The organism is Pseudonocardia sp. EC080619-01 (genome assembly GCF_001420995.1).
Taxonomy (GTDB): domain Bacteria; phylum Actinomycetota; class Actinomycetes; order Mycobacteriales; family Pseudonocardiaceae; genus Pseudonocardia.
Genome location: NZ_CP012185.1, coordinates 57,672 through 519,044, shown reverse-complemented (window position 1 = coordinate 519,044; position 461,373 = coordinate 57,672). Strand labels below are relative to the sequence as shown.

Sequence of the window (461,373 nt, the reverse complement as noted above, 5' to 3'; positions counted from 1 at the left end):
GACGTGCTCGTCGCGACCAAGGACGGCCGGATCGTCGTCGTGGCACCGGCCACCAGCGTGCACGACCCCGACCTGGGCGTCCTGCTGCACCGCGACCTCAACCGCTCCTCCAGCGCAACTCCATGGCGGGTCGCAGTCGGGCGCCCACACCCAGGCTCCTACGGCATCGCCCGCTCCTACGAAGAAGCGCGCGACGCCCTGGGCACCGCGGCCCGGCTGCGCCTGCGCACCTCCCTGCTTCGAGCAGAAGACATGCTGGTCTACCGAGTGCTGCTGCGCGACCAGCCGGCGATCACCGACCTCGTCCAGACCGTCGTCGCGCCCCTCGCCCAGGCACGCGGTGGCGCACAGCCGCTGCTCAACACTGCCGAGACCTACTTCGCCACCGGCTGTGTGACCGCCGAGACCGCCCGCCGACTGAACCTGTCGGTCCGCGCGGTGTCCTATCGCCTCGAACGCATCGCCGAACTCACCGGCCACGACCCCACCGACCCGAGCCACCGCTTCACCCTGCACGCCGCGGTCCTCGGCGCCCGGCTGCTCGACTGGCCCGAGCACGACCTCCGCACCGGCGATGCGGACTGACCCCGGCACGTGCCCCGCCCTGGAACTCGAACTGGCTGCAGAGATCGTTCGCCGGGCAGGACTCGAGTGCACCGTGAACGGCACCGGACCGCACCGACAGCTACGGGCACGACGCCCCCTCGCCGACAGCTCCACCGAACTCGACGACGCCGACGTCGTCGCAGACTCCGACGGCTGGTTCCGCCCGGGCGGAACCGGACCGCGGCGCCGGGCACGCGCGACCGACGCTCGCCGACTGGCCGCCATCGTCATCGCCTACACCCTGCTCCCGGACCGGGACCGGGCACTGACCCACGATGAAGCCGGTGCCTGCGGACTCGCCGACGACCTGTACTGGCACTGAGCACCCGCCCCAGGCGCCGACCCGGGCACCGAGCCCGTAGGGCCCGACCGCGGCGGCACCCTCACGCGACCCGACGGCGAAGGCCGGGCACACAGCGCCTCCCAGGTGTCCCCCTCCGCGTCGACGAGTGCGGCCACCTCGTCACGTTCGCGGTGGGTCCGTTCCTCCAAGAAACGCCACGACGAGAGCGTTCTTGTCGCCGAAGTGGCCGTAGAACGCTCCCCGCGTGTAGCCGGCCCGCTCGATGATCCGCTCCACCGAGGCACCGGCCAACCCGGCTTCGGCGAACACCTCCGCGGCAGCGGCAAGCAACCGCGACCGGGTCTCGGCCTGTCCGAGGCCTGCCTGGGAGAAGGTGTCGCGAGCCGTACCCGCACCCACTCCCTCCCGGGGACCGGTCGTGGGCTGGCCGGACGGAGGAAGATGACGCGGTGATCGTTGCCGTCGAGGGACCCAGCGCAGCTGGCAAGACCACCTGGTGCGCACAGCAGCATTTGCCGACCGTGGCGGAGTACTCGCCGACCGGGCGCGAGCCGGACGACTCTGAGCCTTCTCGGCAGGGCGCCTACTGGGTTGAGGTCAACAGCGGCCGCTGGCGAGAGGCAGTGGCCCTGGAGCGGCAGGGCAGCCGGATCGTGCTGTGCGACAGCGACCCGTTGAAGTTGCACTACTCGTGGTCGCTGGCTCGCATCGGTGCAGCGCCCTGGTCGAGATTCGACCACGAGCTGCGCTGGGTGAGGGCGGCGTTCGCGGCAGGCCGGCTCGGTCTGGCCGACCTCGTGCTGGTCGCGGTTCCTTCGCCGGAGGTGTTACGTCGGCAGAAGGTCGGTGACTCGTCCCGGCGGCGTCGGTCGTTCGATCTTCACCTCCGGCTCCGCGAACCGCTGCGGGAATGGTACTCAGCTCTCGATGCCGTCGGTCCAGGCCGAGTCGTGTGGTCGTTTCCCGCTCCCGGCGTTCCGACCTCGGTGGGGGTCCGGGCTCGGCGTAGCGACAGCGACTTGCTCGACCGGCTGGTGGCGAACCTGCCGGCACGAGGCGAGCCGATCAGCGATCATGCTCGGCCCTGATCTCAGTCGCTTCCCGAGCAGCTCGGGGTGCGCTCTGGGCGGTAGGAGCCCCCGGACAGGGTTCGATACGAGCTGGATCCGGGTGACCATCGTGCCAGCACACACGGTGCCCGGGGCGTTCGCCCGGCCCTTGATCGCGGCCTCGGCCCCGCGGTCCCCGACCAGGGTCTTCGGGGCCCGGCCGAGCCGCCGGTGGCCGACCCACATGCCCGAGAGCAGGCACCGGTCTGGCGGGAGGGCAACGCCGATGCCGACAGCAACCGTAAGTAGCTCCGGGCCCTCACCATTACCAGGGCTTCGCGGCCGCCCATGTCCGACAGGGATCTGCGTCGGCGAGAACCACCGGTCACCCTGGGCAGAGCGTCACCGACCGACCAGACACCGGCTGACCGGATCGACACCGACATGCTCCCGGCGGATCTTCGGTAGGCGCTCGTTCAACGGGCCCTCGGAGCAAGGCCAGTCGATGCGCTGCCGGGATCGCCGGGCTCGGAATCCGCGGCCACGTCGTTGGCAGGACTCGGACCGGCGGCTCCTACGGGCGACCACCGAACCTCGAGTCGGCCGTGGACAGGCGGGAGGCCGGCCGCTGCGCAGGGCCCGGCCCGCACCGTGTTCCGGGCCAGACCCACCTACCGGGCGATCTCCTTGGGTCGGCAGGCTCCGGCACGATGCAGCCGCCGGAACTCTGCCCAGTCTTCCACCTTGCTCAACTCCCGCAGCACGGGAGGGGATCAACTCCCGGTACCCGCGTGGCCAGGGCCATACGAACCGACGACACCGGCCGAGTGGCTGACGAACCGAGATTCGACCCGTCGGCTTCACGCGGCATCGTCGTGGCGACGCCAGATTCCGTTCTTGGTTTGCACAAGACCGAGATCAGCTAGCCTCAGAAGGCATCTGCCGCTCTCACGATGGTCGTCCCACAGCTCGGCGTCATCGAACACGGCCCCACAACCTCCCGTGCGTCGACAGCAATGGGCGCGGTCGGCGCCCACCCACTTGAGACCACAGCACGAGAGCGCCACCAGCCCGACCACGCCGACAGAGTACGCACCACGGTCGATACAACGACCGGGGATCAGTTCACGGCTCCCCGAGTTCCCCTCGGGCATTCGGGCACACCTGAAATGCAGCGCCGTAGTCAATCACCGTGCTGAAAGACCTCGGCGCCGACACGCGGACGGCCGACTCGGATCGAGCACCGAGACCGGCCGCGGCGACGAGCAGACGCGACCGAACACCGTCCCCCCGAAACCTCCCACCCGACGACCCCGCCCCAGGCCAGGGCGCCCGCCCTTCACGACCGCCCGCGACGACACCATCGTCACGCGACAGGATCCACTTCGTGCCCCACCGCCAGGTCGGCCAGCCACGACCGGTCGACAACGGTCGGCGTCGCCGCGACGACCGGCACGCTCCCGTCCGGGGCCAGCCCGAGCAGGTGACTCGGAACCACCCGGATCGGGCGGCCGTGGGTGACCACGACGGTCGTACCCACCCCGGGCAGATCGACAAGCCCGGCGGGCACTCGGTCGATCAGCTCCGAGAAACGACTTCCCGCCCGGGGGCTCCGCCCGCCTCACACGCCACTCCCCATACTGCTCGACGGGCAGCTCCGCCACCAGCCGTCCGGTCCACTCCCCCAGATACGCCACCTGCCAGCGGGCGTCAGCACCGTTAGGAGGGCAACGCGGCCGATCTCGCGGGTACGCCCGAGCGGCGAGACCACGACATGGCCGGGCCGACAGCTGACCAGGACCGGCCGCAGGGTGCGCACGCACGGCCGCGATCCGGCATCGCGATGTCGGCGTCACCCGGCCACCGGCTCCCCGCGTTCCAGATCGTCTCGCAGGGGCGGGCCAGCACCAGCCTCACGAAGCGATCCGCCCTCCGATGACGGGGTCGAGACGGGGTCGAAGAACCGATCGGGCATCGGGCCCCTGAGCGGATCGCCGGGTGCGGCGTCCGGGACGCCGTCGGTGACAATCGGCAGACGAGTGCCCGGGCGAAGCGCGGTGACCACCAGCCGGCCGGCGAACGGGGCCGCCTCGGCGAACTCGACGGACAACGCCGGACCTGCTGCCTCGGCCGCCCCCGCGGTGAGCCTCTGCGGGCTGTCGAGATACTCGAATTCGACGGACTGCTCTCCTCCTCGCCGGCGTTCACACCGGACGGGACCTACTCGCCGCATGCCTCACCGACGACGCCGTGGAAGCCCGTCGACAGTCTGGCGACCGGCCGCCGCCACCTGACCACCCCGACACCAACACGGCCGGCCGACGCCCAGCCGCCGCCACCGCTGAGCCTGCAACGGCGTCCGGTGCTCGCCAGACCGGGTGGCGAGCACACTGTCGCTCCTGTGCTTGTCGGGCACGGTGGGTGAATCGCCCAGGGTCGGGGCGCTGGTCGGCGTGCCCGGATGGGCCGCCACGTCGGCCCGGTCCAGATCCCATCCGTGCAGGGCCACGCGGACCGACCGGTTCCAAGCGCCAAGTGCTGCCGTAAGCACGAACAATGTGGCGGCAAATCGGCGGACGGCTGGATCGCGCGCCAGCCCGGGCCGCAGGCTGTCGAGCTCGCCTACACAGGGTCGCCGCGACTCCTCTACGACATCACCTCCGCGGACGAGGCTGGGGCGAGACCGCGTGCGACACAGAACTCGAACTGCTCGTCGATTACATTCATCCCGGCGACCAGGCGATGCGATCGTTGTCGACCTCGCGACGGAGTGGTTAGCTCCGTCGAAGCCACAGAAGCCACCAACGGCACAGTTCGCGCGACGGAAGTGGAGGCCGTCGCGCCCCGGGCCAGGACGGTCGATTCGATGGGGCACGCGAGGCCCCGACGCCTCCCCACCCACCGGCCCAGGGACAGGCCGGCTGCGACGACGACAGATCGGGGACGTCATGCCGAGACGGGGTCGACCTGCCGGACCGACCGGACCGGTCCTCACTCGAGCCCTCTCCATCCTCGACGCCTTCACGGCCACACGCCCCGTCCTGAACCTCAGCCAGCTCGCCTCACTCGCCGACATGCCGCTGTCGACCGCGCACCGTCTGATCGCCGAACTCGTCGTCTGGGGTGCCCTCGAACGCGACGAAAGCGGCGGCTACCGGATCGGCCTGCGCCTCTGGGAACTCGGGGCGCTCGCGCCGCGTGGCCAGGGCCTGCGTGAACGAGCGCTCCCCTTCCTCGAGGACCTCTCCCAGATCACCCGAGAGAACGTGCAGCTCGCGGTGCGCGACGTCGTGTTCGTCGAGCGCATCGCCGGCACCGGCGCCGTGCCCGTGCTCACCCGTGCCGGTGGCCGGTTCGCACTCACCGCCACCGGCGTCGGTCTCGTCCTGCTCGCGCACGCCCCCACCGAGGTGCAGGACGACGTGCTGAGCGGCCACATCGAGCGCTACACCCAGCGGACCGTCACCGACCCGAGCCGGCTGCGCAACATGCTCGCCGACGTCCGGACCAACGGCTTCTCCATCAGCGACCGCCAGGTCACGATGGACTCGCTGTCGGTGGGTGCACCCGTTCAGGACCACCGCGGTCACGTCGCCGCCGCGGTCTCGCTCGTCATCCGGCACGGCACGGCGTCACCACACGCGATCGTGCCGCTTGTCCGCACCAGTGCACGAGCCATCGGGCGGGCCCTGGCGAAACCATACTGATCCCGGCTTCCATTTTACGGAAGTCCGCTACGCCGCGGACCACGCAGGCTCCCATCCTGCTTGCGCGCCGGGGACGGCCCCGGAGCGCCGCCCGACCACCACCTACGGGCCGAGCAGTCGACAACGGAGTGCTGCGATGTGTGATCTTCCTGTTCCCGATCTGACGGCAACCCGCCCATGAGCGCCACCGTCAGCGACCTGATCGACGAGCGCCCGATGTCGCGCTTCCAGTGGTCCGCGGTCGCGATCTGTGTCCTGCTCAACATGCTGGACGGGTTCGACGTGCTCGTCATGGCCTTCACCGGCAAGTCCGTCGCCGCCGAGTGGGGCCTCAACGGCGCCCAGCTCGGGCTGTTGCTGTCCGCCGGGCTGATCGGCATGGCCGTCGGCTCGATGTTCCTCGCCCCCTGGGCCGACCGGCTCGGCAGACGTCCGATGGTCCTCGGGTGCCTCGCCGTGGCCGGCATCGCGATGCTGCTCTCCGCCGCCAGCCAGTCGGCAGGACAGCTCGGCGTACTGCGCACGATCACCGGCCTGGGCATCGGAGGGCTGCTGGCCACCACGAACGTGATCGCAGCCGAGTACGCCTCCCACCGCTGGCGCGGGCTTGCAGTGAGCCTCAACTCCACCGGCTACGCGCTGGGTGCGACGCTCGGCGGACTGCTCGCTGCGTTGCTGATCGGAGGGCTCGGCTGGCGGTCGGTGTTCCTCGTCGGAGGTCTGGCCACCGTCGCCGCGATCCCGCTGGTGTGGTGGCGGCTGCCCGAGTCGCTGGACTTCCTCGTGACCCGCCGCCCGGCCGGAGCCCTCGACCGGGTCAACACACTCCTCCGCCGGATGCGCCTGGCCCCGCTGGCCACGCTGCCGGAGCTCCCCGCCGCCCCTCGCGGTGTCGGAGCCGGGTACCGGGAGCTGCTGACACCGCGGCTGCGGCGCACGACGCTGGTGCTCTGGCCCGTGTTCTTCTGCATCATGGCGGGCTTCTACTTCGTCACGAGCTGGACGCCGACCCTGCTGACCGAGGCGGGCCTGTCCCCCACCGCCGGCATCGCCGGCGGCACGGTGCTCAACGTCGGTGGCATCTTCGGTGCAGCACTACTGGGCCTGCTGGCCGCCCGGTTCGCCCTGCGCACCGTGCTGGCGACCTACCTGGTCGCGACCGGGGTCCTGCTGACAGTGTTCATCGGCACCACGTCATCGCTGGTCGCCGCGTTCACGGTCGCCGCGGTGATCGGCGTCTTCGTCAACGGCTGCGTCGCGGGCCTCTACGCCCTCACCCCGACCGTGTACGACCCGGCCGTGCGGACCACCGGTGTCGGCACCGGCCTCGCCATCGGGCGGGCCGGGGCGATCCTCGCGCCGACCGCCGCCGGGGCGCTGCTCGACGGCGGCTGGACCCCGCAACACCTGTACGTGCTGTTCGGCGTGGTCTTCGTCGTCGCGGCCGCACTGCTGTTCCTACTGCGCACCCGACCGGTCGCTCCGCCCACCGCCGGCAGCGCAGCATCCACCACCCTGCGAGCCGAAGGAGCCCCGTCGTGAGCACGATCCCGCGCAACCAGTGGTACGTCGCGGCCTACAGCACCGAGATCGACCACGAGCTGTTCGCCCGCACCGTCTGCAACGAGCCGATCCTGTTCTGGCGCACCCCCGAAGGAGCCGTCGTCGCGAACTCCGACCGCTGCGTGCACCGCCGCTTCCCGCTGTCTCAAGCACCGTCGCGGCTGGTCGAGGGCAACGTGGTCTGCGGCTACCACGGGTTCACCTACGCCGCCGACGGCCGCTGCGTGGCCGTGCCGGGCCAGACCCGGGTGCCCCGGACCGCGCGGCTGACCCCCTACCCGGTCGTCGAGCAGGACTCCCTGGTCTGGATCTGGATCGGCGACACCGCCCTGGCCGACGAGACCCGCATCCCACGGGCCCGCTACCTCGACTCGCCGGACTACACCACCGTGCGCGGCATGGAGCCGCTGGCCGCACGATTCTCCCTGCTGGTCAACAACCTGCTCGACCTCTCGCACGAGACCTACCTGCACGGCGGCTACATCGGCACCCCCGAAGTGGCCTCGACCCCGATCACCACCGAGGTCGACGACGACGCGGGCATCGTCTACGTCTCCCGGCACATGGACGACGCCCAATGTCCGCCGTTCTACTCCTCCTCGACCGGCCTGCACGGCCACATCGCCCGGTGGCAGGACATCGAGTACACCCCGCCGTGTCTGTACAAGCTGCACAGCCGTATCGCGCCGGTCGGATCGATCCCGAACCCGGACGGCACCGACCCCGACGCCTTCCACATCGAAGTCGTCTACGCGATCACTCCCGAGACCGAGCACACCACACACGACTTCTGGATGGTCGCCCGCGACTTCGCGCTCGACTCCCCGCAGGTCTCGACGTTCCTCGCGGAGAACAACCGGACCGTCGTGCTACAGGACGTCGTCGCACTCGACATTCTCGAGAAAGTGATCCAGGACGAGCCCGAGGGCTACCAGGAGCTGTCGATCAACATCGACACCGGCGGCCTGGCCGGCCGTCGGATGCTCGCCCGTATGGCGGGCGAGACCCCTCGCAACGCCCCGGCGGCACCGGTCCGATGAGCCGCGACGCCACCGCGTCCGCCATCCCGCAGGCGCCGCCGGTCCTCGGCGGCGAGCGGGTCCACCGCATCCACTGGGTGCTGGGCACCGACCTGCTGCACGCCGTGTGCCACTGCGGCGCCGACCGGTTCTTCGACGACCCGGTCGAGCTGTGGGAGTGGCTGCTCGGCCATCCCGACGACCACCGGCCCCCGCCGGGCGCGAATACCGACGCGGGGCCCGCCCCCGCATCCGATCGCGAGCCGGCGTCCACACCGGCCTGACCCACGAGGGAACGATCTCCATGAGGACCGACGTCCACGACGACGAACTCGACCTGGTGCTCGACAAGAAGGAGACCGTGGCCGACGGCGTCGTCCGGCTCACCCTGCGCAGCACCGACGGCGCCGAGCTCCCCGTCTGGGAAGCGGGCGCGCACCTCGACCTCGTACTCACCGACGAGCTCACCCGGCAGTACTCTCTGTGCGGCGACCCGGCGGAACGCTCGATCCTGCAGGTCGCCGCCCTGCGAGAGCCGGACGGCAGGGGCGGCTCGGCCTACGTGCACGACACCCTCGCCGAAGGTGACACCGTGCACGTGCGCGGTCCCCGCAACCACTTTCCGCTCACCCCCGCCGGCCGGTACGTATTCGTCGCAGGCGGCATCGGCATCACACCGCTCCTACCGATGATCGCCCGCGCCGAGGCCGCCGGCGCGGACTGGCGCCTGGTCTACGGCGGCCGCACCCGCACCTCGATGGCGTTCCGCGAACACCTCGAACAGAGCTACCCCGACCGAGTCGAGATCCGCCCGGCCGATGAGACCGGGCTACTCGACCTCCCCACCATCCTGGCCGAACCCGGCGCGACCGCCGACGACATCGCCGTCTACTGCTGCGGGCCCGAACCCTTGCTGGCCGCGGTCGAACAGGAGTGCACCCGCTGGCCGCGCGGGGCACTGCACCTGGAACGGTTCGCCCCGAAGGCCGGGACCGACGACGGCCCGCGCGAATCCTTCGAGGTCGAGCTCTCCCAGAGCCGCGCCACTCTCACCGTGCCCGCAGACCGGTCGATCCTCGAGGTCGTCGAGAACGCCGGAATCCCGGTGCTCTCGTCCTGCCAGGAAGGCACCTGCGGCACCTGCGAGACCGGTGTCCTCGACGGCGTCCCCGACCACCGCGACTCCGTGCTCAGCGACGACGAGCAGGCCGACGGCGACGTGATGATGATCTGTGTATCCCGGTCCTGCTCCGCCCGGCTCGTCCTCGACCTCTGACCGGAGCTGCGCCATGCCCCCCACGACTCCCACCCCGGCGCTCGACGACGACCCGTTCGGCGACGAGATCCTGACCGACCCCTACCCGTTCCACCGGCAACTACGGGACGCCGGCCCCGTCGTCCACCTCGAGCGCTACGGTGTATGGGCGATGGGCCGCTACGAGCAGGTCCACGCCGCCCTCATCGACCACGACACATTCTGCTCCGGCAGAGGCGCGGGCCTTGCGGACTTCCACCGCGAGAAGCCCTGGCGCCCCCCGAGCCTGCTGCTCGAGGCCGACCCCCCGGACCACACCGCGGTGCGCACCGCGATGAGCGCGGTCGTGTCACCGCGCACCGTCCGCCGGCTCCGGACCGGCTTCGCCGAGACCGCCGCCACCATCGCCGACAAACTCGCAGCCCGCCAGGAGTTCGACATCGTCACCGACCTCGCCGAGGTCTACCCCCTGCAGGTCTTCCCCGACATCGTCGGTCTCCCGAAGCAGGGCCGCGAGAACCTGCTGCCCTACGGCGCGCTGGCCTTCAACGCCTTCGGACCACGCAACGCACGCACCGAGAAGGCACTGGCCGAGGCCGCTCCGGTCCAGAGATGGATCTGGGACAGCTGCCAACGACACGCACTCGCCCCCGACGGGCTCGGCGCCTCCATCTGGGCGGCCGCCGACGCCGGACAGATCACCCAGGAACAGGCCCCCATGCTCGTCCGGTCCCTGCTCTCCGCCGGCGTCGACACCACCGTCCACGGCATCGCGAACACGATGCACGCGCTGACACACCACCCCGAACAATGGGCCGCGCTGCGCGACAACCCCGCGCTGGCGAAATTCGCCTTCGACGAAGCCCTACGCCACTCCGGCCCGGTCCAGACGTTCTTCCGCACGACCACCCGCGACGTCACGATCGAGGACACCACCATCCCCGCAGGACATAAGGTCCTGCTCTTTCTCGGCGCGGCCAACCGCGACCCCCGCAGATGGGGCACGGACGCCGACCGGTTCGACATCACCCGCAAAGCCGCAGGCCACGTCGCCTTCGGCATGGGCATCCACCAATGCATCGGCCAACCCATCGCCCGCCTCGAGGTCGAGAGTGTTCTCACCGCTCTCACGACACGCCTCAGCCGCCTCGAACCGAGCGCGCCGCCGACGCCCAAACTCAACAACACCCTCACCGGATGGGCACACATCCCCGTCCTCGGTCACCGCACCTGACCTCCGCCCTCGCCGCCCCCGTGTTCGACCTCAGCGCCGCATCAGGTCCCACCACGCTCTCCCGAGCGAGCAGCTCACCCGCCGTCCCAGGGCCCACCGCCGCGGCGACCAGCCCACGCCGACACCGACGGGCTGATCATGGTCATCGACCTCGTCACCGGCCACGCCTCACAACAGGGTCGAACGTGCGACCGCTCGAGTGTAAAGAGTGTGCGAGACGTCCCCGAGCCCTCTACCTGCAACGATCGTTCGAATCTGCCTCCACCCACCCCCTTCGACACCGGCGGTAGCGGGATGTTCGTGTCACGAGTCGCGTCACGCGGGGCCGAAGGTTGGGGCTGGACGATCACCCGAGAATGGCGGTGACCCCCTCGCGGTAGGTCGTGACCGCGAACTCGGGGAACCGGGTCGCGAACTTCGACGAGTCGAAGACATTGTCGACGCGGTAGCGCGGGAGCAGCTCGGAGGCTTCCTTGACCGACCGGTTGAACAGACCCCCAGTCCTGAACACGGACTCAGGGACCGTCGTGTACCCGATGCGGTGGCCGGCAACGTCGGAGGCGATGCCGATCATCTGCTCGTAGGTGAGGCGGTCAGGGTCTGTCGGCAGGTGCCAGGTCTGCCCGTAGGCGTCGGGGGTGTTGCCGATCAGCCCCATCCCCCGGCTGGCGTCAGGAGTCCAGATCAGCGACCGCTCGGTATGGGCGCTGACAGGGACCACCGGCCGCTTGCCGCGCCGGATCCGGTCGAACACAGCCGACTTGGTCAGGCTCTGGGTCTTCCCCGGCCCATAGAACTCGGGGGCGCGACAGATGACGGCCTCGATGGTGCCTGCGTCCATCTCCCGCAGAAGCATGGTCGCCATCGCCGCTCGCACGATCGCCTTCCGGCCCACCGGCTGGAAGGCCGTGTCCTCGACCTGCACCTGCGAGGTGCGGGGGTACATGTAGGTGTTGTCGAAGAACACCAGCTTGGTGTCGTGCTGACGGCAGGCCGCGATCGTGTTCGCCATGATCACGGGGAACTGCTGCTCCCACAGCGCCGAGTCGATGGGCAGTCCCACGGTGAGATAGGCGATCTCACTGCCGCGTACGGCGTCGGCCGTGGCCTCGGCGTCCATCAGGTCCGCCGCAACGGGCTCGTCGGTCTCATGGATCTTGGCGGGCTTGCGGCTGACGACGCGGATGTCGTCGGTGACGTGGTCGTGAAGGTAGCGGGTGAGCTCAGCGCCGATCTGGCCGTTGGCTCCCAGGATGGTCTGCATGGTTTCGTCCTCGGGTTCGGGCTGAGCTTCTTCACGCGGACGGACGCCGAGTGAGGCGCATTCCGCCGGTGGGGGTGCGAGCGCAGGCCGCGGGGCGGCATGTGTTCGCTGCGCCTACGCTGCTCATGGCCTCGGCTCCCTCTCCGGGACGGAGACGGGCACAGGAATGTGGAGTGCGTTCTGGGCCTCGGTGGCGACGTCGAATCGCAGGGCCCGGATGGGCCTGAGCGAGCGGACGTCGTCGCTCAGCCGGCCCGACCCCAGCTCCAGCGAGATGGTGCGCGGCCACAGAGCGCTGCCGGTGGCCAGGATGTTGGTCTGGCTCAGCGTCGCGTTCCAGCCGTCACCCAGCCGCGTGTACGAGGTCAGCGTCGACACTCTGTGCCCGCTCGGGACCGACTGCTGCGTCGGCGTGGCGACGTCGATGGCGATGTCGGTGCCGCCGTCGTCGTTGGCCACCCGAGCCGCTGTCCAACGATCGTCGATGTCGACATCGATGTCCGTGACCCACTTGGGGAATCCGTAACCGTCACGTCCACGGATCTGTGCGATGTCGGTGTTCACCGGCAGTGAGAGCACGTAGGCGTGCATCGCGTCGTTGGCCAGCGAGGAGAGGAGGTCGACTGCGCCGAGCTTGCCGTGGTGGGCAGGGCGGACGGCGATGCCGACGGTCGCCTCAGTGTAGAAGTCGATGTCGCACACGTCGTACCGGAAGAACACCACCGAGAACAGTCCGACACCGGGAGCGACCTGCAGCGGATCGAGCTCGACGGGGAGCCGGGACCGTAAGGCTTTCGTCGGTGCGAGATAGGTGAGCTGGGCCCTGGACATCGCGTAGTAGAAGTTCGGGGTTCGGGTGGGACCGAGCGGGGACTGGACCTCGGTCTTCCGGAGCGCGCGGAAGAAGTCCACGCTGCGCACCCGTGGGTCCCTCGCCGCAGCGTCCAGATCGGTGTCCATGCGGTAGGTGTCGTACAGCCCGCCCTTGGGCACCCGGACCGGCCGCCCTCCCAGCTCGACCTCGACCAGATCGCTCCCCGCGTCCGCCCTCGACTGCGCCATCGCCAACCTCCGTTATGTCTGCACTGCTCACATCGACGATAGGATCCGATGTAAGCAGTGTCAACATTGCGGCGGCGACGAGTGCCCCACGTCATGGCCACCGCTCTCTGCAGTCGAGATTCCCCGCATGCCGACCGCGTGTGCCGGACGGGATACTGAAGATCTGCCAGCACGAGGAGGACCGCACGGCATGCCCGCCACCCAGAGGAGCAGCTACCACCACGGCGACCTGCGCGCCGCACTGCTGACCACGGCCATGGGCATGCTCGAACACGGAGAGTCGTTCTCGATCCGTGCCGTGGCCCGAGGGGCGGGCGTGTCACCGACCGCGCCGTACCGGCATTTCCCCGACCGGGAAGCCCTGGAGTCCGCTCTCGCCGCCCAGGGCCTCCGCGACCTGAAAGCCGATCTGACCCCGGGGCGTGAACCGCCCAGCACCGTCGAGGACCTTGCCGACCTCGGCGTCGCCTACGTCGAGTTCGCCCTCCGCCGACCCGCACTGTTCCGACTGATGTTCGGCAACGAGTGCGACGACGAGAACGACGAGCGGGTGCAGGCCGCCGCCGACGTGCACGAGCTTCTCGCCGCCGCGATCACCGGCGTGTTCCCTCGCGCCGACCCGACCGACCTCGCCCTCGGCGGCTGGGGACTGGTCCACGGCCTGGCGTGCCTCTATCTCGACCGAAAGCTGGCCGGTCCGTCGACGGAGCACGTTGCCGCGCAGGTTCGCGCATCGTTCATTGCCGTGCTCAGCGCACAGCCCAACTGACCGGGGACCCACTCCGCGTTGACGCCATCGGACGGTCGCGCTAGCGTCCAAAGTAAGCGGTGCACACATTGATCGCTATCGTCCGTTGACAAGCGTACGGAACGGAGTCACGACATGACCGACCTTCCACCGCCCGTCACCCCCTACCTCGAGCCCGAGGCGAAGGAACTCTGCGATCTGACCGATCCACACCCCCGGATCTACGAGGTTCCCCCCGAGGAAGGCCGCAAGATCCTCTCCGACCTGCAGAGCGGCGACGGCGTCGAACGCCCGGACGTCGAGGAGGAGTGGGTCGAGGTCGACGCCGGCGAGTGGGGCACCGTCCGCACCCGCATCATCCGGCCCCGTGGTGCCGAGGGCCCGCTGCCGGTCGTGTTCTACATCCACGGGGCCGGGTGGGTCTTCGGCGACGAGCACACCCACGACCGGCTATTCCGCGAGCTCGCCGTCGGCGCCGGAGCGGCCGGCGTGTTCCCGGTCTACGACCGCGCCCCCGAGAAGGGCTACCCCACCCAGGTCGAGCAGAACTACGCCGTCGGTCAGTGGGTGCTGGAATACGGCGCCGAGCACGGCCTCGACACCTCCCGTATCGCCGTGACCGGCGAGTCGGTCGGCGGCTGTATGTCCGCGGTCTTCGCACTCATGAACAAGGACCGCGGCGGCATCGACCTCAAGGCGCAGGTGCTGCTCTACCCCGTCACCAACGCCGACTTCGACACCCCGTCGTACCTGCAGTTCGCCGAGGGCTACTACCTCACCCGCGACGGTATGCAGTGGTTCTGGGACGCCTACACCACCGACAAGGCCCAACGCGCCGAGAAGTACGCCTCGCCCCTGCAGGCGTCCCTCGACGACCTCACGGGACTGCCGAAGACCCTGGTGATCACCGACGAAGCGGACGTGCTGCGCGACGAGGGCGAGCAGTATGCCAACAAGCTCCGCGAGGCTGGCGTCGACGTCACCTCCGTGCGCGTCGCCGGAATGGTCCACGACTTCCTGCTGCTGGACAGCCTTCGCAACACCAAGGCAGCCAACGTCGCCCGCGGTCTGGCGATCGATGCCCTCAAGCACGCACTTCGGTAGGTCCCTCACGGACGTGCCGCCACCCCGAGTCCAGCGGCAACCCGGCCGGACTCGGGGCGGTGGCGCTGCCCACGTCGGAGCCTCGCACCACGACCGGAAAGGAGACCGTGGATGACCAAGCGCATTCTCAACGTGGTCACCAACGTCGGCCACTACGACGATCCCGACCACCCGACCGGCTTGTGGCTCTCCGAGCTCACCCACGCATGGGACATCTTCGAAAGACACGGGTTCGAACAGACCCTGGTCAGCCCCGCCGGCGGCGCGGTACCGCTGGAGCCACGAGCGCTGAAGTTCCCCAACTACGACAAGACCGCCAAAGCCTGGCGCGCCGACCCCGCCAAGATGACCCTGCTCGACAACACCGCCCGCCCGGACGAGATCGACTCGACCGGCTACGACGCCATCTACTTCACCGGCGGACACGCCGTCATGTACGACTTCCCCGACAGCAAGGCCCTGCAACGCATCACCCGCGAGATCTACGAACGCGGCGCCGTCGTCGCCTCGGTCTGCCACGGCTACTGCGGGCTACTCAACACCACGCTCTCCGACGGCACCTACCTCGTCGCCGGCAAGAAGATGACCGGGTTCGCCTGGCAGGAAGAAGTCCTCGCCCGCGTCGACAAACTCGTCCCGTACAACGCCGAGCAACGCGCCAAGGACCGCAGCGCCCTCTACCAGAAGGCGAAGCTGCCGTTCGTGTCCTACGCCGTGGTCGACGGAAATCTCGTGACCGGGCAGAACCCTGGATCAGCCAAGGAGACAGCGACGAAGGTCGCCGACGTACTCAACTCGGTAGAATAACCAGCCGGAGGACGTCCGACCGTCCAGTGCGGCAGGACGCGTGTGCAGACGACGTCAAAGCCGGCCGACCGAACGGACGGAGTCAGGAGCACCAGATGTCGCAAGACACCGGTCGACGTGGTGGGCGCGGCAGGAATCGAACCTGCGACCGCTCGGGTGTAAAGCTCGTGCAAGACACCGAACGAGCCCTCTACCTGCGACGATTCTTCGCATCCGGTTCCAGCAGCTACCTCCAGAACCGCCCATAGCCGCGGTTTCGTGTCACGACACGTGTCACGAAAGACGATCATCCCGGCCCGACGGAGCTGGTGACGGAGAGCCGAGCCCGCGTCGGACTTGGGACGGCTCCTCCCCGACAGGCGAGCACGGGCCGAGGTCTCATGGCCGAGAAGCACAGGTTCCCGACCGGCCATCGTCGCGCGCGGACTGGAGCCGAAAAAAGATTCCTCTAATAAGCCGCAGCCACGCGGACGGGCCTGTTAAGGCCACCCCACGGGGATGTCACCCAGGTCCAACAGCCGCAGCGATCGAGCCGCGACAGACGACGACTCGTCGGCGCTGACGGAGCCAGGCGGCTGGACAGCATGCTTGCCTAATGTTCGCATGCGTCGCTATGTTCGGGCAGCATCATCAGCATGCTCCTGCTCTGGTTCACCGCCTCGAAGGAGAGGTCGTCATGACGCGATCGTCCGAGCGTCCGGATACACCCGAGACCGCCACTGCAGCCACTCTGCGCCGCACGACCTGGGCCGCCGGGGTGGGGATGACGGTCGAGACCTACGACTACGCGGTCTATGGGTTTCTGGCCACTGTGCTGGCGGCGAACTTCTTCCCGAGTTCGTCGCCGGGGGTGGCGTTGCTGTCGTCGCTCGCCGTGTTCGGGGTCGCGTTCGTCGTGCGGCCGCTCGGCGGAGCGATCTTCGGCCCGCTCGCCGACCGGATCGGGCGCCAGCCCACGCTGGTGATCACGCTGCTGGGTATGGCGGCGGTGAGCACGTTGATCGGCCTGCTGCCGACTGCGGAGACGATCGGTATTGCCGCGCCGATTCTACTCGTCGCCCTTCGCATGCTGCAGGGACTGTCCGCCGGGGGTGAGTACGGCACTGCGCTGATCTACGCGGCGGAGTTCTCCCCCGAGGGACGTCGAGGCGCCGTGACCAGCCGAGTCCAGGCAGGCTGCCTGGTCGGCCTCCTGCTCGCCGCAACGGCCGTCCTCGGCCTGAACCTGCTGCTCACCCCCGAGGCGATGCAGGCCTGGGGTTGGCGAGTCCCCTTCCTCCTGGCGCTGCCCCTCGGCGTCGTCGGGCTCTACCTGCGTAACCAACTCGGCGAGACGCCGGAGTTCACCGCGGTCCGCGACGCGGACGCACCACCGCCCCCGCCCGTCGACCGCAAGCTCCGCCGCGCCCTGCTGCTGGTCGGAGTGGCGGTCCTGCACACGGTCAGCTTCTACGTCGCCTTCACCTACGTACAGACCTTCAGCATCGGCCTGGGTTTCTCCCCCGTCGCGGCCACCGGCGCCATCGTGATCTCACTGCTGGTCGGCGTCGTGCTGGTGATCGCAGCGGGCCGCCTCTCGGACCGGGTCGGCCGGCGCCCAGTCCTGATCGGGGGCGCGCTGGCGATCGCGCTGGCGTCCTACCCGCTGGTGGCCGGAGTGACGAACGCGTCCGGGTTCTGGTCGCTGACCCTGTGCGTCGTTCTGCTGGGCGCCGCGCCGGCGTTCTACGCCGGCGTTGCGCCGATCACCTACATCGAGCTGTTCCCGGTGCACGCGCGCGGCACGGGCGTCTCGTTGTCCTACAACATCACCGTCGCGATCTTCGGCGGCACGTGCGTGTACCTGTGCCAGTGGCTGATCGAGGTGACCGGCGACAATCGGGCTCCGGCGTTCGTCCTCATCGGAGCGGCTGTGATCAGTGGGCTCGCTACGCTCGGCCTGCGCAGCGTTCTGCCTGCCAATAGGACGACGGCAGTCACCGCGCGGCTCGGAGCTCCTTGATCTCCTGCTCGACGGCCGCGGCACAGCCCCGCAAGGTGCGCACCAGCTCGGGAAACCGCCCCGGCTCGATCATGTCGCCGAGCGTGGACTCGATCTTGTCCACCTCGGCCGCCATCTCGGCGAGGCTGGCTTTGCCGGCCTCAGTGAGGGCGAGCGACATCGCCCGTTCGCTCTCCGGGTGCGGACTACGGACGAGCCACTCCCGGCGCTCCAGCTCGCTGACGATGCGGGTCATCGTCTGCGGCTTGACAAAACAACGCCGCGACAGCTGGGCCAGCGACAAGTTCGGCTGCTTCTCGAGGATCTTGAGCGCTGCATAGCCCGACAGTGTCATCCCCCACGGCTTGAGCCGCATCGCCCCGATGTTCGCGACAGCGCGCTCCAACCGCGTCACCGCGTCCGTCAGATAGTCCGACTCGCCGACACCGCCCATCACCCCAGCCTAATCAGCATCCTGACAACCGGAGGACCATGCCTACCCTCGCCTTGGAGGACGCCAGCCGCATCCTCGTCGATGCGATGACCGCGGTCGGCCATTCCGCCGCCGACGCAGCGGTGATCGCCGACCACCTCATGGACTGCGAGCTGCGCGGGCTGCCCTACGCGGGGCTGGCCCGCGCCGTCTCGATCGCCGAGCGCGTCCGCGCGACGGCTCCGCCGGAGCCAGTCCACGTTCTCGTTGACACCCCGGCCTCAGCCACCCTGGACGGCGGCGACCAGGTCGGCTATCTGGTCGCCGCCCGGGCCGTCGACATCGGACTGGAGAAGGCCCGGACGCACGGCGTCGCGACCGTGGGAGCCCGCCGGACCTGGTACACGGGCATGTTCTCCTACTATCTCGAGCAGATCACCGGCGCCGGGTTCGTCGGCCTGATCGCCGGGAGCGGGCCCGCCATGGTCGCGCCGCACGGCGGGACCGAGGCGCGGTACGCGACGAACCCGATCGCCGTCGGGTTCCCGACCTCCGACGATCCTGTGATCTGGGACATCGGAACGTCGTCGATCACGCACGCCGAGGTCGTGCTCGCCGCGCGACTCGAAACCGAGCTACCTCCGGGCCGCGCCTTCGACGAGTCCGGCGCACCCACGGTCGATGCCCACGCGGCGCTGCGCGGAGCCTTCACCAGCTGGGGCGACCACAAGGGATCCGGGCTCGCGCTCGTGGTCCAGCTGCTCGGCATGCTCACCGGCGCCTCCGCGTCGCCGGCGGGCCTCAGCGACTGCGGCTTCCTTGCCGTGTTCATCGATCCCGCTGCACTGACCGACGCCGAGGACTTCCGGCAGCGAGCCTCGGACCTCGTGCGATCGGTGCGCGACACCCGCCCGGTCACCGGAGGAGACGCGGTGCGCGTCCCGTTCGACCGCTCACGACGCCGACGGGAGGAGACCAAGCGCCGCGGCACCCTCGACGTCCCTACCCCGGTCCTGAACGCATTGAGGGACATCACACTCGCCAAGTAGGAAGCATGCTTATATTATCGCAGCATACGAACAGAAAGGCTGGTCATGGTCGACTTCTTCACGGGACTCCAGCCCCTAGAACCGGGCGAGACCGACACAGAAGCACTCACCAGACGGGTGCGTGAGCTCGACGCCTCACACGCGATCGACCGCGTGCTGGTCGGCTACTCCTCGATCTGGCCGCACAACCACGCGACCGTGCCGTTCATGATGGCGATGACCGAGAAGTTCTCGCCGATCGTGGCGCACCGCCCCGGAGTCATGGCGCCGACGGCGGCGGCCCGCTACTTCGCCACGCTCGACGTGCTGGCCGGTGGCCGGCTCGCGATCAACGTCGTCGTCGGCGGGTCGGACAAGGACCTGCGCCGGGAGAGCGACGCCACGCCGAAGTCGGAGCGCTACGAGCGCGCCATCGAGTACCTCGACCTGGTCCGCCGGACGTGGACCGAGCCATCGTCGTTCGACCACCACGGACGCTTCTACGACGCCGAGCACGTCAAACTGCTGACCCGCCCGATCCAGGGCGAGGTGCCGATCTTCATGGGGGGAGAGAGCGACGCCGCCGTCGACTTCGGCGCCCGGCACGCGGACCTCTACATGCTGTGGGGCGAGCCGTTCGCCGGGACCCGGGAACGGATCGAGCGGGTGCACCGCGCGTCCGAGGGATACGGCCGGGCGATGGAGTTCTCGCTGAGCCTGCGGCTCTTCCTCGGCGAGACCGAGGAGGACGCCTGGGCCAGGGCCCGCGACGTCGAGCGGCAGATCGCCGAGGCCCAGGGCGGGCACACGTTCCTGCGGTCCTCGGCCACCGACAACTCGGTCGGTCGGCAGCGGGCCCTGGCGCTGACCGACGAGGAGCTGCACGACACCTGCTTCTGGACCGGCCTGACGAAGCTGCTGGGTGGGTTCGCCAACTCCCAGGCCCTGGTCGGCACCGAGGAGCAGATCCTGGACACCCTCGGCCGCTACCACGAGCTCGGCGTCGGAACCTTCCTGGTCACGACGGGCGCCGAGGCCGGATGGGATCCGGCGCTGGAGGACTTCCTGCTGCGTGTGAAGAAGGAGCTCTGAGCAGATGCTCGACCTAGGTTCGCTGGGCGGCGGCACCGTCGGTGGCCTGCTCGCCGACCGTGCCGGCCACACCCCGGACAAGACGGCGCTGGTCTTCGACGACGAGACGCTCAGCTACGCCGAGCTGGACGCGACTGCTTCTGCGGTCGCCCGCGGGCTGGCCGGGCTGGGGTTCGGCCCCGGCGTGTCGGTCGGGGTGTTCCTGCCTAACCGCACCGAGACCCTCGCCGCGTTCTTCGGCATCGCCCGGGCCGGGATGGTCGAGGTCCCGGTGAACACTGCCTACAAGGGCGCGTTCCTGGAGCACGCCCTCGGCCACACGCGGGTGGAGCTGCTGCTCACCGACCCCGGCCTGCTCGAGCTGGTCGCCGCGCTGCCGGAGCGCCCGGCCGCGCTGCGCACGGTCGTTGTGCTCGCCGACGCAGCGCCGGAGGCCGTGTCGCTAGCCGGCGTCGAGATCGTCACCTGGCGGGCGATGCTCGACCGCGGGGACCCCTCGGCTCCGTTTCCCGAGGTCGGGCTCGGCGACCCGGTCGGAATCATGTTGACCTCCGGGACCACTGGCCGCAGCAAGGGCGCGATCTACCCGGCGCTGATGCCGGCCGTCGCCGCGCACGAGTTCGCGGTCGCGATGCAGACGTCGGCCGACGAGCGGCTCTACACCTGCCTGCCGCTGTTCCACGGGGCCGCGAAGCTCAACATCTGCCTGCACGCCGTCGTCGCCGGCGCCACCGCGGTGCTCGGCCGCCGGTTCAGCGCCAGCCGGTTCTGGGACGAGATCCGCCGCCACGAGGTCACCCAGTTCAACGCGCTCGGCTCGATCCTGCCGATGCTGCTAGCCCAGCCACCGTCAGACCGGGACCGGGAGCACATGGCGCGCAAGGTCTTCGCCGCGCCCGCCCCGCCCCCGGTGCTGACCGCGGTCGAGGAACGCTTCAGGGTACACGTCGTCGAGGGCTACGGGCTGACCGAGATCAAGACGATCGTCTGGAACCCGATCGCGGACCGCAAGATCGGCTCGATGGGCGTCCCGTCGGCCACCACCGAGCTCGAGGTCCACGACGACGACGGGTTCCGCGTCGCCCCCGGCCAGGTCGGCGAGATCGTCTACCGGCCCCGGGCGCCGCACATCATGTTCTCCGGCTACTACCACCAGCCCGACGCGACCGTCGAGACCTCCCGCGATCTGTGGTGGCACACCGGCGACCTCGGCTTCACCGACGACGACGGCTTCTTCTACTTCGTCGACCGCAAGAAGGACGCGCTGCGCCGCCGCGGCGAGAACGTGTCCTCGCAGGAGGTCGAGGCCGTCCTACTCGGACACCCGGCCGTCGCCGAGGCCGCCGCCGTCGGCGTCGCCTCCGACCTGGGCGAGCAGGAGGTGATGGCGGTCGTGGTCGCCGAGGACGGCACCGCCATCGACCTGAAGGACCTCTTCGCGCACTGCGACCGCGCGATGCCGCACTTCATGGTGCCCCGTTATTACCGGGTCGTCGGCACCCTGCCCGCCACCCCCACCGGCAAGATCCGCAAGGCCGCGCTGCGCGAGACCGGCCTGACCGACGACGCTTGGGATGCCGAGGCCGACGGCCTGACCCCCACCCGACGCCGCGACCCCAAGGACGGCTGACCCCTGATGAGCACGCCACCCACCGTCCGACTCCGGGAGATCGCCCCGCGGCTGACCTTCCAGGTCCACCCGGCCCCGACCGAGCTGAAGCTCGAGCTCGTCCGTCGCCTGGTCGACGCCGGAGTGCAGGACTTCGAGCTCTCCTCGTTCGTCCGCCCTGACCTGATTCCCGGCCTCGCCGACGCCGCCGAGGTGTTCAGTGCCGTCCGCGACATCGACGGGCTGACGCTCGGCTGCTGCATCGGCAACGAGCGGGGCCTGCGGGCCGCGGCCGACGCCGGCGCCGACTCCGCCTCGTTCCTGCTGTCCGCCGACGAGGACTTCGCCCGGGCGAACATCGGCCGCACGACCGAGGAGTCGCTCGCCCAGCTGGAACGGCTCGCCGCCGTCGCGCAGGACCTGCCGACGGCGCTGTCAACCTACGTCATCTTCGCCTGGGGCGGGCCCACCGGCCCCGCCCGCGGCCGCGCCGAGATCGAGCCGCTGCTGCGCCGGCTCGCCGACATCGGCGTCACATCCTGGGTGCTCGCCGACTCGTTCGGCTACGCCGCCCCACGCCAGATCCGCGAGCTGCTCGAGGTCGCGGCCGGGTTCGTAGCGCTCGACACGGTGACCGTGCAGGTGCACGACAACCGCGGCCTGGGCGTCGCGAACGTCCTGGAGCTCGCCGGCCTCGGGGTCGGCACGATCGACGTCGCGCTCGCGGGCAGCGGCGGGCACCCCGCGATGCCCGGCCAGCGCGGCGGCGGGGTGTGCACCGAGGACGCCGTCCAAGCCCTCGAACTCGCCGGCCACGGCACCGGCCTCGACCTCGCGGCGCTCGTCGAGACCGCGAACTGGCTCGACGCCCAGGGGGTCCCGGCCCTGGGCTTCCTGCGGCATGTGGGCCCGGTCCCCGGCGCCGCCGACACCGCGCAACCGCTGACCTTCGCCTGGTGAGGAGCTGAACTCATGGCCGTCTTCCTCGTGACCTTCGACCACCCGGACGAGGCCACCTGGCAGCAGTGGGTGCGTCCGCACGTCGACTGGATCAGACAGCAGGTCGACGACGGCGTCGTCGTCGCCTCCGGCCCGTCGGTCGGCACGCCCGTGCGGCACGGGCTGCTCGTGATGCGGGCCGACGACGAGACCGCGCTGCGGGAGATCATCCGCACCGACCCGTTCTGGCCGAACGGTGTCATCGAGAACCTGCGGATCACCGAGTGGGACCCGTTCTTCGGGGCGTTCAGTGAGCTGTCGTCCAACCCGGACGGACCGTCGTTGTGAACGCCACGGTGGTCGCGCTGTCCTCTTCCGCTGCGACGGCGGTCGGCGCTCACCTCGCACGGGGTCTGGTCGGGCGCGACGCCGAGGTCGTGCTCGCCCCGGGTTCAGTCGTGGAGTTCACGCGAGCTGACCTGCTCGTTGTCGCCGTGACGGTGTCCGGACGGCACGCGGATCCCGAGGTCATCCGCCTGCTGCGCGACGCCGACCTGGCCGGCGCCACTGCGTTCGTCGCCGCGGTCGGGGCCTGGCCGTCGGAGGTGCAGACCGCCGATCGCGACATCCGGCCCCTGCTGCTCCGAGCTGGTGCGACGTGCCTGGCCCCGGTCCTGCACGTGGTCGACGACTCCGCCGCGCCGATCGACCGCTTCTGCCGGTTCTGGAGTCCGGTCGTGCCCGGCCTCGTCGCCGGCCAGTTCGGACTCGCGTCATGACGGGCGCGACCCAGCTCCTGCGCCACGGGTTCGCACAGTTCCCCAGCGGGATCGTCGCAGTCTGCGGACAGGGGCCCGATGGGCGGCCGGTCGGGATGGCAGTGAGCACATTCGTTCCGGTGTCGCTGGACCCGCCACTGGTGGGGATCTGCCTGCAGGACACGTCCCGCACCTGGCGGGTGCTGCGCTCGCTACCGCGGCTCGGGGTCAGCATCCTCGCCGCCGAGCAGGACGCGGCGGCGCGATGCCTCGCGGCGAAGGACCGCGACCGGTTCTCGGGGGTCGACCACTCCATCCGTCTCGGCGGCGCCGTGGTGCTCGACGGTGCGTCCGGGTGGTTCGAGTGCTCGCTCGAGAGCGAGATGTCCGCAGGCGATCACGCCTTCGCCCTGCTCCGGGTGCACGAGTTCGAGACCACCGACACGCCGCCGCTCGTCTTCCACCGCAGCGGGTTCGACCGCCTGTACGCCCTGAGCCACTGAGGAGACCCATGGTTGCCCGACGCCGCGCAACACCGCTCTTCGCTCTCGTCGCATTCATCGGCTCGGCCGGGTGCGGGGCCGCACCCGCCGCCTCCGCCGACCCCGAACCCGTCGTCGCAGATGGCTACACCCTCGAACAGGTGCACGCCGGCGGCCCGCTCCGCGCCCCCAACGGCCTGGCGCTGCATCCCGACGGCACCATCCTGGTGGCGAGCCTCGCCGCCGACTCGATCACCCGATTCGACCCCGCGACCGGCAAGGCCTCCCCCGCGGTGCCGGCCCCCGAAAGCGAGTCCGATGACGTCGCGATCGGCGACGACGGGACGATCTACTGGACCAATCCCCCGCGCGGCACCGTCGGCTCGCAGAGCCCGGACGGGACTGTCCGGACCATCACCGACGGGATCCCGTGGGTGAACTCGATCGCCTTCGACCGGGCCGGCGAGCGGCTGTTCGTCGGCCAGACGTTCCGCGAGGACGGACTGTGGGAGATCGACCCGCGGGGCGAGAAACCCGACCGCCTCGTCGCGTCCGACCTGGGCCAGCCCAACGCCTTCGACTTCGGACCGGACGGTCAGATCTACGCCCCGCTCGGCAAGACCGGGCAGGTCGCGCGCATCGACCCGGAGACCGGCGAGAAGACGGTCGTGGTCGAGGGACTGCAGCAGCCGGTCTCGGTCCGGTTCGACTCGTCCGACCAGCTCTACGTGCTGGACAGCATCGGCGGCGCGCTCCTGCAGGTCGACATCTCCGCAGGCAGCACGCGGACAGTGGTCGAGCTCCCGATCGCCTCCGACAACATGGTGATCGCCGACGACGACCGGGCCTACGTCGCGAACATGGCCGACAGCGCCATCACCGAGGTGAACCTCGCCGACGGGACCCTGCGGGTGCTGACGTCGAGTCCGCTCGCGTTCCCGGTGGACATGGCCCGGCCGTCGGCGGACTCGGGTGAGATCTTCATCGCCGACAGCGTCGCGGTACGGGCGATCGCCCCGGAGAGCGGGGAATTGCGTGAGGTGGCTCGGCGGCACGCGTCGAAGATCGAGTTTCCGTCGGCGATCAGTGCGAACGCGGAGCACCTGGTGCTCGTGTCGGAGATGATCGGGTCGGTGCAGGTGACCGATCACGATGTGAAACCTGTCCGGCGGTTCGAGGGGTTCGTGGATCCGGCGGACGCGGTCGAGCTGGACGACGGGTCCGTCGTCGTCGCGGAGCCGGGGCTCGGGCGGTTGGTACGGGCCGACGGTGATGCGATCCGGCCGCTCGCAGAGGGGATCGGGACTCCGGTCGGGCTCGCGTCGGATGGTGACGGGCGGATTCTCGTGGCGGACGCGTCGGGTGGGCGGGTTCTCGTGGTCGATCCGGTGAGCGGTGGGGTGACGACGGTGGCGGAGGGGCTCGGGACGCCGCGCGCCGTGACGGTGGACGCCGGCGGGCAGGTCGTCGTGCTGGACACCGAAGGTGGCAGGGTGCTGCGGCTCGATACCGAACCGGCCGTGCTCGTGGAGGGCCTCTCGGTCGGGCAGCTCGACCAGCCCCACCCGCGGTCCGGTGGGATCGGGGTCGATTCGGACGGCAGCATCTACGTCACGGGAGATCGTGAAAGTGCGATCTTCCGCCTGCTCGCGGACTGAGGTGACTGCTCGACTCACACCCTGACAGCCCATGGCTCGAGCGGTCCAGGCGCCACGTCGGGGCGGACAACCCCGGGAGATCTCGACGACCTCTCCACAACGGGCACGGACCGGATGTCGTCCGCGGCGCCGACGAGTTCTCATTAGGCCAGGCCTCGAGCCCGTAATAGAGAGACAACTTGTTGCCGAGCACCGACGCCACCGCGCATACGAATAGCTGGCGGTGCCCGGCACACCACGAATAGTGGCCCGCGAACTCGCCATTAGTTGGAGATGGATGCTGGTCCGGGCGGTGGGCGCGGCAGGGCTCGAACCTGCGACCGCTGGTGTGTAAAGATCGTGCGATCCACCGCACGAGGCCTCTACGTGCAACGACGCTCCGCACCAGCTCCCCTCTGCCACCTGCTGAACCGATCGTAGCCGCCGTTTCGTGTCACGACACGTGTCACGCGTCGGCTGGGCGACCTCGGCAATTCATCCCGCGTCAAGACTGGCGAGCGCCGCAGCTCCGAGACGGAGCGACGCCACGTCGATGTTGTTCTCGAGATGATCGACCCTCGCCGTGCCCGGGATGAGGAGCACGTTCGGGCTCCTGCGCAGCAGCCAAGCCAGGCCGATCTGTGACGGCATCGCGCCGGTCTCCTCCGCGGCGGCGCGCACGGCCGGCTCGTCGACGACGCGCCGAGCACCCGCCAGCGCTCCGCCCAGAGGGTAGAACGGCACCCACGCGATGCCCTCGGCCGCGCACAGGTCGAGCAGGCCGTCGTCGCCGCGCTCGACGAGGCTGTACTCGTTCTGCACGCACGCGATGCCCGCCGGCATCGCCCGCCGCACGGTCTCCGGTTCCACGCTGCTCAACCCGATCCCACCGATCGTGCCCGCGTCACGCAGTGCAGTGAGCACATCGAGCTGATCGTCGAGGTCGACGGCCTGGTCGCCCTCGGCCCGGATCCGCGACGTGCCCTCCAGCCGGCGCAGGTTCACCAGCGGGAGATGGTCGACACCGAGGCTGCGAAGGTTGCTCTCGACGCTTGCGCGCAACTGATCGGGCCGCTGCGCAAGCCGCATCGGGAACGGTCCACCGGGATCGGGGTCGGCACCGACCTTGGTCGCCACGACCACCGCGTCCTCCGGCCGCAGCGCCTCCCGCAGGAGGTCGTTGACCATCCCGTCGCCGTAGAACTGCGCGGTGTCGACGTGGTTCACCCCGAGCTCGACGGCGCGACGAAGCACCGTGACCGCTGTGGTGCGGTCTTGGTCCAGGCGGGCCAGCTGGCTCGCGCCGTAGCCGATACGGGCCACGTCGTGCCCGACCAGCGGGAAGGTGCCGCCCGGCCGCGGGCGGTCGTCGACCGTCACGCCTGCTCACCGCCGATCCACACCCGACGCCGGTTGCGGGTCGCGCTGATGTTGGTCGTCGGGTCTCCGTCGACGAGCAGCAGATCCGCCCGCAGCCCGGGCGCGATCCGGCCCCGGTCGTCGAGTCCGAACCACAGCGCTGGGAGCGCGGTGGCCGCGCGCAGCGCCTCGACCGGCGAGTACCCGGTCCCGACCAGGAGTTCCAGCTCGTGGTGCAGGGTGACACCGAGCGGGATGGAGAACGGCACGCCGGGCTGCTCGACGGAGTCCGTCCCGGCGAGCACCGGGACCCCGGCCTCCCGCATCGCAGCCACCGAGGCTCGCGCGGGGTCGTAGCTCGCGCCGGGCATCATCGCGCTGAGCACCTCGGCGACGCTCAGGGTCGGGATTGCGATCCGGCCCTCGTCGACCATGCGGCGGGCGATCGTCGCCTCCACGGGCGTCCCGGTGGGGACGTGGGTCAGGACGTCGGCACCGGCGTCGAGGGCGAGGGTGAACGCGTCGATGTGGCTCGTGTGCGCGACCACCCGCCGTCCGGCCGCGTGCGCCGCCCGAACCACGGCCGCCACGACTTCGCTTGACGGCCCCCCGCGGCCGGGTGCCTCGACGACGACCTTGATGTAGTCCGAACCGTCCGCGATCCGGCGGGCGACACCGTCGGCCGCCGACCCGGGGTCGGTGACGATGGCGTACTCGGGCATGCCGAAGTGGGAGTGCGGCCCGGCCGGGCCGATGAACGGCACGCCCGCGCTGATCAGGCCCGCCGTCCCCGTCTCGGCACGCAGGGCCTCCGTGAGCGACACGGGCCAGGACGCCATGTCGAACGCGGTCGTCACCCCGTGCGCGCCGAGCGAGTCGAGGTCCTGCCGGCCGGACAGGTGTACGTGGGCGTCGATCAGGCCGGGCAGCAGCGTCGCACCGCTGCCGTCGACGACGGTGGCGTTATCAGGCACGACGGCGTCGGGTCCGACGTCGATGAGCGACCCGTCGGCGACGACGACGGTGCCGATCCCGCGCACCGTGTCGCCGTCGAAGATCCGGGCGCCGGTGATGGCGAACGTGCTCATCACAGGTCTCCTTCGGTATCGCGGAGCCAGTCCAGCGTGCGGGTGTAGTGGGCGTCGCGCTCATCGGGCCGGTCGTCGCCGAGCAGGTCGGCCCCGATCGTGTAGCCCCGCCGGTCGAGGTGCCAGGCGAGTACGGCGTACGCGGGCCGGAACCGGTCGAGCGCGCCGGCCCCGAGCGGCACCGTCTCCCCCGGCAGGACCGCGGTGATCGTGTCCCGTTCGTAGATGCAGTCGAGGGCGAGGATGCGCCACGCGCCGTCGCGCCGTTCGCAGCGGTACCCGATCCGGGTGCACGACGCGAGGTCGGCGAGGACACCGTCGACGTCGGTGCGGATCTCGATTACCGCCGGGACCTCGGCCCAGGCCCGTTCCCGCACCACCTGCACGGCCGGTGGGGAGAGCCGGTGCACACTCAGGTCACCGCACTCACTCATCGCCCGCGACGCGGCGACGAACCCGGGCCCGTCGCCGGTGTACCAGCTCAGGTCCACCTGCGAGTCCGGCCAGTAGGCGTCGGCCATGCGATCCCACCACCCGCGGTCGCGGGCCTGACGCTCCCCCACGACGAGCGCCGCGACGTCGGCGGCGCTCATCCGAGCAACCGTCGCGCATTGGCGGTGGTCAGCTCGCGCCAGCTGCGCCCGTCGGCGGCCGGGGGCGCGGAATCGAGCGACGCGACCTGAGCGTGCACGGCCGGGGCAGGCGTCCAGCAGAAGTCACTGCCGTAGACGAGCCGCTCCACGCCCAAGGTCCGTTCCAGGGTCGGGACCTGGTGCGGGAACGGCGTCCCGGCGGTGTCGAACCACAACGCCTGCAGCTGCGCCGCTACCGGGTCACCCTCCCCGGTCCCGAACGCGATGCGGAACAGCTCGATCCGGTCGGCGAGCAGCGGCAGCGCACCACCGCCGTGGGTGGCGACCCACCGGATTCTGGGGAAGCGGGCAAGTGTCCCGGACAGCACGAGGTCGGTGTAGGTCCGGGCGGTGTCGAACACGAACTCCAGCATCGGCCGCGGCCGGCCCGCGGTCAGCGCGGTCGCGTGCGGCGGTGAGGTGGGGTGCACGAACACCACCGCGCCGCGACTGTCCAGTTCGGACCACAGCGGTGTGAACGTGGGATCGCCGAGGTAGCGGCCTCCGGCGTTGGTCTCGACGGTGACGCCGTCGCTGCCGAGCTCGTCGAGCGCGTACGCGGCCTCGGCCAGAGCGCCGTCGACGTCGGGCAGCGGGAGCGAGGCGAGGTGTCCGAACCGTTCCGGCTGGTCGGCGTGCAGGGCCGCGCCGGCCTCGTTGACCTCGCGGGAGAGCCTGCGGGCGGCGGCGTCGTCGCCGAAGTGGGTGCCCGGCGACGAGATCGACAGCACCGATGTCGCGATGCCGCAGGCGTCCATCAGCTCGAGGTGGCGGCCCGGGTCCCAGTCCGGCCAGCCCGGCATCCCGTCCGGGTGGGTGTGCCCGGCGGCGCGGGCGGCGTCGACGTAGGAGGGGGTGACGAAGTGGGAGTGCAGGTCGATCAGGGTCATCGGGTCGCTCCGGTGGGGAGGAAGGCCGCCAGGGTGTCGGGTCGGTCGACGGCGCCGGGGCTCACGACGTCGGCGACGGCGCGGCCCTGCAGGATCTGTTTGATCGGGGTCTCCAGCTTCTTGCCGGTCATCGTGCGGGGTATGGCGGGTACGGCCTCGATCGTGTCGGGGACGTGGCGCGGGGAGAGCTGGGTGCGTAGGGCGGTGCGGACGCGGGCGCGCAGCGCGTCGTCGACCTCGGCTCCGGGGACGGGCACCAGGAACAGCAGCAGCCGTCCCGGGCCCCCTGCCGGATCCTCCAGGTGCACGACCAGGGAGTCGGCGATCTCGGAGAGCTCCTCGACGACGGCGTAGAACTCCGCGGTGCCCAGCCGCACGCCGCCGCGGTTGAGCGTCGCGTCGGAGCGGCCGGAGATCACGAACCCGCCGTGACGGGTGCGGGTCGCCCAATCGCCGTGCCGCCACACGCCGGGGTAGGTGTCGAAGTAGGACGCGCGATAGCGGCGATCGCCGTCGTCGTTCCAGAACCGGACCGGCATCGACGGCATCGGGCGACGCACCACCAGCTCGCCGATCTCGTCGACGATCTCGTGGCCGTCCGGGTCGAACACGGTGATGTCCACGCCGAGACACGGCCCGGCGAGCTCGCCGCGGCGCACGGGCAACCAGGGGTTGCCGGCGACGAAGCCGGAGCAGATGTCGGTGCCCCCGCTCATCGAGTTGATGATCACACGCTGCCCGAGCCGCTCGGCAGCCCAGTCGAAACCGTCGTCCGGCAGTGGAGCACCGGTGATGCCGAGCATCCTCAAGGAGGGCAGGGCCGGAAGCACGGTCGCCTCCTTCCGGCACGCCATGACGTAGCCGGGGCTCGTACCCAGGTGGCTCACACCGGCGTCGGCGGCGATCCGCCACTGCTCGCCGAGGTCGGGGAACATCGGGTTGCCGTCGACGAGGACGACTCCGGCGCCGCGCAGCAGCCCGGAGACGAGGATGTTCCACATCGTCCACGCCGTCGTGGTGAACCAGCAGAACCGGTCGCCGGGCCGCAGGTCGAGGTGCAGGGCGTGGGTCTTGAGGTGCTCGAGCAGGATCCCGCCGTGGCCGTGCACGATCGCTTTCGGCAGGCCTGTGGTCCCGGAGGAGAACAGCACGTAGAGCGGGTGGTGGAACTCGACCCGTTCGAATGTGAGCTCACCGGACGTGGCGAGCAGATCGGGCCAGTCGACGGCGCCGGGGACCTCGCCCGGTCCGTACGGGACCGCGACGACGTGGCGCAGTGTCGGGAGCCCGGCGCGGATCGCCGCGACCTCCGCGGTGCGGTCGATCTGCTTGTCGCCGTAGGTGTAGCCGGGCACGGTGAGCAGCACCGACGGCTCGAGTTGGGCGAACCGGTCGACCACGCTGCGCGCCCCGAACTCCGGGGCGCACGACGCCCACACCGCGCCCAGCGACGCACACGCCAGGAACGCGACCAGTGTCTCGGGGACGTTCGGCAGGTAGGCGACGACCCGGTCACCCCGGCCGACACCGAGGCGGACGAGCCCGGTACGGCACCGCGCCACCTGCTCCGCGAGGTCGGCACCGCTCACCTCGACCGTCGGGCGGGTCTGCGAGTACCCGATCACCACGGTCCCCTCGCCCTGCCCGCACGCACGCAGCAGATGTTCGGCGTAGTTCAGTGCGCTGCCGGGGAACCAGCGGGCCCCGGGCATCACCGGGTCGGCGAGCACCTCGTCGGACAGGCCGTCGACGCCGAAATGGTCCCGCACCGCCGCCCAGAACGCGGCCGGGTCGGCCACCGACCAGCGCCACAGCTCGTCGTAGGAGTCGAACCCGTGGCCGCGGGCGCGGAGCCACGTGACGAAGTCACCGATCGCCGTGGAGTCCAGGACGTCCGGGTCGGGCTCGCGCAGGATGGTCATGCTGCGTACTCCTTGCGGTAGGGGCGCCCCGGGGGTGCGCATAATCGGCGGAACGGACCGAAGGGGGCTCGATGACGAGGACCGTGCCCGGCCGCGAGTGGCTGCTCGGCCTCACGCCGTCGCGTGCGGACGTCGCGGTGGGCGATGCGGCCGGGACGCCCGGGAGCGTCGGCGACGCGGTGTCGCGGGTCGGCGCCGCGCCGGTGTCCTGGGCGATCGCGATCGGTCACGACATGGCCGCTCGGATCATCCGCGAGATTCCCGCGTTCGGCGGCGGCGACGCCCCGTTCGAGATGCTGCGCCGGGGCACCGAGTCCTCGGTCTTGCGGGCCCTGCTGCTGCTCGCCCAGCCCGACGCCGGACTCGCCACCATCACCGGCGAGTCGCTGGAGGGGATCCGCGAATTCGTGCAGCGTGGCATCTCCCTCGACGGGGTACTGCGCGGCATCCGTCTCGGGCATGCCGACATGGCCCGCGGGTTCCTGCGGGCCTGCGAGGCGCGCGTCGACCCGGCCCGGCTGCCCGACGAGATGCAAGCCATCACCGACGAACTGTTCGCCTTCGTCGACGGTTTCTCCGACGCCATGACCCGCGAGTACCTCGCCGAGTACGACCGTTGGACCACCAGCGCCGCCGCGACCCGCGCGGAGACCGTGCGGGCCGTGCTCGACGGCGGTGCCGACGGTCCCGACCCGGTGACGGCGTCGCGGACCCTGGACTACGACCTGTCTCGCACCCATCTCGGCGCTGTCGTGTGGGCACGATCGGTCAGGCCCGACGCCGGGCTCCACCGCGCGGCGACCGAGGCGCTGCAGGCCCGCGGCGCGACGACCACCCTGATCGTCCCGGTCGGCTCCGGGCAGCTCTGGGCATGGGGCACCGTCCGCCCCGGGCAGCCGGACATGCCGGCCCCGGTCACCCCCGGCGACGGGATCCGGGTCGCGTTCGGCACCCCGGCTCCCGGTCCGGACGGTTTCCGCCGCACCCACCGCGAGGCGCTGCGCGCGGAGCGCCTGCGCCGCATCGGCGGCGACGCCCACGACGGCACGACCGAGTACGACGACGTCGCCGTGCCAGCCCTGCTCGCCGGGGATCTCACGGCGGCGGGGGAGTTCGTCCGGCGTGAGCTGGGCGGGCTCGCCGCGCCGGGCGCACAGATGGCGGACCTGCGCACAACCCTGCTGCACTACCTCGCCGCCGAGCGCAGCCTGGTGACCGTGGCCGGGGAGCTGCACGTCGCGCGCGGCACCGTCGCCTACCGGGTCAAGCGGGCCGAGCAGATCCTCGACCGCCCGGCCGGCGACCGCCGGCTGGACCTGCATGTGGCGCTGCTGCTGGCCGACGAGCTCGGCGAGGCTGTGTTGCGGGCGGACTGAGCCTGCGCTCACGCCGGCACCGGGCCGAGCAGGTGTCCCAGGCGGTCTCGTTTGGAGGCCAGGTAGCCGACGCTGTCCTCGCTCGCTTGTGGGTGGGACGGCACCCGGTCGCGGACGTCGACCCCGTGCGCGCGCAGGCCGGTCATCTTCGCCGGGTTGTTGGTGATCAGGTCGACCTCGGTCACACCGAGATCGCGCAGGATCGCGGCCGCGGCGGCCCAGTCGCGGGCGTCGACCGGCAGCCCGAGCGCGGTGTTGGCGTCCACGGTGTCCAGGCCCTCGTCCTGTAACCGGTAGGCCCGCAGCTTCGCGCCGAGCCCGATACCGCGCCCCTCGTGGCCGCGCAGGTGCACCAAAACCCCGCGCCCGGCCGCGGCGATGCGGGCCAGTGCGTCGTGCAGCTGCGGGCCGCAGTCGCAGCGGGCCGAGCCGAGGACGTCGCCGGTGAAGCATTCGCTGTGTACCCGGCACAACACCGGGTCACCGTCGGCGAGCGCGGCGGGGTCGCCGAACACCAGTGCGACGTGCTCGACCCCGCTCACCCGGTCGGCGAACGCGACCGCCGTGCACTCCCCCGCCGATGTCGTGATCGGGGCGTCACCCGTGCACACCACCCGAGACGGGCCCGCGGCCCACAGGTGCTCGGCCAGCGCCCCGACCGTGATCACCGGCAGCCCGTGCTGCCGGGCGAACGCGACGGCGTCGGCGCCGCGGAGCATGTCGAGCCGGTCGGGCGTGACGAGCTCACAGATGACGGCGGCCGGTGCGAGCCCAGCGAGCCGGCACAGGTCGACCCCGGCCTCGGTGTGCCCGCGACGTGACCGCACCCCGCCGGGCCGGGCCCGCAACGGCAGGACATGACCGGGCCGGGCGAAGTCGGCGGGCCGGGTCGCGTCCGATGCCAGCGCCCGGCAGGTCGCGGCCCGGTCGGCCGCGCTGATCCCGGTCGTCGTGCCGACGCGGACGTCGACGGAGACGGTGAACGCGGTGCCGTGCGGGTCCCCGTTGTCGGTGACCATCGGCGTCAGCTCCAGTGCGTCGGCCCGCTCCGGAGCGAGCGCCACGCACAGGAACCCGGAGGTGTGGTCGAGGAACCGGGCCACGACCTGCGGGGTCGCGTACTGCGCGGCGACGACGAGGTCGGCTTCGTCCTCGCGGTCGGTGTCATCGAGGACGACGACTGTCCCGCCGTCCCGGATCGCCGCGACCGCGGCCCCGACGTGGTCGGTGGATCGCATGACTGCCTCCTGCTGCGTTCGGCGCTGAACTGCTTCCGGGCAGTCGACCAGTGCGGCACGGGGCCGCGCTTGTACTCCCGGCGCAGTGCCGTCGGGACCCGTTGGTCCCCGAATGCGATTCGCCGTGACCGCCGTCACCCCGGTTCAACGCGGTCGCCGCGGCTTGAACTCCGGGACCAAGCGGCCCGACCCGGTGCGGCGGTCTCCTGATCCGGCACCACCGACATCCGGCACGGGGCGAAGGAGCTTCAGGTGGACCGATCACCGACGATCGACCGGACCTCGTTCCGGGACCTCATGGGCGCGGTGTGCGCACCGGTCACGGTGGCCACCGTGCTGACCGAGGCCGGCCGTCCGCACGGGACGACCGTGTCGAGCCTCGCCTCGTTGTCGCTCGACCCGCCGCTGGTGTCGATCGCCCTCGACCACGGCTCGGCGCTGCTGGGGCACCTGCACGCCGGCGCCGTGCTCGGGGTCAATGTCCTGGCCGACGGGCAGGAGGGCCTCGCGCTGCATTTCGCCCGGCGCGGGGCCGACAAGTTCGCCGGCATCGACTGGAGCGCCGACGACGGCGCCCCGCGGCTGCCCGGCACGACCGCATGGCTGGCCGGGACGGTCCGGCAGAGGGTGCCCGCCGGTGACCACGACCTGCTCGTCGTCACCGTCCACACCGCCGCGACCGCCGAGGCCGCGCCCCTGGTCCACGCTCGCCGCACCTTCGGCACGCACTCCGCATTCGCACCGTGACCGGCACGCACTCATGACCCGCACGCACTCATGACAAGGAGCTCGACGATGAGCATCATCCTGGACCGACCCGGCGCCACAGACGCCGACCGCGAACGCCGAGCCGACCTCGTCGGCCGCGCCGCCAAGCTCGTCCCCCTGCTGGCCGGCAACGCCGCCACCACCGAGGCCGACCGCCGCGTCGTCGAGGAGAACATCACCGCCCTCGACGAGGCCGGCCTGCTGTCGATCATGCGTCCCACCCGGTTCGGCGGTCTGCAGACCGACTTCCGCACCAAGCTGGAGGTCTCCCGGGAACTCGCCCGGGGCTGCGCCTCGACGGCATGGGTCACGACCCTGATGAACGTCTGCGCGTGGTTCACCGGGCTGTGGCCCGAGCAGGCCCAGCGCGACGTCTGGGGAGAGAACCCGGACGCCCGGGTCGCCGGCGTGCTGGCCCCGACCGGCGCGGCCCGCCCGGTCGAGGGCGGCTGGATCGTCACCGGCCGTTGGGGCTGGGCGTCGGGCTCGGCGCATTCCGAGTGGGCGCTGGTCGGCCTCCCGCTGACCGACGCCGATGACACCCCGACCGACCAGGGCATGGTCCTGATCCCGATGTCCGATCTGACCGTCGAGGACACCTGGTTCGTCGCCGGCATGCGCGGCACCGCGTCCAACACCCTGGTCGCCGAGGAGGTGTTCGTCCCGACCCACCGCTACGTCTCGGTCGGGCCCGCCATCGTCGGCGCGAACGAGCTCGCCCACCCCGACGAGGCGCTCTACCGGTCCGCGTTCGTGCCGGTCGCGGCCCTGGTGCTGGCCGGACCGCAGCTGGGCATGGCGCAGGCCGCCCTGGACCTCGTGTGTGAGAAGGCCCCGAAGCGTTCGATCTCCTACACCTTCTACGACACCCAGGTCGGTGCGCCGACCGTGCAGCTCGCCGTCGCCAAGGCCGCGTCGCTGATCGACTCCGCGCACCTGCATGCCTACCGCGCCGCCGCCGATATCGACTCCTACGCCGCCCGCGGCGAGTACCCCGACTACGACACCCGGGCCCGGCTGCGGATGGACACCGGTGCCGCGGTCACCCACGCCCGCGAGGCGATCCGCATCCTCGTCTCCGCGCACGGCGCCTCGTCGTTCGCCGAATCCAGCCCGCTGCAGCGCATCTGGCGCGACTCCGAGACCGCCAGCCGCCACGCCGTCGTCAACCCCGAGATCGCGACCGAGGTCTACGGCAAGTCCCTGCTGGGGATCCGCGGCGACGTGACGGCCCTGGTCTGAGAGGAGTTCTGATGCGCTACGGAAACCTGGCGGGCCGCCTCGCCGTGTTCACCGACGGCGGCGCGGTCGACGCCGAAAAGGCATCGAACGGCCGATTCGGCCCGGACCCACAGAATGTCTACGACGACTGGGACGCCTTCACCACCTGGGCGTGCGCTGTGGACGGCGCCGACGCCGTCCCGTTCACCCACGGTGAGCTGGGCGCGCCGGTGCCCGCACCCGCGCAGGTGTTCGCGATCGGCCTGAACTACCGCGACCACGCCGCGGAGTCCAAGCTCGCCGTCCCGGACCGGTTCCCGCCGGTGTTCACCAAGTTCCGCTCGTCGCTGACCGGGCCGGTGACCACGGTGGAGCTGCCACCCGGCGGGAACACCGACTGGGAGGTCGAGCTCGTCGCCATCATCGGCCGGCGCGCCGACCGGATCCCCGCCGCAGACGCCTGGTCCCACGTGGCCGGGTTGACCGCAGGGCAGGACCTGTCCGAGCGGGTCGGGCAGCTGTCCGGCCCCGCCCCGCAGTTCAGCCTCGGCAAGTCCCACCGCGGATTCGCACCCACCGGCCCCTGGGTCGTGACCGTCGACGAGTTCGACGACCCCGCAACGCTCGCGCTGAGCTGCGCCGTCGACGGCGAGACCGTGCAGGACGGCACCACCGGCGACCTGCTCTTCGGGATCCCCGCGCTGATCGAGGGCCTGTCCGCGGTGACGCCGCTGCTTCCCGGCGACCTGCTGTTCACGGGAACCCCCGCCGGCGTCGGCGCCGGCCGGACCCCGCCCCGCTTCCTGCAGGCGGGCGAGGTCCTCACCAGCCGGATCTCCGGCATCGGCACCCTCACCCAGACCTTCGTCCCCGGGAGAACATCGTGAGCCTGCACCGCCTCGCCTCGGTCACCATCGGCGTACCCGACCTCGACGCCACCGCTCAGTACTACACCGATTTCGGCCTGGCCCCCGTCGAGGGCGGGTCCTCCGAAGAGCGCCGCTTCGCCACCACCGACGGTGGCGAGCAGCTCACCCTCGTCCGCACCGCCGTCCGCCGGCTCGTTGCGATCACCGTCGGCGCCGACGACCCGGACGACCTCGGCCGCGCCGCCGCCGGGCTGGCGTCGATGGGGGTGTTCTCGACCCGCGACGGCGACCGCCTGCACACCACCGAGCCCGCCAGCGGGGTCGACGTCCAGGTCGCCGTCACCCCGCGGATCGTGCAGCCCGAGGTGGCCCCGACGCCGTACAACGGGCCCGGCCGCATCGAGCGCGCCGGCGCCCGCGCGCCGGGAGTCCTGCGCGACGACCGGGTCCGCCCGCGCAAGCTGGGCCACGTCGTGCTCGGCAGCACCGACATCGCCACCACCGAGCGTTTCTTCCTCGACGGCATCGGGTTCAAGCTCTCCGACCGCGTCGCCGGCGCCGGGGCGTTCATGCGCTGCTCCACCGACCACCACAACGTGCTCGCGATGAACGCGCCGGTCAGCTTCCTGCACCACACCTCGTGGCAGGTCGACGACGTCGACGACGTCGGCCGCGGCGCGGCCGCGATGCTGGAGGCCGACCCCGACCGGCACGTGTGGGGCCTCGGCCGCCACCACGCCGGGTCGAACTTCTTCTGGTACCTCAAGGACCCGGCCGGGAACTTCTCCGAGTACTACTCCGACATGGACTCCGTCATCGACGACCAGCTGTGGACGCCGGAGACCCTGGAGGGGGCCAAGGGGCTGTTCTCCTGGGGGCCGCCACCCCCGCCGTCGTTCCTGCGGCCGGACGACCTGGCCGAACTGATGACCGGAGCCCACCTGCCCGGCTGACGGGGCATGCCGGGGCCGACCGGCCCTGGCTTCCCTCCCCCAACGGACTGGCCGCCACCTCACCGTCGTCGAGGTCCGCCCGCCCGAGTCGTGTCGCGCGACCGGTCACCCAGAGTCGAGGGTGCGACGCAGGCGAACCATGAACGTCGCCGACGGTGTGACGCGGCCGCTGGCATAGGTGGACAGCCGCGACGCCGAGGTGCCGAGCAGTGCGGCGAGCTGGGCGCGGGTCATGTTCGCTCGTTCGATGGCGCGACGAACCTCGGCGGCTACGGTCTCGCGTTCGGCGGCTACCGCGCGATCGCGCGCCCGAGCGATCACACGTTCCATGAGCTCGGCGACGCCGTAGGGCCGCGAGTGGGTGAGAACCTCCTCCACCTGACGGGCGGTCCGGCCCCACGGCTCCTGCCGGATCTCGGCGCTGAGCCGTTGCCAATGGCCGAGATCACCCCGTTCGAGGGCTGCCTGCACTGCCTCGGTCGGCCAGTCACGTACCGGATCGGACGGGTCGACCGTCAGGTTCCGAAAGGACAGGGTCACTACGTCACACCTCACCTTCAGCCATCTCGGCGGCTATCTCCCCGGATACCTCACGAACCTGCTCCCACTTGGTCCACCGGGCAGCGAGATTGCGGTACGCGTCGAGTTGTCCGGTGACAGAGACGTCCTTGGGCCGGGGGTCGGCCAGTTGCCGAGCAAGCTGTGCCGCCACACCGCGCCCCTCGCCACGCTGGTCCTGATAGTAGGAATCGAGCCGGGCAAGCACTGCGGCCGATGGGGCAATGCCGTAACGGTCGGCGAGGGCTGCGACATCCAGGTAGTCCCGAGTCTGATTTCGGCGGACGATCAGAAACCCCTTGATCCGGAGCGTCTCCTCGGCCGTAGGGACACGCAGCTCGCGCCCGGAGGCCAGCTGCACAGTCGCGGTCTCCAGTGGGCGTGCCCGGATCATCTGCCGGACACCCGCTTCGATGTCTCCCAACCGACCTAAAATGATCTTCCCCGGCCTCACACGGTTGGTGACCCAGCCGTCCTCCGACTCGATCGCCTCCAAGACCGTGTCGAACCGGTCGCGCAGATCAGCGAGGACATGGTCGTGATCGAACGAATCGCGATGCCCTGCATAGAGAGCGGCCGCGGATCCACCGACCAGAACCGCATCGGGCACGATCTCCTGTAGGCGGGCGGCGGACTCGAGCACAGCAGTCAGCTCGGGCCCTAGCTCGCCGAGCGAGTGCCGCGTGGGTGAATCACGTTCTCGGCCATCCACTGCGAGATCTTATCATATGTGATAACTACGATCGAAGCTACGACGACAATCGGTCTGGCCGCGCCGCCGCTTCAACGAGCTCGCCGCGGTAGGCCCGGACGATCAAGTTGCTCAGTGCCGCCGTGCACGGCGCGACCCCTTCGGACACTCGCGCAGGCGCTGACTCGCTCCACCGGAACTCGCTCAGATCTTCGGCTCGTCGGCGTCGACCACCGATCTCCGAGCCTGCCGCTGGTAGTCCGGCGAACGATCGCTATGTGGCGCTGACCGGGTCCGCTTCCGGGCTAAGCCCAGCTGCCGTGCGCTCTCTCGATCGGCAGGCCCGCACGGGCGCAGCCGACGGATCTCGACCCGGTCCTCCACCCTCGTCACCTCGCGCAGCTCGGCGGGAAGGGGCAAGCTTGAGGTACCCGTGCGGGCGCGATCCGACGACAGCTTTCGCTCGAAGGTCGTCCTGGACACCTCGTCGACAGCTCACCGACCGAGTGCGACCACACCCGACCGTGCGAGCACGTCGCGGTGTCCGGCGAGATGAGGGTGGCAGCCGAGCCGACCGCCGCGGTGCTGGCCGCGATCGTGAACCCGGTGCCGCCGCGCGGCGGCACGGACCTGGCCAGCACCCCGCCCACCACTGCCAGCGGTGGAGCCTGTTCGCGCAACAGGCGCAGTAGCTCGTCCAAGGCGCCTGCGGGGCCTTCGGCCTCGATCAGCACCCCGCGTTCGTCGTTACCGACGAAGCCGGACAGCCCCAGACCGGTCGCCGCCCGGTACACAAACGGTCGGAAGCCGACGCCCTGCACGATCCCGGTCACCCGGACGGTCCGGCGCTCGACAGTCCTGACCGTACCGGTCATCCGAGCCGCCCGATCGCCTCACCGACGTGCACCAGCACCCGGTCGCCGACCGCGGCCGAGACCAGAGCGATGCTCACCTGCTCATGAGTGCCGGCGCCGGTGTCGACCAACGCCATCTCGTCGTCGAGCAGCACCGCGACGGTGGCCTCGACCGCCGCGTCCGAGCAGGTGATGCACTCCGGACCGGAGCAGGATCGACCGTCAGGTTCACTCGATGTCGCGGCTGTGGGGGCGCAGGGTGGAGGCGACGGGTCGCCGTCGCGGGGGCTCGGAGCAGGCATGGGTCACCCCCTCGTGAGCGATCCCGTTCACCGCGGCGTAGCGGTCCAGGAACTCCTGCAGTGCCGCGTGCGCCTCCTCGAGATTCCGGACCTGGCCGTCCAGGTGAGCCTGGCCCGCGGCCGTCAAGTGGTAGGTGCGCCGGGCGGGCCCGACGGCCGAGGCGTGCCACTCGGATCGGACGAATCCGCGCTTCTCCATCCCGCGTAGGGCACGGTAGATCCCACCGGCGTCGCCCTCACCATCGTGCAGGCGGGCGCAACCGTCCGGCCAGCCCGTAGCCGTGGTCGTCCTGCTCGCGCAGGAGCAGCAGACACGGTGTCAGGAAGTTCCGCGGTTCCAGTTCAGCCATGGGTGGCCCCCAACGGTGGTGGACGGGGCCTCGTGCGACTCCGACTTTGCCAGGGAGTGACTTCACTCACAAGTCCTGCTCTCCGTTCCACGATGAGCAACAGATCAGCACCATGACCTCTGCCACCCCAGCGGGCCGGGCGGCAGTCCCGCGGGCGCTGCCACCACGAAGCGGGCACCCGGCTGCCGAGCCGACCAGCGGGCAGTGTTCAGCTGAGACACGGGGTCGAACTCCGAACCCGTGGGATCCACGGTGAAGGCCTTCGCGACAGATCCCCACGCGGAACCCCTGTCGTTGCGCTACGACCAGCCATGGGACAGACCTCCCGGCCTGCAATGACGGAGACCTACTCCGGACAGCACATCCAGCTGCCGGTCGATCGTCGGCAGCTCGCCGCGACCGGACACGGACACGGACACGGACTGCGTACCGCACGAGGCCCTGTTCACCGCCAGATCCGGACTGGACACCGAGCGGCGGTCGCCCACCCTCATCTGAGGGTGGGCGACCGCCGCTCGTCTCCCTACGGTCGTTGCCTGGAGATCGACGGGTCGCGGGCCCTCCCCTTCCACCTGCACCGCGCTGGTGGCGACGCCCTCGACACCGCGGTCACCGGCCCGCCGCGTGAGCGGCCCGAACCAGCCTGTCGCAGTTCACCGCCCCGATCTGCGGCCGCGCTCCCTGCCGACCCCGAGGAGTGGCATTGCGCCTGACCCGGTCCAAGCTGATCGTCTCCGTGAGCTGCGCCCTCGTCGCGTCCGGCATCGCGGTGTCCGGTGCCGTCGCCGACCCGACCGGCAACAACGCTGTCCGCCCGCTCGAGGTGAATCAGACCGAAGGCTTCGCCGAGGGACAGAACCAGGTCTTCACCTACGGGCAGAACTTCCACTGCACGATCGAGCCGTTCGACGACCTCGATGGCGTGGCGCGTGAGGGCGACGGTGTCCCGGCCGCAGCGGACCCCGACGAGATGTACGTGCCCGAATGCATCGCCGGAGAGACGGCCGGCGGTTCCGAACCCGTGATCAGTCCGGCCGGGATCCCTGCCGAGCAGGCCCGGCGGTTCTGGGCGATCGTCCCCACGTTCGACGCGAACGGGAACGGCGTCCCCGAAGGCCTAGACCCCACCCCCGCCGTCGATCTGCAGTGCCCGGAACCCGGACCGCCGGTCACGGCGAAGCGGCTCCCGTTCGGTTCGTGCACCATGCACCCCAGCGCCGTGCTGATCGACCCGATCGCGGGCGAGGCCGTCCGCAACATCGTCGGCGTCCCGGCGCCGGATCTGCCCGGCGCGCCCGGCCTCCCCGGCGAGCTGCCGGTGGACCCGCCGGCCGCGGTGCCGACGGTCGGGCCGGGCGTCGTGGTTCCACTACCGAGCCACAGTCATATCGCCGAGACCACGGAGGACGGCCAGGTCTGGTGGCAGGTCATCGTCGTCCTGGTCCGCGAACAGTCGGTCTGGCCTGACCGGGACGGCAACTGTTCCGCGGGCAGGGAGAAGTGCCTGACCTCGATCGACGCGCTGCGCTCCGCGCAGGCGGGCGGTGAAACGGTCGCGGGCCGAGACATCCCGACCAACCTGTGGCTGTTCTTCGCAAACGAGCCCGAGCAGGGGCCCGTCGGGGCGGACGCCCCCGTCGACCACCACGCCGGGATGAACCACGGATGACTCCGCACCTGCGGGTGGCCGTGCGATCCGGCCTCCGCACCGTACTCGTCCGGACTCTCGCCACCGGTGTTCTCGCCGCTGCCTGCGCCGCACCGGTCGCGGCCGGTACCGCCGAGGCGGCCGAGCGGGAGGTCGTCTCGGTGCTCGGCGCCGTCACACCGGCGCCGCCCGCGGGCAGCCTGGTCACCGTCATGGCGGACGGCGCCCTCGCAGCCGTCAACTCGACCGACGTCCCGCTCGTCCTGGCGGCACCCGACGGCCGGGACGTCGTCCGGGTCTCGGCCCGGGGTGTCGAGGTCGACGCCGCCCACCCCTTTACCTTCGAGTCCCGCAACCCGCCCGACGTCCCGACCCGCCTGCCCGACGGCGTCGCCCTCGGCGCACCGCCCCGGTGGACCGTGGTGTCGCAGGACGTGTCCTGGCGCTGGTATGACCCCCGCACCCGACCGGACGCGGTGCGAGCCCCGGGTGGTGGGCGCCCCGGCAGCTCGGAAGTCGTAGCCACCTGGTCGGTACCGATCAGGGTCGGCGGCGCTGCCCTGGACGTCAGCGGCCGGCTGGAGCTACGTCGGCCGGCCGGATGGTTCCGGGTGGAACCCGATCCCGCCCCGGAGGGCCTATCGATGACGGTCGCCCAGGGCCCACGGCCGAGCGTGATCCTCAGCGTCCCCGAGACCGGGCCGGTCTCGATCGCCGGGCTGGACGGCGAGCCCTTCCTCCGCCGCACCGCCGGGGGCGCCTGGGAGGCCGATCTCGCGAGCCGCACCTACCGCCTGAACCTCCTCGGGTCCGGCAGTCCCGTCCCGGCGGGCGAGGGCTGGCGTCCCTACGCGGCGCCGGGACCGGTCAGCTGGACCGACGCCCGGCTGGTCCCGCGGCCCGACGACGACACCCCCGCCCGGTGGGCCGTCCCGGTGCTGCTCGGCGACCGCGAGGTCCGGCTGACCGGCGGCGTCCGGCACGTGCCGCAGCCCGGTGAGAGCACCGGCCCGGGCACGGACGGAGTGCAGGCCGCCGCGCTGGCGGCGGTGATCGTCCTGCTCGGCGCCACCGCCGGAGCGCTCGCGCTGCGGAACCGCCGGCTCCACACGGAACGGGGCCTGGTGTCGTCACGCCCGTCATCGTCTCGACCACCAGGAGCGAACGCCCCATGATCTCGAACCGCACGATCCTCGCCGGCGTCGCCGGAGCCGTCACGGCCGTCGCCCTCACCGGCTGCGGCGGCCCGACGCCGGTCCCGACCGCGGCCGGGGCACCGCAGGCCACGACGAAGGCCGCTGCTCCGGCGGCACCCGCGGCACCACCCGAGCAGCGGGTGGAGCTGCGCGTCACCGGCGGCGAGGTCGAGGGCGGCCTCGCCAGGGTGGAGGTCGAGCGCGGTGCCCCGGTCGTGATCGTCGTGACGAGCGACCGCCCCGACGAGGCGCACCTGCACGGGTACGACCGTGCCGTCGAGCTCCAGGCGGGCCGGCCTGCCGAGCTGCGGTTCACCGCCGACGTCCCGGGCTCGTTCGAGTTCGAGCTGCACGAGAGCGGCGCCCAGCTCGCGAGGGTCGAGGTCCGGTGACGGTCCCCGCCCACGGGATCGGTACGCGAAGCGATCTCCCCGTCCCGATCGGGCCGGCCGCTGCCGCGGCGGCGGCGGCGCTCATCATCTCCTTCGTCGTGCTCGCTCTGCTCTGGCGGCGGCCGCGGGTCACGGGACCCGGCCGGCCGCTGCCGGCGCGCCTGGCCGCCGCGGTCGAGCACCCCGCCCTGCGTACCGTGCTGCGGGCGGTGACGCTGGCTGGAGTCGCCGTCGTCGTCCTCGTGGGGTTCCTCGGCCCGGCTGAGGCCTCCGACAACCTCGCACCGTGGGCCCTCTACGTGACCTTCTGGGCCGGCCTGGTCCCGGCGTCGCTGGTCGCGGGCCCTGTCGTCCGTCTCGTCAACCCGCTGCGGCTCCTGCACCCCCTGCTCGTCCGCCTGCTGCGGGTCCCACCGACCGGATTGCGACCGCTGCCCGGACGGCTCGGCTACTGGCCCGCGGCCGGCTCCCTGCTGGCCTTCGCCTGGCTCGAGCTCGTCGCACCCGGTCGTTCGGATCCCACGTGGGTGGCGGCGTTCGTCGCCGGGTACGCCGTCGTGCACGTGGGGGCCGCCGTCGTCTTCGGACGCACGTGGTTCGACCGTGGCGACGGCTTCGAGGTCTACTCGACCCTGCTCGGGTCGCTCGCGCCGATCGGCCGCTCGGTCGACGGGCGGCTCGGTGTCCGCAATCCGCTCGACGGGCTCGACCGCGTCGTCCCGGGACCCGGTCTGGTGGGCGTGCTGGTCGTTCTCGTCGGTTCGACCGGGTTCGACGGCCTCTCCCGGACACTGTGGTGGGCGAGGGCCGTGGACGAGGGCGTCGTCACCGGGACGCTGGGACTCGCCGCGACCGCCCTCGCCGTCGGCGTGATCTACCTGCTCGGCTGCGCGGCGATCACGCCGGAGCGCGCTCACGAGGGCCACCGGCCGGGACCGGCGGCCTTCGCGACGACGCTCGTCCCGATCGCGGCGGGCTACGCGCTCGCGCACTACTTCAGCCTGTTGCTGTTCGACGGCCAGCAGACCCTGATCCTCGCCGGCGACCCGTTCGGGACCGGTCTCGACCTCCTCGGCACCGCCGGTACGGCGATCGACTACGGCCTGCTCGGCACCAAGTCGATCATGGTCGTGCAGCTGCTCGCGATCGTCGCTGGCCACCTCGTCGCGTCGCTGGCCGCACACGACCGGGCCGTCCGGATGTACCCGACTGCCGACGCGCTGCGCACCCAGTACCCGATGCTGACCGCGATGGTCGCCCTGACGATCGGCGCGGTCGGGCTCCTCTTCGCCGCCTGACACCCTCGAACACACTCACGCATACTCCGCATATGCGGACTCTTTGGTGTGCAAACGGGTGAAGATGCGGACTTCTGGGAACTTTCGCTCGTTGGCCAGGTATGTGCGCAGTCAACGGCAACGTCGCCGCGGATCCGGACGCGGCGGTCACCGTCGAGCCGGTCGCGTCGTCGCAGCACCACCGGCGCGTTCCACACGCACCGTTCGGAACGCTCGCGGACCTGCGGAGGAGCCCGGTGCGCCGTCCGGTCGAGACCGGCGAGACCGCCGCCGAGACCGCGCGACGGCAGGCCGGCGCCGAACGCCAGCACCTCGCCGGGGCGCTGCACGACCAGATCGGGCCGTTGCTCTTCGCCATCGCGGCCGGCACCCAGCGGGCCCGGGCGCTCCACGGGGACGACGTCGTCGAGCTCCACCGGACCCTGGAGCGGATCTCCGAGCAGGTGCTCGAGGCCTCCGACCGGATGCGGGACATCCTGGCCGGATCGGCTCCGGCGGACCCGGGCGAGGCCGTCCCCTCCGCGATCGACCGCGATCTCACCGACCTGAGGACCCGCAGCTCCCTGGGCACGCAGCTCATCGTGCGGGGTTCCGCCCGCCGATTGACCGCACAGCAGGAGCGCGCGGTCCTCGCCTGCGCCCGGCAGGGGTTGCACAACGTCGAGAAGCACTCCGGGGCGACGCAGGTGGTGGTGACCCTGACCTACTCACCGGGCTCGGTCACGCTCGTGGTCCTCGACGACGGGCGCGGGATCGACCCGGGAACCGTCCTGGCCGCCGTCCCCGAGGGACGGAACCGGTGGGGCTTCGTCTCGATGGTCCGTGAGGCCGAGCAGAACGGCGGCGAGATCTCCTTGCGCGACGTCGACGGCGGCGCCGCACTGCGGCTACGCCTGCCGACCTGACGGCCGGCCGCGATGAGTGACCCCGGCGGCCCCGCCACGGTGCTGATCGTCGACGACCACCCGGTCGTCGTCGACGGCGTCGGCGCACTGCTGGAGGCCACCGCGGACCTGCGTGTGGCCGGGTGGGCGTCCGACCGCGCGACGGCGATCACCGAGGCCGGCCGTCTCTGCCCGACCGTCGTGCTGCTGGACCTGCGGATGCAGGGGACCTACGCGCCCGGGATGCCCGCCCGGATCACGTCCGTCGCTCCCGGGACCCGAGTGCTCCTCCACACGGCGACCGAGGAGCTCGAACCCGTCCGGGCGGCGCTGGCCGGAGGCGCCGACGGTGTCGTCTTCAAGGACAGCCGGCTGCTGGTCGAGGCGTTGCGCGCCGTCGTCGCCGGGCAGATCCCGTACGTGGACGCCCGGCTGCTCGCCCGCGAACGGGGACCCGAGGGCGGTCGTCCGGCCTCGCAGGTCCTCTCCCCCCGGGAGTACGAGCTCCTGTGTGCCGTCGCCACGGGGCAGTCGACGCGTGAGATCGCGCAGGCCCTCTTCCTGACCGAGAGCACGGTCCGCAGCTACCTGAAGTCCCTGTTCGTCAAGCTCGGGGTGCACAGCCGGATCGAGGCGCTCGCCGAGGCACGGCGCCAGTCCCTGATCTAGGGGTCGCCGCGGGACGGGCCGGGCGGCGGCCTGTGCCGTACCGCCGCCCGGCCCCCGATGCCCGACCGCGATCAGCGGTCGGCGCCGACCTCCCTGCGGTGGGAGCCCGGTGCCGGATGATCGTCCGGCCCGGCATCGTGTCCGGAGCGTCCGCGGCGCAGCCACCACCACAGCCCGGCGCCGACGAGCAGCAGCAGGACCGCCGACCCGCCGATCCACCACCAGGTGGCGTCCCCGCCCCGCTCCACGGGGGTGAACGTGGTGACTCCGGCGACGTCGACCCGCTGTCCGTCGATGACCATCGCGACGGACCAGTCCTTGACGTCGGCCGGGCCGGTCATCGCGTAGAGCTCCGCGGGAGCGAGATCGGGTTCGGCACCTCGGACGGTGAACGACGCCTGCGGGGTGCTCCCCATCCCGACCCACTGCGGCGCCGCCGCCGGGTCTCCGCCGGACGCGATCTGCCCGCTCTGCTGGGCCAACCACGTGGGGCTGAGCTCGTTGTGCTCGACCCCCTCTCCCGTCAGGCGCAGGAACGGCTCGCCGACCTCGCCGAGAACGATCACCTCCTGGTCACGCCGGTTCTCGACGGAGACACCCGGCACGGGGTTGCCGGGCAGTGCAGCCAGCCGGACTCCCGGAGCCGGCTCCAGGTTCTCCAGCGAGGGGACGAACGAGCCGAGCGGCGGCCGGTACTCGAAGTGCCCGTCGACGGTGCCCTGCCGGTCCCCGTAGCCGACGGGCACCGACCAGGCCCCGAAGGGCTCCAGCGTGTCCATCGAGTCCTTCTGGTCGTCGGTGAGCACGGCGTCGTGCAGGCGGTGGTCGAACCACCCCCAAGCCGGGTCCTGGCTGACCCGCACCCACACCGGCGTGCCGCGGTCGACCGCCCGCGGCGGGACCGTCACGTCACCTCCCACGAGCTTGGAGGTGTACCAGTCCGGCGAGCGGAAGTTCGCCAGAACGCCTTCCGGCCCGATCCGGAACAACGGGTCGCCGGCCGCCGACATCACCGTGGCCTCGGTCGGCGTCGGGTTCTCCAGCACGAACTGCGATCCGAGGGAGGTCGTCTGCACGGTGAGCGAGACGCCCGGCATGTCCAGCGCGACGCGGTCGAGCACCGCGGCGATCGACGGGTCGGCGGCCCCGTGGGCGGACGCCGAGGGTGCGACCACGATCCCCATGAGCCCGACGACGAGGGGGACGACGATCCAGCGGGCCGCACGCCTGAGGTGGGCCCGTGTGACGGCCGGGACGGATGTGACTGCGGGGCCGATGCGCCGAAGCGCCCGTCCGGTCCGGACGAGCGCTTCGGCGGTGCCCCGTGAGGAGCGGTGAGTCATGAGCGTGACCTCGGGATGCGTCGGTGGTCGTGGCCCCGCCGTCGCGGCTGTCTCCGCGTCTCGCTGCCGCCGAGCGGCAGCTTCGGCAGCAGCCCCTGATCGGGCTCGTTCTCCACACCGCCCGGCGGACCCTGCTCGGGCTCGGTGCCGTCCCCGTTCAGGTTGGGCTCGCCCTCACCGATCCCGCTCCCGGTCGTGTCCGGGATCGGGGTGGTGACACCGGGGACGCCCTGCGGGACACCCAGCGGGTCCTCCTGGCCCGGCACGGTCGGCGTCTCCAGCGGGTTCGGCGGGTTGCCGAGCAGCGTGTTCGCCTCGGTCCGGGTGGCCCCGTTGGGCTCGAAGCCCTCGACCGTCTCGGGGCCCATCGGCTGGATCGCCTCGCCCGTGTCGGACTCGTCCGACACCTTGACGATGCGCGCCACCGACGGGACCGAGCCGCCCTCGCCGTCCGCCCGGTTGATGAAGAGGTAGTAGTAGCCGGGAGGGGCTGCGACGCCGTCCTGCGGGGTGCTGGCCTGCAGCTTCCCGCCCTCCGACGCCGTGAACGGCAGTTCCAGGGTCCGGGTGTCGTTGTCCATCACGTGCTGCGGCGACGGCATCCGCATGAGCGTGACCTTCTCGACCGACTTCGCGTCGTCGGTGCGGATGTCGAAGTCCTCGCCCCAGGCGATGCCCTGCTGGACACCGTCGATGTTCGGACGGTCGCCCTTGTGCAGGTAGGGGGGCGAGAAGATCTCGAACGACGGGTCCTTGTCGTTGTTCCCGGTCACGCCCGGAACCGCGTCACGCTGGACGCTGTAGCCCAGCGAGATCGGCGAGTTGCCACCGACAAGGACCTGACCGTTGGGCAGCAGCAGCGCGTTGTTGTGGTAGGTCCGCGCACGCTCCGGCAGCGCCATCTCGGTGAAGGTGTTCGTCTCCGGGTCGTACATCTCGGGCTGCTTGACCGGCAGCTCGGCCCCCGGGAAGACGACCTCGTCGTTGCGGGCCCCGCTGGTCAGCAGCGTCTTGCCGTCCGGCAACGGGGTGGGCTGGCTGAACCAGCGCCCTTCCGCCATATTCGGTCCCGGCACGTTCGAGACGCCGCCGTCCTTGTCGACCGTGGTCAGCGTCGTGCTCGGGGTCGCGACGTAGGTTCCCGGCGGCGGGCCGAAGTTCCCGCCCGCCCGCAGGATCGTCATCGTGTCGTACGGCGCCTTCATCGGCAGGGCGACCGACGCCGGCGAGCTGCGCGGCAGGGTGATGCCGGTGTTCTCCCACTCCTTGGTCTCGGAGTTGAAGAAGCCCTGCTGGGCGAACAGCGCCTCGTCCACGGCCTGGCCGAAGGGCCCGAACATCTGGCCGTCGCCGCTGTAGAACAGCTTGCCGTTGGGCGTCAGGTACATCCGGGCGTTCTGCGGGAGCGTCTTCTCCGACGCCGGACCGCTGTAGTCCTCGGTCCACTGCTCGGTCGCCGGGTCGTAGGTCTCGGTCCGGCGGACCTGCGACCCCTGCGTGGACTTGATCAGCTTGACGGTGCCGCTGACCGCGGAGACCTTCCCGTCGGGCATCGTGGTGACCGAGGGGTACCAGCGGCCGAACTTCATCGGCGAGGTCGCGTCCCACCGGTCGGTCTTCGCGTCGAACGTGCGCGCGCTGCGCAGCCCCTCGAGCTCGATGACGCCGACGTTGAGCGGGTCGCCGTCCGCCTTCTCCAGGACCGACGGCTCGTTGTACCAGTCGGTGCCGCCGACCAGCAGGTTCCGGCCGTCCGGGAGCTGTGCGATGTCGGCGCAGAAGATGTCGCCGTCGTTCTCCGGGACGTCGTCCGGTGCGCAGGTCGGCTCGGCCGACGGGCCGCCGAGCTGCTCGTTGGCGGAGCCGACGAGCCCGTCGCCGCCACGTCCGGGGACGCCGGCCACGCCGAGCGGCGCGTCGGTGAGGCAGTCGTCGCTGGTCCGCCCCTCCTCGATCGTGGGGCTGGAGCCGTCGGTCGTCTCGTTCTCGGGATTCGTCCACGACGGCGTGCCGTCACGCAGGTCCAGCACCCGCGTCCGGCCGTCCCGTGCCTCGGCCGAGAGCGCCGGGACCACCGACTCCTCGGCGTTCTCCTCGCTCTCGATCCCGTTGCCGTACAGGATCCGGCCGTCGGGCAGGGCGGCCGTGGTGACGGCCGCGGGCTTGCACCGCAGGCGGTCCCGGTCGTCACCGGGGTTGTCGCTGGGCACGACCTCACACCGCGGGGTCGCCGCCCCGCCCTCCTCGAACGGGACCGACCAGGACCCTTCGGCGGCCGGGTCGCCGTCCGGAGCGGCGAGGACCATCGGGGCGGTGACCACGCCGCCTCCGGTCGCGAGGGCGGCAACCGTCGCGAAGGCGATCAACCGCCGTCCCGAGACTCTGGGACGTCTCATGAGCACTCCTCTCAACGCCCGCGACCTGGGGAGTCGACCGACCTCCGGGGAGCTGGAGTCGGAGGCACGGGCTCGAATGGAGTAAAGGGGCCCCTGCACTGGCGGCAATACCCTCATCTGGGGGCACGCAGGGTCGTGCCATGCGGGCTGGCCCCGATGGGCCCCGCACGGGCCACCCTCTGCGGTGACGGTGTGTGGCGACGCCGAGAACCGCCGTCTTGCATGTGGGGCGGTTCCTCAGCGCAGGAGGGCGCTCAGCCAGGTCCCGCGGTGTCGTTCGAGATGATCGGTGTTTCGCTTCCACACAACACCGTGCCCGGCCGCCCAGAGCGTTGCCCAGGGCTCGGTTCCTGTGTCCGCCCCTTCCTGCAGGAGCCGATACATCGCGCGGGTCCGGTCCGGGAGGAGGTCGACGAGCCGCCGACGGGCGTTCTCATCCAGCCCGTAGGCGTCGACGAGACAACGCAACCGCACCTCGGGGTCCGGTCGGGCCCAGCCGGGGTCTGCGCTGAGTGGGATGAGGCTGTGGGCGGCGTAGGCGAGATCCCAGAGCCGGGTGCCCGGAGCGGCGGTGTCCCAATCGATGAGATACCAGCCGTGTCTCGAACGCACGAGGTTCCAGGCAGCGAGGTCGTGGTGGACGATCAGCTCCGCACCCACGTCGGGGATCACGACCTGCCATCGTGCCTCGGCCGGTGGTGTGAACTCGGCTGATGCGTCGTGGAAGGCGCGGATCAGCTTCCCGATCTCGGTCAGGGCTCTGGGCGGGTCGAGCAGGTGGTCGTGCCCGGGATGGACGACGGCACCGGGCAGGTAGGTGAGAATCTCCCGCCCGTCGTCGTCGATGCCTAGCGGCCGCGGGACCCGGCCGAAGCCGACGTCGTGGAGATGCCGCAGGAATGCATGTACCGCCGGGGTGTGCGGACCGGCCGGGCGCCGCACCGTGTTCCCGGTCCTGACCACAGCCGGGCTGACGTTACCGCCACCCAACGGTTCCTCGTCGTTCATCGCTCTCTGGCCGTGTGACGACCTCGGCGAGGTCTCCGCCCGGGCGTCGGGACGAACCGGACACGACGAGACCGACGACGGTCGCCATGTCGGCGGGCCCGCCGACCGGCCAGCGTTTCCCCGGCGTCGGTGGCGTCGACCGCCTCCTCACCGCCGCTGATCGCTTCGGCCCGGCCGAGCGGCCGGCGGTGGTGGTGTCGCCTGGGCCGGATCGCTGTGGGGCACCTCGATGACCACGTCGGTCGACTTAACGATGGCGACAGCCATCGAGCCCGGCTCGAGCTGCAGGTCACGTGCCGCCTCGCTGCTGATCAGCGACACGACGCGGTGCGGGCCGCACTGCATCTCCACCTTGGCCATCACCAGGTCCGTGACGACCGAGGTGACGAGCCCGACCATGCGGTTGCGCGCGGACCGGCCGCCCGGCGACGGGTCGGTCACGGTGGCTCCGGGACGGTCCCGGGCGAAGCCGGCGAGCTCGGCCCCCTCGACGACCATCCGGTTGGACCGATCGCTCGTGGATGGCAGTTCCCCGGCACCGATCCACCGGCGGACGGCGTCCTCTCCGACCCCCATGATGCGAGCGGCGGTGATGACCCGGTACTGCGGCATACCGCCGGATTCTAGGCCCGCACGGCAGGGTGATCACCTCGTTCTGATCGGTGAGATTCATGCCCGCCGCCCGCCCGCAGCTCAGATGTCGAGGAGCTGCTCATGGAAGCCACCGAAGCCGCGGGCGGGATTCACGATGTGGATCTCCAGGATCCAGTGGCAGGCCTGGCCCGACGGAGCGGTCCGGCGCAGCGGTGACGTGTTGCCGTCGGTGATGTAGCTGGCACGTTGCTCGCCGTCGATGCGCTCGTGCGGGAACTCGCCGACGAGGTGCCCGGTGTGGGTCTCGGGGTGTTCCCAGCCGGAGTCGGCGATCCGGTCCAGTACGTATCGGTAGAGCTGCTCGCCGGTGATGTCGGGTTGCTCGCGGAACCGGTCGCGGCCGGCGTTCCACAGCCGCGGGAGGTCGGCGGCCAGCCGGTGGCGGGCTGGGTCGTCGCCCAGCACGTAGGTGCGCCCGAAGTCGGCTTCCCACTCCTGGAAGACCGGGCCGAAGTCGATGAACACGATGTCGTTGGCGGCGATGGTCAGGTTCGGCGGGTTCTCCCGGTAGGGCGCCATTGTGTTCCTGCCCGCTCGCACGATCCGCTTGTGCCAGAAGCGGCGGATCCCGTACATCTCATCCGCCAGGTCACGGATCCGATCCGACACGTCCTGCTCGGTCACCCCAGCGACGACGAATCCGCGCCGCAGCGCCTCCTCGAACAACGTCGCCGCCTTCGACTCGGCGCCCCGCAGGGACTCGACCCTCGCCCGCTCGGCCGTGCTCATCGCCATCTCGTCCCCGTCCTCCGGGTCGCCGCCACCGCTCCCGCGGCGGGAGCGGCTGTGATCGATACGTCCGATCGTCCCATCTGAGACCCGCATCGTCCCGCAATTGCGGTACGGATCGAGCAAGAGAACCGTGACTGCGGTACCTGCAGCACTCGAGGAGGAGTCATGGCCACGATTCTCTGCGTTCTCTACGACGACCCGGTCGAGGGCCGCCCGGCGATCTACGCCCGCGACGGGCTGCCGCACCTGGAGAACTACCCCGACGGGCAGACCCTGCCGACTCCGTCGGCGATCGACTTCACTCCTGGTGAGCTGCTCGGCAGCGTCTCCGGCGAGCTGGGTCTGCGCCGCTTCCTGGAGGACCGGGGCCACGCCCTGATCGTCACCTCCGACAAGGACGGGGCCGGCTCGGAGTTCGAGCGCAGGCTCCCCGAGGCCGACGTCGTCATCTCCCAGCCGTTCTGGCCCGCCTACCTGACCGCCGAGCGGATCGCGAAGGCACCGAACCTGAAGCTGGCCCTGACCGCGGGGATCGGTTCGGACCACGTCGATCTGGACGCCGCGATCGAGCACGGCGTCACCGTCGCCGAGGTCACCTACTGCAACTCCATCAGCGTCGCTGAACACGTTGTGATGATGATCCTCTCCCTGGTCCGCAACTACCTGCCCGCACACCAGTGGGTGCTGGACGGGGGCTGGAACATCGCCGACTGCGTCGCCCGCGCCTACGACGTCGAGGGCATGGACGTCGGCACGGTGGCCGCCGGCCGGATCGGGCTGGCCGTGCTGCGCCGACTGGCACCGTTCGACGTCCGGCTGCACTACACCGACCGCCACCGGCTCCCGGCGGAGGTCGAGCAGGAGCTGAACCTCACCTACCACCCGGACGCCCGGTCGATGGCTCCCCAGTGCGACGTCGTCACGATCAACGCTCCGCTGCACCATGAGACCCGCAACCTGTTCGACGACGACCTGCTCGCCTCCATGCGCCGCGGCGCCTACCTCATCAACACCGCCCGGGGGCTGATCGTCGACCGGGACGCGATCGTGCGGGCGCTGGAGAGCGGCCGGCTCGCCGGATACGCCGGGGACGTCTGGTATCCCCAGCCCGCACCTGCCGACCACCCCTGGCGGTCCATGCCACACCACGGCATGACACCGCACATCTCGGGATCGACCCTCTCCGCGCAGGCCCGCTACGCTGCCGGCACCCGCGAGATCCTCGAGGCCTTCCTCTCGGGCGGCCCGATCCGCGAGGAGTACCTGATCGTCGACGGCGGACGACTCGCCGGCACCGGCGCCCACTCCTACAGCGCGAAGGACGGAGACCGATGACCTCCAGGCTGGGCGCGCTGGGTTCCCTCCTCGCGGCGAAGAAGCGGCTCGGGCTGCGGTGGGCGACCATCGCGGAGACGCTGGGCCGATCCACCGAGTGGACGACTTCGGCGCTCCTCGGCCAGCAGACCCTGTCCGCGGAGCAGGCCGCGGCCGCCGGTGAGCTGCTGGAGCTCGACAGCACGGTGGTCGAGGCGCTCACGCTCCCGCCGGAGCGGGGCGCCGGCGCCGTGGACACCACCGACCCGCTCGTCTATCGGCTGGGCGAGGTCGTGCAGGTCTACGGCTCGACGATCTCCGAGCTGGTCCGTGAGGAGTTCGGGGACGGGATCGTCTCGGCGATCGACTTCGAGCTCGGTCTGGAGCGGGTCGCCGACCCGAAGGGCGACCGCGTGGTGATCACGCTCAACGGGAAGTTCCTTCCCTACCGCACCTGGTGACCGGGCGGCGGCTCGAAGTAGTACCCGTGGTGGAGCCGGCAACCCGGGTTGAACGGGGCCGAGCACCGGGGGCACCCGTCGGTATCGACATAGGTGTCGACGCTCATCTCGGTCCGGCACACCCCGCACAGCACCGCCGGTTCCGACCGCTCCGCCGCGGGCCATCGCCGCGCGGGGTGGTCGGCGTGCTCGGCGTGGCAGTGCAGGCACGGGTAGTACCGGTCGCAGCACCGGAACCGCATGGCGACGACGTCGAGCGGTCCGCGGTAGTGCGTGCAACGGGCCTCGTGGTCGACGACGGCCCCGTACACCCGCAGGTCGTTCCCGTCCGTCCCGTTCACGACCGACGCACCTGGGGACGCGCCCCGCTCCAGGCCGCCCAGAGGCGGGCGTAGTGTCCGTCGCCGGCAGCCAGCTCGTCGTGCGTCCCGGACTCGACGATCCAGCCGCCGTCCATGACCAGGATCCGGTCCGCGGTGACGGTCTGCCGCAGCCGGTGCGCCACCACGAGGCCGGTCCGTCCGGTGAGGACAGCTGCTGCCGCGTCCTCGAGCCGGATGGCGTCCCGGCTGCCTGCTTCGGCCGTCGCCTCGTCGAGCAGGACGACGGCCGGGTCGGCCAGCAGCGCACGAGCCAGCGCGACCTGGGCGACCTGCTCGGCGCCCAGGTGGTGGCCGAGCTCGCCCACGATCGTCCGCACGCCGTCGGGCAGCTCGGCGACCCAGTCCGCGCCGACCGCCTGCAGCGCGTGCACGACGTCGTCGTCGGTCGCGTCCGGCCGGGCGAGCCGCAGGTCCTCGGCCAGCGGGCCGGCGAACACGTGCGTCTCCTGGGTCACGAGCACGAGCGGCGTGTCCCGGTCCGATGGTGCCCCGGCCCAGGTCACCCGGCCCTGGCTCGGCGGGGCGAGACCGGCCAGCAGGACGGCGAGGGTGGACTTCCCGGCCCCGCTCGCCCCGACGAGCGCGACCGTCTCCCCCGCGCGCAGGTGGACGGACACGTCGGACAGGACCGGTGCCTTCGTCCCCGGATAGCGGTGGGTGACCGCGTCGGCGACGAGATCCCCGCAGCGCGACACCGGCGCACCGGCCGTGGGTGCCGGTGCCGCACCGATCACCCCGACGATCCGTTGCAGGCTCGCGAACGCCGACTGCACCTGGTCGAAGCTCGACACCAGCAGACCGAGCGGGTTGAACAACCGGTGGAAGTACAGCGCTGCCGCAGTCACTGCTCCGACCGACGCTGAGCCGGTCCGGACCAGGACGAAGCCGGTGACCACGATCGAGGCGAGGCCGACCAACTCGGCGATGTTTACCCACTTGCCCCAGGCCGTCGCGAACCACACGACCGCACGGGAGATGTCCCGTGCCCGACACGACGACTCCCCCACCAGCTCGACGTGGCGCTCCTCGGCCCCGTACGCGCGCAGCGTAGGCAGCCCCTCCAGGGAGGACACCAGCGCCTCGGCGCGGTCGCCGAACGCGGCGCGCTCCTGCGCGTAGCGGGCCGCGGCGCGCGGGAGGTACCAGCGCAGCGCGAACACGTAGACCGGGATCGAGAGCAACCCGGCGGCGGCGAGCCACGGATCGAGCGCGAACAGCCCCACCATCGTCAGCCCCACGGTGAGCACGGCACCGACCCACGGCGCGAGCAGCGCGGCGACGACCTCGCTGATCACGGCGACGTCGTCACCGACCCGGCTCAGCAGGTCACCGCGACCGGACTCCTCGATCTCGGCCGAGGGCATCCGCATCGCCGCCGCCACGGTGTCCTCCCGCATCCTGGCCAGCACCCGCTGCCCGATCCGGGCCACGAGCGCCCCGCTCACCGCGGTCAGGACCGCCGCCCCGACGCCCGAGCCGGCGACCAACGCGGTCAGACCGACGATCGTGCCGGCATCGCCGCCGGCGATCACGGCGTCGACCATCCGGCCGATCGCCCACGGCGCGACAAGACCTGCAAGCGAGGCCAGCACCGCCAGCGTCACCGTCGCGGCGGTGAGTCCCCGCCGATCACGCAGGTACCCGGTGACCGCCCGCCGAACCCGGACGGCGTCGGCGAGGGGAAGGCGTGCGGTCATCCGACGGTCCTCCTGCAGTAGTCGGGTTCGGCGTCGAGCAGCGCGGCGTGCGTCCCCGCGACGACCTCGCCGGAGGACCGCACGAACAACACCCGGTCGGTGCGGTCGAGCAGGACGGGACTTGTCGTGACCAGGATGGTCGTGCGAGGCCCAGCCTCCGGGCCGTGGCGCAGCGCGCGCAGGCCGTCCGCGACGGACTCCTCGGTCACCGGGTCGAGCGCGCTCGTCGGATCGGTGAGCACGAGTGCCTCCGGGTCGGTGTGCAGTGCGCGGGCCAGCGCGATCCGCTGGCGCTGACCACCGGACAGGCTCAGGCCCCGGTCGCGCAGCGAGGCACGCAGCCCCTCGAGCCGTCCGTCCACGAGGTCGGCGCCACCGGCCGCGACCAGCGCCGGTCGTAGGTCCTCCGGTTCGCCCGCCGGCCGCCCGAGGGCGAGGTTGTCGGCGAAGGTCCCGGCGAACAGGTGCGCGCGGACCGGTTCCACGTGCACGTTCCGCGGTGGCTCGCCGTCCCATCCGACGACGAGCCGCCCCGGCCCGTCGCCACGCAGGACCGCGAGCAGGTCCTCGACCACCGGCGGGTCGGCGACGACACCGGTGCACCCGTCGACAGGCAGCAGGAGCGTGACCCCCGGCTCGTCGGGGGCCGCCGCCGTCCGAGGCGCCACGGTCCCGTCGAGGACGCCGGCGACGCGCCCGGAGCTTGCGAGCGCCGCCGCCCCGAACTGCAGGTACATCCCTGCCGCCGACAGCGGCTCGGCGATGAACTGCGCCGCACCGACCGCGGCGACGAAGGCCCCAATCCCGATGGCACCCTGCACCGCCAGCAAGCCCGCCGAGAGCATCGACACGACCAGCACCACCGTCCCACCCAGCACCGTCGCCCCGAGCTGGACCGACTTCGCGGTGCCCGAACGGATCCCGGCTGCCTCGGCGGCCCGGCTGACCACGCGGTAGCGCTGCACCGCGGTCTCCTCGGCCCGGAGCCCGTGCACCACGCGCAGCCCGGTCACCAGGTCGGTGGCCAGCGCCGACGCGGCGGCCAGGCTCTCCTGCTGGCCCTCCACACGTCGGGCGAGCAGCGGGGACAGGGTGTTCAGCGCGACCGTCGTCACCACCGCCGTGGCGATCAGCAGCAGTCCGATACGGACATCGATCCCGAGCAGCACCACGCAGCTGACGGCCATCGCCGCCACCGCCCCGGCCAGACCCGCGATCCACACCACGGCCCGCGAGACCTGGTCCGCGTCCGACGACGCGATAGTGAGCAGCTCGCCACGGTGGCGGGCCGACATGAGGCCGCCGGGCCGCAGCAACCGTCCCGCCATCTCGATCCGCAGCGCGTGGGACTCGTCGACGACGGCGGTCCGCGCCAGCCGTGCGAACCACCGGTAGCAGACGTTCAGCGTCGCGAAGAGCAACACGAGCCCAGCCACGCACACCAGCAGTGCCGTGGCCTCTCCGGTTGCGACGGCCTGGTCGATTGCCACCCCGATCGCTACCGGCACCAGCGCCTCGCAGGTCTGGTGTCCCATCAGGAGCAGAGACGCCCCGATGACCCGGCCCCGCCGGCGCCGCAACACCCGTCGTCGGACCCACCCGTGGTGCACGATTCCGTCGATGACCGCCTCCTCCGTCGGGTGATGAGGATGCCCTTACCCGGCACCGGGCCCGGCAGGGGGAGCCCGTGACACCGGCGCGACCCGGCGACTAGTCTCATTGTGACTAGTGACGGGAGGTGGCGGTGCCCGGATCCGCAACCGCAGGCGCCGGTGGGTCGCTCCCGCTGGGGACTCTGGCCGATGGGACGCCGTTCCACGTCCCCATCGGCGTTGTCAACGTCGACGGCGAGCACGCCCGTTGCCACCTGTGCGGGCATTGGTTCCGCTCGGTCGGGGCCCACCTGCGTTCCCACGGCTGGGACCGTGCGGACTACCGCACGGCCTTCGGCCTCGAACGCGGCCAGTCGCTGGAGGGTCGCGCGACCCAGGAACGCCGGGCTCGTGCCTTCCGCCGGCGGCGTGCGCACGACGCCGCGGTCCGCGCGGGCTGCGAGACCGGCCGCCGGTGGGCGGCCTCCGGCGAGTTGACCCGCGCGGCGGCGGCGTCGGCACGCGGGCGGCGTCAGCCCGAGCAGCGGCGCCGCAAGACACTGCGCTCCCTCGCCTCCGTCCCACCCGGCGCCCGCGAGGCGGCGACCAGCCGGGCCTCGGTGGCCCGGCTGCGTGCCACCGCACAGCGGGTCGCCGACGACGCGGGCTACGGCTCGATCGGCGAGCTGGTGCGGGACCGTGTCGCCGCCGGCGAGAGCCTGGCGTCGCTGAGCCGGACCGCGGGGCTGCACAAGGACTGGTTCCACCGACACCTGCGCACCGTCGACCCGGGTGCCGCCCGCGACGTCGCCGAGCACGTGTCCGGGCCCCGTCCGCCCCGGCACGATCTCGCACTGGCCGCGCGGATCGGCGGGTCCGACGCCGTCGCGGCGTTCCTGCACCGGCGCCATCTCGTCGAGCACCGCTCGGTGCGGGCGATCGCGCAGGAGGTCGGTATGAGCCGGCACGCGATCCAGGCCGCGATGGCCCGGCACGGCGTCCCGCGGACCGCGCACGTCACCCTCCGGCAGCAGGCGAGCGAGCTCGCCGCCGGGGTCGCCACCAGCCACGGGTTCACCGATCTCGACGCCTACCTGCGCGACCGCCGGACGGCCGGCTGGACCTGGCGGCGCATCGCCGAGGAGAGCGGCCGGCCGCAGACCTGGCTGCGCCGCAACGCCGGACGGGACGTGCGATGACCGGGTACGTGTGCAGCAACGACCGGTGCCGCCGCGCCTGGTCACCGGCAGGCGGCCCGCCCCCACCGGCACCGGTCGTCGAACAGCGGCCGGGCGGTGACCGGCACTGGTACCCGTGTCCGTCCTGTCTGGACGACGACGCCGGCGCCGCCCTGCTCGTCCACCGGCTCCGCGAGCGGACCGCACTCGAGCTGTCGAGTCTCCTCGGAGGCTGACCCCCCCTCCGCCACAACCGGTTCAGCGGTGCTCGGGACCCGCGAGCAGACCGGTCCCGGGGACACAGCCGGCGTACTCGAACCACTGCTCGTGCGGTGCCGCCACGACGACCTCGTGGTAGAGGCGCAGCGCGCTCCGCCCACCCTGGTCCCGTACCGCTCGTCCGAACGCCCCGAAGATCGCCAGGTGCGACGGGTGCGACGCCGACCAGCGCTCGAGGTCGGCCATCGTCTGCCACCAGCCGAGGCCGTAGGTGCGCTCGGTGGGTGCTCCGTCCTCGTCGAGGACGGTGAGGTAGCGGTTGCTCAGGCACCCCGCACCGGCGCCGCCGGGCCCGGCGAGGAAGTCCATGCCCTCGCCCAGCAGCGGTTCAATCTCGCCGAGGTAGGTGTCGCGCTCGTCGTCCCGGGTGTCGGACCAGTCCTGGCCCGACCTGATCAGGCAGACGCTGCCGCGGCCGCGGATCCGGACCCGGCCCCCGTCGACCACCGTCTCCGGGGCGAGCGGGTCGTCCATGGCCTCGGTCGACGACGCTGCCATCCGGTCCCGCATGCTGCCCCAGTAGCCGTGCTCGACGACCTCCTCGGACATCTCGCCGGCGACGACCGCCAGCCCCTCGGGCCGGCGCCGGGAACCGAGGATCGTCTCGACCCGCCGCACCGACGGGCGGACCGCCTCGACCCAGCGACCACCGGCGCGGGGCGACAGCCAGGCGTCCCGGTGCGTGTCGAACCACCGCTCGAAGGCGAGCGGGTCCGTCCAGTACGCGGCGGTGACCGTCTCCTCCGGGCTGCCGACGCGCCCGACGGAGATGGCGCGGTCGTAGTGCCGTGGCCCGTCGCCGGCCGCGAGCGCGGCGTCGAGGTCGCCCGTCCCGGCGTCGCCCTGCGCACCGAGGAAGGCGATCACGACGTGCCGGACGTCCGGCGAGGTCCACGCGGCGAAGGACGGGTACGCCGGCCGGTAGCCGTCCGGGGTGGACGCCTCGCGGGTGCGGGGTTCCCGTAGGTGCGACGGGATCGCGGAGCTCTGCGACATCGTGCCTCCGTCGGTCGGTCGACGCCGTCGTCCGGACGGGACGGCCGCCGCCCGGCCCGCGGGCGGCGGCCGACCCGCTCACGGCGCCAGGTAGATCGACTTCAGTGCCTGGTAGGCCGTCAGCCCTTCCGGGCCGAGCTCGCGGCCGAGCCCGGACTGCTTGATCCCGCCGAACGGCGCCGCCGGGTCCGGGAGGTAGGCGTTGATGCCAATCGTGCCGGTCTGCACCCGGGCGGCCACGGACTCGCCACGCTCCGGGTCCGAGGTCCAGACGCTGCCGCCGAGGCCGAAGTCGGACTCGTTGGCGATGCGGACCGCGTCGTCGACGTCGGAGTAGGAGATGACCGACAGGACGGGACCGAAGATCTCCTCCTGGGCGATCGTGTGCCGGTTGTCGACGTCGGCGAACACCGTCGGCTCGACGAACCAGCCGCGGTCGAGGCCGGCCGGACGCCCGCCGCCCGTGGTGATCCGGGCCCCCTCGCCGGTCCCCTTGGCGATGTAGCCCTCGATCCTGCTGCGCTGCCGCTCCGAGGCGACCGGACCGACCTGGGTCCGCTCGTCGAGCGCGTCGCCGACCTGCAGGCTCTTCGCGAACCCGGTGAGGGTGTCGACGACCTCGGCGTAGCGCGACGCGGGCGCGAGCACCCGGGTCCCGAGGTAGCAGGTCTGGCCGTTGTTGAGCAGGGTCGCCCCGAACAGGCTCTCCAGGTTCGACGCGAGGTCGGCGTCGTCGAGCACGATCGCGGCCGACTTACCGCCCAGCTCCAGGGTCACCGGGCGCAGCAGCCGCGCACAGGTCTCGGCGACGGTCCGGCCGGCCGCCGTCGACCCGGTGAAGGCGACCTTGTCGACCTGCGGGTGCTCGATCAGGTACTGCCCGGTGTCCCGGCCGCCCTGCACGATGTTGACCACGCCCGCGGGCAGGCCGGCCGCAGCCGCCGCCTCGGCGAACAGCTGGGCGTCGAGGACGGTCTCCGGGCTGGGCTTGAGCACGATCGCGCAGCCCATGGCGAGCGCGGGCCCGAGCTTGAACGCGGCCAGGGTCTGCGGGTAGTTCCACGGCACGATCCCGGCGACGACGCCGATCGGCCTGCGGGTGACCCTGATCCGCCCGCCCATGAGCCCGTCGCGGACCTCGTCGAGCTCGGTGGCCCGGATCAGTCCGGCGTAGTACCGCAGCAGCACCTGCGGGAACACGCCCTCCAACTGGGTGGCGACCGAGATCGGCATGCCGTTCTGCGACGACACCCTGCGGGCCATCTCCGGGGCACGCGCGTCGAGCTCGTCGGCGAGGCGTTCCATCACCGTGGCCCGGTCGGCAGGCGACCAGGTCGCCCAGCCGGTGGGGTCGTCGAACGCGGCCCGGGCCGCGGCGACCGCGGCGTCGACGTCGCGGTCCACGGCCTCCGGCACCCGGCCGATCAGCTCCTCGGTGCTGGCCGAGACGACCTCGATGGTGCGCGACGACGACGGGGCGACCCACTCCCCGCCGATGAACAGGGACTCGTAGACGGTGCTCACGGCGACTCCTTTGTCGGGTGCGATGCACGACAGACGAGCGACGCCTGTGCGCGTTCTTGTCGACAATATAGCCGCATGTGCGGAGTTCTGAAGGTCTGCCCGGCCTACGTGCCGACGAACGCTTTCGCGCTCCCCGGCGCGGAGCTCATCGTCTGGTCCGCTCGAATGGGGTAGCGGAGCCGAAACAGACCATCATCACGCCGCGGTCCGGCCCAGCACGCCGCGAAATCGCGCCATGGACGTCAGGAGCACGCCACGACGCAGGACCGTGATCGGATCGGGCCACGTGTTCCTCGGAGTGGTCGGTACAGCAGCGCTCCGGTGGTTGTCCAGCACGTCCTCGCAAGCACCTGCGGCTGCTGCCCGTTCGGGCCGAGCAGTCCAGTGAGGCTGCCAGCCTTCCCGGGAGAGACGGTGTTGACGCGCGTCACGGACGGGGCGACCTCGCCGGACAGGCCCTACCGTAGGTCTGCAGTCCGCCTTCGCGGCATGTCCCAGGGTCGCATCGAAAGAACGGCATGGAGCACCACCGGATAGAGGTCGCCGGCACGATCGCGCCTGCGCCGCGTCGGATCATCCCGGGCAGCAGTCCACGATCGAGCCGGACCGCACTCAACAGATCGAGGTTCAAATCCTCAAGGCCGGTGGTCGTCGGCCAAGGCAGTGAGCCGTCCTGGAAAACATCGTCGGCAAGTGAGCCGATCCGATCGAGGCCGCATCCCCAGGGCCACCCTAGGAGCGAACGAGAGTTCCTCTACGGCTGGCGTTTCCGCGTACTGCAGGACCTTTGGGCCCGCGCTCGGAGGTCCTCTGCCCGCGCGGCCTCCACGCCCGCGACGGATGCAGCCGGCGTTCCAGGGACGTCCTCGATCTCCGCGCGCGGGCCTCACCGCATCGCCTCGCTGTCCCGACTTGGCGTTCGTGGCCGAGCTATGGTGAGCCGACCGCCTACGATGACCGGGTGCCCGATCCCGCATCCGCACTGCCGGCACTGCCTGGGCGCCCCCGCGATCCCGAGGCGACCGCACGGGTCCAGGCCGCAGCTCTGGAACTGTTCGCCGAAACCGGCTGGAACGGACTGACGATCGAGGCCGTCGCCCGCCAAGCCGGGGTCGGCAAGCCCACCGTCTACCGGCGGTGGAGCGACAAGGGCGCACTGATGGCCGACGCGTTGCGCCAGCTGCGCCGAAGCAACGCCGTCGACACCGGCTCGTTCGCCGGCGACCTGGACCTCTTCGCCCATCAGCTCATGGCCGAGTACCGCGGCCCCTACGGCGGCGCCCTCGTCCGCTTCGCCATCGAGGCCAAGTTCACCGACGAGGCGGGCCAGGACTACGCGTTGATGGTGCGTGACCGCATCGAGGAGACCACGTCCATCGTCCGACGCGCGATCGACCGTGGCGAGGTCTCCGCGGGCACCAAGGCTCGCCTGGTCATCTCGATGCTGCACGGAGCGATCATGGACTTCATCCTGTTCGACGACCGGCCCGATTCGCAGGAGACGTCGCAGCGCGTCGAGGGGTTCCTGTGCAAGCTGGTGGACGCGGTCCTGCACGGGGTCGCCACCCATCGGTGACACCCCCGGACATCGGTCAGAACCCCTGGCCCGCAGCCCTCTCCGGATCGATCTTTACGCGCACCGACGCCCAGGATAGTTTCGTTCCAGGACCGTTACGTAATCAGCGGGCGGGGTGGTGTCACCCGAGGCTCTCGTGGCGTTTGCCCAGGACTCGGAATCCCGTCTCATCGAGGGAGCAGACATGAACCCACCGGCGGTCACGCCGAGCACCGCCGAGGACCTGTCGGATCTGGCGGCGGCGGTCGGCGACTTCTGCACCGACCGCCTGGGCCCGCCGACACGGCTGCGCCCGGCTCCATCCGTGACTCATCGGAAGCCCGCGATGCTTGGCGCCGGGCCGGAGCGGAGGTCGGGATCGCGGGGCTACTCGTCCCCGAGTCCCTAGGAGGTTCGGGCGCGAGTCTCGTCGAGGCCGCCCGCGTCTCGGAGGTCCTCACTGCCAAACTCGCCACCCTGCCCTACCTCGGGACCGCGGTGATGGCTCCCTCGTTGCTCACGGCCGTCGACGCCCCACAGGCACACGGCCTGCTCGAGTCGATCGCCGACGGCACCCGCATCGCGACTGTGGGGTGGGCGGGGGCCGACCTGTCGCGCCCTCGACCGGACCGATGTCGCGGCGACGGACCCGGTACGCGGGTCTCCGGCACCTTCGACCATGTCGTCGACGCCGACCTCGCCGACATGCTGCTACTCGTCGATGACGGTGGGCAACGGATCGTGATGGTCCGGGCCGAAGACGTGGCGGTGCACGCCCACCGCACGTTCGACCTGATGCGGCCGCTGAGCACGGTCACCGCACATAACGCGGCGGGACTCCTCCTCGCCTCGGGGAGCGAGGCCCGCGCGGCCACCGAGGCAATGGTGGCAGCGGCGCGGCTCACCATCGCCTCCGAGTCAGCCGGCGGGGCCGAGGCGGCACTGACCGCGGCCGCGGAGTACGCCCGCGGTCGCATCCAGTTCGGCCGTCCCATCGGCGGCTTCCAGGCGATAAAGCACATGCTGGCAGACGCCTACGTTGCCTCGGAATCGGCTCTCTCGGTCGCCCGGGCCGCGGTGCGCAGCCACGTGCTCGCCGAACCGGACGCGGCCGAGCTCGTCGCCCTGGCCTGCTTCTACTGTCCCGAGTCCTTCGCCGCTGTTGCCGCCACGAACATCCAGGTACATGGCGGGCTGGGTTTCACCGCCGAGTGCCCGGCGCATCTGTTGAGGCGCCGGGCCGAGGCCGACCGCCAGCTTCTCGGTGAACCCGACACCCATCGCCGGGAGTACCTGGCGATCCTGGCCGGCGAGGAAGCCGACACATGAGCGTGCTCGACGAGGTCCGTGCCTTCCTGGCCGATCACCCCGCGAACGACGGCGACGACGCTGCTTTCCGCGAGGCGGCGACTGACGCGGGCTGGCTGGCGCCGACCTGGAGCAGGTCCTGGTACGGCCGCGAGCTGGACTCCCATGACGCCGCCGTGGTGGGTGAGGAGTTCACTCGCGCCGGCCGCAGCGGGCGGGCCGACCAGCGTCATCTGCATGCCCGGATCGTCTACTCGATGAGCACCGACGAGCTCAAGCAGACCTACCTGCGGGGCCTGCTGACCGGTGAGATGTCCGGGTGCCTGCTCTACAGCGAACCCGACGCCGGTTCGGATCTGGGCAGCTTGCGTACTCGCGCGGTCCGCGACGGGAGCTCGTGGCGTGTCGACGGGCAGAAGGTGTGGACCTCGGACGCAGGCCGGGCCGACTACGGGCTACTCGCCGCACGGACCAACGCCGACGTTCCCAAACACGAGGGCATCACCTTCTTCGTGCTACCGATGGGCCAGGACGGGGTCCGGGTCGAACCGATCGTGCAGATCACCGGCGACCGGCACTTCAACGAAGTCTTCCTGACCGGTGCAGTCGTCCCCGACAGTTTTCGGCTCAGTGATGTCGACGCCGGGTGGCCTGTGCTGATGGGTGCGCTCGGCATGGAGCGGTCGGTGATGGGCGACCGCGGACTTGGGTCGCGCGCCGCCGACCCGGAGTACGTCGGTACCGACGACGACCTGCTCGCCCTCGCTCAGCGGAACGGGAGATCGTCGGACCCGGCAACGCGCACCCAGCTCGCCGGCATCTACGCCGCGCGGGCCGCTGCCCGGCTGAACTCGGCACGCTACGCCGACGAGGGCCGGTCGAGGGATCCCGCAGCGATGTCGATGAGCAAGCTGGCCATGTCGGAGCTGCTGCACCGCACAGCGGCCCTGCGCCGCGAGGTGATCGGCGCGGCCTCGCTGCTCGACGAGCCGGGCGGGGACGGCGCGCGCGTCAACTTCTTCACCCTCGATGCCTACTTCACCTCGATCGGCGGCGGGACTGACCAGATCCAGCGCAACATCATCGCTGAACGACTCCTCGGTATGCCCAAGGAGGACGACCCGTCGAGGTCCATACCGTTCTCCCAGGTCCGCCGGTGACCAGACCAGTCATCGGCGCGCGTGAAGTACCGGTTTCGTCTCTACTCGACGGGGCCGTGTCCACGCGCTTCGCACGGTTCGTGTCCGCACCCGCGGCTCCGCGGCCGCATCCTGGTCTCGACACGTGCCGGGCTCGTGTGCGTCGGCCTTATCTGAGCACCGGCGAAGGGGCAGGGACCTGTGTCGTCCCTCGTGAACTGGAGCCGCACCATCGACGGTGGTCTCGATCCCCGAACCCCCGTGCTTGTGCTTGTCGGGGTCGGTCAGACCTCGGTGGCTCGTGGGGTGGCGCGTTGTCAGGTGCGGGAGCTGACGCTGATGGTGGTGCCGATCAACTTCCAGCGTCGCAACCTGCTCGCCGGGGTGACCTCCGCTTCGGCGGTGGAGCACTCGGCCAGCCTCGACAGATCGTTGGTGGATCTGCGCCGGGTGTGGTCGGGGCGGACCGAGCACGGCACCGACTGGCACCCGTCGCTCATCGGCGGTCACACGCTGGCCGCCGGGGCCACGGGGATGGGCGAGGCTCGCTGATGTGGGCGCCGCTGCTGTCGATCGCTCCGGCGATCCGGGGCGGCCTGGTGCGGGTGGCGCGGCCTGTCCGTGCCGCTCGCCCAACCGGCCCCCAACGCCGTCTCCCCGGCTGATCCTCGACGTTCGGGTCCTGTTCGGTGGGTCGGGGCGGCGAGCGGACGACTCCTCCGGCGAGGTGCACGACGGGGTCTGATCAGCACTTTGCACGCTGCCCGCGATGGTCGCGCAGGTGTGGCTGGGCCCCGGCTGTCACCGCCGTGGCCGGAGATCGGCCACAGAACAGTGGCCCCGGACCGGCGGTCCGGGGCCACTGTGTCGCGTGAACTGTGATCAGTCGACGCTGTCGCCGGCGCCGCCGGCCTGGGCGCAGTTGTCGGACTGGTCGGTGACCGAGTCGCCCGACTTGGCCTTGCCCTCACCGAGGATGCCCAGGGCGCCGGTGAGGCCGTTGCCCGCGGCGGCGTCCTCGACCGGGACCTGCACGCCCAGCACGTTGACCGGGACGTTGTTGTTGCAGGCCTGGACCGGCACGTCGACGTTGTTGCCGTTGAGCCCGGCGACCAGGCCCTCGGCGCTCTTGTCGATGCCGTCCCCGTGGCCGTGGTCGCCCTCCGATGCGAACGCCATCGGACTGACCGCCAGCAGCGACGCCGCGGATGCGGCGACGATCATTCCAGCCTTCTTCAGCACAGCAGATCTCCTGTTATGTCCCGGCCACACCCATGCAGCAATGACCGCCACTGTCGGCACATCGAACGGGTGGGAGCCCATGCCGACTACCCCATATCTTTCACCTGCCACGGACATCAATTCAATCTTTGCAATCCCATCGAGGGAACACATCACCCAGAGTTCCGATATTCCTCCGATACGGCCAATTTTCACGCCTCGCGATCCCGCCGCCGACAGCGCAGGGTCGCGCGTGCGCGTCGACCTGCATCCAGCAGGGGTACGCCGTCGGAGACCAGCCGGGAATTACTGTCGGTGAGCCAGTCGGATCGCCATGTCGGCAGCCAACAGACGGTCGTCGGGCCGGGTGAACGTCGCGGCGCGCAGCGCTTCGCGCAGAAAGCTCGGCACGGTCTCCGGAACGCGAGGCATCCGGTGCAGCCGAGCCACAGCCGACTCGATCGGCGTCCCCGGATACTCCCGCTCACCGGTGAGCGCTTCGATCAGCAGCAATCCGAGGGCGTAGACGTCGACGGCCGGGCTGACGGAGTCTCCGCTGGCCTGTTCGGGTGCGAGGTAGGCAGCTGTACCGAGGACGGCGCCGGTCTGGGTCAGCGAGGCGTAGCCCATCACGCGGGCGATGCCGAAATCGGTCAATCGCGCCTTACGAGTGCGTCGGCAGAGCATGATGTTGGAGGGCTTGACGTCGCGGTGCACGACTCCCCGGGCGTGAATGTGGGCAAGCCCGGTGGCGACGTCGGCGCCGAGCCGACACACCTCGTCGACGCTCAGCCGACCACGCGAGAACCGCTCGGCGAGGGTCTCGCCCTCGACCAGCTCCGAGACGAGGTAGGGACGGCCGCGGTCGACTCCGCCGCCGTGCAGCCGCACCAGTGACGGGTGGTGCAGATGGGACATCGCCCGCAGCTCCCGGCGCTGACGGTTCAAGCCAGTCACGTCGCAGCCGTTCACGAACAGCTTGACCGCTACCGACTGGTCTTGCTCGGGGTCCCACGCCCGGTAGACCGTCGCGGTGGAACCGATCCCGACGTGCGTCGCAAGAATGTAGCGTCCCGCGATCACATCGGTCTCGGGGACCGGTGAACGCAATGCCGTCATGGACCGACGGTTTCAGCAACCGCTGCGTCCCTGTCCAGAGCAGCAGGCGTACTTCACTCCTCCGAGAGCCACGGTGCCCTCCAACGAGACCGCCTTCCCCTCCCGCGCGCCCAGATAGTCTGCGCCACACGGCCTTGCGTATGCCGCCACATGGACGCATTCTCGGTACCCCAGTCCAGGGAGGCTCCATGCCGCATCCGCGCCCGCCCGCGCTCGACACCCCTTCGCTTGTGGACGGGCTTCCCGTTCTCGGGCCCGGCCGACACCAACGGCCCGAACACGGCGCGTGTGTCATGGAGTACGTCTCCGTGCTGACCGGTGGGCCGTTCACCGACCATCCATCGTGCACGCACTGGGCCCTCGCCGCACTGGCCCGCATCATCAACGACCGGGTCGACGACGACACCCGCGCCGCGCTGGCCCGCCGGGCGCCCGCGCTGGCCCGATACGGCCCCTCCACGCCCGCCGTGGCGGAGATCGTGATCGCCTCCGCGACCCACGCGATGCTGCGCTATCACCGCGACCACCGCACCTACAGTGATTCCCGGTCCCGGCTGCTGTGGACGTGGACGCTGCACCTGGCCCACAGGACCGCCGCAGTTCGCACGCGAGCCCGCGACGTGGCGCCACACCAATCGTTCTGCCAGGTCCTCACCTTGTTGCACCGGTTCGCACACAGCACCGACAGCGTGCGGCGCGGCGACACAGACCGCTACCTGCTCGCCGTGCTCGACGACACTCTCGGTGCGCTCGCCGGCAGAGCCGGGGCGCCTGACCCTCGACCGCGCAACATGCGACCAGCTCCCGGGCGGATCCGGCATATGCATAGGCACATGCGCGAACAGAATCTAGGCGTCACTATGCGGTCAGACACGGTGAGCCAACAAGGCGCACCACCTGCCCCACAGCATCGTTCATGCTGATGTGGAGTCGAACTCGGACAAGCATGATCAGGCCCGCACCGACCCGCCGCAGCTGATCGAGCCCGATCTCGGGCGAGGGAATCGACGCCTCCGTAGCGGCGCCAGCAGGCATCCGTCCGACCGACCTGTAACATTCTCCGGCCGCGCGACAGCGCTTGTCCTCGGCTGCTCGATGGCGCTGATACTGCTTGTCAGCGTGTGGGTGTGGATCTGAAGGCCCGGACTGGCCGCCTCGCACGCCGGTCCAGCCGGTGAGGCGAGGCCGACCAGGATCAGACGACCGGTGTCGAGGGCCCGCGAGCGACCGACCCGGCGCTCTCCTCAGCCTGTCGACACAAGCGGCGCAGCCGCCCGGCGACAGCGTCCTTGCTCAGTGGTGGCTCGGAAAGACGCCCCAGCTCGGACAACGACAGTGTCGGGAACTCCACGCGCATCCGGCCGATCGTCTGCAGGTGTTCCGGGGCATGATCACCGAGCACCTTCAGGGCCCACCGGGTCCGCGCCGCGGTCGCCTCGGCCGCTACTGTCGCTCGCTGCGCGTTGACGGATTGGAACGCCGGATTCACCGCCGGCGCCGGATTCGCCGCCACGACTGCCTCACGGACGGTATCGGCCACCGACGGGACTCCGATCGCGCGCAGGAGGGTGTCCACGCCCGTGGGTTGGCTGAGCACCGTGCGGTGACCGACGGAAGTGTCCTGCGCGACAGCAGTCACACCAAACGACCGTGCGGCACCGACCAGGGCCAGCGCCACCGGCGCTGTCGGGCAGGTGACATGGAGCCGGGGCAGCCCCTGCGATCCCACGACCCGCCCGCGGGCGAGCAGCGCGCCACGCCATATCCCCGAGGCGACAGCCGGTCCGCCGGCAATCACCGACGGCGGCAGTCCCACCACGGCGACTCCCCGCCGATCGATCAGACCCAGCACACGAGCCAGGTCACCGCCCGGCGCCGTCACCCGTACCAGGTAGCGCAACGAACATCCACTCGTCGTGATGATCTCCGAATCGACCGGCCGACGGTAGATCTCGGCGATCTGGCGACGCAGCTGGAAGGCCGCCTCCGGGTCGCGGAGCTCGACCCGCACGACGGTGTGGGTCCTGTCGATGCAGACCTCACCTGCAAGCCGCACCATCGTCGCGACCGCAGCGTGTCTGAGGGCCGGACGCTCCTCGCAGACACCGGCCAGCCCGCGATGCAGTTCTGCGGTCATGCGCTCGGAATCGAACACCTCTGCCCCCTTCTCACGACAGCGGACCAGCGACGAAACCGGCCAGGTGAGGCCATATCCCCCGACATGGCCCCACCCACCCGGGCGTGATGGTGCGGCCCCCAACTGCCCCGCACCATCGTGGTCATCACGTGGCCACCCATCGCCCACTCGGACTCACCCGAGCCGTCCCCGAGCCCAGCCTCAGGGCTGGTCGGTCCTCGTTCGCCCCCTCGTTCAGGCCTCGCCCGGTGCGCCCGCAGTGGCATGGAGCCGACACTGCGGGTCGATACACGGGTCCTGGTCGGCCCCGGCACGGTAGGCGGCGTTGGCCAGCACCGAACACACGCAACCCTGCGCCTTGGCCTCCGGCCCACCGGGCGCTGGACCGGGCCGACCCTGCGCCGGCCGACCACCGGCCCCCACCTGGTTCGTCGTCGCGGTCATGTTCCCCCTCTCGGCACAGACACCGGTCCCGATGGTCCATCAGAAAACCCAGCGCATGCACAGAACGTGACAAATGCCGAAGATCGACACCGCTACGACTACACAGCGTACGCCATACCGGCGGTAACACCTAGACCCACCTCGCCGCAGACGCCCACATGCGTGTCAAGGGCCTACCGCTCGGCCCAACTCGGCGCCAGGCAGTCACCCGGGCAACTTCTTCGCCCCCTGAGTTCACGGTGCTAGCGTGCAAAGTCCTGAACCCCGGGCTCACCCGGGCGGCACAGACACCGCTCCGCGACCGTGAGGATGCCCCATGGCGAGCCAGTCCGACACCGCCCCGGACGCGCTGGGGGAACCGGCGGTCGTGCACCAGGCCACCGGCATGATCTCGGCACACTTGCATATCCGCTGTAGCGAGGCACTGCTGAAGCTGCGCGGCTACGCCGCTGCCACCGACTCGGACCTGACCGCCACCGCACAGGCGGTCGTCGGCCGCCACCTTCACCCGGGGCGGCTCCGCCTCGTCCTCGGCGCCGCTGGATCCTGAGCCGGCATCTGCGGTGACCACAGCGCCGTGCACACGCGACGGGAGGGCACCGTGGCAGAGTCCGACTCGTCACCTCGCCGCGCACGGGACCGACGCACAGGCAGGCCGCCCCACACCAGCAGGGCCGCCCTGGTGGCCGCCGGATGGGCAGTGGGCATCGACCGACTCTCCATCGGAGATGTCACCGCCGTAGTCGGCATCAAGTACTCGACGTTCTACCGGTACTTTCCCCACCGCGACGCGCTGCTGACCGCGATGATCGAGCAGGCCTTCGTCCCCGAAATCATTGCGGGACCCGGGGCTACCGACCCGGGGGACCCGGATGCTGTGGCCGCGCTCGAGCGCGTTGCCCGACACCTGAATGCGGTTCTCGATCGCCACCCCGGGCTGGCGTCCACCCTGGTCACGATGTCGTGGCCGTCCGCCCCGATCGCCACGCTGCGCGACGGCCTCGTCGAGCGGCTGGGCGCGGCTGGAGTTGCCGAGCACACGGCAGCCGCAGCCGCCGACCTTCTGATCTCTAGCATCGTGTTCACCCATCACACGAGCACGTCGAGCACCGCACCACGAGAAAGCGTCTCGGACCTCACCCGGGAGCAGGTCGCTCTGATCACCACCGCGCTGGGCCACCAGCCATAGTCCGGCCCGGGAACAATCGGGCCGGGCACTGTCTCCGCCGCGCGCGAAGGCCGTTGCGTGTCCCTCGCCTCAAGATCGACTGGGCGACCTGCCAAGGCGTGGGCTGGACGGTCCGGGCGAGAGCCGCCAGACGACACCAAGTCACCTCTTGCGTGCCCGGGCCGCGAATCGCGTCCGCGAGCCGAGGTCAGCCAACGCCCCGCATCAGCGTCACCCCGAATCACCTTCGACCGGTGCCGGCCCCGCCACTGCTCCGAGCCACATCCAGACCGCGGTTCGCTACCGCGCCGCATCGGGCTCCTGTAGCTCCTCACCGCCCGCACCAGAGTCCGCTACAGCGACCGTAGGGCAGGTTGTTGTGGCCCCAGCGCGACACAGGCCGGAGCTCAACGACGTCTCGATGCACAGGCCCGGTTCGAGACTTCCCCGCAGAGCCTGACCCGAACGAAATCGACATGGCCACCGGCCGCCGCGTCCACTCAGCCTGCACGTTCGCTGCAGGATTCGCGACATGCGACGTCCACGCCGTGGCCGACTGCATCAGCGACGATCTCGCCTGGGAGCTCAACGGCCGGGAGGCCACATTCGACCACGCGGCGTTCGAGACCGTGCGCGAAGGCCACTCCCCCTAGCTGTACTGACCGGAGACGTTGGTCGAGTTCGTGTGATGAGACGACCTGACTGGTCTTGAACGGGGAGGACCTCCCGTGGTTGGTGTGGAGCTGTCTGACGGCATCCATCCCCGACCACCGGAGGTCCTCGTGGTCCACGCTAATGCCCCACTCACAGAACGGGGCCGATTGCGCCTGGCGCGCCTGATAGTCGAGGGCGGCGTGTCGGTCGCTCAGGCCGCTGCACGGTTCCAGGTCTCGTGGCCGACCGCGAAACGCTGGGCCGACCGTTACCGCCTCGACGGAGCGGCGGGTATGGCCGATCGGTCCAGCCGACCGCACCACTGCCCGCGGGCGACGCCGGCACCGGTCGTGCGCCGGATCGTGCACCTGCGCTGGAAGAAACGTCTGGGCCCGGTCCAGATCGCCGACCGCGTCGGAGCCGCCCCATCGACGGTGCACCGGGTGCTGGTGCGGTGTCGGATCAATCGCCTCGCTCATGTCGACCGGGCGACCGGGGAGCCGGTGCGCCGCTATGAGCACCCTGCACCCGGGGACCTGCTGCATGTGGATGTGAAGAAGTTGGGCAACATCCCCGACGGCGGTGGCTGGCGCTATGTCGGGCGCGCCCAGGGCGATCTGAACCGGGCGGCGACACCGGGCAAACCCCGCAACCGCCATCACAACCCGAGAATGGGCACGGCGTTCGTGCACACCGTCCTCGACGATCACTCCCGTCTGGCCTACGCCGAGATCCACGACGACGAGACCGCCGCCACCGCGATCGCCGTGCTGGGTCGCGCCGTCGACTGGTTCGCTGCCCGTGGTGTCACCGTCTGCCGGGTCCTGTCGGACAACGGATCGGCCTACCGCTCCCACGCCTGGCGCGACACCTGCCACGAGCTGGGGATCACCCCGAAACGCACCCGGCCCTACCGCCCTCAGACCAACGGCAAGATCGAACGGTTCCACCGCACCCTGGCCGACGGGTGGGCTTTCGCCCGGCTCTACACCGGCGAGTCGCAACGGCGGAAAGCGCTACCCGGCTGGCTGCACGAGTACAACCATCACCGACCCCACACCGCTATCGGCGGTCTCCCACCGATCCGCAGGTTGACCAACCTGTCCGGTCAGTACACCTAGCACCGTCGAGATCGCGATCGAGCAGCTGATCGAAGACGATGGCCTCCTCGTCGCCCTCAACCGCGGACGCTTCGTGCCCGACCGAGGCGAGACATCGGTGTTCGTCGCGGTCGAGCGCCTATACCTTCACCGACGACAAGATCAGCCGCGTGCAGACATGTCAGCCCGGGATGATCGGGCACGCCAGCAGCGATTCGACCAAGTCCACCCGGTGTACCGCGAGCAACCGGCGGCTCCTCGACGTGGCGATGAGCCCCGCCCGTCCACCACAGGCGGCGGCCACGAAACGCGGGGGCCGCCACGACCGCATCGCGGCGATTGCCTCCCGCGGCGGTTCTCCCCACATCGTCTGCGGGCTATCGTCGCCCTCCCCGCGAGATGCTTCGGGGAGGCGCGACATGGACAACGACACCGGCACGGCGGTCGTGCGCCGAGGGCTCTCCACCACCGACATCGAGGTGGCCGAGGAGTTCGTTCGCCGGGTCTACACCGGCACCAGCGATCTGACGATCACCGGTGCCACAGCCAACTTCTCGTTCACCCAATCCGCGCTGGCAGCGCCCGGTCTGTCGATCAACAGACTGCAGATCAGCGTCGGCACCAGCAACGACTCCCTCGCCCACACCGACGACCCGCTCACCGTTGCTCACCCCGTCGACGGCCACTTCGCCTACCTGCGAACCGACTACCCCGACGTACACGCCGACACCGGCGATGCCGTCCTGATGCCGCCGAGCGGGCCGATGCACGCAGTCGCTGGACGTCTCGACGTCGCCGCACTCCAACTGGACCGCTCCGCGGTGGCCGCCCACGCCGAAGCGATGACCGGAATTGCCGCCGACGACCTCGTCTTCGACCGCCTCACCCCTCTGACACCGGCGCTGAGCAGCTACTGGCTCGCCACCGTCACCCACGTGCGCGACGACGTCCTCGCCAACCCTTGGACAGCCGAAGAGCCGGTTGTGCTCGGTCAGGCCTTCCGCACCCTGGCCACGGCCTTGCTGACGACCTTTCCCAACACCGCACTCGCCCGCATCACCGACCCGGAGGACAGTCCGGCTCACCCCGAAGCATCGACGGCAACCCTGCGCGAGGCCCTCGACTACCTCGACTCGCACGCCGACCGGCCCCTCGGCCCTGTCGACATCACCACGCTGACCGGGCTACCGGCCGGCGACATCGTCGACGGCCTTCGTCAGCGACACCTGCGACACCCCACCGAGCTCCTGTGGAGGGCGCGACTCCGCGGAGTGCACCGAGACCTGCTCGAGGCCGATCCCACATCGACACAACTGGCGGCGCTCGCTGCACGGTGGGGGTTCGCCCATCTCGGCCGGTTCACGGTCGCCTACCTGCGTGCCTTCGACGAGACTCCAGAGCAGACGATGCGCCGGTGACACGTCCACGGGGAGTGCAGCTCACCTCGACGACAGCACAGCGACCGGGCCTCATCCGCCACCAGTGACACGGCGCTGTTGCCACCCGAGCACCGAGCGGGCCCTGTGCAGCCATCAGTCGTGCCTACCCGCACACCAGCGGGGCTCCAGGAGCACGGCCGCGACACCGGACAGCAGCAAGTCGCGAGCCGTTGTCGACAGTCACCACGTATCCCGGCCGAGCTGCGCGGCCACGACACCCGAACGTCGGCACCCGAGCGCGTCTGTGTCCCCAGGAATCAGGTGTAGTCCAACCGTGCCCGAGCCAGGCGTTCGAGAAGCTCAGGAAGGCTGGCCGGTGGGGCACCTGCCCGCTGCAGGTCGTTCCAGCTCTGCTCGACGACGTCGACGATGGCGTCTCGGTCGAGCCGGCCCGTCGAGATGCGCGGGAGGTTCTCCTCAGTCAGGCGGCGGATCGCCTCCTCTCGAGGACCGCTCGCGTCCCAGCCACTCCCTGCCGCCGGCGGGAGGGCAGATGTAGTCGTCGTCATGTCCTGCACCCGAGCTGTGGATCGTGGTGGGAAGCCGCGTCGTCCACCGACGGTGGGGTCGCGCCGCTGTGGTCGTGCGTAGGCGAGCTGTTGTGGACCAGTAGCTCACGTTTGAGGCGTTCGACCTCGGCGCAGGCGTCGGTGAGCCGGGACTCGCTGTCCGCCAGCGCGGTGCGGAGCTGATCGATCCACGACGCCGACTCGAGAGGGTGCCCGTCGTCGAGGAGCACCCGGAGTCGGGCAGCGTGTTCGAGCTGGTGGCGGGAGTATCGGCGGTGCCCACCGGCAGACCGGCCAGGATTGACCACACCGGCGCTGTCGAGACTGCGCAGGAAGGCCGGCTCGACATCGAGCAGATGCGCTGCCTGGCCCATCGCAACCGTCGGGTAGTCAGGATCATCAAGCCGGTCAAGGCTCATGCGATCGCCCTCCCTCGTCTGCACCACCGTCATCGCCCAGCGGGTTGCGATCCCACCCGTCGTCGGCCCGGACTCCCCAGCCGCGCGCGTAGCGGAGTTCACCGCTCCGGATCGAGAATACTACAGCCGTGACTAGACTATTGCGTCGAGCGCGGGTAGTCGGTGGATGCCGCAGCTACCGACCGGAGGGTGGACAGATGAGCGACAGCCACGTATAGAGCGACCAACCCCGGCCGGACGTCTACCGCGTGCGCATCGAGGGGCTGCTCGACTCGGTCGGTGGTCGCGTCCTTCGCCACGTCGATGCACACCTTCACTCGGTCAGCTCCAGCGCGGTCGACACCGAGCACCTGCTCGTCGATCTGACCGCAGCGACCAGCACGACCCGCGGTATGCGGATCCTGCCCCACCTGCAGCACACGGTGGCGAAGCAGCGACTGCGAGTCCACCTGGTCGGCATCGACGGTCTCGCACCGGCCCTCACGCGCCGTGAACGCGCTGCACTGGGCGGGCTGCCAGTACCCGACCGTCGATGCCGCGCTGAAGGACCTCCCACCCGTCCAGCCCGGTCGCAGTAGCTCCGCAGGGGCGCCCGAGCACCGACGTCGCGCCCTCTGCCACACCTCCCAGCGGCAACGACGGGTCGACCCCTGACCTCTGAGATCCATGCTGCGGTGAACGCCGTCTCCATGCGGGATAGACCAGCGTCACTTGAGGACACATCGTCGGGGCGGGTCAGAGCCCAGAGGTCGCCAGGCCGCCGCACCGACGGGCCTGCCCGGCAGGAGCGGGCAGACGCCAGTGACGATTCCCCTGGGGGACACAGCAGCGAGGCACTGCACGGTACAGCTGCCATGTCTGTCGATGACGACATCGTGACCGCCCCGCTTCGAGTCCGGTCGCTGATCGAAGACACTCTAATGTGGGTCGCCTGTGAGTGCGGGTCTGGTTCCCGCTCGGCGGCTGACGACGATGGCCTCGGCGCCGGCTACGTGCACACCGCCTCCGACGACGGCAGGATCAGAGCGCACATCCCGGCTCAGCGCTGACAATCAGGCTGCCGGTGGTCTCCCAGCACATCCGTGCTGCCCGCGTCCGCGCTCGGCTCGGGCCTGATCCCGCCGCCTGGCCGCTCCCGGCCCGCCGGCCGGCTTGCGGGGAGCAACGCTCACCGCTCGACGACGGGCGCTCCCCCTCCCCAGACGCCTCACCGTCAGAGTCCTGTGCTGTCGACCGCAGTCGCGCAGGGAACGTGCCACCGCAGCGTCGACCCGCGCGGCGAGCGCGCCACGAACACGAAACTCCCGCGTAGGTGACGTGCGCGCTGCGCCATCGCTGCCAGTCCGCGACCCTCGAGTGGCACATCAGGGGGACCGACACCATCGTCCTGGACGGAGAATCGCAGTTCGTCCGCTCGGATCTCCAGCCTGATCGCGATCCACGAGGCCTCGGCATGATGGACGGTATTCGCCACTGCCTCGGCGGCGACCGCGCGAAGGTGCCCGAGCACGGCCCGCGGGATCCGTTCGATGGGCCTGGTGATCGATACTTCGGGAGCGAAGCCCAAGAAGTGCTCGGCGTGCTCGGCGAGACTGCGCAGCAGGAAATCGGCCCCCAGTCCGCTGCCGTCCGAGCCCACATGGGTGAGCAGAGCCAAGCGGACCGCCTTGACAATCTCGTCGAGCTCTTCGATGCACCGCTGGATTCGTGTGGCGACAGGGCCATCACACCGGCTCTGCACAGCGGCGAGATCGAAACCGACCATCGATACGCGGGGGATCACGAGATCGTGCAGGTCGCGAATGATCGACTCGGACGATCTCGATTCATCGGGAACCGCTGGAAAATCCGTCACCGATACTTCCCTACCTGGTTCCTCCGCAGCCTTCAACATCTCGGCACGGGTGCCACAGCCCGACGGAGCAGCCACTCTGGAAGACGACACCGACGATGAGACCGGGACCGGTGGTCGTTGCACTCGCCAACATGCGCTCTCACCGATCCTGCCCGAGCCTTCGTACCCACGAGCCGATCACGTCGTCGGGTCGATGATCAGGCCCCGGCGGGCAGCAGGCCACGTCCCACCGACGATCACCAGACTGGGGACTTCCGACCTCTGTGCCACGACGGATACGCCCGAAATGGTGAACCCCGGACACTGCCGGGCCGGTGTTCAGAGCATCCGCGGTCCGACGTCCCGGCGAGAGGAGAAACAGGTCATGACAGCGGAGGAACGAGACGTCGCTGAAGTCGTCGTCGGCGTCGACGGGTCAGCTCCGGCGCTGGCCGCTGTGCGGTGGGCCGCGGTCGAGGCTGAGCGCCGCGCTGCACCGCTACGCCTGGTCGGAGTGATCGAGTGGTCGGCCTACCGGCCACCGGTCGCAGCGGGCGTGCTGAACGAACGTGAGAAGGACGTGCTGGTCGAGCACATACGCACGGAACTGACCGGCGCCGCGACACAGGCACACGTCCTGGCCCCCGAGCTGACGGTCTCCCACACCATCGTCGTTGGTTCACCGAAACGCGCGCTGCATACCGAGGCCCAGAACGCGCAACTGCTGGTCCTGGGCAGTCGTGGGCGAGGTGGGTTCACCGGACTGCTCCTCGGGTCGGTGTCGATGGCTCTGTCTGCCACTTCCCCCTGCCCGCTCGTCGTGGTCCGTGGACCCGGAGTCGACGACGGCCCGGTGGTGGTCGGCGTCGATGGCTCCGAGGCGGGTGCGCTGGCATTGCAGTACGCCGTCGGAGCTGCCGCCGCGCTCGACACCTCCGTGCTCGCCATCCGCGCCTGGAGCCACGACCGGATCGATCCCTTCGTGCTGGACCTTCTCGGGTGGCACGGAGTGGAAGACGACGAGCGCGACCACCTGGAGAAATCCGTCCAACCAGCACGCGTCACACACCCCGACGTGACCATCGATACCCAGCTGGTGCGCGGACACCCGGCCCAAGCGCTTCTCGACGCGGCCCTGGGCGCCCGGATGCTCGTGGTCGGCTCGCGCGGCAACGGCGGGCTGGCAGGTCTGCTAGTCGGCTCGATCAGCCGCACCGTCCTGCACCACGTGCACTGCCCCGTCGCCGTCCTCACTACCCCGTCGTCCACCGCCCCCTCGTCGCAGACAGGCTCCGACACCGGACCGTGACACCCACGGTGCAGGGCGTAACCCCGCATCGGCGGGGCGCGCCGCCCTGCGCGATCGGGCTACCAGCTGGCCGGGATCGAGCCCGGCCTTCAGCGACGTGGCGTCCGGATGCCTCGGTCCTGGGCGCCGACAACGACCGACAACGACCGACAAGAACCATGGTGGCGCGGTCCAGGGCGGGCAAGCGCGGAGAGCGCGAGGCCCCCGGCGGGATGGTGGATCAGTTCCCCGGCCACCGGTGATCGCGGCCATGCTCGGCGGAGCGCTGATCGCAGCGCAGCATGCTCGTTTGCACGACCACCGAGGCAGATCCCAAGCCCCGCACACCGAGCGAGCACCGGCCCGCTCGCATGCTGGCCGGCCCAGCCACTGACCGGCCGAGAACACGCCCTGCCCCCGGCTGCAGGACGATCTGGGGCACCGGGCTCCCCCACGATGCACCTCCTCGACCGCAGCAACGACTCGCTCACTCGCGGTGTCGCGGTGTCGCGGTGTGGGACGTCTCCGCTCCCCGCACGCGGAGCAGCTACTCATCGCGCACCGGCCACATCGTCGAGACCACGCCGGCTCACCCGCGGACGACGACAACCGTGCACCCCGCATGGACCACGCAGCTCAGGCTCACCGAGCCGATCAGCATGCTCCTGACCGCACCACGGCCACGATGCCCGACCACGAGCAACGTCGCTCCCCTCGAGAGCCGCTCCAGTACCGGGGCCGGCGGGCCGGAATGCACCTCGATCTCGATCGCCGGCACCGGCTCGCCCGCACATCTGCGCGCATCGACCACCGACTCGACCAGGCTCGCGGCCTCCTTGCGCGCGACCTCGTGCAGATCCGGCGCTGCGGGGGTGGCCACGCCTTCCCACAGGCTCGGCGCGTCGTTGGCCACCACGGCGTGGACCGGAACGGCGCGCCACGCCGCCTCGTCCATCGCGAACTCCAGCGCCCGCCTCGACCCTTCGGAACCATCGACGCCGACCACCACCGGGCCGGGACCGGATCGTCGCTCTCCGTCGGGCATGTGCTCGCTGCTCGCGTCGGTCTCATCGCCGGACATCGTCATGGCGTCATCCCCGCGGACATCCCCGCGGCCGCACGGACACCGATGACGGCGAGGGCACACGGTGAGCGGTACAACAGAGCCTGGCTGATCGAGCCGTGGAGCAGACCGTGCAGCCCCGCACGGCCCGACGACCCCACGACGAGGAGCTGCGCCGTCTCGGCCCACTCGAGCAGGGCATCGACCGCGCGGGTGTGTGCCACCAGTCGGGTGACGCAGACGTCGGGATGGCGTCGTTCGTATCCGGCCAGGCGACGGGCCAATGCGTGCTCGCCGGTGCCCGCCCCAGAACCGGCCCTCTCCCCGGTGTGGCTGCTGGGGTCGGCTGGTTCGTCCGGCCGGGCATGCACCGCTACCAGCTCCGCTCCGATACAGGAAGCGTGGTGGAAGGCGAATCCCAGTGCAGCGTCGCCGATCGCGGATCGGTCACGACCGTCGACACCGACCACGACGGGCCCGTGATCGCCTGGAAGGCGCCCTGGCAGGCGGGGGACGGCGACCACGGGACACCGTGCGGCCGCGGCGACCGTGGTGCTGTGGGTGAACGAGAAGCCCTCCAGCGGCCGCCCCGGATGCGGACCGAGAACAAGCATCCGGGCCGTGGCCGACTCCTCCACCAGCAGCTCGTCGATCGCCGCGGCACCGATCACGATCCGCGTCGGCACACCGGGATCGAGTTCTCGAGCCAGCTCCGCGGCCCGGCGGGCCTGGTCGAGAGCGGCCTGGTCAAGCAGGCGTGGGGTCGCGTGGACCACGCGCAACACCAGCCCGTGAGCGCGTGCCGCGCGAACCGCCCAGGAGAGCGCATAGCGGTCGCCCGGCGTGCCGTCCACCCCGACCGCGACGGCCGGAGGAGTCTCCGACTGTTCTGCGCAGGTATGGTCCCTTGTCCGGCTCGCCCGCCGCCGGGCCATCGTAGTTCCGCCCTCGGTCTCCCCGCCAGGCAGCGGCGCAGTCGTTGCGCTGGACTCGGCGGTCTCGACTGGGTACTCGCGATAGCCCGACATCGTCGGTTCCTCCACTCGGTCGTTAGCCCTGGGACCCACGTCGGTGACCGTTGCCGACGGGCCGGTGTCCGCGCCGGGGCCGACCGCACCAGATGAACGGGACTTTCGACCCGCCCGGTAGGGCGGCGAGCCCGGTTGGGCTGTGCCCCGGCGGCGCACAGCAGTCCGCGGGTCTCGGGGGGCCTGGTCCCGGTCGACCCCACCTGGGTCGGTGACAGCGACCCGGCAACCTGGCAACCCGACTCCGGCCCGAAGCCATCGCCCGGCACACCGAACCGCGAGCCACTCCGACACACACACTCGGCGCCATGGCCGGAGGACAGAGGCGGCTACGCGACCGACACACCATGCATGTGCCACGAACGGTGGTGGGAGGGTGTCGTCATGGGACAGACGGAGCACCAGTCGAGCAAGTTCCAACGACTTGTCGACGACTTCGCCGACACCTGCCGGGCCCGAGGTATCCAGGTCTCCCTCCCGGTGATCGAACACGGTCTGCGAGAGCGCATCGACGAAGTCGCCTACCACACCGGGGTCGACGCGACCGCCGCCCTGCGCGACTACTTCGCCGATTCCTGGGGCGCCCAGATGGCCGAGCGGTTCTGCGCCGACGTCGAAGCGGGCGAAGCCCGACTGGCCAGCATCCCGGACGCTGTCATCGCGGTAGGCCTGGTGGGGCGGCTGGTCGCCGCGCTCGGGCAAGCCCAGTTCTTCGCCGCCGTCAACACCGGCCCCGACGCGGCGACGACCACGCACCGCCGCCCCGCCGATCCCGACCACGAACCCGACTCGGGCCCGGCCACGTCAGGATCGCACGGCACGACGGGCCTCGCCCCGTGCTTCGACGTCCACACCGCTGCCGATGCCACCGCCGGTCTCGGGCTCGCCTTGAGTGACGCCTCCATCGGCCCGGACGTCGCCGTCGCCAAGATCGAAATCCCCGGACGGGTCCTGGCCCAAACCCGCGAGGTTCTCGAAGATCTTGTCCGGCGTCTGGAGCCCGGCCCGGGGCAGTGGCGGGCCTGCGGATGCCCCGGGCCCTGCGACGAGCAGGACATCCCCTCGCAAGTCCACGACGCGCTCCGAGACGACCTCGAGCAGCTCGACCTCGCACTCGACCAGAACCCCACGCACGGCGTGCAGGGACACCAGTACCCGAGTGGACAGACCAGCCACGGCGATGCCCAGGTGCTGCCCTTCACCCGTCCGGCCGACCGACATTGACGCCTCGTCCATCACCGCGCGGTGTGTCACCGATCTCGCGCCGGTGCCCCACCGCGGCAAGGTGGATGTCAGCCGGCGTCGGGGCACCACTCTGCGTCGGTCCGCCGCGCACCGCGACGACATCACCACAGACCGGTGAGTACCGACTCACCGAGCCACCGTCGTGCACTGCGCCCGTACCGCCCGTCGCCGACGGCGCCGGAAGCGACGTCGTCGTCGATATCTGCTCTGCTCAGGCCCGGTTCGGTCAGCACAGATCGGGTGTCGGCGCCGACGGAGTCCGGCTACGGATCGGCGCCGAAGGGGTCGGTGGCTCAGGAACCGGCGTACACCTCCCACAGCTCGCCGAGGAAGAACCGGCCGAACCGCGCCAGCGCGGCGGGACCGTCGGGGCCTGTGGTGGTGAACGTGGAAAGCTGCCGCAGCAGATCCGCCGCCCCCAGGCGCAGCACCCCCGCTCCGAGGATCCGGGCATCGCTCTCGTCCCCGAACTCGATGTAGCCGTCGTAGACGCGGGTGAACAGCGTGGTGGTGTCCGTCCATAGATCCACGCCCAGGTCGTCACGAATCTCTTTGCGCCCCTTGAGCGCTCGCGGGTTCCCCTCGCCGTCGGCGAAGTGCAGGTGGTAGTGCATGCGGCGCGCCCCACGCTCCTGGCCTCCGGCGAACAGCTCGAACGCTCCGCGCACCACGGTGAGGCGACCACCGAGCGCAGCACAGTCCACCCACCCCGCAACGTCGGCGACGTGGGCCGGTCCCTCGACGAACGCCGCGACGTCGGTGATGGAGATCGTCAGGTGCACCGTGAGCGGCCAGCTCCCCGACGCGCCGGTCACCGGATCCGTCTCGCCCGGTGCGAGGCGCCCTCGCATCTCCTCGGTGAACGACAAGCCGGTCACGGCGGTCATGAGCTCCTCCGAGGACGGGTGGCGGCGGCGGTGTCTGTGCGTCGACGCTCCAGGATCCGGGTGGACATCCGATCGGCGTGGGCGGCAATCGTCAACGACGGGTTCGTCCCGACAGGGCCTGGCATCGCGGACCCATCGGCGACATAGAGCCCTGGGTGACCGAACACCTCCCCGAAACCGTCACACACCCCTGTCGCGGGGTCCCGCCCCATCGGGGCCCCACCGAGCGGGTGCACTGTCACGACCCGCCGGAACATCCACAACGGGTTGTCACGCAGCCTCACGCCGAGCTCGTCGGCGAGCGCGGCCATCGTCTCCCGCACCCGGCCGAAGTACTCCCTGCTCGTCGTGGTCGTCCACTCCACTCCCAACCGTCCGTCCTCGCGCAACGCCAGCACCCCATCGGGTACATCACGGCCCATCCCCAGAAGTGGCAACGCCCCCGCCGAGAAGGAACCGTCCCCGATCAGCCGCGAGACTTCCTCGCTGAGCCGAGAGTCCCCCGACCGCCGCAGCCGCCGACCGAGCCAGTCGGCGACGAACGCCGCCGTCCGCAGCCCCTGTCGCGCCCGAACCGGCTCCACCATCCAGTCGACAAAACCCGGATAGCCACCGTCCTCGAGATAGAAACCCCGGCCACTGCCGCCGTCGACGGTGTCGTCGCCCCGGACCGCGCTGGTGATCACCGGGCCCCGGCTGGCGTGAAACACCCGCTCGTGTTCCCCCGGAGTCAGAAATGTGAGCAGGTCGCCGTTGCCGGAAAACCGTGTCCCGAGCGCAGACCCGATTCCCGGCAGGTTCGCGCGGTTGGACAACAGCAGATGGGCCGTTCCGAACGTGCCAGCAGCCAGAACGACGCGCGTGGCCGACATACGCCGTAGGACCGGCGCCGCCGACGGGTCATCCGCGTCGTGGCGCGCGTACTCCACGTCGTAGCCGCCGCCGTCGCGCGCGCCGATGCCACGGGCCTCCGACAAGGTGCGGATGTCGGCACCATGGTGGGCCGCCGCCGACAGGTAGGTGTGGTCGAGGCTGTTCTTTGCGCCCTCGTTGCAGCCGATGTCGCAGTCCCCACCCAGCCGGCAGGTGCGCCGGGGCACGCCGTGCAGGTTGCCGTAGTCAGCAGCATCGATCCTCGCCCCGACCTCCGGCGCGGCCCCTGGTCGCGACGCGAAGCTCACCGCCAGCGGTGGTAGCTGCCAGTCCAGGCCGAGCCGGTCTGCGGCCTGCTGCATGGCCCGAGTCTTGGGGGTGTCGGAGTAGGGCGCCGCGTCAAACGGGTAGGGCACCGGAGCGAGCATCTGCTCGACGGCGTCGTAGTGCGGGTCGAGGTCGGCCCGCGTCAGCGGCCACGTCTCGTACCCGCCGCCGGGCAACGGCTCCTCGCGGACGAACCACCTCTCGTCCTTGCGCAGCAGCACGTTCGCATAGATCAAGGACCCACCGCCGAGTCCACTGGAGACCAACGACTCGAAACCGTCGAAACTCCACACGTCGAACAGACCGTGCAACCCATCTTCCGGATCCCAGAACGCTCGGCCCATCTCACGCGGAGAGCGCGGAAAGCTGCCCGGTGGGTAGGCGCGGCCGCGCTCGAGCACCACGACCGAGAGCCCGGCCTCGGCCAACCGGAAGGCACTCACCGCACCACCGAAACCGGACCCGATCACCACGGCGTCGACGTGTTCGCCCGCTGCGGTGTCGCCAGTCGCCGACGAGGTTCGGACGCGCACGCACAACCCCCTCCCTCCGACCGGCCCTCACCGTGCCGGACCCCACTACCGGTCGACCATCGATTCGCTACCGAGCGTGCAGGCCCGCAGCGACCGGACCCCACCGGCCACACGCTGCGCCTGGCTTGCACGGCGATGTAGCGGGCGGGTAGCCCGCAGGTAGCGTCCGCGACGATCATCGCATTCCGGGCTGCAGCACCCGTCGAGAAGGACGCACGATGCCAGACGAGGACACTTCGACCCCGATCCCTCCGCACACGCTGAGCGGGGTACCCGACGCCGAGATCAGCGAACACCGTTTCCCCACCGCTGACGGCCTCGAGCTGAGCATGCTGCGCTTCACCCGCGACCGGGCAGGCGATGCCGTCCTGCTGGTGCACGGACACACCACCTCCACCGACATGTTCGTCATGCCCGAGCATCGCAACCTCGTCACCACCCTGCTCGACCACGGCTACGACGTGTGGAGCCTGGATTTCAGGTTGAGCAATCGTCATACCTACAACCGCTCCCCGGAGCGCTACACACTCGACGACTGCGCTCTCTACGACTTCCCACCTGCGCTGGATCTGCTCCGTACACACATCGGGGACCGGCCGCTGCACGTGGTCGCGCACTGCGTCGGTGCGCTGACCTTCTCGATGAGCCTCGCGGCCCGGCGGATCGGGGGGCTCACCAGCGCGGTGCTCAACAGCGTGTCACTGCTGCCCCGCGTACCACGATGGTCGGCGCTCAAGCTCGCTGCCGGGCCAACCCTGTTCTCACTCGCCGGTATCGAGTTGCTCGACCCACGATGGAGCACCCACAGCGGTTCGCTTCCCCACCGCCTCCTTGCCGGCGCCGTCTCACTCGCCCATCGCGAATGCGACGTCCGCGCCTGCCAGCTACTCAGCATGATGTGGGGGGCCGGGCGGCCCGCCATGTACCAGCACCACAATCTCGACCCGCAGACCCATCGTCGCGTAGCCGACCTGTTCGGTCCGACCAGCTTGCAGTTCTATCGGCACATGCACCAGATGGTGCGCGCCGAAGCGGCTGTCAAGTACCGGCCACACCGCGCATCCCACCGGATCCTGCCTGCCAACTACCTGCAGGCCGCCGCCTCTATCGAGATCCCGATCCTGTTCACCACCGGCACCTACAATCGGGTGTTCTGCGACTCCAACATCGCGTGCCACGAGCGGCTTCGTCGCCTCGGCGCACGCCAGCACGAGCTGGCGGTGTTCGACGGCTACGGCCACCAGGACGTCTTCATGGGTCGAGACGCCGCCCGGGATGTATTCGGCGACATCGTCGAGTTCCTGAGCAGGACGCGGTAGGGCCTCGGCCCCGAGCCACCGGGGTCGCCGGTAAGTTGACCCTCAAGGGAGAGCACCGACTCGTACGCAGGTCTCCCCGGTCAGGGGCAAGGATGGAATTTCGGCTGTTGGGCCCGGTCGAGGTGCGTGGGCCGCACCGCCCACTACGCCTGGGCGGAGTCAAACCCCGGACCCTGCTGGCTGTGCTGCTCCTCGACGCCGGACGCGTGGTCGGCAGCCAGCGGCTGGTGGACACCATCTGGCAGGATGCTCCCCCTGCGACGGCCGGAACCCAGATCCACGGCTATGTCTCTGCGCTGCGCAAACAGTTCGCCGACGCCGACCCGAGCCGGGTCGTGATCCACACCGAAACTGCCGGCTACCGCGTCGAACCACTGACCGGAGAGCTCGACCTCGAGGTCTTCGACCACCAGGTGCACGAGTCCGCCCGCGCACTCGCCGAAGGCCGGACCGCCGAGGCCGCCGCCGGCTACCGGGACGCGCTGAGGCTCTGGCGAGGTCCCGCGCTCGGCGGCGTCGCGGAGACGCTCGCGCCGGCCCGAGACCGGCTCACCGAGCGTCGCCTGACCGCGTTGGAGGGTCGCATCGAGGCCGACCTGCGCCTCGGCCGACACGACGACGTCATCCCCGAGCTGCGCGACGTCGTCGCCGAGCACCCTTTCCGGGAAGGCCCGCGCGGCCAGCTCATGCTCGCGCTGTACCGCGCCGGGCGCTCGGCCGAGGCACTCGAGGTATTCCGAGACTCGCGGGCCGTGCTCGCCGAGGAACTCGGTATCGACCCGGGACCAGAGCTGCAGCGCCTCGAACACGCCGTCCTCACCTCCGACCCCGCCCTGGAGCCCCCGCCGACGCCTCCACTCGACATCGTGGGCACCCCTGTACCGGCGCAGCTTCCACCCGACATGGTCGACTTCACCGGACGCGACGATCAGATCGCCCACATCCACGCCGCGCTGCAGTCCGATCGGCCGACCGCTGTGCCCGTTGTGGTGATCGCCGGACGCGCCGGCGTCGGCAAGACCTCGCTGGCCGTTCACACCGCACACCGGATCCGAGCCGATTACCCCGACGGCCAACTGCACGTGAACCTGCACGGAGCCCAGCCACGCCCCGCCGATCCGGCAGAGCTCCTCGGACGGTTCCTGCGCGCACTCGGAGTCGAACCCGGCCGAGTCCCGGAGACCCTAGAGGAACGCGCGGAACTCTTTCGCTCCCGCCTCGGCGGCAAGCGCGTGCTCGTCGTCCTCGACAACGTCGCCGACGAGCGCCAGATTCGACCGCTACTACCCGGTGAGCCCGGCTGCGCGGTGCTGGTCACCAGCCGTAGCCGGCTGTCCGGCCTCGAGGGCACCCAGCAGATCGATCTCGAGATCCTGGACCCGGACGCAGCCCTGGCCCTACTCGGGTCCGTAGCCGGGCCCGAACGGGTAGCCGGCGAGCGCCGGGCCGGCGAAGACATTGTCCGGCTCTGCGGCTACCTCCCGCTCGCCGTCCGCATCGCCGGTGCCAAACTCGCCGACCACCCCCACCGGGGTGCCCGAGAGCTCGCCGACCGTCTCGCGGACGAACGACACCGCCTCGACGAGCTCGCCATCGGCGACCTCGAGGTCCGTGCGAACGTCGCGCTCAGCTATGAGGGCCTACCCCCGGCCGAGCAGCAGGTGTTCCGCCGTCTCGGGCTGCTCGAGGCCCCCGACTTCGAGGCATGGGTACTGGCCGCGCTCATTGACGTCCCCCAGGCTCGGGCCGAGCAGCTCACCGACAGGCTCGTCGACGCACGGCTACTCGACATCGCGGTGGTCCCCGACACTGCCACCCCCGACCAGCGCGCCGTCCGCTACCGCTTCCACGACCTCATCCGCCTCTACGCCCGGGAGCTGGCACGGACAGATGAGCCCGGACCCGACCAGCTCACCGCACTGCGACGAGTACTGGACGGCTGGCAGCACGCGGCCGAGCTCGCCGCAGAACGGATCTCGAGCCCCTCGTTCGGTGTCGCGGTCGAACCGAACCAGGGTTGGCGACCTCAGGCACCGGCCCTCAGCGGCCTACTCAGCGATCCGCTCACCTGGTTCGCCACCGAGTGGCCTTCGCTCGTCGCCGCTGTGGACCAAGCCCACGACCTGGGCTGGGCCGACGTCGTCATCGGGCTCGGACGCCGACTCGCGCCATTCTTCGTCGTCGGCGGACGCTACGACGACTGGCGCCGCATCGCCGAGCTGACCCGCTCCGCAGCCCATCGACACCGTCACCCGGGCGGCGAAGCGGCCGCACTGCGCGGACTCGGAGAGCTGGCCCTTCTCCAGCACCGCATCGACGACGCCCGACAGAACATGTGCGAGGCCCGCGACCTCTTCCACACCGCCGGAGACCCGCACGGAGAAGCGTTGGCCATCTCCGGGCTGGGAGCTGTGCACGCCGAGTCCGGGGATCTCGAGGGTGCCCACCCGCTCCTGGAGCAAGCGCTGGATGCGCTACGCGTGTCCGGCGACCACCGAAGCGAGGCCTGGACCCTGCTACGGCTGGGAACGTTGGAAGCGCAGCGGCACCGCTACACCGCGGCCGCCGAACACCTCACCCACGCCCTCGACGCTATCGACGGCTACGGCGTCGCGCTCGACGAGGCCGCGATCTGCGAGCGTCTGGGCATGGTGCGCCTCGGCCAAGGGCAGGCCACCGACGCCCAGGCGCTGCTCGAGCGGGCGCTGCGGTTGCGCAGCGAAAGCCGGCACCGGTTCGGCGTGGCCCAAGCGCTGCTCGGCCTGGCCGAGGCCCACCGCGCCCAAGGCGCTCCCGCCTCGGCGCAGGAATGCCTCACCCGCGCTCTGCACCTCTGGCGCGAGCTGGGACTTCCGCACGAGCAGTACCGGACCACCGCTTTGATCCAGCAGCTCAGCACCGACAGCGACGCTCCCGGCGTGGCGAGCCCCGACCGCGCCGACGCGGACCCGCCGCAGCCTGCACCCGCCAACAGCGGATCTACAGCAGATTCGTAGCGCCATCGCCCAGCCTCGACGGTATGGCAGCGTCGGACGGCGCACAGGCCGCGAGGGTCACGGGGGCCGCGCCGACGAGCCCGCAAGGGGCCGTGGCAGACGCGCCCGCGCCCCACGCGCTGCCTGCTCGGCAGGGCCCACCTGACCGGGCGCCTGGCGGGGAGTCCCGCGGCGAGGCCGCACCGGCGGCCACGAGGGGTTGGCCGCCAGGCGGCGAGGGGGCCCGCCGCGGGACTCCCCGTCAGATGCTACGGAGCAGTTCCGCCGCAGGCTCCCCGACACCGGGCCCCGTCGGCAACGACACCTCGAGCGCACCCGGTGCCGATGCCCGTGGGTGGTCGACGCGCCCTGCAACCGGGCCTGACCATCAGCTCGCCCACGCCCGACTGCCCGAAGCGCTGGCCATCGTCCGCCGCCGGCCGTGGAGGGCGGCGCCAGAGACCGGGCGACACCGACACCCACATCCCCGACTGCGACAGCGATGACGCAGCCGCCACGAGGGGCACCGCGCATGACCCACGACCGCAGCTACGACGTCGTCGCCCTCGGCGTACCGATCGTCTACAACGATCACGGTGACCACGACCGGAACGGAACGATCTACGCGCTCGCCCGCGACGAGCCGCAGCTGCGCGCGATCGAGCACGACTGGCCCCAACCGTTCCCGGACCCGATCGATTCACCCGACGAGCTGCCCCACCCGCACCCGCTGGTGCGCCCGCTGGTCCTGCGGGCCCGGGTCGGGGAACGTGTGGTCATCCACTTCCGCAACGAGCTGCCCCGGCGGGCCGGCATCCATCCGCAAGGTGTCGGATACGACGTCGAACGCGCTGACGGCGGTGTCGTCGGCTTCAATCCTGACTCGGCGGCCGACCCCCACGGTGGACATCGCCGCTACGTCTGGGACTGTCGCAACGAAGGGGTCTTCCACTTCGGCGATCTGGCCGACCTGCGAGGCGGCGAGCACAGCTCTCAGCTACACGGGCTGTTCGGGGCGCTCGTGGTCGAACCGGCCGGCGCCACGTGGAGCGATCCCGTCACCGGCGCCCCGACAGACGGGGTCGACGCCGACGTCCACCTTCCCGGCCAACCCAGCTTCCGCGAATACGTCGTGTTCCTGCACGACCAGACACCCAACGACAACCCTCTCGACGCACCACAACGGTCCGCCCGGTGCGACCGCCCGGTCCCGCACACCCACGTCCCCGCCATCGGGGGTGACCTGCTCACGGCCGGATCGCCTTGCGACCACCACCACGACGACCACGACTCTCACCGAGACGGTCCAGCCGGACCTCGGCGCGCCCGGCGTCAGGCCCCGGATCCGACGGTGTCGACCATGTCGACCAGCTATCGAGCCGAGCCGGCTCGAGGGCGGTCGCTGGCCTACCGACGCCTGCTCGAAGCTGGAGCCCTGCACCCCGGATACGACGCGGTCGCCGACGAGGAGCAACACCACAGCTCCTGGTTGTTCGGCGACCCCGCCACCCCGCTCCTGCGCGCCTATCGCGGAGACCGCACACGAATCCGGCTGGTCCACGGCGGCGTGCGCGAGGCCCACACCTTCCACCTGCACTTCCACCAGTGGCACACGTCCCCGGGCGACGACCGCTCCCCCGTCGTCGACTCGATCACGATCGGCCCGCAGCAAGGCATCACGATCGAACCGATCGGCGGCGCAGGATCGACACAGCACGCGACCGGTGACGCACTCTGGCGGTACGCACCCCACGACCGCTCCGGGGCGTGGGGGATCTGGCGAGTGTTCGACGTCATGCAGGACGGGACCGGCCGCTACCCCGACAGCACCCCCATCCCCGCACTGCGCCCCCTGCCCGGCCACGAGCCGCCACCAGCACCGACAGCCCAACGGCCCGGCTTCCCCACCTTCGTCTCGGGTATCTACCCACAGCGATCCCCCCGCCCGCCACGCACTCCGGCGATGCCACCGGGGATGGGACGAGAACCGACCGCGCTGGAACGCGACGCCTTCTGCCCGAACCCACAGCCCGGCGAAGCCTTCACCAAGGTCACCTCCGACCCGCAGGCACCGGTACGCCGCTACGACCTGGTCGCGCTACAAGCCGACATCAGCTACTTCCGCGGGGCACGCAGCGAGTGGCACGACCCCCACGGCATGCTGTTCGTGCTGCAGAACGAGATCGACGAGGCGGGAGGAGTCGCGGCCTTCCGAGCGCAGCTCGAGTCCGGAGAGCGCGACGTCGCGCCGATCGCGATCCGCGCGGCCAAGGGTGAGATCGTCGAACTGACCCTGACCAACGCGCTGCCTCCCGGCCGTCACGCCGACACCGCACTCGACGCCGTGCTGGGCTTCCAACCCGAATGTGGGCTACACCCCCACCTGGTCAAGTTCGACCCGCTGGTCGGCGACGGCACGGCCGTCGGCTGGAACTACCTGTCCGCGGCCACCACCGCCGACGCCGGCGCCGAGGACCACCAGCGATACCGGACCTGGATCTACCGCTGGTACTGCGACGACGAGCTCGGGCCCGTCGTGTTCCACGACGGGGCACTGCCCGACCGACGACGCCGACACGGCCTGTTCGGGTGCCTGGTCGTCGAACCCACCGGCGCGCGGTGGAGCGAACCTGACACCCCAGGCCGAGAGGTCGGCAACGCCTCACAAGCCCTGATCGAGCTGCCCGACGGCACGGAGTTTCGTGAACAGGTACTCGGCGTCGCCGACAGTGTGCCGCTGCTCGAGCACCGGCCCGGCCCGGCCGGCGATCCGATCAATCCACCACCACCAGCACCAGCACCAGCACCAGAAGAGAGTGGCGCCCACGGAGCCATGGCGGTCGACTACCGCTGCGAGCCACTGCACGAGCGCCCCGGCGATCCCGCCGACTGGTTCTCCAGCAGCGTCCACGGCGACCCCGCCACACCCATCCTGCGCGCCTACCCGGGCGAACCGATCCGTGTCCGCCTGTACCAGGGGTCGCACACGCAGCACCACAGCTTCGTCACCCACGGGCTGCGGTGGCGCGCCCGACCCGACAGCCGGCACGCCCCAACAGTGCACAATCAGCAGACCCTCGGCCCCGATCAGGCCTTCACCCTCCACCTCGACCCGACCGTCGGCCCCGGCGATCACCTCTGGTCCCTGGCCGCCGCCGACGACACCTGGCTGGGTTGCTGGGGCCTCGTCCGGTTCCACGAGACTCACCTGCGCGAGCTGCCCGCATTGCCCACTGCGTTTCCACGCGTTGCGCCACCACCGTTCGACGCCAAGGCCGCCCGCCGCTACCACGTCCGGGTCCGAGCCCGCGAGGTCCGCTACAGCCAGGACCGGACCGATCCCCTCGGGTTGGAGTACCTCGTCGACCGAACCGACAAAGCCGACCGTCCCGGCGAAGCTCCTCCAGGCCCACTCGTACTACGCGCCCGCGCGGGCGAGTGGGTCCAGGTCACACTGGCCAACGAGCTGCCCGGGCCTCCACCGGCGAGCCCTTTCGACCCGCCGCTGCAGGGCGAAGACCGGCCCGGCGCTCGGGAGGTCTCCGGCCGGGTCTCGCTGCAGGCCGCTGCGCTGCGCTACGACCCGCGCGATTCCGACGGCGCGCACGTCGGAATCAACCCTGACACCACGGCCAAGCCAGGGCATTCGGTCACCTACCGCTGGTACGCCGAGCACCCCGGGGCGGTGCTGCTCACCGACCGGGCCGACATGCGCACACACCGACACCGCGGGCTCGCAGGGGCCCTGGTCGTGGAACCACCGGATGCCACACCTCACGATCCAGCAGGCCCGGCAGGCGGACAGTGCTGGACCGGCGAACAGGCCGTGCTGTGCCGGCCCGGACACCCACCCGAACATGAACTCGTGCTGCTGCTGACCGACGGCCACCGCCTGTTCCACGACAGCGACCCGACCCGCCCAGTGGCCGATCTCGGGACCGCGGCCGCTGGCCAAATGGCGATCAACCGCCGCAGCGCGCACCTCGCGCCGGACCGGCCATCGCTGGCCGATCCGCACCCACCGACGCCGGTGCTGAGCTGCGCTCCAGGCGAGCTCATACGGCTGCACCTGGTGATGGGCGTCGGACGCTCCCGCACGCACACCTTCACCGTCCACGGCCACGACTGGCCAGAGGGCGACCTCCTCGCCGGCCCCCGAACCGCGATGCTGGGAGCGCTGTCCTCCGGCAGCACCCGCACCCTGCTGCTCACTGCGGACAAACCCGGCGACTACGCCTACCGGGCCGGGGCGTTGCGCTGGGCGCTCACCGAGGGCCTGTGGGGGCTGATCCGCATCCGATAGGCGACCCGGGTAGGTCACGCAGTGGCGGCGTTTTGAAGGGGTGGGACACAAGGACCACAGGAACAGTTCAGAGTCGCGGCACTGGGCCTGTCGCGCAACGGTCCGAGATCCAACGATCTTGCCTCAGGTGTCGTCGTTGCGGTGCCGATCACCCCGGCCCACGACGCGCTCCGAAGGTTCCTCTTCTACACACGGCACGACCACTCGTATCTATCTGGGCGGGCAAACGTCCCTCGCCGGCACCGGAGATTCTCGTGCTCCGCATGTGCGCTGCCCTCGAGCCATCGCAGGCGGTCATCTCAGGGCAGGTACCGCAGCGACAGCGGGTCACATGCCTTATCGGTTTGGCGCAGCACCGTCGTCAGTAGTGGGCGGAGGGGGAGTCTCGCGGGGGCCTCGTGTCCGGGCGAGCCACTCTCGGGTGTCGAGTATTTTCTGCCGGGCTTCCTCGATCTTGGTCCGCGCGAGGCTGGTCTGCTCCTGGAGAGCCAGTGCGGGGTCCTCGTCGTGTTCGAGGTCAGCGGGGCGCACCAGCTCTCGCTCGAGGGCAGCCTGGCTCCGGTCCTGCAACGAGTGATCGCGATCGCGCCGGCAGGCTCGGCGATCGTCGGCGGCCGAGTCCCGGTCCCCTGCAGCGGCGAGACGTTCGTAGGCGGCTTCTTGCCGATCGCGTTGTTGCAGCCGGAACTCGTTGCGGATCTCGCTGAGCAACATCACGACAGCCGCCCGGTCAGACGCGGCAAGACGTTGTTGCTCCGCGAGGTAGGCGCGCAATCGCACGAGCGCGGCCGGGCTGATATCGGGCCACTCGCCCGGATCGATCGTGAGACCCTCTTTGCGGGTGACTCGCTCAAGTAGATCCCGACCGAGCTCGCCCAATCGGATGTCGAAGTCCGCACGGATCTCACCGGAGAACAGGTCACGCGCGTCGGCGGCGGCGTCTCGCCGCTCCGCGGCGTCATCACGTCGTTGCGACTCCAGATCCCGGGCGTGAGCGGCGTCGTCCCGGGTCGCGGCGGATGCCTCGTCATTCTCGGCCGAAGGCTCGAAACCGACCATCTCGGCTACCTCGTGAGTGGTGTGGGCGAACCTCGTCGCCCGTGCTCCTGTGCGATCGATGTGACAGTCGTACCAACGCACTGCGCAGGGTAGCGCAGACATCGTGCGGCAGGCGACGCCCGCGACGAGGGGTAGGGCCGCTGCCCGCAGGCAGAACCCCACCGGTCCGGCGCACGCGGCGCGGTCACCGCGACACCCGGCACTGGTCTCCTCAGCAGGTAGCAGTGGTGACGACCCAGACCTCACCTCCCCTCGGTCGACCCACTCGGTCGGCTCCCGGCGCACGCTCCTCGGGCCTGTTTCGCCCGGGGCGGGCAGCAGCGCCGCTCGACCACAGCCAGAATCGACCTGGCCCGGCGCCCGGTCGGCCCTTACTCGGTCGAGACAGCAGCTACCAGGGCTACCTCGGACACTGACGCCCCGACGATCTCCGCAGACTCGGCCAGAAACCCGAGCTGCTCGTCGCTCCCCCACCGGCCCGTCGGTCAAGGCACCCAGCTTCCTCCGACGCGTCCATTGACACAGGTCAACGAATGTGACGATTGCAGCACAAGGCCGGTTCCAGCGCGAAACCGCACCGGCACAGGGTATTCAATACCCTGACGGCGCTGCTCTGTCGCGTTTGGGCGACGGCGCCGTGGCCACGGGGCGGCTCTGCGTCGGGGGATTCAGGGCAAGCCGAGATCCGTGATGGTGGTGTCCTCGCCAGCTGGGGAGCGGGCGAGGACACCACACTGCCGCTGGGGAGCGGTAGCGCGTGGAGCCTAGTGCAGTGCCACGGTGACTGTCTGTCGCCCCCACAGCAACGAAGGCGACGTCACCGCCCGATCGAGGGGCACGTCGAGCGGCACGCTGCCAGTTCAGCACGACGGAGCACGCAGAGCGGTGTCCAGGTCATCGAAGAGCGCCAGCATCTCGTCGACCCGGGTCACCTGCAGCGGCCGACGCACCGCCCGCTGGTCGCGACCGGAGACCACCCGAAGTTGTTTACCCACCTCACGGGCATATCCCTCGGCGAACAACAGCTCCGAAACCCCTGCTGAACCGAGGAACGTGATGCGCGTCAGGTCGATGACGAGCAGGGTGGTCGGGCCGCCCAACGCCGTACCGACTGCTTCCCGCAGCTCTGGTCCGGTGTCGTAGTCGATGTCGCCACCGACGCTGACCACGACGCCGGAACCGACCTCACGCCACTCGATCGCCAACGATCCTGAGTGGAATGGTTCCTCGGTGCCCATGAGTCACGACGGTACGGGGCACATCGTGCCTACCGAGACCACCCACCCACCTTCTCGTCCCGGCTTTCCCAACAGACGGCGCCTCGCGACGATCCAGCTGCAACCGATCGACCACACCATGTGTCCACACCGCTCAAGAAGCCGCTATCGCCGGCTACGTCCGCTGGTCCGACCGCCGCGCCCGACCGAAACGCCGGTTCGCACCTGAGTCCAAGATCCGCAGACCGGACTACCTACCCAACGTTGCGTGACGAGGCACTAGAACCAGGGAGGCTTTCTGCTGCTCACGGGCTGGCGACGACCCGGAGAGTCATGTCGTATTTCTCTGAGAGGAAGCGGTCAGCCGCTCCAAGCAGCGCGCGCATGTCCTCACTCGCCTTCATCTTCGACATGCCAGGCTGAATAATTGCGACGGTCACGCGTAGTCGGCGAAAGCGGGCCTCCCGGACCACGGCTGCCAGAGTCTCGATATCTCCGGTGAGAATCCCGCTCCTCCCGGCTGCAACGCGCTCGTTCTCTCTGCGGAATAGGCGCTTGGTGAGCAGTTCCGGCATGGACTTCGCCCGGTTCATTTTCATGGCCTGACCGCAGACGTCATAGAGATCGCCGATACGGGCGCCCGGCTTCTCCTCGGAAGAGTACTTGCAGTGCGCGAGCAGCACTTCCAGTTCGTCGTCGACCCGACGCAGGAAGACTACGTCGGCTAGCTCACCGGTGCCGTCGTCGTCGACGATGAGTTCCCAGTCGGACTCCGTGGAGAAGATGTCAATGGCGCGGTGCTGGACAGTGCTGGGGTCCCGGTCCGGGCCTTGCGACTCACGTTTGATCTCGATTCCGGACCAGTCGAACACTTCGATCGAGTCGGTGGGGAACAGTCGACGCTCGCGGTCCGGCTGGAGAAGATAGCCTTGCTCGACCAGGACGAGCTCGTTCTCGAACGTGACCAATAGCCCGTGAGCTGTGAGGAACGCCGCGAGGCTGCCGCGCCCCGACGGTGTCGTGACGACTCCGTCCTCGCCGATCGGACGGATCCTCGGCGGCTCATTCTCGTCGAATTCGAACGCGAACTGGAGCGACCACTCCGGGGTTCGCAGCGCGAACTGCAACGGGCCGTCCGTCGTGTGGGCGATCAGCGTGAGCTCGGTGTCGAGCAGCGAGAACTCCGCATCGCTGTACAAGACTTTTCGATTCTCGCTCATGGTGGCGACGAGATGGTGTGGCCACTCGATCGATAGCGGCACGAGCGGTGGGCGCTCGGTGGCCGGCTTCGGGAGCAAGAAGCCCGACATCACGGTTTCCAGCGAGATCGACGTGTCGGTAATCACCGGGCCGACGCGCTTTGCCCACCGGACCCAGTCGTGGATGTCGCGCGCCCGCTCGTGGCTCCACACTCGTCCCTTCCGGGACGCCCCGAAGCTAACGGCTCGGCCGTCGGTGAATCCGTGTGCGAAGATGTTGGTCTTCATCTTCGTTCCGCCCTCGCCGCGCCAGGCGTGGAGGACGTCCTGCCCGACGTGCATGGAGAACCGTCTGTTCCGGCTGACCGAGTCGAGAAGACCGACGTTAGTGGGGATGCGACGCTGCACCTGCGCGAGGATTCGGTAGACGCTCTCTCCCCTCAGTAGAGTGACGCTGTCGCCGCAGACGGTCCTCGCGATGTCCTCGTGAAGCGAGTTGTTGTCGGTGCTGTTGATGTAGAGGAACCCGGCCGAGTCGTCGAGATGGGCCACATAGAGGTGGTGGACGAGTTCGTTGAAGCTCGCGAATTCTCCCCATCGGACGGGCGTGGGCTGGCGCGACACCCACCACACGACCTTGCCGCTGTTGTTGATACCTAGCTGTGTGGTCAGCAGTCGGTCCTCGAACAGGTCGTACACGCCCTCCGGCCGCCACCGCGGGGCGGTCGGGGTCTGGTAGACGACCGTGCTCATCTTGGGGTGGATGCTGCGCATCGCTATCTCGCGGGGCAGGGAACCGAAGCCCCGCTCGAAGTCGGATCGAGCCTTCTCTCGCCCGACGCCGCGCTCGGTCAGGTCCTGGATGACCTCGTTCCAGTCCGCGTCCTCGCCGTAGAGCTTGCGGAGTCGTTCGTCGACGCCGGTCACCTGCAGCGGCACGAATGCGGATGCCTCACCGAGGGTTCCGCTACCGGTGCGGGTGAAGCGCCCGATGAACTGCAGCGTTACGGCGAGGCTCTTCTGGGGATCGTGGACGGCTGCGATCTTGAGATTCGGCAGGTCGAAACCCTCGCCGAGCATGTTGACGCATACCACGATGCGACAGTCCTGCCCGAGCCTATCCTGGCGCTTACGGCGGGTCGAGCCCGCGAGCCCGGTGTCGATCCGCAGTGGATGCAGATCTGGAGCGAGCTCCTCGTACAGCGCGACAACCTGCTTCGCGCGTTCGACCGAGCTGACACGTGCCATCAGCAAGTGGTCGTAACCGGCATCCAGGTCCGCCCGCAGCTGTTCGACGGCGGCGGTCGCGACCGCGCGATCGGGGTCGGAAAGGTCGATGATGGACCGATAGTTGACTCGCGCGAAGTATCCGTGCTTTTGGGCTAGTCGCAACGGATATGCATAGGCGACGCGACCACCCAGATGTCGGCCGTCCTCACGGTAGGGCGTAGCGGTGAACTGGACTACCTCGCGATCGGAGAAAAGATCGACGATCTCCCGCCATGTCCGCGCGCCGACATGGTGCGCCTCGTCGACGAACAAGCGTGTGCAACCACCCGTGAGCCGCGTGCGAGCGGGCTCGGAGCATTTGTCGAGCGCCTGAGCCGTCGCCACGATGACGTTGGTGCCGTCGAGCAGCTCATCGGCCTCCTCCACCGTTGTCAAGCCGCTGCTGAGCACCAGTACGGCCGGGCATAGGAAGCCACCAATGACTGCCCCCACCTCTGCGAGCACGCCGAGGGTCACGAATTTCTCGGCGATCTGAGTACGCAGCGCGTCCGACGGAACGACGACCATCGTCCGCGACGGCTCGTAGCAGTACGCCGCGAGCATCGTCTCCGTCTTGCCGGTGCCAGTCGGCATCACAATGGTGATCGGCTCGGCCTCCTCGGTGGACCGGTGGGCGAGAACCGCGTGCAGGGCACCCAGCTGAGGCTTTCGCAGGCCGTGCGCCGAACTTGACTCCTCCACGAACCGGAAGCTTCCCGCCAGCGCATCCGCGACCACGTGGACGTCCTTCGGCTCCTGGCCGTGTGCCCCTGGGCCTTCGCGAAGCCACCATAGCTCCCCGCCGCTGACCACGCGACGCTTGATCTCCGTCAACTAGGGAACGCCTCCTCATGACAATCCACGCTGGCGGGCAATGGCGACTCCCTATCGGATCATCAGCATGAAGCGTTACCGCAGACGCAGAGCCATGAACGACTCCACGGGTACCGGCTGGCGCAGTGCGGTCACGGGCTGCAGACAGTCGACCCCGGTACCTTGATGTAGACAGCGTGGACGCTGCGTAGGATCCGGTCATGTCGGACGACACGCTCGATTGGCTCCCCGAGCGTCACCTCGGAGTCGCCGCGCCGCTCTCGCACACGGACGAGCTGATCAGCCAGATCTTCGACCTTCTGTTCGTGTCTCAGACCCAGGTCGACGATGTCATCGGGTTGGTTGAGGTGCCGGTAGGCAGGATCAGCCGAACCGTCGTAAGCCGCGTGGCTCCGATCCCGCGAAAGGTGCCACTCCTCGTGGCCGACGCGCTCGTGGCCCTGCGAGCAGTGCTTGAGCACGTGCTCAAGCCGTTGACGACGGCGGCGAGCACTCCCAGCCGATAGTTGTCGAAGGTGCGCTGCGTGGCACCGGGGCGGTTCGCGAGGACGACAGCTGCCATCGCGAGTCCCAGGGCATATCTCCGAAACTGACGGTTCGGGGCGCGCGATGCTTGAACGGTGCCGCGCACTGCCGTCCCGACCGATGCTCAGTGGATCCGTCTGGCGCCGCTGTTGCCCTCCTCCGATGGTCGTCGCGGGCGTCCGTTCCACGATGACCGTCGAGTGCTCGAGGGGATCATCTACCGGTACCGGTGCTGCCCTGGCGTGATGTCCCGCTGCGTTCAGGCCGTGGCAGACGTTGTGGAAACGGCACCGCCGCTACAGCGGCGACGGCACTTGGGACCACGTTCTCGCTGCTCTGCTGGTCGACGCCGACGCGGCCGAGTTGGTCAACTGGGCGGTGAGTGTGGACTCCACGATCATCCGCGCCCACCAGCACGCCGCCACCCTCAAACGCGACGCAGGGGGCCGGATCGAACTACACGAATCTGGGCGTCGAGCCGGGCGATCACGCGCTCGGCCGGTCCCGCGGCGGACTCGGAACGAAGATCCACCAGCTGGTTGACGGCCAGGGTCGGCCGCTGGTGGTGCTCCTCGGCCCCGGGCAGGGAGGGGACTCGCCGATGTTTCCGTACCTTATGGCGCACCTGAGCATCGCCCGACCGGGCTCGGGCCGCCCCGAACCCGGCCCGAACGCGTCGCGCGGGACCGACTCGCCGGTCGCCATACCGGTGTCCACAGCGGAACGGTCCTCCTCGACGAGACCGTCCGTGGCGATCTTCTCGCCTAGCCGGACGGTGAACAGCTCGCCGACCCGCAGCTCGCCCACCGGAACCGGACGGACCCACCGTCGCGCATGACCTCGACGTCCTTCGCGCCCCAGCCGAGCAGTGCACTCAACGCCGATCCTGCCGAACGTTTCGCATGTGCTTCGAAGTAGCGTCCCGCGAGCAGGAAGGTGATCACGACTGCCGCGACGTCGAGGTAGAGCGCGTCGTCGGTCCGGGTGAGGGCCGCCCACCCGGTGCCGAAGCCCGGCTCCGCCTCGCCCCCTCGAAGCATGATCCACAGCGACCAGCAGGTCGCCGCGAGCGTGCCGACCGATACCAGCGTGTCCATCGTCGCCCCGCCGCGGCGGGCCGCGATCCACGCGGCCCGATGGAACGGCCACCCGCACCAGAGCACCATCGGCAACGCCAGCCCGAGGAAGACCCACTCCCAGCCGGCGAAGCGCAGCTCGGGGAACAGGGAGAGCGCGAGCGACAGGTCAGCCAGCGGCATGGCGAGCACCGCCGCGACGGCGAGCCGGCGGCGGAGATCATGCGTCCGGGTCGCTGCGCCGCCACCAGCGAGATCCTGGGCGGGAGGCAGGGGCCGTGCGGTGTAACCGGCACGTTCGACGATCCTGGCGAGCGAGCGGGGATCGCTACCGGACGGAACGGCGACCCGGGCACGCTCGGTGGCGAGATTGACCGTCGCCACCACCCCGTCGACCTTGTTCAGCTTCCGTTCGACACGTCCAGCACACGCCGCACACGTCATCCCTCCGATCGCGAACACGTGGAACTCCACCGGACCGGCCGTGGCGTCGTCCCCGTCGATCGTCCCGAGCTCGCGCCCAGTGCCGGTGGAGTGACGATCTGTCACGCGACTCAGTTCTCCCTCGGGTCTTCGCTCGGCATGGACTCCTTGGCGATCTCCTTGGCCAGCACCTCCGTCAGGTGCGCCCTCCCGCCGACGTGCGCCTCCGCTCGTGCTCGCTGCACGATATGGGGGTAGTGGAGGTCGAACGCCGGACGCTCGGACCGGATCCGGGGCAGCTCGGTGAAGTTGTGCCGCGGCGGCGGGCAGGAGGTCGCCCACTCCAGCGAGTTGCCGAAGCCCCACGGGTCGTCGGACTGCACGACGCGACCGAACCGGTAGCTCTTGAACACGTTGTAGAAGAACGGCAGCGTCGACGCACCGAGCACGAACGCACCGATCGAGGAGATCATGTTCAGCGTCGTGAAGCCGTCCATCGGCAGGTAGTCGGCGTACCGGCGCGGGTAGCCCTCGTTGCCCAGCCAGTGCTGCACCAGGAACGTCAGGTGGAACCCGACGAAGGTCAGCCAGAAGTGGATCTTGCCGAGGGTCTCGTCGAGGAACCGCCCGGTCATCTTCGGGAACCAGAAGTAGATCCCGCCGAACGTCGCGAACACGATCGTGCCGTAGAGCACGTAGTGGAAGTGCGCGACGACGAAGTACGTGTCCGACACGTGGAAGTCCACCGGCGGCATCGCGAGCAGGATGCCGGTCAGGCCACCGAAGAGGAACGTGACGAGGAAGCCGACCGAGAACAGCATCGGCGTCTCGTAGGTGATCTTGCCCTTCCACAGGGTCCCGATCCAGTTGACGAACTTGACGCCCGTCGGGATCGCGATCAGGAACGTGGTGAAGGAGAAGAACGCCAGCATGACCGCGCCGGTGGCGTACATGTGGTGCGCCCACACCGCGACCGACAGCGCCGCGATCGCGATCGTCGCGAAGACGAGGCCCTTGTAGCCGAACAGCGGCTTGCGCGAGAAGACCGGGAAGATCTCCGACACGATGCCGAAGAACGGCAGCGCGACGATGTAGACCTCGGGATGGCCGAAGAACCAGAACAGGTGCTGCCAGAGCACCACACCGCCGTGCTCCGGGTTGAACACGTTCGCACCGAGGTGCCGGTCCGCGGCCAGGCCCAGCAGGGCCGCGGTCAGGATCGGGAACGCGATCAGGATCAGCAGCGCGGTGATGAAGATGTTCCAGGTGAAGACCGGCAGCCGGAACATCGTCATGCCCGGCGCGCGCATGCAGACGATCGTGGTGATGAAGTTGACGCCACCCAGGATCGTGCCCAGGCCGGAGACGACCAGGCCCATGATCCACAGGTCGCCACCGACGCCCGGCGAGCGGATCGCGTCGGACAGCGGGGTGTAGGCGAACCAGCCGAAGTCCGCGGCGCCGCCCGGGGTCAGGAACCCGGAGACGACGATGATCCCGCCGAACAGGTAGAGCCAGTACGAGAACGAGTTCAACCGGGGGAACGCCACGTCGGGCGCGCCGATCTGCAGCGGCACGATGTAGTTGGCGAAGCCGAACAGGATCGGCGTCGCGAACAGCAGCAGCATGATCGTGCCGTGCATCGTGAACAGTTGGTTGTACTGCTCGGTGGACAGGAACTGCAGCTCCGGTCGCGCGAGCTCGGCGCGGATCAGCAGCGCCATCACGCCGCCGACCGCGAAGAACGCGAACGACGTGCAGAGGTACAGGATCGCGATGTCCTTCGGATCCGTCGTCCTCAGCATCCTGAGAAACGTGGACCCCTTCCCGGTGGAGCGCGTCGGGTTCGGGCGAACCGTCACCGGTCGTGGACCGACCTGGGTCATCGTTGGAGTCCTTTCGGGTCCGTGCGGCGATCCGGGTCGTCGACGACGAGCCGGATCCGGGCGCGGAACAGAGCAGGGGCGGCGGTCGTCGAGACGACCGCCGCCGAGGGGCATCCACGCGGAGGACCGCGCGGGACGGCGACAGGCGAGGCGGGGCCTCGCGTGCGCATCTACGTCCGGGAGACGCAGATCCCGATCAGGAGACGTGTCCCCGCGAGCGCAGGCGGTTCTGCAGTGATCGGCGACCGAATAGCTGTTGCCCACCCGGCAGGGGACGTCGCCGCCATCGTGCCCACGAGCGTGGGCATCGGCCGATCGTCGTCACGGCTCGGCGACAGCGGCGCAGGGTGCCCGTCGGCGGGCGACTCCGGACACCCCACGACATGCCCGGCGCCGGCGTTGAGCGTCGACGACGCAGCTGCGGCGGAGGCGGGCTCCGCGGTCACCGCAGCCGGGTGCGGGGCCACTCCCGCGTACGCCGCCGACAACGGGTGCAGAGCCAGCAGACCCAGGAGCGCGCCGAGGACGGCCAGCACGACCGCACCCCGATTCGACATCACGTGACCAGCTCCACCGTCGGCTCCCTCGAACTCCGACACAGCGTAGAATATGCGGTTCCAGCGCACATCAGCTCGTCGCTCCCCCTGCATCACCGGCGACGGCCGGGGACCGAGGTACCCCGGTCGTCCGTGGCGGTGAACCGCAGGCAGGCCCAGGCAGCGACGACCGCGGAACTCAGCACGGCCAGTCCGGTCAGCACGGCAGGCACCGACGGGGTCGCCCGGCGACTAGCCTCAGCTCCCGGCGAGCGCATCGTCGAGGGCCCGGCGAAGATCGTCGAAGGTCTGAACCGTGACTCGCTCGCCGTTCACGAAGAACGTCGGTGTGCCCTGCACTCCGAGGCTCAGGCCGTCGTTCCGGTCGGCGTCGATACGATCCATGGTGGCCGGGTCGTTGTAGGCCACGTCGAAGCGAACCAGGTCCAGGCCCAGATCACGGGCGTAGCCGCGGAACCGGTCGTCCATCGGCACCTGCTGCTCCCCCCACTGGGCCTGTGTCTCGAACATCCGCTTGTACATCGGTTCGAGCGCGCCCTGCTGTGCAGCGGCCTCGACGGCGCGAGCGGCCCGCTCGGCGTTGGCGTGGCTCTGCACCGGGAAGTACCGGATGACGAAGTTGACACGGTCGCCGTACTCCTGGCGCAGCCGCTCGATCGCGGGGTAGGCGGCGCCGCACGCCTCGCATTCGAAGTCGAGGAACTCTACGAAGTCGACGGTGGCGCCTGGTGCACTCGACAGCCTCAGGCTGTTCTCGCGGACGGCGACCGCCGCAGCGTCCGACGTGTCGTCGGCGTTGAAGCGGCTGATGCCGAACAGGGTGCCGACTCCGACGACGAACACCACGACGATGATCAGGGAGAACGTCAGGTTGGACATCCCGCCCTTGGCGGGGAGCGAGGGCGTCGAACGCGTGCGGGTCTTGCGGGGCATGGGAGACCTCGGGCTCTGCGGCTGTGGGGCCGCGGGTGTCGGGACTGACATGACGGGCGGGCCGGTCGCGGGGGCGAACAGGCGCCGGCTCGTGCGGTCGTTCAGTTCCGGTCGACGCAGAGGACCGAGACCGGCGTGCGGACGGCGGGAAGGACGATCGGCTCGCCGCGTGGGACTGTGGCCGTCCCGGACTCCCCGCGGATCCCATCGACGCCCTGGGCCGATGGACACAGCAGATCGGACGGGGCCGGACCGGCCAGGCGGGGCGGGGCGTCGTCGGGGGCGTGGTCCTGCCCGGCATCGTGCGGACAGAGAGGCTGCAACGGGCAGCCGTCGTGATCCTGCTCTGCGGCGGTGGGCACCACCGCGGTCGCCGAGGCTCCGATGGCGGACGCCGCCGGACCTGCGGTGGCCTCGGGGCCCGGCAGACATCCCATCGCCACGGGCAGGAGGAGGGCGAGCAGCAGGACGCTCCACGGCAACCGCCTGCGACCGGGACCGTCCGGCACCCGTCCGGTGGTGGGCGGCGCCGTCATCGGGGGGACCTGTAGGGCGCGCCCGGTGCGGGCTGGACGGACCCGGGTGTCCCGGGTTCGGGGCGTTCCCCGGCGAGCACGGTCTCGAGAACACCGTCCAGCTGCCCCGTCGTCACCGGCCCGGTGATCTTTGCTGCGATCACGCCGTCGGGATCGAGGACGAAGGTCTCTGGGACTCCGAAGAGCCCGAAGTCCAGCGCGGCGCGCGATCCCGGGTCGCTGACGTAGAGATAGTTCGGGCCGCCGCGGCCGAGTTCGTCGAGGAACGCCCGGGCCGAGTCCGGCGAGTCCTGGTAGTCGACGCCGAGGAAGATCACCCCACGGTCCCGGTAGTCACGGGCCGCTTCCACGAGGACCGGATGCTCGCCACGGCACGCGACGCACCACGAGGCCCAGAAGTTGACGACGACCACGTCACCGCGGAGGTCGGCCAGTGAGACCGTGCCGCCGGCGTCCAGTTGCGGCAGGGCCGCTGCCGGGGCCGGGCGGCCGATCAGCGGGCTGTCGACGACCGTCGATCCTCCGACAAGGCGCCAACCGAACACGGCACCGACCCCGATCGCCACGACGACCACGGCGACCGCCGCTGCGCGGACCCCACTCCATCGACGAGTGCGCGTCGTCATTGCCCACCTCCTGGGTCGGTCAGTGCGCGGCGGCGCAGGTCCTCCACCTGGCTCCGGATGTCCGGGGTGAGGTCCGGACGGGCCAGCAGGCCGTCGAGGACACCGACGCCACCGGGCACGTCGCCGGTGCCGTCGATCAGCACATTCGCCCGGACCCAGGCCGCGTCAGGGGAGCCGGGGCTCAGGGCGAGTGCCCGGTCGGCGTTCTCGAGGGCCGGTCCGGTCTGCCCGATCGTCAGCAGCAGCCAGGCCAGCCGCGTGCGGACCTGCGGGTCGTCGGGGCGGAGGCGGACTGCCTCGAGGTAGTGGCGCATCGCGGCACCATGGTCGCCTGCCGCGACGTAGCGGTCCGCCAGGGCCAACCGCATCCCGATCACCTCGGGGTTCTCGGCGACCACCTGCTCCAGCTGTTCGTCGTCGACGGCGGCCGGGTCGACCACCGGGGCCTCACCGGGGGCGTCGGCCATCGGTTCGATCCCGGTGACCGCTCCACCTTCGGGGCGCTCCACGATCGACGCCGGGAGCACGATGATCCCGGCGACCAGCGCCACCGTGGCGCCCAGCACGTAGGCGAGTGTCCACGGACGGGGCGCACGACCTGCCGGGATCCGGGGGCCGGACGATCCGGTGTCGTCCGGCGAGGCCATCGCCTCGGCGGCGACGCAGACATAGTGCCGGCGCATCCGCCGGGCTCGTTCCTCGTCGATCTCGCCTCCGGCGACCTGCGCCTCGAGTTCCAGGATGTCCTGAAGCGCCTGGTCGGCGATCTCGTCATCCCGGCTCACGGCTCGAGCCCCCGCTGCGCCTGCGATTCGCGGCTCCGGTCGAGCGCCTGGTCGACTCGTGCCTGATCCGCCTCGGACGGTTCCGGCGCGTCGAGGCAGGCGCGCCGGAACCGGCGGGACAGCAGCAGTGCCGCACCTGCGACCGTCGCCGCGACGGGCAGCAGCCACAGGAGCAGCGTGCTGCCCGACTCGGGTGGGTCGATCACCGCCCAGTCGCCGTACCGGGCACGGAAGTAGGCCTCGATCTCGTCGTCCGACCGCCCCGCCGCCACTTGGTCCTCGATCACCTGCCGCATCGCGACAGCGGTGTCCGACGGCGACTCGGCGACCGACACGCTCGTGCAGACCGGGCAGCGCAACCGCTCGGCCAGTTCCTGCACCCGGTCCTGCTCCGCTGCGGGGGCCATGGCGAGCACCAGTGCGACGGCGACGGTCAGCAGGAGGGTCGTCCCGCCAATCACGACGGAGACCGCTCTCTCGCGCGGGCTAGGCATCACTGTTCACCGGTTCCCCGGACCGCGACATGCCAGGATCGACCGCGGTCCGCGCGGTCCGGCGCGGCCGGCCCAACGCCCAGAACCCGCCGGCCGCGACCATGCCCCCGCCGACCCACATCCAGACCATCAGCGGGTAGCGGAACAGGTTGAGCGTGACGCGCTCGGGCTCCAGGTTCCCGAGGGCGACGTAGACGTCCTGTGTCGGGGTCGTCCATACGTCGGGGTTGCCGACCGCCTGTGGCCTGCCGGGGAAGGAGTTCAGTAGCGGTGACATCTCCCGGACGACGCGCTCCCCGTCGGTGACGGTCAGGTGTGCGTCGGTGACCAGCCGGTCGGGCAGCTCGTGTTCGTCGACGTAGTCGAAGGTCAGCGTGTAGCCGGCGAACTCGACGGACTCTCCACGGTCGACGGTGACGGTGCTCCGTTCGGCCAGACCGGATGAGGTGGCGACGACCACGACGAAGAGAGCAACACCGAGGTGGGCCAGCTGCCCGCCCGAGTATCCGCGCTGCCCGCAGATTAGGCGCCACAGACCGGCGGGAGTCCGTGCGGGGGCGGTCATCAGGGCTTGGCGCACGGTGCTCGACGCGATCCCGGTAGCCAGGGCCACGACGGCCAGGACCCCCGGTGAGCGCACCCCGGCGAGGACCGCAGTCGTCGCGGCACAGGCCGCGAGGAGCAGCGGCACGCGCAGGCGTCTCCAGACCACCGCCGGCGACGCATGGCGGTACGGGGTGACCGGGCCGGCCCACATCGCGAGGAGCAGGGCGAACCCGAGCGGGACCGCCATCCGGTCGAAGAACGGCCGTCCGACCGACACCTGCTCGGCGGTGATCGCCTCGAGGACGACCGGGTAGAGGGTTCCGAGCAGCACCACGAACGCGAACAGACTCAGGAGCAGGTTGTTCAGCAGGAACATGCCCTCTCGGCTGGCCAGCGACTCGGGACCGCCCCGGGAGGCGATGCGCTCGGCACGCAGTGCGATGAGCACGAACCCGGTCACCACCACGACGACGAAGAACACCAGCAGCGGTGGGCCCACGTCGGACTGGCTGAAGCTGTGTACCGACTGGACGACCGCACTCCGGGTGAGGAACGTGCCCAGGACGGTGAGGGCGAATGCCGCCAGAACCAGGACGAAGTTCCAGGACTGCAACATCCCCCGCCGGACCTGTACCACGGCCGAGTGCAGGAAGGCGGTGGCGACGAGCCACGGAACCAGTGCGGCGTTCTCCACCGGGTCCCAGGCCCAGTAGCCGCCCCAGCCCAGGACCTCGTAGGACCACCAGGCGCCCACCACGAGACCCGCGGTGAGGAAGCTCCAGGCCGTCAGGTTCGCGCGGCGGGTGCGGCGCAGCCACTCCACTCCCGCAACGCTGCCGAGCAGTGCGGACATCGCGAACGCGAACGGCACCGTGAGACCGACGTAGCCCACATACAGCAAGGGCGGGTGGACGGCCATGAGCACGTGGTCGGCGAGGATCGGGTTCGGCCCGGGCCCGTCTGCTGGTACCTCGGCAAGAATCTCGAAAGGATTGCCCGCCAGCACGACCAGCCCGAAGAAGAAGGCGCCGACTGAACCCAGCACGCCGAGCGCCCCGGTGCCCAGCCGGTCATCGGTGTCGCGTACCCCGTGCATCACCGCTGCGGTGAATCCGGACAGGACGAGCACCCACAGGACCAGGCTGCCCTCGAGCGCCGCCCAGGCCCCGGTGATGCTGAAGAACGTCGAGGTGGCACGGGAGTGGTTCTCGGCGACGTAGGAAACGGCGAAGTTGTCGGTCAGCAGGGCGACCTGGAGCGCTGCCATCGCGAGCACCGAACCACCGAGCATGAAACCCGCCCCGACCAGCAGCTGCCTGCGACGCACGGCACCGGGCCGGTGCTGGGCGAGGAAGCCGAGGACCGCCAGCACCACCGACCCTGCGAGGCCGAGCATGAGGCCGGTCCACCCGGCGGAGGGCACCGCCGTCGTCATGCCGAACCCTCGTCGCCGGGCGGCTGGTAGTTCTCGTCGTGCTTCACCTTCATCGAGTCCGAGACGAAGGTGTCCCCCCGCCACTCCCCTTCGAGCACGACCCCGACGCCGGCGCCGAACAGCTGAGCCGGGGCGCCACTGAACTCCACGGGCACCCGGACACCGTCCGGCCCGGCCGAGGACGTCACCTCGAACTGCACCCGGCCTGGTTCTCCGACGACAGTGCCGTCCGCGACGAGGCCGCCGAGCTGGAACCGGGTGCCGTCGGACTGGCTCGTGCGCTGGGCCAGCGCCTCGTCGGGCTCGAGGTAGTAGACGAGGTTGCCGTTCAGGTTGCCGAACAGCAGCAGGCCGACCAGCACGGCCAGGACACCGGTCGCAGAAGCGCCGAGCAGGCGATAGCGCCGCACGACACGGCGTTCACGGGTGTGTGAGGTCGTCATCGCCTCTCCTCCGTTCTCTCGCCGATCCGGGCGGCGGCCCGCAGGAGCACCCCGAGATAGGCGACGGTCGCGGTCACGGTCACGCCGTACCCGAGAACCACCCAGGCCCACTGCGTCATCACTCGGTCTCCCCTCGGGGTGCGGTCACGGCATCACCGGCGACCGGCCGGTCGCCCGCGCTCTCAGCAGCGTCTGCGGCGTCCTCGGCGGCGGTGATCCGCATCCGGGTCCGGACGACCAGCACGTAGAGGACGGTGAAGGCCAGGACGGAAAGCAGCAGCGCTGCCAGCATCCCGCCGCCGATCGCCGGTGCAGCGGGACGCAGCAGCGACGGCGGCTGGTGCAGCGTGCGCCACCACAGCACCGAGAAGTGCACGAGCGGGACCATGGCGAAGGCGACGACGCCGAACACCGCCGACCGACGGGCCCGAGCGACCGGGTCGTCGATCGCGCGCCGCAGGGCGAGGTAGCCGAGGTAGACGAAGAACAGCAACGCCGTGGTCACGAGCCGGGCGTCCCACGTCCACCACACGCCCCAGGTAGGTCGACCCCAGATCGAGCCCAGGCCGATGGCGAGACCGGTGAAGAACACCCCGGCCTCCGCGCTCGATGCCGCCAGCCGATCCCAGACAGCGGTGCGCCGCCGCAACCAGACCAGGCCGGCTACGAGGGTCACGCCGTAGGCGAGGAACGCCGTCCACGCCGCGGGGACGTGCACGTACATCAGCCGTACGAGCTCACCCTGCAACCGGTCGGGCGGCGAGAGCAACGCGGCGCCCGCCGCGATGACGACGGCGGTCGCGACCGCGAGGGGCAACCGGCGGCCGAAGACGGTCCGCGGTGTCACCGCAGTCGTCCGGGTCAGATCAGGTTCGATCATGTTTGGTTCGGTCATGTCTGGTCCTCCAGGTGCCGGACGCACCACGCGGCCGACAACGCGACAGCGAGGTCGACGGCCAGCACGAGGACGAGCCACGGCCACGCCGGGCGCTCGTAGCGGGTGGCGTCGACGACTCCCACGGCGCCGAGCAGCAACGGCACCGCGATCGGGGTGACGAGCAGGGGACCGAGCGCGGTGCGCCCGGCGAGCCCCTCGGAGACGAGATCCGCGAACGCGCCGAGCGTGCCCAGGCCCGCAGCGACGAGGACGACCATCGGCAGCAACCACGGCCACCCACCCAGGTCCGGCGCGTAGAGCACGATCGCCACCGGAGCGATGACAAGCTGGAACCCCAACAGGAGTGCCGTGTTCCCGAGGGCGCGACCGGCCAGACGGACCCGGGGTGTCACCCCGGACAGATGCAGGAGCGCTCTATGGGCGGGGTTGTCGACCGCGCCGCCCCGCATGGTCACGAGAACTCCGAAGAGCAGCACGACCAACCAGAACAGCGCCGGTCCGACGGCGGTCAGCAGGGCGGTCTCGGCGCCCACACCCAACGGCACCAGGAACAGTGCGACCGCACCGAACGGCGCCACGACCCCGAAGACCTCACCGGCACGACGGTCGACAGACAGATCCTTGCGGGCGAGGACGACCGCCTGCGCCAGTGGAGACACCGACGGAGTCATCGACCTAGCACCGTCTCGACCCGACCGGAGCACAGACCGACAGTCCGGTCACAGAGGTCCGCAACCGTTCCGGCCTCGTGCGAGACGAGGACTCCTGCTCCCGCCCGGGCGCACACCTCTGCGAGAACCCGGCCCACCAACGGAGCGGCATCGTGATCGAGCCCGGTGTGCACCTCGTCCAGGAGCAGCAGGTCGGGCTCGGTGAGCATCACCCGGGCGAGCTCCGCCCGCCTACGCATTCCCTTCGAACAGGCGATCGCCGGCCGACCGGCCGCCCGAGCGAGACCGACATCGGCGAGCACCTCGGGCACCCGGCGACGCGGACGGCCGGTGAGGCGAGCGACCAGCCGCAGGTTCTCCTCGAGGGTGAGCTGGTCGTAGAGCGCCGCCGAGTGCCCGACGAGCGCGACGCGCAACCTCGCCGCGCGAGCGCTGGTGGCGTCGATCTGCCGGCCGAACAGCTCGACCGTTCCCGCGGTAGGGCGGACGAGCGTGGCGAGCACGGAGAGCAGCGTCGACTTACCCGAACCGTTGGCGCCCATCAGGCCGACGACCTCGCCAGGCTCGAGACACAGGTCCAGATCGCGCAGGACCGGGGCCCGGTGCAGGTCCACCCGTACTCCTGCGAGACGGGCCACCGGCGACGCATCGTTCACGAGGACTCCCAGACTTCTACAGACGGTAGAAGATGACATACTTCGCATACCAGGTCCACAGGGGCCCTGGTCGACCTCGGAGGTGTCGTGGAACTTCTGGCCATGACGGCGCTCGCACTCGTCGCCGGGGCCGTGTCGTTCAGCTCCCCGTGCGTCCTGCCGCTGCTGCCCGGCTACGTCTCCTTCGTCAGCCGCTCCGGTAGTCAGGACAGGGGGCGACCGCACCGGGGACCAGCGCTGTTCGTGGCCGGGTTCGGCGCGGTCTTCGTCGCCATGGGTCTCACGGCCTCGGCGGTCGGGCTCCTGCTGCGGCAGAACCTCGACGTCCTCACCCTGGTCGCCGGAGTGGTCGTCGTCGTTCTCGGGCTCGGGATGACCAGGGTCCTCCGAATTCCGCTGATCGCCCGCGAGTTCCGGCCCGGGCTGGCCCGGGCGACATCCGGCACGATCGGCTCGTTCGGCCTGGGAGCGGCGTTCGCGCTCGGCTGGACCCCGTGCGTCGGTCCGGTGCTCGCGACGATCCTCACCGTTGCCGCGACCTCGGGCCGGCTCATGACCGGTGTCGTGCTTCTCGCCGCGTACGCGCTCGGGCTCGGGGTTCCCTTCCTGCTGCTGGCACGGGCTCTGCTGCGTGGCCGCGACCGATTCGCCTGGCTCCGCCGCAACGCCCACCGTCTGGAGGTCGCCGGCGGCGTGATGCTGGTGGTCACCGGCGTCCTGATGCTCAGCGGGGTGTGGTCGGCCGTGATGGCTGATGCCGTCTCCGGCTATGCACGGTGGGGCTGGCCTCCGATCTGAGGCACCCCCGGCTTGCGTCGTCATCCGGTCAGCTCCAGACCGCGAGCTCTCAGCCATCCGACAGGGTCGACCTTCTCGCCCGACACCGAGCCCTGCCGGATCTCCAGGTGCAGGTGTGGCCCCGTCGACTGACCGCGATTGCCCACCTCGGCGATCCGGTCCCCGGCCACCACGCGCTCCCCTGCCGCGACGAACGCCTGGTTGATGTGGCCGTACACCGATCGGCTGCCGTCGGGGTGGCGGACGACCACCCACAGTCCGAATCCGTTCGCGGGACCGGACTTCTCCACGACACCGTCGGCGACGGCGAAGATCGGGGTCCCGATGCGGTTGGCGATGTCCAGGCCGTAGTGGGTGGAGCCCCAGCGCGGACCGGCCGTCGAGGTGATCCTGCCCCGGACGGGTTGCACGGTGACCTCACCGCCGTCCGCCGTCACGGCGGCCGGGGCCCCCTCGGCCCGGGCGGCCGAGAGCTGGTCGGCTCGCCGGGCGGACCCCTGTCCGATCCGGGTGCCCTTCGCCAGGGCGGCGAGATCGTCCGGATCGGCGGCGGCCGGGAGCTCGGACGCAGCGACGGGCGTGACGACCGCGGGACGGTCGGGAGCCGGGATCGCGGCCGGTTCGAGCGACAGCGCCGCGACCGGACGGACCTCGTCGTCGACCAGTTGGAGATCGAGTTCGTCGTAGGTGGCCTGAGCACCGGTGACCAGGGCTCCGGCCGCGAGCGCGACGACGGCCCCGGCCCCGGCGGGCGGCGGAGCAGGGAGGCAGGCGGACAGGGAAGTACAGGACGTCGACATACGGGTATCCCGAATCTGACAAGGGTCTGCGGGCGTGGGAGCGCGCAGCGGTGTCTAGATCCGGAAGACCTGTAGATCAGCTGTCGATACGCGTGCGGGAGCCGGCGGAGTGTCGTCCGGCACCGCCGAGCGGACCACTCCTGCGGGAACGGTTCGGACGCAGAGAACGGTGAGGTCGACGTTCGGCGCACTCGTCCCGTCGTCGGCGAGACGGACCGGACTTGCGGCGGCGTGCTCGATGTCCTGCAGCGGAGCACCGTGGCATCCGTGCGAGCGTTCCTGACCGACAGGGGCCGGGGGCTCGCCCGCCGTCGCGCCTCCCGCGCACAGGACACCGACCGCGAGCACGGTGAGTACGGCGACCGCGATGGCGCTTGTCCATCGAGCAATCCGCCGCACGTGCACTCCCTCCGTCATCGCCGAGGCTAGCGGTGCAGGGGTCGGCCACTCTCGACCACCCGGCCACGGGTCTCCAGGACGACCCCCAGGGTCACCCACCGCCAGATCCGACTCCGAAGCGTGACAACCTCGGTCACTCTCGAACGTCTCTCGTTACGGATGATGCCGAATCTCGTTACCCCGAGTGCGGTGACGCGACCCACGAACAGGAGTACCAGATGGGGAATCCGACGACCCGACGACCACGCCGCAGCCGGATCGTCGTCGCCGCGATCGTCGCCGCCGCCGGGATCGGCCTCGGTGGAACCGCGCTCGCCGACGTCGAGCAGGGCGACGTCGCGACCCGGGCCCACGCGGAGGCCGTCGCGCCGGGCACTCCGTGCTCGGTCTCGGCACGGGCGTGTGTCGATCTCGACACCCAACGCGCCTGGCTCCTGCGCGACGGCAAGGTCACCCGCGGTCCGGTTCCGATCGCGTCCGGCGGAGCCGGCCAGGAGACACCTCAGGGCCACTCGTTCCGGGTCTACCGCAAGAACAAGGACCACGTCAGCGGTGAGTTCACCGGCCCTGACGGCAACCCTGCGCCGATGCCGTGGTCGGTCTTCTTCGCCGACGGCGGTGTCGCCTTCCACGGCGGTGACCGGGCGAGAGCGTCCGCGGGATGCGTCAAGCTCGACACCGCCGAGGCCGAGGCATTCTTCAACGATCTCGTCGCGGGTGACAAGGTCCAGGTCGTGCGCGCATCGGCCGAGGAGAAGGCTCGTGGAGGCGGGGCGGCCCGCTGAGATCGGCCCGCCGCAAGTGGCGCCAGGTCGGCGTAACACGGCGACGGTTCGTACCGAGCCCACCCCTAGCGCAACCCCGCTGGTGGTCATCCGGGAAGAAGCAGGGGGCCGAATCGTGCCGGACAGCAGCGCCCCGCGTGTCGCGTGTCCGGGACGTCGAGCGGACCGGAGTGGTGCGGAGCCCACGAGCCGCGGGCCTCGCGGCTATGCCCCGACGTCGATCGTACTCTTGCTCCTGGCCACGGCCGGCGCCCTCGGCACCGGGCTGGCAGCAGATCTCGGTAGCGATCATCCAGTCCACATGCCGACCAACGCTCTCGGCGCGCTACTGATCGCATGGTTGTGGCGTCGGCTCGACACCGCACGCTCGGCCGCGGCACCTACTGCTCTGGCAGGCGCCCTCGCGGCACTGCCTCTTCTGCACGTGCCTGCGGGGCTGTCGTCGCTGTCCGGCCACCTGCCTGGTCCCGGGAACGATCTACGCCACCTGGTGACCGATGCGGCGCCGTCGGTCGCCACCCAGATCGCATTCCCCACTGTGCTGATGGGGATCACCGCCGTCTTCCACCTCCTGCGGCGGCACGTCCGATCTGTCCGCCCCCACATCAGGCCGCTGCCTGCCGCCGTCGAGTCGGCCCCGCGCATCACCCCGGTCGTCCGGCAAGCTCCGCGCCACTCGCTGATCGGGGAATGCGGATGGTCAATCGCCGTCCGACGAGGCCCGCCGCTCGGACGCCTGAGCGCAGTCTGACCACGGGCAGTTCCGCTCCTGCCACGAGCCCGATCCTGTCGTGCCCAGCTCGGCGGCGCGGCGCGCCTCTGCTCGGTCTGGGGCGCACCGAGGTGCTTCCCGCGCGCCGGTGTCCTCCATTCGATCGTGAACTCCGGACTGCCTGGATCCGTCGGACCGGCCGGGTCTCCGGAGAACTGTATTCAGCTCGCCCGTGACCACACCGTCACGACTCGATCCACGGTCGTCGGCGCTTCAGCGCGTCGGACTGAGGGTCCGAAGGGTGCGCGATGAACACCTGGAGTCACCCCGGCCTGCACAACGACACCGGCATGCGGGCGGATGCCCTGCGCAGGGCCGGCGTCGGCTCGGCCGCGCCTTCAGACCTCGCCCACGAGCGTCTGGAGCGGCTGTTCGAAACCCAGTGCGACCGGATGATGCAGCTCGGTCACGGCAACCGCACGGCCGTCGATACCGCCGACGGCATCCTCTCCTACGCGGCGCTCGAGGCCGGGGCCAATCAGCTCGCGCGCTACCTCCGTCTGCAGCGAGTTCGCGGAGGTGATCTGGTCGGGGTACTCCTCGATCACCCGGCCGACGTATGCGCCGCCATACTCGCGATCTCAAAGTGCGGGGCGACCGCCGTGCCCCTGGACCTCGCAGCGAGCTGCGACCACATCGGGGCGATCATCTCCGAATCCGGCGTCGCCGCGGTGATCACCACAGGACCTCTTGTCTCCAGACTTCCGGGGCCCGAGAGCCGGGCAGCGACCACGATCGTCACCGTAGATCTGGCCGGGGAGTTCATCAGCGCTCAGAGCCCGCGGCGCCTCACCGACGGCGAGCGACACGACGCGGGCGGTGTCGCCTATGTCGCCTATCGCATCGGCGCCGATGGACGCCCGATCGGTATCGCCGTCCACCACCCTCACGTGTGCGACTTCGCCCGTGTGGTCGTCGAGGGTTACGGCATCGGCCCCTACGACCGCGTTGTCCACACGCAGCTGGTGTACCCGCATCTCGAGGTGGAGCAGACCTGGATCCCGTGGCTCGCGGGCGCGACGCTGGTCGCCCCGCCGTCACGGCTACAGGGCCAGGCGCTCTGGCAGTTTCTCGGCCGCCACCGCGTGACGGTTCTGCGCGCCGATGCACGCACCCTGTCAGGACTGGACGAGCGGCTGCTCGAGCTCCGGCTGGTGGTCGTCACGGACCCGCCGTGCCCGCAGGACCCGATCGCACGCTGGCAACGGCCCGGACGACAAGTCCTCCGAGCACACGGCCATCCCGGCTCGGCTGTCGTCGCGACCGGCTCGGCGCACCGACCGCAGCAGATGTGCAGCGATCTGGCGAGGAACGGTACCGCTGGGCGGGCAACGGCCCTCGGCCATCTCGCGAGCGCGGATCCCACCCGAGCTGTCGGTGTCGGTTCCGCTGCCGGGACCCTCGGTGCAGCCGGGCCGACGATTCGTCGCGCGGACACCGATCGGTCGGCCCCCGATGACGTCGGGGACGCTCGCGCAGGGACCGCAGCGGCGCAAGCGCCGACGCAGCTCCCTCCACCACTGACGACGAGTTAGCCACCGCCCTGGCCGGCGTACTGGCCGGCGTCCTCGACCGCGGACAGGTTCGCGTTGACGCCCACGTCTTCGACGACCTCGGCGCCGATTCACTGACGATGGCCAAGTTCTGCGCTCGCGCCCGCGCTCGCGAGGACCTGCCCTCACCCTCGATCCAGGAGATCTACCACCACCCGACCCCTGCAGGAGCTCGCGGCAGCACTCGGACCGCCGGCACCGGCGACGACCGTGCCGTCCGACGTGATCGCCGCCCGGCTGGCGGCGGTCCTCGCGGATGTCCTTGGAAGGACGTCCCGTTGGATGCCGACGTGTTCGACGACCTCGGCGCCGATTCGCTGACGATGGCTAAGTTCTGTGCGCGGGTGCGCAAGGATCCGCAGCTACCGACGCTGGCCATAGCCGATGTGTACGCCTGCCCATCTGCCTCCGGGCTGGCCGAGCGCGTCACCGGACTCGTCGGCGCTGACGGGTCGGGGCCCACCACGAAGCCCCCGCTCGCCGTCGAGCGGAGGGATCCCGGACGACGTGTCGGAACCGGCGGAGTCGCACTGTGTGGCCTCGTCCAGATCGCTATGGTCCTGGGCTGGTCGTATCTGTTCTCCCTGGTGCTCTTCCTCGGCTACGAGTGGTTCGTCGCGTCACCGAGTCTGTTCGAGCTCTACCGGCGATCCTTCGTGATCGGCGCCGTCACTTTCGTATTCCTGTGCGTGTTCCCGGTCGTCGTCAAGTGGGTCGCGATCGGGCGCTGGAGTCCCCGGACGATCCGGATATGGAGTCTCGACTACGTCCGGTTCTGGCTCGTCAAGACGCTGACGAGGCTCAACCCACTGGTCATGTTCCGTGGGTCGCCTCTGTACGTGCTCTACCTGCGGGCACTCGGCGCACGGATCGGCCGGGACGTCGCGATCTTCTCTCAGGCCGTTCCGGTGTGCACCGACCTGCTCACAGTCGGCTCGGGAACGGTGATCCGCAAGGACTCTCTGCTCTCCTGCTATCGCGCCCGGGACGGAGTCATCGAGATCGGGCCGGTCTCGCTGGGTTCGAACGTCTTCGTCGGCGAGGCGACCGTCCTCGAGATCGGTACTCGCATCGGAGACGGAGGCCAGCTCGGTCACTCCTCGGCACTACCAGCCGGACAGGCTGTCCCGCCCGGCGAGCACTGGCACGGATCCCCTGCACGTCCGTGCAACGTCGACTACCAGCCGGCCGGAGCCGCCCGGTGCGGCCGGACACGCAAGATCGTCTACTCGGTGGTGCAGCTGACGCTCGTCTTCGGTGTCCTGATGCCGATCTCGTTCGGTGGTGTCGCTCTGCTCTTACGAGAGGTTCCGCAGTTGGCCTCCCTGCTGGCACCGGGCCCCGATGCTTTCCGGCACTGGTACTTCTACGCCGAGATCCTCGGCCTGAGCTTCGTGCTCTACGTCGGGTTCCTGCTCGTCGCCGTCCTGATCCAGACGACCGCTCTACGAGCCCTCGGACGGCTCCTGCGTCCCGACCGGACGTACCCGCTCTACGGAGTGCACTACTTCGTGCAGCGAGCCATTGCCCTCCTGAGCAACAGCATCAGACTCACGATGCTGCTCGGTGACAGCTCGGCGATTCCTCATTACCTGCGGGGTCTCGGCTACAGGCTGACGCCGCTGCTTCAGACCGGTAACAACTTCGGGATGCTCATCAAGCACGAGTCACCGTCGCTCGCCGGTGTCGGCACCGGAACGGTGGTGGCCGACGATCTCTCGATCGTCAACGCACACTTCACGAGCACATCCTTCTTCGTATCGAGGGCGGTGATCGGAGAGGGCAGCTTCCTCGGCAACCGGATCACCTACCCGTCGGGAGCGCGGGTGGGCGACGACTGCCTTCTGGGCACCAAGGTGATGGTGCCGATCGACGGACCGCTGCGCGAGGGCGTCGGGATCCTCGGCTCGCCGCCGTTCGAGATTCCGCGGACCGTGGCCCGCGATGCCCGTCTCTCCCCTGGGCACGTCGACCTGCGACAGGCACTGTGCAGGAAGAACCGCCACAACGTCGGCACGATGGCGCTGCACGTGCTGGTGCGGTGGCTCTACTTCTTCGGGATCGCCCTGATCATCCCGGCAGTGGCGCTGGTCGATGCGACTTTCGGTGCAGTGGAGATCGTCGTCGCGCAGGTGCTCATCGTGGTCTTCACCGTGGGGTGGTTCGCGCTAGTCGACCGGTTGGTGCGCCAGCTCCTGCTGCGGACACCGGGAGGCTGCTCGATCTATGCTCCCGTGTTCTGGGGCCACGAGCGCTACTGGAAGGTGCCGGCACCGGCCGTAGTCGCGTTGTTCAACGGCACCCCTATGAAAGGGATGGTCTGGCGCCTCAACGGCGTGAATGTCGGCGGCCGGTTGTTCGACGACGGAGCGTCGTTCATCGAGCGTCCGTTCACGACGATCGGCGACGACTGCATCTTCAACGAGCGCAGCGTGGTCCAGAACCACTCGCAGGAGGACGGCTCCTTCAAGTCGGATCACACTGTGCTCGGGTCGCGGGTCTCGATCGGCGTCGGCGCGTTCGTGCACTACGGCGTCACGATCGGCGACGACGTCGTGATCGAGGCCGACTCGTTCCTCATGAAGGGTGAGGAGATCATGGCAGGCGCGACGTGGGGCGGGAACCCGGCAAAGGAACTGAGCACCACTCCAGGGGCGGTCACCCCATGACCCGGCCGCGGGGGGCCCGCACGAGCGGTACTCCGCTCCCGTCCACAGACCTCCGGCTGGAGCGCCGGCCGGGCGCGCCGGCTCTTGTGCAGGTCGATCCCGAGGATCCGTTGCGGTGGATCTTCGAGTCCCGAGGGGCCCTGCGCTCGGCCGTGATCGAACACGGTGCGGTGCTCGTCCGTGGCCTCGGGCTCTACGACCCGGTCCTGGCCGGCGACGTCGTCCGCTTACTCGCCGACCGGCTGATGGCCGAGCGCGAGACCTTCGCACCTCGGACGACCTACGCCGACCGCGTCTACTCGTCGACCCGTTGGCCTCCGCAGATGCCGATGTGCCCGCACCACGAGCTGGCCTACTGCGATGTGTTCCCCACGCTGATGATGTTCGTCTGTCTCACACCACCGACATCCGGTGGGGTGACGGTGCTGGTCGACTCCACCGCGGTGCTGCGGTCCCTCCCGGCTGGATTGGTGCGCCGGTTCGAGCAGGACGGATGGCTACTTGTCCGCACCTACAACGACGAGATCGGCCCGTCGTGGGCAACGGCGTTCGGGACCGGCAGCAGGGAGGCTGTTGAGCACTACTGTCAGATGCACGCCATCGATCTCGAATGGCGTCCTGGAGGGAAACTGCGCACCTGGCAACGTCGGCCCGCCGTGCGCCGTCATCCCGTCACCGAGGAGCGGTGCTGGTTCAACGACATCGCCTACTACAGCGAATGGGTGTTCGGACCCGACTGCCGTCACGAGATCGCCGACCTGTGCGGAGCCGACGAGCTTCCAGTCACCACCTGCTTCGGTGACGGCACAGCGATCGGCTGGGACATCATCTCGAGAATGCGGAGGGCGTACAGCGATCACGCTGCGGGCGAGTCGTGGCAGAGCGGCGATCTGCTCGTGGTCGACAACATCCGTGTCGCCCACGGGCGCGCCCCGTACACGGGGTCACGAGAGTTGCTCGTAGCGATGGCCGACCCCCTCAACCTGCAAGGTGCAGCCTGGTGAATGTCCTCCTCGGACGATGCCGACCGACCGCACCGCATCACCACACCCTGCCCATGGCATCCATCAGGCGTCTTCAGTGGACGGCGCGCACCGATCATCGTCGCAGCCGTCCCGCCGGACCGGTGACCGGCGAACGCATATTTCAACGATGGCATGAAGTCGGGTGGTCAGAGCGGTAGACATGAGCCCATCCCGAATTACAGGGCAAGCATCCGAGGTCGCTCTCTGAAACTGGCAGATGGAGCCCGACGGCAACCCTGCACCGATGCCCTACTCGGTCTTCTCCGCCGACGGCGGCGTCGCCTTCAACGGAGGTGACCGAGCACGGGCATCGGCGGGTTGTGTGTCAAGATCGACCTCCCCGAGGCCGAGGCGTTCTTCAACGATCTCGTCGAGGGCAACAAGGTCCAGGTCGTCCGCGCCTCCGCCGAGCAGCAGCACGCGAGGCAGCGACCAGCTGACCCTGCCGGGCGCGGGCACCCCCGACTCGGGACGGTGCGGCCGGCGTTCGGCAGGTCCGGTCGCCGCACAACTCGACGACGCCTACGGCTCCTCCCGGCCACCAGCGCTGATAGAACCGACGGCCGGACCGCCACCCTCCGACATGTTGATGACGGAGCGTTATATTTCTGCAGTGAGGTCGCCACGATAGTTCCATGCATTACACCCGTATGAGCATGTCCTGGTCGCAGCGAGGTTCGTCACGGTGGTCGCGACAGCGAATCTCGCAGCGGGGCCGTTTCGACCCCGGACCAGGCAGAACAGCGCGGTCGGAGACCAATCTCCGGGTGATCTGCGGTGGACTGCACGACAGGATGCAGACGGCCACCTCGTCTGGCGCGCCGTTGCCGGGGCGCGAGACCAGCAGACGGACGCTGGTACAGTTCGGTAACTGTGAGCAACCCGAGCGGCGGACCGCCTCCGGCACCGAATCTCGGTTCCCGTCGCGCGCTGCTGCTCGTGGTCCTCTCCACGCTGATGCTGACGTCCGGTTGGCACGCGTTTTCCGTCCCACGGCGCGGAGCTGAATAGTGGGCAACCGGCGCAGGTAGTCGCACAGCCGGCGGCAATGAGCTCCTCATCAGGGCATCACCCGGGGATGTGGTCGAGGCCGAGAGCGACAGCCCGCCAACCCCACACTCGCACCACAACGAGCCGGTCTGCCATCAGGACGGCACCCAAGACGAGTCGGCGCTGACCGCTCGTGCCGACCGACCCGCGATCCCTGATATCTACGGTGGGGCGGGGATCCTCGCCGTCGTCGTGGCTGATCTGCAGTCACAGCCGTCGACAGACCGACGCGCCGCCAGCGGTCCGGCCCGGATCGAAGGCGGCCGCCAGCACCTGGTGCTGGCACAGATCTCGCGGACATAGAAGAGCCATCGGCGACCTGGATCGCCGTTCTCTGAGTCCCACTTCGCTGCTCCCCGGCGCGCGACCGCGCGCGTCTCAATGAGGTCTGTCGTGTCCACTCCCTCCGCCACCCTGCCCCCCAACCAGCCCGACCCGGTCCCGCGCCGCTGCTTCCACCTCAGCAACGTCGTCGGCGCCACACCGACGGTGTGGATCGACGCCCCGTTCGCCCCACCCGGGCGGGGGTTCTGGGCAAAGCTGGAAGGTTCCAACCCCGGCGGCATCAAGGACCGTCCCGCTCTGCACATGGTCGAGCGGGCTCGCGAACGCGGGGATCTGCGCCCCGGCGGCCGGATCGTCGAATCCACGAGCGGGACCCTCGGGCTCGGTCTGGCGCTGGCTGGAATCGCGTTCGGACACCCAGTGACGTTGGTGTCCGACCCAGGTATGGAACCACTGATGTACCGGCTCCTGCAGGCCTACGGCGCCGACGTCGTAACGGTCGAGCCCCCCGCGCGACTCGGCGGCTGGCAGCAGGCCCGCCGCGAACGCGTAGCGCAGCTGCTCGCCCAACACCCGGGCTCGTGGTGCCCGGACCAGTACAACAACCCCGACAACGTTGCCGCCTACGCCCCACTCGCCGACGAGCTACACAGCCAGCTCGGCCACATCGACGTGTTGGTCTGCTCGGTCGGCACCGGCGGCCACTCAGCCGGGATCACCCGGACCTTGCGCCAACACCTGCCCGACCTCGAGGTGGTAGGCGTCGACACGGTCGCGTCCACCATCTTCGGCCAGCCCGCCCGGCCACGGCTGATGCGCGGGCTCGGCTCGAGCATCCACCCCCGCAACGTCGATCACGACATCTTCTCCGAGGTGCACTGGGTCGGGGCGGACGAGGCGGTGTCGGCGTGCCGGGCGATGGCCAGCGGCAGCTACTCCAGCGGAGGCTGGAGCGTCGGTGCGGTCGGGACCGTAGCCGGATGGCTGGCACGGACCCGCCCGCCGGGCATCCGAATCGCGGCGATCTTCCCCGACGGCCCGCAACGCTACTTCGACACGGTCTACAACGACGACTTCTGCCAGGCCAAGGGAATCACCGTCGGCGAGCCGCCCTTGCACGACCCGGACGAGATCGAGCGACCCGACACCGCCGAAGTCCGCCGCTGGACCCGCTGCACCGCCGTGCTCCGCCCGACCGGGCGCGAGACCTGATGCAGGTCCTCGACAAGTACCGGTCGTTCGACCGGCCGGTCCAGCTGCTACTGCTCAACCAGCTGACGATCAACCTCGGCTTCTACATGCTCATCCCGTACCTGGCCGACCACCTGTCCCAAGGACTGGGGCTGTCGGTCCTGATGGTCGGGCTGATCCTCGGGGTCCGGAACTTCTCCCAGCAGGGAATGTTCCTGGTCGGGGGCAGCCTGGCCGACCGGTTCGGCTACAAACCGATGATCGTGGCCGGCTGTGCGTTGCGGACCGGCGGACTCGCCCTGATCGGGCTGGTCGACAACGTCCCGGCCCTGGTCGTCGCCTCGGCGGCGACCGGGTTCGCCGGTCGAGGAACGCGAGCTGTCCGGCGGCGAAGCAGGTGTAGTGCCAGCCGTCGCGTTCTTCCATCAGATCGAGCTGCGCGCCCAGCTGTGGGCGTTCCCGGCGGACGATCACCCGGATCCCGGGCGGGTAGCCCTCGAGGGCCGCGACGGGCAGCAGTCCGGTGAGCTCGGCCAGGCTGGCGCCGTCGCGGTGGCTGCCGTCGGCGTCAACCGCGTCGGCCCACACCTTCTTCGGATGGCGGCGATGGCGGTGTGTTCGCGGTCGGTGGTGGCCTAGCCGACGGAGAACTCGCAGACGGTCCTGCCGCGGCGGCTGCGGATGTGAGTGAGGAACGCTTTCGTGCAGCCGGCGGTGTCGGCCCGGACCAGGGCCGGGCGGCCGTGGCGGTGCTGATCCGGAATCTGAGCCAGGGCCTGGTCGAACACGTCGACGTGATCGGCGGCGGTTATCGCTCCGGCGTTGCCGCGGCACGCCACCCCGACGAGGAACTCGGAGGTGTTGTCGCAGAACGCCATCAGCGGACGGTAGTCGAAGGTCCGCTTGAACGTCGCCGCCGCCTGTTCCCTCTCCGAGTGGCAGACCACGATCGAGGCATCGAGGTCGATGACCAGCACGTCGAGGTCGTGGCCGGCCACCCGCGCCGGCGGAAACGCTCGGCCGTAGCGTTCGGCGTCCTGGTCCCAGACCACCTCCCGAGCCCTCGCCCGAGCCGCCACCACCTGGGCCAGCGCGGTGTCGTCAAGGGAGTCGAGCAGCCGCCAACACGTCGAGTCCGACGCCACCGACCCGAACAACTCGGCCTGGTCGCACAGCACGTCGATCTCGGAGATCGTCCTCGCACCGTCGGCGACGGCCACCTCGAGGTCCACCGGCCCGGATCATGTCGAGTCCCCGGCCGCCGCAACTCGTCCAACGCCTCCGCCAGCTCACCGGTCAAGGTCGTCCGGTCGGCGACATCGGCAAGCAACCTGGACCCGACGTGCGACACGACCCCAGCCCCGTCTGCGGTCACGCTGATCTTCGGACGGATGGTTGTAGCCTGCACTCGGAAAGTGCCTCCTCGACCGCGGCGGACATGGCCCTCGACAAGCCCTGTCTTACCTGGTCACGAGGCACTTTCTTCTTTCGGAGGTCAACTACCACCCAGCCTGCCGTGAAGAATCCGGACTAAGTGCTCGTTGATGCCACTGGAGCGGATGTGCACGAACGCGGGAACAGAACCAGTCAAACCGCATCCGCTACTTATAGCGCTCGGAAACGGTGCGGGAACGACCCAGGACAGTGCTCTGCCTGGCCTCTTCGGACCCTCTTAGCCCGATAATCCGGCACAGTCTAGCTCTGCCCTCTGATTATGGCCGGGTTCGGGCCGGGACCTGACAGGGGTGCTTACTAGAATAGCTCCGTCGGTTCACGGTACCCGTCGAACGCTTCACCATAAAGAGGAATTTGACGTCGTTCTAGATCGTCAATCAGTTCGAGGCCCTCCCGTGCCCACGCAATCTCGGTCTCAGCCTTCCTGACCTGGCCACGATAGGCGAACAGTTTGTAGGCAACAATCGCCTCGTGCTCGGCTTCCGGCCGACGCTCCAGCCGCTTGCGTAACAGCGGAACGCGTCGCTCCTCAATATCGGCGACAAACAATTGCGCATCGGTCAACCTCTTCGAGTAGTGGTTGAGATGTGCACCCAGTTGACGACGAGCGGATTCGTAGCTGGAAAGCTCCAAATGGGAGGCGCGTAGACGGTGGACGTCCCGTTCCGACTGGTAGACGGCGGGTTCGTCTAGCCACTTCTTGAACTCCGCGACCCCATTCGCATTGACGACGTACTCTCGTTTTGTTGCCCGCTCGCCGCGCGGGATCTCTCGGACATCAATGAGTCCGTCGGCCTCCATGCGCCGCAATTCGGGGTAGATCTGGCTGTGCGGTGCGCTCCAGACATTCGCCGTCGTGCCATCAAAGTACTTGACCAGCTCGTAGCCCGTCATGGGATCTGCGGTAAGGAGCGCCAGTAGCGCATGTCGAAGAGACATGGTCACCTCCCGAGGTCGCGCGGTACGTATACTAGACAGTATCGGTCGACTCATAAGCAGTGCAGAGTGGGACTACCGCGCGACCTCGTAGAGGTCAGACCTCAGTGCTCACCGGCAGCTGGAGTTCCCCGAGGCGGTCGATCCGCACGTGCACCAAGTCGCCCTCGACGATCGGGCCGACCCCGGGCGGGGCCCCCGTGAGAATGACGTCGCCGGGCTGAAGCTCCATGACGCTGGATGCGTAGGAGAGGATGCCGGGGATCGATACAAGCATCTTGGCGCAGGACACCTGCTGGCGCACCTGTCCGTTGACGCTGAGAGAGACGGACAGGTCACGCCAGTCGCCAGCGTCGTCTACAGTGGTCACCCACGGCCCGAGCGGGGTGAACGACGGGTAGCTCTTACGTCGGGAGCGGTCGCCATGACCGCGCACGGTCATGTCGAGCCCGATCGTGTAGCCGAGGACGTGATCCATGGCACCTGCCTCGGAGATCCGGTGTCCGCCACGGCCGATCACGATGGCCAGCTCACCTTCGTGATGGATCTCCTTGCCGTCGGCGACGACATCGTTGGGCAAGACGATCCGGTCACTGGGGCCGACGACCGAGGACGGGGCCTTGAGGAACACGTCGAAGTCCAGTAGCCACTCGGAGCCCGTCACGCCAGACGCCGGCAGCACAGTATCCCGCATCTCGGCGACGTGGTCGCCATAGTTGGAAGCGGCCGCTACCACCTTACCCGGGTTGAGCACCGGCGCCCGGAGCTGGACATCGGCGAGCGCGAGCGGCTCACCGATTACCGTGGGCACGCTGCCATCGGCGAGGTCTCGGCACGCACGTACCCACCAACCCGCCCCGAACGGGTCTGGGTCTTGGTGACCGAAGCCGATCGTGACCGGTGTGATGGTTCCGGCCTCCGGGTCGATGATGCCCGGGCGGTAGTCGTCGTAGAGCGCCAGTCTCATGAAGAACTCCTCGTCTCGGTACGCGTGGTGGTGTAGCTGTCGATCGCCTCGGGATTCCAGGCCACTCCGTGCCCGGGGCCACTCGGCACGTCGACGACGCCGTCGCGCGGTCGCAGGACCTCGAGGAGTAGCTCGTCGATCAGCGGGAAGTGCTCGACCCAGGTCGTCGCGCTGGCAGCCGCGGCCAGCTGCACATGGAACTACGGCAGGAAATGAGGAGACAGCGCAACACCGTGGGCCTCGGCGAGTACAGCGATTCTGAGGAACTCAGACACCCCGCCAGTCAATGGCGCGTCCGGCTGGAACACCCCCGAGATGCCGAGATAAGGCACGAACGCGGACGTGCCGAGCAGATGCTCACCTACAGCCAGCGGCACTGACGACCGCTCTGCCAGCGCACGGTGCCCGGCGACGTCACCTGCCGGCAACGGCTCCTCCAGCCAAAACACATCCAGCTCGCTCAACCGCGGCGCCAGCCACTGCGCCGTCGCGAGGTCGAGCCGCTCATTGCAATCGATCATGATCGTGACATTCGGCCCGACTGCGTCCCGTACTGCCGCTGTGCGAGCGAGATCCTCTGCCGGCGGGCGGACGCCTGCACGCAATTTGATCGCCGAGTAGCCCTCGTCGAGGTAGGCGCGCGCTCCCTCGACGAGCTCCTCGACGGACATCGCGTGCGTGGCTCGACCGCTTCCGTAGATCGGGATCGCGTCTCGCTGACTGCCCAGCAGGCGGTGCAGGGGCGTTCCCGCTCGTCGGGCCCGTAGGTCCCACACTGCGATGTCGACGGCCGACGTCGCCGGCAGCGCGACCCCCTCACCGAGCCGATGGGTCGTGGCGAGCACTCGATGGAAGGCACGGTCCCATTGCCACAGTGGAAGATCGGTAATCGCCGGTGCGTGCACTGCATCCACCATCGCGAGCACGGCCTCCGCCCCGCTGCCCAGCGCGTAGGTGAAGCCGGTTCCCGTAGCGCCGTCGCTGTCGGTGATCGTCAAGTGCACGAGCTGTAGCTGCGTGGCACCAGACCCGCCCCGTGCGGCACCGAGAGGGACGGTGACCAGTCGCGTCTCGATCCGGTCGATCGTGCTTTCGTCCGCGCCGGAGGGGCGCGGAGGCCCTGACCTCGTCGTCGCTGAGTCGTGCCGGGAAGACATCGATGAACACCCTTCGAGGTGTGCTGCAGGTCGGTTCGCAGGTGGTAGCCGCCCGGCCACAGACGCGTACCGATCGACTATCAGAACGTGAACCCGGACCGAGCCCGCCGCTTGACTTGGGTATGACGATACGTAAAACTAGATGCAATGCGGAGGGCGGGTCAAGCTTCGCCACCCCGTCGGCCTGGCCGTTCGAGTGACCGACCCGTCGATCCACCACCATCCGTTCCGGGCGCCCCAGGGGACGCTCGGGGACTTCCTTAGGTAGGTCACTGTGGACGTACTGACAGAGTCGGCTGCGCGCCGGTTCGACATCTTCGACGTGCCCGACGGCTACATCGACGACCCGTATCCCTGGTTGCGGGGCCTGCGTGAGGGCGATCCGATCCACGCGAACGCAGACGGGTCCGTACTCCTCACCCGCTACCGGGACGTACGAGCTGTGTGGCGTGACCCCACCGCATCGGTGGCTAAGGACGAGATGTTCCGCGAACGCTTCGGCGAGGGCCCGCTACTGGCGCACCACACCACCGGGATGCTGTTTCGCGACCCGCCCGACCACGACCGACTGCGCGAGATCGTCAATCCGTTCTTTACCCGGTCCAACATCGCGGGCTTCCAAGCCTTCCTCGAGGCTACCGTGGACCAGCTCCTCGATAACATGGCCGAATCCGGAACGTTCGATCTCGTCACCGACTTCGCCGAGCACATCCCGGCCTCGATGATCACCCGAATCCTGGGGGTGCCACCGGAGGACGCGCCGCTGCTGCGGCAGCTCGGGCTACAGGTGCTGTTCCCGCTCAACCCGCGAGTTCCCGACGAGATCATCGAGGCGGGGCACGCCGCGGCGGGCAAGTTCGTCGACTACATCACCGAGCGGCTGGCCGAGGTGCGCAGACGCGGCGTCGACGGGACTCCGTCGAGTGTGCTCGAAGCGGTGGTTGCCGCCGAGTCGGATGGTGCGGCCATCACGCCAGACGAGAGCGTTCACATGTGTTTGCTCGTCTTCAACGGCGGCCACGAAACGACCACCAACCTGATCGCCGTGGGCACCCACGGTCTGCTGCAGCACCCCACCGAGTTCGCCCGCCTGGCTGAGATCGACGACCGCGCCGTGAACGTCGCCGTCGAGGAGATCGTCCGCTACGTATCGCCGCTGCAGCTGCAGGGCAGACGGACCACCGCCCCCATCGAACTACCGTCCGGTTCGTTGCCGGCGGGAACCGAGGTCGTGCTGTGCCAGGCCTCGGCGAATCGTGACGAGCAGGAGTTCGCCGAGCCAGAGCGGCTAGATCTGAGCCGCAAACCCAATGGGCACCTCGCGTTCGGTTTCGGCGTACACACGTGCCTGGGGAACCAACTGGCCCGTTTGGAAGCCCGCGTTGTCCTGCCCCGGCTCGCCCGCCGACTGCCGGATCTGAAACTCGCCGGAGCCCCGGTTTTCAACCCCAACGTTCGTTTCCGAGGCCTTTCGAGCCTCCCCGTCCGTATCGGAGACGCCGCATGACTGCCCAGCTCGACAGCTACTACGACCGTCTCGCCGACCGACACTACGGGGCCTTGTGGCGAATGAGTGGTGCATTGACGAAGGCACCGTCCACCGCGATGGTGCCGTACCTGTGGCCGTACGCCGAGGCCCGCGAACTACTGACCGAGGCAGGCTCGCTGGTGACGCCGGAGGAGTCCGACCGGCGGGTCATCGCGTTCGACAATCCCGGCACTCGCCCTGGTCAGCTGGCTCGCTCGACCGACACGCTGTGGGCGGCGCTGCAGCTGGTGCTTCCCGGCGAGGCGGCGCCGCCGCACCGCCACACGCCGGCCGCGCTCCGGTTCATCATCGAAGGCGAGTCGGGCTGGACCGACGTCGACGGCACGCGCTACGAGATGGCCCCCGGTGACGTGATCCGTACCCCGAACTGGACCTGGCACGGCCACGGCCACTCGGCCGCAGCGACGGCACCGATGATCTGGTTGGACGGACTAGACCTTCCACTCATCCACGATCTGCCGGCTGTGTTCGCCGAGTTCACCGAGGGCGACGCATCAGTGCTGGCGCTGCCCTCACCCGCCGATGTCACGCCGCACGCGTTCCCCTTCGCACAGATGCGCTCCGAACTCGATGCCCGTCGCTCCGGACCGGGTGACCCGTTCGACGACATCATCGTCGAATACCGGGATCCAGAGACCTGTGGCCCGATCATGCCGACGCTTTCCGCGGCCATGCAGCTACTGCGGCCCGGCACCCAGACATCGGCGCACCGCCACTCGCACAGCGTCGTCTACCATGTCGTCTCCGGCTCCGGGGTGTCCACGGTCGGCAACCGTCGCTTGGCATGGAGCAAGGGCGACACCTTCGCAGTCCCGGTGTGGGCCGTTCACGACCACAGCAACACCACTACCAACGACGCGCTGCTGTTCTCGTTCTCCGATGCACCGGTCATCGACGCTCTCGGCCTGACTCTCGAAGAGCCCGTCACCGGCCGCGACTCGTCCTGAGGAGGTCACATTGACCACCGCCAGCGGCCTGGACCTGCTTGTCCAGCGGACCACGACGGAGGCAGTTGGTGTACTCGGGCTGCACCTCGTGCACCCAGACGGAGAGCTGCTGCCAGAATGGCAACCGGGAGCGCACATCGATGTGACCTTGCCGTCCGGTCGAATCCGCCAGTACTCGTTGTGCAGCAACCCTACCGACCGGACGCACTACCGCATCGGCGTCTTGCGAGAGGAGCACGGGCGAGGCGGCTCGCTCGAAGTGCATAACACGCACCTCACCGGGACGACGATGCGTGTCAGCGCGCCGCGCAACCGCTTCCCCCTTGTGCCGGCGGACCGCTATCTATTCATTGCGGGCGGTATCGGCATCACCCCGATCCTCGCAATGCTTGGCGATGTCACAGCTCCGTGGCAGCTGATCTACGGTGGACGCTCGCTGGACACGATGGCCTTCCGGCAGGAGATCGCCGACCTCCAAGGAGGTACGACCACCCTCGTACCGCAGGACATCGACGGCCTACTCGACCTGGAGGAGATCGTCGGCCATGCGGACAACGACACCGCCATCTACTGCTGCGGCCCCGACGGTCTCTTGCAAGCCGTGGAACAACACTGCGCGGCACGGCTCCCACCCGGGGCTTTACACTTGGAACGCTTCGGCGCGCCCCCAAACTCGCCACCACAAAACAGTGCGAACTGCGAGGACTCGGCATTCGAGGTGGAGCTTGCCCGCACCGGCGTCACCCTCTCCGTCCCACCAGACAAGACCGTGCTGGAGACGGTTCTGGAACGAGCACCACAGCTCGACTATTCTTGCGAGGAAGGCTACTGCGGCACCTGCGAAACCCGAGTCCTCGCCGGGGTTCCTCTGCACCGGGACACAGTACTCGACGATGCCGAACGCGACTCCGGAAACACCATGATGATCTGCGTCAGCAGATCGAAAACCCCAAAGATCACTCTCGACCTCTGATCACGCGAGCCCCTCCGCGGTAGCTGTCGAGCGTTCAGGACAACCTGACCTGAACTTCTCGCCCACCGCACTATCCCTGAAGTACCACTCTCGTACCCCCACCGCCGGGCTTGTTGCACCGCGGGGGCGATACATCCAGTGAAAGGTGGTCCCCGTGTCACTGTCGACCGGACCCGCGCGATCAGGACTTTCCGTGGTCGCCCTGTGCTTCCTCACCATCGTCTTCGACGGCTACGACCTGATCGTCTACGGATCCGCAGTGCCCAGCCTGCTGACCGAGCCCGGCTGGGACATGGGCCCCGCCCAAGCCGGCGCGATCGGCAGCTACGCCCTGATGGGCATGCTCATCGGAGCCCTCGCCGCCGGTGCGATCACCGACGTCATCGGCCGCCGCCGAACGATGCTCATCGGTATCACGGTGTTCTCGGTGCTCATGATCGCGTGTGCGCTGGCCCCGGACCCGACGACCCTCGGCATCGCACGGTTCCTGGCTGGTCTCGGCCTGGGCGGGGTCATCCCGTCAGCAGTCGCTCTGACGGTCGAGTACGCTCCACCCCGACGACGGCAGCTGTACAACGCGTTGATGTTCGCAGGCTACTCGGTCGGCGGTGTGCTGGCAGCCGTCCTTGCGCTTGCTTTCCTCGCCGAGCACGGTTGGCGACTGCTGTTCGCGATCGGCGCCGCCCCACTACTGATCATCCTCCCACTGGCCTGGAAGTTTCTTCCGGAATCGGTCGGATTCCTGCTCGCCAAGGGCCGCGACGACGAGGCAGCTGCACTGGCCGAACGCTACGGGCTCGATCTCGACGCCCTGCGCCTCGAACGCGCTTCGGCCGCCGGACCGTCAGGCCCCAGGGCCTTGTTTCGGCCCGGCTCTGCCAGCGCCACGCTCCTGTTTGGGACCACCAGCTTCTGTGGTCTGCTCCTGGTATACGGCCTCAACACGTGGCTGCCCCAGATCATGCGACAAGCTGGGTATCCACTGGGGTCGGCCCTGACGTTCCTGCTCGTCCTCAACCTCGGCGCGATCGTGGGCGGCATCGCCGCATCCCTGCTCGCCGACCGATTCGGGCCCAAGCCCGTCACTATCGCAGCCTTTCTGCTCGCCACGACCTGCCTGCTCGTGCTGAGTCAGCAGGTCGGCACCGGACTACTCATGGTCGCCGTCGCCGTGGCCGGACTCGGTAGTGTCGGCACCCAGATCCTGATCAACGGATTCGTCGCGGTCTATTACCCGGCTAGAATCCGAGCCACCGCTCTCGGTTGGTCGCTCGGAGTCGGCCGAATCGGAGCAATCATCGGCCCGCTCTTCGGGGGCTGGGTTCTGGCTGCCGGCATCGGATTCGAGTGGAACTTCTACGGGTTCGCCATACCCGCACTTCTCGGGGCGGTATTCATTGCACTCATTCCTCGCCGACGCACCTCGCATTCTCCGACGTCGAGCGCTACCGATAGTTCGTCCGCTACAAGCGCAAACAGTGAAGAAGCACCCGCTTGATGGCGCGAGCCGATCAACCGTACCTGATTCTGAGAACAGGTGTGGTGTCGAGTCGGGGAGTCGATCAGAAAGATTGCGGGCCAGCAGATCTAACCAGTGAACGGAGCCCTGCGTGAGTGGTGACGCCGATGTATGTCGACCAGGAGTAACGGACCGCGGAGATCGAGCAGTCGGGTCGTCAGCACAACGCAGGCCTGGCGAAACGGCAGTACCTACGACCTCGGGACCGCTCTGGTTGTGATGTTCGAAGATCAGTAGGCCGAGCGGAGGTCAGCATGCGCGCGGACCTCGCTGGCACGGCGGGCGCACTGTGAGGTCGCCGAGTCGCGAGCCCCGGCGGAACGCGCTGGCCGCCTGGCCGGCCGGACTCGGCCGGTCAGGCGGCGACGCGAATCCACGAGCTACTCAAACCGTGACGGCGCCGAAGGCCCGGACAACGCCAGAACGTGCAGCAGCCCGACCAGCGCGCCGGAGTTGCCGATCTTGCCGGTCGCAATCAGCCCTGGGACGTCCGCAAGCGGCACCCAACAGAGGATGCCCTCGTTGAGCTCCGTCGGATCGGCGACCCGCTCGGCGCCGCGCGCGAGGAAGACATGGTGCGAGCTGCGCACGGTCCCGGCCATAGGCTCGAACGTCACGAAATGCTCGACCGTCCGGGGCCGGTAGCCGGTCTCTTCCTCGACCTCGCGAGCCGCGGTCTCGGCAGGCGACTCGCCATCGTCGACCAGGCCACCGGGGAGTTCCCAGTTCCACAGATCCTGCACGAAGCGGTGCCGCCAGGACAGCAGGACATTGCGTCCGTCGTCGTCCAGGACGACCATCATGGCCGCCGCGGGAAGCGTGACGGTGTGATGCTCGAAGCGATCGCCGGACGGCTGAGAGATGTCGGCCAGGCCGACGGTGACCCACTCGTTGGCGTAGATCACGCGCTCGCCGTGCACATGCCAGACGTCCGGCGAGACGCCCTCCGGGCTCGTCATGGAGCGACCGTAGCGCCCTCGGTCAGGGCTCAGCAGGCCGCACGAATGCGCCGACCCCGTGCCGCACAACTACAGCCCCGGACTCAGCCAGCACCTTGAATGCTCGTCGTGCCGTGTTCCGGGAGACGTCGTACTGCTCCATCACGGTCGCCTCACTCGGCAACGGTGCACCCGGTCCAAGGACGCCGGCATGAATCTGCTCGGCGAAGTCGTGGGCGATACGGCTGTACGCGCTGGTCCGATCCACGCTGTGCCCGCCAGCAGCTCGCCGACTGACGCCCGGGACGACTTCGACCAAGCTCTCATCCACGAGTGCTACCAGGGCGACGCGCACAGTCCCCCGAGCAACGTCGCACTGCTCGGCTAGTTCTAGAACTGACGGTGAGGGTTGACACCTGGGTCTCTTGATCATTAGGAGACCTGTTCGTGAGTGATCCACTGCAGGACCGCCAGGTCCGTCGCCGCCTGGCGGTGCTGCGCCACGCCGAGGAAGTCAGCGGCAACGTCGCGATGACCTGCCGCTACTACGGCATCAGCCGCCAGTGCTACTACACCTGGCTACGCCGCTTCGAGGCCGACGGCCCCGAAGGGCTGCGCGAGCGCTCCCACCGCCCACACCACAGCCCGAACGCCACCCAAGCCGAGGTCGTCGACAAGATCGTGCACCTGCGCCGCACCTATCACTTCGGCCCCAGGAAGATCGTCATGTACCTGGCCCGCTACCACGACGTCACGATCAGCCCGTCCGGTGTGTGGCGGATCCTCAAGCGTCTCGACCTCAACCGTCTGCCGGCCTCGCAGCGCTACCAGCGCCGTGACCGCCGGTGGAAGCGCTATGAGAAGGCCCAGCCCGGCCACCGGGTCCAGATCGACGTCAAGTTCGTCGAAGCGATCCCGGCCGCGGCCGACAACAGCCCTGCCAGGTCGAAGTCCGCTCCCGCCGTGGAGGTCGGGAACCCGATGGGCGAGCCGACGAAGCTGGCCGGGCGGCGCCGGCGGCGCTTCTACCAGTTCACCGCGATCGACGACTGCACTCGGCTGCGGGTGCTCAAGATCTACCCGAAGGCCGACCAGAAGACCGCGGTCGCGTTCCTCGACCACGTGCTCGAACGCTTGCCGTTCAAGGTCGACGTGATCCAGACCGACAACGGTGCCGAGTTCCAGTCCGGGTTCCACTGGCACGCCCTCGACAAGGGCATCCAGCACGCCTACATCAAGCCCCGCACCCCGCGCCTGAACGGGAAGGTGGAGCGCTCGCACCGCATCGACGCCGAGGAGTTCTACCGACTCCTCGACGGCGTCGTCATCGACGACAGCAAGACCTTCGACGACAAGCTGCGCGAGTGGGAGGACTACTACAACTACCACCGCCCCCACGGAGGCCTCGGCGGGCAGACGCCCTATGAGAGGCTCCGGCAGAAGACCACCGGCGAGACCCAGGCGTAGTCGACCTCCGTCAGTCGCACACGCAACTCGTCCGCAATCCGACGTGACGTCCCGCGAGGGGCCACAGTGCACACGCTCCCGGATCGACACTTGTTGGACCAGCTTAGCTCTAACAGGACGATCACTCTGCTCACCCCGAGCGCCTGCCCTGAACGTCGACGCTCCACGGCGTCATCCCATCAACACGCTCGACCGCGGTACCGATCCCCGACAGCGTGGTCGATCGCCCAAGCGCACTCGGCGTGACAGCGTGACGATCGGGCACGGATCGAGCCCCACCCGTTAGCCCAGGGCTAGGGTGGCAAGCTGTTCGCGATCCTCGACGGGGACACCGAGCAACTTGCAGATCACCCGGACCGGGATCACCGACGCGTACGGGCCCACACCAAGTCCACCGTCTCGAATGCGGGGAGCTCGTCGAGCAGCTGCTGGGTGATCTGCGTTATCCGCGGCGCCAATTCGTTCATTCGCCGCACTGTGAATGATCGGCTGACCAGTTTGCGCAGCCGGGTGTGGTCTGGCGGATCCATTAGCAGCATCATCGGCATCGCCGCGGCTGCGTGGTCGGTGCGCTGCTCGGCGGGCAGGCTGTAGCGCCAGTCCTTGTTCTGTCGCGGTCGATGAGCGCTGCACGCACGTCCGCGTAGTGGGTCAGCAACCACGCCTTGCCGTCGGGCAGCGTGAGCTCACGCACCGACTTCTTCGCCCGTACTGCGGCGAGGACGACGTGCGGGTGGGAGAAGTCGTCGCCAGAGAACAGCTCGTCGGGGTCGTCGACGGTGAGGGTGGGGGCGTGCAGTGCGCCAGCTGTGGGTCGTCGTGCGTCGCGCTCACCGCGTTCCCTCCATGTGCGTCTGGTAGGCGGTGTGGTCAGTCAGGAGCGTGGTGAACGCGCGGAAACGGTCGATTCCCGCCTGCTCGGCCTGCCGCAGGACCTCGGGGAAGCGGAGCTGGTGTGCACGTGTCCTGGATTCCGCGAGAGCGATCAGGGGCAGCAGCGGGGTGAGTGGGGAAGGCGGGATCGCGAGGGCATCGGCGGCCTCGTCGCCGTGGTGGCGCCGTGCGACCGCGTGCAGCAGCTCGCGCCAGGCCTGTTCGTCCATCGGTGACTGCGGTGTGGCGGCGAGGCCGGTGGCGGCCGCGCCGTACAACGCTGCGACCAGCGCTCTGCTGTTCTCATCCGGCGGCGCGAGGGTCGAGTCGAACAGGTTGCACAGGGTGTCGGCCTGCTGGTGGCTCTCCACACCGACGAAGAACCGTTCGTCGAGGCCCAGCAGATGAGCCACTCGGTACCAGTAGCTGTATAGGCGGCGCTGCTCGACCTCAGTGAGCCGGTAACCAACGATCTCCAGGAGAGAGAAGGGGACCAGAGTGAAGTCCAGCCAGGTCCGGGCGATGTCGGCCTGGTTGATCGGTGCCCCCCACCGGGCGCTGTCCCAGCCGTGCGCGAGGGCCGAGGCGCGTACCCGCGCGTGCAGCAGCCGGACCTGCACCGTCTGCACGTAGCCGGGGGCACCGGTCAGCAGTCCCCCGGGCAGGACCACTGCGGCGTTCCACAGCCCGGTCTCGGCGATCCGTCGGGGCGCGGTGGAGGTCAGCCGTCCCGTACCCACCAGCAGCCGGGCGATCGTCGGAGAGCTGTAGGTGTGGGTCAGTGAGCCTGCGGAGAACGCGACCCGGTTCCACGGGTCCGGCACGGCCAGCGACACCTTGTCTCCCTGTGCCAGCAGCTCGGTGTCGACCCAGTCGGGCACGGTCTCGGCATCGGCGAGCAACGCGTCGACCTCGGGTGGCGCGTCGGGCACGCTGGCCCTGCCAGCAACGAGACCGTGTCGCAGAGCGTCCTTCGCGTCGTCGCCGAGTTCGTCGAACTCGGCGACGACGGCATCGGCCAGGGGGTCGCCCACCTGCACCGACTGCAGCAGCAGGTCGACCTGGTCTTCTTGGTGGTCGCGAGTGGCGGGGTCGACGACCCGTCCGCCGACCGGCCGGGTGTTTGGGGCTGTCATGGCGCTGTTCTAACCCGGCGCCGGCGACCACAACCAGGGCCCGCCGATCCCATGTTTCCCGTCATCCGCCGATGGTGAGGAACCCATCAAGGTGTTCGGATGAACCCGATCCGCTGGTGCACAAGCGCGCCGGGGGCGGTTACGTGCGGCGTGACCAGGGTCAGGCCGGTAGCTAGCCCTGACCCTCGTGCGGGGCCTTGCGAGTCACACGGTTTCGCCGTAGCCCCGGCGTTCCCATTCCGGCTCGGTCGCGACGAGAACGACGAACGAGCGACCCGCCGCCTCCATTGTCGCGGCGCAAGTCACCGGGTGACCGTCCCACAGCCGAAGTAGGTGCGCCTGCGTCCGCGCGAGCTTGGACCCGGCGATGCCGTTCCGGCCAGCGGTGAGTGGGAAACTGTCTCGACAGCATCTACCGACGAGTTCCGCGGCGGACGCTGTTACTTCGGCGCCCGGTCCGAGCTCCACGCCGACCGCAACGCGTTCCGGAAGATTTGCAACCGCCGAGCAACCTCACTGATCGACACACCGTCAGCCCGGTGCAGCCGGCAGATCTCCGCCCACTCCCTTCGCCTTGACGACCCTCTCACGATCTTGAGGGGGTCGTCACCTCCAGTCGTCGACACCTCTCCGATCTTACCGGTTCTCGACAACCGGTCACATCGACTACGAGTCGATCAGGGAACGCAGAGCCGAATCCCGGTAGGGATAAGCACATCGTGCCGGTGATTCCTGCCTTCGCTAGATCGGCGAGCGAGTCTATCCAGATCGCTGCACTCTAGGGTTCCTGTGTCCGGACAGGATGGCAACTCCGGCGCTACTTCGCCTAGGCTGGTCCGTTGTGAAACAAAGAGCGCTCAGGTCAGCTGGAGCGTGTCCTTGTCGGGTACCGGGGGCGCGCCGCGGCGCATGACGCGGCGGGCAGCGATGAGCGTGGTGACGACCAGCGTGGCGACCACCGGTCCGACGGCGATCTGCACGACGGCCAACCACGCCGGCTGGTCGGCCAGATACAGCACGATCCGGACGGTCAAGTTGGTGATATGGATGCCGATCCCGGCGAGCGTGGTGAGGACGTAGACCCGCATCAACCGAGGCCGAGTCCGCCAGTCGGTCGGGCCGCCGGCCAGACGATTCAGCAAGATGCCAGTCGCCGGTCGGCCAACGATGACCGACCCGACGAACAGGACCAGCAGGACCGCCGGGAGCAGGCTCGGGAGCAGGAAGAAGGCCCGTGCCTCACCAGTCGCCACAGCGACGAGCGCGCAGACCACGGCGACGCCGAGCCCGCCCAGGGGCCCCCGCAAGGACTTCCGCCGGGCCAGCCGCAGGCCCAGGACCACGACGGCGGTCACGCCGACGGCGGCTGCCGCCCAGCCCGGTCCGCTGAGGGCGTTCACCGCGACGAACGCGACGATCGGAGCGGCCGTGACGACGATGCCGGACACGCCTCCCGAGCGCTCGATCGCCTGCCGAGCGACGGAGCCGACGGTGACCGGCCGAGCGGGCTCGGTGTTCATCTCGGGTGGTGTTGGTCCTTCGGACGTCATGGTCGCTCCTCTGTTGTGACTGCGGGTCTTCCGCAGCCTGCAGCCACGCCTCCCGGGCCGCCACGGCCTCTCAATCCCCGGTTGACCGGACCGCTGCCGCACCCCGGCGGCCGCAACCGAGAGGGGGATCGACAGGCCGTGGCTGGGCCTCGAGGCAACCGGTACGAACGAACCATCACCGAACACCGCGGAGGACATCGTGATCGATCGTGCAGGGCTGGCGGCGTTCCTCCGTCACCGCCGCGAAGCACTCCAGCCCGAGGACGTCGGGCTCCCCCGCGGACAACGACGCAGAACCAACGGACTACGCAGAGAAGAAGTCGCCGCCCTCGGCCACATCTCTACCGACTACTACGCCCGCCTCGAGCGCGAACGGGGACCCCGACCCTCGACCCAGATGGTCGCCTCCATCGCCCAGGGACTGCACCTTTCCCTGCCCGAACGCGACCACCTTTTTCGCCTCGCCGGCCACCACCCTCCCTCCAGAGACATGGCCGGGGACCACATCAGCCCCGGTCTGCTACGGATCTTCGACCGGCTCGCCGACACTCCGGCCGAGATCGTCACTGAGCTCGGCGAGACGCTACGTCAGACTCCGGCCGCCACCGCCCTCAACGGTGACACCGCGACACTCACCGGCCCCGCCCGCAGCATCGGCTATCGCTGGTTCACCGACCCCGCCACACGAATGCTCTACGCCCCGGAGGACCACGCCTTCCTCGGCCGCCTGTATGTCGCAGGACTGCGCGAGATCATCACGCGGCGCGGCCCCGACTCGAGGGCCCGACAGTTGGCCGACCTCCTGCTGTCGTCCAGTTCCGAGTTCCGGGAGATCTGGGCCGCTCACGAGGTCGGACTCCGGCCGCCCGGGTCCAAACGCTTCGTCCACCCCGAAGTGGGTCCTCTGGAACTGGAGTGCCAAACGATGATCGACCCCGAGCAGGCACACAGCCTGCTGGTCTACACCGCCGCGCCGGGCAGCCCGAGCTACGACAAGCTCCGCCTGCTGTCCGTCCTCGGACTACAGGAATTCACCGAGAACGCGGCCGACGATCGGCGAACAGGATGATCTACCACATCAACCGCCTCACCCTGAGAGACGACGTCGACCAGGACCAGGCCGATGCCGTCATCGACATGTTGAACCGCTCGGGCAGCGACAACCACTTCGTCACGTCCCACACCGTCGGGCGAGACATCGGCGGCGACCACGACATCGGAGCCGTGTTCGCGCTCGCCGACCTCGACGCGTACTGGCAGTACCTCATACATCCCGCCCACACAGCCGCTACACGCGTCGGGATCCCGCTGATCGGGCAGTTCGAGACCTTCGATATCACCGACGCCCCGGACCCCGACATCCAGACCAAGCTTGTCGAACTGCAGCGACGATACCTACAGCACGAAACAGACATCACAGCAAAGATGTCCACCATCCCGAACAACATCAATCACGCCGCTTTGCCGCACCGGCATTCCGACTGAGCATCGGAGGCCCGACGTGCGGCGTCGAACTTCATCTATCGGGAGCCATCCATGACCATCACTCGTCCGACCACGATCACTGGGCCTCGGTCGGATCTCGACGTCTACGCCGACGCCGTCCTGCTCGACCCGTGGCCGACCTATCGTGAGCTGCGCGACGCCGGACCGGTCGTCTTCCTTGACCGCTACAACATGTACGCCGCAACTCGCTACGACGCCGTATCCCACATCCTGCGCACGCCCGAGATCTTCCCCTCCTTCGACGGCGTGATGATGAACGACGAGATGAACCAGGTGCTGCGGGGCAACACCCTCTGCAGCGACGGTGCCGCGCACCGCGTCTCACGAAGCGTGATCGCCGAGCCCCTGACACCGAAGGCCCTGCGCCCGCTGCAGGACAACATCCGCACACAGGCACGGGAACTCGTCGACCGTCTGACTACCCGTAGACGCTTCGACGCCGTCATTGACCTCGCCCAGTACCTACCGGTCACGATCGTTGCAGACCTGATCGGTCTGCCCGAGGACGGCCGGGAGCGGATGCTGGTCTGGGCCTCGGAGATGTTCAACTGCTTCGGGCCGATGAACGACCGCACCCGCAGCTCCTTCCCCGTCCTCGGCGAGATGATGGAGTACGCCACCACCCAGGCGGTACCCGGCAAGCTCAAGCCCGGCAGCTGGTCCGAGGCGATCCACGACGCCGCCGCCCGCGGAACCATCACCGCCGAGCAGTGCCCGGCCATGATGATCGATTACATGGGCCCCAGCCTGGACACGACGATCTCCGCCATCGCGAGTGCCGTCTCCTTGTTCGCCCGGCACCCCGATCAGTGGGATCTCGTCCGCCACGACCCCTCGCTCGTCGGATCGGCGATCAACGAGGTCCTCCGCATGGAGGCGCCGATCCAGGACTTCTCCCGCAGCGTGGCTGTGGATTGCGACATCGACGGCGTCCAGCTGCCCGCCGGCTCGCGAATCATCACCTTCTACGGCGCCGCGAACCGCGACGAACGCCGCTACCCCGACCCGGACCGGTTCGACGTGCGCCGCAACCCCACCGACCACCTGGGCTTCGGCGCCGGACCACACATCTGTGTCGGCATGAACCTCGCCCGACTGGAGATGGGGGCCCTCTTCGAGGCCCTCGCCGAGAAGGTCACCAGGTTCGAGCTCCACTCCGAGGAGCGCGCGCTGCACAATATCCTACGCGGATTCACTCGGCTGGATGTCACCGTCCATCTCTGACCGTCTGAATTTTCACGGCCACGTCACGATTCAGAGGATTCGCATGAGCAAGGCCGAACCATGGGGTTTCGACCTGTCCGACATCACCGGTTTCTGGTCCGAACCGCTCGAGACTCGTTCGGCCGCGTTCGCCGAGCTACGTGGGCGAGCCGAGCTCCCGTTCTTCGAAGCGCCGACCCGCCCAATCCCCGATCCGGGGGCCGGCTACTACGCGCTGACCCGCTACGACGACATTGTCGATGCGAGCCGGGCGCCGGGAATCTTCACCTCAGGCCTCGGTGCCACGACCCTGGCCGACCTGTCACCCCAACTGCGCACATTCCTCGACTCGATGATTCATACCGATGACCCGCGGCACGCCAGGCTAAGACGGATCGTCTCCCGGGGTTTCACCCGCAAACGACTGGCGGGGCTACAGGACAGCATCCAGCGAGCGGCCTCCTCAGCGGTCGACTCCCTCCTCCGGAGCAGGGAGTGCGATGCGGTCGAGACGATCGCCAGCAGGTTTCCCCTGACGATCATCTGCGACATGATGGGGATCCCCCAGGAGTTACACGAGTTCGTCCACCAACGCACCAACGTGCTGGCGGGGTCCGCTGATCCTGGCTATACCGAACGTCATGGCAGCGGCTTCGCAGCTCTGCTCGCCGCCGCGCGGGAGTTGACCGGACTCATGCACGGACTTGCCGAACAACGACGCGTGGAGCCCACCGACGATGTGACCTCGGCACTGATGCACGCCGAGATCGAGGGCGAGCGACTGAGCCCCGACGAGCTCGCCAGCTTCTTCATCCTGCTCCTCGCCGCCGGCAGCGAAACCACTCGCAATGCGATCAGCTGGGGCTTCTACCTACTCACCCGTCACCCCGACCAGCGCACCGTCTGGCTCGCCGACCCCGACGCCGTCACTGCGGCCGCAGTCGAGGAGATCATCCGCTGGTCCTCCCCGATCATCTTCATGCGCCGCACGCTGTCCACCGCAGCGACCATAGGTGGCAGCGTCGTCCCCGCCCGGGCCAAGGTCGCCATGTTCTACTGGTCGGCGAACCGGGACCCGTCCCACTTCGACCGGCCCGACGAGTTCGACGTCCGGCGCTTACGAAATAGGCACATCGGCTTTGGAGGGCCCGGCCCGCACTACTGCCTTGGCGCCCACCTCGCCCGCAACGAACTCGCCACCCTGTTTACGGAACTACTCAAGCGCGCACCACGCTTTGCCACCACGAGCGAACCATATCGCCTTCGATCCATGTTCATCAACGGCATCGTCCGGCTCCCTATCGTCGCCGACACCGGCGACACTGGTGCCCCAGCATCTCGCTGATCCAGGCCGAGCCGACGCCTACCGGACTGATCTCCACTCGATTTTCGGCCTTCATCCATTTCGGGGCCGGTTGACCTGCCAGACTCAACCGGTCCTTGCAACACCTCGTAGCGGAAGTGTCGGGTGGGACGAGAGCCAGGTTGGGCCACGAAAATGACCGGTCGTCCGGCGATGGTGTCGCCCGGGCGGCCGCTCGTCGGGCGCGTGGAGCGACGCCGCGTGTTCTGGGCGGCCGTCGCCCGGGGCGTGACGAGTACGGACGCGGGCGTGGAAGCGGGCGTGTCGGAAGTCGTGGGAAGCCGATGGTTCCGCGAACGTGGCGGTGTGACACCCCAAGCGATCTTCAAGACGCATTCGGGCCGCTACCTGTCGTTCGAGGAACGTGAGCTCATCGCGCTCTGGCACACCCAGAAAGTGAGAGTTCGCGAGATCGCGCGCCGTCTCGGTCGACACCCGTCCACGATATCTCGTGAGCTACGTCGAAACGCTGCCACACATGGGGGGTCCTTGTCTTATCGGGCGACGGTGGCACAGTGGCACCGAGATCGCCGAGCAGCACGTCCGAAGCCGGCGAAACTTGCAGAGAATGCACGCTTACGTCGCTATGTGGAAGAGCGTCTCTCGGGCCGTCTGGTCACCGAGGACGGCGTGACCGTTCCGGGTCCGGACATGGCGTTCACCGGCCGCAACCGTGCCCGACGGGCCGATCGCCGGTGGGGACGAGCCTGGAGCCCCGAGCAGATCGCGGAACGACTGCAGCACGACTACCCCGACGACCCGAGCATGCGGATCTCCCACGAGGCCATCTACCAGGCGCTCTACATCGACGGTCGCGGGGCACTGTCCCGCGAGCACGTCACCTGCTTGCGCACTGGTCAAGCCCTGCGGACCCCCCGATCACGCACTCGACGCCAGCAGCGCAACCAGCGAGGGTTCATCACCGCCGAGCACACCCTCGACCGGCGCCCTGCCGAGGTCCTCGACCGGGTCCAGCCCGGCCGCTGGGAGGGCGACCTGATCATCGGTCTGAACCGCTCAGCGATCGGGACACTCGTTGAACGGAGAACTCGCTTCACGCTGCTTCTACCACTCCCCAGAATGGAAGGATTCGACACAGATGCCCGCGTCAAGAACGGCGCCCAACTGGCCGGTCACGGCGCCCAAGCTGTCAAAGATGCGATCGTCGCGGCTGTCGCTTTCCTACCCGAGAAGATGCGCCGAACTCTGACCTGGGATCGCGGCACAGAGATGGCACTCCACACTCAGCTGACCGGGGACACCGGACTTTTCGTCTACTTCTGCGATCCGCACTCACCCTGGCAACGCGGCTCGAACGAGAACACTGTGAGTGTGTCGTTGCTGGCCCGGCTGGGCTGCTCGGCCAGGCTGGTGCCGGTGGTCCGGGGTGACTCGCGAGAATACTGGCCGTCTTCTGGCGTGCCTTGCGTTTGACCTGTCCCGTGGTCCACCGACGCCGGCCTGGCCCACTCGTCTTGGCTTGATCAGGAGCTTGTCCGCCCGCGGGCGTGACCCCTCACAGTGCTGCCGCGACCAGTGACCTCCATCCAGGCCGGCGCCGACGCGTTCGCCCTGGGTGAGAGGACAACCGCATGGTCATGCTGGCAGAGCAGTACCACTACGTCATCGGCGGCGACCCCGACCGCGACACCATCGACCTGGCCGTACTCGACACCGTCACCGGTGGCGTTCGCGCCCATCTTGCCGACACCGCAGACGGACCGGGCTACGAACGGATGCTGGCCTGGGCCAACGAGCACGCCCCGCAACAGCGGGTATGGGCTCTGGAGGGCACCGGCAGCTTCGCCGCCGGCTTGGCTCGATACCTGGTCGAGGCCGGGGAGACAGTTGTCGAGGTCGGTGCAGTCAAGCGTGCCCGCGGCGCGAAGAACGACCACATCGACGCCGTGCGCGCCGCCCGGGAAGCCCTCTCCCGGGAGTTCCAGGCCCTGCCCAGGGCCAGAGGGCTGCGCGCGGCATTGCGGATGGTCCTAGCAACCAGGGCCGGGGTCCTCGTGAGTCGGACGAAGGCGATCAACGAGCTCAAGAGCCTGATCGTCGTCGCTCCCGAGCACCTGCGGGCTCAGCTGCGTGGGCTGTCCCTGGCTCGCCAGCTCGTTCGCATCGAGGCACTGCAGACACCCGCGGCCGCAGAGATCGAGCATCGGGTGACGATCTCGACGCTGCGCTCGATAGCAGCCAGGATTCGGTTCCTCCAGCACCAGACCGATGAGCTAGATCCCGAGCTTGCCGCACTGGTCGCCCAGCACCCTGCCGGGTCGGCGCTGCTCGCCGAGCCAGGAGTCGGGCCCGTCGTCGCGGCGCAACTGCTGGTGTCCTGGTCGCACCGCGGTCGGGTCCGCGACGAAGCCGCCTTCGCAGCACTGGCCGGAGTCTCCCCGCTCGAGGCCAGCAGTGGACAACGCATCCGCCACCGGCTCAACCGTGGAGGCGACCGCGACCTCAACCGAGCGTTGCACACGGTGGCCATCACCCGCGTTCGATGCCACCCCGAAACCCGCGCCTATCACGCCGCAGCGACCGCTCGCGGCAAGACTCACCGCGACATCCGTCGGTCCCTCAAACGGGCCCTCGCACGCCGGCTCTATCGACGCATCCAGGCCGCCACCCGACCCACCACAGAGCCCGAGCGCCCTTGACAAACATAGGAGCGTCCAACGGCCTACTCCGCCAGTACTTTCCTAAGGGCACCGACTTGTCCCGGTACGGACCGACTGAACTGGCCGCTGTAGCACATTCGTTGAATACCCGACCGCGAAAGACGCTCATCTGGAATACCCCTCGCGAAGCACTCCACGAAGTGCTATATTCCGCCGACAGAAGCGGTGTTGCGACGATCGGTTGAATCCGCCCCTGGATCCGCCTAACCCTGAAACGCCTCACCGATCAGATCAGGCCGTTAACATTCTCCGCGTGATGCAGTGCTTGGTCGACGACGTCCCCGACTACCCAGCCCACCGGGCATGAACCGCGCACACCACAGAAGATCCGTCGACTTCTCGACCGTGGAGCGAGGAGCCGCAGTTGTGCGACACTTCCACCCCGCGGACGTCGCCCCCTGATCACCCGCGGACCGACCGGCTGACAATGAACGAACCGACAAGGACTGGCACACTCGTGGTCACCCGAAAAGTCGCCGCCTTTACAACACGCTTTTACAGCCGGCGCGAGGGGGCTGTCCGATCAACGGTGTAACTGGCGTGGATGGTGATCAGGTGGCGCTGGGGACGATACGGTCTTCGAAGGTGATCGCGAAGGCGTTCAGGGCGGGCTTCCAGCGCATCGCCCACCTCGTTCGACCCTTCCCCGTCGGGTCCAGCGAGCGGGTGACCAGGTAGAGACACTTGGGCGCGGCTGCTCAGTGGGGAAGTGCCCGCGGGCCTTGATCGCGCGGCGGTAGCGGGCGTTGAGCGACTCGATCGCGTTCGTGGAGCAGACGACGCGGCGGACCTCGACGTCGTAGTCGAGGAAGGGCACGAAACGCGTGGTCGGAGTTTGAGGCCGTCGCAGACCACACATCAGCGGCGCCGCGGTTCGGTGGGAGGAGCAGCAATCCCGGACTCGATCACCACCGTGTGGCCCCAGGCCCTGGTCCAGGCGTTGGTGAGACGGCGAGCCACCTACGCCCGGTCTAAGTTACACCGGAGATCGGGACAGTCCCGCGTCGCCGAATGCGCTGCAGGCCTACGCGATCGACCTGCGGGGCGTCTCTACCTGACTCGAGCAGTACGAGGTGGGGTCGAGGCGGCGTCCTCGGAGCGGCTTGCCGAGATTTCTTCTTCGCATGGCTACGGCGTTCCGCATGCTGCGCCGGCGCGGCTGTTCGTGCCCCGGTGCCGGTGTGGCGGCAGCGTCGACGTTGCAGCGCAAGCGTCGCGTCGTGCTCGGAGCCCAGGCGCGCTGCCAGACCCGCCGCGCGGTATGGCCCTGTGGGAGCCGCGCGGTCGGCCGCCAGCCAGGCCTCGATGATCGGTCTCCGCGGCTCGATCCCCGGCGGGGCGCGGGCTCGCCCAACACGGGGGCTGCGCCACGGCGACCGGGCTCGTCTAGCTGTACTGACCGGACAGGTTGGTCAACCTGCGGATCGGTGGGAGACCGCCGATAGCGGTGTGGGGTCGGTGATGGTTGTACTCGTGCAGCCAGCCGGGTAGCGCTTTCCGCCGTTGCGACTCGCCGGTGTAGAGCCGGGCGAAAGCCCACCCGTCGGCCAGGGTGCGGTGGAACCGTTCGATCTTGCCGTTGGTCTGAGGGCGGTAGGGCCGGGTGCGTTTCGGGGTGATCCCCAGCTCGTGGCAGGTGTCGCGCCAGGCGTGGGAGCGGTAGGCCGATCCGTTGTCCGACAGGACCCGGCAGACGGTGACACCACGGGCAGCGAACCAGTCGACGGCGCGACCCAGCACGGCGATCGCGGTGGCGGCGGTCTCGTCGTCGTGGATCTCGGCGTAGGCCAGACGGGAGTGATCGTCGAGGACGGTGTGCACGAACGCCGTGCCCATTCTCGGGTTGTGATGGCGGTTGCGGGGTTTGCCCGGTGTCGCCGCCCGGTTCAGATCGCCCTGGGCGCGCCCGACATAGCGCCAGCCACCGCCGTCGGGGATGTTGCCCAACTTCTTCACATCCACATGCAGCAGGTCCCCGGGTGCAGGGTGCTCATAGCGGCGCACCGGCTCCCCGGTCGCCCGGTCGACATGAGCGAGGCGATTGATCCGACACCGCACCAGCACCCGGTGCACCGTCGATGGGGCGGCTCCGACGCGGTCGGCGATCTGGACCGGGCCCAGACGTTTCTTCCAGCGCAGGTGCACGATCCGGCGCACGACCGGTGCCGGCGTCGCCCGCGGGCAGTGGTGCGGTCGGCTGGACCGATCGGCCATACCCGCCGCTCCGTCGAGGCGGTAACGGTCGGCCCAGCGTTTCGCGGTCGGCCACGAGACCTGGAACCGTGCAGCGGCCTGAGCGACCGACACGCCGCCCTCGACTATCAGGCGCGCCAGGCGCAATCGGCCCCGTTCTGTGAGTGGGGCATTAGCGTGGACCACGAGGACCTCCGGTGGTCGGGGATGGATGCCGTCAGACAGCTCCACACCAACCACGGGAGGTCCTCCCCGTTCAAGACCAGTCAGGTCGTCTCATCACACGAACTCGACCAACGTCTCCGGTCAGTACACCTGATATGGAGGCTCTTCCTGTCAAGTGGGCAGCACGAGCCCGCCTCGATGTCGGGCATCGTGACTGGTCAGAGCGTTATGGGTCCGGCGGGGCCGGGCTGCTGGAGGCATGTCGTGTCGACGCGCGGTCAGACTGATATGCGCGGGTTGGTTACCGCATGACCGGATATCCGTCGGGAGCAGTCCGCGACTCTAGAGTCGAGCGTGACCCCGCTCCGCGGTGATCACCACGGGCTGAGCTGCTCATAGGTGTATCGCGGGTCGCTCCTCGCACTCGCCTGCTCGCGCCCAGCCCCGCCGGGGTCTATGGAGTCGGCAAGTCAGCGTGGCGCGGCGTGCGGATCGTCGAGCACAGCCAAGCTCCAGCACCAGCCGGCCAGCTCACGAGCGACGGCGACCGCGGAGATCGTGGGCCGCTTGTTGCGCTGGTCGAATCGGGCCCACCGCTGATGCAGGCGCCGGTTCCCGGCCTCGGCGCGAGCCCGCACGACAACGGGTTGCCCCTGGCCACGTCGAGCTCGTTCCCGGCTGGGTCGTAACTGACGACGGTGATGCCAGGCGGCTTCGACCAGCAGCCGGCGGGCATGAGAGTTACCGGTCTTGGTGATCCCGCCCTGGACCCGACGCGCCCCCGACGAGGCTTCGGAGCCCACCAGGCCCAGGTAGGAACCGATCGTGGCGCCGGTGAACCGGTGCCAGTCGGCGACCTCGACACACAGCCCGACCGCGGTCAAGGTGGAGACCCCGCGCAGGCACCGCAGCCGCCCCACCGACCCGGCCAACGCAGCGGTCTCGGCCATGTCGACGATCGCGGCGTCGAGCCGGTCCCGGCGGGCCCCGATGGTGAACACCGCGTCCAGGGCCTCGTCGAAGGCCAGCGCCACTCCGCGGTGGTCGAACCGCTGGCCGCGCAGCCACTGCTCGTGCGCCCCGGTCCAGGCCGTGGCGTCCCAGACCAGCCCCTGGCGCAGCAGCAACTTCGACAGCCGATGCCGGGCCCGCATCACATCCGTGCGGACATCCTCGCGGGCCCGCACCAGATCCCGCGCAGCCTCCTCGGCCTCGGTCGGCACCCGCACCCCGGGCAGCTCCCCGATCCGCAACAACCGTGCCAGCCGCTCGGCGTCACGTCGATCGGTCTTGACCTTGTCACCGGCCGGGCGTTCCAGCTTCGACGGCGCCACCACCTCACAGGCGATCCCGGACGCGGCCAGAGCCCTGGCCAGGCCGAACTCGGTCGGGCCGGCCTCATAGCAGGCCATCACCGGGCCCGGGTGACTGCAGACCCACTCGGTGATCTGCGCGGTCCGCGGCCCGAGCCTTCTCGTACTGATCTCGCCGCTGGTCTCATCGATGGCCGAGCCGACCACCGAACGAGCGTGAACGTCGAGCCCGACCCACGTACCCTCTCCAGACACCGGCGCCTCCCGTAATTGCGGCACCGCCACCCGCTGACGGTGACCCGCGCCAACTTACGAGCGAGGCGCCGGCCTCCATACGGTCTAGCAGGTCGGCGTCACTCTGTTCGAGAGGTCGGGCCGGCGGCGTACTCATGACCGACGCCGGCCGCCTGCTGCACCGACACGGAGGAGCCCACCGGAAGCCGTCGCGCTGCTTCCGGCCCTCTCTCTGCCACCCGAGGACCCGGCCCGCGCCACGCGACGTGGCCGGGACCACCATCCGACGTCGGCTGGTGGTCGTCACTCGGAACGACCCCGCAGTGCCGGTACTCAGCCAACTCATGGCGACCGTCACCGGCGACGCCGTCTCGATCACCAGCGCGCGCGGATAGTATGACGTTATCGTGTACGCGTCACTGGGCAAGCACCACATCGACCGCACGACGAGGGAGGGAACCGTGACATCGACGCACCCCGCCACCAGCCGGACGCGTGATGACCTAGTGGAGGCGCGCAAGAGCGCTATTCTCGCCGCAGCCGAGAAGCTGGTCGCCGTCCACGGCTTCGACGCGCTCCGCTTGCGAGACGTCTCCGCGGCCGCCGGGGTGTCGATCGGCCTGATCCAGCACTACTTCACGACCCGCGACGAGCTGCTGCGCGAGACGATGCGCACCGCGAGCGTCCGGCGAGCGGCGCAGTGGGCGCAGCTCGCGCACGGCCACAACGAGGCGCCGGAGACGCTGCGGGCGCTGCTCGAGGGGTCAATCAGCGACCGGCATCGCTGCGTGGTCTGGCTCGAGACCTGCGCAGCCGCCACCCGGCACCAGGACCTGGTCGCCGACGTGCAGCGAAATCAGGAGGCCTGGCAGTCCGCGATCCGCGAGGTCGTCGACCAGGGCGTGGCCCGCGGCGACTTCTCTCCCGATATCCCGGTGGCCGACATCGTCGCTCTGCTCGTCAGCCTGATCGACGGCCTCATACTCGGGGCGGCCACTGAGCCTGAGGATGCGAAGAGATCCGCGTACCGGCGACAACTGCTCAGAGAGGTCGCCGAGCGGCTCCTGCCCCCGGGATCTGCGGTGGGCGCGCCCTGAGACTTTCAGGCCCTCACAACCGCATTTGCTGGACCTGGGAGGTCAGGGCGCCGTCGAGGACCCAGAGCTGACCACTGGCGTAGCGGGCCTCATCGGAGGCGAGCCACGTCGTCAGGTTGGCGACGTCCTCGGGCGCGCCGTAGCGCCGCGATGGGTGGATGTGGCGGACTTCCTCCTGCCATTCCTCGACGCCCCGACCGTCGGCGCCGCGGACGGACTCCCCCAGGGAGTTCAGCAGCATCGGGGTTTCGATGTAGCCAGGACAGATCGCGTTGACGCGGATGCCCTCGGGCCCGTGGTCGACGGCCATCGCCTTGGTCAGACCGTGTACGGCGCCCTTCGTCGCGCAGTAGGCCGCGAGCCTGGGGTCGGCGATGTAGCCCTCGTAGGAGCCGATATTGATGATGGCGCCGTCGCCCGTTCCTTCTGCGGCCGTCCTCAGCAGGGGCAGTGCGTCCCTCGACATCAAGAATGTGCCGGTGACGTTGACGGTGTAGCTGCTGTTCCACGCGGCGAGGGAGATCTCGGCCACCGTGCCCTCCACCTTCACGGCCGCCGCGTTGACCAGTATGTCGAGTCGACCGTCCTCGTCACGGATCCGGGCGTAGGCGGCGGCGACCGACGCCTCGTCTGCCACGTCGAGCTCGAGGAAGGTGCCGGGCTTGTCGGTGCTTTCGGACAGAGCCCCAGTGTGGGTCACGTCCGCGGCGTAGACCGTGGCACCCTCTTGCACAAACCGCTCGACGATGGCGCGTCCGATCCCGCCTCGTCCTCCGGTGACGAGCGCGACCTTTCCTTCGAGACGCATGCGTTGTTTCCTCGTGCTTTCGGTTGGTGGTTGCCACGATCCCAACGCCGTGCTGGGTTACTGCAGGTACTTGGCGAGGGCGGGCTCGAAGTCCGGGTTTGCATCGAGCCAGGCTGCGACCGCCTCTTCTTCGTTTCCTTGGCCGAAGTCGTTGACGATCATGTCCTCGAGTGTCCCGTACTGGTCGTCGGTCATCTCGAAGTTCGCGAACATCTCAGCAACCTTCGGGTAGTCCGCGGCGAAGCCCGCGCGGGCGATACTGTGCACATTCTCGGACTGTCCCATGGCACCCTCAGGGTCCTCAAGCGGGCGGATCGGATAGACCTGGTTGGCCCAGAACGGTGCCCACATCGTCACGACGATCTCCCTCTCTTCGTCAATAGCCTTCTGAAGCTCGGTGAGCATCGCGGTCGTGGACGAGAGCACCAGGTCGAAGTTCTCATCCAGCCCGTAGGCCGGAAACGCGTCGTCCTTGACAACCCCCGTCAGGCCGGCGCCAGGCTCGATCCCGATGATCTTGCCGTCGAACTCGGCGGCGTTGGCCGGCAGGTCGGCGATGGAGGTTACGTTTGAGTAGTCGGGCACGCCCAAGAAGAGGTTGGCGCCCGAGTACCAGGTGCCGAGATCCTCGAGGTCGTCCTTGTACTCCGCCCAGTACTGGGCGTGGGTGCGCTCCAGCCAGCAAGAGGGAAAGAGGTCAAGGTCGCCGTTCTGCAGGCCCGCGTAAATGGGGGCGTTGTCCGCGATCTCCTTGATCTCGACGGTGTAGCCGTTGTCCTCGAGAATGTTCTCGAACAGGTAGGCGGTGCTGGCCTGATCGGTCCACCCTTGGACGACCGGAATCGTGATCACCTCGTCGGTCCCGCCGCCGCTTGCGCTGTCGGAGCTGCGGGCACCGCAACCCGATGTAAGCAACGCGAGAGCGGCAGCGATCGCGCCGAGCCGAATGGTCAGGTTTCGTATGTTCATTGGTTTCCGCCCGGATGTCGGATGGTCGCGGGCTGCGCTATCCGCCGATGGTTGTCGTTTTGACACCTCGGTCGACGGCGTCGTCGGCCTCGGTGTCCTCTTGAACTGCCGTGCGGCTCCGCCGAGACAAGAGCCGTCGTGCCAGTCCGTGGCCGCCACTGACGGAGGCCGTGACGCGGTCGAGGTAGATCGCGAGGATCACCACCGACAGTCCGGCCTCGAAACCGAGCCCGAGGTTCAGCGTCGCGATAGCACCGGTGACTTGACCTCCTAGCCCTTCAGCGCCGACGAGACCCGCGATGACGGCCATCGACAGGGCGAGCATGATCACCTGGTTGATGCCGGCCATGATGGTGGGCATGGCTAGGGGAAGCTGAACCCCGAACAGGGTCTGCTGCGGGGTCGCGCCGAACGAGTTGGATGCCTCGACTATCTCCCCGTCCACGCCGCGGATCCCGAGCTCGGTCAGGCGTACGCCGGGCGGCAGGGCGAAGATGATCGTGGCCACCACGCCGGGTACGACGCCGATGCTGAAAAGCGTCACGACCGGCACCAGCCACACAAAGGCAGGCATTGTCTGCATCATGTCCAGCACGGGCTTGATGACGTTGCTCGCCCACCTACTGCGCGCCGCGAGGATGCCCAACGGTATGGCGATCACCAGCGCAATGACCGTGGCCACCAAGACCAGCGCCAGCGTCTGCATCGCCGCAGCCCACTGCTCCACACCGATGATGAAGAGCAAGCCGACGAAGGCTACGACAGCGAACTCCCACCCTCGCAGCAGGAGCCCGATTAGAGCGAAGAGCAGGGCGAATACCACGGGATCCGGTGCCTCGAGCACGCCGATAAGCCAGTCGACCGCTCCGCCGCCGCCGGTGTCGATCGCGTCGAAGAACGGGCCGAGGTTGTTGTTGAGCCAGTCGAAGGCCTCCTGGAGCCTGTCGCCGACGGGGATCCGCGGCACGTCGGGGACCAGGGCGAAGGTGCTCATCGCACCGACACCTCCGTGTGCGAGGGGTCGGCCGCTGGTCGTCGGCGGTACGGGGCGGCCTCGCTCCCTGGACTCGATCCCCGCTGCTGGCACAACGCCTGGAGGAGCGTGCCGCGAGACAAGACGCCGATGACCCGCTGCGCATCGTCTACCACCGCGAGGGCCTGCGGCGTGTGCGCGCTGAGGGCGAGCACGTCGGACAGATGCGTCTCCTGGGAGGTGCTGGCGACTGCCTCGTCGAACAGCCCGTCGAGCGAGTCGCTGCCGCGGGCGATCGCGGCGGCGACGGACTCCTCGTCGATGGCTCCGCGCAGAGTGTCGTCGGGACCGACCACGAAGAGTCGCGGGGTCTGGTGCTCGACCATGAGACTGCTCACCGTCCTCAGGCTCTGATCGGCACAGACCAGCGCTGCGGGCTTGGTCATCACTGCGCCGGCTGTCAGCACGCGCGCCCGGTCCACGTCCTGCACGAACTGGGCGACCGGCTCGTCGGCCGGCTGGTTGATGATCTGTCCCGCGGTGCCGATCTGGACCATGCGGCCGTCGCGCATCATCCCGATCCGATCACCCAGCCGCATCGCCTCGTTCAGGTCGTGGGTAATGAAGAGAATCGTCTTACCCAGCTTCTGCTGAAGCTCGACAAGCTCGTCCTGCATCTGTCGTTTGATCAGCGGGTCCAGGGCACTGAAGGCCTCGTCCATCAACAAGATGTCCGTTCCGGCTGCGAGCGCCCGGGCCAGGCCGACTCGCTGCCGCATGCCGCCAGAGAGCTGATCGGGCAGGGCCCCCTCCCACCCCTTGAGTCCGACCAAAGCGAGCGCCTCGTTGGCGCGTTTCTCATACTCTGACTTGGGGACACCCTTGACCTTTAAGCCGTACGCGGTGTTCTCGCCGATCGTCAGGTGAGGGAACAGAGCGAAGTGCTGGAAGACCATGCTGACCTTCTCGCGGCGGGTGCGGCGCAACTGCTTCTGGTTCATCTGCACGATGTCGTCCCCGTACAGCTCTAGCTGACCTGCGGTCGGCTCCCACAGCCCGTTGACCATCCGGATCAGAGTCGACTTGCCCGACCCCGACAGGCCCATGACGACGAAAGTCTCGCCCTCCTGCACGTCGAACGAGACGTCAATGACCGCCGCCGTCGTACCCTCCCTACGCAGCTCCTCACGAGTCGCGCCCTGACGCAGACGCTCGACGCCCCGCTCAGGACGCTTGCCGAAGATCTTGTACGTGCCGTGCGCCTCTACTGCGAGCATGCCGACACCTCACCTCGGCTGTCGTACGTCGTCTTCAGCGACGACGGGGTTCCGGATTGTGCCGATCCCGCGAATCGACACCTCGACCACGTCTCCGGCGGTGAGGAACCGTGGCGGATCCTGCTTGAACCCCACCCCGGCAGGGGTGCCGGTCGCGATCACGTCCCCCGGCACGAGCGTCATCATCGTGCTCAAGTCGGCGATTGTGTGGGCGACACTGAAAATCATCGCCTTTGTGCTGTCGTACTGCATGGTTTCGGAGTTCACGCGGGTCTCGATCATCAGGTCCTGCGGGTCCGGGACCAGTCCGGCTGGCACGAGCCCCGGCCCCATAGGCGCGAACGTGTCCAGCGCCTTACCTGCCGTCCACTGGCTGGTCCGGACCTGCAGGTCGCGGGCGGTGACGTCGTTGGTGACGGCGTAGCCGGCCACGTACGCGAGCGCATCGGCCTCGTCGACGTACTTGGCGGCGCGTCCGATCACGACGGCGAGCTCACCCTCGAAATCGACCTCGTGGCTGCTGCGGGGCAGCACGACCGGGTCGTGCGGACCCACCAGACTATTGCGGAACTTCGAGAAGATAATCGGCGCCGGAGGCGCCTCGAATCCGGTCTCGGTGGCGTGGTCGACGTAGTTGAGCCCGAGGCAGATGATCTTTTCTGGGCTCGACAGCGGCGACCCCAGCCTCACCTCGTCGAGCGGCGTGGGACGCGAACGGCTCTCGGGGCCGAGCACGCCACTACGCAGCCTATCCACGCCGTCCGGGGTGGCCGCGAGCAGGCACGCCTGGAGGACGTTGTCCGGGACGCCGTGCGCGTCGGCCAGCGGCCAGACCATCCTGTCGTGGATCATCCCGGCAGCGAACTCCTCCTGACCTCGGTGCTGGAAGGACACCAGCGTGAAGTCGACGAACTCTCCGGATGCGGTACTCATGAGGCGCCCTCCAGCTGCTGATCGGAGTCCGCAACCGACTTTGCGAGGAGCCGGTCGGGGCGGAAACGGGTGACGCGCGGGTCAGTCCGGCCTCCCGTGAGCTCGAGGGTCACGATGTCGGCCAGTGCGGGGGCCATGGTGATCGCCGCGTGGGCGAGAACGACGTACAGGCCGTTCAGACCCGGGACGGCGCCAACGACGGGCAGTCCGTCGGCCGGCAGTGCTCGTTGACACACGATCGCGGACAGGGGTGTCGCGCCGCGGAGAGTGGCCGCGTGCTCAGCGGCTGCCTCCACGACGCGGGCGACCAGACGCTCAATCGTCGCGGGATCAGCACTGGCTCCGCCCTCACGGGCCAGCTCCATGTCGACCGAGCCCGACCACACCATTGTGCGCCCCTCGCCTGCGGGCCGGTAGTTCATGTCGTCGACCGCGACGACCCGGCTGACCGGGGTCGGTCCTGCCGGCACCACGACCAACAGCCCCGGCACCGGGACTCCGCCCACGGGTTCGTGGGCCACCAGCGTCGGAGCGACGCCAGCCAGTGCGACCAGTTCGTCGGTCCAGCGGCCCACGCAGCTCACCAGCCAGTCAGCGGGCAGGCTCGTCCCCGAGCGCAGCCGGACCTCTCGCACCTGCCCGTTGTCGATCTCGACACCGGCCACCGCGTCGCCGGTCCGGACAACCACTCCGAGGGCGCGCAGGCGAGCCGCGAGGTCCTCCAGCATGACCGGCACGTCGACGTACCCCTCGTCCGGGAACACGCCGGCTGCGCCCACCTGGTCGACGTCCAACGCAGGTTCCAGCGCCGTCACCGGCCCCTCGACACGTTCGGCAGCGTGGCCAAGATCGTCTAGGCGCCGCAGGTGCGCATCGAACTCTGCTTCGTGCTGTTCGGACAGATGAACGGATAGGCAACCCGTGTCATGCAGCCACGGCGCGCCGCCAAGCTCGGCACGCAGCCGACGGTATCCGGCTACGCCGTCGCGCCGCAGCTCGACATAGTCCCAGTAGCCGGCGTAGCTCGCGTTCGCGTGAGCGAAGCTGCCGCCCGACGTGCCCGCGCCGAGGTCTCCCGCGTCGACAAGCGTCACCTCAGCGCCGGACAGCGCCAACCGGTAGGCCGTGAGCACGCCGACAACACCTGCACCTGCAACCACACAGCGCTGCTGCGGGTCGGCCTCTGCGATGGACGCGTTCAGCGCTCTTCACCCGCCTGGCTCCCGTTGAGGAAGCCCTTGTCGTCGAGACCCAAGGCGAGGGCCAGCACGGCCGCGAGATAGCCGTGGTGCAGCATCCCCTCGAAGACCCCCGTGGCGGTGTGAGAGAAGAGCGACTGCAGGTCGGGGCGGCCTGGGTTGGTGTTCTCCTTCCAGGTCGACACGTTGGCAAAGTGCACCTCCATGTAGGGCACCCCGGTATCGATCAGCGCGTCCCGGGTGGCTAGGCCGAACCAGGTGAGGCCGGCTGGGTTGATCAGGTAGCCGTCCACCGATGCGCCAGTCTCGTGGATGAAGTGCAGGATGTCCGACTCGGCGTCCGACTGGAAGTGGGTGACGCTGACGCCAATCTCGTCGGCAAACTCGTCAACCATCGCGTTCACGTCTGCCAGTGAAGACACCGCCCCGAAAACGGCGCCCTGCCGCTTGCCAAGCTGGCCCATGTTGGGGCCGTTGATGAAGGCGAAGTTCCACTTCGTCGTGCCCTCACGCAGTCGCATATCTCTCCTCAGGTATGGATGTCACGAGCTTGTGAAACGGGCGGGGAGGGCCTGAACTGGCAGCTGTGACAACTGATCGGGATGATGTGCTAGACGACAATAATGTCGTAATATCCCTGCGTCAAGATGGTCACTGCCCCGATCGTCAGCCCGCACTCACGCGTCGGGGGGTCGCGGGGCTGGCGGCCGCGGTCGGCGGTCCGGCCCGGCTCGGCGTCGGTCGGCAGCAAAGGGTCGTGGCCCCAGCCGATCCCGTGCCGGGGCCACGAGGCGGGCGAGTCGGCGTTCGCCAGCGCTGGCGGGTGGCTTGGGAACCGGGTTGGGGTAGCTCCTGTGGTCCGTGGTGCGTCCTGTCGAGGTCAGCTGCCGAGGGCCGCGCGGTTGGGGCTGCCACCCGGTCGTGCCATCACCACCGCGCTCGCCGCACGCAAGCTCACAGGTTACGGAGCCTGTGGTCAGCTTAGGTGCGGTTGAGCCGTTCCAGGATCTGGGTGTGAGCAGCGCCTGAGTCTGCTCGTTCGAGCGTTTCAGCGCGTCGAACCGGGCACCGGTGCGCTGCTCCAGCGTGTCGAACCGCGAGCTCTGCGCCTCGAACTGAGCGTTCGTACTCTCCGCGAGCTGGTCGACCTTCCCGTCCAGGCCGCTGATCCGCCGCCCAGGGCATCGATCTTTCCCTCGATCCGAGGCCCGTGGTGTCGCCGGTTGCGTCCAGCGACGTGGTGTACGACGTCGGCGCTGATCAACGGCGTGGCGTCGGGATGTGAGACGGCCACCGCGTGATCCTTCGAGTGCTCTGGTTCCCGAGGGCGCAGACGCGATGGCCGCGTCAGACAGTGTGAACGATGTGGCGGGCTAGCTCGATGACCGGCTCGCCGAGACAAGTCCGGATCTGCTCCGGTCGATGGTCAAGGGGTTCGCCGAGGCGTTGATGTCCGCGGACGCCGATGCGGCGTGCGGTGCCGGGTATCGCGAGCGCAGCGACGGGCGAATGAACTCACGCGGCGGGTATCGAGCCCGGGGCTGGGACACCCGTGCGGGAACGGTGGAGCTGGCGATCGGAGAAGCTGCGCACCGGGACGTACCTTCCAGAGTGGCTACTCGAACGGCGTCGCCGGGCTGAGCAGGCGCTGGTGTCGGTCGTGGCCACTAGCTACTTCGCCCTGAAGAAGGCGTCTTCGCGCTGATCGGTGTCGGGGTGGTGCTGCCGCCAGTGGGTGTTGATCTCTGTCGGTGGTCGATCAGGCGCTGAGGGCGGCGATCTTGACCAGGTTGTGCGCCAGGACCCCGTGTCCGGCCCAGGTCCGGGGCCCCGTCGAGGTGATCGAGGCGGGTTCGGTCCCATCCGTACTGCCGTTTGAGGGTGCTGATCCGGGCCTCGCTGCCGGTGCGCCACTTGATGCTTCGGCGGAACGCCGGGCGATGCTCGAATGCCTGGCGGGCTTGGCCGGGTCTGCCCTTGCGGGGGATCGCGGCGGTCCGGATGCCGAGCTCGTGCAGGCTGTTCTCGACGGGGGCTTCGCCGTAGCCGCGGTCGGCGGTGACCGTTCGGGGTCGGCGCCTGGTCCTGGCGATGACGCGGGTGACCGCGGGGACAAGTTGGGGGGCGTCGGCGGGGTTGCCTCGTTCGACGGTGTGGTCGAGAACGATCCCGTCGTCGTTGTCCATGACCTGGGCCTTGTAGCCGAACTCGATCGACTTGCCGAGCCGGCCCTTGGCGATCGGACGGGCGTCTTCGTCGTGCAGGCTCACCCGTCGTGTGGCCCCGGCCGGAACCTCGCCGGAGAGACGTTGCCGGGGCTGCGCCGCGATCCGGCGGGTGACCTCGACGAGCCCGGTCAGATCGTTGATCGCGTGATGCAGCCGTCCCCGGCGGCGCCTCGCCGTGGGATCGCCACCTCGCTGGCCTGCAGTCTTGAGCCGCTCCGCCGTATGTTGCGCGTGACGCAGGGCTCGACGGGCGTTGCGCAGCAGGTGCTCGGCATCGGCGGCGGCCCGCTCGGCGAGCCCGACCATCTCGCCGGTGATCCGACGGATCACGGCCTGGGACTCGTCACGCCCGGCGGCGGTGCGCAGCCGCAGCTTCGCCCTCGATCGTCCGCGCCCGAGCACCGGCGGAGCGGCTGCGATCGCGAACCCGGGTCCGGGTCGCCCCGCCAGCGGCCTGGACTCGTTGTCCCGCGGCGGCGATCCGCCGGGCCGCCTTGGCCAACAGCCCGGAGTCGGTCGGGTAGGCGACATCGGCCGGGAGCACGGTGGTGTCGGCGCGCACCCGATCGGTGCGCAGCAGCTTGGCCTGTGCGGCCTTGGCCAGCAACGCATCGTTGCAGCCGTCCACCGCCGCAGTGCCGCAGCGGGTCGTCAGCTTCATCAACGTCGTCGGGTGCGGCACCTTGCCGTCGAGTGGGATCCGGCAGAACCGCCGCCAGGTGATCGAGTCCGAGACTTCACGACACAGCGACTCGTAGCCGAGCCGGTAGCGGAACTTGAGGAACATCAACCGCAGGTAGACCTCCATCGGCGTGGAGGGCCGACCCAGCCGCGGGTCGAAGAACGGCACAAACGGGCGAAGAACACCGGGTCATCGAGCAGCGCATCAACCCGTGCGAGCTCCTCAGGCAGCCGCAGGACCTCTCCTCGGGAAGCACCGCCTCCCACACAAGCTCACCTCGACCGCGTGTGTCCGCAGCATCAGGACTCGTTTCCCCAGCTCACCGACCTACAAGGCCATTCTTCCGCGCGTTCCACCCTCGACGCTGAAGGCGCGCCGAGCATCTCCACAGGTCAGCGGCCTGATGCGCTGCTACTTCTTCAGGGCGAAGTAGCTAGTCCCGGATCGGGATGGAGTCGTGCTCGAATAGCGGTGCGCCACCGCCGGCCCGGGCGCGGTGCGCGCGGCGCGGACACCGCACAGATTGCGCTACGCAGGGTGGGCCGTAAGGAGCCCAGCCACACCATCGCGGGCGACGGCCCGCGAGAGCGGTCCGTCTTCCGAGGTGATCACCGGCTGGATATTGTTCCATACTCCCAAGTATGACCGTCTGTGACCGGCCCTCCCGGAGGGGATGAATACCACGTCTGCCGAGTACTGGACCTGCGCCGGTCAGCGGTCCGACGCCGGCACCGCCGAATCCAGTTCAACCGCCCAGGATTCGACGAGTATCGGGGCAACGGTGCCCTACGCCGCGGCCGGGCCCGGGTACGCCGGAGAGTGGGCGCTGTTCTGTGACTACACCACCGCCACCTGCCAGCCGACGCTGCCGACCACGGTCGCCGCGCTGACCGGGTTCCTCACGACGCTCCCGGCCCGACCGGCTACCGTGGCCCGCCGCGTGCGGGCCATCGCGGCCGCCCACCGCCGCGCCGGTCACCTCTTGCAGCGCCCTGATATCGGCCCGGCCGCGCCACCCATCCCGCCCCAGCAGCTGCCGCTGCTGGCTGACCCCGGGCCGATGATCGCCGCCTGCCCCACCCGCGGATGGCCACACGGGCTACACGGCCGCCGGGACGCCTTCCTGACCGTGCTCACCACCAGCCTCGCCTTGCCCTACCCCGTCGCGCGCACCCTGACCCCCACCGCGATCGTCACCGGTATCGCCGACGAATCGCTCACGGACTGCGACGTGGACGACGACACCGATTGCCTTGTCGCGATCGCGGGTCAGACGGTCGCCCAAGATGTGGATCCGCGCGAGTGTCCAGCATGCGCGGTCGTGCGCTGGCTCGACATCCTCGGCACCCTCGACGGCCTCGGGCGTGGCTCAGCCCGCATGGACCTCGTTACCGCCCACGCCCCGACCGCCGACACCCCGCACACCCACCGACCAAAATCCCCGCATCGGTGGCGCGACGCCGCGACCCTGCTCCCAGCCATCGACCAACACGGCTGGCTCGACGACTACCGCCCCATCACCACCCGGACCATGCGCACCCGCATGGCCCGCACTTCCGATCGTGCCGCCCAACCTGTCTCCGAAGGAGAACCCCCGCCCGGGACAGCGGGCGTCCCCTTTACCGCTCCCGCTGCGAGGCAATCGTTCGGGCCGACCGCACCCGCCCTGGACGAGGTGCTCACCGTGCTCGACGGCGTCGCTGACGACGTCGACGCTCTCAACGCCCGTATCCAAGCCTTGCTCAACGCCGATCACTGACCGCCGTCGCAATACCGCGACCTGCCTCCACGACCTCTCCATGTCCGCACGGTGCGCTGCAGGGTCGTGTCCGCCGGTGTCGGTCTACGCCGGCGAGACTAACGCGAGGCCGACGCCAGGCTGCTCCAGCGCAGTCCTCTGGTTGACCGACACCGCGGGTAAGGCGCAAATGATCTCCGAGACCACCACACATCAGCTCTTCTGGTTCATCAACCCATCGTTTGTTGAACACCTGGGCGCAGCGGGTCGCGGATCGCGTTCCTGCAGGACTGCAGTGTTCAGCAATGTGTTCAACAACTGCGCGTGTCCAGATACGCCTGGGTAGCCGTTTTCTGTACAGTCCGGCTGTGTCTGCCGCCGGGAGTCGCTCCCCGCCGGCCGACGATCGAACGCCGTGCTTGCTCCAACTCATGCGGGGGTCGTGATGACGCGCACCAACGATGGTGGACCGGTGGACCCGGTCGTGCCGCTGGACCCGGCGGCTTGCAGCCATCCCGGCGCCTATGTCGACGCGTTGGCCGGTGGCCACCCGCGTCCGCTGCCCGGTGTGGACGATCCGGAGCCGGTCACGTTCCGCGCCACGCCGAGCAGCGGTGGTCGTCGACGTCCCGGGGAGCAGTTCTCCGCCGCGCTGGGCGAATGCTCGGCCTGCGGGTCTCTGGTGGCGTCGATGGAGGTCTGGCACCCCGACGACGTCCGCGGCGAGAACGTCACGTCCTACCTGACCCCGTGGGTGGCGCTCTACCGCGGCGGCACGCCACCCGACCGCCCCGTCCCCGCCCGGGACACGACCACCGGGGCCGCTACTGATGTCGGCGACGGCGCGGACAGCCCGGCGCCCGCGCCCGCCGACTCGCCGGGGCGCGCTTCGTGAGTGCGCCCGAGGGCGAGCCCAGTCTGGTCCCGGAGCCGGCTGCGGCCTCGGGAACGCTGATCGGCTACGGCCGGGTCTCCACCGCCGGGCAGGTCCTCGACCGCCAGCTCACCGCGCTCGACGCTGCGGGCTGCACGAGGATCTTCACCGACGTCGGATCGGGTAGGGACCAGCAGCGCCCGCGGCTGATCGCGATGCTCGACTACGCCCGGCCCGGGGACCTGGTCGTGGTCACCGAACTGGCCCGCCTGGGCCGGTCCCTGTCGGACCTGATCGACATCGCCGGACGACTACGCACCCGTGGTGTCGGGTTGCGCTCACTCAAGGAGGCCATCGACACCTCCACCCCGGGTGGGCGGCTGGTGTTCCACATCTTCGCCTCGCTGGCCGAGTTCGTCCGTGAACTGATCGTCGAGGGCACCGTCGAGGGCCTGCAGGCGGCCCGCTCCCGCGGCGCCCGCCTCGGTCGCCCACCCGCCCTGACCCCGGACCAGGTCCACCACGCGCGGGCGATGCTGACCCGCCCCGAGCACTCCGTCGCCGCGATCGCGCGGCTGCTCGGCGTCTCACGCACCACCGTCTACAAGGCCGTCCCCGAGCTCGCCGCCGGCGGTGGCGGACGCCCCGCCCTGACCGCAGCAGTGACCCGCGACGCGCTCGCCCGCCACGACTCCCAGCAACTCCCCGGACAGGGCGCGTTCGACCACCTCGCACCCAGCCCCAGACAGGAGCCCGCCACGTGAGCGAGAGCCCCTCCGATCCCAGGGTCGACGAGCTGCTCGCGACCGTCACCGCGCTCGAACAGCAGGTCAGCCAGCTGCGTCAGTACAACCAGGAACAGGCTCACGTCCTGGCCGAGCTCCTGCCCCGCTTCGAGCGCCTCGCAGCAGCCGCAGACCACGACCCGGGGAACGGGGCTCGCTCCGCGGGAGCCGAGACGACACCGGATCCCGTGCTGTGGGCGCTGCTCTCCGCCGACGAGGCCGCAGCCGCGTGGGATGAGCTCGCACGCTGGGTCGACACCATCGCGATCCCGACCCTCGCACCGACCGCCCGACAAATCCCGCCCTGCTGGCCGATGCACACCTGGGGCCGCGAGACCCTGTCCTGGCTCCACCACGCCCACCTGCAGGCCTACGGCCCAGACGGCTCTGGCTTCCAGATCGCCGAGTGGCACACCCGCTGGGTCCCCACCGCCTATGCCGCGATCGATACCAAAGGCGCGGCGAGAGGCGGGCACTGTGGGATCAGCGAGCACCGGTCCGAGCGGGTCGAGGAGGGGATGCCACTGCGCACCGAGGATTGGGGCCCTTGGCTCGTCCGCGCTCGCGGCGTCGACGTCGAGTCCCGTCGTTGATCGCGCAGCGACGAACCCAAGGTTGACACGATGGCGTCAGCGCGACGGGTGGGCGCTCCCGTTGGGCGGCACTCAACGTGACTGTGCTGCGGCGAAGTTCCCCTCTGCTCTTTCGGCTGTCACGAATTCGTCGGCCACCCGCAGGAGCCACGACATGTCCTCGACTCGTGTTGCCGCATCGCTCACCGGGATCGGGCTAGGAACAGCAACCGGCGATTCGGCCCTATGGGCACGAAGGGCTGCACGGATTTGCGCGACCGCAACAGTGATCTCGTCACTTGACTCTAGCGTCGCTGCCCGCCGCGCCACCTCGGGGTCATAGTAGTTCTCAAGCAGCACCAGCCCGTCTCGGATCTCGACGTCTCGTCGGTAGAATTTTCCACCGATCCCGCGAGCTCCCCGGTAGGCGAGGTCCGTGAACTCGTCGGTGATTGCACTCCACAGAGGCTTCAGGCGGCGACAGTTCCGGTAGTGGTGCACCGACATCAGCGCTGCGGCCGCACTCCCGACTACCAGAGGAAGGATCGCTCCGATGTAGAACATGGAGTGCCCGACTCGGACTCCGGCGGTAATAGCTGGGCTGAACTTTTCAGCCAGCGGAAGGAAGTCGGGCTCAAGACGGGCCAGGATCTCGTTGGCGAGTTTCGAGACGTTCGACACCAAACGGGTAATTTCGCCGATTCCGATGACGACTACGCCGACCTGAAACGCCAGTCCCGCCACGACCTGACCAGTCCCTTGGCTCAGGTCTGGTCCGCCGCCGTGGGTGTGGACGACCTTGGGGCGCCGGCGGACCCAGGCCACGATCAGCTGGCGGGTCCAGTTGACCACCCGGGCCGCTACGACCGTGTAGTAGCCGATGAGGACTATCACGAAGGTGAAGGCTGCGTTGTCGTGCGCATAGCTTGGACCGGCCAGAGCACCACCTCGAGCCTCGGCCGGGGCCATCCACCAGGCGCAGATAGCGATCAGAGCGACCATGGCGGCCGCGACGTACTCGAATCGCAGCCGCGGCATTCGCTGACGGACGGCCTCGCCGAGCACGATCCGGAAGAAGCAGACCTTACAGAGGGCCGAGACTACAGTGAGCAGATTAGTGACAAGCACCAGCACATCAGGCTTGTCATCCATGCTGCTCAGCACCCGGTTCAGGGCAAACGCTACCAGACACGCTGCGAGGTACCGGAAAGCTCGGTCGTGGATAACTCGGCCGAGCATCACAAGTATCACGCCCGCGCCGAGCCAGGCAACGACTTCACCGGCGGATGTCCCGAGCGGGCCGTGCGCGATTTCCGCGGCCGCTGCGCTGGAGGTCACGTCAGCTCACATCCATCCACGCTGGTACGAAAGCGTTCGATACAGTGCCGAGGCTGGCCCCATCTCGCGAGCCAGATGTAAGGGCGCCTTACCGGGGATGATGGACCATTCCAGGAACGTTGTCGCGATGAATTCGACTGCTTGTTCTTGTGGGGTGTCGTAGCAGAGGCGCCGCCGAACGCCGCCGCGAGGACGGCGACCCTCGCCGAAGCGCGCGACGATTCGCGCAATGTCTTCGCTCTCCGCAGCGTCGTAGCTTCCGTAGCCTGCGTCGTCACCTTCGAGATGTCCGCAGAGAATGTGCCCGAGTTCGTGAGCCAGCGAGTGGTCAGCGTGCCAGACCGAGGTGTGCTCCCGCATCGCGACGACATCGAAGTCGTCCAGGGAGAAGCTGACAGCCAGCTCCTCGGTCAGCGGGTAGTCGACGAGCTCGATATGGCGCCCCCGGAGAGTGCTGATAGGCCCGACCAGCTCTCTCACTTCGAGTGGTGGGGTCACGTTCAGCGCCCGGAGCAGGCTACGACATGCGGAAAGCAGAGCCCGGTTTCGCGCTTTGCTCTTCATCACGTTGGCTGCCCTCTCCAGGTCGACATGGTTTCGGAACCGGGCACAGCCCACGCCTTGCAGTTCGGCGGGCGGTACCGTGACGCCCCGTGGTGGGAACCGTACCGTCTGAGACGCCCTGTGAACTGCTGCTGGTGACAGCCGGACGGGTGGTCACCGCACCTGGCCGGCCGATTATCGAGAACGGCGCAGTCCTGATCGCCGGCGACGGAACGATTGGTGACGTCGGCCCTGATCCAGCGGTATCGGCCCGCCACCCCCATGTGCGGAAGGTGTCGTTCCCCGACTCGACGATGCTCCCTGGACTCATCAACGCCCATGTCCACCTCGCCTTCGAGGCAACGGCGGACCCCGTCGCCGCGTTGAGGCGCGGGGACCACCCGGTCATCAGGGAGACGATCACCTCGCACGCTCGGGAGCTGCTCGACGCGGGTATCACGACGGTGCGCGATCTGGGTGACCGCGACGGCCTGGTGGGCCAGGTGCGGGATGAGATCGCGGCTGGCACTCGCGCTGGTCCGCGTGTGCTGAGTGCGTTCGCGCCCCTCACCTCGCCCCAGGGGCACTGCTGGTTTTTGGGCGGAGAAGTCTCGGGCGAACAGCAGATGCGCTCCGCGGTCAGCAGGCTGGCCGACAGTGGCGCCGACGTGATCAAGGTGATGGCCGGCGGTGGACGGCTGACGCCGAAGGCTGCACCCGTCTGGCAGAGCCAGTTCACCCTCGCCGAGGTCCGAGCCGCGGTCGACGCGGCACATGCCGCAGGACTTCCGGTTGCAGCGCACGCCCATGGCACCGACACGATGGCGCTGTGCGCCGAGGTGGGCGTCGACACCATCGAGCACGGAGGGTGGCTGACCGGTCCGACTGCCGACCCCCGCTGCTACGACCCGCGCAGTGACATCGCCGATCTCATCGCCGCCCGGGACATTGCTGTCTGCCCGACACGGTCCCGAGATTGGAAGGCCTGGCCCCCGGAGGCGGGCCTCGACGGTCTGTTGGAGCGACTGTCGTGGATGCGGTCGCGCGGCATCAGGCTGATCGCGGGGACTGATGCGGGCGTCGGCTCCGGCAAGTACGACGATCTCGTCGAGGCCCTGACCCTGTATGAGGCTGCCGGCTGGTCGACGAGCGAAGCCCTGGCGACAGCCACCACGACCGCCGCGGCAGCCCTTGGCCTGGGGCACGAGATCGGGGAGCTCACCGCGGGCTACTCGGCAGACGTGCTCGTCGTCGACGGCTCCCCGCTCGATGACCTCGAGGCACTGCGTGACGTGCGATGCGTGATCTCTGGCGGGCGTCTGCATTCCCTACCCCCTGCTGCGACCGCATAAAGGGACTGACGCCCAAGCAGAATCAGGGCGCCCTACGCCTGGTGAGGCTGGGCTAGTCGGCCTTGCCTCTTTCGTCGTCGGGGTGTCGGGAACCGGATTCGCTTGACTCGGCGAGGGTGTCGGCGATGGTGAGGATCTTCTTCTGTAGATCTGCGCTCATGGACCCGTATCGACTGGCGAAATGGCGCACGCCACGATCGGCGAGCTTGGCGCTCATCTCACGTTCCTCGGCCAACTGTCGCTCCAAGGCCTCGAGTCGAGTGGAGTCCTCCGCGTCACGCCACGGTTGGTCGACAGGGGTGCGCGGCTCGAAGTAGCTCAGCGTGATGGGGATCTGCAACTTCTGCGAGAAGTAGCTCGCCAAGGCTTGGAGGTGCTGGAACGACGGGTTGTTCCGAGCGCCGGTCCGCAGCTGCCACAGATACGGGGCAGACATCGATGGCCCGCCCTGCGAACGCATGTCTCGCGCGACCCACTCGTAGCTCGGCCCCCCGATGGCCACGAACAGAGCGTCCACCTTTTCACTTAGCTCCGGCACATCAGATCCCCCCGTCGTTGGGCGCGCCAGACGCCCCCGGCGTGACTCGATGTTGCATCGTACCTGCGGGTTCGTCAACCAGCTAACGCCAACAACCACTACTGCAGTTAATGGCCATCCTGACGCTACGTGCTACATACCTGCTGGTAGATGACCCTGGGCAGTGTCCACGCAGGACGGCGACACCTCTTCGGAGGGTCGGCGTTTACAACCGCTAATGGCCTTGGTAGAACCACAGGGCAGTGATCGAGGCCGAGCGAGTGCAAGTGGAGGGCGTGGATGAGTAGCGCTGTCGATGCAGCCGGGTCACCTCACTTCCGATGCGTAGTGTCCGACGACCGCGTCGACGCCCCCTCAGGTCCCGAGGCGACGCTGGAGCGCGCCGCGGCTGTGGCTGACTCTGGGAGCGCCGGGTCTCCCGCCCAGACTGGACACGAGTGCGGCTCAACCACACCGGCGATGATCGAGGTCCTGTTGGCCCGAGAGCAGGCTCGCCACCACGCCGAGCTGTCGGCGACCGAGGGACAGCTCCGTGAGGCAGCAGGCCGAGCACCCGCGTCGGTTGTCGAGCAGCTTCGGACGGATCTGTCCCTGACCGGAGCCGCCGTGATCACAGCGCTGGAACACCTCACACTGGCCACCGAGGCCGAGGAGCTCGGCCAGGAGATCGATGTCGCCGTCGAACGCACTGCACCCGCACTACGCACTGCGGCAGCTGCGCTGCACTCCGCCTTGACGTGCCACCTCTCTATGGAGGCCCGCCTGCATGCGCCTCGCGGTCAGGTCCGGTGATCAGGTTGTTCCGCAGAGTGCATCGCGCGCAGGTCGGCGATGACTCGATCCAGCGCTTGGCGCGTCTCCGGCCGAAGCTGCCCAACCGCACGAACAAGGTCCTGCACCCCAGCGTGCCGGATGATCAAGAGCAGCTCGTGCTCCTCGGGCGTCACCTGCGGATGAGGGTCATCGAGCAGGTAGGCCACCGATACGCCGTAGAAGCGGGCGATGTCTTCGAGTGTGGATTTCGACGGGTTGCTTCGCCGACCCAGATGCAGCGCGTTGAGGTTGGCTCGCGAGACCGCGCCACCGCAGGCTTTGATGCCGGCCACCGCCTCTTCGAGGGTGTAGGGACCGACGGTGTCATTGAGGTGCTTCAGCTTCTCAGCCAGCGTCCGCGCGGTCGCGCCGTCTGCCTCATGCTCCGTCACCGGTCGCCTCCCCTCCGTCCCGCCGACCACGACGCCGTCGATCAACGCGCTGTGACCGTATCGGCCCGACTTCGCCCGCAAAAATCGGCGCGCAGTACCCCCTACCCCCGGCGTGCCGACCCACCTGCCATGGAGGCGCCCGCCCCCTAAAGGCCATCGACGCAAGCACGAAGACCGGCCGGCCACCTTCGGAGCGCGTGGCAACTCTCCGTACAGATCCGTTGACGCTGACGCCTGCGCGACGGATAGTGACACCCAGATTTCTACTATTGCGGATTTTGCGGATGCGATGTCCTCACGAAGGGATGGATGCGCGGTGGCGAGCTGGACGACACGAGCACACAACCATCCGGGTCGGTGGGCCTGATGCCGATCAGGTCCCGCCCCGTCCCCCGGGCTGCTGCACCGGCTTGGCGTAGCGCCCCGGGGCGTGGAGACACCGAATCGCACAAGCCCGCTGAGCAAACACTGACTCCTGATCACAGCCCTACCGGCGGTCACCGCTCCGGCAACCTCGCCCGCTCCGCATCTCGCACCCCTCGCGGTGCTGACCTGGCCGAGTCGCCAGAGACCCAGGACCCGGCTGGACGCAGCGCCAGCGTGAATCAGAGCGAGCGGGGCCAGGTCGGTGACAGCCGCATCGGCGGTCCGCCGCGATCTCAGCCCGCAGCGAATCTCCACACCGCCCACCGGACAGGTACAGCCAGGCCGACCGAACCAGAGGTGGAGCTTGCCTCGCCCCGCGTGCGGCTCGACATTGAACTCCCCTCCGCTGGCGCTGAGACCAGCCGTTCCTCCCGCAACGATCGTCAAAGCCGCGCTGGGGGCACGCTTACCCGACCCACCCAGCCCCGACAGTCGTTCGCCCGCTCGGTCCTTTCGTTGGAGCCGATCTCCGATCACGAGGCGGCGGCGTTCGCCGGACGGTTCGCCGCGGACTTCCAGTCCTTCGACGAGGACGCCCCCACCCGTCGGGCAGAGGTACTCCGGTCTCTGCTCGCCGATCCCCAGGCGTGCACCTGGGGATGGTCGGGCGCGGGCAGGCAGCGCGCCGACTCACCACTCCCGGGACGGCTACACCGCGTCTCGGACACGGTGGTGTTCGTCGAGGTCGTCGTCCGCGCGACGACCTACGCGCGCGCCTGCCCGCAGCCCGAGGCCCCGGAACCCCGCGAGGCGGCCGGGAGCGACCCGGCCGGGGTGATCGGCCCGTCGTGTGCACCGTCGGAGTCCGATCCCGGCTGGGTCGCGGTCGAGGCGAGCTGGCTGCGGATGACCGTGCCGATCACCCGCGATCCCGATGACGGCCGCCTGGTCGTCGACCCGCACTTGGTCTCCGACCACTCCTCCTGACCCCCACCAGAGGACACCTTTCATGTCGACCAATCACGTCAAGCCCGACGACTCGACGCCGTCCTGGCTCACCGACACCAGCACCGCCTGGGCCGCAGGACCCTCCCCCTCATCCGGCCATGGCGAACCCGCCGCCCCGAGCCGCGCGCCGGCCAACCAGCACCCCACTGCGCCCGCGCCGACGGTGGCACCGGATCCTGAGCCCCGCGCGCCCGCGCCTACGCCGAGCGCCCCGGCTCCCCCAGCTCCGGTGCAGCCACCCACCACGCCGGTCACCGAACCGGCGCCCGCGGCGGCCGCCGCACCGCAGGAGTTCCGGCCGCCGTGGGACGACGAGAGTGGCGTGTTCTCCAACGCGGTACGGGTCCGCAAGTCCCCGCCGAAGCAGGGCTGGCGAGCCGCGGTCTACGCCCTGTCAGGCGGCCGCTGGAACCCCGGCCTGTCGGATGCCGAGGAGCGACTGCGCGAGCAACTGGGCAAGATCCGCACCCCACTGCCCGGCCCACACAGCGTGGTCGTGTCCAGCATCAAGGGCGGCGTCGGTAAGACCACCGTGACCGCGCTGCTCGGCCTCGCCCTGGCCGAGTACCGCGGCGACCGGGTCATCGCCATGGACGCCAACCCGGATGCGGGGACTCTCGGCGACCGCCTGGTCGGCGAGGAGCAGGCCTCGAAGACCACGGTCCGCGACCTGCTCGACAACCTCGACCAGATCCGCTCGTCGACCCAGCTCTCGGGCTACACCCACCTCGCCGGACGCCTGCAGGTCCTCACCAGCGAGCAGGAACCGGAGCTGTCGGAGATGTTCTCCGCCGACGACTACGAAGCAGTCCTGCGCACGCTAAGCAGATATTACGAAGCATTGCTAACTGATTCAGGGACTGGCGTGGTGCATTCGGCGATGCAGGGCAGCCTGCGTCACGCCGACTCCCTGGTCATCGTCGGTGCACCCACCCAGGACGGCGCCTCACGGGCCTCGCGCACCCTGCAGTGGCTCGCCACCCACGAAGACGCCCACGGCCGGTTCCCCTACCGCCAGCTCGCCCAGGACGCGGTCGTGGTGCTCTCGTGTGACCGGTCCTCGCCCTACGTCGACGAGTCGGTCATCCGCGAACACTTCCGGGCCCGCTGCCGCGCAGTGGTCGAGCTGCCCGCCGACCCGCACCTGTCGACCGGCGGCATCGTCGACCTCGATGCCCTGTCCCCTGCCGCCCGCGACGCGGCGCTGAACCTGGCCGCGACCGTCGCCGAGGGCTTCCAGGGCCGCCGCACCACCGGTCTGGCCGCGCACGGGTTCCGCGGCTGATGAGCTCGAACCTGCTGGTCGGGGCCGCGCTGGCGCTGACGACCTCGCTGGCTGCGTCCGGGCTGAGCCCGGCCGCTGCACCGCAGGACGGGGTCGACTGCGGTTTCCGGATCACCGTGGTCCACGTGCTCGCCGAGCTGTCCGGTGACACCTCGCCGAAGGCGGAGAAGCTGCGCCAGGACCTGATCGACATCGGCGCCGACCAGTCCGGGTTCGTCCCCGACGAGTGCTACGACGGCGGCTCGAACACCGGCGACGCCGGTTCCGGTACTGGATCCGGCAACGACACCGGCTCGGGCTCGGGCAACGGCTCAGGGACCGGTTCGGGGAGCGGGAACGGCTCAGGCTCGGGCAGCGGGTCCGGCTCCGGTGGCGGTGCAGGCAACGGTGCGGGTTCGGGTGCCGGTGGTTCCGGTGGTTCCGGGAGCAAGTGCACGACCACCGCGGCGGACAAGCTCGGCTGGGGATCACCGCAGGTCGAGGACGACTTCGACGGCACCGAGGTCTCCGGGGACTGGAACATGTACGACGGCCCCGGCCACGGCGGCAACGGCACCCGCACCCCGGACGCGATCAGCGTCGCCGACGGAATCCTGACCATCACCGGGTCGGAGAACGGCGACGCCGGCGGCATGGCCTGGTCCGCCAACAGCCAGCAGTTCGGCCGCTGGGAAGGCTGCGCCCAGTCCCCACCCGGCGCCTCTGACTTGCACACCTTGTTCCTGCTCTGGCCCACCGCCGAGGACTGGCCCGAGGGCGGCGAGGTCGACTTCATGGAGATCTCCGACCCCTCCCGCCAAGAGGTCGGCGGGTTCCTGCACTACGGCGCGGACAACTCCCAGACCGAGGGCACCACCCAGGTCGATGCCACCGAGTGGAACGCCTTCGCCGTCGAGTGGACCCCGGACAAGGTCACCTACCTGGTCAACGGCGAGCCGTGGTTCGAAGACACCGACCCCTCGCACAACCCGCCCGGCCCGATGCACCTGACCATCCAGCTCGACAACTTCGGCGGCGACCTCGCCGGCGGCGCGGAGATGCACGTCGACTGGGTCCGCCAGTACGCCGCCGAGAGCGGCGAGACCAGCGGCGGGGTGAGCGCGGGCGCGGACGTCTCGGCCGGTCAGGACGGTGTCGAGGCCGGGGTCGACGTCTCGACCGACGGTTCCGGGGAGTCGGACTCCGAGGGCTCTGAATCCGGCGACTCGGGCGGCGGCGGTTCGGACAGCGGTTCGGATGAGTGAGCCGCGCGCCCGCCCCGCTCTTCTTCCGGTGTCCGGTCGCTGCGACCGGCTCGTGCGACAGCCCCCGATCACACGACGAAGGACCTGACCATGCGTTTCTCGCGTAAGCCCCGCCCGGCCTGGGCCGACCATCTCCCGCAGTCCTCCCGCGGTCCGGTCGCGCGCCGTTCCGCGGTCGCGATCATGACCGCGGGCGCCCTGCTGGGCGGGACGGCGTTCACCCTGTCCCCGCTGCCCGCGCAGCTCGGGCTGGTCGCCGAGTCCTGCAACCAGGGCAAGGCCGTCCGCCAGCTCGCCGCGGCCCGCGAGACCCGCACCCAGACCCGCGCCCTGCTCACCGACCTCACCGTCTCCACCGACCCCGGCGCCCAAGCCCTGGCCCGCGAGATCTCCGGGCTCGGGTTCACCCCCGCCACCCAGCCCGCCGGGTGGCGGCAGAAGGCCGTCGACACCTCTGATCAGCTCAACCACCTCGCCAGCACCGACCCCCAGATCAGGGCCGTGGCCGCGCGGCTGGCCAAGGCCGGCCTCGGGCCGACCCCGGCCGACCTGCTTCCCAAGGAACCCCCGCCGTCGGATCCGGGGCCGCTCGGGGGGATCGGGCAGTCCCTCGGCGGCGCCGCCGACAGCGCGGTGGGCGCGGTCGAGTCCGCCGGAGAAGCGGTCGGCGAGGCCGTCGCGCCGCCGCCCGCGGCCGACAGCTCGTCGGGGAGCTCCTCATCTGGGCGCCCGGCCGCGTCGAACCCGAAACGCCAGGCCGAACCGGCCCTGCCGAAGACGTGCATGGACCAGGCCGAGGCCACCGCCGCACCTGCCGCGCAGAGCCCCGCCGCGGCCCCGGCACCACGCCAGCCCGCCCCGGAACCAGCCGCCGTTCCCCCAGCACCGGCGGCACCGGCGGCATCGGCGCAGGACAGCGACGAGCCGGACGAGCCCGAAGCCGCCGAACAGCCAGACGACAGCTCCACCAGCAGCGAACCACCCTCCGGCGACACCGAGGAGCCCACCGGCTCCGGGTCGAGCCCCACCGAGGATGACGACACCGGGGCCGACGGCGGCGACAGCTCCGACCCAGGTGACGACGCCAGCGGCGACACCAGCAGCGACGAGCCGACCTCCTCCGGCGGCAGCCCGTCCAAGGACAGCGCCGACAGCAGCAGCTCCAGCTCGGGATCGGCTGATGCCGGGTCTGGCTCGGGTGACTCGTCGAGCTCGAGCGGCACCGGGAGCGGGTCGGCCGAGGACCTCGACAAGGCCCAGGCCGCGATCGAGATGGTCGGCGAACTGATGCAGGCCCTCGGCGCCACCCCCGACGCCGGCGCAGGCGACTTGAAGAGCTCGGTCCTGCAGGTCCTCGACCGCGAGCAGCTGGAGAAGCTTGGCGCCGACTCCGCCGACCTGGACAAGCTCGACGAACTCCGCACCTCCGGCACCGGCTCCGGTAGCTCTGACACCGGGTCCTCCAGCACCGACACGTCCGACAGCAGCTCGTCGTCGAGCAGCGACAGCAGCTCCTCCGGCAGCGACAGTTCGGATTCGGGTTCCTCGGGTTCCGACGATTCGACGTCGGCCGAGCAGCCCAGCACCGACTCCGGCTCTTCGAGCACCCAGAGCACGGACTCGGGATCTGACTCCGGCTCGTCCTCGTCCGGTGCTGCCGACGATCCGGGCGAGAACAGCACCGGTGCAGGCAGCGAGTCGGGTACCGGCGCGAGTGCTGAGCCGGGGAGCCCGATCAGCCGTGGCGGTGGCGCCACCAGCGGTGATGGCTCCGGCAGCTCGAGCACGGACAGCTCGGCCGCCGGTGGCGATGCGGGCTCGGACGCTGAGCAGGCCAACAGCGATGCGGGTTCGTCGTCGGGTTCCGTGCAGCCCGCGGCCAACATCGACTCCACGGTGCAGAAGCTCACCGAGCAGGCCGAACAGGCCGCCGACACCGACCCGGTCGCCGAGCAGCTCCTCGACAAGCTCAACGACGCCGACCTCAGAGACGCCGGTGACCAGCAGGACTCGCCGAGCAGCAGCGACTCCAGCACCACCAACAGCTCTGACACGACCGACAGCACCGGCAGCTCGTCCACCCCCGACGACTCGGAGTCGACCGGCAGCTCCAGCGCAGGCGGCGATTCGGAGAGCACGGGCGGGCAGCCGGACTCGGGCAGCACCGACGACGCCGACCAGGACAGCTCCGAAACCGGCGGCGAGCAGCCCTCCGACCAGGGCGGCGGTGAGCAGCCCGAGGCTCAGGACGACGCGGCACCTGCCGGGGATGGCGAGGGTGAGCAGCCTCGTGATCCGGAGGGCGCCCAGGGCGACAGGGCGGTCGCTCCGGCCGGTGGGACCGACGCCGCCACCTGGGATCGGCTTGCCGAGTGCTCTGTTGACCGGACTAGCGGGTTGTGGGCCCGCGTGTCGTCACAGATGGCGGCGTTGCTCGGTGTAGCCGTTAGCGCTTCTGATCACGAAAGCGCGGAGGCTGCTGATGTCGAGGGAACGGGAGCTGCAGGACCTGGAGCTGGGCCGGTGGGGTCGCGTGACTGCGACTGATCACCTGCCGGGCTGGGAGGTACGCGGCCCGGACGGGTGCGCGATTGAGCCGGTGAACGAGTTCCTGGTCGAGCTCGCTGCCCGCGGGATGTCGGCGCACACGGTGCGCAGTTACGCCTATGACCTGCTGCGCTGGTGGCGGTTCTTGGCTGTAGTCGAGGTTCGTTGGGATCGGGCGTCGTCGGCGGAGGTCCGGGATCTGGTGCTGTGGCTGCGGCGCGCCACCAAGCCGGGCGCGTCGCGGCGGCGGGAGTCCGCGGTCACGGCGGGGACGGTGAACCCGGTGACGCGCAAGGCATATCCCGGAGATGGCTATGCGGCCCGGACGGTGCGCCACAGCAATGCGGTGTTGCGGGCGTTCTACGAGTTCTGGATCGACGAACGCGGCGGGGGGCCGCTGGTGAATCCCGTGCCGCGGGAGCGGGACCGGTCCGGTCAGCGTGCGGGCGCGCACCACAATCCGCTGGGCCCGTTCACACCGCGGCCGCGGCTGCGCTACAACCCGCGGCTGCCGCGGTCGCGGCCGCGGGCGATGCCCGATGAGCAGTGGGAGTCGCTTTTCGAGGCGCTGCGCTCGGACCGGGACCGGGCAATGGTGGCCATGGCGGTCAGCAGTGGCGCCCGGATCGGAGAGCTGCTTGGGGTCCGGGGCGCGGACCTGGACTGGGGCGAGCAGCTGGTCCGGGTCCATCGCAAGGGCAGCAACGCACAGCAGTGGCTGCCGGTCTCGGGCGAGACATTCGTGTGGTTGCGTCTCTACATCGAGCAACTCGGCGGCGAGGTGGGACCGGGCGAGCCGCTGTGGCAGACGCTGCGCCGGCGGCACCGTGGCCCAGTCTTGAGGGGGGTAGACGGGGCCACGGTCGATGGGACGCCGCCGAGCGGACCCATCACGGCGGTAACGATCAGCGGGGGCTCGGAGGTTCGGGGACGAAAGCCATTGAGCTATGACGCGTGGCGGGCGGTCATGCGGCGGGCGAACGCGGTGCTCGGCACGAACTGGTCGATGCACGACCTACGGCACACGTGTGCCCTCCGGATGATCCGGGACGACCGGCTGTCGTTGCGGGACGTGCAGACTGTGCTCGGGCACGCCCACTTGACCACGACGCAGCAGTACTTGTGTGACGACGAATCCGTGGTCCTAGGCCGGGTGCACGAGCACTTGGCCAGGCTCGGCGAACCAGCGCCGGTCGCGCCGGCCAGGGCCGCCGACTACGCCGCCGAGGATATGGCGATCTTGCTGGGGCCGTTCTCGGGTCAAGCCGGAGGGCAGCGATGAGCCCGGCGAAGACGGCCCGGTCGATGCCGGCGTCGGTGCCAAACGCTTCCCCGGCGGGGCCGCAGTCGGGAGCACCGCGCGGCATCGACGCAGCGGAATCGGCGGCGATGCAGGTCCCGTCACGCTCGGGCCCGGTCAACGACGTTGATCTGGACCAGGTGCTGGCACTACTGCCGGGGTTGCCGATCTGGCCACCGGCCGGGGGCGGGGAACGCCAGCATCGACTGCGGGGGGCCCGCCGGATCCTGGAGTGGTTGGAGTCATTCCCGGGCGATGGCTGGCAGCAGCGGTGGGTTCTCTCGGGAGCCGACACCGGGGTGGGGTGGCTCGAGGATCTTCGCCGCAAACCAGGCGTCAGAGACCGCTCGGACCTCACCAGCGGCCTGGGCTGTCTGCTGTCGGCGCGCGTGGTGCTGCCCAGCTATGACTTCCTCGCCGCCTACCGCGCCATGAACTTGTTCATCGACGCCCGGCGGTGTCTGAGCCCGACAGCTTTCACCCAGCTCGAGGAGACCGTGCAGGCCCGCAGGCTCGAGGGCCGGATACCTGCCGAGGCCGTGGTGATCTTGACCAAGCTGGTTCTGCACACCGGCCGGGAACTGGAGCAGATCACTGCGGAAGACTTCGCCGAGTTCCGCATCTGGTCCTACACCCACCGCGGCCGCGATCTGCGCGGCACGTTCGTGGCCTGGGACCTGCTCGCTACCGTCACCGAGCTGTCCGGGCCCCGCCCGGAGCCGTGGGAACGCGCCCGGCTCGGCCAACGCAGCCCGGCTGAACTGGTGGACCGCTACCGGATCCAGAACCGCTCGATCCGGGATCTGCTGGTGCGCTACTTGAGCGAATTGGAACAGCGCAGCGACCACAGCACGATGCTGAACCGGTCGAACCAGCTGGTTTCGCTGTTCTGGGTCGATCTGGAGGCCCACCACCCGGGACTGGACTCACTTCGCCTGTCACCGGACATGGTGTCGGCCTGGAAGCGACGGCTCGGTGAGCACAAGCGGGGTGGCAAACGCGCTGCTCTCGGAGTGCAACAGGTCTTGATCACCGTCCGTGCGTTCTACCTCGACCTGGCCGAGTGGGCGATCGAAGACCCCAGCTGGGCGCCATGGGTAGTGCCTTGTCCGATTCCGCGTCGCGACACCGCCAACATTCGGCCGCAAAAACAACGAGCTGCACTGACCGCGCGGATGCACCAGCGCGTCCGCGATCGGCTCCCGCACCTACTGACACTGGCCGAGACCGCGCAGAACTCCCACGCACACTGGGCCGCGGTCCTCACCGCGGCCCAATGCACGGAGATCGGCGCCGAGTTCAGCGTGTCCACCCCCGAGCCAGCCAGCGATTCCACCGAGCAGGACGGCGCGAGTGCCATACCGGGGACAGCGCCCCGCTATCGCCGGGTCGCGCGGCGCAGTCATACCGAGCGCGGCGGCCGATCCTGCGAGCAGTCTTCCGTGACTGTCCAACCCCTGCCCGGTCCTGCAACAGAAGGCCGAGACGAGGACCGGGACGAGCCTGGCGAGCGGATCGACGTAGTCCGGCGTGAGGATAAGACGTTCTGGGCCTGGGCGGTGATCGAAACATTGCGCCACACCGGGCTACGGGTCGAGGAACTACTCGAGCTGACCGAACTGGCGTTGTCGTCCTATCGGCTCCCCCCTACCGGCGAGGTGGTGCCGCTCCTGCAGGTCCTGCCGTCCAAAATCGACGAAGAACGGCTATTGCTGGTCAGCCCGGAACTGGCCAGCGTGCTGGCCAGCATCGTGAGCAGGCTGCGCGCCGACAACGATGGCCGCATACCGGTCGTGTCGCGCTGGGACCATCACGAGCGGGTCTACGGGCCGGTCCTGCCGCACCTATTCCAGCGGCGCGCGGGCCCCACTCGACAGCGGGCGCTGACCCGCGACATGGTGCACCGTCTGCTGCAAGGCACCGTCGACGCGGCTGGACTGCGCGGTCGCGACGGAGAGCCGCTGCGGTTCACCCCACACGACTTTCGGCGCATGTTCGCCACCGAGGCCGTCACAACGGGGCTGCCCGTCCACATCGCTGCCCGGCTGCTCGGCCATCACAGCCTCAACACCACCCAGTCCTACCTAGCGGTGTTCGACGAGGAGTTGATTCGCACCTACCGCACCTACCTCGACCGGCGGCGCGCGGTGCGCCCCAGCGCCGAGTATCGCGAACCCACCCCGGCTGAGTGGGCCGAGTTCGAGCAGCACTTCGAGCGCCGGGCTCTTGAACTGGGCAGCTGCGCGCGGCCCTACGGAACCCCGTGCTCGCACGAGCACGCCTGCCTGCGCTGTCCGATGCAGCGCGTCGACCCCCGCGCCCGCCAGCGACTGGTCACGATCCTTGCCAATCTCACCGACCGCATCGACGAAGCCCGCGTCCACGGCTGGCTCGGCGAACTCGAGGGCCTCGAACACACCCTGCGCGCCGGACAGGCAAAACTCGCCGCCCTCGATCGCTCCGCCCGCACTCACCGAGCGGCGGTCACCGATCTCGGAATGCCCACACCGACCTCGGCCTCGGAGCCAGCACCCGGCCGATCGACGCCCTCGAAGGAGACAGTTCGATGATCACCACACGCCCGAGTCGCGGCCGCAGTTTCACCCCCATCGGACAGCTAAATCGACCTACTCGCGCTGGGGCGGTCGCACCCACCGCGCTACTCCAGATAAGCGAGTCCGGTGGCGACTGGACGATCGATTCTGGCAACGGATACCAGGGTGTTATCCGAACAGATCCACTACAGGGTGATGCAGATCACTGCCCTGCGAGTGGGAGGAGTTGGGGCGCGCGGATGATGTCGTGGCTCGGTCTGGAGGGTTCGTCGTGACGCCCGGGCGCGCGGATTCGGCTGGGCGGTCAGATGTGCGGTGTCGGGGGCTGGCCGAGCTCGTCGAGGAGGGCGCGGAGCTTGGCAGCGATCCGTTGGTGTCGTTCGACTTCGCGGTCCCAGCCGCGGGTCCGGGCGTCGTCGATGAGTTGCTGTTCGACGTCGAGGCGGGCGTGCAGTCGGGGTGCGTAGTCGGGTGTGGTGAGGAACTTCGAGCAGGTCAGGTAGAGGTCGCATTCGCAGGGGCCCTCTTGGGGCAGGCGCAGGCAGCGGCCGAGTTCGAGTTCGGTCTTGTAGAAGTTCGTCGACAGCCAGTTCACCGCCTCGTCGGTGAGTTCGCCGCTGCGGATGGCCTCGGCCTGCGGGCCGGCCAGCACCGCGCCGGGAGTGAGGACGGCCTGGTAGTCGGCGAGCACGACCGGGTCGGACAGGCTGGTGTAGGTCATCGACATGCCGGCCGAGCTGTGCCCGAGGACCTTCATGATGGTCTGGATCTTCGCGCCGCGTTCGCCGAGCTGGGTGCCGATGGTGTGCCGGAACCGGTGTGGGTGGATCAGGGCCCGGCCCTTGTCGTCGACGAACCCGAGCTGTTCGCAGACCCGTTCCAGGCCGCGTTTGAACAGGTAGTCCGGGCTGGCCAGGCGTCCGTTGCGCAGGAACAGGTAGCGGATCTCGCGGCCGAGGTCCGGGTCGAACAGCGACCGGTCGGTCTGGGCGCGACGCTGCGCGATCAGTGCGCGGAGCGCGTCGGCGGCTTCAGGGTGGATCGGCGCTACTCGTTCCTTGCCGGACTTGCCGGCGGCCAACCGGAGCCGATGGGTCCCGTCGGGGTAGGTGTCGAGGCAATCCAGATCGAGCTTGTGGATCTCACCGCTGCGAGCGCCGCTCCAGCGGGCGAGCAGCAGCGCGCAGCGCTGCAGCTGGCAATCCAGCTCGCGGATGCCGTCCATCAGCGGTTCGAGCTGCTCGGCCGGGATGAATCGCGGGACCCGGTCGATGTTGCGCGGGACGTCAGCGGTGGTCAGCGGGGCCCGTGCAGGCATGGCGTCCCAGCCGTGGTTGGCGGCGTGTCGGAAGAACGCGACGACGTGTCTGATCACGTGCTGGCGATAGATGGCCGAGAGTGGCTGGTCGGGGTGTTTCCACTTGCGCTGGTGCGGCAGCCAAGCCAGGAACCCCAGCAGCGCCGGACGATCCAGCCCGGCCAAGCTGGTTTCCTCCGGCCGGGTCTCGATGTGCCAGGCGGCCAGGCGCAACAGCGCCGAGCGGGCCTGGGCGACGGTGCCGGGGCGGCGGGTGACCGCGAGCTCATCGACATAGCGGTCCATCACCGCGCCGACCCCGGGGACGGTGCTCAGCGCGCGGCGGCGTCGGGGGTGTTTGCGCAGTGGCAGGGTCTCGATGACCCCGGTGTGGAACAGCAGGACCCCGGTCTGGGTGGCGTGAGTCATCCAGTTCATCGGGAACCCGGAGCGCTGGTCGGTCGGCATATCGATCTGATCGTTCTCAGGCAGCGAGTGGATGTGGCGGATGCTGTCTCGCAGCTCGTCGATGTCGGCTGCGGTCAGGGTGTGCAGGTCCGGGTCAGCGCGGTGGAGCAGCAGCCGGGGGATGGCCCAGGAATGCTGCCAGTGCACTCCGCTCTTCTTTGCACCGAGCGCGACTGCCCGGTCCAGCAGCTCGGCCATCTGGGCGCGCAGCGCCAACCCGAGCCCGTCGGCGATCGGAAGGATCCGCAGGACCTTGACCCCGAACAGCCAGGTCCAGTCCAGCGGAAGCCGCCCGGTCAGGCTCAGATAGATCAGGTAGGGCCGCGCGTTCAGGCTGGCCCGCGCCGCCGCCGGGTCCACCAGCGCGCCGTGCGCTCGGCGGGGGATGTTGCCGGTCGGCCCCAGGCGTTCAGCGATCGGTCGGCGCATCCAGCGGGCCAGGCTCGGGTAGTGCGCGACGAACTCCGTGCGCGCATCGCGCAATGCCGGGCCCCAGTTCCTCGAGGCCCGCAGCCCGTCCCGGACGAACCGCTCGTACTCCTGCGCCGAGGCGTGCCACGGTTCCGAGAAATCACGGGGCCGGCGCGATGAGCCGCCCGGATCAGCAGCGCCGCTCGGCCCCGACCCGCTCACCGGCGGTCTCCCAGCTCCACGCCGATCTCGAGCGCCGCGCGGTACTCGTCTCGGACCTGGTGGTCAGTGACGCGGGTGTAGACCCTTGTCGAGTCCGGGCTCGCGTGCCCGAGCCGGCGCATCAACGTCAGTTCGCCCATCCCAAGTTCGAACATCCGTGTGGCGTGGGTGTGACGCAGGCTGTGTGGAGTCAGCCAGCTCTCCCGCAGTTCGGCCCGGACTGCGGCGCGCTGGAACATCCGCACCAGCCCGTCGTAGCTCAACGCCTCGCCCCGGCGCTGGCCGCGGCCGCCGACCAGGAACACCACCGAGGACTCGACGTCCGGTGGGCGTTCGAGCAGCAGATAGCGGTTCAGCACCGGCAACGCCCGGTCCTCGAGCAGATCCACCACCCGGTCGCGGCGGCTCTTCTGCCGCGCCCCTGCGGGGTGATCGCCGCGGTGACGGATGGTGACCCGCTTGCGACCGTAGGAGACGTCGTCCAGATGCAAGCCGAGCACCTCACCGGGGCGGAAACCGCCCTCTCGCATCAGCTCGACCAGCGCCCGGTCACGCAGCTTGGTCAGCTGTCCGAGCAGCGCGGTGAACGTCTCGTCCGGTACCGGGCGCGGAAGCGTGTCGACCGTCCGGACTCGCAGCGTGCGGCGGATAGGCCGTTGATCGGCGCTGGTCACCAGCGGCGCCCGGTGCCGCCCCAAGACTTGGGCCGAGACGTGGTCGGCCTCGCGCAAGATCGGATTACTTACACCGATATAGCCACCGCAGCTGATCAGGAACTCATAGAACGACGACACCGCTGCCAACGTGCGGTTGCACGTCCGCGCGGACAGACGCCGTCCCTGCGCGGTCACCAACCCCAGCTGGCTGCGCTGTGCACGGCCAGCCGAGGACTGCTGGCGAAGCCAGGCCAGAAAATCTGTGGCCAGCACCGGCGAGAAGTCGGCCAGCGGGCACCCTCGACCGTCGAGGAACATCAGCAGCTTCAACAGGTCGTAGGCATAGGCCCGCACCGTGTTCGGCGAGTACTCCCGCACCGCCAGCGACCGCAGGAACGCCGACACCTCCGGCACCGGCGAGCCCACGTCGTCGACCACAGCCAAAGCCGGTTCGCCTACTCGTTCTGGAACGCACTTCGCTACTCGCATGGCCCGGCACTAGATCACAAACCACAAGTCTCTGACCTGCAGAGACACCGCGGTCAGAAGTCAGGTGTCCAGATAAAAGGTGGCCTGCAGTTCTCGCCCGCTACGTGGCAGGCCTACGGCGGGCAAGGCAACGCGCACGAGGCCAGCCGTGAGGAGCAGATCGCGGTCGCGGAGAAGGTGCAGGCCGAGCAGGGCTGGGGTGCGTGGCCGGCCTGCACCAAGAAGCTGGGCCTGGCCTGATTTCCGATGCGTATGTCCAGGTGGAGCACGGTGTCAGTGGCCGCGGTGATGTCCGTGGCCCTGGCCGCCGTGCTGTGGTCCTCCGGCGCCCCGCAAGGGGGTCGGGTGGTGGGGCTCGGGTCGGTCGTGCCGTGGGGGTCGGCCGACCCGAGGTCCCCGCTCCAGGACCCGCCCCCGGTGCGAGGGCAGGCCGGACCGATCGTCGGCGGCCTCTCCGCCTCCTCGGTCGGGGTGCTCGTCGTCGACGGCGGCCGCCACCAGTGCTCAGCCACCGTCGTCGCCTCCAAATCCCGCCGGCTCCTCGCGACCGCAGCGCACTGTGTGTGGCTCGACGGCGGCTGGCGCGTCGACGGCGCGACGTTCATCCCCGGCTACGCCGCCGGCGAGGAACCCCACGGCCGCTGGGCCGTCGACACCGCCTACGTCCCCCCGGCCTGGCAGGACACCAACTCCCCGATCGAGGACGTCGCCGCCGACACCGACTTCGCCTTCGTCTCCCTACTCCCCCGCGACGGAGTGCTGCCCGAGCAGACCCTGGGTGCGCAGGGCATCCGATGGTCGACCCCCGACACCGTGCAGGTCGCCGCACTCGGCTACCCCTCGCTGGGCTCCTACGACGGACAGTCGCTGCGCGGCTGCACCGGCAACGCCGCTATCGAGCCGTTCGCCCGCGCCACCGCCCCGACACCGGGCGAGGTCCTGGCCCTGGAGTGCGACATGACCGAAGGCGCCTCCGGCGGCCCCTGGCTGACCGGACCCGACGCCGCGACCGGTCGCGGACAAGTCGTCGGTGTCGTCTCCGGCGGAGATGACACCGCCCTCGTCTCGCCCCGGTTCGGGCCGGTCGCGCGCGGGGTCTACGACGCCGCCGACTCCGCCTCCCAGATCACCACCCCACCCACTCCCGCCACACCAGACGCGAGAACTGCCCAGATCGCCCCACGAGGAGGCAGCCGATGACCACCGCCGAACAGCAGGACCGTGCCGGACCGCCCCGCACGCCGCGCACGCCGTTCGAACTCAACCACCGGCTCGGCGCCGCGGCACGCTCGCACGCCCCTCATCTGGGATCGGTCGACAACGAGGCCATCGTCGATGCCACCTCCGCGGCCGCCGCGGGCGGGCACGGCCCCGACTCTGCTGACACGGCAGCGGAGCTCGGCGCTGCGGCCGAGACGACACAGGAACGGGCTCGGCTCGAGTTCCCCGACACCCGCCCGGTGTCCTGGGCAGCGTTCGGCGCCCTTGTGCCGGTACTCGCCGGATCCGCCGGGGCCGGCGCCTCCTGCGTAGCGGCCGCGATCACCGACGCGCTGCAGGCCGATCAGCGGTGCGCGCTGCTCGTCGACGCCGACGACCCCGCCCGCTCCGGACTGGCCTGTGCGTCCTCGCAGGAAGGTCCCTGGCTGCGGCCGGTCAACGAGCATGTGTCGGTGCGCTACAGCTGGCGCGACGACGCCCTGGTGGCCCGCCTGGAGACCCCGCTCCCGGCGATCACCCCGGGGATGGTGCCGATCCCCCCGGACTGGCTGCCCGATCCGGCACCGGATCCGCTGCACACCACGGTGGTCGACCTCGGGCACGGTGGCTGGCGCGCGGCGGCCACCCCGATCTACGGCGCCGGGGGCTGGCTGCGGCGGGGCCTGCCGTCGCAGCGCCCGATCCTCGTTGTGCGTGCGACGAGGCCCTCGCTGCGTCAGGCCGAGCAGCTCCTCGCCCGCTTGGAGCCGTGGGTGCAGTGCGGCGTGGCCACCCCGGTCTTCCAGCTGGTGGTCAACGGCGCCCGCAAGTGGCCGGCCGGTGTCGCGGGTGCGGCTGGTCCGCGGGTCGCGGCGCTGATCGACGAGGCGTTGTTCGTCCCCCACGAACGCAGCTGGGAGATCGCCGGAGTCACCGACGCCCCCAGCCCCGACCGCGCCGTCGACGCCCTACGCCCCCTGCTCGCCTCATGGGGCCTGGTCACCTCCCCACGACGCCGCTGACCAGGCCCAACACCGACTAGCAACCCCCACCGCCTGCGGAGGCACACCCCATGTCTGTCCCCCACCTCCTTGCCGACTCACTCGCCCAGGTTCACGTGCTGCCTGCCCAGGACATCCCGAACCCCGGCCCGCAGGCCCCGCCCGGTGCCGGTGCGATCGAGAACGTCGTGAGCTACGTGCGCTGGATCGCCGGGATCTGCATCCTCGGCCTGTTCTTCGGCGGGATCGTCGCCGCGACCGCCGGACGGCTCTGGGATCACCACGGCTCCGGGCGCCTCGGCGCCCGCATGATCGTCGGCAGCCTCGCCCTGGCCGTGTTGTTCGGCCTCGGCTACACCCTGGTCTCCCAGTTCGCCGCCTCCGCCGCGTGATGGCCCGCCTGATGAACACCGACCGGACACCCGGCGGCGGCACTCGGCGCCGTGCGCTGCTGATCCTCGCCGGCGCCGCACTACTGGTGCTGGCGCTGCTGGTCGGCGTGGTCGTGTCGCTGACCAGCATGTTCAGCGCTGACGAGCCCAGTTCCACCTACCAGGGCCCGCCTGCCGCGACCGGCCCTGGCGCGGGCGGCGGCGGTGCCGGCGGCGGGAACGGCCCGGAGGCTGAGGCTGCGCTGGCACACGCACCGATGCTCGAGGTGCCCGGCCAGGCCGCGCTGCCGCACACGCTCTCGACACGCAGCGCAGGCCCTCCGATCACCCTGCCTCAGCCCGAGCAGGTCAGCGGCGTCCTGGTGCCCACCGGGTTCCCCGACACCGAACAGGGTGCGATCGCCCAGGCGGTCGAGCTGACCCGGGTCGGGTTCACCGGCGCGGACCCACAGGTCTGGGCACAGGCTTACGACTCCATGGCCGAGCCGGGGGCCGCACCCGCGGCCCAGACCCCGGCATCGCAAGACCTGGTCGCGTTCCGGCGCGCGGCGAACATGCCCCGCACCGGCGCAACCCAAGCCACCGTGACCTGGACTCCCACTTCGGCGCTGGTCAAGGGCAGCACCGACGACGGCAACTACGTCGTGACGTGTGTACTCGGGGAGCTCGTCACCGACTACAAGGGCCGCGTGGCCACCGGCGGGCTGGGCAACTGCCTACCGATGCGCCGCGTCGACGACCAGTGGCTGGTCGCCTCCGGCCCGCGCGCCTGGGTCGCCCCGGCAACCTGGCCGGGCAGCGACGAAGCCGTCTCGGTCGGCTACCGGGACATCATCCGATGACCAGCCTTCTCGCTTCCAGCTGGTACCTGCCTGCCCAGGACCCCGCTCCACCACCCGGCGGGGGCGGGGGCGGGGGCGGAGACGGCGGCAGCCTGATCGGCGACTTCGCCGGATCCATCGCCGAGTCGGCGTTCAGCTCCGCGATGCAGGCGGTGTGGGACTCGGCGATCTGGCTGCTCAAGGGCGGCTTCGACATCGCCGACACCGTCTCGCGGGTCGAACCGGGCGCGATCACCGGCAACGACGCCGACAACCCCGACCCCATCAGCGGGGCCACTCCCCCACCGGCACCGCCGGAAGGCGCCGAAAGTGCGGTGGATCTGGGCTCGTTGTGGTCGACGATGATCTGGCTGGCCGCCCTGATCGCACTGGGGTTGTTCTTCTACCAACTCGCTTCGGTCGCCGTGCGCGGCGGGCGGGGCATGTTCCGCGCGGTCACCGGCCCGGTCCAGTTCGGGATCGCCCTCGCAGTGACCACCGGCGCCGTCGCGGTGCTGCTGACCGGCGCGGACGGGCTCACCACCCTGTTTCTGTCCAACCTGGGTGAGCAGGGCAGCTTCACCGCGATCCTGGACAACCCCGCCGTCGCCGACCGGTTCGGCGATAACCCCGACCTGGGTGCCGATGCCGAGGACGGGGTCCGGTCGATGATCCTGGGCATCGCCGCCCTGTTCGGGGTCATCCCGGCCGCGATCGGCTTCGCCCTGGCCATGATCTTCCGCGCGGCAGCGATCATGGTGCTGATCGCGACCATCCCCATCGCCGCAGCCTGCCTGATCTCCGACTCCACGGCGTCGATGTTCTGGCGAGTGGTGCGCTGGCTGCTGGCCGCGGTGCTGATGAAACCCGCACTCGCCCTGGTGGTGGTGATCGGGGTCAACATCATGTCCCGCACCGAGGGTGTGGCCGGGCTGCTGGCCGGCACCGCGGTGCTGTTGATCAGCCTGTTCTGCCCGATGGTGTTCTACCGGCTACTGGCCTTCGTCGACCCCGGCACCGGGGCCGGGATGGCCGTGCGCTCCGCCGGTGGATCACGTTCCTCGGGTGAGCCGGGTGGTGACAACGGCACCAGCGAGATGATCAACAACGCGCGGGCCACGCAGAAGGCCTACGACGTCGGCGGCGGCGGCGGCTCCAGCAGTGGTGCCGCGGGCGGGGAGCTCGGCGGCAGCACCGCCGCGACCGGAGGCGCCTCCAGCGGCGCAGGAGCCGGTGCAGGCGCGGGTGCGGGTGCTGCTGCGGGGGGTGGGGCTGGTGGCGGCGCGGCTGCTGGTGGCGGCGCTGCCAGTGGTGGAGCGGCTGCTGCTGGTGCCGGGGTGGCCGGTGGTGCGGTCGCCGCGGCAGTGGTCGGCGGCTACCTGGCCACCAAGGCCGCCGGACAGGCGGCGGGGGGCTACGGGTCCTCGCAGATGGCCCAGACCGGCATCGGCCACCCCGGACCCGCGCCCGCCGGCGGGGCGAGCGGAGGGCAGATCAGCTCCGCTGCCGGTGGCGCCTACAGCGCGACGTCGAACCGGATCGCCCAGAGCTCGGGCGACGACAGCGGCCCAGGCGAATCCGGTAGCGGTGGTGATGGTCCGGAGCCGCCACCGGTCGATCCGGGCCCGCCCGATTCCGGCCCACCCGGCGGTGGCGGTGGGCCGCAGGACCCTCCTGAGCCCCCTCCGGGCAACGCCGGCACGGCCGGGGCCACCACCACTGCGCCGGCCCCCCAACTCGAGCGTCCGGCCCAGCCCGGCTCCGACCGAGAGGACGACCGCTGATGCCTACCAACGTCGTCGTCGGCACGACGACTACGACTACCCGTGCCCTCACACAGCCCGGAGGTGATCTCCGATGACCACCACCTCCTCCCCCGGCCCACGGGTGTATCGGGGCCTCAACCACAAGGAAGGCATCGGCTGGATCGCCGGGATGACACCGGTCCAGGCGTTCCTGCTGATCGGAGTCTGCGCCCCCGCGCTGATCGCGATGTCACGCAACCAGTGGTCGGCCGCCCTGTCGTGGGCGGTGTTCGCCGCGATCGTCGCCGTGCTGATCCTCATCCCGATCCACGGCCGCCCCGCCTTCCGGTGGCTGGCCGACCTGGTCATGTTCCAGACAGGAGTCCTCATGCGCTGGTCACCCTGGCAGTCCCGCGCCGCCGCCGGCCTGGCCGGTGACCGCACCGAACCCGACCTCCCCGGCGTCCTGGCCCGCCTGGAGTTCCCCGACGGCCCGGAGTTCCACGGCTCGCGGATCTGCCTGATCCACGACACCGCCGAAGGCCGCTGGGGCGCCACCGCCAAACTCACCCACTCCGGGGTCGGGATGCTCTCCGACGACGACTGCGAACGCCTCGCCTCCCGCCTCGGCTCAATGCTGGTCGGCCTCGGGCACCGCGAGGTCGTCGACCGAGTCTCGCTGCTGGTGCGCACCGTCCCGGACGACGGCACCGAGTACACGGTGTGGCGCGAGCGCCACCAACGCCCCGATGCCCCGGCCTTGGCGCGGCAGGTGACCGCGGAGATCGACCGCGACGTCGCCTCCGTGTCCGTGCGAACCGAGTTGTTCGTGACCGTGTCGGGCACCGAGGAGGCGCTGCGCCGCCCGGCGAAGGCCGCCGGTGGCGGGATCGCGGGACGGGCGTATGCGCTGTACCGGCTTCTCGAGGGCGTCGCTGACGGGTTGCGTGGGCTGGGGGTGCAGTCGGTGACCTGGCTGTCTTCCACCGGGGTGGCGGAGGCGATCAAGACCGGGTTCAACCCCGCCGCCGCAGCCGGGCTGTCGTTCCGGCACCTGACCAGCCCGGACCCCGACGGCACCGTCGGGCTCCCGATCTCCCAGGCCGGGCCCGCCCTCGCCCCGACACCGGCCGCGCGGGCGTATCACCACGACGGCTACTCCTCGGTCGCCTACGCCGTGCAGCCACCCGAGTCCGGGACGATCTTCGGCTCCCTGGGCCCGCTGCTCGCGGTTCGGACTGCTGGGGAGCGGCGCACGCTGCAGATCCACTACGAGATCCTCTCCGCCGCCGCCGGCGCGCGGGTCGTGAAGTCGGATCGGTTCCGCAACAACGTCCTGGTCGAGGCGAAGGCGCAGCGCGGGTTCAACACCACCGCGATCGACTCGCGGCGCCAGCGCGGGGCCCGCGATCAGGAAGCCGCCGTCGCCGCCGGACACGCCGTCGTCCGGTTCACCGTCGCCTCGGCCATCACCGTGCCCGCGGACTGGAACGTCGAAGACCACGCCGCCCGCCTGGAAAACGACGCGTCAGGCCGGTTCCACCTGCTGCGCCTCGAACTCGCCCAGGACTCCGCGTTCGTCGCTGCCGCCCTGCCGGTCGGGATCGGGCTGCCGCGGGAGAAGAGGGCCTTCGACTCATGAGCCGACTGTTCAGCCCCTTCGGTGCCTCACGGCGCCGCCGCGCCGAGCCCCGCAGCACCAGTCAGCTGCTGTCGCAGTTCACCGACCTCGACGGCATCCCCACCAACACTCCCGTCCCGAAACCCGACCCGACCGACGCGGCCCCGCGAGGCCGGGCGAGGAAGCGGGTCAACCAGGCCACCGCACCCCGCCAAGGCCCCCGCGAACCCGGCCGCGGCTGGGCCGCGGTCGATGCCGCCCGCCGGGCGCCGGTCTACAAGGCCACCACCGCCGAGGTCGGCGGGCTGTTCCCGCTGCTGGCCTCCAACGGCGTCCCCGCGATCGGGGCGCGGCTGGGCTACGACACCCAGTCCGGCGGCGCGTTCTACGTCCACCCCACCGAGTGGGTGCTGCGCGGGATGGTCACCAACCCGAACCTGGTGGTGTTCGGTGAACCCGGCCGCGGGAAGTCGAGCACGGTCGTGGCGCTGATGCTGCGGATGATGCTCTTCGGCGTCCGCTCCCTGATCTCCGGCGATGTGAAGGGCGAGTACACGCCGCTGCTGCGCTCACTGGGCATCACCCCGATCGCGCTCGGCCGGGGCAGCCCGCACCGGCTCAACGCCCTCGACCTGGGCCCGCTGCGCGCCCGCTGGAGCACCTGGGGCGCCGAGCGCCAGAACGAGGAGCTCACCGGGATCCTGGCCCGCTGGACCCGGCTACTCACCGCCCTGGCCGAGGCCCAGGGCTACCCGCCGACGGTGACCGATGAGCTGGTGATCTCCACCGTCCTGCGCCGCCTGGTCGGCGCCGCCGACGGCTACTCCGAGCTGCGGCCGATCACCATCCCGCAGGTCGTGGCCCAGCTCGCCGATCCCGACGACGACCTGTGGCAGGCCACGCGGTTTGCCTCCCACCGGCAGTTCGTCGATCACACCCGCCAGATCACCGACGCCCTCTCGAACCTGGTCGTCGGTCCCCTGAGTGGCCTGTTCGACGAGCCCACCAACTTCGACCTCGACTGGGACGCGCCGGTCCAGTCGATGGACCTGTCGCTGCTGCGCTCGCGTGGGGACCAGGCGATCGCAGTGGCGCTGACCTGCCTCGGGTCCTGGTCGTCGATGATCACCGACCTCCAAGACGACGGCGACGTGCGCATCGTCGTGCGAGACGAGGTCTGGCGCCAGATGCGCCTGGGCCTGCGCGCGGTCCAGGCCGTCGACTCCGACCTGCGCCTGTCCCGCGCGGAACGCAAGATCCAGCTCCTGGTCATGCACAAGCCCTCCGACCTGCTCTCCGTCGGCGCCGCCGGCTCCCAGGAGGTCTCCATCGCCAAGGACCTCCTCGCGCTGTGCTCCTCGCGGATCCTGCTCGGCCAGTCCACCCGCGTCGGCGACGAGCTCGCCGAAGAACTCGGCCTGTCCGAACGCGAACAGGCGGTGATCACCGGCTGGGCGATGGAAGGGCCAGGCCGCGCGCTGTGGAAGATGGAGAACGCACCCGGGATGAAGATCCAGACCGTGCTCTCCGCCACCGAGCGCGCCATCTTCGACACCAACGCCGGACTCCGCGGCCCCGACGAGGCCCCGCACCCGGCCACCAGTGGAACGAGCCGACGCCTTGCCTCGGTCCCCGAGCTCGCCGGGTCCGCTGCGGCCGCGGTGGAGTCCGAGGCAGCGCTGGCCGAGGCCACCGGCCCGGCGCGGCGCAACGGCGCGGCCGCCCACCGGTGACTTGAGCCGTGGACCAGCAGAAGGGCACCGTCGTCGTCGCGGCAGCGGCGGTGGTGATGACGTTCCTGGCCGCGGTACTCAGCATGGGCATCGCCATGTTCTCCGCCGTCACCGACGGCCCCCTGGCCGGGGGCTGTGGCGGGGACGGCGGCATCGGCGGCGGATCGCAGTCGATCGGCGGTACCGACTGGAACGCCGAGCAGACCGAGAACGCCGCCACCATCGTCAACCGCGTCGTCGAACGCCAACTCCCCCGCCGAGCGGCGGTCATCGCGATCTCCACGACCATCGTGGAATCACGGCTGGTCAACGTCGGCTACGGCGACCGCGACTCCCTCGGCCTCTACCAACAACGCCCCTCCCAGGGCTGGGACACACCAGCGCAGGTGCTCAACCCGGTCGGGGCCACCGACACCTTCCTCGACCGTCTCATCGAGCTCCCGGGCTGGGCGACCATGGCACCGGGCGAGGCGGCCCAGGCGGTGCAGCGCTCGGCGTTTCCCGACCGCTACGCCCCCGAGGAGGCACCGGCCGCAGCGCTGGTCGAGCAGTTCTGGGTCGGACCCGACAACCCCGTCCCCGCCCCGGCCGTGCCCGGTGGTCCGAACGTGCAGCTGGCGTCGTCGGTGTTCGCCTGCCCTGACCAGGGCGGGGCCGGAGTGCCTCTGGCTCCGTCGAACATCGACCCCAAGCAGTTGCCGCCGGGGTTCACTCCGCCCACCGATCCGGCGCAGCGGGCCGCGGTCACCTATGCCCTGGCTCAGCTCGGCAAACCGTATGTCTGGGGTGCGAAGGGCCCCGACGGGTTCGACTGCTCCGGGCTCATGCTCGCCGCCTGGGCCTCAGCAGGGGTCCCGATCCCTGCCGGGACAGTCAACCAGAAGAACGCCGGCACCCCGGCCAGCCCGGCGAACATCGCCCCCGGCGATCTGGTGTTCATCCCCGGCTCGCTCGGCTCCCCGGACAACCCCCGCCACGTGGGGATGTATGTCGGCCAGGGCCTGGTGGTCAACGCCTACGACTCCTCCACCGGTGTCGTGCTGCAGCCGCTGTCGGACTGGGCCGCCGAGATCACCCACGTCCGCCACATCGCCGGCCCCGCAGGCCAGCCCGCACCGGCCACCGCGCTCGCCGAGGCCGCCCCATGACCACCCCCACCAGCGGTCGCGGTGCCGACCTATATGAGGTGCTCGGCGTCGGCCCGGACGCCGACCGGACCCAGGTCCGGCGCGCGTACCGCCGCCAGGCTCTGGCACTACATCCCGACCGCAACCCCGATCCAAGCGCCCCCGAGCGGTTCCGGGCTGTCGCCGAGGCCTACGCGGTCCTGGCCGACCCGGTGCGTCGCGACGCTTACGACACCAGGCACAGCACGGGCGGACCTGAACCTGACCGTCCCTTCTCGCCGCCATCTGCGGCGGAGGGGCCCGCACACACCACCAGTGGCGCTTCAGCGGACTACACCCCGGCCGGGGAGCCGGTCGCTCACACCGACTACGCCCCGACCAGCGGCTATGCGCCCCCTCCCCCGCCGCCCGGTGGCCGGGCTGCGGATCAGGGTGACCTGCTGCCGGCCGGGTGGCCGGTCGGGCGGATCGACCACCGCCGGCTGGCCGGACGGCTCCTGCTCGGGGTGTGGCGCCTGGCCCCGCTCCCGGCGGGTCGGATCGCCGCAGGGGCGGTCGTAGTGGCCACCCTCGCTGCCGCGGCGCTCGCGGTGACCTCCCGCGACGAGATGCCGCTGGAATCGCGGGTGATCGGCTTCCTCGCCGCCCTCGCGCTGGCCTGCTGGACCGTCCGTGCCCTGACCTTCGCCGTTCTGCACGCCCGCCACCGAGCCACCGAGAGGACACGCTGATGGGGTTCCTTGCCCGCCGCACCACACCACCCGTCCCCGCCCCGGCGCCCGCGGCGTCCCCGCCTGCTCCGGCGGCTCCGGAGCAGACCGCACGGATTCGCTGGCACCAGAGCGAGCAGGTCGGCTGGAACAAGCTCCCCGCACCGGCACGCGACGCCCTGACCCGCGCCGGGCACACCACCGGTGCGGCGCTCGCGGCCGGGACCTGGGCGCCGACCACCCGCCGCGACCCGGCCGGGCGGTACTGGCGCGACACCGACGCCTGGTGGATCGAGGCCACCCAACTGCTCATCGTGCGGGCCCGCGGAGCCCTGGTCCACCACGGCACCAGCGGTGACGGGCGGCCACAGCTGCGGCGTAGCCGGGGCGGGCAGGTGCAGGTCACCGCGCACCGGCTGAGTGGGCCCGCGCCCACCGGGCAGCGTTGGAGCCGCCCCCCGATCCCGCCGGGTTCCGCCGCACCGAGCGGGCCGTCTGGGGCGCGGCTCACCGAGCGCGTCGTCGACGTGTTGCCGCGCGCGGTGCAGGCCGAGCTCGGGTCTCCGACCGGGCATCGCGATCCGCCGCCATCCCGCCCACGGCGGTTATCACGACCAGGTCCTGGCCTTCCGACGCATCTCGCCCACCGAGCTGATCGCCGTCGCCGCGGTCCGGGAGGCCGGCGCCTACCCCGACCCCGACACCGCGATCGCCGCCGCGGACTGGCACATCACCACCTACCGCCCTCAGATCGGATCGCCCACCTCCACGGAGCTGCAGATGTGACCGCGGCCCCGAAGCTCAACGACCGTCGCTCGTCTGCCGCGTTCTCGGAGACCACCTTGGGCATCACCGGTATCACCCGGCGCTCGCTCCTCGTTCGCACCAGCCAGGCCGGGCTCGGCATCGCCCTGACCGGATCCCTGCACGCTCTCCTGGGCCCCCCGCGGCCGCAGCTCAACCGCCTGAGGGTTCACCGGCTACGGACCGCTGGTCGACGACCCCGACGGCAGGCTCGCGCTGCCCGAGGGATTCTCCTACCGAGTGGTCATCGAGGCCACGAGGACCCGCACCTATGTAGGAGACCCGTCCCCTGGCATCTGCGACGGTGTTGCCGTCGCCCAACCCCCTTACGGCGAGCACGGAGGGTGTTGCGTCGACCCCGGCGGGCTCCCGTTCGACATCACTGGCGATGCCATCGAGCCCTACGGCACCGTCTGCCGCTCAATTCCACCCGCGGGCTTTGCGAAGCCAGTGATGCCATCAACCGGCTCGATGCCGACGGGGATCTCATCGACGACCTCGACCAAGCCGGCGGTGTCGGCCTCCCGCCTACGCCGACGCCCTGCCGGATCCCGTCTGACGGTGCATTTCCGTCGTGACCCGCTCGATCGCCGGTCGGGCAGCCTTGTCGCCCCATCAGCAGTGAGGTGCCAACTGAGATGAACCGCTCCCGAAGTACTCGCCCGTGACACGAGGACCTGGCCCTACCTGCCACGGCGGTGGCACTGGCCGCGTTCGTCCTGCTCGTCGTGGAGGTCGCCGCGATGGTTACCGGGCTGGTGTCCGGTTCCGGGCGACTGTTGCTGGTCGGGTTCGACGACATGGGCGAGCTGCTGCGTTCGTCTCTCGGCGGACCGATCCCTCCCGATGGTGCGATCGCGCAGCTCACCGAGCACTCTGCGCTGTTCGTGGGGTGCTTGTTCGGGATAGCGATGATCCTCGTTGTCGCTGCGGGGGTGCTCGGGACGTGGGGCTGGCGCACGTGGGGTCCGACCCGGCCTGGCCACGCCACTCGTGGACAGATCCGCAGGGAACTGTCGGTTCGCGCGTGCCGTACCCGTGCCGAACGGCTGAGGCCGTCGATGACGCCGGCCGAGCGGCGCGCCGCGGAACCGGGAGAGATCGGGATTCCGCTTCCGCAGGGCCCGACCGGGCCGTTGTGGGCGCCGCTGGAGAACCCGACGGGCACGCTGGCGCCGACTCAGACCGGTAAGTCCCGGCGCTGGCTGACGCCCCTGTGTATCGAGGCCCCGGGTGCGCTGTTGTGCTCGACCACTAAGCCCGACTTGCTGATGCTCACCGCACTCACCCGGTCCCGTAGGCGTATGCCCGGCCCGATCCTGGTCTTCGACGTGACCGACACCGTCGCCTGGCCGGCCGGATTGCGCTGGTCGCCTCTGCATGGGTGTGAGGACCCGGCTCGGGCCTGGCGCCGCGCCCGCACTCTGGTCGAAGCCGCCGCAGTCACCGTCGAGACCGGTGACGGCCGCGGCGCCGGGAACGATCGCGTGTTCCGCCAGCGCGCCGTCGGCGTTGTGGGCGCCTACCTGCTCGCGGCCGCGATCACCGGGGCCGATCTGTCCCGGCTGTCGGACTGGGCCAGCGACCGCACCGCCCGCGGTCCGGTCGCCGCGCTGCGCGCGCACGACCATCTCGCCTCGTATGCCGCCGACCTCGAGGCCGAGATGAACATGGTCCCCCAGACCGCCGACGCGGTCTGGCTCTCGGTTCGGCGGGCGCTGGCCCCCTTCGCCGACCGCCGGATCCGCGAGCTGTGCAGCTCTCCTTCCCAGTCCTACGACGTCGAGCGGTTCATCGCCGCCGGAGGGTCGCTGTATCTGATCGCCGGGCAGAACGACGATCTCGCCGCCGCACCGATCCTGACCACGATCGTCGCCGAGTGGATCGAGGCCGCCCGGTCCATGTCCACCCGCTACCCGCAGGAACGTCTCGACCCACCTGCCACCGCGGTGCTCGACGAGCTCCCGTCGGCGACCCCGGTACCGGATCTGCCCACCAGCCTCGCCGACTCCGCCGGTCGCGGCGTCCTGATCCACTGGGCTGCCCAGTCGAAGGCGCAGCTCGACATCACCTACGGCGCCGACAAGGCGACCACGCTGCTCGACAACAGCACGCTGATGGGCATCTGGGGCGGGCTCAAGGACCACACCACCCTGCAGTGGCTGTCCACCATCCTCGGCGAGCACGAACGTATGCGCCTGCAGGAACCCGCGGGCGGGCTCTGGAGCGGCGCGCGTGGCGCGACGCGCAGCCACGAACGCGTCCACACCTACCAACCCGCCGACGTCCGGACCCTCGAGCGTGGCGAGGTCCTGCTGGTCTTCCGCCATCTGCAGGCCGTCCTCGCCCGGAGCGTCGACGCCCTCGACCGACCCGACGGCGCCCAGCTCAGCCGTGATGTCGAGACGATCCGCTCTCGGCAGATCCCGATCGACGTCGAGGGCTACCCCGCCAGCGGCACGCACCGCCCGGCGCCCGAGGCCACACCGAGTCCCTACCCCGACGCTAGACCGGCGCACAGGCGGTGACCAAGTGCGCCGGCCATCGCGGTCTGTCCACAGGCAACAAGAGAAACCCGTGGTGGACCGAGGTTGTCCCGTAGAATTGCGACTGGATCCGCCCAGTGCGCCCGACGGAATGGAATATCCATGCCTGTTCGTTTCCTGCCCCCGCGATCCGACCACAACGGGCCCAGCCCCGAGCCCGAGCCGGGGCGCATCGCAGTCGCCGACATCGAAGAACTGGTCGCCGCAGGCGAAGCAATCGCGCTCATGCCCGAGTTCGACGTCGGACCTACCTGGTACCGGGACATGTGGTGGATCGTGCCGACCGGCGAATGGGACCGCGGGTTCGCTGTGGCCTCAGAGCAGGACCAGGCCGAGTTCTCCCGAATGTTTCTGAAGCTGCACCGCTCGCAGCAACTGGTGAGCGAGCGCCTTCACTGGCAGGAGAAGCTCAGCGACCCCGATGCGTTGACCGACGACGAGCGGGCCGCGCTCCGCGAGGCCGACAGGATCGCCGACCGCAGCTTGCGCGAGCAAGGTCGTGGGCGGTTCGCGCGCTGGAAGCGTAGGTCCGGCCGGTGACTGCCGACGATCTGCCCGCTCAGGCGGCAGGACGAGTCGAGTTCAGCGAGTTTGAGGCGACGGAGGCAGGCCTGAGCGTGCTCGCTCGCAAGCTCCGTGCCGAGATGGCCCTCGCCCTGCTCGAGAGCTTCGTCAGAGGGGAACGCAGTGGGCGGTCCATGCTGGCTGAGTTCGAGCACATCCAAGAGCAGTTCCGAGCCGGTCTGAGCGACGACGACGGCGGTTCCTCCGCGCCGGCAGGATCGGATCACGGTCCGCAGGCACCGGAGTGGGAGCGATTGCGTCTGCAGGCAGGCGACCGAGGCAGCCCGATCGCGTTGTGGGAGGTGTTCCACGGACTCGACCAGCTGGCCCAACGCAATCGCGAGGGCGCCCTGCAGAACGTGTCTGTCGACGACGTCGAGAGGGCCATGGATCTCAGTGGAAGCATGGGCGAGACCTGGTCGCTGCACGACGAGGTGAAGGCCGCGAAGACCAAGCTCGGCGAGCAGCACGCCCCGGCCGACGCGGGCACGCTGGCGGGCATGCTCCAGCGGGTCGACGCCGCGCGCACCCTGCTCAAGCAAGGGCATTTCGAGGTCGGGATCCGCCCCATGCCGCAGACGCACGCCCCGACACAGGTGATGAGCGAGGCAATGATGCGCCGGATGGAGGCGCAGATCGACCCTGTCACGACCCGGCAGATGACCAAACAGGCTGCTCTCGGCTTGGTCCAACGGGGTGCTCATACGCCCGAGCTGCGCACCGACGTCTCACGGGCCATGCGGGCCGGTGAATCGAGGGCTCTGGCCGAGAGAGCCCAGAACGCTGCGCACGCCGCCCGCACCCGCGCGACCGAGCTACGTTCCGGGCGGCTCTCGGCACGATCGACGCTGATCTGGGCGGCCACCGCCGATAGCGGAGTGGCGATCACCGGTGCGAGCCTCGCCGGCCAGACCAGCCTCGCTCTGCAGACCACGATCGGTTTGAGCCTGACAGCGCTCGGCGCCACGGCGAACCTGATGAAGGACTGGCGCACCAACAGAGAGACGCTCTGGGCGCCGTACAAGGCCTTCGGTGCGGAGAAGTTCGCGAACATGGCGACGCGGCTGGCTGACCGGGACCGTCACGATCTTGACCAGAACACCCCACTCAACGTGCTGCGCCGGGCGCGCGACGTCTCGCGATCGGCGCAGTTGGGCTTCGCCCGGCGGGCCGTCAAACGACTCGACCGTGCACCCGATGCGTCGTCGACATCCGGCACCTCGAACGGCGCGAGTCGCGAGCAGTCCGACCGCGGACAGGGGCAGTCCATGTAGGCAGCACCTGCCGCTGTCGTGTGGCCGACACCGAGACCAGTAGATGCCGGAGATGCCATCGGCCGGCCGGTCGTCAGGGAGGGAGAGCAGGTGCAGGGTCTACAACGCGTGGCGAGGCAGCTGGCAACCAACAAGGCAGTGCCGCTGTTCGTCCACCCCGACGAGGAGCCCCCGGTCGGAGCGCTCGACCTTCAGGTCTCGGTAGCGCCGACGCTGTCGTTGCTCTTCGACCGGTTCGTCGAGCGCGGCGAGACCGACGACCTCGACCTGCTCCGACGCGCGGTGTCGAGCGCGGTCGAGCGGACCGTGACGCAGACTCAACTCCTCGGTGGCTATGCCGCTCGGGACGGACGAGCATGGCCCTGTCATCTCGAGATCACCCCGATCATCCATTCGGTACTGCCTGGCCAGACCGGGTCCTGGCTGCACGCCCACCTCATGGTCGGGGCCACGGCGCGAGTGGCCGGCGAGAGTGCCCGGTGCGAGCTCGACCGCGGCTCCCTCCAGGACGTCCTCGATGACCTGTACTCCACGTTCCGCAGCTCGATCGAGTACCGCACGACCGACGCGTTCCGGCATCTGGAGCTGCACTGGGGACCGCCCCGCGCCTCGGCACCGTTCGAGATCCTGATCCCGCCGCTGCACCAGGAACTTGCGACCACCGAGCATTTCCGCGCGCCCTGCACCGAGTTGTGGGAGCAGCAGCACGAGATCTGGCTGCTGCCCACACCCGAACATCGTGCTGAGACCCTGCGTCGCGAGCAGCGGGCGGCGCAGCGCCCGTGGGCCGGCCCTACCCCTCCCGATGAGCGGATCTATCCCTTCGGCTGAGCCGAACCCACGCACCGAGACCGTTCGCTCGGCGACGTCCGGCGACAGAGCCGCCGACGACGACCACTACAGACTCTCACCCTCAGTCAGCCTGACCCAACCCCTCAGACTGGTCTCGATGAGCGTCGCGGTCCCGATCATGACGGTCGCGTCGTGCCGCCTCCTCGGCACGCGCCTGGGTGGTCGAACGCGACGCGTCGCGCCCGGCTATATCTCGGGACTGCTCGGTGCGGACTCGGCTCGTCTGCCGAGCACGGCGTAGCGCCGCCCGCCGGTCCGCGGCGGCAGTGTTCGCGCCGACCCAGGAAGACTCAGTGGTCGGAGGGCTCTCGCGCTGGTCGGAGGGCTGCTGTCCGTCGTCGCGACCGGTCGCCTCGTCGTCGTCGGGAGCCGGCCCGGTGCTGGCGCCTCGGTCCCGGTGCGGGGGCAGCTGCTCGGGTTCGGGATCGACGCGCCAGTCACGGCCCCGACGCCGTAGTTCCTCGGCGGCGAACCGCGCGTCGTCGGCGACCTCGCGCACCTCGGCGTACCAGTCGGCGCGGCGGGTGTGGGCGGCCGACCAGCCGGCGACCTGCTCGCGGGCGACACGGACCATCGTCTCTGCTCCTTCGGCGCTGACTCCGCTGAGCTCGCGCTCGACCTCCGATGCTCGAGTGTTGTCACGCTGTGCGCCGGTAAGGACCGCCAATACCTGCGCCTCGTGCAGCCGGGTGTGTGCGGCGGCCAGGGTGTCGGCGGCGTAGACCGGCGCGACGGCGCGGGTGCGTTCCCAGGTGCGGATCTTCTCGGCGAGCTGGGCGTCGGACAGCGCATGGTGCCGCGGCATCGCCGACTCACCGCCCAGTGCGACCACGGCGCGGGTCCACCAGGCTCGGGCGTGTACGTCGTCGGCGGCAGGTGCCGGGCCCAGGGTCAGCGACTCGGCTGCGAGGCCGGCGTACTCCCGATAGCCGGCCGCGACGCCGGCGCGCTGTACCCAGTCCTCGTAGCTCTGCGGCTCCTGCTCGGGGTCCGGTCCGGCGCCTAGGTGTTCGACCGCCCATGCCGCCTGCTCGGCCGCGGCCTGTTCGCCGAGTTCGCGTAGGCGGGAGGTGATCAGCGGGGCGAGCCGGTTCTGCTGACGGGCCGCGGTGTCGTCCCCGTCGACGGTCCAGGTAGTGAGTCGCTGTGCGGCCGAAGGGTCGTCGGGGACTCGTTGTGGCAGCGCGTGCGCGATCCGCCACCGCAGCACGTCGGAGACGTTCTCGGCGGTGCCGAGCTCGCGGCGGCGGGCGACCTCCTGCAGGAGGGCCTCCGGGTCGTGTCCGTCCAGCTCGGCCTCGGCCAGCACCGTCAACAACGAACCGCGCCCGGGTTCACGTTCGACCCGCGCGGCGTTCGTGGCGCCGAGCGCGCGCTCGAGCATCGGGGGGTCACTGTGGTGTCGACGGGCCTGGGCGAGGTCGATCCAGTCCCCTGCCAAGGTGACCAGTGACCGTGCTTGGTGCTCGCCCTCTTCGCGGGTCGCCAGGGCTGACAGCTCCCCGCCGGAGTACTCCACGACCTCGGAGAACCGGCTGCGCGCGGTCTCCCGCAGCGCTTGTTGGTGGTGTTCGTCGGCGTCGCGCTGCGACACCATCCAGACGTGGTTGGACTCCCGTCCTCGGGTGATGCCGGGGTAGGCGGACGCCCGACTGGTGCCCTCGTCGGCGAGGTAGTGGCCGGTGTCGACAGTCAACGACTGTGACGCGTGCACGGTCACCGCGTAGGCGAGGGTGAGGTGTTCCTCGGCGTAGTCGGTCGGGAAGTGCGCGATCGCGCCGTGCCGGTCGCGGCCCAGCAGCGTCCCGTCTGCGCGCGCCGCGACGATCGTGTAGACCTCGCGGTTGGTGACCGGCTGGACCGTTCCAGAGCGGCCGTCGGCCCGGAGCGCCGCCTCGACCCGCAGCCGGCGGTCGTTGCGCCGTGCCTGCACCCGGTCACCGAACGACACGAGCTGGTCGCCCTGGATTCGTCCCAGCGATCGGTCGTCCACGCGGCCTAAACGAACGAGCTCGCGACGCAAGGTCTTTGACAGCTCGACCGCGTGCTCGTTGGTGCCCACGATCAGCAGCGACTGCTTCCCGGCCAGGGTGTCGGCCAGCCACGCCTCACCGGCCTGCTGCTGCATCTGTTCGAGGGTCCCGGCGCGCAGCCGCCCGCGGGTGAGGTACTCCGCCACCGCCGCGGTGTCTCCGGACCGCACCAACAGCGACGCAGCCCGCTCCCACGGCTCCTCGAACCGGTGCACGACCACCAGCTCCGCCACGCTCGGCGCGTGGCGGGTCAGGTACTCGAACAGTCCGCCGGCCTCGACCGCGGACAGCTGCTCGTGGTCCCCGGAGAGCACGACTTTCGCGCCCGCCGCGGCGGCCAGGCGCGTGATCAGGTGCAGGTCCGCGGTCGACGACATCCCCGCCTCGTCGACGACCAGCAGGTCCCCGCGACGCAGATTCTGGCGGACCCGCCCGTCGTGGTCGGGGGTGAACCGCTTCTCGAAGACCGTGGTGTTGATCGCGGGGATGCCGTCGCCGCGCAGGTTCTCCGCGGCCACCTGGGAGGTCGCCAACCCCAACACCCGTCCGCCGACCTCCCGCTCCCAGACGTCGGCCAGCGCACCCACGGTGCGGGATTTCCCGGCGCCCGCCGGTCCGACCAACACATCCCCAGCCATGCGCGACGACAGGATCGTCGTGATCGCCTCGACCTGGTCGTGGCTCAGCCCCCGCCCGGCCAGCTCCTCGCGAACCGCCGCCGCCTGACCGGCGGCCAGACCCACCTCCAGCGGAGCACAGACGCGGGCGACGACGGTCTCCTCGCGCCCCAGGTGCGCCGCCGAGGCGTAGCGCTCACGGTGCGCACCGCGCAGCACATACCCGCCGTCGCCGGTGGCAGCGACAGCGCCGCCCCGGCGCAGTCCGTCAGGCACCTCGACCGGTTCGGTCATCGACACGCGCACCACATCGGAGCGGCGGCCCGCATCTCGAGCGAGCCCGTCGAGTGCTGCCGCGCGGTGCGCCGGCGTCGCCTGCCCCAGGCCCAACCCGGACCACCGGTCCCCCACCTCGGCCTTGATCGCCAGTGTCAGGTTCCCGATGTCCCAAACCGCGTACCGTCCCGCGACCCGCTCGATCGCCGCAGCCAGCAGCTCGTCCCGGTCGACCTGCTCCCCTGGCCCGCTCGTGGCCGGTCTGCCCGCCACCGCGGCCTCGGACGCATCCGACAGTGAGGCCTGCAGCTCGCGCGAATGCGCGCGCACCCACCGCTGAAGGGCCTGCGGACCAGCGTCTGCGGACTTCGGGCCCCGGGTGTCGAGCACCGCCATCCGTGCGATCCGGTGCATCGCCGCCGCGCTCGGCGCCCTGCCCGTACGCGCCCGGAACTCCCGGACCAGCGCATCGACGCGCGCGTCGACCTGCCCGGTGCGGGTCGATGCCGCGTCCATCAACCCCTGGTCGATGCCGGCGATCTCGCGCGCGTGCCCGTCCGCGCGGTCCCGCCACCCCACCCCCGTCGCGGCGGTGACCAGCTGCTCCAACGCCTGCTGGTACACCGCGTCGACAGCCTGCTTGATCCCGCGGAACGAGGCCCCGTCCACGGCCGTGATCCGACCGTCGGCGGTCGCGGTCCGGTTCAGCAACGCCGCATGGGTGTGCAGCTGCGGCTCGTCCTCCCGGTTGGTCGAGTGCCCCCACAGCGTCCAGGTCGTTCCCCGGCCCTGCTCGAAGGTGCCCATCCCCGCCCGTGACCGCGGCCCGCAATGCCGCCCGGTCCGCGTGACCGCCACGCGCGCGTCGGCGAAGCGCACTGCGGTCTCGACGGCTTCGTCGTGTGCTCGGCGCACGCCCGTGGCCTCGTCCGAGGCTCCGGCCGCGAGCAGCGCCGTGTAGTAGACGCTCACGGATTTCGGCGCACTGAACGTCCAGTCGTAGTAGGCGACACTGCGTCTGGTGTCGGACTCGGCCGCGCGACGGATCTCTTCGACTCGTTCCTCGGACGGTGCACCGGGCTCGCGTTCGATCGCCCGCTGTGCGCGCTCCTCCGGTGACCGGTACTTGCGTGGCTTGCTGCCCAGGTAGACCGGGTCCTCCTCCGTGGACTCCGGACGACGCAGCTGCCCGAACACGGCACGGACGTCGTCGGGGCGGACGACCTCACCGGAGTCGACGGGCAGGCCCAGAGCCTCCAGGCCTGATCCGAACCAGCGACCTTCCGGTTCGCCGCGGCTCACAGCCGAGGCGAAGTACTCGGAGCCGTCCGCCTCCACGTCAGCGTCGATTGATCGGTCGAGGCTCGCGTCGTCACCCCGGTGAGCGGTGCACCCCGAACCGCGAAGCAGATACTCGACCGCTCCGGCTCCGACGGTGTTGATCCGCAGCACGAGGCCGAGCGTAAACGTTCCGCCAGAAATCATCAATTGATGCATAGGTCTGTGGCGACTTCGACTGAGGGCGACAGGTCACGGGGCGTGCATCGCCGTTGTCGACGAATGGTGGAGGACGGTCGGAAAGAGCGGACTGCGGCGAGGACGTGACGGTCGCAGGATAGGGCGGGATACGGCCATAAAAGGGCTGGAATGGGTGTCCGGCGGTTCTGTGGATGAGGAAATTGTCGGCGCCACAATGGCGACGGGCAGGGGTAGCGCGTATCGACCGTTCGCTCTGGAGTGAAGTCATCACGTGGTGACCTCCGGACGCCGCTCACAGGTCACGGGCCGGTGGCCCTCGGCATTCGCCGAGGGGTCGCGGTCGTCGCCCCTGATGGCTGGGTGGTGCTCGGCACCGGTTCCGGGTTGGACCGGTGAACGTGGAAGAGGCGCCCCGCTGATGGCGGGGCGCCTCTGGGTTGGTGGGTGTCTAGCTGGGCTGGCGGGTGTGCCAGTCGGCGATGGTGAAGCGGTCTGCGGTGCGGAGGCAGCGCCAGTCGCGGTTGAGCCGGGCGTTGCGTTCGGCGGTGGTGTGGGATGTGGCGGCGATGTAGTCGCACCGGGCGGCCAGGACGTCGGCGCGGGTGGCGGTGGCGGGCAGGATGGGGACGCCCGAAGTGCCGCTGTCGCGGCAGTCCTCGCACAGCCCGTCGTCGCGGGTGCGCTGCTGGTCGCGCGTCGGGCGTTCCACCCCGCAGGCCACGCAGGGCAGGCCACGCATCGGGGGCACGGCCGCGCGGTCGTAGTCGAGCTGTTCGTAGTCGGTCTGGTCGTCGGTGTCCTCGGTCGGGTCGACGCGTCCGGCGAAGTAGCGGCGTGCGGCGGCGTCCTGGTCCGTGGTGTGCTGGCTGCGGCGCTGGCGCGGGATGCCCTGGCGGGTGACCAGATCGCGGGGTTTGCGGCGCTCGTAGTCGCGGCGCTCCGCGCGGGTTGCGCGTACCGCGCGGGCGGTCTGGGTCGCTGCCTCGGCCCGTCGTTCCGGTCGTGGAGCGCATGCTTCGATGAGTTCGCGCCCGAGTGCGTTGTGGCATTTCCACAGCTTCCGCAGCTCGTCGAGCATGACCGACGGCGGGTTCTCGAGGGCGGTCAGGATCTCGGCCAGTAGGGCGCGGGTGTCGGGGTCGGCGGCGTCGGCGATGCGGCCGGTTCGGCGTCGCGCCTCGCGGGTCGCGCCCGCCGCGATGAGGTCGGCCACCTGTCGGAGTTGCTGGGCTGTGTCGGTGCTCGTCGCGTCGGTGGTGGTGTCCATGCCGAGTGCGCCTCCGTGCTGGCCGGTGGTCAGAGGTGGGTGGGCCTGTCGGCCCGTGAGGGGCAGCGGGCGTCGTCCCCGCTGCCGCTTCGCGGCGGTTGCACGGCCTCCGAGGCTCGAGGTCAAGGGCAGACCGGAGGGCTGTCGCCGCAGGCGACGCGGAGCGCCAGCGGAGCGCCCTTGAGGTTGAGTGAGGCCGTGCTCAGCTCTAGGGCCGTCAGGCCCAGCCGCCCCGCCGCCAGGCGGGTCCAACAGGGTTCTCGGCCGGCCGCGGCCTTGAGCGGCCCTACGTCACCGGCCGGCCGCCGTACCCGGCCCGACCACCCTTGAATGCCGGCAGGTGCATCGATGGATGCCGGCAGCGAGCATCGGCACGGCGACACGTGTGGCCGGGCCCCGCCGGCGGCGGGGCCCGTGACCGGAGGGCTGCCTCAGAAGGGCGGCTCCTCGTCGCCCAGGTCGATCTCCCACTCGGCGACCGGGGCCGGGCCGGTGTTCTCCCAGTCGTCGCTGAGGAACTCGTCGACGATCAGGGCGTCGCGCTCGGTGTAGCCGTCGACGATGTCGTAGGTGGGCGCGCTCATCTGTGGCCTCCGGTGGTCGGTGCGGCTGGAACGCGGCGCAGCCTCAGCACGGCCGTGCCGGGGTCCCGAAGGGACGGCGGGGAGCCGCCGCTGGCCCGTGCGGGTGACACCGCCGGCCGGCCCGGGCATCCTGGACCGGCACCCCGGGTCGGGGGCCGAGACCGGTGGCCGGGGACCAGCAACGGTGACCATCCGGCCGGTCGAGCCCGCTGCCTCGGCCGCACTGCAGCGCAGCCGACCTGCATCTCGGGCGATGGCTATGGGGCGGTCTCACCCGCACGGGCCAGCGGCGGCTCATCGGTGCTTGCCCCGGCGCGGGTGTGCTGACCTTCGGGCGATCCAGCCGTGCCGAGCACCGGAGGCCACCCCCGCACCGCTCCCGGCACCGCCGACCACCGACGGTGCCCGCCGGCACCGAGCGGGTGACCGGGCCCTGCCCACTGGCACCAGGCAGGTGACCAGGCCCTACCCGCCGGCGCCGGGCAGGTGACCGGGCACTGCCTACCGGCACCGGCCTGGTGACCTCGCATTCATGACCGGCACCGAGCTGGTGACGCCCTGCTGCGCACCGGCACCATGGCTCCTGCCTTCACGGTTTCGCGGATCAGGGCCAGGCCGCGGCGCTCGTGGCGGCGAGGCGCCCGTGTTCGGCGAGCGCGGCGAGCACGTCGGCTCCGCTGGTGACCAGCGTGGCTCGCTGTCGGATCAGCTGGTGGGTCCCGGCCGAGCACACTGAGGTGACCGGGCCGGGCACGGCCATGACCGGGCGGCCGAGCTCCCGTGCGGCGGCGGCGACCTGCAGCGTCCCGGAGCGGGCCGCGGCCTCGACGACCACGGTCGCGTGTCCGAGCGCGGCGAGCACCCGCGCACGGCCGAGTACCCGGAGACGGCTGGGGGTCGTACCGGGTGGCTGCGTGGAGACGAGCAGCCCGCTCTGGGCGATCCGTGCGAGGAGGTTCTCGTGCGCGGTCGGGTAGCTCCGGTCGATGCCGCAGTTCAGCACGGCCACGGTCGGGGCGTGTGCGGCCAGGGCGCCGCGGTGTGCGGCAGCGTCGATCCCGAACCCGGCCCCGGAGATGACCGTGTGCCCGGCGGTGGCGAGCTCGGCGGCGAAGTCGGAGGCCACGTGGGTGCCGTAGCCGGTGGCGGCGCGGGCCCCGGTCAGGGTCACCGACGGCGCGGACAGGATCTCCAGGTCGGCGGCGCCCGCGGACCCACAGCCCGACCGTGCCGCCCAGCGACGAGGTGGTGGGCCACTGGGGGTCTTCGGGGATCAGAAGTCGTGCCCCGTATCGGGTGGCGGCCTCGCCGTCGCCGGCGGCCCGGGCCGCGGCGGTCCGCACCCGCTCCGGGGTCAGGTGCCCGCTGAGGGGGTCGGGGATTTCGCCGTCGCGGAGCTGCTCGGCCACGGCGCGGGGCCCTGCCGAGACGATGAGCTGTTCCAGCTCCGGGCAGGACCGGTCGGTCAGCCGCAGCAGGAACGCGCGCGCGGCGCGCACGTCGGCCAGTGGGTCCCGACCGGGTGTCGGGGCGGGGATCGGGCAGGGGGCGGTGTGGGTGAGCATCCGGGGCACCTCGTGGGGCAGCAGGAACGGAGGAAAGGGGTGTGCCCCGGGGTGATGTCTCACCGCCGGGGCACACCGGGTGTGGCCGCTGGGCTTGATCAGAGGTCGGGCTCGTGCTCGGCCGGCTCGCGCAGGCCCAGACTGGTGTGCAGGAGCAGCTCGTCGTCGGCCATCCGACGGCGGGGATCCCTGCCGGAGCACAGCTCGCCGGCGGCCTCGCGTTGCTCGGCCTCGGCGAGGGCCTGCTCGGCGCGGTGCACGGCCACGTTGGCGTGACAGACCGCGTTCAATGCCGGCAGTGACCGGTCGCCGTGGTGGTCGCGGTTGTCGCGGGCGGCCATCAGGTCGTGGCGGGCGTCGTCGAGCGAGGCCGCCGCGAGCCCGACGGCCGGGGCGCGGAAGGATCCGTCGGGCATCAGCCCGAGGTCACGTACGGCGTTCTCGTCGTACCACTCGCCGGGCATGATGTCGCCGTAGTAGTAGCCCGCCCCGGGACGGCTCTCCTCCGACCCGGCGATCCCGAGTTCGCGCAGGCGGGCGTCGATCGACTTCTGGTGGCGGTCGCGCCACTCCGTGATGTCGAGCATGAGGTGCCTCCTGGTTGTTCGTGGTTGCGCCCGGTCGGTGAGGGGTGGTCAGGCTTCGGGATCGTCGTCCGGTTCGGTGGCGTCGACCCGACGGTCGTCTTCGGTGATGGCCCACTCGGCGGCGAGCTCGGCGTCGGAGGGCTCCCAGCCGTCCATGTCGACGGTGGGCTCACCGGTATCGGGTTCGTCGGCGTACTCGATCCGGTAGGTGTCGCTCCACGCCAGCGCGCCCTGGGCGAATGCCGTGAAGTGATCGTGTGAGGCGGCTGCTGGCGGGTCGGCGAACGCGGTCCCGTGGTGCTCGACGGGGCGTTGCCACGGGTCGTGGTTCTCTGGCATCGCTGTAGCTCCTGCTCGTCGTGGGCGGCGGTGAGCTCGGCGACCTCGTAGCTGGTCAGGCGTCGGGCTCAGCGGCCGGGGCGGGCTCGGCCTGGGTGATGGTGATGTTGTGCGCGGTCGGGATCACCAGGGCGCCGGCGATGCGGTGCTCGCTGGTGCAGTCCGGGCACGGCACGACCTCCCCGGCCTCGTGCGCGCCGGGGATGAGGCTGTGCTCGTCGGTGCACCCGTCGGTGAACCGGACGATCGTCTGGTCGTCACTGAGCAACAGCCCGTTCTCGATGCGGAACTTCTCGGTCATCTCGAAGACCTCCGGGTGCTCGGTCGGTGCGGCTGGAACGCGGCGCAGCCTCAGCACGGCCCGGGGTGGGGCCCGCAGGGCCGGCGGGAACCCGGTGCTGACCCGACCGGTGTGAGCCCGCCGCCGCGACCACGACCCACCCCGTCCCGCGGAACCGGCCGCACACCCGATCCGACCGGCACCGGACGCGAGCGAGGACAACCGTTCCATCGACACGCCCGCTCGAGTCGGGCACGGACACGCCGGCACCGCGCCGAAGTCTGCGGATCAGCGGCGGCATTCACCCGGGCGGGTCGGCGGCGGGTTATCGGCGCGTAGCCCACCCCGGGGTGTGCTGACCTTCGGGCGGTCCAGTCGCACCGACCGAGCACCCGAAGCCCAGCCGCGCACCGCTCCCGATCCTGCAGCGCAGTGGCCGGTTGATCACGGTGACGGCGGCAGGGCGGCGCACTCGGCGATCGCAGTCCGGTGGGCGAGGCGGCGGAACGCCTCCCTGCCCTGTTCGACTATGTCCGGGGGCGCCGACCAGCACTGTTTCTGGCTCGGGGACGGGCCGGTCCAGGTTGCTTGGCGGGCGGGGTAGAGCGCTACCTGGCGTATCCGCCACCGGTCATCGGGGTCCAGGCAGGCGTAGCCGAGCAGCTGGCGGCGCCCGCTGCGATCCGGGCGAGCTGCTCGATCTCCTGTGATCGGTGAGCCGCCCGAGAGGCCTGGTTCAGGACGGGACCCTGCGCCAGACCGCGGCGGCGTCGACGAGGTCGATGGCCACCGAGTCGCCCCATCCTTGGGCGATCCGCAACGCGAACAGCGCATGGTGCTGGCCGGCGGTGCCGACGCGGCCAGCGAGGTGATCGAACAGTTCGGCGACGTCGACGTGGCCGACATCGGCGGTGCTCACGATCTCGACCGGACCGTTGCGCAGGCCGCGGCGCAGCCGCCACACCTCGACGGTGGCCTGCGCGGTCGAGCGCAGCGCACCGCGTCGCCAGTCGGCGTTGCCGGGATGAAGTGCACGGCTCGCCCAGTACCGCCAGATCCGCATCGTCGAGGGAAGCTTCATGAGCAGCCCGCGCGCCGTGTAGGGCACCGCGACGCCGCCCCCGCCGGCGCAGGCGTCCTGGTCGTCGGCCGGGGCGGGGTCGAGGAGGTCCTGGCCGGGGCAGAACGGCTGCCGGCAGGGCTCGCCGCGTGTGGCGCCGCAGTCGTCGCAGCCAGCGGGCAGTGGTGCGATGCCGAGCACCGCTACGGGGGCATGGGCGGTGTCGGTGGGGTCGAGACGGCCGTAGCGCCCGCACTGCGGGCAGGTCACGGTCTGGTGGGTGTCCCAGTCAGGGTCGGACATGATCCGGCCGCGGCGATCGGCCGGGCGCAACGCCGCGGCCTCGGTCGCGCAGGGGCACCGATGCAGGGTGACCCGGCCATCCGGGAGGAACCGGCCCAGCTCGCCGGTGTCGCCGGTGCTGTCCTCGGTGGTGGAGTGGTGATCGGTCATGGTGGTCTCCTGGTCGAGTCGTACCGGTGGGTGACAGCACCTGTCTGGGCGCGCCCGGGTGGGCTCGGGCGGGGGTTCGCTGCTGGCCCGTCCGGCGTGGGATCACCACTGCCCGGCAGCAACCGCATGCTGGGAACCGGCTGCAGGTGATCTCGCCCGGATGGCGTCAGCGAGCGGTTCATCGCACCGGTGCCCGCACGGGCGGGCAGGGTGCGGCGGTCATCCCCGGCCGCCGACCTTCTGACGGCCCCGGTCGCTCGGTCCGGTCGCCGGGTTGCGGGTGCAAGGTCGTCGCGGCTGCCGTCGGGCCTGGAGAGGTGCGCGAGTCGGGTGGAGCGCCCGTGTGGGTTCGCTGTGGTTCAGGTGGTGTCGCTTTCCGAGGGCCCCACCGAGGGCGGGAAACGCCCTGACCCGGCGCTGGAGAGATGACGGCGAACATCATCGCCAGCGCGTCGCGGTACGAGCGGTGGCTGATCGGCCGGCGCACCCGCGAGTGGGCTGGCTGCGAAGCGTGCCGCCGGTGCTCGGCGGGGCCGCCCGACCCGGTGTCGGACGACGTCGTGCGCCAGATCCTGGCCGACCACGACCGTGGGGAGACGCAGGCCGCGATTGGCGCGGCATTGACCGCAGAGGGCGTGCCGACCGCCCGCGGCGGGCCCCACTGGTGCCCGTCGACGGTGTGCGCTGTGTTGCAGGGCCAGGACGCGGCCCAGCTGGCGGGGTGAGAAGGTCTGCCTCGATCGCATGACAAGCCTTACCTACCTGTAACCGGCGACGCGTGTCGCCCGTTGATGACAGAGAGCCTGGTCATGCGCCATAATCGAACGCATGTTCGGCATGTGCTCGTGACGACCAGAGGGAGGTGAACAGCCAGGTGTCAGGACTCGCTGATAGCTCTACTCTCGGACCGGTGTGGGATGACGCGGAACGTGCGGCGCTCGTTGCACTGCTGCGCAACCGCCCGAAGCGGATGACCTACGCCGACGTCGTCGCCGAGGTCGGCCCGCGTGAGAGTGCCCTCGACCTATGGCACACCCACAATCCCGCCGGTCTGTACGGCGAGGCGGAGGAGTTGACGGCAGCCCGCCGGGACATCGAGGCCTGGCAGGCCGCCGGTCTTGGGTTCCTGACCTTCCTCGACGACGCGTATCCGGAGCAGTTTCGCGCTGTCCACGACCTCCCGCCGGTGCTGTTCCACCGCGGCCGTCTGGTCAGCGACGAAGTGTCGGTGTCCGTCGTCGGCTCCCGGACCGCGTCTGAGCGCGGGCTGTCCATCGCACGGTCGGTAGCCCTGGGCCTGGTCGAGCGTGGTGTCACCGTCGTGTCCGGGCTGGCGAAGGGGATCGACGCCGCCGCACACACCGCCACGCTGGAGGCGGGCGGTCGCGCGGTCGCCGTCATCGGCACGGGGATCAACCGCTACTACCCGGCGGAGAACCGCAAGCTGCAGGACGCGGTCGCCCGCGAAGGGCTACTGCTGTCGCAGTTCTGGCCCGACGCCCCGCCCGGCAAGCACACCTTCCCGATGCGCAACTCCGTAATGTCCGGCTACGGTCGGGCGACGGTCGTCGTCGAGGCAGGCGAGTACAGCGGCGCGCGGATCCAGGCGCGCGCAGGAGTCGCCCACGGGCGTCCCGTCATCCTCACCGAACTGGTCGTCGCTGCCAACCAGTGGGCCCAGAAGCTGGTCGGCCAGCCGGGGGTGCACGTTGCCGACAGCACGGCGACGGTGATGCGCATTGTCGAGGACATCGTCAAGGAGCCCGGCAAGATCGACGCCTTCCTCGCCCCGGCGGCGTCGGGCTGGGGATGACCGAACCGCACGACCCCCCGCCCGCCGAACGCGACCGCGTTGCACGACTCGTCAGAGACCGGGTGGGCGCGATCTTCGGGACACTGCAGCGCGGCGCGGGAATCTGTGAGGCGTGTGCTGGGCCCGCGTCGGCCGCGCTGTGCGATACGTGCGCTGGGCATAGGCGCACCTTCGGCGTCGAGCGTCTCGCCGACCACGTCGTGCCGCTGTCCTATGCGGTGAAGGGCCAGCAGTCCGGCCACCACATGCACGGATACAAGGGTGATCGTGGCTCGTCCGCCGACAACCTCCGCGACGTCAAGTTTCTGGCCCGGGGGGCGGCGTTCCTGCACCGCAATTGCATCATCGCAACGGTCGGACGTCCCTGGGCGGCCGTCACGTTCGTGTGTTCGGCGACCAGGCCCGGGACCCAGCACCCGGTGTCGCTGCTTGGCGACCAGGTCGTGATCTACGACGACCCGTCCGTCCTCAAGTTCCAGATCAAGACGGGGCCGAGTATCGAGGTCGATCGTCGCGACGGCCCGCTGCCGGACCGGTTTGTCATCCCGGACCGGTGGACGGACCGAGTTCACGGGAAGCACGTGCTGGTCGTCGACGACACGTGGGTGGCCGGTCGGAACTCGCAGTCCGTGTCTATTGCTCTGAAAGATGCGGGAGCGAGTGAGGTCACCGTCGTCTGCGTCGCGCGCTGGCTCGACCGCTACTACGACGGGCACGGCGCTCTGATCGACAGCCTTCCGGATCTGTTCGATCCGTTGCTCTGCCCGGTGACGGGTGGGGCCTGCCCGTCCTGACAAAGGTCAGTCTCGCGGTGGCGCCAGCGGCCCCCTCGCCGCCCGACGCTCGGGCGCCCGACCCCGGGAACGGTGCCCCACCGAGGCCGTCGTGGGTGAACGAGCCGAGCGCGGCGCGCTCGCCTCGCATCCACAGCAGTGGCGCCGCCCGGTCGGGGCTGCCGCCACTCGAGGCGCTGGGAAAAGTGGCGTCGGGGTGGCCGTTGGAGGTGATGGTCATGCGGTGTCTCCCTAAGGTCGTAGGTGTTCGGGGTTGGTGCCCCGGATGCCCGGGACGACGGGGTGTGGCTGATGAGGTGTTGTCGCTTCGGTGGCTCGGAAGGAATGGCCGCCCCGTCGTGCTGGACAGGCCTGGCCACTGATTCGGATCTGTGCGGACCGTCGCTGATTAGGGACCTGATGGCGGGTTGTCCACGGGCGTGACCTGCAACGACAGGAGCCTGCGCGTGGCGCAACGGCCAGTGATCTGGATCGGGATCGACGTCGGGAAGAGGACGCACCATGCGTGCGCGATCGATACCGACGGCAAGGTGGTGTTCTCCCGCAAGGTCAGCAACGACCAGGCCGCGATCGAGGCGTTGCTGGCCCGCGCTGCGGAAGCGGCCCAGGACGTGCGGTGGGCCATCGACCTGACCTGCAGCTATGCGGCGCTGCTGCAGGTGGTCCTCACCGCGGCCGACCAGCAGGTGGTCTATGTCCCCGGTCGGGTCGTCGACCGGATGAGCGGCGTGTTCCGGGGCGAGGCCAAGACCGACGCCCGTGACGCGAAGGTCATCGCCGAGACCGCCCGCATGCGCGGCGCCGACCTCACCACGGTCACCGCCACTGATGAGACCACTGCCGAACTGGCCCGGCTCGTGGCCCATCGCGAGGACCTGATGGCCGACTGGGTGCGCGGGGTCAACCGGCTGCGTGACCTGCTCGGGTCGATCTTTCCCGGTCTCGAGGCGGCATTCGACTATTCCACCCGCAGCGCTCTGGTGCTGGTCACCGGGTTCCAGACACCCCAGGCCCTCCGGGACGCCGGCGAGGCAGGGGTGATCGAGTACCTGCGTGCCCATCGGGCGTGGGCACCGGGTATTGCTGCGATGGCCGCCACCGCGGTCGAGGTCGCCCACGCCCAGACCGTGGCACTGCCCAGCGAGACGCGGACCGCGATCCTTGTTGCCGGCCTGGCCCGACGACTGCTGGAACTCGACCGGGAGATCAAGGACACCGACAAGCTGATCACCACCGTGTTCCGCTCCCACCCGGACGCGGCGATCATCGAGTCGCTGCCCGGTCTCGGACCCATCCTGGGCGCGGAGTTCCTCACCGCCACCCACGGCGGTGTCGGCCCTGAACTGGGCGGATTCACCTCTCCAGGGCGGCTGGCCTCCTACGCCGGACTCGTCCCGGTGCCCCAGGACTCCGGCCGGATCAGCGGGAACCTGCGTCGCCCACGACGCTACAACCGCCGCCTGCGGCGAGTGTTCTACATGGCCGCACTGTCCAGCCTCAAGGTCAATGGCCCGTCCCGGGCCTTCTACCAGCGCAAACGCAGCGAAAGAATGCTTCATACCCAGGCTCTGCTCGCCTTGGCCAGACGCCTGGTCGACGTCCTGTGGGCCCTGCTGCGTGACCGGAGGATGTTCACCATCACCGCACCACAACCCGCTATCGCGGCTTGACACGGTCATTCGGATTCCTCCCGCCGGACGGACGCAGCCTCGCGCCGGCGCAGCGTCGGGTTCGCGTAGCTGGATCAGTGGTGTGAAGCGCAGCGTGGAGGTGGGCTCGCAGACTAGGCAGTCGTCGAGGCGTAGCCAGGCGTGCAACCTGATCCGATCCGCGGCGATCCGGTGGCACCACCCAGCTCGCCGGCCGCTCGGGCCAGGGCGAGTATCGCCGCGGCGGTGTCCTCCAAGCATGCTGTCCGAAACGGAGACGCGCGTCCGATGACGCGCACAGCGTCCAGGACCGTCACGGCCTGGGTGTTGCGCGGCGGCGGCTGGCCCGCGCTCTCGGGCCCGACCCCGAAGTCATCGGGTCAGCTCGGACAGAGCTGCTCCCCCAGCGCGGTGCGGTCGTATCTCCGGTCCGGCTCAGCGGCGGTGAAGGGTGTGGAGGCGGTCCACGTCGGCGAATCCGGCTCGGCGGTACAGCGCGGCTGCCGCGGAGCGGTCACGTGCACCGCCTGGGTCGTCGTCGTCGACGTAGAGCAGCGCACGCCGGGCCCCGGCGTGGTGCGCGCGCTCGAGGCCGGCTCGTAGCAGGGTTCGTCCCAGCCCTGCGCCTGTGCGGCCGGGGTGACCTCGAGCCAGGCGATGCGGGTGGTGCCCTGCAGCGGGTGGTCGATCTCGATCTCGCCGAGCACGTCGTCGGCGCGGTGGATCAGCAGGCGCCAGCCCAGCCTGCGCTGCTCGACCTCGATCGTCGGGGCGGGTGTGGGTGCGGTCTCGGCGAGGAAAGCGGTCATCGCCTCGTCGGGCAGGACCATGTAGCTCCACAGGACTGTGCCGGTGAACCCGGCGACGGTCAGCGCGGTCACGGTGCCGGATCGGTGGGTCACCGGGAGCGCTTCGAGCCCGAGGTCGAGCGCGGTGGCGAGCCGAAGGCCTCTACCGCGACGGAGGAGAACCGCTGCAGTGCTGTGTCGAGTAGGGCCTGCACGACAGCGGGGTCCTCGCCGGCGTGTAGCCACGGCAGGACCGCGGTGGTGTCGCGCTCCCGCCATCCGGTGGCGATGACGCCCACGCCATGACCGTGGTCGTCGATGGCCACGTGGTGACGCAGGTCGGTGAGTTCAGCCCAGAGGCCGGCGTCGATGGGCGAGCGCCCGGCGAGGGCGTCGGCCAACGCGGCTCGGGTGGGCACGGGTTGGCCGGGCAGCAGGTCGGCGCCGATCAGAGCGAGCACTGCGGGGTGGTCGGCGCGGCGCAGCGGGCGCACGGTGCTCGTGGCGGGTCGGGTCACGGCGGTCGCACCTGCATGTCGCCAGGATGGCGCGCGGGTGGGCCTCGGTCGAGTCGGAGGGTGGGTCACGGGTTCACTCCTGGGAGTCGGGCACCGCGGGCCAGCGCGGCCCGTAGCCACGTCTCGGTCGCGGTCAGCGTCATCGACACCGCGGTGTCGGCGGTGGCGAGCCGGGTGGGGTCGATCAGCCCGGCGGCGGCGAGCAGTTGTGGCTGGCACGGTTCGACCAGGGCGCCCAGCGCGGTCTGGAAGTACTGCTTGGCCGGGGGAAGCATCGACCGGTGGTGGGGTTCGAACAGCGAGACGACCGCTGTCTTGTTGCGCTGGTAGGCAGTGGGAAGGGTCGGGTCGTAGCGTGCTGCCGGGTCGAGCGCGGCCGCGGCGGCGAGAACCTCGGGATCGAGGAAGGGGGCTTGCTCGGGGACTGTGCCGGCGTCGAGCACTGCTGCATGCGGCCAGATCGCGTCGTGGGTGAACATCGCCGCCCACGAGTGGGTTGTGCCGTGCTGACCGCGGTGCTGGGTTCGCCATCGCTCGGTCCAGTCCTGTATTCGGGGGCGGAACCGGGTGGTGACCACGTCGGGAACCGGTGCGCCGAGGGTGGTGGCCCAGGTCGCGGTCCAGTACATCCGGTGTCCTGCCCGGCGGGACAGCATCGGCGCGAGGGCGGATGCCGCTTCGTCGATCAGGGCGCTGCCGCGTCCGCGGTCGGCGAGATACCGCAGTGCGGCCCGCGGCCCGCGGGTGGTGAGCAGCTCGGTGGTGGCGAACCGGGCACCTCGAGGGTCTCGTCAGCTCCGTCGCCCGACAGCAGAACCTCGCAGCCGGCCGCGGCCGCGCGGTGGGCGACGGCGGCGTTGAGCTGGGGCAGGGCGTCGAGTCGGGGCCCGATCGGCGACCATGCCACCTTCCTACGGTCGGTGGTGTCCACGATCTGCAGCTCGCAGGTCAGTCCGAGTCGCGTGATCAGTGCGGTGGCCGTGTCGGAGGCTAAGCGGCCGCGGTCGTCGACGAGATCGATCGTGAACGCCACGACGCGGCGGCCGCGGGCCTGGCGACAGGCCTCGGCCAGGACCGCGAGGCTGTCCATACCGCCGGAGAAACTCACCCCGATCACCGCCGCGTCGTCGACCGCGCGTGCGACCGCACGGCGAAACGCCGGGCCCAGACCCGGCTCCCGGCCGGGAGAACCGGCAGGGAGCTCGGCGAGCGAGGCGCCCTGCCACGGATAGAACTCGCTGTAAAGAGCGGGCGGCGCGAACAGCAATGCCACCGCGTCCATGTCGATGGTCGGCCGTGCGGCTCCGCGCAGCCAGGGCCCGATCTCGGTGCAGAACGCCTCGCTCATCGCTTACCGCGCCCCGAACAGCAGGGCACGCACCAATGCGACCACCCGCGCCGAGGCACTCACGGTGGCGCTGTCTCCGCGGATGCCGCGGCCGTGGGAACCATCTCCGGGAGAGGACTTCGCAGCCATGACTGGACCTTTCGTTCATCGGTGCCGACCCCGGCCGGGGTTGACGCCGCGTCCGGGACCGGCGCGGGTCGACCGGTCGGTCGGACGCGTTCGCCCGACCGGTGTGGGATCGGCTGCCAGGCCGACGAGCGCAGCGAGCTCGTACCACCCGGTCGGTGCGGGCAAGCGGCCGATCGAGCGCAGCGACCCGGCCGGTCACAGTGGCCACGCCCACCACCGCAGCCGAGACCGGCGCCGGATTGCGGGTCGGTCACGGCCTCGGCTACCGCGTGCTGCCGTCCCGTGTTCGATCGCGCCGTCGGCGCCGCACCAGATCCGGGCCCTGCCGACACTTCGGATCGGTCACAGACGAGGCTCGGCGCCGAGCAGGTCCAGCAGCTCGTCGGCGGGATCGGCGCTGGCCCGGGCCAAGTGGTCGATCGCTGCATGTTGGTTGTGGACGGATTCGCGCTGCGCGTCGGCGACGTAGACCGGCTCCGAGACCTCGCCGGCTCTCGCCTGCAGGCGACGGGCACCGGAGACGTCGGGGTTGACCACGTGTCCCGTGCCGGGTGACTGGGTAGCGGCCGTGCTTGCGATACGACCGCGGGGCCGTTCTCCTCGACGCGCGCCGGTGGCAGACCTGGACATCGCGGGCATCGGTGGACGTCCGGGCTGGAGCTCGGCGGGCAATGCTGCGCCCTGGCGTGCTCCGCAGCAGGTCGTAATGCCTCGTTTCGTCGGGGTGAGCCGGTAACCTGTGAGGTGCTCAGGAGGTGGGCCGCTGACCAGCCGCCCGGAGGGCGACCTGTCGATCGACCAGGTACGCGCGCACCGCAAGACCATGATCGACGTCGGCCGGAGGTTGCCTGGGAGTTCACTGGCCGAGACCGCGGCGCAGCTGCGCACTGCGGAGCTGGCGGAGCCGCTGACCAGGGCCCCGATCGTCGTCGACACCGATCTGGGTGGGGACGCCGACGACGCCCTGGCGCTGGTCGCGGCCCCCCGGCACCAGCCCGACCTCGCGTTGGTGCTGACCGCGGACGAGACCGGGCCCACGCAGGGCTACGGACAGCGGGCACGGTTCGCCCGCCACCTGTTCGACACCGTCGGGCGCCACGACGTCGCGGTCGCCGCCGGCGCGACTACGGGATGCACCGACTACTTCTGCGTCGCCGACCTCATCCCCGCCACCATCCTGGCGATTCACGGCGGCCGTGACGCGGTCCTGGCTGCCGTAGCCGAGCTCGCCGGGCAGTCGGAGGGTCCGATCCGTTGGGTCGGGATGGCGCCGCTGTCGAACCTAACCGGCCGCCGTGCACCAGGGTTCCCAGCGGGATGCGCTCGCCCGCACGCTCGACGAAGGCGTGCGGCATCGGGTGCCCGGGCGCGGTGCCGGGCTGGTAGAGCCGGACCGGGTCGAGCGGCACGTGCTCCGCGCTGCCGTCGGGCACGACGGCGGAGGAGTCGTAGCGGTAGCCGAACTCCACGTTGTGATGGCGGAACTCCATGGTCTGCGCGCCGGTCGCCCGGTTGAGGGCGTGCCGCCCTCGCGGAGTCGATCAAGTCCGGCGACCTCGCCTGGGAGTCCGCCGTCCTCGCCACGCACCACACGCTGGCCGGCACCCGGATGATGACGGCGGACGGACACGTCGCCCCGGACTTCACCGTCGCGCACCGGACCTTCCACAACACCCTGCTCGCGGGCTGTGGCTCCGCACGGCTCGAGAGGATCGCGACCGGTCTGCGCGACTGCGCCGAGCTCTACCGGCACTGGTCCAGGATTTCGCCCACGAGGCCGACCGCGACATCGCCGCCGAGCACCGGGCCATCTCCGAGCTCACCGTCGCACGGGACGAGGAGGGTGCGACCCGGGCGCTGCGCGACCACATCGAACGCACGACCCGCCCTGGTCCGCTACGTCGAGCGGACCGGCCCGGCCCCGACGTCGGCCTACCCGGCCTGACGCAACCCCCGCAGGACGAGTTCGACCTGTTCGTGGCGTAGGGCCTGCGGGGTCACCTCGCCGCGCAGCGCCCAGCCCTTGAACGACGGCATGTGCCCCAGGAACACGATGTCTGTCGCCACCACGGTGGCGTCGACCGGGCGGAACACGCCCTTGGCTCGGCCGGCGCGGACGAGGTCGGCGAACACGTCGGCGATCGCCTGCTCACGAGACATGAAGAAGCGCTGCGCGTCCTCGGGCAGCCGGCGGTACTCCCGGTAGACCATCGCGATCTGCGCCTGCCGGTTCTCGCACTCGCGCAGGTAGACCTCGATCGCGGCGCGCAGCTTCTCCTCGTGTGGCCCGTCGCCCGCGGCGATCTCGCCGAGCTGCTCGCGCACCCCGTCGTAGATACTCCGGCAGACCATGACCAGCAGGTCGGTCTTGGTCGTGATGTAGCGGTACATGCCACCGACGCTCAGCCCGGCCGCCTCGGCCAGGTCGCTGACCGACAGGTTGTCGAAACCGTGCTTCGTGATCTCGACCGAGGCAGTCCTGGTGATCAGTTCGAGGCGTTCCGCCGAGCGTCGGTTCGGCCCCCGCCTGGTCGCCATTGTGTCGGGCCCCTCGCTCATCGTCCCCGCTGCGCCGGCAACGGTAGCAACGCCGCGATCACCCCCGATGGTCGATCACACGCCGGGCCTTGAAGACCTGAGGCTCGAAGGTCCCCTCCGGTACGAACCGCACGCCGGTCCGGACCATCAGCCGGTCCTTCAGCCGTGCCTCCAGATCGGCTCGCGCGGCGTCGGCGACCGTCCCGTCGGTCTCCAGCTCGACCCGCAGCTCGTCCAGATCGCCCCGGCGCTCGACGACGATCCGGTACTCGCTGCCACCGGCCTCGTGGTCCCGCAGGACGGCCTCGACCGCGCTCGGGTACACGTTCGCTCCACGGACGAGCAGCATGTCGTCCAGCCGTCCGTACACCCCGCGCGGCAGCCGCGGGTAGGTGCGTCCGCAGGCGCACGGGGAGTCGTCCAGCACCCCCTCGTCGCCCAGCCAGAACCGGATCATGGGCTGGGACTCCCGCCACAGGTGGGTGGCGACGACGGCGCCGCTGGTTCCCACCGGCACCGCGACGTTGGGATCGTCCCGGTCGACGACCTCAGTGTAGTTCTCGTCCTGCACGAGGTGCACGCCGGCGGGGGTGTGCCGGCATCCCACGTTCGCGTAGAAGGGATGCATCTCCGAGGAGGCCCCTGCACCCAGGTCGATCACGAACGGGCCACCGAGGTCCCGCGAGATCACGTCCCGCACCTCGGGCGTACTCCCACCCGGCTCACCCGCCACGATCACGGTGCGCAGGGCGGAGGAGCGCATGTCCAGTCCCAGCTCGACGGCACGCCTGCCCAGGTGCAGGGCGTAGGACGGGGTGGCGACGAGGGCGTCGATCCGCAGGTTGAGCATCTGGCCGAGTTGCTGGTCGGTCGGCATCAGGCTGCCGACCGGGAAGGCCCCCGCGCCGAGGAACTCGCAGGCCTGCAGCAGCCCCCAGCCACCGAGGAACAGCCCGAACGGGAAGGAGATTTGCACGATGTCGCGCGGGCGCACCCCCGCGGACCAGAGCGCGATCTTGCAGACCTCTTCGCTGCGGAGCCAGTCGGTCCGGGATATCCCGTAGAGCGTGGGGGCCCCGGACGTCCCGGATGAGCCGTGCACGCGGGCGATGTCGGCCCGGTCGACCCCTGCGTAGGAGCCGAACGGGGGATTCGCCTGCTGGTCGGCGACCAGCATCTTCTTGGTGACGACCGGGACCCTCGTGGTGAAGTCCGCTAGTGACCGCACCTGGTCCGGATGGAAGCCGTGCCGCTCGTAGTGAGCCCGGTAGAACGGGATCTCGGTGTATGCGTACCGGAGCTGCGCCTGCACGCGGTCGAGGATCAGCTTCTCCCGCTCGGCGGGCGGCATGGTCTCCCGGACGGGATCCCAGAACTCGTCGGCCCGGCCGGCACCCTCGCTGCCGGGGACGGTGACCTGTGTCGTCATGGTGTTCCTCCCTGCCGCCTGCGGTGCCGTCCGACGCTCAGTACCGGTAGCCGGACGTCGTCGCGAGGGCGTCGAGCTCGCTCTCGGGGTGTCCGCACAGCTCGGCGATGAAGGACATCGGGATGCGGGTTCCGTTGTCGAGAGCCGACTTGTGCAGCCGCAGCGCCTCCACCCTGGACAGCGCCCGGAAGTGCGCGACCAGCCCCTCGGACAGGTCGTCGATGCCGCGGGAGTAGAACTCGCCGATCTTGAGCCGCAGCCACGGGACCGACGCCTCGATGCTCTCCGAGTCCGCCACCACGTCGATCACGGCGACCTTTCCGGAGTCCAGCGCACGACGCAGCGCGGGGCGCAGGTCGGCCGCGTCCTCGACGTGCTCGACGTGGGCCCCGAACGGCGCGAACACCTCGTCGTAGCGCAGCCCGGGGGTCATGTCCCAGGACCCGATGTCCGGCTGCATGTCCTCGCGCATCAGCGAGTTGCCGCCCCAGGAGCTGTTATTTAGCACGACGAGCACGGCCGGCACGTCGTAGCGGGTCAGTGTCTCGATGTCCATGCCAGCCAGACCGATGCCACCGTCGCCGATCAGGCTGATCACCTGGCCGCCCGGACGTGCGATCCCGGCGCCGAACGCCATCCCGACCCCCTGGCCGAGTGCCACGCGGGGGCCGGCGTCGAGGATCTGGGCCGGCCGCAGGGCCTTCACGGCATCGGTGAGGTAGAGCGAGCCCTGGTAGGAGTCGTAGATGATCGTGGCGTCGGGGTCGGCCTCGTCGGCGATCGCCTGCGCGAGCTCCCAGGTGTGGATCGGGGTGCGGTCCCGCACCACCTCGAGATGGGCCGCCCGGTTCTCGGCGAACGCGGCCCGCGCGGCGTCCAACTCGGCGATCCACTCCGGACGCGAGACCGGGTCGGCGGTCCCCCGCCGTTCGCGGACCGCGTCCAGCAGCTGGCCCAGCACCAGACGGCTGGAACCGATCAGGTCGACCTCGGAGTCCAGCCCCCACCACAGGTCCGCGGCGGTCTCCTGGATCTGGACGTAGCAGGTCGCACCGGGCGCGGGCCAGTCCGGCGGTTCGAACCACGACTCGAGCTCACCGGCCCGCAGCCCCACCAGCAGCACCACGTCCGCGGCACGCAGCAGCCGGCCGCGGTATCCCGACGTCAGTGCGAGCGGGTGTTCCTCGCTGATCGCTCCGCGCGCGGTGCGTCGGGCACCGGTCGGGCGTCGAGGTACTCGGCGAGCTCCACCAGCTCCGCCGACCCGTCCGACCAGTACACCCCGTCGCCGGCCACGACCACCGGTCGCTCGGCGCCCGCCAGGATCGCTGCTGCCTCCTCGACCCGGACGGGGTCGGCCTGGGTCTGCGGTACGACCGGGGTCCCGCCGTCGCCCGGCACGTACTTGCGTTGCACCGCGTCGCCCTGCGCCCACTGATTGTTCAGCGGGAACTCCAGCACCACAGGCCCGGCCGGGTAGCTGACCGAGTCCGTGATCGCCTTGTGCACCCAGTAGGAGTTGAGTTCCCAGTCGGTCATGCGGTGTGTCCACTTGGCGACGGTCGTGAAGGACTCCGCCGCGTAGCCCTCCTGCAGGATTCCGAGGTGGTCACCGGCGGTGCCGTGCTGGCCGACCAGGAGCAGGATCGGGCTGCGGGTGCCGATGCCCTGGGACAGCGACGAGAGCGCGTTGGCCATGCCCGCCGAGGCCGACACGAAGAAGACGCCCGGCTTGCGCGTGATCCGGCCGTACGCCTCCGCGGCGAAGCCGGCGGCCTGCTCGTGGCGGAAGTGCCACATGCGGGCGCCGAGGCGCACGGCCTCCTCGATCACCGGGTTGATGTAGCCGTGGATCCCGAAGAGGTCCGTCACCCCGTTCTCGACGAGTGCCTGAGCAGCCTCCCGGGCACCGGTCCGGTGCTCGTGCCTCCCGAAGGCGGGCGCGAGGCCGGCTGGTTCGCGGTCGAGGGCAGTCATGGGTTCTCCGTTTCGCGTCTCGCACGGCATCCACCGATGCCGACGACAATAAGAGCGTTCGTTCGCAGTTGGATGCTGAGCAGTTAGCAGTTCAGAACCCTCTTGACTAGCAAATGCGAACGATCCTTCGCAGTTGCTCGTGGACCAAGGCTGGCGCGGGGTGCGGTGGGTCGTCGCGTCCGGCGCCGTGAACAGCTGCTCCACCTCCTGCCAGCCCCCGGGAGGGCTCGATCGACGCGGGCGATGTTTGCACCGCGGCGAAGGGCGGGCGGGGCACCGCCTAAGGGGTGACTGGTGCCCCGCCCGGTGGCCGACCGGGGGTCAGTCGGCCGTCTGGGTAGCGGTGGTCGAGCCGGCTCGCTCGCGTCCGGGCTGGCGGGTCACCGTCGCCGTCGCGCGGCGCAGGTCGGCGGCGATGGTCTGGGCCCGCAGCTCGGTGCGCCGGACCGGGTAGTCGGCCCCGGCGGGGGTGAAGGAGTTGTCGGCGAGCTTGCCGATCACGATCACGGCGTCCCCGGCGTGCAGCGACTCGGCGGTGTTCTGGGCGAGCTCGCGGAAGGCGACCACGTCGGTCCAGACCGGGGGGTTCTCGCGCCACTCGCCGCTTTTGCGGTCGAAGTAGCGGTCGTTCTGGGCGATGGAGAACCGCAGGACCGCGTCTCCGGTGTGCTCGCTGTAGAGCAGCTCGGGCTCCTTGCCGATGTTGCCGGTCAGGGTGATCTCGTTCATGGGGTGCCTCCCGAGGTGTCGGGCTGGTTGGTGACGCGGCCCTGTCTCAGCGCGGCGGTGCGGGGCCCGTCAGGGGTGGCGGGGGTTCGGTGCTGGCCCGAGCGGGTGGGAGCCCGCGAAGCGGGCCCGAACGCAGTGAGGCGCCGTCCCACCCGCTCGGCGTCGGCATCGGTTCATCGCCGCGTACCTCGCGCCGGGGTGCTGACCTCCGGGCGTCTCCACACCTGGGCACCGACACCGCGACAGGCGTCCCGACCCGTACGGGCACCCGTTCTCGGCCAACGGGGCGCGACGGACGCCCACGGCCGACGTCAGCAGACAGGCACGGTTCTCGGGCCGATACGACGTCGCCCTGGTGGGCTCGCATGCAGAGCGCGACCTCGCTCAGGACTGCGAGCCGGTCCTGCAGCCACCCGGTGCGCCCGCGGTCGAGCATCGCGCTGTTGCGGTACTCGGTGCCGGGGATGCCGGCATCGTCGGGTGTCAGCGCCAGGGTCGGTTCGACCCGGCCGAGCTTCAGCTGCGGCCGGCGTCCTGCCGGGGGTCCGGAGCGATCCGGTCGGGCCCCGCCGAGTATGCGGGTCGTCGGCGCTGATTTCCGGGCGCAGGACCAGGGCACGCAGCTGGGTGCGCGCGTGGACTCTGGCCACGTTGATGTGTGGTGGGTCGTCGGCGCTGTCGCGCTCGACGGCATAGCCCGCGCGGTCGCCCCACGAGGGGCTGTGTAGGACAGGTCGTGTTGGGCTGGGCCAGCGGTCGCGGCGGTGTCCTCGCGGAACCATCGCCGGTCCTGGCAAGGGGTCGGCGGGGCAGTGGAGACACGCGCATCGTAGGAAGTCTGGGCGGGGCGACGGTGACGGCCGGTTCCCTGCTGCCGGGTTCAGGAGAGCCGCCCACCGTGGTGGATCCGTAGAGGTCACTGAGGTGCTCGCAGACGACGGCCGACCGGCCCACGGTGATCATCGGGAGGTACTGGCGGGTTTATGGCTGATGCCCTCGACGAGCGCCTCGTCGTCAGGGCGGCCGTTCGCACGGCTGTGCCCTCGCCGGGGGCCCGCTCGCACGGCCTGGAACGCGACCGGATCATCCCCGGCAAGTCCAGGTCGGCCTCGAGCTCGACCGCGCCGGTGTGGCCTGAGGCGATCAGCGAGTGCTTGGTGCGGCGGCAGGGAATCCGGGAACGGCCTCAGAGGGTCAGGCCGGGCTCGGGAGGGATCCACCATTGAGGTGGCCGGAGTGGTCATCGCGGGCACTCTTGGCTCGTGTCGGTCTTGGGCGGAGCCAGTGGCTGTGGCGAGCGGCGGTCGGAGTGTGGGAGCTCCCGTCCTCGTGGCCGCAGGTGGTCAGATCGCGTGGTTCATGACGCGCCCGGCGATGAGGACGTTGTGGTAGGCGGCGAGGGCATCGCCGCTGGTGCGGCCGTCGTCCTGGGCGTTCTGCGCCGCGCGGGCCGCGGCGCGGACAAGGTCGGGCAGGACCGGTTCGATCACGAGATCGACGACGGCGTCGGCGAGGGCGCCTTCGTGGTCGGCGAGCACGTGCAGGGGAACTCCGGCGCGGTGCAGCGCGGCGCCGATCAGGCACATCGGGCGGAGGCCATCGGCGCTGACGTAGCGGCACGAGAGCAGCCCGTGCTCGCTGGTGTTCTCGGCGAACAGCGGGTGGTGATCTTGGGGGTCGAGGTAAGCCTCGGGGGTCTGTGTCGAGGTCGGGGCAGGTCCAGTTCAGACCGCGCTCGGCGACCACGGCGTACAGCGCGGCGGTGAGCTGGTCCTCGGTGACGGCGAAGATGGGCATGACGAATGACCCCAATATAGGAAGTGGGAGGCGGGAGGAGACATGGCGAGCCCCGACCCGGCGGGCCAGGGCTCGCCGGTGCTCAGTGGTTGAGCAGGTCGCGGTGGTAGCCGGCCAGGGCCACGATCACGGGGCCGAGGTCGTCGGCGTCGAGGATCGGCCGAATATCGCGGGCCAGGGCGTCGTCGGCGAGCGTGTCGGGGTAACAGACCCCGACGGCGAACTCGTCGCCGGTAAGTTCGCAGTCCTCGTCCAATTCCTCGGCACGCCGGTCCGGGCACAGCGGGTGGACCGAGTGCAGCGTGACCGAGAGACCGTCCACCCCCGCGCACGTCGCCCACGGTGCTGCGAGCCAGCACATCTCCACCGCGCCGTCGCAGTCGGAGACGACCAGCCGGATCCAGTGCGGATCGGGCGCGAAATGGACCCGCAGGCCGCGCGCTGCGTTACTTCACCCTCGACGGCAGCGACTACCTCTCCCACGCCGCTCAGGAAGCCGCGATCGCCGGCTACATCCGCTGGGCCAACCGCCACGCCCGACCCAAGCGTCAGTTCGCGCCCGAGTCCAAGATCCGCAGACCGGATTACCTACCGTACGTTGCTTGACGAGGCACTAGCTGTCCGAGTCACTGGGTGATCACTGCTGTCGAGACTGGGTAAGTTGACCGGCCCGCCGCCTGTGCGCCGGCCGAGCCGTTCGCCCGGATCACGCCGTTCGGTCACGAACCCGAGAGCATTGTCCGTCGCCTGATTGCTGGATGGCGAGGCTCGTCGCCGCGGAGCAGCTGCGCTGGGCAGGCGGTGGGGTGAGTCGCTGCCGATACCTCACGAGCGGGCGGCTCGACCCACGGTCCTGAATTGTGGTCGGGCTCTTGCTGGTTCTGGTATCGTTGAATCAGTTGGGTCGGACCGATTCAGGGGGGCAAGATGACCACAGCTCAGCGGGTGGAGTCCGCCCTGCAGGCGGCCGGCATGTCGCAGCGCGAGGTCGCGGAGATCTCGGGGCTGTCGCAGGCGATGATCAGCCGCATCGTCAGCGGACAGCGGGTGGCGAAGGTGCCCGAACTGATCGTGATCGCGTTGGCCACCGGTACGCCGCCCGAGTGGCTTCTGGGATCCAGTGCGGTAGCCGAACGTGCTGAATCCGCTGCGCGCAGCACCGGAAGCGGTAGCGACGCTATGCGCAACCGTCTGCTGCACTTCCTCGAACTCGACGCCTACCTCGACGACCAGGCAGTGTTCTCCCAGTCGTGAACGGTCCGCAGAGGCTCACACCCCTCGAGGTCGCTGCGCGCGACGAGGCGCAGCGATTCCGTGCCGAGCACCACCTTGGTGCGCAGCCCATGGGCGATCTGGTCACGCTCATCGAGCAGCACACCGGCGTGGACGTGCTCGTGATGGAGGCAGGGGAGGACGAGCACGGCCTGACGATGCGCGATCCTCAGCGTGGGGCGATGTTCATTGCGGTCGCACGCACTCGTAGACCGATGCGGCAGCGCAGCTGCCTGGCACACGAGCTGGGTCATATGCTATTCGACGACTACCATCCCGGGCCTGCCACGGTGGGGCCTCGATGGAAAGAGACGCGTGCTGACGCGTTCGCCCGGCATCTGTTGCTGCCTCACGAGGGCCTCGATCTGCTCGTGGACGGGCGCCCGGGGGACGGGCCTGCGACTCTGTCGTCGGTTGTCCAGCGCTTCTTGGTCTCCCCAGCGATCGCGGCGATCGCCATGGCCCAGCGCGGTCACATCAGCGAGACGACCAAACAGCAGTGGATGGCGACGTTTACGGCGCCCACCTTGGCGACGCGCTTCGGCTGGCGGGATCTCTACGCCTCGTTGGCCCTCGAGTCCGACCGCAGCAGAGCTCCGCAGAAGTTGCTGGCCAGGACCCTCGCCGGCTACCGGGCAGGGGTCATCTCGGCCCGAACGTTGGCCAACATCAGGGGGCTGGGTGTCGAGGAGCTGCTCGCGGAGCTCGACGCCGCCGGCGTGGCCGTCGATGCCCCCCAGGCCCTGGAAGGCTCAGCGTTGCCCGCAACGACGTTGAAAACGTCGTTGCCGCGCCCGAAGTTCTCGGTCGAGGAACTCGACGAGCTCCTCGGAAGCGTCGATGACGATCCACACGACGTACCCGGTAGCTCGTGAACAGCCAGGTAGTTCTCGATGCTGGCCCGGCGTTGAACTTCTTCTCTCTCCGCAAGGAGCGTCTGCTGTTCGCGGTGTTCGCGCCCATCGCGATGCCGGAGACGGTGCATGCGGAGGTGCTGCGCAAAGCTGCCCGCGACGCCCGTTTCGAAGCCAGCGCGACAGTGCTCAACCGACTACCGGAGCGGCTACTCGAGGTCCTCGACGACGATGCGGTACCCCCGCTCAGCGATGTGGCTGCGCGGATCGCCCGGATGCCCCTCGCCGAGAGGATGCGCCAAGGCCAGGATCTCGGTGAACTCATGGTCATCGCCCACGGCGTCGTCGCGGCCGAGGCCGGCGCAGAAGTCGTCGTGATCATCGACGAACGTACGGGGAGGAGCACCGCGCAGGCCGAAGCACGCCGACTCGACCGGATCCGAGCGACAGCACGGGCGTGTGGAACCGTGCAGGTCATCGGCACCCGGGACATCCTCACCGCGTTGGCCGGGTCGGATCATGTCCCCGATCGGCACGCGATGCGAAACCTCTACGACCTGTTGCGCGGTTGCGATGATGGTCTGCCTCCCATCGACATGACCGACCTGCTGTCGGCATCGACGTGGAACACCTGACCTACTCAGCGGGCGTCGGACCGCGGCCTGAGCCCAGCGGTCCGGGCTCTGCCACGGTTCGCCCAACACTGAGTCGGGCCGGTCCGGGTGACGTAACCGACATCTCACGAGCCGCGGTTCTGCTCAGGTGGTGTCCGCCAGATCGGCGATACGCACCTCGACTCCCGGCAACGACACGCCGATGGAGCCGGGTACCGGCGGCGCGTGCAGGGCGTGGGTGGTGCCGAGACCGGAGATCTCGGTCATCCCCCACAGCTCGATCAGCGGGGCCCCGCTGCGTTCCTGCCAGCGCTCGATCGTCGAGTTCGGGATCGTCTGTCCTCCGACCGTGCAACGGGTCAGCGAGGACAGGTCGGCCCGCTCGAGATCGGAGTGGGCCAGCAGCATCGCGTACATCGCCGGGACCCCCTCGAACAGCGTCGCGTGGTGGGTCTCGATCAGTGTCAGTGCCTGCGACGGGTCGAACCGCTCCATCAGCACCACGGTCCCGCCGGCCAGGAACGTCCCATTGATGACGACGTTGCCGTAGACGTGCGGCGCGGGCAGCGCCGACACGACGAGGTCGTGCTCGCTGCGCCCGTGCATGGTCGCGGTCAGCGCGCAGTTCAGCAGCACGGCGCGGTGGCTCTGGACCGCGCCCTTCGGATGTCCGGTTGTGCCGGAGGTGTAACCGATCGTGCTGGGTGCGCCCGGGTCGACGGCGACCGGCTCGAACGGACCGCCGTGGACGTCGAGCAGAGTCGCGAAGTCGACGGCACCACTGTCGCCGGGTGGGTCGAACGACACGACGGTGTGCAGGTCGGGGAGCTCACGGGTCAGCTCGACGACCGTGGCGGCCTGTCCGCCGCCGGTCATGACGACCGCGGCCGAGCAGTCGCGCAGCACGAACGCCAGCTCCTCGGGGGTGAGCATGACGTTCACCGGGTTCACCACGGCCCCTGCCTTGAGCGCCGCGTGGTGGGCGACGATCCACTCCCAGCGATTCTGCGCGTAGAGCGACACCGGCCGGTCCGGTCCGACGCCGCAAGCGCGCAGCGCGACCGCAACCCGGTTGCTCAGCCGGTCGAGCTCGGTGAAGGAGAACCGGCGTCGCCCGCAGATCAGCGCGGTCCGGTCGCCGAACCGGGCCGCCGCGCGGGGCAGGATGTCTCCGAGACCGTTCATCGGCTGCCTCCCGTCGTCGTCGCGCTTCCGGCGGGCGTCACCCAGGCCGGTGACCGCTTCTCCGCGAATGCCCGCATCCCCTCCTGGGCCTCCCTACCCGCGAAGTACGACGCGGACAGCGCGGCGGTCTCGGCGAGGTCACGGGTCATCGACTCCGGGCGCCGGCGGCGCAGCAGTGCCTTGGTACCGGCCAGTGCCCCGGGGGCGCCGAGCCGGAGCATCCCCGTGTACCGCTCGACCTCGGCGTCGAGATCGGCGAGCGGTACAGCGCGGTTGACCAGACCGATCTCGGCGGCCCGCCGGGCGTCGAACGTCTCCCCCGTCAGGAACAGCTCGTGCGCGGCCCGCGCCTGCAGCCGGGGCAGCGCCGTGACCGAGATGACGGCGGGGACGACCCCGATCCGAACCTCGGAGAACGCGAACGTCGCGGCCTCGGCGGCAACTGCCACGTCGCAGGCGGCGACGAGCCCGACGCCGCCCGCCCGGGCGGGGCCGGCGAGCCGCGCGATCACCGGGGTCGGGGAAGTCCACAGCGTCTCCAGGATGCGAGGGAACCCGTTCACGCCCTGGTCGGCGGCATCGGCGCCGCGGGACTCCTTGAGATCCATCCCGGCGCAGAACACCGGCCCGGTGTGGGTCAGGACGATCGCCCGCACGGCCGGGTCGGCGATCGCGTCGTCGAGGGCGTCGGCCAGCGCCACGCGCAGCCGCGCCGAGAGGGCGTTGCGGTTGGCCGGGGATTCCAGGGTGACCGTCGCCACGCCGTCGCGGCAGTCCGTCCGGACGACGCTCACCGGTCGGCCTCGGCCGCTGTCCGCAGCGGGGCGCCTGTGGCCGCCCGCACCTCGTCTTCCTCCACACCGGGGGCGGTCTCCGCCAGCACCAGGCCGTCCGGGGTCACGTCGATCACGGCGAGATCGGTGATGATCCGGTCCACCACGCCGAGTCCCGTGTGGGGCAGAGTATTCTCGCGCAGGATCTTCGGTGAACCGTCGCGGGCGCTGTGCTCCATCAGGACGATGACCCGGCGGGCGCCGTGGACGAGGTCCATCGCCCCGCCCATCCCCTTGATCATCTTCCCTGGGACGGCCCAGTTCGACAGGTCGCCGTGCTCGGAGACCTGCATGGCACCGAGCACGGCGACGTCGAGGTGCCGTCCGCGGATGACGCCGAACGACAGCGCGGAGTCGAAGAACGACGCGCCGGGGCGCACCGTGACGGTCTCCTTGCCCGCGTTGATCAGATCCGGATCGATCGCGTCCGGTGCCGGGTAGGCGCCGGTGCCGAGGATGCCGTTCTCGCTGTGCAGGACCACGTGCACGTCGGCGGCCAGGAAGCCGGGGATCAGGGTCGGCAGTCCGATGCCGAGGTTGACGTACTCACCGTCGCGGAGCTCAGCCGCAGCGCGTGCCGCCATCTCGTTGCGGGTCAGGCTCATGCCGGCACCTCCGTCACGGTCCGCTTCTCGATCCGCTTCTCCGGGTCCGGGGCGTGCACGACGTAGTGCACGAACACCCCGGGCAGATGGACCTGCTGCGGGTCGATCTCGCCGGGCTCGACGAGTTCGGCGACCTCGACGACGGTGACCGTCCCGGCCATCGCGCACAGCGGGTTGAAGTTCGCCGTGGTCTTGTCGAACACCAGGTTGCCGTGGCGGTCCCCCACCGAGGCGGCGACCAGCGAACAGCAGAAGATCCTCCCGATCGTGCGCCGGCAGCTACGTGCCGACGAAGGCCGCGCCCCCGAACCCATCGCGGGGATCATCGACTCCCAGTCCGTGAAGGGCACCGACACCGTCGGGCAGGACGTCGCGGCTACGACGCAGGGAAGAAGATCAACGGCCGGAAGCGGTTCGTCGTGCCGACAACCTGGGTCTGCTACTGACCACGATGGTGTGCTCGGCGTCGGTACAGGACCGTGACGGCGCCAAGTCGATCCTGCTCGATCTCTACCTACGCACGAGAGTGCGGTTCGTCTACGCCGACGCCGGGTTCGCCGGACGGCTCCTTGACTGGGCGAAACGCAATCCTGCACACCCTCGTCGAGGTCGTGCGTAAATCGCCTGACCAGCGCGGATTCGCTGTCCTCCCGCGGCGGTGGGTGGTCGAGCGGACCCTGGCCTGGCTCACCGCACACCGACGCCTGGCCCGGGACTACGAGCGCCACCCCGCCACATCCGAGGCCATGATCCGCTGGGCCACGATCAACACCATCACCCGACGCATCGCCCGCGGCAAGCCGGCCGCCCGCCAGCAGAAGTACACCTTCATTCCCACAACTTGATCTTCTCAAACACGCTCAGAGTTCGCCTCGTCCCGCGCAGCGGGGTCGTGTGCGTCGCATCCCAGGTGCTCGCTAATCTCCGCTTCCAACGCGTCTCGAGCATCGTCTTGGTCACCTCCGCGAGCATCCCGCCCGGCCCGACAAGCTCGACTCCTTGCTGTCGGGCGGTGTCGATGAACTGCTGGGCAAGTTGCTGCTGATCAATCCGATCCGGCACAGGCTCACGGAATCTCCTTACGCTCCGAATTGAGTCCGCTCGACTGGAGCTGGATGCCCTGCGCGACCACCGCAGCAAGCTGAGCGGGTAATTCCGGTTCCAGCGGTTGCTGGAGGACCAGTACCCGCCAATGGATCGGCGCGACGAGCATCTCCACGACGAAGCGTCCGTCCGTGTCCGGTCGCGCTTCGCCGCGGTCGACTGCGCGCTGGACGGCGGCTGCCGCGGCGGCGATGCGCTCGTGCCAGATCTCGGCCCGGGTCGTTTCGAGTTCTGGGTCGGTACTGGGTGTGGAGAGCAATCGGGCCACGGCGAGGCCCAGTGGGCTGGACATGTAGCGACACAGTTCCTCGGCCAGACCGGTGAGGTCCTCCACGAGTGAGCCGCGGTCGGGGACGGGGAGCTCGGTCTCGCTGAGGCTGAGGATCGCGTCGAGCATGAGCTTCTCGCGGGTGCCCCACCGTCGGTAGATCGACGTCTCGTGCACGCCGGCCTGAGCAGCGACCGCGGCGATGCTGAGCGCGTCGACGCCCTCTTCCGCGAGCAGCCGCAGCGTGGAGTTAAGGACCGACCGGCGCACACGGGCCGATCGCCCGTTCGTGCGGCGTCGAACCGCGGCCTCCTCCACACGTCGAACCTACCCGCTGCCCCTTGCGCCCTGCGCCACACTGCCGCTAATTTATCGCAGGGCAACTTGCATTAAGTTGCCGGACTCGCGAACGACACGACGTTCCACCGGACCTGTCGCGGCGCCTTTCGCGCGCGATCGGGCAGCACGCCGGTCGGGGCGACGCCCACAGCGCCGACACCTGTCGGTGCTGCGCCCTGGGTCTGCCACCACTAAGAGAGGGAGACGACATGCCCTACCGATGGCCGATCGCAGTGGACGACATGTTCACCGCGCGGTATGCGCAGATGGTGAACTTCGGTGTCCCCGCCTCGGATGTCGACGAGGTGCGTGCCGCTGTGACGGACATGTGGCTGGATGGACCCGGCGGTTGGAGCCACGAGTGGTCGCAGCTCGGAGCTCGCTACTCCGCCGACAACGAGCCGACCCTCGCGGCGCTGGCCTACGGCTACGCCAAGTTCCCCGTCCTGGCCGACGACGTGCGCCGGACAGCGCTGCAGAAGCAGGTCGAGCAGTACCTGCTGGCCGCCCCGTCGTTCCCGGTCGACTTCGAACGCCGTGAGCTGGATGTGCCCTACCAGGGCGGGACCACACGGGTGGCGGTGCACATCTTCGCGGCCCGAGGCCTTCCGCTCGACGCGCCGGTGGTCCTCGCCTCCGGCGGCGCAGACGGGCACAAGATGGACGTCCACCACATGTTCACCGGGTTCGCCCTGGGCACCGGTGCACGGGTGGTGGCGTTCGACATCCCGGGCACCGGCGAATCCGAGATCCCGATGATCCCCGAGAGCCGTGAGGTCGTCGACGGGCTCGTTACGTTCTGCCGCGAGCTCGGGAACGGCAGGGTGGTGCACTTCGGGCTGTCGATGGGCGGCTACTTCGCGGCCTACTCGGGCCTGGCGGGCATCGTCGACGCGGCCGTCAACTGCGGAGGGCCCGTGGAGGCGAGCTTCGCCGCAGGCAAGCCGTGGGCCGAGGGCGCCAGCGGCATCATTGGGAACCTCTTCGGTTTCGACCACCAGCCGACCCAGCAGGAGCTGGACGCCGCGGTGGCCGCACACTCCCTGCGGCCGCTGCTCGACAAAGACGACAACACGCCGATGCTCGTCATCAACGGCACTGCCGACGCGCTCGTCCCGATCGAGGACAGCCTCGTGTTCACCGGTCGGCGCGACACCCTCGTGGTCATGGCGCAGGACGAGACCCACTGCGTGGTCACGAAGTTCGACGACGCGGTCGCTCTCATCACCGGCTGGCTCGCCCGACAGGTGGCTTGAGATGGACCTGGGACTCTCCGGCCGCGTCGCGTTGGTGACCGGTGCGTCGAGCGGCATCGGCGAAGCCTGCGCCACAGCGCTCGCGGACGAGGGCTGCCGCGTCGTCGGCACTGACATCGCCGCCACCGGGATCGAGGAGCGCGCGCAGACCGATCCCGAGCGCTTCGGTGCCGTGGTCGCCGATCTCGCTGATCCCGACGGCCCTACCGGCGCCGTCGCCCACACCATCGAGCGGTTCGGTCGCCTCGACGTCCTCGTCTGTGCCGGAGGTGTGTTCGGCACTGCCCGCGGCGGGATCCTCGCCGCCGCGGCCGGCGAACCTGCCAGCGAGATCACTCCGAACGAGTGGGACCGCACCCTCACGATCAACCTGCGCGGCTCGTTCCTCGCCGCCCAAGCGGCGATCGCCTACATGAGCACGGCCGGTTGGGGCCGGGTCATCGTCGTAGGCTCGGTGTCGGGGCAGATGGGCGGCTTCGGGGCCGGCGCGGACTACGCAGCATCGAAGGCGGCGCTCGGTGGGATGGTGCGGTCGATGGCGGTAACCGCAGGTCCTTTAGGGGTGACGGTCAACTGCGTCAACCCCGGCATGATCCAGACACCAATGCTCGCCGGCAACCACGACTCCGCGGCCACTACAACCATCGCTCGTCAGGCCGCGATGCGGCGCCTCGGCCGCCGTGACGAGCTCGCCGCTCTCGTCACGATGCTCGCCTCGGACCAGGCCGGCTACGTCACCGGCGCCCACCTCGACGTCAACGGAGGGTTCTACTGTGGCTGAACTCCAGCCCGACCCCAGGGCCCACCGGCCCAACCCGCTCGATGGCTTCTCCCTGACCGGCGACGACATCGACCACGTCGGCTTCGACTTGCAGCGCCCCGAGTGCATCCTCGCCGAACCCGACGGCACGCTGTGGTCGGCCGACGCGCGGGGCGGGGTGATGCGCATAGACCCCAGTGGCGAACAGCGACTGATCACGCAGGCCGACTTCGCCGAGAGTGCGCTCACAGAGAACAACGTCGCACACCGGCTGATCGACGGAACTCTGCCCAACGGCCTGGCCTTCGATCGCGACGGTAGCTTCCTGATCTCCAACTTCGGCACCGACCGACTCGAGCGCATGACCCGCGACGGCACCACCACCGTGATTGCCGACAGCCTCGACGGCGCACCCATCGGCAAGGTCAACTTCGTCTGCCGCGACAGCGAGGACCGGGTCTGGGTCACCGTGTCCACCAAGGCGCACGACTGGGGCGCGACGATGACCCCCGACATCGCCGACGGCCAGCTGCTGCTCCACGACGGGAAGCGGTTGCGCGCCGTCGCCGACGGGCTCGCCTTCGCCAACGAGTGCAAGCTCGACGCGGACGAGACCCACATCTACGTCGTCCAGACGTGCGGCCGCAACGTCCTCAGGTTCCCGATCAACGACGACGGCACTCTGGGTGAGCGCGAGATCTACGGACCCGCCGACCACGGTCGCTTCATCGACGGGATCGCCTTCGACGCGTTCGGGAACCTCTGGGGCACCTACATCTTCACCGACGGGATCTTCGCGATCACCCCGGAGCGAGAGGTCCGTCTCATCCTCGACGACTCGACACCGGAGGAAGTCGCCCGCTTCGACGACCGGTTCCAGCGCGGAGCGATCGACATGGAGTTCCTCCTCGGCACCGGCGGCCCGGTTGCCACCTGGTGCGCATCGGTGACCTTCGGCGGCCCCGACCTGCGCGAGGTCTACCTCGGTAACCTTCGACAGTCCCGGATCCCCCACTTCCGCTCACCGGTCGCCGGGCTGCCGCTCGTCCACTGGTCCGAGACCATCGCGAGGTAGACCTCCATGCGCTGGGCGACCTTTCGCACGACGACCGGGACGACCCCCCTCGCCGGTCTGGTTCGCAACCGCACCATCCACGCACTGCCCCCGACCGTGACCCTCGTCGACGTCATCGCCGGCGGCGACGACGGCCAGGCCGCGGCCGCCGAACGCGCCCTGACCCGGCCGTTCGGCGTGTTCCAGCTCGACGCCGTGTCGCTCCTCGCTCCGATCCCCCGGCCTCCATCGGTGCGGGACTTCATGGCGTTCGAGAACCACTACGTCACGTCGATGGCCGCGCTCGGCGTGCCGACCAACCCCCTTTACTACCGGCAGCCCGTCTTCTACTTCAGCAACCCCGCTGCGATCCAGGGACCCCACGACGACGTCCGCATCGCCCCGGGCAGCCGCAGCCTCGACTACGAGCTCGAGGTCGCCGCCGTGATCGGCCGCGGCGGCAGCAACATCAGCCCTGACCGCGCCGCGGACCACATCGCCGGCTACACCATGCTCTGCGACTGGAGCGCTCGCGACCTGCAAGAAGCGGAGATGACCTTCGCGATCGGACCCGCCAAGGCAAAGGACACCGCGACCAGCCTCGGGCCCTACCTCGTCTCCCCCGACGAGCTCGCACCCCATACCGCCGGCAACGGCTTCGACCTGGCCATGACCGCCACTGTGAACCGTACGCAGTACAGCAGCGGTAACTGGTCGTCGCTGTACTGGCCTTTCGCCGATCTCATCGCCTACGCCTCCCGCGGCACCACCTTGCTGCCCGGCGACGTCATCGGCGCCGGTACCGTCGGCACCGGCTGCATCCTCGAGCTCTCCCGGGTCCACGGGCCCGACGCCTACCCGTACCTAGTCGAGAACGACCATGTGGAGCTCAAGGTCGCCCAGCTCGGCAGTATCCGGGCGACTGTGCGACCCGGCGAGGAACTCGTCCCGCTCCGCACCGCCGCCGCCCGGCCACCGGCATGAAGGCCGCCGTGGTGACCGAGCTCGATGCCACACCGCACGTGGCCGACGTGGAGATCCCCCGACCCCGGCCCGGCGAGCAGCTGGTCACCGTCGAGGCAGCCGGGATGAACCCCGTCGACATCAACATCTCGCGTGGGCTCGCGTTCGACCCGCCACTGCCCTATACCGTCGGCATGGAAGGGATCGGTCGCACGCAAGACGGCCGACGAGTCTACTTCGACCTGGCCACGCAACCCTTCGGGTCCTTCGCCGAGCACTGCATCGTCGCAGAGAACGACCTGATCGGGATACCCGACGACGTGGACGCCGCGGCGGTGTTGCCGTTCGGGATCGCCGGCCTCGCGGCCTGGACCGGCCTAACATGGAAGGGTGGGCTGGGCGCCGGCGAGACAGTCCTCATCCTCGGCGCGAGCAGCATCGTCGGGCAGATCGGCGTCCAGCTCGCCGCCCAGCTCGGGGCGGGTCAAGTCGTAGCCGCAGCCCGCGATCAGGGCTTCCTCGCACGGGCCGGCGCGCTCGGCGCCGACGCCACCGTACGACTCGGCGGGGACCCCGCTAACCTGGTCGTCGATCTGAAGAACGCGGCGCCGCGGGGCTACGACCTCGTGCTGGACATGCTCTGGGGTCGACCAGTGGAAGCCGTCGCCACGGCTATGGCACCGCTCGGACGCATCGTGCAGGTCGGCGCGTCGGCTGGCCCGACCGCCGAGCTTCCGGCGCGGCCGTTGCGAACGTCGGGAATCTCCATCCTGACCCACACCAATTTCCACACGTCGATCAATGTTCGCGCAGCCGGGTTCAGGACGATGTGCGAGATGCACGCGGCCGGTCGGCTGAGCGTGCCCTACGAGGAAATACCACTCGACCGCGTCGCGGACGCCTGGCAGCGGCAGCAGACCGGGCAGCATGTCAAACTCATCATCCGCAGTGACTTGGAGCGGCGATGACAAGCAGTACCGAGATCTACCGGGAGGCTCGTGACCTGCTCCAGGACCTGAGCCGCGACTACGCGAAGGCGGTCGAGGAGTTCGTCTGGCCGGAGTTCGGCGAGCGCTTCAACTGGGCGGTCGACTGGTTCGACGCGAACGCTCGCGGCAACGACGGCGTCGCGCTGTGGATCGTCGAGGAGGACGGTTCGGAGGCGAGGTTCTCCTTCGACGAGATGGCGCGCCGCTCCGACCAGGTCGCCGCGCTGCTGGCCGCGAACGGGGTCGGGAAGAGCGAGCACGTGCTCCTGATGCTGGACAACCAGTTCGAGCTGTGGGAGACCATGCTCGCGGTGATGAAGCTCGGCGCGGTGATCCTGCCGACCACCACGGGGGCTGGGCCCGAACGACCTCGTCGGCCGAATCGAGCGCGGCGGCGCCCACTACTTCGTGGTGAATACCGCCGACGCGGGCAAGTTCGACGAGGTCCCCGGCGAGTACGTGCGGTTCGTTGTCGGTGACGCCCCCGACGGGACGGTCGCCTATCACGACGCCTACGACCGAGACGTGCCTCCCGCCGAGCACCCGGGCACCGCGCCGTCGGACCCGCAGCTGCTCTACTTCACCTCCGGCACCACGAACAAGCCGAAGCTGGTCGAGCACACCCAGGTCTCCTACCCCGTCGGGCACCTCGCCACGTCGTTCTGGGTCGCAGCCAAGGCCGGCGATGTGCACCTCAACATCTCCTCGCCCGGCTGGGCTAAGCACGCGTGGAGTTGCTTCTTCGCGCCGTGGATCGCGCAGGCCACGATCTTCGTCTACAACTACGCCCGCTTCGACGCCGCCAAGCTGCTCGACCAGCTCCGCCTCGCCCAGGTGACCACGTTCTGCGCGCCGCCGACAGTGTGGCGGATGCTGATCAAGGCCGACCTCTCCGGGGGCAGGGGCTCGCTGCGGGAGCTGCTCTCGGCGGGCGAGCCGCTCAATCCCGAGGTCATAGATCAGGTGCAGAAGGCGTGGGGTCTGACCATCCGCGACGGCTACGGGCAGACCGAGCTGCCACTGGCCGTCGGGAACGTGCCGGGAATGCCGGTGAAGCCGGGATCGATGGGGCTGCCGCTGCCGGGCGTGCCTATCGTGCTGGTCGACCCCCTAACCGGGGAGTGCGCCGAGGAGGGCGAGGTCTGCGTAGACCTCGTGCAGCGGCCCATGTCGTTGATGACGGGCTACCAGGGCGATCCGGAGCGCAATGCCAAGGCGATGGCGGGCGGCTTTTACCACACCGGAGACGTCGCCTCCCGCGACAGCGACGGCTACATCTTCTACATCGGCCGCACCGACGACGTGTTCAAGGCCTCGGACTACAAGATCAGCACGTTCGAGCTGGAGTCGGTCCTGATCGAGCACTCCGCCGTCGCTGAGGCCGCGATCGTGCCCGCGCCCGACGCGGTGCGCCTCGCCGTGCCGAAGGCGTACGTGGCGATCGCGCCGGGCTACGAGCCGAACGAACAGACGGCGTTCGAGATCCTCAAGCATGCGCGCGAGAACCTGGCGCCGTTCCAGCGGATCCGCCGCGTCGACCTGCGCGTGCGTGAGGAGGTCGCCGCCGGCACCACCAGCGTCATCGAATGGCGCGACGACCAGTTCCCCGAGCTAAATGGCTCCTGAGCGGGACGCAGATATTGCTGCCGGTCAGGAGATCAACCTGGCGTCCATGTCGCGCTCGCCCGCGATCACAATGTGCGGAGGGCCTCCCGCGCAGACACGCCGACCCTTCTCAAACACACTCTGAGTTCCTCGCCCGCTGGGACGCTGGTGACTATGCCGACGTCGATGTCGACGAGCTCGACGGACTCGCCGAGGTCATCGGTGCACTGCCGTTCGTCCGCTGAGTAGTAGCCGAGCGCGCTGAATCCTGCATGCCTGGACGGACCGAGCAACACGCGGTGAACAATTTCCTCGAGCCACTCCGCAAGGCGATCTACGTCCTTGCTGGACACAGCCAGATCACCGTCAGCCGAGGCGGCCGCTACCGGAAGGGCGTTCGCAACGCCTGGGAGCTGAACGGCGGTGACGGGATGACTTGGCCAGGGATCGGGACGTTCACCGCGAGTATGAACTTCGAGATCGTCGACACCGATCCGGCACGCCACGACGCCAGCGAGGGCCCGTTCCGGGTCACGACACGCGGCTACTGGTACACCTTCCGCGGACCGGACGGGATTCTCCTGCGGCGGATGCACTGGCGCCCTGAGGGCAGCAGCTACGTCACTGGCCCGCATCTGCACTTGCCCCCGGATCTGAAGCAGCACTGGCCGACTCCTCGGCTCTCGCTTGAAACCGCGATCGCTTGGTGCACGACCTCTGGGCCCCGACATCCTGCGACGCTGCGGAAGCGTCCAACTGGCTCACCGAGTCGGAATCGGCCTACAAGCTGTTCGGTTCGTGGCAGCAGACGTCCGACCCCGGGTACCCGTATCCGGCACAGCCGTCGGTCGGGTAACGGCGGCTGCTTCGCGTCGCTCTCGAGGGCTCCCTCCTCCGCTTCTGCCATGACCGACGTGAGCAGGAGCGAGGCCACCACGACGCCATCCTGGGAGCGATCACGAGCCCTTCGGCCTCGGCTACGGGGCCACCGAACAGCGCCATCGGGCATCTCGCGGGGGGCATACGCCCTGAGCACCAGGCCTGTCGACGGTCTCTGAACCTTGATCCCCCTGCGGGACGCTGAAATCTAACCCCGGGGAGGTGGTCGAGCTCTTCTGCTTGGCGTGCTGAGGGTCCGTGGCCGAGCCGCGGCCAGCGCGTTGCCTCAGGGCTGCGGCGGCAGCCGCTAGGGTGACGCCTCCGTCCATGGCCCGGGCTGAAGGAGCTGTCGTATGTCGTTCTCGGCCGAGGAGATTGCCTATCTGAGCTCGAACGGCATGGGCCGCATCGCGACAGTGGACAGTCTCGGTCAGCCGGACGTTGTTCCCGTCGCGGTGGAGTTCGACGGTGACGTGTTCTGGGTCGGTGGCGGCGCGCCCGTCACCGCCACCCGCAAGTTCCGCAACCTCGCTGCCGGCAATCAGAAGGTCGCGCTGGTCATCGACGACATACCCTCGTTCGAGCCGTTCATCGCCCGCGGAATCCGCGTCTATGGCCATGCCGACGGCCCCGTCAACCGCGTCGGGATGGTCGGGCCGGGAATCTATATGCGGATCACTCCGTCCGTCTCCTGGAGTTGGAACCTGGCAGGTCTGCCCATCGGCGACCAAGGGTTCGAGCCCACTCGCACTCGCCATGGCCTGTCGGGCTGATCGGGCACCGCTGCTCACTCGTGGTGGCTGCGGTCTTTCGCGAGGAGCTCGCGGCGTGGTGGACCAGGCGGTCGATCATGGCCGCGGCGACGACGTCGTCGGAGAACGTCTCGCCCCACCGCACGAAACGCCCAAGCCGTCCGAGCTCGATGTCTTCGTCGCGGTGGGCCGGTTCCCGTTCGTAGCGGGGCTGGTGCTGGTGGGGCTCATGACGGTGTGGCCTCCGCGGAGTCGGCGGTGAAGTGGAATCAAGATCGGGTGTGGGGTCGAAGTCGACGCCGAACAGGGCGTCGTAGTTCGGCGGGGCCCCGCAGGACCACGGTGTGGCAGTCAGCGTGCTGGCGAGCGGTGCGGGCGCCGGCATCACGGCGTGCGGCGAACTCGCGGCGCAGGACCTGGGAGGGGTCCAGGCGGGCGGGATCGTCGACGACCGGGCGCTGTGCCCAGCAATGCTGGAGACGGGCGGCGACCTCGCCGTCGCAGACGACTGTCACCGTGGGGAGAGAGGCAGAGACCTCGACGAACCGGCTGATCACCCGCGGGTCGACCGAGTAGTCACACGTGTCGATACGGATGCAGTGGTCGCAGGCCAGCCGAGTTCGGTGGCGCAGCCCGACAGGTGGTGCGACCGGCGGAAGCGTCAGCATCGCGGCGTGGTCGGTGTCGAACGGCTCGGTCGGGCGGCTGCCGACCGAGCGGACCGTGCGCTGGTTCGCTCGGGCCAACCAGCCGTCGAGCTGCTCGGTGAAGGTCCGTGGGTGAGGTGAACGAGCGCCCGGGCAGGAACGAGGTCTCCTGATAGCCGTTGGCGCGCTCCACGCTGCCGCTGAACTCCGGATCCCGCGGTGGGGCGAGCTGGAGCCGGGTGGCCAGGGTGCCGGCGAACGCCGCGACCGGCGCATTTGCCCGCCCCCTGATCGCGATCCCGGCCTCGCGGTCCCAGACCAACGTCTTCGGCACCCGCCCCAGCCCGGTGGTCAGCTGCCACATACCGGAGAGCAGGTTACCGGTCTGGCACGAGGGCAGCATCGTCGCCGATAGGAACCTCGAGTAGCCGCCCTGGGCCATCACCAGCACCGGCAGGATCCGCGCCTGCCCGGGCCCGATGGGGATCTTCGTTGGCGGAACCACAGGTCGCACTGCGCGAGCTCATCCGGCCGGTAGGTGGTGCGGCTGACCGGGTCGACGCCGAGTACTTGGGCCGGATCTTGGCCAGGCGCTTCTTCAACGGCCCCTCGGAGTAGGGCCAGTCGATGCGCTGCGCGATCGCCGGGCTCGGCATCCGCGGCCACGTCGCGCGCTTGTGGGCGACAGGTGGCTGTCGGCTGGTCGGCCAGGACGGGCGGTGATTCCACGGGAGGTACCGCGGCACGCCGTCTTCGACCTCATGTCGAGCCTGGACAGCGTGTGGTTCACGCTCGCCGACAGGACGGTGGGCCGAGGTCGGGCTGCGGATCCTGGATCAGGATCGGCTCGCTGGACGGTGCGGCGTGCAGCAGCAGGTTTGCGCGACTCACCCGTGGACGCTGTTGATCCGGTAGATCAGCTGACGGAAGAACCTCATGCTTCGACCCGCTGCGAGGACGTGGTGGCGCGACGCCGATACGAGACCTTGACTTTCCTGCTGACGAGACAGATGGTCGCCATCGTCCATTATTCTGGCTACCGTGGTGCGGCGGTGTGATTGCTCGCCGTCGGGGAAGGGAGCAGAGGTGGCTACGGACAGGACACGACGTTCGCGTCGGGTGCGTGATGACGTGGCGGCGATGCATGCCAAGCGTGATCAGCTCGACCGCGATCAGGAGGAGCAGCGGCGTCTGGAGGAGTCGGCGTTCGAACGCTATGCCCGGGCCCAGGAGCGCATCGCCGAGGTCGAGCACACCCGCGACGAGACTCTCGCCGAGCTGGACCGGCGGCGTGAGCAGGCGGTGGCCGACGCTGAGCAGGAGCTCGCGTCGATCGGGGTCGAGCAGTGCGCGGTGATGGCCGAGCTGCACGGCAGGCGACGCAATGCCGAGGATCTGGCGGCGATGTTCGGGGTGCCGGTCAAGCGGGTGCGCACGATGCTGCGTCGCACGCGCGACGGTGCTCCCTCCCCCACCGACGGCTCGGGGCACAGTTCCGAGGCCGTCACGCCCGCCGCCGATGGGCACCACGACCCAGGGCCGCGCGAGCAGTACCTCGCGAGCGGTTCCGACGGCGAGAAGTCGGAGACACCGGCGGCGCGGGCGGTGGGAGCGGTCCCCGCGGCGACGCCGGGATGAGTGGGTGCGACGGCCCGAGGTGGCCGGCGCGCACGCATGGCCGGAATGGTCGTGTCGTCTCGGGCGTGACGGCGGGCGCCGGGCATTCCCGCGTTCGCCGCGGTCCGCCTGCGGCGCTGCGGTGCGCGCTCGCTTCACGGGATCGATGTGGTGATGTAGTCGTGCGTCCCTCCGGCGGTGATCTCGTGTGCTGTGGTGCACCCTCTTGCTGGCCAAGTGGCGGCTTGGCCGGGTACGGCGGTCGGGAGTGCGGCGGGGCTATGGTCGGCGTTTCCGGTGGGCGCGTGGGCGTGGGGTACGCCCGTCGGTGTTCCCGGGTCCGGCTGCCTGCGACCGTGGGGGCGACGGGGTGAGTGCGGCCGTCGAGCGGGGCGGGCGGCGCCGGCGACCGGTGGCACCGGGTGCGCGAGTGCGGTTGGCGGGGCGATCGGTGTCGTTGGCGTGGTTCCGACGTGATCCGTGGGCGTATCGGGTGTGGGCGGAGCGAGCCCGGGTCGTGGACGGGTGCGGGTGGTGTCTGTGCACGGATCCGGCACCGCGGTTGGTGATCCGCTGCCGGGCCGGGGTGTTCTCGTTGGCGTGCTGGCCGGGCGGCAGTGCGGAGCATGATCTGCGGTGCGCGTTCCGCAACGACGGCAGCGCTGGTCCGGGCGGGCACCGGCGGCGGGTCCGCGCACTGCGCGAGGAGGGTCCCGGCCTGGTGTCGGTGCGGTTGACGGTGCCATTGCAGGCGCGGGCCGGCGAGGGTGGTGGCGGTACCGACTGGTCGGTGACCGGCGGAGCCGGGCACGACGGGATGAGTCTGCTCGGGTTTCTGCAGTATCTGTGGGAGCGGGCCGGGCTGACAGTGGCCCCGCAGGGCGAGCGTCGGCGCTGGGCCGACTGTCACAGGGTCCTGCAGGACGTGGTGTCTCGGGTCGCGATCTCCGGGGGCGCCGCGGGTGAGGGGTGCTATGTGGTTCCGCCGTTCGACGTCTCGGCACCGGATCGGCATCGGGCCGCGTTCGCGCGGTTCATCGACGGGTTGGGTGACCGGGAGGGCATGAGTCGTCGAAGGTTACTGCTCGGTGCGGTGCGGTCCTGGTCGGACACTCCCTACGGCCAGCGGCTGGATCTCCGCCATCACCCGGTGCCGGTGTTCGTGTCGCACGCGGTGGGTGCCCGGCTGCGACGAGGCGCTCCGTCGGTGTTCGCACGGGCACGTCCCACCGGGAGCGAGCAGGTGGTGGTGGCGGCGGTGACGCGCAGCGATGCAGGGAACCTGTCGGTGGTGGCGGCGGCGGTGATGCTGACCGGGTGCGGATTTGTTCCGGCCGATTCCTCGCACGAGGTCGTGATGGCTGACGCGCTGTACGGCGCGGGCCGGGAGTTCTACAAGCCGCTGCGCTACGACGGCAGCGAGGACACCTTGCCGGATTTCGTGCTGACCGACACCGATCCGCCGACCGCGGTGGAGGTGTGGGGTATGGGCGAGCAGGAGCAGTACGCGCTGCGTCGGGACCGTAAGCGGCAGTTGTATCGGCTGCGGCGGACTCCGTTGATCGAGTGGGATCCCGGAGATCGGCTGCCGGATCTGACGCGGCGTTGAGGACCAGGGGCGAGGTGACGGCTTCAACGCGGGCACGGCTGACGGTGGCGTCGCGGTCGGCAGGCGGCCGCTGCCTGGACCGGAGGTAACTGTCGTGCGAGCGGGTTTGTGGCTCTTACTAGCGAGACGTGTGCCAGGATTTTGGGACGACTGACCCTATGTCACTTGCGCCAAAGTGCTCTCAAAGCTCGACGGTGACGTCGTCGTCTGGTGCGTCGCGTTCCGACACGAGCGCTCAGCTTCGGGGGCGCTGCGGGTCTGAAGGTCCCGGCAGGGTCGGTGCTGCAGCGTCGGGGTGGCGGGGTCCTGACGAGATCGTGCGCCGCATCGTCACCGACTGTTGCCGCAGGAGGACCCGCATGGGTTCCGGTCCGGGTGGTCCCGTGCGAGCCTGCGTCAGCCGGTGCGGATGCGAGCCGTGCGGGATGACCGGTCGCTGCAGGGTTCGCTGACCGGTGCACGGAAGGCTTAGCTGGCCGAGCACGAAGGCACCTGTGCGGCGGTCAGCGGCCGGTGGGGGTGTCGGCGTCACGGTGTACCTGCTGCTGAGCGGGGATGCTCTCCGCGACCCGCCGCGGTGCGTCGGTAATCGCCGCATTCGGCGCAGACAGAGCTGATCCGACGGCCAGCACGGCTTCGGCGAGAAGGGCCACGCGCTGGTCGAGCGTGCTGGCGTCGAGGGTGCCGCCCTGTTCGATTACGCGCCGCTGCTCGATCCAGCGGCGGATCAGCGCGGTGGGCGTGATGCCCTCCGCCGAGGCAACAGCGAGCCCGACGTGGACACCGCATTCTTCGCGGTCTCCTGAGGGAGGGGACCTTCGCGCCGGGCTCCCTGTCGTCGAGCGCCGATCCCTGGCGCGTGGTGTCCGATCCGCTGCCACGCTGGGGTCACACTCACCAGGCTAAGATCGCTCGTCTGCGGGAACCGGACCGAGGCAGCGGCTGGGGGTCCGTGGTGCAGCGGTTGTAGGCCAGCGTCCAATGGGGTGGTGACAGGGACGGAGACTCCACTCGGATGGCCGGTTGTCGGCGCGGTCGTTCTGTTGACCTTGGTTGCCGCCGTGAGCGCTCGCCTGGGTTCGAGGGGACATCCCGCGCGGCTGCCCGCGCGGTGGTCCAGCTGTCGGTGGTCGCGATTGTCATCGTGGTGGTCATCATGCACTGGTGGGCGACTGTCACGTTCGTCTTGGTCATGATCGCGGCGGCCACGGTGACCTCGGGCCGGCGAATGACTAGACATCCTCGCGGCCTGCTGGCAGGCGCAGCTATCTGTGCCGGCACGGCACCGGTACTGGCAATCGTGCTCGCCACCGGCGCCGTCCCCTTGACGGGAGTCGCGGTCGTCCCCGTCGCGGGAATCGTGATCGGAGGGGCTATGTCGGCGACCTCGCTGGCCGGTCGATACGCTTTGCGCCAGCTTGCGGACCGGCACGGCGAGTACGAGGCGGCATTGGCCCTCGGGCTCCTACCTCGGGACGCAGCACTGCTGGTCGTGCGCGACGCGGCGCACGACGCGCTCGTCCCGGCGCTCGACCAGACCCGCACCGTGGGTCTGGTGACCCTGCCGGGTGCGTTCGTCGGCGTCCTTCTCGGCAGTGGCGATCCGATACAGGCCGCGACAGCTCAGGTCCTCGTCCTGGTTGGGCTGCTGGCGGCGGAGACTGTCACGGCGCTGGTGACCGTCGAGCTGGTCGCCCGCCGGGCGATCGTGCGCGAGGAGGATCCGTCCGCCGTGTGAGCGGCGCGCACGCCGTCGATGGGGTCCGGCCCCGGCGCGGAGAAACGCGAAGGCAGCGGCGTGATGGGCACGGTGCGATGGCAGCGGTGCGATCGCGCGTGACGAAGAGGCGGTAGTGTCGCGGCCCCCGAACGGATCGGTCTGATTGTCTTGCTCGGTTGGCGGGTGAAGGACGCGAGCGGTGGGGCGTCGGTCCGTCGCCCTTTCAGCGAGGAACAGGCAGGGTCAGGGTGATCATGGTGCCCCTGCCCGCCGTGGAGTCGATATCGACCTGCCCGCCATTGTCTCGTGCGACGTCTGCCACGAGACGAAGCCCGATGTGGCCGTGGAACGGCCGGACCTCGCGGGCGTCGAAGCCCATCCCGTTGTCGCGGACCTTGAGCAGGAGCTGGCCCTCGGTCGGCTCCGAAACGTGGAGCCACAGGTGGGACGCGTTCGCGTGACGAACCGCGTTGCGGGCGAGCTCGCCGGCGATCTCGCCGATCACTGCGACGAACTGTGGTCCTGGCTCGCTTGTGGTCTCGTCGTGGACTGTGGCCACCGGTGCGTCGGCGTGTCCCGCCCGTGCGTGCTCTACGACGCGGGCCAGGACGTCGGTGAGTGACGGTGACTCCGGCGGCGCCACATCGGACAGGATCGCCCGCAGCTCGCCGATCTCGGAGACCAGCAGCTGGTGGGCGTTGCTCAGTAGGTCGTGGGCCTGCGCTGTGCTGTCCGGCCCGGTTCGTGCGGCGTCGACCAGCAGCCCAGCGCTGGCCAGATCGGGAATGATGTCGTGGTGGAGCCGCCGAGCGAGCACGTGCCGCGCGGACTCCGCGGCGGTGAGTCCGTAGCGCCGCAGGGCTCTGCGCTCGGCGTTCTCCCGCTCGATGCGGCGCGCGAGTCGCGCCGAGAGCGGAATGGTTGCTGCGCCGAGCAGCACCAGGCTTCCGAGTGCGGCGGGCAGGACGATGGTCGCGGTCTCGCGAACCGTTCCCGCCGTGTCGACCGGGACGTAGACCTCGAGTCGGGCGGCACGGTCAGAGGCGTCGCGGAAGCCTGCGAAGACCTCGAGCAGCACTGCGCTCTGTCCCGATTCGAAACGGTGTTCGTCGTCGTCGGGGACCGGGAGGGTCACCAGCATTCCCCGATCGACCTGCTCGACCACCTCCTCAGGCAGCGGCTGGCCCCGTTCTCCTTCGAGGACCGACTTGTCGGAGTACGCGATGGCTGCGTCGCCCGAGCCGTCTGGGTCCACCGTCCAGACCTTGACGCGCCGGATCATCCCGTTCGTGAGGTACGGGGCGATCGCCTGGTCGACCTCGACCCGTCGGTTCTCGGAGAGCGGCTCGGCGAAGCGCTGCCCGGACAGCGGCCCGATCAGCGCGACTCCGACTTGCTCGGCAACTCGCTCAGCGGTCCGGTAGGCGTCGTCGCGTGCGAACATGAGCAAGCCGACCGACATCGATGTGCCGACCACGACCACGACGAGCGCGACGAGCGCCACATGCTGGAGCAACAGCCGGCGGATCGGGCGGTCGCGTCGAGTCCGGTACACGTCAGATGCGCGATCCGACGGAGATCAGGCCCTGTCGCCCCGCCGCGATTACGGCAGCGAGCAGGCTGTGCACGCCCAGCTTCGCCTTGATCGACTTGATGTGATCGCGTGTGGTGTGCAGCGAGATGCGAAGATCTGCGGCGATCGTCGCCGGGTCGAGCCCCTGTCCGAGTAGGCCCAGGACCTGGTGCTCGCGCATCGTCAGATCGGCCTGGGCGGGGCTCGTGTCCACATCGACCAGGACGTTGTCCGGCGAGGCGTACCGGACGGCCTCGACGATCCGGGGAAGGGTGCCGTCCTTGCCCAGGAACCCGACCGCGCCGGCTGCGATCGCCCGCCGAGCGAGGTCGGGCCGCAGATGTGCGGTGAGGACGATGCATCGGCCCGGGCGGTGCCTGCGGGCGAGGTGCTCGACGACGCTCAGCCCGCTGCCGTCCGGTAGCTCGAGATCGACTACGGCGACGTCGCAACCGGAGCTGTCGATGAGAGCGGTCGCTTCGGCGACCGAATGTCCGACCGCAGTGCAGCGGATGCCGGGTGTCCGGTCCAGGCTGATCCGCAACGCGTCGGTGAAGACACGGTGATCGTCGGCGAGGAGCACCGCGAGCGGCTCCTCGTCCTCGGCCGTTGCCGCCGTGCGCACCTCCACCCCCTCATTTTGGGGAAGGGACCCTTACCTTATGAAGCATAGCCTGCCTTTATGCACGGGTTGAGGCGGTCGCGCACGAGCTCACCCGGGGTTCTCATCGACTCGTCGGAGGCCTTCCTGCGGGCGGTCTATGAGTTCTGGGAGGAGCACGGTCTTCCCCCTCGACAGGCTGATCTGTGGTCCGGACACGGCATCACACGTAGCGCCCTGAGCCAGCGGACCGCCCGGCTCGTCCGGGACGGATTAGTCGAGCTCCCGGACTCCATCGGGATCGTGCTGACCGAGCCCGGACGGGCGAAGGCACGAGTCGTTGTCCGCAAACACCGAGTCGTTGAGCTCCTGCTCGTCCGTGTGATCGGACTCGAGTGGCCGGCGGCGCACGCCGAGGCCACCTACTGGCAACACATACTCGGCGACGACGCCGAGCGCAAAATCCTCCGGCTCCTCGACGTGCCGCACCGTTCCCCCTACGGCTGCCCAATCCCGGCCATCGGCGAGCTACTCGGCGCGGAGCCAGCCGACGATCACAAGGACCGGCGACCGGACGACCCGCCCGGGACAGCCCGCAACAACCCCGTCGACACAGACCCGGACCGGGTGGCGATCACTGTCGGAGATGCTGCCGCGTCGGGCATCAGGCACGGACGGATTTCGCATATCGTGGAGTCGGTCCAGAACCGCAAACCGGTGCTTGAAGGCCTGCAGGCCTGCTGTTGCCTACCCGGCGAGCTCGTGACGGTCGACCTTGACGATGGCTGCGTGTGTCTGTCGACGTCGTGTGGGGAAGTGCGGCTGAGCGCCGTCGAATCGCGCGGAGTGCTGGTCGACCCTGTCCGCTCGGGCACCGGGGATACGCTCCGGGGCACCCCGTTCCCGATCGGCCGCAACGTCCGGGGGGCGGAGCGGGTCGGTCGACGCCCGGTGCTGGCCGTCGACATCGGTTGACCGCGACCGACCTTCGACAGCTCTCTCTGTGAGGTCGGGCACCAGTGCCCAGCTTCGCGGCCTCTCATTCGAACAACCGTGGTCGGCGGCGATCGACGCTCGTTCCCGCACGTCCACACCGAGAAAGGACATTCATGTTCCGAACACCATGGCGTCGTGCGGCGCGGGTCGCCGGATGCGCCGCCGGCCTCGCTCTCGTGGTCGTGGCGGCCGGGTGCAGCGCACCGGCCGACGAGGCATCCACCGCACAGGGGCGGACTGTCGCACACGCCCGGGGCGAGGCTACGGTTCCCGAGAAGCCCGAGCGGGTCGTCACGCTCGAGCCTGCCGCGACGGACACCACGGTCGGGCTCGGAATCCCCGCTGCCGGTGCCACTGTCTTCTCCGAGGCGGTCGGTGTCCCGCGCTATCTCGGGGAGGGCGGCAGCGCCATCACCTCCGTCGGGACCGTCGACGCGCCGAACCTGGAGACCATCGCCGCGCTCGATCCGGACTTGATCATCGGAACCGAGACGCGGCACTCCCAGTTTTACGATCAGCTCTCCGCGATCGCGCCGACCGTTTATCTGGCCAACCACCTCGATCCCTGGCAGGACAACGTGCGAACGGTCGGTCGGGCGCTGGGGCGGGAGCAGGAGACCGAAGCGCTGATGCAGCGCTACCAGGACCGGTGTGCCGAGATCGACGCCAAGCACCGCACCGCGGGACGAACTGCGCAGATGATCCGTCCGCGGGACGCGATACTGACCCTCTACGGACCGACCTCGTTCGCCGGGACGACGCTGGAGTGCACGGGTCTGACCATCCCTCCTCGCGAGTGGGTCGGCGGCATCCAGACCGATCTCTCCCCCGAGCTCGCCGTCGAGGCCGGTGCCGACGAGGTGTTCGTGACCGTCCCCGACCCCGCCTCGGCCGACCCGCTGCCCACGACACTGACGTCGGTGCAGGACAGGGCGTTTCCTCGCTTGCACACGGTCGATCAGGCGGTCTGGATCACCGGCGTTGGCCCAGTGGGCGGGATGGCGGTGCTCGACGACATCGACCGGGCCCTCGGCGGCGCGGGCTGACCACGTCGACCGGGTGGCCGTGTGACGACGCCGACGACGTCGTGCACGGCGGTTGGCCAAGAGTGACCACAGTGGACCCGGACGGGCCCACCCCACGATCGTCATCCCTGTGCAACAAACAACCCCAGGACTTCTTCCTGGCTGAGAGCAGGAGGCACGAGTGGCCCACACTCACGTGGAGGCCGAACCGATCCTCGACAGCGTGCTCGACCACATCGGACGCACTCCGCTGGTCGCGCTGAGTCGGCTCTTCCCAGAGCACGACGTCGAGGTGCTCGCGAAGATGGAGCTGCTCAACCCGGGCGGCAGCATGAAGGACCGCTCGGCCCAGCACATCATCGGCAACGGTCTGGCGGATGGCAGCATCAGACCTGGGGACAGACTCGTCGAGTCCAGCTCCGGGAACTTTGGCGTGGCAATCGCGATGGTCGCCCGCATCCACGGCCTGCACTTCACCTGCGTGGTGGATCCAATGGCGTCGGCGGCCAACTTGGCAATCATGGAGTCGCTCGGCGCCGACGTCGAGCGCGTCACCGAGCCCGCGGAGGTCGGCGGGTACCTGGGCGCCCGGCTGGCCCGGGTCCGCGAGATCGTCAACTCCACAGGTGCCGTCTGGATCAACCAGTACGCCAACGACCGCAACTGGCTTGCCCACTACCACGGAACCGGCGCCGAGCTGGCCGAGGACCTCGTCTGCCCACCGACCGTGCTCGTCGCCCCGGTCAGCACTACCGGCAGCATCCTCGGCTGCGCCCGCCGGTTGCGTGAGCATGCACCGCAGATGCGGGTGGTCGCCGTCGACGCCGTCGGCTCGGTGATCTTCTCCGGCGACCGGCCGTCACCACCGGGGACCCGTGAGTTGCCCGGCGCCGGCGCCGGGCGAGTGCCGGAGCTGCACAGCCCGGAGGAGATCGACGACGTTGTGCACATCGACGACGCCACCGCCGCCGAGGCCTGCCGCGACCTGCTGCTCGAGGAAGCGATCTTCGCCGGTGGATCGACGGGCTCGGTGGTCGCCGCAGTCCGGCGGATCCTGCCGTCGTTACCTCGGCCCGCCCGCGTGGTCTGCCTGTTCCCCGACCGCGGGGACCGCTATCTCGACCGCGTCTACGACGACGCCTGGTTGGAACGCGCCCGGGTTCGCGCAGGTCGTGGCGCCACCGGCCCGCAGCGGCGTGTCGTGGGGGGAACGGCGTGAGCAATCTGCCCCCTCCCGGGCAGGAAGTTATCGCCGACCTGCTGGAGGCAGCAACCACGGAGGGGCTGTGGGGGCTGGACGCCTGCACGCCCGGCCCCGCCCCCACTTGGGTGCCGGAAACCCTCAGAACAGTCCACGATCGGTGGGTGCGCGTCGACCTCCCCGGCGGAGGGTCGCTGACCTGGGCCGCGGTCGATGGCGGTCCTCTGACACACAGCCGCTACGCCGGGGGGCAGGTCTGGTACTATAGCGATGGCGGATCGGTCCGCCCTGTCGGCCCCGACCAGATGCTGGAGCTGCTGGTCGCGACTGATCCCGCGGGCCCGACCGGACACCTCGAGACCACACTCGCGGAACTGCGTACCGCGGTCGTGCACGCGCACGTTGTGCGGGCCGGCCGCGCACGGATGCCCGATCCGTTGCCGAGCGCGGGCCGGGGTAGCGCGGGACAGATGTTGCTCGGCGGCGAGATGCTCGCCGCGACTCGAGGTCGTCCGTTCCATCCGACGGCCCGGGCCGTGTCCGGCTGGACCGACCGCGACCTCGTGCGCTTCGGCCCGACCGCGTCGGGCCCGGTCGAACTGGCGTGGGTCGGTGTGCGCGAGGACCACGTGCGACGGGGTCCGCACGCCGGTCCGGACGAGCTGATCGATCTCGTCCTGGACGCGGACGGTGCCGCCCGGATTCGCACGCTGCTCGCCGAACGGGACGCCGACCGCCACCGGGCGCTGCCGGTGCACCCCTACGACCTGGAGCACGTGCTGCCCGCCGTGTTCGCCGACGAGCTGGCCGAGGGCGTCATCGTGCCTCTCGGCCCGGCCGGTCACGGTGTCCCGACAGCGTCGCTGCGCACGCTCGCCCTGCCTGGGGAACCGCTGCGGCACCTGAAGTTGCCACTGGGGGTGTCCACCCTCGGAGCGGCCCGCTTGTTGCCGCCGCGCCATCTCGATCACGGTGACCGGGCTGCGGGTGTGATCGGCACTGTGCTGGGCGCCGACCCTCGGCTCGCCGCGCGGGTCGGGATCGTCGACGAGAGTGACTGGGCCGGGTTCGCCCTACCTGATGGCTCCGATGAGTTCGACGATCGGCCTGGGCATCTCGCCGCTCAGGTCCGGCACTACCCGGACTTCGGCGACGGGATCCCGCTACCGCTGGCCGCACTCGGCGCACACGAGTGGGATGTGCTGGGCCCGCCGCTCGGTGTCACCGACGTGGCTACGGCGCGACGGTTCCTGCGCGCGCTCACCACTGACGTGCTGAGCGTGGCGTTCGGCTTTCTCGGCCACGGGTTGCTTCCCGAGATGCACGGGCAGAACGTCGTCGGTGAGTTCGAGTCGGTCGCGGGGGGGCCAACCCGGCTACGGCGGCTGGTCCTGCGCGACCACGACACGCTGCGGGTGTACCGGCCGTGGGCTCGGGCGGCGGGAACCCCGGACCCCGGCTACCGGATCGCCCCAGGTGTGCGACAGTCGCTGCTGCTCGACAGCCCCGAAGAGCTGGTCGGCTACCTCCAGACCCTGGTGGTGCAGGTGTCGCTGCGTGCGATCGCGGTGGCGCTCGACCGCCACTTCGACCTGCCCGAGTCACAGTGGTGGGCGACGCTGGGCGACGCTGTCACCGATGCGATCGCGGTGGCCGAGCCGCCGGACGAGATCCGCGCCTCGATCACCGACCTGATGCTGGAGCGACCGACTTGGCCCGCGCGGGCGGTGCTGGGGCCGCTTCTGGAGAGGGGGCCGTCGTCGGGAGTCAGCATGCCCGCAGGCGTCGTCGCGATCACGAACCCGTTACGCCTGAGGGTTGCGACGTGACGGAAGACGTCGGTATCGCCCCGGCGTCACTGGACGCGGGCCAGCATGTGGTCCGCGCGCGGCGGGTGGTCTGGTTCGGCCAGTTTGCCGCCGTGGCCGGTCTCACCGTCGTGGTGCCCCTGCTCCCGCTGCGGCTGGCCGAGCTGGGCGCCGGGCCCGCAGCGGTCCCGTGGTGGACCGCTGCCTGCCTGGCGGCGCCTGCGCTGAGCCAGGTGGTGTCCGCCCCGTTGTGGGGAGCACTCGGGGACCGATTCGGGCGTCGCAGGATGGTGGTGCGGGCCCTGCTCGGGCTCGCCGTCGCCGTCGGGGCGATGGCCCTGGCCGACACTCCTGTGCAGTTTCTGCTCTGCCGGATCGCGCAGGGCGCGTTTGGTGGGGTGCTCGCTGCTACGGCGGTCTACGCGACTGTTCTGAGCCCTGCCGATCGGCGAGGGCGCAGCTTGGGCAGCCTCTTCGGTGCCACTGCCGCAGGGTCCCTGGTCGGCCCGCTCGCGGGAGGCACCGCCGCTGGTGTGCTCGGCTATGAGGTGGTTTTCACCGCGGTCGCGACACTGCTCGTGGTGTCGGCGCTGTTCGCACTGGGTCTGCTGCACGAGCCGGCCTCAGCCGAGTCGGCCGCCGAACGCCCGCGCACCCTCCTGGTGATGCGCGGGCTTGTGGGCTCGCGCGCCACTACGCGGGCGCTCGCCGGCGGGCTCGCGGCTCAGGCCGGGGTGTTCGGCCTGGTGGTGCTGTTCGCCCCGCAGGTCGCGCTCCTCGTCGGAGGGCCGTCGCAGGCGGCGTTCTGGGTCGGGTTGCTCCAGGCGCTGACCTGGGCGGCGTCCCTGCCGGCGGCCCGGTTCTGGGGTGCGCGGACCGACCGCGCGGCTGGTCGCGGGCGGCCGGTCGCGATCCGGGTGCTCGTCCCGGCCGCGCTGGGACTCGCCGTCGCGACGTCGCTGCAGGCGCTGCCCGCCGACCCGGAGCTACTCGTACCGCTGCGCCTGCTCCAGGGATTCTGTGCGGCCGCGGTGATCCCCGCGGTGCTGCACCAAGTCGTCACCGCCTCCGCGGAACGGGCCCGCGGCACCGCAGTCGGTGCCGGCACCGCCGTGCTCGACCTCGGCCAGGTGATCGGTCCCGCCGTGGCCGCCCTCGCTGTGACGCTGCTCGACGGCACCGCCGCGTTCGCCGTGGTAGGTGCCCTGTTTCTGATCTCCGCCGGCCTCGCGGCGAGTGCCGGCCGACCTGTTGTGGAGGCGACCGCCCGATGACGTCCGTGACCGCTGTGTCCGCCGAGGGCCCGGCCGACCCCCGGGATCGCCGCGATGTGGCGGCCGCCGAGGCCGCCACCCGGGAACGTCTACTGCGATCGTTGTTGCGCGAGACCGGAACCGCGGTGACCGTGCCCGGCCCGGTCCGACTGCCGGTGCCGGGGCCGGGGTTGATCGCGGAGGTGACCGTGGCGTCGCCGTCGGGACACCACTGCTTCGCCGGCACGGTCACCGGCGCCGGCGGGACCCCGGTGGCGCACCGGGTCGTCGTCGACGCCGTGCTCGCGGCCGCCGGCGCGGCAGAACGTGCCCTGGTGCTGGCCGACGAGATCGCCGACAGCACCGCGCGTACTGCACGCTACCTCGCGGGCTCGCGCGACGACTGGGACCGGCGCAGCTCGGAGCAGTCGCTGCTGCGCGGGCACCCGTTCCACCCGACACCCAAGAGCGCGGTCGGCTTCAGCGACGACGATCTGCTCGCCTATGCCCCCGAGCTGGGCGCGGGGTTCCGGCTCGACCACGTCGCCGTCGACCCGGCGCTGGTCGCCGACCACCGCGTCGCCGACGGCGACTGGGGTCTCGAACCTGCCGGGGACGGGTGGCCGGTCCTGCCCGTGCACCCCTGGCAGGCGCGCTGGCTCGCCGTCCACCCGCGCGGCGCCGAGCTGTTGGCCGACGGGCGGCTGCGGGCGCTGGGGCCCCGTGGACCGCAGGTCCGTCCCACCTCATCGGTGCGCACCGTCGCCGCGCCGGGGGCCCCGTCGACGTGGAAGCTGCCGCTCGGGGTACGGATCACCCACTTCGTGCGGACCAACCCGGCCGAGCACGTCCGGCGCGCGCTCGCCGCCGGGGCACTGGTCACGGCCGTCGACCCCGCCCGCGAGCATCCCGGGTTCGAGATCCTCGTCGAGACCGGGGCCCGCGGGATCGACCCCAGGATCGGCGGCGCCGACCTCGCGGACGGCCTGACCGTGCTGTTCCGCGACCCACCCCACCCCGACGCCGCCGTGCTCGCCGGACTGCTCGAGGACGGCCCCGACGGTCAGGCCCCGGCACTGGCCGGGCTGGTGCGTGCCGCCGGCGGGGACACCGAGGACTGGGTGCGCCGGCACCTGTCGATCGCGATCCTGCCGCTGCTGCGGATCTTCGACCGGTACGGCATCGGTTTCGAGGCCCACGTGCAGAACTCGCTGCTCGTGACCCGCGACGGCCGGCCGGAACTGTTCCAGGTCCGCGACATGGAGGGGACCCACGTCGCCCGGGACGGCGCCGCCGGCGCGACCCTGGAGACGGGGTCCCCGCTGCTCTACGACCGCGCCGAGGCGTGGCAGCGGCTGCGCTACCACGTGATCACCAATCACCTCGCCCACCTGCTCGCCACCCTCGCCCGGGCCGGGACCCCGACCGAGGCGCAGCTGTGGGCGGTGGCGTCGGCCGAGCTCGCCGCAGCCGGCTCGCCGTCGGCGACCGCGCTGACCACCGACGCCACCCTGCCGGCCAAGGCGAACCTCGCCGCCCGCGTCGGCGGGCGCGGTGAACGCCCCGACTACGTCGAGATCCCCAACCCCCTCCGGGAGGCCGCCCGATGAGCCCCGATCCGTACGACGCGACGTTCGTCGCCGAGGCGCTGGCGGCCCCGTCCGCCGTCGCCGTCCGCCACCGGGTGCTCGCCCAGCTGCTGGAGTCGCTGATCGCCGAGGGCGCGGTCCGGTACGAGCGCGACGGCGACACCTGCATCGTGCGCGGGCGCGCGGTGTACACCGCCACGGCCCGCGAGCACGGGTTCGGCCGCGTCCGGCTGGACGGGCCGGTGCTGCGCGACGGCGTACCCGCCACCTCACCGAGCCGCTTCCTCGACGAGGTCGCGGCGGTGCTCGACGCCGATCCGGCCCGGCTGCCCGGCTTCGCCCGTGAGCTGGAGGAGACCGTCCTCAAGGACGCGCTGGCGCGCCACGCCCGCACACCGGGACCGGTCGACCCCGGAGCCGGGCACGACGTGCTCGAGTCCCGCGCCGGTGACGGGCACCGCTACCACCCGGCGTACAAGTCACGGCTCGGGTTCGACGTCCGCGACCAGCTCGCCTACGGACCCGAGTTCGCGCCGACCGTGCGCCCGCTGTGGCTGGCGGCCGACCCGGCGATCGCCTCGGTCGGCGCGTCGGCGACCGCCCGGGTCGGGAGCGACCCCGCCGCGCTGTGGGCCGCCCAGCTCGACGGCGGGCCGATCATCCCCCCGCCCGGGCGCGTGCTGATCCCGGTCCACCCGTGGCAGTGGCGCACCGTGATCGCGCGGGCGTTCGCCCCCGAGCTCGCCTCCGGAGCGCTGCAGGTGCTCGGCGACGACGGCCACGACTACCGGCCGCAGGCCTCCATCCGCACGCTGGCCTGCGTCGACGCTCCGCATCTGCCGTCGCCGAAGCTGTCGCTGTCGATCACCAACACCTCGACCGCCCGCGGTCTCGCGCCGTACACGGTGCGCAACGCCGCCCGGGTCTCGGACTGGCTGGCCGGGATCGTCGCCGGGGACCCGGTCCTCGGTGGCCGGCTGCGGGTGATCGTGCTGCGCGAGGTGCTGGGGGTCGCGATCGGGGACGGTGCCGGACCGCTGGAACGCGACCGGGAGGGCGCGCTCTCGGTGATCTGGCGGGAGAGCCTGCACACCCACCTCGACCCGGGGGAGCACGCCGTCGGGTTCGCCGGACTGACCGCTCGTTCGGTCGAGGGGGTTCCGGTGGTCGACCCGTGGATCCGTGCCCACGGTGCCCGCGACTGGGTGCGGGCGCTGGCCGCGACCACGGTCGTGCCCTTGGTACACCTGCTCGTGCGGCACGGCGTCGCGCTGGAGTCGCACGCGCAGAACATGCTGCTCGTGCACTCCGGCGGCCGGCCGGTGCGGGTGGCGTTGAAGGACTTCCACGACGGTGTGCGCTTCTCCCGCGCCCTGCTCGCCGATCCCGGCGCCTGCCCCGAGCTGGAGTCCCCGCCCGCCCACCACGGCAACGCGAACTCGTTCCTGGAGACCGACGATCCCGCGCAGGTCACCGGCTTCCTGCTCGACGCGCTGTGCTTCGTCAACCTCGCCGACCTGGCACACCTGCTCGAGGTCGAGTACGGCCTGGCCGAGGCCGACTTCTGGGCCGAGGTCGTCGGCGCGGTGCGTGCGCACGCCGACGGGCATCCCGACGTGGCGGACCGGATGGCGACGTTCGACGTGTTCGCCCCGACCCTCGAGGTGGAGAAGCTGACCTCACGCCGCCTGCACCCCGACACCGAGCCGCGCCTGCGCCGGGTGCGCAACGAGTGGGCCGCGGTGGGTGCCCGTGCGTGAGGCACTCGCGTCCGGCCGGGAGGTGTACGGCCTGTTCGTCTCCGTCCCCTCGCCGACGATGGTGGAGATGGTCGCCGCCGCGGGGTTCGACTTCGCGATCCTCGACACCGAGCACACGCTGGTCGACCCGCAGACGCTGATGCACATGATCCGGGCGGCCGAGGCCTTCGGGATCGCCCCGCTGGTTCGCGTGCCGGAGGACGACCCCGGCGCGATCGGGCGGGTGCTCGACGCCGGTGCGCACGGCGTCGTCGTCCCGCACGTGCGCGGGCCGCTGGACGCGCGCCGCGCCGTCCGCGCCGCCCGCTACGCGCCGGAGGGCATGCGGTCCCTGGCCGGCGGTCGCATCGCCGGCTACGGCCGCGTCGACCTGGGGAACTACGTTGCGAACGCCCGGCCCCTGGTCGTGCCGATGATCGAGGACGCCGAGGCGGTCGCCGGCATCGACGCGATCCTCGCCGAACCCGGTATCGACCTGGTGCTGGAGGGCGCCGCCGATCTCTCGCAGTCGCTGGGGGTGACCTGGCAGACCCGCCATCCCGACGTCGTCGTCGCCGTCCGGGCGACGGCCGCGGCCTGTGCACGGGCCGGGGTCCCGTTCTGCGCGATCCCGCGGGTCCCCGCCGACCACCGGGCATGGCGGGACGCCGGGGTCCGTGCCTTCGTGCTCGGCGAGGACCAGGGCCTCACCGCGCGGGCCCTGCGCGCCCACCTGGCACACCACCGCGAACCCGGACCGGAGGACGCCGATGCGTGACCTGACCGCACTGGTGCACGAGCGGGCCGGCGGCGGCGAGCCGCTGTGCCTCTACGCCTATGACCTCGCCGCGCTGCGCACGCACCTCGGGACGGTCGTGGGGGCACTGCCCGAGCCCTGCCGGATGTACTACGCGGTCAAGGCGAACAGCGCCGCTCCGCTGCTGGCCGCGGCCGCCGACCACGTCCACGGGTTCGAGGTCGCCTCCGGCGGGGAGCTCGCCAAGGTGCGCGCCGCCGCGCCGGCCACCCCGGTGCTGATGGGCGGACCCGTACCGACACCGGCGGAGATCCGCGCCGGGCTCGCGGCCGGCGTCGCGCGGTTCCACGTCGAGAGCTTGCTCGGCCTGCACCGGGTCTCCCGGGAGGCCGTCGCGGCCGGTGCGACGGCCGAGGTGCTGCTGCGGGTGAACCTCGCCGGGCCGTTCCCGACCGCGACCCTCGCGATGGCCGGGCGCCCCACCCAGTTCGGCGTCGACGAGAGCGACCTGGACGCGGTCGTCACGGCCGCGACCACGCTGCCCGGCATCCGGCTCACCGGGTTCCACCTGCACTCGCTGTCGAACAACCTGTCCCACACCGACCACCTGGAGATGCTCGCGCTCTACCGCGACACCGTGCTCGGCTGGGAGCGGCGCCACGGCCTGCGGTGCTCCGTCGTCGACGTGGGCGGCGGAATCGGCGTCGACTACTCCGACCTGGACACGCCGTTCGACTGGGACGCGTTCACGCGTGGCCTGCACGACTGGGTGGACACCCTGCCCCCGCACTGGACCGAGATCGACTTCGAGTGCGGGCGCTTCCTCGTCGCCCGGTGCGGCGCCTACGCCGTCGAGGTCCTCGACGTGAAACGCAACCACGGACAGGCCTACGCGCTGGTCCGCGGGGGCACCCACCAGTTCCGCCTGCCGTCGTCCTGGCAGCACAGCCACCCGTTCCAGGTCGTCCCGGTCGAGCGGTGGGACTCCGGCCTGCCACGCCCGGAGCTGGTCGACGAGCACGTGACCGTCTGCGGGGAGCTGTGCACGCCGAAGGACGTCCTGGCGGCCGAGCACGTCGCCCGGATCCGGCCGGGCGACGTGCTCGTGTTCGAGGCGGCGGGCGCCTACGGCTGGGAGATCTCGCACCACGACTTCCTCAGCCACGGCCACCCCGAGCACCTGTGGCTCGACTGAGCCGCGGCATCACATCTGCAGGACGGTCCCGATCCCGTCTCGCTCGGCGACGGCACGGACCGCTCCGGCCAGCGCGACGTCGAGCACCCCCATCCCGAACGGGTTGGACAGCACGATGTCGTCCGCGCCGGCGCGGCCCGGGTGCCGCCCCGAGACGACGTCCGCCATGCCGGCGTCGACCCGCCGCCCGGACGCCGGGTCGCCGGTGACGTGCTGACCGTCCGGGCCGGTCACCTCCCCGGAACGGTAGAGCCGCCCGACGATCCGCCGGTCGTCGGCGGCGACGAGGTCCCAGTCGTCGACGACGAGCAGGTCGGCCCGCGCGACGACCTCGGGGAGCACGTCGTCGAGGGAGACGTGGGCGACGAGGGCGCCCGGGGCGAGCCAGTCGTGGGCGATGTAGCCGGTGGTGGTCGTCGTGGTGCACACGACCAGACCGGCACCCTCGACGGCGGCGCGCGCGTCGGAGGCCGAGCTCGTCCGGAGCGGGCCGTCGTGTGCCGTCGCCAGCGCCGCCGCACGTGCGGGGTCGAGGTCGTGGAGCACCACCTCGGCGCCGGGCAGCTCCGTGGCGAGCATCTCGAGATGGGCGTCGGCGAGCGCCCCGGAGCCCAGCACCGCGATCCGCTCGATCCCGGGAGCGGCCAGCAGGCGCACCGAGAGGATCGTGTACGCGGCGGTGCGGGTGGCCGACAGCCAGGCCGCCTCCATCATCGCCACCGGGCGGGCGGTGTCCGGATCAAACAGGAACGTCAGGCCTTGGGCGCGGGGCAGGCCTCGGCCGGGATTCTCCAGGCTCGAGTTGATCATCTTGAGGCCGACGGCGGGCCGTTCGCCCCAGACGGCACCGGGCAGCGCGAGACTGCGCGCGAACGCACCGGCCTCGGTGTGCCAGGGCAGGTACGCCTCGTCGGGCAGGGTCGTCTCGCCCGCCGCGTGATGCATGAGTGTCTGCCGCACCACAGCGACAGGGTCAATCTCACCAGCAGCTCGACGGACATCGTTACGTCGCAGAATGCGCAGTGGCGGTTCCAGTGTTTCAGTCACGAAGAAATTGTCTCGTTCGCGCGGCGGCATGCCAACCCTATCCTCGCTATCGTGAGGAAGATAATCTTCTCGCCCGTCCTCGTCTCGGTCCTCGTCTTGGTCCCCGTCTCCGCCTCCGTCGTCTCGGCGATGCGCGGAGGACTGGTGAAGATCAGTCGGAGGCGCGAACTGAAGCGCGCGGCTTCGACACTGTGGAGCGACGACCAGGATCTGAGTCGTCACTCGGGTATCCGATCTGTCGCGAGCAGGGCTTCTCAGTGGCAAGCGAATTGCGATTTGTAAGTTGACAGGAGCTTGCGCCGAAGCGTCTTGCGCTGTTCGCGGCGCGATTTCGAGCGCCCTCTGTCTTCAGAGGCAGAGAATGAATGACAGGTTGATCGCTGCCGGCGAAGCTGCGCCCCTGGTGGAAGCCTGACGGCCGCATATTCGTAGCCATCACACTTGTCTACTGCTCGCACGATGTCTCGCGTTACTCGTACTGGGTGCTGTGCTTCTTCTATAGCCCTCGGCGAGGGGGCAGGTTCAGGCGCTCCGTACGCCGGGAGGTCGCCGCCGTGCTGATTGCCGATACCCGCTTGACTCGGCGTTCGTGTTCGGCCCTGCGTAACACCTGGTCAGGGATAGGCGGCAATCAGGATCGAGCGTCACGGTCGAGCTGCAGAGATCGTCGATACGGCCCGGGCGTCCCGCGACTTCCCCGCGTGTTGCGCATTGCGCTGATTCTTTGGCCCATGGTATGCAATTCCTGTCGGTGGGATCTAGCTAGGGTCTGCCGACGCGGAATTGTGGGGTGCGAACTCGGTCAGACTGAACGCGGTCGCTCCACAGGGACCCGGCAGGACTGAGAGCTGGACCGATCAAGTCGCCTCTCCGCACCAGGGGCTGGCCTTGGCCACGCTTCTTGATCAGTTCCGTGGATGTCGTCACCGAAGTCAGGCGATCGAGGACGGGCCGGGGTCGCAGCGCAGCGACATGAGGACACAGTATCGATGGTTATCGGATCGCGTCGAGCTGTGGCCGTCGACAGCACGATTCAACGACGGGTTCGGCCTGGGCCAGATAGGACGGACACCTCCATTTCTTGCAGGTGGCCTCTGACTCGGGTTCGTTCCCGCAGTTCAGCTCGCTATCACCGTAATGGGTGATGGTGCCGCCCAGGTAGCGATCTTGTTGCATCGGACGCTGCGTTCGACCGCAAGGAGCATAGTCATCGTGACAGCCGTTCACGATTCCGCTACGTCCGCGAGATGGGGCCTGATCCGTCGGCTTCATTCTCCGGCCCTCTGGACGGGGAATCGCAGTAGAAGCGAACCTGCGAGAACTGCTGTGGAGATCGCCGTCGCGACGACGAACGCGGCCTCGACCCCTCCGGCGTCAACGACGCCGTCGGGATGGTCGGACCAGAGGGTCATGACCGTGACGAACAGGGCCGCTCCGGCGGCTCCAGCGACCTGCTGGGCGGTGGTGAGAATCGCGCTGCCGTGCGAGTGCATCACCTGCGGAAGTGCGCTGAGTGCGTCGGTCACCAGAGGAGTGAAGTTCATAGCTAGGCCGACTGACAGCATCACATGCAGTGCCACGACAAGTCCGACTGGGGAGTTCGCTCCGAGTGCGGCGAAGGCCCACAGACTCAGACAGACCACGATAGACGCGGGAAGTACCAACGCGCGGACACCAAGTCGGTCGTAGGCACGGCCGACTGCTGGACTGAGCAGACCCATCACGATCCCGCCGGGAAGCACCGCCAGGCCGGCGACGAACGGGTTGTGATCGAGTACCTGCTGGACATAGAAGGGCAACACGATCACTGCGCTGAACAGAGCGAGGTAGCTGACGCAGGCCAGAACAAGGGGGGTCGTGTAGGTGCGGATTGCGAGTGGTCGCAGGTCGAGCAGTGAGCCTTTGCCAACCTGATCAAGTGCTGGCGATCATGAGGGTCTGAACTGCGGCGACGAGCTCGGAAGCCCGGCTCGGGCAGGGGCGGATCTTGCGCAGGATCCGCCAGTTCTTCAGCTCGGCATTGACCCGCTCGCCAGGCCCGCGACGGCGGGCGTGCGCGGCGTTGACCTCCTTCTGGCTGTCCGAGAGCCGCCGGTAACGGCCGATGTCGGGATCGAGCCGCCGACGCCGTTGCGGGACCCGGATCGCCGCACCGCCACCCTGATATGCGGTGTCGGCGACAGCGCGCACCCCCGCTTCGTTCAGGGCGTCGATGATCCCGTGCTCGCGGGCGGCGCCCATGTCGTGGCGGGCGCCGGGCAACGCCGGCGAGATCCACACCAGCCGACTGGCCGGGTCGGCGATGACCTGCACGTTCACCCCGTGACACTTGTGCTTGCCGGAGTAGGACGCTCGATCGCGCCCGGACGCCATCGCGACCCGGTCGATGCGCAGCAGGGTGCCGTCGAGGACCACGAACGCCTTCCGCGCGGCCACCTCGATCGCCTGGGCCAGGGTCGGCGCCATCGCGGCGAGCAGGTCGAGAGCCTCGCGGGATGTAGCGGTACACCGTGGAGGTGCCGATCTGGAATCCGCAGGCCAGGTCGGCGTAGGTCTCACCCTTGCGCAGGTAGGCGACCACGAGCAGGGCCTGGCGGCCCGCGGAGAGCTTCCGCCACCGCGTCGAGCGCCGGACACGGTGTGATCGCAGCGCATCCGAGAGCACGCCGAGGGCGCGGCTGGACACGGTCATCGCGGACGGGTAGGACAGCACATGAAGCTCCTGGCCAGGCGGTCTGATCTAGTCAATCGCCCGTCTACCAGGAGCTTCACCCATTTGTCCGCGTACGGGCTCTGATGTCGCTGTAGGTACGAGCTGATCTGTCGTTGGTCCGGCGCGTCGGATCCAAGATCGGCTCAGGGAGGGACCACCCTCCGGGCTTGTCAGCCGCCAAGCAGACGAAACCCGGAGGGTGGTCACCCGTGATCCTGCCTGTGGAGGCATGGATGGATATCAGGAGGTTCGCCCCGCTGCGCGCGGCTGGGGCGTCGTGGAAGGAAATCGCAGCTCAAGCGGGCTGTGACTGGAGGACGGCGAAGAAGTATCTCTCGCCGGGAGCCCCGATGGCACCGCCGCGGGCGAGCTCGCGGGCGGGGACGGTGCCCAGGCTGGTGGACCCGTTCACTGACGTGATCGATGCCTGGCTCGCCGATGATCCGCGCCTGCTGGCCACGGTGATCCATGAGCGGTTGGTTGCCGACTACGGCTTCACCGGGCACTACCAGCGGGTCAAGGTCTACTGCGCCCGGGCGAGGGCACGGATCGAGCTCGAGTCCGACGCCCAGGGGCGCCCGCCGGGGCTGCACCGCCGGTTCGAGGTCGTCGCGGGCGCCCAAGCCCAGGTCGACTGGGGCGACGAAGGAACGCTGCTGGCCGGGGCCGGGCAGGGACGGAAGGTCTACTCGTTCCACATGACGTTGTCCTACTCGCGGGACCCGTTCATCTGCTTTGTCACCAGCCAGGATCTGGCCACGTTCTTCGACTGCCATCGCCGGGCGTTCGCGCACTTCGGCGGTGTCCCGGCCACGATCGTCTACGACCGGACCAAGACCGTGGTCCGCCGCCATGTCGCGCCCGGGCGTGCGGTCCCACTCCATCCGCAGGCGGCGTCGTTCGCTGAGCACTACGGGTTCGCCATCGACGTGCTCGCCGCCTACCGTCCCACCGGGAAGGGCCGGGTCGAACGTCAGGTCGCGATCGGGCGAGACCACGTCCTGTCCGGGCGGAGGTTCACATCGCTGGCGGAGCTCGATGCGGCGTTCGCCGCCTGGGTGCCGATCCGGCGCGGGCAGGTCCACCGCACCCACGGCGAGGTGATCGGTGTTCGCGCCGCCCGTGATCACGACGCCTTGGGGCCGTTGCCGCAGTTCGGATATGCGGTCACCGAGACCCACCTGCGCCGCGTCGGGCGGGACGCGTTGATCTCCTTCGCCGGATCTTCCTACTCGGTCGCCGCGAGAGCCGCCGACAGGCGCGTGACGAAGGCCGGGCAGCGGGTCGAGGTCCGGGTCGGGGTCGAGCACGTGGAGATCTGGCGGCTGCCCGTCGACAGCCCCGACCGGACCCCGATGCTCCTGGCCAGGCATCGGCTCGCGGCCGTCCGCGGACAGATGATCGTCGACCCCGCACACTGGGCCGAGCTCCCTGACGGCCACACCCGCGCCACCACCCTCACCGTCACAGACGAAGAACCTGTTGCCGCCCAACAACTCCAGGACGACCCGACATTCCCTTCGGCGTCGACATCGGCGTCGGCGTCGGCGTCGGCGTCGGCGTCGGCGTCGATGGTGTTCGGTGAGTCGCAGGCAGCACTCAAGGTCATGGTCGCCCGACGTCCGCTGGCCTATTACGACCGGCTCGCCGGGCTGGCGCCACCACCTGACCCCGCCGCTGCGGCCGGCGCCGAGAACGAGTCGTTGGTGGGTGCGGCATGAGTGAGCTGATCACCGGCAGGATCACCGCGCACGCCACCCGTCTCGGGCTGCCGCACCTGGCCGAGAACCTCGAACTGCTCGTCGGACGCGCCGAGGCCGACTCCATGGGTTACCGCGAGTTCATCGACACCGTCCTCGGTGAGGAACTCGGCCTGCGCGAAGGACGCCGGTTCCGCACCGCGCTCAAGCTGTCCGGGCTGCCCCACCACAAGACCCTCGACGAGTTCGACTTCGCCTTCCAGCCTGATCTCGACGTCCGCAAGATCCGCGATCTCGCCGCTCTGGCGTTCGTCGAGGCCCGCGGCAACATTGCCCTGCTCGGGCCGCCCGGCACCGGGAAGACCCACATCGCCGTCGCGCTCGCCGTCGCCGCCTGCCAGGCCGGGCACTCGATCTACTACACCAGCCTCGATGACTGCGTCCGCCAACTGCGAGCCGCCGAAGCCGCCGGCCGGTTCGCCCGCAAGCTCCAGACCTACCTACGGCCCTCGGTGCTCGTCCTCGACGAGGTCGGTTACCTGCCCTGCGACCGGGCCGCAGCGAACATGGTGTTTCAGCTGATCAGCCGCCGCTACGAACGCGGCTCGATCATCCTCACCAGCAACAAGACCTTCTCCGAATGGGGCCAGGTGTTCACCGACGAGGTCATCGCCACCGCGATCCTCGACCGGCTCCTGCACCACTGCGACGTCGTCGCCATCAACGGGCCCAGCTACCGGCTCAAGGACCGAGCGCTGTCCGCCGTCCCGGCAGCTGTGTCATGATCCCGTCCGGGCCAACGACACGTCAGGTCGTCCACCGACCGACACCACAGCCCGTCCCCGGACACCATTCGAGGTCACGCCACGCCGCACCCGCTCTGACCTGACCGTCCAGCAGGTTGGCAAAGGCTCAGTGGCGAGCCGCGGCGGCGGAGCCGGACCTGCCTCCGCACGAAGATCGTGAGCAGCAGGGTGCCGGTCATCACCCACCCCCACGCCGGGACCTCACCCGTCGCGGCGGAGTGCGCCGGGCCGGGTTCCGCGAGTCGGGTGATGCCGTAGACCAATGTGGAGAAGGCACCTCCGGTGAGTAGGACGGATGCGACGTCCAGTCGCACGCGAGTGGTCGTCGCCTCGACTCGTAGCCAGCGCATCCCCACGATGAGGACGGTGCCCCCGACTGGAAGTACCAGCCAGAACATCCACCGCCAGTCCAACACTGTCAGCACCGCACCGGCGGCCGCGGGACCGACAGCGGGTGCGACGGCTTGGACGACTGTCATCGTCCCCATGACCTGTCCCCGTCGACCGGCGGGAACGAGGGTGAGGATGCTGGTCATCAGCAGTGGGACCATGATCGCGGTTCCGGAGGCTTGGACCACCCGCCCGGCAAGCAGCAGCGTAAACCCAGGCGCGAGTGCGCACATCAGTGTTCCGCCGCAGAACAGCGCCATCGCCGACATATAGACCCGCCGGGGGGGTGAAGCGCTGCAGTAGAAATCCGGTGGTGGGTACCACGACGGCCAACGTGAGCAGGAACCCGCTCGAGAGCCACTGTGCTGTCGTGACCGTGAGGTCGAGGTCCTCGACGACGACCGGTAGCGCGACTGTCATGGTCGTCTCGTTCAGAACCATCACAAACGAGGACGCCACCAACAGCGATATCGTCAGCAATGCCCTCGGGGGGAGCCGGTTCACGCGGTCGTCGGGCACCGGCACTGCTGAGCCCCTCTCCGGGAGGTAGTCGGGCGAGCCGCGTGAAGGCAGGGCGTAGGACCGCCCTGCTGTGTCGCGGCCTACTCTGGGTCGTAACTCACTGATGTTGGGTGCGGTCGACTTCGTTGTCGCCGACGGATACGAGACGGGGCGTGCGCTGCTGGGGGTGTCGGTCCACGACTGTTGCCCCCAGGCGAATGCACACCCGCCGAGTCAAGCGCCGAGTGCCGCTGCGATCTGGGGAAGTGATTGGTCCAGTGCGTACGGGATGCTCAGCGCGGACGGGAATCCGATCGCGATTGCAGTTGTGAGGTCGAGCGCGACGTAGGAGCCACGCTGGACCGCCGGAATCCGCTGGAACATCTCGTCGGCTTCCAGCCGGGTCCGGGCCTCCGGGCTGTTGAATGTGAGGATCAGGACGTCGGCGTCGAGGGTGGCGAGCGACTCCGGGCGAGCAGCTACCTGGATCAGGTCCGGCGGATCCCCGGGCACTGCGGCCAGTACCCACGGCGAGATCCCACCTTGGATGAAACGGCCTAGATCAGGGGGCAACAGCGGAACAACCCCCAGAGCCACGGCCGCGTCTGTGTCGCGGTAGTTGCCTACCGACACCACACGGCTCGGGGTGGTCGGAATCGTGACCGGCCCTTCGATCCCGTCGACTGTCATGGGATAACCGGCATCAGCAGGCACTGGGCTGGTGTCCGCTGTCGACGGCCCCGACCCGCCGCATCCGGCGGCACCGGTCGCCAGTCCAGCGGCGCCGGGGAGGGCGAGGAAGTTACGTCGGCCGACGGTGTAGCTCGTTGCGGAGGGGGCGGTGTCGCGAGCGGCCTTCTCCCGAACGGAACTGTCAAACATGAGTCTCGCACCTCGCAGGGTTCAGCGTCCCGGACGCCCGGAACTAGAAGCAAGGCGCGCCTAACCCAGCCCGGTAGCCCGCATCTGTCCCAATTCGACCGGGACCGACTTACCTGAGATCGCTTCGAGTCTCCGCCAGGTGGTCCGAGTCGCGCGCCAATCCCTACTTTTGGGTGCTTCCGACTACTAGAATATATGGTATCGGAACGCAGTGGCAGCCGAGACAGTCGAATGGCATCGCCCTTGGATCCGCCCTCCCAGCGGGGAATCGGAGTCAGGCCATGAACCTGCTACCTACGTCGACGCGCGACGGCCGCTGCGCTGACCATGCTCGACCTTCCCTCCGGAAAGTGCACGTCGGCGATCAACGTGGGCTCACCTGACCGTTCTGGGCAACTTGGGCGGAGGCCCCTGGTGTCCGAGACAGGTCCTGTCTCGCGATGTTGCCCCCAGGCCATCCGCCCGCATCGACCTTGCTCCAGTCGCTCGTGCTATTGCCAGTCCGGTACCGGGAACTCAGAGGGGCCGAGATCGGCGAGTTGGTGGAATTCGACATGAGCGACGAAGGGGTCAAGGTCTCCGACCAGTACGCCCGCATCACCACGCGACGAACGGTGGCGCGCCACCGCGGCCGACTGATCGACGGCTCTTCCAGCGACGTGGTGTATGAGGCGCTGTTCCGCCTCGCGAGCCTGCCCGCCGGTGCCACGATGGCGGCGTTCGTCAACGATGGCGATGTGCCGTACATGGGCACCGTTCTCGACGACGACTGGAGGCGGGTCACGGATCTTCTCGCTCCGCGCTCCGAGGCCTGTGTTGCGACGCGTCGACACCTTTGGGGTGCTCTCCTGATGCTATGCAGGTCGATGGCCTCGTTTGGTCGAGACAGCCGCGCGCTTGCCGTGCTCGCCGTGCTCGCGTCCCGCTGGCGATCATTCAGCTCGCGCAGGTGGCGCTGACGACATCGGACACCGCGATGATGGGCCTGCTCAGTGCCGAGGCCCGGGCGCAGGTGCCCGGTCATCTGGTCTCGGTTGCGGAGGCTGGCGTAGTGGGAGCTGTTGCGGATCAGGTACGGCACGCAGGCCTGGACCAGGGCCTGTGGCCACTGTGGTGATAGAGCCCGCGAGACGTTCGAGCCCGTCGCAGACGACGGTGCTCACGTCGGCCACGCCGCGGTTCTGATCTCGGGGTGGATCGCGTCGATGATCTCTGCGTGTGGTCCCTCTCAGTTTCGCAAGGTCGCGCCTGGCGACTGGCCGTACCGCTGTCGGTACTGCACGGCGAACCGGCCGGCGTGGCCGAAGCCCCAGCGGGCGGCGATCTCGGCGACCGTGTCGCCGCGGGTCGGGTCGGCGGCTTGCAGATCCCGGTGTGCACGGTCCATGCGGACCTGTCTGAGATAGTCCACCGGGGTGCAGTCACGGTGTCGGCGGAAGGCGTGCTGCAGGCCGCGGCTACCGATCCGGGCGGCCTCGCCGATCTCGTCCAGGCCGATCGGGCGGTGGGCGTTGGTCTCGATGAACTCCACTGCCCGGCGCAGCGCCGCGGGCTCGGCGCGCAAGGTTCCCGGCGCTGGGCGGTCGGCCAGCACGTCGGCGGCGGTGTTCGGGAACACCGACAACGCTGTCGTCGTCACCAGGTTCACGAGTTCCTGATGTACTAAGGACTCTCCAGCGCAGCCGTCCCGTTCGGTCAGTTCTCGCCAGGCAAACTTGACGGTGCGGAGCCACAACTGTGCGTGCGCCGCTGAGACCGGGCGCATGGAGGCGAAGCGTAGTGCGTCGAGGCTCAAGCCGGTCAGTCCCGCAGCCGAGCGGGCCATCTGGCGCAGCGGCAGGCGGACGGCCAGCGCGCTGAAGGTGTCCCACTCCAGGTGGGCCGGGCTGTCGGGCAGGTACAGATAGCTGTCGCCGGGCGTATTGGCGACCGAGCCGTGCCGGCCGAAGTCCAGACTGATCCGCCCGCTGAGCACGCTGATCACGTTCACCTGCTCGGGGCTCTCCGAGAAGGCTCCCTCGGCGGAGTGGAGCCATACCCGGTCGAGCGCGACAGCCGGGGTCGTCGCACTGGTGACGCGGAGTGCCGCCTCCGGTGAGGAGGTGTGCGGCCGGGCCCGCGTATACATCCGGGAGAGCGCGTCCCACGCCTCGTCCGCGGACTTCGACGTGAACGAGGACCGCTCGATTTCCACGCTCATCTTCATCACCGCTCCCCTGCCGCATCTGCGGCTGACCACCTACTCGGCCGGTGGCTCGGACGCTGGTCTCATCGCCGCCCGCGACATTCCGGATGCGGACATCGCAGGTCGTTAGCCGGACCGCGCCGATCACGGCCACATCCGCAGCTCCCGACCATCCGACCCGGCCACCACCAGTTGCCGAGTAGCCCAACAGGCTAGGCGTGGCCACCGCCTACGTACACCCATCTGCGCAGTCACCGACCCCGCCCGGACCACCTCTACCGTGCCCGTCCTCGTGGCCGCGGTTGCGGGTCTCGGGGAGCACGTGCACCCAGTACTTGGCGTCCTCCCTCGCCTGCGGCCGGGCCGCACCGCCCAAGGCCTGAGGATGTCGCGGCGTCGTCCGCCGGTGACAGTCCTCGAGGTCCACGGGCTCACCAGCAGCGAGCTCCGTCATCGGGTCCACACTCCTGGGTCGGAATGACACCGATGTTCTTGCAATCCGCGGCAAGCGATCCGCCGGTGGAACGCTCCGTGTGCATGGACCGGCAAGTCGCAGCGCGGCGCTACCGCCGTGGACAGCCTTGTAAACAGTAGGTCGTCGGTTCGATCCCGACCTCCGGCTCCATCGCTGACCTGTGCGTCTGCCCAGAGCGGGGCTGCGTCAAGGTCAGGATCGACCGCTTGTGAGTCCGTTGTGAGTCTCGCCTGGGGGCAAGACCCGGTCTCTGACCATCACCACGAACTTCACGGAGGAGACCCGATGACCGCGGTCGACACCCCCGCGGCCGGAAGGCCGGCTCGAACCGCAGCCTCGGTCCCGGGCTTCGCCACCGCCGCCTGGGACCTCTACCGAGCCGGCTGGACCAGCGGGTTCCCGCTGCCTCGCGGCAAGAAGTCGCCGCCACCGTGCGGCGTCACCGGCGGCGGCCGCACCGTCCCGTCCGGAGCGGACATCGCGGAGTGGATCCACATGGCGCCCCGCGGCAACATCGGCATCGGCATGTCGCACCGCGTCGCGGTCGACTGTGACGACTACGAGAAGGGCGGCGTCGTGAAGCGGGGCGCGGCCACCCTGTCCGCGATCGAGGCCGACACCGGTGTCTCCTTCCCCGCGACTTTCAAGATCACCAGTCGCGGCGACGACGTGAGCGGCAAGTACCTCGGCCTGGTCCCGGACGGCGTCGAACTGGTCGGGGCGCTGCCCGGCGTCGAGCTGATCCAGCACTGGCACAGGTACGCCGTCGCCCCTCCGAGCATCAACCCGGACTCGGGCGGCTCGATCTTCGAGTGGCGAGCGGACGCCCGGCCCGACCCCGCGACCCCCGGCGTCCGGCTGGACCGCATCCCGCGGCCCGCCGATCCGCCCATGCTGCCCGCCGAGCTGGTCGCCGCGCTGCGCCGCGACGGCGAGCGCGGCACCCCGCTCGAGGTGAGCCGCGAGGACTGGGCCGGGTTCTTCAACGGGATGCCGCGCGGCTACGACGGCGTCGTGTGCACGGCCGTGCGGCGCCGGTTCCGGGCCGCTGTGCTCGCCGCTCGCGGACAAACGGGAACGTCAAGGCGACGAGACGCTGCGGCACACGCTGCAGCTGCTGCGCTTCGGCGACAGGGCCACCTCGGCGTCTCCGCCGCCCTGCAGCGGCTCGCGGAGGTCTACTCGACCTCGGTCGCCGACCGGGCCAGCGAAGGGGCCGCCCACCGCGAGTTCCTGAGAATGATCGGGCGCCGCGCGGTCGGGCAGATCCTCGCCGAGCCCACCGATCCCGAAGCCCGCGAGCGCGGCTGCCTATGTGCCGAGGGCATGGCCGCGCTGCTGATCGCCACCGGCGACCCTGTCGAATTCGCCGAGGGCTTCGGCTAGTCCATCCCGGCGCTGCTCGCCCGGATCGACCACCCGCAGATCCGCGCCGTCACCGCCGCCCGCCTCGGGGTGAGGTCGTGAGCGCCGCGACGAACGGCCACCACCTCGGCGCCACGATCCTCGCCGACCTGGAGCAGGACGTCACCGACACGCTCGCCACCCGCGCCACCGTCGACCTCACCGGCGCCGACGACCCGATCGGCCCAACCGTCCACCAGGTGGTGAACCACGTCGAGAGCTTCCGGTGGCTGCTGTCCGAGCTGGGGCGCCGCGGCCTGGCCGGGGTGTTCCTGCGCGGCGAGGTGCCGGTGTTCTGCGTGCGCGTCGGCGAGGACGGCTACCTGCCGAGCTGGACCAGCTGCCGCTGCTCAAGCACGGCCTGTGCGGCCGCGTCTGGTCGCGCGTGGGCGGCGCCATCGTGTCGGTCGACGAGGTGGTGGCCGCAGCCACGCACCTTCTCGCGATCGGTCTGGTCGCCCGCGACGGCGACGGCTGGCGACCCGGACTGGTCCGGCTTGACTGGGCGCCCGTGCAGCTCCGACATGAAGCGACGTTCTGGTCGACGCAGCAGTCGGTGAGGAGGCGGCCGGAGTGAGCGAACCACGGTCAACGCGCGTCCGCGCAGCTGGCTCTCCGGAAGGAGATTCCGGATCTACGCGCGCGCGAGAGCGTCCGGGTCGCGTGACGGGTCAGGAGCGGGCTCGGCTGCGGCGCAGCTTCGGCTACGAGTTGTGGTCGCGGCGTTGCGCGCGGGGGTGGACGCAGGCTCAGCTCGCGGCGAAGGCCGGTGTCTCGGAGGACTCTGTGCGGTGTCTCGAGCGCGGTCAGGTCCGCCCGTCGGACAGCATGACCCGCAAGCTCGCGGTTGCGTTGGAGGACGGCCGGGACGCAGTGACGGTGGCGATGTGTGACCTGGAGCTGCAGGGCAAGGCGGGGGTGTCGTTGCGGCGGTGGCGTCGCCGGCGGCCGCCGCGGGTCGCTGTGCGGCGGATCTACGCGGCCGCGCGCGAGCGGTTGGAGGCGGAGCGGGCGGAGCGTGACCACGGCTTGAAGTCTGGATGTCGGTCCTTGACGAGGTGTTCGAGGATGCGTCCGGGCGGGCGCAACTGGATCTGCAGCCGCCGCCGTCGACCGCGGAGAGGTTGTGGCCGGAGCGGTGGCCGCGGGTGCGTTCGGGTGGTGGGCGCTGATGTCGACTCCAGTCCTCGTGGGGCGCCTTCACTGGTGCCGGCATCGGGTCGGCCTCGGTGACGGTGCCTGGGGCGCAGGCTGACGACGTCCTCACCGAGGTGGTCGGCAACGCCTACGGCACGGTGGCCGGCCCGACGATGTCGGGTGCGGGCGCCGGGTCGCGGTCGGAGGTCGGGTCCAAGCTCGGGTCGCCCGGGGCGTCGCAGTATCGGAACGCGCAGTTGTCGACGTGGCGCCGGGAGTGCTCCGAGGCAGGCACCTACGTCAGTACCGCGACGTGGTCCGAGGAGACGATGATCGTCGCGTTGTTTTTGCGGTACGCGGGGGCGCTCGACGGGCCCCGTCCGGGGCGGCGACGGCACAGTCCGGCTCACATCCGGCGGCGGTGCAGGCACCGTCGGTGACGACGGCGACCGACGCGCCGCTGATCATCGGTTGTTGGGCCGGTGTGCAGTTCAGCGGCACCTTGTCGTGGCTCCCGCAGGCGTCGATGACTGAACGTGCGGAGGCCGCGGCGAATCAGTAGGTGAGCACGATGGTCGCGACCGAGGTCCGGGCTGCGGGTGCGACGGGCGCGACCGGGTCCGTACTGCGACGGTGAGTCCGCCGCCGCAGTACGGGTCGGTGTCCAGGTTGATTGCGGTGCGCGGGCTGGTGGCGCCGGCTGGTCCGGAGCCTGGCCGCGGCATGCTGATGTGCTGACGGTTCAGTCGGTCGTCGGCGCGTGCTGGGAGTCGTCGGCGCGGTGTCGGCGGATCCCGGCGCCGTGTCCGATGACGCGGCAGTTCTCGCCGTTGGGGCGGGCGCGGCCGCACAGCTCGTAGGTCGGGTCGGCGGCGAGCGTCGCGGCGTGCAGGCTCCCGCCGGTCCCGGGGACGTATCCCTGCGCGGCAAGGCGCTCGGCGATGTTCTGTGCCCCGTTGATCGCGGCGAGGTAGCGCTCGGCCCGCTTGTCGTGGCCCTGCAGGAAGAACGATCCGGGCTTGGTCGTGCCGCCGCAGTCACACCAGCACTGGCCGTTGGGGGTGGCGGCCGCGCGGCGCGGGGTAGAGGTGGTCGTCATAGCGGATCCCATCCATGAGTGTGTAGTAATTCATGAATACCATGACTCCGGTGGTCCGGGAAGCCCCAGTGTTCGCGCATCGACGGTGGCGATGAGAGGTCGTGCCGATCCCCTCGACGCCGGCCACCAGGCCGTCGCGCCTCCACCTCGCCGGACCGCTCGAGGGTCACCATGAACGACATGACTAAGCACAGCGCGGCCGGCGCGGAGACGACGTGGCCGCACCCAGGGTCGGCGGCCGCACGAGACTCCGTGCAGTGGGCGCCCGGGACGCCGTGGCCGGATCCGCTGGCGCCGACGGGGCCGACAGAGTGGGGCGCGGATGTCGACCGCGGCCGGGTCGAGTTGGCCGACGGCACGTCGCCATGGGGCGCGCCGGATCCACCCGCGGCCGTGCCGGAGTCGATACCGGGAACTGAGGGACCGCACACACGCCCGGGCTGGCTCCTACGCGGACGGCGATAGGTCGAGGGGCGCCGGCTACTCGTCGAGGTCTGTGTCGTCGCGATCGACTTGCTGAGGGGAGCCACTGCCCGTGCGCTGCCAGCGAACCCCCTGCGCATCGGTGAAGCGATACGTGATCTCGTACTCCTCACCGGCGGAGTGGTGCTCGCCCCCAGCGGGGTCCGCGAAGTCGAGGAAGAACTTCGCGTTCTTGCCCGGCGCGACCGACGGTCGGACCAGACGGTTGCCCATGACGGCGCGATTCAGGCGCCACGTCCAGTCCGGATGAGCCGTACCAACGACGCTGGTGAGTCGCACGTGCGTGATCGCCAACGTGCTGTGGTTCAGGATTCGTACCTGAATCCCGCCGAAGTTCGCGACGTCCATCTGGATCAGGCGGGCCTGGTCCGCAGCCCGCTCGGCGGCCTCGGCCTGCTCCTGCGCAGCACGCTCCTTGCCCAGGGCAAGCTGTTCGGCGGCGATCTTGTTCGCCGTCCGGGCCTCCTCGTTCGCCTTCGCGGCCTCGGCAGCGGACTCCGCGGCTGCGGTTGCAGACCGGCGGGAGGCGATCCACGTCAAGGTCGCGAGCGCTGCCGCCAGGAGTCCGATGCCAAGCGTGATCCAGTCGCCACCATCGAAGACCAACTGCGCGACATCGGGCTCTACCGGCGGATTCTGTGGCGGGGAATCCGGGACGGGCACAGCTGGCGCCGCGGGAGGGGGCTCAGGTCTGGGCGGAGGAGCTGGAGTTAGCGCGAGCACCCGACGACCTTGCCAGCGGCCGAGACCTACCCCACCGGTGGGTGCGTCTCGAACGACCGTCTGTGAGTCGCGGGCAGGGTGGACGTTGGCCGGATCAGGTGGGTTCGCGATGTAGCGACGACGAGGAAGCCGGCCGCCGCGGAAGCTACTGTCGAAGTCAGCCGGTCCTACGGGTGGACTGCCGAACTCACTTTGCGCTCACTCGAACCGTCTTGCCTGGTCAGAGCGTGGGTTCTTGATACATAATCAGAGGGCCCGACTCCGTCAGATGCCTCGTCGAGCGGAACGGATCTTGGCTTGAAAACGGTCATCGTCGACGGCGGCGACAGACTGTTCAAGTCTTGTGAGTCGGGTTTCGAGCCAAGCCCACCGTGTGGCTGGCGTTTCCCAGGTCGCGCGACTGACGATCTCGGCCGCGTCGTGCACTGCGTCTGAGATGTGCAGGTCAAGCCCGACCGGCTCGGTTAGGTCGGCTTCCTCCATGAGCCACCACAGAGAGGCGATTGACAGCTCGGAGTAGGGGATGAGCACTCGACGGGGAACTCGGGCCAGCAGCGCCGCAGTCTCAAGATCGCGGATCGCGTCGCGCAGATTTTGATAGGCATCCCGCTCCGAGAACTTCCATCGGGCAGCCTCGACGGCACCGAGCGCGCGGAGGACTTCGGCGCGTGCAGCCCTACGATCCTTCCCGCTCGCGGCCCATTGCAAGATCAGCGAGCCGACGCTGAGGGCGCCGAGTACGGACACAACTAGCGGGACCAGAGTTGGGAAGTCGAGCGGCATGGTCGGACGCTACGTCGCGGCTGATCCCCATCACTGCTATCAGTCGGTGTCTAGGGGGCCGCCGTCCATCAGGCCATCGCCGTCGGCGTCGGTGCCGCACGCGGCGGTGCCGTAGTCGGAGCTGCTGGGGTCGGAGCAGGTGTACTCGCGGTGGTCTCCGACGACGTCGCTGTTGAGCTGCTCCAGGTACTCGCGCTGGGCCTGCTCCTTGGCAGCGTTGAGGGCCGGGCAGTCCTTGTTGGTGATCAGGTGCGGGTTGGCGGGGTCGCCGAACTCGGGGTCGCCGGTCGGATCGCAGGTGTAGGTGACGGGCTCGGATTCGGTGGTGACCGGCTGGGGCAGCGGAAAGTCCGGGATGACCCGTGCGGGCAGCGGCGGCGGCGGCACCAGTCGGCGGACCGGGGTGGGCGCAGCAGCGGTCGCGTCGATCGGGCCGGCGGCCTGAGCGACGGGGGCCGAAGGCAGCTCGGTGAAGGTGAGCGCGGCGCTCACGCCGAGGGCGATGACCAAGGTCGCGGGCACGAGAGCACGGAGTGCGCGGCGGCCGAGACGGTGTACGCGGTGCTGGTTGCTTGCGCGCATCTGTGCTGGTCTCCCCGGTGACCAGAGCCGCCCGGTGCGGCCCTTCGCCGTTGGAATCGCGGCACCCGGTGCAGCGTTAGCTGCTGAATGGGCTAGCTGCCGGGGATCATCAAGTTTGCGGAGCGATTCGTCTCGGGTGGCTCGTCAGCGGCGAGCCGGGCCGTACGCGAGGTTGTGCGTACGGCAAGATGCGCGACGTGCCCTCCCCGTCTGCTGCGCTCGACACGGCGGAACTGCGCAAGGCGCGCGGCGCGTTCTTCACCCCGGAGCCGGTTGCTCGCTACATCACGGACTGGGCCGTCCGCAGCACGTCAGACCGAGTACTTGAGCCCTCGTGCGGTGAGGCGTCGTTCCTGCTTGCCGCCGTCGACCGGCTGGCCGAGCTGCGCGGCCCGGACCAGCTGGGTCTCTACCTGGGCGCCTTGGACGGGGTCGAACTGCACGAGGCGTCTGCTCGCGCTGCGGGGGACCTGTTGGCGGAGGCCGGGGTCGACGCCCGGATCGAGACCGGGGACTTCTTCTGCACCGAGCCGACCGGGTCCTACGACGTAGTGATCGGCAATCCGCCCTACGTGCGGTACCAGGACTTCACAGGCGAAGCTCGGACCCGATCGCGGGCCGCCGCACTTCGCGCCGGGGTGCCGCTGACGAACCTGGCGTCATCGTGGGCGGCGTTCACCGTGCACTCTGCGCTGTTCCTGCGACCGGGCGGCCGGATGGGGCTCGTTCTGCCAGCGGAGCTGCTGAGTGTCAACTACGCCGCCGAGGTGCGCCGATTTCTGCTTGAGAAGTTCGCGCGCGTCGACCTGGTGATGTTCACAGAGCGGGTGTTCCCGGGCGTGCTGGAGGAGGTCGTGCTGCTACTCGCGGACGGCTACCAGCAGGGCCCGACCGAACATGCCAGCATCTACCAAGCCCGCAACGCCGCCGAGCTGGCCACGATCTCCGCCGGCCGCACGTGGCGCCCGGCGCGCCCCGAGGACAAGTGGACGCCGTCGCTGCTGTCGGCAGATGCCCTGACCGCGTACACGACGCTGATCTCCGGCGACGAGTTCACCCCGCTGGAGACCTGGGGCGACACCACGCTCGGGATGGTCACCGGGAACAACCGGTACTTCACGCTGTCACCGGCCCGCGCCGCCGAGCTGGGCCTGGCCTCCTCGGACCTGGTGAGGCTGAGCCCCCCGGGGAGCCGACACCTGCGCGGTCTCTCGTTCAGCACGGCCGCCTGGAATGAGCTCGGCCGCAGCGGATCAGCGACATGGCTGTTTCGGCCGGAGGGCACGCCCTCCCCGGCTGCCCTCGACTACATCGAGGCGGGCGAGACGGCGAACGTCCACCTCGCCTACAAGTGCAGGGTCCGCAAGCCATGGTGGCGGGTGCCGTTGGTCAAACCGGCCGACATGCTGATCACCTACATGAACGCCGACACCCCGCGACTCACAACGAACGCCGCCGGTGCCCGGCACCTGAACTCCGTGCACGGCGTCTACCTGCGCCCTGAGGTCCGGGAACTGGGTACGTCGCTGCTCCCGCTGGCCGCGCTGACGTCGATGACGCTGGTCGGAGCCGAGACCGTCGGGCGGGCGTACGGCGGCGGGATGCTGAAACTGGAGCCGCGGGAAGCCGATCGGCTGCCCGTCCCGTCTGCGGCGCTTGTCGACGCGGCCCGGGATCGCCTGTGCGCGATCCGTCCGCAGGTGGCAGGCCAGCTGCGCAGTGGCAAGCTGCTCGGCGCAGCGAAGCTGGTCGATGACGTGCTGCTGGTCGGAGAGTTGGGAATGCCCCGTAGTGAGGTTCGGGTGCTGCGCGAAGCGCACGCCGAGCTGACCGCTCGTCGAGTCGCAAGGGGCTCTCGTGGCTCGGATTGACGACCTACTGACCGAGGCTGTGAAGGCAGCCGGCCCGAAGCCCGAGGACACTGCCCTGCAGGGCCAGAAGGGGCCTTGGGGCAACAAGATCAGCAACACTCTGGCACTCGCCATCGGGCAAGAGCTGCGCGCTCGGGGCATGGCCGGCGCCCGGCCGGCACCCGACGGTGAAGTGGGTGTGTCCGGAGCGGAACGCCGGCTCGCCGGAGGCATCGGCGCGAAGAAGGTCGACGTCACCTGGGCAACCGAGGAGTCCGGGCTGCTGCTCGCCTGCTCGGTCAAGACCATCATGTTCCGGGACGGCGTCGGCGGACACTTCCAGAAGAACCTGACCAACCGACGCGGCGACCTGCTGTTCGAGTCGACGACCTTGCACCGACGGTTCCCCTATGCCGTCGTCGCCGGGTTCTTCTTCCTCGACGCGGGGGCGGCCGGTGACGGGACCACGCGCCGCAAGAGCACGTTCGAGAACGTGTTTCCCCGCTTCCGGCTGTTCACCCGGCGCAGCGACCCTGCCGATCGAGAGGAGCAGTTCGAGCGCCTGTACGTGCTGCTCGTTGACTCGAACCCGTTCACGCCCGCGATCACCTGCTACGAGGTCAACAACCCCGACGAGCCGGTCGAACTGGAGCAGGTGTTCGACGAGCTGGTCGAGCTGCTGGCCGAGCGCAACTTCGACATGTACGAGGCCATTGAGGGACAGATCCGCCGCCTACGTACGTAGCAGCACGGGGCGGGACGTCCGAGCGGTCTGACGTTACGGCTGCGCTCGACCTCCCGCGCCGGGCGCCCACCCGTGCCCCTGCCGTGCAGCTTGGTCCCGCACCAGGGTCCCGTCGGGCAGCGCGATCAGCGGCTTCTCGTCGCGCAGCGCCTGCGCGTACTCGGCGAGCCCGGACGGCCCGGTGTCGGCGTCGGCGGCGAGCTGGTCGCCGAGGTCGGTCACGGCGGCCACACAGTCCGGGCAGATCCATTCCTGGTCGTCGGCGATCCGGTCGACCGCGCCCCCGGCGATGTCCCCGCACAGCCCGCACGTGATCGGGTCGGCGAACCCGAGGCGCGGAGCCTCGAGAAATTCGAAGTCGGGCAGCGCGTGGACGTCGTCGGGGGTGAGGGTGTCGGTCAGCCCGTCAATCTCGGCGAGGCAGTTCGCGCACACCAGACCGCTGTCGGCACGGCGGCCGCCGAGGCCGCCGGACGCGGGCCCACCGCAGACAAGGCACGTCGTGAGGGACAGGACGGACCGGATGCGGCTGCCGCCGGTGGCGGCCTTGACCTGCAGCCGGTCCGGGCGGCCGGACTTGATCGCCATCTGTGTGGCGAGCCGGTGCGCGCCGTGCAGCACTGGCGAGAACTCGTAGACGTCGAGGTCGTAGATCCGGCGGGTGCCCGCGCTGATCTTCGCGCCGTCCGGGGTGACCTTGTAGTCGATGGAGTAGGCGCTGGTCGTGTCGAACGCCTTCGCCTCTTGGTAGGCGTCGCGGCCGTCGCGGGTGCCGAGGATGTAGCGGCCCTTACCAGTAGTGCCCCGGCGTCGTGCGGCCAGGGTGTCCGGCCGTCGGCGAGCGTGTCGGGCAGCCGCGGGTCCCCCGGCAGCAGCTCGACGGCCTTGATCTGGCGGAGCACGGGCCGGTTCCAGTCGTGGCCCTTGACGCCCTTCATCGCCCGCTCGGCCAGGGTCCGGAAGGCGCCCGGGACGATGATGTCGTTGACGTCGTCGCGGACCCCGGTAACGGCGACGATCGCCCACACGGTTGCCCTCCGGGTCGCCGGACAGGTCGAACTCGGGGGACTCGTGCTGCCCCGCGGTGTGGGCCCCGGTGTGGGCGAGCACGGTGCCCGCGGTCGCCGCGGCGGATGGGGCGTCGGCGAGCGCGGCGGTCTTCGTCTCCAGCCGGGCGGGCCGGGGGCGGATTGAGCCGGGGCGGGGCAGCGCGCGGATCATGCCGACCATAGTCCGGGTGCTGGTCGGGGGGGTGGGCGAGGCGCGCCGCGCTACGGCCTGCGGCAGGTGCGGGCTCCGCACCTGCAAGATGAGGCAAGTCTGGGAAGTTGTGCTACTGGGGGAAGAGCTGATCGAGAGGAACCTCACGGTCCTTCCGGTCCAGGATCCGGTCGTCGACGGCAACGATCTCGACCAGCTCGTGCAGGATCCAGATCAGCCGTGCGGCGGCATGGACCAGCAGTACGACGGCCAGCTCGAACAACCACGGCGCAACTCCCCGGCCCGTTGTCGTCGCGGTAACCGCGGCCGTCAGCCCGAGCAGGGTGGCGACGAACGGCTCGGTCACGACCGCGATCCAGTTCCGGCGGAGGGAACCGCCGCCACGGTGTCGGAACGTCCGGAGGCGGGGGCTGGCCGCACCGATGGTGAAGACGAGTACGACGCCGGCGAAGCCTGCTACCAGCGCCGCCGCGCCGGCCGTCCCGGCGAAAATGGCAACGGCAACGCTGATCTGGGGGTCTTCGGAGCCGGTCAAGAATGCGTACGGAGAGAGCCGGGTCCACTTCAAGCTGCTGACCGCGTGAAGCGCGACCCCGCCGGCCAGGATCAGGGACACCCAGTGCGGGTGGTCCTGAACCCAACCGACGGCCTCGCGATACGTCCGGACGACCCAGTGCGGCGCCTCGCCAGGAGTGTGCATGTCGGCCTCCGCTTCGTCGTCCGGTCGGCCGTCCGTTCCGGTACTACGCGAACGCCCGACCGAACGCCTCGATGGCGTCGGTGATACCATGGACCACCAACTCTTCCGCAGGACGTTCGCTGTCGACGATGTCGAACTTCTCCGACCTGGTGAAGTAGTGGGTCACGAGGTCGTACTGCTCGATGCGGGGACCGTCGCCGTCGTCGAGCTGGAGGCTGACGACTGCACGCTTGGCCCACTCGCCGCGTGCCCACCGGGCGGCGTGCAGGAGATCCGAGGTGGTCGTTGCACTCCCGCCTCGGTTCGCGAGGCTCCACTTCAGGACGAGGTCGGTCTCGGTCGACACGTTCTTCGCCGAGCGCGCCGCGTCACCGACCTCTCCTCCGCCGCCGGGGATCTCGGCGTGGGGCTCGACGTGCACTTCGAACATCGTGGCACCGGTCGACTGCTCCAGCTTCTCGCTGATCCGTGGGTCCAGGATCGGAACCAGGTTCAGCAGCGTGGTGTTGGGGTCGAGGCCGGCCGCTTTAGTGAACCAGTCCTCCAGGGAGGAAACGCGGGGGGCGGACTGCGACATGGTGAGGACCGCGATCCGGTTCTGGTGGCCGAACGGAATGACGTACGTCTTCTCCAGTGGAACTTCGTCCTGCAGGTTCGCGGCCAGGTGCCCGACGGCGCCGTCGGTGTCGAGGGTGTCGGGCCAGTCCGCCTTCGGGCGGACCTTGCCCACGTAGAAGTAGCGCTGCAGCGGGGCCTCGCAGGTGCGGGCCTCGCCGTGCAGCATCTTTCCGCGGACCTTGAACTGTCGACCTCGGCCTGCTGGTCGGTGACCTTCCCAAGCAGCTCGGTCCAGAAGCCGGGCGCGATGGGCCGACTCTCGTTGCTGTCCTTCGGGAGCACCTGCAGGTCGTAGAACCGCACGGTCTTGCGCATCATGACGTTCTCCGTCATTCGGGGGCGGGGAGAATTGCGATGTTGCATGCCGGGGAGCGCCTTAAGAGTAGATTCGCCCACCAGTGACGGGCCACCTATCTCGATCAGTGGTCGGTTGCCGTATTTGAGCGGTTAACTGGGACGAGATGAGTGCGTGATCAACTGTTCGAGGTGGTCCTGCGATCGGTCGGGCGTGCGCTCGCCGAGCGAGGGCCGAACGACGGCGGCCTTGCGGCGCAACGCCGGGCCGGAAGCGACGCGGGCCAGCTCCACACCGGTGGCGACATCGACCGTGCGGCGCATCCGGTTGCCCCACCGGGTGACGGTCCCGGCGGTGCGGGTCCAGCGGTACCAGCCCGCGACGGCGAGCACGGTAACGGCGAGCACTGCCAGCGCGAGCACCATGGTGGTGGCCAGAGCGGGCAGCGGCTCGGCGTGTGCCCACCAGTCCCGCGGGCTGTCCGGCTCCGGAACGACCAGCTCCGGGCCGTCGCCGGTGTCGTCCACGGGATGGCGCTCGGCGACGACCTGGTGCTCGATCGCGTCGGCGGCCGCCGACTGCCCGGTACCGGCGACCGCCGCGGACCCTCGGCTGTCCGGGACAGGTGTGGGCGTACTGCCCCGCAGGACGACGACCAGCGTCTCGATGGAGACCGCCAGGGCCACCGGCGGCCACGCCGCCACGGCCTGCGCGGTCACGGTCGGCTCCGCGGCTGCGACGTTCGCGACCAGCGACGCCCCGATGCCGAGCACCAGCCCGGCCCACGGCACCCAACCGGCACGCAGTCCGGCGCGGCGCCGGTCGACGATCGCCAGGGACGCGGCCAGCAGCATCCCGTCCACCGACAGCGGGAACAGCCACGCCCGCCATCCCTCGCCGGACCGCCGGCCAGCTCGAACATGTGCGCGTAGGACACGATCGCGGCCACCAAGGCGACGATCGTGACGCTGGCGACGACGAGGTGTCGGATCCACGGCCGGGTCACGTCTCCCACCCCGCCCGGTATGCGGACAGGTCCGCGGCGTACCGACCGCAGTCCGGAGTGTGTCCTTCTTCTCGGTCGTCGGGGTGCGATTCGAACGGTCCGTAGTCGGTGATCCGCTCGCCGCAGGCGCTGCAGCGCCACCAGGTCGAGGACCGCCGTTACATCCTCGGATCGACGGGCAGCGGCTGGTCGTCGATCAGCCACAGGTAGGCGAGTTCTGCGCGGGGGTATCGCCGTCGGCGATGCCGAGGGCGTCGGCGATCTCGTCCCACGTCCGGCCGGCGGCGCGGGCGGCGTCGGCGTGATCACGGACCTGGGCCAGGGCGGCCCGGTGCACGAGGTCGGCGGCCCGGACCCCGGCGAGCGGATCCTCGAGGACGGTGTCGGTGAGCACCCGGTAGCCGGGGACGGGCCGGTGAGTGAGGGTGGCGCCGTGCACGGTCTCGGCGACCCGCAGGATCAGGGCGCGGACGTCGGCCGCTGCCCGGCGGGCACCGGTCGGGTCGGTGGCGGTCACCGGGGCACCTCCGAATCGGCGGCCCACGATGGGCACCACGGTTCGCAGGCAGTGCCCGCAGGCGCCCCCCACAGGTCGTCAGCGCCGGCGCAGGCGGGCAGGATGCAACCACGGGTCTCGCCGCACTCCAGGTGAGCGTCGACAGGGGCGCCGTCATCGACGTGCACGAGGGTGAGGACCTGGCCGTCGGCGGTGCCGCACAGCTCGCACCACCCGTCGGGCCAGCACCGGTCCGGGTCGGTGTCGGCGGGCCGGACGTAGAGCACGTTGCGGACGGCGGCGGTGATGGCGTCGGGGTTACTCATCCGGCCACCGCCAGGATCAGTCCGAACATGATCAGGGCGACGCTGGCCCCGAACCCGAGGGCGATCAGGAGGCGAGGCCCGAGGAGGTCGGCCGTGCGGCAGTGGCGGCCGCTGGCGGCGCTCGATCTCGGCGGCCGGGCCGTGCCGATCCCACGGCCGGAATGGACAGATCTGCCGGAGCCGGGAGCGCTCGCAGGGCTGTTCGGTGGTCGGGCTCGGCACGCGATGCGGGTTGCGCAGGCTCGACAGGACTACGAGCACGCGCTGGACTCTCACGAGAAGCAGGAGCGGCTACGGCAGCGGTGGGTCGATCAAGAGCATGCTCGTCATGCGGAGGTGGTACGCGCGCACTGCGAGGAACTCAACCGTCATAACGCCGCTGTGACAGCATTTGCAGAGCGCGTGAGCCAGCGAGATCGGGAGAGCGTCCAGGAGTACGTGGAAATGGTGCTCGACCGCACCCAGCTGCCCTGCAGCGTCCCGCACCAGGTCGAGGTCGCCTACAACCCTCTGGGGGAGCAAGCGGATGTCCGTTTCGAGCTCCCGCCCGTCGACGTCGTGCCCACCGTGGCCTCCTACAACTACGTCGTGTCGAGTGCGACGACGAAGGAGAAGCCGCGCCCGGCCGGCCAGATCGCGTAGGTCTACCGGTCGGTGGTCAGCCAGATCGCGCTGCTGTACATGCGGGACCTGTTCGAGGCCGACTCGGAGCTGGTCAACGTCGAGCTGAGCGGGCATGTGCACTCCATCAGCCCAGCAACAGGCCAGCGAGAGTATCCATGCTTGATCAGCTTCGGTGTTGAGCGTGAGGCGTACCTGGGGTTGAGCCTGCGCGACGTCACCCCGCAGAAGTGCCTGGAGCACCTGAACGCACTGGTCTCGCACCATCCGCACCTGGTCGAGGCGGTCACACCGGTACGGGACTTCGATCTGGCTAGGTTCGCATTCACGGCGAGTGTTGACGGCGTAGCCGAGATGGATTCACGGACTGACTTGACCAAGATCACGCCTACGGAGTTCGAGCACTTCGTCCGCCAGCTATTGGAGGCGCGCGGGCTGCAGGGCTGGACTACGAACCAGAAGGGCGACGACGGAGTTGACGCTGTCGTCGTCAACCCGGACCCGCTCGTCGGCGGGCTGACGATCGTTCAGGCCAAGAAGTACACGCGCGTACTCGGGGTGAACCACATCCGGGAGCTGGTCGGCGCGATGGACGAGAAGCGCGCTGGCCGGGCCGTGCTGATCACGACGTCATGGTTCTCCAGCGGGTGCTGGACCAAGGCCGCCGAGAATGGCCGGGTCGAGCTGATCGAGGGGAGCGGTCTGCGTGCACTGGCGCAGCAGTACCTCGGCATGGGCGTCCTCGTCGCCTCACCGACACGGCAGAGCCGCGGCCGCCGCCCGAACCGGTAGCCGCTGACCTGCTCCGTGGAATCAACCGTGCTGCGAAACCCCGAGCACTGACGAGGCCAGCGCGGTTCATGAGTCCCGCACGTGAACTGTTGTTGCTGGTAGGTGCCCTATTGGATGCGGCCTGCGCGCTTGACGCCCGAGGGGTCGCAGGTTCGAACCCTGCCGCGCCCATGCATCTGAACTCGGACTTCAGCGATCTCATGATCCGCTCGGTCGGTTGCGGGGTGATCCACTCGATCGTCACGGTGAGGCATTTCGGAGTTCGGTGTTCCACTGCTCGAAGAGTTGTACGAGTCCTGCGATCGATCCTGGCTCTATGCCGTCCTCGGCCCAGCCGGCGTCCTTCTCCGCGGCCAGTTCGAGGAGCCGGTCGTAGCCGAAGCGTTCGATGAGCGCGGCGACGTCGTGGTAGTCGCGGGGTCGTGCTCGTGCCCAGAGCGCGAGCACCTTGTCCGCCGCGAGATCTTCCGGGTGGAGGACGGCGCCGATGTCGAGCGCGACGCGGGGACGGAGTCGCCCGCCGTCGGCGAAGATTTCGACGAGACACTCTGTTCGGCCGTCGGCTGCAACGGCGATGAACCGGTGGTCGCGAGGCTCAGCTGCGTCTCGGATCTCGATCCCGCGATGGCGCAGAGCGAGGCGGAGCGCGACGGCGATCCGCACGGCCTCGTCGTCGTCGATCTCGGTGAACAGGTCGATGTCGTGTGTGCTGCGTTCGGTGTAGCCGTGGGCGATCATCGCTCCGCCGCCGGCGAGCGCCAGCGTGCGCGCCTCCGGGAGGGCGAGCGCCGTCGTGGCGATGATGTTCTGGAGTGGGCCCAGGCTCATGTCATGCCGCGGTGTCGGCGTTGTCGATCAGCGGGCGCCAGGCCTCGCGAATCCAGGGAGGCAGGTACAGGTCCGTCCACTGATCGAGCAGCGCTCGGCGGTTGACGAGCATCCTGACGTCGTCGAGGTCGCCGTGGGTGAGGACGATCTCGTAGAGATCGCGGCGGCGGTCGGGGTCGGAGAGATCCCAGCGGACGGCCTCCGGTGCTGGACCGGACCAGAACATGCGGGTAGGCAGGCCGACCGGTCCGCTCAGCGCTCCGTCGAGTTCGTCGAGTTCGTCGAGTTCGTCGAGAGAGTCGGGCACGGCGACGGGCCGGACCCAGCCGGGACGCCGTGCTGCCTTGCTGCTCATGGGGTCATCGTGCCCCATCGGTCGAGGCGACGGGGAGAGGTGCTCCCGGTGCCCTCCGTGGAGTCATTCGTGCTGCGAATTCCGGAGGGCCAGGTGGCTCACGGCCCCGGCCGAGGTACGTCCTACATCCCCTGTTGCTGGTAGTGGCTGTGGCTGCCGTCGTCGGCGCTCTTTACACCCGAGCGGCCGCACGTTCGACCGGTGATCCCGTTGTGCAGTGCGCGGGCGGACGAGCTTGACTCGCTGGGCGGATCTCGTCACGCCTGCTACGTCCCGTTTCGCGGTCGGCGAACCAGAGGCCCTGCCCCCTGCGCCAGGATGGTGGTCATGTCAGCGTTGAGAACCTTGGGACGGGTCGCCGGATGGGCGTGCATAGCGATCGGAGGGGTTCAGCTCCTCGGTGGGGCACGCGGGGAGCCCGGCATGATCGGCAACCCGACGGTGGACTCACACGTTCGCTTCATGGGACCTGTGTTCGCCCGGCTACGGTCTGGCCTGGCTCGACACGACGACGGCCAGCGAACCCGACCTGGGCCGGATGCGACTGCTCGCGGGCCTGATGGCCCTCGGGGGCATCGGACGTCTCGCGACCCGCGCAACCCTGGGCCGACCGCATCGTTTCCATGACGTGCTGCTCGCCGTGGAGCTAGCTGCCCCGGTCGCGGTGGAGGCGGTGGGGCAGCGCGAGCGTGGTGCTCGCTAACCCTGGTTCTTCATGATCTTGAAGGCTGTTCAGGGACCTGAACGCAGAATGTGCCCCGTGGCAAGGTAGGACATTGCTTGCTGAGGGCTATGCCCGGCGGGTCGAGAGGACACTTTCCAGGTGCAGGCTCTAGCCGCGCGTCTGAAGATCATTGTCACCGCTGCCGGGGACGGGGTGGACTCCGGTGTCGGGTCCCGGCTGCTGGCCGATGTCTAGGGTCTTGTGGTGCGGCAGCCCGGGCCGCTTCAGCGCGGTGCGGAACCGGCGTCCTTTGCGCAGCCCGAGTTCCTCGCCGAGGACGGTGTCGATGAACTCGCGGTAGCGCATCTGATCGCCCTGGCCCAGCCGGTGACCACCAGCGTTCGGCACTCAGCTGCCGCCAGCAGGGTGTCGTCCGGCCTGCCGACGGCGGCCGCGGCTATCGTCGATGGAGTTCCGATCGCCGATCGAGGAGGGAGCGATGGCGACGCAGCCGGGCCCGACGCCCTCCCCCAGGCGTGGCCCGACCGTCGACGAGATCTTCGCCAACGCTAAGGCGGTCACCAGCATCGACGAACTCGCTCAGGACGGAATCTTCGAAGACGACGCCGAGCTCGACGACTTCCTCACCGACCTTCGCCGGATGCGCCGCTCCAGCATCGCCTGACGTGCGACGAATCATCTTCGACACGGACGTCGCATCGCAGGTCATCGAGCAGCGCTTACCGGCGCCGCTGCCCGGTGAACTCGCCGCCGCCCAGCACGGCATCACCTTCATCATCTACGGCGAGCTCACCACCCGCTGGTCGATCATGAGCGAGTGGGGAGCCGTCCGTCGCTCTCGGCGTGTGTGTGCGGAAGCCGGATCCCCTGTTCTCCATTGTCCGCGGCGAGGTGTGGGTTGTCCGCTCCCGACGGGGGCAGCGGGCAGGTGGTGGCGGCGCGGCCTGGCCGCTCACGGCGGCCGACGCCGGAGATCGGTGCGGCGAGCGCCCGGCACGCAGTAGCACCCGGTCTGGGTCGGCTTCCTGCGCGGCCATCGGTCAAGATCGCGGGGTTGGCCTGGGTTTGTCGAGGGCCGCGATGATCCGCGGGGCCGGGTGGGTTCGGCGCGGACAGGTCCGCGGGCGGCGCGGCTGTCGACAGGTGCCGCGGTGTCATGCGCCCTGGAGGGCGGCGTCAGCCGGTGGCCTTCGCGAGAAGTCTGGTGATCGTGTTCTCGGCGTCGTCGTCCAGTGTGGTGACGGCGTAGGAGGTGGGCCACGGGCCGCCGTCGCCGAGGCCGGCTTCCGGAGTGAACCCGAAGGTCGAGTAGCGCTCCTTGTCGTCGTGGCCGCTGCGGAAGAAGCACACGACCTTTCCGGCGCGGGCGTAGGCGGGCTGGCCGTATCACAGCTTCGGCGACAGGCTGGGCGCGCTGCTGGTGATGATCGCGTGCAGACGTGCGGCGATCGCGCGGTCGGGTGCGGCCATGTTCGCGATCTTCGATAGGACGTCGGCCTCGGCGGCGGCCGCCTTGTTGCCTCGATCCCGTCCGGCCTGGTCCTCAGCTCTGCCGCGCGTTCGCGCACGGCGAGGCGCTCCTGCTCGGAGAATCCGTCGCCGTGGGTGGCCGTCTCGGACGTGGTGGATCTGCGTTCTCCCTGGGAGCCGGTCGGTGTGTTCTATGTGGACGTTAGCGAGGCCGGCCGATGTGGGGCTTCTCGAATCCTGATCGATGCCGGGTAACGCGGGGGCACCGTGCGGTTCGGGCGCGAGTTGCGCACGGTGCTGGTGGGTTGTGGTCACGGTCGGTCGCCGGCGGCGAGATCGTGGTGGTCCGTCGGAGCTGAGACCTGGTCGTGCGAGTTCTCCGATGCGCGGGGTCTCTGGATGGCCGCCCGCGGCGCGGTCCTGCGCCGTCGAGTATCTGGCCGGGAGTTCGCCGCGTTGACGGTCGGAGTGCTGTCTCGAGGTGCGACCGGTCGGCGTCGGCGCAGGGCGCGTGCGGATCGGGCTGTCCGACGGATATCACCCTTATTTGCCGTTATGGCAATCTTGCCGACCCGGCATTTTCCTGTAAGGTGGGGCCGTGAGCACGACACCGAAGCCGGGACTGCGGGAGCAGAAGAAGCGTGAGACCCGGGACGCGTTGAGCCTGGCCGCGGTCGAGCTGGTCACCGAGCGGGGGTGGTCGGCGGTGACGGTCGAGGACATCGCGGCGCGGGCACGCGTGTCCCCGCGCACTTTCCGGAACTACTTCCCGAGTAAGGCTGCGGCGATCTCGGGGCGGCACGTGGATCGGATGTTGCGGGTGGCCGAGACGTTGGCCGGCCTCGCGGCGGGCTCTTCGCTGCGTGCGGCGCTGATCGATGCAGTGGTGGCCGAGTTCGCGCCCGGCGACACGGACCGGTCGGTGCCGGATCCCGAGCGTGCTGCGGCCGTGCGGGTGATGCTGGCCGAGCCTGCCCTGCAGGGAGAGCTGGCGCGGGCGAGTGCGGCGGCACGAGACGAGCTCGCGTCCGCGGTCGCGGCGCTGACCGGGACCGATGCGGTGCGCGACACCTACCCGCAGCTGGTCGCTGCGGCCGTCGAGGCCGCGGTGGACGTCACGATCACGCACTGTCTGGGCGGGGTGCGTCCGGTCCCGATGGGTCCGGTGCTGCGCGACGCCCTCGAACGGCTCACCGCGGGACTCGCTGAACCGGCCGCCCGCCCCACCGACCCTGAGGGGACGTCATGATCGAGGTTGTCGTCGTCGGCGCAGGGCCGAACGGGCTGATGCTGGCCTGCGAGCTCGCTCTGGCGGGCTGTCGGCCGGTCGTGCTGGAGAAGGCGCCCGGCCCGGACCCGGTGCCCAAGGCCAACGGACTGGTCGGGCAGGTCGTCACGGTGCTCGAACGGCGCGGGCTGATCGCTCGTCTGACCGGGGATTCTCGGCCGGTGCCGCCGGCGCCCGGCTACACCTTCGCGGGGTTGGCGCTGGAGCTGGGTCGGCTCACCGACCACCCGTTGCGGGTCGTCCCGGTGCCTCAGCCCCACATCGTCGAGGTGTTGGCCGAGCGGGCCGTCGAGCTCGGTGTCGAGATCCGTTGGGGGCACGGGCTGGTCGATCTGCGGCCCGGTCTCGACGAGGTGCGGCTCGATGTCGAAGGTCCCGACGGGGGTTATCAGCTCTCCGCGGGGTATGTGGTGGGGGCCGATGGTGGGCACAGCACCGTGCGCAAGCGCAGCGGGATCGCCTTCCCGGGGGTCGGGCAGGACCGCTCCACCTCGGCCCTGGGTGCGGTCCGGGTCGATCCGGGTGATCTGGATCCGGTCACCGGTGGGCTGGTGGTGCCCGGCTTCGGAACGCTGGAGCCCTTCGTCGGGGTGCGGACCGATCGCGGCGGGGTGAGCTGGGCGCCGTTGCCCGACCGGGCGCCGCTGCTGTCGGCCACCGAGTGGGACCGACCGCGCGCCGAGGGCTCGATGACTCTCGACGAGCTGCGGGAGCGCGTGGCGCGGGTGCTCGGGACGCAGGTGGCGTTCGACGCGCCGGAGGGCCCGGGCCCGCATCCTCTGCGCCGGATCGAGGGCGGTCAGAATCGGCACGCGGAGCGGTTCCGTGCCGGGCGGGTTCTCCTGCTCGGCGACGCCGCGCACGTCGACACCGCGGGTGGGCAGGGGCTCAACCTGGGGATGCAGGATGCGGTGAACCTCGGCTGGAAGCTCGCGGCCGTCGTCGCCGGGGACATGCCCGAACAGCTGCTGGACTCCTATGACGCCGAGCGGCGGCCCGCCGCCCGCCGGGTCCTGGTCTACGCGGGCTCGTTGAACGCGTTGCTGATGCCCGGACCGGAGGTCACCGCACTGCGCGAGCTGTTCACGGAGCTGCTCGCCGACGACGCCACGCTGCACCGGCTCGCCGCGCTCACTGCGGGTTCCGATCTGGCCTACGACATGGGGGCGGGGCCGGGTGCGCACCCGCTGGTCGGACGGTTGTTGACCGATCCGGGGCCGGATGCGCGGGCAGCGTTGGCTGCGGGACACCCGTTGCTGCTGGACCGCACCCCGGGCGGGGACGCTGCAGCGGTGCTCGAGGCGCTGACCGACCGGGTGCAGGTGCTGCGGTTGTCGCCTGAGGAAGAGCAGCCAGCGGCGGTGTTGGTGCGTCCCGATCAGTACGTGGCGTGGGCGGGTGACCCTGTCGGTGGCGCTGGGGATCTGCGTGCCGCGCTCCGTCGGTGGTTCGGCACGGCGGCGGCGGTCCGTGGCGCCGGCTCAACTGCGGCGGCGACCGCGCCCTGAACACGACGATCTACGCCGCCGCCAACACCTGGATGCGGGACTGGCCCAAGACACGTCGACTCGACATCGCTCGGCCCGGACGTGCTCGGCTCGACGCCGGACCGTCTACTGGGGGCGGCCCGGCGCTTCGGCGGCGCGCGGGGCGTGGTCGGTGACGTCGCGTCCGGGCGGGTGCCGATCCTGGCTCCCGACGGTTTCGTCGAGCACGCGGTGGCGGAGAACGTCTTCCCCGGGACGGCGATGGGCCGGCGTGCGGCCTACATGTACGGCGCCGCCCTCCCGGTCGGGCCGGCCGGTCAGCTGGGCGCCGGTCTCGGGATGACCACCTCCACCGGGACCGTGACCCTGGTTCCGCCGACCCGCGACGTCACCCGCACCGGGCAGGAGGAGAGCATCGACGGTGTCCGGATCGTCTTTCAGGTCACCCCCGGTGCGGAGGCGCCGGCGGAGATGAACTTCCTGTTCCCCGACCACCGGGCGGTGTGTATGGCCGAGAACGCCACCCATACCCTGCACAACCTGTTGACCCTGCGCGGCGCCGTGGTCCGCGACGCGCATGTCTGGGCCCGTTACCTGAGCGAGACCATCGAACTGTTCGTCGACTCCGTCTAGGTCGAGTTCGCCTCCCACCATTGGCCGACGTGGGGACCGGAGCAGATTGAGCAGTTGCTGGCCGAGCAGCGCGATCTGTATGCCTACCAGCATGACCAGACGTTGCGGCTGCTCAACCAGGGGCTGGTCGGGTCGGAGATCGCCAGACGCTCGAGATGCCCCCGGCACTCGATCGGGCGTGGCACACCCGCGGCTACTACGGTTCGATCAGCCACAACGTGAAGGCGATCTATCAGCGCTACATGGGCTGGTTCGACGGTAACCCGGCCCATCTGTGGGGCCATCCGCCGCAGCCGGCGGGCCGTCGCTACGTCGACGCCGTCGGTGGACCCGGCGCGCTGATGTCGGTCGCCCGGCGCGCCTATGAGCAGGGCGACTACCGTTGGGTCGCTGAACTGGTCGGGCACCTGGTCTTCGCCGATCCCGGCCACCGTGACGCCCGTGAGCTCCAGGCCTGTGCCTTCGACCAGCTCGCCTACGGTGCGGAGAACGGGACCTGGCGCAACTTCTACCTCACCGGCGCTCTCGAGCTTCGCGGCGCCCCGGTGGGCACACTGACGGTGGCAGCCTCTGCGGACATGATGGCTGCGCTCGTTGTGAGGCAGTTGTTCGACGGTGTCGCGATCCAGGTGGACGGGCCGCGAGCGTGGGATCTGCAGGTCGGCATCGACTGGACGGTCACCGGCCGGGACGCTCAGGACTCCTACTGGTGCAGGCTGACCAATGGGGCGCTCATCCACGGGCCTGGCGGGGCGCGTACGGCGCCCGACGCCCGGATTCAGATCGACCGAGGTGACCTTCCGGGGTTGTTGTCCGGTCGCTGCGAGCCGAGCGAGATGGTGAGTTCCGGGAGCATGGTCGTGGACGGCGACGAGCAGGCTCTCGGTCGGCTTCTGGGCGTGCTCGACCCTCCCGACCCGGGGTTCGCGATTGTCACGCCATAGCGGGCAGGCCTCGGAGCTTCGTCGAGCCGGCAGGCAGCCGCGGGTATCTCCGATCTCGAGCGGCAAACGACTGGAACCTCGGGCATCTGTGTCCGCGGCGAGTCGAGGATCGATCGGTTTCGAGATCCGAGGCCGCGTGTCCGAGCCCGAAATCGTTCGACGCCGTCCAGCTGGAAAGAGAGCATGACGTGGATGGACATGCTGCCCGGTCTGCCCGACTCCGTGCGCTGGATGGCTCCCGACGACCCGGCCGCGCTGGCCGAGGTGGTCGGCGACGCCCGCGTCGTGGCGATCGGGGAGAACAATCACGGCGTCCAGGAGTTCGGTGCGCTGCGCGCACGGCTCGTACAGTCTCTAGTTCGCGAGTTCGGCTTCGGCGTCGTCGCGCTCGAGTCCGGGTTCGCCGAGGGGGCTCTGGTCGACGCCTGGCTGCGCGCCGGTGGTGGTGAGCACGACGTCGAGCATCTCGCCCGTGACGGTTTCACCTTCCGCGCCGGCGACTCTGCCGAGGTCCAGGAGTTGCTGCGCGATCTACGCGAGCACAACCGCGCTGGCGGCGTGGTGCGCTTCGTCGGCCTTGACCTGCCCGGCTCGGGTGGCTCCCCCGACCCGGCGCTGCGCGCGGTCCGCGAGCACCTGGCGGTGTGGGCCCCGCACGCGGTGTCCCTGGTCGACTCCGCGCTCGCGGCGACCCGTCACTACACCTCGGACAACAACGGGCGAGCTCCGCAACGTTACGGGCAGCTCGACGCCGCTACGCGCGACCACGCCACCGCGACATTGGCCCGCCTGCTGCAGAGCGTCGAGACTCTTGGTCTCGCCCGCGAGCACCGCATCGCCCAGCACCATGCCCGCGCAGCGTTGCGCCTCGATGAGCAGCTACGCGAGTTCGCGGTGCTGTTCGCACCCGACCCACCGGCGCGCGTCGTGTCCTCACGCGATGTCTACATGGCCGAGACCGTGCGGCTGATCCGCGAGCTGGCAGGTGATGAGGAGCGTGTCGTCGCCCTCGCCCACAACGGCCATCTTCAGCGAGTCCCGTTCACCTTCCTGCCCGGCGTCACCGCGCCCTCGGCCGGGACCTATCTTGCCGATGAACTCGGCGAGGACTATGTCGTGATCGGTCTGACCGCGCTCGGAGGCACCACTACCGGCCTCGCGCTCGACAGCACTCAGCGCCACGGCATAGCCCTGCACACCGAACCGCTACCGGATCAGGCGCCCGGCAGCATCGAGCGCGCGGTGGTCGACGCCGGACACGGCGAACGGCCGGTGTTGCTCGACTTGCGGACGGCGCGTGGCGCGACCGGGCCCACCGCCATCCGGCACGCCACCGCCCATATCGCCGTCGACGTCCTCGCCGGTTACGACGCCCTCTACTGTCTGCCCCAGCAACATCCGGCAGACTTTGTGCCTTCTATGCAGGCACGCCAATAGCCAATAGCCAAGATTACCCGAAGACCAACTGGCGCGTCTGTCTGGACACCGTTCGACGACGTGGGCAGCGATGTGGTCAGATCGGAAGTGCCGATCGACCCGGCGCTGATCGTGTTCATCTTCAGGGTCGAGGGCTCGACGAAGACAGAACGTTCTGCTGCTGAAGATGTCGCCGTTCAGCGGGCTCGGCCACGGACTCTCACGGGGTCGCGATGCGGGCGGTGTGACCACCCACAGTTGTGTCGATCCGAGACGGCTGCCTGACTTCACGGCGGACCTTGCGTCAGGTTGGGCTGTACGGCCCAGCGTTTGCCCAGGTCAGGAGATCTTCCCGAGGTAGACGCGGATGCTCTGATCGTCGAGGCAGCTGGTGACGGGCCCGCAAGGCTGGCGCTGGGGATCGTCGGCGATGCCCCCGGCGGCGCGCACTCCGTTCATGATCGCCCCGATGTCGTCCACCACGTACATCGGCACCACGGTCGGCTGTCGATGTCGACTGTGCAGGCCTGCCATCGGGTACAGCTCGTCGACTTGCCAGCCGTCGTCGTGGCTGCCGGACCTGAAGCTCGAGCCGAATGTGGCGCTGACGAAGGCCCGGGCACGAGCGGAGTCGGTGACCTCGAAGGTCAGGTAGCTCAGCCGACGGTGCCCGCAGGAATCGCCCTCGTGGATGGCGAAGGGCGGTCCCTGGACGTCCGTGCAGCTCGCGGACCGCCCGTGATCGGTCTCGACCGGGTCGTCGGCATGTCCGCCGGCGGATCGGATGCGGTCGACGGCAGAGTCGACACCGGTGACACCGTGGTTCAGGAACATCGTGTTGTGGCGCGGCCAGCCGTCCCGCACAGCCGCGGGCATCGCCGCGAGCGAGACGATGCTCTGCGGCGGTGACGCTTCCGCGATCGGCCGGTGATCCGTGATCGACGATCTCGTGCACCCGGCTGCTGGCTCCGACTCTGGCGCTGAGCTCACGTTCTACAGGACGAATTCGGGGGTGTGCGGTAGGGGTCGGCCAGCGGGACGCAGTTGGTCGAGCGCGCGAGCAAGCGCAATCGGTCGGTCAGCGTCTCCAGAGGAGGTGGTGGACCACCCCGCTGGGGCTCGGAACGACGTCGTGATGGAAGCGATCGTCGAGTTCGTCTGGGGATTGCCAAAGCCTGCTGCCCGAGCCGAGTTCTAGTGGGGAGACCACTACGTGCAGGGTGTCGACCAGGTCCGCCTCGAGGAAGGCGCGGATGGTCTGTGCGCCCCCGCCGAGGCGGACGTCCCGGCCGTCGGCTGCTGCACGGGCGTTGTCCAGGGCATTCTCGGGGGTGCCGTCGACGAAGTGGAACGTGGTGTCGGCGAGGGTGAAGGACGGGCGCGGGTGGTGGGTGAGCACGAAGACGGGGGTGTGGAAGGGCGGCTCGTCACCCCACCAGCCCTGCCACTCGTGGTCAGCCCACGGGCCGCGCTGCGGACTGAATTTGTTGCGCCCCATGATCTCGGCGCCGATGTTGTGGTGGAAGTCGCGGGCCAGGTGGTCGTCCAGCCCGCGTGAGCCGCCTGGCTCCTTGCGACCCGGAAAACTGGCGGTGGCGAAGGCCCACGAGGCCAGGATGACTGGATCGGCGTGGCCGAAGGGTCGCTGCAGGTTCTGGCCTTCCCCGGCGCCGTAGCCGTCGGTGGAGACGGTGAAGTTCTGGACCTTCAGTAGCTGTTGCATGGGTCTCCTTGTCGTTGCTGTCGCCATTGAGACCTGTGGCTGGGCTGAGACTCATCGGTGGCTTCGCAGGGGGCAATCCTGTCGTTGCACACGGACCGGTCGACGATCTTCGATCGGACAACCGCGCCCGTGTCTCGCAGGACCTACCGGTCCCTTCACGTCGTCCCGGAGTGCGCAGTGATGCAAGGCGCGGTGATCGGTGACCGAGAGTTCGGACCCTCGTCCGGGTGCGCCGGAACAGGGCCGGACGTCGGTTGGTGTCGGTCCATGCCGGGGTGACGGGGTCGCCGTTGCGGGCGAAGCGCGTCCACATGCAGATGGTTCGCGGCTGAGTCGTTCCTGGCTTGCGGTGAGCGCCTGTGGGGGCGGTGCGTCCGGCGTCGCGGGCACCTCGAACAAATTGCCGATCTCGGCGCCGTGGGTGGCGACATCATGGCCCGGACACGGTGTGGTGGCGCTTGTAGTCCCGGGCCGGACGGCGGTGTGCCGGACTCAGGAGATCCACCGCCCTCTGCAGACCAGCAGGAGTGAGATCGTAGGTGGCCGTCCAGTGCGGCGGTCGGTCACGACGCCAAGTACCAAGGCCAGGCAGGCGATGCAGCCAGCCGACGTTGACTACCGGGAACGACCACAAGGCGGCCTCGTCGGTCGGGACGAACTTCTCCCCCGCACCGCAAGTGCCACCGTGTCCGGGTGGTGCGCCGGTCATGATGTCGAGCTGGTGTTCACCCCGACCGCCGCCGAGCGCAGATCAGATGCCGGCAGCGCGGCGCGTGACGGCGCGGACCACCTCGATGGTCTCCTGGGGATGCGACAGGTGCACTGTGTGAAGTGAGCCGGGCCATATCGTGGCGACCGTCCTGAACGCCTCGGCGATGCGCCGGTGTGCGGCCAGGCCTGCGTCGGTCAGCTCGTTGCCTGGTGGGTAGTCCGCGCTGATGATCGCAGCCGGGATGTCGGGACGTAGACGTGTCTCGTCGAACGTCGCGGCGATGTCGCCCAGCCCCTTCGCGTAGTCGGCGAGGCGCGCCTTGTCGACCTGGAAGCTTCGCCTCATCGCCTCCGCCTGCGGCGGCCGCATCCGGTGGTTCTCGATCTCGGACTCGACCCAGGCCGCGGTGGCCTGGTCGACGGTGGCACGTGCGGCGGGATCGGTGACGGCCGCCGCGCCGTCCACCAGCGACTGCTCGACCTGGCGCGCGACCCCTTCGGCGTTCACCGGCGTGCCGTCCAGGACGACGATGCCTGCGACGTCGTCGGGGTGGTCGTGGGCCAGCAGGAGCGCGATCCCGCCCCCGAGGCTCTGTCCGACCACCACGACGGGGCCCATGCCGAGACGCCGGATGAGCGCATGCAGGTGCCGGGTGGCCCCGGCGATCGTGCCGTCGGTGCGTGACGAGCCCGTCCCCGGCCGGTCGTGGACGATCACCCGAGCTCCGGGGTCGTCCAGCAACGCCTCGATCAGCTCCGGGTAGAAGCCGTCGCAGGTGACGTTACCGCCCGGAATGAGCAGCACGGGCTGACCTGTCTCACCGTAGATGCGTACCTCGTCGTCCACCGTGCTCTCCTCCGTGTGTGCTGTTGCCTGTCGCGTCGACGGGGCCACGCCCGTCCCGTTCACTGGGGCATGTGTCGCTCGAACCACGAGGCCACCCTGGTCAGGAGATCCGCACGAGCGGCGGGGTGCCGTACGCCGTGGCCTTCTTCCGGGTAGACGACGAGCGCGGACGGCACGTCGTGCAGCCTCAGGGCGCCGTGGAACTCCTCGGCCTGGCCCGGCGGGGTGCACCGGTCGTGCGCTCCGGCGACGAGCAGGCACGGCGTCCGCACCCGGCTCGCGTACGTCACGGGGCTCCTGGTGCGCAGGTGGCTGTCCGCGTCCAGGGGGTCGGACTGCAGGAACTGCAGTCCCCATCTCGCGATGTTCGTCGTGAACGTCTGGCTGGTCCAGTCGGTGACCGGGGACATCGGCACGGCGGCCGCGATGCGCGTGTCCAGTGTGGGGAGCCACGCGGAGAGGAACCCACCGTAGCTGCCGCCGATGAGCCCGACCCGATCCGGGTCGGCGAGGCCGCGGGCGACGAGCGCGGTGATCCCGGCGAGCACGTCGTGCGCGTCGGCGCCGCCCATGTCGCCGACGACGCGCTCGGCGAAGGCCCGTCCGCGGCCGCTGCTGCCCCGCGGGTTCGGGCTCAGCACGGCGAAGCCGCGCGAGACGAGGAACGCCACCCAGGGGTAGGTCATGCCCTGGGTGGCGCGGAAACCCCAGACCGGTCCGCCGTGCAGGTTGACCACGAGTGCGAACGGGCCGTCGCCGTCCGGGGTGCAGAGGATGCCGTCGATCTCGAGTCCGTCCGGCGCCTCCCACTGCACCGCGGTGGCGGTTCCGGCGATCGAGCGGAGGTGGTCGATGCCGGCATGGCGGTGCTCGTACAGCAGGTGTTCCCGGCCGCTCGAGGTGCGCACGATCCGCTGCGGCTCGACGTAGCTCTCCTGGATGGTGAGCACGTCGTCGCCGGCGAAGGCCGCCGCCGGATGCATCGCCGCGCCGCCGAGGGAGCCCGCGCTCCGCACCACCTCCTCGACGGTCCACCGAGTCGTATCGACGGTGCCGGCGACGGACTCCAGACGCCGCAGGCCCGCGTACCCGAGCCGATGGGCGTCGATCCACCGCACGTCCGAGACGTCGGCGCCGAGCGTGTCCGGCATGTGGGTCTCGGCGGTGTGGACGTCGACGACGGTGAGCGCCCCGGCGGCGATGCCGCGGTCGCTGCACAGTGCCTGCACGACGGCGATCCGCCGGCCGTCGGGGGATCCGGCGGGCACGGCGAGCTGGACGTCGCTGGTGAGCAGGGTCCGGACGTCACCGGTGTCGAGGTCGAGATGGTCGAGCGTCGCGTTGTACCAGGCGTCCTCGTCCGGGGAGGTCGAGGCGATCGCGACCACGGCGTCCGATCCGGCCCAGTCGGCCTCCCAGACGTTCCACCGCTCGGGGCCGATCCGACGCAGCCCGCCGCTGTCGACGTCGACGGCCCATAGCGTCCGCCACGGGAGGTCGTCGGAGTCCGAGGTCACCCGGGGCAGCCAGGAGGCACGGTCGGGGTCGGGGCGTGCCGCGGTCGTCCCCGAGCCCGCCGCGGCGGCCCGGTCGGCTCCCTCGCCGGCCACCCCCAGCAGCAGCCGCCGACCGTCCGGTGACCAGCGCACGTACTCGACCGCGCCGGCCACCGCCGGCGCCGCCACGGCTTCGCCCAGGCCGGTCCGCAGCAGGGCGGCCTCTGCGGCACCGGGTGTCCGACGGTCGGTGAGGAAGGCGAGCGTGCGACCGTCCGGTGCGAACCGTGCGCCGTGCGCCGACCCGACGTCGGAGGTGAGTAGCTCGAGCGACCCGTCGCGCACCGCGAGGATCGCGGTCCTGGGGGATGCGTCGGGCCCGTCGAGCACCGTCGCGGTCACGACGACCTGTGTGCCGTCGGGCGACACCTCGAGGTCGCGGAGCGCACCGGGCCGGCCGTACGTCGGCCCGAGGAGGCGGTCGAGGTGCTGCGCGACCACCGCGTACAGCGGGGTGTCGCGGACGTCGGCGCCCATCCGCGCGTGCTGCGGCGGCCGCTGTTCGACGTCGGGCAGGCTCGTCTCGATCGCCGCCACCCGGTGCGCCGCCGCAAAGGCCGGGCCGATCCGCTCGAGCACGGCGGGGTCGCCGTGGACCGTGAGCGGATCGGCCGGTTCCTCGCCGCGCCGCCGGACCGCCGCCGCCCGCATCACCGCGACCCAGTCGCCGCGATACATCACGTCGGCGTGCGCGGGATCGCCCAGATCGACCTGGACACCGGTCACCGGGTCGAACGTCATCTGCCAACGGACCTGCTCCCCGTCGGGGCCGGCGTCGAGGACGTAGGCGATGCCGTAGGCGCGGTCGAGGTCGCGGCAGACCGCGAGCACGCTCGGTTCATCGAGCAGCTTCTCGCGCATGATCGCGACGTGCTCGGGGGACATGAACTCCGGTGTGCTCACGCCGCACCTCGCGCGTTGATCGAGGTGATCCACCGTTCGACATCGTCCGAGGACCGCGGTAGCGCCGCCGTGAGGTTTTCGTACCCGTCCTCGGTCACCACGACGTCGTCCTCGATCCGTACACCGATCCCGCGCAGGTGCCCTGGCACGTGCGCATCGTGCGGCGACAGGTACACGCCGGGCTCGACCGTGATGACGTGACCGGGCTCGAGCGGCGCCGTCATCCACTCGGCCGCGACCGCCGTGCAGTCGTGCAGGTCGACCCCGAGCATGTGGCCGATGCCGTGCGGCATCCACCGGACCGCCGCCTGCGCGTCGGTCAGTTCGCCGGCGACCTCGTCGGTGAGCACACCGAGGCGGCGCAGCCCCGCACCCACGACCTCGAGCGCGGCCGCATGCAGGTCACGCAGCGCCGCGCCCGGTCGGACGAGGGCGAGCGCCGCCTCCTGAGCGGCGAACACGACGTCGTAGACGGCTCGCTGCTCGAGGGTGAACGAGCCGGACACGGGGAACGTGCGAGTCACATCCGCCGCGTACCGCTCGGCCCCCTCGACACCGGCGTCGACCAGCACGAGGTCCTCAGCTCGTACCGCACCGTCGTTGCGCATCCAGTGCAGCACCGTGGCGTGGTCCCCGGCGCCGACGACAGAGTTGTAGGCGGGACCGTGCCCCACCGTGCGCGCGTGCCGGGCGAACACACCCTCCAGGTGCGCCTCACCGTGCGCGACGGCCGCCGGGAGCGCCGCGGCGAGCGCTGCGAACCCCGCGACGGTGTCGGCCGCGGTCTGTCGGAGGAGAGCGATCTCGTGGGTGTCCTTCATCAGCCGCATCCGCGCGATCGTGCGCGGGAGCTCGGCGCTCGCATCGCTGGTCGGGATGGCGGCGTCGACGTCGGCGTCGAGTCCGTGGATCGCCCGACCGGAGCGGGCGTCGGCGAGTACGCCGGGCAGCAGCGAGAGCGGGAGTACGGCCAGGCCGAGCTCGGCGGCGACGACCGGAGACGGCGTCGGTTGACCGGCCCAGAACGCGCCACGGTGACCGTCGATCAGCGACAGCGGATCGCCGAGCGCGGGACGTTCGTCGCGGTAGAGCGTGGACGCTCCCGATGGATCGACGACGAGCACGGACCCCGGCTCGTCGTCGCCGACCAGCCAGGTGAAGTCCGAGCCCGGCCGGAACGGATACAGCAGGTCGTTGCACCGGCGCTGCGGACGACCGCTGGGGACCACGAGCCACTCGGCGGGAAACGCGTCCGCGAGCTCGGCCCGCCGACGGGCCCTCGGCTCCGCGCCGGCCCACGGCAGCGCACCCGGCGGCGGGGGCGCCCATCCTCCGACGAGCAGTCGCAGCTGGGCGCGGGACATGCTCGGCCGCGCGGTGAGCAGCGCGTCGAGCTCGGCATCGGTGGGTTCGGACATGGGATGACCTCCGGTGGATGGTGTGACGACGCCGGCGGCGAGCGGCTCGGGGACGCCGCGGCGATGCCGCGCCGTCGGATCCGCGGCACTCACGCGCGGCTCGCGCTCTTGCGTACGACCGCGCGAATGACGTCGATCGTCTGCTCGGGCCGCTCGAGGTGGAGCCCGTGCGAGGTGCCAGACCACCGGGTGACCGGTACGCCGAGCGCCGCGGCGATCCGAGCGTGGACGGCCCGTGCCCGGTCGCCGATCCTGCCCGGCTCGTGGTCGGCGCTGACGACCGCCGCCGGGACGGCCCGGCGCAGGTCCGACGCGTCGAAGCCCGCCGCGCGCTCGGCAAGGCCCTCGAGCGCACGCGAGAGCTCGCGGATGTCGATGTCGGCGTTCGCCCGCGCCGCGTCGGCGTACGGGCCGGTCAGTCCTGTGTTCTCGACGGCACGCTCGATCACGGTGCGCATCCTGCGACGCAGGAGCCAGCGCACCGGGGGTAGACGGACGGCACGCGCTGTCCTGGCGTGCATGCCCTCGATCGTGCGGGCGAGCTCCGCGTCGCCGCACGGCATGGGATCGAGCAGTACGAGCCCGGCGACGTCGTCGGGGAAGTCCCGCGCGAAGTGCAGGGCCACGTCGCCGCCGAGGCTCTGCCCGACCACGACGACCGGCCCCAGCCCCAGTCGGTCCACCAGCGCGTGCAGGTCCTCGCTCGCGTCGGCGAGGGTCCCCGGCACCGACGAGATCCCCGTGCCCGGTCGGTCGTGCAGGATCACGCGCGCACCCGGGTCCGCGACGAGGGCCTCCGGGTAGCCGGGATAGAAGCCACGACAGCTGACGTGACCTCCGGGGAGCAGCAGCACCGGAGGACCGGAGCTGCCGTAGACCTGGGTGCTCTCGTTCATAGGACTGTGCGTCGCCCCCCGTAGCGCGAGGTGACGGATCGGGTCCGGGCCTCGCTCACCTGCAGATCGACGGCGCGAGGTGCGCCAAACTGTTCATCAATCGCTGACCTGTATTGTGGAACAATATGGAGGTGCAGACATGAGCGCAACCATCCACCGGGACGACGGCGCGGGAACCGCAGCGGAGCGCGTCGCCGCCGCGCTACGCGACGAGCTGCTCGACGGCGCACACCCGGTCGGCACCCGGTTCCGCGAGGAGAGCCTCGCGAAGCGGTTCGACGTCGCCCGGCACACGATCCGTGCCGCGCTGCGCCTGCTGGTCGACTCCCGTCTGGTCACCCACGAACGCCATCGCGGCGTCGGCGTGGCCCCGCTCAGCAGGAACCGCATCGACGAGCTCTTCGACTACCGCAAGGTGCTCGAACTCGGGGCGCTGCGGCTCGCCCAGGCCGCCGATGCGGACCTCTCGCAGGTCGAGGCCGCCGTCGAGCACCTGGAGGCGATCGCGGAACGCGGCACGCCGCCCGCGTGGCGCGAACTCACCATGGCGCACAGCGCGATCCACGAACGAATCGTCGCCACGTCCGGCAACCCACTGCTCATAGACAGCTACCGACGCTGCGAGGACGAGCTGCGTCTGCTGCTGACGTTCGTCCGCCCCGACTTCGACGCGGCGGCGATGGCGGCCCTGCACCGAACGCTGTTCCAGCGCCTGCGCGAGGGCGGCGAGCCCGCCGTCACCGCGCTCACCGACGACATCGACCAGACCGGTCGAGCAGCCCTGCTGCGCAGCCTCGCCCGATCCGAGGACGCGGCACGCATGCTGGGCCGCTGACACCCGCCACGAGCGCCCCGCGGCGCGTCGACTTCGGCCACACCGCTCGATCCCACGAACAGGAGTGCTGATGCACGAGACCGTCCACGTCCATGACGGCGATGGCCCCACGGTGTTGCTGCTGGCCGGAGGTGCCGCCTCCAGTCGCCACTTCTTCCCCGGCCTCGTCGAGGGACTGCGCGACGAGCCGGGCTGTCGAGTGATCGAGTACGACCGCCCGGGGACCGGGCTCTCCACCGAGAGCGGAACCTTCGCCGAGGCGTCGTCGCACCTGCACCGCCTGGTCACCGACCTGCAGACCGGCCCCGTCGTCGTCGTGGGCCAGAGCCTCGGTGGCGCCGCCGCCGCATCGCTCGCGCACGACCACCCCGACGACGTAGCCGGGCTCGTCCTCCTGGACCCCACCCCGATCAACGAACCCACCGTCGCCGCGCGGATGGAACGCGCCTACGGGACGGTCGCCGCCGCCGCCCGTCTCCCCGGCGTGCCGTTGCTGCTGAGGTACGCCACGCTCCGGTTCATCGACAGGTCGATTCGACGCCGTCCGTTCCGCCCCGACTGCGTCGATACGTATCGACGCCTCGCGGACACCGACCATCCCCAGCTGCGGCGGTCGCTACGCGGTCTCGCGCGTACGGCCGAGCGCTTCCGCGAGACCGACCTCCGCGCCGTGCCCACCGTCGTGGTAACCGCCGACCGCAAGGCCGGCAGGGTCAACGCCAGTCACCGGAGGCTGGCCGAAGGCTTCGGCGGGACACTCGCGACCTGGCCGGGCTCGACACACGCGATGCATCTCGAGTTCCCGGACCGGACACTGGCCACGGTCCGCGACATGGTCGCCCGCACCGCCCCCTGACACTCCACCCTGACCTCGGCCGCCCCGGCGGGGTTCCTCAGACCAGGTTCCGGCGGTACTGCCCCGGGGTCTCCCCCGCCAGCCGCGCGAACTGCCGGGTGAACGCCGACTGGTCATGGAACCCGCAGGCCAGCGCGATCCCGGCCAGCGACCGCTCCGGGTCGGCCAGCAACGCGCGGGCGTGGTCGATCCGGGCGCGCAGCACGAACTGGGTCGGGGCCAGGCCGAACACGCGACGCATCCGGCGTTCCAGCACCGACACCGAACAGCCGGCGGCCGCAGCCATCTCCTCGACGCACGGTGGCCGGTTCAGACGCTGCCCACCAGCTCGACGACCCGGCCAAGGGCCGGCATGGCGGGGTCGTCGGCGACCCTGCGGCCCAGGTCCTCGGACACGCGGACGACACCGAGCACCGCACCGTCCTCGGCCACCAGCGGCAGCTTGGTGGTGAGGTACCAGCCGGGGATTCCCGTCCCCCCCGCCGGATCAGCTCCAGCTCGTGGCGCAGCAGCCGCCCGGTGGCGAGCACCGCCGCGTCCTGCTCCTCGTACCGCTCGGCTAGATCTGTTGATCGGAGAGGTTGGTGACGCGGTCGGCGGGTGCGTGGCCGCGGATTCCGGTGTGGGGTCGGTGGAAGTTGTACCAGTCGAGCCAGTCGCCGAACGCGATCTGTCGTTCGGTCTCGGACCCATAGGGCTGGTGGTAGGCCCATTCGTCGAGCAGGGTGCGGTGGAAGCGCTCCACTTTTCCGTTGGTCTGCGGGCGCCAGGGCCGGGTGAATCGGCGCCCGACGTCGAGGTCGTGACAGGTCAGGCGCCAGGTGTTCTTGCGGTAGGACCAGGCGTTGTCGGTGAGGACCCGTTCGATGTGCACGCCGTGGCCGGTGAACCAGGCGTGCGCCCGGCGCAGGAACTCGGCGCAGGTCGCGGCCTTCTCGTCGGGCAGGGTCTCGGTGTAGGCCAGCCGGGAGTGGTCATCGAGGGCGGTGTGCAGGAACAGGTAGCCGCGGCCGCCGGCTCGGGCCTGGTTCGCCCGTCCCACGGCGCGGCCGTGGACGCGGTGCCCACCGCCGTCGGGGATCCGGCCGAGTTTCTTCACATCGACGTGGACGAGCTCACCAGGGCGGGCGCGTTCGTAGCGGCGGATCGGTTCGCCGGTGGCGCGGTCACACGCGGCCAGGCTCGGCCGGTGGTGGCGGCGCAGGATCTGCGCCACCGTCGAAGCGGCGACCGGCACCCGGTCGGCGATACGCAGCGGCCCGATCTTGTGGGCGTCACGCAGCCGCAGGACCTCCACCTCGACGACCCGGCTGGTGCGGCGGGGACTGTGGTGTGGCCGGCTGGAGCGGTCGCTCATGGCCTGCTCGCCGCCGTGGCGGTATCGGCCGGCCCAGCGCGCGGCGGTGGTGTGAGCGACCTGGAACCGCTCGGCGGCGCGACGCAGGTTCCAGCCCTGGTCGACGACACCCCGGGCCAGCCGCAGCCGGCCGGTCGGGGTCAGTGGGGCGCCTGCGGTGGATCACCAGAGGGCCTCCTCGGGTTCGGCGGTGTGTTGTGGTGATCCACACCGAACCCGGAGGCCCTCGCCCATTTCACGATCATCGATCGCGTGCCGGACCGTCACCAACGTGCCCGGACAGCACAGCTAGGGCGCGGCCCTGGGCTGATCGCCGTCTGCTCGGGTTGGGGGGCGTCTCACCGGCGCTCCGCCCCCCGGACGCGTGGCCGACGCTGATCTTCGGTGGTGGGCCAGGGTCTGGGGTCGGGTGAGGCTCGGCGGTGGGATCGTCCGCAGGTCAGCACACCGGCGGTGGGGTGCGCGGCGATGAACCCGTCCGACCCGGCCGGGTGAGACCGCCAGAACCCGACGGGGATGTAGCGGAGCCGGTCAGCCCGGCGCCGGCTGGGAGCACCGGTGCGGTCTCGCGGGGCGCGGGTCCCCCGCTGGGGCCCTCGCCGCGGGGCGGACCGGTTGTTCCTGTTCCTGGCCGGGGTCGTGGTCTCACACCGCCCGGGCCAGACCGAACCCCCGCCGCCCCCTGGGGGCCCCACCACCGCCGTGCTGAGGCAGAACCGCGTTCCCGCCGCCGAGCCTCGCCGACCCAGTGGAGGGCCACCATGACGATCACCAGCAGGAACACCAGCCCCGACACCGGCACCGGTGCCCGCCTCGGCGAGGTCCTGAACCTCGACCGGCTCCGGGAGTGCTCGACCCGGTTCGACGGCCTGGGCGTCCACATCGCGCCGGATCCGCACTGGATCCGGCTGGTCGTCGCCGACCACGACGGCGCGGTGGAGATGCGCTGGCTCGCAACGCAGTGGGCCACGCGCGCGGGGACGGCCGGGCTCTCGGTCACGTTGCACTCGGTCCACCCACTGGCCCGGGACGGCTGGCCGAGGAGCTGGGTGAGGACTGCGAGCTCACCGGCGACGAGGTCACCGTCGGGGTCTACTACCCCGACACGCTCGCCGACGATGCCCTGACCCGCGACATCCGGCTGCTCGTCGACCTCGACGACCTCGGTCCAGTGGTCGTGGTCCTGGTCAGCCACAGCCGGCGAGAATGGCGGCGAGCGCGGCACTCGCCGCCGCAATCACGAAGATCGTGGACACCGCTCCGGCACCGGACAGGACATCGCCCCCGATGTGGACGGTCATCGCCGAACCGACCGAGGCGACCACGGCGGTGCACAGCGACGTCCCGATCTGCCGCATGAGCGTGTTCACGCTGTTGGCCGTGGCGGTCTCCCCTTCCGGAGCCGCCTGCATGATCAGCAGCGGGAGCGCGGAGTAGGCCAGGGCGGCACCGGTCGCCCCGACCGCCGCCACCGCGACCAGCAGCCCCACCGATCCCGGTCGGGTCGCGATCCCGAGCGCACCGAGCGCGATCAGCGACGTGCCGACAACGAGGGTGACCCGGGCGCCGCGGCGGCGGGAGAGGACTGCCGACACCGTCGGGAAGATCATCATCGCGGCCCCGACCGGGATCAGCAGGACGCCCGCGAGCGCGGGCGAGAGGGCGAACCCGAAGCCGGTGGCCGGCGGGGCCTGCAGGATCTGGGTCGCGAGCATGAAGGGGACGAACATGGCGAATCCGGCCAGAACGGTGTACACGTTGGTGAGCAGCACCGCCCGGCGGGCCGAGACCGTCAGATCCACCAGTGGCGACGGCCGCGACAGCTCGTAACGCCCCCACAGAAGCAGCGCCACGACGGCACCCCCCAGCAGCCCGATCACCAGCGGGCTCCCCCACCCCCATTCGTGACCCTTCGAGATACCGAGCAGCAACGACGTCAGCGCCAGCGTCAACCCACCGGCCCCAATCAGGTCGAATCGGCCCCCGCTGCGCAGCGGCGACTCCGGCACGACGGCGGCAACGAGCAGCAACTGGACCACGGCGACGACGGCGCCCGCCGCGAAGAGCCAGCGCCAGCTGGCCCACTCGACGACCAGGCCGCTCACCGGCGGCCCCAATGCACCGCCGACCCCCAGCGACGAGCTGGTCAGCGCGACGCCGTGGCCGACCCGCTCCGGCGGGAGCACGTCCCGCATCAGGCTCATGCCGAGCGCGATCACAGCGAGCGAGGCCCCCTGAACCGCCCGCGCGGCGATAAGCACACCGATGTTCGGGGCAAGCGCGCCGATCACCGAGCCGACGACCACCAGCCCCAGCGAGACGACGAGCAGCCGGCGCTTGCCGAACATGTCACCGAGCCGACCCAGGACGGGGGCGGCGACCGCACCGGCGAGCAGAGTCGCGGTCACCAGCCAGGCGGCGGTCGACGGCGCCACACCCATGATCGACGGGAACAGTGGCAGCAGCGGCACGACGATGGTCTGCATGATCGAAACCTTCACACCGCAGGTGGCGAGGATCGCAATCGAGACGCCCGCGCGAACCCCATCGTTGTCATTGCTCATCGACACCCATCGTCGGGCAGATCCGGCTCCCGTCCCACAGGACGTTCCGGCCGCCGGGATGGCGCCGGGTCCGCTCGCGACGCCGCTTGCCGGCCCGTCCCAGTGGCCGGAACACCGGCTCGTCGGGGCCTCGGGCGTGACGGCACGGTTGAGTCCCGGTGAGCCCGTCGGTCGGGGTCACGGCCCGCACTCCCGCCACCCGTCCGTCGTGGCAGGTCCCGCAACGAGGAGGTTGCCCATGTCCCGGTCGCTCGGTCTCGGCCTCACCCACTACCCGCTGCTCGCGGGCACCGACGCCAACATGGCGAACCTCCTTCGGTGGACACTCGGTGACCCCGACATCCCCTCCGCCGAGAAGGACGTCTCCACCTGGTCGGAGCAGATGCGCGCCGAATGGTCCGACGACGGCGGTGCCGCCGCCGCGGCGGAGCACCGCGCCGCGCTGGTGGCCAACCTGGCGCAGTGCCGCAAGGCCCTCGACGACTTCGCCCCGGACGTCGTCGTCGTATGGGGCGACGACCAGTTCGAGAACTTTCGCGAGGAGGTCATTCCGCCGTTCTGCGTACTGGCCTACTCCGACCTGGAGGTCCACCCGTTCGGGACCCAGGCAGACCGCGGACTGCCGAACGCGTGGGGCCTGCCCTCCGACACGACCTTCGTCCTGCGCGGCGACGTGGACGGCGCCCGCCAGCTCACCGACGACCTGATCGGGGCCGGGTTCGACATGGCCTACTCCTACCGCAAGCGGGAGGAGTCGCACTTCCCGCACGCGATCCTCAACACGCAGATCTTCCTTGACTACGACAACGCGGGACGGGAGTTCCCGTACCGGATCCTGCCGATCACCGTGAACTGCTATGGCCAGCACGCGATCGCCCGGCGCGGCGGGCTGGCCCGCTTCGCCGAGATCGCCGACGAGCAGCTCGACCCGGTGGGCCCCACCCCAGCCCGGTGCATGGCACTCGGGGCCGCTGTGGCGCGGAGCATGGGCGCGACCGGCCGGCGGGTCGCCTACGTCGCCTCGTCGAGCTGGTCGCACGCGTTCCTCAACGACAAGGACTGGCACCTGCGCCCCGACACCGCAGCCGACCAACGCTTCTACGACGCGTTGGTCGCGGGTGACCGGACGCCGTGGGCCGAGGCCACCGGTCGCGAGATCGTCGATGCCGGGCAGCACGAGATGCTCAACTGGTTCTGCCTGCTCGGTGCGATGGACGAGTTGGGCCTGGCCCTGAGGTCGTCCGACATCGTCACCACCGAGATCTTCAACTCGAACAAGGTCTTCGCAGTCTTCGACGAGGACTGACCCGACCGACCCCGCTCACCACCGATCAGGAAACGATCAGAAAGAGGTGTCTTGATGGCGCTCACCGACGAGGGTCTCGTCCCGATCCCGGGAATGGCGAGCCGCTGGGTCCGCCTGGCCAGCGGCGCCCGTGCGCACTACATGACCGCCGGGGACCACGGGCCCGCCGTGGTTCTCCTGCACGGGGGGCTCCCGGGCTCGTCCGGAACCGCGGGCTGGCGGTTCATGGCGCCGTACCTGGGAGCCAACGGGTTCCGGGTCTACTGTCCGGACCAGCCCGGGTTCGGCCACGCCGACACCTCGCCCGAGCATCAGCCCGACGGGGTGCACAGCCACGTCGACTTCTTGCAGGAGTTCACCACCGCGCTGTGTCTGGACCGGTTCCACCTCGCGGGGAACTCGATGGGGTGCATGAACACTGTGAACTACGTCGTCGCCCACCCGGAGCGGGTGATCAGCTACGCGCTGATCGCGGGGGGCATCGGTGATCAGCTCCCGCCGTCGACGCCGCGACCGGAGGGCGGCATCGCGATCCCGCCGTACCAGGGCACGCGGGAGAGCATGCGCGAGCTGATGACCACCATCATCCACCGTGGTGAGGCCGTCACCGACGACGTCATCGAGATGCGCTACCTGGCCGCCGAACGCCAGCGCGAGGCGCACGCGCGGTACTGGCCGTCGCTGATGCAGTACGGCGGGCGAGTGCCCTGGGAGGACCCCGCGCTGGCGGCGCGGATGTCCACCCGCGGACGGCTCGACCGGCTCGGGATCCCCGCGGTTTACCTCTACGGCCGCCAGGACGTCCTCAACCCCGTCGAGTCGGGCTACCAGCAGGAGGACGTGCTGCCGGAGGTGCAGTTCTTCTACCCCGACGACTGCGGCCACCAGGGCCAGACCGACCGGCCCGACCTGTTCAACCCGCTGTTCCTCGAGTTCTTCCGGGACGGGAAGGTGACCCGGCAGACCGCCGACGCGGCGGGGATCTCCAAGCGGCGTCCCGAGCTGGCGCACCTCGTCGAGCAGGTGTGAGGCCGTGTCCGGCGTCGATCACCCCGCCCGCGCTGCAGAGCGGCCGGGCGGGCAGGACTCCGTGCTCGTCGTCGGCAACTCGGTCGCCGGAGTGCGGACCGCACAGGCACTGCGCCGCGGCGGGCACGCGGGCCCGATCCGGATCCTCGGACGGGAGCCGCACCCGCCGTACGACAAGCCGCCGCTGTCGAAGGACACCCTCGTCTCCGGTGAGCTCGTCCCGCTCGTCGACCCGGCCGAGCTCGCCGAGCTCGACATCGCGGTCGACCTGAACCGCCCGGCGCTCGCACTGGACCCGGCCCGGCGCGTGGTGACGACCGGGGACGGCGACGAGCTGGGCTACGACCAGCTCGTCATCGCCACCGGGGCCGACGCCCGGCCACTGCCCGGCACCGAGTCCGTGCCTGGCGTGTTCACCGTGCGGACCGCCGATGACGCCACCCGGCTGCGCGCGGCGCTGACCACCGCCCGGCACGTGGTCGTGGTCGGGGCCGGGTTCATCGGCGCCGAGGTGGCCGGGTCGGCCCGGTCGCTCGGCGTCGAGGTGACCGTGCTGGAGGCCCTGGACCACCCGATGGAGCCGGTTGTCGGCGCCGAGGTGGGTGACCGCCTCGGGGGCCTGCACGTCACACACGGCACGCAGCTACTCACCGGGGCCCGAGTGGAGCGGGTCGAGCGCGACCGTCGGCTGCGGGTCCACCTCGCCGACGACCGCGTCGTCTCCGGCGACGTGATCGTGGTGGGGATCGGGGCCGTGCCGGCCACCGGGTGGCTGCGCTCCTCCGGGCTGCCCCTAGTCGACGGCGTGCTATGCGGCCCGGACCTGCGGGTGCGGGGCCACGAGCGGATCTGGGCCGCCGGCGACGTGGCCCGCCGCCCGCACCCGACCCTGGGTCCCGACGTGCGCATCGAGCACTGGACCAACGCCGGGGAGCACGCCGAGCTGGTCGCCGCCGGGATCCTCGGCCGGACACCGCGTCCCGCGCAGCCGCCCTACGTCTGGTCCGACCAGTACGGGCACCGGATCCAGATCGTCGGCTCGCCGCGCGCCGGCCGGCTCGCGCGGTTACGTGGCGGAGTGGGCGAGCACCCGGACGGACCGCTGGTCGCCGTCTACGGCGACACCGACGACAGGGTCGTCGGAGGCGTCGTGGTCGACGCCCCGAAGGAGTTCGTGGCCCTGCGCCGGGCGGTCACCGCGAGGACCCCGGTGGCCGACTTGATGGTGGGTGCGGGAGCGGGCCGTTCGTGAACCCGGCCCGACCGCCGCCCCCGGCACCGCGTCCCAGTGCCGACGACCACGAGGAGTTACTGATGGAAGACACCCTTCCCCGGGTCGAGCCGACCCGGCTCGTGCTCGACGCCCCGTCCGGCCGGCTGGCGGTCGACGAGATCCGACTCGGGGGCGCCCCGCGCGGCGCCGTCGTCGTACTCGACGCCCCGGACGAGCTCGGCGGGACCGCCGCCGTGCTCAATGAGCTCGCCGGGCACGGCTACACCTCCGTCGGGGCCCGGCTGCCACCCGGCGCAGAAGACAGCGAGCTGCGCGACGACGCCCACCGGCTGCTCGACGTCCTCGAGCGGCGCGGCTTCGCGGCCGACGGCTGCGCGGTCCTCGGGTACGGGGCAGGTGCCCGCGCGGCCCTGCACCTGGCGACCGACCGGATCGGTGCGGCGGTCAGCATCTCCCCGGACACCGGGCCGGACCTCGCCCACCTCGACCGGCTCCGGACCCCGTGGCTGGGCCTGTTCGGACTGCCTCCCTCGGGGCTCGATCCGGTCGCCGACCGGCTCGAGCAGACGGTGACGGCCTCGGCGCAGGCCCACTGCTCGGTGGTGCGCTACCCCGGTGTCGGGCCGGATTTCCACCTCGACTCGGCCGACCCCGCGGTGCACGCGGCCTGCTTCGACGCCTGGCAGCGGGCCGTCGAGTGGCTGAACCTGCGGGTCGCCCCGCCGCCCACCGAACTCGCGCTGCTGTGGGAACGACGTAGGTCGGGCACCGATCCCGAGCACGCCGCTCCCGGCTCCACGACCACCACCGCACGGAAGGGATGACAGCGATGTCACAGAGTGCACGGACGCCCGGATACATCATCGACGACCGGGAGATGCCACGGTTCCGCGTCAACCGCGAGGTCATGGTCGCCCCGGACGTGTTCGCCCGCGAGCGCGACCACATCTTCTCGACGTGCTGGCTCTACCTCGGCCACGAGTCCGAGCTGCGCAAGCCGAACGACTTCCGCACCCGCAACGTCGCCGGGCGCCCCCTGATCTTCTTCCGCGACTCGCGCGGGCAGATCCGGGTGTGGGTCAACTCGTGCCCCCACCGTGGGGCCATCCTCTGCCGCGAGGATAAGGGCAACGCCCGGTTCATGACCTGCTTCTACCACGGCTGGAGCTTCAGCAACGCGGGCAAGCTGGTCTCACTGCCCGACGACGCCTCCTACGGCCCGGACTTCGACCGGCCCGGCCTGGCCGCACCGGCCCAGGTCGACTCGTACCGGGGCTTCGTCTTCGTGTGCTTCGACCCCGAGGCACCGGACCTGCGCACATATCTCGCCGGCGCCACCGAGTTCCTCGATCTCGTCTGCGACCAGTCGGCCGTGGGGATGCAGGTGCTCGAGGGCACCCACGAGTACTCGGTCAACGCGAACTGGAAACTGCTGACCGAGAACAGCTTCGACGGCTACCACGCGGTGACCACCCACCAGCGCTACTTCGAGATGGCGGTCGCCGCCCGGGCCGGGCGCGACGACACCGCGGCCCGCGAGCGGGCCCAGGGCTCGTCGGCTCTGCTCGGCCAGTCCCGCAGCGCCGACCTCGGCAACGGCCACGCCGTGACCATGGGCGCGCCCTCCACCGGCAGCATCTTCGGGCGGCCACTGTCCGAGGCAGGCCAGACCGAACGGAACCGGCGGTTCGCCGAGTTCGCCGAGACCTACGGCGAGGCGTGGGTCGAGCGGATGCAGGGGACGCGCAACCTCGTGATCTTCCCCAACCTCGTGGTGATCGACCTGGTCATGGGCGTGGTCATCCGCAAGATCGACCCCGTCGCCCCGGACTACATGGAGGTCTCGGCCTGGCACCTCGCACCGCCGGAGGAGGGAGCCGAACTGCACCGGCAGCGTCTGGACAACTTCCTGACCTTCTGGGGCCCGGGCGGCCTGGCCTCACCCGACGACGTCGAGGCACTGGAGACCTGCCAGCGGTCGTTCGCCGCCCGCCGCGAGCTGCCGTGGTCGGACATCTCGCGGGGAATGAACAAGGACCGCCCCAGCGGCTCCGACGAGTGGCAGATGCGGACCTGGTGGCGGCGCTGGAACGAGCTTGTCAACAGCGAGACCCTGCCCGACGAGCCGCACGACGAGCTCGACGGCGTGTTCGCCGGCCGGCGGGCCGACACCAGCGCCGCCCCGGTCGCCTAGCACCCGTCCGAGAGGAGTGACCCGATGACGACCTCCCAGATCCCGGCCGAGCACAGCGCCGAACACAGCGCCGTCGGCTGGTCGACCCTGTCCGACGGCGAGATCCGCGCACTCGAGCGCTTCCTGTTCGAGGAGGCGGACCTCCTGGACCGCTGGCAGCTGCACGAGTGGCTGGAGCTCTTCACCTCCGACGGCTTCTACCAGATCCCCTCCACCGACCTGCCCGACGGCGACCCGGACCGAGACCTGTTCCTGGTCCAGGACGACCGCTTCCTCCTGGAGCAGCGGGTCAACTCGCTGCTGACGAGAGCGGCACACGCGGAGTACCCGCACTCACGCACCCGTCGGATCGTCGGCAACGTTCGTGCCCGCGACACCGACGAGGGAGTGCAGGTCCGGGCCAACTTCGCGGTGTTCCGGGTCCGGGCCGGGACCCTGGACACCTACGTCGGCGAGTACCGGCACCTGCTCCGACGCACCGACGAGGGCGGCTACCGGTTCCTGATCCGCAAGGCCGTGCTCGATCTCGACGCCCTGCGCCCGCACGGAAAGGTCAGCATCATCCTGTGACCAGACTCGACGCGAAGGTGGCGATCGTCACCGGGGCCAGCCCGAACATCGGCGGCACGCTCGCCGCCGGTCTCGCCGCGGAGGGGGCCCGGGTCGTCTGCACCGACATCGATCCGGACGTGGCCGCCGAGGCCGCGGAGACGATCACCGCCTCCGGAGGTGAGGCCCTCTGGGTGGCGGGCGACGTGACGGACCCGGATCACGCCGACGAGGTCGTCGGGCTCGCCGAGCGGACCTGGGGCGGGGTCGACGTGCTGGTCAACAACGCGGTGCAGTTCAACCACAAGGGGTTGCTGACGATGCCGGTCGCCGAGTTCCGGCGGCAGGTCGACATCATCCTGTCCGGGACGTTCCTGTTCACCCGTGCCACCGCGGCCTCGATGATCCGGACCGGTCGTCGAGGCAGCATCGTGGTCGTGCTGTCCACCGCGGCCACCCAGGGCCAGCCCGGCAACATCGGCTACTCCACGGCGAAGAGCGGCCTGATCAACTTCGTCCGGTCCTCGGCGATGGAGCTGGCCGGGCACGGGATCAGGGTCAACGGCTTCACCCCGACCGCGACCGTCCGGGCCCGGCCGGGCCCGCCGCGGACCGCGGAACCCGAGTACACGATGGACTTCGCCGGGCAATTCCCGATGGACCGGCTGCCGACCGCGGCCGACTACGTGCCGGCCGTGGTATTTCTCGCCTCCGACGACTCCGCAATGGTCACCGGCAGCAACATCACCGTCGACGGCGGTGCGAGCGCGAAGTACTGGCCCTGGTACCCGGGGACCGCCCGGGACACCGCCGGGACGTGAGAGGAACCATCCGATGACCCTGCACTTCGCCTGCCGCCGCGACGACCTCGAGGTCGGCGGGGCACTCACCGTCAAGATCGAGGGGATCGAGCCGATCGCCCTGTTCCGGACCGAGGACGGGGAGATCCACGCCACCTCCGACACCTGCACCCACGAGCGGTGGTCACTCGGCGAGGACAGCGACTTCGACGGGGTGGAGGAGGTGACCTGCCCGCTCCACATGGCCCGCTTCAACGTCCGGACCGGGGAGGCGCTGTGCTTCCCCGCGGCGTTCCCGCTGACCACCTACCGAACCGAGGTGGGAGTGGACGGCGGGGTCTACCTCGAGATCTGATCGGGCGCCGGCTTCACCCGGCGTCGGTGGTGTCGTGCCGGAGAAGCTGCGTGAGCCGCAGGCGCTCGCGCAGCGTCTCGGATCGTCGGCCAGCAGCCGGTACTGGGCGCGCGCGAGATCCTCCGCCGCCCCGTCCGGGCGGCCAGAAGATCTGGCTGAGCACGTCGTCCACGAGGGGCGTACTGAGGGCTTGTAGACATGGCGGTGCTCGACGGAGTGCCGCGTCAGCGAGGGTGTCGTCCCCGGACTGCGACGCGAGCACCGCGTCGACGGCCGCGGCCGCACCGCACAGACCGCCGATCCCGGCGTCCCGGTCAGCGGGCTCATCACGTGTGCGGCGTCGCCCGCGAAGCAGGATGGCCGGGGAAGAGCACGTCCGGCGGCTGCTCCCGGCAGGGTACGCCGTGAAGGGGCGGTTCGCGGGCGTGCAGAACAGGAGATGCCGACCCGCTGGAGCTCGGGCAGGACACCGAGCCCTGCGAGGAGCGGAACACCGTCGGGTGCAGGACGACCGATGGGACCGTCCGAGCGGAGTCGGGGGACCACCGTCACCGGTCGCCCGGGACGAGCCGGCCCGAGCGCGACGTTCAGGCCGACCTGGCCTCCACCCACCACGATCGTCGTGTCACAACCGCCCACGCGGCCCCTGCTTGTCGTTCGAGTGAACCAGCCTCCGAGAAGCCTACGACCTCGATCGTCGGCCACAGCACCGATGGTTTCGACCGGTGCAGGCCGTCCAGCGAGTGTGATGACGCCCAACCCGGCCTCGGCATCTATCAGCGCGCGCCCGTCGTCGTCAAACGCGTGCGCCGTGGCCGCGTTGTCCGCATCGTTCCGCTGGGACATGCCCACTCCCCCGGACATCCCTCGATGCGGCGGGAAACGGCCCGCGGTGATCGCCGCGTCCGTGCGCTCCAGCCTGGCGCGGGCGAAACACCACCCGTTCCCGCGTGAGATCTGACGCGGGCCCACCGTGGGTTCCGAGCGCCGGAACCGCACCTTGGCCCGGCCGTGACACACGACCACTGTCAGAGGCGCTTGCGCCGGCAGGCGGGAACGAGAGGAACCTGACATGACCGCGGCGACGCCCGACCGCACAGCGCCACGCCGGATCGACGTCCACGCCCACTACATGCCACACGGCCGGCTCGTCGACGGCCCGGGTTTCCCTGTGCTCTCCGGCGACGACCGGGGCGGGCAGATCACCATCGACGACCGGCCGTTCCGCCGGGTCCGTCCGTCGCTGTGGGACGTGGGCCGGCGCATCGCAGACCTCGACGAGGCCGGCGTCGCGATCCAGGTGATCTCACCCGTGCCGGTCACCCTCGGCCTCGACGGAGGCTACTTGCGGGCGCAGAACGATGCTCTCGCGACGGCCGCGGCGGCCTCGGGCGACCGGCTGCTCGCGTTCGGCGCCGTGCCGTTCACCGATCCCGACGCGGCGGCCGGGGAGGTGACTCGACTCGCCACGCTGCCCGGGGTGGTCGGAGTGCAGGTCGCGACGATGCCGAACGGCCTGGAGCTCGACGCTCCCGAGCTGGGCCCGTTCCTCACCGCTGCCGAGGAGAACGACCTGCCGCTGTTCGTCCACCCGACCGAGCAGGCCCGGATGGTGCGCGGGCGGGGGGGCCCGTACGAGTTCGCCGTCGGGATGCACGCCGACACTGCCGCCGCGGCGGCGGCCCTGGTCCTGGGCGGGGTGCTGGAGCGCCACCCGCGGCTGCGGGTGGCGCTGGCCCACGGCTGCGGCTCGCTGCCCTGGACCTACTCCCGGCTCCGCTATGCCGTGACCTCGATCGCCGGCACCCACGCCCCGGAGCACCTCGACGCACTACTGGCCCGGCTGTGGTGCGACACCCTGGTGTTCGACCCGCAGCACCTGGCGTTGCTCGCGGCCCGGTTCGGCGCCGGGCACCTGCTGCTCGGCAGCGACCACCCGTTCTACCCGAGCCCGCTGGGCGAGCTGGTCGGCATCGCCGAGCAAGCCGAGGCCGCCGGTGCGCTCCGCCCGGAGGCCGCGGTCGCGGTCGCCGAGCGCAACGCCGTCGAGTTCCTGGGTGCACACCGCCTGCCCGTCGCACCCCGGACCTGAGACGACCAGCGCCGACCGGGCCCGGCATCGGTCGCTGCGGGTCACACCGGCTGTGTGTCCTCCTCTCGGCGGGCGGGCGAGGCCTGGTGCGCGACGGGGAACGGGTACCGGCCCAGCGCCAGGAACGAGGCGCTCGTCAGCACCAGGGCGACGCTGATCACGACGAAGGCGAGGCCGTAGCCACCGGCGTAGTCGAACGAGAGCGCGAAGATCAGGCCGCCGACGGCGCTGCCCAGGACGAAGATCGCGAAGATGATCCCGTAGATCTTGCCGAAGTTGAGCAGTCCGAAGTAGCGGGTGGTGAGGAACGACCCGAGGTCGACCTCGATGCCGATCGCCAGACCGAACATCACCGCTCCGAGCACGGGCGACCAGCCCGAGGCGATCAGGGCGAAGCCGCCGATCGGCATCAGCTGCTGGATGGCGGCGATCGTGGGGCCGTGGAAGCGGTCCAGGAGGAAGCCGGCCAGCGGCCGGGCGACCAGTGACGCGATGCCGACCGGGAGCAGTACCGCCGCGGCCTGGGCCGCGGTCATGCCGCCGTCGACGAGCATCGGCACGAGGTGCGCGGCGGCTCCGTTCAGGGCGATCGAGGCCACCAGCGTCCCGAGCACCAGGATCCAGAACTGTCGAGTGCGGACTGCGGTGGCCCGGTCGACGCCGGGCAGCTGGGCGGGGGTGCCGTCCGACCCGGCCGCGGAGCTGGACGCGGGCAGGAACCCGAGCTCGGTGCGCTCGTCGCGGGTGGGCTCGCGTACCAGGAACAGCCAGCAGGGCAGTGCGATGACCAGCACCAGTAGCCCCAGACCTGCGTAGCCGCCCCGCCAGCCCACCGTGTCGATCAGGAACTGGGTGTACTGCGGCACGAGCGAGGTGCCCAGGCCGGTGCCGCAGATCGCTAGTCCGATGGCCAGGCCCCGCTTGCGGTCGAACCAGCCGGCGACGGCCTTGATGTAGGCCGGTGGGTTCTGCGCGGCTCCCAGCGCCGAGGCGATGATGAGCAGTCCGTAGAAGACGAGCAGGTTGTTCGGGGTCAGCGCGATCGCCGCCATGGCCGCCGCGAACACAGTGACGAGCGGGATCATGACCCGGCGCAGTCCGAAGCGGTCGATCGCGAACCCGATCACGACGACGACGGAGGCCGCGACGACCCCGGCGATGCTCTTGGCCCCGCTGACCTCCGTTCGCGTCCAGCCGAACTCCTCGCCCAGCGGGATCATGAACAGTCCGGAGGTCTGCAGGATGATGGGTGACGATCCGACGATCAGCGCCAGCGTGCTTCCGGCGACGACCAGCCATGATCGTCTCGTGAGGTTCTGCGGCACGTTCGTTCCTCCTCGTCGAGGCAGTGGTCCGGGAACACGGCCGGCCGGCGGGTCCACCGCGGGCGGCCGGGCGAGGGGAATCGTGGACGTGTCGGTGTGACCTGTTCCACTGCCGGTTCCGGCCGCTGGAACTCCGTCTCGCGCCGAACCCGGGCCTCGACGAGCGCGGCGGCGTTCTCCGGGCGGCGCCGCCCCCGCAGCGATGTTCCACGCAGCGGGACGCCCGCTGGAGACGCGAGGGTATCTGCGCCCAGCCTGGATCGGTGACCAGATCAGCTCTTGCCCCCGACACCGGTGACGGCCGCTGCACGGCGGCCGTCCGTCGCGGCCCCGCCTGCGCATCGGACCGGACGGCCGCGTCGTGACCGCTGCGGCCAGGGACTCCACCGCCGTGCGCTCCGCCGCCGACCTGCTGACCAGGGCCGTGCGGACCGGCACGGCGATCGCACCGGTACGCACGCTCATCGGCGACACCGACGCCGAAGTCGCCTACGCCGTGCAGCGCCGGATCAACGACGAGCGGGTCGGGGCGGGCGCGGTCGTCGTCGGCCACAAGATCGGCCTCACCTCCCCGGCCGTGCAGCGCCAGCTCGGCGTGGACCAGCCGGACTTCGGGATCCTGTTCGCCGACATGGACGTCAGCGGTCGCGCCAGCGCCGTCCCGATCGACCGGCTGATCCAGCCGAAGATCGAGGCCGAGATCGCCTTCGTCCTCGCCGCCGACCTTGCCGAGGGCCCCCTCGACGAACGCCAGGTCGCCGACGCGGTCGGCCACGCCGTCGCCGCGCTCGAGATCGTGGACAGCCGGGTCGCGAACTGGGACATCACCATCACCGACACGATCGCCGACAACGCATCGAGCGCCCTGTTCGTGCTCGCCGACCACGGCCTCGCGCTCGACGCGTTCGATCCCGCGGCCGCCACGATGACGCTGCGGCGCAACGGCGAGACCATCTCGCAGGGCACCGGCCAGGACTGCCTCGGGAGCCCACTGGCCGCACTGGGCTGGCTCGCTGGCGTCGCCCGAGACAACGGCGACCCGCTGCGGGCCGGCCAGATCGTGCTCTCCGGGGCGCTCGGTCCGATGGTCGAGGCCCGCGCCGGTGACTCCTTCTCCGCCGACATCTCCCCGCTCGGGTCGGTGTCGGTGACGTTCGGCCCCCAGGAGGGATCATGAGCAGCACCCCGGTCGCCATCATCGGCTCCGGCAACATCGGCTCCGACCTGATGATGAAGGTCATCCGCCTGGCCGAGACCCTCGAGATGGGCGCGATGGTCGGCATCGACCCGGACTCCGACGGGCTCGCGCGAGCAGCCCGGCTCGGCATCGCCACCACCGCGGACGGCATCGACGGGCTGCTCGCGTTGCCGAACTTCGCCGACATCGGCATCGTGTTCGACGCGACCTCGGCGCGTGCGCACGTGGCCAACGCCGAGAAGCTCGCCCCTCACGGCAAGATCCTGATCGACCTGACCCCGGCCGCGGTCGGCCCGTTCGTCGTGCCCGCGGTCAACCTCGACGACCATGCTGAGGTCCGCAACGTCAACATGGTCACCTGCGGCGGGCAGGCCACGATCCCGATGGTCGCCGCGATCGCGAAGGTCGCCCCGGTCCGCTACGGCGAGATCGTCGCCTCGATCTCGTCGCGCTCGGCCGGCCCCGGTACCCGCGCCAACATCGACGAGTTCACCGAGACCACCTCGGCGGCTATCGAGAAGGTCGGCGGCGCCGAGCGCGGCAAGGCCATCATCGTGCTCAACCCGGCCGAGCCGCCCATGATCATGCGCGACACGGTGCTGTGTCTGGTCGGTGACGCCGATCCCGACGCCATCCGCGCCTCGGTTCACGAGATGGTCGACCAGGTCGCCCGCTACGTGCCCGGCTACCGCCTCAAGCAGCAGGTTCAGGTCACCCCGGTCCCGGACGACGAGCCGCTCGACACACTCGTGCCCGCCGGTACCCCGCGCCCGGCGTGGAAGGTCCAGGTCTTCCTGGAGGTCGAGGGGGCCGCGCACTACCTGCCGGCCTACGCCGGAAACCTCGACATCATGACCTCGGCCGCCTTGCGCACCGCCGAGCTCCTCGCCGCCCGAGCCGCCGCCGACACCGAGCTCGCCGAGGCCGTCGGATGACCGCGCTGCCCAGCTCCACCCCGGACACGATCCGGCCTCGCCTCTACATCCAGGACGTCACCCTGCGCGATGGCATGCACGCCGTGCGACACCGGATGGACCCGGCCGACCTCGGCAGGATCGCGGCCGCACTGGACGTCGCCGGCGTCGACGCGATCGAGGTCTCCCACGGTGACGGCCTGGCCGGCGCCAGCCTCACCTACGGCCCCGGCAGCAACACCGACCACGAGTGGATCAGCGCCGCAGCCGCAGCGGTGGACACCGCCGTACTCACCACCCTGCTGCTGCCCGGCATCGGCACCGTGCACGACCTGCGCCGCGCCCACGACCTCGGGGTCCGCTCCGTGCGGGTGGCCACCCACGCCACCGAGGCCGACATCGCCGTCCAGCACATCGGCACGGCTCGCGAGCTGGGCATGGACGTCTCGGGCTTCCTGATGATGTCGCACATGACCTCGGCCGCGGACCTCGCGAAGCAGGCCAGGGTCATGGAGGACGCCGGGGCACACTGCGTCTATGTCACCGACTCCGGCGGCCGACTCACCATGTCCGGCGTGCGCGACCGGATCCGTGCCTACCGCGACGTCCTCGATCCCGACACCCAGCTCGGGATTCACGCCCACGAGAACCTCTCGCTGTCGGTCGCGAACTCCGTGGTCGCCGTCGAGGAAGGTGTCACCCGGGTCGACGCATCGCTGGCCGGGCACGGCGCTGGGGCGGGGAACTGCCCGATCGAGGCGTTCGTCGCCGTGGCCGACCTGCACGGCTGGCAGCACGGCTGCGACCTCTACGCATTGCAGGACGCCGCCGACAACCTCGTCCGGCCGCTGCAGGACCGGCCCGTGCGGGTGGACCGCGAGACGCTGACCCTCGGCTACGCCGGGGTCTACTCCAGCTTCCTGCGCCACGCCGAGCGCGCCGCCACCGAGCACGGCCTCGACACCCGCGACATCCTGGCCGAGGTCGGTCGTCGCGGCCTGGTCGGAGGCCAGGAGGACATGATCGTCGACATCGCGCTGGACCTCGCCGGGCGCGACGGGTGAGATGCCCGCCGCCGGCCCCGTGCCGGCGGCGCCGTCGTGGCCCTGGGCACCGGTCGACGTTCCATCCGGCCGGCCGACGCCGGACGGATGGTCCACCGGGGGACGCGCGCCACCCGGGACATAGGTGTGGCCTATCCCCCGGTGAGGCCATTGGTCCTTGCCCGGGCGGTCCCCGCGGTCACAGGGTGATGCCGTCTCCCGGCCGCGGGCACTCGGAGCGTCCATGCGAGCCCGCGGCGGCCGTCCGAGATCCGGACCGTCCGGGCACACCCGCGCGGGCGGTGCGGCCCTACGTCCCGAGGACGTCCACATTCGACGGATATGCTCGGAGGTCCCCCAGATGGAACGCACCCTCTTCGATGCGGAGCACGAGACCTTCCGGAAGACCGTCCGGCGGTTCTTCGACAACCGGGTCGCGCCCGAGTCCGCCGACTGGGAGAAGGCCGGACATCCCCCGCGCAAGCTACCGCGAGGCCGCCGAGTTCGGCATCCTCGGGATCCAGGTGCCCGAGCGGTTCGGCGGGTCGGGGGGGTCGGCTCATACCTGTTCAACGCGATCCCCACCGAGCAGGCGGTGCGCGCGAACATCAGCCTCGGCCCGCTGCGGGTGCACATGGACATCGTGCTGCCCTACCTGCTGCGCTACGCCGCTGAGGAGCAGCAGCGCTGGCTGCCGGGCTTCGCCTCCGGCGAGGTACTGACCGCGATCGCCGTGACCGAGCCGGGAACCGGATCGGACCTGGCGGGCATCCGCACCTCGGTGCGCCGCAACGGCGACCACTGCGTGCTCGACGGGGCCAAGACGTTCATCACCGGCGGGCGCAATGCCGACCGTGTGCTGGTCGTGGCCAGGTTGCGCCCCCGACCCGGCGGACCGGAGGGCGGGGCTGAGCATCCTCGTCGTCGACACCACCAGCCCCGGCTACGCAGTCGGTCGCAACCTGGAGAAGATCGGCCTGAAGGCCCAGGACACCTGCGAGCTGTCCCTCACCGGGGTCCGGGGGCCCGTCACCGACCTGCTGGGCGAGGAGGGCAAGGCGTTCGGCTACCTCGGCCACAACGTGGCCCAGGAGCGCCTGACCATCGCGGTCGGCTCTTGGGCCGCCGCCTCACACGCCACCGACCTCGCCCGGGCCTACGCACGGGACCGCACGGTGTTCGGCCGGTCCCTCGCGGAGTTCCAGAACACGAAGTTCGTGCTGGCCGACTACGCGGTCGACGTCGCCGCCGGCCAGGCGTTCCTCGCCCAGGCCCTCGAAGCGCACGACAGTTCCTCCGGCGGCCAGCCGCGGGACTCATGCAGTACCCGCTTGCTCGCCGCGACGACCAGCGGGCCGTTGGCCGCGATCCGATCGGCGAGGCGCAGGGCCGCATCGAGCGCATGGCCGTCGTCGACGACCTCGTTGATGAGACCGACCGCGTGCGACTGCTGCGCGTTGAGGCCCTCGGCCGGTCAGCGCCAGCTCCATTGCAATCGCCGGTGGGATCCGCTCGGGCAGCCGCAGCAGCCCACCGGCTGCCGCGACCAGGCCGCGCTTGACCTCGGGGAGGCCGAACGTCGCGCCGCGCCCGGCGACGACCATGTTGCAGGCCAGCACCACCTCACAGCCGCCGGCAAGCGCGTGGCCCTCCACCGCGGCGATCATCGGCGTCGCCGGCGGCCGCGCGGTGATGCCCGCGAAACCGCGGCCCGGGATGCTCGAACGCTCGCCGCGCAGGAAGCCCTTGAGGTCCACGCCGGCGCAGAACGTCGCTCCCGCGCCGGTGATCACCCCCACCACGAGGTCCGGGCGTGCGTCGAGTAGATCCAAGGCGGCGGCGACTGCTTCGGAGACGGCGACGATGACCGCGTTCCGCGCCCGTGGCCGGTTGAGCGTGATCACCAGGATGCCCGGCCGCTCCTCGACGAGTACCTCCGCGGCACCGGTCTCCTGGTCGGCGTCGATCGACATGTGTCTCCTCCTGGGAGATCCAGGTGCCCCCTCCCGGACGCCACTCGTGGCGCCCGGAGCCGGGCGATGACAAAGACCGCGTGCCTCATCGAGCCATAGGCGTTTCCGATGTCGGGCGGCCCTGGCACACCATGCTGGTACTCCTTCCGCCCACCGGAACCTCCGGACGCCTCGAACCGACGACAGGGACGACGCTCGGCGGGACCGCGTTCCCGCACCTGGAGGACCGATGACCCGGTCCGTCCCCTCGGTTCCCACGCACAACGACCTGACCGTCACGCTCGACGACGGGGTAGGGCTGCTGGAGATACGGCGTCCCGACACCAGCCACTTCGACGAGGTGCTGATCGGGGAACTCGTCGACCGGGCCCGCAAGCTCGCCGACGGCCGGGACTGCCGGGCGCTGGTCCTCGCCTCCGAGGGCCGGCACTTCTGCGCCGGAGCGGACTTCGGCGACGCTCAGGGCTTCGGTGGTGACCGGGTCACCGTCTCCGAACGGCTGTACCGGCGGGCGGCCGAGCTGTTCGAGATCGAGCTGCCGATCATCGCCGCGGTGCAGGGCGCCGCGGTCGGCGGCGGTCTCGGGCTGGCCTGCGCCGCCGACTTCCGCGTCGCCGACGCCGGGTCGCGGTTCGCCGCGAACTTCGCCCGGCTCGGCTTCCACCAGGGCTTCGGACTGAGCGTGACGCTGCCCCGGATCGTCGGACGTGCCACCGCGGCCGACCTGCTGCTGACCGGGCGCCGGATCGGCGGCGAGGAGGCGTTCCGGATCGGGCTGGCCGACCGTCTCACCGAGGCAGGTCGCCAGCGCGCGGTCGCGCTCGAGTGGACCCGCCAGATCGCGACGAACGCACCGCTGGCGATCCGGGCGATCCGCCGCACCCTGCGGTCCGGCCTGACCGACGAGGTCACCTCGGCGCTGGAGCACGAGCTCGCCGAGCAGTCCAGGCTGTGGGCCACCGAGGACTGTGCCGAGGGGATCGCGGCGAGCCTCGCACGCCGGGAACCGGTGTTCCGGGGACGATGACCCTATGCCCGGCCGGACGGTGACCCGCCGTCCGACCGGCTCGTGATCTCCGACCGGGTCGCGATCACGGTGGGCCGAACGCCCCGCGGCGGCGCAGCTCGGCGACCTGGTCGACGGAGAGGCCGTGCCGGGCGAGCACCCGGTCGGTGTCCTCCCCGATCGCCGACGGCCGCCGCACCGGCGCCGAGCCGGACGCACCGAGCTTGATCGGAACGCCGAGACCGCGATAGCCGTCATCGTCGACGACCATATCGCGGTGGCGCACCTGCGGGCTCGCCAACGCCTGGGCCACGTCCTGCACCGAGCTCGCGGGTACCCCGCGGGCGGCCAGCCCGCGCCCCAGCTCGGACGCGTCCCGATCGGCGACCGCCTTCTCGATCTGCTCGACCAGCAGCGCGCGGTTCCGCGTCCGGTCACCGTTGTGCCGGAACCGCGGGTCCTCGACCAGGTCCGAACGCCCGATCTCCTCGGCCAGCGCGGCGAAGTGCGCATCGGAAGCGGCCGCCACGAACAGCGGATCGGTGCCGGTGCCGAAGACCTGGTACGGCGTCACGCTCGGATGCGCGGCACCGGTCCGGATCGGCACCTCCCCGGAGCAGAGGTGGTTCGCGGCGTGCGGATGCATGATCGACACCGCCGCGTCGAGCAGGGTGATGTCGACGAGCTGGCCGGTCCCGCCCGTCGCTCGCGCCAACAGGGCCAGCAGGACACCGGCGAAGGCCTGGTGCGCCGCGGTCAGGTCGACCAGCGGGATTCCGACCCGCAGCGGGTCGCCGTCCGGGTCGCCGTTGACGCTCATCAGGCCGCTGTAGGACTGCAGGACCGCGTCGTAGCCGGGGAGCCCGCCCAGCGGGCCGTCGGTCCCGTAGCCGGTGATCCGGCAGTACACCAGGTCGGGGAACTCCGCAGCCAGCCGCTCCTCATAGCCGAGCCCCCAGCGGGCCATCGTCCCGGTCTTGAAGTTCTCGACGACGACGTCGGCCTCGGAAAGCAGGGAGTGCAGGACCTCCCGTCCGACCGGGGAGCCCAGGTCCAGGGCGATGTTGTCCTTCGACCGGTTCATGCCCTGGTAGTAGGCGCTACTCGTCCGGTCGTCGTCGACGAACGGCGGACCCCAGCGCCGCGTCTCGTCCCCCTGCGGCGCCTCGACCTTGACCACCTGCGCCCCGTGGTCGGCCAGCATCTGCGCGCAGAGCGGACCCGCGAGGATCCTGCTCAGGTCCAGGACCCGCACCCCCTGCAGTGCACCCGCTCCGGTCACCGCGCCTCCCCCTGCCTAGTCGGCACCGGGCCGGCGATCGTGTGCCACAGCCGGGTGCCCGCCAGTGCCCGGGCGGCGATCCGGTCCTGCCAGCGGCCCTCGTCGCCGAACTCGTCACGCCAGGACCATAGCCGCGTGGTCAGCCGGCCGAGGTCGTGTTCGCGGGCGTAGCCGAGCGCGCCGTGGACTTGGTGCCCGGCCGCCGCCACGACACCGGCGCCGGCCGAGGTCACTGCCTTCGCCGCGGCGATGGCCAGCGTCGCCTCGGCGCGGACCCCCGGGTCGGTCCGGGCGGTCGACTCGGCGAGCACGGCCGAGTCGACCGCGCTCCGCATCAGCCCGACCTCCCCCGCCATCGTCGCGAGGTGGTGCTTGACCGCCTGGAACGCGGCCAGCGGACGGCCGAACTGTTCGCGCACCCCCGCGTGGCGCACGCTCGCGTCGAGCACACCCCGGGCGGCACCGGCCAGCTGCGCCGCGCGGACCAGGGCGCCTCGTCGCTCGAGCTCGTCGGGGTCGGGGCCCGACGCCCGGTCGGTGGCCCGGGCGTCGGCGAGCACGAGCTCGTCGCGGGGTTCGCCCGCGACGTCGAGCGCGGTGTGCCACCGCCCCGCGCCGGCTGCCACCACGGCGACCCCGGCCGGGCCGTCCTCGCCGAACACGGGCACGACGACGTGATCGGCGTGGCGACCCCACGGCACCGTCACCGTCCCGGACAGCCGACCCGGGCCGCGCTCGCGCACCGCGCCGGTCGCGACCAGGGCGAGCCCAGCGGGGACCCGCAGCCCGGCCCGGGCCGCCAGCCATCCGGCGAGCGCGCTCTCGGCGGCCGGGACGGCCGCGCCGCGGTGGGCGAGCACGTCGAGGGCCGCGGCCAGCGCGGAGAGGTCCCCGCCGCTGCCGCCGGCCTCCTCGGGCACGTCGAGCAGGTGGAAGCCGGTGTCGACGAGGCCGTCCCACAGCTGCCGGTCGAGCTCGCCCTCGACCGGCCGCGCGGGCGCTCGGGTGATCATGTCCGCGACGGCGGCGGCGACCTCGTCGGCCACGTCGTGCTCAGACCCGCGCCGCGGATCGACAGCGGGGTCCGTCCCGGTTCCCGTCATCGTGTCCCCATCCCGCGGGTCACCACGGAACGAAGGATCTCGTTCGTCCCGCCCCGCAACGTGAATGCCGGCGAGTGCAGCAACGCCGAGGCCAGCGTGCCGGGCAGGCCCTCGGCCCCGGGCCGGGCCGCGACGCCCGCGAGCCGGCGGACCGTCTCCACGACGTCGCCCTCGAACCGCGAGCCCATGTCCTTGACCAGCGCCGCGGCCGCGTCCGGGCGCCGGCCCTGCGCCAGCGCATGCGCGACCCCCAGCGAGAGCCCGCGCAATGCCCAGGCCCGGGCCGTCAGGAGCCCCAGCTCCCGGCGGGCGACCGGGTCCGCGCCGTGCTCGGCCAACCGCGCCGCCCAGGCCTCGAGCAGCGGGATCGTGCTGAGGAACCGCTCCGGCCCCGACCGTTCGTGGCCGAGTTCGGCGGTGACCTGCGCCCAGCCCTCGCCGCGCACGCCGAGCAGGGCATCGGGGGGCAGCTCGGCGTCGTCGAACACGACCTCGTTGAAGTGGTGCTCGCCGTCGATGGAGACGATCGGGCGGATCTCGATCCCCGGCCCCGGCAGGTCGACCACGAACTGGCTGAGCCCCACGTGCCGGTCACCCGCGGTACCGTCGGTGCGGGCGAGCACCACGATCGCGTGCGCGTGATGGGCACCGGTGGTCCACACCTTCGTGCCGGACAGCCGCCAGCCACCGTCGACTACCCGCGCCCGGGTGCGCACCGAGGCCAGGTCGGACCCCGAGTCCGGTTCGCTCATCCCGATCGCGAAGAAGCACTCGCCGCGCGCGATCCCGGGCAGGTAACGCAGCCGCTGCTTCTCGGTGCCGTTGCGCAGCAGTGACGGTGCCATCTGCCGGTCCGCGATCCAGTGCGCCGCGACCGGGGCACCTGCGGCCAGCAGCTCCTCGACGACCACGAACCGCTCCAGTGGGCTCCGGTCGTGGCCGCCGTAGCGGCTCGGCAGCGTCATGCCGAGCCAGCCACGTGCGCCCAGCCGCCGGCTGAAGCCGGGGTCGGGCTCGGACATCCAGGCGTCCGGGCGGGGCAGCCACCGGCCGGCGACCAGCTCCTCGTCGAGGTGCTCACGCACCTCGTCCCGCAGCCGTTCCTCCGCCGGGCCGGGGCGGTGCGTGTCGAACGCGATCGTTGCAGTCAACCCACTTCTCCTCTCACCAGCCCGGGCGACGCTAGGGACGCCCCGGGCGGGCCGCACGACCGCATTCCATCCGCTGGACCCGCGGACCACGCGCACCGGGATCGTCGTCAGAGGTGTCCGGCGCGGCTTCGGCGCCGGGGACGGCTGGTACCAGAGGTTGCGAGCAGCGCGGCCCACGCGTTCCACTCACTGGAACCCGGTGGTGCGGCCCCACTCCGTGCCGCGGAATCGTCGACAACATCCACCACCGACGAGGCAACGGAGCCACCAGTGACCGTCGAGGACCAGCCGCCGTCCATCCTGTCGAAGGCGTTCGACCTTTTGAACGCCTTCAACGCCAACGAGCGGGTGATGACGCTCAACGAGCTGACCGAGGCGGCCGGCCTGCCGAAGTCGACGGTGCACCGGCTGCTGGCCCGCCTCATGGACCTCGGCGCCATCGAACCGCACCGTTCGGGCTACAAGATCGGCCTGACGATGTTCCGCATCGGATCGATGCCGCCCGCGATCAACATGCGCGACCGGGCGATCCCGAGTCTGGCCGCCCTCCAGCGTTTCACCCGGCAGACCGTGCACTTCGCCGTCCTGCGCGACCTCGACGTCGTGTATCTGGAGAAGCTCCCGGTGGGCCAGTCCCCGTCGGTGCTGTCCGCCATCGGGGCCCGGCTGCCCGCGAACTGCACCGCGGTGGGCAAGGCCCTGCTCGCCCACGAGGACCTTGACGAGCTCGCCGAGACGTTGCCACTGACACTCCCCCGCCTGACGCCGTACTCGATCCAGGACCGCGACTCCTTCCTGAAGGAGCTGATCGAAGTCCGCCGCTCGGGCCTCTCCTCGGAGAGCGAGGAGGCACAGCCGGGTCTGGCCTGCGTGGGCGCACCGATCATCGTTAACGAGTTCGCCGTCGCGGCACTCTCCGCGTCGTACCGGATCGGTCACCCGCTCCCCCGTGGCACGTACTCCATGATCCGGGAGACGGCCGTATCCATCGCCGAGTCAGTGAAACTGGCCCTCGCCGACGGCAGGTCATACCACTTCCCGCGTGAGTTCTGAGGCTCCGCAGCCTGCCTTCAGTGGGCTCTGTCGACTGGCCAGGTTTCGGAGGTGTGAGGCGGGCTGAGCGAGAACGAGCGCCGCGCCCTACGGCGCGCCCGCACCCAGGGCGCCCATGCCGCGCCGGCCGCCGGTCCCACCCAGCGAACGGGCCCGGCGACGAACCGATGCCATCGCTCGGGTCAAGCAGGGCGATCGGATCGACGACGTCGCCGCCCAGGCCGGCATCAGCCGTCGCACCCCGGACCGGAGGCGAGCCGACGCCCGCACCAGCGTATGACCGGCCCTGCCCGCGCTCACGCCCACCAGGAGCCGCCAGCCCTGCTGGGAGTGAGGATCGGGAACACCTACAGCTGCGGGCGCACCTCGCAGCACGCCACCCACGGAAGGATCCGGTATCCGGTGCCGACCTCGACAAGTCGTTCACCGCGGCCGTGTACGGCTGCGCTGTCAACGACAACGCTATTCGCGAGGCGACGATCACCGATCCCCCAGCCCACGGGCAGGGGCTGCTCGGTGCGACCTGCACTCGGGACCGAATCAGGCCGACGCCCGTCGCGTCGCCGTCGTGGTCTGGCGAGCAGGTCATCGACCTGGATCAGCCCACCCCGTTACCAACTTGTTTGATCTCGCCAGGAGATCAGGTCTGCAGTCATGATCTCCAAGGCGCCGGCCAGGCTCGCTCGCTCGTTACCTGTCGCCCCACCGGGCTGACTCCAAGAAGGCTTGTGTCCTGGTCGGCGCCGCCGACGGGAGTGGCTTGAGAGAGGTTTGCACTGCCCCAAGTTGGTCTGCCCTCCTCGTCGAACAACAGATGGACGTCGTCGAGGAGGTTGGGTGTCGAGCACGTCGACGCAACAGCAGGATCGTGTTGTCATCGCGGTTGACCCGCACAAAGCGTCGTGGACCGCGGCCGCGGTCGGTGCGGGGCTGACCCCGCTGGACACGCTCCGGGTGCCGGTGAGCCAGCAGGGCTATCGCCAGCTGCGTCGCTTCGCGACTCGGTGGCCGAACGCGGTATGGGCGATCGAGGGTGCGATCGGGCTGGGCGCCCCGCTGGCGACTCGCTTGTCAGCAGACGGCATCGACGCCGTCGATGTACCCGCGAAGCTGGCCGCTCGAGTACGCACGCTCTCAACTGGGCACGGCCGCAAGAGCGACAGCGACGACGCAGTCTCAGTGGGTATCGCGGCGTTGACCGCGGTCGGGCTACGCAGCGTCGCAGTCGACGAGACGATCACAGCCCTGCGTGCCCCTGGTCGAGCATCGAGACGACATCGTCCGTACCCGAACCCAGACGGTGAACCGCCTTCATGCGCTACTCACCAAGCTGCTCCCGGGCGGAGTGTCTGGCTCGCTCGATGCCGAGACCGCAGCACGGGCGCTGCGCACGGTGCGGCCGCGCACCCCGGGTCCGCGCACGCTACGCCGCCTGGCCGTCGATCTCGTCGGCGAAGTCCGCCACCTGGACCGACGGATCGCCGCCGTCACGACCGAGATCAGCGCTGCCGTTGCGGCCAGCAGCAGCAGCCTGACCGAGCTGCGCGGCCTCGGTGATCTGACCGCCGCCAAGATCCTCGCTCGCGTCGAGGACGTGCACCGGTTCCGCTCGGCGGCAGCGTTCGCCACCGCCTGTCCCGGGCCGGGGACCGCCAGCTCAACTGCTGCCTGCACATCATGGCCATCAGCCGATCCGGCACGACGGGCCAGGCCGGACCTACTACCGGCGAAAGCGCGCCGCGGGAAAGAGCCACAAGGAAGCCATGCGCTGCCTGAAAAGACGACTGTCCGACACGGTCTACCGCGCACTGTGTCGCGACGCGGCACGTGTTGATGGCGCGGACCCGGGAGGACACCAGGGGGCGACTCCAGAGTCCAGCGCGACCGGCTCAACCCCTACCACCGGCTCTTCGGACAAGTCACTTCCCGGGCCCGCGGCCGCCACTCTACTGCCACCAGAACAAGATCGACTTGACTAGAGAGGAGCCTTCTTGATCAAGCTCGGTGAGGGCTTGCAGGCCGCCGGTCGCGGTATGACTCGTTGCCCCTGTCGTTCGATGATCTGGGGGGTGTTGTCGCCGCTTCCGGAGGGCGCCAACGACCGCTGATAGAGACCTGACCGCACCTCGGTCTGCTCGCAGGCGTGGCTGCCGGCGCGGGTGCTCATGGTCGGCCTGCCGCCACGAGAAGGGAGCGGCCGTTGCTCGGTCCTGATCTCAACCCGAGCGGGTTCGCGGTCTTCTGCGGGCTCGAACCCCAGCGGCCGAAGGGCAGGTTGCTGGTGCTCGCCCGCTCAGCGCTCGCGCTGCCGCGCTGCCAGGGCACCCATCTCTCGGCAGCGCCCGGGTCCACATCCCGACGACGTCACCTGGGTCCTGTCGGGCACGGATAGCTCGGACCAGGTCAGGCCTCGCCGTGCGGCAAGGTCTTTGAACCATGATGTCCCTCAATCGAGCGCCGGACGATCTTGGACGGTGTTCGCTGGGCTGGCCGAACACGGCTTCGCGCGGCCAAACACCTGGCCGCCTACGCCGGCCTCGCTCCCGGCGCCCTTATCGAGATCGGACTTCGGCACTGTACAGCACATGACGACACAGAAGCGGCCGCTGACCAAGGCGTACTAACGAGATCGAGGCGACTCCCCTAGCCCGGGGGGCGTGTCGAATCGCTCTCGCATCAGTCGTTCGTACACCCGAGCTGACGCCGTAGCCCGGCGAACCGGGGCCAATTTCCAACCTGCCAAGAATGGGCGCTTTTGCGCGTCTTGCCCATCCGCCAGATCTCGGGTTGCCGTGTAGGAGCCATCACCGATGTCGTCCTGGTGGAATGATCATGGACAAGCCGATCGATGAGGCGTGGCCCACCCCTCGTGCGATACTGGACCAAGTCCGCGCATACTGTCATAACTGCAGGCTTGCTACTGCGGTCTCTTCTTCCTTGCTGCTGTATCGGAGGCCCGCTCTGCCTGCCAGCGGCACCGACTGTGCAGCATCGGGTGGTGTCGCGAGGCTGCAATTGCCACAGTGGACCGCTCGTCAGAAGACTGCGTATACCGGGTATACAAGACCTGGCTGCTTGCCTCGTCCGTTCGCGCAGAGTTGATGCCGATCGCGACGCAGCGCTGAGGCGTCGAGGATTTTCCCTCCGATCACGCCGCGTCGGCCACCGGCTGGATCCGGCGAATCTCCTCGTCGCCTGGCCAAGGCAGCCCAGCCGAGATGTAGACCGCCCGGTAGTCCTCCACTGTCGGCGCGCCGTGGCGGGCGACCGTGCGTGAGACCACGGCGTCGGCACGAGCATCAGCGTCGTCGCTGCCGTCCGCGCTCGTCAGGCGACGGTCCTGCTGCGTCATAGCGTCGAGACTAGCGCGCCCACGCAACATCCTCGCGCAGGATGACCGCGGCCTGTGATCTTGTCAGTTGATCGCCGGAGCGATCACCGGTGCTATCGACCGACTCGAGCACTCCCAGCTGTCCGGCTCGGCGAACACCATCTCAGCGGAGCGCGGAATCGAGCTCCTAGGTTGTCCTCGACGCTCACGCGGAGCTGTTCGGGGCGCTGGGCGAGCCGCATCGGGAACGGTCACCGGGGTCGTGGTCGGCACCGCTTTGGTCGAGAACCACGGCGGCGTCGGGGCGCGGTGCCTGCCGCACTATGTCGTTGGCCACGCCGACGCCGTAGAGTTGGGCGGTGACGACGTGCTTGACATCGAGTTCGATCGCGCGCGCAGCAGGGCGATCGCGGCGGTGTGGTCGTCGCGCAGGCGGGTCAGTTGGCTCGCTCCGTAGCCGATGCGGGCCCATGTCGTGCTCGGCGAGCGGGACGGTTCCGCCGGGGCGGGGCGGTCGTCGGTCATGCCGACTCGCCACCGATCCAAGACCCGACGTCGGGTGCGGGTGGCGCTGATGTGGGTCGTCGGGTCTGCGTCGACGAGGACGAGGTCCGCCCGTAGCCCGGGGCGATCCGGCCGCGGTTGGCCAGTCCGAACCACCGCGTCGGAAGCGCGACCGCGGCGCGTAGCACCTCGAGCGGCGAGTACCCGGCCTCGACCTGGAGTTCAGCGCCTGGTGCAGGATGGCGCCGAGCGGAATGGAGGTCCGCGCGCGGCAGACGGGACTCAGTCAGATGGGGTCGGTCACGAAGTTGGTGCGGTGGCGCGGATCTGGCGCGGCAGCTGCTGCCCGAATGCGAGTCCATCGGCGATGGTTTGCTCGACCTCTCGGGCCGTGCAGCCATCGACGCCGACGTGCCCGGCCGCGGCCTCCCGCAGTGCCGTACGGGCGTGGTACACAGTCAACTCCCCGCCGCCGACCAGGCGCCCGAGGGTACGTGCTGCGGCCAGCAGCGTGTCGTGGCGTATCCCGGTCTGGGCCTCGGCCACCGTCTGCGCCTCACCATCGATGATCGCGCGGACGTAGGCGCTCGCGCGCCGTGGCGACATCTCTGGTGAGGACCCGGGCCGCGACCCCGGACTCCGCGGCGTCGGGGTCAACGCACACCTTAACCACTCCGGTAGTGCGGCCACCGGTCGTTGCCGCAGGATCCGATAAGCACCGCTCTCGCGGTCGGAGCCTGCTGCGACCACGTAGCCGCCAGCCGAGCGAGTGTCCACGCGCCATCCCAGCATTCCGGCGCTGTTGCGCAGCTCGTGATCGCTCGGAGCCTGGAAGTACAGATGGCGTCCGGACGGAGTCGAGACCGTGTAGGTATCAGCAGGTACCGATGCGCCGGCCGCCGCCGCGAGCATCGCGAACACGTCCACTCCACCGCCGGCCCCGGCGAACTCCTCAGGCGCCTCGTCGCCGCCACCGTCATCCAGGTCGATCACTACCAGTCCCGATGGCCCGCAGGCGATCCCGACGTTGAACCCGGCCCCACCGGCCCACCACCGGTAGATCCGTCGCCGGTCGGTCGTCGCCCGTTGTTCCCAGCCCCGTACTGCCGGGGTCTTGTGCCCCGGCACCAGCGGGAACACCGCCCACCCTCGGTTGGCGGCATTCAACGCGGCGTTGAGGAACGGGTCCCGGCCGGTCATCGGGGATCGCCCGCCGGCCTCGTCCTCGGTGAGGTCGCAGCCGTAGCTGCTCGTCGTTGACGCGCCGTAGGGGGCGCTGAGGCGACGAGTCCGAGGGCTCCCCAGGGGGCTCGTTGATGACAGCGCGGCGTGTCCCGTGCCGTCCCGTCGATGACCGAGGACGTGGTGACGGCGTGAGTGTCGGTGACGTCGTGGCCGGGGGCGGCGACGCGGGTGAGGATCTGTCGGCCGGTGGTGGCGCCGTCCTCGTCCGGTGCGGTCGTGGTGTCGACCTCGATCACGACGAGTCCGGCGCGGCTGCAGGCGATGCCGACGCCGCAGTCGGTGCTGCTCGACAAGCGCCGGGTCTGGTGGGGGTCGCGGGTGGCGCGTTGCTCGCAGTGCTGATGGGCGGCGTGGCAGACCCCGCGGGGACGGCAGCTCCTCTCGCCGTGGAGAGCGGGGATCGTCGAGTAGAGGCTGACCTCGACGACGTGTCGGCCGCCTGCGGCGGCGTCGAGTGCGGCCCGGCGCAGTTCCTGGAGGTGTCGGACCTGTGGGGCGGAGGTGGGTCGGGAGGTGTGGTCGGCATCTTGTGGGGTGTGTACGGGCTCGCAGCTCGGGCTCGGTGGGCAGTACCTGTTCGCGGTGGGGCGGATGTGCACGGTCTCGTCCTTCCGATGGGTCGTGGCGTCGCGCCGGGTCGCCGAGCCCGGGAGGCGGAGGCCCCGGCCCGTGGTGGGGCTGCCGGAGACGCCTGCGCTGTCGGTGCTCGGCGGGGCGGATTCGGTCCCCGAGGGGTCGGGTGTGGTCATGCCGCGGGGGTATCGGCCGCGGGCGTGTCGGTGGTGGCCAGCAGGTTCGCGGCGGTGTTCCAGGCTCGGCGCAGCGCGGTGTAGGAGGCGGCGTCGCAGAGTTCCCAGGCGATCGGGCCGAGCTCGAGGCGCAGAATCGCGGGACGGTGGTGTCCGGCGGTGGCTGGCAGCAGCGCGGCGCGCAGTTGCGGGGAGCCGCCGATGCGGACCAGGGCGGTTGCCGCCCAGGGGCCGGTGGTCATGATTCCGCGACGACGTCCGACCAGGTGGGGGTTCAGGGACTGGGTCATCGGTGCGGCGTGGGCCCAGGCGCGGTCAATCAGCTGCGCGGTGTGGTGTGAGCGCAGGTAGACCAGGACTCCGCCGAGGGTGAGGCCGAGTTGCTGCTCGGGGGTCCCGGCATGGCGCAGATCGAGTCCGGTGGGGACGTGTCCGGCGACGCGGACGACGAGGCTGGTCAGTGCTGCCACTCCCCCAGTGTTCGGGGTGGTGAAGCGGTTCTCGAGCGGGGATGCGGAGTGCACGGTCGGGTTCATACGGGTTCTCCGTGGTCGAGGTCTTTACGCCTGTCTGTGGCGTTGCCGCCCGCGGGAGTTGCGGGCAGGCCGCGCGGGAGGGGCTGATCGGTTGGCTCGAGTGCGGCGTCGTGGTCAGAACTCGCCGGACTCGTTGTCAGGTGTGGACGTACGTGTGTGCCGTACGGGGGTGAATGGCCCGGCCGGGCGAGCAGCGACGGCCCGGGCTGCGGGCGGGTGTCGAGCTCCTGGCGTGGGCGAGCGGGGCTGCGGTCGGTGCGAGCGCCCGAGGGGGCGGCGGCCTGGCGTGCGCTGCACGTCTTCGATTTACCGGCAGGTAGACGACAACGATGTGGGCTCGGCGGTACCGACGAGCAGCACGCAGACCGGCGCCCGGGTGGGGCGATTCACGAACGGCCATGGCCGCGGGTCATGGCCGGCGTTGCGGTGGGTCGGGCCGGCCTCTGGGTGAGGGGCGGGTTGCACCGCTGCCCCGACACTGTTTGTCGGGGCAGCGGTGGGGATCGCGGCCGCGAGACGAGAGCGAGTGGTCGGCGGTCGCGGTGTGTTCACCGATCGGTCGGCGCCCCGTCGGCCCCGCCGTGCCGGCGGTGGCGAGGTCCGGCGTGAGCATCGTCGTCGTGGCCTGGCGTGTGGTCGATTGCCGAGCGCGGGCGACGGTCGAACTCGGCGGCGTGGACGCGGGCGTGTTGCTCGAGCCCGTCGGTGAGGACCAGGGCGGCGCACAGCGGGCACAGGGTCACCTCGAACGCTCCGCGTGTGCACAGCAGTCGGCGGGTGACGGGTGGGGTGGTCGCATGGTTCAAGGCGGTCTCCCTCGTAGCGGAGCGGGCCCGGCCGGCGATGTGGGCGCCGTGCCGGGTCCGCTGCGGTCGTGGCGGGTCGACTGGTCGGCCCCGGGTAGGGGTGTGTTCGTGAGGTCGGAGTGGGCCAGGGCCCAGGTGGTGGTCAGCAGCGTCGGCGGACGAACGCGGCTGCGGTGCTCATCGCGCGCAGGCCGGCTGCTTCGAGCTCGTGGGACTCGTCGGCGTCGTCGAGGTCCTGGGCGGCGGCGGTCACGGCGTGCAGGACTCCGCCGGAGCTGAGGTCCGCGCCCTGCACGAAGCGGGCCATGATCGCCGAGCGCGCCGTCTCGCTGAACTGCAGGCTCGCTCCGACGTGTTCGATGACCGGGGCCGGGTCGGTGATCGCGGTGGTGGCCTCGTTCTCGATCTCGGTGAGTCGCTGGGTGAGGAAGTCCTCGCTGAGGAAGGTCGCGACCGCGTCGCGGGCACGCTTGTGCACCAGTGCCATGGCGTGCTGCTGGGTGTCGTGCGACCAGCGGATCTCGCCGTCGGGAAGCTTGCCGCCGAGGTGGATCTTGGTGTGGGCGTGGTGGGGGATGGTCATGCCGTTGTCGCAGATCTGGACGGTGAGCTGCGGGGTGATCGCGAACTTGCCGTGTCCGGTCTCGGAGTTGGACACGACGAACCCGGCGAAGACGACGGGGTTGTCGGCGCCGCGGGCGCCGGTGAACGGTGAGACATAGTTGCCGAGCAGCCGCGGGGCCATGGCGGCGATCTCGCGGGAGCGGATCTTGACGTACATGCGGGATTCGGTGAGGTCGGCCTGGGCGATGTCGACGGCGGCGCCGGCGGCGGTCATGCCGGCCAGGACGCTGGTCAAGACGTCGAGGTTGTCGACGGGGGCGTAGGAGTCCGACAGCATCGCACGCAGGGTGCCGTGGCCGTCGTCGTCGATGAGGCTGCGCAGCAGGAACCTGCGTCGGGGCTGGTGGGCGAGCCAACCGTTGATGTTGGCGTCGTAGAGGTCGAGGTCGTGGGCGCGTAGGCGGCGCAGGTAGGCGACGGGGATGTCGAGCTTGGCCGCGACTCCGTTCTCGGCGAGCCGGGTCGGGGCCAGGACGGCGTCGGTGCGGGTGACCCCGGAGTACGACAGGCGGGTGTGGCCCTCGGGCAGGTGCAGTGCCCCCTGGTGGCAGCGCAGTGCCGCGGCCGGGACCACGACGTCGTGCTTGCGGGTCTGCTGGGCTTCGAGGATGGCGGCGAGCTCGCCGAGCGAGGTGTTGCGGGCGGTGGTGATCAGGTCAGCGCTCATCACGGGCCTCCGAGGGAAGGATCTGTCCGTCTCGTGCCGGTCGGCCGGGGCGGTGTCCTCGTCCCCGCCGGGGCGGGTGGGACGTGACTCGTCGGGCGGTCCGGTCCGTGTCGGGGCGGGGCCTCGCGCTCGCCCGATCGGTGTGACGTCACCGGGGTGGGCTGCCGGGTGCGGGGTGATGTTCTTCGGGGGTGATGTCACCTGATCGGTGCGGGTGGCGGGGCATCGACTCCCGGCACGGGGCGGGCCGCAGAGTCACCGCGTTCCTCACGTCGCGCCGGGGACGAGGACACCGTCGCCGTCTGGGCGGTGAGGGGGACCCTCTGTATCCCAGCGTTTCCCCGCTCCTGGTTCCCGCCTGGACCGGTTCTGGACCGGCGACGTGGTTATCGGCGACGTCACTCGGACCTGGCCGTCGGTGTGGTCGCTGTCCGGCGCCGGCCGGTGGGTGCGTGGTGGAGTCCGCGTGTCTATTCGCTGTCGAGCTCACGTGCGACAGCACGGCTGAACCATCGCTGGGCGCCCGGCCCAGAATGGTGGGCACCCTCTCCGCGGGTTGATGCTGCGACCGGACCTGCCAGTGAGATGACCATCGCCACCTTCGAGACGTGATCTGTCAGGCTCCGGCGGTGGTGGACGCAGCCCGCGGATGCCGTCCAGGGCTACCGCGGGACGCTTCGGCGTCATCGGTGTGGTGGGCGGCAGTGGTGTCCATGCGCAGCGATTCGCATCATATCCAGGATCCAGGATGTGAGCGCTCCTGGGTCGTCACCTCCGGAGCCGACAGGCTCAGGTTGGGGAGTCTGCACCCGGCTACTGGCGAGTAAAGCAGGGTGTCCACGAGCTGGATCTGATGCTGGTCCGACAGCGGGGTTCGTATCTGTGTCTGCGAGATGTCGTCGTCGCAGGTGAGCACGGCGATCGATCAGGACGACGGCGGCTCGGACTTCGGCCTGCAGGGCGTCGGCGAGTGTGCAGTGTCCAGCGCGGTGGAGAGCATCGATGATCCGACGGAGATCGCGCTGGCTGCGGTGGGGGTGTTCGGCGGCGAGCGCACCGAGGTAGACAGCTTGTTCGGTGCGGTGTGCGCGGACGAGCGCGGTGACATGCGCAGCGACACGCGCGGCGTCCGTGCCGCCAGCAGCGTGACCTCCGGGGCACCGGTGGCAGTCGTGCGGAGGCGACGCGGGGCAGAAATCGGCCGACGGCGGGCGCGGTGGTCGCTGCGCGGTGGCGAGGTCGGACCGGTCCTTTGCCTGCCATGCCCCACGAGGCGGGGCGGCGGTCACGTGCCAGTACGTCGATCGTGACTCAACCTGAGCCGGGTTGGCCTGGCTGGCGGCGCGGCCTCTCTGGTGGGGTAAACGGCGTTTCCACCTCGGGTTGTCGTGCGACCGCCGATACGGTTCGCGGATTCCTACCGAGGTCGCCCGGACAGTCCGTTTCTCGAGGACAGTGCACCGCCACCGGGGAGGCGCGCCTCCTCCGGCCCCTGCACGAACGCGAGGCATCGACTCCAGATGAATCGAACGTCTGTTCGACTCTGTTGGTATCCGAGATATAGACCTGTAAACGAGATACAGCTCGGTTGTCGGCGAGGGTGACGCGACGGCTGTCAGCCCGCCGAGATCCGATTCGTCGCTGTGGTCTTCATCAGCCTCGCGGGGAGCGGGTCGTTGTGAATGCAGATCGGAGATCGTCGACCACGCGGAGGGTGATGGGGAGCCGGTGTCGCGGGGGCAGAGCCAGAGCACTGGGATGCCCACGGATCTCGGCCACGAGCAGACCCGCCACAGCCACGGTAGCGGGGGTGAGATGGTCCTGCTCATAGTCGGCACGGAGTTCGGTCAGCCAGTCGTCGATATCGGTGGCGGTTTCGTCGAGCTCGTCTGCGGTGTCGCCGTTCTCCCTCACGCCGCCGCCGTCGAGCGGTTCGTCGGGCTCGGTCGTTGCGATCGTCTCGAGGAAGCGGGCGGCCTGTGCGATCAGCGCTGCCAGAACCGCGCGGACGTGGTCGTGGTGGCGGTCGATCCAGAGCTGTTGGGGGTCTCGTGTGCGTCGGGTCCTGCGCGCGTCGCGGGTGAGCTGTTCGTCGGGCCGGTCGTGGGCGAGCAGGGCGTCGAGACGATCCAGCCGGTCGCGGAGTCCTTGGCGGGAACGGATGCCCAGGGGGGCACCGAGTTCGGCGGCGGACAGGCCGAGCTGCTGGCCTTGGCGCAGGAGCCGGCGTTCGCGTCGACGTTCCTCCCACCAGCACCAGGTGCTGAGCAGGACCGCGTCCTGGTGGTCGGCTGCGGAGACGGCGGTGGGTACGCCTGCAGTTCCGCGGTCGAGGACCCAGCTGATCACATCGCGGGGGTCAGTTCCCAGCTCTGACCTGCGCGGATCGTCGATCCTCGTGTGCCGGTCGGTGATGCGGGTGATCGCCGCGTCGCGTTCGACATCGGTGATCCGGGGAGGCGTCGCCACGATGGCAGTATTTCACTGACAGGTCTACGGACACCAGTCGGCGGTGGTCGCGGGGTGGGGAGGAGACGACGCGGGCAGGGAGAGCGGAGTCCGGTCGGCCACGGTGGAGGTGCTCGGAGCGGGAGTGGTTGTCGGATCGGAGTGGGGGCGGATGTCGATGGTGCTCGGCCATGGTCGAGCACCCGGATCTCTCGGCCGGGAGCCGAGACGGCTGCCGGCCGAGGCAGGCGGCTTCGGCGCTCGGGACGGTCGTGCGCCGCGCTGTGATGGCGGTGCCTGCACCGCACCTCCGGCGCACCTCTCCTGCGTGGCGAGGCGCCGGTGTCCTCGGCGGGCGGGAGGATCCCGGGATCGAGTACAGATGCTGTTGGCGAGGTGCGGGTAGGTGCTTGTCGGCGCGCCGAGGTCTAGCCGACCGAGCGGGTCGTGGGCGACAGACGGTGACTACGAGGATGTGGGCTCGCCTCGGGTAGGGGGTAAACGGCGTTTACCCCTACCCCTCCCATCGAAGCGGGCCCAGTTCGCGCTGCTGTGCCCGCCCTGCGCCGTGCTACGCGGCTCCCAGCAGATCGTGTCGGCCGCTTGCCAGGCGTCGGGCGCCCGGTGCTGACGCGTCATCAGAGAGGCGGATCGGCCCTTCTGTGTGCCGCGGTCAACCAGGTCGACTTGGCCGCCGGTCGCTGAGGGGGCCGTCCCGGTTCGAGCTGTCGTGCTGGCTACGGCGCGGGGACGCGGCGCCGGGTGGAGGGTGCGCCCTGAAACCTCCCCAGCACGGCCACGACAGCAGCCCATCAGCACAGTGACCAACGAGCCCCGAGTTCGTGCGCCGGCCGACCGATCCATCGATCCGCGACGGCCCGGAGCCGTAAACGCCGTTTACACGTCTTCCGGCACTTCGCGCTGACGACGCCGGAGTCCGGTGGGGCGGGCGGGAATCGTTGCCGGGTGCCTCGCGATTCCGCGGTCGCAGACGACGTGCCCCGACGCGCGCCGATCGGGATCGGCTCACCCTGCGATGCGAGGGCGGTACGACGAGGCTTCAGCGTCCGCGGGGCTCCTCGCCGGCGAAGGCCGCGCCGCTGGGCCGCCGGCGGCGAGCCTGTGGGATCCGTGCGGAGCAGTGGGCGTGGGATGGGACAGATTCGGCTGGCGGTGGGGCGTTGAGGGGAGGCGACCGCCTGCGGGGGTGATCGCGGGGGTGCGGCCGGTTCCGGTCAGCGAACAGATGACGCTCCGGTGCGATGACTCCCTGAAGGCGCGCTCGTCGGCCACTGGCAGGTCCGCCCGGCGGTGGGTCCGCTCGTAGGCGTTTCCGTCCTCGTGTGTGCTGCTCGTCGTCGGAGTCCTGGCGACGTGTCGGATCTAGCGCGACGAGGTAAACGGCGTTTACGCCTCCCTGTACTCGTCGTATCCGGGATGCCGACACGATGGCCATGCGGTCGGTGTGCTCGGTGCGCTGTGGCCGTAACGGGCGACCGGTCCCCACCACGGGCGACTGGCCCGGCCGAGCTGGCGGTCCGAGTGATCGGGCTCCGTCCGGCTCCCCGAGCCTCCGCCCCTCCGCTGGGCCTGCCCCCGGTGATCGGGGGCTCCTCCTCACCGGGTGTTCGGGCTGCGGGTCGGCGCCGAGCCCGCGATGTGCCGCGTTCGGGCTGCGCCCCCGGAGGTGCCGTAAACGCCGTTTACACCCGTCGAATGCCCAGGGCCGTGGAGACGGTCGTCGCGGCCCAAGGTCAGGGGTAAACGCCGTTTACCGTATCCGGCGACGGGACGGGACGGGACGAGAGCTTCGTCTGTCCGTGCGCCTTCGATAAGACGAGCTCCGGACTCGATGGATGACGGGAGGGACACGCTTCTCTCCACCCGTGAGCGCACGGTACGTCGCTGCGGCCGCCGACAAGGCAGTGCGGGGCGCTGTAGGAGATGACTCTGCGCGGTGTGATGGTGCTGTCGGCTCAGGGTGGTCCGCACTCCGAACGGGAAGCGGGCAACAAGGTGGTCTCCGCCGGTGGTCCGGTCCGCGTTGTTCTATGACCGCCCCGTCCGCCGTCGCGGTCCTTCGGGCCTCGGCTGCACGGAGGAGGTCTGTAAACGCCGTTTACACGGCGGCAGTCCAGCTCGCTGCGGACGCTCTCTCCCGCGTCGGGCTCACGCAGCGCCCGCAGGAGGTTTCGAGATGCCGCAGACAGGTGGTATCACTCTCGGGCCGCGTATGCGAGGCCCCCGCTCGCGTGGGCGGGGTGAGGTCGTGGGTGTAAACGGCGTTTACCCGCTCGGTCTCGGGCCTCTGCGTCGGCCTCATCTGCTGTCGTCCGAGGATGTGTGTAAACGCCGTTTACGGCTGCGCGATACACAGGTCGGAAGACACCGGTGAGCACGGGGGCGGACCAGCAAGGCTGGAGAGACGAGGCGGCCACGGAGTAGTAGCCCTGAGGTCTATACGGTGTCCGCCTCGGTGCTTCACTTGCCGCCAGGGACACAGTCCCACCGGGCTGACCCCACCCACCCGAGCCAGGCTTCGGGCAGAGGTCCTTGGGGTCCAGCGACGACGCCGGCGCGAACGAACGGACAACGCCAGGTGGAATCGGACGTGGCGGACGGTGAGCGCGATCTGAGCGCTCGACGAATCGTCCCGGACGGTGTCGTGCCGCCCATGGCGGCGAGACCACCTCCGGTGTCCGCTGTGCGCTTTCCGACGCTGCGGCTCTGCCCGCTAATCGGCCCCGCTTCTCCTGGCACGGCCTCAGGTGTCGCGGTATCGGTAGCGGCGGACCTGCGTGTTCCGGCCGCGGGGTGACAGCGCCGCGACTGTAAACGGCGTTTACGCCCCGGCGTTGCTGGTCGTCCTCATGTCGTTGCTGGAGGTCGGCGCCGGTACGGGATCGGTCGAAGTGCCCGGTCGACCCTGCGCCGGGATACCGGACGTGTGTCCTGTCCGGTAGCTGATGACCAGGCAGGCTGGAGTCGAGGTTCCTGTGTCGTCTGTCTGGAGTTGGCGACTCGAAACCAGGAGCGATGCTCCAGAGGATTGACTCGCTCGTGAGTGGCGTATCTCGAACAGCTCATCACTGCTGTCGGGTCCGCCCAGGCGGTGGATCTTGCCGGTTCTGCGTGACCCGGTAGGAGCACTTGAGGGTGTAAACGCCGTTTACGGTGTTGCCCGTTGAAGGCTCGAATTGCCGGTGGTCGCCCGACGGCGTCGTCGGGTTCGTGTGGCGGGTGACGCTCCTGCGCGGTGTTGACTTGTAAACGGCGTTTACGGCCGTGGTCGTGATTGCTGCGGGCAGTCGTGGTCACCGCCCACCATGGGTGCCGGCTCGAGTCGAGCGGTGTCGACGCCGACGGCGGACCGGACGAGAACGGCCCGTCGACGTAAACGGCGTTTACGTCGACGGGCCGAGGGGTCGGGGTGATGGTCAGCCGGCGCTGTCGGTGGGAGGCGCGGCGCTGCCGGAGCCGGCGGTCTCCGGGTCCGCGAGGGTCGGTGGGGCGAGTTCGGAGAGCAATCGGATGAGCTCGGCGCGTTCGGTCTCGGTGAAGATCTCGCGGATCGACGCTGCCGCGCGTGCGGGGCTGGAGACCGCGATGCTGCGTCGGGTGCGACGTGGCATCTCGGTGGTCTCGGTCTGGGTGCCGGGGAGCGGCTGCTTGCGGTAGGGCGGGCCGGCTGCGGCGATGGCTTCCTGTTCGTCTTCGGGCAGTCCGCCGAACTGGCGTCCTTGCTCGACTTTGAGGCTGCCCTGTTCCAGGGCCTCGCGGAGGCTGGGGATCAGGCCGAGTAGTGCCATTCGCTGGCTGACGTACATCGGGGTGCGGCCGATGCGACCGGCCAGTGCGCGTTGTGAGATCTCGGCTTCGGAGAGCAGCCGCTGCATCGCCTCAGCTTCGTGCAGGGGTCCGAGCGCCTTGCGGTGGCTGTTCTCGACGAGCATGACCTCGTACATCGAGGCGACGCGGTCGTCATTGATCAGCGCCGGCATCTGGGTCAGGCCGGCGACGGCGGCGGCCCGCAGCCGTCGGTTACCGATCAGCGCCACCCACCGCGCGTCTTTGAGGTCGCTCTCGTGTCCGGGGTAGCGGCTCAGGAACGCAGACGCAGAGCACACCACGATCGGCTGCAGGACGCCATGACCGCGGATGGTGGAGACGAGCTCGTAGAAGTCCGCGTCGTCCATGTCGTCGACGGCGCGCTGGTTGAGCGGGTTGGCCACGATCTCGGTGACCGTGAGCATGGAGGTCTCGGGCCCCGGTTCCGGAGTGGGGGCGGCGGCCGGGGCGGGGACCGCGGTCGGTCCACTACCCCGGATGGGGGTGGGCTCCGGTGGGGGCGGCGGGGTGTAGTCGCCGGGTACGTCTTCGTTGGCGAGCTCGGCGAGGTTGACGCGCTTACCCACGGCTCACTCCCCGGTCTCGGTGTAAACGCCGTTTACGTCGGTGGAGTGCCGGGGGCCTTCTCCGCTGCTGCCGAGGACTTCGAGGGCGAGCCGGAAGAAGTCCTGGCGCGCTTCGAGCGCGACCCGGTTCTTGGCGTACTGGACGACGGTGACGCCTTCGGCCGACGCCCGGGTGTGGAGCTTGTAGTGGCGGATCACGGTGTGGAACGTCGGCCAGCGGCGGGCGGCGACGTACTCGCGAGTCTGATCGAGGTCGCCGGACCCGTCGCGGGGGTCCCAGTTGTTGAGCAGGACCCGCCAGGGCACCCCAGCCGGTTCGATGACGCGCTGGATGGAGCGGGTGGCCGGTGAGAACGACATCGGCTCCGGCTCCAGGGGAACGATGACGTCGTCGGCCTGGGTCAGAACGGTCTGCAGAATCGACTCGTCCTCCAGACTGCCCGGGGTGTCGACGAAGATGTGTGAGTACTGCTGGATCTCGCGCAGCTTCCCCAGGAGTCTGGGGTTGTCGTGGCACTGCTCGAAGTCGAACGGCAGCTCGTCGCCGACCCGCTGAGCCCACTCGAGCATCGAGGCCTGCGGGTCGGTCGAGACCCCCAGCACCGGTGACGAGTCGGCGGTCCCTCCGAGGGTGTCGGCGACTACTGCTGCGAGATTCACGGTGACCGTGGTCTTGCCGACCCCGCCCTTTTGGTTGGCGATTACGTGCACGCGCGCCATGGAGAACTCCCGTCTGCTTCCCACCCGGCGGGTGGTACTTCGGATCGCGGGCCATCCTTGCAGATCACGTGCGTGCGCCGGTGCTTCCGGTGTGCTATCGGCGTGCCGCGCGCGGTATCGCGGAGCGTGTAAACGGCGTTTATGCCACCGTGTTGTCGGGGCCGGTGGCGGACCGTACCCACTCCTACGCGACCGATCGACGCCGTGTCGCCAGGCGCATCGCTCGCTCTCGGCGCCGCAGCGATGTAGCCTTGCTGCTGCGAAAGCGCTCCTCTACGCAGGGAGTTGTTGTCCGGGTCCGCCCGGACAGGCGTCATCTGGTCGTGCTGGGTCAGATGCGTGCACGAAATCGCTGCGGGGCGATCCTTGGCCGAGGATCGCCCCGCACTCTTGTGTCGTGGATCCCACGCCCTGACTGGCATAACTGAGATATAAGAACATCTGTTCGATTTCTGATATATTAGAGAGGTCAGCTCAAGTCGTGCAGCTACTGCGTGCCGCGCCTGACCGCCGATCAGGACGAGCCCGTGCGCGGTTGCCCGGCTCCGGGTGTCGTCGGTCGACGTCACTTCGACCGAGGTGATCGATGCAGGCGTAGCGGCAACCAGCTGAGCGCGGGGCGGGCGGAATCGCCACGGGCGAGGTCGCCCGCGAGCAGCTCTGACATGACCGGCTTGCACACCGGCTGTCGATAAGGTGTCTGATGTCGGTTTCCGGCACCGCCACAGTGCCCACAGCGCTGCCGACCCCCTGCTCAGAGCAGGTGCGCGTCCCCGGGGACCTCGCGAGGTGTCAAGCGAGCTGGGGTCGGGCTGTTGTGGATGGCAGCTGGTAGACCCACTGGGCCAGACCCCGACCGGGCAGGTCGTGTCGGGGAGGCGCCTGTAGGGCCAGGGACGTGGGAGCACCTGCCGACGGATCTTGAAAGGCTCCGGGGTGCGGAGATGTGGGTCCCGGTCGGCGGACAACAGGAACTCTGGTGTGCGGTCGGCAGTGATCTCTTCGATTGGCCGTGTCGCGACGGAGGTGGTTCCTCCCGACGGGTCGTGCTGGTGTTCATGCAGCGCTCGACGGCTGTCCCGAAGGGATCGGGTCGAAGTCTGGGCTTGATCGACCGGGTCGACCCCCGAGAGCGACGGCGTCACCCAGATTGAGTCGCACCCGCGGCGTGCCGGCGGCGGCCTCGATCAACCAGCGGGGCGTGCCCGGCCCAACTGCCCGCGAGGAAGGCCTCCTCGGCCGGGTTCTGCGCTCCGAGGTGCCCGTCGGGATGGTCGCGTAGTGGGCGTCGAGGATCTGCGGACGCCCGGAATGGCCTGCCGGTGGCGGGCCATCTCCGCCAGCCCGGCGTCGGTGGCGCCTACGATGGCCAGCTCGTCTGCGACCACGCGACACCACACGCGCGTCCTGACTGACCAGACGGCGGCGAGTAGCGCACCGAACCGGATCGCCTGGGCGTCGTCGACGCGGCGGCCCTCGCCCAGAGCTGCCGAGTGAACCTCGACTGGCAGCAGATGCAGACGTCCCGCCGGTGGCCATCCGGTCGCCCGGGGCAGCGCGGTCTCCCGAGGGGCCCGAGCGTTGACACGTGCGCACCCCTGCTCGCGGTCCGCGGCCACGTCGGCGAAGCTAGCATAGACCTCAGCCAGGTTCGCGCTGGGCGGTGCCAGATCGGCATCGGCGATGCTCACCGTGGTCTCCTGGTTGTGGCCGGATCCTGAATCTGAGTGGCGTCCCCAAAGGGGTCACTGGTCAAGATCCGTTGACACTGATCGTCGTCGACGATGCCGGCACGCTGCCCGTCGACCAGGACGCCGAGGACGCTCGACCGCATCGGCGACGGCGCCTACGAACCGCCCACCGGTGGTCACCAACGACATCTACGCCTCTGGTTTCGACGCCCCATGCCCAAGACCTGGGCCACAGCGGTCTATCAGCTGCTCCACCACGCCCACCTGGTCCAGACTCACGGCACCTCGCACGGCCTCGTCGATGCTTGGCTGGCGAGGGTGTGATCCCCTGACCTACCCGGTCTGAGTCGACTTTGAGGGCACTTTGGCGCGAGTGACGCGTTGTCAGTCGCGCCAAAGCCGTCCCAAAGAGGCTTCGGTCGCCCAGGATTACGGCCGGCCGGTCACCTGGATGTCCATCGCCTGCCGGCCCGGACACCGCACGTCCGCCGTTCCCCGGAGCTAGCAATGTCGGTTGACAGCATCGTGGGCTGACGTGGCGTAGGGGCCGGTGGACGATCAGAGACTGAAGGATGGCTGACACGGACCGGAACCGGACGGGCTGGCGTGTACGGCGACGTCCGACTCAGCCGGCGTGGGTCAGGTCCTGTTGTGCGGCAGCCGACGTCGGCGCTGTGATCTCGTCGTCGGGCTCGTGGGTGTGGCGGAGACCGATCGTGATCAGTGCGCCGGCGACGATGGAGATACGGCTGTCGCGTGCACGGGCGATGGCTCGCACCGACTTGCCGTGCGGTGCAGGGATGCGGGCTGTGAAGTCGGCGGCTTCGGTCGAGCTCAGTCGGGGTGGCAACTCAGTGGGAAGCCGCTCGGTGCAGCGCAGGCCGACCGCGATCAGTTCTGCCGCCATCTCGGAGAGGTAGAGCCCGCGGGCGGTGGCGAGCTCGGTGAAGGTTCGGTGGTCGCTGTGCAGCAGGCGGGGAACAACGACGACGCGGGGACCTTTCCACGGCCGTCCACGACGCTGCCCTGTCGATGTCCGACCCATGACTTCGATGATGGCGGACCAGCGCTGAGACACCAGTACGACACGCTCACCACCCGGCCGGTACTTCGGGCGCGAGGCCGACGGGTCGTGAGCAGGGTGCACGGGGCGGCGGCGTGAGTCGCAACAGATCGAGGCGGCCAGGGGCCTGCGCTGTGCAGGGGACGATGTGGTGCGCGGAGCACACGAGTACGACGCGACGGTACGAAGGAGTCTGAACAGCTGGCGGGCAGATGATCCGATCGGCTTGGTCGACTCGAGGAGTGGCGTCGTCTCGATGTGGCCTGAGAGGGACTCGACCACTGCGGAGCAGACGCGGACGAAGTCCAGGCTGGCGGCGAGGGCTGGGAGCGGCTGAGTCGGTCGTTCGGTGCGGGTGGAGGCGTGTAGATCGACGGCACGTGAGGTCACGACCGGACCGCGTGCGCGAGCGCATGTGGTCCGCCTCGGGGTGGTACCCGAGTTGGACTGGTGAGGCACTGGCATCGCTCGTCGGCTCGCACTACAGGAGATCTTTTACAGGAAGAACTACAGGGGAACGAAAATTATTGCTCTGACCTGTGGGTTCGTGATAATTCGGTCGGCTGGATATGCGTAGAGGGTCGGCAATCCATGCGTAGATCGACTCCATCTGGTCGGCAGGGTATGCGTGGCGACCGCGGCTTGTCGACCGTTGTCGAGCGACGTGCGGCCACTTTCGTCGACTGGTCGGCGGATTATGCGTGGAGTCGCGCGTCGGCGACGTGGAGTCGCTTCGTGCCCAGTGCGGCTCGAGGGATCGCATTCGGTGCAGTCGGTGCAGGTCAGAAGTACCATTGTTCTCGACCGGACGCGATGCGAGCGAGGCACGCAAACAACGTCGACGGCGACGGCGCCCGAGATTCGGATCGAACGAGGTCGGCAACTTATGCGTCCATCGTCGCGGGCGGTGGTCGGCAAAATATGCGTGCCCGGCGGTGTGAGCGCGGTGCATTTGCCGGCGTATGGCGTGATTGTCGGTGGCCCGGCACCGGCTGCGGAGCTCGTCCGTGCCGTGTGACCTGCGATGATGATGGAGGGTCGGCAGCTTATGCGTGCCCGGGGCCGGTGGCCGCCACCTTCGGCCATCCCCGTCCTCGGCGCCTCGTCGTGTGGGCGTGACCGGGCTGTCGGAGCCTCTGGTCGGCAGCTTATGCGTGGATCGCTGCGTCGAGCCGCGGCCTGGGGCGGGAGCGGGTCGGCAAGTGATGCGTGGACTACCGGTGCCGGTCGGCAGCTTATGCGTGGATGCTCTCGGCGGGGCGTGCCTACGGGAGGCGCTCAACGGGTGCCGACGGGATTGCGCACCTGGATCTTGTGGATCTTGCCGACGTGAGCACTGCGCTCAGACGTGAGCACTTCGCTCAACGGTACGCGGTGGATGAGGCATCGACGAGCGCGTGGACGGGTGATCCGCGCCGCTGCGCCGAACGGCCGACGGGTCGGCCCCCGGGTGGCACGCAGGCCGACTGTGCTGGTGACGACGGGTGTGCGCATACAGCTGAGCGTGTGGTCGAGCTCTGTGGCGTTCGGGTGGTCGCCGGATCGGTCGGTCCGTGCTGCGAGCACTCCCCGGGCCGAAGTGCAGAGTCGGACCCGTGTGCGCCAACCGCTGAGTTGCGCCGTGGATCGTCGGCGGGGCCGGCTCCACATGGGGTCCGGATGTGTCGCCCTGGGCGCTCCCACAGGGCTGACCTGCCGCTGGGTGGGCCCGGGCGCGGTCGGCCTGTTATGCGTGCTCGGACCTGCCGATACCTGCGCTGGCCTGGGCGTGGTCCTGACGCGTCGATCGGTTGTTCGACTGTGGTCGGCCTCTTATGCGTGGTCCACGGTCGGCCTCTTATGCGCAGGGCAGGGTCGGCGTCCTATGCGTGTCCCGGGCGACGCAGCGTTGACTCGGTGGCGCCCCGGTGTCTCGGTCGCCGTGTAGCTGGTACCGCGCGTCGGCCTTGGTGGAGCTCGAATGGCGGCGGCCTCACTCGTTGATGCCCGGGCACGTCGGGCCTGCATCGGGTGTGGTGAACCGGCGAGTCGGTGACGGTACGCGTGCAGACACCCTCGCGCGCTGTCGACTCGGGTGCACGGGTCGGCGACTTATGCGTGACTGCCGGGCTCGACCGCATGCGGTCGGTAATCTATGCGCACGATCGGACGTCGTCGAAGGCACGATCCGCAGTCTCGACCGTGTCGGGTGCGGCGAGGATTTCGGGGTCGGCACGTTATGCGTGGACGGGGTGTCTCGGCAGCCGTGTGCTGTGTCCGCTGTTCAGCGCGTGGGCGCCGCGACCGGCGGCCGGGAGGGTCGGCATGTTATGCGTGGATCACTGCGGCGGGTCGGCATGTTATGCGTGGACAACACTCCGAGTCGTGCCTGGTCAGACACTGTTTGACGGCGTCATGGCATGCTCTGCCCATGGCGGGCACACCCAGTCGGGACCTCAGGCTGCTGCGGGCGGCGGCCGAGCTGTGGGATCAGGACGAGCAGGAGATCGGTTTCCTGGCCAGACTGTTCACCCAGACGTCGCTGCCCTACCGCGACCCAGGCGACAAGCCGCGCTGGGAGCGCCGTAACGGTGACCTGACGCTGAGCGTGCGGCCGGGGTCGACGGGCTATCCCTACGGTGCGATGCCGCGGCTGCTGCTGAACTGGCTCTCGACCGAGGCGCTTCGGACCAAGAGTCGGGATCTGGTCCTGGGGCGCAACCTGAGTGACTTCATGCGTCAGCTCGGTCTGACCCCGACCGGTGGGAAGAACGGGACGATCACCCGCCTGATGAAGCAGAGCGATCGCCTGTTCCAGGCTTCCCTCGCCGTGCGGTGGGAGGGCGAGAACCGGGTCGCCGGTGGGCAGATGAACGTCGCCAGTGAGTATAATCTGTGGTCGCGTCCGTCCGATGATCCCGAGGCGCACACGTTGTTCCCGTCCGTCGTGCGTCTGTCGGGGGACTTTTTCGACGAGGTCACCAACCATCCGGTGCCGATAGATCTCGGGGCATTGCGTGCGCTGCGGGGTAGTGCTCTGCGGTTGGACATCTATTGCTGGTTGACCTATCGCATGAGCTATCTGCGTCGGCCCTCGACGGTGTCGTGGGACACGTTGCGTGCCCAGTTCGGTTCCGAGCTGGCAGATACCAAGCAGGGGCGTGGGCAGTTCCGCCGGGATTTCGCCAAGCATCTGCGTGAGGTGCTTCTGGTCTATCGCGACGCAAATGTCGAGACCACCGAGGCCGGGGTGACGCTGTCTCCGAGCCGGACGCATGTGCCGTTCAAGGGTCTTCGCGACATCGCGCGCAGCCCCTACGAGCTGGAGTCTCCGCCGTTCGGGCAGGCGCTGGCTCAGTAGCGACATGGCCAGCGCCATGCCCAGCGACGGGGCCCCTGCCGTTCGGAGGTCTCCGGGCTCGGCAGTAGCCGAGGGGGTCGGTCGCAAGGCCCGCACGATCCGCGACGTCGGTGGTGTCGCAGAGCAGGCGTGCGGGTTGGCGGCGTGAGCCGCCAACCGGACGTCACGCTGACCCAGCTGCGGTACTTCGCCGAGGCCGCGTCGGCGCTGAGCATGACCCGCGCCGCCGAGGAGCTGCGGGTGGCGCAGTCGGCGGTGTCGTCGGCGGTCGCCCAGCTGGAGCGTCAGGTCGGCACCCCGTTGTTCCTGCGCCGGCACGCTCGCGGGCTCGTGCTGACCGCAGCGGGTGAGGAGCTCCTGCGGGACGTGCGGGAGCTCCTCGCCCACGTCGGGGAGGTGCTCGACGCGGCTCGCGGCCGGGGCGAGGAGGTGCGCGGCCACATCACGCTGGCCTGCATGGTGACCCTCGTCCCGTTCGTGCTGCCGGAGCTGCTGGCGGACCTGGGTGCGACCTGTCCGGGGCTCGAGGTGGAGGTGCTGGAGCTCGAGGCGGCCGCGGTGAGCTCCGCGCTGCGCAGCGGCACCGTCGAGGTGGCCGTGACCTACGAGCTGGGGCTGGGGCCGGATGTGGCCCGCGAGGTCGTCGCCGAGGTGCCGCCCTACGTCGTCCTGCCGCCCGGGCACCGGCTCGCCGCGCGGGAAGATGTGCGCTTGGCCGACCTGGCCGACGAGCCGATGGTGCTGCTGGATCTCCCGCACAGCCGGGAGTACTTCCGCGAGCTGCTGGCCGCGGCCGGCGCACCACCGCGGATCGCTTATCGGTCGTCGAGCGTCGAGGCGGTGCGCGGGATGGTCGCCCGGGGCCTCGGGTTCTCCCTGCTCAACCAGCGGCCGGTGCTCGACGGGACCTACGGCGGTGGGCGGGTCGAGGCCCGTCCGGTGGCCGGCGAGGTTCCGTCGCTGTCGGTCGTCGTGGCGTGGATGGAGTCGGCCCGGCGGACCGCCCGGGCCCGGGCCGTGACCGACAGCGCCCGGGAGATCGCCCGGCGGCTCGGCTCCGGCCGCGCGGCGCCCGGGGACGAGCATCTTTGAATCCGATGCAGTGGACCGCTTATCTCTGTTTGATCGATAGTTAGTGGCTGCATAGCGTCCTCCGGGAACGGTCGCCGACCACGTCGGCGCTGCTCACGGCAGGGGCGCCCGGGTGTGTGGACCTGTCGTCCCAGACGACCGATGGAGGTCCCGTGTCCGATCCCCTCGCACGTTCCGAAGCGGACGCCGCGCTCGACGCGGTCGTCCAGGCCGATCCTGCCTCGCTGCGCCGGAGCGTGGCCGCCGGGTCCATCGGCGTGTTCGTCCACTGGTTCGACTGGGCGGTCTATGCCTACCTGGCCACCACCATCGCGACGGTGTTCTTTCCGGCGGAGAACCGGGTCGCAGGCGTGCTGTCGGTGTTTGCCGTCTTCGCGGTGTCGTTCGGCATCCGCCCACTCGGTGCGGTGGTGTTCGGGCCGCTCGGCGACCGCATCGGGCGCCGGCGGACGCTCTCGATCGTCATCATCGTGATGTCGCTGGCGACCCTGGCGATCGGCCTGCTACCCGGTTACGCCACGATCGGCATCGCCGCCCCGATCCTGTTGGTCGCGGTCCGGCTCGCGCAGGGCTTCGCGGCCGGGGGTGAGTTCGGTAGCGCCGCCAGCTTCCTGGCCGAGTACTCGCCCCGCGCTCGGCGCGGGTTCGGCGTGAGCTTCCTTGAGATCGGGTCGCTGCTCGGCTTCCTCGCCGGATCCTTCGCGTTCTACCTGCTCACGGTCTCGCTGACGCCCGAGCAGATCACCGCGTGGGGCTGGCGGATCCCGTTCCTGATCGCTGCCCCGATGGGTGTCATCGGCTACGTCATCCGCACGAAGATCGAGGACACCCCCGAGTACCGCGCATTGGAGGCGACCGACTCGGTGTCGCGCAGCCCGGTCCGCGAGCTGTTCCGCACCAACCGGCGGCAGATGATCCAGGCGGCCGGGATCATGACGATGATGCACGTGCTGTTCTACGCGGTGCTGACCTACCTGGTGAACTACCAGACTGATCATCTGGGCCACTCCGCCGAGAGCGCCGCACTGCTTTCGACGTTCGCGTCGCTGCTCGGGCTGTTCCTGGTCCCGGCGTTCGGCCGGCTCTCCGACCGGATCGGGCGCAAGCCCGTCCTGGTCACCGCGGCCGCCGTGCTGCTGGTGGTGGCGACGCCCGCGTTCATGCTGATGCAGACCGGCATGGTCGGCACCGTGGTCGCGGCGCTCGGGCTGTCGGTGGTGCTCGCCGCGATCCTCGGTACGCACGCCGTCTGGTCCGCCGAGATCTTCCCGACCCGTACCCGCCAGGGCGGGTTGTCCATCGCCTACAACGTCACCGCCGCGCTGTTCGCCGGTACGGTGCCGTTTTTCATGACCGTCCTCATCTCGGCCACGGGCAGCCTCATGGTTCCCGGCCCGTACCTGATGGTCGCCGCGGTGATCGGCCTGGTCGCCGCCCTGAGCATGCGCGAGACGGCGGGGAGCTCCCTGCTGCAGGCGCAGGACCTGACCCCCGGTCGGTCCGCGTCCGCCCCCCAGCTCACCTGATACCGGAGCCCGGGGGTCACGCGGCGGCCCGTCACGGCCCCGGCGCATCGAACGAACGGAGGAAGACATGTCGCATCTCGAGACCGAGGTGGTCGTCGTCGGCGGGGGCCAGGCCGGTGTCGCCATGAGTGAGCACCTGGGCGCGCACGGCATCCCGCACCTGGTCCTGGAGCGCGACCGGATCGCCGAGCGCTGGCGCACCGGGCGCTGGGACTCGCTCGTCGCGAACGGCCCGGCCTGGCACGACCGCTTCCCGGGGCTGGAGTTCACCGACGTGCACCCCGACGGGTTCGCGTCGAAGGAGCAGGTGGCGGACTACTTCGTCGCCTACGCCGAGAAGATCGACGCCCCGGTCCACACCGGGGTGGAGGTGTACGGCGTCCGGCGGCACACCGGGCGGCCGGGCTTTCACGTACAGACTTCCGACGGGACGATCGACGCACGGTATGTCGTCGCGGCCACCGGCCCGTTCCAGACGCCGGTCGTCCCGGCGGTCGTCCCAGCCGACGCCGGTGTGGTCCAGATCCACTCCGGCGACTACCGCAACCCCCGTCAACTCCCCGACGGCGGCGTCCTCGTCGTCGGGGCCGGCTCGTCGGGTGTGCAGATCGCGGACGAGCTTCGGCGCTCCGGCCGCGGGGTCCACCTGTCGGTCGGCCCGCACGACCGGCCCCCGCGCAGCTACCGGGGACGGGACTTCTGCTGGTGGCTGGGGGTCCTGAACAAGTGGGAGGCCGCCGCGCCGCCGCAGGGCGCCGAGCACGTCACGATCGCGGTGAGCGGCGCGCACGGTGGGCGCACCGTGGACTTCCGGTCCCTGACCGCTGATGGCATCACGCTGGTCGGGATGACCCGCTCGTTCGCCGACGGCCGGCTGGAGTTCGCGCCGGACCTGGGCGACAACATCGCCGGCGGCGACGCCTCGTACCTGGCGATGCTCGACGAAGCCGACGCCCACGTCGAGCGTAACGGCCTCGACCTGCCCGAGGAGCCGCAGGCGCGGGAGTTCGGGCCCGATCCGGCCTGCGTGAGCGACCCGCTGACCGGGCTCGACCTCGCCGCGGCCGGGATCACCTCAATCGTCTGGGCTACCGGCTTCGCCTCGGATTACGGCTGGCTTCAGGTCGACGCGTTCGACGGCAACGGACGTCCGGCGCACGTCCGCGGTGTCTCCACCGAACCCGGTGTCTACTTCCTCGGCCTGCCCTGGCAGTCGCGCCGCGGGTCGAGCTTCATCTGGGGTGTCTGGCACGACGCCGCCTACCTCGCCGACCAGATCACCATCCAGCGCGGCTACCTCGCGCACGCCCCCGCCGTCGCCACGCCCGGAGCAGCCTGATGCCGACCCACACCCGGATCCGCCCGTTCAACACCCGCGACACCTACCCCGAGCAGAACCTCGACAACGACCTCTGCCAGGCCGTCGTCGCCGGGAACACGGTCTACGTGCGCGGCCAGATCGGCCAAGACCTCGACACCAGCGAGTCCGTCGGGATCGGCGACGTCGGAGCGCAGGCCGAGCAGGCCATGGCGAACATTGACATGCTGCTGCGCGAGTCCGGGAGCCGGATGGAGCACCTGGTCAAGCTGACCATCTACCTGGTGGACCCGCGCTACCGCGAGACCGTCTACCGGACGGTCGGGCGCTGGACCAAGGGTGTCCACCCGATCTCCACCGGCGTCGTCGTCTCGGCCCTGGCCCGCCCGGAGTGGCTGTGCGAGATCGACGCGACCGCCGTCATCCCGGAGGGCGACAAGTGACCTTCTCCATCGCAGCCCGCCACGACGGCCGGTTCGGGATGGCGGTCAGCTCGTCGAGCCCCGCGGTCGCGGCCCGTTGCCTGCATCTGCGCCCGAGCGTCGGCGTCGTCGGCTCGCAGAACATCACCGACCCCCGCCTCGGCGGGCTCGTCCTCGACCGGCTGGCCGTGCACGGCGACGCCGGACGGGCGCTGAGAGAGGTCGGCGCGCAGACCACCGACCTGGACTACCGGCAGCTGACCGCGATCGGGCCGACCGGCACGGCTGCCTGGTTCAGCGGCAAGCACACGCTCGGCATGCACGCCGCCGTCGTCGGCGCGGACTGCGTGGCCGCCGGGAACATGCTGACCGGGACCCACGTGCCGCAGGCCATGGTGGACGCGTTCGGGGCCGCGACCGGCGAGCTCGAGCAGCGACTGCTCGAGGCGCTGCGGGCCGGGCTCGACGCCGGCGGCGAGGAGGGACCCGTGCACTCGGCCGGACTGGCCGTCGTCGCCGACGTTGAGTGGCGGGTCACCGACCTGCGGGTCGACTGGGCCGACTATCCGGTCGAGCACCTCGCCGACACCCTCGAGATCTGGCTGCCGCAGCGCGACGATTACGTCCGCCGCGGGCTGGACCCGGCAGCCGCACCGTCCTACGGCGTTCCGGGTGACGACCGGTGACGGGTGAGAAGACCGCGGTCCGCGCCGCCGTCGAACGGGCCGCCGACGAGCTGGTCGACCTCTCTCGCACGCTGCACGCCCGGCCGGAGACCGCCTGGGAGGAGCACCACGCGGCCGCGACCGTCCCGGGCCTGTTGAACCGGCGCGGGTTCACCGTGACCCCCGCCTACCTCGGTCTGGAGACTGCGTTCCAAGCGACCTACGGCTGCGGCCCGCTGCGGATCGCGCTCTGCGCCGAGTACGACGCTCTGCCCGGGCTCGGCCACGCCTGCGGACACAACCTGATCGCCGCGTCCTCGGTCGGCGCCGCACTCGGGCTGGCGGAGGTGGCTGACGACCTCGGCCTGACCGTCGTTGTCTACGGGACCCCGGCCGAGGAGGGCGGCGGCGGCAAGATCGAGCTGCTCGACCGCGGCGCGTTCGCCGACGTCGATCTCGCGATGATGGTCCACCCCGGACCGGTCGACGTCGCCGAGGCCCGCCCGTTCGCGGTCAGCCACTCGCGGATCTCCTACACCGGCCGGTCGGCGCACGCCGCGGCCTACCCCGAGGACGGTGTGAACGCCGCCGACGCGTTCACCGTCGCCCAGGTCGCCATCGGCTTGCTGCGCCAGCAGCTCCCGGCGAGCTCCCGTGTGCACGGCATCGTGACGTCCGCGGGTACGGCGCCCAACGCGATCCCCGAGACCGCGTCGGGCCGCTGGTACGTGCGCGCCGAGACACTCGCCGAGCTGGCCGAGATCGAGCCCCGGGTGACCCGCTGCTTCTCCGCGGGCGCCCTGGCCACCGGATGCACGCTGGAAATCGAGGCGGAGAGCCGACCCTACGCCGAGTTCCGCACCGACACCGCCACGCTGGAGCACTACCGGGCCAACGCGCTGGAGCTGGGCCGCGAGTTCGCCCCGGACAGCCTCGCCGGCCGGATGAACCGGGCTTCGACCGACATGGGCAACGTGTCGCAGCTCGTCCCGGCCATCCACCCCTACATCGGCATCGGATCGCTCCCGGCGACCAACCACCAGCACGAGTTCGCCGCCCACTGCGTCGGCGGCGAGGCCGAACGGGCCCTGCTCGACGGAGCGCTCGCGCTCGCCTGGACCGGGGTGGATCGGGCACGGGGCGGGGAGTGGTCATGACACCGTCCACGACCGGACGGACCGAGCACGACATGCTCGGCACCGTCGTCGTCCCCGGCGACGTCTACTACGGCGTGCACACGGTCCGCGCGCTGGCCAACTTCCCGATCAGCGGAGAGACCTTGGCGTTGCGGCCGCACCTGGTCGACGCGCTGGCGGCGGTCAAGCAGGCCGCGGCGACAGCGAACATGCGTGTGGGTGCACTCGACGATTCCGTCGGACGCGCGATCGCGGGCGCCTGCGCCGAGATCCGCTCGGGACGGCTACACGACCAGTTCGTCGTGGACCTCATCCAGGGCGGTGCGGGCACCTCGACGAACATGAACGCGAACGAGGTGATCGCGAACCGGGCGTGTGAGTTGCTGGGCCGGCCGCGGGGGGACTACGCGACCGTGCATCCGCTCGACGACGTCAATCTGGGTCAGAGCACCAATGACGTCTACCCGACGACGGTCAAGCTGGCCCTCGACGCGCACGTGCGGGAGCTGCTGGCGGCGCTCGCACGGCTCCGTACGGCGTTCCAGGACAAGGCGGTCGAGTTCGCCGAAGTCCTCAAGATGGGGCGGACCCAGCTGCAGGACGCGGTCCCGATGACCCTCGGCCAGGAGCTCGGCGCGTTCGCGGTGACCCTGGGCGAGGACGAGGCCCGGCTGTCCGAGGCCCGGTTGCTGCTGCACGAGCTCAACCTCGGCGGGACGGCGATCGGCACCGGCCTGAACACCCGGCCGGGGTACCGGGAGGCCGCGCTCGACGAGCTGCGCGTGCTCACCGGGATTCCCACCCTGGTCTCGGCCACCGACCTCGTCGAGGCCACCCAAGATGTCGGGGTGTTCGTCCAGCTCTCCGGCGTCCTCAAGCGCACCGCGGTGAAGGTCTCGAAGATCTGCAACGACCTGAGGCTGCTGTCGTCGGGACCGCAGGCCGGGCTCGGCGAGATCGAGCTGCCGGCCCGCCAGGCCGGTTCGTCGATCATGCCCGGCAAGGTCAACCCGGTCGTCCCGGAGACGGTCAACCAGATCGCCTTCGAGATCATCGGCAACGACGTGACGGTCACCCTCGCCGCCGAGGGCGGCCAGCTGCAGCTCAACCCGTTCGAGCCGATCATCGCCCGCGCGCTGAGCGCCGGCCTGGCGCATCTCACTGCGGGGCTGACGGTCTTGGTCGAGCACTGTGTGTCGGGGATCCGGGCGAACCGTGATCACCTGGCCGCACTGGTCGCGGGCTCGACCGGGCTGGTGACCGCACTGAGCCCGGCGCTCGGCTATGAGACGGCCTGCGCGATCGCGACCGAGGCCCACCGCGCCGGACGGCCCGCGCTCGAGCTGGTCCGCGAGCGGACCTCGCTGACCGAGGACCAGCTCGCCGCGCTGCTTCGCCCGGACGTCCTGACCGGTCGGCGCACGATGACCTGAGGGTGGCGGTGGGCTCGGTCCCGTGCTGGCCCTGCTGATCGGTGATGATGGGGCGGTAGCGGGCGCATCAGGAGGTGGCGGGTCTGCGGCGGCGTGCCCGGGAGTTTCTGGGACGCACCCTCGGCCGGCCGGACCACGCCGTGTACAGGTCGAGTTCGCATCGGTTACCGCCGGTCGAGCGACCGTGCTCGACCGGCGGAGTCGCGGGTGCGCCGACGCGGCGCACCGGAGTTCGGAGGCGTGTTGGGCCGACACTGCGGTCGCTCCCGTCGGGGATCTGGCGAGAGCGCGGCGGTGATGATCCTCGACGCCGTCTGCGGTGAGTGATGTCTGATCGGGCTACCGCCTTCGATCCGGTCGGTGTCGAAGGGGTCGGGTGTCGGCACGGGTGTGGTCGCGGGCGTCACGCAGGGCGTGGAGGTGCGCGTCGACCGTGTTCCGGGCGGCCCGGCGAACCTCGCGGCGTGCCGGAGCCGGGCGAGGAGTAACCCCAGAGGGCGGGCCATGTTCGGTGGTGCCGGGCTGGGGTGCCGGTTGTTGTGTCGGAGCTCCGACACCGGAGCGGCGCATCCGACCGGCCTGCACGGCGGGGATCTCGTGGAGACGGTGTCTCCAGGGGCGTAGACGGGCACCGAGGATCCGCAGCGGATCCCGAGCACCGTTGGTGACCGGGCCACGCCGATGGCCGGGCCGGTCGGGGTGGTACTCGAGCGCATGAACGACGCCGGCGACCGTGGCACCGGCGTCCCACCACGGCCTGAGCAGGGCGCGTAGGCGCCAGATCTCGATCGAGACCCCGGTTCGGTTTCCGAGGCCGAGGCCGAGGCCGAGGCGCTGCGCCAACGCCAGGGTCGCTTGATGACGGGTCGAGACGGTGTCGGCGATGTCGTCGGGGTGCCACCGGGTCTCGGTGTCGACGTGGGCGACGGTTGCTGTGTTAGGCCACTGTGCGTCGGTCAAGGGTTGATATGTCTCGTAAGAAGAGGGGAGGTCGCCACTTCCATCCACAGCAGACTCATCCGAGGTGTCGCCGGAGGCCGCCGGGCCCGGTTCGGGCGAGGCGAGGCGAGGCATCGGTTCGTGGATGACGAGGGCATAGGTCGGGGCACGGCCGGACTCGGTTCCGAGGAAATCTGCGCCGGCGCCGGGTTCGATGACCACGAGCAGACCTCGCTCGCGGGCCCAGGCCAGTACCCGGCTGACGGTGCGGGGAGCGCGGGCGCCGGCGCGCGCGAGACGGTCGACGGTTAGGCCGCTGATCAGGCCGGTGTCCCAGTCCATGTGACAGATCAGGCGGTGCAGGATCGCCGACCAGCTGCCTCGCTTGTCTCGTCGCCAGTCCTCGTCGTCGACGAGGTGCGCGACGTGCTCGAGCGCCTCACGTTGCGAGGACAGCACCCGCCACTCGGGCCGGACGATCTGGTTCCACTCGGGAGGCGGGCCGAAGCCGTGTGTGTGGCGGATGCGGGCGCGGGCGCGGCCCCGTGCCCGCGCCCGCGCGCTCGGAGGGAGCACTCGCCGGGCCCTGCCGGGGCCGGCGGTCGCGCCGTGGGCGCGGGCGGCCCGTCCGCGTGGGGTACGCCGGGGCGCGGTGACGGCGCGGATGCCGCCAACGGTCTCGCTGGTGGTCGTGGTGGCGGGTTCCGTTGAGGGATAGGTGTGGAGCACACAGAACTCGGAGGGGCCGGAGGCCAAGGTGAACACGCCGTGCGCGTAGCAGTGCACGCAGAATCCGGTGCCCGTTGCTGGCGAGCGGCCCGGATCCGGGCACGACGAAATCGCCCCGTGTCTGTCATGGTCGGCTTCCGGCCCAGGAGGTACCCTGGACACGCGAAAGCGCCCCTTCTACGCAGGTTGGGGATTGGCCCCGGTTCGCCGGGGCTACGGCGTCGACTCGGGTGCTGGTCCGAGGCGACGCGGGAACGAACCGAGGTGGCCCCCTGGCCGGGGGGCCACCTCGTTCCTGTTTATGAGGCCTTGGTCAGGGAGCCCTCCTGCGGGGTCGTGTACTGCACGGGGATCTGGCCCGGCAGTTCGCTGTGGTGGCGTAGCCCGAGTGCGATGAGGGCGCCGGCCACGATGGAGATGCTGCGGTCGCGGTACTGGGCGATCGCGCGCACGTTCTGGTTGTCGGCTACCGGGATCCGAACGGTGAAGTCGGTGGCCTCGGCAGCGGTCAGGCGCGCCGGTAGTTCGTCGGGCAGCTCGACACGGCGGCGCAGTCCGATGGCGATGAGCCCGGCGGCGGTCTCGGACAGGTACCAGCCGCGTGCGGTGGCGAGGTCTTTGAGCTGTTGGTCGTCGGCGAGGAGGAGCCGGGGGATCACCACCGCGCGGGGGCCCTTCGAGGGGCGGCCGCGGCCTCGTCCTGTGGGTCTCCTAGCCATGTCGGGCATCCTCACCGATTTTCAGAAACGACGACAGCGCGACACGCGGTGTGCCTTTCAGAAACTTGCCCCGGTGCGGTGGGAGTGAGGTAGCGGCTGCGGGGCCCACACGACGTCGATCCGGAGCGGCACTGTCGCGCACCGCCCTGCGGCTTAGGGGTCTTGTACCTGCGACTGGAGTCGACGAGGTGATCGCCGCAGCAGAGTCCTGCGCTTGATCCAGACGCGAGGCGTGCTCGGCGAGAACCCAGAGTCCGATCGGGACCGGACTGTGTGACCTCAAGGTTGCCCGTGCTCGCCTCGGCGAGCCGGTCATCGAGCCAGCCGGGCTGGCGCTCGCAGGGTCGACCGGGGGGCCCTGTGCTGGTGCGGCGAACCAACACGTCACGGGCGCACCTGCCCGTGCGCACGTCTACATCCTTCGATGGCATCGGCGGTCTTCGATCCTTCACCGCTCGAAGGAGGCCCGGCCACTTCGCAGACTTCCCTGCATGACGATCTCGAACGGTCCTCGCTCCGTAGCGCCCGGCAGGGCGGCACCAGATGATGTGAGAACCACCGGGGGCGTCCTCGGACCGGTCCGCCGGCATCCGCTGGCGGCCTTCTTCGTCCTCGCCCTGGGCATGAGCTGGGTGGCGTGGATCCCTTACGTCCTGTCCGGGAACGGGTTGGGTTGGTGGGACTTCCAGTTCCCTGAGATCTTGGGGACGAGCCAGGTCCTCGGGATGTTGCCCGGTGCGTACCTGGGCCCGATCGTTTCGGCGCTGTTTGTCACGGTCGTCGCGGACGGCCGCGCGGGGTTGCGTAGCTGGCTGGGGCGGCTGTGGCGCTGGCGGGTCCGGTGGCACTGGTACGCCATCACGTTGCTCGGTGTGCCGGCCGCGATGCTGGTCACCGGGTTCGTCTACTCCGGCGGCCGGGTGAGCGCCCCGTCGGTGTTGGCGGTCGCGGTCTACGTGCCGGGTCTGCTCCTGCAGATGATCACGACCGGATTGGCCGAGGAGCCGGGTTGGCGTGACTTCGCGCTGCCGCGCCTGCAACGCCGCTTCGGCCCGCTGAACGGGACGCTGATCCTCGGCCCGGTGTGGGCGGTGTGGCACGCGCCGTTGTTCCTGACCGACTGGGGTGGGTGGCCGGACGCGAGCTGGACCCGGCCGGTGGCCTTCCTTGTGTTCTGCCTGGCGTTCAACGTCGTGATGAGCTGGGTGTTCAACGCCACGGGCGAGAGCCTGCCGCTGTCGATGCTGATGCACGTCGGCGTCAACAACTTCGCCTCGATCATCTGGGCGGAGATGTTCCCGACGATCGGCACCGATGAGGCCATGCAGGCCATGGCGGGTGGAGCGGTCGTCGCCGCGACGCTGGTTCTGCTCGGTACTCGGGGGCGGTTGGGCTACCACCCGCCCGGCACGTGAGCGGCGGGTTCTGCGGGAGGATGGGAGATCCTCCCGGCCGGGGCCGCCCGCCCGGGGGCCGTCGAGCACCGCAGAGGACCACCGTGCACCCCGCTGTCAGCGCTGTCGTGACCCCGTCCCGGAGGGCCCCGCTGCACCCGGTCGCCGCCGTCGTGTCCGGGGTGGTGTCGCTGGGGCTGCTGGCGTCGCTGCCGGTCGCCGCGTCCGCGGACCCGACACTCGGCCCGCTGCCCCAGGCGGGCGCGACCTGGGCGGTCGCGGCCGTACTGGTCCTGCAGGCGTCGGCGGTCGTCGGGGTCGGGCGGTTCCCCACCGCCCTGCTGCCTGCTCTGACCGCGCTGCCGCTGGTGTTGCCCTGGACGGGGCCGGGTGTGGCGTACAGCCTGACCGCCGTCGCGCAGATGGCGGGCGTACTGCTCGCCGTCGCCGCCCGCCCGCCGCGTCTGACGTTGCGGGCCGCCCTGGCTGTCTGCGCGCTGCTGCTGGCCATCGGCCATGGCCTCGCCGCCATCGGTACCGGCAGGTCGGGCGCCGTGGAGGCGGCCGTCGGCGCGGTGCTGCAGGCGGTCGTCGTCGTGGGGCTGCCGCTGCTGGTCGGGCTGGTGATCGCCGCGCGGCGCGACACCGAGGACGCCGCCCGACGGGAGCGGGAGGCCTGGGTGCAGGCCGCGGTGTCTCGGGAACGCACCTCGATGTCGAGGGAGCTGCACGACATCGCCGCTCACCACATGTCCGGCATCGCGCTGATGGCCACCGCGGTGGAGCGGCAGGTCGACTCCGCCCCCGCCGCGGCGAAGCACGCGGCACGCCAGATCCGCGAGCAGAGCCAGGCGGTGCTCCAGGACCTGCGCCGGCTGGTCGGGCTTCTGCGGGAGGACGCCGACGGTACGCGACCGGTACGGACTCTCGACGCCGTCGCCGAGCTCGTCGGGTCCCGGCGGGCCGCCGGAGCTCGGATCGAGCTCCGAACCCCACCGGTCGGGACCGGCCGGCGCACCGGGGTGGGACCCCTCGCGGAACTCGTCGCCTACCGGATGGCACAGGAGTCACTCGCCAACGCCGCCGCGCACGCGCCGGGTGCGGCGTGCACTGTCACGATCGAGGTCGTGGACGGTGACCGGGTCACGATCACCGTCCGCAACGAGCCACCGCAGGAGCCCGGTCCCGACCGTGGGGGAGGTTTCGGGCTGGTCGGGATGGCCGAGCGGGCGCAGCTGGTCGGCGGGGAGCTCGACCACGGGCCCACATCGGACGGTGGCTGGCAGGTACGCCTGACACTCCCGGTCGCCGACCGGCCCCGGTCTGCAACCGCGTCTACGCTGGGCACGTCCGCGCCGCCGTACGGAGGCTCAGCATGATCCGTGTCCTGATCGCCGACGACCAGCACCTGGTCCGGTCCGGACTGTCGGCCCTGCTGGGTACCGAGGACGACATCGAGGTCGTGGGCGTGGCCGAGGACGGGACCCGGGCGCTGGCCATGGCGGGTGATCTCCGCCCCGATGTCGCCTGCCTCGACATCCGGATGCCTGGGCACACCGGTATCGAGGTCACCCGCGAGCTCTGCGCGCCCGGTGCCGACCCGCAGGTCCCGGTGCTGGTGCTGACCACGTTCGACCTCGACGACTACGTGTTCGGCGCGCTCGAGGCCGGCGCGTCGGGCTTCCTGCTCAAGGACGCCGAGCCCGACGACATCCTGCGCGCGGTACGCCAGGTCGCGGCCGGGCGGGGCACCATCGACCACTCGTTGACCCGCCGCATCTTGCGCGAGTTCGTGCACCGGCGCAGCCTTCAGCCGGTCACGGGGCGCCGGGTCGAGGAGCTACTCACCCCTCGCGAGCACGACATCCTGCTGCTGCTCGCCCAGGGGATGTCGAACGAGGACATCGCGGGGGCGCTCGTGGTCGAGGTGTCGACGGTGAAGTCGCACCTGGCCCGGATGCTGCCCAAGATCGGGGTGCAGTCCCGGCTGCAGGCGGTCGTCTGGGCCTACCAGAACGGTGTCGTCGCGGTCCCCGGCACCGGCGGCTGACCCGGCTGCGTGTGCCCGCCGGCGGGTGGCGGTCTGCTGGCCGGCCTCGGCCGATCCGGTGTTCGCGCAACCCCGGTGCCGTGTACTGCTCCGGGTGCCGGGTCCTGCGGGGCGCCGCGGTCGTGGCCTGGTTGGCACATCTCCCGGCACAGAACGGCGGATCTGCTCGGCGGCGAGCCGGTCTCCGGGGCGCCGACGTAGCTAGTTGCCGAAGACCGGGAACGTGTATCCGCCCGGCAATTCGGTGCCGCTGCGGCAGGGTCGAGGGGACGTGCCGAGGGCAGCTCTCGGTCTGCGGTGGCCGGCCGGCACCCGGCGACAGGTGTCGCATCGTCATCCGGCTCGGTGCGACGGCTGGCACTGGCTCGGCCCCGTACTCGCGGGCATCGTGGCCACATGGTCAGCAGTGCAGAGGGCCGGGTGGGCCCGAAGTCACCGGTCACCGGGTCGCAGGCGGTCGCGTCGAGTCAACACGGCGTGGTCACCGATGTCATGGTGCAGATGATGCGCGATGGCGGCAACGCCGTCGACGCGGCGATCGCCGGGTGCATGGTCCAGGCGGTCGTGCAGCAGGACATGACCAACCACGCGGGGACGGTTACCGCGCTGGTCCACGATGCGGCCAGTGGCCGGACCCACGAGCTCAACAGCAGCGGCACGATCGTGCCGGGCCTGGCCCGGTTCGCGCCGGTGCCGATGGGCAAGGGCCTCTACGCCCCGGCTCCCGGGACACCGATCGCGGTGATTCCGGGGTTCATGCCCGGGATGAAGGCGCTGTTCGAGCGGTTCGCCACGAAGCCGTGGTCGCAGCTGTGTGAGCCGGCGGTGGCCTGGGCCGAGCGGGGGCACGAGGTGACGTCGTTCGAGCATCTGGTGATGGCGCAGACTGTCGATTTCTTCCTCTACACCGAGTCGGGGCGTCGTCATTTCACCCCGGACGGGCACCTGCCGCAGGTCGGTGACCGCTGGGCCTCGCCGGAGCTCGCCGCCACCATGGGCAAGGTCGCCGCCGAGGGCCCCGACCATTTCCTCACCGGTGAGTGGGCGCAGCAGTTCGTGGCCCGCGCCAACTCGCTCGGCTGGGCGATCACGCCCGAGCACATGACCGAGATCCCGCCGCGCTGGTCGGATCCCTACACCTGGACCCACAAGGGCCATACGGTGGTGCAGCAGTCGCCGCCGGAACGTCAGGGTGTGTTCTGCCAGATCGTGCTCGGCATGCTCGCCGAGCTCGACGTCGTCTCGCTCGGGCACTGGTCGACCTCGGCGGAGTCGCTGTACTACCTGGCCCACGCGCTGCGCCGGGCCGGCCTGGAGACCGGCCTGCTCAACGACCCGCTCCTGTTCGGTGACGCCGGCGCCGCGATGACGAGCCCAGAGATGATCGCCGGGTTCGCCCGGATCCTGCGCGACGCACGCTCGCACACAGACCTGGCCCGGCACGTCGCACTCACCCGCGGCGTGCCGGCGGTGGCGGCGTCGGGTGCGTCCACTCAGCCCGCCGGCAGCTGCGAGCTGTCGGTCGTGGACCCGTACGGCAACTGGGTGCAGATGATGAACACGCTGCAGGGCAGTGGGATCCCGGGCGAGGTGATCGGGGGCGTGCCGATGGTGGGCAGCCACGCGATGAACGCCCTCTCCTCGTCGATGGAGGGCTGGCACGTCGGCGGCGGACGCGTCCGGTCGGTCCTGTCGAACACGATGGTGCTGCGTGGAGGGCACCCCACGGTTCTCGCTCGGGTCACCCGGCAACGTGCACTGCACCGTGCCGCAGGTCCTGTCGAACATCCTGGACTTCGGGATGGACCCCTACGACGCCGACGACGCACCACGCTGCCTGCCCTACGCCGACGACCACACGATCTCGGTCGAATCCCGGGTGCCGCCCGAAGTGCCCGACGGGCTGGCCCGGATGGGTGTGCTGCTCAACCCGTTGCCCGCCTACGACTACCACATGGGCACCTACCAGATGAGCTGGCGCGGCGACGACGGTGTCCTGCACGGCTGTACCGGGCCGCGCCGCGAGGGCGTGGCGGCCGGGTTCTGAGACAAGAAGGAGAACGCACATGTGGTTGATCGGTGCCACCGTCGTCGACGGCACGGGCAGTGCCCCGCAGACCGGCCGGGCTGTGCTCGCGGAGGACGGCCGGATCGCCGAGGTCGGCGCAGCTCGGCCGTCGGGGGCCGAGGTCGTCGACTGTGCTGGGTTGACGCTGGTTCCGGGCTTGATCGATGCCCATGTCCATTTCGGGCTGTCCAGTCCGATCGATGCCAGCCTCACCCACGGCGTGTCGGTCGCGGAGCTGGCTGCGGACATGTTCGAGAACTGTCGCCGGACCCTCGCCTCGGGGTTCACCACGGTGCGCGACACCGGGGGCATCGACGCCGGCCTCGCCGGCGTCGTGGCCGCCGGCAAGGTCGCCGGACCGCGGATCCTGTGCGCCGGGCCGCTGCTGTGCCAGTCCGGTGGACACGGGCACATCGCCCCCGAGTGGGAGCCCACCGCCGACTGGCCGGACCATCACGTCCCCGGCCTGCGCGCGCTGTCGCTGCTCTGCGACGGCCCCGACGAGATGCGCAAGGGGGCGCGGGAGGCGTTCCGCCGTGGTGCGGACTTCCTGAAGCTGTGCGTCACCGGTGGGGTCGTGTCCCGCCACGACAAGCTCACCGACACCCAGTTCGACGTCTCCGAGATCGCGGCCGCGGTCGCCGAGGCGAGTGCCCGCGGCACGTATGTGACCGTGCACGCGCACAACAACGCCGGCATCCGCAACGCCGTCGCCGCCGGCGTCCGCTGCGTCGAGCACGGCTCACAGATCGACGACGAGACCGCGGCGCTGATGGCCGAGCACGACGTCGCCCACGTTCCCACGCTCGCCGTCGTGGAGGCCCTGCTCGACGACGCGACCGCCACCGGCCTGCCGGCGAGCATCGCCGACCGGGTGGGCGTCGCGAAGCAGGGCCAGATCGACGCGATCCACGCCTCCCGCCGGGCCGGGGTACGCATCGGCTCGGGCTCGGACCTGATCGGGCCCGGGCAGGACAACCGTGGCCGCGAGCTGCTGCTGCGCTCGCAGGTCGAGTCGCCGATGGCCGCGCTGGTCTCGGCCACCAGTGTCAACGCCGACATCCTCGGCATCGGCGACGAGGTCGGCACGATCGAGCCCGGCAAGCACGCAGACCTGGTCGCGTTCCGCGGCAACCCGCTGGAGGACCCGAAGCTGTTCGCCGACCCGGGCGCGGTCGCGCTGGTCGTGCAGGGCGGGCGTGTCGTGCGGGACGAGCGATGAGCACGCGGGCACACGCGCGGGTCACCGACGACGTCGACGTGCTGGCCGGCGTCGAGTTCGCGGACCCGTATCGCTGGCTCGAGGGTGACGGGCCCAGGTGCAGCGCTGGCAGGACGGCCAGGGCGAGGCGGCCGCGGGCTTCGTGCGGGACTGGCCGCACTTCGAACGGCTGCGCGAGTCGGTGGCACGGTTCTCCACCGCGCGCTTCGAGGCCCTGCCCCGCGAGGCCGCGGGCCACTGGTTCCGCACCACCACCGGGCAGGGCGCCGCGCAGGCGCGGGTCGTGGTGGCCGACGAGCCGTACGGGACCGGTCGGGTGGTCTTCGACCCGGTCACCGAGGATCCGGAGCGGCCGCCGTTCGTGTCCTGGATCTCGCCGTCCCCGGACGGGGCGGTCCTTGCGGTGGGGGTGTGCGTCGATGGCAGCGAGCAGAACACGATCCGCCTGGTCGACGTGGCGACCGGTGCCGTGCTTGCCGGGGCGCCGTCGCAGACGCTGATGGACAACTGGACCGGTGGCGCGCACTGGCTGCCCGACTCGAGTGGCTTCTTCTTCGCCGCGATCGAGGGCGCGGCGGTCGACCTGTCGAACCGGGTGTGGCTGCACCGGGTCCGGTCGGGCGAGGACGAGGCGGCGACGACCGAGGTCGCGGTGTCCTGGTTGCCTGGCAACGACTACCGCATGGTCGTGGTGTCCGGCGACGGCCGGTACGCGGTCGCCGTGCAGCGGATGATGGACCCGATCCCGGTGGCGGTGGCCCGCCTCGACAGCGCCGAGGTGGGTGGCGATCTCGAGTGGCGCCCGTTCGTCACCGCCGTCGATGCCACCGTCGCCGGGCACCTGTGCGGGGAGGCGTGGTTCGCGGTCACCGACCTCGACGCGCCCCGCGGGCGGCTGGTGCGCATCCCGCTCGACAGCCCGGCCCCGGACGACCCGTCGGGCTGGGAGGAGGTCGTCGCGGAGTCCGATGCCGTGCTGCGGTCGGTGACGCCGGTCGGTGACGTGCTCTACCTCGCCGAGTTCGTCGACACCTACGCCCGGGTCCGGATCGTCGACCGGTCCGGGGATCCGCGCGGGGAGGTCCCGCTGCCGGGTCGCGGGGCCCTGGTCGAGCTGCCGTTCCCGATGATGAACCTGGCGAGCGCAGCCCTGTCCGAGGTGTATGTGTTCGCGTTCTCGACTCTGACGTCCTCGGCCGGAACCTACCGGCACCACCCCGGCGCCGACGACGTGGAGGTCCTCCACGAACCCGCGGTGTCGATCGAGGACGCGGTGGTCGAGGATCACTGGGCGACCTCGGCCGACGGCACCGCGATCGCGTTCCACATCGTGCGCAGGGCCGAGGTCACGCCTGACCGGCCGCGCCCGACGATGATCTACGCCTACGGTGGTTTCAACGCGCCCTGGGTACCCTCGTTCCCGGGGCCGATGGCCGCGTTCGTCGCGGCGGGTGGCGTGTTCGTGCACGGCCATCTGCGCGGGGGAGCCGAGTTCGGGCGTGACTGGTGGGAGGGCGGCCGGCTGCAGAACAAGCAGAACGGCTACGCCGATCTCTACGCCATCGCCGAGACGTTGATCTGCGACGGTGTCACCGACCCGTCGCTGCTCGCGGTGACGGGGGGCTCGAACGGCGGGCTGATGGCCGGGGTGGCCGCGACCCAGCGTCCCGACCTGTGGGCGGCGGTGATCCCGCGGGTGCCGCTGCTCGACGTGATCGGCGCCTGCCGGGACGGCTACGGGCGGTGGGTGATCGCGCTCGAGTTCGGTGACCCGACCGATCCGGGTGAGGCATGCCGGATGGCCGGGTTCTCGCCGTATCACCTGATCTGCGACGGCGTGGCCTATCCGGCGGTGTTCATCGACTCGGGCGACACCGACCCGCGCTGCCCGCCGTGGCACGCCCGCAAGTTCGCGGCCCGGATGCAGGCCGCGAACGGCGGTGGCGCACCGGTCCTGCTGCACGTCTGGCGCAACGTCGGGCACGGCTGGGCCACCGACAAGGACGTGGCGATCGTCGAGAACACCGAGTGGCTGGCCTTCGCGATGAAGGTGCTCGGCCTCGAGCCGTGAGCAGGGAAGGCGCCGACCGGGCCGGGGCGGCGCCTCCCCTGTGGGGTTCGCGCTGTTGCTATGAGGTGAGGGCCCCGGTGCGCAGGTCGCTTCCACGGGTCTCCGGGATGGACCGGAAGATCACCGGCAGCGCGATCAGCGCCAGTGCCGAGGCGTAGTAGGCGGGGGCGAGCAGGCTGCCGCTGGCGTCGACGAGTGCCTGGCTCACCAGTGGTGCAGTGCCGGCGAACGCGGCGTAGGCGACGTTGTAGGGCAACGCCATCCCGGTGTAGCGCACGTCGGCGGGCAGCATCTCCAGCACCGCCATGCCGCCGGCGCCGAGCAGTGACACGACGACGAGCAGCCCGAGCATCGCGACCACGATCGCCGGCAGACTCCCGGTCCCGATCAGCAGGTAGGCGGGGACGAGCACGACGACCGCACCGAGGGCCCCGGTCCGCACGAGCGGGCGCCGGCCGATGCGGTCGGCCACCGACCCGAACACCGGCCCCAGGAACGCCGCGAACAACGTCAGGCCGGTGATGATCGTCAACGCGGTGCTCGAGCTGATGCCGCCCACCTGCGAGAGGTAGGTGGGCATGTAGCCCAGGAACATGTGCGTGACCACGCCGAGCACGCCGTAGAAGCACAGCAGTACCAGCATCATCCGCCAGCGCTCGCGCAGCATCCGGCCCAGCCCCGGGCCGCGTGACCCACGGTCTGCGGTCAGCTCGGTGAACACCGGGGTCTCGTCCACCCCGAGGCGCAGCAGCAGCCCGACCAGCGACAGCAACCCGCCGAAGACGAACGTCCACCGCCACGCGCCGGCGGCGAAGGCGTCGCCCGCCACGGCCTGGAAGACCACGATGGTCAGCGTCGCCCCGGTGACGCCGAGCATCGTCGAGCTGCCGACCACCGACATCCAGAGCATGCGGCGCCGGGGCGGGGCGTGCTCGAGCCCGAAGGTCAGCGCCCCGGTGTACTCGCCGCCTGCGGAGAACCCTTGTGCCAGCCTGCAGACCATGAGCAGGATCGGCGCCGCGATGCCGATGGCCGACCAGCTGGGCAGCAGCCCGATGGCCGCGGTCGCCGCACCCATCAGCAGCACCGACGCGCTCAACGCGGTGCGCCGCCCCATCCGGTCGCCGATCCGGCCGAACACGACGGCGCCGGCCGGGCGGGCCACGAACGCGACGCCGTAGATCGCGAACGTGGCGAGCAGCCCCGACGAGCCGCTGTCGGCGGGGAAGAACGTCGCGGCGATCACCACGGCGGAGAACCCGTACAACGTGAAGTCGAACCACTCCACGAAGTTCCCCGACGCCCCGGCGAGCATGATCCTCGCCGGCGACTGTCGTCGCCTCGCACGCACCTGGTCACCGTGATCGGACACCGTCTCCGCCATCGCAGACCCTCCTTGGTTCGCACGCCACAGTGCGTCCGGTGCAGACAGCATCGCTGCCCGGACGGCGCGGGAAGAGAGCCCGATGTCGCCGAGACCGAGCCGGCGGTGCGACATCTGTCAAACTCGGAGGTGGGCAGGTGCGAGGGGTGTGCCGGCGCGGACGGGGGATCGTGGCGATGGCGGACGACGGCCTGCAGGAGATCGTCGACGAGCTCGCCCAGCGGCTGCAGCGCTCGGTCGCGATCGACGATCCGGCGATCCGCCTGCTGGCGGCGAGCCGGCACTTCGGGGACGAGGACGCGGTGCGGGTGACTTCGGTGCTCAACCGGTCGGTGAGCCCTGATCTCACCGAGGAGGTGCTCGGCCACGGCATCGCGACCTGGACGCGGCCGGGGCAGGTGGTCATCCCGGCCGAGGACACGCTTCCCAGGCTGTGCGCTCCGGTGCGCTGCAACGGCTTGTTGCTGGGCTATCTGTGGCTGATCGACACCGCCGGCACGCTCGCACCGGACGAGATCACGCTGACCGAGGACGCCGCGGCCAGGGCGGGGGTAGTGCTCTACCGGCGGCTGATCCTGCACGAGCGCTCCCGGGCCCGCCATGAGGCGATCCTGCGTGAGCTGGTCTCCTCCGACCGGGCGGCGCGGGTCCAGGCCGCCGAGGACCTGCGTGCCGAGAACCTGTTCCCTGATCGCCATACGTCGTTCCTCGTCCTGGGTGTCCAGGTCGAGGGCGGCGACGACGCGTCGGCCGTGGCGCTCGAGTCCGCCGTCGAGGAGGGCGTTCGCGCCGGCGATGATGTCGCCCTCACGGTGGCGAATCGTTCGCGGGCCTGGATCCTCTACGCCGCACGCCGGGGCGATGTGCCGGTCAGCGCTCTGAGCAACCGGGTGCTGGCCCGGTTCCGGTCCTTGGCCGGTGACGGGGCACGGGTGGTGCTCGGTGTCGGCTCCACGGTCGAGGACCTCGGGTCTGTGGTGGAGTCGCATCGCCACGCGTTCCTGGCTGCCCGCGCCGCCCTGCTCGTGCCCTCGGTCGGCACGGTGGCCCGATGGGGTGAGCTGGGCCCCTACGAGGTCCTGCTCAGGCTCCCGGTCGACGATCTTCTGCTCGCCTCTCAAGTCCCCGCCCTGGCCGCGCTGGAACGCCACGACCCGCACGGCGTGCTGATGGAGACGCTCGAGGCGTACGTCGACCACGCGGGCGACGTCCGGCGCACCGCCGAGCTGCTGTGCGTGCACCGCGCGACGCTGTATCACCGCCTCAAGCGCATCGAGACCCACACCGGCTACCGGCTGGGTCGCGGGGACGACTGGCTGACCCTGCACCTGGGGGTGAAGCTGCGCGCTCTGGCCGCGGCATACCGGCGCCAGAGCTGAGGGTGCCCGATCCGGCCCGCCCGGCTTTAGCCCATGACGGTTCCGGAGGTCCCGGTGTTGAGCTTGCGGCGCCGGGAGAAGGCGCCCAGGTCGATGGTGTGTCCGGTGTGCCGGCCCACGAACTGCACGGGGCGTGCGTCGTGGTCGTGTCCGTCCTCGACGTGCTCGATGATGGTGGTGAGGAACTTCCCGGCCAGTGGGGCGTTCTTGAACTGGTTGCCGCTGGTGCCGATCGCGACGTAGAACCCGTCCAGCTCGGTGCGGTCGTAGATCGGGGTCCAGTCGTCGGTGACGTCGTAGACGCCCACCACGCCGCGGGGCCGGCTCGGGACAGCCAGCTCGGTGAGCCGTCTGGCGGCCCGGGTCACCTGCGCGTCGAACACCGCCGCTGTGGGGTGGGGGTGTGCCTGGTCGGGATCGTCGAGCCAGTGCAGGGGGTCACATTCGGGTTCGGTACCCCCGATCAGCAGTCCACCTCCGAGCTCGCCGCGCAGGTAGGTGCCGAGATCCATGTCGGCGATGCTGATGCCGGGTGAGCCGGGTGGGGAGAAGCCGGCCGGTGCGGTCGCGTAGGCGACCTCCTGACGCAACGGGCGGAGGCCGATCGTGAAGTCCGAGCCGACCCCGGCCAGCCGGTTGAGCGCGCCCGACCACGGTCCGGCGGCGTTGACCACGGTGCGGCACGCGATGGTGCTGCCGTCGTCGAGTCGGACGCCGGTGACGCGTCGGTCGGCGGTGTCGATGCCGACCACGGCGGTGCGCAGGCGGAACTGCGCGCCGTGGTGGGTCGCGGCGGTGGCCAGGTTCTGGGTGGCGAGCTGGGGGTCGGCGATGTATCCGGCATCCGGTGTGTAGACCGCGCCCAGCTGGTCGGTGGGGTCGTCCCAGAATCGTTCGTCGTTGATGGGCTTGGGTGGCCAGTGGCGGCCGGCGTCGATGCCCGGGATCCGGCTGCGCAGGGTGGTGCTGTCCCACTCTTCGTAGGCCACGCCGATCTCGTCGAACAGGTTGACGTATGCCGCGCGGGGGGCCAGCTCTACGTCGAGCATGGCGAGCCCGCAGCGCTCGAAGCGAACCAGTTCACCGACGTCACAGCCGAGGTGCTCGCCCCAGTGCTGCCAGCAGTGCTGGGACTCCCAGGCCGTCGCGACACCGGCCCGGGTGGAGAAGTTGAATCGCACCACCGCACTCGACGAGCTCGTCGAGCCGTGCCCCACACCGCCCGCCTTGTCGACGACGACCACGTCCCGGCCGCAACGGGCGAGTTCGAGCGCGACCGACGCTCCGATCACACCGGCTCCGACGACGACATCCACGTCCATGCGCCCAGTCTGACCAGCTCGCGAGCTGCGTACATTCGTCCGACGCCGAACACCGGGGTCGATCGGTGCGACAGATGTCGTCCGTCCTGGAAGGTGGGCGATAGGCGCAGCTCGGCGCGCGCGGAGGGCTTCGCGCCGCACTAGTGCGCGGTGGGCGTTTGGTGGGGCTGGCTTCGGAGGCGTCGCAGTGCTTCGTTGGCTACGATATGATAGCCAATCGAGTCGGCATGCTCGGCAACGCGCCGACGGTTGATCCGACCGATTGGCCAGCGACGTCGGTCGCCATCCTTGTGTCGGCGGAGTACAGCCTGAGTGCGGCAGGAGGACCGGTGATCTGCCATGGGGTGCAGTGGTCCGGGTGGCTTCGCCGGTTTCTCCGATGACTCGGCACTGACCGGGCTCGTGAAGACGTGTTGGCCGGGCGTGCGCCCGGCTCGCCGTCGAGTGAGTCCGGGCATCGCTTACCGGGTCGACGGTCGGCGTGGCGTCGTACCTACAGGCGGGCCGTCGTCTGCTGCGAACAACAGTGTGCCGAATAGGTGGCAACCGCGATCGATGCGTTCGTCGCGGCGGATGGACGGGAGTGGCGAGCAATGCGGACGAGCGTTCGGATCGGGGTGGTCCTTCCCACCCGTGAGTGTGTCGAGTCCGGTCGGGCCCGCGACGTCGTGGCCGTGGCCGTCGCCGCGGAATCCGCAGGCGCCGACTCGGTCTGGGTGGGTGACTCCGTCTTCGCGCGGCCCCGTTTCGATCCGCTGACCCTTCTGGCTGGGATCGCGACGGCGACCGACAGGGTCACCTTGGGGACGGGGGTACTGCTCGCGCCGCTATGGAATCCGCTGTTGCTCGCGAGAGCTGCGGCGACGGTCGACGTGTTGTCGGGAGGCAGGCTCGTGTTGGGAGTTGGGCCGGGGCCTGCGTATGGGCCGGCCCGCAAGGAGTTCGCCGCTCTCGGCGTTCCGCACGCCGATCGGTTCAGCAGGTTGCTGGAGGTGATGGACGTCTGTCAGGTCGTGTGGAGTAGGGGAGCTGTCGATGTGGCGGGGCAGCGCTGGAGCTTTCGGAACGTCGATGTCCACCCCAAGCCTGTGTCCGGCCCGCCGGTCTGGTGGGGAGTCAGCGGCCCGCGGGGACTGCGGGTGGCAGGTCGACGGGGTGATGGCTGGTTGCCGACTGGTCGTGGGCCGGACGACTACGCCCGCGACTTACAGGTCGTCCGTTCGGTCGGTGCCGGCTCGGTCGAGGCCGCGGTGTACCTCACTGTCGCTGTGGATGCCGACGCCGAGCGTGCCGAGGTACGTCTTCGTGCTACCCAGGAGGGTTACTACCGCGCGCCGTGGGAGGCGATCCGAGAGCTCGAGGATCACTGTGCTGGGACTGCACCGACGGTTGCGGCGCACATACGGGCCTATGTGGACGCAGGCGCGCAGCACGTCGTGCTTCGGTTCGCCGGTGGTGATCCGACGGCGCAGCTGGAGGCGCTCATGGTGCATCGAGAGGGCTTCTGAGGGTTCAGCGGCGACGCGGGCTGCGGGATCTCGCTCGGCGCGCTTGACAACGAGCTCACCACCCTCGAAACTACTGGATCCAGTTTCGGCTACAATAATGCCTCAGCGAGGAGGTCGATGTGGACGGCATGGATGGCCTCATCGCGGTCGTGACTGGCGCCGGTGGTGGCATCGGGTCCTGTACCGCGGAGCTGCTCGCATCCCGGGGTGTCCGCGTGGCAGTCGCCGACATCTCAGAAGGCGCCGGGCAAGCGGTCGTGGACCGTATCGTCACCTCAGGCGGAGAGGCGTTCTTCCAAGAATTTGACGCCAGAGATCCGGAATCGATCGGTGCGTTGTTCGACACAACCGTCGCTCGGTACGGTGGACTCGACATCCTGCACAACAATGCGGCAGGCACGCATCTCTACGACGGCGATACGGCGGTCGTCGAGATCGATCCGTTCCATTGGGATAGTATTATCCAGCTCAACCTGCGTGGCGTCATGCTCGGCTGCAAGTATGCGGTTCCGCACATGGTTCGGTGCGGTGGAGGGTCGATCGTCAACATGTCGTCGACGCGCGCGCTGGCGGGCGCGCTGGATCTCGCCGCCTACGGTGCTTCGAAGGCAGGGGTGGAGTCGCTGACCCGTTACGTCGCGACCGCATACGGTAAGCAGGGTGTGCGCTGCAATGCGATCCGGCCGGGCCTGATTCAGACGCCGCAGTCCGTAGCCCTGCACGGGGACGACGATGGCGCAGCGAAGCTTCTGCGGCACGTTCTGCTGCCTTATGCGGGGCGGCCCGACGACATCGCTCAGCTGGTCGCCTTCCTCGGCTCAGCCGCGTCGCGATACATCACCGCGCAGACCATCACCGTCGACGGTGGAATGCTCTCGCACCAGCCTTTCTATGCCGACGCTGTCGACGCTGGGCGGACGTCGGTCTGACCAGCTCAGCCTCGAACCGATTCTGTGAAGGGACGCCATGATCCAGGAGATTCGACGTGCCATCGCCGGACACACTCCGGAAGGCAAGTCCACCTTCGTCGACGTTGGAACCGTGCCGCCGGTGACTGCCGACCTCTACCCGGGTGCCACCTACTGGCTCGTCTGGGGCACTGAAGACGGTCAGATGACCGTCGGTCGCAACGATGCTCCGGTGCAGAAGCCGTTCTTCCCTGGGCCAGGAGGATCTCGCGTGATCGCAGTGCGGTTCGCCCCCAACAAGGCGGCCGGCCAAGGGGCCGGCGCGGGTGGCGACAGCACGCCGGAGGAGCTCGAAGAGATGCATCGTGACGCCGAGGAGAAGTTTCCCGGCCTGTTTGCGAAGCACGCGGCTGATCGTGAGGATGCTGCATTCCACACCACCGATACGATCGACTACGGCTTCGTCGTCGAGGGTGAGATCTGCCTTCAGCTCGACGACGAGGATGAGCAGGTGCTTCCTGCTGGCAGCTTCGTGATGCAGCGGGGGACGAGGCACGCGTGGATCAATCGCTCCGACGAACCCGCACTCGTCGTGTACGTACTGCTCGGGGCGACACGCGTCGAACAGTCGTGATGGCTCCGGGGCGGCCGGTGCGACGGGGGCGAGTCGGCTGCTCAGTCGGCTCTGATGGCCAAGGCCTCCGCTCGTGGTCGTGGTGGTGATGCCGTCGGGTAGGGCGTCGGCATCCGGCCCGACATGGACGGTTGGGGAGTCGGGCGCTCGGGCGTGTGATGATTCGCCGAGACGCGATCGGTCGGTGCTATCGCCGGCCAGTCGACCGGTTGACAGCCGGTTGGCGGCGCTGCCCTGCTCGATGACTGGTCTGGCATGTGACATCGTCGAGTGCTCTTGACCTTGGCTGTGCGTGGTTGGCCGTCTGATCCTGTGTCTCAGGATGATCATCCATCCTGCAGGCGCGAGCTTCGTCGGCTGGCTAGACAGGCCGGTCGTTCGCCACTGCGGCCACGCTGGTCCCGACGCCGGTCAGGTTGTTGCACGACCTGTCGGAGGTGGTCGCCGGTCGGGCGCCGAGCCTTCGGGGCGATGTGTTGACACTCGGTCACCACCGTGACATGTTTGGATCCAATGTTGGCTCCGAGCGGAGCACCTCGATGAGGAGGACCATTGCTTTCTCGCTGTCCGCTCGTGTGCCGGCGCGGCCCGATGTCCGAGCGTGGACACGTCCTTCGAATCGCTCGCCTCGATCGCCCCATCACGTTCTGAGCACATCGGCTCGGCCGGTGGTGGTTGTGTCGCCACGGGCCTCGGGCGGACCCGGAAGGTCTCCTATGAATCTGCCAGCAGCGATCCGAGCCTTGGTGCCGTTTCTCGCGGTTTGTCTGGCCGTCACCTCGTGCGCGACACCGGTCGCCGAGGCCGTCGGCGAGCAGCGGACTCTCACCTACAGCACCTACCTGTCGCGGGATCATCCCTTTTCGCGCACGTTCGAAGATTGGATGGCGACGGTGAGCGCCCGGACCGGCGGTGCCGTCCGGTTCCAGTCGTTCTATGACGGTTCCCTGTGTCCCTCGGACGAGGCCTTGAGCTGCGTCGAGGACGGACGCGTCGATATCGCCTTCGACGCTCCGCCGTTCAACCCCGTCCTGTCTGTGGCGAACATCGGGTCGATCGGGTTCCAGACGCCCGACTTCGACACCGTGACCCGCGCACTCAACGAGCTGCATAGTGAGTCCGACGAGCTGGCCGAGGAGTATCGGGACCGGAATCAGCGTCTGCTGTTCCTCGGCAGCGGTACGCCTCCGGTTCTCGCGTTGTCGCGTGCAGCATCGGTTACCTCGCTCGGGGACCTGGACGGGCTCAGTGTCCGGGCTACCGGTGGGATGGCGACCGGCCTGCAGTTGCTGGGCATGAGCACTGCGGCGATCGAGGCGACCCAGATCTACGAGTCGATCGAGCGAGGCGTCGTGAGTGGTACCGGATACGGTTTCGATACCTTCACCGACACTGGTCTGCATGAAGTGGCGCCCCAGCTGTTCGACATCAGTGACATGGGCATCTACAACTCGGTCAATTTCAGCGTGAACCTTGACGTCTGGGAGAGCCTCACACCCGAGGTGCGTGCGGCGATGGACGTCGCGAGCGCGGAGGCGGTCGGAGGTGGGATGACGGGTCACCAGGTCGACGCGATCATGGAGAACTGCGGGGTCCTGCGCGATGCCGGCATCGGGATCGTCCCACTGGGCAGGGATGAGGCCGGCACACGTTGGGCGAGCGAGGGCTCGGCCAACCAGAGCGCGGCCTGGGTCCGCGCCAATTCCGGGTCGGTCGCCGACCCGCAGGGTCTGCTCGACCGATACCTCGAGCTGATCGCCGAGCTCCGCCCGGACGATGAACGCACTCTCGCCGACTACTGCGCGTCGGTCTGACGCCGAGATCCGAGGGGTACCGCCATGGCTGTCGTAGACCGTCTGCTCGACCGGCTGTCGAGGTCACTCGCCGCGCTGAGCGCTATCAGTCTGATCGTCGTGGCACTGATCCTGGTGTTCGACGTTGTGCACCGGAACGTCAGCGGGCGCTCGGTCGCCGGGGCTTTCGAACTGGTGGAGACGATCGTGGTGATGATCGCTTTTCTGGGGATCATGCACGCGGAACGGTCGAGGACCAATGTGCGGATCACGTTCGTGACCGACCGGATGCCGGCACGGATCGTGGCGATCGCGCGGTTGACCGGTGCGGTCGTGACGCTTGTCGTGGCGGCGTGGTTCACCGTTGGTACCTGGACCACCGCTGCGGCCTCGACCGCTCGCGGTGAGTTCACGCAAGGTCTGGTCGCCTACCCGACCTGGCCCGCAAAACTGATCATCGCGTTCGGCTTCACCGCACTGACCATGCAGGTTGCCGCGGATCTCGTCGTCCGCGTTCGGGACCTCGCATCTGCTGGTGACCTCGCCCCTGCAGCCGATCCAGCGTCGGCGCTGCGCCATCTGTGACTACGGGAGCTCACAGTGACACCTGAACTCGTCGTCGGCATCGTCGTCGTCGCATTCCTCGCCCTACTGGTGCTCGAGACTCCAGTGGCGTTCGCCCTCGCCGGTTCCGGCTTGCTCGGCATCGCTCTGCTGGACGGCGCGTCACGGGGTACGTCCTGGCTCGGTTCGACGCCGTTCTCTGCGGTGTCGTCCTACAACCTCGCCGTCATCCCCCTCTACATTCTGCTCGGCATGTTGGCGCTCTACGGCGGACTCGCTGAGAAGACCTACGCTCTGGCGTCGCGAGCACTTCGGTGGATCCCGGGTGGGATGGGGATCGCGACGGTCGCGGCCTGCAGTGGATTCGCCGCCGTGTCGGGCTCGAGCGTCGCCACAGCGGCCAGCATCGGCAAGATCTCGGTCACCGAGATGCGGCGTCACGGATACCGTGTCAGCTTCGCTGCAGGCATCGTGGCTGTGGGCGGAACGCTGGGAATCTTGATCCCGCCGAGTGTGGCGCTGGTGATGTACGGCGTCGTGTCCGGTGAGTCGATCGGGCAGCTCCTCGCGGCCGGCGTCGTCCCCGGAGTGTTGTCCGCGGTGGTCTACTGTCTGTTCATCGCGCTGGCCAGCCGCCGCTACGTGGTTCACCCCGGAGTCGAGCTGAGCGCCGAACTGAGTCGTGTGGGCGGCGGTTCCCCCACGGGCACCGTGATCGATCCTGTTTCCGGCGCAGACACAACGGGTACCGATCTGTCGGGCTCCGCTGGTACCGGGGATCGGGATGCGCCGTCGGTGTTCGCGCGGGTCCGGCCGGCCCTCTGGCTCGGGATCATCTTCCTGGCGATCTTCCTCGGAATCTTCACCGGGCTGCTCACCGTGATCGAGTCCGCGGCGGTCGGGGCGTTGGTGGCGGTGGTCATGCTCGCGGTCGAGAACCGTCACGGCGGGATACGAGGGGTATGGCGGCGGTTCGTCTCGGCCGTCCAGGAGAGTGCTTCGGTCGCCTCGATGGCGTTCATGCTGCTGGTCGGGGCGACCATCTTCTCTACTTTCCTCGTGCTGTCACGGGTTCCCGACCGTCTGGCCCAAGCCATCGGTGGACTCGCGGTGCCCCCTCTGATCGTGCTCTGCGTGATCTTGCTGGCGCTGCTCGTGCTGGGGACCGTGCTGGAGACACTGTCGCTGATCCTGGTGGCGGTGCCACTCGTGTACCCGATCGTCATCGAACTCGGTTACGACGGAGTCTGGTTCGGCATCCTGTTCGTGATGATGGTCGAGATCGGTCTCATCACGCCCCCGGTGGGCATGAACGTCTTCGTCGTCTCGTCCAGTGCCGGAGTGCCGGTTGAGACCGTGTTCCGCGGAATTCTGCCCTTCCTGGTCCCGGCGATCGCGCTCGTCGCGCTCGTGGTGACCTTTCCGCAGATCGCGCTCTGGCTCCCGTCGCTCGCAGTCGAGTGACCAGGCCCCTACAGCTTCGTGCGGGGTGACGACGACAGCGCCGAGGCGCGGCGACATGCACGACGGATGTCCGTGCAACGAACGTCAGCGCGAGGTCGAGCAGCTCTACGACCGCTACTTCCCGGCGTCGATGCGCAGGATCGCGCCGTCTCCTGACGCATGATTCGAGGTCCCGTCGGGGCGCCGCAGGATGCGGTCGTCGCAGCTGCCGGTCGCCACGAGCGCATCTGCGCCGGGGACGGACCGACGGGCAGCAGTGGAAGGGGTCGCGGCGATCCGTGACCTCGCCGCTGGTCCTCGTGAGGTCTGCCGGCGTGGTCGGTGGAGGCGGGGGAGACACGCTGTCGGAGCGGCATCGCGGAGTGGTCGGCGTCGTGGCGGGGGCCGCTGTGCGCCGCGCCGCGTGCTCGTCATGGTTCCGCCGGCCTCTGGCTGCGCGCGGTCGTGGTGGCGTCCCCGCCCGGGGCGGCCGGTGGCTGTCGCGACGCGAGCGCTGTATGCCCGGATACGAGAGGCCGGGGTCGCGGAGTTCGGGCCGCGCAGCGAGCTGGCCGACGCGCCGTGGGGGCGCTGAGATGTTCTCGGCGTGCGGGCCGCGACTGTTGACGCGAGTCGGATCGGGTGCAACGCTCAGAGAATGGGCGCCAATCTTGTATCCAGCAGTCCGTTGAGGGTGGGGCAGTTCTCCGCCTACCACGGTGACCGTCCGGACGGGATGGACGAGCTGCTGGCCAGCGGTGTCGATGTGCTCACCGGTGACTACCTCGCCGAGCTGACGATGTTGGTCCTGCGCAAGAACCAGATGCGTGGCGGCGTCGGCTACGCGGCCTCCTTCGTCGAACAGCTGGAGCGCTACCTGCCGCGCATCGCCGAGCGGGGTGTCAAGGTCGTGACCAATGCCGGAGGACTCGATCCGCGCGCGTGCGCGGAAGCCGTCCGTGAGGCGTGCATCCGTCAGGGGGTCGATCTGCGGGTTGCGGCCGTGACCGGCGACGATCTGCGGAATGACCTGTCCGAGGTCCTCGGTGCGGATGCCGTCCTGCGCAACGTCGACACCGGTGAGGATCTCGTAGTGGCGGATCACGAGATCCTCACGGCCAATGCCTATCTGGGTGCCTGGCCGATCGTCGACGCGCTCGACGCCGGCGCCGACATCGTGATCTGCCCTCGGATGACCGACGCATCGCTGGTCGTCGGTCCGGCGGCATGGCACTTCGGTTGGGCCAGGGACGACTGGAACGCACTGGCAGGTGGGGTCGTCGCGGGGCATCTGATCGAGTGCTGTGGGCAGGTCACAGGTGGGAACTTCGCGTTGTTCCACGAGCACGGGGACCTCGGGCTGCCCGGGATGCCGATCGCCGAGATCCATCCGGACGCCAGCTGTGTGATCACGAAGCCGGACGGCTCGGGTGGACTGGTCAGCACCGACACGGTGTCGGCCCAGCTGCTCTACGAGATCGGTGGACCGGAGTATCAGAACCCGGATGTGATCGTCGACCTCGGGGCGGTCGTCCCCGAGCAGGACGGTCCGGATCGGGTGCGGGTCGCTGGTGCGCGTGGACGGGCGCCGAACGGGCGGACCAAGCTGTCGCTGACGTTCGAAGGTGGTTATCGCAACACCATGACGGTGGGGCTCACGGGGCTCCACCTGCGGGAGAAGCTCGCCTGGCTCAGGCGGGCCGTGGAGCGCGCCGTTGGTCCGCCCGAGAGTTTCGAGGCGTTTCGCTGGACCGTGGTCGGCCCTGCTCGTGAGAGCGACGGTGATCAGGATCAGGAGACGGCCTGGGCCGTCATCAGCGTTCGCGATCCCGACCAGGCCAAGGTGGGGCGGGTGGCCTTTGCTGATCGGATTGTGCAGCTGGGGACCAACAACGTGCCAGGTTTCTACCTCACGACGCCGCCGCAGCGGGAGCGCTTGTTCGGTGTCCAGTGGCCGTGCCTTGTGGAGAAGAAGCACGTCCAGCCGGTCGTGCATCACGATGATGCGACGGCTGTGGAGGTCGGCTGGCCGCAGTGGTGCGAGGACGGTACGCCCGCCGAGCGCCCGGTGCTCGATCTGCCGCCCGTACCCACTGGTCCCACTGTCGCGCGTCCGCTCGGGACTCTCGTGGGGACGCGTTCGGGGGACAAGGGGGGCATCGCCAACCTCGGGGTGTGGACACGGTCAGGGGCGGCCTATGCGTGGCTGCTCGAGACCCTGACGGTGGACCGGTTGCGCGAGCTCCTGCCGGAGGCTGCCGGCTTGAGAATCGAGCGGCATGAGCTGGCGTCGCTGAACGCGGTGAACTTCTTGCTGGTCGGATATCTCGAACAGGGTGTCTCGTCGTGTTTGCGGATCGATCCGCAGGCCAAGGGGCTGGGGGAGTACCTCGCTTCACGAGTTCTCGAGATTCCGGTGTCGCTGGTCGATGGAGGGGAACGGACGTGATCGATTTCGGTGTGCGGGGACGAGTGTTGGTGGTGACCGGCGGCGCGTCCGGCATCGGACGGGCCGTCGGCCGGCTGGCGGCCGCGCAGGGGATGGCGGTCGCGGTCGTCGACCGGGATGCCGCGACGGCGGGGGAGGTGGCCGCGGAGCTCCCCGGGGCCTATGCCTACGGGCTGGACGTGTGCGACCCGGAGGCGACCGCCTCGGTGGTCGACGAGATCGAGCGGGACCTCGGTCCGGTCCAGGCCGCGGTCACCGGCGCCGGGATCTCGCTGCCCGCGCCGAGTGAGGATCTGGATCCGGCACGCTGGTCGCAGGTGATCGCCGTCAACCTGACCGGGACCTTCTTGACGCTCACCGAGGTTGGACGTCGTCTGGTGGCCCGCGGGCAGGGCGGCTCACTCGTGGCCGTGGGATCGGTCAACTCGTTCGGTGGGCACGTCCACCGGGCGCACTACACGTCGTCGAAGTTCGGCGTGGTGGGCCTGGTGAAGACGCTTGCCATCGAGTGGGGGCAGCGAGGCATCCGGGTAAACGGGATCGCGCCGGGACCGGTCGACACACCACTGCTGCGCGGTGCGCAGAGCGCCGAGCAGATCAAGGACACCATGCTGTCACGCATCCCGATGGGTAGGCTCGCCTCGCCGGAGGACCAGGCGTCAGCGGCCCTGTTCCTGATTTCGGATGCGGCCTCCTACGTCAACGGAGTGATGCTGCCGGTCGACGGAGGGGTCACGGCCGGCTACTTCACCCAGGTCGCAGCCGAGCTGTGACGGCGCGGCCGGGGGCAGGTGGCTCCGGAATCGTAGCCACTTCGGCGATACGATTGCGTCCATGAGCGCCATCGGGAGTCCTATCGGGGTCGATGAGGGGGCGGGTGCGGTCCAGCGCGCGGCCGCGTCGATCCGCGAGCTCGTCATGCAGCGTCGGCTGCTTCCCGGGCAGCAGGTCCGCCAGGAGGATCTGTCGCATCAGATCGGCATCAGCCGAGGCCCGATCCGGGAGGCGCTCCAGATCCTGCAGGCAGACGGGGTCGTCGCCTACGAGCGGAACCGCGGTTACTTCGTGACGCAGTTCAGCGCGGACGAGATGCGCCAGCTCTATCTTGCGCGAGACCTGCTCGAGACCGCTGTTCTGACCGAGTTGGGGCGGCCCGGCGAGGAGGAGCTGGCGGCTCTTGTCGCCATTAACGAGGAGATCAGGGCGGCGGGACCGGATTTCGATCAGATGATGCGCGGCAACGACCTGTTCCACGCACGCATCCTGGACCTGTCCCCGCAGCGGCTGCTCGTCGCCGAGATCGACAGGGTGTGGCGGATGTCGGTCGCCTACCGCGCCCTCTCGGTCAGCGTTCTCAACGACTCGGCGGTGGTCGCGGAGGAGCATGACGGCATGCTCGAGGCGCTGCGCGACGGCGATGGCGCGACGCTGGCCGATCTGTGGCGATCGCATCGCCAGGTCTCCCTCAACCGACTACTCCCGATCTTGCGCTGACCCGGGCGCGGTCCGCAGGCTCGGAGGTGCCGGGACGACTGCGTGAGTATTGGCGCCGATCTGATTGACAATATTGGAGCCAAATGTTCCACTGAGAAGGTCGGGACGGTCGTCCGATACGCGGGCGCTGTACCGGACGCCGACCGCTCGTCTCATCTCAGGAGGACACAGCAATGGCCGCCGAGCCCCGCACGATGCGCTTCGGAGTGTTTCTCGGGCCGTATCACCGTTACGGGATCAACCCGAACCTCGCCATGCGACGCGACATCGAGCTCGCGGCGCATCTCGACGCTCTCGGGTTCGACGAGATCTGGTTCGGTGAGCACCACTCCGGCGGTGTTGAGACCATCGCGTCTCCCGAGGTCATGATCGCGGCCGCCGCCCAGCACACGACCCACATCAAGTTGGGAACCGGCGTCCTGTCGCTGCCCTATCACCAGCCGTTCATCCTCGCTGACCGTGTCCTGCAGCTGGATCACCTGACCCGGGGACGCATGATGTTCGGTGCCGGGCCCGGGCAGCTGCTCGAGGACGCGACCATGATCGGGATCGAGCCCTCCACCCAGCGCGCACGCATGGAAGAGGCGCTGGAGGTGATGCTGCGACTGTTCGACGGTGAAACCGTCACCGCCAAGACCGAGTGGTTCACGCTGCAGGACGCGGTGCTGCAACTGGCGCGCTACTCCGACTTCGAGGTCGCGGTCACCGGCTCGGTCTCGTCGTCCGGACCGGCGTTGGCCGGCCGATACGGCGCCAGCCTGCTGTCGCTCGCAGCCACCGATCCGACCGGGATCGAGCGACTGGCCGGACACTGGGACATCGTCGAGCACGAGTCGGCCCAGCACGGACACACCCCGGACCGGTCCGACTGGCGACTGCTCGGACCCATGTACATCGCGGAGACCGTGGAGCAGGCGAAGAAGGACGTCGCGTACGGGATGCCCTGGCTGCTGGACTATCTGGCGCACATCACCCCGACCGCGCTGGGTAGCTTCGACACCGTCGACGAGCTGTGTGACGCCCTCAACGCCTCGGGCCGCGGCGTGGTGGGTACCCCGGACATGGCCGTCGAGCAGCTCACCCGCCTGCAGGAGAAGTCGGGCGGATTCGGGACGTATCTGTTCCAGGGCTCGGACTATGCCCGCTGGCCCAACATGCTGCGCAGCTACCAGCTGTTCGCAGAGGAGGTCGTGCCGAGGATGAACGGGCAGCTCGAGCCCGTGAAGCGCAGCGTCGATCGGGTTCTGGCCACCGGCACGCTCGGTGCCGACACGACCGCGCGCTCTCAGGCCGAGGCCACGGCCCGCTACGAGGCCGGGCGGGAGAAGCACGCGTGACGGGAACGACGAGTGCTCCACCGGCCGGACAGGAGGCGGTCGAGCCGGTCCTGCTGACGGAGCGACGAGGAGGGGTACTCGTGGTCACCCTGAACCGGCCCCGCCAGCGCAACGCCCTCGATTTCGCGCTGCGGCAGGCGCTGCGGGACGCGTTCGACGCGTTCGAGACCGACCCGGAACTGCGGTGCGCGGTACTGACCGGGAACGGCCCGGCGTTCTGCGCCGGTGGTGATCTCAAGGAGATGGCGGCCGCCGCCCTGCAGCTGCCGGCCGAGGAGTGGGGCCTGTTGCTCGGCAGCCGCGGCGCGGTCGACAAGCCCGTCATCGCAGCGGTGAACGGATTCGCGCTGGCCGGCGGTTTCCGCTTGGCCCAGGATTGCGACCTGTGTGTCGCGGCCGATACTGCGGTCTTCGGCATCACCGAGGTCAAGCGCGGTCGCGGCGCGCCGTGGGCGGCGCCGCTCATCTCGATGGTGCCCAAGCGGGTCATGGCAGAGCTGTTGTTGAGCGGTGAGCCGATCACGGCAGGCCGCGCCTACGAGGTCGGTTTGATCAATGCGGTCGTGCCGCAGGACGAACTGGTCGACACCGCGATCCGCATGGCCGAGACGATCGCCGCGAACGCACCGCTGAGCGTGCGTGCGGCGAAGCAGACCGTCGAGCTCAGCACCGAGATCGGCCGTTCCCAGGCGGTCCGCTCGGCGGACTGGCTCTACGAGCGTGTGTACACCAGCGATGACGCCCTCGAGGGGCCCCGCGCCTTCGCCGAGAAGCGGGATCCGGTCTGGACCGGACGCTGACACCGCGGACGTCAACCCAGGAGTGACCATGAGCGTCGTCCCGTTTCCGCATCAAGAGACGAACAAGGATCTGCGCGCGGCAGTACGTGCACTCTGCGCGAAGTACGACGAGGAGTACTGGGAGCTCGCCGACCGCGAACACCGCTACCCGGAGGAGTTCTTCTCGGATTTCGCCGCGGCAGGGTTCCTGGGGATCCTGATCCCGGAGGAGTACGGCGGCGGGGGCGGCACGATGTCTGATCAGGTGGCCGTCATGGAGGAGCTGGCGGCCGGTGGCGGCGCGATCAACGCCTGCAGCTCGGTACACATCCCGATGCTCTGCGTCCCCACGGTGCTCGCGTTCGGAACCGAGAAGCAGCGACGAGCCATCCTGCCACGTGTCGCCTCCGGCGAGCTCTTCGTGACATTCGGTGTGACCGAACCCGACGCGGGAACAGACACCACCCGCATCACCACGCGGGCCACCCCGACCGATGACGGATGGGTCGTCAACGGCGCCAAGGTCTGGAACTCCGGGGCCCAGCGCGGCGACAAGATCCTTCTACTCGCGCGGACGTCAGACCCGGGACCGGGGGACAAGCGCGGTCATGGTCTTACGCTGTTCCTCGCGGACCTGCAGGCCGACACCGTCGACATCCGGGCGATCCCCAAGATCGGCCGCAATGCCGTGTCCTCCACCGAGGTCTTCTTCCGCGATCATCCGGTGTCCACCGCCGACGTGGTGGGTGACGTCGGCAAGGGCTTCTACCACCTGCTTCACAGTTTGAACGGGGAGCGGCTGCTGATCTCGGCGGAGGCTCTCGGTCTCGGGCGTTGGGCGGTCGAGGCGGGGGCCCGGTATGCGAACGAAAGGGTTGTGTTCGACCGGCAGATCGGTATGAACCAGGGGGTTCAGCACCCACTCGCGGCGAGCTACCTCGCGTTGCTCGCTGCGGGCGAGGTTGTTTACCGGGCAGTCCAGGAGTACGAGGAGAAGGGCGGCGCCGCGGTCGGGACGCTGGCCAACGCGGCCAAGTATCTGTCGAGCGAGGCGGCCTTCTCCGCAGCCGACAATGCCATGCAGGTCTTCGGCGGGTACGCCTACGCCCGCGAATACCACATCGGGCGGTACTGGATCGAGTCTCGCCTCCAGCGGATCGCGCCGGTGAACAACCAGATGATCCTCAACTTCATCGCGGAGCGGAGCCTCGGGCTGCCGCGTAGCTACTAGGGATGGTCATGACGTCGCCTTCTTCGTCGGGGCCGGCCATGCTCGCCGGAACGGTGGTGGTGGAGATCGCCACGCGACCCGCAGGTGGCTACTGCGGGAGACTGCTCGCAGTCCTGGGGGCATCGGTCACCAGGATCGCCCTGCCGCCGTCGGTCGACTGTCCTGTGGAGCTCACTGCGGCGTACGAGAGTTCTCTGCACGACGGCAAGGTCTCAGTCGACCCGCGGGACGAGCGTGCCGTCACCGAGGCCGTCGGTCGAGCGGCGTTGCTGATCGTCGACTCGCGGGACGACGACGCCTCGGACGGTGAGATCAGCGCGATGACCGAGCGATGGCTCGGTGTCGCGGGCCCCGAGGTGTCAGTGGTCGACATTGCTGATCATCGTGACGCGCTCGTGGTGGGCGGCCCGCGGGTCCCGGCGACCGGATTGACGGCGGCCGCCGCGTCGGGAATGGCGTGGTGTCTGGGCCTGCCCGAACGTGAGCCGTTGACTCTTCCGTTCGACGTCCCCGAGTATCTCGCGGGCACCGAGGCAGCCGCGGCGGGCGCGCTCGCAGTGCTCTTAGCGACCGCGGGATTCTGCGGTCGGCGCTGGGATGTGACGACCACGGACGTGCTGTCCTACTACGTCGGTCAGATCGGTGCGAACTTCCTGCCCTACGAGCGTCCATGGCGGCGTGACGGACCACGCGCGACGATGTCGGGAGGTTCCTACCCGGCTGCGATGTTCCCGTGCAGGGACGGCTGGATCTCGATCATGTGCCGTACCCCCCGTGAGTACCAGGGTCTGGTCGCGGCGATGGGCGAGCCGGAGTGGAGTACACGCCCCGGTTTCGACGATCCGCGAGTGGTCGCGCGTCTGCACGCCGACGAGGTGGATCCGTACTTGATCGGCTGGACCAGTGTCCGATCCCGCGACGAGGTCTTCGCCGCCGGTCAGAAACACGGATTCCCGGTCGCTCCGGTATCGACGGTCGCCGAGGCGATGGCTCAGGAGCAGTTCGCCCACCGCGGATTCTTCGTGACCGATGAGGCAGGTCGCACGATCCCCGGCAGCCCCTACCACCTGACCCGCTCAGCTACGGTCTCCGCTCGCCGGTCCGCCTGGCCGGCGGCCGAGATCGACAGTTCGGCGACTCTGGCGGGTCTGCGGGTTCTGGACCTGTCGTGGGTCTGGTCCGGGCCTATGGTGACCGCGGCACTGCGAGATCTCGGCGCCGAGGTCATCAAGGTTGAGCACCGTGGGCGGGCAGACCCGGCCAGGCTCCGTGGCCGTGCCGTCCGAGGTGGACTGCCGGTCGATGGTCCTGAGCTGGAGGTCACGCCCTACTTCAATCAGATGAACCACGCGAAGCGCAGTGTGGCGATCGATATGGGTACCGAGGAGGGCGTGGAGCTGATCCGCCGGCTCGCGGCGGAATCGGACGTGGTGGTCGAGAACATGCGACCGGGCGCACTCGCCCGCCGCGGACTGGGATATGCCGATCTGTCGATCGACAACCCTGGGCTCGTGATGGTGTCGATGTCGATGTTGGGGCAGTCGGGTCCGTTGAGCGGGATCCGTGGCTATGCGCCCGTCATGTCGGGTCTGGCAGGACTCGACTCGCTGGTGGGATACGACACCGACACTCTCATCGGGACTTTCAACCCGGCGCTGGGTGACCCCAACGGTGCCGGACACGCGCTCGTGGCGCTTCTCGCCGGCCTCGTCGGTCGCCGTCGCACAGGGTATGGCTGCCACGTCGATCTCGCGCAGGTCGAAGCATTGCTCAGCATCCTGCGGGTCCCGGTTCTTCTGCAGCAGGACCGTGGAGCGGTCCCGGTGCCGGCCAACGAACATCCGCGTTGGTCACCGCACGGCATCTTCGCTGGCAAGGAGTCCGACACCTGGGTCGCTGTCGCAGCGCGCACACCTCGGGAACGCGCCACGCTCGAGTCGCTGACGGGTGGCGGCAACGGCCACGACCACGTTGAGACGTTGTCGGCGTGGATCGCCACGCGTAATGCCGGAGACACCGCTGAGGTGTTGCGTGCGGTGGGCGTGCCGGCCTCGGAGGTCGCGGGATTCGAGGCCGCGATCGGTGGCAAGCGTGCGTTCGCCCGCGGGGTGGGCAACGTCGTGTCCCATCCGTACTTGGGGGAGCAGTCGATCGTCACCGTTCCCTGGAAGCTCGACGGCTCGAGCTTCCCGGCGGCCGGACCTGCGCCGTTGCTCGGTGCTGACACCGGGGCGGTCCTGGACGAGCTTCTGGGGCTTGCTCCGGACACGATCGCTGGTCTGCGCGACCGGAAGGTGATCGAGTTGGGTCACGACGGGGCATAGGCACCGAGGGCTGGGAGACGGTGCGCCCTCTCCAGGGTGTTCGGTTAGTGGACCGGGCGGCGGCCACCAGGTGGTTGTGACGTCGGCTCGGCGCCGGTGTCGGGACTCGGGCCCGCGCGGCTAGTGCGCAACGATCGCGCCGGGCCGGCTGTCCTAAAGGTCTTCGGCGAAAGAGATCGTCTGGTAGTCCGACGACTAGCGCTACGTAGACGAAGTCGAGGCGGCGACGGACCGTTCGGCGTTTTCTGCTGGCATCGCGAGGGACTCGCGGTGCCGGCTCGGTATCTGAGCCAGCAGGAGGGGAAACCATGACAATCCTGATCACCGGTGGTTCGAAGGGCATCGGCCGGGGAATCGCCGAGCGGTTCGGTGCGGACGGCGCCCATGTCCTGGTCAACTACGTGAGTGACGAGGCCGCGGCACTGGAGACTGCGACGGCGGTCGAGGCCAAGGGGGGTCGCGCCACCCTGCTCCGGTGCGATCTCGCAACCGTGGACGGGATCGCGCAGTTGGGACGGCTGGTGAGGGAGCAGACCGATGGTCTGGACCAGGTCGTTCACGGAGCGGTGTGGCCCCACGCGGTCGCGACGATGGAGGTCTCGGTCGCCGACTTCGACAAGGCTCTGTGGCTCAACGGGTCGTCCCTGCTCGCGTTGGTCCAGGAGCTTCGGCCCCTGCTGACGCGAGGATCGGCGGTGTTTCACGTCTCCAGCCGCGGCTCGAAGCTGGCCGTGCCGAACTATGTCGCGATCGGCGCACCGAAGGCTCTGGCCGAATCGCTTGTGCGGTATCTCGCCGTGGCCCTGGCGCCGGACGGTATCCGGGTGAACACCGTGTCGTGCAGCGGTGTTCTCACCGATGCGGTCCGCCGGGTCCGTCCGGACGCCGAGGAGCGTTTCGTGCGCATGGCGGCGAAGAATCCCAGCGGACGCAACATCGAGCCGGAAGACGTCGGGGCGATGGTGCACCATCTCTCGGCTTCCGACCTCGAGATGGTCACGGGGCGGGAGTTCTTCGTCGACGGAGGGCTCTACAGCGGTACCGACTGATGCTGTTGTTGTGGGCAGCGACCGTGCTGTCGGGGGCGCGCATCGGTCACGAGCTCGCCGGCGTTCCCAGGCGTGCCGTGGTGCGGATCCCGCACGATTCCGGGAGGGCCGCGCAGGACGACCTCGTATCGGCTCGGCGGTGCCCGTCACGGGAATGTGCCGTCGGGTGGGCCGTGCGGCTGGAGGAACGGCGGGTGGGGAGGATGCGGCGGCCCGATCAATGTCCGGCCATTCCCCCGTCGACGGACAGCGTGCTGCCGGTGACATAGGTCGAGGCGTTCGAAGCCAGGAAGAGCACGGCTCCGTCCAGCTCGTGGTGTTCACCCAGGCGCCCTAGCGGACTACGGCTGGTGACGAACTGGTTCAGGTCCTCGGCCGGGACGACCTCGGTCATCTCGGTGCGGAAGTAGCCGGGTGCGACCGCATTGACGCGGATGCCTCGCCGTCCTGCCTACTGTTGCGAAAGATCGCGGGTCAACCCGATGAGGCCTGCTTTCGATGCAGCGTAGGCGGCTTGCGGGGCGTAGGAGGCGATGAAGCCCAGTGTGCTCGCGATGTTGACGATGCTGGAACCGCTTTCCATCCGGCGCGCGGACTCCTGGGCCATCCAGTACGCCCCCTCGAGGTTGACGTCGAGAACCGCGCGGAATTGCTCCGGTGACTCGCGCAGTGCAGGCCGTGCGGAGCCGATCCCGGCGTTGTTGATCAGAACGTCGAGTCGGCCGAGTTGCTCCCGTGCTGTTCGGGCGACCGTCTCGCAGTCCTGTGGGTTCGATACGTCTGCGGTGACGGTGAACACCCGCCGTCCGAGCCGTTCGATGTGGGCTGCGGTCTCGTCCAGGCGGTCGGTCCGGCGTGCCGCCAGTACGAGATTGGCGCCTGCGGCGGCAAGCACTGTGGCGAAGCGGGCGCCGAGTCCTGAGCTCGCGCCGGTCGCCACCGCCACGCGCCCGTCGAGGCGGAACTGCTGTAGGACGTCCACGATCTTCTCCTTGCGTCATCGGGGGTGGTGGTTGGGCGGGCCTTGACGCCGTACACCACTTCAGGAGATGTTGTATCAATAATTGGAGCCAAAATTGATGAAGTGTGGCGGAGTCCCCTGGGGCCCGGGATGGAGTGCAGTGGCCGGTTACGAGGAGATCTTCCGATCCAGCGTCGAGGACCGTGAGGGCTTCTGGCTCCGCGCGGCGTCGGTGCTCGACTGGGACGTGGCCCCCACGACCGCGCTCGACGAGTCGGACCCGCCGTTCTACCGCTGGTTCCCCGACGGGGAGCTCAACGTCTGTCACAACGCCCTGGACCGGCATGTCGAGGCCGGCAACGGCGACCGGACCGCGCTGGTCCACGACTCGCCGGTCACCGGCACGAAGCGGTCCTACACCTACTCCGACCTGCGCGACGAGGTCGCCACGTTCGCCGGTGTGCTGCGCGACCAGGGCGTCGGGCGCGGCGACCGGGTCGTGATCTACATGCCGATGGTGCCCGAGGCCGCGGTCGCGATGCTGGCCTGCGCGCGGCTCGGTGCGATCCACTCGGTCGTCTTCGGCGGGTTCGCCGCGAAGGAGCTCGCGGTCCGGATCGACGACGCCGGGCCGAAGGTCGTCGTCTCGGCGTCCTGCGGCATCGAGGGCAGCCGTGTCATCGAGTACAAGCCGCTGCTCGACAAGGCCATCGAGCTCGCCGAGCGCAAGCCCGACGCGACGGTGATCCTGCAGCGCGAGCAGGCCGTGGCGGCGATGGGCCCGATCGACGTCGACTGGGCCGCGGCCGCGGCGACGGCCACCCCGGCGGATCCGGTGCCGGTGCGCAGCACCGACCCGCTCTACGTGCTCTACACCTCCGGCACCACCGGCAAGCCGAAGGGCGTGGTGCGCGACTCCGGCGGCTACGCGACGGCCCTGGCCTGGTCGATGCCCAACATCTACGACGTCGGCGCCGGCGAGACGATCTTCACCGCGTCCGACGTGGGCTGGGTCGTCGGCCACTCCTACATCGTCTACGCGCCGCTGCTGGCCGGGGCCACGACCGTGCTCTACGAGGGCAAGCCGGTCGGTACCCCCGACGCCGGGCAGTTCTGGCGGGTCGTGCAGGAGAACAAGGTGAAGTCGGTGTTCACCGCGCCGACCGCGTTCCGGGCGATCAAGAAGGAGGACCCGGAGGGCGCCTTCGTGGCGCAGTACGACGTCTCGTCGCTGCAGTACCTGTTCCTGGCCGGCGAGCGCCTCGACCCGGAGACCTACCGGTGGGCCGCCGACCTGCTCGGCATCCCGGTGATCGACCACTGGTGGCAGACCGAGACGGGCTGGCCGATCGCGGCGAACCCGGCCGGGATCGAGCTGCTCGACATCAAGCCCGGCTCCCCGACCCGCCCGATGCCGGGCTGGGACGTGCAGGTCCTCGACGAGACCGGGAAGCCGGCCGAGCCCGGTGTCGACGGCGCGATCGTCGCGAAGCTGCCCCTGCCGCCGGGCGCGTTCCCGACCCTGTGGAACGACGACGAGCGCTACGTGAACTCCTACATGGCCGCGTTCGAGGGCTACTACCTCACCGGCGACGGCGGCCACCTCGACTCCGACGGCTACGTGTTCGTCATGGGCCGCACCGACGACGTCATCAACGTCGCCGGGCACCGCCTGTCCACCGGCGGGATGGAGGAGGTCCTCGCCTCGCACCCCGACGTCGCCGAGTGCGCGGTGATCGGCGTCGCCGACACGATGAAGGGCCAGATCCCGCGCGGGTTCGTGGTGCTCAAGTCCGGCGTCGACAGCACCGCCGAGGGCTACGACGAGAAGCTGCGCGCCGAGCTCGTCCAGATGGTGCGCGACCAGATCGGGGCGGTCGCCTCGCTCAAGGACGTCGCCGTCGTCCCGGCCCTGCCCAAGACCCGCTCCGGGAAGATCCTGCGCAAGACCATGCGCGGGATCGCCGACGGCGCCGACGAGCCGGTGCCCTCCACCATCGACGACGCGTCGGTCCTCGACACCCTCCGCCCGGTGCTCCGCACGGAATGACCACCGAGGCCGACACCGTGGCGCGAGAACCCGTACCGATCTCGGCAGGTCCCGATCAGATCAGGAGTGGAGCAGCACCCATGTCCGGTCCCGCCCGCTCATCGTCCGCTGTCGAGCGGATCCCGATGCGCATCCTCGTGCTGCTGTTCGGTGTACTGCTGATGTTCGTCTCAGCGTGCGCGAGGCCCGCAGGCCACACCGCGGACCCGCCCCGCGTTCTGACGTTTAGCACCTATCACTCGCGTGATCACCCGAATTCCCGCGCGTTCCAGGACTGGATGGAGGCGGTCACGGCCCGGACGAGTGGGGCGGTCCGGTTCGAGGCCTTTTACGACGGTTCGCTGTGCTCGGCCGAGGAGACCCTGAGCTGTGTCGAGGACGGTCGGGTCGATCTCGCCTTCGACTCGCCCGCGTTCACTCCGGTCCTGGCTGTGGCCAACCTGGGGTCGATCGCGTTCCAGACCCCCGACTTCGACGCCGTGACGCGGGCGATGAACGTGATGCTGGCCGAGTTTCCCCATCTCGGCGAGGAGTATCGCAGCCGGAACCAGCACGTCCTGTTTCTGGGCGGTGGCACACCACCGGTTCTGGCCCTGAACCGGTCCGTGTCAGTCGAGTCCCTTCAGGACCTCCGCGGTGTGTCGGTTCGGGCCACCGGGGGGGATGGCGTCCGGCCTGGGCCTGCTGGGTATGCAGCCGGCGGCGGTGGAGCCCGCGCAGACATACGAGGCCATCGAGCGCGGTGTCGTCTCCGGTATCGGGTACAGCGTGGACTCGTTGACCGACGCCCGCCTCCACGAGGTCGCCGGTCAGGTCTTCGACATCAGCGATATGGGTGTCTATGCCACCGTCAGCTACGGCGTCAACGCAGACGTCTGGCAGAGCTTGGATGCCCCGACCCGGGCAGCGATGGAGACGGCCAGCGCCGAGGCGGTCTCCGGCGGCATGACCGCGCACCAGGATCGGGCTATCCGCGAGAGCTGCTCGATCCTGCAGGACGCCGGGATCGAGGTCGTGCCGATCGGGCGGGACGAGATCGGGCAGGACTGGGCCAGGCGGGGTACGGAACTGCAGCGAACTCAGTGGGAGCGTTCCGTCGTTGGACTGGTAGACGAGCCTCGAGCGTTCGCCCAGCGCTACCTCGACCTAGTAGCCGAGTTCGCACCGGATCAGGTCAGTGGAGTGACCGAGGCCTGCGCGCCGCTGTGAGTTCGGTGCAGGCACTCGACGGCTGCGCTGAAGGCGAGACCGTGGTCGGGTGATCCACACCTGACCAGAGTACGAGGAGGAACCCATGTACCTGCGAATCTCCGCCGACGGGGTCGATCTTCTGGAGCCTGAGAATGTGAGGGCGTTCCATGCCGTGGTGTCGTCGGAGGTCTCCGGCGAGCAACTCGTCGCGCTCGTGGCTGAGGCCGGTCTGGGAGAGGTGGTCCACGAGGGTGGAATCCGAATGACCGTGTCAAGCCGCGATAGCGGGTTGTGGTGCGGTGATGGTGAACATCCTCCGGTCACGCAGCAGGGCCCACAGGACGTCGACCAGGCGTCTGGCCAAGGCGAGCAGAGCCTGGGTATGAAGCATTCTTTCGCTGCGTTTGCGCTGGTAGAAGGCCCGGGACGGGCCATTGACCTTGAGGCTGGACAGTGCGGCCATGTAGAACACTCGCCGCAGGCGGCGGTTGTAGCGTCGTGGGCGACGCAGGTTCCCGCTGATCCGGCCGGAGTCCTGGGGCACCGGGACGAGTCCGGCGTAGGAGGCCAGCCGCCCTGGAGAGGTGAATCCGCCCAGTTCAGGGCCGACACCGCCGTGGGTGGCGGTGAGGAACTCCGCGCCCAGGATGGGTCCGAGACCGGGCAGCGACTCGATGATCGCCGCGTCCGGGTGGGAGCGGAACACGGTGGTGATCAGCTTGTCGGTGTCCTTGATCTCCCGGTCGAGTTCCAGCAGTCGTCGGGCCAGGCCGGCAACAAGGATCGCGGTCCGCGTCTCGCTGGGCAGTGCCACGGTCTGGGCGTGGGCGACCTCGACCGCGGTGGCGGCCATCGCAGCAATACCCGGTGCCCACGCCCGATGGGCACGCAGGTACTCGATCACCCCTGCCTCGCCGGCGTCCCGGAGGGCCTGGGGTGTCTGGAACCCGGTGACCAGCACCAGAGCGCTGCGGGTGGAATAGTCGAATGCCGCCTCGAGACCGGGAAAGATCGACCCGAGCAGGTCACGCAGCCGGTTGACCCCGCGCACCCAGTCGGCCATCAGGTCCTCGCGATGGGCCACGAGCCGGGCCAGTTCGGCAGTGGTCTCATCAGTGGCGGTGACCGTGGTGAGGTCGGCGCCGCGCATGCGGGCGGTCTCGGCGATGACCTTCGCGTCACGGGCGTCGGTCTTGGCCTCGCCCCGGAACACGCCGCTCATCCGGTCGACGACCCGACCGGGGACATAGACCACCTGCTGGTCGGCCGCGGTGAGGACCACCTGCAGCAGCGCCGCATAGCTGCAGGTCAGGTCGATGGCCCACCGCACGTCCTGGGCCGCTTCCGCAGCGCGGGCCAGCAACGCCTCGATCGCGGCCTGGTCGTTGCTGACCTTGCGGGAGAACACCACCTTGCCGTCGGTATCGATCGCGCACGCATGGTGCGTCCTCTTCCCGACGTCGATCCCGATCCAGATCACTGGCCGTTGCGCCACGCGCAGGCTCCTGTCGTTGCAGGTCACGCCCGTGGACAACCCGCCATCAGGTCCCTAATCAGCGACGGTCCGCACAGATCCGAATCAGTGGCCAGGCCTGTCCAGCACGACGGGGCGGCCATTCCTTCCGAGCCACCGAAGCGACAACACCTCATCAGCCACACCCCGTCGTCCCGGGCATCCGGGGCACCAACCCCGAACACCTACGACCTTAGGGACATCTCATGATCGAGGTTCGGTGGGTTCGCGAGATGGCGGCGGGGCGGGTGCGGCCCGGATGGTCAGATGATCTGGACGCGATGGTCGAGTACGCCCGCAGCCGTGGGTGGGCCGATGACGGCGGTGGTCGTGTCAGGGCGCACATCGAACGGGGCTGAGGCTGCTGCGCCGTGGTGACAGACCGGTGCCGGCGTGTAGCCGGCGTTGGGTGGGGCGCTGCTGGACGCCAGGACCTGCACGGCGCTCGTTCCGCAGTGCTGTCCGGCTGCTGGCGTCGCCCGCGTCCACTTGAGCCGACCGGCGATGAGCGGGTTCGCGGCTCGTAGGTCCACGTGAGGCAGGTGGGACTGTTGCGGCTGTCGGTCGTGACACGGCTGACCGGGGTGAGTACGCGCCCCGCGCCGGTCGCAGCGACAGTCGTGCGGGTCCTCGCAGGTTCCGTGGGTGGAGCTCAGGGCGCACACGTCATCGCCGTCGACGAGATTGGACACCGGAGGGCTCGGGGCGGTGACCGGATGGTCCATGGGGCGTACTGGGGCCGCGCGCGTCCGGCGCCTGTGGAGTGCGGTTCTGCGCGCTCGCCCGCACGAACGTCGAGCGCCGCAGCTACGCGACTTCGCGACTGCGCATGTCTCGGCTCGGCTCATGGGCGACGGTGGATTGTCGTCACTGTCCGAAGCCGGGGCGGTGTGGTGCGCCGCCAGGTAGGTCGATCGATGTCGGCTCTGCATCACCGCAGAGCTTGACGACAGGTCGGGTCGACGCCGTTGACCGGCGCGGAGTCGACGACGTAGGTTTTGGTGTCAAAGTTGGCTCCAAACAGCGATAGAGGTGCAGCGTTGCACGACTCGCATTCATGCCCGTCCCGATGGCGACTCATGGCTTCGACCGCGGTGCTTCTCGCCTCCGCGCTGCTCGTCACGTCGTGCGCTGCAGGGGCTCCCGCCAATCGCTCCGAGACGGGCGAACTGACCGCGACGCTCGGCTCGGGGGCGGTGAGCATGAACTACACGGTTCCTCAGCTGATGTCGTCGACCGGGCTCGACCGCCGTAACGGGGTCACGGTCGACTACCGGCCGGTCGGCACCTCCAGCACCAACCTCGTCGCCGGGGTCCTCTCCGGTGACCTCACCTTCGCGAACCCGGCGATCACCACCGCCATCGACGCCGTCGATCGCGGTAGTCCACTGGTGTTCGTCGCCTGCACCAACTACGCGGCGAACACACTCGCGTTACGCAACGACGTGATCGAACGGATCGGCGTCGAGCCCGATGCGCCCGCCCGCGAGCGGGTCGCGGCGCTGAGAGGGCTCACCATCGCGACCTCAGCAGAAGGATCGGGTAACAACAACATCCTTCGGACGATCATCCGCTCCTACGGGATGAACCCGGACACCGATGTCCGCATCATCGGGGTCCAGGACACCTCGGCGATCGTCGGCGGGGTGAAGCAGGGACAGTTCGACGGCGCGTTCTACGGAGCCGGGGTGACCGAGCAGAACATCGCCGCGGGTGAGGCGAGCCTCTGGCTTTCCCTGCCCCGCGGCGACGTCCGCGACACCATCGGAGACTCGCTGGCGGGGGCGCTCGTCGTCCGTCGCGATCTTCTCGAGCGTGATCCCGACCTCGTCGACGCCATGTTCGACGCGACGGTCGCAGCCCAGCGGTTGATCGCAGACGACCCGGCGGCGGCCGGGGCAGAGCTGCGGACCCGCTGGTTCCCCGACCTCGACCAGCAGGTGTTCGACCTGGCCTGGCAGCAGGCCAGGTCCTCGTTCCCGCAGGACGGCCGCTGTACCCGGACGAGCATCGACCAGCTGCTCGACCAGATGCGTACTACGACAGGCGGCGCCTACTCGGGCGTCGACTACGACGAGCTGGTCTACGCCAGGGCGAAAGGTTGATCACGATGAGCGGCATCGCGGGAGTCGCCTCGAGCAGTGCGACATCGCTCGGCTCGGACACGATTCTTCGATTCGACGGTCTGGCCACGGGTTTCGGTGAGGGACCCAACGTCGTGCAGGACGTCGACCTGGAGATCCGGGCAGGTGAGTTCGTCACGGTCCTGGGCCCGTCCGGATGCGGGAAGTCGACCATCCTCAATGTCGCGTGCGGCCTCCTCAAAGCCCGTGCCGGCACCGTGAGCTTCGCCGGACGACCACTGGTCGGGGTCAACACGTCAGTGGGATACATGACCCAGGGCGACACCCTGTTGCCGTGGCGGACGGTCGCCGACAACGTCGCGCTCCCGCTCCGTCTGCGCGGCGTGTCTCGCCAGGTGATTCGCGAGAGGGTTGCGTCGAGTCTCGACATGCTCGAGCTGGGTGACTCGGCTCGGCGGTATCCAGCCCAGCTCTCGGGCGGGATGAAGCGACGGGCGCTGCTGGCACGCAGCATGATCTACGAACCGGCGATGCTGGTGATGGACGAACCGTTCGCGGCGCTCGACGCACAGCTTCGCACCCAGCTCCAGGTCGAGCTGCGACGCACCGTGGCAGATGCGAGGCAGACGGTGTTGTTCGTGACCCACGACATCGACGAGGCGGTACTCGTCTCCGATCGCGTCCTGGTGCTCGGGGGACGGCCTGCTGCGCCGATCGCAGACATCGCGATCGACCTCGGGCCCGACCGCGACGCGGAGACGATCCGGTTCGACGAACGATTCCGCCAGCTCGAGCAACGCGTGCACGCCGCGCTCGTGCAAGCCCGTCCGGCGGAGGAGGAGCGATGAGTACGACACGCAGCGACATCGAACGGCCGGCCGGATCGGGCACCGAGGCCCGGGGCCGGCCGGCACGTCGACCCTGGCGCGCCGGACGCACCGCAGTGATCACCGCGAGGGTGGTTCTGCTGATCGTGTTGCTGAGTGCCTGGGAGGCATTGTCGGGACCGGTCGTCGACCCGTTCTTCGTGAGCAGCCCCAGCGCCGTCGCGGTGGAGTGGTGGGACTGGGTGATCAGCGGGCAGCTCTGGTTCCACGCGAGTAGCACGTTCTACTCGACGATCGTCGGTTTCGCCGTCGGCGGCAGCGTCGCAATCGTGCTCGGCTACCTTCTCGGTGGCAGCCCATGGGCGGCGGCGGTCCTCGAACCTTTCATCACCGGTATCTACAGTCTTCCCAAGCTCGCCCTCGTCCCTCTGTTCGTGCTGTGGTTCGGCATCGGCCGTGAACTGCAGGTCATGATTGCGGCGATCGTCACGTTCTTCCTGATGTTCTACAACACCTATTACGGGGTCCGTGAGGTTGATCGCTCGCTCGTCGACGCCGTTCGGATCATGGGAGGGCGTCGGCGGGACCTGGCGTTCCGGGTTCGGTTGCCCTCGGCCCTCGTCTGGGTCGTGGCCGGACTCAAGTTGTCGGTTCCGCAAGCTCTGGTCGCGGTCGTGGTCGCCGAGATCCTGGCTTCCAACCGTGGTCTTGGCCATCTGGTCGCCAACAACGCCGGGCAGTTCAACACGGCCGGGACTTTCGCGGCGCTGGCCACTCTCCTGGTCATCGGACTGGCGTTGGATCGGCTGGCGGGTCTGGCGACGCGTCGGGCACTGGTGTGGAAAGAGGGCGCCGGGCGCTGACGGATCATGAGCTCGGCCCTCTGATGGGGCCGGACCGCACGCGGTGAAGCACGGCGGCGGACGGCCTCTGACATGAGGTCAGCCTGCGGATTCGGCGCGGGGCGACGTTCAGGCCTGCAGGTGGACCGTCTGTGCCCCAATGTCGGGCGCGTCGACCGCATAGGCCCGGACGGTGCCACCGCCGTCGTGCGAGTCACAGCGTGCGGCGGTCGGTGGCCTGAGGGGCCGCGGTCGGCATTGCTGCATGAACGGGGGCTGTCGGCCGCCTCGAGGGGTGAGATCGTGCTCGCCCGGGCTCTCTTCGTCAGTGGCCGCCGAGTGGTGGAAGAGCTGCTCTAAGCAGCCCGAACGCCGTCGGCTTGGCCACTCGGCCGCGTGGTCGACACCGTCAGGGCGCCGCGACAGCTCGGCCGGCGACACGTCCGGCTCACCCGCCCGGAACTCCGACAGTAGCCGCAGTGCCCGCGCGGACTGACGAGAGCCGCTCGGCCTGGGCGCCGTTTCGTGGAGTGGAACGCACGATGCCAGCGTTTCGCATCGGATAGGGCACGGTCGAGACATGACCACTTCCCTCACCGGTGAGGTACGCGCCGCGGCGGAGCAGCTGCTCGAGGCCGAGCGGACCGGACGGCCGTGTGCACCGGTACGCGACCTGCTGCCCGACGTCTCGGTCGCGACCGGTTATGCCGTGCAGTCCGTGCTCACCCGTACGCAGCTCGACGCGGGCCGCGTGATCTCGGGGCGCAAGATCGGCCTGACCTCCCCGGCCGTGCAGACCCAGCTGGGCGTCGACCAGCCCGACTTCGGTGTGCTGTTCGCCGACATGGGCTGCCCGCTGGACACCCCGATCGACATCGGGCGGCTTCTTCAGCCGCGGATCGAGGCCGAGATCGCATTCGTGCTCGGGCGGGATCTGGACTCCGACGACATCGACCCCGCCACCGCGCGGGCCGCGGTCGCGCAGCTGGTCCCCGCCCTGGAGATCGTGGACAGCCGGGTCGCCGGCTGGGATATCACCATCGTCGACACCGTCGCCGACAACGCCTCCAGTGGCCTCTACGTCCTCGGCGACGACCGGCATGAGCTCGGCGACACCGATCTGCGCACCGTCGAGATGACCCTCACCGGCCGCGACGGACAGGTCCTGTCCTCGGGTACCGGCGCCGCCTGCCTCGGCGACCCGATCAACGCCCTGGTCTGGCTCGCCCGCACCGCCCGCGAGTACGGCTCCCCGCTGAGCGCGGGCGAGGTCGTCCTCTCCGGCGCCCTCGGACCGATGACACCGGTCTCACCCGGCGACGAGTTCACCGCGACGCTGACCGGCCTCGGCGAGGTCCGCGCCCGCTTCACCACCGGGGGTACGGCATGAGCACCAAGGTCGCCATCATCGGATCCGGCAACATCGGCTCCGACCTGATGATGAAGGTCATCCGGCTGTCGGAGAACCTCGAGATGGGGGCGATGGTCGGCATCGACCCCGAGTCCGACGGGCTGGCCCGCGCGACGCGGCTCGGCATCGCGGCGACCGCCGACGGCGTCGACGGGCTGATGGCCCTGCCGAACTTCGACGAGATCGATGTCGTGTTCGACGCGACCTCGGCGCGTGCGCACGTGGCCAACGCCGAGAAGCTCGCCCCTCACGGCAAGATCCTGATCGACCTGACCCCGGCCGCGGTCGGCCCGTTCGTCGTGCCCGCGGTCAACCTCGACGACCATGCTGAGGTCCGCAACGTCAACATGGTCACCTGCGGCGGGCAGGCCACGATCCCGATGGTCGCCGCGATCGCGAAGGTCGCCCCGGTCCGCTACGGCGAGATCGTCGCCTCGATCTCGTCGCGCTCGGCCGGCCCCGGTACCCGCGCCAACATCGACGAGTTCACCGAGACCACCTCGGCGGCTATCGAGAAGGTCGGCGGCGCCGAGCGCGGCAAGGCCATCATCGTGCTCAACCCGGCCGAGCCGCCCATGATCATGCGCGACACGGTGCTGTGTCTGGTCGGTGACGCCGATCCCGACGCCATCCGCGCCTCGGTTCACGAGATGGTCGACCAGGTCGCCCGCTACGTGCCCGGCTACCGCCTCAAGCAGCAGGTTCAGGTCACCCCGGTCCCGGACGACGAGCCGCTCGACACACTCGTGCCCGCCGGTACCCCGCGCCCGGCGTGGAAGGTCCAGGTCTTCCTGGAGGTCGAGGGGGCCGCGCACTACCTGCCGGCCTACGCCGGAAACCTCGACATCATGACCTCGGCCGCCTTGCGCACCGCCGAGCTCCTCGCCGCTCGCGCCACCGACTCGAAGCCCGCGGAGGCCCTGCGATGACCAGCCAGCAGCCCGCCCAGACCCCCGGCGGCGCCGGCGCGCCCGCGCTCTACATCCAGGACGTCACCCTGCGCGACGGGATGCACGCCGTCCGGCACCGCATGGACCCCGCCGACGTCGGCCGCATCGCCGCCGCCCTCGACGTCGCCGGTGTCGACGCGATCGAGGTCTCCCACGGTGACGGCCTGGCCGGAGCCAGCCTCACCTACGGCCCCGGCAGCAACACCGACTGGGAGTGGATCTCCGCGGCGGCCGAGGCCGTGGACCGTGCGGTGCTGACCACCCTGCTGCTGCCCGGCATCGGCACTCTGCACGACCTGCAGAAGGCGTACGACCTCGGCGTCCGTTCGGTCCGCGTCGCGACCCACGCCACCGAGGCCGACATCGCGATCCAGCACATCGGCAAGGCCCGCGAGCTGGGCATGGACGTCTCCGGATTCCTGATGATGTCCCACATGGCTCCCGCGACGGATCTCGCCAAGCAAGCCACGATCATGGAAGACGCCGGCGCGCACTGCGTCTATGTCACCGACTCCGGCGGCCGGCTCACCATGGGTGACGTCCGGGACCGGATCCGCGCCTACCGCGACGTCCTCGACCCGGGCACCCAGATCGGCGTGCACGCCCACGAGAACCTGTCGCTGTCGGTGGCGAACTCCGTCGTCGCGGTCGAGGAGGGCGTCACCCGCGTCGACGCCTCGCTGGCCGGGCACGGTGCGGGCGCGGGCAACTGTCCGATCGAGGCGTTCATCGCCGTGGCCGACATCCACGGCTGGACCCACGGCTGTGACCTGTTCGCGCTGCAGGACGCCGCAGACGACATCATCCGGCCCCTGCAGGACCGTCCGGTCCGGGTCGACCGGGAGACGCTCACCCTCGGGTTCGCCGGGGTCTACTCCAGCTTCCTGCGCCACGCCGAGCGCGCTGCCACCGAGTACGGGCTCGACACCCGCGACATCCTCGTCGAGGTCGGCCGCCGCGGCCTGGTTGGCGGCCAGGAAGACATGATCGTCGACATCGCGCTCGACCTCGCCAATGACCACGACCGGATCCGGCGGTGATCGCGGAGTCCGTCCGCGGGCCTGGCAGGCGATCATGTCGCGGTGAGCACTGGCTGGCCTGACGCTCCAAGGGGCCAGCCCGGTCGCTGCCGGTCGCTGCCGTCGCGTAGCGGCGGACGGTCTGCGCGCTCCCTGGCGGTGTCGGCGGGGCAGGGCGGGCGGGACAGGCGTAGGGCGTGCCGTGGTTCGTCGGGCAGCTACGACCCATCATGAAGCGCTGGCCTCGACCAGGTAGCGTGTCATTGGTCCGACCTAAGGCCGGAGTTGGTGGCAGCCGTGCAGCGCGCCGGACGATGGGACGAGGGATGAGCGACAACCGGTTCCAGCCGGCCCGTCCGCGGCGGGCCTTTGAAGAGATCATCAGCCAGATCCGGTCCGGGATCAGGGACGGGTCGCTCCGTCCTGGTGATCGGCTTCCCGCCGAGCGGGCACTGGCCGAGCAGTTCGAAGTCAGTCGCAACACCGTTCGCGAGGCGATGCGGATGCTCGAGATCGCTGGGTTGGTCGAGCTGCGTCGTGGTGCGACCGGCGGTGCGTTCGTCGCCCACGCGGATCCGAGCAGGATCGCCAGCAGCATCTCCGATCAGCTGGAGCTCGGAAGTCTGTCGCTCAGCGAGCTCACCGAGGCTCGCGGGTGGATCGAGTCGATCGTGGTGCGGGTCGCCTGCGAGCGAGCCGATGAGGCCACGCTCGACCGTCTCGAGGCCAACATCGTGGAGGCTGCACGGCTCACCGATGAGGAACAGTGGGAGAAGAAGGCGCTCGTACACATCGAGTTCCACAACATCCTGGCCGAGGCGACCGGCAACAAGATCATCATTGCCACGATGGCTTCGCTGATGGAGGTCATGCGGACAGTCGTTCTCGCCATCGGTCCCACACGTGACGACATGATCACCCGGTCGCGGAGCCGCCTCCTCGAGCGCCTGCGCGCGCGGGACACCGACGGGGCCGTGGAGGAGATGACCGATCACCTCGGGCGGCTGCACACGATCTGGCTCGAGGCGTCCTATGAGGGAGCGCGTCGTCCGCGCTGATGTCCGTTCCGCTCGATGAGGATCCTCCCGGGCTTCCTGTACCCCGATGCGAGCAGCCGGTAGGCCTGGTCGATCTCCTCGAACGGGATCCGGTGGGCTACCGGCACCGTGATCTCCCCTCGGTGCACCAGGGGGAGAACCTCGGCGCGGACTCGTGCGGCGACGTCGGCGATCTCGTCGAGGTGGCGGGTCTTCCAGGTCGTTCCGATCAGGCTCGCCCGCCGGCCTGCCAGGTCGACAAGATCGATCGTGGCGGTGCGACCGCCGAGCCGTCCGACCGAGACCACGGTGGCTCTGTCTCGCAGCCCTGTGACTGCGGCCTCGAGAACCGTGCCACCGACGTGGTCGACGACCAGATCGAATCCGACCTGTCGCCCGATCGTGGTGACCTCGGACTCGTCGTGCGCGACCGAGGTCGCACCGTGCTCGCGAAGAAGGTCGGCGGTCTCCGGTGACCGCGATGTCGCGACGACCGAGCCCGCGCCCCACGCTCGAGCCAATCCCAGCGCTACGAGCCCGACCCCCGAGCTGGCGCCGGTGATCAGGACGTTGTGCCCGGATGCCAGCCCGCCCAGGCGGACCAAGGCGTCGAACGCGGTCATCGACGCCATCGCCATTGCGCCGAGGCTGTCTGCGTCGCCAGGACGGGCCGGTAACAGGAGCCGCGCGTCCACGGCGACGTAATCGGCGTGCGCTCGTGAGGTCAGCGCGAAGGCCCGGTCACCGGCGGCGATCCCGTGCACCGTCGGATGCACCTCGACGACGTGGCCGAGAAGCTCCGAGCCGGGAACGTCGGGCCGATCGGGGTGTGCGAAGGCTCGTTGCCGGTAGCGGCCTGCCGTGTGGAGCAGATCCGAGCGGTTCATGCCCGCCGACTCGACCTCAAGCAGGACCTCGCCTGGTCCGAGAACGGGTGTCGCCACAGCCTCGAGTGTGATCGCGCCACTGTGGCTTGCTGCGGCACGCATCGTGGTGCCTGCTTCGCTCGTCCTCACCGCGGCAGGGTGAGTCAGCCCGGTGTCGTATGGGTAGCCCCTCGTTCCACCCGGCGGCACACAGGATCTGATCGCGCAGTGGAGCGTCCCGGCCCTCGTTCCCGCTGTTGACACCATCGTGTGAGCCAGCTTACGGTGCATAGGTCCAGCCATTGACCCTTTATCGTTTTCGCAGCTCACGAGCTCAGAATTGCGCCTGCCTCGTGGATCGCGGCGTGGTCGACGGCTGCCGTCCCGAGCCGAGGCAAGGAAGCCATGACTGCTGGGAACCATTCACCACCACACGTCCGCGCGCCTCGTCGGCGCCTCCGCCGCCGGAGCATCTGGTGTGTTCTGACGCTCTGTGTCGCCCTCGTCGCGGGTGGCTGCAGTGCCGGTCGCGACATCTCCGGTTCCAGCCTGGACGACATGGAGCCGATCACACTGCGATACGCGAGCTTCACCGCCCCGTCCGCTGCCGGTCCGTTCCGCAGGTTCGCAGAGGAGGTCACCGAGCGGACTCGCGGAAAGATCCGGTTCGACGACTACTGGGGTGGAAGCCTGTTGACCGCCGAGGAGACCGCCGAGGGCGTCGGCGGCGGCGTGGCCGATATGGGGATGTTCGGGCCCGACAAGTACCCGTCACAGTTCCCGGTCAGTCACTGGATCACCTATCTGAACCAGAAGGTCGATCCGCAGGCACCCCTCGGACTGATGCAGGGCTTCGCGGCGATCACCCAGTTCGTCCTGACCGACGACCTGATCACCGCTCAGCTGCGTGAGGCGAACCTCAAGCCGCTGTTCACCTTCACGCCCATCACGACCTACAACCTCGCGTGCACCGAACCGGTCCGCACACTCGACGAGGCGCGCGGGAAGCGGGTCCGCAGTGGTGGATCGTTCATCGACGGCGACATCGAGGCGCTGGGCATGATCCCGGTCAACCTGCCCACCGGAGACATCTACACCGGGCTCCAACGCGGAGTGATCGACTGCACCGTGGCGATGCCCAAGTTCATGGTCGCCTATGGGCTCTGGGAGGTGGCGCCGCACTACACCCGGGTTCCCATGAACGGTTACTCGCAGTACGAGGTGATCAACCTCGACGTGTGGGAGTCCCTGCCGGCAGACGCGCAACAGGCGATCGAGGCATCGCTCTACACCTGGTACGAGGGACTACTGCGGGAGGAGGGGATCCGCTACGAGGAGCGGCTACGCACCGAGGGGCCGGCCGAGCACGGCATGACCTTCCACGAGCCGGCCGCGGAGATGGTCGACGCGGTGCGTGTCCATCACGGCCGGGTGGTCGAGGACATGGTCGCCGACCCGCCCGAGGGGCTCGAGGACCCGGCCGGGACTATCGCTCGTTACGACGCGTTGCTCGCGGACTGGGACCGCCGGCTGCGTTCACTCGGCTATGGCGACCCTGCGCTGTCCGAAGCGGGGACGGCACTGGATCTGACGCGGTACCGCGATGAAGTTGTTGGGCGTGTGCTGCCCTCACCGGTGGACCCCGGATGAGCGCAGTGGGGAACGGAGTGAGTCCGCCGCCGGAGGCGGAGCAGGCGGTGGAAGACCACCTGTCGGTGCGCACCCCGACGCGGTGGCAGCGAGCGCTCGCCGTCGTCGCGATGGTGGGTGGAGTCGTCACCGTGCTGATGGCATTGCACATCTCAGCCGACGTGGTGTCGCGCAATGTGGGCAACGGCCCGTTGCCGGGCACCCTCGAGCTGACCCAGTACTGGTCGATGGTGCTGATCGTGATGTTCGGGATGGGGCAAGCCGAGCGGATGGGGGAGCACATCAAGGCCGGTGTCCTGGTCGAGCGTCTCCCGCGCCGCTCCAGACAGTGGGCCGAGATCGTCGTCGATGCGGTCGGAGTGGCGACGGTCAGTGCGCTGACCTGGTTCTCGCTTCTCGCTGCGGTGTCGTCGATCCGGGTGCAGGAGGTCGCGGTGGGTGCGGTGGCTATCCCCGTCTGGCCGACGAAGACGGTGGTTGCGCTCGGGTTCGCGTTGTTCGCGATGCAGTTGACGAGTTCGCTGGCCCGTCGTGTCCGCACAGTGGGGAGTGAGAGCCATGAGTAGCTCGGGTACGAACACCGAGGTGAATACCGGCACGACGGGTCGGGACCCGCTGAAGCAACGGTGGTCCTTCACCCCGTCCGAGATCACCTACTGGTCGACGATCGGGGCCGCCGTCCTGGTCACGCTCGTCGTCCTGTTTGTCGATGGTCTGGCAGGACAGGCTGTCGGCGGCCTGGCGGTTCTGCTCTCAGTGCTCCTTCTGCTGTGCGGCATGCACGTCGGTCTGGCGATGACGGTCGCGGGCGGGCTCGGAATCTGGAAGATCGTCGGTCCTGGTGCCCTGGCGGTCACGTTCGAGCACGTCGGCTTCGGCGAGGCCGCCAGCTGGAGCCTGTCGGTCATCCCGTTGTTCGTACTCATGGGTGTGGCCATGGGCCGGTTCCACATCATCGGCAAGTTCTTTGTCGCGGCCCAGAACTGGTTCGGGCGCCTCCCCGGCGGCCTGGCCGTCGCGACCAACCTGACCGGTGCGGGCATGGCCTCGGCAAGTGGAAGCTCGATCGCCATTTCCTACGCGATCGGTCGTACCGCGATCCCGGAGATGCTCCGGCATGGCTACCGTCCCTCCCTGGCCACCGCGGTCGTCGCCGCGTCGGGCAGTGTGGGGATGTTGATCCCGCCGAGCGTTGTGCTCGTCATCTACGCCAGCGTTGCCGAGACTCCGGTCGGTCCGCAGCTGCTCTCGGCCCTGGTCCCGGGCGTGCTTCTCGCTCTGGGGTTCAGCGCGATGATCGTTCTGCGGTGCACACTGGACCACTCGCTCGGCCCGCCGAGCACACGCAGCGTCGGCTGGGGCGAGCGTGTGCGCTCGCTACGGGGGGTCACGCCCGTTGCGGTGATCGCAGTCGTGATCATCGGGGGGATGTACTCGGGGTTGTTCACCCCGACCGAGGCCGGCGCCGTCGGGGCCCTCGCGGCGGTCGTGCTGGGCTGGCTCTTCGGGCCCGACCGCAGCGTGGTTTTTCTCGGCCGGACGCTGGTGGCCTGTGTGCGAGAGTGTGCCGTCGTCGTCTCGTCGATCTCCCTGCTCCTCATGGGCGTCTTCGTCATCACTCGGATGCTGACACTGAGCGGGGTCGCCGACGCGCTCACCGTCGGTCTCACCGGCCTGGGGCTCTCACGGGTGACCTTCCTGCTCGTGCTCGTCCTGGTGTTCCTCGTGCTCGGGATGTTCATGGACGGTCTTGCGATCGTCCTGCTGACCGTGCCACTGCTCCTGCCCGTCATCGACGCCTTCGACATCAGCGCGCTGTGGTTCGGCGTGTTCATGGTGATCGTCGTCGAGTTGGCCATGATCACGCCACCGATCGGGGTCCTCACCTATGTCGTGTTCCGCACGGCGCAGAACTCCGAGGTGAATCTCGGCGCGCGGATCGGGTTGTCGGAGGTGTTCCGAGGAATCGGTTGGTTCGTCGCCGTCGCCGTCGCGATGCTGGTGTTCTTGATCTTCTTTCCGGAGGTCGCTCTCTGGCTTCCGGAATCGTCGTCGGCGCAGTGACGGTGCTTGACCGGAGCTCCCGTAAACCTTATGGTTGAACCATTGAGAAGGAGGGTTATGACCACTCTGACGCCAGAGGACAACCGGACCCCCGAACGGCTCCGAGTTCCCTCGCGGGACGGGGAGTTCGTCCGCGATCTGCGTGATCCGAATCGCTTTCTGGTCAACCGGTCGGCGTTCACTCGGGCTGATGTCCTCGACGCCGAGCGCAACCGGATCTTCGCCGCCTGCTGGATCTACGTGGGGCATGAGTCGGAGATCCCGGAAGCGGGCGACTTCGTCGCGCGTGAGGTGGCAGGACGTCCGATGCTGTTCACGCGTGACCGCAGTGGGCAGATCAATGTCCTGCACAACTCATGTTCGCACCGGGGTGCGGAGGTGTGTCGAGAACGTCGCGGGAACACCCGTCGGTTCCGCTGCTTCTACCATTCCTGGTCATTCGACAGTGCCGGCACTCTGGTGTCGATGCCGGACGCCGAAGGGTTTCCCGCCGGTTTCGATAAAGCAGACCACGGACTTGCCCGCCCGGCCGCGGTCGACAGCTATCGCGGTTTCGTGTTCGCCACCTTCAACCCGTTCCAGGAATCGCTCGTCGACTACCTCGGCGGTGCGCGGTTCTATCTGGACCTGACTGCGGACCAGGGCAGCGGGGCGGGCGGAGTCGTCGCCGTCGCGGGTACCCACGAGTACTCGATGCGCTCGAACTGGAAGCTCCTCGCGGAGAACAGCTCCGACGGCTACCACGCGATCCCGGTGCACAAGACCTACCTCGACGTCCAGAAGTCACGCGGCGACCGGATCGCCGGCAGTACCGAGAAGGACTGGCAGGACTCGCACGCGTTCGATCTGGGCAACGGCCACACCGTCACGGTCAAGCAGGCGCCCTGGGGGCGTCCGATCGCCCGTTGGAAGCCATCGATGGGGGAGGGGACCCGGTCGATCGTCGAAGAGTCCCATCGCAGGCTGGTCGAGACGCACGGCGCCGAACGGGCCGACCTGATCGCGAACCTCGACTTCAACATGCTGATCTTTCCCAATCTGGTGATCAACAACATCATGGCGGTGATCGTCCGGACGTTCTTCCCGGATCGGCCGGACCACATGAAGGTGACCGCCTGGTCGCTCGCCCCCGCGCAGGAGACCGACCGTGCCCGGCGGGTGCGACACGAGTCGTTCCTGTCCTTCCTCGGGCCCGCCGGGCTCGCCACGCCCGACGACAACGAGGCCCTCGAGTCCTGTCAGCGCGGGTACACCAGCCGGCCGGGGGAAGGCTGGAACGACGTCTCTCGAGGAATGGACGACGACGCGCCCGCGAACTGGGACGAGCTGCAGATGCGGACGTTCTGGCGCCGGTGGGACGATCTGATGGGCGCCACGACGTGAGCACCACTCAGACGGCGTCGCCGGCCGCGGTCGCCGACCGAGCCGAGGTGGAGGACTTCCTCTACTACGAGGCCGAGCTCCTCGACGACTGGGAACTCGAGTCGTGGCGTGCCCTGTTCACCCCGGACTGCCGGTATCTGGTGCCCTCCACCGACAACCCGCACGGCGATCCCGACCGGGATCTCGCACTCATCGACGACGACGCCGAGGGCATCCGTGGCCGCGTCCAGCGCCTGCGCAGCACGTGGGCTCATATCGAGAACCCTCGATCGATCACGACCCGGTTCATCAGCAACGTCCGGGTACGGCCGGGGTCGGTAAACGAGATCACGGTGCGGTGCGCGGTGCAGGTCCACCGCGCACGCCTCGCCGGGACCACGTCCTATGTCGCGGACCTGCACTATGTCCTGCGCCGTACCCCCGACGGGCTACGTATCGCCTCCAAACGAGCCGTTCTCGGGCACAGCACGCTGCGTGACGTCGGTGGTGTCCTGTCCATCGTGCTGTGAGGCCGACGGAGTCATTGCCACCTCGGGCGTGGGATACGAGAGGAGAACACGATGAGCACGACAAGCATCTGGCAGGACCTGCGCGGGGTCCCGGTCACCCAACGGTGGGTCGACGCCGATGGTGTCCGTACCCGGGTCCTGGAGAGCGGGAGCGCTGACGCACCGGCACTGGTGATGATCCACGGGACCGGCGGACACGCCGAGGCCTACGTCCGCAACCTCGGTGCGCACGGTGAGCACTTCCACACCTACGCCATCGACATGGTCGGGCACGGGTTCAGCGACAAGCCGGAGGGCTCCTACGACTTCCGCGACTATGTCGACCACCTGGTCGCGTTCCTCGACGCCGAGGGGATCGAGCGCGTGTCGCTCAGCGGCGAGTCGATGGGGGCCGGCATCGCGGCCTGGTTCGCGCTGTTGCACCCCGACCGGGTCGACCGGATCGTCCTCAACACCGGCGCGGCCCTGCGCCTGCCCGACGACGTCGTCCAGAATCTCGCCGCGTTGTCGATGGCCGCGGTGCGCGACGCGACTGAGGACAGCGTTCGCAAGCGGCTCGAGTGGCTGATGGCCGACTCGTCGATGGTGACCGACGATCTCGTCGCCACCCGCCTGGCGATCTACCGCAGCCCCGAGTACCTGGTGCGGATGGCCGACATCCTCAAGCGCCACACCGATCCCGACGGCCAGGACCGCAACTGCCTGGTGCAACAGGACTGGCAGAAGGTCGCCTGCCCGGTGCTGGTGCTCTGGACCGACCACGACCCGACCGCGCCACCGGAGGTCGGCCAGCAGGTCGCGGACTGGATCCCCGACTCCACCTTCGTCGTGATCGAGGGTGCCGGTCACTGGCCGCAGTTCGAGCGCCCCGAGGAGTTCAACCGCGTCCACCTCGACTTCCTCCTGGGACGCTGAATGGTCACCGACGCCGACGGTGACACCTTCACCTGCCCCGAACGTTTCGCGGGTCGGGTCGTCGTGGTCACCGGCGCCGCCGGAGGCATCGGCGCCGCGATCGTCGCGCGCGCGGCGCGGGAGGGAGCACACGTCGTGGCCGCCGACCGGGCGGACAGCGGCCGGGACTCGGTCGCGGACTCACTCGGCCCGGACGCCCCGGACTGGCGCTACGTCGATTCGGACCTGGCATCGGAGGAGGGCGCCCAGGCAGTGGTCGACGAAGCGATGCGCGCCTTCGGCCGGATCGACGTCCTGGTCAACAACGCCGGCGGCGGGATCATCCGCGATCTCTTCGACCACACGCCCGACACGATCCGCGAGACCGTCGATCGGAACCTGTGGACCGTCGTGTGGTGCTCGCGGGCCGGTCTGCGCCCGATGCGCGAGGCGGGCTACGGGCGGATCGTCAACGTCGGGGCCGACTCGGTGCGTAACGGGCTGTTCCAGCACGCGGTCTACAACGCGGCCAAGGGTGGCGTGCACGGGATCACCACCGGCCTGGCCCGCGAGTTCGCTCCCGACGGGATCACCGTCAACACCGTCGCGCCCACCGGGACCGTCACCCCGTACGTGCGGTCGCAACCGGCCGATGCGGTCGAACGCTTCCGCCGCAACACGGCACTGATTCCGCTCGGCCGCTTCGGGCGGACCGCGGAGGTCGCCTCCACGGTGCTCTACCTCGCCAGCGAGGAGGCCTCGTTCATCACCGGCCAGGTCGTCAGCGTCAACGGCGGCTCGACGATGTTGTGACGCGACGACCGGTCACCGGCGGACGCCGTCCGCACCCACATCCCGAAAGGACGAACATGACCGACACAGCACAGCGCCATCTCGTCCCGTGGCGGCTCGGCTACGTCGCACTCGACGTCGCCGACCTGTCGGCCGCCGCTCGCTGGTGGACCCGGTTCGGCCAGCTCGAGATCGCCGATCAGACCGACGACACGATCTACCTGCGCGGCGGCACCGATCACCACTGGCTGATCCTGCACCGGGCCACGGGCACCCCGGGTGTCCGCCGGATGGCCTTCGAGGTCCACACCCGGTCGGACCTCGAGACCTACCGTGATCGGCTCAAGAACGAGGGCGTGGAGATCGCCGAACACCCCGGCGACCGGACCGGTGATGCGATCCGGTTCGCCGACCCGGACGGCTACGAGATCGAGCTGTTCGCCGACATGGGCAACGTCGGTGTCGAACCGACCGCACCGTGGATCAACCCGACCGAGCTTCTGCACGCCGTCGTCGCGGTCTCCGATCTCGACGCGTCGGTCGACTTCTACGGCCGGGTCCTCGGGCTGCTCGAGTCCGACCGGGTTCTGGGGCGCACGGTGTTCCTGCGGGCCGGTAACGGCTTCCACCACGCACTCGTACTCGGGTTCGGGCGCGGGGCGCCGCCGCTGCTCGACCACGTCGCGCTGCACCTCAACGACGTCGACGACCTGATGCGGGTCCGTCAGAACCTGATCGAGAACACCGACGGCGAGCCGTTCGACCGGGACATGCTGCGACACCCCACCTCCGGCTCGATGGGCTTCTACGCCGCCGGTCCCGGGGAGGTGCCGCTGAGTGTCGAATTCTGCATCGACCACGGCAAGATCACTGATCCCGACCATCGGCCGCGGGCGATGGCACCCGGCCGGTGGACATCGAACGTGTGGCGTCCCCCGGTCGACACCGATGCTTGACGTCCACACGCACTTCTTCCCACGCGGGCTCCCACCGCCCGACGACCGTGCGATCGGCCAGGGCTGGCCGGTGGTGTCCGAGCAGGGCGGGAGGATCGAGGTCCGCCAGCGCGGTGAACTCGTCCGGGTGCTGGGCTCCTCGGCCCGGGATCCGCGGTCGCGGGTCGCGGACATGGATCGCGACGGCGTCGCCACCCAGGTGGTCATGCCCACCCCGTTCACATTCCTGCACGACGCCGATCCCGACCTCGGGGTCCGGTACGCACGCGCGCAGAACGAGCAGCTGGCCGAACTCGTCGGAACCGACCGCGAGCGGTTCCGCGGCCTCGGAGCACTACCGCTGCAGGACCCGGCCGCCGCGATCGAGGAGGCGCGGCGATCCGTGACAGAACTCGGGATGGCCGGTGTCGCCATCGGAACCCATACCGGGACCCGTCAGCTTCACGACCCGGAGTTGGAGCCGGTCCTGGCCGAGCTCGAGCGGCTGGGGGCGTCGGTGTTCGTCCACCCGTGGAGGCCGGTCGCTCCGGAGCGGACCAGCCACTCCGGGCTGGGGTTCGGGCTGGCCCGGCCCGTGGAGACCGAGCTGGCGGTCGGGTCGCTGGTCTTCGGTGGGGTCCTGGAACGCCACCCGAGGCTGCGGATCTGTCTCGCCCACGGGGGAGCGGGGATCCCGGCGTTACGGGGCCGGCTGCGCAACGGCTGGGAACGCCAGGACCCGGACCGGCGTCGTCCCCGTCGCGACCCGCTGGAGCTGATGCGGACGCTGTGGGCCGACAGCCTCACCTACGACCCGGCCGCGTACGCCCTCGCCGAGGACACGTTCGGTGTCGAACACATGGTCCTGGGCAGTGACTACCCCTTCGCCGCCCAGGAGCGTCCCTTCGCGGCTTCCGTCGCGGCCGCCGACGCCCGCGGGATCGCCCGCATCGGTCCGGGCTGGGCAGCCCGGACCGCGGACAACGGTCGAGCGTTCCTCGGCGAGATGCCCACCACCGTGGCCGACGCTGCCGGCTCGGCCAACCGAGAGGAGACAACTCGATGATCGATCAGGAGCACGAGGACTTTCGCCAGGCGGTGCGCGACATGGCGACGCGGCACGTCGCCCCGCTGGCGAACGAGATCGACAGGACCGACAAGTTCCCCGAGCATCTCATCGAGATCTTCGGGGACATGGGGCTGATCCAGCTCATGGTTCCCGAGCAGTACGGCGGTCCCGGTGGTGACCTCCTGTCGAGCTGTCTGGCCCGCGAGGAGGTCGCACAGGCCGGCTCGATGGCACTGGCGCAATTGGCTGGGCAGAACAACATCGTGGTCAACGCGCTGATGACCAGCGCTGATCAGCAGGTGCTCGACCACCTTCTTCCCCGCCTGGCCCGCGGTCGGACGCTGACCTGTATCGCCATCACCGAACCCGAGGCCGGCTCGGACCCCAGCCTGATGACCACTCGCGCGCGTCGGGACGGCGCGTCGTGGGTCATCAACGGCGCCAAGCAGTTCATCACCTGGGGCAGCATCGCCCACTACGCTCTCGTCTTCGCCCGCACCAACGACGCGCCGGGTGCGCGGGGGATCAGCGCGTTCCTCGTCGACACCGATCAGCCCGGGTGGCAGGTCACCAAGGCCAACGACAAGATGGGCCAGCACGGGGTCCCGAACAACGAGATCCTGCTCGAGAACGTCCGTGTGCCGGCGGAGTTCATGGTCGGGACCGAAGGCAACGGGTTCGGCGCGGCCATGCACGGGCTGCACCTCAACCGCCCCACGGTCGCCGGCATCGCGGTGGGCGGTGCGCAGTGCGCGCTCGACTACGCGATCTCCTACGCGCGGGAACGCGAGGCGGGCGGGCATCGCGTCGCCGAGTACCAGGGCCTGCGCTGGATGATGGCCGAAGACCACACTCACATCGAGGCCGCTCGGCTGTTGGTCTACCGGTGCGCCTCGGCATGGGACGCCGGCGCGGCCCCCGACGAGGTCACCCGGCTGTCGTCGATGGCGAAGCTGTTCGCAGCGGACACGGTCAACCGGGTCACGGCCAACGCGGTACAGATCCTCGGCGGTCACGGCTACATGACTGACCACCCGGTCGAGCGCTACATGCGCGACGCGAAGCTGCTGGGCATCTACGAGGGGACCAGCCAAATCCAGCGCAACATCATCGCCAAGCGGATTCTGAGGTGAGCGAGCCGGCGGGTCCGCTGGAGGGTCTACGCGTCGTCGACTTCACGATCATGATCGCCGGTCCGTATGCCGGTCGGCTCCTTGCCGACCAAGGAGCCGACGTCATCAAGGCTGAGGCGCCCGGCGGCGACCCGATGCGTCGGCGTACCCCGCTGCGTGACGGTGCGAGCACGTACTTCGGTGCCGTCAACGCCGGCAAGCAGAGTGTGGTGCTCGATCTCAAGGTGGCGGCGGACCGGCAGCGCGCGATGGCGCTCGTAACCGAAGCTGACGTGGTCGTGGAGAACTTCCGGCCCGGAGTGATGGCCCGGCTCGGCCTGGACTACGCGACCTGCTCCGCGCTCAACCCGCGCCTGATCTACTGTTCGATCTCCGGATACGGCCAGCATGGTCCCAAGGCCGAGTTCCCCGCCTACGCGCCGATTCTGCACGCGGTCTCCGGGTACGACCTGGCCAACATGAGCTACCAGCGTGACGCGACGGTTCCGGCATCCACCGGCACCTTCGTCGCCGATGTGATGGCCGGCCAGGCCGCCTACGCTGCGATCGTGACGGCGCTGCTGGCCCGGGCGAGCCACGGACGCGGAGACCACGTCGACGTTGCACTGCTCGACACGATGCTGTCTACGTTGGTCTACGAGACGCAGGCCGCACAGGTCGACGGACCGGGACCTGGCAAGACCGTGTACCGCCCCGCGCGCGTGGGTGACGAGTTCGTCGTGATCGCCGCGATCACCGATCGCAACTTCCGCTCGCTCGTCGCCGCAATGGACCGGTCCGACCTTCTGCAGGACCCGCGTTATGCGGAGATGGGCGCGCGGGAGCGGAACTGGGAAGACTGGCAGGACATCGTCGCCGAGTGGGCCGCCACCTGGGAAGTGGACGAGCTCGAGCGGCTGCTCCTCGCCCGGGGGGTCCCGTGCAGCCGCTTCCGCACAGTCGATGAGGCACTGCGGGACGAACAGCTCCGTATCCGCGGAACGCTGCGTACCGCCGAGGACGATGCCGGGCGATTTCGGTACGTCGGGCCGCCGTTCCGGTCGTCGACCTACCCGCCGTCGGACGAGCCGGTGCCTGTCCCGGGTTTGGGACAGCACAAGGCTTCGTTCCGTCCGCGCCGGTCTGCCGTCGAGCGGTGGTCGAGCCCCGGCGCACGCCCGTGATCAAGGACAGGAGCAGGAAGGAGCCAGGATGCGACTGCGAGTAGACGAAGACAAGTGCTGCGGCTTCGCGGCGTGCCTGAGCGCACCGGAGGTGTTCGATCTCGACAACGACCAGATCGCCGTGGTTCTGGTGAAGGGAGATCTGCCGACCGAGCTGGAGTCCGGTGCACGAGAAGCGGCCGCGGCCTGCCCGACCGATGCCATCGTCATCGAGGAGTAGCCATGCACGTACTGGTCGTCGGAGCCTCTGTCGGCGGCATCGCCACGGCTGACTCCCTGCGGGCCGAGGGGTTTGAGGGCCGGATCACCGTGGTCGAAGCCGAGCCGCACCTGCCCTATGACAAGCCACCGTTGTCCAAGGGCGCTCTCGCACCGGGCTGGGACGCGTGTCGAGGGTTGCTCCGTCCGGAACAGCACTACCGGGACAACCGGATCGAACTGCGGCTCGGACAGCGGGTGACCGGACTCGATCCCCATAGAACCTCTGTGACACTCGATTCCGGTGAACGGATTCAGGCTGACGCCGTGGTGCTCGCACCCGGGCTGCGGGCCCGCCACCTGTCGCCGGAATCGATGCTGCCGGGCGTATGGAGTGTGCGCTCCCGCGACGACAGCGACGGTCTGCGCTCGGCACTGCACGGGCGTCCCCGGGTGGTTATCGTCGGAGCGGGCTTCATCGGGGTCGAGGTGGCCTCTGCCGCGCGGTCACTGGGATGCGCTGTGTCGGTGGTCGAGTCTCGACGAGCCCCCTTCGACGGCATCTTCGGCTCAGAAGTCGCCCAAGCTCTCGCGCGGCGGTTGACCACCCACGACATCGAACTCCACACGGGGGTCGGCGTGGGCAGCGTACGGGGCCACCGTCGCGCGGAGCAGGTCGTCCTGGCCGACGGCACTCGTCTGCCGGCCGATGTCGTCGTGCTCGGACTCGGCGCGACCCCGGAGCTCGGCTGGTTGGCCGGAAGCGGGCTCGACCTGTCCGACGGGATCGTGTGTGACGCGTACGGACGGACCGGGGTCCCCGGCGTCTATGCCGTCGGTGATGTCGCCGCGTGGTGGGATCCGGGGGCGGCGTGTCATCGTCGTGTCGAGCACTGGACCACGGCGAAAGAGCACGGCGCGGCTGTCGGGTACACCATCGCCCATCCCGACTCGGTGCCCCGCGGGGTCGGCCCCGTCCCATACTTCTGGTCAGACCATTTCGGGCGGCGGATGCAGTTCCTCGGTACGTCCGCCGGACACGACGAGACGACTACGGTGCACGGGGATCTCGATACCGACGAGTTCGTCGTACTCTACGGTCGGGACGGGATGCTCACGGGTGCGTTGGGACTTTCCGCGGCGCGGATGCTCGCACAGTTTCGGGTTGCGCTGGGCCAGCGCAGCCCGCTCGATGCGGTTCTCAATCCTGCTCGACTGGGACCGGATTCATGACCGACCGGATGTCGCACACGCTCGTCTCAGGTCGGTCCGCGGGGTCCGCCTCCGTGGCACGTCGGGCCGACTACCGGTCGGCCATCGACAAGGCGGTGAGTGTGCTCGACGCCTTCGAGGGGTGCGACGGCACGGCGGTCGGGGTCAGTGAACTCTCGCGACGGACCGGTCTGGCGAAGTCCACCGTGTACCGGATAGTCGGCTCTCTGGTTCGCAACGGGATCGTGGAGCCGGTCGGAAGCCGGTATCGGATCGGTCTGCGTCTTGAGCGGATCGCCCGTCCGGAACAGCCCCAGGACGATCTCCTCCGCGAGGTACTTACTCCGTTTCTCGTCGAGCTCCATCAGGCCACCGGCCTGACGGTCCATCTCGGTGTTTTGCGTGGCGGCGACGTGGTCTATCTGAACAAGCTGCACGGTCGGCACCGGCATCGCTGCCCCACACGTATCGGGGGGCGTGCACCCAGCTACTGCACGGCGATCGGGAAAGCTCTCCTCACTGGTTCGCCGTCGACTGTGGATGCCGTTGTTGCGAGGGGGCTTCGTGGGTGGACCCCGAGCACCGCTCGGGACGCCGAGGGCCTCCGGTACATGCTCGACCGGACCCGTGAGGAGGGGGTCGCGGTCGACGAGGAGGAATGCCGGCCCGCCCTGGGCTGCATGGCGGTGCTGGTCACAGGCCCTGCCGGCGTTCCGAACGCGGCCTTGTCGATCGCAGGCGCTGCGGGCGAGGTGACGATGGGAGCCCACGGCGCCGATCTGCGCAGGATCGGCTACGCGGCACGGCTATCTTTGCGCGAGGAGCTCGCCGTCCGGTTCGAGGGTTCCCACCTGTCCGGTCGCCACGGCGACTGCAGCGGGGGTACCGACCGACCGGTACCCGACGGGCTCCGGCGGACGGTCGTCCGGTGACCGCTGACGGGATTGGCCCTGTACGCCGGCTGCCGGACTTCCTGATGCCGCTGTCTGTGGGGACGACGCGATGGCTGCAGGTGCGTCGGACAGAGTAGCTGCCTCATGATGGGCAAGGCTGTGGCGAGTCGAGGTCCGCGACGCCGTCCGGGTGGGGCGACCCGACGAGGCGGAATCCGGGCCAGGGCAGCGGCCCGGGATTCCGTCAGGAGATCGGCAGCCCAAGTCGTCGATTGTCCCAGTGCAGAATCCGCTCGTCAGGATGCAGGCGGACGAGGGTGCCCCCGCTCTCGTACACCTCACGGGTCGGTGCGGGCATCTCCGACAGGTCGGTGCGGTAGGTCGCGTACTTCCGGGCCATCTCGACGCGCACCGGCTCGGCGATCGCCGCTGCAGTGTCCGGGCTGAGGACCTCGGCCCACCCAGTCAGGTGTACCGCTCGGAGTTCGGCCCAATGTCGACCGCTTTCGACCAGGAACGACGCTCGGGGATCGTGGCGGAGCCGAGCGAGCTTCTTCCCGCGGGTCTCCACGATCACCGTGCCCTCGACGAGGGCATACCAGACAGGCATTGCTATCGGCATCCCGTCTGACCGGAGGGTCGTGAGGATCCCCGTGTGCCCGTCTCGGAGGAATGTGTCGACCTCGCTGCGGGGCATCCGGACGCTGGATGTGGGGGGTCGGCTCATCGGAAGATCTCCTGGTCGGTGAGTGGGGCTCAGGCCACGGTGCCTGCGTCGACCGGTAGGGCGACGCCGGTGATGTAGCGGGCCTCGTCGGAGGCCAGGAATGCGACGGCGTTGGCGACGTCGATGGGCTCGACCCACGGCACCTGCATCTTGTTCATGGGGATGGACGCCTGCCGGTAGTCCTCGGCCGTCGGTTCGGCCAGGTCGGGCCGGAACAGCCGGTAGTTGGTCTCGTGCTGGATCATGGGGGTGTCTACCTGCCCCGGATTCACGGTGTTGACGCGGATACCGTGCGGACCCAACTCGTTCGCGAGTGTCTTCATCAGCCCGACGACACCGTGCTTGGCGGCGACGTAGTGCCCGATGTTCGCGCTGCCCCGTAAGCCCGCACCCGAGCTGGTCAGGACGATCGCGCCGCCGCGGCCCTGCTCGACCATGATCGGAGCAGTCGCTCGCACGGTGTGGTAGACGCCGGTGAGGTTGACGTCGAGCATGTCCTGCCAGGACTGCGCCGACAGCACTTCGACGCCGTTGTCCCCGGCGACTGCGATCCGGCCGACGCTGTAAACGCCCGCATTGGCGACGACGATATCCAGCCCACCGAGTTGTGCCACCCCGGCCTGCACCGCGCACTCGAGCGCGGGCAGATCGCGGGTGTCGGCGACGACAGCGTGCACCGGCGCGTCGAGCGCCTTGCAGGCGGCGACGGATTCGTCGAACTCGGCCTTGGTGGCCAAGGTGTAGGGCAATCCGTCGATCCCGTGGTCATCGGCGATGTCGATCAGTATCAGCGATGCCCCCTGCTCTGCGAAACGCAGCGCCTCGGCCCGCCCTTGACCACGCGCTGCCCCTGTGACCAGGACGACCTTGCCGGTGAACTTTCCTGTCATCGTGCTGCACCTTCTACTCGGAGGTGACCGCGCTGATCGCGGCCGGAGTGCACCCGAACTCGCGCAGCACCTCGGCTGTGTCCGCGCCGGCCCGGTGCGCATACCCGTCCTTGGGCCGAGGTTCGATCAGACCGGGCACCAAGGTCATGGCGGCGGGGCCTGCCTGTGTCCAGGGGGCTGCCCGCTCCCAGGCAGCGGGCACGTCGAGGACCGGGGTGACGGCGGCATCGGCGAGCGCGGTGCACCACTCGTCCCGGTCACGGGTGGCGAATACCTGGGTGAGCGCCGCCTCGAGCATCGGCCACTCGTCCTGGTCCGCCTGCTTGTCGGCGAATTCGGGAAGCCCGGTTCCGATGCAGAGCGCGGAATAGAACTTTGGTTCGATGGCGCCCACGGCGACCCACCCACCGTCGCGCGTGCGGTAGCAGCGGTAGTAGGGGGCAGCGCCGTTGAGCATCCCTGCGCGCCACGAAGGGTCCGGTGTCCCGGCGCGAGTCATCGCCTCTACCGGAGCGAGCAGGGCCAGGACACTGCGCACCATGGCGACGTCGAGGTACTGGGCCTCGGATCCGCGTCGGGCGCTGTGCAGTGCGCCGAGGATCGCGACTGCCGTGGTCAGGCCACCACCGGCCAGGTCTGCGACGAGATTGAGCGGGATCCCGGGCTGGTCTTGTCCGGAAGAGGTGAGCGACAGCACGCCCGCCTCGGACAGATAGTTGAGGTCGTGGCCGGGCCGCTTCGCGTCCGGTCCCTGTTGGCCGTAGCCGGTCACGGCGCAGTACACGATGTTCGGCCGCAGAGACCGTGCCGTGTCGAACCCGATCCCGAGCCGGTCGGCGACTCCGGGGCGGAAGCCTTCGACGACGACGTCCGCGCCGGCGATCAGTGTCTGTGCTGCGGCACGGCCCGCGTCCGAACGCAGATCGAGCACCGCCGAGCGGCGGCCCCGCCAGAAGGGATGGTCGCCGTTGGCGCGGGCGCTCGCGGCCCGGTAGAGCGGTGACTCCTCGCCGAGACCGGGAGGCTCGACACTGACCACCCGTGCACCCAGGTCGGCGAGGACCCGGGTGCCGAACAGTCCGGGGGCGTAGCGGCTGAAGTCGACGACGGTCACATCGTCCAGCGGTCGCACGGTCACTGCTCCCTCGCCCAGCGGGGCGGTCGCTTCTCCGCGAAAGCTGCGAGGCCCTCCGCGGCGTCCGGCATGGTCAGGGCCACCCCGAGGCCGGCGTGCAGCTGGGAGAGGCGGGCCTGCGGCTCGTGGTCGACCACCTGGTAGAAGGCGCCCCGGCCGAGCGCGACGGCTTGTGGCGACACCGAGCGGAAGGTGCTGACGTAGTCCGTGACCTGCGTGTCCAGTTGGTCTGGCGACACCACGTCGGTGACGAAACCGATCTCCGCGCCGCGTCGGGCGTCGATGCGTTCGCCGGTCATCATCAGCTTGAGCGCCAGTTTGGGCGGCATGGAGCGGATCAACGGCAGTGTGATCATGTAGGGCCACAAGCCGACCTTGACCTCGGGGGCGCCGAAGGTGGAGCGGTCCGAGGCCACGACGATGTCGCAGGCCAGCGCCACGCCGAAGCCGCCCGCGAGGCAGTAGCCGTCCACTCGGGCGATGGTCGGCTTCCCCGCCGCCCAGAGCTTGCCGAAGAACTCGGCCAGTGCTCCGCGGCCACGGTGTTCGGCGAGCGCGTCGACCGGGGCGCCCATCTCCTTCAGGTCACCGCCTGCGCAGAAGGCCTTCTCGCCGGCGCCGGTGAGCACGATGGAGCTCACCTCGGGATCGGCGGTGGCGAGTTCGACGGCGTGACCGAGTTCGGCGAGCACGGTGTTGTTCAGGGCGTTTCGCTGCTCGGGCCGGTTGATCGTGATGACGGCGGCGCCGTCGCGGACGTCGAGCAGGATGGAGGTGAAGTTCATCGGGTGCTCCATTCAGTGACGGCGCTCGCCGCCTCGACGATCGAGGTCAGAGCCTCGGCGTTGCGTAGTGACTGGGGATCGGCGACGTCGGCGACCGCGTCGCCTTGTAGGAGCCGCTTGACCGGGATCTCGCACTTCTTGCCGGTCAGGGTGTAGGGGATTGCGGGCACCACTACGACGAGGTCCGGCACGTGCCGCGGTGAAATGTCCGCGCGGACGAGGGTGCGGATGCGGCCGCGTAGGTCGTCGTCGAGGTCGTTGTCGTCGCGAAGGACGACGAAAAGGACCAGCTCGCCGGTGTCGACCACCAGCGAGTCCTCGATCTCGGGTACGCCCTGGAGCACTCGGTAGAACTCCGAGGTGCCCATCCGGACACCGCCCCGGTTGAGCGTCGCGTCCGAGCGACCGCTGATGACCGCGCCGCCTTCGGGGGTGAAACGGATCCAGTCGCCGTGCCGCCACACGCCCGGATACGTGCTGAAGTAGGTCTCGTGCAGACGGGTGCCGTCGTCGCCCCAGAACGACAACGGCATCGACGGCATCGCTGCGGTCACGACGAGCTCGCCGATCTCGTCGACCACGGCTGTGCCCGCCGCGTCGAACGCCTCGCATGCCACGCCGAGCATGCGGGCCTGCATCTGGCCGCGGCGGACGGGCAGCAGGGGTGTGGGCCCCACGAACGCCGAGCACACGTCGGTGCCTCCGCTGACCGACGCGATCGTCACTGCGTCGCCGAGAGCCAGGCCCATGTCGCGCTCGGTCGGCTCGAGCAGGGGCGATCCCGTGCTCCCCACAGTGAGCAACCGCGGACCCGGGCGAACGTGCCCTTCGTCCAGTGATCCCTGGAAGAATCCGGGGCTCGCTCCGAACACGTTCACGCTGTGCTCGCTGACCAGCGACCACAGTCGCTCAGGAGCGGGTGCACCGTCGAAGAGCAGCGCGGTGGCCCCCGCCAGTAGCGCACCGACCTGGTAGTTCCACATCATCCAGGCGGTGGAGGTGTACCAGAACAGCACCTGTCCCGGTCGCAGGTCGTTGTGCAGGACCAGCGACTTGAGGTGCTCGAGCACGATTCCGCCGTGACCGTGGACCATCGCTTTGGGAACGCCGGTGGTACCGCTGGAGAACAGGATCCACAGAGGGTGGTCGAAGGCGACCGGGACGGGGGGAGCAGTCCCGGCTGAGCCCGCGAGCAGGGTGTCCCACGCAGGCGGCGCGTCCGGCCGGGTCGCGACGAGGCCGGACCGGACCTCGACGGCTGCCAGCACCGTGGGCAGCCCGGTGGCCGCCTCGGCGAGCTTGTCGCGAACGTCGTGGACGCGACCGTTGTAGCGGTAGGCGTCGGTGGTGACGAGCAGGACGGGTTCGGTCTGGGCGAGCCGCGAGACGATCGAGGCGGCGCCGAACTCGGGGGAGCAGAGCACCCAGATTGCGCCGAGGGATGCGGTGGCGAGGAATGCGACGACAGCCTCCCGCCGGTTGGGAAGGACTGCCGCAACCCGGTCTCCCGGACCCACTCCGAGCGCGGCGAAGGCGGCGGCGGCCTGACCGACCTCTGCGCTGAGCTGACCGTAGGACACGAGCCCGGTCGTCCCGGTCTCATCGCAGCAGATCAGAGCGGTCGCTGTCGGGTCGTGGTCGAGGGCCACCGACGGGTAGCCGAGCTGTTGACCCGGGAACCACCGTGCGCCGGGCATGTGGTCATCGACGACCACCGGGCCGTCGGTGCGTTCGGGGTGCAGCGCGAAGAAGTCCCAGAGCGCTGCCCAGAAGAGCGACCGCTGTTCGACCGACCAGGCGTGCAGGGCGTGGTGCTCGGTCGGGTCGTCCGGGCCCAGTCCGTGTTCCTGGAGCCAGGCGCCGAACGCGTGCATCTGCGACCCGGCGACAGGCTTGGACGTCGGTGACCAGGCCGGACTCGGTGTCGCTTCCTGCCACGTCGTCGGCGACCCATCCGTCGGGCGGTTCATCGAGCCACCGCGGCGCCGGCGCGCAGCACCTGGCTGCGAAGTGCCGTGCCACACACCTGTTCGACGAGCCTGCCCGCCTCCAGCAGCTGCCGCTGGTCGATCCCTGTGCGGTAGCCCATCCGTTGCAAGACAGCGACGAGGTCTTCGGTGCAGACGTTTCCCGACTCGCCGCTGTGGTTCTGCTCCACCGACGGTGGCTCACCGCCGAGCCCGCCGAGTGAGGAGTCGACGACCCGAACCCCGGCCGCGATCGCGGCGAGGGTGTTGGCGATCCCGCTGCCACGGGTGTCGTGGAAGTGTGCGACGAGTTGGGCTTCGGGCAGCTCCCGCTTCATCCGCGAGAACAGCTCCCAGGCATGGCGTGGGTCAGCCATCCCGGTCGTGTCGCCCAGCATGATCGTGCGGACCCCGCGGTCGTAGGCCCATCTGGCGAGCTCGAGCACCTTGTCCTGGGGGACGACTCCCTCGAGCGGGCACCCGTAGGCGGTGGCGACGCAGAACAGCGGCGCGAGATCGAGACCGGCGCAGCGGTCGATCATCGACGCTAGGGTCTCGAGGTGATCGGCGTGCGAGCGACGCAGGTTGGCGAGGTTGTGTGACTCACTGGCCGAGATCGGGAACCCACACACGTCGATGGTGTCGCACAGCAGCGGGTTCGCCGCGATCCGGTCGAAGCTGCGGGTGTTCACCGTCAGTACCCGGACGGTGGCTTTGAGCCCCTCTTCGTGCATCCGCACCAGGAGTTGCTCGGCGTCGCCGAACTGGGCGGTGGCCCTGGGGGAGACGAATGACGTCGTGTCGATCTCGGTGACTCCGGCTGCCAGCGATGCCGCGATCACCTTCAGCTTGTCCTCGGTGGGAACCGGCTTCGACCAGCCCTGAATGCCGTCGCGCGGCCAGACCTCGCAGACCCTCACCTCGGTTTCGTCGATCTGTGCGGGGTCGGGGAGCAGGACGGTCACGACTCCTCCAAGGACGAGCGGAAGGCGGGGTGGGCGATGCGGGCGAGCGCGCTGCGTCGTTCCGGGACCGTTCTGTCCCGGAGATCGGCCACGCCGTACTCGGTGACGACGAATCGGGTCGAGTCGCGGGGTAGGGAGACGGTCGCGGCGTCGAGGCGGGGGACGATTCGGGAGACCGCGCCGCGGGAGGTCGTCGAGCGCAGCGCGACGATGCCCTCGTTCCCCGGCCACGTGGCGGCCCGGGAGTAGTCGATGGCGCCACCGACCGCGCCGACGTGTCGACCGTCGACGTACTCGGTGTTGACCTGCCCGTAGACATCCACGGACAGCGCGGAGTTGATGCAGGTCATGTTGGGCACCGCAAGCAGCGCGGCCGCGGAGTGGGTTCGGTCGCCACCCACCATCGTGATCAGCGGGCTGTCGTCGACCGCGTCGTACAGCTCGCGGTCGCCCATCACCTCACCGACGGTCATCGGCCCCTCGGCCAGGCAGCCTGCGTTGTGGAGCTCGAGCAGGCCGGGGCCGGCGGCGCCGTGGATTCGCAGGTCGTGGCGCCCCTCCTTGGCGAGCCTGCGAAACACCGCGTCCGGGATCGAACCGACGCCGGCCTGCAGGGTGCGCCCGTCGGTGACCAGGCCCGCGACGTGCTCGGCGATGGCGTGGTCGACCTCGGCCGGGGATCGTCGGGGGTACTCCGGAACGGGTTCGTCGACCTCCAACACCCCGTCGAGTTCGGATCGGTGGACGCGGGCGCCGCGGGTGCGTGGCATCTGTGGGTTGACCTCGGCCAGGACCAGCCGCGCCGCGCGCACAGCGGCGGAGGTGTAGCTGGAGCTGATGCCGTAGCTGTGCCAGCCGTCGGCGTCGGCGGTGGAGACCTGCAGTACTGCGACGTCGGGCTGTGCCCGGTGGGTGAGCCAGTCGACCACTTGTGCCCAGCCCATCGGCAGGTACTCCACCCGGTCGCCCGGAACCGACTGACCGGGCGCGGTGCCGGGCGGAAACCAGGTTCGGAACCGGACAGCGGGCGAGGTCAGTACGGCGTAGTCGGAGAAGAACATCCCGGCGGCCAGTTCGATCCGAGACAGTCGCGCAGCGTGGTCGGCCAGGGCTCGCAACAGGTGTCTCGGCTGGGTGCCGAGGGCCGCCGAGACGATGAGGTCGCCGTCGCCGACGACCTCGACGAGCTCGCGCGCCCGTCGCGCGGTGTCCTGGGGCGCCATCGGCCTCGTCTCTCTCATCGTCCGTCCGGTCGGTCGGGTCAGACGTTAATCCGCCGGCCTCGCCGGGTCAATTGGGATCGGCTGGCCCCCCCCGCGTTCGGCGTGGTAGCGAATTGGACACGAGCGGGGCGGGTACGGTTCACTGCCCAGGCCCAGTGCCCGACCGACCGGGCGAAGATGCGAGAGCGACGGTGAGATGGCGAACCAGAGCCGTAAGGAAGTGACGGCGTCCAAGGCCGAGGAGCGTCGGACTGACATCGTCAACCGAGCGGCGCTGCTTCTGGACCGGCGCGGTGTCGACCAGGTCAGCATGACCGACATCGCCGAAGAGGTCGGGCTGGCCAAGCCGAGCCTCTACCACTACTTCGCGTCGAAGGACGAGATCCTCTACTCGATCCACGTCAATACGATCGAGCCGCTGCTGTCCGGGCTGCGCGCTCGTATCGCGGCGCAGGCGAGCCCCGATGTGATGCTGCGCGGGATCTTGTCCGACTTGTTCGAGCTGATGGATGACTACCCCGGTCACATTCGGGTCTTCTTCGAAAGCTCCCGTCGGCTGCCGCCGGAGTTCCTGGAGCCGGTCCGCAAACGTGAGCGTGAGTACGACGAGCTCGTCATGTCCGTGATCGAGCAGGGGATCCGCGAGGGCTATTACCGCGGGATTGATCCCCGCACCGCGACACTAGCGCTGTTCGGTATGGCGAACTGGTCGTATCAGTGGTATCAGCCTGGCGGTCCTGTCAGGGGACAGGAGTTCGCCGAGAGGTTCTACGACATCTTCGTGAACGGAGTCACTGCCCGGCAGCGCTGATGGATCAGGCCGATGGATCAGGCCGAGAGCCCGCCGTCCACCGCGTAGCAGGCGCCGGTCACGAACGAAGCCTCCGGGCCGAGTAGCCAGTGCACGAGTCCGGCGATCTCGTCGGGAGTGCCCATGCGGGCGATGGGACGGGCGGCGATCTCGTCCGCCTGTGGAGCGATGTGCTCCAGGGCTGTGACCATCGGTGTGTCTACCCGACCCGGGCACACGGCGTTGACGCGGATCCCGTGGCTGGCGACCTCCAGGGCCACCGACCTGGTCAGCCCCACCACCGCGTGTTTGCTCATGGTGTAGGCGGCGAGGTTCGCCGAACCTTTGAGTCCTGCGGCTGAAGCTGTGTTGACCACCGCGCCGCCGTGACCCAATCGCTCGGCGGACCGCAGATACTCCCGCAGCACGAGAAAGGCACTGCGGGCGTTGCCTCGTATCGTCCGATCGAACAGCTCTGTGGAGACCTCGACTGTGGGGCCGAGTGCGTCCAGCACGCCGGCATTGTTGTGCAGGAGATCCACTCGGCCGAACTCGGCGATCGCCCGCGCGAAGACGTCCGCGACGGCCTGCTCGTCGGTGACGTCCGCGTCGAGGGCGAGTGTCCGCTCGGGTCCGATGCTCCGGGCGAGTGCGGCGAGACCGTCCCCGTCGATGTCGACGGCCACGACGCGGTGACCCGCCTCGGCGGCGCGGCTGGCTACCGCGTTGCCGATCCCGCTCGCCGCGCCGGTCACCAGGGTGACCGTGGCCTCCGTGGTACTGGCGGTCATGAGGTCCTCCTCGAGTGCGCTAGCTCGACCGGCTAGTCGGTCGAAGGGTGGCTCGCGCGCCTCTTGCGGTCAAGGGTCGACTCCTTGCTCGATGCGTGTCGAGGCAGATTTGGGCGTTGACTCATTCTGAGGTGATCCCTAGCGTTGCGGGGCATCCGACCGGGCGGTCGAGTCCGCCCTCGGTTCACCGTTGGTCGTTCCGCTCAGAGAAGAGAGATCATGAACCTTCGGTTCCGTGCACGTCGTTCCTCGGTCCTGGGGGCAGTCGTCACCATCGCCGCGGTCGTGCTCGCCGCCTGTGGTGGCTCCGAATCCGGATCCGGCGGATCCGGCGAGCCGATCAAGGTCGGCGGCATGTTGTCCTACACGGCGGCGGGGAGCAACAGCGGGCCCGCGGTCGAGGCAGGGGCGAAGGCACGCTTCGCCCAGTTCAACGAGTCCGGTGGCATCGGTGGTCATCAGGTCGAGTTCGTGACCACCGACGATGCACTCGACCCTGCGAAGGCGCCCGCGGCAATGCGCACGCTGGTCGAAAGCGACGAGGTCGTGGCCACCCTCGGACTGGGATCGGCGGACAGTGCGGCAGTCCAGCCGTATCTGACCCAGAACAGCATCCTGTCACTTGCCGGTGGCTCCTCCACGCCGCTGATCGAAGCCGCGGACTCGCCTTTCCGGCTGGACAAGCCCGCCTACGACGAGCTGGCGGGTCGGGTGGTCGAGTACGCGGTCAAGACTCTGGGCAAGACGAAGATCGCGGTCGCCTACACCCCGGACGCCGTCGGCCTGCCGATCAAGGACGGTGTCGAACGGCAGCTCAGGGAGATGGGGATGACGCCGGTCGCCGAGGTGGAGTACAGCGCGACAGCGACAAATGCGGACGCCCAGGCCGCCCAGCTCAAGGACTCGGGCGCCGAGTTTGTCATGATCAATCACGTGCCCTCGGTGATGGCCAAGATCTTCAACTCCGCCGAGCGGATCGGATTCAAGCCCGACTACGGCGCCACCTTCGCCGGTGCCACCCCGTCGCTGCCGCAGATCATGGGTGAAGCGCTCGCCGACCGGATCTACTTCGGCACGTCGTTCATCCTCCCCGACAGCGCGGAGGCGGCGGACTTCCGCAGGTATGTGGAGGCGCAGAACGGCGATATCCACGACATCAACACCATGATCGGTTGGACGAACGCTGACGCAGTCGCCGCAGTGCTGCAGAAGGCCGTCACGGACAACGGTGGCTCGTTGCCGACCGCGGCACAGGTGCTCGCCGCCGGCTCGGATATCGAGATCGACACCGCCTACATCCGCGACCTGACCTGGACCGGGACGGACCGCACCGGCCCGGACGGATCCTCGATCAGCAAGTTGGGGCCCGGCGGAAGCTACGTCGAGGCCGACGCCTTCAAGCCGAACCCCTTCGTCTCCGGCGCCTGACGACGAGTGCGTGGCGGTCAGGGCACTGAGCCCGGCTACCCCTTCCCGATTCACGAGAGGCTCCTGTGGACATTTTCCTCACCGGTGTGATCCTCGGTGTCACGCTCGGGCTGGTCTACGCGCTTGTCGGTGCGGCGCTAGTGGTCATCTACCGCACCTCCGGTTACGTCAGCTTCGCGCAGGGTGACATCGCCAGCGCGGCGCTCTATATCGGGCTCTTCGGCTACTCCGCGGGCCTGCCCTACTGGCTGACCGCGATCCTCGTGGTCGTGCTGGGAGCGGTGTTCGGCGGTGTGATCGGACGTTTCATCGTCGTCCCGATCGAGCGCTTCGGCAGGCTGCCTGCTGCGCTGGCGACGGTCGGTGTGGGTCTGACCATCCAGGGGATCGAGGCCGTCACGCTCAACACCGAGGCCCGCGGCTTTCCGTCCGCGGGGTCCGGGCCGGCCCTCGCCCTCGGACCGGTCACCCTGACCACCGCAGACGTGATCTCGGCGGTGATCTCGGGCCTGCTGTTCCTCGGCATCGGACTGTTCTTCTCCCGGTCCCGAACCGGCGTCGCGATGCGGGCGGTCAACGACAACGAGGCTGCGGCCACCCACATCGGGCTGTCCGGCAAGGGGCTCAAGCACTTCAGCTGGGTCATCGCGGGCGGGTTGGCCGGGGTCACCGGCCTGTTCGTGGCCCCGATCTACGGGCTGAGTCCCACCACCGTGAACGCCTTCCTGGTCTTCGGTTTTGCGACGGTCGTTCTGGGCGGATTCGAGAGCATTCTCGGCGCGCTGATCGCGGGGATCGTGATCGGCGTGGCCACCAATCTCGTCGCTGCCTATGCCCAGCCCTCGCTGGTGACCTTCTCGATGTACGCGCTCGTCCTGCTCGTCCTGCTCTTCCGTCCCGCCGGCCTGCTGGGTAGGCGCCGGCTCGAGAGGGTGTGACATGTCTGCTCCGACCGTCTCGCGCACGCCGCGTTCTCGTGGCGAGATCGATGCCGCCCTTCGGCGGAGGGTGTCGGTCTCGACCGGCCGCGGCGACCTCTTGGGGTTGCGCCACGCCACGCTGCTGCTCTTCGCCGCGTTCGTCCTGATCATCGGACTGGCCGGGCCGGCGAACCTTCGTTACGGCCTGATCTTCTCCACCGTCTATGCGGTGGCGATCCTGGGCAACAACGCCATCGCGGCCACTCTCGAGGAGATCAATCTCAGCGGTGGTGCCTTCATCGCCTTCGGTGCTTACACGACCATGCTGGCGCTTGAGGCCGGGCTGAACGTCTTCGTGGCGATGCTGCTGGCGCTCGTGGTCGCCGCCGGCATCGGCGCGGTGTTCGCGGTGCCGACCACGCGTCTGACCGGTCTGGCGACGGCCCTGGTGACGTTCACGCTGGCGTTCTCGATCATCGACCTGACGAACTACCTCACCCCGATCACCGGCGGTGACGCCGGGAGGCAGGTCTCGCTGGACGCAGGTTTCGCCGGACTGCGGTTCTCCGGGTCTCGTCCGGGCATGCTCGTTCTCGTCGTGGCTGTGATGGTGCTGGTGGGGTTGGCGCATCTGTGGCTGCTGCACCGCAAGCCGGGACGGGTCGCCATCGCCGTCGGCGAGGCGGAGTCGGCCTCGTCTGTGTTCGGCGCGAACATCCCTCTGGTGAAGGTCGCGGTCTGGACCTGGGCTGCGGGATTGGGCGGTCTCGCCGGAGCGCTCTACGCGTTGGCGGTCGGCTACGTCAGCTCCAGCCAATGGCCGATCATGATGTCGATCCTCGTCTTCGTCGGTGGGCTCATCGGCGGCACCCGTAGCGCCACCGGGGCCTGGATCGGCGGGATCATCGTCGGTGGGCTTCCGCTGTGGCTGCAGAACATCGTGCCGGCGACTGCGACGTCCGTCCTGTTCGGCGTGATCATCATCGTGGCGCTGCTGGCGGGCGGGAAGGGCATCGCTGAGTTGGGCGAGCGGCTCCTGACCCGCGGTTGGCACCTGGTCGGGAGGGGAAGGTCGTGAGCGACAGCACCGCCGGCGCGGCGGTTCTGCGCGCCGTTGACATCGACATGCGGTTCGGCGGCGTGCGCGCGCTCAGCGAGGTGGACATCACGCTGGTCGCGGGGCAGTGGACCGGACTCATCGGACCGAACGGGTCCGGTAAGACGACGCTGCTCAACGTCCTGAGCGGCATCTACATGGCGAGCGCGGGCACAGTCGCGTTGGATGGGCACGATGTCACCAGGGTCGGGCCCCGGAGGGTGGCCAAGCGCGGCCTGGTCCGGACCTTCCAACACCCCCAGCTGGCTGAGACGCTGACCATCTACGAGAACGTCCTGCTGGGTGCGGACCTGGCGAAACGGCGCGGGGTCGCCCTCGGCTCCTCCGTCGACGAGGCCGCCCACCAGATGTTGGAGCTGTTCGGTTGTGCCGATGCCGCGGGCCTGCTCCCGGACTCTGTCCCCTACGGCGTCCGCAAGATGGCGGAGTTGGCACGTGCTCTGCTCGCCCAGCCGAAGGCGCTGCTGCTCGACGAGCCGGCAGCCGGGCTGAGCCGGGAGGAACGTGCAGAGCTGGTGGAAGCACTCCACAAGGTGCGTGCGACCCGACCGGATCTCGCCGTGTGCCTGGTCGAGCACGACGTGCGGCTCGTCGCCGCGGTGTGCGAGCGGATGCAGGCGCTGAACTTCGGCAAGGTCGTCGCTTCGGGCACCTCCGCGGAGGTCCTGGCGAACGAGGAGGTAAAGGTGGCCTATCTCGGTCGGTCCGCGGCCAAGTTCGACGTCGAGGTGACCGGATGAAGCTCGAGATCACGGGCCTGTGCAGCGGTTACCGCGAGGGTGTGGACGTGGTGCGGAATGCCGCGTTCACCGCGTCTACCGGCGCGATCGGGGTGATCGGTCGCAACGGCGCCGGTAAGACGTGCCTCGCGCAGACCCTGTCCGGGGCGATCAAGGCCACCACGGGCACGATCACCCTCGACGGACGGGACGTCACCGGGCAGAACTCGCGGGCCCGGGTGCGCGCGGGGATCTCGTTGGTCCCGGAGGGCAGGCTGGTCTTCGGCCAGCTCAGCGTCCGCGAGAATCTGGTGGTGGCCGCCCACGCCGCGGGAAAGGCCGGAGAGCGGCTGGAGCGGATCGAGGAGCGCTTTCCTGTCCTTCGGGAGAAGAAGGACCGACCGGCTGCGTCGATGAGCGGTGGCGAGCAGCAGCTGCTTGCCATCGGCCGCGCGTTGATCCAGGAGCCTGGGCTGATCGTGCTCGACGAGCCCTCTCTGGGGCTCTCCCCGATCGCGGTGGACAACCTGACCGAGTCGCTGCGCGGGATCGTCACCGACCACGAGGTCGGGCTGATCCTGATGGAGCAGAACGGTGAGCTGCTGACCGGACTCTGCGAGGAGGTGTTCCTCATGGAGGACGGCGAGTTCACCCGCTCATTGGACATGGCGAGGACCGAGGATCAGCAGGCGCTCGAAGCGTCGTACCTCGGGCTCTAGGGGAGGCAGACATGGTGGACTTCGGCTTGCACGGGCGGACCGTGCTGGTGACGGGCGGGGCGTCGGGCATCGGCCGGGCGACGGCGGGCTTGGCGGCCGCGGCGGGGGCACAGGTGGCGGTACTCGACCTGAACGCCGACGCGGTTACCGACGCCGTCGACGAACTGACGGCCACGGGCGCGACCGTGGCCGGATACCCGGTCGACGTCTGCGAGGAGAAGGACGTCGTCGAGGCCGTGGGGCGGGTGGAGCGAGAACTCGGTCCGATCCAGGGGGTGGTGGCCGCAGCGGGCGTATCCCGGCCGAAGCGGGCCGTGGAGATGAGTGCTCGAGAGTTCGCGGAGACGATCGATGTCAATCTTGTCGGTCTGTTCGCTACCGCCGCTGCGACCGGGACAGCCATGCTGGAGCGCGGGAGCGGTTGCTTCGTGGCCATCGGTTCGACGGACTCGCTCGGCGGGCACGTCGACCGCACGCACTACGCCGCCTCCAAACACGGTGTGGTCGGCTTGGTGAAGTCTCTTGCCATCGAGTGGGGCCCGGGAGGAGTCCGAGCCAACGTGGTGGCCCCGGGGGTCGTGGACACACCGCTGCTGCGTTCGGTGCACGATGAGGCGTCGATCGCGCGCAACTTCCTCGGCAAGATCCCCGCCGCGCGGCTGGCACGGAGTGAGGACCAGGCCAACGCCGCGCTCTTCCTGCTCTCCGACGCCGCGAGCTACATCTCCGGCGCGGTCCTGCCGGTCGACGGCGGGCTGACTGCCGGCTACTTCAATACCTTCGACCGCCCATGACCGCCCCGCGGACACCGATCGGCCGAGCCGTTTCCATGTTCACGAGCATGGTGTCGGTGCCGAACCCGACGATCGCCGACAAGCGTGCCGGTTACGAGCGGATGCTGGCCGAGCTGCCGGTCCCGAACGGTGTCGCGATCGAGCGGACGGAGTTCGGCGGGGTCCCCTGCCTGCGGGTCGACGCCGGCGAGAGCTCGCGCTCGATCGTGTTGCTGCACGGCGGCGGATACGTGATGGGCTCGGCCGAGGGTTACCGCGGCCTCGCCGGGGCACTCGCCCGCGCGGCCGGATGCGAAGTCGTGGTCGTCGACTATCGGCTCTCGCCCGAGCATCCCTACCCCGCACCCCTCGACGACGCCCGTGCGGCCTACCTGGCCGTCGTCACGGAACGGGGCGCGGACCGGACCGCCGTGATCGGTGACTCGGCGGGTGGTGGGCTGGCCACGGGCCTGTTGATGGCGCTGCGGGACGAGGGAGGGCCCAGGCCCGGGTGCGCGGTGCTGATCTCCCCCGAGCTCGACCTCACGGCGTCGACGGACTCGCTGCGACGAAACCGTGAACTGGATCCGGTGGTGCGCCGCGAAGGCATCCTTCTGCACGGCGGCATGTATCTGGGAGGGCGCGAGGCCCGCGACACTCCGTACGCCTCGCCGTACTTCGGCAGCTACGCCGAACTGCCCCCGTTGCTGGTCCTGACCGGGGATACCGAAGCCATGCACGACGAGGCCCTGGCGCTGCACCGCGGGGTCATTGACGCGGGCGGCGACGCAACGCTCGCTGTCTATCCTGCGATGATCCACGTCTGGCCGTTGTTCTGGTCGTTCCTGCCGGAGGGGCGACGCGCGGTGGACGAGATCGCCGGCTGGGTCAGTGCCCGCCTGCCCGGCTGACTCCGCGGTCCAGGGTCGAGGGACCCACCGCCGCTTCGCTTCGCAGCTGCGCGCGACGGATCTTGCCGGTAGGGGTCATCGGCAGGTCGACGCGGGACTCGAGGTATCGAGGGACCATGAAGCGGGGTAGGTCGCCCTCCAGGCGCCCGGCGAGCCGGTCCAGGCCGATCTGGCGGCCCGGTCGGGGCTGGACGAACAGCTTGATGTCATCCTCGCCGACCTCGGAGGGCACGGGCACAGCGACTGCCAGCAGGACATCGGGATCGCGGATGGCGGCATCCTCGATCGGGGTGGGTGAGATGTTCTCGCCGCGTCGCCGGATGACATCGTGCAGCCTGCCTTCGAAGAAGTACCAGCCGCCGCCGTCCCGGCGCAGCAGGTCACCGGTCGCGATCCAACCGTCTGCGCGGCGGGGGAGTGCCCCGCCCAGTCTTCCGACACTGACCTTGTCGGGCTCGCTGCGCACCAGCAGCTCGCCGACTTCGCCATCGGGCACCGCGATGTCGGTGCCGGGGGTCACGATCTGAAGAGCGACCCCGGCCACGGCCCGACCGCAGGAGCGCAGGTCGGGTGGCAGGGTGCGGGAAGCGATCGGGATACCGCACTCGGTCGAGCCGAAAGAGATCGATACGGGCACGTCGAACCGTGCCTCGAACTCACGGGCCTGTGGGATCAGCGGGGTGATGATCACCCTGCGGAGGGGATTGCGGGTGTCGTCGTCCGAGGGTCTTGCCGCCAGCAGCCAGTGCGCCGAGGCTGCAGGCAGGATCGCCTCCGTGCAGCCGTGGGCGCGGACATCGGCCCACCAGTCCGACCGGGAGAATCGTCGCCGTAGCACGGCCCGCCCGTGGTCGTGGAGCAGCGCCCGGTAGACGAGGCCTCGTGCGATCAGGTGGTTGAGTGGGGTGAAGACGAACACCGACTCGCCCGGGGGGACGGTTCGACGACGAGTGCTTCGGCGAACATCTGCCTCAGCTGCCCCCACGGGACGAGGAGGCACTTGGGAGGGCCGGTAGTCCCCGAGGTGAGCACTCCGCAGGCCACCGCACCCGGTCCGGGAAGTTCATCCTGCTGGGGCAGGACGGCAGGTGGATCGGGCAGACGGCGGATGAGCGGGTGAGCCTCGCGCGGGACCGGTCCGGGCACGAGCACTGTCTCGAGCCCCGGAAGGTCTGCCGCGAGGCGCGGTATCACGGACTGGCGGTCGGGTTCGACGAGCAACACACGTGGGGCGACTCCGCGTAGCGACTGGACCAGGATGTCGCCGTCGAGGTCGGGCCCGACGGGCACCTCATGGGCACCGAGTAGTGCCAGCCCGAGCCAGGTGACCACCCCTTCGATGGAGGTGCCGAGAAGCGTCGCCACGGGCTCGCCGGGCGTGATCCCCAGGGCGGCGAACACTGCGCTGCGGGCGCGTGCTGCCGACCACAACTCGGCGGCGGTGACCGTTCGGGGCCCGTCGCCGACGGCGGGCCCGACCTCCTGGAGCAGCAGGTCGTCCGGGTTGGTGTGAGCCCGGTGTGCGAGGCGATCGAGCAGGAGCGGAGCTGCTTGCGCCGCGCCCTCGAGCGACGGCTCAGATGGCGATGTCGCGGCCGACGACGCTGGACGAGTCACGCCCACCTCCGGCGTTCGTGGAACGCGTCACGACCATGATCACGTGGCGCCACCAGATCGGAGAAGATTGTGGAGCCAAACTTAGGACCGATCGCCTCCGGCGTCAACGACGCCGTGGCTCAGCCCGCGTCCGCCTGAACCGAGGAAGGGCTCGTCGCGGCGCCACACAGATCCGCGACGATCGCGCCGGCGGCGCCGTGCGGCGCGGCCGACGAGGCACACGACAGTTCCCTGCTCCCGGTGCGTAGGTAGACCACGGCTCCGCGCCCTGCAGCGGCTACGGCGTCGAGATCAGCGGCCAGTGCGGCGCGACACTCGCAGGCCTGGGAGCCAAGGACGTCTCCCAGTACGCACTCGCGGTGCAGGCGTAGAAGACCAGGATCGTGTTCGTCCGGGCTGCCGATGAGCAGCACGATGTGCTCGGCGCCGTCGAGGGTGTCGAGGTAGCCGACCGCTGTGAAGGGGCCGTGGGATGTCGGTAGGGCGGTGTGGGTGACTCGACGGACCCGGCCCGGGGCGGCCGCTCGGTAGGCCATCAGGTCGACGATCGCCACGACCGAGAGGTCGTGTTGATCGGCGAATGCGGTCGCCTCGTGCGGGGTGGCGACCTCCCCGGGGCGCGCTGAGCTGAGCAGCTCACTCAACGCCGCTGCAGACGATCCGTCTGCGAGGCGGACCAGGTCGGATGCGGCCTCGGCGGGCTCGGCGCGGTCGAGCACGCCGCGTTCGCGGGTGCGAATCGGGATGACGTGACCGGGTCGGCAGAGGTCGGCACCCTTCGTGGCCGGATCGCCGAGCGCGGCCACCGTGCGCGCGCGGGCGGAGGCTGAGATCCCGGTCCCGGTTCCGTGCAGGTCCACCGAGACGCAGTAGGCGGTGGATCGGTGGGCGGTGAAACCGACCGCCATCGGGACCAGCCGCAGCCGATCGCAGGTAGATCCGTCCAGCGCCACGCAGACGAGCCCGGCGGTGTGTCGCACCAGAAACGCCATCCATGGGGTCGTGGCACGGCGCGCTGCCAGGACGAGGTGGGCCCCGGTCTCGGCGGTGACGACCACCGGCTCGCCGTCGGCGAGGGCCTGGGCAGCCCTCCCGACACGTTCACGGGCCCGGAGCGGGTCGGGTCCCGCCACGGTGAGGCGGCGGGGGAGGTCAGCCACGCTGCTGTGCGGCGTAGCGGGCTGCCGCCTCCTCCTGCGATCGCTGAGTCGCGACCGCGCCGGCTCCGCCGCTGTCCTTGACCCGCTGGTTGCTCGCCTGCGTCGCGGCGAGCTGGCCGGTGAACCGGGGCGCCACCTCCTCGGCGAAGAGCTGGTAACTGCGCAGTTTGGCGGGGAACGCAGCGAAGTCGGAATCGCGGAACAGGAAGCAGCCGAACCCGCCGGAGGCGTCGAGCATCCGCTGTACGTGGGCCGCCGCCATGTCGGGGGTACCGATCGAGCCGCGGCCCGTCTCGTTCAGGTAGTCGATGATGTGGTCGACGTCGTCGAATCGGTCCAGCCCGCTCATCGTGACCTGGGACAGACTCTCCATCAGCCAGCAGAGTCCGTACTCCATGTCCTTGCGGGCCTGCTCGCGTGTCTCGGCCACGTGCATCGGGCCGAGCAGGCGCCAGTTCTCCCGCGATACAGCGTGGCCCGCTGCTGTGGCCTCGGACTCGACGATCGACCAGTGCTCAGCGAGCCGCTCGGTGCCGGTGGGGTCCGATGCGGCCAGCGAGAGCAGCCCGACGCCGTGCTTGCCTGCCAGTCTCGGACCCGAGGGGGAGATCGCGCCCGCTACCGCGATATCGAAGTCCGAGTAGGGCTTGAGCTGGAGGACGGCGTCCTGGCAGGTGAACCAGTCCGTCTTCTCGGTCACCGTCTCGCCGGCGAACAGTCGCAGCATGACATCGAGAGCCTCCTCCATCCGCGGGCGCTGTGTAGACGGCTCGATGCCGAGCATCGTGGCGTCCTGCAGCAGCTGGCCGGGGCCGACACCGAACATCGTGCGGCCACGCGTCACGTGGTCGAGTTGGACGATGCGGTCGGCCAGGACGAACGGGTGGTGGTAGGGCAGCGAGCTCACGCCCGTCCCGAGCTTGATGTGTCGGGTCCGCTGGGAAGCGACGGCGATCATGATCTCGGGAGAGGCGATGGTCTCGACTCCCGAGGAGTGGTGTTCGCCGATCCATGCTTCGGCGTACCCCAGACGATCCAGGTGCTCGATGAGGGTGAGGTCGTTCTCGAGGCCGATGGTCGGGTCCAGTCCAACCTTGTGGTGGGGCGGGATGAAGGCACCGAAACGGAGTGCACCTTCGTGTTTGGCCATCGGAGAGTCTCCTCGACATGAATCGACTGTTCGACCGTCTGGTCGGTTGGGTTCTAGGCTAGGCAGCGACGCGAGGGCGAGTCAAGGACTAGCCGACCGACCGGTCGGACGTGCTAGCGTCGGCGATGTAGCGGCCGTCGCAGGCTGAGACATCGGAGAGGAGTGCCATGAAGCTGTCGTTTCCCGCACATGAGGACCAGGCGGATCTCCGTGCCGCGGTGCGGTCGCTGTGTGCCAGGTTCCCCCTGGAGTACTGGGACAGGCACGACCTCGACAAGGAGTTCCCGCAGGAGTTCTTCGAGGCCTTCGCCGAGGCCGGGTATCTGGGAGTGCTGGTTCCCGAGGAGTACGGCGGCGGTGGCGGAACCATGTCGCAGATGGCCGCGATCCTCGAGGAGGTGTCGGCGGCGGGCGGAGCGCTCAACGCCGCGAGTTCGGTTCACATCCCGATCCTGGCGGTGCCGACGCTGCTGGCTTTCGGAAGCGAGGAGCAGCGCAAGGAACACCTGCCCAAGATCGCTGCGGGGGAGCTGTTCGTCACGTTCGGCGTGACCGAGCCGGACGCCGGCACCGAGACCACTCGGATCAAGACCGCCGCACGCAGAGTCGACGGCGGTTGGCTCATCAACGGCAGCAAGGTGTGGAACACCGGGGCCCTGCGCGGCGACCGGATCATGTTGCTGGCCCGCACGGGCGAGCCGGGTGAGGGCAGACGGAAGGGTGAGGGACTCACTCTTTTCCTCGCTGACTTGAAGGCCCCGTCGGTCGACATCAAGGCGATCTCGAAGATCGGACGCAACGCCGTCGCGTCGACCGAGGTGTTCTTCAACGATCTGTTCGTCTCGGACGCCGACGTGATCGGAGAGGTCGATCAGGGCTTCTACCATCTGCTCTACAGCCTCAACGGTGAGCGGATCCTCGTCTCGGCCGAAGCTCTGGGTATTGCGCGCTGGGCGCTGGAGAACGGGGCGCGCTATGCCCAGGAGCGGGTCGTGTTCGACCGCCCGATCGGCAAGAACCAGGCGGTCCAGCACCCGCTGGCGAAGGCGTACCTGCAGGTGCTCGCCGCTAGCGAGGTGATGAGCCGAACGATCGAGATCTATGAGGAGAAGGGCGGCCGCGCCGTCGGCGTGATGGCGAACGGCCTGAAGTTCCTCGCCTCGGAGGCGGAGGCGGCCGCGACCGATGCCGCCATGCAGACCTACGGTGGCTATTCGTTCGCGCGGGAGTACCACATCGGGCGGCACTGGATCGAGGCTCGCTTGCAGCGGATCGCCCCGATCAACAATCAGATGATCCTCAACTCGATCGCGGAGAGCGCTCTGGGGCTCCCGCGTAGCTACTGAGCGAGGTCGGCGTCGTGCCTTCGATGATCGACGTGTCCGGTGAGTTGCTCAGCGGCACCCGTGTTCTCGAACTGTCCACCCGGGTTGCCGGAGGCTACTGCGGCCGGATCCTTCGGCTGCACGGCGCCGAGGTCGTGCGGTGGGACGCTCCGCTGACCGCAGACTGCCTGCCGAGCCTGGCCTCGGTGCTTCACGAGTCCCTCCACGAGGGCAAACAGTCGATCCAGGTCGACGACCTGCTCGCCGGTCAGGTTCCCGAGGTGGACCTGGTCGTGGTGGACAGCCGTCACGACGATGCTCACGACGGTCACTGGCGGGAGGCCACTCGCGAGGTGCTCTCCCGACTGCCGCAGGGCTGCCCGGTGGTCGATCTGTCCGCGCGCGCCGACGCGGTGTGGTCGCCTCCGTCTCTGAACACACACGAGGCCGAGCCGGGCTCCACGCTCACCGCGTCGGCGGTGTCGGCGATGAGCTGGAGCCTGGGCCGTCCCGGCCAAGAGCCGTTGCCGCTTCCCTACGACCTGGCGGATTATCTGTCCGGAACCGAGGGCGCCGCTGCGGCGTCCCTGTCCCTTGCACTCGCTGCGTCGGGTGCCGACGCGTCGGGGTTCTGGGATGTCAGCGCGGCCGATGTCGTCGCCTCGTATGTCGGGCAGATCTGTGCGGTGTTCCTGCCGTTTGGGCGGGAGTGGAAGCGGGACGGACCGCGTGCGACCGGATCGGGCGGGTTCTATCCCGGCGCGATGTTCCGGTGCTCGGACGGGCAACTGACCCTGGTCTGTCGGACCGATCGGGAGTGGGCTGGGCTCCGTAGGGCGATGGGCGACCCGCCATGGTCGCAGGATCGGCGGTTCGCCGACGCCCGGGTCGTGGCGTTGCTGCACGCCGACGAGGCGGACCGCCATGTTTCCGCCTGGACCGAGGCGCACACGTGCGCGGAAATCACCGAGCTCGGCCGTGAGCACGGGTTCGCGGTTGCTCAGGTGCTGACCCCGGCTCAGGGAGCTCAGCTCGAGCAGTACGCCCACAACGGCTTCGTCGAGTCAGATCACACCGGTGCGGTGACGCGGCCAGGACGACCCTGGCGGGTGGTCGACGGGGGAACCGCGGGCGGACCGGTCCCGTTGCGACCCACGGCTGCCCGACCGCTGGCCGGATTGACTGTGCTCGACCTGTCCTGGGTCTGGTCGGGCCCGATGCTCACCGCTCAGCTTGCCGATCTCGGTGCCGAGGTCATCAAGGTCGAGAGCCGGAGCCGGCCGGATCCGGCTCGTTCACGGGGGCGGGCAGTGCGCGACGGTGAACCGATCGAGGGACCTGATCTGGAGGTCAGCACTTACTTCGGACAGATGAACCGAGGCAAGCGTTCGGTGGCAGTCAACATCGGGATCGAGGAGGGGGCCGACCTGGTGCGTCGGTTGGCCGCCGGCGCCGACGTCGTCGTCGAGAACATGCGCCCCGGCGCGCTCGACCGGCGAGGACTGGGCTATGCCGACCTGGCGATGGACAACCCCGGGCTGATCATGCTGTCGATGTCGATGATGGGTCAGGAGGGCCCGATGCGTGGGCTCGGCGGATATGCACCGGTGATGTCGGGACTGGCCGGTGTCGACTCGATCGTGGGCTACTCCTCCGCGGACCGCATCGGGCTGTACAACCCGTCCTTGGGTGACCCCAACGGTGCCGCGCACGCCATGACTGCCCTGCTCGCTGCGCTCGCGCGCCGGCAGCGAACCGGTCGCGGAGGCTGGGTCGATGTCGCCCAGATCAGCTGCCTGATGGCGACCGCGCGCGCCGCTCTGATCGAGGACGTCCATTTCGGCGCCGCGCGTGTGCCCGGTGGCTCGCACGCCGTGTTCTGGCCGCACGGGACCTACCGCGCCTCTGGCGAGGACGAGTGGGTCGCCCTGAGCGTTCGCACTCCGGCGGAACGCGACCGGCTGCGGTCGATTCTCGGCGGGCCGGAGTGGCTGGACCGCGCCGCGGCGGATCGTGCGGTGTCGGCGTGGACCTCCGCCCGCGACCCGGAGGTCGCGGTGGCTGTGTTGCGGTCGGCCGGGCTCGATGCCGCAAGGGTCGACTCGTTCGAGCGGCTGGCCGCGAGTGACTGGGCGAAGGCGAGGCGGCTGTCGTCTCCGCTGAGCCATCCCTGGCTGGGCGCCCAGGAGGTGTTCCACTCGCCGTGGAAGTGGCGTGGCGAGACGTTCATTGCCGAGACCGCGGCCCCGCTGTTGGGCGACTCCACCGCCGCTGTGCTGCGGGAGCGGCTCGGGCTGGACGATGTGCGGCTGGACGAGCTGAGAGCGGCCGGTGCGATCGAACAGGGATGAGGGACCATGACCGTGTCCGCACCCGATCCGATCGTCAGCGATGCGGACCGGCGGCGGGATGTCATCGCCGCCGCCGCCGCCCGCCTGTTCGACGAGCGGGGTTATGCCAGCACGAGCATGCGACAGATCGCCGATGCCGTTGAGATCGCGAAGCCGACGCTCTACCACTACTTCCGCAGCAAGGACGCGATCCTGTTCCAGATCCACGAGGAATTCATCGACATTCTGCTCGGCAAGTTCGCCGAGCGCAGCTGCAGCGGCCCCACACACCGCGATGCGCTGGTCGGTGCGATGGGGGACATCTTGTCGCTGATGGAGTCCCACCGCGGGCACGTGCGCGCCTTCTTCGAGCACCACCGGGAGCTGCCGGTGGCACAGCAGGAGCTGATCCGTGACAAGCGGGATCGCTACGAGGGCCTGCTCGTCGAGTTGCTGCGAGAGGGCGCCCGATGCGGTGAGCTGGAGGTGCAGCATCCGCGGCTCACGGCGCTGGGGATCTTCGGCATGTGCAACTGGGCCTACCAGTGGTACTCGCGCGGGGGCCCTCTCCGCCCGGTGGAGATCGCCGAGCAGTTCGGTGCAGTCGTGCTGGGTGGCATCGCGCGCTCGTGAACGGGACCCGATACCGAGAGAGGGGCTGCGCCGAGTCGGCACAGCCCCTCCCGCATGCGGTCAGGCTGCGGTGCCGGTCTCCTGGGCAGCAGAGATCCGTCGCATCTCCGGCATCACCTCGGTGGCGTAAAGACGCATGCTCGCCTCGGCCTGGTCACGACTCATGCCGCCGTAGAAGGCTGGCACCCCCAGGTCGATAGTACCGAGCAGGTTGACGCGTTTCTCGAACTTCTCGAGGATCTGATCGGGTGTCCCGACGTTCATCTGCACGTCGATGTACTTGCGGGTCGCCTCGTCCATGCCTTGTTCGCGGATCTCGGCGGCGCTCTCGGCGTAGTGCTGGTAGCCCCTGGTGCCGGCGAAGTGTTTACCGGCGAAGTCGTAGTGCCGCACGACCTCCTGGTAATAGCGCGCCAACCAGAGCTCGGCCTGGCTCACCGAGTCCGCGGTGGGGCCGCAGTAGGTGAAGTCGTGCAGCTGCTGCGGGCGTGGCGCGCGACCGGTGGCCGCGGTGTAGCGCTCCCGGTAGCGAGTGAGCAGGGTGAGCATGCCCTCGTCACTCTTGGTCGTGAAGCAGAGCAGGTCGGCACCCATGTCGCCGGCGGCGAGTGAGGAGTCCGGCGACATGGCCACGCACAGCACCTTGTCGGCGAGTGCCGGCCGTGGTGCGGGGTGTACCTCGACGCGGGGTTGTTTGTAGAAAATCCCGTCGCCTTCGACGACACCGGTGCGGAGGCCTCGAAGGATCATGTCCGCGGCCTCGTCGAAGCGTTCGCGCGACTCGTCCATGACGAGGCCGAAGCCGTCGTACTCGATGCGCGACAGGCCGCGGCCGAAGCCGACCACGAGCCGGTGGTCGCACAGGTGGTCCAGCAGGGCGTACTTCTCGACCACACGCAGCGGATCGTTCCACGGGAGGATGCAGGCCCCGGTGACCAGCTTGATGGTCGAGGTCTTCGCGGCGAGGTTTGCCAGCGCGACGAAGTTGTCCGGGCAGGCTGAGTACTCGGGGTCGAAGTGGTGCTCCACGCTCGAGATCGCGTCGAAGCCGAGGTCCTCGGCGAGCTGTGCCAGGTAGATCTCGTCGCGGACGAAGTCGGTGACTGCGCGCTCGCGGTTCCAGTTCTGCCACAGCATTGCGTAGACGATGTCCATCGCAAACCCCTTCATTGGAGGCGACCGACCGGTCGGATGGAGCGAACGCTACGAGCGGTCCGCTGATGGTGTCAACGATGGGCGTCACCGTGCTCTCCCTGATGGTGTCCCGTTGACGCCCACCGGCGCCTCGTCCTAATCTCGCCCGACTAGTCGGTTGAGGGGGTCGAATGCAGCTCGATATGGCGGGCGTCGCCGACCGGAGCCGGGCGCTCGACGCTGTGCTCGCCGAGCGGCACAGCTGTCGATCGTTCCGGGATGGAGCGCTCCCGGTCGAGCTGATCGATGAGATCATCGCTAGCGCGGCACAGGCACCATCGTGGTGCAACACCCAGCCGTGGCAGGTCGTCGTCCTCTCCGGTAGTGCTGTGGAGAGCTTCCGCCACGAGCTTTACGCTGCGGCCGAGACCGATCCGCATGCTGTCTCCTTCGAGGCGGGTGCTCCGCGGTATGTGGGTCAGTCGCTGGCCCGTCGGCGGGCCGCAGGGTGGGCGCTCTACGAGGCGGTGGGCGCCGCGCCCGGTGACCGCGCGGCGACCGCGCGGCAGGCGTTGGAGAATTTCCGGTTCTTCGGCGCGCCGCATGTCGCGATCGTGTCCGCCGACGCCTCGCTCGGCGCCTACGGGCTCGTCGACTGTGGCGGCTTCGTGTCGCTGCTGCTGGCCGCCGCCCAGGCGCGCGGGGTCGGGTCTATCGCCCAGGCGGCGGTCGTGAGCAGGCCGGAGATGGTACGCCGACACACCGGAATCCCGGCGGACCGGACCCTGGTCTGTGGGATCGCGCTCGGCTGGCCGGACCGTGACCACCCGGCCAACTCGTTCCGCACCGACCGCGCTTCGCTTGACGAGCTGCGAGTCCATCGCGGCAGCCCTCCGGAGGAGACGAGATGACCAGGTTCCGCATCGTGGCGGGTCCGCATACCGTGCTGGGCGAGGGCCCGATCTGGGACGTCGTCGAGGAACGCCTCTACTGGCTCGACAGCGTCCAGGGCACGATCCTGCGGTGCGACGCCGTGGGCGGTGAGCTCGACGTGTGGGATCTGCCCGGTCCGGTCGGGGCCATGGCGCTGCGCGAGTCCGGTGGCGCCCTCCTGACCCTGGCCACAGGCTTTCACCTCTTCGATTTCGGTTCCGGGGAGCTCACGCCGATCGCCGATCCCGAGTCGGGCCGTGCCTCCCGGTTCAATGACGGCAAGGTGGATCGGCAGGGTCGGTTCGTCACCGGCAGCATGGAGGACACACTCATCGATCCGGCGTCGTCGTGGTTGGTCGGGAAGATTGAGGCAGGCTCGTCGCTGTACAGGGTCGACACCGATCTGACGGTTCAGAGGATCCAGGGCGACATAGGGATCACCAATGGCCCCTGTTTCAGCCCCGACGGCACGACGATGTACGTGTCGGACAGCTGGCGCGACGAGATCCAAGCTTTCGACTACGACGCCGCCTCGGGCACCGTGTCGCGGCCGCGGACGTTCGCCAGCTGGGAGAAGGACAAGGGCAGCACAGGGCTCGCGCAACCGGACGGGGCGACAGTCGATTCCGAGGGATACCTCTGGAGCGTCGCGGTCTACGCCGGGGAGATCCGCCGATATGCCCCGGACGGAACTCTCGACCGCCGCATTTTCACACCTGTCCTGAAGCCGACCAGTGTCGCCTTCGGCGGGCCGGACCTCGACATTCTCTATGTGACCACGATGGCGAACCCTCCGCTGCCGATGACGTTGCCGCCGGACGGACCGATCGCCGGCAGCCTGCTGGCGCTGCACGGCCTCGGGGTGCAGGGCATCGCCGAGCGCCGGTTCGCGGGCTGAGGCGGGATCATGGGCGGACTCACTCTGACTTGGCTCGACCTCGGCGAGCTGACCAACGATCCCGGGCTGGCGCTGGCGGGTGGTGGGATGGTCACCTCGGCTGACCCGGTGCAGCGGGATCCGCTCTGTGTGCAGAGCATGAGCGCTTACGTGCTGGAGCACCCACGACTCGGACCGATCCTCTACGAGCTCGGCGTCGCCCCCAACCGGGACGAGGTGTGGCCGCCGGAGGCGCACGCATTGGCCGCGCCCTCACGCTACGAGACCGAGCACCACCTCGACCATGCCCTGGCGGATGCGGGCTACGGGGTCGGCGACATCCAGGCGGTGATCGCGAGTCATCTGCATCTTGACCATGCGGGCGGCCTGGAGGTTTTCCGTGGCACCGACGTCCCGGTCTATGTGCACGCAGATGAGCTCAAGAATGCCTTCTTCGCCGTGGCGACCGGGGAGGACCTCGGGCCCTACCTACCGCACTACATCGACCACACCTTCAACTGGAAGCCGATCCACGGTGAGAGTTGGGAGTTCGCGGACGGCATCACGTTGCACCGGGCGCAGGGACACACCCCCGGACTGTTGATGCTCGAGGCCGAGATGGTCAACAGCGGGAAGTTCCTGCTGACCTCGGACCAGTTCCCGTTGGAGCAGAACTTCGCCGAACCGCGTCCTCAGGGCTGGATCCAACGCGACCACGCCGCCTGGTGGCGCAGCCTGCGGTGGACGGAGAGCTTCGTGAACCGCACCGGTGCCCGCCTGGTGTACGGACACGACGCCGCCGACTTCGCCGTCCTCAAGCGAGAGCGGCGCTATGACTGAGCGAGCATTGCCCGAGTCGGGCAGTCACGCGGAGCACGTCGTGCGATGCACGACGGCCGGCCTGGGATTCTCGAGCGGGTCATCCGGGACGGTCGGGAGCGAGCGGGCCGAGTTGTCGGACGGGGTGCCGGACCGCACTGCGGTGCGCCGGGAGGTTGTGACCAGCCTCGGCGGCGCGATCCGCGAGCTGGCGGAGGCGTTCGTCGGGTCGGAGGTGCCGGAGGAGGTACTCGCCTCGGCGGCAGAATCGGTCCGAGCGGTGACCGATCAGCTCGGTGCCGTCCAGCGGGCGGTGGACGAGCCTGCTGTCGTCGACGACCCCGCCGGCCGGATACGGGTGTTCAACCCGGTGACAGGGCTTGCCAGCCCGTTGGCCCCGCCGATGCTGCTCGATCCTCGGTCGAGTGATTCGAGTTGTTGCGTCGGTCGGGCGGTCCTCGGCCTCGCCTATGAGGGCCCGCTCACCTACGCGCACGGCGGCGTCATCGCGGCACTGCTCGACGACATCCTCGGTCGGGTCGCCAGCTCGGTCGCCCGACCCGTGGTCACCAGCAAGCTGAACGTCCGGTATCGGGCTCCGGTCCCGTTGCGGGTCCCTCTCCTGATCACGGGCTCCACGGAGGCCGTCGCGGGCAGACACCTCACCCTGCGCGGCACGGTCGAGTGCGAGTCCGAGCCGGGCGTCGTGTTGGCGGAGGCGGAGGGCCGCTTCGTCGTGCTGGATGCGAGGCAGGCGTGTGCTCTGTTCGGGCCGTCGGATCTGGACGAGATCGCGTGAGCGGTGCGCAGCCGTGGCGCCCTGGGGGCTTGCGGCGGCACGGCGGGATTCCGGCGTACCCAGCGGAAGGTCGTGTCGAGCTGACTGCTGGCGATTCTTCGCCGGTGCGCCCCGGGCCAGGTGGTGAGCGCTGATGTTGTTTCCCCGATAGGACGCTCGAACATGACCGAACGAGGTGAGCCCGTGGTGACGTTACCGTTCGATGGCAACATCGTCCTCGCCTTCGAGGACTCAGGAGAGGTGAGCGGCGGGGCACTGCCGATCGTGTTCTCCCACGGCTTGTTCATGGATCGCACGATGTTCAGGCCCCAGGTCGAGGCCTTGTCTGCTCGCCACCGCTGCGTGAGCTGGGACGAACGTGGTCACGGCGAAACGGTGTCGGTGGGCCCGTTCACGTTCTGGGACTCGGCGCGCGACCTTCTGGCTGTGTTGGACCACCTCGGGATCGAGCGCGTGGTGCACGTGGGCATGAGCCAGGGCGGGATCTTGGCCCAGCGGGCCGCCGTGCTTGCCCCCGAGCGTTTTGCCGGGCTCGTCTTCCTCGACACGCAAGCGGGCAGCTTGGCCAGGGACAGCGGGCTGCGTTTCACCCGGCTCACCGAGGACTGGGCTGCCGATGGCCCATCGGATGAGGTTCTCGACTATGTCGCTGGGTTGATCCTCGGACCTGGGGTGGACCACGAGCACTGGAAGGATCGCTGGCGGGCGGCGGATCCTGCCGGCTTCCAGGAGGCCGTGCGCACCCTTGTTGGGCGGGAAGACTTCACCGACCGGCTGCCCGAGATCGTCCCGCCCTCGCTGGTGATCCACGGGACGGCGGATGCGTCGACACCGTTGGAGCGGGCTCGGGCTTTGGCCGGCGGGCTGAGCGACTGCCGCGGACTTGTTCTGATCGAGGGAGCACCGCATGCCGCCAATCTGAGCCATCCCGAGCAGGTCACGTCGGCGATCCGGGACTTCGTCGAGGCTCTCGACCCCCCGTGAGGTGGTGGTCGGGATTCGACCGGTATCGGAGATGGTGCCGGGGGCTCGCCGACGACGATGAACGGCGCGGCGTGACTCGGTGGCGCCGCTTCGGACGATCCTTCTCGCCGAGACAGGGTGTGCGGCTTGGGGTGCCTGCATTCGTGCAGGCACTCGGCCTGACCGGCGAGGAGTGCAGACACAGAGCCGTCGCGGGCGACGGGCAAGGGTGGGCTGCGCGCCGGCTGCACGTCGTCATCGGTGAACCGAAGGCGGAGACGGACGTGGTGGTGGAGGCGGTGGCGGAGGTACTGATCGGTCGTCGAGCGCTGGGCCTGCGCGCCACCACCGCGGCACAGAGATGGCGGCGTCCGTCGGACGTGGGGGTAGGGCCGGTCACGGGGTCTCGTCGACGCAGGCGTGGACGTCTCGTCGGGAGAGGGAGGGAAGGAACATGAGCGAGCGCGGCGGCCGTGGCGGCCTTGGCGGCGTGGTCGTGGTGACCGGTGCGGGTGGTGACATCGGGCGGGCCGCAGCACTGCTCCTGTCGGAGCGAGGTGCCCATGTGGTCGCGGTTGACCTGGACCCGGGTGCGGCCGAGCGCACGGCGCAGGCGATCGGGGAGGCGGGTGGGCAGGGCACCGCGATCGCGGCGGATGTGACCGACTTCGCGCAGGTCGAGGCCTATGCCGCGGCGGCGGCCGACCTGGGCGGCGGCACGATTGCCGGGTTCGTCAACAACGCCGGCGTCGAGGGTCGGATCGCGCCGCTGGGGGCGATGACCGTCGCCGACTTCGACGCGGTCATGGCGGTCAACGTCCGCGGGGTGTTCCTCGGGCTCTCGGCTGTGCTGCCGTTGATGGCAGAGGGCGGTTCGGTGGTCAACACCGCCAGTTCGGGAGGCCTGCGTGGGTCACCTGGGATGGCCGCCTACGTGGCGTCGAAGCACGCGGTCATCGGGCTGACGAAAGTGGCAGCACTCGAGGTTGCGGACCGGGCCATCAGGGTCAATGCCGTGTGTCCCAGCGGCGTCGAGGGCAGGATGATCAGCTCGCTTGAACAGCAACGCGCATTGCGGGGTTCGGCAGGAACCTCGACCGAGCGCATGGGACGCAAGGCGACCCCACGTGATGTCGCCCAGGCGATCGGCTACCTGGTGGGGTCCGAGTCGGCGTTCGTCAGCGGCACGACACTGTCTGTGGACGGTACCCGCACGGCTGGTTGACTCGGTGCCGCCCCAGTCAGCTCGTCGGGGGTGAGGGTCACCCCGACGAGTTCGACCACGGGCAGCTCCCGCGTGGTCCGTGACCGGTATTCGGCGAAGTGCGGCGCGAGTGCAGTGATTCGCGCGAACAGCGCCGCCCGGTCGGTCCCGGACGTCGGCCGGGCCTTTGCCGGGACGGTGCGGCCGTTGAGCTCGACGGTCACCCACGGGTGGGCGAGCAGGTTGCAATACCACTGCGGGTGTCTGTCCGCGCCGCCGCGCGACGCGACCACGAGCAGCCTGCCGTCGACCACGAGATAGGAGACGGGGACCGCCCGTAACCGCCCGGTGCGCCTGCCGTGCACGGCGAGGACGAGGCGGGTTCTGCCCGACGTATCGCCACGGACTTGACCGTGAGCGCGTAGCTCGGCCACCACGGCGGCGTTGAAGGCCTCGACGAAGTGTGGATCGGCGGGCTCGGTGCCTCGCATCTGGGCCTCGAATCGGGCCAGGTCCGCGGTGGCGGGTACGGCGTCCATCGGCACTCCTCAGCGCGTGGCACTCGTTGTCCAGAAGGGGGCGCGCAGTGCCGGTTTCATGATTTTCCCGGCACCGGTGAGAGGTAGTGGTTCGGCGCGGATCTCGACTGATCGGGGGCACTTGTATCCGGCGATCAGTGTGTGGCAGTGCGCGATCACCTCGTTCCCGGTCAGGTCCGCCCCGGTCCGCGGCACGACGACGGCGTGCACCGCTTCGCCCCAGTGTTCGTCCGGGATGCCGATGACGGCGCACTCCGCCACGCGGGTGTCGGTGTGGATCGCCTGCTCGACCTCGCCGGAGTAGATGTTCTCGCCACCGCTGACGATCATGTCCTTCAGCCGGTCGACGATCGTCACGAAGCCCTCGTCGTCCATTCGCGCGCCGTCGCCGGTGTGTAGCCAGCCCGCCCGCAGTGCTGCGGTGGTCTCCGCGGGCTTGTCCCAGTAGCCGAGCATCACCACGGGGCCACGGACGGCGATCTCGCCGACCTCGCCTCGAGGTAGTTCGATGCCGTCGGGGTCGACGATGCGCACCTCGACCCCTGCGGCCGCCCGGCCGGCGGTCTGCAGCTTGCCCGACCACGGCCCGTCGAGCACGTGGTACCGCTGGGGCAGCGCGGTGACCAGCGCGGTTGCCTCGGTGCAGCCGTAGCCTTGTACGAGTCGCCACTCGGGTAGCTCGTGCATCACCCGTCGAAGCAAGGCCTCGGGCATCGGGGAGGCGCCGTACTCGATGTCTCGCACGCTGGAGAGGTCACGGTGGGCGAAGTCCTCGTGATTCATCAGCATCGTGATCATCGTCGGGACGAAGAGGCAGTAGTTCACCCGCTCGGTCTCGATGGTGTTCAGGACATCGGCAGCGTCGAACTTCGGCACGATGACGTGCGTACCGGCGGCGAGGGTCAGCGCGAACAGCGGCGCCGCACCGGCCATGTGGAAGAAGCCGGGGGAGTGTAGGTAGCGCGTCTGTTCGTCGAAACGCAACGTCGAGATCCACATGAGCGAGCAGGACACGAGGTTGCGGTGCGACAGCATCACGCCCTTGGCGGAGCCGGTGGTGCCGCCGGTGTAGCAGATCAATGCGAGGTCGTCGTCGGATCGCTCGGACTCCGAGCAGCCGGTGCCCGACTCGACTGCGGCCGACCAGGATTCGCCGACCTCTGCGAGACCGAGACCGAGCACGGCGGGCGCCTCGGCGAGTCCCACCACAAGCTCCGCCACGATGTCGGCGAACGACTCGTCGACGGCGATCACCCGCGGCCTGCTGTCGGCGACGGCATCCGCGAGCTCGCGCACCGACCATCGGGTGTTCAGCGGGACCCCTACTCCGCCGGCCCACGCGACGGCGTAGAGCAGCTCCGCGTAGTCGTCGCTGTTCGCCGCGATCACGACGACACGATCACCTGCGGACACCGCGCGCTCGCGCAGTGCTCCGGCGCCGCGCCGTACGCGCTGTCCGAACTCCGACCAGGTGCGCGTCCGTCCGCGAAACACCGTGGCCGTCTGCCGGGGTCGGAACTGGACGGCGCGCTGCAGGCCCTGGGTGAGTCTCATCGGGTTCTCCTGGTGACTCAGACGATCTCGGCCAGGAGCGCGGCGACTCGGCGCCGCGCACGGTTGTCCGAACGGACCGGGGCGTCGGCGGGGAGTTCGCCGTGGCGTACCCGCTCGGACAGGTGCAGGTCCATCAGCACTGCGATGCGATGCGCCGCGTAGAGCCGGTGCCAGGCGACCGACCGTGGAGCCCTGCCTACGGCGGTCGCCCAGCGGTCCCAGACGTCCTGCTCGGTGGGGAGGCCGGGGAGCACCGGGTCGAGCACCTTCGCCGCACGCATCCGGTTCATCTCGTTGAGCCAGGCCACGTCGAACTCCGGGGCTCCCCAGCCGGCGAGCTCCCAGTCCAGCAGCGCGACGACCCGGAAGTCCGCCCCGACGATCGTGTTCGACGGGCGCGCATCTCCCCAGAGGATGGCGGGAGCGCCCGTTGGCGGGGGCGTGGTGTCGCGCAGCACGGTCGTCGCCTCGGCCGCGGCGTCCGCCACAGCGGACCTGGTCGCGCCGCCCGTGTGCGCCGCCTCCGCCTCCCGGTCGGCGAGCCAATCGAGGTGATCGGCCGGAGTCGGGCCGATGGGCAGCTCCAGCGCGGGCAGCCGGTGGATCGCGGCGATGCGGTCCACCAGGTCGTCGCCGAAGGTGCGCTGCTGAGCGTGGGTCGCGTCGTGGAGGAAGCCGGCACGGGTGAAGGGGGGTCGACCGTCAGGGGGGACCCGTCCGGCGACGTGGGCCATCACGTACGCGGGCCGGCCCAGGTGGTCGCCGTCCAAGTCAACGGCGACGACTTCTGGGGCGGGCAGCCCGTGCGCGCGAACGTGGTGCAGGCAGCGCACCTGGGTGCTCAGGTCGTGCTCGGCGAACATCCCCGCCGTGTGTGGGGCCGCCCGCAGCACGAGCCGCCTGCCGTCCGCTTCGAACACGATCGTCTCGGCGGACCAGCCGGTTGCGGGCGCGGGACCGAGAGAGACCGAGCGTGCTCCCAGCCACGCGCGGAGGACGGAGGGGTCGACCGAGCGGCGCTCGGTGACGGGCGGGTGGGGCCGTGCGGTCATCCCGACACCGCGGCCGGCTCGTAGCGGTAGGCGGGGCTGCGGGTGTGGGCGAACTCGTAGACGCCAGAGCCGGTCCGCGAGGTCCCGTCCTCCTCGCACACGAACTTGGCGAGCCGGTCGGTCAGCGGGTAGCCCAGTGCGCGCGGCACCCGGTCAGCGGCGTGGAGGTCCCAGCGGTCGTGCTCGAGGTGAGACGGGCCGTGGTCGCGTCCGTGGAACGAGCCGTAGCCTGCTGCGGCCAGGAAGCCTCCGCGACGCACCGTGGGGTCCACTCGTAGCCCGAGCCGTCTGCCCCGCTCGGTACGAAGGTCCAGGCGTGCGGGGCGGGCTTCGAGGTCGGTGTCGAACCCCAGGTCGTGCCCTACGGCCACGATCGGGTCCACTCCGCCGTCAGTGCCGAGCACGGCGCCGTCGAGCAGGGTGGGTTGGTTGGAGCGGTCGAGGTCGTACATGAAGGCCACACACTCGTCTGGGAACTGCGCTTGCACCCAGAGGTGCACCCCCTGACCGGCAGTTGCCGGTCTACGACCGCGAGAGCGGTCCCGCTGCCCGGTCCAGCCGCGCACCTCGTGGCGGGTCCCGTCGACCTCCACCCAACCCTCATGGGTGCCGGACTGGAAGGCGTGGTCGAAGGCCAGCAAGGAGCCGTCGCCGCCGGGCAGAACCACCTCCGCGCACTCCCACGGTGCGGTCCGAGCAGTCCAGGTGAGGTCGGCGGTCATTCCGGACGGGTTGTCTCCCAATCGGATTCGCCAGGATCGGAGCGGTTCGACGGTCTCCCAGGACAGCGGGCCCACGGCGTTCGGCAGATCCGCTGGGTCGGCGGCACTCGAGACCCGCAGGTTGATCTGCTCGGTCTCGGTGACGATTGAGGCGTAGCCGTCGACGAGACCCTCGGCCGGATAGACGCCGGCACCGAGCATCACGAAGGGCGCGGCCGTGTCTGCGTGCGCATTGACGTAGAAGCGGTCGAACCAACCGGGGCCGACGGCAGCATCCCGGGTCCGGGTGAGCGCGTCGCCGTCCCTGGTCGTCAGCTTTCGTCGCATCCGTGCTCCCTTCGTCGCGAGCCGTGAAGTGCTTTAACCAGAACTAGATTAAGCCCGACTGGGGTGCGATGTCACGTAGAAAGTGGCGACGGGGAACGCTCGTCCGACCAGTCGGTTGACTGGGTTGTCCCGGCCTGCTTTCATTCCTCTCGACCCCAGCGGCCTCAGTAAACGCACTGTCCCCCTGACTGGGCGCCGCCGGGTGTGAGGGTCGATCCGTCGAAGATGTCGTCCGCTCGGTCGGTCGACTGGGGTCTTGGTCGTGCCGGGGTCGCCGCTGCGAGCGGCGCGGCCGGGTACTTCAGAGAGGAAGTTCGGAATGGATTTCGCCGGTCGTGTGGCAGTCGTCACGGGCGCGGGTGGCGGTCTGGGCCGCTCGCATGCGTTACTCCTCGCGTCCCGCGGGGCTCGGGTCGTGGTCAACGACCTCGGAGGAGCGGTCGCGGGCGAGGGTGCGGATGCGACTGCGGCCGACCTGGTCGTCGCCGAGATCGAGAAGGCGGGCGGCGAGGCCGTGGCCAATCACGACAGTGTCGCTGACCCGGTCGGGGCCCGACAGATCGTGCAGACGGCCCTCGACCACTTCGGCAAGATCGACATCCTGGTGAACAACGCCGGGATCCTCCGGGACCGCACGTTCAAGAAGCAGCCGCTCGAGGACTTCACGACCGTCCTGGGCGTCCACCTTCTGGGCACGGTCTACTGCACCCACGCCGCGTGGCCGCACATGAACGAGGCCAAGTACGGACGGATCGTCGTGACCACGTCCATCGCGGGAACGAACGGCAACCTCGGACAGAGCGCCTATGGCACCGCGAAGCTGGGCATGGTCGGACTGATGAACAGCCTGGCGATCGAGGGCGCCCGCAACAACGTGCTGATCAACGCGATCTCGCCGGGAGCCGCCACCCGCATGACCGCTGGTCTCAACCCGCCGGCGTTGGACCGCTACCTCACCGCCGAGCTCGTCTCGCCCGGCGTGGCCTATCTGGTCAGCGAGGAGTGCAGCACCAGCGGACAGATCGTGCAGACCATGGCGGGCGGGTACTCCCGGGTGCATCTGTTCGAGACCGACGGTGTGCAGTTCGATCCGGCCCGGCCCCTGACGCCCGAGATGATCGCGGACCGGTACGAGGAGATCGCCGATCTGTCGACGGCCACCCCGACACAGCCGGGGATCGAGGGCCGCACCGAGCAGCGCCTGCGCGCGATCGGCCGGTGGGAGGATTGAGCTCGCGCCGGTTCGAGAGCGCAGCGAAGCTCGCGGCGACCGAGGGCGAGGAGCTCGGGCCGGGCGACTGGTTCACCGTCAGCCAGGACGTCATCGACCGGTTCGCCGATGCCACCGGGGATCGGCAGTGGATCCACGTCGACGTCGAGCGCGCGGCCCGGGAGGCACCAGGCGGTACGACGATCGCCCACGGCATGTTGACTCTGTCGCTGCTGGGCACCCTCCAGCCGACGGTGTACACGGTTGGCGCCGGCCGGATCGTCAACGTCGGCGCCAATCGCCTGCGCTTCCTGAACCCCGTGCCGGCGGGGGCCCGGGTCCGCTCGCGCGAGGTCGTGCGCTCTGCCGAGCATTCGAAGGGTGGCCTGCGGGTCACCTCTGAGGTCACGGTCGAGATCGAGGGTGCGACCAGGCCCGCGCTCGTCGCCGAGATCGTGTTCCTCTACTTCGACGGGGCGGGCACGTGACCCCCGCACCGTCGGCCTTCATCGTCGGCGCCTACGAGCATCCGCTGCGGAAGGCGCCGGACCACACCATCGCGCGGCTGCACGCGGAGGTCGCTGCGGGTGCCCTGCAGGACGCGGGTCTTGGTTTCGGCGACGTAGACGGGCTGTTCACCTCTGGGGACAGCCCAGGCCTGGGGCCCGCCTCAATGGCCGAGTACTTCGGCATCCGCCCACGCCATGTCGCGACCTTGGACACGGGCGGCTCGTCCTACATCCTGGCCGCCGCCGAGGCCTCGCGGGCGATCGCCGACGGTCGCTGTGACGTCGCGTTGGTGACTCTGGCAGGCAAGCCGCGCACCAAAGCGTTCGTCGGAGGAGAAGGCGCCTACCTCACCGATCCGCAGTCGCCGGAGGTGCCCTACGAGCTGCCGTACGGCCTCGGCACGGTCGAGGCCTACGCCCTGTCGGCGATGCGACACATGCACGAGTTCGGTACCACCCCCGAACAGCTCGCCTGGGTCAAGGTGGCCGCCTCCCACCATGCCCGGCACAACCCGAACGCCATGCTGCGCGACGTGGTGACGGTCGACGACGTGCTCGGCTCGCCGATGATCGCGGATCCGCTGCACCGGCTGGACTGCTGCGTGGTCAGCGACGGCGGCGGCGCGCTCGTCTTGGCCCGCCCGGAGATCGCCCGGTCGCTGGACCGGCCGTTGGTCACCGTCCGTGGCGCCGGCGTGGCCACGAAGAACCTCGACGGCGGTCGGGTCGACCCGGTCACCTCCGCGGGGGTGCGGTCGGGCGCGGCCGCGTTTGCCGAGGCGCGCCTGCATCCGGCGGACGTCCAGTACGCCTCGGTCTACGACAGCTTCACCATCACCGTGGTCGTGCAGCTCGAGGACCTCGGCTTCTGCGAGAAGGGTAAGGGTGGTGCTTTCGTGGCGGACGGCAACCTCATCTCCGGTGTCGGAACGCTGCCGGTCAACACCGACGGCGGCGGGCTGTGCAACAACCACCCCGGCAACCGGGGTGGGATGACGAAGATGATCGAGGCCGTCAGGCAGCTGCGCGGCGAGGCACATCCCGCCGTGCAGGTCCCGGACTGCACGGTCGCCCTCGCACACGGCACCGGTGGTTACCTCAGCACCCGGCACACCAGCGCGACCGTCGTGTTGGAGAGGGTGTGAGACCGGTGACGACGGCAATCCCCGAGACCGACTCCACGGACCCTCTCTGGCGGTCAGAGTCCGGCGCGCTCGTCGTCGGGCGCTGTGGCGCCTGCGCCCAGCTGCACCACTATCCGCGGCCGATCTGTCCGCGGTGCGGGGCCACCGACACCACGCTGGTGGAGGTCTCCGGCCACGGTCGGGTGCTGAGCTGGACGGTGTCGCGGACCAGTCGGGCGGAACGACCGCTGGTTCCGGCCTTCGTCGAACTGGCGGAGGGACCGACGCTGCTGACCCGGCTGACCGACGTCGAGCCCGCCGATGTGGAGATCGGCATGCCGGTGACGGTCGTTTTCCGTGAGGACGAGGTGGCCGGCGCACCCCAGTTCGTCCCTGTCCGGAGGTGACTGTCGGCCATGGACTATCGAGGTGATGAGGCCGCTGAGTTCCGCACCGAGATGCGGACCTGGATCGAGGACCACGCACCGGCCGAGCTCGCGGGCCTGTTCGACTGGCGTTCACGGGAGATCGCGGGTAACTGGATCGACCACAACCGTGCCGCCCGCGAGCACCCAGTCCACCGCGAGTGGGAGTCCCGCTGCCTGGACGCGGGCCTGGTGTGCCCGGCCTGGCCCGAGCACGTCGGTGGCCGGGGCTGGACCCGACCGCACAAGGCGATCTTCGAAGAGGAGCTACACCGGGCCGAGGTGCCCCGCATCGACCGTGGCATGGGGGAGTTCCTCGTCGGCCCGACGATCGTCGCGCGCGGCACCGAGGAGCAGCAGAACCGGCTCCTGCCGCCGATCATCAGCGGCGAGGCTCGATACTGCCAGGGCTTCTCCGAGCCCGAGGCCGGCTCCGACCTCGCAGGGCTGCGAACCCGCGGCCGCGTTGACGGTGACGAGCTGGTGATCACCGGGCAGAAGGTCTGGACCTCCGGTGCGGCGGAGGCGAACATGATGTTCCTGTTGTGCCGCACCGATCCGGACGCGCCGAGGCACAAGGGCCTGACCTTCGCCGTGATGCCCTTCGGCCCGGACAACGGCATCGAGATGCGGCCGATCACGCAGTTGACCGGCGGCGTGGACTTCGCCGAGGAGTTCCTCACCGAGTCCCGCACTCCGCTGGTCAACGTGATCGGCGGCCTGGGCGAGGGCTGGTCGGTCACCATGACCACGCTGGGCTTCGAGCGGGACTTCAACCTGCCCACCGGGTCGCTCGAGTTCCTCTACGAGCACGAGCGACTGGTGGGGACGGCGGTCGCCGCCGGACGCTCCGACGACCCTAGGGTCCGCCGCGAACTCGGTCGGACCTACACCGACGCCGGGATCATCCGCCTGTTCGCGCGCCGACTGCTGGAGGATCCCGACGGATCGGCAGCGATGGTCTCGGCCACCAAGCTGTTCTGGAGCGAATACCACCGTCGCGCGACCGAGGTCGAGATGCGCGTCGCGGGGGCTTCCGCGGCCGTCCGGCCCGCCGGAGCCGGCTATGCGACCAGCGAGGTCCAGGACTCCTTCCTGGCTGCCCGGGCGGGCACGATCTTCGCAGGCACCTCCGAGATCCAGCGCAACATCATCGCCGAACGAGTCCTGGGGCTGCCGAGATGACACCGACCGCGGACCGGTGGGACACCCCACCGCTGACCACCGCGGCGGCGCTGCGGGAGACCGAGGAGCAGGCTGACCTGCGGGCCGTCGTGCGCCGCTTCCTGGCCGAACGGGCCGATCTCACTCGGGTCCGCACGCTGATGGCCGGTGACGGGACCGTCGACCAGACTGTCTGGAAGGAGATCACCCGAGGGCTCGGGCTGGTGGGGCTGGCGGTTCCCGAGCTCTGGGGTGGCGCCGGTCGTGGACTGGCCGAGGAGACCGTCGTGTTGGAGGAGGCCGGACGCGCGCTCTACGGCGGCCCCTACCTCGCCGCCTCGGTCCTGGCGCCCGCGCTGCTGCTCGAGGTCGGCGACGAGGCGGCCTGCGCCGCGCATCTGCCCGCGATCCTGGCTGGCGACACGCTGGCCGTACCCGTGGTCACCAGCGGGACCGGCGAGTGGAGCGCCGGTGGTGGCGACCTCACAGCCCGGGCGGACGGCACGGGTGGGTGGACACTTGGCGGGGTGGCGTCGCACGTTGTCGACGCCTCGGCCGCCGACCTGCTGCTGGTCGTGGCCGGGACAACGGACGGACCGGCGCTGTTCGCCGTCCCGACCATGGGCCCGGGTGTCACAGTGACGCCTCAGCCGGGATTGGACCAGACACGCGGCCTCGCACGGGTCGAGCTGCGCGAGGCGGCGGGTACTCGGATCGGCGGCCGTCGCGTGGACACCGCCGTGCGCGAGCTGCGCGACCGCGCCTGGGTGGCCGTCGCGGCCGAGCAGCTCGGCGTCGCGTCCCGCTGCCTGGAGCTCAGCGTGGACTACGCGACGACCCGGCAGCAGTTCGGTGGCCCCATCGGGCGTTTCCAGGCGGTGAAGCACCTGTGCGCAGACATGTACCTGACCGTCGAGGCAGCCCGGTCGGTGGTCCTCTATGCGGAGCGGGCGA

Annotated in this window: 405 protein-coding genes and 26 pseudogenes (2 of these 431 running past the window's edge); 249 read left to right on the top strand and 182 right to left on the bottom strand. The window is 69.9% G+C overall.

Annotation, left to right across the window (positions count from 1 at the left end):
• Together AD017_RS30585 and AD017_RS34880 are read left to right on the top strand one after the other, a co-directional pair.
• Positions 1–585, top strand: the 3' portion of a protein-coding gene (locus AD017_RS30585; RefSeq protein ID WP_369822011.1) for a PucR family transcriptional regulator. The gene continues 492 nt to the left of window position 1, outside the view; 585 of the gene's 1,077 nt are visible here — the last part of the coding sequence; its start codon lies beyond the left edge, outside the window; its stop codon occupies positions 583–585.
• Positions 586–658: 73 nt separating this feature from the next.
• Positions 659–928: a hypothetical protein gene (locus AD017_RS34880; RefSeq protein ID WP_060577172.1), complete on the top strand. Its 270-nt coding sequence runs from the start codon at positions 659–661 to the stop codon at positions 926–928.
• A gap of 141 nt (positions 929–1,069) precedes the next feature.
• On the opposite strand, the gene AD017_RS34875 is transcribed toward AD017_RS34880, so the two are convergent.
• Complete coding sequence (locus AD017_RS34875; RefSeq protein WP_060577171.1) at positions 1,070–1,309, bottom strand: TetR/AcrR family transcriptional regulator; 240 nt, start codon at positions 1,307–1,309, stop codon at positions 1,070–1,072.
• Between the two features lie 50 nt (positions 1,310–1,359).
• On the opposite strand from AD017_RS34875, the gene AD017_RS30570 reads away from it, so the two are divergent.
• A complete protein-coding gene (locus AD017_RS30570; RefSeq protein ID WP_060577170.1) occupies positions 1,360–1,998 on the top strand; it encodes a hypothetical protein in 639 nt (212 codons plus the stop codon).
• A gap of 1,327 nt (positions 1,999–3,325) precedes the next feature.
• On the opposite strand, the gene AD017_RS35625 is transcribed toward AD017_RS30570, so the two are convergent.
• Both AD017_RS35625 and AD017_RS30565 read right to left on the bottom strand, forming a co-directional pair.
• Positions 3,326–3,499 carry a hypothetical protein gene (locus tag AD017_RS35625; protein WP_168172344.1) on the bottom strand — a complete coding sequence of 58 codons (174 nt, stop codon included), beginning with the start codon at positions 3,497–3,499 and terminating at the stop codon, positions 3,326–3,328.
• 312 nt (positions 3,500–3,811) lie between these two features.
• Positions 3,812–4,069: a hypothetical protein gene (locus AD017_RS30565; protein ID WP_060577169.1), complete on the bottom strand. Its 258-nt coding sequence runs from the start codon at positions 4,067–4,069 to the stop codon at positions 3,812–3,814.
• An 838-nt stretch (positions 4,070–4,907) separates the two neighbouring features.
• Here AD017_RS30565 and AD017_RS30560 point away from each other — a divergent pair.
• The 6 genes from AD017_RS30560 to AD017_RS30535 all read left to right on the top strand — a co-directional run bounded on the left by AD017_RS30560 (position 4,908) and on the right by AD017_RS30535 (position 10,737).
• Positions 4,908–5,666 (top strand): IclR family transcriptional regulator, encoded by a 759-nt coding sequence (locus tag AD017_RS30560; RefSeq protein WP_082539115.1) that lies wholly within the window; start codon positions 4,908–4,910, stop codon positions 5,664–5,666.
• 177 nt (positions 5,667–5,843) lie between these two features.
• Positions 5,844–7,208 (top strand): MFS transporter, encoded by a 1,365-nt coding sequence (locus AD017_RS30555; protein WP_060577168.1) that lies wholly within the window; start codon positions 5,844–5,846, stop codon positions 7,206–7,208.
• On the top strand, positions 7,205–8,269 hold the full coding sequence (locus AD017_RS30550; RefSeq protein ID WP_060577167.1) for an aromatic ring-hydroxylating dioxygenase subunit alpha: 1,065 nt from the start codon (positions 7,205–7,207) through the stop codon (positions 8,267–8,269). The genes AD017_RS30555 and AD017_RS30550 overlap by 4 nt, the downstream gene beginning before the upstream one ends.
• Positions 8,266–8,532, top strand: a complete 267-nt coding sequence (locus AD017_RS30545; RefSeq protein ID WP_060577166.1) for a hypothetical protein — start codon at positions 8,266–8,268, stop codon at positions 8,530–8,532. The genes AD017_RS30550 and AD017_RS30545 overlap by 4 nt, the downstream gene beginning before the upstream one ends.
• 20 nt (positions 8,533–8,552) lie before the next feature.
• Complete coding sequence (locus tag AD017_RS30540; protein WP_060577165.1) at positions 8,553–9,524, top strand: PDR/VanB family oxidoreductase; 972 nt, start codon at positions 8,553–8,555, stop codon at positions 9,522–9,524.
• A 13-nt stretch (positions 9,525–9,537) separates the two neighbouring features.
• Positions 9,538–10,737, top strand: coding sequence for a cytochrome P450 (locus AD017_RS30535; RefSeq protein ID WP_060577164.1), 1,200 nt, complete (start codon positions 9,538–9,540; stop codon positions 10,735–10,737).
• A gap of 346 nt (positions 10,738–11,083) precedes the next feature.
• On the opposite strand, the gene AD017_RS30530 is transcribed toward AD017_RS30535, so the two are convergent.
• Positions 11,084–12,001 (bottom strand): NAD-dependent epimerase/dehydratase family protein, encoded by a 918-nt coding sequence (locus tag AD017_RS30530; RefSeq protein ID WP_060577163.1) that lies wholly within the window; start codon positions 11,999–12,001, stop codon positions 11,084–11,086.
• A 123-nt stretch (positions 12,002–12,124) separates the two neighbouring features.
• Positions 12,125–13,063, bottom strand: coding sequence for an acetoacetate decarboxylase family protein (locus AD017_RS30525; RefSeq protein ID WP_060577162.1), 939 nt, complete (start codon positions 13,061–13,063; stop codon positions 12,125–12,127).
• 190 nt (positions 13,064–13,253) lie between these two features.
• On the opposite strand from AD017_RS30525, the gene AD017_RS30520 reads away from it, so the two are divergent.
• The 4 genes from AD017_RS30520 to AD017_RS30505 all read left to right on the top strand — a co-directional run bounded on the left by AD017_RS30520 (position 13,254) and on the right by AD017_RS30505 (position 17,724).
• Entirely contained in the window at positions 13,254–13,832 is a 579-nt protein-coding gene (locus AD017_RS30520) for a TetR/AcrR family transcriptional regulator (protein ID WP_060577161.1), read from the top strand.
• Between the two features lie 114 nt (positions 13,833–13,946).
• Positions 13,947–14,915, top strand: coding sequence for an alpha/beta hydrolase (locus AD017_RS30515; RefSeq protein WP_060577160.1), 969 nt, complete (start codon positions 13,947–13,949; stop codon positions 14,913–14,915).
• A gap of 111 nt (positions 14,916–15,026) precedes the next feature.
• On the top strand, positions 15,027–15,722 hold the full coding sequence (locus AD017_RS30510; protein ID WP_060577159.1) for a type 1 glutamine amidotransferase domain-containing protein: 696 nt from the start codon (positions 15,027–15,029) through the stop codon (positions 15,720–15,722).
• A gap of 613 nt (positions 15,723–16,335) precedes the next feature.
• Positions 16,336–17,724: an MFS transporter gene (locus tag AD017_RS30505; protein ID WP_227013385.1), complete on the top strand. Its 1,389-nt coding sequence runs from the start codon at positions 16,336–16,338 to the stop codon at positions 17,722–17,724.
• Here AD017_RS30505 and AD017_RS30500 read toward each other — a convergent pair.
• Positions 17,699–18,157, bottom strand: coding sequence for a MarR family winged helix-turn-helix transcriptional regulator (locus AD017_RS30500; RefSeq protein WP_060577469.1), 459 nt, complete (start codon positions 18,155–18,157; stop codon positions 17,699–17,701). The genes AD017_RS30505 and AD017_RS30500 overlap by 26 nt on opposite strands.
• Positions 18,158–18,195: 38 nt before the next feature.
• Here AD017_RS30500 and AD017_RS30495 point away from each other — a divergent pair, with 38 nt between their 5' ends.
• Genes AD017_RS30495 through AD017_RS30460 form a run of 8 tightly spaced genes read left to right on the top strand, consistent with a single transcriptional unit; the run spans position 18,196 to position 25,702 of the window.
• Positions 18,196–19,185 carry an Ldh family oxidoreductase gene (locus AD017_RS30495; protein ID WP_060577157.1) on the top strand — a complete coding sequence of 330 codons (990 nt, stop codon included), beginning with the start codon at positions 18,196–18,198 and terminating at the stop codon, positions 19,183–19,185.
• Between the two features lie 45 nt (positions 19,186–19,230).
• Positions 19,231–20,256: an LLM class flavin-dependent oxidoreductase gene (locus tag AD017_RS30490; protein ID WP_060577156.1), complete on the top strand. Its 1,026-nt coding sequence runs from the start codon at positions 19,231–19,233 to the stop codon at positions 20,254–20,256.
• Between the two features lie 4 nt (positions 20,257–20,260).
• Entirely contained in the window at positions 20,261–21,886 is a 1,626-nt protein-coding gene (locus tag AD017_RS30485) for an AMP-binding protein (RefSeq protein ID WP_060577155.1), read from the top strand.
• A 6-nt stretch (positions 21,887–21,892) separates the two neighbouring features.
• Positions 21,893–22,825 (top strand): pyruvate carboxyltransferase, encoded by a 933-nt coding sequence (locus AD017_RS30480; protein ID WP_060577154.1) that lies wholly within the window; start codon positions 21,893–21,895, stop codon positions 22,823–22,825.
• Between the two features lie 12 nt (positions 22,826–22,837).
• The gene (locus AD017_RS30475) at positions 22,838–23,152 is read left to right on the top strand and encodes a YciI family protein (RefSeq protein ID WP_060577153.1); all 315 of its coding nucleotides are present in this window, start codon (positions 22,838–22,840) and stop codon (positions 23,150–23,152) included.
• A complete protein-coding gene (locus tag AD017_RS30470) occupies positions 23,149–23,583 on the top strand; it encodes a hypothetical protein (protein WP_060577152.1) in 435 nt (144 codons plus the stop codon). The genes AD017_RS30475 and AD017_RS30470 overlap by 4 nt, the downstream gene beginning before the upstream one ends.
• Positions 23,580–24,065: a flavin reductase family protein gene (locus AD017_RS30465; RefSeq protein ID WP_060577151.1), complete on the top strand. Its 486-nt coding sequence runs from the start codon at positions 23,580–23,582 to the stop codon at positions 24,063–24,065. The genes AD017_RS30470 and AD017_RS30465 overlap by 4 nt, the downstream gene beginning before the upstream one ends.
• A gap of 8 nt (positions 24,066–24,073) precedes the next feature.
• On the top strand, positions 24,074–25,702 hold the full coding sequence (locus tag AD017_RS30460) for a PQQ-binding-like beta-propeller repeat protein (RefSeq protein ID WP_060577150.1): 1,629 nt from the start codon (positions 24,074–24,076) through the stop codon (positions 25,700–25,702).
• 474 nt (positions 25,703–26,176) lie between these two features.
• On the opposite strand, the gene AD017_RS30455 is transcribed toward AD017_RS30460, so the two are convergent.
• Genes AD017_RS30455 through AD017_RS30435 form a run of 5 tightly spaced genes read right to left on the bottom strand, consistent with a single transcriptional unit; the run spans position 26,177 to position 31,572 of the window.
• A complete protein-coding gene (locus AD017_RS30455) occupies positions 26,177–27,061 on the bottom strand; it encodes an aldo/keto reductase (RefSeq protein ID WP_060577149.1) in 885 nt (294 codons plus the stop codon).
• Complete coding sequence (locus tag AD017_RS30450; protein WP_060577148.1) at positions 27,058–28,128, bottom strand: amidohydrolase family protein; 1,071 nt, start codon at positions 28,126–28,128, stop codon at positions 27,058–27,060. Before AD017_RS30450 ends, AD017_RS30455 begins: the two co-directional genes overlap by 4 nt.
• A complete protein-coding gene (locus AD017_RS30445) occupies positions 28,128–28,721 on the bottom strand; it encodes a nuclear transport factor 2 family protein (RefSeq protein WP_060577147.1) in 594 nt (197 codons plus the stop codon). The genes AD017_RS30450 and AD017_RS30445 overlap by 1 nt, the downstream gene beginning before the upstream one ends.
• Complete coding sequence (locus AD017_RS30440) at positions 28,718–29,650, bottom strand: amidohydrolase family protein (RefSeq protein ID WP_060577146.1); 933 nt, start codon at positions 29,648–29,650, stop codon at positions 28,718–28,720. Before AD017_RS30440 ends, AD017_RS30445 begins: the two co-directional genes overlap by 4 nt.
• Entirely contained in the window at positions 29,647–31,572 is a 1,926-nt protein-coding gene (locus AD017_RS30435; protein ID WP_060577145.1) for an acetoacetate--CoA ligase, read from the bottom strand. The genes AD017_RS30440 and AD017_RS30435 overlap by 4 nt, the downstream gene beginning before the upstream one ends.
• Positions 31,573–31,643: 71 nt before the next feature.
• On the opposite strand from AD017_RS30435, the gene AD017_RS30430 reads away from it, so the two are divergent.
• Positions 31,644–32,948 (top strand): CdaR family transcriptional regulator, encoded by a 1,305-nt coding sequence (locus AD017_RS30430; RefSeq protein ID WP_060577144.1) that lies wholly within the window; start codon positions 31,644–31,646, stop codon positions 32,946–32,948.
• An 8-nt stretch (positions 32,949–32,956) separates the two neighbouring features.
• On the opposite strand, the gene ribB is transcribed toward AD017_RS30430, so the two are convergent.
• Positions 32,957–34,186: a 3,4-dihydroxy-2-butanone-4-phosphate synthase gene (gene ribB / locus AD017_RS30425; protein WP_060577143.1), complete on the bottom strand. Its 1,230-nt coding sequence runs from the start codon at positions 34,184–34,186 to the stop codon at positions 32,957–32,959.
• Positions 34,187–34,438: 252 nt separating this feature from the next.
• Here ribB and AD017_RS30420 point away from each other — a divergent pair, with 252 nt between their 5' ends.
• The 4 genes from AD017_RS30420 to AD017_RS30405 are packed head-to-tail and all read left to right on the top strand — an operon-like array spanning position 34,439 to position 37,997.
• Positions 34,439–34,933, top strand: coding sequence for a flavin reductase family protein (locus AD017_RS30420; RefSeq protein WP_227012949.1), 495 nt, complete (start codon positions 34,439–34,441; stop codon positions 34,931–34,933).
• A 48-nt stretch (positions 34,934–34,981) separates the two neighbouring features.
• On the top strand, positions 34,982–36,196 hold the full coding sequence (locus AD017_RS30415; protein ID WP_082538494.1) for an acyl-CoA dehydrogenase family protein: 1,215 nt from the start codon (positions 34,982–34,984) through the stop codon (positions 36,194–36,196).
• Between the two features lie 11 nt (positions 36,197–36,207).
• On the top strand, positions 36,208–37,062 hold the full coding sequence (locus tag AD017_RS30410; RefSeq protein WP_060577142.1) for a fumarylacetoacetate hydrolase family protein: 855 nt from the start codon (positions 36,208–36,210) through the stop codon (positions 37,060–37,062).
• A complete protein-coding gene (locus tag AD017_RS30405; RefSeq protein WP_060577141.1) occupies positions 37,059–37,997 on the top strand; it encodes a VOC family protein in 939 nt (312 codons plus the stop codon). The genes AD017_RS30410 and AD017_RS30405 overlap by 4 nt, the downstream gene beginning before the upstream one ends.
• 105 nt (positions 37,998–38,102) lie before the next feature.
• On the opposite strand, the gene AD017_RS30400 is transcribed toward AD017_RS30405, so the two are convergent.
• The 5 genes from AD017_RS30400 to AD017_RS33900 all read right to left on the bottom strand — a co-directional run bounded on the left by AD017_RS30400 (position 38,103) and on the right by AD017_RS33900 (position 40,622).
• The gene (locus AD017_RS30400) at positions 38,103–38,537 is read right to left on the bottom strand and encodes a multiprotein-bridging factor 1 family protein (RefSeq protein ID WP_060577140.1); all 435 of its coding nucleotides are present in this window, start codon (positions 38,535–38,537) and stop codon (positions 38,103–38,105) included.
• A 4-nt stretch (positions 38,538–38,541) separates the two neighbouring features.
• Positions 38,542–39,198, bottom strand: a complete 657-nt coding sequence (locus tag AD017_RS30395; RefSeq protein ID WP_227012950.1) for a nucleotidyl transferase AbiEii/AbiGii toxin family protein — start codon at positions 39,196–39,198, stop codon at positions 38,542–38,544.
• A gap of 437 nt (positions 39,199–39,635) precedes the next feature.
• The gene (locus tag AD017_RS30390; RefSeq protein WP_255358518.1) at positions 39,636–40,079 is read right to left on the bottom strand and encodes an acylphosphatase; all 444 of its coding nucleotides are present in this window, start codon (positions 40,077–40,079) and stop codon (positions 39,636–39,638) included.
• Positions 40,080–40,117: 38 nt separating this feature from the next.
• Positions 40,118–40,255 (bottom strand): HypC/HybG/HupF family hydrogenase formation chaperone, encoded by a 138-nt coding sequence (locus AD017_RS36750; protein WP_369821718.1) that lies wholly within the window; start codon positions 40,253–40,255, stop codon positions 40,118–40,120.
• 73 nt (positions 40,256–40,328) lie between these two features.
• Positions 40,329–40,622: a PadR family transcriptional regulator gene (locus tag AD017_RS33900; protein ID WP_227013401.1), complete on the bottom strand. Its 294-nt coding sequence runs from the start codon at positions 40,620–40,622 to the stop codon at positions 40,329–40,331.
• A gap of 833 nt (positions 40,623–41,455) precedes the next feature.
• Here AD017_RS33900 and AD017_RS30380 point away from each other — a divergent pair.
• The 6 genes from AD017_RS30380 (at position 41,456) to AD017_RS30355 (ending at position 46,839) form a co-directional block, all read left to right on the top strand.
• Entirely contained in the window at positions 41,456–42,421 is a 966-nt protein-coding gene (locus tag AD017_RS30380) for a hypothetical protein (protein WP_060577138.1), read from the top strand.
• Complete coding sequence (locus tag AD017_RS30375; RefSeq protein WP_060577137.1) at positions 42,418–43,575, top strand: hypothetical protein; 1,158 nt, start codon at positions 42,418–42,420, stop codon at positions 43,573–43,575. Before AD017_RS30380 ends, AD017_RS30375 begins: the two co-directional genes overlap by 4 nt.
• Positions 43,572–43,988, top strand: a complete 417-nt coding sequence (locus AD017_RS30370; RefSeq protein WP_060577136.1) for a hypothetical protein — start codon at positions 43,572–43,574, stop codon at positions 43,986–43,988. Before AD017_RS30375 ends, AD017_RS30370 begins: the two co-directional genes overlap by 4 nt.
• Positions 43,985–45,286: a hypothetical protein gene (locus AD017_RS30365; protein ID WP_060577135.1), complete on the top strand. Its 1,302-nt coding sequence runs from the start codon at positions 43,985–43,987 to the stop codon at positions 45,284–45,286. Before AD017_RS30370 ends, AD017_RS30365 begins: the two co-directional genes overlap by 4 nt.
• Positions 45,287–45,387: 101 nt before the next feature.
• Positions 45,388–46,191: a sensor histidine kinase gene (locus AD017_RS30360; protein WP_060577134.1), complete on the top strand. Its 804-nt coding sequence runs from the start codon at positions 45,388–45,390 to the stop codon at positions 46,189–46,191.
• A 12-nt stretch (positions 46,192–46,203) separates the two neighbouring features.
• Positions 46,204–46,839, top strand: a complete 636-nt coding sequence (locus AD017_RS30355) for a response regulator transcription factor (RefSeq protein ID WP_060577133.1) — start codon at positions 46,204–46,206, stop codon at positions 46,837–46,839.
• A 71-nt stretch (positions 46,840–46,910) separates the two neighbouring features.
• On the opposite strand, the gene AD017_RS30350 is transcribed toward AD017_RS30355, so the two are convergent.
• The 5 genes from AD017_RS30350 to AD017_RS30330 form a co-directional block, all read right to left on the bottom strand.
• Entirely contained in the window at positions 46,911–48,023 is a 1,113-nt protein-coding gene (locus AD017_RS30350) for a hypothetical protein (protein ID WP_145984190.1), read from the bottom strand.
• Positions 48,024–48,178: 155 nt separating this feature from the next.
• Positions 48,179–50,578 (bottom strand): galactose oxidase early set domain-containing protein, encoded by a 2,400-nt coding sequence (locus AD017_RS30345; protein WP_168172346.1) that lies wholly within the window; start codon positions 50,576–50,578, stop codon positions 48,179–48,181.
• Between the two features lie 237 nt (positions 50,579–50,815).
• On the bottom strand, positions 50,816–51,541 hold the full coding sequence (locus tag AD017_RS30340; protein WP_369822006.1) for a phosphotransferase: 726 nt from the start codon (positions 51,539–51,541) through the stop codon (positions 50,816–50,818).
• Between the two features lie 192 nt (positions 51,542–51,733).
• Positions 51,734–52,198, bottom strand: a complete 465-nt coding sequence (locus AD017_RS30335; protein WP_060577129.1) for a molybdopterin-binding protein — start codon at positions 52,196–52,198, stop codon at positions 51,734–51,736.
• Between the two features lie 81 nt (positions 52,199–52,279).
• A complete protein-coding gene (locus tag AD017_RS30330) occupies positions 52,280–52,969 on the bottom strand; it encodes a M24 family metallopeptidase (RefSeq protein WP_060577464.1) in 690 nt (229 codons plus the stop codon).
• Between the two features lie 168 nt (positions 52,970–53,137).
• On the opposite strand from AD017_RS30330, the gene AD017_RS30325 reads away from it, so the two are divergent.
• Positions 53,138–54,307, top strand: a complete 1,170-nt coding sequence (locus AD017_RS30325; protein WP_060577128.1) for an NAD-dependent formate dehydrogenase — start codon at positions 53,138–53,140, stop codon at positions 54,305–54,307.
• Positions 54,304–54,747 carry a cyanase gene (gene cynS, locus AD017_RS30320; protein WP_060577127.1) on the top strand — a complete coding sequence of 148 codons (444 nt, stop codon included), beginning with the start codon at positions 54,304–54,306 and terminating at the stop codon, positions 54,745–54,747. The genes AD017_RS30325 and cynS overlap by 4 nt, the downstream gene beginning before the upstream one ends.
• Here the strand turns inward: cynS and AD017_RS30315 are convergent.
• Genes AD017_RS30315 through AD017_RS30305 form a run of 3 tightly spaced genes read right to left on the bottom strand, consistent with a single transcriptional unit; the run spans position 54,732 to position 58,362 of the window.
• Positions 54,732–55,088, bottom strand: coding sequence for a CHY zinc finger protein (locus AD017_RS30315; RefSeq protein WP_082538498.1), 357 nt, complete (start codon positions 55,086–55,088; stop codon positions 54,732–54,734). The two genes, cynS and AD017_RS30315, sit on opposite strands and share 16 nt — an antisense overlap.
• Complete coding sequence (locus tag AD017_RS30310; RefSeq protein ID WP_060577126.1) at positions 55,085–56,827, bottom strand: ABC transporter ATP-binding protein; 1,743 nt, start codon at positions 56,825–56,827, stop codon at positions 55,085–55,087. The genes AD017_RS30315 and AD017_RS30310 overlap by 4 nt, the downstream gene beginning before the upstream one ends.
• The gene (locus AD017_RS30305; RefSeq protein ID WP_145984192.1) at positions 56,824–58,362 is read right to left on the bottom strand and encodes an ABC transporter ATP-binding protein; all 1,539 of its coding nucleotides are present in this window, start codon (positions 58,360–58,362) and stop codon (positions 56,824–56,826) included. Before AD017_RS30305 ends, AD017_RS30310 begins: the two co-directional genes overlap by 4 nt.
• A gap of 209 nt (positions 58,363–58,571) precedes the next feature.
• Here AD017_RS30305 and AD017_RS30300 point away from each other — a divergent pair, with 209 nt between their 5' ends.
• Positions 58,572–59,618, top strand: coding sequence for a hypothetical protein (locus AD017_RS30300; protein WP_060577124.1), 1,047 nt, complete (start codon positions 58,572–58,574; stop codon positions 59,616–59,618).
• The gene (locus tag AD017_RS30295; RefSeq protein WP_060577123.1) at positions 59,615–59,833 is read left to right on the top strand and encodes a hypothetical protein; all 219 of its coding nucleotides are present in this window, start codon (positions 59,615–59,617) and stop codon (positions 59,831–59,833) included. Before AD017_RS30300 ends, AD017_RS30295 begins: the two co-directional genes overlap by 4 nt.
• Before the next feature lie 22 nt (positions 59,834–59,855).
• On the opposite strand, the gene AD017_RS30290 is transcribed toward AD017_RS30295, so the two are convergent.
• Positions 59,856–60,872 carry a phenylacetaldoxime dehydratase family protein gene (locus tag AD017_RS30290; RefSeq protein WP_060577122.1) on the bottom strand — a complete coding sequence of 339 codons (1,017 nt, stop codon included), beginning with the start codon at positions 60,870–60,872 and terminating at the stop codon, positions 59,856–59,858.
• Between the two features lie 78 nt (positions 60,873–60,950).
• Positions 60,951–62,396 (bottom strand): aldehyde dehydrogenase, encoded by a 1,446-nt coding sequence (locus AD017_RS30285; RefSeq protein WP_060577121.1) that lies wholly within the window; start codon positions 62,394–62,396, stop codon positions 60,951–60,953.
• Between the two features lie 961 nt (positions 62,397–63,357).
• Here AD017_RS30285 and AD017_RS30280 point away from each other — a divergent pair.
• The 4 genes from AD017_RS30280 to AD017_RS30265 all read left to right on the top strand — a co-directional run bounded on the left by AD017_RS30280 (position 63,358) and on the right by AD017_RS30265 (position 66,950).
• Positions 63,358–63,972, top strand: coding sequence for a TetR/AcrR family transcriptional regulator (locus AD017_RS30280; protein ID WP_060577120.1), 615 nt, complete (start codon positions 63,358–63,360; stop codon positions 63,970–63,972).
• A 75-nt stretch (positions 63,973–64,047) separates the two neighbouring features.
• On the top strand, positions 64,048–65,280 hold the full coding sequence (locus tag AD017_RS30275; RefSeq protein WP_369822010.1) for an acyl-CoA dehydrogenase family protein: 1,233 nt from the start codon (positions 64,048–64,050) through the stop codon (positions 65,278–65,280).
• The gene (locus AD017_RS30270; RefSeq protein WP_060577118.1) at positions 65,277–66,419 is read left to right on the top strand and encodes an acyl-CoA dehydrogenase family protein; all 1,143 of its coding nucleotides are present in this window, start codon (positions 65,277–65,279) and stop codon (positions 66,417–66,419) included. The genes AD017_RS30275 and AD017_RS30270 overlap by 4 nt, the downstream gene beginning before the upstream one ends.
• 192 nt (positions 66,420–66,611) lie before the next feature.
• Positions 66,612–66,950, top strand: a complete 339-nt coding sequence (locus tag AD017_RS30265; RefSeq protein ID WP_145984193.1) for a hypothetical protein — start codon at positions 66,612–66,614, stop codon at positions 66,948–66,950.
• 330 nt (positions 66,951–67,280) lie between these two features.
• Here the strand turns inward: AD017_RS30265 and AD017_RS30260 are convergent, their stop codons facing one another.
• Together AD017_RS30260 and AD017_RS30255 are read right to left on the bottom strand one after the other, a co-directional pair.
• A complete protein-coding gene (locus tag AD017_RS30260) occupies positions 67,281–67,640 on the bottom strand; it encodes a hypothetical protein (protein WP_227013384.1) in 360 nt (119 codons plus the stop codon).
• A gap of 285 nt (positions 67,641–67,925) precedes the next feature.
• On the bottom strand, positions 67,926–68,738 hold the full coding sequence (locus tag AD017_RS30255) for a serine/threonine-protein kinase (protein WP_082538500.1): 813 nt from the start codon (positions 68,736–68,738) through the stop codon (positions 67,926–67,928).
• Between the two features lie 293 nt (positions 68,739–69,031).
• On the opposite strand from AD017_RS30255, the gene AD017_RS30250 reads away from it, so the two are divergent.
• Entirely contained in the window at positions 69,032–69,661 is a 630-nt protein-coding gene (locus AD017_RS30250) for a hypothetical protein (RefSeq protein WP_060577114.1), read from the top strand.
• 272 nt (positions 69,662–69,933) lie between these two features.
• Here the strand turns inward: AD017_RS30250 and whiA are convergent, their stop codons facing one another.
• Complete coding sequence (whiA, locus tag AD017_RS30245) at positions 69,934–70,893, bottom strand: DNA-binding protein WhiA (RefSeq protein ID WP_060577113.1); 960 nt, start codon at positions 70,891–70,893, stop codon at positions 69,934–69,936.
• Between the two features lie 742 nt (positions 70,894–71,635).
• Here whiA and AD017_RS30240 point away from each other — a divergent pair.
• The 5 genes from AD017_RS30240 to AD017_RS30220 all read left to right on the top strand — a co-directional run bounded on the left by AD017_RS30240 (position 71,636) and on the right by AD017_RS30220 (position 75,659).
• On the top strand, positions 71,636–71,869 hold the full coding sequence (locus AD017_RS30240) for a hypothetical protein (protein WP_060577112.1): 234 nt from the start codon (positions 71,636–71,638) through the stop codon (positions 71,867–71,869).
• A gap of 150 nt (positions 71,870–72,019) precedes the next feature.
• The gene (locus tag AD017_RS30235) at positions 72,020–72,508 is read left to right on the top strand and encodes a TetR/AcrR family transcriptional regulator (protein ID WP_060577111.1); all 489 of its coding nucleotides are present in this window, start codon (positions 72,020–72,022) and stop codon (positions 72,506–72,508) included.
• A gap of 455 nt (positions 72,509–72,963) precedes the next feature.
• The gene (locus AD017_RS35620) at positions 72,964–73,140 is read left to right on the top strand and encodes a hypothetical protein (protein WP_168172347.1); all 177 of its coding nucleotides are present in this window, start codon (positions 72,964–72,966) and stop codon (positions 73,138–73,140) included.
• Between the two features lie 129 nt (positions 73,141–73,269).
• Positions 73,270–74,262: an IS481 family transposase gene (locus AD017_RS30230; RefSeq protein ID WP_060577462.1), complete on the top strand. Its 993-nt coding sequence runs from the start codon at positions 73,270–73,272 to the stop codon at positions 74,260–74,262.
• Positions 74,263–74,660: 398 nt separating this feature from the next.
• A complete protein-coding gene (locus AD017_RS30220; protein WP_060577109.1) occupies positions 74,661–75,659 on the top strand; it encodes a helix-turn-helix domain-containing protein in 999 nt (332 codons plus the stop codon).
• 278 nt (positions 75,660–75,937) lie between these two features.
• Here the strand turns inward: AD017_RS30220 and AD017_RS30215 are convergent, their stop codons facing one another.
• Together AD017_RS30215 and AD017_RS30210 are read right to left on the bottom strand one after the other, a co-directional pair.
• Positions 75,938–76,189, bottom strand: coding sequence for a hypothetical protein (locus tag AD017_RS30215; protein ID WP_145984195.1), 252 nt, complete (start codon positions 76,187–76,189; stop codon positions 75,938–75,940).
• Entirely contained in the window at positions 76,186–76,641 is a 456-nt protein-coding gene (locus AD017_RS30210) for a MerR family transcriptional regulator (RefSeq protein WP_369821719.1), read from the bottom strand. The genes AD017_RS30215 and AD017_RS30210 overlap by 4 nt, the downstream gene beginning before the upstream one ends.
• A gap of 215 nt (positions 76,642–76,856) precedes the next feature.
• On the opposite strand from AD017_RS30210, the gene AD017_RS34865 reads away from it, so the two are divergent.
• Positions 76,857–77,186: a hypothetical protein gene (locus AD017_RS34865; protein ID WP_145986101.1), complete on the top strand. Its 330-nt coding sequence runs from the start codon at positions 76,857–76,859 to the stop codon at positions 77,184–77,186.
• Positions 77,187–77,821: 635 nt separating this feature from the next.
• Here AD017_RS34865 and AD017_RS35615 read toward each other — a convergent pair.
• Positions 77,822–78,463: a sensor histidine kinase gene (locus AD017_RS35615; protein WP_060633860.1), complete on the bottom strand. Its 642-nt coding sequence runs from the start codon at positions 78,461–78,463 to the stop codon at positions 77,822–77,824.
• 364 nt (positions 78,464–78,827) lie between these two features.
• Between AD017_RS35615 and AD017_RS35610 the strand changes: the two genes are divergently transcribed.
• Positions 78,828–79,751, top strand: coding sequence for a universal stress protein (locus tag AD017_RS35610; protein WP_060577104.1), 924 nt, complete (start codon positions 78,828–78,830; stop codon positions 79,749–79,751).
• 568 nt (positions 79,752–80,319) lie between these two features.
• On the opposite strand, the gene AD017_RS30185 is transcribed toward AD017_RS35610, so the two are convergent.
• Complete coding sequence (locus tag AD017_RS30185) at positions 80,320–80,817, bottom strand: universal stress protein (protein ID WP_060577103.1); 498 nt, start codon at positions 80,815–80,817, stop codon at positions 80,320–80,322.
• Positions 80,814–81,647 (bottom strand): universal stress protein, encoded by an 834-nt coding sequence (locus AD017_RS30180; protein WP_168172348.1) that lies wholly within the window; start codon positions 81,645–81,647, stop codon positions 80,814–80,816. The genes AD017_RS30185 and AD017_RS30180 overlap by 4 nt, the downstream gene beginning before the upstream one ends.
• A 558-nt stretch (positions 81,648–82,205) precedes the next feature.
• Between AD017_RS30180 and AD017_RS30175 the strand changes: the two genes are divergently transcribed.
• Positions 82,206–83,045, top strand: coding sequence for a hypothetical protein (locus tag AD017_RS30175; protein ID WP_145984197.1), 840 nt, complete (start codon positions 82,206–82,208; stop codon positions 83,043–83,045).
• 314 nt (positions 83,046–83,359) lie between these two features.
• Here the strand turns inward: AD017_RS30175 and AD017_RS30170 are convergent, their stop codons facing one another.
• Complete coding sequence (locus AD017_RS30170; RefSeq protein WP_060577100.1) at positions 83,360–83,953, bottom strand: hypothetical protein; 594 nt, start codon at positions 83,951–83,953, stop codon at positions 83,360–83,362.
• Positions 83,950–85,686 (bottom strand): GMC oxidoreductase, encoded by a 1,737-nt coding sequence (locus AD017_RS30165; protein ID WP_060577099.1) that lies wholly within the window; start codon positions 85,684–85,686, stop codon positions 83,950–83,952. The genes AD017_RS30170 and AD017_RS30165 overlap by 4 nt, the downstream gene beginning before the upstream one ends.
• 218 nt (positions 85,687–85,904) lie before the next feature.
• On the opposite strand from AD017_RS30165, the gene AD017_RS30160 reads away from it, so the two are divergent.
• The 3 genes from AD017_RS30160 to AD017_RS30150 all read left to right on the top strand — a co-directional run bounded on the left by AD017_RS30160 (position 85,905) and on the right by AD017_RS30150 (position 94,283).
• Positions 85,905–87,005: an alpha/beta fold hydrolase gene (locus AD017_RS30160; protein WP_060577098.1), complete on the top strand. Its 1,101-nt coding sequence runs from the start codon at positions 85,905–85,907 to the stop codon at positions 87,003–87,005.
• A 92-nt stretch (positions 87,006–87,097) separates the two neighbouring features.
• Complete coding sequence (locus tag AD017_RS30155; protein ID WP_082538503.1) at positions 87,098–90,001, top strand: AfsR/SARP family transcriptional regulator; 2,904 nt, start codon at positions 87,098–87,100, stop codon at positions 89,999–90,001.
• Between the two features lie 511 nt (positions 90,002–90,512).
• Positions 90,513–94,283, top strand: a complete 3,771-nt coding sequence (locus AD017_RS30150; RefSeq protein WP_227012951.1) for a hypothetical protein — start codon at positions 90,513–90,515, stop codon at positions 94,281–94,283.
• A gap of 336 nt (positions 94,284–94,619) precedes the next feature.
• On the opposite strand, the gene AD017_RS30145 is transcribed toward AD017_RS30150, so the two are convergent.
• From AD017_RS30145 to AD017_RS30135, 3 genes are all read right to left on the bottom strand, one after another.
• Positions 94,620–95,342, bottom strand: a complete 723-nt coding sequence (locus tag AD017_RS30145) for a hypothetical protein (RefSeq protein ID WP_060577096.1) — start codon at positions 95,340–95,342, stop codon at positions 94,620–94,622.
• A gap of 860 nt (positions 95,343–96,202) precedes the next feature.
• Complete coding sequence (locus tag AD017_RS30140; RefSeq protein ID WP_060577095.1) at positions 96,203–96,580, bottom strand: STAS domain-containing protein; 378 nt, start codon at positions 96,578–96,580, stop codon at positions 96,203–96,205.
• 284 nt (positions 96,581–96,864) lie between these two features.
• Positions 96,865–99,861 (bottom strand): DEAD/DEAH box helicase, encoded by a 2,997-nt coding sequence (locus AD017_RS30135; RefSeq protein WP_082539114.1) that lies wholly within the window; start codon positions 99,859–99,861, stop codon positions 96,865–96,867.
• A gap of 200 nt (positions 99,862–100,061) precedes the next feature.
• Here AD017_RS30135 and AD017_RS30130 point away from each other — a divergent pair, with 200 nt between their 5' ends.
• Positions 100,062–100,367, top strand: coding sequence for a hypothetical protein (locus AD017_RS30130; RefSeq protein WP_060577093.1), 306 nt, complete (start codon positions 100,062–100,064; stop codon positions 100,365–100,367).
• Between the two features lie 114 nt (positions 100,368–100,481).
• Positions 100,482–101,076: pseudogene (locus AD017_RS37600) on the top strand (IS5 family transposase); the annotation flags it as partial.
• 42 nt (positions 101,077–101,118) lie between these two features.
• Here the strand turns inward: AD017_RS37600 and AD017_RS37135 are convergent.
• From AD017_RS37135 to AD017_RS30060, 13 genes and pseudogenes are all read right to left on the bottom strand, one after another.
• Positions 101,119–101,169 (bottom strand): annotated as a pseudogene (locus tag AD017_RS37135) (hypothetical protein); the annotation flags it as partial.
• Entirely contained in the window at positions 101,151–102,011 is an 861-nt protein-coding gene (locus AD017_RS30120; protein ID WP_060577091.1) for a cation transporter, read from the bottom strand. The gene AD017_RS30120 and the pseudogene AD017_RS37135, both read right to left, overlap by 19 nt.
• Before the next feature lie 5 nt (positions 102,012–102,016).
• Positions 102,017–103,771 carry a cytochrome c oxidase subunit I gene (gene ctaD / locus AD017_RS30115; protein WP_060577090.1) on the bottom strand — a complete coding sequence of 585 codons (1,755 nt, stop codon included), beginning with the start codon at positions 103,769–103,771 and terminating at the stop codon, positions 102,017–102,019.
• A gap of 794 nt (positions 103,772–104,565) precedes the next feature.
• On the bottom strand, positions 104,566–105,261 hold the full coding sequence (locus tag AD017_RS30105) for a DsbA family protein (RefSeq protein ID WP_369821720.1): 696 nt from the start codon (positions 105,259–105,261) through the stop codon (positions 104,566–104,568).
• Positions 105,262–105,793: 532 nt separating this feature from the next.
• Entirely contained in the window at positions 105,794–106,423 is a 630-nt protein-coding gene (locus tag AD017_RS30095) for a redoxin domain-containing protein (RefSeq protein WP_060577087.1), read from the bottom strand.
• Positions 106,420–107,208, bottom strand: a complete 789-nt coding sequence (locus tag AD017_RS30090; protein WP_060577086.1) for a tetratricopeptide repeat protein — start codon at positions 107,206–107,208, stop codon at positions 106,420–106,422. Before AD017_RS30090 ends, AD017_RS30095 begins: the two co-directional genes overlap by 4 nt.
• On the bottom strand, positions 107,205–107,669 hold the full coding sequence (locus AD017_RS30085) for a cytochrome c-type biogenesis protein (RefSeq protein ID WP_082399751.1): 465 nt from the start codon (positions 107,667–107,669) through the stop codon (positions 107,205–107,207). The genes AD017_RS30090 and AD017_RS30085 overlap by 4 nt, the downstream gene beginning before the upstream one ends.
• A 25-nt stretch (positions 107,670–107,694) precedes the next feature.
• Positions 107,695–109,683, bottom strand: a complete 1,989-nt coding sequence (locus AD017_RS30080; protein WP_060577084.1) for a heme lyase CcmF/NrfE family subunit — start codon at positions 109,681–109,683, stop codon at positions 107,695–107,697.
• Positions 109,680–110,126 carry a cytochrome c maturation protein CcmE gene (locus AD017_RS30075; RefSeq protein ID WP_174521826.1) on the bottom strand — a complete coding sequence of 149 codons (447 nt, stop codon included), beginning with the start codon at positions 110,124–110,126 and terminating at the stop codon, positions 109,680–109,682. The genes AD017_RS30080 and AD017_RS30075 overlap by 4 nt, the downstream gene beginning before the upstream one ends.
• The gene (locus AD017_RS37130; RefSeq protein WP_255357041.1) at positions 110,123–110,245 is read right to left on the bottom strand and encodes a hypothetical protein; all 123 of its coding nucleotides are present in this window, start codon (positions 110,243–110,245) and stop codon (positions 110,123–110,125) included. The genes AD017_RS30075 and AD017_RS37130 overlap by 4 nt, the downstream gene beginning before the upstream one ends.
• Positions 110,245–111,006: a cytochrome c biogenesis protein CcsA gene (gene ccsA / locus AD017_RS30070; RefSeq protein ID WP_060577083.1), complete on the bottom strand. Its 762-nt coding sequence runs from the start codon at positions 111,004–111,006 to the stop codon at positions 110,245–110,247. The genes AD017_RS37130 and ccsA overlap by 1 nt, the downstream gene beginning before the upstream one ends.
• Before the next feature lie 11 nt (positions 111,007–111,017).
• On the bottom strand, positions 111,018–111,695 hold the full coding sequence (locus tag AD017_RS30065) for a heme exporter protein CcmB (RefSeq protein ID WP_060577082.1): 678 nt from the start codon (positions 111,693–111,695) through the stop codon (positions 111,018–111,020).
• Positions 111,692–112,309, bottom strand: a complete 618-nt coding sequence (locus AD017_RS30060; protein ID WP_082399749.1) for an ATP-binding cassette domain-containing protein — start codon at positions 112,307–112,309, stop codon at positions 111,692–111,694. Before AD017_RS30060 ends, AD017_RS30065 begins: the two co-directional genes overlap by 4 nt.
• Before the next feature lie 129 nt (positions 112,310–112,438).
• On the opposite strand from AD017_RS30060, the gene AD017_RS30055 reads away from it, so the two are divergent.
• Positions 112,439–113,149, top strand: a complete 711-nt coding sequence (locus AD017_RS30055) for a cytochrome c biogenesis CcdA family protein (protein WP_060577081.1) — start codon at positions 112,439–112,441, stop codon at positions 113,147–113,149.
• A gap of 20 nt (positions 113,150–113,169) precedes the next feature.
• Here AD017_RS30055 and AD017_RS30050 read toward each other — a convergent pair whose 3' ends face one another.
• Positions 113,170–113,949 carry a M23 family metallopeptidase gene (locus AD017_RS30050; protein ID WP_060577080.1) on the bottom strand — a complete coding sequence of 260 codons (780 nt, stop codon included), beginning with the start codon at positions 113,947–113,949 and terminating at the stop codon, positions 113,170–113,172.
• Between the two features lie 617 nt (positions 113,950–114,566).
• Here AD017_RS30050 and AD017_RS30045 point away from each other — a divergent pair.
• From AD017_RS30045 to AD017_RS30030, 4 genes are all read left to right on the top strand, one after another.
• Entirely contained in the window at positions 114,567–115,133 is a 567-nt protein-coding gene (locus AD017_RS30045; protein WP_060577079.1) for a L,D-transpeptidase, read from the top strand.
• Between the two features lie 1,020 nt (positions 115,134–116,153).
• Positions 116,154–117,440 carry an AMP-binding protein gene (locus AD017_RS30040; RefSeq protein ID WP_082538505.1) on the top strand — a complete coding sequence of 429 codons (1,287 nt, stop codon included), beginning with the start codon at positions 116,154–116,156 and terminating at the stop codon, positions 117,438–117,440.
• Between the two features lie 296 nt (positions 117,441–117,736).
• A complete protein-coding gene (locus AD017_RS30035) occupies positions 117,737–120,127 on the top strand; it encodes a Pls/PosA family non-ribosomal peptide synthetase (protein ID WP_255358520.1) in 2,391 nt (796 codons plus the stop codon).
• An 86-nt stretch (positions 120,128–120,213) separates the two neighbouring features.
• Entirely contained in the window at positions 120,214–121,131 is a 918-nt protein-coding gene (locus AD017_RS30030) for a TauD/TfdA family dioxygenase (protein ID WP_255358521.1), read from the top strand.
• 270 nt (positions 121,132–121,401) lie between these two features.
• On the opposite strand, the gene AD017_RS35605 is transcribed toward AD017_RS30030, so the two are convergent.
• Entirely contained in the window at positions 121,402–121,572 is a 171-nt protein-coding gene (locus AD017_RS35605; protein ID WP_168172349.1) for a hypothetical protein, read from the bottom strand.
• A 660-nt stretch (positions 121,573–122,232) separates the two neighbouring features.
• Between AD017_RS35605 and AD017_RS30020 the strand changes: the two genes are divergently transcribed.
• The 3 genes and pseudogenes from AD017_RS30020 to AD017_RS33880 form a co-directional block, all read left to right on the top strand.
• Complete coding sequence (locus AD017_RS30020; RefSeq protein ID WP_060577075.1) at positions 122,233–122,505, top strand: hypothetical protein; 273 nt, start codon at positions 122,233–122,235, stop codon at positions 122,503–122,505.
• Positions 122,506–122,583: 78 nt separating this feature from the next.
• Positions 122,584–123,699: a PLP-dependent cysteine synthase family protein gene (locus tag AD017_RS30015; RefSeq protein ID WP_082538506.1), complete on the top strand. Its 1,116-nt coding sequence runs from the start codon at positions 122,584–122,586 to the stop codon at positions 123,697–123,699.
• Positions 123,699–124,043 (top strand): annotated as a pseudogene (locus tag AD017_RS33880) (MFS transporter); the annotation flags it as partial. The gene AD017_RS30015 and the pseudogene AD017_RS33880, both read left to right, overlap by 1 nt.
• A gap of 270 nt (positions 124,044–124,313) precedes the next feature.
• Here the strand turns inward: AD017_RS33880 and AD017_RS30005 are convergent.
• The 4 genes and pseudogenes from AD017_RS30005 to AD017_RS29985 all read right to left on the bottom strand — a co-directional run bounded on the left by AD017_RS30005 (position 124,314) and on the right by AD017_RS29985 (position 128,193).
• Positions 124,314–124,910 carry a transposase gene (locus tag AD017_RS30005; protein ID WP_060577073.1) on the bottom strand — a complete coding sequence of 199 codons (597 nt, stop codon included), beginning with the start codon at positions 124,908–124,910 and terminating at the stop codon, positions 124,314–124,316.
• 520 nt (positions 124,911–125,430) lie between these two features.
• Entirely contained in the window at positions 125,431–126,072 is a 642-nt protein-coding gene (locus AD017_RS30000; RefSeq protein ID WP_060577456.1) for a PadR family transcriptional regulator, read from the bottom strand.
• 94 nt (positions 126,073–126,166) lie between these two features.
• Entirely contained in the window at positions 126,167–127,036 is an 870-nt protein-coding gene (locus tag AD017_RS29995) for a fumarylacetoacetate hydrolase family protein (RefSeq protein WP_060577072.1), read from the bottom strand.
• Positions 127,033–128,193: pseudogene (locus tag AD017_RS29985) on the bottom strand (mandelate racemase/muconate lactonizing enzyme family protein). The gene AD017_RS29995 and the pseudogene AD017_RS29985 overlap by 4 nt, the downstream one beginning before the upstream one ends.
• Before the next feature lie 274 nt (positions 128,194–128,467).
• Here AD017_RS29985 and AD017_RS29980 point away from each other — a divergent pair.
• From AD017_RS29980 to AD017_RS29965, 4 genes are all read left to right on the top strand, one after another.
• Entirely contained in the window at positions 128,468–129,700 is a 1,233-nt protein-coding gene (locus tag AD017_RS29980) for a cytochrome P450 (protein ID WP_060577069.1), read from the top strand.
• Entirely contained in the window at positions 129,697–130,689 is a 993-nt protein-coding gene (locus AD017_RS29975) for a cupin domain-containing protein (protein WP_060577068.1), read from the top strand. Before AD017_RS29980 ends, AD017_RS29975 begins: the two co-directional genes overlap by 4 nt.
• 10 nt (positions 130,690–130,699) lie before the next feature.
• Positions 130,700–131,662 carry a PDR/VanB family oxidoreductase gene (locus AD017_RS29970; RefSeq protein ID WP_168172350.1) on the top strand — a complete coding sequence of 321 codons (963 nt, stop codon included), beginning with the start codon at positions 130,700–130,702 and terminating at the stop codon, positions 131,660–131,662.
• Between the two features lie 154 nt (positions 131,663–131,816).
• Positions 131,817–133,160, top strand: a complete 1,344-nt coding sequence (locus AD017_RS29965) for an aromatic acid/H+ symport family MFS transporter (RefSeq protein WP_082538507.1) — start codon at positions 131,817–131,819, stop codon at positions 133,158–133,160.
• Positions 133,161–133,561: 401 nt separating this feature from the next.
• Here the strand turns inward: AD017_RS29965 and AD017_RS29960 are convergent, their stop codons facing one another.
• Positions 133,562–134,140 carry an NUDIX hydrolase gene (locus AD017_RS29960; protein WP_060577066.1) on the bottom strand — a complete coding sequence of 193 codons (579 nt, stop codon included), beginning with the start codon at positions 134,138–134,140 and terminating at the stop codon, positions 133,562–133,564.
• A 22-nt stretch (positions 134,141–134,162) separates the two neighbouring features.
• A complete protein-coding gene (locus tag AD017_RS37595; RefSeq protein ID WP_082538508.1) occupies positions 134,163–134,552 on the bottom strand; it encodes a GntR family transcriptional regulator in 390 nt (129 codons plus the stop codon).
• 14 nt (positions 134,553–134,566) lie between these two features.
• On the opposite strand from AD017_RS37595, the gene AD017_RS29955 reads away from it, so the two are divergent.
• Positions 134,567–135,586 carry an IS481 family transposase gene (locus AD017_RS29955; RefSeq protein WP_060577065.1) on the top strand — a complete coding sequence of 340 codons (1,020 nt, stop codon included), beginning with the start codon at positions 134,567–134,569 and terminating at the stop codon, positions 135,584–135,586.
• An 830-nt stretch (positions 135,587–136,416) separates the two neighbouring features.
• Here the strand turns inward: AD017_RS29955 and AD017_RS29945 are convergent.
• Together AD017_RS29945 and AD017_RS29940 are read right to left on the bottom strand one after the other, a co-directional pair.
• Positions 136,417–137,595: an oxygenase MpaB family protein gene (locus AD017_RS29945; RefSeq protein WP_060577063.1), complete on the bottom strand. Its 1,179-nt coding sequence runs from the start codon at positions 137,593–137,595 to the stop codon at positions 136,417–136,419.
• A gap of 857 nt (positions 137,596–138,452) precedes the next feature.
• The gene (locus tag AD017_RS29940; protein ID WP_060577062.1) at positions 138,453–139,115 is read right to left on the bottom strand and encodes a DUF3159 domain-containing protein; all 663 of its coding nucleotides are present in this window, start codon (positions 139,113–139,115) and stop codon (positions 138,453–138,455) included.
• A gap of 229 nt (positions 139,116–139,344) precedes the next feature.
• On the opposite strand from AD017_RS29940, the gene AD017_RS29935 reads away from it, so the two are divergent.
• From AD017_RS29935 to AD017_RS36725, 7 genes and pseudogenes are all read left to right on the top strand, one after another.
• On the top strand, positions 139,345–140,214 hold the full coding sequence (locus tag AD017_RS29935; RefSeq protein WP_082538510.1) for a helix-turn-helix transcriptional regulator: 870 nt from the start codon (positions 139,345–139,347) through the stop codon (positions 140,212–140,214).
• A complete protein-coding gene (locus tag AD017_RS29930) occupies positions 140,211–140,630 on the top strand; it encodes a Dabb family protein (RefSeq protein WP_060577060.1) in 420 nt (139 codons plus the stop codon). Before AD017_RS29935 ends, AD017_RS29930 begins: the two co-directional genes overlap by 4 nt.
• 51 nt (positions 140,631–140,681) lie before the next feature.
• Positions 140,682–141,875 carry a cytochrome P450 gene (locus AD017_RS29925; protein ID WP_060577059.1) on the top strand — a complete coding sequence of 398 codons (1,194 nt, stop codon included), beginning with the start codon at positions 140,682–140,684 and terminating at the stop codon, positions 141,873–141,875.
• 43 nt (positions 141,876–141,918) lie between these two features.
• Positions 141,919–143,199, top strand: coding sequence for a cytochrome P450 (locus tag AD017_RS29920; RefSeq protein WP_060577058.1), 1,281 nt, complete (start codon positions 141,919–141,921; stop codon positions 143,197–143,199).
• Between the two features lie 153 nt (positions 143,200–143,352).
• Positions 143,353–144,543: pseudogene (locus AD017_RS33870) on the top strand (IS30 family transposase); the annotation flags it as partial.
• Positions 144,544–144,809: 266 nt separating this feature from the next.
• Positions 144,810–145,877 (top strand): IS110 family transposase, encoded by a 1,068-nt coding sequence (locus tag AD017_RS29910; RefSeq protein WP_060577056.1) that lies wholly within the window; start codon positions 144,810–144,812, stop codon positions 145,875–145,877.
• A 14-nt stretch (positions 145,878–145,891) separates the two neighbouring features.
• Positions 145,892–146,083: pseudogene (locus tag AD017_RS36725) on the top strand (IS30 family transposase); the annotation flags it as partial.
• A gap of 366 nt (positions 146,084–146,449) precedes the next feature.
• Here the strand turns inward: AD017_RS36725 and AD017_RS33860 are convergent.
• The 3 genes and pseudogenes from AD017_RS33860 to AD017_RS29900 form a co-directional block, all read right to left on the bottom strand.
• Positions 146,450–146,718, bottom strand: a pseudogene (locus tag AD017_RS33860) (transposase); the annotation flags it as partial.
• 566 nt (positions 146,719–147,284) lie between these two features.
• Entirely contained in the window at positions 147,285–148,277 is a 993-nt protein-coding gene (locus AD017_RS29905) for an IS481 family transposase (RefSeq protein WP_060577454.1), read from the bottom strand.
• Positions 148,278–148,726: 449 nt separating this feature from the next.
• Positions 148,727–149,824 (bottom strand): IS110 family transposase, encoded by a 1,098-nt coding sequence (locus AD017_RS29900; protein WP_082538512.1) that lies wholly within the window; start codon positions 149,822–149,824, stop codon positions 148,727–148,729.
• Positions 149,825–150,210: 386 nt separating this feature from the next.
• Between AD017_RS29900 and AD017_RS29895 the strand changes: the two genes are divergently transcribed.
• Positions 150,211–150,900, top strand: a complete 690-nt coding sequence (locus AD017_RS29895) for a TetR/AcrR family transcriptional regulator (protein WP_060577055.1) — start codon at positions 150,211–150,213, stop codon at positions 150,898–150,900.
• A gap of 13 nt (positions 150,901–150,913) precedes the next feature.
• Here the strand turns inward: AD017_RS29895 and AD017_RS29890 are convergent, their stop codons facing one another.
• The 7 genes from AD017_RS29890 to AD017_RS29860 are packed head-to-tail and all read right to left on the bottom strand — an operon-like array spanning position 150,914 to position 157,580.
• Positions 150,914–151,708 carry an SDR family NAD(P)-dependent oxidoreductase gene (locus AD017_RS29890; protein ID WP_060577054.1) on the bottom strand — a complete coding sequence of 265 codons (795 nt, stop codon included), beginning with the start codon at positions 151,706–151,708 and terminating at the stop codon, positions 150,914–150,916.
• Positions 151,709–151,765: 57 nt separating this feature from the next.
• Positions 151,766–152,677 (bottom strand): glycine betaine ABC transporter substrate-binding protein, encoded by a 912-nt coding sequence (locus tag AD017_RS29885; RefSeq protein ID WP_060577053.1) that lies wholly within the window; start codon positions 152,675–152,677, stop codon positions 151,766–151,768.
• A 37-nt stretch (positions 152,678–152,714) separates the two neighbouring features.
• Positions 152,715–153,671 (bottom strand): proline/glycine betaine ABC transporter permease, encoded by a 957-nt coding sequence (locus tag AD017_RS29880; RefSeq protein ID WP_082538513.1) that lies wholly within the window; start codon positions 153,669–153,671, stop codon positions 152,715–152,717.
• The gene (locus AD017_RS29875; protein ID WP_082538514.1) at positions 153,668–154,927 is read right to left on the bottom strand and encodes a glycine betaine/L-proline ABC transporter ATP-binding protein; all 1,260 of its coding nucleotides are present in this window, start codon (positions 154,925–154,927) and stop codon (positions 153,668–153,670) included. The genes AD017_RS29880 and AD017_RS29875 overlap by 4 nt, the downstream gene beginning before the upstream one ends.
• A gap of 9 nt (positions 154,928–154,936) precedes the next feature.
• The gene (locus tag AD017_RS29870) at positions 154,937–155,860 is read right to left on the bottom strand and encodes a fumarylacetoacetate hydrolase family protein (RefSeq protein WP_060577052.1); all 924 of its coding nucleotides are present in this window, start codon (positions 155,858–155,860) and stop codon (positions 154,937–154,939) included.
• The gene (locus tag AD017_RS29865; protein ID WP_227012954.1) at positions 155,857–157,020 is read right to left on the bottom strand and encodes an FAD-binding oxidoreductase; all 1,164 of its coding nucleotides are present in this window, start codon (positions 157,018–157,020) and stop codon (positions 155,857–155,859) included. Before AD017_RS29865 ends, AD017_RS29870 begins: the two co-directional genes overlap by 4 nt.
• A 38-nt stretch (positions 157,021–157,058) precedes the next feature.
• A complete protein-coding gene (locus tag AD017_RS29860) occupies positions 157,059–157,580 on the bottom strand; it encodes a type II 3-dehydroquinate dehydratase (protein ID WP_060577050.1) in 522 nt (173 codons plus the stop codon).
• Between the two features lie 856 nt (positions 157,581–158,436).
• Here AD017_RS29860 and AD017_RS33855 point away from each other — a divergent pair.
• Positions 158,437–158,734: pseudogene (locus tag AD017_RS33855) on the top strand (transposase); the annotation flags it as partial.
• An 84-nt stretch (positions 158,735–158,818) separates the two neighbouring features.
• Here the strand turns inward: AD017_RS33855 and AD017_RS33850 are convergent.
• Positions 158,819–160,237: pseudogene (locus AD017_RS33850) on the bottom strand (ISNCY family transposase).
• Positions 160,238–160,642: 405 nt separating this feature from the next.
• Between AD017_RS33850 and AD017_RS29845 the strand changes: the two are divergent.
• The 4 genes from AD017_RS29845 (at position 160,643) to AD017_RS29830 (ending at position 163,959) form a co-directional block, all read left to right on the top strand.
• Entirely contained in the window at positions 160,643–161,728 is a 1,086-nt protein-coding gene (locus AD017_RS29845) for a hypothetical protein (protein ID WP_060577049.1), read from the top strand.
• Between the two features lie 451 nt (positions 161,729–162,179).
• Positions 162,180–162,602: a hypothetical protein gene (locus tag AD017_RS29840; protein WP_060577048.1), complete on the top strand. Its 423-nt coding sequence runs from the start codon at positions 162,180–162,182 to the stop codon at positions 162,600–162,602.
• Complete coding sequence (locus tag AD017_RS29835) at positions 162,599–163,345, top strand: recombinase family protein (protein WP_227013397.1); 747 nt, start codon at positions 162,599–162,601, stop codon at positions 163,343–163,345. The genes AD017_RS29840 and AD017_RS29835 overlap by 4 nt, the downstream gene beginning before the upstream one ends.
• The gene (locus AD017_RS29830) at positions 163,342–163,959 is read left to right on the top strand and encodes a hypothetical protein (RefSeq protein ID WP_060577047.1); all 618 of its coding nucleotides are present in this window, start codon (positions 163,342–163,344) and stop codon (positions 163,957–163,959) included. Before AD017_RS29835 ends, AD017_RS29830 begins: the two co-directional genes overlap by 4 nt.
• Before the next feature lie 72 nt (positions 163,960–164,031).
• Here the strand turns inward: AD017_RS29830 and AD017_RS29825 are convergent, their stop codons facing one another.
• Positions 164,032–165,276 (bottom strand): MAB_1171c family putative transporter, encoded by a 1,245-nt coding sequence (locus AD017_RS29825; protein WP_060577046.1) that lies wholly within the window; start codon positions 165,274–165,276, stop codon positions 164,032–164,034.
• Between the two features lie 6 nt (positions 165,277–165,282).
• Positions 165,283–165,774, bottom strand: coding sequence for an ImmA/IrrE family metallo-endopeptidase (locus tag AD017_RS29820; RefSeq protein WP_145984200.1), 492 nt, complete (start codon positions 165,772–165,774; stop codon positions 165,283–165,285).
• A gap of 155 nt (positions 165,775–165,929) precedes the next feature.
• Here AD017_RS29820 and AD017_RS29815 point away from each other — a divergent pair, with 155 nt between their 5' ends.
• Complete coding sequence (locus AD017_RS29815; protein WP_145984201.1) at positions 165,930–167,171, top strand: amidohydrolase family protein; 1,242 nt, start codon at positions 165,930–165,932, stop codon at positions 167,169–167,171.
• A 52-nt stretch (positions 167,172–167,223) separates the two neighbouring features.
• On the opposite strand, the gene AD017_RS29810 is transcribed toward AD017_RS29815, so the two are convergent.
• Positions 167,224–167,688 carry a hypothetical protein gene (locus tag AD017_RS29810; RefSeq protein ID WP_060633871.1) on the bottom strand — a complete coding sequence of 155 codons (465 nt, stop codon included), beginning with the start codon at positions 167,686–167,688 and terminating at the stop codon, positions 167,224–167,226.
• A gap of 480 nt (positions 167,689–168,168) precedes the next feature.
• Here AD017_RS29810 and AD017_RS29805 point away from each other — a divergent pair, with 480 nt between their 5' ends.
• Positions 168,169–168,501 (top strand): hypothetical protein, encoded by a 333-nt coding sequence (locus AD017_RS29805; protein ID WP_060577039.1) that lies wholly within the window; start codon positions 168,169–168,171, stop codon positions 168,499–168,501.
• Here the strand turns inward: AD017_RS29805 and AD017_RS29800 are convergent.
• Positions 168,489–168,914 carry a hypothetical protein gene (locus tag AD017_RS29800; RefSeq protein ID WP_145984202.1) on the bottom strand — a complete coding sequence of 142 codons (426 nt, stop codon included), beginning with the start codon at positions 168,912–168,914 and terminating at the stop codon, positions 168,489–168,491. The genes AD017_RS29805 and AD017_RS29800 overlap by 13 nt on opposite strands.
• An 882-nt stretch (positions 168,915–169,796) precedes the next feature.
• Between AD017_RS29800 and AD017_RS29795 the strand changes: the two genes are divergently transcribed.
• From AD017_RS29795 to AD017_RS29770, 6 genes are all read left to right on the top strand, one after another.
• Positions 169,797–170,267, top strand: coding sequence for a hypothetical protein (locus AD017_RS29795; protein WP_060577035.1), 471 nt, complete (start codon positions 169,797–169,799; stop codon positions 170,265–170,267).
• Positions 170,268–170,517: 250 nt separating this feature from the next.
• On the top strand, positions 170,518–171,573 hold the full coding sequence (locus tag AD017_RS29790) for a MinD/ParA family protein (RefSeq protein ID WP_060577033.1): 1,056 nt from the start codon (positions 170,518–170,520) through the stop codon (positions 171,571–171,573).
• Entirely contained in the window at positions 171,573–172,817 is a 1,245-nt protein-coding gene (locus AD017_RS35600; RefSeq protein WP_060577030.1) for a glycoside hydrolase family 16 protein, read from the top strand. Before AD017_RS29790 ends, AD017_RS35600 begins: the two co-directional genes overlap by 1 nt.
• 90 nt (positions 172,818–172,907) lie before the next feature.
• The gene (locus AD017_RS29780; protein ID WP_060577029.1) at positions 172,908–175,364 is read left to right on the top strand and encodes a hypothetical protein; all 2,457 of its coding nucleotides are present in this window, start codon (positions 172,908–172,910) and stop codon (positions 175,362–175,364) included.
• A gap of 52 nt (positions 175,365–175,416) precedes the next feature.
• On the top strand, positions 175,417–176,646 hold the full coding sequence (locus AD017_RS29775; RefSeq protein ID WP_227013333.1) for a tyrosine-type recombinase/integrase: 1,230 nt from the start codon (positions 175,417–175,419) through the stop codon (positions 176,644–176,646).
• Positions 176,643–179,234 (top strand): site-specific integrase, encoded by a 2,592-nt coding sequence (locus tag AD017_RS29770; protein WP_227012956.1) that lies wholly within the window; start codon positions 176,643–176,645, stop codon positions 179,232–179,234. Before AD017_RS29775 ends, AD017_RS29770 begins: the two co-directional genes overlap by 4 nt.
• Before the next feature lie 289 nt (positions 179,235–179,523).
• Here the strand turns inward: AD017_RS29770 and AD017_RS36720 are convergent, their stop codons facing one another.
• Positions 179,524–181,467, bottom strand: coding sequence for a tyrosine-type recombinase/integrase (locus AD017_RS36720; RefSeq protein WP_227013334.1), 1,944 nt, complete (start codon positions 181,465–181,467; stop codon positions 179,524–179,526).
• 146 nt (positions 181,468–181,613) lie between these two features.
• The gene (locus tag AD017_RS29760; RefSeq protein WP_168172826.1) at positions 181,614–182,711 is read right to left on the bottom strand and encodes a tyrosine-type recombinase/integrase; all 1,098 of its coding nucleotides are present in this window, start codon (positions 182,709–182,711) and stop codon (positions 181,614–181,616) included.
• Positions 182,712–182,834: 123 nt separating this feature from the next.
• On the opposite strand from AD017_RS29760, the pseudogene AD017_RS36715 reads away from it, so the two are divergent.
• The 14 genes and pseudogenes from AD017_RS36715 to AD017_RS29690 all read left to right on the top strand — a co-directional run.
• Positions 182,835–182,999 (top strand): annotated as a pseudogene (locus tag AD017_RS36715) (transglycosylase family protein); the annotation flags it as partial.
• Positions 183,000–183,179: 180 nt separating this feature from the next.
• Positions 183,180–183,962 carry a serine protease gene (locus AD017_RS29755; RefSeq protein ID WP_145986100.1) on the top strand — a complete coding sequence of 261 codons (783 nt, stop codon included), beginning with the start codon at positions 183,180–183,182 and terminating at the stop codon, positions 183,960–183,962.
• The gene (locus tag AD017_RS29750; protein ID WP_060577026.1) at positions 183,959–184,984 is read left to right on the top strand and encodes a hypothetical protein; all 1,026 of its coding nucleotides are present in this window, start codon (positions 183,959–183,961) and stop codon (positions 184,982–184,984) included. The genes AD017_RS29755 and AD017_RS29750 overlap by 4 nt, the downstream gene beginning before the upstream one ends.
• A 50-nt stretch (positions 184,985–185,034) precedes the next feature.
• Positions 185,035–185,355, top strand: coding sequence for a hypothetical protein (locus tag AD017_RS29745; RefSeq protein ID WP_145984204.1), 321 nt, complete (start codon positions 185,035–185,037; stop codon positions 185,353–185,355).
• 11 nt (positions 185,356–185,366) lie between these two features.
• On the top strand, positions 185,367–186,197 hold the full coding sequence (locus tag AD017_RS29740; RefSeq protein ID WP_145984205.1) for a hypothetical protein: 831 nt from the start codon (positions 185,367–185,369) through the stop codon (positions 186,195–186,197).
• The gene (locus AD017_RS35595; protein ID WP_060577021.1) at positions 186,194–187,960 is read left to right on the top strand and encodes a hypothetical protein; all 1,767 of its coding nucleotides are present in this window, start codon (positions 186,194–186,196) and stop codon (positions 187,958–187,960) included. The genes AD017_RS29740 and AD017_RS35595 overlap by 4 nt, the downstream gene beginning before the upstream one ends.
• Before the next feature lie 73 nt (positions 187,961–188,033).
• The gene (locus AD017_RS29730; protein ID WP_060577019.1) at positions 188,034–189,563 is read left to right on the top strand and encodes an SCO6880 family protein; all 1,530 of its coding nucleotides are present in this window, start codon (positions 188,034–188,036) and stop codon (positions 189,561–189,563) included.
• Positions 189,560–191,275 (top strand): ATP-binding protein, encoded by a 1,716-nt coding sequence (locus AD017_RS29725; protein WP_060577016.1) that lies wholly within the window; start codon positions 189,560–189,562, stop codon positions 191,273–191,275. Before AD017_RS29730 ends, AD017_RS29725 begins: the two co-directional genes overlap by 4 nt.
• A gap of 8 nt (positions 191,276–191,283) precedes the next feature.
• Positions 191,284–192,423: a C40 family peptidase gene (locus AD017_RS29720; protein ID WP_060577013.1), complete on the top strand. Its 1,140-nt coding sequence runs from the start codon at positions 191,284–191,286 to the stop codon at positions 192,421–192,423.
• Positions 192,420–193,133, top strand: a complete 714-nt coding sequence (locus tag AD017_RS29715) for a J domain-containing protein (protein ID WP_060577011.1) — start codon at positions 192,420–192,422, stop codon at positions 193,131–193,133. The genes AD017_RS29720 and AD017_RS29715 overlap by 4 nt, the downstream gene beginning before the upstream one ends.
• Before the next feature lie 1,481 nt (positions 193,134–194,614).
• On the top strand, positions 194,615–196,444 hold the full coding sequence (locus AD017_RS29705) for a TraM recognition domain-containing protein (RefSeq protein WP_060577007.1): 1,830 nt from the start codon (positions 194,615–194,617) through the stop codon (positions 196,442–196,444).
• Between the two features lie 120 nt (positions 196,445–196,564).
• Positions 196,565–197,002, top strand: a complete 438-nt coding sequence (locus AD017_RS29700) for a hypothetical protein (RefSeq protein WP_060577005.1) — start codon at positions 196,565–196,567, stop codon at positions 197,000–197,002.
• Positions 196,999–198,300, top strand: coding sequence for a hypothetical protein (locus AD017_RS29695; protein WP_060577003.1), 1,302 nt, complete (start codon positions 196,999–197,001; stop codon positions 198,298–198,300). The genes AD017_RS29700 and AD017_RS29695 overlap by 4 nt, the downstream gene beginning before the upstream one ends.
• A 108-nt stretch (positions 198,301–198,408) precedes the next feature.
• Complete coding sequence (locus AD017_RS29690; protein WP_060577002.1) at positions 198,409–199,131, top strand: hypothetical protein; 723 nt, start codon at positions 198,409–198,411, stop codon at positions 199,129–199,131.
• Between the two features lie 82 nt (positions 199,132–199,213).
• Here AD017_RS29690 and mobF read toward each other — a convergent pair whose 3' ends face one another.
• The 8 genes from mobF to AD017_RS29655 all read right to left on the bottom strand — a co-directional run bounded on the left by mobF (position 199,214) and on the right by AD017_RS29655 (position 209,692).
• Positions 199,214–203,563 (bottom strand): MobF family relaxase, encoded by a 4,350-nt coding sequence (mobF, locus tag AD017_RS29685; RefSeq protein WP_304440545.1) that lies wholly within the window; start codon positions 203,561–203,563, stop codon positions 199,214–199,216.
• A 442-nt stretch (positions 203,564–204,005) separates the two neighbouring features.
• Positions 204,006–204,824 (bottom strand): hypothetical protein, encoded by an 819-nt coding sequence (locus AD017_RS29680; protein ID WP_060576998.1) that lies wholly within the window; start codon positions 204,822–204,824, stop codon positions 204,006–204,008.
• Positions 204,825–205,255: 431 nt separating this feature from the next.
• The gene (locus AD017_RS35590; RefSeq protein ID WP_168172354.1) at positions 205,256–205,408 is read right to left on the bottom strand and encodes a hypothetical protein; all 153 of its coding nucleotides are present in this window, start codon (positions 205,406–205,408) and stop codon (positions 205,256–205,258) included.
• A gap of 604 nt (positions 205,409–206,012) precedes the next feature.
• A complete protein-coding gene (locus AD017_RS36710; protein WP_255358522.1) occupies positions 206,013–206,579 on the bottom strand; it encodes a DNA-processing protein DprA in 567 nt (188 codons plus the stop codon).
• Positions 206,580–207,071: 492 nt separating this feature from the next.
• Entirely contained in the window at positions 207,072–207,560 is a 489-nt protein-coding gene (locus tag AD017_RS29670; protein ID WP_060576994.1) for a hypothetical protein, read from the bottom strand.
• A 48-nt stretch (positions 207,561–207,608) separates the two neighbouring features.
• Positions 207,609–207,899 (bottom strand): hypothetical protein, encoded by a 291-nt coding sequence (locus AD017_RS29665; protein WP_060576992.1) that lies wholly within the window; start codon positions 207,897–207,899, stop codon positions 207,609–207,611.
• A gap of 55 nt (positions 207,900–207,954) precedes the next feature.
• Positions 207,955–208,200, bottom strand: a complete 246-nt coding sequence (locus AD017_RS29660) for a hypothetical protein (RefSeq protein ID WP_060577451.1) — start codon at positions 208,198–208,200, stop codon at positions 207,955–207,957.
• A gap of 715 nt (positions 208,201–208,915) precedes the next feature.
• Complete coding sequence (locus AD017_RS29655; protein WP_060576990.1) at positions 208,916–209,692, bottom strand: hypothetical protein; 777 nt, start codon at positions 209,690–209,692, stop codon at positions 208,916–208,918.
• Between the two features lie 425 nt (positions 209,693–210,117).
• Between AD017_RS29655 and AD017_RS29650 the strand changes: the two genes are divergently transcribed.
• The 4 genes from AD017_RS29650 (at position 210,118) to AD017_RS29635 (ending at position 213,969) form a co-directional block, all read left to right on the top strand.
• A complete protein-coding gene (locus tag AD017_RS29650; protein ID WP_060576985.1) occupies positions 210,118–210,417 on the top strand; it encodes a hypothetical protein in 300 nt (99 codons plus the stop codon).
• A gap of 185 nt (positions 210,418–210,602) precedes the next feature.
• On the top strand, positions 210,603–211,505 hold the full coding sequence (locus AD017_RS29645) for a DNA-processing protein DprA (protein ID WP_227012957.1): 903 nt from the start codon (positions 210,603–210,605) through the stop codon (positions 211,503–211,505).
• Positions 211,502–212,299, top strand: a complete 798-nt coding sequence (locus tag AD017_RS29640) for a phosphoribosyltransferase (RefSeq protein ID WP_145984206.1) — start codon at positions 211,502–211,504, stop codon at positions 212,297–212,299. The genes AD017_RS29645 and AD017_RS29640 overlap by 4 nt, the downstream gene beginning before the upstream one ends.
• Before the next feature lie 446 nt (positions 212,300–212,745).
• On the top strand, positions 212,746–213,969 hold the full coding sequence (locus AD017_RS29635) for an IS110 family transposase (RefSeq protein WP_060572134.1): 1,224 nt from the start codon (positions 212,746–212,748) through the stop codon (positions 213,967–213,969).
• 359 nt (positions 213,970–214,328) lie between these two features.
• Here the strand turns inward: AD017_RS29635 and AD017_RS29630 are convergent, their stop codons facing one another.
• The 13 genes from AD017_RS29630 to AD017_RS29565 form a co-directional block, all read right to left on the bottom strand.
• Positions 214,329–214,829, bottom strand: a complete 501-nt coding sequence (locus AD017_RS29630) for a hypothetical protein (protein WP_145984155.1) — start codon at positions 214,827–214,829, stop codon at positions 214,329–214,331.
• A 17-nt stretch (positions 214,830–214,846) separates the two neighbouring features.
• Positions 214,847–215,254: a hypothetical protein gene (locus AD017_RS29625; protein ID WP_060576980.1), complete on the bottom strand. Its 408-nt coding sequence runs from the start codon at positions 215,252–215,254 to the stop codon at positions 214,847–214,849.
• 65 nt (positions 215,255–215,319) lie between these two features.
• Positions 215,320–215,883, bottom strand: coding sequence for a hypothetical protein (locus AD017_RS29620; protein ID WP_060576974.1), 564 nt, complete (start codon positions 215,881–215,883; stop codon positions 215,320–215,322).
• Positions 215,884–215,939: 56 nt separating this feature from the next.
• Entirely contained in the window at positions 215,940–216,602 is a 663-nt protein-coding gene (locus tag AD017_RS29615) for an asparagine synthase-related protein (RefSeq protein ID WP_060576973.1), read from the bottom strand.
• A 471-nt stretch (positions 216,603–217,073) separates the two neighbouring features.
• Entirely contained in the window at positions 217,074–217,268 is a 195-nt protein-coding gene (locus AD017_RS29610; RefSeq protein ID WP_060576972.1) for a hypothetical protein, read from the bottom strand.
• A 319-nt stretch (positions 217,269–217,587) separates the two neighbouring features.
• Entirely contained in the window at positions 217,588–217,806 is a 219-nt protein-coding gene (locus AD017_RS35585) for a hypothetical protein (protein WP_168172325.1), read from the bottom strand.
• Positions 217,807–218,663: 857 nt separating this feature from the next.
• On the bottom strand, positions 218,664–219,269 hold the full coding sequence (locus tag AD017_RS29600) for a TetR/AcrR family transcriptional regulator (protein WP_060576967.1): 606 nt from the start codon (positions 219,267–219,269) through the stop codon (positions 218,664–218,666).
• Between the two features lie 58 nt (positions 219,270–219,327).
• Entirely contained in the window at positions 219,328–220,698 is a 1,371-nt protein-coding gene (locus AD017_RS29595; RefSeq protein WP_060576966.1) for a phenylacetate--CoA ligase family protein, read from the bottom strand.
• Positions 220,699–220,735: 37 nt separating this feature from the next.
• Positions 220,736–221,824 carry a thiamine pyrophosphate-dependent enzyme gene (locus tag AD017_RS29590; protein ID WP_060576965.1) on the bottom strand — a complete coding sequence of 363 codons (1,089 nt, stop codon included), beginning with the start codon at positions 221,822–221,824 and terminating at the stop codon, positions 220,736–220,738.
• Between the two features lie 38 nt (positions 221,825–221,862).
• Complete coding sequence (locus AD017_RS29585) at positions 221,863–222,675, bottom strand: thiamine pyrophosphate-binding protein (RefSeq protein ID WP_060576963.1); 813 nt, start codon at positions 222,673–222,675, stop codon at positions 221,863–221,865.
• A gap of 321 nt (positions 222,676–222,996) precedes the next feature.
• On the bottom strand, positions 222,997–223,404 hold the full coding sequence (locus AD017_RS29580; protein WP_060576961.1) for a single-stranded DNA-binding protein: 408 nt from the start codon (positions 223,402–223,404) through the stop codon (positions 222,997–222,999).
• Positions 223,405–224,747: 1,343 nt separating this feature from the next.
• Positions 224,748–224,990, bottom strand: coding sequence for a hypothetical protein (locus AD017_RS29570; protein ID WP_060576957.1), 243 nt, complete (start codon positions 224,988–224,990; stop codon positions 224,748–224,750).
• Between the two features lie 293 nt (positions 224,991–225,283).
• Positions 225,284–225,523, bottom strand: coding sequence for a hypothetical protein (locus AD017_RS29565; RefSeq protein WP_060576955.1), 240 nt, complete (start codon positions 225,521–225,523; stop codon positions 225,284–225,286).
• Between the two features lie 605 nt (positions 225,524–226,128).
• Between AD017_RS29565 and AD017_RS29560 the strand changes: the two genes are divergently transcribed.
• Genes AD017_RS29560 through AD017_RS29550 form a run of 3 tightly spaced genes read left to right on the top strand, consistent with a single transcriptional unit; the run spans position 226,129 to position 227,962 of the window.
• Entirely contained in the window at positions 226,129–226,455 is a 327-nt protein-coding gene (locus AD017_RS29560) for a helix-turn-helix domain-containing protein (RefSeq protein ID WP_060576954.1), read from the top strand.
• A complete protein-coding gene (locus AD017_RS29555) occupies positions 226,452–227,348 on the top strand; it encodes an ImmA/IrrE family metallo-endopeptidase (RefSeq protein WP_060576953.1) in 897 nt (298 codons plus the stop codon). Before AD017_RS29560 ends, AD017_RS29555 begins: the two co-directional genes overlap by 4 nt.
• Positions 227,345–227,962 carry a hypothetical protein gene (locus AD017_RS29550; protein ID WP_060576951.1) on the top strand — a complete coding sequence of 206 codons (618 nt, stop codon included), beginning with the start codon at positions 227,345–227,347 and terminating at the stop codon, positions 227,960–227,962. The genes AD017_RS29555 and AD017_RS29550 overlap by 4 nt, the downstream gene beginning before the upstream one ends.
• A gap of 123 nt (positions 227,963–228,085) precedes the next feature.
• Here AD017_RS29550 and AD017_RS29545 read toward each other — a convergent pair whose 3' ends face one another.
• The 4 genes and pseudogenes from AD017_RS29545 to AD017_RS29530 all read right to left on the bottom strand — a co-directional run.
• Positions 228,086–229,126 carry a class I adenylate-forming enzyme family protein gene (locus tag AD017_RS29545; protein WP_060576950.1) on the bottom strand — a complete coding sequence of 347 codons (1,041 nt, stop codon included), beginning with the start codon at positions 229,124–229,126 and terminating at the stop codon, positions 228,086–228,088.
• Positions 229,123–229,920 (bottom strand): enoyl-CoA hydratase-related protein, encoded by a 798-nt coding sequence (locus tag AD017_RS29540; RefSeq protein ID WP_060576949.1) that lies wholly within the window; start codon positions 229,918–229,920, stop codon positions 229,123–229,125. The genes AD017_RS29545 and AD017_RS29540 overlap by 4 nt, the downstream gene beginning before the upstream one ends.
• Positions 229,917–230,564 carry a 3-oxoacid CoA-transferase subunit B gene (locus AD017_RS29535; protein WP_060576947.1) on the bottom strand — a complete coding sequence of 216 codons (648 nt, stop codon included), beginning with the start codon at positions 230,562–230,564 and terminating at the stop codon, positions 229,917–229,919. The genes AD017_RS29540 and AD017_RS29535 overlap by 4 nt, the downstream gene beginning before the upstream one ends.
• A pseudogene (locus AD017_RS29530) lies at positions 230,561–230,806 on the bottom strand (CoA-transferase); the annotation flags it as partial. The pseudogene AD017_RS29530 and the gene AD017_RS29535, both read right to left, overlap by 4 nt.
• Before the next feature lie 25 nt (positions 230,807–230,831).
• Here AD017_RS29530 and AD017_RS36705 point away from each other — a divergent pair.
• Positions 230,832–231,409 (top strand): annotated as a pseudogene (locus tag AD017_RS36705) (transposase); the annotation flags it as partial.
• Here AD017_RS36705 and AD017_RS29525 read toward each other — a convergent pair.
• Together AD017_RS29525 and AD017_RS29520 are read right to left on the bottom strand one after the other, a co-directional pair.
• Positions 231,393–231,626, bottom strand: a complete 234-nt coding sequence (locus tag AD017_RS29525; protein ID WP_060576943.1) for a hypothetical protein — start codon at positions 231,624–231,626, stop codon at positions 231,393–231,395. The pseudogene AD017_RS36705 and the gene AD017_RS29525 overlap by 17 nt on opposite strands.
• Before the next feature lie 4 nt (positions 231,627–231,630).
• On the bottom strand, positions 231,631–232,254 hold the full coding sequence (locus tag AD017_RS29520; protein ID WP_082538429.1) for a TetR/AcrR family transcriptional regulator: 624 nt from the start codon (positions 232,252–232,254) through the stop codon (positions 231,631–231,633).
• Positions 232,255–232,484: 230 nt separating this feature from the next.
• Between AD017_RS29520 and AD017_RS29515 the strand changes: the two genes are divergently transcribed.
• From AD017_RS29515 to AD017_RS29490, 6 genes and pseudogenes are all read left to right on the top strand, one after another.
• Entirely contained in the window at positions 232,485–233,531 is a 1,047-nt protein-coding gene (locus AD017_RS29515) for an alpha/beta hydrolase (protein WP_060576938.1), read from the top strand.
• Between the two features lies 1 nt (position 233,532).
• Complete coding sequence (locus tag AD017_RS29510) at positions 233,533–234,312, top strand: SDR family NAD(P)-dependent oxidoreductase (RefSeq protein ID WP_060576936.1); 780 nt, start codon at positions 233,533–233,535, stop codon at positions 234,310–234,312.
• Positions 234,305–235,366, top strand: a complete 1,062-nt coding sequence (locus tag AD017_RS29505; RefSeq protein ID WP_060576934.1) for an SMP-30/gluconolactonase/LRE family protein — start codon at positions 234,305–234,307, stop codon at positions 235,364–235,366. Before AD017_RS29510 ends, AD017_RS29505 begins: the two co-directional genes overlap by 8 nt.
• A 6-nt stretch (positions 235,367–235,372) precedes the next feature.
• Positions 235,373–236,329, top strand: a complete 957-nt coding sequence (locus tag AD017_RS29500; protein WP_060576933.1) for a fumarylacetoacetate hydrolase family protein — start codon at positions 235,373–235,375, stop codon at positions 236,327–236,329.
• 8 nt (positions 236,330–236,337) lie between these two features.
• A complete protein-coding gene (locus tag AD017_RS29495) occupies positions 236,338–237,276 on the top strand; it encodes a zinc-binding alcohol dehydrogenase family protein (RefSeq protein ID WP_168172323.1) in 939 nt (312 codons plus the stop codon).
• A pseudogene (locus tag AD017_RS29490) lies at positions 237,273–238,923 on the top strand (AMP-binding protein). Before AD017_RS29495 ends, AD017_RS29490 begins: the two are co-directional and overlap by 4 nt.
• Before the next feature lie 65 nt (positions 238,924–238,988).
• Here the strand turns inward: AD017_RS29490 and AD017_RS29485 are convergent.
• On the bottom strand, positions 238,989–239,255 hold the full coding sequence (locus AD017_RS29485) for a hypothetical protein (protein WP_060576929.1): 267 nt from the start codon (positions 239,253–239,255) through the stop codon (positions 238,989–238,991).
• An 879-nt stretch (positions 239,256–240,134) separates the two neighbouring features.
• Here AD017_RS29485 and AD017_RS29480 point away from each other — a divergent pair.
• Positions 240,135–240,554 (top strand): PPOX class F420-dependent oxidoreductase, encoded by a 420-nt coding sequence (locus tag AD017_RS29480; RefSeq protein WP_060576927.1) that lies wholly within the window; start codon positions 240,135–240,137, stop codon positions 240,552–240,554.
• A 52-nt stretch (positions 240,555–240,606) separates the two neighbouring features.
• Here the strand turns inward: AD017_RS29480 and AD017_RS34820 are convergent.
• Positions 240,607–240,681 (bottom strand): annotated as a pseudogene (locus AD017_RS34820) (ATP-binding protein); the annotation flags it as partial.
• Positions 240,682–240,877: 196 nt separating this feature from the next.
• Here AD017_RS34820 and AD017_RS35905 point away from each other — a divergent pair.
• The 4 genes from AD017_RS35905 (at position 240,878) to AD017_RS29455 (ending at position 244,406) form a co-directional block, all read left to right on the top strand.
• The gene (locus AD017_RS35905) at positions 240,878–241,321 is read left to right on the top strand and encodes a hypothetical protein (RefSeq protein ID WP_060576924.1); all 444 of its coding nucleotides are present in this window, start codon (positions 240,878–240,880) and stop codon (positions 241,319–241,321) included.
• Between the two features lie 98 nt (positions 241,322–241,419).
• A complete protein-coding gene (locus tag AD017_RS35900; RefSeq protein ID WP_060576922.1) occupies positions 241,420–241,608 on the top strand; it encodes a hypothetical protein in 189 nt (62 codons plus the stop codon).
• 691 nt (positions 241,609–242,299) lie between these two features.
• On the top strand, positions 242,300–242,818 hold the full coding sequence (locus tag AD017_RS29460) for a translation initiation factor IF-2 (RefSeq protein WP_145984154.1): 519 nt from the start codon (positions 242,300–242,302) through the stop codon (positions 242,816–242,818).
• A 187-nt stretch (positions 242,819–243,005) separates the two neighbouring features.
• Positions 243,006–244,406 carry a DUF1173 family protein gene (locus tag AD017_RS29455; RefSeq protein WP_082538428.1) on the top strand — a complete coding sequence of 467 codons (1,401 nt, stop codon included), beginning with the start codon at positions 243,006–243,008 and terminating at the stop codon, positions 244,404–244,406.
• A gap of 503 nt (positions 244,407–244,909) precedes the next feature.
• Here the strand turns inward: AD017_RS29455 and AD017_RS34815 are convergent.
• Positions 244,910–245,287, bottom strand: a complete 378-nt coding sequence (locus tag AD017_RS34815) for a hypothetical protein (protein WP_145984153.1) — start codon at positions 245,285–245,287, stop codon at positions 244,910–244,912.
• Positions 245,288–245,517: 230 nt separating this feature from the next.
• Between AD017_RS34815 and AD017_RS29450 the strand changes: the two genes are divergently transcribed.
• Positions 245,518–246,144 carry an ABC transporter permease gene (locus AD017_RS29450; protein ID WP_369821710.1) on the top strand — a complete coding sequence of 209 codons (627 nt, stop codon included), beginning with the start codon at positions 245,518–245,520 and terminating at the stop codon, positions 246,142–246,144.
• Between the two features lie 205 nt (positions 246,145–246,349).
• On the opposite strand, the gene AD017_RS29445 is transcribed toward AD017_RS29450, so the two are convergent.
• Together AD017_RS29445 and AD017_RS29440 are read right to left on the bottom strand one after the other, a co-directional pair.
• A complete protein-coding gene (locus tag AD017_RS29445) occupies positions 246,350–247,630 on the bottom strand; it encodes a sensor histidine kinase (RefSeq protein WP_145984151.1) in 1,281 nt (426 codons plus the stop codon).
• 52 nt (positions 247,631–247,682) lie between these two features.
• On the bottom strand, positions 247,683–248,330 hold the full coding sequence (locus tag AD017_RS29440) for a response regulator transcription factor (RefSeq protein ID WP_060576915.1): 648 nt from the start codon (positions 248,328–248,330) through the stop codon (positions 247,683–247,685).
• A 51-nt stretch (positions 248,331–248,381) separates the two neighbouring features.
• Here AD017_RS29440 and AD017_RS29435 point away from each other — a divergent pair, with 51 nt between their 5' ends.
• From AD017_RS29435 to AD017_RS29395, 9 genes are all read left to right on the top strand, one after another.
• Complete coding sequence (locus AD017_RS29435; protein WP_060576914.1) at positions 248,382–249,275, top strand: metal-dependent transcriptional regulator; 894 nt, start codon at positions 248,382–248,384, stop codon at positions 249,273–249,275.
• A 197-nt stretch (positions 249,276–249,472) separates the two neighbouring features.
• Positions 249,473–250,342, top strand: coding sequence for an ABC transporter substrate-binding protein (locus tag AD017_RS29430; RefSeq protein WP_227013396.1), 870 nt, complete (start codon positions 249,473–249,475; stop codon positions 250,340–250,342).
• A gap of 160 nt (positions 250,343–250,502) precedes the next feature.
• Positions 250,503–251,540 (top strand): 2,3-diaminopropionate biosynthesis protein SbnA, encoded by a 1,038-nt coding sequence (gene sbnA, locus AD017_RS29425; protein WP_082538427.1) that lies wholly within the window; start codon positions 250,503–250,505, stop codon positions 251,538–251,540.
• On the top strand, positions 251,537–253,351 hold the full coding sequence (locus AD017_RS29420) for an IucA/IucC family siderophore biosynthesis protein (RefSeq protein WP_145986099.1): 1,815 nt from the start codon (positions 251,537–251,539) through the stop codon (positions 253,349–253,351). Before sbnA ends, AD017_RS29420 begins: the two co-directional genes overlap by 4 nt.
• Positions 253,348–254,604, top strand: coding sequence for an MFS transporter (locus AD017_RS29415; RefSeq protein WP_060576906.1), 1,257 nt, complete (start codon positions 253,348–253,350; stop codon positions 254,602–254,604). The genes AD017_RS29420 and AD017_RS29415 overlap by 4 nt, the downstream gene beginning before the upstream one ends.
• A gap of 5 nt (positions 254,605–254,609) precedes the next feature.
• Positions 254,610–256,193, top strand: a complete 1,584-nt coding sequence (locus AD017_RS29410) for an IucA/IucC family siderophore biosynthesis protein (RefSeq protein ID WP_168172321.1) — start codon at positions 254,610–254,612, stop codon at positions 256,191–256,193.
• On the top strand, positions 256,190–257,932 hold the full coding sequence (locus AD017_RS29405) for an IucA/IucC family siderophore biosynthesis protein (RefSeq protein ID WP_060576903.1): 1,743 nt from the start codon (positions 256,190–256,192) through the stop codon (positions 257,930–257,932). The genes AD017_RS29410 and AD017_RS29405 overlap by 4 nt, the downstream gene beginning before the upstream one ends.
• The gene (locus AD017_RS29400) at positions 257,925–258,689 is read left to right on the top strand and encodes an HpcH/HpaI aldolase/citrate lyase family protein (protein WP_227012919.1); all 765 of its coding nucleotides are present in this window, start codon (positions 257,925–257,927) and stop codon (positions 258,687–258,689) included. The genes AD017_RS29405 and AD017_RS29400 overlap by 8 nt, the downstream gene beginning before the upstream one ends.
• Positions 258,682–259,863, top strand: a complete 1,182-nt coding sequence (locus AD017_RS29395) for an alanine racemase (RefSeq protein ID WP_060576899.1) — start codon at positions 258,682–258,684, stop codon at positions 259,861–259,863. Before AD017_RS29400 ends, AD017_RS29395 begins: the two co-directional genes overlap by 8 nt.
• Before the next feature lie 9 nt (positions 259,864–259,872).
• On the opposite strand, the gene AD017_RS29390 is transcribed toward AD017_RS29395, so the two are convergent.
• From AD017_RS29390 to AD017_RS29375, 3 genes and pseudogenes are all read right to left on the bottom strand, one after another.
• Positions 259,873–260,826: an ornithine cyclodeaminase gene (locus tag AD017_RS29390; protein ID WP_227012918.1), complete on the bottom strand. Its 954-nt coding sequence runs from the start codon at positions 260,824–260,826 to the stop codon at positions 259,873–259,875.
• Between the two features lie 1,352 nt (positions 260,827–262,178).
• The gene (locus AD017_RS33815) at positions 262,179–262,754 is read right to left on the bottom strand and encodes an MFS transporter (RefSeq protein ID WP_227012971.1); all 576 of its coding nucleotides are present in this window, start codon (positions 262,752–262,754) and stop codon (positions 262,179–262,181) included.
• Positions 262,755–262,824: 70 nt separating this feature from the next.
• Positions 262,825–263,623 (bottom strand): annotated as a pseudogene (locus AD017_RS29375) (transposase family protein).
• 233 nt (positions 263,624–263,856) lie between these two features.
• Between AD017_RS29375 and istA the strand changes: the two are divergent.
• Positions 263,857–265,344: an IS21 family transposase gene (gene istA / locus AD017_RS29370; protein ID WP_060576553.1), complete on the top strand. Its 1,488-nt coding sequence runs from the start codon at positions 263,857–263,859 to the stop codon at positions 265,342–265,344.
• Positions 265,341–266,108: an IS21-like element helper ATPase IstB gene (gene istB, locus AD017_RS29365; protein ID WP_060575501.1), complete on the top strand. Its 768-nt coding sequence runs from the start codon at positions 265,341–265,343 to the stop codon at positions 266,106–266,108. The genes istA and istB overlap by 4 nt, the downstream gene beginning before the upstream one ends.
• A gap of 74 nt (positions 266,109–266,182) precedes the next feature.
• On the opposite strand, the pseudogene AD017_RS29360 reads toward istB, so the two are convergent.
• Positions 266,183–266,791: pseudogene (locus AD017_RS29360) on the bottom strand (MFS transporter); the annotation flags it as partial.
• A gap of 41 nt (positions 266,792–266,832) precedes the next feature.
• On the opposite strand from AD017_RS29360, the gene AD017_RS29355 reads away from it, so the two are divergent.
• Complete coding sequence (locus AD017_RS29355; RefSeq protein WP_145984148.1) at positions 266,833–267,069, top strand: hypothetical protein; 237 nt, start codon at positions 266,833–266,835, stop codon at positions 267,067–267,069.
• 185 nt (positions 267,070–267,254) lie between these two features.
• Here the strand turns inward: AD017_RS29355 and AD017_RS29350 are convergent, their stop codons facing one another.
• Positions 267,255–267,902, bottom strand: coding sequence for a hypothetical protein (locus AD017_RS29350; protein ID WP_145984147.1), 648 nt, complete (start codon positions 267,900–267,902; stop codon positions 267,255–267,257).
• Positions 267,903–268,444: 542 nt separating this feature from the next.
• Here AD017_RS29350 and AD017_RS35580 point away from each other — a divergent pair.
• Positions 268,445–268,861 (top strand): hypothetical protein, encoded by a 417-nt coding sequence (locus AD017_RS35580; protein ID WP_168172310.1) that lies wholly within the window; start codon positions 268,445–268,447, stop codon positions 268,859–268,861.
• 269 nt (positions 268,862–269,130) lie between these two features.
• Here the strand turns inward: AD017_RS35580 and AD017_RS29340 are convergent, their stop codons facing one another.
• Positions 269,131–270,108 carry an AraC family transcriptional regulator gene (locus AD017_RS29340; protein WP_227012917.1) on the bottom strand — a complete coding sequence of 326 codons (978 nt, stop codon included), beginning with the start codon at positions 270,106–270,108 and terminating at the stop codon, positions 269,131–269,133.
• A gap of 739 nt (positions 270,109–270,847) precedes the next feature.
• Between AD017_RS29340 and AD017_RS29335 the strand changes: the two genes are divergently transcribed.
• From AD017_RS29335 to AD017_RS37590, 3 genes are all read left to right on the top strand, one after another.
• Complete coding sequence (locus tag AD017_RS29335) at positions 270,848–271,948, top strand: bifunctional DNA primase/polymerase (RefSeq protein WP_060576885.1); 1,101 nt, start codon at positions 270,848–270,850, stop codon at positions 271,946–271,948.
• A 77-nt stretch (positions 271,949–272,025) separates the two neighbouring features.
• Positions 272,026–272,526 carry a hypothetical protein gene (locus AD017_RS34810; protein WP_145984146.1) on the top strand — a complete coding sequence of 167 codons (501 nt, stop codon included), beginning with the start codon at positions 272,026–272,028 and terminating at the stop codon, positions 272,524–272,526.
• A 13-nt stretch (positions 272,527–272,539) separates the two neighbouring features.
• Positions 272,540–273,199 carry a multiprotein-bridging factor 1 family protein gene (locus AD017_RS37590; RefSeq protein ID WP_369821708.1) on the top strand — a complete coding sequence of 220 codons (660 nt, stop codon included), beginning with the start codon at positions 272,540–272,542 and terminating at the stop codon, positions 273,197–273,199.
• Positions 273,200–273,845: 646 nt separating this feature from the next.
• On the opposite strand, the gene AD017_RS29315 is transcribed toward AD017_RS37590, so the two are convergent.
• From AD017_RS29315 to AD017_RS29300, 4 genes are all read right to left on the bottom strand, one after another.
• On the bottom strand, positions 273,846–274,202 hold the full coding sequence (locus AD017_RS29315) for a hypothetical protein (RefSeq protein WP_060576878.1): 357 nt from the start codon (positions 274,200–274,202) through the stop codon (positions 273,846–273,848).
• 480 nt (positions 274,203–274,682) lie between these two features.
• A complete protein-coding gene (locus tag AD017_RS29310) occupies positions 274,683–275,348 on the bottom strand; it encodes a hypothetical protein (protein WP_145984145.1) in 666 nt (221 codons plus the stop codon).
• Positions 275,349–275,672: 324 nt separating this feature from the next.
• On the bottom strand, positions 275,673–276,191 hold the full coding sequence (locus AD017_RS29305) for a hypothetical protein (protein ID WP_060576874.1): 519 nt from the start codon (positions 276,189–276,191) through the stop codon (positions 275,673–275,675).
• Positions 276,192–276,230: 39 nt separating this feature from the next.
• Entirely contained in the window at positions 276,231–276,713 is a 483-nt protein-coding gene (locus AD017_RS29300; RefSeq protein ID WP_060576872.1) for a hypothetical protein, read from the bottom strand.
• Positions 276,714–276,961: 248 nt separating this feature from the next.
• Here AD017_RS29300 and AD017_RS29295 point away from each other — a divergent pair, with 248 nt between their 5' ends.
• The gene (locus AD017_RS29295; protein ID WP_060576871.1) at positions 276,962–278,644 is read left to right on the top strand and encodes a class I SAM-dependent DNA methyltransferase; all 1,683 of its coding nucleotides are present in this window, start codon (positions 276,962–276,964) and stop codon (positions 278,642–278,644) included.
• Entirely contained in the window at positions 278,631–279,368 is a 738-nt protein-coding gene (locus AD017_RS29290; RefSeq protein ID WP_227012916.1) for a hypothetical protein, read from the top strand. Before AD017_RS29295 ends, AD017_RS29290 begins: the two co-directional genes overlap by 14 nt.
• Positions 279,369–279,401: 33 nt before the next feature.
• Here AD017_RS29290 and AD017_RS34805 read toward each other — a convergent pair whose 3' ends face one another.
• The 6 genes from AD017_RS34805 to AD017_RS29255 form a co-directional block, all read right to left on the bottom strand.
• On the bottom strand, positions 279,402–280,589 hold the full coding sequence (locus tag AD017_RS34805) for a hypothetical protein (RefSeq protein WP_145986098.1): 1,188 nt from the start codon (positions 280,587–280,589) through the stop codon (positions 279,402–279,404).
• Between the two features lie 112 nt (positions 280,590–280,701).
• Positions 280,702–281,205: a hypothetical protein gene (locus AD017_RS29275; RefSeq protein ID WP_145984143.1), complete on the bottom strand. Its 504-nt coding sequence runs from the start codon at positions 281,203–281,205 to the stop codon at positions 280,702–280,704.
• A gap of 127 nt (positions 281,206–281,332) precedes the next feature.
• Positions 281,333–282,073 carry a hypothetical protein gene (locus AD017_RS29270; RefSeq protein ID WP_060576863.1) on the bottom strand — a complete coding sequence of 247 codons (741 nt, stop codon included), beginning with the start codon at positions 282,071–282,073 and terminating at the stop codon, positions 281,333–281,335.
• 281 nt (positions 282,074–282,354) lie between these two features.
• Positions 282,355–283,197: a DUF2637 domain-containing protein gene (locus AD017_RS29265; protein WP_227012915.1), complete on the bottom strand. Its 843-nt coding sequence runs from the start codon at positions 283,195–283,197 to the stop codon at positions 282,355–282,357.
• Between the two features lie 207 nt (positions 283,198–283,404).
• On the bottom strand, positions 283,405–283,725 hold the full coding sequence (locus tag AD017_RS29260; protein ID WP_060576858.1) for a hypothetical protein: 321 nt from the start codon (positions 283,723–283,725) through the stop codon (positions 283,405–283,407).
• Positions 283,722–284,030, bottom strand: a complete 309-nt coding sequence (locus tag AD017_RS29255; RefSeq protein ID WP_060576856.1) for a hypothetical protein — start codon at positions 284,028–284,030, stop codon at positions 283,722–283,724. Before AD017_RS29255 ends, AD017_RS29260 begins: the two co-directional genes overlap by 4 nt.
• 93 nt (positions 284,031–284,123) lie before the next feature.
• Between AD017_RS29255 and AD017_RS29250 the strand changes: the two genes are divergently transcribed.
• Together AD017_RS29250 and AD017_RS29245 are read left to right on the top strand one after the other, a co-directional pair.
• The gene (locus AD017_RS29250) at positions 284,124–284,672 is read left to right on the top strand and encodes a hypothetical protein (RefSeq protein WP_145984141.1); all 549 of its coding nucleotides are present in this window, start codon (positions 284,124–284,126) and stop codon (positions 284,670–284,672) included.
• 12 nt (positions 284,673–284,684) lie between these two features.
• A complete protein-coding gene (locus AD017_RS29245; protein WP_060576853.1) occupies positions 284,685–285,443 on the top strand; it encodes a restriction endonuclease in 759 nt (252 codons plus the stop codon).
• Positions 285,444–285,683: 240 nt separating this feature from the next.
• On the opposite strand, the gene AD017_RS29240 is transcribed toward AD017_RS29245, so the two are convergent.
• Both AD017_RS29240 and AD017_RS29235 read right to left on the bottom strand, forming a co-directional pair.
• Complete coding sequence (locus AD017_RS29240) at positions 285,684–286,271, bottom strand: nucleotidyl transferase AbiEii/AbiGii toxin family protein (RefSeq protein WP_060576851.1); 588 nt, start codon at positions 286,269–286,271, stop codon at positions 285,684–285,686.
• Between the two features lies 1 nt (position 286,272).
• A complete protein-coding gene (locus AD017_RS29235; protein ID WP_060576849.1) occupies positions 286,273–286,626 on the bottom strand; it encodes a hypothetical protein in 354 nt (117 codons plus the stop codon).
• Positions 286,627–287,095: 469 nt separating this feature from the next.
• Between AD017_RS29235 and AD017_RS37585 the strand changes: the two genes are divergently transcribed.
• Positions 287,096–287,329 (top strand): DUF4345 family protein, encoded by a 234-nt coding sequence (locus tag AD017_RS37585; RefSeq protein ID WP_082538422.1) that lies wholly within the window; start codon positions 287,096–287,098, stop codon positions 287,327–287,329.
• 129 nt (positions 287,330–287,458) lie between these two features.
• Here the strand turns inward: AD017_RS37585 and AD017_RS29230 are convergent, their stop codons facing one another.
• Positions 287,459–287,656 (bottom strand): hypothetical protein, encoded by a 198-nt coding sequence (locus AD017_RS29230; RefSeq protein ID WP_060576847.1) that lies wholly within the window; start codon positions 287,654–287,656, stop codon positions 287,459–287,461.
• A gap of 133 nt (positions 287,657–287,789) precedes the next feature.
• On the opposite strand from AD017_RS29230, the gene AD017_RS29225 reads away from it, so the two are divergent.
• A complete protein-coding gene (locus tag AD017_RS29225; RefSeq protein WP_145984138.1) occupies positions 287,790–287,975 on the top strand; it encodes a hypothetical protein in 186 nt (61 codons plus the stop codon).
• Between the two features lie 512 nt (positions 287,976–288,487).
• On the opposite strand, the pseudogene AD017_RS29220 reads toward AD017_RS29225, so the two are convergent.
• Positions 288,488–288,879, bottom strand: a pseudogene (locus AD017_RS29220) (DUF1801 domain-containing protein).
• 500 nt (positions 288,880–289,379) lie between these two features.
• Between AD017_RS29220 and AD017_RS29215 the strand changes: the two are divergent.
• From AD017_RS29215 to AD017_RS29195, 4 genes and pseudogenes are all read left to right on the top strand, one after another.
• On the top strand, positions 289,380–290,030 hold the full coding sequence (locus AD017_RS29215) for a TetR family transcriptional regulator (protein ID WP_060576843.1): 651 nt from the start codon (positions 289,380–289,382) through the stop codon (positions 290,028–290,030).
• Positions 290,027–291,577, top strand: a complete 1,551-nt coding sequence (locus tag AD017_RS29210; RefSeq protein ID WP_060576842.1) for an FAD-dependent monooxygenase — start codon at positions 290,027–290,029, stop codon at positions 291,575–291,577. The genes AD017_RS29215 and AD017_RS29210 overlap by 4 nt, the downstream gene beginning before the upstream one ends.
• 126 nt (positions 291,578–291,703) lie before the next feature.
• Positions 291,704–293,133: pseudogene (locus AD017_RS33800) on the top strand (alkyl/aryl-sulfatase); the annotation flags it as partial.
• Between the two features lie 192 nt (positions 293,134–293,325).
• Positions 293,326–294,570 carry an erythromycin esterase family protein gene (locus AD017_RS29195; RefSeq protein WP_227012914.1) on the top strand — a complete coding sequence of 415 codons (1,245 nt, stop codon included), beginning with the start codon at positions 293,326–293,328 and terminating at the stop codon, positions 294,568–294,570.
• Positions 294,571–294,888: 318 nt separating this feature from the next.
• Here the strand turns inward: AD017_RS29195 and AD017_RS29190 are convergent, their stop codons facing one another.
• From AD017_RS29190 to AD017_RS29165, 6 genes are all read right to left on the bottom strand, one after another.
• Positions 294,889–295,413 (bottom strand): hypothetical protein, encoded by a 525-nt coding sequence (locus AD017_RS29190; protein WP_145986097.1) that lies wholly within the window; start codon positions 295,411–295,413, stop codon positions 294,889–294,891.
• Between the two features lie 214 nt (positions 295,414–295,627).
• Positions 295,628–296,272, bottom strand: coding sequence for a dihydrofolate reductase family protein (locus AD017_RS29185; RefSeq protein WP_060576834.1), 645 nt, complete (start codon positions 296,270–296,272; stop codon positions 295,628–295,630).
• 751 nt (positions 296,273–297,023) lie between these two features.
• Positions 297,024–297,830 carry an alpha/beta hydrolase gene (locus AD017_RS29180; protein WP_060576833.1) on the bottom strand — a complete coding sequence of 269 codons (807 nt, stop codon included), beginning with the start codon at positions 297,828–297,830 and terminating at the stop codon, positions 297,024–297,026.
• Between the two features lie 59 nt (positions 297,831–297,889).
• Positions 297,890–300,289: a S9 family peptidase gene (locus tag AD017_RS29175; protein WP_227012913.1), complete on the bottom strand. Its 2,400-nt coding sequence runs from the start codon at positions 300,287–300,289 to the stop codon at positions 297,890–297,892.
• Positions 300,286–301,707, bottom strand: a complete 1,422-nt coding sequence (locus AD017_RS29170; protein WP_060576831.1) for an aminopeptidase P family protein — start codon at positions 301,705–301,707, stop codon at positions 300,286–300,288. The genes AD017_RS29175 and AD017_RS29170 overlap by 4 nt, the downstream gene beginning before the upstream one ends.
• Positions 301,708–301,796: 89 nt before the next feature.
• Positions 301,797–302,603, bottom strand: coding sequence for an alpha/beta fold hydrolase (locus tag AD017_RS29165; RefSeq protein WP_060576829.1), 807 nt, complete (start codon positions 302,601–302,603; stop codon positions 301,797–301,799).
• 139 nt (positions 302,604–302,742) lie between these two features.
• On the opposite strand from AD017_RS29165, the gene AD017_RS29160 reads away from it, so the two are divergent.
• Positions 302,743–303,438: a GntR family transcriptional regulator gene (locus AD017_RS29160; RefSeq protein ID WP_060576825.1), complete on the top strand. Its 696-nt coding sequence runs from the start codon at positions 302,743–302,745 to the stop codon at positions 303,436–303,438.
• A 70-nt stretch (positions 303,439–303,508) separates the two neighbouring features.
• Positions 303,509–304,294, top strand: coding sequence for an alpha/beta fold hydrolase (locus AD017_RS29155; RefSeq protein WP_145984137.1), 786 nt, complete (start codon positions 303,509–303,511; stop codon positions 304,292–304,294).
• A 37-nt stretch (positions 304,295–304,331) separates the two neighbouring features.
• Here the strand turns inward: AD017_RS29155 and AD017_RS34800 are convergent, their stop codons facing one another.
• From AD017_RS34800 to AD017_RS29145, 3 genes are all read right to left on the bottom strand, one after another.
• Entirely contained in the window at positions 304,332–304,580 is a 249-nt protein-coding gene (locus AD017_RS34800) for a helix-turn-helix transcriptional regulator (protein WP_060576824.1), read from the bottom strand.
• Positions 304,581–304,603: 23 nt separating this feature from the next.
• Entirely contained in the window at positions 304,604–304,726 is a 123-nt protein-coding gene (locus AD017_RS37125) for a hypothetical protein (RefSeq protein ID WP_255389537.1), read from the bottom strand.
• A gap of 127 nt (positions 304,727–304,853) precedes the next feature.
• Positions 304,854–305,795, bottom strand: a complete 942-nt coding sequence (locus tag AD017_RS29145) for an IS481 family transposase (protein ID WP_060576823.1) — start codon at positions 305,793–305,795, stop codon at positions 304,854–304,856.
• Positions 305,796–306,412: 617 nt separating this feature from the next.
• On the opposite strand from AD017_RS29145, the gene AD017_RS35575 reads away from it, so the two are divergent.
• Positions 306,413–306,778 (top strand): hypothetical protein, encoded by a 366-nt coding sequence (locus AD017_RS35575; RefSeq protein WP_060576822.1) that lies wholly within the window; start codon positions 306,413–306,415, stop codon positions 306,776–306,778.
• Between the two features lie 60 nt (positions 306,779–306,838).
• Here AD017_RS35575 and AD017_RS29135 read toward each other — a convergent pair whose 3' ends face one another.
• Positions 306,839–308,137: an MFS transporter gene (locus AD017_RS29135; protein WP_227013395.1), complete on the bottom strand. Its 1,299-nt coding sequence runs from the start codon at positions 308,135–308,137 to the stop codon at positions 306,839–306,841.
• A 316-nt stretch (positions 308,138–308,453) separates the two neighbouring features.
• Here AD017_RS29135 and AD017_RS29130 point away from each other — a divergent pair, with 316 nt between their 5' ends.
• The 9 genes from AD017_RS29130 to AD017_RS29090 all read left to right on the top strand — a co-directional run bounded on the left by AD017_RS29130 (position 308,454) and on the right by AD017_RS29090 (position 317,774).
• Entirely contained in the window at positions 308,454–309,521 is a 1,068-nt protein-coding gene (locus AD017_RS29130) for an extradiol ring-cleavage dioxygenase (RefSeq protein WP_060576820.1), read from the top strand.
• A 54-nt stretch (positions 309,522–309,575) separates the two neighbouring features.
• Positions 309,576–310,550, top strand: coding sequence for an alpha/beta fold hydrolase (locus tag AD017_RS29125; RefSeq protein ID WP_060576819.1), 975 nt, complete (start codon positions 309,576–309,578; stop codon positions 310,548–310,550).
• Between the two features lie 4 nt (positions 310,551–310,554).
• Positions 310,555–311,802 carry an NAD(P)/FAD-dependent oxidoreductase gene (locus AD017_RS29120; RefSeq protein WP_227012912.1) on the top strand — a complete coding sequence of 416 codons (1,248 nt, stop codon included), beginning with the start codon at positions 310,555–310,557 and terminating at the stop codon, positions 311,800–311,802.
• A 62-nt stretch (positions 311,803–311,864) separates the two neighbouring features.
• Positions 311,865–312,608: a dienelactone hydrolase family protein gene (locus AD017_RS29115; protein ID WP_060576818.1), complete on the top strand. Its 744-nt coding sequence runs from the start codon at positions 311,865–311,867 to the stop codon at positions 312,606–312,608.
• A 5-nt stretch (positions 312,609–312,613) separates the two neighbouring features.
• Positions 312,614–313,978 (top strand): Rieske 2Fe-2S domain-containing protein, encoded by a 1,365-nt coding sequence (locus AD017_RS29110; protein WP_060576817.1) that lies wholly within the window; start codon positions 312,614–312,616, stop codon positions 313,976–313,978.
• A gap of 24 nt (positions 313,979–314,002) precedes the next feature.
• The gene (locus AD017_RS29105) at positions 314,003–314,548 is read left to right on the top strand and encodes an aromatic-ring-hydroxylating dioxygenase subunit beta (RefSeq protein ID WP_082538419.1); all 546 of its coding nucleotides are present in this window, start codon (positions 314,003–314,005) and stop codon (positions 314,546–314,548) included.
• Positions 314,545–315,348, top strand: coding sequence for an SDR family NAD(P)-dependent oxidoreductase (locus AD017_RS29100; RefSeq protein ID WP_060576816.1), 804 nt, complete (start codon positions 314,545–314,547; stop codon positions 315,346–315,348). Before AD017_RS29105 ends, AD017_RS29100 begins: the two co-directional genes overlap by 4 nt.
• A 13-nt stretch (positions 315,349–315,361) precedes the next feature.
• Positions 315,362–315,682 carry a non-heme iron oxygenase ferredoxin subunit gene (locus AD017_RS29095; RefSeq protein WP_060576815.1) on the top strand — a complete coding sequence of 107 codons (321 nt, stop codon included), beginning with the start codon at positions 315,362–315,364 and terminating at the stop codon, positions 315,680–315,682.
• Between the two features lie 1,072 nt (positions 315,683–316,754).
• Entirely contained in the window at positions 316,755–317,774 is a 1,020-nt protein-coding gene (locus AD017_RS29090; RefSeq protein WP_060576814.1) for an amidohydrolase family protein, read from the top strand.
• 41 nt (positions 317,775–317,815) lie between these two features.
• Here the strand turns inward: AD017_RS29090 and AD017_RS29085 are convergent, their stop codons facing one another.
• Positions 317,816–319,099: an MFS transporter gene (locus AD017_RS29085; RefSeq protein WP_060576813.1), complete on the bottom strand. Its 1,284-nt coding sequence runs from the start codon at positions 319,097–319,099 to the stop codon at positions 317,816–317,818.
• A gap of 361 nt (positions 319,100–319,460) precedes the next feature.
• Here AD017_RS29085 and AD017_RS29080 point away from each other — a divergent pair, with 361 nt between their 5' ends.
• The 5 genes and pseudogenes from AD017_RS29080 to AD017_RS36695 form a co-directional block, all read left to right on the top strand.
• Positions 319,461–320,276, top strand: coding sequence for a 2-keto-4-pentenoate hydratase (locus tag AD017_RS29080; protein WP_060576812.1), 816 nt, complete (start codon positions 319,461–319,463; stop codon positions 320,274–320,276).
• Positions 320,273–321,232, top strand: a complete 960-nt coding sequence (locus AD017_RS29075; RefSeq protein WP_060576811.1) for an acetaldehyde dehydrogenase (acetylating) — start codon at positions 320,273–320,275, stop codon at positions 321,230–321,232. The genes AD017_RS29080 and AD017_RS29075 overlap by 4 nt, the downstream gene beginning before the upstream one ends.
• Positions 321,229–322,275, top strand: a complete 1,047-nt coding sequence (gene dmpG, locus AD017_RS29070) for a 4-hydroxy-2-oxovalerate aldolase (RefSeq protein WP_060576810.1) — start codon at positions 321,229–321,231, stop codon at positions 322,273–322,275. Before AD017_RS29075 ends, dmpG (AD017_RS29070) begins: the two co-directional genes overlap by 4 nt.
• A gap of 223 nt (positions 322,276–322,498) precedes the next feature.
• Positions 322,499–323,077 (top strand): annotated as a pseudogene (locus AD017_RS37580) (acyl-CoA dehydrogenase family protein); the annotation flags it as partial.
• A gap of 22 nt (positions 323,078–323,099) precedes the next feature.
• Positions 323,100–323,498: pseudogene (locus AD017_RS36695) on the top strand (acyl-CoA dehydrogenase family protein); the annotation flags it as partial.
• 44 nt (positions 323,499–323,542) lie between these two features.
• Here AD017_RS36695 and AD017_RS33785 read toward each other — a convergent pair.
• Positions 323,543–324,227: pseudogene (locus tag AD017_RS33785) on the bottom strand (crotonase/enoyl-CoA hydratase family protein); the annotation flags it as partial.
• A gap of 229 nt (positions 324,228–324,456) precedes the next feature.
• Between AD017_RS33785 and AD017_RS29060 the strand changes: the two are divergent.
• The gene (locus tag AD017_RS29060) at positions 324,457–325,254 is read left to right on the top strand and encodes an enoyl-CoA hydratase/isomerase family protein (protein WP_060576808.1); all 798 of its coding nucleotides are present in this window, start codon (positions 324,457–324,459) and stop codon (positions 325,252–325,254) included.
• 64 nt (positions 325,255–325,318) lie between these two features.
• Here AD017_RS29060 and AD017_RS29055 read toward each other — a convergent pair whose 3' ends face one another.
• Genes AD017_RS29055 through AD017_RS29045 form a run of 3 tightly spaced genes read right to left on the bottom strand, consistent with a single transcriptional unit; the run spans position 325,319 to position 328,769 of the window.
• Positions 325,319–326,515 (bottom strand): CaiB/BaiF CoA-transferase family protein, encoded by a 1,197-nt coding sequence (locus AD017_RS29055; RefSeq protein WP_060576807.1) that lies wholly within the window; start codon positions 326,513–326,515, stop codon positions 325,319–325,321.
• Positions 326,512–327,561, bottom strand: coding sequence for an acyl-CoA dehydrogenase family protein (locus AD017_RS29050; RefSeq protein ID WP_255358510.1), 1,050 nt, complete (start codon positions 327,559–327,561; stop codon positions 326,512–326,514). Before AD017_RS29050 ends, AD017_RS29055 begins: the two co-directional genes overlap by 4 nt.
• Before the next feature lie 53 nt (positions 327,562–327,614).
• Complete coding sequence (locus AD017_RS29045; protein ID WP_060576806.1) at positions 327,615–328,769, bottom strand: acyl-CoA dehydrogenase family protein; 1,155 nt, start codon at positions 328,767–328,769, stop codon at positions 327,615–327,617.
• 270 nt (positions 328,770–329,039) lie between these two features.
• On the opposite strand from AD017_RS29045, the gene AD017_RS29040 reads away from it, so the two are divergent.
• On the top strand, positions 329,040–329,822 hold the full coding sequence (locus AD017_RS29040) for an IclR family transcriptional regulator (protein WP_060576805.1): 783 nt from the start codon (positions 329,040–329,042) through the stop codon (positions 329,820–329,822).
• An 837-nt stretch (positions 329,823–330,659) separates the two neighbouring features.
• Positions 330,660–331,019 (top strand): annotated as a pseudogene (locus AD017_RS37575) (transposase); the annotation flags it as partial.
• Between the two features lie 226 nt (positions 331,020–331,245).
• Here the strand turns inward: AD017_RS37575 and AD017_RS36685 are convergent.
• Positions 331,246–331,422 (bottom strand): hypothetical protein, encoded by a 177-nt coding sequence (locus AD017_RS36685; RefSeq protein WP_227012982.1) that lies wholly within the window; start codon positions 331,420–331,422, stop codon positions 331,246–331,248.
• Between AD017_RS36685 and AD017_RS36680 the strand changes: the two genes are divergently transcribed.
• Positions 331,354–331,656: an IS110 family transposase gene (locus tag AD017_RS36680; RefSeq protein WP_227012969.1), complete on the top strand. Its 303-nt coding sequence runs from the start codon at positions 331,354–331,356 to the stop codon at positions 331,654–331,656. The genes AD017_RS36685 and AD017_RS36680 overlap by 69 nt on opposite strands.
• A gap of 1,314 nt (positions 331,657–332,970) precedes the next feature.
• On the opposite strand, the gene AD017_RS29035 is transcribed toward AD017_RS36680, so the two are convergent.
• Positions 332,971–333,174 carry a hypothetical protein gene (locus tag AD017_RS29035; RefSeq protein WP_060576804.1) on the bottom strand — a complete coding sequence of 68 codons (204 nt, stop codon included), beginning with the start codon at positions 333,172–333,174 and terminating at the stop codon, positions 332,971–332,973.
• A 241-nt stretch (positions 333,175–333,415) separates the two neighbouring features.
• Here AD017_RS29035 and AD017_RS35570 point away from each other — a divergent pair, with 241 nt between their 5' ends.
• Positions 333,416–333,610, top strand: coding sequence for a hypothetical protein (locus tag AD017_RS35570; RefSeq protein ID WP_060576803.1), 195 nt, complete (start codon positions 333,416–333,418; stop codon positions 333,608–333,610).
• A gap of 347 nt (positions 333,611–333,957) precedes the next feature.
• Here the strand turns inward: AD017_RS35570 and AD017_RS29025 are convergent, their stop codons facing one another.
• The 4 genes from AD017_RS29025 to AD017_RS29010 all read right to left on the bottom strand — a co-directional run bounded on the left by AD017_RS29025 (position 333,958) and on the right by AD017_RS29010 (position 338,284).
• Positions 333,958–334,857 (bottom strand): bifunctional DNA primase/polymerase, encoded by a 900-nt coding sequence (locus AD017_RS29025; RefSeq protein WP_060576802.1) that lies wholly within the window; start codon positions 334,855–334,857, stop codon positions 333,958–333,960.
• Entirely contained in the window at positions 334,854–335,651 is a 798-nt protein-coding gene (locus AD017_RS37570) for a bifunctional DNA primase/polymerase (RefSeq protein WP_082539110.1), read from the bottom strand. Before AD017_RS37570 ends, AD017_RS29025 begins: the two co-directional genes overlap by 4 nt.
• The gene (locus tag AD017_RS29020) at positions 335,648–336,187 is read right to left on the bottom strand and encodes a hypothetical protein (protein WP_060576801.1); all 540 of its coding nucleotides are present in this window, start codon (positions 336,185–336,187) and stop codon (positions 335,648–335,650) included. Before AD017_RS29020 ends, AD017_RS37570 begins: the two co-directional genes overlap by 4 nt.
• A gap of 948 nt (positions 336,188–337,135) precedes the next feature.
• On the bottom strand, positions 337,136–338,284 hold the full coding sequence (locus AD017_RS29010) for a hypothetical protein (RefSeq protein ID WP_060576799.1): 1,149 nt from the start codon (positions 338,282–338,284) through the stop codon (positions 337,136–337,138).
• Positions 338,285–339,192: 908 nt separating this feature from the next.
• Between AD017_RS29010 and AD017_RS29005 the strand changes: the two genes are divergently transcribed.
• A complete protein-coding gene (locus AD017_RS29005) occupies positions 339,193–339,594 on the top strand; it encodes a hypothetical protein (protein ID WP_145984134.1) in 402 nt (133 codons plus the stop codon).
• Positions 339,595–339,937: 343 nt separating this feature from the next.
• Here AD017_RS29005 and AD017_RS34790 read toward each other — a convergent pair whose 3' ends face one another.
• From AD017_RS34790 to AD017_RS34780, 5 genes are all read right to left on the bottom strand, one after another.
• Complete coding sequence (locus tag AD017_RS34790) at positions 339,938–340,753, bottom strand: hypothetical protein (RefSeq protein ID WP_145984133.1); 816 nt, start codon at positions 340,751–340,753, stop codon at positions 339,938–339,940.
• Positions 340,754–344,169: 3,416 nt separating this feature from the next.
• A complete protein-coding gene (locus AD017_RS28995) occupies positions 344,170–345,147 on the bottom strand; it encodes a ParB/RepB/Spo0J family partition protein (protein ID WP_227012911.1) in 978 nt (325 codons plus the stop codon).
• Positions 345,148–345,150: 3 nt separating this feature from the next.
• Positions 345,151–345,867, bottom strand: coding sequence for a ParA family protein (locus tag AD017_RS28990; RefSeq protein WP_060577442.1), 717 nt, complete (start codon positions 345,865–345,867; stop codon positions 345,151–345,153).
• A 2,316-nt stretch (positions 345,868–348,183) separates the two neighbouring features.
• The gene (locus AD017_RS34785) at positions 348,184–348,636 is read right to left on the bottom strand and encodes a hypothetical protein (RefSeq protein ID WP_145984132.1); all 453 of its coding nucleotides are present in this window, start codon (positions 348,634–348,636) and stop codon (positions 348,184–348,186) included.
• Between the two features lie 1,263 nt (positions 348,637–349,899).
• Positions 349,900–350,115 (bottom strand): hypothetical protein, encoded by a 216-nt coding sequence (locus tag AD017_RS34780; RefSeq protein ID WP_145984131.1) that lies wholly within the window; start codon positions 350,113–350,115, stop codon positions 349,900–349,902.
• A 916-nt stretch (positions 350,116–351,031) separates the two neighbouring features.
• Between AD017_RS34780 and AD017_RS28980 the strand changes: the two genes are divergently transcribed.
• From AD017_RS28980 to AD017_RS28945, 8 genes are all read left to right on the top strand, one after another.
• Complete coding sequence (locus AD017_RS28980; protein WP_060576795.1) at positions 351,032–351,961, top strand: replication protein RepA; 930 nt, start codon at positions 351,032–351,034, stop codon at positions 351,959–351,961.
• A gap of 144 nt (positions 351,962–352,105) precedes the next feature.
• On the top strand, positions 352,106–353,053 hold the full coding sequence (locus AD017_RS28975) for a LysR family transcriptional regulator (protein ID WP_060576794.1): 948 nt from the start codon (positions 352,106–352,108) through the stop codon (positions 353,051–353,053).
• A gap of 152 nt (positions 353,054–353,205) precedes the next feature.
• Entirely contained in the window at positions 353,206–354,579 is a 1,374-nt protein-coding gene (locus AD017_RS28970) for an MFS transporter (protein WP_145984130.1), read from the top strand.
• A 67-nt stretch (positions 354,580–354,646) separates the two neighbouring features.
• Complete coding sequence (locus AD017_RS28965) at positions 354,647–355,918, top strand: NAD(P)/FAD-dependent oxidoreductase (protein ID WP_060576793.1); 1,272 nt, start codon at positions 354,647–354,649, stop codon at positions 355,916–355,918.
• A complete protein-coding gene (locus AD017_RS28960) occupies positions 355,918–356,340 on the top strand; it encodes a RidA family protein (RefSeq protein ID WP_060576792.1) in 423 nt (140 codons plus the stop codon). Before AD017_RS28965 ends, AD017_RS28960 begins: the two co-directional genes overlap by 1 nt.
• The gene (locus AD017_RS28955; RefSeq protein WP_060576791.1) at positions 356,337–357,005 is read left to right on the top strand and encodes a DUF1028 domain-containing protein; all 669 of its coding nucleotides are present in this window, start codon (positions 356,337–356,339) and stop codon (positions 357,003–357,005) included. Before AD017_RS28960 ends, AD017_RS28955 begins: the two co-directional genes overlap by 4 nt.
• Positions 357,002–358,141: a M20 family metallopeptidase gene (locus AD017_RS28950; RefSeq protein ID WP_060576790.1), complete on the top strand. Its 1,140-nt coding sequence runs from the start codon at positions 357,002–357,004 to the stop codon at positions 358,139–358,141. Before AD017_RS28955 ends, AD017_RS28950 begins: the two co-directional genes overlap by 4 nt.
• Positions 358,138–359,553, top strand: a complete 1,416-nt coding sequence (locus tag AD017_RS28945; protein ID WP_060577440.1) for an aspartate ammonia-lyase — start codon at positions 358,138–358,140, stop codon at positions 359,551–359,553. The genes AD017_RS28950 and AD017_RS28945 overlap by 4 nt, the downstream gene beginning before the upstream one ends.
• Positions 359,554–359,892: 339 nt before the next feature.
• Here the strand turns inward: AD017_RS28945 and AD017_RS34775 are convergent, their stop codons facing one another.
• Together AD017_RS34775 and AD017_RS35895 are read right to left on the bottom strand one after the other, a co-directional pair.
• Positions 359,893–361,257: a hypothetical protein gene (locus AD017_RS34775; RefSeq protein ID WP_145984129.1), complete on the bottom strand. Its 1,365-nt coding sequence runs from the start codon at positions 361,255–361,257 to the stop codon at positions 359,893–359,895.
• Between the two features lie 263 nt (positions 361,258–361,520).
• Positions 361,521–361,883, bottom strand: a complete 363-nt coding sequence (locus AD017_RS35895; protein ID WP_060576788.1) for a hypothetical protein — start codon at positions 361,881–361,883, stop codon at positions 361,521–361,523.
• 680 nt (positions 361,884–362,563) lie between these two features.
• On the opposite strand from AD017_RS35895, the gene AD017_RS28930 reads away from it, so the two are divergent.
• The 7 genes and pseudogenes from AD017_RS28930 (at position 362,564) to AD017_RS28905 (ending at position 370,745) form a co-directional block, all read left to right on the top strand.
• On the top strand, positions 362,564–363,355 hold the full coding sequence (locus AD017_RS28930) for a CPBP family intramembrane glutamic endopeptidase (RefSeq protein ID WP_227012968.1): 792 nt from the start codon (positions 362,564–362,566) through the stop codon (positions 363,353–363,355).
• Positions 363,356–363,462: 107 nt separating this feature from the next.
• Positions 363,463–364,713 (top strand): sensor histidine kinase, encoded by a 1,251-nt coding sequence (locus tag AD017_RS28925; RefSeq protein WP_060576786.1) that lies wholly within the window; start codon positions 363,463–363,465, stop codon positions 364,711–364,713.
• On the top strand, positions 364,710–365,384 hold the full coding sequence (locus AD017_RS28920; RefSeq protein WP_060576785.1) for a response regulator transcription factor: 675 nt from the start codon (positions 364,710–364,712) through the stop codon (positions 365,382–365,384). The genes AD017_RS28925 and AD017_RS28920 overlap by 4 nt, the downstream gene beginning before the upstream one ends.
• A gap of 396 nt (positions 365,385–365,780) precedes the next feature.
• A pseudogene (locus AD017_RS28915) lies at positions 365,781–366,893 on the top strand (gamma-glutamyltransferase); the annotation flags it as partial.
• Positions 366,894–367,095: 202 nt separating this feature from the next.
• Positions 367,096–367,431, top strand: a complete 336-nt coding sequence (locus AD017_RS36670) for a gamma-glutamyltransferase (RefSeq protein WP_227012967.1) — start codon at positions 367,096–367,098, stop codon at positions 367,429–367,431.
• Positions 367,432–367,450: 19 nt separating this feature from the next.
• The gene (locus tag AD017_RS28910; protein ID WP_060576783.1) at positions 367,451–368,674 is read left to right on the top strand and encodes an amidohydrolase family protein; all 1,224 of its coding nucleotides are present in this window, start codon (positions 367,451–367,453) and stop codon (positions 368,672–368,674) included.
• Between the two features lie 97 nt (positions 368,675–368,771).
• Positions 368,772–370,745: a prolyl oligopeptidase family serine peptidase gene (locus AD017_RS28905; protein WP_060576782.1), complete on the top strand. Its 1,974-nt coding sequence runs from the start codon at positions 368,772–368,774 to the stop codon at positions 370,743–370,745.
• A gap of 58 nt (positions 370,746–370,803) precedes the next feature.
• Here the strand turns inward: AD017_RS28905 and AD017_RS28900 are convergent, their stop codons facing one another.
• Complete coding sequence (locus tag AD017_RS28900) at positions 370,804–372,129, bottom strand: MFS transporter (RefSeq protein ID WP_060576781.1); 1,326 nt, start codon at positions 372,127–372,129, stop codon at positions 370,804–370,806.
• A 176-nt stretch (positions 372,130–372,305) separates the two neighbouring features.
• On the opposite strand from AD017_RS28900, the gene AD017_RS28895 reads away from it, so the two are divergent.
• Entirely contained in the window at positions 372,306–373,508 is a 1,203-nt protein-coding gene (locus AD017_RS28895) for a helix-turn-helix domain-containing protein (protein ID WP_060577439.1), read from the top strand.
• A gap of 26 nt (positions 373,509–373,534) precedes the next feature.
• Here AD017_RS28895 and AD017_RS28890 read toward each other — a convergent pair whose 3' ends face one another.
• Entirely contained in the window at positions 373,535–374,830 is a 1,296-nt protein-coding gene (locus tag AD017_RS28890; protein WP_060576780.1) for an FAD-binding oxidoreductase, read from the bottom strand.
• A gap of 539 nt (positions 374,831–375,369) precedes the next feature.
• Between AD017_RS28890 and AD017_RS28885 the strand changes: the two genes are divergently transcribed.
• The 14 genes from AD017_RS28885 (at position 375,370) to AD017_RS28820 (ending at position 392,343) form a co-directional block, all read left to right on the top strand.
• Entirely contained in the window at positions 375,370–376,338 is a 969-nt protein-coding gene (locus AD017_RS28885) for an LLM class flavin-dependent oxidoreductase (protein WP_227012910.1), read from the top strand.
• A gap of 128 nt (positions 376,339–376,466) precedes the next feature.
• Positions 376,467–377,267 (top strand): SDR family NAD(P)-dependent oxidoreductase, encoded by an 801-nt coding sequence (locus tag AD017_RS28880; protein ID WP_060577437.1) that lies wholly within the window; start codon positions 376,467–376,469, stop codon positions 377,265–377,267.
• Positions 377,268–377,304: 37 nt separating this feature from the next.
• Positions 377,305–377,880 carry a cupin domain-containing protein gene (locus AD017_RS33760; protein ID WP_082538409.1) on the top strand — a complete coding sequence of 192 codons (576 nt, stop codon included), beginning with the start codon at positions 377,305–377,307 and terminating at the stop codon, positions 377,878–377,880.
• A 716-nt stretch (positions 377,881–378,596) separates the two neighbouring features.
• Positions 378,597–379,694, top strand: coding sequence for an ABC transporter substrate-binding protein (locus AD017_RS28870; RefSeq protein WP_082538408.1), 1,098 nt, complete (start codon positions 378,597–378,599; stop codon positions 379,692–379,694).
• Positions 379,695–379,718: 24 nt separating this feature from the next.
• Positions 379,719–380,258 carry a TRAP transporter small permease gene (locus tag AD017_RS28865; protein WP_060576777.1) on the top strand — a complete coding sequence of 180 codons (540 nt, stop codon included), beginning with the start codon at positions 379,719–379,721 and terminating at the stop codon, positions 380,256–380,258.
• A gap of 15 nt (positions 380,259–380,273) precedes the next feature.
• Positions 380,274–381,701, top strand: coding sequence for a TRAP transporter large permease (locus AD017_RS28860; RefSeq protein ID WP_060576776.1), 1,428 nt, complete (start codon positions 380,274–380,276; stop codon positions 381,699–381,701).
• Positions 381,702–382,338: 637 nt separating this feature from the next.
• Entirely contained in the window at positions 382,339–384,129 is a 1,791-nt protein-coding gene (locus tag AD017_RS28855; RefSeq protein ID WP_082538407.1) for an acyclic terpene utilization AtuA family protein, read from the top strand.
• Complete coding sequence (locus tag AD017_RS28850; RefSeq protein ID WP_060576775.1) at positions 384,126–384,902, top strand: SDR family NAD(P)-dependent oxidoreductase; 777 nt, start codon at positions 384,126–384,128, stop codon at positions 384,900–384,902. The genes AD017_RS28855 and AD017_RS28850 overlap by 4 nt, the downstream gene beginning before the upstream one ends.
• A gap of 61 nt (positions 384,903–384,963) precedes the next feature.
• Entirely contained in the window at positions 384,964–385,623 is a 660-nt protein-coding gene (locus AD017_RS28845) for a GntR family transcriptional regulator (protein WP_060576774.1), read from the top strand.
• Between the two features lie 173 nt (positions 385,624–385,796).
• Positions 385,797–386,960, top strand: a complete 1,164-nt coding sequence (locus AD017_RS28840) for an LLM class flavin-dependent oxidoreductase (RefSeq protein WP_060576773.1) — start codon at positions 385,797–385,799, stop codon at positions 386,958–386,960.
• Positions 386,957–387,760 carry an enoyl-CoA hydratase-related protein gene (locus AD017_RS28835; RefSeq protein ID WP_145984127.1) on the top strand — a complete coding sequence of 268 codons (804 nt, stop codon included), beginning with the start codon at positions 386,957–386,959 and terminating at the stop codon, positions 387,758–387,760. Before AD017_RS28840 ends, AD017_RS28835 begins: the two co-directional genes overlap by 4 nt.
• 28 nt (positions 387,761–387,788) lie before the next feature.
• Complete coding sequence (locus AD017_RS28830) at positions 387,789–388,970, top strand: acyl-CoA dehydrogenase family protein (RefSeq protein ID WP_060576772.1); 1,182 nt, start codon at positions 387,789–387,791, stop codon at positions 388,968–388,970.
• 8 nt (positions 388,971–388,978) lie between these two features.
• Positions 388,979–391,294 carry a CoA transferase gene (locus tag AD017_RS28825; RefSeq protein WP_227012909.1) on the top strand — a complete coding sequence of 772 codons (2,316 nt, stop codon included), beginning with the start codon at positions 388,979–388,981 and terminating at the stop codon, positions 391,292–391,294.
• 308 nt (positions 391,295–391,602) lie between these two features.
• Entirely contained in the window at positions 391,603–392,343 is a 741-nt protein-coding gene (locus AD017_RS28820; protein WP_060576770.1) for an SDR family oxidoreductase, read from the top strand.
• 217 nt (positions 392,344–392,560) lie between these two features.
• On the opposite strand, the pseudogene AD017_RS28815 reads toward AD017_RS28820, so the two are convergent.
• Positions 392,561–393,328, bottom strand: a pseudogene (locus AD017_RS28815) (SDR family NAD(P)-dependent oxidoreductase).
• Positions 393,329–393,464: 136 nt separating this feature from the next.
• Here AD017_RS28815 and AD017_RS28810 point away from each other — a divergent pair.
• The 3 genes and pseudogenes from AD017_RS28810 (at position 393,465) to AD017_RS37105 (ending at position 396,563) form a co-directional block, all read left to right on the top strand.
• On the top strand, positions 393,465–395,354 hold the full coding sequence (locus tag AD017_RS28810; RefSeq protein ID WP_145986096.1) for a propionyl-CoA synthetase: 1,890 nt from the start codon (positions 393,465–393,467) through the stop codon (positions 395,352–395,354).
• Positions 395,351–395,947: pseudogene (locus AD017_RS37565) on the top strand (TRAP transporter substrate-binding protein); the annotation flags it as partial. The gene AD017_RS28810 and the pseudogene AD017_RS37565, both read left to right, overlap by 4 nt.
• 70 nt (positions 395,948–396,017) lie before the next feature.
• Complete coding sequence (locus tag AD017_RS37105) at positions 396,018–396,563, top strand: hypothetical protein (protein ID WP_060576768.1); 546 nt, start codon at positions 396,018–396,020, stop codon at positions 396,561–396,563.
• Between the two features lie 253 nt (positions 396,564–396,816).
• Here the strand turns inward: AD017_RS37105 and AD017_RS28800 are convergent, their stop codons facing one another.
• Positions 396,817–398,040, bottom strand: a complete 1,224-nt coding sequence (locus AD017_RS28800; protein ID WP_060572134.1) for an IS110 family transposase — start codon at positions 398,038–398,040, stop codon at positions 396,817–396,819.
• A gap of 1,028 nt (positions 398,041–399,068) precedes the next feature.
• Between AD017_RS28800 and AD017_RS28795 the strand changes: the two genes are divergently transcribed.
• The 7 genes from AD017_RS28795 to AD017_RS28765 all read left to right on the top strand — a co-directional run bounded on the left by AD017_RS28795 (position 399,069) and on the right by AD017_RS28765 (position 406,249).
• The gene (locus tag AD017_RS28795) at positions 399,069–400,163 is read left to right on the top strand and encodes an ABC transporter substrate-binding protein (RefSeq protein ID WP_145984125.1); all 1,095 of its coding nucleotides are present in this window, start codon (positions 399,069–399,071) and stop codon (positions 400,161–400,163) included.
• A 5-nt stretch (positions 400,164–400,168) separates the two neighbouring features.
• Complete coding sequence (locus AD017_RS28790; protein ID WP_060576766.1) at positions 400,169–400,990, top strand: ABC transporter ATP-binding protein; 822 nt, start codon at positions 400,169–400,171, stop codon at positions 400,988–400,990.
• On the top strand, positions 400,987–401,832 hold the full coding sequence (locus tag AD017_RS28785) for an ABC transporter permease (protein WP_082538406.1): 846 nt from the start codon (positions 400,987–400,989) through the stop codon (positions 401,830–401,832). Before AD017_RS28790 ends, AD017_RS28785 begins: the two co-directional genes overlap by 4 nt.
• 559 nt (positions 401,833–402,391) lie before the next feature.
• Positions 402,392–403,201: a 2-keto-4-pentenoate hydratase gene (locus tag AD017_RS28780; protein WP_060576764.1), complete on the top strand. Its 810-nt coding sequence runs from the start codon at positions 402,392–402,394 to the stop codon at positions 403,199–403,201.
• Positions 403,198–404,151 carry an acetaldehyde dehydrogenase (acetylating) gene (locus AD017_RS28775; protein ID WP_060576763.1) on the top strand — a complete coding sequence of 318 codons (954 nt, stop codon included), beginning with the start codon at positions 403,198–403,200 and terminating at the stop codon, positions 404,149–404,151. The genes AD017_RS28780 and AD017_RS28775 overlap by 4 nt, the downstream gene beginning before the upstream one ends.
• Positions 404,148–405,212 (top strand): 4-hydroxy-2-oxovalerate aldolase, encoded by a 1,065-nt coding sequence (gene dmpG, locus AD017_RS28770; RefSeq protein WP_060576762.1) that lies wholly within the window; start codon positions 404,148–404,150, stop codon positions 405,210–405,212. Before AD017_RS28775 ends, dmpG (AD017_RS28770) begins: the two co-directional genes overlap by 4 nt.
• Positions 405,213–405,517: 305 nt before the next feature.
• Entirely contained in the window at positions 405,518–406,249 is a 732-nt protein-coding gene (locus AD017_RS28765; protein WP_060576761.1) for a FadR/GntR family transcriptional regulator, read from the top strand.
• Here the strand turns inward: AD017_RS28765 and AD017_RS28760 are convergent.
• Positions 406,222–407,244, bottom strand: coding sequence for a zinc-binding dehydrogenase (locus AD017_RS28760; RefSeq protein ID WP_168172844.1), 1,023 nt, complete (start codon positions 407,242–407,244; stop codon positions 406,222–406,224). The genes AD017_RS28765 and AD017_RS28760 overlap by 28 nt on opposite strands.
• A gap of 408 nt (positions 407,245–407,652) precedes the next feature.
• Here AD017_RS28760 and AD017_RS28755 point away from each other — a divergent pair, with 408 nt between their 5' ends.
• From AD017_RS28755 to AD017_RS28695, 14 genes are read left to right on the top strand one after another with little or no spacing between them, the layout of a single operon-like run.
• Positions 407,653–408,744: a C4-dicarboxylate TRAP transporter substrate-binding protein gene (locus AD017_RS28755; protein ID WP_060576759.1), complete on the top strand. Its 1,092-nt coding sequence runs from the start codon at positions 407,653–407,655 to the stop codon at positions 408,742–408,744.
• Positions 408,745–408,791: 47 nt separating this feature from the next.
• Complete coding sequence (locus tag AD017_RS28750; protein WP_168172316.1) at positions 408,792–409,310, top strand: TRAP transporter small permease subunit; 519 nt, start codon at positions 408,792–408,794, stop codon at positions 409,308–409,310.
• A gap of 19 nt (positions 409,311–409,329) precedes the next feature.
• Positions 409,330–410,808, top strand: a complete 1,479-nt coding sequence (locus AD017_RS28745) for a TRAP transporter large permease (protein WP_227013394.1) — start codon at positions 409,330–409,332, stop codon at positions 410,806–410,808.
• A gap of 57 nt (positions 410,809–410,865) precedes the next feature.
• Complete coding sequence (locus AD017_RS28740; protein WP_082538401.1) at positions 410,866–412,191, top strand: aromatic ring-hydroxylating dioxygenase subunit alpha; 1,326 nt, start codon at positions 410,866–410,868, stop codon at positions 412,189–412,191.
• The gene (locus tag AD017_RS28735; protein WP_060576757.1) at positions 412,188–412,700 is read left to right on the top strand and encodes an aromatic-ring-hydroxylating dioxygenase subunit beta; all 513 of its coding nucleotides are present in this window, start codon (positions 412,188–412,190) and stop codon (positions 412,698–412,700) included. The genes AD017_RS28740 and AD017_RS28735 overlap by 4 nt, the downstream gene beginning before the upstream one ends.
• A gap of 51 nt (positions 412,701–412,751) precedes the next feature.
• Positions 412,752–413,615, top strand: coding sequence for an alpha/beta fold hydrolase (locus tag AD017_RS28730; RefSeq protein WP_060576756.1), 864 nt, complete (start codon positions 412,752–412,754; stop codon positions 413,613–413,615).
• Positions 413,616–414,407 carry an SDR family oxidoreductase gene (locus AD017_RS28725; protein ID WP_060576755.1) on the top strand — a complete coding sequence of 264 codons (792 nt, stop codon included), beginning with the start codon at positions 413,616–413,618 and terminating at the stop codon, positions 414,405–414,407.
• A 56-nt stretch (positions 414,408–414,463) separates the two neighbouring features.
• Positions 414,464–415,342 (top strand): VOC family protein, encoded by an 879-nt coding sequence (locus tag AD017_RS28720; protein WP_060576754.1) that lies wholly within the window; start codon positions 414,464–414,466, stop codon positions 415,340–415,342.
• Positions 415,335–416,387 (top strand): amidohydrolase family protein, encoded by a 1,053-nt coding sequence (locus AD017_RS28715; RefSeq protein WP_060576753.1) that lies wholly within the window; start codon positions 415,335–415,337, stop codon positions 416,385–416,387. Before AD017_RS28720 ends, AD017_RS28715 begins: the two co-directional genes overlap by 8 nt.
• Positions 416,384–417,523, top strand: coding sequence for an acyl-CoA dehydrogenase family protein (locus tag AD017_RS28710; protein WP_060576752.1), 1,140 nt, complete (start codon positions 416,384–416,386; stop codon positions 417,521–417,523). Before AD017_RS28715 ends, AD017_RS28710 begins: the two co-directional genes overlap by 4 nt.
• Positions 417,520–418,686 (top strand): CaiB/BaiF CoA-transferase family protein, encoded by a 1,167-nt coding sequence (locus tag AD017_RS28705; protein ID WP_145984124.1) that lies wholly within the window; start codon positions 417,520–417,522, stop codon positions 418,684–418,686. Before AD017_RS28710 ends, AD017_RS28705 begins: the two co-directional genes overlap by 4 nt.
• 28 nt (positions 418,687–418,714) lie before the next feature.
• Positions 418,715–418,906 (top strand): ferredoxin, encoded by a 192-nt coding sequence (locus tag AD017_RS33750; RefSeq protein WP_082538400.1) that lies wholly within the window; start codon positions 418,715–418,717, stop codon positions 418,904–418,906.
• A gap of 2 nt (positions 418,907–418,908) precedes the next feature.
• Entirely contained in the window at positions 418,909–420,117 is a 1,209-nt protein-coding gene (locus tag AD017_RS28700; protein ID WP_060576751.1) for an NAD(P)/FAD-dependent oxidoreductase, read from the top strand.
• Positions 420,114–421,028 (top strand): IclR family transcriptional regulator, encoded by a 915-nt coding sequence (locus AD017_RS28695; protein WP_060576750.1) that lies wholly within the window; start codon positions 420,114–420,116, stop codon positions 421,026–421,028. Before AD017_RS28700 ends, AD017_RS28695 begins: the two co-directional genes overlap by 4 nt.
• A gap of 205 nt (positions 421,029–421,233) precedes the next feature.
• On the opposite strand, the gene AD017_RS28690 is transcribed toward AD017_RS28695, so the two are convergent.
• The 7 genes from AD017_RS28690 to AD017_RS28660 are packed head-to-tail and all read right to left on the bottom strand — an operon-like array spanning position 421,234 to position 428,681.
• A complete protein-coding gene (locus tag AD017_RS28690) occupies positions 421,234–421,716 on the bottom strand; it encodes a pyridoxamine 5'-phosphate oxidase family protein (RefSeq protein WP_227012908.1) in 483 nt (160 codons plus the stop codon).
• A gap of 29 nt (positions 421,717–421,745) precedes the next feature.
• Entirely contained in the window at positions 421,746–422,606 is an 861-nt protein-coding gene (locus AD017_RS28685; protein WP_060576748.1) for a mycofactocin-coupled SDR family oxidoreductase, read from the bottom strand.
• A 13-nt stretch (positions 422,607–422,619) separates the two neighbouring features.
• Positions 422,620–423,738 (bottom strand): CaiB/BaiF CoA-transferase family protein, encoded by a 1,119-nt coding sequence (locus tag AD017_RS28680; RefSeq protein WP_168172315.1) that lies wholly within the window; start codon positions 423,736–423,738, stop codon positions 422,620–422,622.
• Positions 423,739–423,740: 2 nt separating this feature from the next.
• Entirely contained in the window at positions 423,741–424,526 is a 786-nt protein-coding gene (locus AD017_RS28675) for an enoyl-CoA hydratase/isomerase family protein (RefSeq protein ID WP_168172314.1), read from the bottom strand.
• On the bottom strand, positions 424,523–426,496 hold the full coding sequence (locus tag AD017_RS28670; protein ID WP_082538399.1) for an acetoacetate--CoA ligase: 1,974 nt from the start codon (positions 426,494–426,496) through the stop codon (positions 424,523–424,525). Before AD017_RS28670 ends, AD017_RS28675 begins: the two co-directional genes overlap by 4 nt.
• Positions 426,493–427,458, bottom strand: a complete 966-nt coding sequence (locus AD017_RS28665) for a hydroxymethylglutaryl-CoA lyase (RefSeq protein ID WP_060576744.1) — start codon at positions 427,456–427,458, stop codon at positions 426,493–426,495. Before AD017_RS28665 ends, AD017_RS28670 begins: the two co-directional genes overlap by 4 nt.
• Positions 427,455–428,681 (bottom strand): acetyl-CoA hydrolase/transferase family protein, encoded by a 1,227-nt coding sequence (locus tag AD017_RS28660; protein WP_060576743.1) that lies wholly within the window; start codon positions 428,679–428,681, stop codon positions 427,455–427,457. The genes AD017_RS28665 and AD017_RS28660 overlap by 4 nt, the downstream gene beginning before the upstream one ends.
• A gap of 196 nt (positions 428,682–428,877) precedes the next feature.
• Here AD017_RS28660 and AD017_RS28655 point away from each other — a divergent pair, with 196 nt between their 5' ends.
• Positions 428,878–429,492, top strand: a complete 615-nt coding sequence (locus tag AD017_RS28655) for a TetR/AcrR family transcriptional regulator (RefSeq protein WP_060576742.1) — start codon at positions 428,878–428,880, stop codon at positions 429,490–429,492.
• A gap of 17 nt (positions 429,493–429,509) precedes the next feature.
• Here AD017_RS28655 and AD017_RS28650 read toward each other — a convergent pair whose 3' ends face one another.
• Positions 429,510–430,262, bottom strand: a complete 753-nt coding sequence (locus AD017_RS28650) for an SDR family NAD(P)-dependent oxidoreductase (RefSeq protein WP_060576741.1) — start codon at positions 430,260–430,262, stop codon at positions 429,510–429,512.
• Between the two features lie 219 nt (positions 430,263–430,481).
• Here AD017_RS28650 and AD017_RS28645 point away from each other — a divergent pair, with 219 nt between their 5' ends.
• From AD017_RS28645 to AD017_RS28615, 7 genes are all read left to right on the top strand, one after another.
• Positions 430,482–431,690 (top strand): ABC transporter substrate-binding protein, encoded by a 1,209-nt coding sequence (locus AD017_RS28645; protein WP_060576740.1) that lies wholly within the window; start codon positions 430,482–430,484, stop codon positions 431,688–431,690.
• A 65-nt stretch (positions 431,691–431,755) separates the two neighbouring features.
• Entirely contained in the window at positions 431,756–432,628 is an 873-nt protein-coding gene (locus tag AD017_RS28640; protein ID WP_060576739.1) for a branched-chain amino acid ABC transporter permease, read from the top strand.
• A 1-nt stretch (position 432,629) separates the two neighbouring features.
• Positions 432,630–433,688, top strand: coding sequence for a branched-chain amino acid ABC transporter permease (locus AD017_RS28635; protein WP_082538395.1), 1,059 nt, complete (start codon positions 432,630–432,632; stop codon positions 433,686–433,688).
• On the top strand, positions 433,685–434,467 hold the full coding sequence (locus AD017_RS28630) for an ABC transporter ATP-binding protein (protein ID WP_060576737.1): 783 nt from the start codon (positions 433,685–433,687) through the stop codon (positions 434,465–434,467). The genes AD017_RS28635 and AD017_RS28630 overlap by 4 nt, the downstream gene beginning before the upstream one ends.
• Positions 434,464–435,165 (top strand): ABC transporter ATP-binding protein, encoded by a 702-nt coding sequence (locus tag AD017_RS28625; protein WP_060576736.1) that lies wholly within the window; start codon positions 434,464–434,466, stop codon positions 435,163–435,165. Before AD017_RS28630 ends, AD017_RS28625 begins: the two co-directional genes overlap by 4 nt.
• 11 nt (positions 435,166–435,176) lie before the next feature.
• Positions 435,177–435,959, top strand: a complete 783-nt coding sequence (locus AD017_RS28620; protein WP_060576735.1) for an SDR family NAD(P)-dependent oxidoreductase — start codon at positions 435,177–435,179, stop codon at positions 435,957–435,959.
• Positions 435,956–436,849, top strand: coding sequence for an alpha/beta hydrolase (locus AD017_RS28615; protein WP_082538394.1), 894 nt, complete (start codon positions 435,956–435,958; stop codon positions 436,847–436,849). The genes AD017_RS28620 and AD017_RS28615 overlap by 4 nt, the downstream gene beginning before the upstream one ends.
• On the opposite strand, the gene AD017_RS37100 is transcribed toward AD017_RS28615, so the two are convergent.
• From AD017_RS37100 to AD017_RS28595, 4 genes are all read right to left on the bottom strand, one after another.
• A complete protein-coding gene (locus AD017_RS37100) occupies positions 436,827–437,834 on the bottom strand; it encodes an AMP-binding protein (RefSeq protein ID WP_255389482.1) in 1,008 nt (335 codons plus the stop codon). The genes AD017_RS28615 and AD017_RS37100 overlap by 23 nt on opposite strands.
• Positions 437,738–438,466 carry a class I adenylate-forming enzyme family protein gene (locus AD017_RS37560; RefSeq protein ID WP_060576732.1) on the bottom strand — a complete coding sequence of 243 codons (729 nt, stop codon included), beginning with the start codon at positions 438,464–438,466 and terminating at the stop codon, positions 437,738–437,740. The genes AD017_RS37100 and AD017_RS37560 overlap by 97 nt, the downstream gene beginning before the upstream one ends.
• A gap of 119 nt (positions 438,467–438,585) precedes the next feature.
• The gene (locus AD017_RS28600; protein ID WP_227012907.1) at positions 438,586–439,599 is read right to left on the bottom strand and encodes a 3,4-dihydroxy-2-butanone-4-phosphate synthase; all 1,014 of its coding nucleotides are present in this window, start codon (positions 439,597–439,599) and stop codon (positions 438,586–438,588) included.
• A gap of 19 nt (positions 439,600–439,618) precedes the next feature.
• Positions 439,619–440,776, bottom strand: a complete 1,158-nt coding sequence (locus AD017_RS28595) for an LLM class flavin-dependent oxidoreductase (protein ID WP_060576730.1) — start codon at positions 440,774–440,776, stop codon at positions 439,619–439,621.
• A gap of 167 nt (positions 440,777–440,943) precedes the next feature.
• Here AD017_RS28595 and AD017_RS28590 point away from each other — a divergent pair, with 167 nt between their 5' ends.
• The 3 genes from AD017_RS28590 to AD017_RS28580 are packed head-to-tail and all read left to right on the top strand — an operon-like array spanning position 440,944 to position 445,064.
• Positions 440,944–442,122, top strand: a complete 1,179-nt coding sequence (locus AD017_RS28590; protein WP_060576729.1) for an acyl-CoA dehydrogenase family protein — start codon at positions 440,944–440,946, stop codon at positions 442,120–442,122.
• A 23-nt stretch (positions 442,123–442,145) separates the two neighbouring features.
• Positions 442,146–444,452 carry a CoA transferase gene (locus AD017_RS28585; protein ID WP_060576728.1) on the top strand — a complete coding sequence of 769 codons (2,307 nt, stop codon included), beginning with the start codon at positions 442,146–442,148 and terminating at the stop codon, positions 444,450–444,452.
• Positions 444,453–444,458: 6 nt separating this feature from the next.
• Entirely contained in the window at positions 444,459–445,064 is a 606-nt protein-coding gene (locus tag AD017_RS28580; RefSeq protein ID WP_060576727.1) for a TetR/AcrR family transcriptional regulator, read from the top strand.
• 60 nt (positions 445,065–445,124) lie between these two features.
• On the opposite strand, the gene AD017_RS28575 is transcribed toward AD017_RS28580, so the two are convergent.
• Positions 445,125–446,219 (bottom strand): LLM class flavin-dependent oxidoreductase, encoded by a 1,095-nt coding sequence (locus AD017_RS28575; protein WP_060576726.1) that lies wholly within the window; start codon positions 446,217–446,219, stop codon positions 445,125–445,127.
• 170 nt (positions 446,220–446,389) lie between these two features.
• On the opposite strand from AD017_RS28575, the gene AD017_RS28570 reads away from it, so the two are divergent.
• From AD017_RS28570 to AD017_RS28545, 6 genes are all read left to right on the top strand, one after another.
• Positions 446,390–447,109 carry a nitroreductase gene (locus tag AD017_RS28570; RefSeq protein ID WP_227012965.1) on the top strand — a complete coding sequence of 240 codons (720 nt, stop codon included), beginning with the start codon at positions 446,390–446,392 and terminating at the stop codon, positions 447,107–447,109.
• The gene (locus AD017_RS28565; protein ID WP_060576725.1) at positions 447,106–448,029 is read left to right on the top strand and encodes an SMP-30/gluconolactonase/LRE family protein; all 924 of its coding nucleotides are present in this window, start codon (positions 447,106–447,108) and stop codon (positions 448,027–448,029) included. The genes AD017_RS28570 and AD017_RS28565 overlap by 4 nt, the downstream gene beginning before the upstream one ends.
• A 9-nt stretch (positions 448,030–448,038) precedes the next feature.
• Entirely contained in the window at positions 448,039–448,848 is an 810-nt protein-coding gene (locus tag AD017_RS28560; protein ID WP_060576724.1) for an N-acyl homoserine lactonase family protein, read from the top strand.
• Positions 448,849–449,005: 157 nt separating this feature from the next.
• The gene (locus tag AD017_RS28555; protein WP_145986095.1) at positions 449,006–449,626 is read left to right on the top strand and encodes a PaaI family thioesterase; all 621 of its coding nucleotides are present in this window, start codon (positions 449,006–449,008) and stop codon (positions 449,624–449,626) included.
• Positions 449,627–449,788: 162 nt separating this feature from the next.
• Entirely contained in the window at positions 449,789–450,610 is an 822-nt protein-coding gene (locus AD017_RS28550) for an alpha/beta fold hydrolase (protein ID WP_082538538.1), read from the top strand.
• A 433-nt stretch (positions 450,611–451,043) separates the two neighbouring features.
• Entirely contained in the window at positions 451,044–451,814 is a 771-nt protein-coding gene (locus tag AD017_RS28545; protein WP_060576721.1) for an SDR family NAD(P)-dependent oxidoreductase, read from the top strand.
• On the opposite strand, the gene AD017_RS33745 is transcribed toward AD017_RS28545, so the two are convergent.
• The 4 genes from AD017_RS33745 to AD017_RS28530 are packed head-to-tail and all read right to left on the bottom strand — an operon-like array spanning position 451,739 to position 455,987.
• The gene (locus AD017_RS33745; protein WP_082538536.1) at positions 451,739–452,332 is read right to left on the bottom strand and encodes a nitroreductase/quinone reductase family protein; all 594 of its coding nucleotides are present in this window, start codon (positions 452,330–452,332) and stop codon (positions 451,739–451,741) included. The genes AD017_RS28545 and AD017_RS33745 overlap by 76 nt on opposite strands.
• Before the next feature lie 9 nt (positions 452,333–452,341).
• The gene (locus tag AD017_RS28540; RefSeq protein ID WP_060576720.1) at positions 452,342–453,886 is read right to left on the bottom strand and encodes a long-chain fatty acid--CoA ligase; all 1,545 of its coding nucleotides are present in this window, start codon (positions 453,884–453,886) and stop codon (positions 452,342–452,344) included.
• Between the two features lie 17 nt (positions 453,887–453,903).
• Entirely contained in the window at positions 453,904–454,938 is a 1,035-nt protein-coding gene (locus AD017_RS28535; RefSeq protein ID WP_060576719.1) for a phosphotransferase family protein, read from the bottom strand.
• Complete coding sequence (locus AD017_RS28530) at positions 454,935–455,987, bottom strand: hypothetical protein (protein WP_060576718.1); 1,053 nt, start codon at positions 455,985–455,987, stop codon at positions 454,935–454,937. The genes AD017_RS28535 and AD017_RS28530 overlap by 4 nt, the downstream gene beginning before the upstream one ends.
• A gap of 319 nt (positions 455,988–456,306) precedes the next feature.
• Between AD017_RS28530 and AD017_RS28525 the strand changes: the two genes are divergently transcribed.
• From AD017_RS28525 to AD017_RS28500, 7 genes and pseudogenes are all read left to right on the top strand, one after another.
• Positions 456,307–457,218 (top strand): SDR family NAD(P)-dependent oxidoreductase, encoded by a 912-nt coding sequence (locus AD017_RS28525; protein WP_060576717.1) that lies wholly within the window; start codon positions 456,307–456,309, stop codon positions 457,216–457,218.
• Complete coding sequence (locus tag AD017_RS28520; protein WP_060576716.1) at positions 457,215–457,685, top strand: MaoC family dehydratase; 471 nt, start codon at positions 457,215–457,217, stop codon at positions 457,683–457,685. The genes AD017_RS28525 and AD017_RS28520 overlap by 4 nt, the downstream gene beginning before the upstream one ends.
• A complete protein-coding gene (locus tag AD017_RS28515) occupies positions 457,682–458,851 on the top strand; it encodes a thiolase domain-containing protein (RefSeq protein WP_060576715.1) in 1,170 nt (389 codons plus the stop codon). The genes AD017_RS28520 and AD017_RS28515 overlap by 4 nt, the downstream gene beginning before the upstream one ends.
• Positions 458,848–458,988, top strand: a pseudogene (locus AD017_RS37555) (zinc ribbon domain-containing protein); the annotation flags it as partial. The gene AD017_RS28515 and the pseudogene AD017_RS37555, both read left to right, overlap by 4 nt.
• A 21-nt stretch (positions 458,989–459,009) precedes the next feature.
• Positions 459,010–459,237 (top strand): Zn-ribbon domain-containing OB-fold protein, encoded by a 228-nt coding sequence (locus AD017_RS36645; RefSeq protein WP_227012981.1) that lies wholly within the window; start codon positions 459,010–459,012, stop codon positions 459,235–459,237.
• A 9-nt stretch (positions 459,238–459,246) separates the two neighbouring features.
• The gene (locus AD017_RS28505; RefSeq protein ID WP_060576713.1) at positions 459,247–460,440 is read left to right on the top strand and encodes an acyl-CoA dehydrogenase family protein; all 1,194 of its coding nucleotides are present in this window, start codon (positions 459,247–459,249) and stop codon (positions 460,438–460,440) included.
• Positions 460,437–461,373, top strand: partial view of an acyl-CoA dehydrogenase family protein gene (locus AD017_RS28500; RefSeq protein WP_060576712.1) — the 5' portion only. Its footprint extends 236 nt past the window's final position; only the first 937 of its 1,173 coding nucleotides appear in the window; the start codon lies at positions 460,437–460,439; its stop codon lies beyond the right edge, outside the window. Before AD017_RS28505 ends, AD017_RS28500 begins: the two co-directional genes overlap by 4 nt.

Excerpts from the sequence above, each read along its gene's own strand:
- AD017_RS28820 (WP_060576770.1), top strand. The coding sequence starts at position 391,603 with ATGACAATCCTGATCACCGGTGGTTCGAAGGGCATCGGCCGGGGAATC.
- AD017_RS30560 (WP_082539115.1), top strand. The coding sequence starts at position 4,908 with ATGCCGAGACGGGGTCGACCTGCCGGACCGACCGGACCGGTCCTCACT.
- AD017_RS30215 (WP_145984195.1), bottom strand. The coding sequence starts at position 76,189 with ATGACGACGACTACATCTGCCCTCCCGCCGGCGGCAGGGAGTGGCTGG.
- AD017_RS29640 (WP_145984206.1), top strand. The coding sequence starts at position 211,502 with ATGACCGAACCGCACGACCCCCCGCCCGCCGAACGCGACCGCGTTGCA.
- AD017_RS30430 (WP_060577144.1), top strand. The coding sequence starts at position 31,644 with ATGACGAGGACCGTGCCCGGCCGCGAGTGGCTGCTCGGCCTCACGCCG.
- AD017_RS30465 (WP_060577151.1), top strand. The coding sequence starts at position 23,580 with ATGACGGGCGCGACCCAGCTCCTGCGCCACGGGTTCGCACAGTTCCCC.
- AD017_RS29585 (WP_060576963.1), bottom strand. The coding sequence starts at position 222,675 with ATGACTGCCCTCGACCGCGAACCAGCCGGCCTCGCGCCCGCCTTCGGG.
- AD017_RS30095 (WP_060577087.1), bottom strand. The coding sequence starts at position 106,423 with ATGACGACGCGCACTCGTCGATGGAGTGGGGTCCGCGCAGCGGCGGTC.
- AD017_RS29335 (WP_060576885.1), top strand. The coding sequence starts at position 270,848 with ATGACCGCGGTCGACACCCCCGCGGCCGGAAGGCCGGCTCGAACCGCA.
- AD017_RS29960 (WP_060577066.1), bottom strand. The coding sequence starts at position 134,140 with ATGACGAGCCCGGAGGGCGTCTCGCCGGACGTCTGGCATGTGCACGGC.
- ccsA (WP_060577083.1), bottom strand. The coding sequence starts at position 111,006 with ATGATCGAACCTGATCTGACCCGGACGACTGCGGTGACACCGCGGACC.
- AD017_RS28825 (WP_227012909.1), top strand. The coding sequence starts at position 388,979 with ATGACGTCGCCTTCTTCGTCGGGGCCGGCCATGCTCGCCGGAACGGTG.
- AD017_RS30155 (WP_082538503.1), top strand. The coding sequence starts at position 87,098 with ATGGAATTTCGGCTGTTGGGCCCGGTCGAGGTGCGTGGGCCGCACCGC.
- AD017_RS28560 (WP_060576724.1), top strand. The coding sequence starts at position 448,039 with ATGGGCGGACTCACTCTGACTTGGCTCGACCTCGGCGAGCTGACCAAC.
- AD017_RS35610 (WP_060577104.1), top strand. The coding sequence starts at position 78,828 with ATGACAGCGGAGGAACGAGACGTCGCTGAAGTCGTCGTCGGCGTCGAC.
- AD017_RS30000 (WP_060577456.1), bottom strand. The coding sequence starts at position 126,072 with ATGTCTCTTCGACATGCGCTACTGGCGCTCCTTACCGCAGATCCCATG.
- AD017_RS29160 (WP_060576825.1), top strand. The coding sequence starts at position 302,743 with ATGAGCGCAACCATCCACCGGGACGACGGCGCGGGAACCGCAGCGGAG.
- AD017_RS28945 (WP_060577440.1), top strand. The coding sequence starts at position 358,138 with ATGACACCGTCCACGACCGGACGGACCGAGCACGACATGCTCGGCACC.
- AD017_RS29315 (WP_060576878.1), bottom strand. The coding sequence starts at position 274,202 with ATGACGACCACCTCTACCCCGCGCCGCGCGGCCGCCACCCCCAACGGC.
- AD017_RS28700 (WP_060576751.1), top strand. The coding sequence starts at position 418,909 with ATGCACGTACTGGTCGTCGGAGCCTCTGTCGGCGGCATCGCCACGGCT.
- AD017_RS28715 (WP_060576753.1), top strand. The coding sequence starts at position 415,335 with ATGCTTGACGTCCACACGCACTTCTTCCCACGCGGGCTCCCACCGCCC.
- AD017_RS29620 (WP_060576974.1), bottom strand. The coding sequence starts at position 215,883 with ATGTACTGGACCGCGACCTGGGCCACCACCCTCGGCGCACCGGTTCCC.
- AD017_RS30305 (WP_145984192.1), bottom strand. The coding sequence starts at position 58,362 with ATGGGACACCAGACCTGCGAGGCGCTGGTGCCGGTAGCGATCGGGGTG.
- AD017_RS30130 (WP_060577093.1), top strand. The coding sequence starts at position 100,062 with ATGTCGGACGACACGCTCGATTGGCTCCCCGAGCGTCACCTCGGAGTC.
- AD017_RS30505 (WP_227013385.1), top strand. The coding sequence starts at position 16,336 with ATGTTCGGGCAGCATCATCAGCATGCTCCTGCTCTGGTTCACCGCCTC.
- AD017_RS29130 (WP_060576820.1), top strand. The coding sequence starts at position 308,454 with ATGTCCCGGTCGCTCGGTCTCGGCCTCACCCACTACCCGCTGCTCGCG.
- AD017_RS28870 (WP_082538408.1), top strand. The coding sequence starts at position 378,597 with ATGAATCTGCCAGCAGCGATCCGAGCCTTGGTGCCGTTTCTCGCGGTT.
- AD017_RS29500 (WP_060576933.1), top strand. The coding sequence starts at position 235,373 with ATGCGCTGGGCGACCTTTCGCACGACGACCGGGACGACCCCCCTCGCC.
- AD017_RS37595 (WP_082538508.1), bottom strand. The coding sequence starts at position 134,552 with ATGATCAAGAGACCCAGGTGTCAACCCTCACCGTCAGTTCTAGAACTA.
- AD017_RS30490 (WP_060577156.1), top strand. The coding sequence starts at position 19,231 with ATGGTCGACTTCTTCACGGGACTCCAGCCCCTAGAACCGGGCGAGACC.
- AD017_RS29745 (WP_145984204.1), top strand. The coding sequence starts at position 185,035 with ATGTCTGTCCCCCACCTCCTTGCCGACTCACTCGCCCAGGTTCACGTG.
- AD017_RS29295 (WP_060576871.1), top strand. The coding sequence starts at position 276,962 with ATGCGCGACGTGCCCTCCCCGTCTGCTGCGCTCGACACGGCGGAACTG.
- AD017_RS29875 (WP_082538514.1), bottom strand. The coding sequence starts at position 154,927 with ATGCTCGCAGTAGAGGCGCACGGCACGTACAAGATCTTCGGCAAGCGT.
- AD017_RS37570 (WP_082539110.1), bottom strand. The coding sequence starts at position 335,651 with ATGACCACACCCGACCCCTCGGGGACCGAATCCGCCCCGCCGAGCACC.
- AD017_RS30475 (WP_060577153.1), top strand. The coding sequence starts at position 22,838 with ATGGCCGTCTTCCTCGTGACCTTCGACCACCCGGACGAGGCCACCTGG.
- AD017_RS29655 (WP_060576990.1), bottom strand. The coding sequence starts at position 209,692 with ATGACCGATCACCACTCCACCACCGAGGACAGCACCGGCGACACCGGC.
- AD017_RS30335 (WP_060577129.1), bottom strand. The coding sequence starts at position 52,198 with ATGCCGCAGTACCGGGTCATCACCGCCGCTCGCATCATGGGGGTCGGA.
- AD017_RS35620 (WP_168172347.1), top strand. The coding sequence starts at position 72,964 with ATGGCCACCGGCCGCCGCGTCCACTCAGCCTGCACGTTCGCTGCAGGA.
- AD017_RS28740 (WP_082538401.1), top strand. The coding sequence starts at position 410,866 with ATGACCACTCTGACGCCAGAGGACAACCGGACCCCCGAACGGCTCCGA.
- AD017_RS28845 (WP_060576774.1), top strand. The coding sequence starts at position 384,964 with ATGAGCGCCATCGGGAGTCCTATCGGGGTCGATGAGGGGGCGGGTGCG.
- AD017_RS29060 (WP_060576808.1), top strand. The coding sequence starts at position 324,457 with ATGACCCGGTCCGTCCCCTCGGTTCCCACGCACAACGACCTGACCGTC.
- AD017_RS30440 (WP_060577146.1), bottom strand. The coding sequence starts at position 29,650 with ATGACCCTGATCGACCTGCACTCCCACTTCGTCACCCCCTCCTACGTC.
- AD017_RS29780 (WP_060577029.1), top strand. The coding sequence starts at position 172,908 with ATGCGTTTCTCGCGTAAGCCCCGCCCGGCCTGGGCCGACCATCTCCCG.
- AD017_RS30185 (WP_060577103.1), bottom strand. The coding sequence starts at position 80,817 with ATGACGATGTCCGGCGATGAGACCGACGCGAGCAGCGAGCACATGCCC.
- AD017_RS28670 (WP_082538399.1), bottom strand. The coding sequence starts at position 426,496 with ATGAACCGCCCGACGGATGGGTCGCCGACGACGTGGCAGGAAGCGACA.
- AD017_RS33745 (WP_082538536.1), bottom strand. The coding sequence starts at position 452,332 with ATGGACGCCGTACCCGCCACCGCGGACCTGGCCCGATTCGAGGCCCAG.
- AD017_RS28575 (WP_060576726.1), bottom strand. The coding sequence starts at position 446,219 with ATGGACATCGTCTACGCAATGCTGTGGCAGAACTGGAACCGCGAGCGC.
- AD017_RS30555 (WP_060577168.1), top strand. The coding sequence starts at position 5,844 with ATGAGCGCCACCGTCAGCGACCTGATCGACGAGCGCCCGATGTCGCGC.
- AD017_RS30530 (WP_060577163.1), bottom strand. The coding sequence starts at position 12,001 with ATGCAGACCATCCTGGGAGCCAACGGCCAGATCGGCGCTGAGCTCACC.
- AD017_RS34805 (WP_145986098.1), bottom strand. The coding sequence starts at position 280,589 with ATGATCCGCGCGCTGCCCCGCCCCGGCTCAATCCGCCCCCGGCCCGCC.
- AD017_RS30140 (WP_060577095.1), bottom strand. The coding sequence starts at position 96,580 with ATGGGCACCGAGGAACCATTCCACTCAGGATCGTTGGCGATCGAGTGG.
- AD017_RS30145 (WP_060577096.1), bottom strand. The coding sequence starts at position 95,342 with ATGGTCGGTTTCGAGCCTTCGGCCGAGAATGACGAGGCATCCGCCGCG.
- AD017_RS29270 (WP_060576863.1), bottom strand. The coding sequence starts at position 282,073 with ATGCTGCACGGCGAGGCCCGCACCTGCGAGGCCCCGCTGCAGCGCTAC.
- AD017_RS29570 (WP_060576957.1), bottom strand. The coding sequence starts at position 224,990 with ATGTGCCTGATCGGCGCCGCGCTGCACCGCGCCGGAGTTCCCCTGCAC.
- AD017_RS29975 (WP_060577068.1), top strand. The coding sequence starts at position 129,697 with ATGACTGCCCAGCTCGACAGCTACTACGACCGTCTCGCCGACCGACAC.
- AD017_RS29165 (WP_060576829.1), bottom strand. The coding sequence starts at position 302,603 with ATGAACGAGAGCACCCAGGTCTACGGCAGCTCCGGTCCTCCGGTGCTG.
- AD017_RS30175 (WP_145984197.1), top strand. The coding sequence starts at position 82,206 with ATGGGACAGACGGAGCACCAGTCGAGCAAGTTCCAACGACTTGTCGAC.
- AD017_RS29185 (WP_060576834.1), bottom strand. The coding sequence starts at position 296,272 with ATGCAACAGCTACTGAAGGTCCAGAACTTCACCGTCTCCACCGACGGC.
- AD017_RS29020 (WP_060576801.1), bottom strand. The coding sequence starts at position 336,187 with ATGAACCCGACCGTGCACTCCGCATCCCCGCTCGAGAACCGCTTCACC.
- AD017_RS30210 (WP_369821719.1), bottom strand. The coding sequence starts at position 76,641 with ATGACGGTGGTGCAGACGAGGGAGGGCGATCGCATGAGCCTTGACCGG.
- AD017_RS28530 (WP_060576718.1), bottom strand. The coding sequence starts at position 455,987 with ATGCGACGAAAGCTGACGACCAGGGACGGCGACGCGCTCACCCGGACC.
- AD017_RS29770 (WP_227012956.1), top strand. The coding sequence starts at position 176,643 with ATGAGCCCGGCGAAGACGGCCCGGTCGATGCCGGCGTCGGTGCCAAAC.
- AD017_RS29940 (WP_060577062.1), bottom strand. The coding sequence starts at position 139,115 with ATGAACACCGAGCCCGCTCGGCCGGTCACCGTCGGCTCCGTCGCTCGG.
- AD017_RS28855 (WP_082538407.1), top strand. The coding sequence starts at position 382,339 with ATGGGCGCCAATCTTGTATCCAGCAGTCCGTTGAGGGTGGGGCAGTTC.
- AD017_RS35575 (WP_060576822.1), top strand. The coding sequence starts at position 306,413 with ATGACGATCACCAGCAGGAACACCAGCCCCGACACCGGCACCGGTGCC.
- AD017_RS29740 (WP_145984205.1), top strand. The coding sequence starts at position 185,367 with ATGAACACCGACCGGACACCCGGCGGCGGCACTCGGCGCCGTGCGCTG.
- AD017_RS29075 (WP_060576811.1), top strand. The coding sequence starts at position 320,273 with ATGAGCAGCACCCCGGTCGCCATCATCGGCTCCGGCAACATCGGCTCC.
- cynS (WP_060577127.1), top strand. The coding sequence starts at position 54,304 with ATGACCTCCAGGCTGGGCGCGCTGGGTTCCCTCCTCGCGGCGAAGAAG.
- AD017_RS28685 (WP_060576748.1), bottom strand. The coding sequence starts at position 422,606 with ATGACAGGAAAGTTCACCGGCAAGGTCGTCCTGGTCACAGGGGCAGCG.
- AD017_RS28525 (WP_060576717.1), top strand. The coding sequence starts at position 456,307 with ATGGATTTCGCCGGTCGTGTGGCAGTCGTCACGGGCGCGGGTGGCGGT.
- AD017_RS29725 (WP_060577016.1), top strand. The coding sequence starts at position 189,560 with ATGAGCCGACTGTTCAGCCCCTTCGGTGCCTCACGGCGCCGCCGCGCC.
- AD017_RS37130 (WP_255357041.1), bottom strand. The coding sequence starts at position 110,245 with ATGACGCAGTGGGCCTGGGTGGTTCTCGGGTACGGCGTGACCGTGACC.
- AD017_RS30160 (WP_060577098.1), top strand. The coding sequence starts at position 85,905 with ATGCCAGACGAGGACACTTCGACCCCGATCCCTCCGCACACGCTGAGC.
- AD017_RS29700 (WP_060577005.1), top strand. The coding sequence starts at position 196,565 with ATGCCTGTTCGTTTCCTGCCCCCGCGATCCGACCACAACGGGCCCAGC.
- AD017_RS28545 (WP_060576721.1), top strand. The coding sequence starts at position 451,044 with ATGAGCGAGCGCGGCGGCCGTGGCGGCCTTGGCGGCGTGGTCGTGGTG.
- AD017_RS30410 (WP_060577142.1), top strand. The coding sequence starts at position 36,208 with ATGCGCTACGGAAACCTGGCGGGCCGCCTCGCCGTGTTCACCGACGGC.
- AD017_RS30460 (WP_060577150.1), top strand. The coding sequence starts at position 24,074 with ATGGTTGCCCGACGCCGCGCAACACCGCTCTTCGCTCTCGTCGCATTC.
- AD017_RS29340 (WP_227012917.1), bottom strand. The coding sequence starts at position 270,108 with ATGAAGATGAGCGTGGAAATCGAGCGGTCCTCGTTCACGTCGAAGTCC.
- AD017_RS28890 (WP_060576780.1), bottom strand. The coding sequence starts at position 374,830 with ATGGACGTGGATGTCGTCGTCGGAGCCGGTGTGATCGGAGCGTCGGTC.
- AD017_RS28865 (WP_060576777.1), top strand. The coding sequence starts at position 379,719 with ATGGCTGTCGTAGACCGTCTGCTCGACCGGCTGTCGAGGTCACTCGCC.
- AD017_RS29435 (WP_060576914.1), top strand. The coding sequence starts at position 248,382 with ATGCACGGGTTGAGGCGGTCGCGCACGAGCTCACCCGGGGTTCTCATC.
- AD017_RS29090 (WP_060576814.1), top strand. The coding sequence starts at position 316,755 with ATGACCGCGGCGACGCCCGACCGCACAGCGCCACGCCGGATCGACGTC.
- AD017_RS30510 (WP_060577159.1), top strand. The coding sequence starts at position 15,027 with ATGACCAAGCGCATTCTCAACGTGGTCACCAACGTCGGCCACTACGAC.
- AD017_RS29730 (WP_060577019.1), top strand. The coding sequence starts at position 188,034 with ATGACCACCACCTCCTCCCCCGGCCCACGGGTGTATCGGGGCCTCAAC.
- AD017_RS34780 (WP_145984131.1), bottom strand. The coding sequence starts at position 350,115 with ATGCGCACACCCGTCGTCACCAGCACAGTCGGCCTGCGTGCCACCCGG.
- AD017_RS29615 (WP_060576973.1), bottom strand. The coding sequence starts at position 216,602 with ATGAGCGAGGCGTTCTGCACCGAGATCGGGCCCTGGCTGCGCGGAGCC.
- AD017_RS28910 (WP_060576783.1), top strand. The coding sequence starts at position 367,451 with ATGTGGTTGATCGGTGCCACCGTCGTCGACGGCACGGGCAGTGCCCCG.
- AD017_RS30525 (WP_060577162.1), bottom strand. The coding sequence starts at position 13,063 with ATGGCGCAGTCGAGGGCGGACGCGGGGAGCGATCTGGTCGAGGTCGAG.
- AD017_RS28785 (WP_082538406.1), top strand. The coding sequence starts at position 400,987 with ATGAGTACGACACGCAGCGACATCGAACGGCCGGCCGGATCGGGCACC.
- AD017_RS28895 (WP_060577439.1), top strand. The coding sequence starts at position 372,306 with ATGGCGGACGACGGCCTGCAGGAGATCGTCGACGAGCTCGCCCAGCGG.
- AD017_RS29405 (WP_060576903.1), top strand. The coding sequence starts at position 256,190 with ATGAGCCCCGATCCGTACGACGCGACGTTCGTCGCCGAGGCGCTGGCG.
- AD017_RS28650 (WP_060576741.1), bottom strand. The coding sequence starts at position 430,262 with ATGACCGCCAGTACCACGGAGGCCACGGTCACCCTGGTGACCGGCGCG.
- AD017_RS30105 (WP_369821720.1), bottom strand. The coding sequence starts at position 105,261 with ATGCCCCGCAAGACCCGCACGCGTTCGACGCCCTCGCTCCCCGCCAAG.
- AD017_RS30485 (WP_060577155.1), top strand. The coding sequence starts at position 20,261 with ATGCTCGACCTAGGTTCGCTGGGCGGCGGCACCGTCGGTGGCCTGCTC.
- AD017_RS28655 (WP_060576742.1), top strand. The coding sequence starts at position 428,878 with ATGGCGAACCAGAGCCGTAAGGAAGTGACGGCGTCCAAGGCCGAGGAG.
- AD017_RS28960 (WP_060576792.1), top strand. The coding sequence starts at position 355,918 with ATGCCGACCCACACCCGGATCCGCCCGTTCAACACCCGCGACACCTAC.
- AD017_RS28765 (WP_060576761.1), top strand. The coding sequence starts at position 405,518 with ATGAGCGACAACCGGTTCCAGCCGGCCCGTCCGCGGCGGGCCTTTGAA.
- AD017_RS30520 (WP_060577161.1), top strand. The coding sequence starts at position 13,254 with ATGCCCGCCACCCAGAGGAGCAGCTACCACCACGGCGACCTGCGCGCC.
- AD017_RS30255 (WP_082538500.1), bottom strand. The coding sequence starts at position 68,738 with ATGACGGCATTGCGTTCACCGGTCCCCGAGACCGATGTGATCGCGGGA.
- AD017_RS29920 (WP_060577058.1), top strand. The coding sequence starts at position 141,919 with ATGAGCAAGGCCGAACCATGGGGTTTCGACCTGTCCGACATCACCGGT.
- AD017_RS28590 (WP_060576729.1), top strand. The coding sequence starts at position 440,944 with ATGAAGCTGTCGTTTCCCGCACATGAGGACCAGGCGGATCTCCGTGCC.
- AD017_RS28730 (WP_060576756.1), top strand. The coding sequence starts at position 412,752 with ATGAGCACGACAAGCATCTGGCAGGACCTGCGCGGGGTCCCGGTCACC.
- AD017_RS29235 (WP_060576849.1), bottom strand. The coding sequence starts at position 286,626 with ATGAGCAGCAAGGCAGCACGGCGTCCCGGCTGGGTCCGGCCCGTCGCC.
- dmpG (WP_060576762.1), top strand. The coding sequence starts at position 404,148 with ATGACCAGCCAGCAGCCCGCCCAGACCCCCGGCGGCGCCGGCGCGCCC.
- AD017_RS30330 (WP_060577464.1), bottom strand. The coding sequence starts at position 52,969 with ATGAGCACGGCCGAGCGGGCGAGGGTCGAGTCCCTGCGGGGCGCCGAG.
- AD017_RS28505 (WP_060576713.1), top strand. The coding sequence starts at position 459,247 with ATGGACTATCGAGGTGATGAGGCCGCTGAGTTCCGCACCGAGATGCGG.
- AD017_RS29925 (WP_060577059.1), top strand. The coding sequence starts at position 140,682 with ATGACCATCACTCGTCCGACCACGATCACTGGGCCTCGGTCGGATCTC.
- AD017_RS30220 (WP_060577109.1), top strand. The coding sequence starts at position 74,661 with ATGGACAACGACACCGGCACGGCGGTCGTGCGCCGAGGGCTCTCCACC.
- AD017_RS30295 (WP_060577123.1), top strand. The coding sequence starts at position 59,615 with ATGACCGGGTACGTGTGCAGCAACGACCGGTGCCGCCGCGCCTGGTCA.
- AD017_RS30435 (WP_060577145.1), bottom strand. The coding sequence starts at position 31,572 with ATGACCATCCTGCGCGAGCCCGACCCGGACGTCCTGGACTCCACGGCG.
- AD017_RS29805 (WP_060577039.1), top strand. The coding sequence starts at position 168,169 with ATGATCGAGGTCCTGTTGGCCCGAGAGCAGGCTCGCCACCACGCCGAG.
- AD017_RS30270 (WP_060577118.1), top strand. The coding sequence starts at position 65,277 with ATGAGCGTGCTCGACGAGGTCCGTGCCTTCCTGGCCGATCACCCCGCG.
- AD017_RS29860 (WP_060577050.1), bottom strand. The coding sequence starts at position 157,580 with ATGCGACTGCGTGAGGGCACGACGAAGTGGAACTTCGCCTTCATCAAC.
- AD017_RS28675 (WP_168172314.1), bottom strand. The coding sequence starts at position 424,526 with ATGAACTTCACCTCCATCCTGCTCGACGTCCGCGACGGCGCCGCCGTC.
- AD017_RS30080 (WP_060577084.1), bottom strand. The coding sequence starts at position 109,683 with ATGACGACGGCGGTGCCCTCCGCCGGGTGGACCGGCCTCATGCTCGGC.
- AD017_RS30150 (WP_227012951.1), top strand. The coding sequence starts at position 90,513 with ATGACCCACGACCGCAGCTACGACGTCGTCGCCCTCGGCGTACCGATC.
- AD017_RS28620 (WP_060576735.1), top strand. The coding sequence starts at position 435,177 with ATGGTGGACTTCGGCTTGCACGGGCGGACCGTGCTGGTGACGGGCGGG.
- AD017_RS29255 (WP_060576856.1), bottom strand. The coding sequence starts at position 284,030 with ATGAGTAACCCCGACGCCATCACCGCCGCCGTCCGCAACGTGCTCTAC.
- AD017_RS28965 (WP_060576793.1), top strand. The coding sequence starts at position 354,647 with ATGTCGCATCTCGAGACCGAGGTGGTCGTCGTCGGCGGGGGCCAGGCC.
- AD017_RS30310 (WP_060577126.1), bottom strand. The coding sequence starts at position 56,827 with ATGACCGCACGCCTTCCCCTCGCCGACGCCGTCCGGGTTCGGCGGGCG.
- AD017_RS29545 (WP_060576950.1), bottom strand. The coding sequence starts at position 229,126 with ATGAACGGTCTCGGAGACATCCTGCCCCGCGCGGCGGCCCGGTTCGGC.
- AD017_RS28660 (WP_060576743.1), bottom strand. The coding sequence starts at position 428,681 with ATGGCGCCCCAGGACACCGCGCGACGGGCGCGCGAGCTCGTCGAGGTC.
- AD017_RS30540 (WP_060577165.1), top strand. The coding sequence starts at position 8,553 with ATGAGGACCGACGTCCACGACGACGAACTCGACCTGGTGCTCGACAAG.
- AD017_RS29095 (WP_060576815.1), top strand. The coding sequence starts at position 315,362 with ATGACCCTGCACTTCGCCTGCCGCCGCGACGACCTCGAGGTCGGCGGG.
- AD017_RS29025 (WP_060576802.1), bottom strand. The coding sequence starts at position 334,857 with ATGACCGGCCGGGACCCGTTCCTCAACGCCGCGTTGAATGCCGCCAAC.
- AD017_RS30325 (WP_060577128.1), top strand. The coding sequence starts at position 53,138 with ATGGCCACGATTCTCTGCGTTCTCTACGACGACCCGGTCGAGGGCCGC.
- AD017_RS30250 (WP_060577114.1), top strand. The coding sequence starts at position 69,032 with ATGGAGTACGTCTCCGTGCTGACCGGTGGGCCGTTCACCGACCATCCA.
- AD017_RS29230 (WP_060576847.1), bottom strand. The coding sequence starts at position 287,656 with ATGCGCTACCGCGAGTTCATCGACACCGTCCTCGGCGAGGAACTCGGG.
- AD017_RS30350 (WP_145984190.1), bottom strand. The coding sequence starts at position 48,023 with ATGGGGATCGTGGTCGCACCCTCGGCGTCCGCCCACGGGGCCGCCGAC.
- istA (WP_060576553.1), top strand. The coding sequence starts at position 263,857 with ATGGATATCAGGAGGTTCGCCCCGCTGCGCGCGGCTGGGGCGTCGTGG.
- AD017_RS29115 (WP_060576818.1), top strand. The coding sequence starts at position 311,865 with ATGGAAGACACCCTTCCCCGGGTCGAGCCGACCCGGCTCGTGCTCGAC.
- AD017_RS37105 (WP_060576768.1), top strand. The coding sequence starts at position 396,018 with ATGGCGTCCGGCCTGGGCCTGCTGGGTATGCAGCCGGCGGCGGTGGAG.
- AD017_RS30045 (WP_060577079.1), top strand. The coding sequence starts at position 114,567 with ATGGGGAATCCGACGACCCGACGACCACGCCGCAGCCGGATCGTCGTC.
- AD017_RS30040 (WP_082538505.1), top strand. The coding sequence starts at position 116,154 with ATGAACACCTGGAGTCACCCCGGCCTGCACAACGACACCGGCATGCGG.
- AD017_RS29660 (WP_060577451.1), bottom strand. The coding sequence starts at position 208,200 with ATGACCGAGAAGTTCCGCATCGAGAACGGGCTGTTGCTCAGTGACGAC.
- AD017_RS29170 (WP_060576831.1), bottom strand. The coding sequence starts at position 301,707 with ATGTCCGAACCCACCGATGCCGAGCTCGACGCGCTGCTCACCGCGCGG.
- AD017_RS29650 (WP_060576985.1), top strand. The coding sequence starts at position 210,118 with ATGACGGCGAACATCATCGCCAGCGCGTCGCGGTACGAGCGGTGGCTG.
- AD017_RS30065 (WP_060577082.1), bottom strand. The coding sequence starts at position 111,695 with ATGACTCCGTCGGTGTCTCCACTGGCGCAGGCGGTCGTCCTCGCCCGC.
- AD017_RS28595 (WP_060576730.1), bottom strand. The coding sequence starts at position 440,776 with ATGGCCAAACACGAAGGTGCACTCCGTTTCGGTGCCTTCATCCCGCCC.
- AD017_RS29305 (WP_060576874.1), bottom strand. The coding sequence starts at position 276,191 with ATGCCGCTCGACTTCCCAACTCTGGTCCCGCTAGTTGTGTCCGTACTC.
- AD017_RS28690 (WP_227012908.1), bottom strand. The coding sequence starts at position 421,716 with ATGAGCCGACCCCCCACATCCAGCGTCCGGATGCCCCGCAGCGAGGTC.
- AD017_RS29510 (WP_060576936.1), top strand. The coding sequence starts at position 233,533 with ATGGACCTGGGACTCTCCGGCCGCGTCGCGTTGGTGACCGGTGCGTCG.
- AD017_RS30240 (WP_060577112.1), top strand. The coding sequence starts at position 71,636 with ATGGCGAGCCAGTCCGACACCGCCCCGGACGCGCTGGGGGAACCGGCG.
- AD017_RS29715 (WP_060577011.1), top strand. The coding sequence starts at position 192,420 with ATGACCACCCCCACCAGCGGTCGCGGTGCCGACCTATATGAGGTGCTC.
- AD017_RS30170 (WP_060577100.1), bottom strand. The coding sequence starts at position 83,953 with ATGACCGCCGTGACCGGCTTGTCGTTCACCGAGGAGATGCGAGGGCGC.
- AD017_RS29945 (WP_060577063.1), bottom strand. The coding sequence starts at position 137,595 with ATGACAGCCCCAAACACCCGGCCGGTCGGCGGACGGGTCGTCGACCCC.
- AD017_RS28635 (WP_082538395.1), top strand. The coding sequence starts at position 432,630 with ATGTCTGCTCCGACCGTCTCGCGCACGCCGCGTTCTCGTGGCGAGATC.
- AD017_RS33760 (WP_082538409.1), top strand. The coding sequence starts at position 377,305 with ATGATCCAGGAGATTCGACGTGCCATCGCCGGACACACTCCGGAAGGC.
- AD017_RS28565 (WP_060576725.1), top strand. The coding sequence starts at position 447,106 with ATGACCAGGTTCCGCATCGTGGCGGGTCCGCATACCGTGCTGGGCGAG.
- AD017_RS29155 (WP_145984137.1), top strand. The coding sequence starts at position 303,509 with ATGCACGAGACCGTCCACGTCCATGACGGCGATGGCCCCACGGTGTTG.
- AD017_RS28615 (WP_082538394.1), top strand. The coding sequence starts at position 435,956 with ATGACCGCCCCGCGGACACCGATCGGCCGAGCCGTTTCCATGTTCACG.
- AD017_RS29670 (WP_060576994.1), bottom strand. The coding sequence starts at position 207,560 with ATGCTCGACATCACGGAGTGGCGCGACCGCCACCAGAAGTCGATCGAC.
- AD017_RS29010 (WP_060576799.1), bottom strand. The coding sequence starts at position 338,284 with ATGAGCGCTGACCTGATCACCACCGCCCGCAACACCTCGCTCGGCGAG.
- AD017_RS28625 (WP_060576736.1), top strand. The coding sequence starts at position 434,464 with ATGAAGCTCGAGATCACGGGCCTGTGCAGCGGTTACCGCGAGGGTGTG.
- AD017_RS34800 (WP_060576824.1), bottom strand. The coding sequence starts at position 304,580 with ATGGCTGCGGCCGCCGGCTGTTCGGTGTCGGTGCTGGAACGCCGGATG.
- AD017_RS33750 (WP_082538400.1), top strand. The coding sequence starts at position 418,715 with ATGCGACTGCGAGTAGACGAAGACAAGTGCTGCGGCTTCGCGGCGTGC.
- AD017_RS29035 (WP_060576804.1), bottom strand. The coding sequence starts at position 333,174 with ATGACGCAGCAGGACCGTCGCCTGACGAGCGCGGACGGCAGCGACGAC.
- AD017_RS30050 (WP_060577080.1), bottom strand. The coding sequence starts at position 113,949 with ATGTCGACGTCCTGTACTTCCCTGTCCGCCTGCCTCCCTGCTCCGCCG.
- AD017_RS28540 (WP_060576720.1), bottom strand. The coding sequence starts at position 453,886 with ATGAGACTCACCCAGGGCCTGCAGCGCGCCGTCCAGTTCCGACCCCGG.
- AD017_RS28580 (WP_060576727.1), top strand. The coding sequence starts at position 444,459 with ATGACCGTGTCCGCACCCGATCCGATCGTCAGCGATGCGGACCGGCGG.
- AD017_RS28725 (WP_060576755.1), top strand. The coding sequence starts at position 413,616 with ATGGTCACCGACGCCGACGGTGACACCTTCACCTGCCCCGAACGTTTC.
- dmpG (WP_060576810.1), top strand. The coding sequence starts at position 321,229 with ATGACCGCGCTGCCCAGCTCCACCCCGGACACGATCCGGCCTCGCCTC.
- AD017_RS29845 (WP_060577049.1), top strand. The coding sequence starts at position 160,643 with ATGAATACCACGTCTGCCGAGTACTGGACCTGCGCCGGTCAGCGGTCC.
- AD017_RS28535 (WP_060576719.1), bottom strand. The coding sequence starts at position 454,938 with ATGACCGCACGGCCCCACCCGCCCGTCACCGAGCGCCGCTCGGTCGAC.
- AD017_RS28755 (WP_060576759.1), top strand. The coding sequence starts at position 407,653 with ATGGAGCCGATCACACTGCGATACGCGAGCTTCACCGCCCCGTCCGCT.
- AD017_RS29195 (WP_227012914.1), top strand. The coding sequence starts at position 293,326 with ATGGACATGCTGCCCGGTCTGCCCGACTCCGTGCGCTGGATGGCTCCC.
- AD017_RS30535 (WP_060577164.1), top strand. The coding sequence starts at position 9,538 with ATGCCCCCCACGACTCCCACCCCGGCGCTCGACGACGACCCGTTCGGC.
- AD017_RS30375 (WP_060577137.1), top strand. The coding sequence starts at position 42,418 with ATGACTCCGCACCTGCGGGTGGCCGTGCGATCCGGCCTCCGCACCGTA.
- AD017_RS30500 (WP_060577469.1), bottom strand. The coding sequence starts at position 18,157 with ATGGGCGGTGTCGGCGAGTCGGACTATCTGACGGACGCGGTGACGCGG.
- AD017_RS30355 (WP_060577133.1), top strand. The coding sequence starts at position 46,204 with ATGAGTGACCCCGGCGGCCCCGCCACGGTGCTGATCGTCGACGACCAC.
- AD017_RS30290 (WP_060577122.1), bottom strand. The coding sequence starts at position 60,872 with ATGTCGCAGAGCTCCGCGATCCCGTCGCACCTACGGGAACCCCGCACC.
- istB (WP_060575501.1), top strand. The coding sequence starts at position 265,341 with ATGAGTGAGCTGATCACCGGCAGGATCACCGCGCACGCCACCCGTCTC.
- AD017_RS35590 (WP_168172354.1), bottom strand. The coding sequence starts at position 205,408 with ATGAGCGCGCCCACCTACGACATCGTCGACGGCTACACCGAGCGCGAC.
- AD017_RS28585 (WP_060576728.1), top strand. The coding sequence starts at position 442,146 with ATGATCGACGTGTCCGGTGAGTTGCTCAGCGGCACCCGTGTTCTCGAA.
- AD017_RS29870 (WP_060577052.1), bottom strand. The coding sequence starts at position 155,860 with ATGAGTACCGCATCCGGAGAGTTCGTCGACTTCACGCTGGTGTCCTTC.
- AD017_RS29665 (WP_060576992.1), bottom strand. The coding sequence starts at position 207,899 with ATGCCAGAGAACCACGACCCGTGGCAACGCCCCGTCGAGCACCACGGG.
- AD017_RS28840 (WP_060576773.1), top strand. The coding sequence starts at position 385,797 with ATGGCCGCCGAGCCCCGCACGATGCGCTTCGGAGTGTTTCTCGGGCCG.
- AD017_RS29240 (WP_060576851.1), bottom strand. The coding sequence starts at position 286,271 with ATGAGCCTGGGCCCACTCCAGAACATCATCGCCACGACGGCGCTCGCC.
- AD017_RS29930 (WP_060577060.1), top strand. The coding sequence starts at position 140,211 with ATGATCTACCACATCAACCGCCTCACCCTGAGAGACGACGTCGACCAG.
- AD017_RS28550 (WP_082538538.1), top strand. The coding sequence starts at position 449,789 with ATGACCGAACGAGGTGAGCCCGTGGTGACGTTACCGTTCGATGGCAAC.
- AD017_RS28645 (WP_060576740.1), top strand. The coding sequence starts at position 430,482 with ATGAACCTTCGGTTCCGTGCACGTCGTTCCTCGGTCCTGGGGGCAGTC.
- ribB (WP_060577143.1), bottom strand. The coding sequence starts at position 34,186 with ATGCGATCCACCGACCACGTCGGGGCCGCGGTCGCGGCGATCCGGGAC.
- AD017_RS28695 (WP_060576750.1), top strand. The coding sequence starts at position 420,114 with ATGACCGACCGGATGTCGCACACGCTCGTCTCAGGTCGGTCCGCGGGG.
- AD017_RS35600 (WP_060577030.1), top strand. The coding sequence starts at position 171,573 with ATGAGCTCGAACCTGCTGGTCGGGGCCGCGCTGGCGCTGACGACCTCG.
- AD017_RS29210 (WP_060576842.1), top strand. The coding sequence starts at position 290,027 with ATGATCGAGGTTGTCGTCGTCGGCGCAGGGCCGAACGGGCTGATGCTG.
- AD017_RS35595 (WP_060577021.1), top strand. The coding sequence starts at position 186,194 with ATGACCAGCCTTCTCGCTTCCAGCTGGTACCTGCCTGCCCAGGACCCC.
- AD017_RS30415 (WP_082538494.1), top strand. The coding sequence starts at position 34,982 with ATGAGCATCATCCTGGACCGACCCGGCGCCACAGACGCCGACCGCGAA.
- AD017_RS29880 (WP_082538513.1), bottom strand. The coding sequence starts at position 153,671 with ATGAGCACCTTCGCCCTGGTCCCCGACGTGCCGCGGATCCCCGTCGGC.
- AD017_RS29480 (WP_060576927.1), top strand. The coding sequence starts at position 240,135 with ATGTCGTTCTCGGCCGAGGAGATTGCCTATCTGAGCTCGAACGGCATG.
- AD017_RS28720 (WP_060576754.1), top strand. The coding sequence starts at position 414,464 with ATGACCGACACAGCACAGCGCCATCTCGTCCCGTGGCGGCTCGGCTAC.
- AD017_RS30450 (WP_060577148.1), bottom strand. The coding sequence starts at position 28,128 with ATGAGCACGTTCGCCATCACCGGCGCCCGGATCTTCGACGGCGACACG.
- AD017_RS30345 (WP_168172346.1), bottom strand. The coding sequence starts at position 50,578 with ATGAGACGTCCCAGAGTCTCGGGACGGCGGTTGATCGCCTTCGCGACG.
- AD017_RS30015 (WP_082538506.1), top strand. The coding sequence starts at position 122,584 with ATGAGGTCTGTCGTGTCCACTCCCTCCGCCACCCTGCCCCCCAACCAG.
- AD017_RS28880 (WP_060577437.1), top strand. The coding sequence starts at position 376,467 with ATGGATGGCCTCATCGCGGTCGTGACTGGCGCCGGTGGTGGCATCGGG.
- AD017_RS30445 (WP_060577147.1), bottom strand. The coding sequence starts at position 28,721 with ATGAGCGCCGCCGACGTCGCGGCGCTCGTCGTGGGGGAGCGTCAGGCC.
- AD017_RS28990 (WP_060577442.1), bottom strand. The coding sequence starts at position 345,867 with ATGGCGCGCGTGCACGTAATCGCCAACCAAAAGGGCGGGGTCGGCAAG.
- AD017_RS29910 (WP_060577056.1), top strand. The coding sequence starts at position 144,810 with ATGGTCATGCTGGCAGAGCAGTACCACTACGTCATCGGCGGCGACCCC.
- AD017_RS28710 (WP_060576752.1), top strand. The coding sequence starts at position 416,384 with ATGATCGATCAGGAGCACGAGGACTTTCGCCAGGCGGTGCGCGACATG.
- AD017_RS29225 (WP_145984138.1), top strand. The coding sequence starts at position 287,790 with ATGGCGACGCAGCCGGGCCCGACGCCCTCCCCCAGGCGTGGCCCGACC.
- mobF (WP_304440545.1), bottom strand. The coding sequence starts at position 203,563 with ATGATTTCTGGCGGAACGTTTACGCTCGGCCTCGTGCTGCGGATCAAC.
- AD017_RS29125 (WP_060576819.1), top strand. The coding sequence starts at position 309,576 with ATGGCGCTCACCGACGAGGGTCTCGTCCCGATCCCGGGAATGGCGAGC.
- AD017_RS29600 (WP_060576967.1), bottom strand. The coding sequence starts at position 219,269 with ATGGCGACCAGGCGGGGGCCGAACCGACGCTCGGCGGAACGCCTCGAA.
- AD017_RS30360 (WP_060577134.1), top strand. The coding sequence starts at position 45,388 with ATGTGCGCAGTCAACGGCAACGTCGCCGCGGATCCGGACGCGGCGGTC.
- AD017_RS29135 (WP_227013395.1), bottom strand. The coding sequence starts at position 308,137 with ATGCAGACCATCGTCGTGCCGCTGCTGCCACTGTTCCCGTCGATCATG.
- AD017_RS29110 (WP_060576817.1), top strand. The coding sequence starts at position 312,614 with ATGTCACAGAGTGCACGGACGCCCGGATACATCATCGACGACCGGGAG.
- AD017_RS28830 (WP_060576772.1), top strand. The coding sequence starts at position 387,789 with ATGAGCGTCGTCCCGTTTCCGCATCAAGAGACGAACAAGGATCTGCGC.
- AD017_RS28790 (WP_060576766.1), top strand. The coding sequence starts at position 400,169 with ATGAGCGGCATCGCGGGAGTCGCCTCGAGCAGTGCGACATCGCTCGGC.
- AD017_RS29680 (WP_060576998.1), bottom strand. The coding sequence starts at position 204,824 with ATGGACACCACCACCGACGCGACGAGCACCGACACAGCCCAGCAACTC.
- AD017_RS28570 (WP_227012965.1), top strand. The coding sequence starts at position 446,390 with ATGCAGCTCGATATGGCGGGCGTCGCCGACCGGAGCCGGGCGCTCGAC.
- AD017_RS29515 (WP_060576938.1), top strand. The coding sequence starts at position 232,485 with ATGCCCTACCGATGGCCGATCGCAGTGGACGACATGTTCACCGCGCGG.
- AD017_RS29350 (WP_145984147.1), bottom strand. The coding sequence starts at position 267,902 with ATGTTTGACAGTTCCGTTCGGGAGAAGGCCGCTCGCGACACCGCCCCC.
- AD017_RS30515 (WP_060577160.1), top strand. The coding sequence starts at position 13,947 with ATGACCGACCTTCCACCGCCCGTCACCCCCTACCTCGAGCCCGAGGCG.
- AD017_RS29995 (WP_060577072.1), bottom strand. The coding sequence starts at position 127,036 with ATGAGACTGGCGCTCTACGACGACTACCGCCCGGGCATCATCGACCCG.
- AD017_RS29595 (WP_060576966.1), bottom strand. The coding sequence starts at position 220,698 with ATGACGACACAGGTCACCGTCCCCGGCAGCGAGGGTGCCGGCCGGGCC.
- AD017_RS29560 (WP_060576954.1), top strand. The coding sequence starts at position 226,129 with ATGACCACAGCTCAGCGGGTGGAGTCCGCCCTGCAGGCGGCCGGCATG.
- AD017_RS29885 (WP_060577053.1), bottom strand. The coding sequence starts at position 152,677 with ATGAACATACGAAACCTGACCATTCGGCTCGGCGCGATCGCTGCCGCT.
- AD017_RS30495 (WP_060577157.1), top strand. The coding sequence starts at position 18,196 with ATGCCTACCCTCGCCTTGGAGGACGCCAGCCGCATCCTCGTCGATGCG.
- ctaD (WP_060577090.1), bottom strand. The coding sequence starts at position 103,771 with ATGACCCAGGTCGGTCCACGACCGGTGACGGTTCGCCCGAACCCGACG.
- AD017_RS30075 (WP_174521826.1), bottom strand. The coding sequence starts at position 110,126 with ATGACGACCTCACACACCCGTGAACGCCGTGTCGTGCGGCGCTATCGC.
- AD017_RS29580 (WP_060576961.1), bottom strand. The coding sequence starts at position 223,404 with ATGAACGAGATCACCCTGACCGGCAACATCGGCAAGGAGCCCGAGCTG.
- AD017_RS30370 (WP_060577136.1), top strand. The coding sequence starts at position 43,572 with ATGATCTCGAACCGCACGATCCTCGCCGGCGTCGCCGGAGCCGTCACG.
- AD017_RS29890 (WP_060577054.1), bottom strand. The coding sequence starts at position 151,708 with ATGCGTCTCGAAGGAAAGGTCGCGCTCGTCACCGGAGGACGAGGCGGG.
- AD017_RS29395 (WP_060576899.1), top strand. The coding sequence starts at position 258,682 with ATGCGTGACCTGACCGCACTGGTGCACGAGCGGGCCGGCGGCGGCGAG.
- AD017_RS28900 (WP_060576781.1), bottom strand. The coding sequence starts at position 372,129 with ATGGCGGAGACGGTGTCCGATCACGGTGACCAGGTGCGTGCGAGGCGA.
- AD017_RS29750 (WP_060577026.1), top strand. The coding sequence starts at position 183,959 with ATGACCACCGCCGAACAGCAGGACCGTGCCGGACCGCCCCGCACGCCG.
- AD017_RS28980 (WP_060576795.1), top strand. The coding sequence starts at position 351,032 with ATGGCGGGCACACCCAGTCGGGACCTCAGGCTGCTGCGGGCGGCGGCC.
- AD017_RS28780 (WP_060576764.1), top strand. The coding sequence starts at position 402,392 with ATGACCACTTCCCTCACCGGTGAGGTACGCGCCGCGGCGGAGCAGCTG.
- AD017_RS29535 (WP_060576947.1), bottom strand. The coding sequence starts at position 230,564 with ATGAGCCTGACCCGCAACGAGATGGCGGCACGCGCTGCGGCTGAGCTC.
- AD017_RS28920 (WP_060576785.1), top strand. The coding sequence starts at position 364,710 with ATGATCCGTGTCCTGATCGCCGACGACCAGCACCTGGTCCGGTCCGGA.
- AD017_RS30545 (WP_060577166.1), top strand. The coding sequence starts at position 8,266 with ATGAGCCGCGACGCCACCGCGTCCGCCATCCCGCAGGCGCCGCCGGTC.
- AD017_RS28930 (WP_227012968.1), top strand. The coding sequence starts at position 362,564 with ATGAGCTGGGTGGCGTGGATCCCTTACGTCCTGTCCGGGAACGGGTTG.
- AD017_RS30480 (WP_060577154.1), top strand. The coding sequence starts at position 21,893 with ATGAGCACGCCACCCACCGTCCGACTCCGGGAGATCGCCCCGCGGCTG.
- AD017_RS29105 (WP_082538419.1), top strand. The coding sequence starts at position 314,003 with ATGACGACCTCCCAGATCCCGGCCGAGCACAGCGCCGAACACAGCGCC.
- AD017_RS28775 (WP_060576763.1), top strand. The coding sequence starts at position 403,198 with ATGAGCACCAAGGTCGCCATCATCGGATCCGGCAACATCGGCTCCGAC.